Annotated in this window: 331 protein-coding genes and 6 tRNA genes (1 of these 337 only partly in view); 207 read left to right on the forward strand and 130 right to left on the reverse strand. The window is 54.4% G+C overall.

Translation table 11 applies throughout. The features are described from left to right. From IE105_RS00565 to hflX, 3 genes are all read left to right on the forward strand, one after another. A protein-coding gene (locus IE105_RS00565) for a TrkH family potassium uptake protein (protein ID WP_189494280.1) crosses the window boundary here: on the forward strand, positions 1 to 1,224 show its 3' portion. It extends 216 nt beyond the left edge of the window; only the last 1,224 of its 1,440 coding nucleotides appear in the window; the start codon falls outside the window, past its left edge; the stop codon is at positions 1,222 to 1,224. Between the two features lie 136 nt (positions 1,225 to 1,360). Further along, positions 1,361 to 1,609 (forward strand): RNA chaperone Hfq, encoded by a 249-nt coding sequence (hfq, locus tag IE105_RS00570; RefSeq protein ID WP_189494281.1) that lies wholly within the window; start codon positions 1,361 to 1,363, stop codon positions 1,607 to 1,609. 18 nt (positions 1,610 to 1,627) lie between these two features. Next, complete coding sequence (hflX, locus tag IE105_RS00575) at positions 1,628 to 2,944, forward strand: GTPase HflX (RefSeq protein WP_189494283.1); 1,317 nt, start codon at positions 1,628 to 1,630, stop codon at positions 2,942 to 2,944. On the opposite strand, the gene mazG is transcribed toward hflX, so the two are convergent. Genes mazG through ccmA form a run of 5 tightly spaced genes read right to left on the reverse strand, consistent with a single transcriptional unit; the run spans position 2,941 to position 5,816 of the window. Beyond that, a complete protein-coding gene (mazG, locus tag IE105_RS00580) occupies positions 2,941 to 3,684 on the reverse strand; it encodes a nucleoside triphosphate pyrophosphohydrolase (protein WP_267904641.1) in 744 nt (247 codons plus the stop codon). The two genes, hflX and mazG, sit on opposite strands and share 4 nt — an antisense overlap. Continuing rightward, positions 3,681 to 3,788: a heme exporter protein CcmD gene (gene ccmD, locus IE105_RS15590; RefSeq protein WP_189494285.1), complete on the reverse strand. Its 108-nt coding sequence runs from the start codon at positions 3,786 to 3,788 to the stop codon at positions 3,681 to 3,683. Before ccmD ends, mazG begins: the two co-directional genes overlap by 4 nt. Then, positions 3,788 to 4,525: a heme ABC transporter permease CcmC gene (ccmC, locus tag IE105_RS00590; RefSeq protein ID WP_233353906.1), complete on the reverse strand. Its 738-nt coding sequence runs from the start codon at positions 4,523 to 4,525 to the stop codon at positions 3,788 to 3,790. The genes ccmD and ccmC overlap by 1 nt, the downstream gene beginning before the upstream one ends. Beyond that, positions 4,522 to 5,178 (reverse strand): heme exporter protein CcmB, encoded by a 657-nt coding sequence (locus tag IE105_RS00595; RefSeq protein WP_189494287.1) that lies wholly within the window; start codon positions 5,176 to 5,178, stop codon positions 4,522 to 4,524. The genes ccmC and IE105_RS00595 overlap by 4 nt, the downstream gene beginning before the upstream one ends. Continuing rightward, positions 5,175 to 5,816, reverse strand: a complete 642-nt coding sequence (gene ccmA / locus IE105_RS00600) for a heme ABC exporter ATP-binding protein CcmA (RefSeq protein WP_189494289.1) — start codon at positions 5,814 to 5,816, stop codon at positions 5,175 to 5,177. The genes IE105_RS00595 and ccmA overlap by 4 nt, the downstream gene beginning before the upstream one ends. Positions 5,817 to 5,892: 76 nt before the next feature. Between ccmA and IE105_RS00605 the strand changes: the two genes are divergently transcribed. Continuing rightward, positions 5,893 to 6,327 (forward strand): cytochrome c maturation protein CcmE, encoded by a 435-nt coding sequence (locus IE105_RS00605; RefSeq protein WP_189494291.1) that lies wholly within the window; start codon positions 5,893 to 5,895, stop codon positions 6,325 to 6,327. Between the two features lie 171 nt (positions 6,328 to 6,498). Here IE105_RS00605 and IE105_RS00610 read toward each other — a convergent pair whose 3' ends face one another. Further along, complete coding sequence (locus IE105_RS00610; RefSeq protein WP_189494961.1) at positions 6,499 to 7,785, reverse strand: Xaa-Pro dipeptidase; 1,287 nt, start codon at positions 7,783 to 7,785, stop codon at positions 6,499 to 6,501. 49 nt (positions 7,786 to 7,834) lie between these two features. Between IE105_RS00610 and crtY the strand changes: the two genes are divergently transcribed. The 5 genes from crtY (at position 7,835) to IE105_RS00635 (ending at position 11,586) form a co-directional block, all read left to right on the forward strand. Next, positions 7,835 to 9,016, forward strand: coding sequence for a lycopene beta-cyclase CrtY (crtY, locus tag IE105_RS00615; RefSeq protein ID WP_233353936.1), 1,182 nt, complete (start codon positions 7,835 to 7,837; stop codon positions 9,014 to 9,016). Beyond that, positions 9,013 to 10,572 (forward strand): phytoene desaturase, encoded by a 1,560-nt coding sequence (locus IE105_RS00620; protein WP_189494295.1) that lies wholly within the window; start codon positions 9,013 to 9,015, stop codon positions 10,570 to 10,572. Before crtY ends, IE105_RS00620 begins: the two co-directional genes overlap by 4 nt. 69 nt (positions 10,573 to 10,641) lie before the next feature. After that, complete coding sequence (locus IE105_RS00625; protein ID WP_189494297.1) at positions 10,642 to 10,860, forward strand: hypothetical protein; 219 nt, start codon at positions 10,642 to 10,644, stop codon at positions 10,858 to 10,860. Between the two features lie 42 nt (positions 10,861 to 10,902). Beyond that, complete coding sequence (locus IE105_RS00630) at positions 10,903 to 11,082, forward strand: YbjN domain-containing protein (protein ID WP_189494299.1); 180 nt, start codon at positions 10,903 to 10,905, stop codon at positions 11,080 to 11,082. A 111-nt stretch (positions 11,083 to 11,193) separates the two neighbouring features. Further along, positions 11,194 to 11,586, forward strand: a complete 393-nt coding sequence (locus tag IE105_RS00635) for a hypothetical protein (protein WP_189494301.1) — start codon at positions 11,194 to 11,196, stop codon at positions 11,584 to 11,586. 59 nt (positions 11,587 to 11,645) lie between these two features. On the opposite strand, the gene IE105_RS00640 is transcribed toward IE105_RS00635, so the two are convergent. From IE105_RS00640 to IE105_RS00650, 3 genes are read right to left on the reverse strand one after another with little or no spacing between them, the layout of a single operon-like run. Further along, positions 11,646 to 11,840: a hypothetical protein gene (locus IE105_RS00640; protein WP_189494303.1), complete on the reverse strand. Its 195-nt coding sequence runs from the start codon at positions 11,838 to 11,840 to the stop codon at positions 11,646 to 11,648. Next, entirely contained in the window at positions 11,837 to 12,331 is a 495-nt protein-coding gene (locus tag IE105_RS00645; RefSeq protein ID WP_189494305.1) for a SixA phosphatase family protein, read from the reverse strand. Before IE105_RS00645 ends, IE105_RS00640 begins: the two co-directional genes overlap by 4 nt. Positions 12,332 to 12,389: 58 nt before the next feature. Further along, positions 12,390 to 13,133 (reverse strand): DUF481 domain-containing protein, encoded by a 744-nt coding sequence (locus IE105_RS00650; RefSeq protein WP_189494307.1) that lies wholly within the window; start codon positions 13,131 to 13,133, stop codon positions 12,390 to 12,392. A gap of 136 nt (positions 13,134 to 13,269) precedes the next feature. Between IE105_RS00650 and serS the strand changes: the two genes are divergently transcribed. Continuing rightward, positions 13,270 to 14,538 carry a serine--tRNA ligase gene (gene serS / locus IE105_RS00655; RefSeq protein WP_189494309.1) on the forward strand — a complete coding sequence of 423 codons (1,269 nt, stop codon included), beginning with the start codon at positions 13,270 to 13,272 and terminating at the stop codon, positions 14,536 to 14,538. A gap of 143 nt (positions 14,539 to 14,681) precedes the next feature. Here serS and IE105_RS00660 read toward each other — a convergent pair whose 3' ends face one another. Beyond that, on the reverse strand, positions 14,682 to 16,541 hold the full coding sequence (locus IE105_RS00660; RefSeq protein ID WP_189494311.1) for an ABC transporter transmembrane domain-containing protein: 1,860 nt from the start codon (positions 16,539 to 16,541) through the stop codon (positions 14,682 to 14,684). On the opposite strand from IE105_RS00660, the gene recQ reads away from it, so the two are divergent. After that, complete coding sequence (gene recQ, locus IE105_RS00665) at positions 16,533 to 18,440, forward strand: DNA helicase RecQ (RefSeq protein WP_233353907.1); 1,908 nt, start codon at positions 16,533 to 16,535, stop codon at positions 18,438 to 18,440. The two genes, IE105_RS00660 and recQ, sit on opposite strands and share 9 nt — an antisense overlap. An 8-nt stretch (positions 18,441 to 18,448) precedes the next feature. On the opposite strand, the gene IE105_RS00670 is transcribed toward recQ, so the two are convergent. Beyond that, on the reverse strand, positions 18,449 to 18,910 hold the full coding sequence (locus tag IE105_RS00670) for a hypothetical protein (protein ID WP_189494313.1): 462 nt from the start codon (positions 18,908 to 18,910) through the stop codon (positions 18,449 to 18,451). Between the two features lie 68 nt (positions 18,911 to 18,978). Here IE105_RS00670 and queC point away from each other — a divergent pair, with 68 nt between their 5' ends. Further along, positions 18,979 to 19,695 (forward strand): 7-cyano-7-deazaguanine synthase QueC, encoded by a 717-nt coding sequence (queC, locus tag IE105_RS00675; RefSeq protein WP_189494315.1) that lies wholly within the window; start codon positions 18,979 to 18,981, stop codon positions 19,693 to 19,695. Then, on the forward strand, positions 19,692 to 20,321 hold the full coding sequence (gene queE, locus IE105_RS00680; protein ID WP_189494317.1) for a 7-carboxy-7-deazaguanine synthase: 630 nt from the start codon (positions 19,692 to 19,694) through the stop codon (positions 20,319 to 20,321). The genes queC and queE overlap by 4 nt, the downstream gene beginning before the upstream one ends. A 16-nt stretch (positions 20,322 to 20,337) precedes the next feature. On the opposite strand, the gene IE105_RS00685 is transcribed toward queE, so the two are convergent. The 6 genes from IE105_RS00685 to IE105_RS00710 all read right to left on the reverse strand — a co-directional run bounded on the left by IE105_RS00685 (position 20,338) and on the right by IE105_RS00710 (position 28,256). After that, positions 20,338 to 20,955: a hypothetical protein gene (locus tag IE105_RS00685; RefSeq protein WP_189494319.1), complete on the reverse strand. Its 618-nt coding sequence runs from the start codon at positions 20,953 to 20,955 to the stop codon at positions 20,338 to 20,340. A 94-nt stretch (positions 20,956 to 21,049) separates the two neighbouring features. Further along, entirely contained in the window at positions 21,050 to 21,451 is a 402-nt protein-coding gene (locus IE105_RS00690) for a hypothetical protein (protein WP_189494321.1), read from the reverse strand. A 64-nt stretch (positions 21,452 to 21,515) separates the two neighbouring features. Next, the gene (locus tag IE105_RS00695; RefSeq protein WP_189494322.1) at positions 21,516 to 23,615 is read right to left on the reverse strand and encodes a hypothetical protein; all 2,100 of its coding nucleotides are present in this window, start codon (positions 23,613 to 23,615) and stop codon (positions 21,516 to 21,518) included. Beyond that, positions 23,612 to 26,368 (reverse strand): DUF4159 domain-containing protein, encoded by a 2,757-nt coding sequence (locus tag IE105_RS00700; protein WP_189494324.1) that lies wholly within the window; start codon positions 26,366 to 26,368, stop codon positions 23,612 to 23,614. The genes IE105_RS00695 and IE105_RS00700 overlap by 4 nt, the downstream gene beginning before the upstream one ends. After that, positions 26,368 to 27,246, reverse strand: coding sequence for a DUF58 domain-containing protein (locus IE105_RS00705; RefSeq protein WP_189494326.1), 879 nt, complete (start codon positions 27,244 to 27,246; stop codon positions 26,368 to 26,370). The genes IE105_RS00700 and IE105_RS00705 overlap by 1 nt, the downstream gene beginning before the upstream one ends. Positions 27,247 to 27,251: 5 nt before the next feature. Beyond that, positions 27,252 to 28,256, reverse strand: coding sequence for an AAA family ATPase (locus tag IE105_RS00710; protein ID WP_189494328.1), 1,005 nt, complete (start codon positions 28,254 to 28,256; stop codon positions 27,252 to 27,254). Positions 28,257 to 28,323: 67 nt separating this feature from the next. Here IE105_RS00710 and IE105_RS00715 point away from each other — a divergent pair, with 67 nt between their 5' ends. Genes IE105_RS00715 through IE105_RS00735 form a run of 5 tightly spaced genes read left to right on the forward strand, consistent with a single transcriptional unit; the run spans position 28,324 to position 31,966 of the window. Continuing rightward, positions 28,324 to 28,917, forward strand: a complete 594-nt coding sequence (locus tag IE105_RS00715; protein WP_189494330.1) for a DUF1285 domain-containing protein — start codon at positions 28,324 to 28,326, stop codon at positions 28,915 to 28,917. After that, positions 28,914 to 29,519, forward strand: coding sequence for an NUDIX hydrolase (locus IE105_RS00720; protein ID WP_189494332.1), 606 nt, complete (start codon positions 28,914 to 28,916; stop codon positions 29,517 to 29,519). Before IE105_RS00715 ends, IE105_RS00720 begins: the two co-directional genes overlap by 4 nt. 48 nt (positions 29,520 to 29,567) lie before the next feature. Then, on the forward strand, positions 29,568 to 30,797 hold the full coding sequence (locus IE105_RS00725; protein WP_189494334.1) for a CCA tRNA nucleotidyltransferase: 1,230 nt from the start codon (positions 29,568 to 29,570) through the stop codon (positions 30,795 to 30,797). A gap of 1 nt (position 30,798) precedes the next feature. Further along, on the forward strand, positions 30,799 to 31,443 hold the full coding sequence (locus IE105_RS00730) for a glutathione S-transferase family protein (RefSeq protein WP_189494336.1): 645 nt from the start codon (positions 30,799 to 30,801) through the stop codon (positions 31,441 to 31,443). Next, entirely contained in the window at positions 31,427 to 31,966 is a 540-nt protein-coding gene (locus IE105_RS00735; protein WP_189494338.1) for an adenine phosphoribosyltransferase, read from the forward strand. The genes IE105_RS00730 and IE105_RS00735 overlap by 17 nt, the downstream gene beginning before the upstream one ends. Positions 31,967 to 31,968: 2 nt before the next feature. Here IE105_RS00735 and ychF read toward each other — a convergent pair whose 3' ends face one another. The 7 genes from ychF to lgt all read right to left on the reverse strand — a co-directional run bounded on the left by ychF (position 31,969) and on the right by lgt (position 38,371). Next, a complete protein-coding gene (gene ychF / locus IE105_RS00740) occupies positions 31,969 to 33,066 on the reverse strand; it encodes a redox-regulated ATPase YchF (protein WP_189494340.1) in 1,098 nt (365 codons plus the stop codon). A 6-nt stretch (positions 33,067 to 33,072) separates the two neighbouring features. Then, complete coding sequence (gene pth / locus IE105_RS00745) at positions 33,073 to 33,645, reverse strand: aminoacyl-tRNA hydrolase (RefSeq protein ID WP_189494342.1); 573 nt, start codon at positions 33,643 to 33,645, stop codon at positions 33,073 to 33,075. Positions 33,646 to 33,698: 53 nt separating this feature from the next. Next, the gene (locus tag IE105_RS00750) at positions 33,699 to 34,343 is read right to left on the reverse strand and encodes a 50S ribosomal protein L25/general stress protein Ctc (RefSeq protein ID WP_189494344.1); all 645 of its coding nucleotides are present in this window, start codon (positions 34,341 to 34,343) and stop codon (positions 33,699 to 33,701) included. 141 nt (positions 34,344 to 34,484) lie between these two features. Further along, the gene (locus tag IE105_RS00755) at positions 34,485 to 35,426 is read right to left on the reverse strand and encodes a ribose-phosphate pyrophosphokinase (protein ID WP_189494346.1); all 942 of its coding nucleotides are present in this window, start codon (positions 35,424 to 35,426) and stop codon (positions 34,485 to 34,487) included. A gap of 137 nt (positions 35,427 to 35,563) precedes the next feature. After that, a complete protein-coding gene (gene pgeF / locus IE105_RS00760) occupies positions 35,564 to 36,307 on the reverse strand; it encodes a peptidoglycan editing factor PgeF (RefSeq protein WP_373299027.1) in 744 nt (247 codons plus the stop codon). A gap of 2 nt (positions 36,308 to 36,309) precedes the next feature. After that, positions 36,310 to 37,434 carry a class I SAM-dependent methyltransferase gene (locus IE105_RS00765; RefSeq protein WP_189494350.1) on the reverse strand — a complete coding sequence of 375 codons (1,125 nt, stop codon included), beginning with the start codon at positions 37,432 to 37,434 and terminating at the stop codon, positions 36,310 to 36,312. A gap of 4 nt (positions 37,435 to 37,438) precedes the next feature. After that, a complete protein-coding gene (gene lgt, locus IE105_RS00770) occupies positions 37,439 to 38,371 on the reverse strand; it encodes a prolipoprotein diacylglyceryl transferase (protein WP_189494353.1) in 933 nt (310 codons plus the stop codon). A 97-nt stretch (positions 38,372 to 38,468) separates the two neighbouring features. Between lgt and IE105_RS00775 the strand changes: the two genes are divergently transcribed. Together IE105_RS00775 and IE105_RS00780 are read left to right on the forward strand one after the other, a co-directional pair. Next, positions 38,469 to 38,699, forward strand: a complete 231-nt coding sequence (locus IE105_RS00775) for an accessory factor UbiK family protein (protein WP_189494355.1) — start codon at positions 38,469 to 38,471, stop codon at positions 38,697 to 38,699. 90 nt (positions 38,700 to 38,789) lie between these two features. Beyond that, a complete protein-coding gene (locus IE105_RS00780; RefSeq protein WP_189494357.1) occupies positions 38,790 to 39,242 on the forward strand; it encodes a DUF6491 family protein in 453 nt (150 codons plus the stop codon). 92 nt (positions 39,243 to 39,334) lie between these two features. Here IE105_RS00780 and lysM read toward each other — a convergent pair whose 3' ends face one another. After that, the gene (gene lysM, locus IE105_RS00785; protein WP_189494358.1) at positions 39,335 to 39,784 is read right to left on the reverse strand and encodes a peptidoglycan-binding protein LysM; all 450 of its coding nucleotides are present in this window, start codon (positions 39,782 to 39,784) and stop codon (positions 39,335 to 39,337) included. A 224-nt stretch (positions 39,785 to 40,008) separates the two neighbouring features. Between lysM and IE105_RS15475 the strand changes: the two genes are divergently transcribed. The 11 genes from IE105_RS15475 (at position 40,009) to IE105_RS00835 (ending at position 47,935) form a co-directional block, all read left to right on the forward strand. After that, positions 40,009 to 40,140 (forward strand): hypothetical protein, encoded by a 132-nt coding sequence (locus tag IE105_RS15475; RefSeq protein WP_267904642.1) that lies wholly within the window; start codon positions 40,009 to 40,011, stop codon positions 40,138 to 40,140. 13 nt (positions 40,141 to 40,153) lie between these two features. Continuing rightward, the gene (locus tag IE105_RS00790; protein WP_189494360.1) at positions 40,154 to 41,128 is read left to right on the forward strand and encodes a calcium/sodium antiporter; all 975 of its coding nucleotides are present in this window, start codon (positions 40,154 to 40,156) and stop codon (positions 41,126 to 41,128) included. 7 nt (positions 41,129 to 41,135) lie between these two features. Continuing rightward, positions 41,136 to 41,501, forward strand: coding sequence for a 6-pyruvoyl trahydropterin synthase family protein (locus IE105_RS00795; protein ID WP_189494362.1), 366 nt, complete (start codon positions 41,136 to 41,138; stop codon positions 41,499 to 41,501). A 13-nt stretch (positions 41,502 to 41,514) separates the two neighbouring features. Then, positions 41,515 to 42,255, forward strand: a complete 741-nt coding sequence (locus tag IE105_RS00800) for an SDR family oxidoreductase (RefSeq protein WP_189494364.1) — start codon at positions 41,515 to 41,517, stop codon at positions 42,253 to 42,255. Next, positions 42,248 to 42,649, forward strand: coding sequence for a dihydroneopterin aldolase (folB, locus tag IE105_RS00805; protein WP_189494366.1), 402 nt, complete (start codon positions 42,248 to 42,250; stop codon positions 42,647 to 42,649). The genes IE105_RS00800 and folB overlap by 8 nt, the downstream gene beginning before the upstream one ends. Beyond that, on the forward strand, positions 42,646 to 43,029 hold the full coding sequence (locus IE105_RS00810) for a DUF2237 family protein (RefSeq protein WP_189494368.1): 384 nt from the start codon (positions 42,646 to 42,648) through the stop codon (positions 43,027 to 43,029). Before folB ends, IE105_RS00810 begins: the two co-directional genes overlap by 4 nt. Before the next feature lie 9 nt (positions 43,030 to 43,038). Continuing rightward, complete coding sequence (gene uvrC, locus IE105_RS00815; RefSeq protein ID WP_189494370.1) at positions 43,039 to 44,931, forward strand: excinuclease ABC subunit UvrC; 1,893 nt, start codon at positions 43,039 to 43,041, stop codon at positions 44,929 to 44,931. After that, on the forward strand, positions 44,924 to 45,640 hold the full coding sequence (locus IE105_RS00820; RefSeq protein ID WP_189494372.1) for a CDP-alcohol phosphatidyltransferase family protein: 717 nt from the start codon (positions 44,924 to 44,926) through the stop codon (positions 45,638 to 45,640). The genes uvrC and IE105_RS00820 overlap by 8 nt, the downstream gene beginning before the upstream one ends. Then, the gene (pgsA, locus tag IE105_RS00825; protein WP_189494373.1) at positions 45,637 to 46,263 is read left to right on the forward strand and encodes a CDP-diacylglycerol--glycerol-3-phosphate 3-phosphatidyltransferase; all 627 of its coding nucleotides are present in this window, start codon (positions 45,637 to 45,639) and stop codon (positions 46,261 to 46,263) included. The genes IE105_RS00820 and pgsA overlap by 4 nt, the downstream gene beginning before the upstream one ends. Positions 46,264 to 46,556: 293 nt before the next feature. Next, complete coding sequence (gene surE, locus IE105_RS00830) at positions 46,557 to 47,312, forward strand: 5'/3'-nucleotidase SurE (RefSeq protein ID WP_189494375.1); 756 nt, start codon at positions 46,557 to 46,559, stop codon at positions 47,310 to 47,312. Then, on the forward strand, positions 47,309 to 47,935 hold the full coding sequence (locus tag IE105_RS00835) for a protein-L-isoaspartate(D-aspartate) O-methyltransferase (RefSeq protein WP_189494377.1): 627 nt from the start codon (positions 47,309 to 47,311) through the stop codon (positions 47,933 to 47,935). The genes surE and IE105_RS00835 overlap by 4 nt, the downstream gene beginning before the upstream one ends. A 15-nt stretch (positions 47,936 to 47,950) precedes the next feature. On the opposite strand, the gene IE105_RS00840 is transcribed toward IE105_RS00835, so the two are convergent. Together IE105_RS00840 and tsaD are read right to left on the reverse strand one after the other, a co-directional pair. Next, positions 47,951 to 48,949 (reverse strand): NAD(P)H-dependent glycerol-3-phosphate dehydrogenase, encoded by a 999-nt coding sequence (locus IE105_RS00840; protein ID WP_189494379.1) that lies wholly within the window; start codon positions 48,947 to 48,949, stop codon positions 47,951 to 47,953. Beyond that, positions 48,946 to 50,046, reverse strand: coding sequence for a tRNA (adenosine(37)-N6)-threonylcarbamoyltransferase complex transferase subunit TsaD (gene tsaD, locus IE105_RS00845; RefSeq protein WP_189494965.1), 1,101 nt, complete (start codon positions 50,044 to 50,046; stop codon positions 48,946 to 48,948). The genes IE105_RS00840 and tsaD overlap by 4 nt, the downstream gene beginning before the upstream one ends. Positions 50,047 to 50,108: 62 nt before the next feature. Here tsaD and hemC point away from each other — a divergent pair, with 62 nt between their 5' ends. The 4 genes from hemC to IE105_RS00865 are packed head-to-tail and all read left to right on the forward strand — an operon-like array spanning position 50,109 to position 53,993. Next, a complete protein-coding gene (hemC, locus tag IE105_RS00850) occupies positions 50,109 to 51,032 on the forward strand; it encodes a hydroxymethylbilane synthase (protein ID WP_189494381.1) in 924 nt (307 codons plus the stop codon). Beyond that, entirely contained in the window at positions 51,022 to 51,678 is a 657-nt protein-coding gene (locus IE105_RS00855) for a uroporphyrinogen-III synthase (protein ID WP_189494383.1), read from the forward strand. The genes hemC and IE105_RS00855 overlap by 11 nt, the downstream gene beginning before the upstream one ends. Before the next feature lie 9 nt (positions 51,679 to 51,687). Then, a complete protein-coding gene (locus IE105_RS00860) occupies positions 51,688 to 52,524 on the forward strand; it encodes a hypothetical protein (RefSeq protein WP_189494384.1) in 837 nt (278 codons plus the stop codon). Further along, positions 52,521 to 53,993 (forward strand): heme biosynthesis protein HemY, encoded by a 1,473-nt coding sequence (locus IE105_RS00865; RefSeq protein WP_189494386.1) that lies wholly within the window; start codon positions 52,521 to 52,523, stop codon positions 53,991 to 53,993. The genes IE105_RS00860 and IE105_RS00865 overlap by 4 nt, the downstream gene beginning before the upstream one ends. A gap of 131 nt (positions 53,994 to 54,124) precedes the next feature. Here the strand turns inward: IE105_RS00865 and IE105_RS00870 are convergent, their stop codons facing one another. Further along, on the reverse strand, positions 54,125 to 54,439 hold the full coding sequence (locus tag IE105_RS00870) for a YggT family protein (protein ID WP_189494388.1): 315 nt from the start codon (positions 54,437 to 54,439) through the stop codon (positions 54,125 to 54,127). Between the two features lie 54 nt (positions 54,440 to 54,493). Next, positions 54,494 to 55,894, reverse strand: coding sequence for a 30S ribosomal protein S6--L-glutamate ligase (gene rimK, locus IE105_RS00875; protein WP_189494390.1), 1,401 nt, complete (start codon positions 55,892 to 55,894; stop codon positions 54,494 to 54,496). Positions 55,895 to 55,999: 105 nt separating this feature from the next. Between rimK and IE105_RS00880 the strand changes: the two genes are divergently transcribed. From IE105_RS00880 to IE105_RS00895, 4 genes are all read left to right on the forward strand, one after another. Next, positions 56,000 to 57,685: an electron transfer flavoprotein-ubiquinone oxidoreductase gene (locus tag IE105_RS00880; RefSeq protein WP_189494391.1), complete on the forward strand. Its 1,686-nt coding sequence runs from the start codon at positions 56,000 to 56,002 to the stop codon at positions 57,683 to 57,685. 80 nt (positions 57,686 to 57,765) lie between these two features. Continuing rightward, entirely contained in the window at positions 57,766 to 59,472 is a 1,707-nt protein-coding gene (locus IE105_RS00885; protein ID WP_189494392.1) for a tetratricopeptide repeat protein, read from the forward strand. Between the two features lie 12 nt (positions 59,473 to 59,484). Next, entirely contained in the window at positions 59,485 to 60,294 is an 810-nt protein-coding gene (locus IE105_RS00890; RefSeq protein ID WP_189494394.1) for a 4-(cytidine 5'-diphospho)-2-C-methyl-D-erythritol kinase, read from the forward strand. Then, positions 60,291 to 61,340 carry a glycosyltransferase family 4 protein gene (locus tag IE105_RS00895; RefSeq protein WP_189494396.1) on the forward strand — a complete coding sequence of 350 codons (1,050 nt, stop codon included), beginning with the start codon at positions 60,291 to 60,293 and terminating at the stop codon, positions 61,338 to 61,340. The genes IE105_RS00890 and IE105_RS00895 overlap by 4 nt, the downstream gene beginning before the upstream one ends. 8 nt (positions 61,341 to 61,348) lie before the next feature. Here the strand turns inward: IE105_RS00895 and IE105_RS00900 are convergent, their stop codons facing one another. After that, on the reverse strand, positions 61,349 to 62,374 hold the full coding sequence (locus IE105_RS00900; RefSeq protein ID WP_233353910.1) for a polyprenyl synthetase family protein: 1,026 nt from the start codon (positions 62,372 to 62,374) through the stop codon (positions 61,349 to 61,351). A 115-nt stretch (positions 62,375 to 62,489) separates the two neighbouring features. Between IE105_RS00900 and IE105_RS00905 the strand changes: the two genes are divergently transcribed. From IE105_RS00905 to IE105_RS00940, 8 genes are all read left to right on the forward strand, one after another. After that, positions 62,490 to 62,708 (forward strand): putative signal transducing protein, encoded by a 219-nt coding sequence (locus tag IE105_RS00905; protein ID WP_189494398.1) that lies wholly within the window; start codon positions 62,490 to 62,492, stop codon positions 62,706 to 62,708. Between the two features lie 68 nt (positions 62,709 to 62,776). Next, entirely contained in the window at positions 62,777 to 63,688 is a 912-nt protein-coding gene (locus IE105_RS00910; protein WP_189494400.1) for a glycine--tRNA ligase subunit alpha, read from the forward strand. Beyond that, positions 63,685 to 64,113 carry a hypothetical protein gene (locus IE105_RS00915; RefSeq protein ID WP_189494402.1) on the forward strand — a complete coding sequence of 143 codons (429 nt, stop codon included), beginning with the start codon at positions 63,685 to 63,687 and terminating at the stop codon, positions 64,111 to 64,113. The genes IE105_RS00910 and IE105_RS00915 overlap by 4 nt, the downstream gene beginning before the upstream one ends. Next, on the forward strand, positions 64,113 to 66,299 hold the full coding sequence (gene glyS, locus IE105_RS00920) for a glycine--tRNA ligase subunit beta (protein ID WP_189494408.1): 2,187 nt from the start codon (positions 64,113 to 64,115) through the stop codon (positions 66,297 to 66,299). Before IE105_RS00915 ends, glyS begins: the two co-directional genes overlap by 1 nt. 128 nt (positions 66,300 to 66,427) lie before the next feature. Then, positions 66,428 to 69,082, forward strand: coding sequence for a pyruvate, phosphate dikinase (ppdK, locus tag IE105_RS00925; protein WP_189494409.1), 2,655 nt, complete (start codon positions 66,428 to 66,430; stop codon positions 69,080 to 69,082). Between the two features lie 278 nt (positions 69,083 to 69,360). After that, on the forward strand, positions 69,361 to 70,107 hold the full coding sequence (locus IE105_RS00930) for a cell wall hydrolase (protein WP_189494411.1): 747 nt from the start codon (positions 69,361 to 69,363) through the stop codon (positions 70,105 to 70,107). Between the two features lie 191 nt (positions 70,108 to 70,298). Then, on the forward strand, positions 70,299 to 71,747 hold the full coding sequence (locus IE105_RS00935) for a flavin-containing monooxygenase (RefSeq protein WP_189494413.1): 1,449 nt from the start codon (positions 70,299 to 70,301) through the stop codon (positions 71,745 to 71,747). Between the two features lie 7 nt (positions 71,748 to 71,754). After that, the gene (locus IE105_RS00940) at positions 71,755 to 72,627 is read left to right on the forward strand and encodes an alpha/beta hydrolase fold domain-containing protein (protein ID WP_189494415.1); all 873 of its coding nucleotides are present in this window, start codon (positions 71,755 to 71,757) and stop codon (positions 72,625 to 72,627) included. 47 nt (positions 72,628 to 72,674) lie between these two features. On the opposite strand, the gene IE105_RS00945 is transcribed toward IE105_RS00940, so the two are convergent. Next, positions 72,675 to 75,026: a 3-hydroxyacyl-CoA dehydrogenase NAD-binding domain-containing protein gene (locus IE105_RS00945; protein WP_189494417.1), complete on the reverse strand. Its 2,352-nt coding sequence runs from the start codon at positions 75,024 to 75,026 to the stop codon at positions 72,675 to 72,677. 25 nt (positions 75,027 to 75,051) lie between these two features. Beyond that, a complete protein-coding gene (locus IE105_RS00950; RefSeq protein ID WP_189494419.1) occupies positions 75,052 to 76,260 on the reverse strand; it encodes an acetyl-CoA C-acetyltransferase in 1,209 nt (402 codons plus the stop codon). A gap of 319 nt (positions 76,261 to 76,579) precedes the next feature. Between IE105_RS00950 and IE105_RS00955 the strand changes: the two genes are divergently transcribed. The 3 genes from IE105_RS00955 to IE105_RS00965 all read left to right on the forward strand — a co-directional run bounded on the left by IE105_RS00955 (position 76,580) and on the right by IE105_RS00965 (position 82,115). Then, a complete protein-coding gene (locus IE105_RS00955; RefSeq protein WP_189494421.1) occupies positions 76,580 to 79,189 on the forward strand; it encodes a TonB-dependent receptor in 2,610 nt (869 codons plus the stop codon). Between the two features lie 218 nt (positions 79,190 to 79,407). Beyond that, positions 79,408 to 80,553, forward strand: a complete 1,146-nt coding sequence (locus tag IE105_RS00960) for an acyl-CoA dehydrogenase family protein (RefSeq protein WP_189494423.1) — start codon at positions 79,408 to 79,410, stop codon at positions 80,551 to 80,553. 2 nt (positions 80,554 to 80,555) lie between these two features. Further along, positions 80,556 to 82,115 (forward strand): AMP-binding protein, encoded by a 1,560-nt coding sequence (locus IE105_RS00965; protein WP_189494426.1) that lies wholly within the window; start codon positions 80,556 to 80,558, stop codon positions 82,113 to 82,115. A 40-nt stretch (positions 82,116 to 82,155) separates the two neighbouring features. Here IE105_RS00965 and IE105_RS00970 read toward each other — a convergent pair whose 3' ends face one another. After that, the gene (locus IE105_RS00970) at positions 82,156 to 82,500 is read right to left on the reverse strand and encodes a hypothetical protein (RefSeq protein ID WP_189494428.1); all 345 of its coding nucleotides are present in this window, start codon (positions 82,498 to 82,500) and stop codon (positions 82,156 to 82,158) included. Positions 82,501 to 82,767: 267 nt separating this feature from the next. On the opposite strand from IE105_RS00970, the gene tolQ reads away from it, so the two are divergent. From tolQ to thiD, 11 genes are all read left to right on the forward strand, one after another. Continuing rightward, a complete protein-coding gene (tolQ, locus tag IE105_RS00975; protein WP_308429046.1) occupies positions 82,768 to 83,487 on the forward strand; it encodes a protein TolQ in 720 nt (239 codons plus the stop codon). 1 nt (position 83,488) lies between these two features. After that, a complete protein-coding gene (locus IE105_RS00980; RefSeq protein WP_189494431.1) occupies positions 83,489 to 83,935 on the forward strand; it encodes an ExbD/TolR family protein in 447 nt (148 codons plus the stop codon). An 11-nt stretch (positions 83,936 to 83,946) separates the two neighbouring features. Next, the gene (gene tolA, locus IE105_RS00985) at positions 83,947 to 84,768 is read left to right on the forward strand and encodes a cell envelope integrity protein TolA (RefSeq protein ID WP_189494433.1); all 822 of its coding nucleotides are present in this window, start codon (positions 83,947 to 83,949) and stop codon (positions 84,766 to 84,768) included. Positions 84,769 to 84,791: 23 nt separating this feature from the next. Then, positions 84,792 to 86,102 carry a Tol-Pal system beta propeller repeat protein TolB gene (gene tolB / locus IE105_RS00990; protein ID WP_189494434.1) on the forward strand — a complete coding sequence of 437 codons (1,311 nt, stop codon included), beginning with the start codon at positions 84,792 to 84,794 and terminating at the stop codon, positions 86,100 to 86,102. A gap of 132 nt (positions 86,103 to 86,234) precedes the next feature. Then, positions 86,235 to 86,816: a peptidoglycan-associated lipoprotein Pal gene (gene pal, locus IE105_RS00995; RefSeq protein WP_189494436.1), complete on the forward strand. Its 582-nt coding sequence runs from the start codon at positions 86,235 to 86,237 to the stop codon at positions 86,814 to 86,816. 14 nt (positions 86,817 to 86,830) lie between these two features. Further along, on the forward strand, positions 86,831 to 87,691 hold the full coding sequence (ybgF, locus tag IE105_RS01000; RefSeq protein WP_189494438.1) for a tol-pal system protein YbgF: 861 nt from the start codon (positions 86,831 to 86,833) through the stop codon (positions 87,689 to 87,691). 17 nt (positions 87,692 to 87,708) lie between these two features. Next, the gene (tilS, locus tag IE105_RS01005; protein WP_189494440.1) at positions 87,709 to 88,857 is read left to right on the forward strand and encodes a tRNA lysidine(34) synthetase TilS; all 1,149 of its coding nucleotides are present in this window, start codon (positions 87,709 to 87,711) and stop codon (positions 88,855 to 88,857) included. A gap of 113 nt (positions 88,858 to 88,970) precedes the next feature. Further along, positions 88,971 to 90,914 (forward strand): ATP-dependent zinc metalloprotease FtsH, encoded by a 1,944-nt coding sequence (ftsH, locus tag IE105_RS01010; protein ID WP_189494442.1) that lies wholly within the window; start codon positions 88,971 to 88,973, stop codon positions 90,912 to 90,914. 78 nt (positions 90,915 to 90,992) lie between these two features. Continuing rightward, positions 90,993 to 91,805 carry a dihydropteroate synthase gene (gene folP, locus IE105_RS01015; protein WP_233353911.1) on the forward strand — a complete coding sequence of 271 codons (813 nt, stop codon included), beginning with the start codon at positions 90,993 to 90,995 and terminating at the stop codon, positions 91,803 to 91,805. Further along, a complete protein-coding gene (locus IE105_RS01020; RefSeq protein ID WP_189494444.1) occupies positions 91,798 to 92,271 on the forward strand; it encodes a hypothetical protein in 474 nt (157 codons plus the stop codon). Before folP ends, IE105_RS01020 begins: the two co-directional genes overlap by 8 nt. Then, complete coding sequence (gene thiD / locus IE105_RS01025; RefSeq protein WP_189494446.1) at positions 92,268 to 93,131, forward strand: bifunctional hydroxymethylpyrimidine kinase/phosphomethylpyrimidine kinase; 864 nt, start codon at positions 92,268 to 92,270, stop codon at positions 93,129 to 93,131. Before IE105_RS01020 ends, thiD begins: the two co-directional genes overlap by 4 nt. Here the strand turns inward: thiD and IE105_RS01030 are convergent. Beyond that, positions 93,028 to 93,996, reverse strand: a complete 969-nt coding sequence (locus IE105_RS01030; protein WP_189494448.1) for a DMT family transporter — start codon at positions 93,994 to 93,996, stop codon at positions 93,028 to 93,030. The two genes, thiD and IE105_RS01030, sit on opposite strands and share 104 nt — an antisense overlap. Before the next feature lie 109 nt (positions 93,997 to 94,105). Here IE105_RS01030 and IE105_RS01035 point away from each other — a divergent pair, with 109 nt between their 5' ends. The 4 genes from IE105_RS01035 to IE105_RS01050 all read left to right on the forward strand — a co-directional run bounded on the left by IE105_RS01035 (position 94,106) and on the right by IE105_RS01050 (position 97,233). Then, on the forward strand, positions 94,106 to 95,593 hold the full coding sequence (locus IE105_RS01035) for a L,D-transpeptidase family protein (RefSeq protein ID WP_189494450.1): 1,488 nt from the start codon (positions 94,106 to 94,108) through the stop codon (positions 95,591 to 95,593). Continuing rightward, positions 95,590 to 96,321, forward strand: a complete 732-nt coding sequence (locus IE105_RS01040) for a competence/damage-inducible protein A (protein ID WP_189494452.1) — start codon at positions 95,590 to 95,592, stop codon at positions 96,319 to 96,321. The genes IE105_RS01035 and IE105_RS01040 overlap by 4 nt, the downstream gene beginning before the upstream one ends. A gap of 13 nt (positions 96,322 to 96,334) precedes the next feature. After that, positions 96,335 to 96,420, forward strand: a tRNA-Leu gene (locus tag IE105_RS01045). 18 nt (positions 96,421 to 96,438) lie between these two features. Further along, the gene (locus tag IE105_RS01050; protein WP_189494454.1) at positions 96,439 to 97,233 is read left to right on the forward strand and encodes an alpha/beta hydrolase family protein; all 795 of its coding nucleotides are present in this window, start codon (positions 96,439 to 96,441) and stop codon (positions 97,231 to 97,233) included. On the opposite strand, the gene IE105_RS01055 is transcribed toward IE105_RS01050, so the two are convergent. The 3 genes from IE105_RS01055 to IE105_RS01065 form a co-directional block, all read right to left on the reverse strand. Further along, positions 97,191 to 98,255, reverse strand: coding sequence for an RluA family pseudouridine synthase (locus tag IE105_RS01055; protein WP_189494456.1), 1,065 nt, complete (start codon positions 98,253 to 98,255; stop codon positions 97,191 to 97,193). The genes IE105_RS01050 and IE105_RS01055 overlap by 43 nt on opposite strands. A gap of 14 nt (positions 98,256 to 98,269) precedes the next feature. Next, a complete protein-coding gene (locus IE105_RS01060; protein ID WP_189494458.1) occupies positions 98,270 to 100,603 on the reverse strand; it encodes a coiled-coil domain-containing protein in 2,334 nt (777 codons plus the stop codon). A gap of 89 nt (positions 100,604 to 100,692) precedes the next feature. Then, on the reverse strand, positions 100,693 to 101,508 hold the full coding sequence (locus tag IE105_RS01065; protein WP_189494460.1) for a CPBP family intramembrane glutamic endopeptidase: 816 nt from the start codon (positions 101,506 to 101,508) through the stop codon (positions 100,693 to 100,695). 402 nt (positions 101,509 to 101,910) lie between these two features. On the opposite strand from IE105_RS01065, the gene IE105_RS01070 reads away from it, so the two are divergent. From IE105_RS01070 to pbpC, 3 genes are all read left to right on the forward strand, one after another. Further along, positions 101,911 to 102,276, forward strand: a complete 366-nt coding sequence (locus IE105_RS01070) for an Hpt domain-containing protein (protein ID WP_189494462.1) — start codon at positions 101,911 to 101,913, stop codon at positions 102,274 to 102,276. A gap of 299 nt (positions 102,277 to 102,575) precedes the next feature. Further along, the gene (locus tag IE105_RS01075; RefSeq protein WP_189494464.1) at positions 102,576 to 107,447 is read left to right on the forward strand and encodes an alpha-2-macroglobulin family protein; all 4,872 of its coding nucleotides are present in this window, start codon (positions 102,576 to 102,578) and stop codon (positions 107,445 to 107,447) included. Continuing rightward, positions 107,444 to 109,432 (forward strand): penicillin-binding protein 1C, encoded by a 1,989-nt coding sequence (gene pbpC / locus IE105_RS01080; RefSeq protein ID WP_189494466.1) that lies wholly within the window; start codon positions 107,444 to 107,446, stop codon positions 109,430 to 109,432. Before IE105_RS01075 ends, pbpC begins: the two co-directional genes overlap by 4 nt. Here the strand turns inward: pbpC and IE105_RS01085 are convergent. Then, positions 109,364 to 109,981, reverse strand: coding sequence for a uracil-DNA glycosylase family protein (locus tag IE105_RS01085; RefSeq protein ID WP_189494468.1), 618 nt, complete (start codon positions 109,979 to 109,981; stop codon positions 109,364 to 109,366). The two genes, pbpC and IE105_RS01085, sit on opposite strands and share 69 nt — an antisense overlap. An 87-nt stretch (positions 109,982 to 110,068) precedes the next feature. On the opposite strand from IE105_RS01085, the gene kbl reads away from it, so the two are divergent. Next, positions 110,069 to 111,283, forward strand: coding sequence for a glycine C-acetyltransferase (kbl, locus tag IE105_RS01090; RefSeq protein ID WP_189494471.1), 1,215 nt, complete (start codon positions 110,069 to 110,071; stop codon positions 111,281 to 111,283). On the opposite strand, the gene IE105_RS01095 is transcribed toward kbl, so the two are convergent. Next, positions 111,280 to 111,978 (reverse strand): ZIP family metal transporter, encoded by a 699-nt coding sequence (locus tag IE105_RS01095; protein ID WP_189494473.1) that lies wholly within the window; start codon positions 111,976 to 111,978, stop codon positions 111,280 to 111,282. The genes kbl and IE105_RS01095 overlap by 4 nt on opposite strands. Before the next feature lie 53 nt (positions 111,979 to 112,031). Between IE105_RS01095 and tdh the strand changes: the two genes are divergently transcribed. Further along, positions 112,032 to 113,066 (forward strand): L-threonine 3-dehydrogenase, encoded by a 1,035-nt coding sequence (gene tdh / locus IE105_RS01100; protein WP_189494973.1) that lies wholly within the window; start codon positions 112,032 to 112,034, stop codon positions 113,064 to 113,066. A gap of 50 nt (positions 113,067 to 113,116) precedes the next feature. Beyond that, a complete protein-coding gene (locus IE105_RS01105; protein ID WP_189494975.1) occupies positions 113,117 to 113,722 on the forward strand; it encodes a nitroreductase family protein in 606 nt (201 codons plus the stop codon). Here the strand turns inward: IE105_RS01105 and IE105_RS01110 are convergent. After that, positions 113,719 to 114,684, reverse strand: coding sequence for a threonine ammonia-lyase (locus tag IE105_RS01110; RefSeq protein ID WP_189494475.1), 966 nt, complete (start codon positions 114,682 to 114,684; stop codon positions 113,719 to 113,721). The two genes, IE105_RS01105 and IE105_RS01110, sit on opposite strands and share 4 nt — an antisense overlap. Before the next feature lie 81 nt (positions 114,685 to 114,765). On the opposite strand from IE105_RS01110, the gene IE105_RS01115 reads away from it, so the two are divergent. After that, complete coding sequence (locus IE105_RS01115; protein ID WP_189494477.1) at positions 114,766 to 116,394, forward strand: long-chain fatty acid--CoA ligase; 1,629 nt, start codon at positions 114,766 to 114,768, stop codon at positions 116,392 to 116,394. Here IE105_RS01115 and IE105_RS01120 read toward each other — a convergent pair. Beyond that, on the reverse strand, positions 116,391 to 117,632 hold the full coding sequence (locus tag IE105_RS01120; protein WP_189494479.1) for a multidrug effflux MFS transporter: 1,242 nt from the start codon (positions 117,630 to 117,632) through the stop codon (positions 116,391 to 116,393). The two genes, IE105_RS01115 and IE105_RS01120, sit on opposite strands and share 4 nt — an antisense overlap. 203 nt (positions 117,633 to 117,835) lie before the next feature. Here IE105_RS01120 and ftsZ point away from each other — a divergent pair, with 203 nt between their 5' ends. The 5 genes from ftsZ (at position 117,836) to ligA (ending at position 125,058) form a co-directional block, all read left to right on the forward strand. Next, on the forward strand, positions 117,836 to 119,299 hold the full coding sequence (gene ftsZ / locus IE105_RS01125) for a cell division protein FtsZ (protein ID WP_189494482.1): 1,464 nt from the start codon (positions 117,836 to 117,838) through the stop codon (positions 119,297 to 119,299). Between the two features lie 147 nt (positions 119,300 to 119,446). Beyond that, entirely contained in the window at positions 119,447 to 120,397 is a 951-nt protein-coding gene (gene lpxC, locus IE105_RS01130; protein ID WP_189494485.1) for a UDP-3-O-acyl-N-acetylglucosamine deacetylase, read from the forward strand. A gap of 73 nt (positions 120,398 to 120,470) precedes the next feature. After that, positions 120,471 to 121,319, forward strand: coding sequence for an outer membrane protein assembly factor BamD (locus IE105_RS01135; RefSeq protein ID WP_189494487.1), 849 nt, complete (start codon positions 120,471 to 120,473; stop codon positions 121,317 to 121,319). A 27-nt stretch (positions 121,320 to 121,346) separates the two neighbouring features. Beyond that, positions 121,347 to 123,023 carry a DNA repair protein RecN gene (recN, locus tag IE105_RS01140; protein ID WP_189494489.1) on the forward strand — a complete coding sequence of 559 codons (1,677 nt, stop codon included), beginning with the start codon at positions 121,347 to 121,349 and terminating at the stop codon, positions 123,021 to 123,023. A gap of 1 nt (position 123,024) precedes the next feature. Beyond that, positions 123,025 to 125,058: an NAD-dependent DNA ligase LigA gene (gene ligA / locus IE105_RS01145; protein WP_189494491.1), complete on the forward strand. Its 2,034-nt coding sequence runs from the start codon at positions 123,025 to 123,027 to the stop codon at positions 125,056 to 125,058. On the opposite strand, the gene IE105_RS01150 is transcribed toward ligA, so the two are convergent. Beyond that, positions 125,055 to 125,669, reverse strand: coding sequence for a carbonic anhydrase (locus tag IE105_RS01150; protein ID WP_189494493.1), 615 nt, complete (start codon positions 125,667 to 125,669; stop codon positions 125,055 to 125,057). The genes ligA and IE105_RS01150 overlap by 4 nt on opposite strands. A gap of 14 nt (positions 125,670 to 125,683) precedes the next feature. Between IE105_RS01150 and IE105_RS01155 the strand changes: the two genes are divergently transcribed. Beyond that, positions 125,684 to 126,667, forward strand: coding sequence for a fatty acid desaturase family protein (locus tag IE105_RS01155; protein ID WP_189494495.1), 984 nt, complete (start codon positions 125,684 to 125,686; stop codon positions 126,665 to 126,667). Between the two features lie 4 nt (positions 126,668 to 126,671). Further along, positions 126,672 to 128,027: a M28 family metallopeptidase gene (locus IE105_RS01160; RefSeq protein WP_189494498.1), complete on the forward strand. Its 1,356-nt coding sequence runs from the start codon at positions 126,672 to 126,674 to the stop codon at positions 128,025 to 128,027. Here IE105_RS01160 and IE105_RS01165 read toward each other — a convergent pair. Next, positions 128,024 to 129,328: an MFS transporter gene (locus IE105_RS01165; RefSeq protein ID WP_189494500.1), complete on the reverse strand. Its 1,305-nt coding sequence runs from the start codon at positions 129,326 to 129,328 to the stop codon at positions 128,024 to 128,026. The genes IE105_RS01160 and IE105_RS01165 overlap by 4 nt on opposite strands. A 61-nt stretch (positions 129,329 to 129,389) precedes the next feature. Beyond that, entirely contained in the window at positions 129,390 to 129,737 is a 348-nt protein-coding gene (erpA, locus tag IE105_RS01170) for an iron-sulfur cluster insertion protein ErpA (RefSeq protein WP_189494502.1), read from the reverse strand. Between the two features lie 72 nt (positions 129,738 to 129,809). Here erpA and IE105_RS01175 point away from each other — a divergent pair, with 72 nt between their 5' ends. From IE105_RS01175 to IE105_RS01240, 14 genes are all read left to right on the forward strand, one after another. Continuing rightward, positions 129,810 to 131,009: a deoxyguanosinetriphosphate triphosphohydrolase gene (locus IE105_RS01175; protein ID WP_189494504.1), complete on the forward strand. Its 1,200-nt coding sequence runs from the start codon at positions 129,810 to 129,812 to the stop codon at positions 131,007 to 131,009. Between the two features lie 132 nt (positions 131,010 to 131,141). Further along, positions 131,142 to 131,888: an SPOR domain-containing protein gene (locus IE105_RS01180; RefSeq protein ID WP_189494506.1), complete on the forward strand. Its 747-nt coding sequence runs from the start codon at positions 131,142 to 131,144 to the stop codon at positions 131,886 to 131,888. A gap of 1 nt (position 131,889) precedes the next feature. Beyond that, positions 131,890 to 132,903, forward strand: coding sequence for a beta-N-acetylhexosaminidase (gene nagZ / locus IE105_RS01185; protein ID WP_189494508.1), 1,014 nt, complete (start codon positions 131,890 to 131,892; stop codon positions 132,901 to 132,903). Further along, the gene (locus IE105_RS01190; protein WP_233353915.1) at positions 132,900 to 133,724 is read left to right on the forward strand and encodes a segregation and condensation protein A; all 825 of its coding nucleotides are present in this window, start codon (positions 132,900 to 132,902) and stop codon (positions 133,722 to 133,724) included. Before nagZ ends, IE105_RS01190 begins: the two co-directional genes overlap by 4 nt. Next, positions 133,721 to 134,473, forward strand: a complete 753-nt coding sequence (gene scpB / locus IE105_RS01195; protein ID WP_189494510.1) for an SMC-Scp complex subunit ScpB — start codon at positions 133,721 to 133,723, stop codon at positions 134,471 to 134,473. The genes IE105_RS01190 and scpB overlap by 4 nt, the downstream gene beginning before the upstream one ends. 78 nt (positions 134,474 to 134,551) lie before the next feature. Beyond that, complete coding sequence (locus tag IE105_RS01200) at positions 134,552 to 134,767, forward strand: twin-arginine translocase TatA/TatE family subunit (protein ID WP_189494512.1); 216 nt, start codon at positions 134,552 to 134,554, stop codon at positions 134,765 to 134,767. Between the two features lie 9 nt (positions 134,768 to 134,776). Continuing rightward, positions 134,777 to 135,085 carry a Sec-independent protein translocase protein TatB gene (gene tatB / locus IE105_RS01205; protein WP_189494513.1) on the forward strand — a complete coding sequence of 103 codons (309 nt, stop codon included), beginning with the start codon at positions 134,777 to 134,779 and terminating at the stop codon, positions 135,083 to 135,085. Continuing rightward, positions 135,082 to 135,918 (forward strand): twin-arginine translocase subunit TatC, encoded by an 837-nt coding sequence (gene tatC / locus IE105_RS01210; protein WP_189494515.1) that lies wholly within the window; start codon positions 135,082 to 135,084, stop codon positions 135,916 to 135,918. The genes tatB and tatC overlap by 4 nt, the downstream gene beginning before the upstream one ends. Positions 135,919 to 135,974: 56 nt before the next feature. Beyond that, a complete protein-coding gene (locus tag IE105_RS01215) occupies positions 135,975 to 136,748 on the forward strand; it encodes a lytic transglycosylase (RefSeq protein ID WP_189494517.1) in 774 nt (257 codons plus the stop codon). A 120-nt stretch (positions 136,749 to 136,868) separates the two neighbouring features. Next, positions 136,869 to 137,195, forward strand: a complete 327-nt coding sequence (gene yajC / locus IE105_RS01220; RefSeq protein ID WP_189494519.1) for a preprotein translocase subunit YajC — start codon at positions 136,869 to 136,871, stop codon at positions 137,193 to 137,195. A gap of 11 nt (positions 137,196 to 137,206) precedes the next feature. Further along, positions 137,207 to 138,844 carry a protein translocase subunit SecD gene (secD, locus tag IE105_RS01225; protein WP_189494521.1) on the forward strand — a complete coding sequence of 546 codons (1,638 nt, stop codon included), beginning with the start codon at positions 137,207 to 137,209 and terminating at the stop codon, positions 138,842 to 138,844. A 9-nt stretch (positions 138,845 to 138,853) separates the two neighbouring features. Next, the gene (gene secF, locus IE105_RS01230) at positions 138,854 to 139,873 is read left to right on the forward strand and encodes a protein translocase subunit SecF (RefSeq protein ID WP_189494523.1); all 1,020 of its coding nucleotides are present in this window, start codon (positions 138,854 to 138,856) and stop codon (positions 139,871 to 139,873) included. 200 nt (positions 139,874 to 140,073) lie between these two features. Further along, the gene (locus IE105_RS01235; RefSeq protein ID WP_189494525.1) at positions 140,074 to 141,936 is read left to right on the forward strand and encodes a DUF2157 domain-containing protein; all 1,863 of its coding nucleotides are present in this window, start codon (positions 140,074 to 140,076) and stop codon (positions 141,934 to 141,936) included. Beyond that, complete coding sequence (locus IE105_RS01240; RefSeq protein ID WP_189494527.1) at positions 141,933 to 142,487, forward strand: GDYXXLXY domain-containing protein; 555 nt, start codon at positions 141,933 to 141,935, stop codon at positions 142,485 to 142,487. Before IE105_RS01235 ends, IE105_RS01240 begins: the two co-directional genes overlap by 4 nt. 3 nt (positions 142,488 to 142,490) lie before the next feature. Here IE105_RS01240 and IE105_RS01245 read toward each other — a convergent pair whose 3' ends face one another. After that, entirely contained in the window at positions 142,491 to 143,075 is a 585-nt protein-coding gene (locus IE105_RS01245) for a superoxide dismutase (RefSeq protein WP_189494529.1), read from the reverse strand. Between the two features lie 214 nt (positions 143,076 to 143,289). Here IE105_RS01245 and IE105_RS01250 point away from each other — a divergent pair, with 214 nt between their 5' ends. Next, a complete protein-coding gene (locus IE105_RS01250; RefSeq protein ID WP_189494531.1) occupies positions 143,290 to 144,033 on the forward strand; it encodes a squalene/phytoene synthase family protein in 744 nt (247 codons plus the stop codon). Here the strand turns inward: IE105_RS01250 and trmFO are convergent. Next, the gene (gene trmFO / locus IE105_RS01255) at positions 144,030 to 145,409 is read right to left on the reverse strand and encodes a methylenetetrahydrofolate--tRNA-(uracil(54)-C(5))-methyltransferase (FADH(2)-oxidizing) TrmFO (protein WP_189494532.1); all 1,380 of its coding nucleotides are present in this window, start codon (positions 145,407 to 145,409) and stop codon (positions 144,030 to 144,032) included. The two genes, IE105_RS01250 and trmFO, sit on opposite strands and share 4 nt — an antisense overlap. A 110-nt stretch (positions 145,410 to 145,519) precedes the next feature. On the opposite strand from trmFO, the gene IE105_RS01260 reads away from it, so the two are divergent. Beyond that, complete coding sequence (locus IE105_RS01260; protein ID WP_189494534.1) at positions 145,520 to 146,509, forward strand: hypothetical protein; 990 nt, start codon at positions 145,520 to 145,522, stop codon at positions 146,507 to 146,509. A 13-nt stretch (positions 146,510 to 146,522) separates the two neighbouring features. Then, on the forward strand, positions 146,523 to 147,677 hold the full coding sequence (locus tag IE105_RS01265; protein ID WP_189494536.1) for an energy transducer TonB: 1,155 nt from the start codon (positions 146,523 to 146,525) through the stop codon (positions 147,675 to 147,677). 44 nt (positions 147,678 to 147,721) lie between these two features. On the opposite strand, the gene uvrA is transcribed toward IE105_RS01265, so the two are convergent. Then, positions 147,722 to 150,583 (reverse strand): excinuclease ABC subunit UvrA, encoded by a 2,862-nt coding sequence (gene uvrA, locus IE105_RS01270; RefSeq protein WP_189494538.1) that lies wholly within the window; start codon positions 150,581 to 150,583, stop codon positions 147,722 to 147,724. A 323-nt stretch (positions 150,584 to 150,906) separates the two neighbouring features. On the opposite strand from uvrA, the gene ssb reads away from it, so the two are divergent. Both ssb and IE105_RS01280 read left to right on the forward strand, forming a co-directional pair. Next, positions 150,907 to 151,440 (forward strand): single-stranded DNA-binding protein, encoded by a 534-nt coding sequence (ssb, locus tag IE105_RS01275; protein WP_189494540.1) that lies wholly within the window; start codon positions 150,907 to 150,909, stop codon positions 151,438 to 151,440. A gap of 89 nt (positions 151,441 to 151,529) precedes the next feature. Continuing rightward, the gene (locus IE105_RS01280) at positions 151,530 to 151,883 is read left to right on the forward strand and encodes a DUF1428 domain-containing protein (protein ID WP_189494542.1); all 354 of its coding nucleotides are present in this window, start codon (positions 151,530 to 151,532) and stop codon (positions 151,881 to 151,883) included. Between the two features lie 18 nt (positions 151,884 to 151,901). Here IE105_RS01280 and IE105_RS01285 read toward each other — a convergent pair whose 3' ends face one another. Further along, positions 151,902 to 153,275, reverse strand: coding sequence for a pyridoxal phosphate-dependent decarboxylase family protein (locus tag IE105_RS01285; RefSeq protein WP_189494552.1), 1,374 nt, complete (start codon positions 153,273 to 153,275; stop codon positions 151,902 to 151,904). Positions 153,276 to 153,371: 96 nt separating this feature from the next. Then, positions 153,372 to 155,180 (reverse strand): aminopeptidase P family protein, encoded by a 1,809-nt coding sequence (locus tag IE105_RS01290; protein ID WP_189494554.1) that lies wholly within the window; start codon positions 155,178 to 155,180, stop codon positions 153,372 to 153,374. A gap of 303 nt (positions 155,181 to 155,483) precedes the next feature. Here IE105_RS01290 and IE105_RS15480 point away from each other — a divergent pair, with 303 nt between their 5' ends. Continuing rightward, complete coding sequence (locus IE105_RS15480) at positions 155,484 to 155,615, forward strand: hypothetical protein (RefSeq protein ID WP_267904644.1); 132 nt, start codon at positions 155,484 to 155,486, stop codon at positions 155,613 to 155,615. A gap of 314 nt (positions 155,616 to 155,929) precedes the next feature. Here the strand turns inward: IE105_RS15480 and IE105_RS01295 are convergent, their stop codons facing one another. The 3 genes from IE105_RS01295 to IE105_RS01305 are packed head-to-tail and all read right to left on the reverse strand — an operon-like array spanning position 155,930 to position 160,517. Further along, a complete protein-coding gene (locus tag IE105_RS01295; protein ID WP_189494556.1) occupies positions 155,930 to 156,781 on the reverse strand; it encodes a 50S ribosomal protein L11 methyltransferase in 852 nt (283 codons plus the stop codon). Further along, entirely contained in the window at positions 156,778 to 158,145 is a 1,368-nt protein-coding gene (locus tag IE105_RS01300) for a hypothetical protein (RefSeq protein ID WP_189494558.1), read from the reverse strand. Before IE105_RS01300 ends, IE105_RS01295 begins: the two co-directional genes overlap by 4 nt. Continuing rightward, positions 158,142 to 160,517, reverse strand: coding sequence for an ATP-dependent helicase (locus tag IE105_RS01305; RefSeq protein ID WP_189494559.1), 2,376 nt, complete (start codon positions 160,515 to 160,517; stop codon positions 158,142 to 158,144). Before IE105_RS01305 ends, IE105_RS01300 begins: the two co-directional genes overlap by 4 nt. 108 nt (positions 160,518 to 160,625) lie before the next feature. Between IE105_RS01305 and IE105_RS01310 the strand changes: the two genes are divergently transcribed. The 5 genes from IE105_RS01310 (at position 160,626) to IE105_RS01330 (ending at position 164,334) form a co-directional block, all read left to right on the forward strand. Further along, positions 160,626 to 161,363 carry a hypothetical protein gene (locus IE105_RS01310; protein WP_189494562.1) on the forward strand — a complete coding sequence of 246 codons (738 nt, stop codon included), beginning with the start codon at positions 160,626 to 160,628 and terminating at the stop codon, positions 161,361 to 161,363. A gap of 36 nt (positions 161,364 to 161,399) precedes the next feature. Beyond that, positions 161,400 to 161,828, forward strand: coding sequence for an iron-sulfur cluster assembly scaffold protein (locus tag IE105_RS01315; RefSeq protein ID WP_189494565.1), 429 nt, complete (start codon positions 161,400 to 161,402; stop codon positions 161,826 to 161,828). A 182-nt stretch (positions 161,829 to 162,010) separates the two neighbouring features. Continuing rightward, entirely contained in the window at positions 162,011 to 163,495 is a 1,485-nt protein-coding gene (locus tag IE105_RS01320; protein WP_189494568.1) for a glycoside hydrolase family protein, read from the forward strand. 53 nt (positions 163,496 to 163,548) lie between these two features. After that, positions 163,549 to 163,944 (forward strand): ExbD/TolR family protein, encoded by a 396-nt coding sequence (locus IE105_RS01325; RefSeq protein ID WP_189494571.1) that lies wholly within the window; start codon positions 163,549 to 163,551, stop codon positions 163,942 to 163,944. 225 nt (positions 163,945 to 164,169) lie between these two features. After that, a complete protein-coding gene (locus IE105_RS01330; protein ID WP_189494978.1) occupies positions 164,170 to 164,334 on the forward strand; it encodes a DUF1328 domain-containing protein in 165 nt (54 codons plus the stop codon). A gap of 67 nt (positions 164,335 to 164,401) precedes the next feature. Here the strand turns inward: IE105_RS01330 and IE105_RS01335 are convergent, their stop codons facing one another. The 10 genes from IE105_RS01335 to IE105_RS01380 form a co-directional block, all read right to left on the reverse strand. Next, positions 164,402 to 165,619 carry a DUF547 domain-containing protein gene (locus IE105_RS01335; RefSeq protein WP_189494575.1) on the reverse strand — a complete coding sequence of 406 codons (1,218 nt, stop codon included), beginning with the start codon at positions 165,617 to 165,619 and terminating at the stop codon, positions 164,402 to 164,404. Between the two features lie 73 nt (positions 165,620 to 165,692). Next, positions 165,693 to 166,214: a F0F1 ATP synthase subunit B family protein gene (locus IE105_RS01340; RefSeq protein ID WP_189494577.1), complete on the reverse strand. Its 522-nt coding sequence runs from the start codon at positions 166,212 to 166,214 to the stop codon at positions 165,693 to 165,695. 4 nt (positions 166,215 to 166,218) lie between these two features. Further along, positions 166,219 to 166,755: a F0F1 ATP synthase subunit B family protein gene (locus tag IE105_RS01345; RefSeq protein WP_189494580.1), complete on the reverse strand. Its 537-nt coding sequence runs from the start codon at positions 166,753 to 166,755 to the stop codon at positions 166,219 to 166,221. A gap of 48 nt (positions 166,756 to 166,803) precedes the next feature. Further along, positions 166,804 to 167,025: a F0F1 ATP synthase subunit C gene (locus tag IE105_RS01350; RefSeq protein WP_189494582.1), complete on the reverse strand. Its 222-nt coding sequence runs from the start codon at positions 167,023 to 167,025 to the stop codon at positions 166,804 to 166,806. A gap of 41 nt (positions 167,026 to 167,066) precedes the next feature. Continuing rightward, complete coding sequence (locus IE105_RS01355; protein ID WP_189494979.1) at positions 167,067 to 167,804, reverse strand: F0F1 ATP synthase subunit A; 738 nt, start codon at positions 167,802 to 167,804, stop codon at positions 167,067 to 167,069. A 26-nt stretch (positions 167,805 to 167,830) separates the two neighbouring features. Next, positions 167,831 to 168,199: an AtpZ/AtpI family protein gene (locus IE105_RS01360; protein WP_189494585.1), complete on the reverse strand. Its 369-nt coding sequence runs from the start codon at positions 168,197 to 168,199 to the stop codon at positions 167,831 to 167,833. 278 nt (positions 168,200 to 168,477) lie between these two features. Beyond that, positions 168,478 to 171,921, reverse strand: a complete 3,444-nt coding sequence (gene smc, locus IE105_RS01365) for a chromosome segregation protein SMC (RefSeq protein ID WP_189494589.1) — start codon at positions 171,919 to 171,921, stop codon at positions 168,478 to 168,480. Between the two features lie 3 nt (positions 171,922 to 171,924). Further along, positions 171,925 to 172,644, reverse strand: a complete 720-nt coding sequence (locus IE105_RS01370) for a thioredoxin domain-containing protein (RefSeq protein ID WP_189494593.1) — start codon at positions 172,642 to 172,644, stop codon at positions 171,925 to 171,927. A 107-nt stretch (positions 172,645 to 172,751) separates the two neighbouring features. After that, positions 172,752 to 173,411, reverse strand: a complete 660-nt coding sequence (locus IE105_RS01375) for a thioredoxin domain-containing protein (protein WP_189494596.1) — start codon at positions 173,409 to 173,411, stop codon at positions 172,752 to 172,754. Beyond that, complete coding sequence (locus IE105_RS01380; protein ID WP_189494598.1) at positions 173,408 to 173,971, reverse strand: DciA family protein; 564 nt, start codon at positions 173,969 to 173,971, stop codon at positions 173,408 to 173,410. Before IE105_RS01380 ends, IE105_RS01375 begins: the two co-directional genes overlap by 4 nt. A 57-nt stretch (positions 173,972 to 174,028) precedes the next feature. Between IE105_RS01380 and mutY the strand changes: the two genes are divergently transcribed. Beyond that, positions 174,029 to 175,081 carry an A/G-specific adenine glycosylase gene (mutY, locus tag IE105_RS01385; RefSeq protein WP_189494600.1) on the forward strand — a complete coding sequence of 351 codons (1,053 nt, stop codon included), beginning with the start codon at positions 174,029 to 174,031 and terminating at the stop codon, positions 175,079 to 175,081. On the opposite strand, the gene IE105_RS01390 is transcribed toward mutY, so the two are convergent. Next, positions 175,078 to 176,238: a site-specific DNA-methyltransferase gene (locus tag IE105_RS01390; protein WP_189494601.1), complete on the reverse strand. Its 1,161-nt coding sequence runs from the start codon at positions 176,236 to 176,238 to the stop codon at positions 175,078 to 175,080. The genes mutY and IE105_RS01390 overlap by 4 nt on opposite strands. A gap of 196 nt (positions 176,239 to 176,434) precedes the next feature. Between IE105_RS01390 and IE105_RS01395 the strand changes: the two genes are divergently transcribed. Together IE105_RS01395 and IE105_RS01400 are read left to right on the forward strand one after the other, a co-directional pair. After that, a complete protein-coding gene (locus IE105_RS01395) occupies positions 176,435 to 177,742 on the forward strand; it encodes an amidohydrolase (protein ID WP_189494604.1) in 1,308 nt (435 codons plus the stop codon). A 66-nt stretch (positions 177,743 to 177,808) separates the two neighbouring features. Beyond that, complete coding sequence (locus tag IE105_RS01400) at positions 177,809 to 178,603, forward strand: thymidylate synthase (protein ID WP_189494607.1); 795 nt, start codon at positions 177,809 to 177,811, stop codon at positions 178,601 to 178,603. Positions 178,604 to 179,091: 488 nt separating this feature from the next. On the opposite strand, the gene IE105_RS01405 is transcribed toward IE105_RS01400, so the two are convergent. Genes IE105_RS01405 through IE105_RS01415 form a run of 3 tightly spaced genes read right to left on the reverse strand, consistent with a single transcriptional unit; the run spans position 179,092 to position 180,993 of the window. Further along, positions 179,092 to 179,418, reverse strand: a complete 327-nt coding sequence (locus tag IE105_RS01405; RefSeq protein ID WP_189494610.1) for a zinc ribbon domain-containing protein YjdM — start codon at positions 179,416 to 179,418, stop codon at positions 179,092 to 179,094. A 7-nt stretch (positions 179,419 to 179,425) separates the two neighbouring features. Then, positions 179,426 to 180,430: a UbiA family prenyltransferase gene (locus IE105_RS01410; protein ID WP_189494613.1), complete on the reverse strand. Its 1,005-nt coding sequence runs from the start codon at positions 180,428 to 180,430 to the stop codon at positions 179,426 to 179,428. Further along, positions 180,427 to 180,993, reverse strand: coding sequence for a hypothetical protein (locus IE105_RS01415; RefSeq protein WP_233353918.1), 567 nt, complete (start codon positions 180,991 to 180,993; stop codon positions 180,427 to 180,429). Before IE105_RS01415 ends, IE105_RS01410 begins: the two co-directional genes overlap by 4 nt. A gap of 28 nt (positions 180,994 to 181,021) precedes the next feature. On the opposite strand from IE105_RS01415, the gene IE105_RS01420 reads away from it, so the two are divergent. The 5 genes from IE105_RS01420 (at position 181,022) to IE105_RS01440 (ending at position 185,382) form a co-directional block, all read left to right on the forward strand. After that, positions 181,022 to 181,561 carry a dihydrofolate reductase gene (locus tag IE105_RS01420; RefSeq protein ID WP_189494615.1) on the forward strand — a complete coding sequence of 180 codons (540 nt, stop codon included), beginning with the start codon at positions 181,022 to 181,024 and terminating at the stop codon, positions 181,559 to 181,561. 51 nt (positions 181,562 to 181,612) lie between these two features. Then, a complete protein-coding gene (hflK, locus tag IE105_RS01425; protein WP_189494618.1) occupies positions 181,613 to 182,767 on the forward strand; it encodes an FtsH protease activity modulator HflK in 1,155 nt (384 codons plus the stop codon). Then, positions 182,767 to 183,660 carry a protease modulator HflC gene (gene hflC, locus IE105_RS01430; protein WP_233353919.1) on the forward strand — a complete coding sequence of 298 codons (894 nt, stop codon included), beginning with the start codon at positions 182,767 to 182,769 and terminating at the stop codon, positions 183,658 to 183,660. Before hflK ends, hflC begins: the two co-directional genes overlap by 1 nt. 24 nt (positions 183,661 to 183,684) lie before the next feature. Then, the gene (locus IE105_RS01435) at positions 183,685 to 183,891 is read left to right on the forward strand and encodes a DUF2065 family protein (RefSeq protein ID WP_189494621.1); all 207 of its coding nucleotides are present in this window, start codon (positions 183,685 to 183,687) and stop codon (positions 183,889 to 183,891) included. Positions 183,892 to 183,978: 87 nt separating this feature from the next. Next, entirely contained in the window at positions 183,979 to 185,382 is a 1,404-nt protein-coding gene (locus IE105_RS01440) for a Do family serine endopeptidase (RefSeq protein ID WP_189494623.1), read from the forward strand. Here IE105_RS01440 and serB read toward each other — a convergent pair. Beyond that, positions 185,379 to 186,251, reverse strand: coding sequence for a phosphoserine phosphatase SerB (gene serB / locus IE105_RS01445; protein ID WP_189494626.1), 873 nt, complete (start codon positions 186,249 to 186,251; stop codon positions 185,379 to 185,381). The two genes, IE105_RS01440 and serB, sit on opposite strands and share 4 nt — an antisense overlap. A 31-nt stretch (positions 186,252 to 186,282) precedes the next feature. Between serB and miaA the strand changes: the two genes are divergently transcribed. The 7 genes from miaA to rodA all read left to right on the forward strand — a co-directional run bounded on the left by miaA (position 186,283) and on the right by rodA (position 193,533). Then, on the forward strand, positions 186,283 to 187,194 hold the full coding sequence (gene miaA, locus IE105_RS01450) for a tRNA (adenosine(37)-N6)-dimethylallyltransferase MiaA (protein WP_189494629.1): 912 nt from the start codon (positions 186,283 to 186,285) through the stop codon (positions 187,192 to 187,194). Continuing rightward, on the forward strand, positions 187,191 to 187,850 hold the full coding sequence (locus tag IE105_RS01455; RefSeq protein ID WP_189494633.1) for a TVP38/TMEM64 family protein: 660 nt from the start codon (positions 187,191 to 187,193) through the stop codon (positions 187,848 to 187,850). Before miaA ends, IE105_RS01455 begins: the two co-directional genes overlap by 4 nt. 175 nt (positions 187,851 to 188,025) lie before the next feature. Further along, the gene (locus IE105_RS01460) at positions 188,026 to 189,075 is read left to right on the forward strand and encodes a rod shape-determining protein (RefSeq protein ID WP_189494636.1); all 1,050 of its coding nucleotides are present in this window, start codon (positions 188,026 to 188,028) and stop codon (positions 189,073 to 189,075) included. 39 nt (positions 189,076 to 189,114) lie between these two features. Further along, positions 189,115 to 190,008, forward strand: a complete 894-nt coding sequence (gene mreC / locus IE105_RS01465; RefSeq protein ID WP_189494638.1) for a rod shape-determining protein MreC — start codon at positions 189,115 to 189,117, stop codon at positions 190,006 to 190,008. Continuing rightward, positions 190,008 to 190,520: a hypothetical protein gene (locus IE105_RS01470; RefSeq protein WP_189494640.1), complete on the forward strand. Its 513-nt coding sequence runs from the start codon at positions 190,008 to 190,010 to the stop codon at positions 190,518 to 190,520. Before mreC ends, IE105_RS01470 begins: the two co-directional genes overlap by 1 nt. 2 nt (positions 190,521 to 190,522) lie before the next feature. Then, on the forward strand, positions 190,523 to 192,406 hold the full coding sequence (gene mrdA / locus IE105_RS01475) for a penicillin-binding protein 2 (protein ID WP_189494643.1): 1,884 nt from the start codon (positions 190,523 to 190,525) through the stop codon (positions 192,404 to 192,406). Further along, positions 192,403 to 193,533 carry a rod shape-determining protein RodA gene (rodA, locus tag IE105_RS01480; protein ID WP_189494647.1) on the forward strand — a complete coding sequence of 377 codons (1,131 nt, stop codon included), beginning with the start codon at positions 192,403 to 192,405 and terminating at the stop codon, positions 193,531 to 193,533. Before mrdA ends, rodA begins: the two co-directional genes overlap by 4 nt. Here rodA and IE105_RS01485 read toward each other — a convergent pair. Then, on the reverse strand, positions 193,516 to 194,328 hold the full coding sequence (locus IE105_RS01485; RefSeq protein ID WP_189494649.1) for a response regulator: 813 nt from the start codon (positions 194,326 to 194,328) through the stop codon (positions 193,516 to 193,518). The genes rodA and IE105_RS01485 overlap by 18 nt on opposite strands. A gap of 125 nt (positions 194,329 to 194,453) precedes the next feature. Here IE105_RS01485 and IE105_RS01490 point away from each other — a divergent pair, with 125 nt between their 5' ends. From IE105_RS01490 to IE105_RS01515, 6 genes are all read left to right on the forward strand, one after another. Continuing rightward, entirely contained in the window at positions 194,454 to 195,821 is a 1,368-nt protein-coding gene (locus tag IE105_RS01490; protein WP_189494651.1) for a sodium-dependent transporter, read from the forward strand. A gap of 138 nt (positions 195,822 to 195,959) precedes the next feature. After that, complete coding sequence (locus IE105_RS01495; protein WP_189494654.1) at positions 195,960 to 196,577, forward strand: hypothetical protein; 618 nt, start codon at positions 195,960 to 195,962, stop codon at positions 196,575 to 196,577. 91 nt (positions 196,578 to 196,668) lie between these two features. After that, positions 196,669 to 197,799 carry an MlaE family ABC transporter permease gene (locus tag IE105_RS01500; RefSeq protein WP_189494657.1) on the forward strand — a complete coding sequence of 377 codons (1,131 nt, stop codon included), beginning with the start codon at positions 196,669 to 196,671 and terminating at the stop codon, positions 197,797 to 197,799. A 2-nt stretch (positions 197,800 to 197,801) separates the two neighbouring features. Beyond that, positions 197,802 to 198,638 (forward strand): ABC transporter ATP-binding protein, encoded by an 837-nt coding sequence (locus tag IE105_RS01505; RefSeq protein ID WP_189494659.1) that lies wholly within the window; start codon positions 197,802 to 197,804, stop codon positions 198,636 to 198,638. A 3-nt stretch (positions 198,639 to 198,641) separates the two neighbouring features. Beyond that, positions 198,642 to 199,622, forward strand: coding sequence for an MlaD family protein (locus tag IE105_RS01510; RefSeq protein WP_189494662.1), 981 nt, complete (start codon positions 198,642 to 198,644; stop codon positions 199,620 to 199,622). Then, entirely contained in the window at positions 199,619 to 200,260 is a 642-nt protein-coding gene (locus IE105_RS01515) for an ABC-type transport auxiliary lipoprotein family protein (RefSeq protein WP_189494665.1), read from the forward strand. Before IE105_RS01510 ends, IE105_RS01515 begins: the two co-directional genes overlap by 4 nt. Here the strand turns inward: IE105_RS01515 and IE105_RS01520 are convergent. Next, positions 200,257 to 200,802: a DedA family protein gene (locus tag IE105_RS01520; protein WP_189494667.1), complete on the reverse strand. Its 546-nt coding sequence runs from the start codon at positions 200,800 to 200,802 to the stop codon at positions 200,257 to 200,259. The genes IE105_RS01515 and IE105_RS01520 overlap by 4 nt on opposite strands. A 250-nt stretch (positions 200,803 to 201,052) precedes the next feature. On the opposite strand from IE105_RS01520, the gene tig reads away from it, so the two are divergent. The 4 genes from tig (at position 201,053) to typA (ending at position 206,803) form a co-directional block, all read left to right on the forward strand. Continuing rightward, on the forward strand, positions 201,053 to 202,393 hold the full coding sequence (tig, locus tag IE105_RS01525) for a trigger factor (protein WP_189494669.1): 1,341 nt from the start codon (positions 201,053 to 201,055) through the stop codon (positions 202,391 to 202,393). 154 nt (positions 202,394 to 202,547) lie between these two features. Continuing rightward, positions 202,548 to 203,177 carry an ATP-dependent Clp protease proteolytic subunit gene (locus IE105_RS01530; protein WP_189494671.1) on the forward strand — a complete coding sequence of 210 codons (630 nt, stop codon included), beginning with the start codon at positions 202,548 to 202,550 and terminating at the stop codon, positions 203,175 to 203,177. A gap of 206 nt (positions 203,178 to 203,383) precedes the next feature. Beyond that, positions 203,384 to 204,643, forward strand: a complete 1,260-nt coding sequence (gene clpX, locus IE105_RS01535; RefSeq protein ID WP_189494674.1) for an ATP-dependent Clp protease ATP-binding subunit ClpX — start codon at positions 203,384 to 203,386, stop codon at positions 204,641 to 204,643. A gap of 318 nt (positions 204,644 to 204,961) precedes the next feature. Next, positions 204,962 to 206,803: a translational GTPase TypA gene (gene typA, locus IE105_RS01540; protein WP_189494677.1), complete on the forward strand. Its 1,842-nt coding sequence runs from the start codon at positions 204,962 to 204,964 to the stop codon at positions 206,801 to 206,803. An 8-nt stretch (positions 206,804 to 206,811) separates the two neighbouring features. Here the strand turns inward: typA and IE105_RS01545 are convergent, their stop codons facing one another. Then, a complete protein-coding gene (locus tag IE105_RS01545) occupies positions 206,812 to 207,231 on the reverse strand; it encodes a tellurite resistance TerB family protein (protein WP_189494680.1) in 420 nt (139 codons plus the stop codon). A 1-nt stretch (position 207,232) separates the two neighbouring features. After that, on the reverse strand, positions 207,233 to 207,886 hold the full coding sequence (locus tag IE105_RS01550; protein ID WP_189494683.1) for a fumarylacetoacetate hydrolase family protein: 654 nt from the start codon (positions 207,884 to 207,886) through the stop codon (positions 207,233 to 207,235). Between the two features lie 50 nt (positions 207,887 to 207,936). Here IE105_RS01550 and IE105_RS01555 point away from each other — a divergent pair, with 50 nt between their 5' ends. After that, a complete protein-coding gene (locus IE105_RS01555) occupies positions 207,937 to 208,830 on the forward strand; it encodes a haloalkane dehalogenase (protein ID WP_189494686.1) in 894 nt (297 codons plus the stop codon). On the opposite strand, the gene IE105_RS01560 is transcribed toward IE105_RS01555, so the two are convergent. Further along, the gene (locus tag IE105_RS01560) at positions 208,827 to 209,546 is read right to left on the reverse strand and encodes an SIMPL domain-containing protein (protein WP_189494689.1); all 720 of its coding nucleotides are present in this window, start codon (positions 209,544 to 209,546) and stop codon (positions 208,827 to 208,829) included. The genes IE105_RS01555 and IE105_RS01560 overlap by 4 nt on opposite strands. A 61-nt stretch (positions 209,547 to 209,607) precedes the next feature. On the opposite strand from IE105_RS01560, the gene IE105_RS01565 reads away from it, so the two are divergent. Both IE105_RS01565 and IE105_RS01570 read left to right on the forward strand, forming a co-directional pair. After that, positions 209,608 to 210,405, forward strand: coding sequence for an SDR family NAD(P)-dependent oxidoreductase (locus IE105_RS01565; protein WP_189494690.1), 798 nt, complete (start codon positions 209,608 to 209,610; stop codon positions 210,403 to 210,405). Then, positions 210,398 to 211,927 (forward strand): acyl-CoA carboxylase subunit beta, encoded by a 1,530-nt coding sequence (locus tag IE105_RS01570; RefSeq protein ID WP_189494692.1) that lies wholly within the window; start codon positions 210,398 to 210,400, stop codon positions 211,925 to 211,927. The genes IE105_RS01565 and IE105_RS01570 overlap by 8 nt, the downstream gene beginning before the upstream one ends. On the opposite strand, the gene IE105_RS01575 is transcribed toward IE105_RS01570, so the two are convergent. The 3 genes from IE105_RS01575 to IE105_RS01585 form a co-directional block, all read right to left on the reverse strand. After that, on the reverse strand, positions 211,924 to 213,015 hold the full coding sequence (locus IE105_RS01575) for an NADH:flavin oxidoreductase (protein ID WP_233353920.1): 1,092 nt from the start codon (positions 213,013 to 213,015) through the stop codon (positions 211,924 to 211,926). The two genes, IE105_RS01570 and IE105_RS01575, sit on opposite strands and share 4 nt — an antisense overlap. 72 nt (positions 213,016 to 213,087) lie before the next feature. After that, positions 213,088 to 213,393 carry a winged helix-turn-helix domain-containing protein gene (locus IE105_RS01580; protein ID WP_189494696.1) on the reverse strand — a complete coding sequence of 102 codons (306 nt, stop codon included), beginning with the start codon at positions 213,391 to 213,393 and terminating at the stop codon, positions 213,088 to 213,090. Continuing rightward, positions 213,393 to 214,001, reverse strand: a complete 609-nt coding sequence (locus IE105_RS01585; RefSeq protein ID WP_189494699.1) for a hypothetical protein — start codon at positions 213,999 to 214,001, stop codon at positions 213,393 to 213,395. The genes IE105_RS01580 and IE105_RS01585 overlap by 1 nt, the downstream gene beginning before the upstream one ends. A gap of 100 nt (positions 214,002 to 214,101) precedes the next feature. On the opposite strand from IE105_RS01585, the gene IE105_RS01590 reads away from it, so the two are divergent. Further along, entirely contained in the window at positions 214,102 to 214,569 is a 468-nt protein-coding gene (locus tag IE105_RS01590; protein WP_189494702.1) for a DUF2141 domain-containing protein, read from the forward strand. Between the two features lie 127 nt (positions 214,570 to 214,696). On the opposite strand, the gene trpA is transcribed toward IE105_RS01590, so the two are convergent. From trpA to IE105_RS01610, 4 genes are read right to left on the reverse strand one after another with little or no spacing between them, the layout of a single operon-like run. Further along, on the reverse strand, positions 214,697 to 215,479 hold the full coding sequence (trpA, locus tag IE105_RS01595) for a tryptophan synthase subunit alpha (protein WP_189494706.1): 783 nt from the start codon (positions 215,477 to 215,479) through the stop codon (positions 214,697 to 214,699). Next, complete coding sequence (gene trpB, locus IE105_RS01600; protein ID WP_189494709.1) at positions 215,476 to 216,720, reverse strand: tryptophan synthase subunit beta; 1,245 nt, start codon at positions 216,718 to 216,720, stop codon at positions 215,476 to 215,478. Before trpB ends, trpA begins: the two co-directional genes overlap by 4 nt. Next, positions 216,713 to 217,339, reverse strand: a complete 627-nt coding sequence (locus tag IE105_RS01605) for a phosphoribosylanthranilate isomerase (RefSeq protein ID WP_189494710.1) — start codon at positions 217,337 to 217,339, stop codon at positions 216,713 to 216,715. Before IE105_RS01605 ends, trpB begins: the two co-directional genes overlap by 8 nt. Before the next feature lie 33 nt (positions 217,340 to 217,372). Then, positions 217,373 to 218,446: a PLP-dependent cysteine synthase family protein gene (locus tag IE105_RS01610; protein ID WP_233353921.1), complete on the reverse strand. Its 1,074-nt coding sequence runs from the start codon at positions 218,444 to 218,446 to the stop codon at positions 217,373 to 217,375. 55 nt (positions 218,447 to 218,501) lie between these two features. On the opposite strand from IE105_RS01610, the gene IE105_RS01615 reads away from it, so the two are divergent. Then, complete coding sequence (locus IE105_RS01615; RefSeq protein ID WP_189494712.1) at positions 218,502 to 218,963, forward strand: Lrp/AsnC family transcriptional regulator; 462 nt, start codon at positions 218,502 to 218,504, stop codon at positions 218,961 to 218,963. A 523-nt stretch (positions 218,964 to 219,486) separates the two neighbouring features. On the opposite strand, the gene IE105_RS01620 is transcribed toward IE105_RS01615, so the two are convergent. The 3 genes from IE105_RS01620 to IE105_RS01630 all read right to left on the reverse strand — a co-directional run bounded on the left by IE105_RS01620 (position 219,487) and on the right by IE105_RS01630 (position 222,574). Beyond that, complete coding sequence (locus IE105_RS01620; RefSeq protein ID WP_189494714.1) at positions 219,487 to 220,353, reverse strand: hypothetical protein; 867 nt, start codon at positions 220,351 to 220,353, stop codon at positions 219,487 to 219,489. A gap of 240 nt (positions 220,354 to 220,593) precedes the next feature. After that, a complete protein-coding gene (gene groL / locus IE105_RS01625; protein WP_189494716.1) occupies positions 220,594 to 222,234 on the reverse strand; it encodes a chaperonin GroEL in 1,641 nt (546 codons plus the stop codon). Positions 222,235 to 222,286: 52 nt separating this feature from the next. Further along, the gene (locus tag IE105_RS01630) at positions 222,287 to 222,574 is read right to left on the reverse strand and encodes a co-chaperone GroES (protein ID WP_189494717.1); all 288 of its coding nucleotides are present in this window, start codon (positions 222,572 to 222,574) and stop codon (positions 222,287 to 222,289) included. 206 nt (positions 222,575 to 222,780) lie between these two features. Between IE105_RS01630 and IE105_RS01635 the strand changes: the two genes are divergently transcribed. From IE105_RS01635 to IE105_RS01665, 7 genes are all read left to right on the forward strand, one after another. After that, entirely contained in the window at positions 222,781 to 225,648 is a 2,868-nt protein-coding gene (locus tag IE105_RS01635; protein WP_189494719.1) for a M16 family metallopeptidase, read from the forward strand. Between the two features lie 695 nt (positions 225,649 to 226,343). Next, positions 226,344 to 227,786 (forward strand): cytochrome ubiquinol oxidase subunit I, encoded by a 1,443-nt coding sequence (locus IE105_RS01640; protein WP_189494720.1) that lies wholly within the window; start codon positions 226,344 to 226,346, stop codon positions 227,784 to 227,786. A 3-nt stretch (positions 227,787 to 227,789) separates the two neighbouring features. Then, positions 227,790 to 228,803 carry a cytochrome d ubiquinol oxidase subunit II gene (gene cydB, locus IE105_RS01645; protein WP_189494721.1) on the forward strand — a complete coding sequence of 338 codons (1,014 nt, stop codon included), beginning with the start codon at positions 227,790 to 227,792 and terminating at the stop codon, positions 228,801 to 228,803. Further along, positions 228,803 to 228,958 carry a DUF2474 domain-containing protein gene (locus IE105_RS01650; RefSeq protein ID WP_189494723.1) on the forward strand — a complete coding sequence of 52 codons (156 nt, stop codon included), beginning with the start codon at positions 228,803 to 228,805 and terminating at the stop codon, positions 228,956 to 228,958. Before cydB ends, IE105_RS01650 begins: the two co-directional genes overlap by 1 nt. 51 nt (positions 228,959 to 229,009) lie before the next feature. Further along, positions 229,010 to 230,359, forward strand: coding sequence for an MBOAT family O-acyltransferase (locus IE105_RS01655; RefSeq protein ID WP_189494725.1), 1,350 nt, complete (start codon positions 229,010 to 229,012; stop codon positions 230,357 to 230,359). 1 nt (position 230,360) lies between these two features. Beyond that, entirely contained in the window at positions 230,361 to 231,524 is a 1,164-nt protein-coding gene (locus IE105_RS01660; RefSeq protein WP_189494726.1) for an alginate O-acetyltransferase AlgX-related protein, read from the forward strand. A gap of 108 nt (positions 231,525 to 231,632) precedes the next feature. After that, on the forward strand, positions 231,633 to 233,015 hold the full coding sequence (locus tag IE105_RS01665) for a class II 3-deoxy-7-phosphoheptulonate synthase (protein WP_189494988.1): 1,383 nt from the start codon (positions 231,633 to 231,635) through the stop codon (positions 233,013 to 233,015). 96 nt (positions 233,016 to 233,111) lie between these two features. On the opposite strand, the gene IE105_RS01670 is transcribed toward IE105_RS01665, so the two are convergent. Beyond that, entirely contained in the window at positions 233,112 to 233,378 is a 267-nt protein-coding gene (locus tag IE105_RS01670; protein WP_189494728.1) for an HU family DNA-binding protein, read from the reverse strand. A gap of 248 nt (positions 233,379 to 233,626) precedes the next feature. Between IE105_RS01670 and IE105_RS01675 the strand changes: the two genes are divergently transcribed. After that, on the forward strand, positions 233,627 to 234,529 hold the full coding sequence (locus IE105_RS01675) for a Gfo/Idh/MocA family protein (RefSeq protein WP_189494730.1): 903 nt from the start codon (positions 233,627 to 233,629) through the stop codon (positions 234,527 to 234,529). Beyond that, the gene (locus IE105_RS01680; protein ID WP_189494732.1) at positions 234,526 to 235,725 is read left to right on the forward strand and encodes a serine hydrolase domain-containing protein; all 1,200 of its coding nucleotides are present in this window, start codon (positions 234,526 to 234,528) and stop codon (positions 235,723 to 235,725) included. Before IE105_RS01675 ends, IE105_RS01680 begins: the two co-directional genes overlap by 4 nt. A 51-nt stretch (positions 235,726 to 235,776) precedes the next feature. Here the strand turns inward: IE105_RS01680 and IE105_RS01685 are convergent, their stop codons facing one another. Further along, positions 235,777 to 237,795 carry a peroxidase family protein gene (locus IE105_RS01685; protein ID WP_189494733.1) on the reverse strand — a complete coding sequence of 673 codons (2,019 nt, stop codon included), beginning with the start codon at positions 237,793 to 237,795 and terminating at the stop codon, positions 235,777 to 235,779. A 227-nt stretch (positions 237,796 to 238,022) separates the two neighbouring features. On the opposite strand from IE105_RS01685, the gene IE105_RS01690 reads away from it, so the two are divergent. The 4 genes from IE105_RS01690 (at position 238,023) to IE105_RS01705 (ending at position 242,423) form a co-directional block, all read left to right on the forward strand. Further along, entirely contained in the window at positions 238,023 to 239,684 is a 1,662-nt protein-coding gene (locus tag IE105_RS01690) for an NAD+ synthase (protein WP_189494735.1), read from the forward strand. Beyond that, on the forward strand, positions 239,677 to 240,090 hold the full coding sequence (locus IE105_RS01695) for a VOC family protein (protein ID WP_189494737.1): 414 nt from the start codon (positions 239,677 to 239,679) through the stop codon (positions 240,088 to 240,090). The genes IE105_RS01690 and IE105_RS01695 overlap by 8 nt, the downstream gene beginning before the upstream one ends. A 68-nt stretch (positions 240,091 to 240,158) precedes the next feature. After that, a complete protein-coding gene (gene gltX, locus IE105_RS01700) occupies positions 240,159 to 241,496 on the forward strand; it encodes a glutamate--tRNA ligase (protein WP_189494739.1) in 1,338 nt (445 codons plus the stop codon). Then, positions 241,497 to 242,423 carry a phytoene/squalene synthase family protein gene (locus IE105_RS01705; protein ID WP_189494741.1) on the forward strand — a complete coding sequence of 309 codons (927 nt, stop codon included), beginning with the start codon at positions 241,497 to 241,499 and terminating at the stop codon, positions 242,421 to 242,423. It abuts the gene before it with no gap. Positions 242,424 to 242,441: 18 nt separating this feature from the next. On the opposite strand, the gene trpE is transcribed toward IE105_RS01705, so the two are convergent. Further along, positions 242,442 to 243,908 (reverse strand): anthranilate synthase component I, encoded by a 1,467-nt coding sequence (gene trpE / locus IE105_RS01710; protein ID WP_189494743.1) that lies wholly within the window; start codon positions 243,906 to 243,908, stop codon positions 242,442 to 242,444. An 18-nt stretch (positions 243,909 to 243,926) separates the two neighbouring features. Continuing rightward, positions 243,927 to 245,867: a peptidylprolyl isomerase gene (locus IE105_RS01715; RefSeq protein WP_189494746.1), complete on the reverse strand. Its 1,941-nt coding sequence runs from the start codon at positions 245,865 to 245,867 to the stop codon at positions 243,927 to 243,929. Positions 245,868 to 245,943: 76 nt separating this feature from the next. Between IE105_RS01715 and tpiA the strand changes: the two genes are divergently transcribed. Next, a complete protein-coding gene (gene tpiA / locus IE105_RS01720; protein ID WP_189494749.1) occupies positions 245,944 to 246,648 on the forward strand; it encodes a triose-phosphate isomerase in 705 nt (234 codons plus the stop codon). A gap of 97 nt (positions 246,649 to 246,745) precedes the next feature. Further along, on the forward strand, positions 246,746 to 247,762 hold the full coding sequence (locus tag IE105_RS01725; RefSeq protein ID WP_189494751.1) for a PAN domain-containing protein: 1,017 nt from the start codon (positions 246,746 to 246,748) through the stop codon (positions 247,760 to 247,762). Here the strand turns inward: IE105_RS01725 and IE105_RS01730 are convergent. Then, positions 247,759 to 248,094, reverse strand: a complete 336-nt coding sequence (locus IE105_RS01730; protein WP_189494754.1) for a hypothetical protein — start codon at positions 248,092 to 248,094, stop codon at positions 247,759 to 247,761. The genes IE105_RS01725 and IE105_RS01730 overlap by 4 nt on opposite strands. 73 nt (positions 248,095 to 248,167) lie before the next feature. Next, positions 248,168 to 249,757 carry a peptide chain release factor 3 gene (locus IE105_RS01735; RefSeq protein WP_189494756.1) on the reverse strand — a complete coding sequence of 530 codons (1,590 nt, stop codon included), beginning with the start codon at positions 249,755 to 249,757 and terminating at the stop codon, positions 248,168 to 248,170. Between the two features lie 140 nt (positions 249,758 to 249,897). On the opposite strand from IE105_RS01735, the gene IE105_RS01740 reads away from it, so the two are divergent. Further along, a complete protein-coding gene (locus tag IE105_RS01740; RefSeq protein WP_189494759.1) occupies positions 249,898 to 251,220 on the forward strand; it encodes a peptidase MATCAP family protein in 1,323 nt (440 codons plus the stop codon). Here the strand turns inward: IE105_RS01740 and IE105_RS01745 are convergent. After that, positions 251,170 to 251,697, reverse strand: a complete 528-nt coding sequence (locus IE105_RS01745; protein ID WP_189494762.1) for a helix-turn-helix domain-containing protein — start codon at positions 251,695 to 251,697, stop codon at positions 251,170 to 251,172. The two genes, IE105_RS01740 and IE105_RS01745, sit on opposite strands and share 51 nt — an antisense overlap. Before the next feature lie 271 nt (positions 251,698 to 251,968). On the opposite strand from IE105_RS01745, the gene IE105_RS01750 reads away from it, so the two are divergent. After that, a complete protein-coding gene (locus IE105_RS01750) occupies positions 251,969 to 252,169 on the forward strand; it encodes a phosphoglycolate phosphatase (protein WP_189494765.1) in 201 nt (66 codons plus the stop codon). A gap of 23 nt (positions 252,170 to 252,192) precedes the next feature. Here the strand turns inward: IE105_RS01750 and IE105_RS01755 are convergent, their stop codons facing one another. Further along, positions 252,193 to 252,918 (reverse strand): HAD-IA family hydrolase, encoded by a 726-nt coding sequence (locus tag IE105_RS01755; RefSeq protein WP_189494768.1) that lies wholly within the window; start codon positions 252,916 to 252,918, stop codon positions 252,193 to 252,195. Between the two features lie 35 nt (positions 252,919 to 252,953). On the opposite strand from IE105_RS01755, the gene glmU reads away from it, so the two are divergent. The 3 genes from glmU to gor are packed head-to-tail and all read left to right on the forward strand — an operon-like array spanning position 252,954 to position 256,407. Next, complete coding sequence (gene glmU / locus IE105_RS01760; protein ID WP_189494989.1) at positions 252,954 to 254,321, forward strand: bifunctional UDP-N-acetylglucosamine diphosphorylase/glucosamine-1-phosphate N-acetyltransferase GlmU; 1,368 nt, start codon at positions 252,954 to 252,956, stop codon at positions 254,319 to 254,321. Further along, positions 254,318 to 255,028 (forward strand): ribose-5-phosphate isomerase RpiA, encoded by a 711-nt coding sequence (gene rpiA / locus IE105_RS01765; protein WP_189494770.1) that lies wholly within the window; start codon positions 254,318 to 254,320, stop codon positions 255,026 to 255,028. Before glmU ends, rpiA begins: the two co-directional genes overlap by 4 nt. Further along, positions 255,025 to 256,407: a glutathione-disulfide reductase gene (gene gor / locus IE105_RS01770; protein ID WP_189494772.1), complete on the forward strand. Its 1,383-nt coding sequence runs from the start codon at positions 255,025 to 255,027 to the stop codon at positions 256,405 to 256,407. Before rpiA ends, gor begins: the two co-directional genes overlap by 4 nt. A gap of 58 nt (positions 256,408 to 256,465) precedes the next feature. Here gor and IE105_RS01775 read toward each other — a convergent pair whose 3' ends face one another. Both IE105_RS01775 and rpoH read right to left on the reverse strand, forming a co-directional pair. After that, positions 256,466 to 256,924, reverse strand: a complete 459-nt coding sequence (locus IE105_RS01775; RefSeq protein WP_189494775.1) for a hemerythrin domain-containing protein — start codon at positions 256,922 to 256,924, stop codon at positions 256,466 to 256,468. 70 nt (positions 256,925 to 256,994) lie between these two features. Then, positions 256,995 to 257,948, reverse strand: a complete 954-nt coding sequence (gene rpoH / locus IE105_RS01780; protein ID WP_189494777.1) for an RNA polymerase sigma factor RpoH — start codon at positions 257,946 to 257,948, stop codon at positions 256,995 to 256,997. 270 nt (positions 257,949 to 258,218) lie between these two features. On the opposite strand from rpoH, the gene queF reads away from it, so the two are divergent. The 4 genes from queF to IE105_RS01800 all read left to right on the forward strand — a co-directional run bounded on the left by queF (position 258,219) and on the right by IE105_RS01800 (position 260,341). Then, positions 258,219 to 258,674, forward strand: a complete 456-nt coding sequence (gene queF, locus IE105_RS01785) for a preQ(1) synthase (RefSeq protein ID WP_189494779.1) — start codon at positions 258,219 to 258,221, stop codon at positions 258,672 to 258,674. Between the two features lie 95 nt (positions 258,675 to 258,769). After that, positions 258,770 to 259,582: a serine O-acetyltransferase gene (cysE, locus tag IE105_RS01790; protein WP_189494782.1), complete on the forward strand. Its 813-nt coding sequence runs from the start codon at positions 258,770 to 258,772 to the stop codon at positions 259,580 to 259,582. Between the two features lie 22 nt (positions 259,583 to 259,604). After that, positions 259,605 to 259,817, forward strand: coding sequence for a DUF3126 family protein (locus IE105_RS01795; RefSeq protein ID WP_189494784.1), 213 nt, complete (start codon positions 259,605 to 259,607; stop codon positions 259,815 to 259,817). Next, complete coding sequence (locus tag IE105_RS01800) at positions 259,817 to 260,341, forward strand: gamma carbonic anhydrase family protein (RefSeq protein WP_189494787.1); 525 nt, start codon at positions 259,817 to 259,819, stop codon at positions 260,339 to 260,341. The genes IE105_RS01795 and IE105_RS01800 overlap by 1 nt, the downstream gene beginning before the upstream one ends. 1 nt (position 260,342) lies before the next feature. Here IE105_RS01800 and IE105_RS01805 read toward each other — a convergent pair whose 3' ends face one another. The 3 genes from IE105_RS01805 to IE105_RS01815 form a co-directional block, all read right to left on the reverse strand. Next, complete coding sequence (locus IE105_RS01805) at positions 260,343 to 260,891, reverse strand: hypothetical protein (protein ID WP_189494790.1); 549 nt, start codon at positions 260,889 to 260,891, stop codon at positions 260,343 to 260,345. Between the two features lie 36 nt (positions 260,892 to 260,927). Then, positions 260,928 to 262,280, reverse strand: a complete 1,353-nt coding sequence (locus IE105_RS01810; RefSeq protein ID WP_189494792.1) for a hypothetical protein — start codon at positions 262,278 to 262,280, stop codon at positions 260,928 to 260,930. Between the two features lie 102 nt (positions 262,281 to 262,382). Next, a complete protein-coding gene (locus tag IE105_RS01815; RefSeq protein WP_189494796.1) occupies positions 262,383 to 263,411 on the reverse strand; it encodes a patatin-like phospholipase family protein in 1,029 nt (342 codons plus the stop codon). A 130-nt stretch (positions 263,412 to 263,541) separates the two neighbouring features. Between IE105_RS01815 and IE105_RS01820 the strand changes: the two genes are divergently transcribed. After that, positions 263,542 to 264,129 carry a DUF2799 domain-containing protein gene (locus IE105_RS01820; RefSeq protein WP_189494799.1) on the forward strand — a complete coding sequence of 196 codons (588 nt, stop codon included), beginning with the start codon at positions 263,542 to 263,544 and terminating at the stop codon, positions 264,127 to 264,129. Positions 264,130 to 264,151: 22 nt separating this feature from the next. On the opposite strand, the gene IE105_RS01825 is transcribed toward IE105_RS01820, so the two are convergent. Together IE105_RS01825 and IE105_RS01830 are read right to left on the reverse strand one after the other, a co-directional pair. Beyond that, entirely contained in the window at positions 264,152 to 264,658 is a 507-nt protein-coding gene (locus IE105_RS01825) for a hypothetical protein (protein ID WP_189494802.1), read from the reverse strand. Then, positions 264,651 to 265,106, reverse strand: coding sequence for a hypothetical protein (locus IE105_RS01830; RefSeq protein WP_189494805.1), 456 nt, complete (start codon positions 265,104 to 265,106; stop codon positions 264,651 to 264,653). Before IE105_RS01830 ends, IE105_RS01825 begins: the two co-directional genes overlap by 8 nt. Before the next feature lie 49 nt (positions 265,107 to 265,155). Here IE105_RS01830 and IE105_RS01835 point away from each other — a divergent pair, with 49 nt between their 5' ends. Then, positions 265,156 to 265,473 (forward strand): hypothetical protein, encoded by a 318-nt coding sequence (locus tag IE105_RS01835; RefSeq protein WP_189494807.1) that lies wholly within the window; start codon positions 265,156 to 265,158, stop codon positions 265,471 to 265,473. Between the two features lie 74 nt (positions 265,474 to 265,547). Further along, a complete protein-coding gene (locus IE105_RS01840) occupies positions 265,548 to 266,573 on the forward strand; it encodes an aspartate-semialdehyde dehydrogenase (protein WP_189494808.1) in 1,026 nt (341 codons plus the stop codon). A 70-nt stretch (positions 266,574 to 266,643) separates the two neighbouring features. Here IE105_RS01840 and IE105_RS01845 read toward each other — a convergent pair whose 3' ends face one another. From IE105_RS01845 to IE105_RS01885, 9 genes are all read right to left on the reverse strand, one after another. Next, a complete protein-coding gene (locus tag IE105_RS01845; protein ID WP_189494810.1) occupies positions 266,644 to 269,541 on the reverse strand; it encodes a M16 family metallopeptidase in 2,898 nt (965 codons plus the stop codon). A gap of 170 nt (positions 269,542 to 269,711) precedes the next feature. After that, positions 269,712 to 270,776 (reverse strand): glycosyltransferase, encoded by a 1,065-nt coding sequence (locus tag IE105_RS01850; protein ID WP_308429054.1) that lies wholly within the window; start codon positions 270,774 to 270,776, stop codon positions 269,712 to 269,714. 6 nt (positions 270,777 to 270,782) lie between these two features. Then, positions 270,783 to 271,838, reverse strand: a complete 1,056-nt coding sequence (locus IE105_RS01855) for a M48 family metallopeptidase (RefSeq protein WP_189494814.1) — start codon at positions 271,836 to 271,838, stop codon at positions 270,783 to 270,785. A 33-nt stretch (positions 271,839 to 271,871) separates the two neighbouring features. Continuing rightward, entirely contained in the window at positions 271,872 to 272,438 is a 567-nt protein-coding gene (locus tag IE105_RS01860) for a LemA family protein (protein ID WP_189494816.1), read from the reverse strand. A 37-nt stretch (positions 272,439 to 272,475) separates the two neighbouring features. After that, positions 272,476 to 274,038 (reverse strand): TRAP transporter large permease, encoded by a 1,563-nt coding sequence (locus tag IE105_RS01865; RefSeq protein ID WP_233353924.1) that lies wholly within the window; start codon positions 274,036 to 274,038, stop codon positions 272,476 to 272,478. Next, positions 274,035 to 274,697 carry a TRAP transporter small permease subunit gene (locus tag IE105_RS01870; protein WP_189494818.1) on the reverse strand — a complete coding sequence of 221 codons (663 nt, stop codon included), beginning with the start codon at positions 274,695 to 274,697 and terminating at the stop codon, positions 274,035 to 274,037. The genes IE105_RS01865 and IE105_RS01870 overlap by 4 nt, the downstream gene beginning before the upstream one ends. A 6-nt stretch (positions 274,698 to 274,703) precedes the next feature. Then, entirely contained in the window at positions 274,704 to 275,846 is a 1,143-nt protein-coding gene (locus tag IE105_RS01875) for a TRAP transporter substrate-binding protein (RefSeq protein WP_189494820.1), read from the reverse strand. Next, positions 275,843 to 276,574, reverse strand: coding sequence for an arginyltransferase (locus IE105_RS01880; RefSeq protein ID WP_189494823.1), 732 nt, complete (start codon positions 276,572 to 276,574; stop codon positions 275,843 to 275,845). The genes IE105_RS01875 and IE105_RS01880 overlap by 4 nt, the downstream gene beginning before the upstream one ends. A gap of 44 nt (positions 276,575 to 276,618) precedes the next feature. After that, positions 276,619 to 278,442: an SLC13 family permease gene (locus tag IE105_RS01885; RefSeq protein ID WP_189494825.1), complete on the reverse strand. Its 1,824-nt coding sequence runs from the start codon at positions 278,440 to 278,442 to the stop codon at positions 276,619 to 276,621. Positions 278,443 to 278,538: 96 nt separating this feature from the next. Here IE105_RS01885 and IE105_RS01890 point away from each other — a divergent pair, with 96 nt between their 5' ends. Next, a complete protein-coding gene (locus tag IE105_RS01890) occupies positions 278,539 to 279,414 on the forward strand; it encodes an NAD(P)-dependent oxidoreductase (RefSeq protein WP_189494827.1) in 876 nt (291 codons plus the stop codon). 1 nt (position 279,415) lies between these two features. Here IE105_RS01890 and hemB read toward each other — a convergent pair whose 3' ends face one another. Beyond that, positions 279,416 to 280,405 carry a porphobilinogen synthase gene (hemB, locus tag IE105_RS01895; protein ID WP_189494828.1) on the reverse strand — a complete coding sequence of 330 codons (990 nt, stop codon included), beginning with the start codon at positions 280,403 to 280,405 and terminating at the stop codon, positions 279,416 to 279,418. 133 nt (positions 280,406 to 280,538) lie between these two features. Here hemB and hemA point away from each other — a divergent pair, with 133 nt between their 5' ends. From hemA to thiL, 8 genes are all read left to right on the forward strand, one after another. After that, on the forward strand, positions 280,539 to 281,771 hold the full coding sequence (hemA, locus tag IE105_RS01900) for a 5-aminolevulinate synthase (protein WP_233353925.1): 1,233 nt from the start codon (positions 280,539 to 280,541) through the stop codon (positions 281,769 to 281,771). 77 nt (positions 281,772 to 281,848) lie between these two features. Then, positions 281,849 to 283,162 (forward strand): serine hydroxymethyltransferase, encoded by a 1,314-nt coding sequence (gene glyA / locus IE105_RS01905; RefSeq protein ID WP_189494830.1) that lies wholly within the window; start codon positions 281,849 to 281,851, stop codon positions 283,160 to 283,162. Between the two features lie 250 nt (positions 283,163 to 283,412). After that, positions 283,413 to 283,874: a transcriptional regulator NrdR gene (nrdR, locus tag IE105_RS01910; RefSeq protein ID WP_189494832.1), complete on the forward strand. Its 462-nt coding sequence runs from the start codon at positions 283,413 to 283,415 to the stop codon at positions 283,872 to 283,874. A gap of 5 nt (positions 283,875 to 283,879) precedes the next feature. Then, positions 283,880 to 284,500, forward strand: coding sequence for a riboflavin synthase (locus IE105_RS01915; protein WP_189494834.1), 621 nt, complete (start codon positions 283,880 to 283,882; stop codon positions 284,498 to 284,500). Positions 284,501 to 284,519: 19 nt separating this feature from the next. Then, the gene (gene ribB, locus IE105_RS01920; protein ID WP_189494836.1) at positions 284,520 to 285,662 is read left to right on the forward strand and encodes a 3,4-dihydroxy-2-butanone-4-phosphate synthase; all 1,143 of its coding nucleotides are present in this window, start codon (positions 284,520 to 284,522) and stop codon (positions 285,660 to 285,662) included. Between the two features lie 4 nt (positions 285,663 to 285,666). After that, on the forward strand, positions 285,667 to 286,104 hold the full coding sequence (ribH, locus tag IE105_RS01925; RefSeq protein ID WP_233353926.1) for a 6,7-dimethyl-8-ribityllumazine synthase: 438 nt from the start codon (positions 285,667 to 285,669) through the stop codon (positions 286,102 to 286,104). After that, a complete protein-coding gene (gene nusB, locus IE105_RS01930) occupies positions 286,101 to 286,646 on the forward strand; it encodes a transcription antitermination factor NusB (RefSeq protein ID WP_189494838.1) in 546 nt (181 codons plus the stop codon). The genes ribH and nusB overlap by 4 nt, the downstream gene beginning before the upstream one ends. Further along, positions 286,643 to 287,539, forward strand: coding sequence for a thiamine-phosphate kinase (gene thiL / locus IE105_RS01935; RefSeq protein WP_189494840.1), 897 nt, complete (start codon positions 286,643 to 286,645; stop codon positions 287,537 to 287,539). The genes nusB and thiL overlap by 4 nt, the downstream gene beginning before the upstream one ends. Here thiL and IE105_RS01940 read toward each other — a convergent pair. Next, positions 287,536 to 288,027 (reverse strand): outer membrane protein assembly factor BamE, encoded by a 492-nt coding sequence (locus tag IE105_RS01940; protein WP_189494842.1) that lies wholly within the window; start codon positions 288,025 to 288,027, stop codon positions 287,536 to 287,538. The genes thiL and IE105_RS01940 overlap by 4 nt on opposite strands. A gap of 99 nt (positions 288,028 to 288,126) precedes the next feature. Between IE105_RS01940 and IE105_RS01945 the strand changes: the two genes are divergently transcribed. From IE105_RS01945 to IE105_RS02040, 20 genes are all read left to right on the forward strand, one after another. Next, complete coding sequence (locus IE105_RS01945; protein WP_189494844.1) at positions 288,127 to 288,663, forward strand: ubiquinol-cytochrome C chaperone family protein; 537 nt, start codon at positions 288,127 to 288,129, stop codon at positions 288,661 to 288,663. 55 nt (positions 288,664 to 288,718) lie between these two features. Then, positions 288,719 to 289,771 carry a phosphate acyltransferase PlsX gene (plsX, locus tag IE105_RS01950; RefSeq protein WP_189494846.1) on the forward strand — a complete coding sequence of 351 codons (1,053 nt, stop codon included), beginning with the start codon at positions 288,719 to 288,721 and terminating at the stop codon, positions 289,769 to 289,771. After that, positions 289,768 to 290,736, forward strand: a complete 969-nt coding sequence (locus tag IE105_RS01955) for a beta-ketoacyl-ACP synthase III (protein WP_189494848.1) — start codon at positions 289,768 to 289,770, stop codon at positions 290,734 to 290,736. Before plsX ends, IE105_RS01955 begins: the two co-directional genes overlap by 4 nt. A 74-nt stretch (positions 290,737 to 290,810) precedes the next feature. Continuing rightward, entirely contained in the window at positions 290,811 to 291,134 is a 324-nt protein-coding gene (locus IE105_RS01960) for an integration host factor subunit alpha (RefSeq protein WP_189494850.1), read from the forward strand. Positions 291,135 to 291,163: 29 nt separating this feature from the next. Next, positions 291,164 to 291,718 carry a MerR family transcriptional regulator gene (locus tag IE105_RS01965; RefSeq protein ID WP_233353927.1) on the forward strand — a complete coding sequence of 185 codons (555 nt, stop codon included), beginning with the start codon at positions 291,164 to 291,166 and terminating at the stop codon, positions 291,716 to 291,718. 61 nt (positions 291,719 to 291,779) lie between these two features. Continuing rightward, positions 291,780 to 291,856: transfer RNA gene (locus IE105_RS01970), tRNA-Pro, on the forward strand. Positions 291,857 to 291,920: 64 nt separating this feature from the next. Next, complete coding sequence (locus IE105_RS01975) at positions 291,921 to 292,961, forward strand: COX15/CtaA family protein (protein ID WP_189494852.1); 1,041 nt, start codon at positions 291,921 to 291,923, stop codon at positions 292,959 to 292,961. Positions 292,962 to 293,104: 143 nt separating this feature from the next. Continuing rightward, entirely contained in the window at positions 293,105 to 293,575 is a 471-nt protein-coding gene (rplM, locus tag IE105_RS01980) for a 50S ribosomal protein L13 (RefSeq protein WP_189494854.1), read from the forward strand. Between the two features lie 3 nt (positions 293,576 to 293,578). After that, positions 293,579 to 294,082, forward strand: coding sequence for a 30S ribosomal protein S9 (gene rpsI / locus IE105_RS01985; RefSeq protein ID WP_189494855.1), 504 nt, complete (start codon positions 293,579 to 293,581; stop codon positions 294,080 to 294,082). Between the two features lie 89 nt (positions 294,083 to 294,171). Then, complete coding sequence (gene argC / locus IE105_RS01990) at positions 294,172 to 295,206, forward strand: N-acetyl-gamma-glutamyl-phosphate reductase (RefSeq protein WP_189494857.1); 1,035 nt, start codon at positions 294,172 to 294,174, stop codon at positions 295,204 to 295,206. Between the two features lie 74 nt (positions 295,207 to 295,280). After that, a complete protein-coding gene (locus IE105_RS01995) occupies positions 295,281 to 295,622 on the forward strand; it encodes a hypothetical protein (protein ID WP_189494859.1) in 342 nt (113 codons plus the stop codon). Next, positions 295,619 to 296,845: an LL-diaminopimelate aminotransferase gene (locus IE105_RS02000; RefSeq protein ID WP_189494861.1), complete on the forward strand. Its 1,227-nt coding sequence runs from the start codon at positions 295,619 to 295,621 to the stop codon at positions 296,843 to 296,845. The genes IE105_RS01995 and IE105_RS02000 overlap by 4 nt, the downstream gene beginning before the upstream one ends. A gap of 42 nt (positions 296,846 to 296,887) precedes the next feature. Then, positions 296,888 to 297,850, forward strand: coding sequence for a class II fructose-bisphosphatase (gene glpX, locus IE105_RS02005; protein ID WP_189494863.1), 963 nt, complete (start codon positions 296,888 to 296,890; stop codon positions 297,848 to 297,850). Further along, a complete protein-coding gene (recJ, locus tag IE105_RS02010; RefSeq protein ID WP_189494865.1) occupies positions 297,847 to 299,613 on the forward strand; it encodes a single-stranded-DNA-specific exonuclease RecJ in 1,767 nt (588 codons plus the stop codon). Before glpX ends, recJ begins: the two co-directional genes overlap by 4 nt. Positions 299,614 to 299,710: 97 nt before the next feature. Further along, positions 299,711 to 299,785: transfer RNA gene (locus IE105_RS02015), tRNA-Glu, on the forward strand. Positions 299,786 to 300,567: 782 nt separating this feature from the next. After that, complete coding sequence (locus IE105_RS02020; protein WP_189494867.1) at positions 300,568 to 301,035, forward strand: DUF192 domain-containing protein; 468 nt, start codon at positions 300,568 to 300,570, stop codon at positions 301,033 to 301,035. Positions 301,036 to 301,082: 47 nt separating this feature from the next. Further along, positions 301,083 to 301,159: transfer RNA gene (locus IE105_RS02025), tRNA-Pro, on the forward strand. Between the two features lie 96 nt (positions 301,160 to 301,255). Then, entirely contained in the window at positions 301,256 to 303,184 is a 1,929-nt protein-coding gene (locus IE105_RS02030) for an ATP-binding protein (RefSeq protein ID WP_189494870.1), read from the forward strand. Positions 303,185 to 303,264: 80 nt separating this feature from the next. Beyond that, positions 303,265 to 303,570: an NADH dehydrogenase ubiquinone Fe-S protein 4 gene (locus IE105_RS02035; protein WP_189494872.1), complete on the forward strand. Its 306-nt coding sequence runs from the start codon at positions 303,265 to 303,267 to the stop codon at positions 303,568 to 303,570. A 29-nt stretch (positions 303,571 to 303,599) separates the two neighbouring features. Next, positions 303,600 to 303,676, forward strand: a tRNA-Arg gene (locus IE105_RS02040). Between the two features lie 437 nt (positions 303,677 to 304,113). On the opposite strand, the gene IE105_RS02045 is transcribed toward IE105_RS02040, so the two are convergent. The 6 genes from IE105_RS02045 to IE105_RS02070 are packed head-to-tail and all read right to left on the reverse strand — an operon-like array spanning position 304,114 to position 310,443. Continuing rightward, entirely contained in the window at positions 304,114 to 305,058 is a 945-nt protein-coding gene (locus tag IE105_RS02045) for a glutaminase (RefSeq protein WP_189494875.1), read from the reverse strand. Then, positions 305,055 to 306,257 carry a hypothetical protein gene (locus IE105_RS02050; protein ID WP_189494876.1) on the reverse strand — a complete coding sequence of 401 codons (1,203 nt, stop codon included), beginning with the start codon at positions 306,255 to 306,257 and terminating at the stop codon, positions 305,055 to 305,057. Before IE105_RS02050 ends, IE105_RS02045 begins: the two co-directional genes overlap by 4 nt. Continuing rightward, positions 306,241 to 307,386 (reverse strand): cystathionine beta-lyase, encoded by a 1,146-nt coding sequence (gene metC, locus IE105_RS02055; protein WP_189494878.1) that lies wholly within the window; start codon positions 307,384 to 307,386, stop codon positions 306,241 to 306,243. Before metC ends, IE105_RS02050 begins: the two co-directional genes overlap by 17 nt. Before the next feature lie 10 nt (positions 307,387 to 307,396). After that, complete coding sequence (locus IE105_RS02060) at positions 307,397 to 308,161, reverse strand: sulfurtransferase (protein WP_189494880.1); 765 nt, start codon at positions 308,159 to 308,161, stop codon at positions 307,397 to 307,399. After that, complete coding sequence (locus tag IE105_RS02065; protein ID WP_189494882.1) at positions 308,158 to 309,153, reverse strand: cysteine synthase A; 996 nt, start codon at positions 309,151 to 309,153, stop codon at positions 308,158 to 308,160. The genes IE105_RS02060 and IE105_RS02065 overlap by 4 nt, the downstream gene beginning before the upstream one ends. Positions 309,154 to 309,186: 33 nt before the next feature. After that, entirely contained in the window at positions 309,187 to 310,443 is a 1,257-nt protein-coding gene (locus tag IE105_RS02070; protein WP_189494884.1) for a DUF3089 domain-containing protein, read from the reverse strand. Positions 310,444 to 310,533: 90 nt separating this feature from the next. Between IE105_RS02070 and IE105_RS02075 the strand changes: the two genes are divergently transcribed. Further along, positions 310,534 to 311,265, forward strand: a complete 732-nt coding sequence (locus tag IE105_RS02075; protein ID WP_189494886.1) for a DUF502 domain-containing protein — start codon at positions 310,534 to 310,536, stop codon at positions 311,263 to 311,265. A 3-nt stretch (positions 311,266 to 311,268) separates the two neighbouring features. Here IE105_RS02075 and recG read toward each other — a convergent pair whose 3' ends face one another. Then, the gene (gene recG, locus IE105_RS02080) at positions 311,269 to 313,392 is read right to left on the reverse strand and encodes an ATP-dependent DNA helicase RecG (RefSeq protein ID WP_189494887.1); all 2,124 of its coding nucleotides are present in this window, start codon (positions 313,390 to 313,392) and stop codon (positions 311,269 to 311,271) included. A gap of 72 nt (positions 313,393 to 313,464) precedes the next feature. Here recG and IE105_RS02085 point away from each other — a divergent pair, with 72 nt between their 5' ends. Together IE105_RS02085 and mfd are read left to right on the forward strand one after the other, a co-directional pair. After that, positions 313,465 to 313,743: an FAD assembly factor SdhE gene (locus IE105_RS02085; RefSeq protein WP_189494889.1), complete on the forward strand. Its 279-nt coding sequence runs from the start codon at positions 313,465 to 313,467 to the stop codon at positions 313,741 to 313,743. A 1-nt stretch (position 313,744) separates the two neighbouring features. Further along, positions 313,745 to 317,218 carry a transcription-repair coupling factor gene (gene mfd / locus IE105_RS02090; protein WP_189494891.1) on the forward strand — a complete coding sequence of 1,158 codons (3,474 nt, stop codon included), beginning with the start codon at positions 313,745 to 313,747 and terminating at the stop codon, positions 317,216 to 317,218. A 43-nt stretch (positions 317,219 to 317,261) separates the two neighbouring features. Here mfd and IE105_RS02095 read toward each other — a convergent pair whose 3' ends face one another. After that, positions 317,262 to 318,617, reverse strand: coding sequence for a diguanylate cyclase domain-containing protein (locus tag IE105_RS02095; protein ID WP_189494893.1), 1,356 nt, complete (start codon positions 318,615 to 318,617; stop codon positions 317,262 to 317,264). A 46-nt stretch (positions 318,618 to 318,663) separates the two neighbouring features. After that, the gene (locus tag IE105_RS02100) at positions 318,664 to 320,625 is read right to left on the reverse strand and encodes a M2 family metallopeptidase (protein WP_189494895.1); all 1,962 of its coding nucleotides are present in this window, start codon (positions 320,623 to 320,625) and stop codon (positions 318,664 to 318,666) included. A 120-nt stretch (positions 320,626 to 320,745) separates the two neighbouring features. Between IE105_RS02100 and hemH the strand changes: the two genes are divergently transcribed. Further along, positions 320,746 to 321,750: a ferrochelatase gene (gene hemH / locus IE105_RS02105; RefSeq protein ID WP_189494897.1), complete on the forward strand. Its 1,005-nt coding sequence runs from the start codon at positions 320,746 to 320,748 to the stop codon at positions 321,748 to 321,750. On the opposite strand, the gene IE105_RS02110 is transcribed toward hemH, so the two are convergent. From IE105_RS02110 to IE105_RS02120, 3 genes are all read right to left on the reverse strand, one after another. Further along, positions 321,721 to 322,359, reverse strand: a complete 639-nt coding sequence (locus IE105_RS02110) for a nucleoside/nucleotide kinase family protein (protein ID WP_189494899.1) — start codon at positions 322,357 to 322,359, stop codon at positions 321,721 to 321,723. The genes hemH and IE105_RS02110 overlap by 30 nt on opposite strands. Then, positions 322,356 to 323,711, reverse strand: a complete 1,356-nt coding sequence (gene thrC, locus IE105_RS02115) for a threonine synthase (protein WP_189494901.1) — start codon at positions 323,709 to 323,711, stop codon at positions 322,356 to 322,358. Before thrC ends, IE105_RS02110 begins: the two co-directional genes overlap by 4 nt. A 63-nt stretch (positions 323,712 to 323,774) precedes the next feature. Further along, positions 323,775 to 324,395, reverse strand: a complete 621-nt coding sequence (locus IE105_RS02120) for a helix-turn-helix domain-containing protein (RefSeq protein WP_189494902.1) — start codon at positions 324,393 to 324,395, stop codon at positions 323,775 to 323,777. 99 nt (positions 324,396 to 324,494) lie between these two features. Here IE105_RS02120 and cysG point away from each other — a divergent pair, with 99 nt between their 5' ends. Genes cysG through IE105_RS02140 form a run of 4 tightly spaced genes read left to right on the forward strand, consistent with a single transcriptional unit; the run spans position 324,495 to position 328,987 of the window. Then, complete coding sequence (gene cysG, locus IE105_RS02125; RefSeq protein WP_189494904.1) at positions 324,495 to 325,865, forward strand: siroheme synthase CysG; 1,371 nt, start codon at positions 324,495 to 324,497, stop codon at positions 325,863 to 325,865. Next, a complete protein-coding gene (locus IE105_RS02130) occupies positions 325,862 to 326,173 on the forward strand; it encodes a DUF2849 domain-containing protein (RefSeq protein ID WP_189494906.1) in 312 nt (103 codons plus the stop codon). Before cysG ends, IE105_RS02130 begins: the two co-directional genes overlap by 4 nt. Beyond that, positions 326,173 to 327,816 carry a nitrite/sulfite reductase gene (locus tag IE105_RS02135; protein WP_189494908.1) on the forward strand — a complete coding sequence of 548 codons (1,644 nt, stop codon included), beginning with the start codon at positions 326,173 to 326,175 and terminating at the stop codon, positions 327,814 to 327,816. Before IE105_RS02130 ends, IE105_RS02135 begins: the two co-directional genes overlap by 1 nt. Further along, positions 327,803 to 328,987, forward strand: a complete 1,185-nt coding sequence (locus IE105_RS02140) for a phosphoadenylyl-sulfate reductase (protein ID WP_189494910.1) — start codon at positions 327,803 to 327,805, stop codon at positions 328,985 to 328,987. Before IE105_RS02135 ends, IE105_RS02140 begins: the two co-directional genes overlap by 14 nt. A gap of 25 nt (positions 328,988 to 329,012) precedes the next feature. On the opposite strand, the gene IE105_RS02145 is transcribed toward IE105_RS02140, so the two are convergent. The 9 genes from IE105_RS02145 to IE105_RS02185 all read right to left on the reverse strand — a co-directional run bounded on the left by IE105_RS02145 (position 329,013) and on the right by IE105_RS02185 (position 336,488). Further along, positions 329,013 to 329,381: a helix-turn-helix domain-containing protein gene (locus tag IE105_RS02145; protein ID WP_189494912.1), complete on the reverse strand. Its 369-nt coding sequence runs from the start codon at positions 329,379 to 329,381 to the stop codon at positions 329,013 to 329,015. Positions 329,382 to 329,681: 300 nt separating this feature from the next. Beyond that, positions 329,682 to 330,287 (reverse strand): bifunctional phosphoribosyl-AMP cyclohydrolase/phosphoribosyl-ATP diphosphatase HisIE, encoded by a 606-nt coding sequence (hisIE, locus tag IE105_RS02150; protein ID WP_189494913.1) that lies wholly within the window; start codon positions 330,285 to 330,287, stop codon positions 329,682 to 329,684. Next, a complete protein-coding gene (gene hisF, locus IE105_RS02155) occupies positions 330,284 to 331,051 on the reverse strand; it encodes an imidazole glycerol phosphate synthase subunit HisF (protein ID WP_189494915.1) in 768 nt (255 codons plus the stop codon). The genes hisIE and hisF overlap by 4 nt, the downstream gene beginning before the upstream one ends. Positions 331,052 to 331,061: 10 nt before the next feature. Further along, complete coding sequence (gene hisA / locus IE105_RS02160; RefSeq protein ID WP_189494917.1) at positions 331,062 to 331,787, reverse strand: 1-(5-phosphoribosyl)-5-[(5-phosphoribosylamino)methylideneamino]imidazole-4-carboxamide isomerase; 726 nt, start codon at positions 331,785 to 331,787, stop codon at positions 331,062 to 331,064. Then, positions 331,784 to 332,377, reverse strand: a complete 594-nt coding sequence (gene hisH, locus IE105_RS02165) for an imidazole glycerol phosphate synthase subunit HisH (RefSeq protein WP_189494919.1) — start codon at positions 332,375 to 332,377, stop codon at positions 331,784 to 331,786. Before hisH ends, hisA begins: the two co-directional genes overlap by 4 nt. A gap of 1 nt (position 332,378) precedes the next feature. Beyond that, positions 332,379 to 334,025, reverse strand: a complete 1,647-nt coding sequence (hisC, locus tag IE105_RS15310) for a histidinol-phosphate transaminase (RefSeq protein ID WP_233353931.1) — start codon at positions 334,023 to 334,025, stop codon at positions 332,379 to 332,381. Then, complete coding sequence (hisD, locus tag IE105_RS02175; RefSeq protein ID WP_189494921.1) at positions 334,022 to 335,320, reverse strand: histidinol dehydrogenase; 1,299 nt, start codon at positions 335,318 to 335,320, stop codon at positions 334,022 to 334,024. Before hisD ends, hisC begins: the two co-directional genes overlap by 4 nt. After that, the gene (gene hisG, locus IE105_RS02180; protein ID WP_189494923.1) at positions 335,320 to 336,198 is read right to left on the reverse strand and encodes an ATP phosphoribosyltransferase; all 879 of its coding nucleotides are present in this window, start codon (positions 336,196 to 336,198) and stop codon (positions 335,320 to 335,322) included. Before hisG ends, hisD begins: the two co-directional genes overlap by 1 nt. After that, positions 336,195 to 336,488 (reverse strand): YerC/YecD family TrpR-related protein, encoded by a 294-nt coding sequence (locus IE105_RS02185; protein WP_189494925.1) that lies wholly within the window; start codon positions 336,486 to 336,488, stop codon positions 336,195 to 336,197. The genes hisG and IE105_RS02185 overlap by 4 nt, the downstream gene beginning before the upstream one ends. A 330-nt stretch (positions 336,489 to 336,818) precedes the next feature. On the opposite strand from IE105_RS02185, the gene IE105_RS02190 reads away from it, so the two are divergent. From IE105_RS02190 to IE105_RS02200, 3 genes are read left to right on the forward strand one after another with little or no spacing between them, the layout of a single operon-like run. Beyond that, positions 336,819 to 337,109 (forward strand): hypothetical protein, encoded by a 291-nt coding sequence (locus IE105_RS02190; RefSeq protein ID WP_189494927.1) that lies wholly within the window; start codon positions 336,819 to 336,821, stop codon positions 337,107 to 337,109. 12 nt (positions 337,110 to 337,121) lie between these two features. Next, positions 337,122 to 337,793: a RiPP maturation radical SAM C-methyltransferase gene (locus IE105_RS02195; RefSeq protein ID WP_189494929.1), complete on the forward strand. Its 672-nt coding sequence runs from the start codon at positions 337,122 to 337,124 to the stop codon at positions 337,791 to 337,793. Next, positions 337,682 to 338,812, forward strand: a complete 1,131-nt coding sequence (locus IE105_RS02200) for a RiPP maturation radical SAM C-methyltransferase (RefSeq protein ID WP_189494930.1) — start codon at positions 337,682 to 337,684, stop codon at positions 338,810 to 338,812. The genes IE105_RS02195 and IE105_RS02200 overlap by 112 nt, the downstream gene beginning before the upstream one ends. Positions 338,813 to 339,003: 191 nt before the next feature. Here the strand turns inward: IE105_RS02200 and IE105_RS02205 are convergent. Continuing rightward, positions 339,004 to 339,093: transfer RNA gene (locus tag IE105_RS02205), tRNA-Ser, on the reverse strand. Between the two features lie 337 nt (positions 339,094 to 339,430). Here IE105_RS02205 and IE105_RS02210 point away from each other — a divergent pair. The 6 genes from IE105_RS02210 to IE105_RS02235 all read left to right on the forward strand — a co-directional run bounded on the left by IE105_RS02210 (position 339,431) and on the right by IE105_RS02235 (position 344,911). After that, positions 339,431 to 340,405, forward strand: coding sequence for a septal ring lytic transglycosylase RlpA family protein (locus IE105_RS02210; protein ID WP_233353932.1), 975 nt, complete (start codon positions 339,431 to 339,433; stop codon positions 340,403 to 340,405). Between the two features lie 89 nt (positions 340,406 to 340,494). Further along, a complete protein-coding gene (locus IE105_RS02215; RefSeq protein ID WP_189494932.1) occupies positions 340,495 to 341,622 on the forward strand; it encodes a D-alanyl-D-alanine carboxypeptidase family protein in 1,128 nt (375 codons plus the stop codon). An 11-nt stretch (positions 341,623 to 341,633) separates the two neighbouring features. After that, positions 341,634 to 342,296: a dTMP kinase gene (gene tmk, locus IE105_RS02220; protein WP_189494934.1), complete on the forward strand. Its 663-nt coding sequence runs from the start codon at positions 341,634 to 341,636 to the stop codon at positions 342,294 to 342,296. Beyond that, complete coding sequence (locus IE105_RS02225) at positions 342,286 to 343,338, forward strand: DNA polymerase III subunit delta' (protein ID WP_189494936.1); 1,053 nt, start codon at positions 342,286 to 342,288, stop codon at positions 343,336 to 343,338. The genes tmk and IE105_RS02225 overlap by 11 nt, the downstream gene beginning before the upstream one ends. Next, on the forward strand, positions 343,335 to 344,111 hold the full coding sequence (locus IE105_RS02230) for a TatD family hydrolase (RefSeq protein WP_189494938.1): 777 nt from the start codon (positions 343,335 to 343,337) through the stop codon (positions 344,109 to 344,111). Before IE105_RS02225 ends, IE105_RS02230 begins: the two co-directional genes overlap by 4 nt. Next, positions 344,108 to 344,911 carry an MBL fold metallo-hydrolase gene (locus tag IE105_RS02235; protein ID WP_189494942.1) on the forward strand — a complete coding sequence of 268 codons (804 nt, stop codon included), beginning with the start codon at positions 344,108 to 344,110 and terminating at the stop codon, positions 344,909 to 344,911. The genes IE105_RS02230 and IE105_RS02235 overlap by 4 nt, the downstream gene beginning before the upstream one ends. Positions 344,912 to 345,058: the final 147 nt, after the last annotated feature.

Raw genomic sequence — 345,058 nt, forward strand, 5'->3', positions numbered from 1 at the left:
TTTCTGATCTTATTTTGGGTCGTCGTTCCGATCATCTGTTCCTTTCCCTTTTATGTTTTAGGCGCGACTTCGAGTCCGGTTACGGCCGTGTTCGAAGGCGTCTCGGCCATGACCACAACGGGCGCAAGTTCACTTGATCCCGATGCATTGCCCCGAACGCTATTGTTTTGGCGTTCACTGTTACAGTTTTTCGGAGGCGTTAGTGCCGCTATTTTCGCCGTTGTTATTCTCGCGGCATTGAACTTGACCGGGACGGGGATCCACCGGTCTGCGTTATTCACCTTCCGAACGGGAGAATTGTTCAAGCGTATTCTCGGAGTTGGGCAGTTGGTGTCTGCGATTTATCTTTTCTTTGCTTCCATCGGTTTTGTCCTGATGGTGATGGGAGGAACGGAAACGTTTACGGCGATCTGTCTGGCTTTGTCGGGGGTCAGTACAGGCGGTTTGCAACCGTTTGGCGGGCCGCTCTCCACGGTCCTGTCGCCATTTTCAGCCGTCGTATTGGCCGTCTTATGCTTAAGCGGCGCTTTTAATGTGTCCGTCTTATGGGACGTCTTGCGATTGCGTCGATGGCAACCGTTTTTGCGGATATTTACCCATGTTGAACATCGCGGCTTGTTCACGATCGCAGGGTTGTTAACTCTTGCGACGGTCGTCTTTGCCAGTGTTTACAATCTGGGACCGGCGATATTGGATTCCTTGTATTTTGTCAGTTCGGCGGGCTATCGGTACGACGTTATCAGCCTTGATATGGTTCCGGCTCCGATCTTGATCGCCACGGCCTTAATCGGCGGATCGGCGCTCTCTACGGCAGGCGGGATTAAAGTTATCCGCCTATTACTTTTGTTCCGGCATTTGGGCACGGATGTGGCCCGTCTCTCTCATCCATCACGGGTCAAACCGATACAATTTCGGGGGCAGATGATTGAAGATAATGAGTTTCTCTCAATCTGGATGTATTTTTTCGGTTACTCGATTGGGTTTGCCGTTGGAGCTTTGACGCTTGCGGCCGCGGGGCTCGACTTACAGGATGCCTTGGCAACGTCCGCGGCGTCATTAGCCAATGTGGGGCCCTTGCTCGACATGACATTGCCGTCCTCCGGGTTACGCTATCAAGACTTCACCCCGATGCAAATGACGCTGTCGGCTTTGCTGATGTTGGCCGGGCGAGTCGAAGTTTTAGTCGTGCTTTCGCTGATAATTCCATCGACTTGGCGACAATAAAGGCAGATATGGGCTGTCACTGAAGCTTCTTTCTATACTGTTTGCGTTTGGCAAACGCGTTGCTAAGGTTAAGTTCAGACCCATGGTACGGCCGAAAATCACGGCGCTGCCCAATAAAAACAATAGGTGACCCGCTATGTCGGACCGCAAACAAAGTCTTCAAGACACGTTTCTCAATACAGTTCGTAAATCCAAAATGCCGCTGACGATTTTTCTCGTCAATGGTGTGAAATTACAGGGCGTTGTGTCCTGGTTCGATAGCTTTTGCGTGTTGTTACGCCGCGACGGTAGCTCCCAGTTGGTCTACAAGCACGCGATCAGTACCATCATGCCGTCTGGCCCCGTGTTATTGCACGATCCGTCAGACGACGAAGACTTAGACTAGTCAGAACGGCCACCATCCTTGTACGAAAATGATGTAAAAACCCAACGCGCGCTCGTTGTACACCCTCGATTTGCCGGTGTCAGAGCCGCCGATGCGGACTATGATTTGGAAGAGGCGGTCGGCCTCGCCGAAGCGCTTGGCGTAACGCCCGTGGACAATCGGATTGTTCCGATTCGTGAAGTGAAGGTCAGCAATTATTTTGGCTCTGGTCAAATCGAAGATATGGCCGCGTCGATTAAAGCGTTGTCGTTGGACATTGTCATCGTCAATGGTGAACTCACGCCGATCCAACAGCGTAATCTGGAAAAATCATTAAACGTCAAAGTGATTGACCGGACGGGTTTGATCCTCGAAATTTTTGGACTGCGCGCGGCGACCAAGGAAGGCCGATTGCAGGTCGAGTTGGCGCGGTTGAACTATGAACGGTCTCGGCTGGTACGGACCTGGACCCACTTGGAGCGGCAACGCGGCGGCTCTGGTTTCTTGTCAGGACCGGGCGAAACGCAGATCGAAAGCGATCGTCGCCAACTTCATGACAAGATCGAAAAACTCAAGTCTCAGCTTGATGATGTGTCGCGCACACGCGACCTTCAACGCTCTAATCGTAAACGCTCGCAAAACCGGATTGTTGCGCTTGTCGGCTACACGAATGCGGGGAAGTCGACCCTCTTTAATCATCTGACAACTGGCGGCGTGCTGGCCAAAGATATGTTGTTTGCGACATTGGATACGACGCATCGGGTCTTGCCCTTGCCGAGCGGACAAGAGGCTATTTTATCCGACACAGTTGGGTTTATTTCTGATTTGCCGACGCAACTTATCACCTCGTTCCGCGCCACATTGGAAGAAACACTAGAAGCCGACGTGTTGTTGCATGTGCGCGATATTTCCGACCCGTTGACCGCGCGTCGTCGCGAAGAGGTGATGGATGTCCTCAACCAAATCGGGGCAGGTCCAGATCACGGTCAGCCCCTGATTGAAGTTTGGAATAAAGCTGATTTGCTGCCGGACGATCAATATGACGAAGTCGCGCAACTAGCGGATCGCGCCCGTACTGAAGCGTTTCTCAACGATGCGTTTCTTATCTCCTGTCTGTCGGGAGACGGCATTGACGCTTTGCTGGCTGGGGTTGAGGAGGCGTTGACTCGCAGTGACGAAATCCTAGATGTCACGATTTCGCCGAAGGTCTTTTCTGCGCGCGCGTGGCTTCATGAACATGGTCATGTGATCGAAGAAACGACCGGAGAAGCCGGGTCGATCAAAATGATGGTGCGATTGACGGAAAGCGATGCAGGCAAGTTTCGGGCGAAACATGCCGCGTTAATAGACGTCTAAGTCAGACCTTTAGTTTCTGCCGTTTTAACGGCTTGCCAATGCGCTTCCATTTCGTCGAGATTTAATCCCTTGAGCGACCGGCCTGCGCGGTCCTCAACGGCATCAAATCGCCGGTTAAATTTTGCATTGGCGTCACGCAGCGCGGCTTCGGCATCCAGGCCGAGTTTCCGCACCAGATTGACGGTTGAAAAGATCAAATCGCCAGCTTCTTCGTGCCGATGCTCAGGCTGTGCATCTTTTAACTCAGCCGCTTCTTCGACAATTTTATCGAATGCGCCTTCATGATCCGGCCAGTCAAAGCCGACTTTCGCGGCGCGTTTTTGTAATTTCTGCGCGCGCATCAAAGCAGGCAGGGCAAGGGCGACACCGTCCAATGTGCGGCCAGACCGTTCTTGCGCTTTCAATTCATCCCAATCAAATTTTTCGGCCCCGTCAAAGACGTGCGGATGGCGCCGAACCATTTTATCGACGAGAGTGTCGACAACATCATCAAGGTCGAAAGCGCCGACTTCACTGGCGAGTTTGGCATGAAACAAGACTTGGAATAAAAGATCGCCAAGCTCTGATTTAAGTTCGCCCATATCGTTGCGGTCTATGGCGTCTTTGACTTCATAGGCTTCTTCTATTGTGTAAGGGGCGATGGTCTCAAACGTTTGTTCGCGGTCCCACGGGCAATCCGCACGCAGTCGGTCCATTAGGGCCTTAAGCCGCGCATAGCGCTCTACCGGTAAACCGCTCACGGTTTAGGTTGGCGCAGCGCGCGCAAGACCAAGGCGCCTAACACCAAAGCCGACGCGCCGTAGCTGCCCCAGATGAAGACGGCGAAGGGACCCATATCGAGCATCAGAGAGCCTCCACACGGGCCGTTGCGGCGGGTGCAGGCTTGCGCGCTGCTCGCGCAGAGGCGATCTCGGCCAACATGCCCCGCATCGTTAACCACCCCAACAGCAAGGTATAACCGAGCGCCATTAACGCGAGCGGCAGTAGGAGTTGCGGTGCAAGACCGGGGCTGTCGGGCATGGAAATCGTCGCCGGTTGGTGCAGCGTGTTCCACCATTCGACGGAAAATTTGATAATGGGAATATTGACCCAGCCAATCATGGCGGTGATCGCGGCGAGACGAGACGCGCGCTTCCGGTCTTCAACCACCTGCCAGATTGCCATATAGCCAATATAGATAAACAGCAGAATGAGAACGCTCGTCATCCGACCGTCCCATTGCCAATAGGTGCCCCAATCGGGTTTGCCCCACAGGCTACCCGTTATGAGGGCCAGCACGGTGAAAGCAGCCCCCGGAATGGCGAGGGAGCGCGCAGCGAGGTCTGCAATCGGGTGACGCCAGACAAAGCTAATCAAACTGGCTAACGCAATCGAACTATAAGCCGCCATCGCGCTCCATGCGGCGGGAACATGGACATACATAATGCGGACAGTTTGCCCATGTTCGGCTTCTGCGGGGGAGGCGAATAACGCTTGCCACAGGCCAAGGGCCAAGATCAGCAAAGCGCTCCAGCCAAAGATCGGCGTCAACCAGCGGGCAAGGCCGACAAAGCGTTGCGGATTGGCAAAGCGAGTAATCATGACGGTCCTCTATTCGCCGCGAGGGCGGCGACGCTGGTTGGAAGTCCTAGCGCGACAGCGATGAAGCTCAACCCCGCAAGCATACGAAATTGCACCGCACCCAAACCGTCTGTGGCGAAAGCATTAGCGGCTTCTGTGCCAAAAATAAGCACAGGAATTAACAGGGGCGCGGTGAGGATGACGGCGAGCACGCCGCCGCTTCTTTGTCCGGCGAGGAGCGCTGCCGTGACAGAGGCGTAGGCCACCATCGCAGGCGCACCGATCAACAAGGATAGAACTGTTCCGGTGATGGCTGTCCCTGTCATCTCTATCAATAGCGCGAGAAACGGCGACACAAGAATGAGCGGGAGTAAGGTTGTGAGCGCAAAGGAGATACATTTTGCAATCACGATGGAAAGGCCCGTCGTTCCGGCCAAGTGCATTTGTGCAAGCGCGCCCGTTTGCTGATCCGTTTGATAGAAGCGGTCTAGACCCAGCAGAGCGGAGAGGGTTGCGGCGAGCCAGAGCAAGCCGGGGCCAAGCGCAGGGGTGGATCCACCGAGCGCGATACCGCACAGTAAAATGAACAGCGCCATGAACGCGAGCGACAGGCCCGTGCCGGACGCGCCGCGCGCGGCGAGGCGTAATTCTCGGATGAGGATCACGCGGATCATGATGCGGCGCCTGAGATCGCGGGCTCTAGCACGAGTTTCTTCGCCGTAACGCCGATGATCGGAACGGGTTGATGCGACGCGATGATGGCTAGTCCGCCGCGGGCGAGATGCTGGCTCAAAGTTTCTGTCACAAGGGCTCTGCCGTCAACATCCAATCCTGACAACGGTTCATCCATCAACCATGCGGCCCGATTTGAGGCCATAAGCCGGGCGAGAGAAAGCCTGCGTATTTGACCCGCAGACAGGCCCGCGACAGGGGTGTCGTCGCGGTCTTGCAACCCAACCGATGTGAGCCGATCGTTGAGCGACATGTCATCATTGAGCAGGGTTTGCCAGAAACTCAATTCTTCGCCCAATCTCAACTCGCTGCGTTCCGGACCCCGGTGTGCGGCGTAAGCAAGTGCTTGATTTGCGGGGATATTTCTATCTTCTGACGTCCAACGGATGTCGCCTTCATCCGGTGAGAGAAGCGCCGCACAGGCTAGCAGGAGGGTGGTTTTCCCAATGCCATTTGGCCCTGTCAGCCAGAGCGCTTGGCCGGGTTCGACGCACAGAGAGAGACCGTGGATCAGAGTGCGGTCGCCACGCGACAAAGACAGCTGATCAATCAATAATCTTATGTTATGGCGCACGTCCATGGCGACCCTATGGCGCGGTGCGGCCACAGAGTCACGATGTTGAATCGTTGGACTGTGACCTATATCAGAAGACCCTATGAGACCGCCAAATAGAAATCGCCGCTTGGCGTTAATTGCCCTCATTGGAGGTGGCCTCGCCATCGGCATGGGGCTGATCTTAACGGCCTTGAACGAGAACACGCAGTTTTTCTATAATCCGTCAGATGTCGTGGCAGAGAATTTTGTCGCGAAGTCAGAGACGTTTCGCGTTGGCGGGTTAGTGGTCGAGGGCACAGTTGAACGCTCAGGTGTGACGACATATTTTGATATGGTCGATTTTGAACGGCCAATGCCTGCACCGATAAAAGTCACGTTTAACGGTCAATTGCCAAACCTATTCCTTGAAGGACAGGGCGTGGTTGTGTCAGGGCGGATGATTAGTGACACAGAGTTTTTAGCGAATGACGTTCTCGCCAAACATGATGAAGAATATCAACCGAAAATTGAGTATCAGGACCAACTCGAAAGCTAAGTATTGTGGCGAGCAGTTTGGCAGATGTGGGGCAGCCTCACTGCTCGCCTTTGTTTACCGAAGTAGACAATACCATTATGACAGACTGATACCTCAATAGGCAGGGCCTAGTACCGTTTCTGCTGCTTTAAGTCGTGATGTGGTTAAAAAAGTCTTTCTGATGCGACCGCCTCACTCTTGCGACGCAAGGGGATAGACTTTCCCATTTTTCATAACAAAATCAATATCTTCTAATTCTGAAATGTCCTGAAGCGGATCGCCATCGACGGCAATTATATCGGCGAAGGCGCCCGGTGCGATGACTCCGATTTTCCCGTCTAGGTCGAAAAGTTTGGCGTTGACGATGGTTGCGCTTTGAATCGCTTGCATCGGTGTTTGTCCCCACTTGACCATAAAGGCGAACTGATTGCCGTTCGTGCCATGTGGATAAACACCGGCATCCGTGCCAAAGGCGAGGGGCACGCCGGACTTTACAGCCGCTTGGAATCGCTCGCGTTGTGCGCGACCGACTTGGCGTTCTTTGGCCAGGCTTTCTTCTAAAATTCCGGCCTCGGCGCCTTCGGTGAGAATATAGTCCGAGACATAAACATCCATCGACAGGGTTGTGCCGTTTTGCAGGGCCAAGTTGATTCCGGCGTCGGAAATGAGGGAGGAATGTTCAACAGAATCGACGCCTGCTTTGATCGCCGTGTTAATCCCTTTTTCGCCATGTGCATGAACCGCGACTTTCATGCCGAGCGCGTGCGCTTCATCGACAATGGCGTTCATCTCTTCCGCGGTGAATTGCTGCGCGCCGATGCTTGTGCCTTTGGAGAGAACGCCGCCCGTTCCGCAAAATTTAATCACCTGCGCGCCGTATTTCTTATTTTCTCGCACTTTAGCGCGCACCGCCCATGGTCCGTCAGCAACACCGCCAGCGACTTGTTGATACTCAAACGGCAGAAGATTACTGTCGCAGTGCCCTCCGGTGATACCAATCGAGCGACCCGCCGGGATGATTCGAGGGCCGGGCACATCGCCGTCCTCAATGGCCTCTTTTAGTGCGACATCCGTGAATCCGGGAGCGCCGAGATTGCGAACCGTTGTAAAGCCGGCTGCAAGCGTGCGTTTGGCATTCATCACCCCTGTAATCGCGGCGCGTGACGTGGAGCGCTCTAATTGGCGGTAGCCATGAACCGCGGCATCACTGGTCAGATGCACATGAGAATCAGACAGGCCGGGGAGCACTGTCATCTCGGAGAGATCTATAAAATTGATATCGACGTCTGGTTTTGGAGTGTCCGCTGCTGCGCCCACCGCTGTTATGACGCCATTTTCAATCGTGATATATTGGTCCGACAGGGTTGTTCCCGCTTTCGTGTCGATCAGGGTCCCCGCATGTATGACGGTTGTGCCGGAGTTCGCGAGGGCTGGTCCGCAAAGTGCCGTTGCGAGTAGGAGGGAAAGGGCTGTTTTCATATCGGTCACCTGTAGTCCTACGTTGTGGAGTGAGCTAAGCGTGACATCGATGGCTCTGCAAGTGGAAAGCCCAAATATAGGCGCAAAATCGCCCGACCTGCTCATTTCTGGCGCGGGTTTATCTGGGCTTGTGGCCGCATGGCGCTGCCTGAGCGTCAATCCGGCGTTGACCATCGCGATTTACGAAACGTCTGACCGAATCGCGGGTGACCATACATGGTCCTTCAACGGATCTGACATTGCGCCGAATTTACGAGACTGGTTTTCACCCTTTGTCGCGCATCGATGGCCCCGCTATGACGTTCGGTTTCCCAAGCGGTCGCGAACCTTGGACATTGAATATTGTTCCGGTAATTCCGACACATTATTTTCTTGCGTCGAGCCGTTCATCCAATCCGGGCGTTTGCAAGTCCACTCACGGACTTGCGCGCCTGAGCGGACGGACATTCCGCATATTGATGCGACGGGATACCGTCCACGGAGCGACGAATTCCCCGGTTGGCAGAAGTTCGTCGGCCACGTTATCCGCACAGACAGGCCTCACGGTGTTGTACGCCCCGTCATCATGGACGCCACGGTCGCGCAGATTGACGGCTATCGTTTTATGTATTTGCTCCCGTATTCGGATCGCGAAATTTTGGTCGAAGATACCTATTTTGCGGACACGCCGACCCTGTCGGAAGACGAAATAGGAAACCGGATCGATGCCTATATTCATGATAAAGGCTGGGGGGGCTATACGATCGTGCGGCGTGAAAAAGGCGTCCTGCCGATGATGATGGCGACAGACCGGGATGATGATAGTACCAAAATCGGCTTGGGCGGCGGTTTCGCGGTGGCCTCAACAGGTTTCACTCTGCCGCATGCCGTTGAGCTCGCCAATGTAATCGCGCAAGCGATACAGCGCAACGGACCGCAAGCCGCCCCACAGGCCATCGTCGATTTTCGTCGCCATCATATTGCGCGCGAACGTTACGCACGGCTGCTCAACCGAATGTTTTTCTGTGCCGCTGAGCCGGCTAAACGCTATCTCGTTTTGCAACGCTTCTATGGGCTTGGAGACCGATTAATCCGTCGCTTCTACCGCAACGATTTGTCGCTGCGTGACAAGGCGAGAATTCTCATCGGAAAACCGCCCGTGCCCGTAAGCAAAGCGATTGCAAATTTTAGTGAGACCGCCTTTATCCGGCGGCAGCGCGACCAAGCCCGCGCAAAGGGACATGATACATGACTGCAACCCTCGATCCGCTCGACGTCGCTGCCGCCAAACAGGGGGCGGGCACGAAGCCAACGGCTATCGTTATCGGCGCGGGCTTTGGCGGCATCGCTTTGGCCATTCGTCTGCAAAGCATGGGGTTCGCGACCACCATTATCGACAACCGGGATAAGCCCGGTGGCCGCGCCTATGTCTATGAAGAAGCGGGTTTCAAATTCGATGGCGGGCCAACCGTTATTACGGACCCGGATTGCCTGCGCGAACTGTGGACGCTCACGGGCCGAAACATGGATGATTACGTCACTCTGCTGCCGGTTGACCCGTTTTACCGTTTGCAGTGGGAAGATGGCGACACACTCGATTATTGGGCCAGCCAAGACACGCTCGAAACCGAAATTGAAGCCCGTAATCCTGACGATGTGACAGGCTACCGCCGCTTCCTCGCCTATAGTCAGGAGCTCTACCGCGAGGGCTATGAGAAACTCGGCACCACCGCCTTTCTCAAAATGCGGCAAATGTTCCAAGCCGCGCCGCAGTTGATCCGTTTGCGCGCCGATAAGAGCGTTTATTCGATGGTCAGTAAATTCGTGAAAAACGACCGCGTGCGGCAATTGCTCAGCTTTCAGTCGCTGCTCGTCGGCGGCAATCCGTTTAAGACCAGTTCGATCTATGCGCTGATCCATGCCCTGGAACGCAAGGGCGGGGTTTGGTTTGCGAAAGGCGGCACGGGCGCACTGATCGACGGCATGATCCGTCTGTTCGAGGACATGGGCGGGACACTCCGCTTGTCGACCGAGATTACCGATATTCACACAGATGGCGACCGAGTGACGGGGGTCGAGGCGGCTGACGGCTGGTCCCTGACGGCAGATTTGGTCGCGTCCAACGCCGATGTGGTGCATACCTATAAACAGCTATTGCGGGGCCATGACCGGGGCAAATCCTATGGCAACCGTTTGGCCAAGAAGAGCCACTCAATGTCGCTTTTCGTGCTCTATTTCGGCTTGAAAACCACCCATCCGGAGATGAAGCACCACATCATTTTGCTCGGGCAGCGGTATCGTGAACTCATTGCCGAGATTTTTGGCAAGGGCCGAAAACTGCCCGATGATTTCTCTCTCTATCTTCACGCGCCTTGCGTTACGGACCCGTCTATGGCGCCAGACGGGTGCAGCTCTTATTATGTGCTTTCCCCCGTACCTCATTTGGGTCACGCCGATGTTGATTGGGACAATGTCGGGCCGCAATATGCCGATAAAATTCTCGACTATCTCGAACAACATGCGATCCCGAACCTGCGCCGCGATCTTGTTGTGCAGAAGACGCTCACGCCGTTTGGATTCCGTGATGAAATGAATACACATCACGGCAGCGCCTTTTCGATTGAGCCGATCCTGACGCAATCCGCTTGGTTTCGCCCGCATAACCGCGATGATGTGCTGGATAATATGTATATTGTCGGGGCGGGGACGCACCCGGGCGCAGGGGTTCCCGGTGTTGTCGGTGCAGCAAAAGCGACAGCGGGTGTCGTGGCGGATGATTTTCAAGAGAGCTTGAAGCAGATAGCTTAATCAAAAGCCTGTCGCTGGACACACGCGGTTTTGTGACCTAGTCAATTTAACTAAACAGGGGTCGTATTCATGAAACGCATTATTCTCGCATTCATTTTCATTTTTTTAGCCGCGCCGACGCAAGTGCATGCTGCGGACATTCTGAAAAATCTTTCGGCAAATGAGGTCGAATCACTACTTGAAAATGAGGGGTATTCGGCGGTCGAAGTTTTATCAGACTCTAGTCTTAGGGTTCGTGTCGATGGGCGCGGGTATCTGATTACGATTTTTGACGATGGGGACCTTTAGCTCTATTACGGTATCACGGGCTCGAATGCTGATACTGACGACATGAACACATGGAACAGAACGAAAAGACTGTCGCGCGCTTACATTGATCTCGAAGGCGATCCTGTTGTGGAAGCCGATCTGCTGGCAGACCGCGGCATCACGCGCGTGCAATTCGCAAACTTCATGACCGTTTTTCAAACTACAGTCTCTCAATTCAGAGATTTTGTTTCAGACTTATAGCGCCTGCTCTTTGGCGTGTTTCACGCGGACGTGACCTGTGATCACAACAGAGTGTCACATGTTGCGATGAAGCTTTGCTAAGGGGCGCCTAGTTTTCACTGGGAGGCTTTCATGCCGAAACTTCGTTTGCCGTTGCTTCTGACGCGGCTGTCTATCTTTTACTTCCTGCTGCCATGGCAGTTGATGCGCTTTATGAGCCCGGGCGCAGCAGACGGGATTGCCAAGAAATATTACCATATGCCGGGCCTCAATGAGACCGTTGGCTACGCGATTGGGGCGTTCTGGATTATTTTGCTGATCGCGTTTCTGCTCGGGTTCAAGAAACGGATCAGCTACGGTCTCGTCTTTCTGCTGCACACGGGCGCGATTTTTGTAGTCTTGCCCGCTTACATCATGGGTACGGATAACTTTAATCAGCTTTTCCTTGCCGCTATTCCGGCGGCCGCAGCGATGGGACTTCTCTATGCTCTTCGCGATCAAGACACATTGCTGTCGCTTAAATAGAGACAGAACTCTGCAAGTTATTAAGCGCCCCGGCGATCACCGCCGTGGGCGCTTTTTATTTATCGGCGCCGCGAGAACAGCTGCCGCAGTAAGAACAGCCATGTTCGGTCGACCATTAAAACGACGACCATGACCGCCACGCCCCAGACGGCAGGTTTTCCCGTCCACCAAATCCAGATCAGGGCCGCAAGGGCGAGCGGGTAGAGCAAAACCGCGACGCTGAGCCGCCAGATCGCGCGCAATTTTTCATTCACGCGTCCAACTCACGCGGTCGAATAAAGTCGATCAAGCGCCAGTTTTGCGGGGACAACCAGTCGCCATCATCAATGCGTTCCAACACGGAACAAGCCCCCGTCGGGAAATCATCATGATGTCCGCTCATCAGGCTGTGCAGTTCGGACCAACCCGGATTGTGTCCAAGCCACATCAACCGCTCAACATCGGGCTCACCGTGTTTTTTCGCTAGCGTGAATACATCGGACGGGGAGGCGTGGTAAAACTCGCTGAAATAATCGACGCGCTGCGCGCCCGGGATCGCCCGGATGAGACGCATGGCGGTTTCGCGTGTGCGTTTGGAATCACTGCTCCAGATCGTCTGCGGCGCATACCCGCGAGCCGTCAGCGCCTGACCGACAGCTGTAGCGGCCTTTTGGCCGCGTCCATTGAGCGGCCGTTCATGATCGGATTGCACGTCGCTATTCCAGCTTGATTTGGCGTGACGCATAAGCAGGAGATGGGTGAGCATGATCGCAGCTTAACGGTATGTCCGTCTGGGCTCAATGCTAGGGACACTCAATCCCACCCTAATTCATTGTATAGACAATCCCGATCCGTGAAATCGTGTCTGTCTGTTCCCGACCTGCCGGGACGTCCGTGTGGCTTTCGACGCGGAAACTGGCGCGCAGGGCAAACGCACCGAACATATCCGATGTCAGAGCAGATTCGTTTATGACATAGGTGTCGATGTCGGAGTAAAGGAGTTCTGTGTCGTTGCTGACCGAAACTTTATCGTTGAAATCATGCTCGAGTTCCGAAAACAATCGGGTCGAGGCGAAGCTTTCCTGCTGACTAATAGGGTCGGTGGGCGTGGTGACACTCAGCCGAGATTTTTGTGACCGGTAACCGGCTCCGGCTTCTAACTTCCAAAGCGTCGGTCCGTCGGCTAAAATTGTGTGACCATAGCCTCCGCCAGCAAAGTAGCCATTCTTATACGCGCCGAAATCATCGCTATAATAATCAGAGTTCAAATAGAGGTAGCTTTGCTCGCTGAGGTCACGCCCAACCTTGTAACTGACGCGAAACCGCTGCTTGTTCGTATCGCCGGACGCTTCGCCATATTCTGCGGACCCTGCGAAGTCATGCCGCCAATCATAGCCCCGCCGCTTTAACTTGACCTTCGTGCCGACATTGGTTGTTTCATTATTGCCCGTACTGGTTGCCCCGTTCAATTCGACCTCGCCCGTCCAACCGATATCCGCTTCATTTTGCGCGAAACTCGCAACCGGCAGGATGGATATGAGAGAGGCTAACAGGGCGCGGCGAAACATGCGGAGACTCCGAAAAAGATGCGATATCGCCTTTTGATAAAATTGGGTTAACGTCACCTTACGAAGCTCACGCTTTACGCCTGCTATTCCCGCCATTATGGCGGCGTCGAAACTCTCTCACTGATGAAACAAACTCATGTTCGACCTTAAAGCCATTCGCGAAAACCCCGCCGATTTCGATGCAGGGTGGGCCCGCCGCGGTCTCGATCCGCAAACGGAGAAAATCCTCGAAAAGGATATCCTGATCCGGAAGTGCAAGACGATGGTGCAAGAGGCCGAAGCGGCCCGCAACAAAGCGTCTAAGCAAATTGGCGCGGCCATGGGACAGGGCGACAAGGTTGAGGCCGAACGGTTGAAAACCGAAGTCGCAGGCGCGAAAAACGTCATTGCGGCGCTCGGCGCGCAACTCGACAGCGAAACTGCCGTTCTCAATGATCTGCTCGCGAGCCTCCCCAATATTCCGAATGAGGATGTGCCGCACGGCGAAAGCGAAGACGATAATGTTGAAATCGCTAAATGGGGTGAACCCCGCGCGTTTGATTTCACGCCAAAGGCGCATGATGATCTCGGCGAAGCGCTTGGGATGATGGATTTTGAAACGGCCGCCAAGATGAGCGGCTCACGCTTTGTCGTGCTTCGCGGCGCGCTGAGCCGGATGGATCGCGCCTTGGCCGCGATGATGCTGGATATGCAGACCGGTGAGGGGTTTGAGGAAACGAGCCCGCCCTTACTCGTTTGGGCAGACGCGCTTATGGGCACAGGCCAGCTCCCTAAATTTGAAGAAGATCTCTATAAAACGACAGGTGATCATTACCTCATCCCGACCGCTGAAGTGTCCCTGACCAACACGGTCCGTGAGAGCATTCTCGACGCCGACACACTCCCGCGCCGCTTAACCGCGCATACGCCGTGTTTCCGGAGCGAAGCCGGGTCTGCCGGACGGGATACCAAGGGGATGATCCGTCAGCATCAATTCAATAAGGTTGAGATGGTGTCGATCGCGACGCCGGAGACCAGCGATGATGAGCATAAGAATATGCTCCGTTGCGCCGAAGCGGTCTTGCAAAAGCTGGAGCTGCCTTATCGCGTCGTTGAGTTGTGCACGGGTGATCTCGGGTTTGGCGCACGCAAGAGCTACGACATTGATGTGTGGCTACCGAGCCAAGAGACCTACCGCGAGATTAGCTCGATTTCGAACTGCGGCGACTTCCAAGCGCGCCGGATGAATGCGCGTTACCGGGCGGGCGAGAAGGACAACCGCTTTGTCCACACGCTCAATGGCAGTGGATTGGCCGTGGGTCGGACACTCGTCGCAGTGCTGGAAAACTATCAGAATGAAGACGGTAGCATTACCGTGCCGACCGCGCTCGTGCCTTATATGGGCGGTGTTGAGCGGATTGGCTGAGGCACGGCCTAACCCAATACTCCGCTCTCCCGACGATTGTCGGGAGAGCGGGAGTGTAGAGGGGCCAGCTCTCTCGGTCCCTTTTCGCCGACTTGATCGGGGGTCCATGCTGCGATGTTCAATTTGGTGGCGATGGTCGCGCGTTACGACCCTGCCGTGAATTGCAACTCAGCCAATCGCGCATAGAGCCCGCCTTGGGCGCTCAATTCATCATGGGTCCCGGTTTCGACGACGCGGCCTCCATCCAAAACAATAATCCGGTCGGCTTTCAACACTGTGGCGAGCCTGTGCGCGATAACAAGCGTCGTGCGGCCTTGGCGCAGCGTCTCAAACGCCAGTTGCACAGCGCGTTCGCTTTCCGAGTCCAGCGCCGACGTGGCTTCGTCGAGCAGCAAGATCGGCGCATCACGCAAGATCGCGCGGGCGATGGCGATGCGTTGGCGCTGTCCGCCGGACAGGGTCGCGCCACGTTCGCCAATATCTGTGTCATAGCCGGATGGCAGCGCGTCGATGAATTCATGCGCGAAAGCAGCTTTGGCGGCGGCGATGACGTCGTCGCGGGACACGCCTTCGCGACCATAGGCAATATTGTCAAAAGCCGTGCCGGAGAAGAGCGGCGCGCCCTGCTGCACGACCGCGATTTGCGCGCGTAGACTTTCCGGATCAAGCGTGCGCGTATCCGCATCACCGAGCCGGATTGTCCCGCCTTGCACATCATAGAAGCGCAGCAGCAGTTGGAAAACGGTGGTTTTACCTGCACCGCTTGGCCCGACTAGAGCAATCGTTTCGCCGGCGTTCACAGTGAAACTGACATCGCTTAGCGCGGATGTATCCGGTCGGGTGGGATAGGTGAACGTGACATCATCAAACGTGATCGGATCGACGTTTTTGGGCGTGTCATTGCCCGTTATCGTCGGGTTTTCATCCAGAATATCGATTAACCGTTCGGACGCGCCCGCTGCGCGCAGCAGGTTGGTCCAAGTTTCGGTTAAGGAGGAAAGGCTCGATACGCTCATCATCGCAAAAAACGTGAAGGCAACTATGTCGCCACCGCTCATGGTGCCCGCCATGACTTGTCGCGCGCCATTCCAGAGAATCCCGGTAATTCCGACCATGCTAATGGCGAACAGGATTGCCGTCAGCCAAGATTGAACTGTGATCCGCTTGGCCTGAACATCATAAGTCCGTTCAATGGCAGCACCGAACAGTCCACGCTCTAGGGCTTCGCGCGTATAGGCCTGTACCGTTTGAATTGACCCGATGGCTTCACTCGCCCGGCCCGAAGCTTCAGCTAAGCGGTCCTGTCCATCACGAGAGAGGCGGCGGATAACTGGTGTTACGAGAACAACGATCACAAAAATGATTCCGCCGACACCGACGACCAACAGGCCGAGCTGCCAACTGACGACGAACATCATGATCAACGACCCAAGAATGATCGCAACAGACCGCAAAGCAAAAGAAATCGATCCTGTCACCACGGTTTCGACCAAAGTCGTATCCGTCGTCAGGCGCGATAAGACTTCACCGGTCCGGACGCGTTCGAAATATTGTGGGCTGAGACTTGTCAGTCGATCAAACACCGCCCGACGCAAATCCGCAACGACGCGTTGGCCAAGCGTTGTGATAAAGTAAAATCGTAATGCGCCGAATATGGAAAAAATCAGTGCGAAACCCATGACGAGAACGAAATAGCTATCCAGTGCTCCGTTCTGGGCAAAGGGTAATGCGGCGCAATAGTCTGGGGCTTTGTCACCACCAAATCCGCAATCCACAATGAGTTTAAGAATGCCGCCGAGCGATAATGTCCCGATAGACGAAAAGATCAACGTAATCAGAAAGCCGACGAGCCGTCCCGGATAGCGCAATACGAAGGGCCACAGCGCGGCGAGCGGGCGGAGCGAGCGGGATCGGTCACGGTGACCTTTGTCCTGTTCGATCTGGGCCGCGAAGGCGGCGCCTGTTGAACGGGCAAAGTCTTTGGAATCGGGAGAATGAGCCATGATCGGGTGCGGCTATGTCATAGCGAAGCACGTGTGGAAAGCTGTGCTTTGCGCGAAATCTGGGGCTTGTTGCTTTTACCGAACCACCCCAGTGAGCCTTTCATGCCGCAACGCTTTTCCAATATGCACTCCGCATTGAAAACCGTCTTTGGTCACGATGCTTTCCGACCCGGTCAGGAAGAGGTGATCGACGCGATTATGGCTGGACGGAATGTGCTCGCCGTGATGCCGACGGGCGCTGGGAAGTCGCTTTGCTACCAAGTGCCGTCGCTGATGTTGGACGGGGTTAGCATTATTATCAGCCCGCTCGTCGCCTTGATGGATAACCAAGTTGCGGCCTTACGCGCGAATGGCATTGCGGTGTCCTGCCTTCATTCGGGCCAAGATCGCGCCCGCAATGTTGAGGAATGGAAACGGGTCGCTCGCGGCGAAGTCAGCATGCTTTACATGTCGCCAGAACGGCTGATGACGCCGCGCATGCTGTTGGCGATGGAACAGATCAACCCGCCCTTATTTGTCGTCGACGAAGCGCATTGTGTTTCCAAATGGGGACCCGCGTTCCGGCCCGAATATGGCATGCTCTCTGGCTTGAAAGCCAAGTTCCCGGACGCGCGGATTGCAGCCTTCACCGCGACAGCGGATGCAGGCACCCGGACGGATATTGCGGCGCAATTATTTGGCGGCAAGGGCGACGTGATTGTGCAGGGGTTTGATCGTCCGAACCTGTCCCTGACGGTGAAGCCCAAAATCAATCGGTCGTCCCAACTGCTCGATTTTATGAAAGATCGGCAGGGAGAAAGCGGGATCGTTTATGCGCTGTCGCGCAAAAGCACTGAAGAACATACGCGCACGCTCGTCGCAGCGGGTTATACCGCGCTGGCGTATCACGCGGGGATGAGCGCGGAACAACGGTTTGAAAATCAGGAACGGTTTATCGCCGAGGACGGCATCGTCATGGTCGCGACGATCGCGTTTGGCATGGGGATCGACAAGCCGGATATCCGCTTTGTTTTTCACGTCAATCTGCCCAGTTCGCCCGAAGCTTATTATCAGGAAATCGGCCGCGCGGGCCGCGATGGTCAACCGGCCGATACGGTTCTCCTTTATGGGCTCGACGACATCCGAATGCGCCGTCAATTCATCACGCAGGAAGACTCGGACGCGGATCATCAGCTCCGCGAACATAAGCGGCTTGATGCATTGCTCGGCTATTGTGAGGCATCGACTTGTCGGCGTCAGGTGTTGATGGCGTATTTCGGTGAAGATCTACCGCCGTGTGGGCAATGTGATGTGTGCGAAAACCCGCCGGAGCGGATCGATGCGACGGACGCCGCAATTGCGTTCATGCGCGCGGCACAGGACACGGGAGAGCGTTTTGGCGCCAACCATGTCATCGCGGTCGCGCGTGGTGCCGACACGGATAAAATTCGCCAATTTGGACATGATCAACTGCCGAGTCACGGCACAGGCCAACGCTGGGGGGATCCGTTCTTCAAATCCCTCGTGCGTCAGGCCATCGCCACGGGCTACCTCAGCGTCGATATGGAACGCTACGGCCGGATTGTCGTTAATGCGCCGGGCCAAGCCTTGGTCGCGGGTCAGGGCGCGTTTTTAATGACTGAGCCCAAAGCGCCTCAGACTTCAAAAACGCGCAAGCGCAAAGTCGCGCCGGAATTAATGGGGGAGGCGGATCATGATTTGCTCGTGACTTTAAAAAGTTTGCGCCGGGATATGGCCCGCGAGATGGGGAAACCCGCCTATATTATTTTCTCTGACGCGACTTTGATTGATATGGCGCAGAAGCGGCCTAAAAATCGTGGGCAAATGTTGGGGGTCTCCGGGGTCGGCGAAACGAAATTCGAACGCTTTGGCACCGTCTTTTTAGAGGCGATTAATTAGCCTAGATTTTAGAGAGACTGGCAAGGGAGCGCGGCTGGCACAAAAGAGACTTGCTCGAAGCTGATGTCGGGCGTCTCGCCGGCGTCATAGGTCACAGTAACAAATAGCGTTGCAATCGGGGCGTCTGGATTGCCCGGCGCGTCAATCGTCTTGATGACCCTTGGATTTGCGCTGAGAAAATGCACGCAGGATGACGATATATCACGCTCAGACTTCGCGTCTTCGATGATAATGTTGACGTCATTTTTAGCTCCACTAACCAGAACGTCGAACGGTACAGAGTGGGTGACAAGATATTGCGCCAACCCCGGCTCGGTCGTCTCAACGGGTTCAGCAACCAAAGGGGCGGTTTTCCCTGTGATCGAAAACGCCACGCTGGCCGCGGCCGGTAAACTGATCAACTCAATCATGATCCATAACCCGATCAGGATTTTATATCGCGGTTTTGCATTTTTGAGGCGTTTGAGCATGTACTCTTACATGCATGTCTTGGGCCAGAGGCCTTGAGCCTGACGTATCCGGCGCTTAAGTGCGGCCTATGACGACGACCCCACCCTATAAGCCGACAAAAGCTGGAGTGCTGTTTTCAGGCGGACAAGACAGCGCGACGGTGCTCGCGTGGGCGCTCACCCGGTTCGATCATGTCGAAACGATTGGGTTTTCCTATGGCCAACGCCACAATGTTGAGATGACAGTGCGAAAAGCGCTACTGGAACAAATGCGGACGGAATTCCCGCAATGGTCTGACCGTCTCGGCGAAGACCATGTGATTGATTTGGCGGGCTTTGGCGCAATTAGCGAAACGGCGCTGACGCGAGAGCGAGAAATCGACACGCTGGAATCCGGTATGCCCAATACATTCGTTCCGGGGCGCAACCTGATCTTTCTAACCTATGCGGCGGCTCTCGGTTGGCGGCGTGGGTTTTCAGACCTCGTTGCCGGTATGTGCGAAGCCGATTTTTCTGGCTATCCGGATTGTCGTAAGGAAACATTGGACGCACAGATGCTGGCGATATCATTGGGGCTAGAGCGGACGTTCACATTGCATTCGCCGCTCATGACACGGTCCAAAGCACAAGCCTGGGAGTTGGCGGAGACGCTCGGCGGGAACCCGCTGGTCGAGATGATCCGAACGGGCACCCACACGTGCTATATGGGCGTACGCGACACGTTGCATGCCTGGGGCTATGGCTGTGGTACGTGCCCCGCTTGCGACTTACGCGCTAAAGGATGGGCGGATTACGCCGGATCATGAGCTACGCTGTCAAAGAACTTTATCTCACCGTTCAGGGGGAAGGCGGCCAAGCGGGTCGCGTCGCCGTATTCCTGCGCTTTGCGGGCTGCAACCTATGGAGCGGACGCGAACAAGACCGCGCCACGGCTGTTTGTTCGTTTTGTGACACGGATTTCATCGGTACGGATGGACCAGGCGGGGGTCGGTTTGACGCCGAGGGATTGGCCGAAGCCGTTTTGGCCGCATGGCCGGCCGGGCAGCAGGACCGATGGGTCGTCTGTACGGGCGGGGAGCCGCTCTTGCAGTTGGACGCCGCCCTCATTGCCGCGCTTAAATCAAAGGGCTTTAAAATTGCCATTGAAACGAATGGCACAATCGTCGCGCCAGACGGTATCGATTGGATATGCGTGAGCCCGAAGGCGAATGCACCCGTGGTGCAGAGGTCCGGTCAGGAACTAAAACTAGTCTATCCGCAGAAAGAAAATCAGCCCGATCAATTTGTTGATCTCGACTTTGAAAATTTCTTCTTACAGCCGCTCGATGATCCGTCGCGGCAGCTGAATACGGACGCAGCCTTCCAATATTGTTTGGCCCACCCGCAGTGGCGACTGAGCGTGCAGGCGCATAAATATATTGGCGTGGCTTAATCCCGACGCTCAACCGCTAAGAGAGGCTTTTGGCCGTTTGATTGGAGAAGCGGGAAATGGCCCGGTGCGCATCCGACCAGATACCATTGGCCTGTGGGGACCCAAATTGGTCAATGCCTGTTTCAAACCATTTGTAAGACACAGTGCCGAGGCTTTCGCCGGACAGGCGCAATAATTCGCCACTTAATTCCGCCCCGCCGGTACCAAAGCTCTGAAAGCTCAGGCTGGGTTCTCGTGAGAGCTGCTCAAAGGTCGGACGGTTGTTTTTGGCGTCTTCCAACGTCACGCGAAGGACAATGTCCGCGTCATCAGAGACGAGAATGCCTTTTTTCGCAAAGTCCCGGTTAAGCTCTTCATAGACCTCGTCGACCAATGAGTTCAGGGCTCTATCGCCATAAAATCCATTGCCAGAAAATCCGGATCGCAAGCTACGAATGCCAGACCCGCGTTCACTCATTTTCTTTGGGAGATTATTGGCCCGATAGGCCAATTGCTCGGACAGAACGACCTCGATTTTTACGGGCGCTTGCACAGGCGCGCTGATGGTGCTGTCAAATCCGCGCGATTTGGCTACGGCGCTCATCGGCGCGAGGATCAGGGCAGTGGAAGCAAGAATGAGGGCAGTGCGGCGCATGGTCAGTCTCCTTTATTATGCTACATTATAGCATTTTTAGGCGACGGAAACAAATATCGAAAGCGTGAAGAGGGCTCGCAGAACCATTAAGCCGTTATGCGAACGCGTCGATGACAACGGAGAGTACATTCGTGGCGCGCTTAAATTTCATGAGTTCGGAGTCTAACTGGCTTGCATGAAACTTGCTGGAGACCGTAAAAACCTTACCGGACAGATCGACGACTTGGGTCGTCATGACCAAGATTTTCGTTGATGTATCCATCGCCTGATCCGTAATTTTGACCGGAACGGACCCAACGTAATAGACCCCTTTGCCGGTGGCATAGGCGCCTTTGCCAACCATTTTGGTTGTGCCGACGACGCCTTTTCCAACGGTCTTGCCCGTAAAATAAGTGGCTTTGAACGGTAATGCTGCTGCTTTGCCCGTTGTCTTTGCGACGGTCATGCATCCGGACAGGCTGAAGGCCGCTAGCCCAATGATCACAAACTGACGCATCGAAATCCCCTTAAAGTCGCAGCCCCTTTATCAGCCGAGCCTGAACAGGCGCTTAATCGACAGACTATTTCGCTTCACGCCACCAGCCCCAGGCTAAGGCCGCGAAAAATGCGAGGAAAAATGCGAATGGCGGCGCCAGCGGACGACGTTTCGATCGAGTGACCGTATAGGCGTCATTATCCCGCACCCCGATCCAATTCCTGCCCGTCAATGCTCCGGTTTTAATACGACGCACGTCGGGCATATAATCCATCGACAGGCCAATCATCCGTGTCGTGCCGCCTGTGGCGTCTGACAGCGGCGCCAAGACGTCGACGGTGGGAAGAAGTTCAGCATATTCGATAGGATTGAGCATACCGACCGCGGCGATAGTGGAGAGGCTCCCGTGACTGAGCCGGTACGCACCAAGCCCGCCGAGCGGCATCGCGCCCGTATAATATCCGGCCTCGACTTCGGTCATGACGATCTCAGACGCGGTTCCGTCAGGCAAGATGATTTGCGCCGTATCAGGGGCGCTATCAAGCGTGCGCCGTTCGACAATGAGCTGTTCGTTTTCAGCGCGCGCCGACAGGGTTTCGGCATCAAGATCTGGTTCTCCCAAAAGCCAATGCGCGGTGCGGCGGAACATTTCTTGATAGGGTCCACCGCCTTCATAGCCTTTGGCCCAGAGCCACGCTTGATCGCTCATCAGCATTGCAACGCGCCCCTCACCAACCCGGTCGATGATGAATAACGGCGTCCCGTCCGGGCCTTCCATCAAAACATTGCCGGCGAGCGGATCATTTTCAATCGCGCGGAACCACGGTCCCCATGTTTGGTCATCGCGCCCCGCAAACGACCGTGTGATCGGATGCAAGCGACCTTTATCATTAAGTTCAGCCCGGAACGGCTCTGTCGTTGTTTGTCCCGTTGGCCGCGTCGGTAAAACGCTGACCAAAGGTGTCAGATAGAGGCTGTCTTCCGACGCAAACGCAGGACCCGCCGCGACGAGTAGCGCACCGCCATCTTCAACATAACGCGCAATATTAGAGAAGTAGCGCGACGGAATCGTCGGCTCTCGCATGCCATTTTGACGAGGAATATCGCGGCGCTGATATTGATCGAAAATGATGAGATCGAAGTCGTCGAGCCGCTCTTCAAATAATTGTCGCCGTGGGAATTGGATGAGGGACAGCTCAAGGTCGCCCGCATTGGTGTTCTTCACCCGGGGCTGGGTTAGGATTGTGAACTGTACCAAATCGATTGAGGGATCGGATTTCAAAAGGTTGCGCCAAGAGCGTCCGCCAATATGCGGCTCGCCCGTGATGAGCAGCACTCGCATGCGGTCACGAATACCGGAAATTTCCGCGATGAAGAGATTATTATTGAGCGTTAACTCGCCCGTCTCTGCAGGCACGACACTCATTTCGATCGTGTTGCGGCCACGCCGTTCAATCTCGAGCGGGACAGATAGGGTTTGGCCAATGGTGATCGGGAAGCGGGCTTTACGTTCACCGTTGAGGCGGACTTCGATTTGGGCGCGCTCCCCCTCATGACCGGGATCATCGACACGGAGTTCGAAACTTGCGAGTTCGCCGACCACACCAAATTTTGGGGCTGTCACAGCGGAAATTCGGCGGTCGCGCGCGTCGGGGTCACCGATGATGAGGGCATGAAACGGAACGCCCTCGGGCATGACGGTAGCGGTGGCCGCGCTGACATCATGCGCTTGACCATCGGTCAGTGCGATCACGCCGCCAAGCCGTCCAGACGGGACCGAAGCGAGCGCGTCTGTCAGCGCCAAGGCGACCCGTGTGCCATCAGCATTCGGCGGAATAGTGACGCTGACGATGTCGATCGGTCCGTCCGCGGATAGGCGCTGCCTCAAGGTAATCTCGGCCTCATTGGCGACATCGGATCGGTCGCCCAATTGCATGGAGTCAGATGCGTCCTTCAGGATCAAAACTGTGTCGGGTAAGGGGCGGCGATCTTCGCTGACGAGTTGCGGCCCTGATAAGGCCAAGCCCAAAAATAGAGCCGCGAGCAAACGTTGAAAGTCGGACCGCAGCCGCGTTGCCGTCGCGAACAACGCCGCTGCGGTTGCGAGACCGACCAATAGGATAACCCAGAGCCACGGCAGCAGCGGATCAAAAGCGATGCGGGAGAGCCAGTCGTCAAACATCACGGACGCTCCCGCGTCTGGTCGAGTAAGTCCTGAATAGACCCTATTTCTGGCTGCTCTTGGCTTCGGTTGCGTAAGTCTTGGATCGAATCGAGACCTGAGCCGTCGCCTGCATCCGGATCGCCCATGCGCCGGATCAGTTCTGCCGCGTGGACTTGGTCCGCTTTATAATTGCCGGACAGCGCATACATGGCGACATTGACGCCAAAGCGGATCGCGAATTCACGTTGGCGCGGGATTTCGTTGGCCAGATCGACCAGCGTACCCGTATCGGAGTCAATCGCCCAAGCGGCCGCCCAATCGTTAGAGCCGATAATCACCGAAGAGACACCGTCGCGGCCGCCTTTGGTCGCGCCTTCGCCTTCGACATAGACCGGACCATTGGCCCAACGACCCGGAAAGACCTGCGTAAGATAAAAAGATTTGGTGAGAACGTGATCCTCAGGAACCCGGGCTAAGCGGCCAATGTTCAATCCGCTGGTGACGCGCGATAGCCCCGGATGTGCCGCGCCCGCACGGAAAGACCGTTCCGCCTCATCGGCGGTGTCGAGCATGAGTGTCCCCCCCGCGGCGATATAAGTATTGAGTGAGACGCGCTCAGCCTCCGTCAGGGCCGCCGTATTGTTGCGGACAGGCCAATAGAGAAATGGATACATTTCGAGCCCCACGCTGTCCGGGCGGACAGCATGAACGCCAACAGGCTCAATCGTGGTTCGAAGGGTCAGTTGGCGCTTTAAACTTTCCAGCGCTGTCATGCTAAGCCCATCGATGCGCGCGTCTCCTGTTTCGATGTACGCTAAGTGCAAACCGAGGGCGGCTTCGCGCACACGTTCATTGGTTTCGCTTTGGGCGTCCGCGTGTCCGGGCAGGATCGTGAGCCCGATGAGAACGGCGCTGGTCGCCGCGGCTCCGAACCGGCGTAACCGCCCGGTCAGGCTCGCAGACATAATCATATCAAGCGCGAGCATAAACATCGCGATCCCGAGCAGGACGCCCGCCAGCGATCGGGGTTCGCGTCCATCCATACGCTCAATGGTCAAACCTTGCGTGGGAAACATTGCAATCGCTTCGGGGTTGGACACGGCTTGAACTGCGCGTTGCCGGGTTCCGGACCGATAATAGCCGGGCGGAAGCGTAGCATTATTCACGGCCCAATCTGCGTCGGGGACAGTCACGGGACGAGGGGGCGGCGGTCGCAGCTCCCCGAACGGACCGAGGACACGGTCAAGCGTCCATGCGCCGCCTTCCGCCGAAGACACGACGCGCCGTGATTTCGCGAGCGGTAGAATGCGCTTCAACATGTCGACATATAGTCCAGAGATGGCCAAATTCGACCATTCCGGTCCGGCTGTAACATGAAAGAGAACGATGCGGCCTTCACCGCGCACGGATGAGGTCACGATCGGCGAGCCGTCTTTCAAGCGCGCCCACGTCCGTGCATCTGTCTCTGCGCCGGGGCGCGCCATAACTTGACGTGAGACGGTAATGTCCGCCGGGACGGCCAATCCAACGAACGGTGATTCAGACGCAAAGGGCGCGAGGGCTTGCGGTGTTTCCCAGGCCAGCGCTCCGCCGATTGAGCGACCGCCCCGCCGCAAGGGCACAGGGACGAGCGTATCAGACGTGGCGGCCAATTGGGGACCGGCAAAGCGTATCAACACGCCACCATTTTCGACATAGTCGATAATCTCTGGGGCGTCAGATCGCATCGAATCCGGCATGACAAGCACCGTCGGATTGAGCGGTAGTACCGTCTCACTATTGCCGATGAACAGATCAGCAAACGGGCTCAGCGCTTGCTCCGTGTAGAAATTTTCGGACAAAAGCGGGCTGGAAGACCCTGACGGCGGGGCGAGGACACCGACCAGAGGGCGTCCAAAGCTATCGTCGAGCAGTTTCGTCGCCGCACCGGCCCGCATTCCGGTCACACGCAGGCGCGTGACTTTGGCGCGTAATTGCGGCGGCAGTGATATGGACACCGTTGAGAGCGACGCACCCGGCGCAAAGAGGAGCGGTTCAACTGCCAGAATGTCGCCGCTTTGTGACAGGGCCTCGACGGTCGTGCTGCGTGGGCTTAGCGCACTGAACCAATCGGCCTCGAACCCGTCCGCCGTCTCGCGGACATCGCCAGGAACGATCACCGTGTCTAAGGCTTCGGGAAGCAGCACGGTCGCGCCCACGTCGCGCAGTGATGACAGAAGGGCCGTGTCATCGCCAAAGCTAACACCAGACGAGAGGAAAACGGTATTATTGTCACGCGAAAGTGTCGGGATTTGCACGGATCGCGCTTGGAACACGGGGGTGGCAGAGCGAAGTCTCAGCAGCGCCTCGGCGGCCGGAATGGGGGTCGGGTCAGGATCATCTCCGAGAATTAAAACGACGTCTTGATTATTGCGCTGGGCGTCGCGAACCCGGCGGCGGGCATCATCTGTCAGATCATCCCAGATTGGGGCGGCGGCGGCGCTATCATCAATGATAAGGGTTAGCGGGCGCTCGGGCGGGGCATCATTGCTTTGCAACAAGGGTTGGCTCAGCGCGAAAACCGCCAGTGCGACCATCAATAGCCGATAGAGCAGCACCCAAATCGGCGTGGCGTTGGGCGTTTCTTCATCTGTTTCCACACCTTGCAGGATCGCAAGCGGAGGGAATATCCGGCGTTTGGGCGAGGGGGGGCTAATTTTGAGAATCCACCACACTAACGGCAAGGTCAGCAGGCCTAACAGGGTCAGCGGCGCGAGCAGGGACAATGATCCCATCAGAGGGAGCCTTCAAAGGCTTGATAAAGCGCTGTTAGGGCTGGGCCGGGAGGTTGGTCGGTGCGGTGACGAATGACGGTAAAGCCCAAATGGCGGGCGCTGGTCTCAATCCACTCGCAGTGAGCGGCAAAGCGCGCCTGATAGTCTTCTTTCGCTCGTTCGGCGCGGCCCATCAGATAGGGTTTGAGCCAACCGCCAGGTGTTTGAAATTCGACACGCCCTTTGAAAGGAAAGCTTTCTTCTGCGGGGTCAATAATATGCAAAATAACCCCGGATGCTGGGCGCGCCGCTAGAGCCGCGAGTTTGGTCGGCCACGCGCCAGGTTCGGTTAGAAAGTCGCTGCAGAGTAAGAGTTTTGCATAGGCCGGAATTTTGCCGGTCAAGTTCACCATGTCGCCGTCTGATCGCGCCAAGCGTTGTGCCAAACGTTCATAACCGACGCGCCCAGATCGCGGACGTTCGCTTTCCCCCAACACGGCGCAGCGTTCCCCGCCGCACATCAATAGCGAGGCTAGAGCGAGGGAAAGAACACTGGCCCGGTCCCGTTTTGTCGGGAGGGATTTATCGGATCGCCAGTCCATGCCCGGACCGCCGTCTCGCCAGAGATAGACGGAATTGGCTGCTTCCCATTCATTGTCGCGCACAAAAACCGCATCCCCACGGCCAGATCGCCGCCAGTCAATACGGTTGGCCGGATCGGACACATCATAGGGGCGGTATTGCCAGAAGCTCTCCCCCTGTCCGGCGCGGCGACGGCCATGCACACCCGCCGCGACCAATGCCGCCACACGGTCGGCCTCGGCCAGCAACGCCGGATAGCCAGATGCTAAACGATCGGCGTCTTGTCTTAATGTGTGTGCAGCCGTCTGAACTGGCATGATATCTATCTGATACGATCCACAAGGCGCGCGACAGTGTCGTCAATCGTCGCCCCCTCGGCGCGGGCCGCAAAGCTCAACGCCATCCGGTGTCGCAAAACGGGTCCGGCCAGATCAATCACGTCATCAACGGACGGCGAAACACGTCCATCAATCAAGGCCTTGGCGCGTGTGGCGAGCATCAAGGCTTGTCCTGCGCGCGGCCCCGGGCCCCAAGCGACAGTCTTGCGGATGACTTCATCTTCTGATTGATCCGGACGGGCATTGCGCACGAGCGTCAGGATTGCGTCCAGCACAGTTTCACCGACTGGCAATTGCCGAACGAGTGCCTGCATATCCATAAGGGCTTTCGCCGTCATCGCTTTCTTAGCGGCTGGCAAAGTCGATCCGGTTGTGGCGATCAAAATATCGCGCTCGGTTGCAAGTTCTGGGAAGCCGACATCAATTTGAAATAAGAAGCGGTCAAGCTGGGCTTCGGGCAGCGGGTATGTGCCTTCTTGCTCAATGGGGTTTTGTGTCGCGAGAACGTGAAAGGGTTTGGGCAGCGCGTGCGGTTTGCCTGCGATGGTTACGGAGCGTTCTTGCATCGCTTGCAGCAGCGCGGATTGGGTGCGCGGGCTGGCGCGGTTGATTTCGTCCGCCATCAGCAATTGCGTGAAGACCGGGCCTTTGATGAAACGGAAATTGCGTTTTCCATCTTCATCCTGTTCGAGCACCTCAGACCCGAGAATATCGGCGGGCATAAGGTCAGGGGTAAATTGGATGCGCGAATCTTTGAGACCCAAAACGGTGCTAAGGGTTTCGACAAGCAATGTTTTCGCCAATCCCGGAACCCCGACGAGCAGCGCATGTCCGCCTGACAGGATGGCTGCGAGGGCGAGATCAACGACTCGATCTTGACCATAAATGACCTCGCCAATATTCGTTCTCACGCTATTGAGAGTCTGCACAGCGTCTTGTGCCGCCTTTTCTGTGGCGGAATCGACTGCGGTGTCGAGGATTTGGCCCATTGTGCGTGTCCGTGCGTAACCTATCTGTTAGACCGCGTAACAATGCACTCGCCGACGGGAAAGGCCCATGACCATCGAAAACACGTTAAATGAAGGTAAGTCGCCCTTTTCTCTCCAAGATTTGATGGAGGCGCTGGCGGATACGTCGGGCGGCGAGCGTCCGGTTGAACGCTGGAACCCTGATTATTGCGGTGAAATGGACCTCATCATCAAGGCAGATGGGAGTTGGTGGCACGAAGGCTCACGGATTACCCGCCGGGGCATGGTCGATCTGTTCGCGTCTGTCCTGCGCAAGGATGAAGATGGTCGAACGTATTTGGTCACACCAGTTGAGAAGTTGGGTGTGCAGGTCGAGCGCGCGCACTTCTTAGCGATTCGGGTTGATGCAACAGGTGAGGGTGAGGCGCAGCGCTTGTTTTTCAAAACCAACCTCGGCGAAACTGTTGAAGCCGGATCGGACCACCCGATCCGTGTGGAAACCGATGAAAAGACTATGGAGCCGGATCCTTACGTTGGAGTGCGCGGGCGGCTCGAGGCCGCTATTACGCGCGCCGTGTTTTATGAGTTAGTCGATTTAGCGGTCGAGACCGACGGCACGCTCGGCGTTTGGGCGGGCGGTCAATTCTTCCCATTGGGGCCAAAAGGGGCGCATGCCGCGTGAGCGATTGGATTGAAGAGAAGCTGCGCGACGCATTTTTGCCGATCCGCATCACGGATGGCACGGACGCGATTACACGTGATACGCAACGGGTTGCCGCTGTCTTGCTCCCGTTCGTGAAACGCGAGAGCGGCTGGCATTTGATCTACACCCAACGCCCCGAAACCATGCCCAATCATGCCGGACAGATTAGTTTTCCGGGGGGGAAGGCGGAAAAAGGAGAAACTGTTCTCACCGCCGCCTTGCGCGAAACACAGGAAGAAATCGGTCTGCTGCGTGACGCGATCGAGATTATCGGCCGTCTGCCGTCATTTGATGCAACGGGACATTTTCGTATCACGCCCTTTGCCGCCATTATCGATCCGGATGCGGCGTTGATTATTGACGAACACGAAGTCGCTGAAGCGTTTGAAGTGCCGCTCGAGTTCCTTATGAATCCCGACAATCATGTTGCCAAACCCGTCACGTTCGACGGGGAAACCTTCATCGTATATTATATGCCCTATACAGGGGAGGATGATGTTGAACGGAACATTTGGGGCATGACGGCCGGGATGACGCGGCGCGTATGGCACCGCGGGTTTAATCCGTCAGGCGTCGAGTAGCCGCATTGCGATCTTGTCGCGCTCTGTCGCTGGGGTATGAACGCTGTAATGTCTGATCCGAGCCAAACCTTCCCATTTTTAACTGACGCAGGCGCGAACGCCATATTGGCGGCGCTGCCAGAGGGCTCGACCCGGTTTGTCGGCGGCTGCATTCGCAATGCGCTGTGGGGGCTGCCGGTCGCCGATATCGATATGGCCACGCAATTGTCGCCCCAAGAGGTGCAGACGGCGCTGAAAGCGGCGAAGATTAAAACGGTTCCAACCGGAGTATCTCACGGCACATTGACGGCGGTTGTGTCCAGAAAACCCTATGAAATCACAACCTTGCGCCGCGACGTTGAAACCGATGGGCGCCGCGCCGTCATCGCCTATACCCAAGATTGGGCCGAAGATGCGCAGCGCCGCGACTTCACCGTCAACGCGCTTTACGCCGATGCTGCGGGAGAGATTTACGATCCGACAGGCGAGGGGCTTAAAGATATAAAGGCGCGGCGCTTTCGTTTTGTCGGAGATGCGGATGCGCGCGTGCGTGAAGATTATTTGCGAATCTTACGGCTGTTTCGCTTTGTCGCTTGGTATGGCGATGACGCCAAGATCACTAAAGAAGCGCTGTCGGCCTGCCGCGAAAACCGACGCGGGTTGAAATCCTTGTCGGCAGAGCGCGTCTGGTCAGAGACCAAAAAACTTCTGTCGGCCCCCGACCCCGTCCGCTCAATTCGCATCATGTTGCAACAAGAGCTGCTCGACACGCTGCTGCCCGAAGCCAGCAATGTTGATGGATTGGTGGCGCTCATTGCGTTGGAAGCCCGCGAAGGGATCAAGCCTGATCCACTCTTGCGCTTAATGGCCATGATGGGGCGGGACGCGCTGTCGGCTGCCTTACTGGCGAAACGGTTGAAATTGTCGAACAAAGAAGCCGCGAGGATCAAAGACTGGGCGTCAAATGCCGAAAACTTGTCGCATGATATGCCAGAGCGCGCTCAGAGGCAGGCTATTTACCGCGCGGGCCAACAAGTGATTATAGATCGCGCGCGTTTGCGGGCCGCCGGGGCTGAAGATGCGATTAAATCTACGCAGTGGATGGGGCTGGCTGATCTCGCGATGGGCTGGACGCCGCCGACATTCCCGGTGCGCGGGGCAGACCTCCTCTCGGCAGGCGTGCCCAAAGGCCCGAAACTCGGGAAAGCCCTCACAGCGCTAGAAGCGCTCTGGGTTCGGTCAGGATTTTCAACGGCAAAGCCGCAGCTTCTCGCGGCTCTCAAACTACTAGGCTATTAATATGGCGCTGAAGCTTTTCATCGGGAACTATAATTATTCCAGCTGGTCGCTGCGGCCTTGGCTAATTCTGCGAAAAATGGAGGTTCCGTTCCAAACTGAATTGGTCGATCTCGACGTGCCGGGCTACAAAGAGCGCTTACTGGAAATCAGCCCGATGGGTACGGTCCCTGTGCTAGACGTGAATGATGAGCGCATTCCCGACAGTCTCGCAATCGCTGAGTTTTGCGCCAAAATGGTCCCGAATCTCTGGCCAAGAGACGAAGTCGATCGCGCCGAAGCGCGCCGCGTCACGCATTTAATGCATGAAGGCTTCGATGCACTACGTCGCGAAGCCCCAATGAATTTGAAACGCCGCACAGAGGGGCCAATGCCTCAGGCTTGCCTTGAGGACGCGGCGACCATCGTAGAAATGTGGGATGACCTGTTATCGAAGCATGACGGGCCTTATCTGTTCAATGAGTGGTCAATTGCGGATGCGTTTTACGCGCCTGTGGCGACGCGATTCGAAAGCTACGGCTTGCCGCGTTCGCACCGCTCAGACACATATATCTCCGAGCTGATGAGTGATGGGCATTTCCAAGACTGGGAAGCGCTCGCCTTTGCTGAAACTCACGTCTTGCCAGACACGGATGCCGTCAATGCGTGATCTAAAAGCGGCCATCCGAACGGTGCCGAACTTCCCTAAACCGGGCGTCCAGTACCGAGACATAACAACTTTGCTCGCGGATCCTGAGGCGCTTGCTGAGTCGGTCAAACGCCTCGCCGCGCCTTACCGTGATGCGGGGTTGACCGCCGTCGCGGGGATTGACGCGCGCGGCTTTATCTTTGGCACAGCTGTGGCGATAGAATTAGGCGTTGGTTTCATTCCTGTTCGTAAGGCCGGAAAATTGCCGTTTGAGACGTTAGAGCAGGATTATGCGCTCGAATATGGACGCGACACGCTACAAATTCACGCCGATGCGGCGGATGCAGGCGATAAAGTCCTGCTGGTCGATGATTTGATCGCCACAGGCGGCACGGCGGGCGCAGCTGTATCTTTGCTGCGCCGGACGGGCTGTGAGGTTGTCGGGGCTGCGTTCCTCGTGGACCTGCCGGATCTGGGCGGCGCAGATTTGATTAAGGCGATGGACGTTCCGGTGACGTCCTTAGTCGCATTCGAGGGCGACTGACTTTAGACGTTAAACTTGAACAGCATGATGTCGCCGTCTTTGACAATATAGGTCTTGCCTTCTTGGCGGACTTTGCCGGCGTCTTTTGCGCCTTGTTCGCCGCCATGAGCGATATAATCGTCATAGGCTGTCGTTTCGGCTTTGATGAAACCTTTTTCAAAATCGCCGTGAATGACGCCCGCACATTTCGGTGCGGTCCAGCCATCGATAAAGGTCCAAGCACGGGCTTCTTTCGGCCCGACGGTGAAATAGGTCTGGAGGCCGAGTAGGGCATAGCCCGCACGGATGAGGCGGTTAAGGCCGGGTTCTTCGAGACCGATCGCGTCCAAATATTCAGCCTGCTCTTCATCTTCTAGAACAGCCATTTCCGATTCGATTTGCGCCGAAATGGCGACCGCTTGCGCGCCTTCGGATTTGGCATGGGCCATGACTTTGTCACTAAACGCATTGCCCGTCGCGGCGCTGTCTTCATCGACATTGGCGACATAGAGCACGGGTTTGGATGTGAGCAGCTGGAGCATGGCCCAAGCTTTCTTGTCGTCTTCGTCAATTTCGACCGTGCGCGCGGGTTTGCCGTCTTCGAGCACCGCAATGGCCGTCTCAATGAGACGCATCGTCTGGATGGCCTCTTTGTCGTTTTGCTTGAGCTTCTTATCCAGACCGGGTTTGCGCTTCTCAAGGCTTTCCAGATCCGCCAGCATTAGCTCTGTTTCAATGGTCTCAAAATCTGACATCGGGTCGATGCGACCATCGACATGGGTGATGTCATCATCTTCGAAACAGCGCAGGACATAGACGACGGCGTCGGTTTCGCGGATGTTGGCGAGGAACTGGTTGCCCATGCCTTCACCCTTGGAGGCACCCTTTACGAGGCCCGCAATATCAACAAAGTTCATACGCGCAGGGATGATCGACGCTGATCCGCCGATTTTGGCGATAATGTCGAGGCGCGGTTCAGGCACAGCCACGTCGCCGACATTAGGCTCAATGGTGCAGAACGGGTAGTTCGCCGCCTGTGCATTGGCAGTTTTGGTCAACGCATTGAAAAGCGTTGATTTTCCGACGTTGGGCAAGCCAACAATGCCGCATTTGAAACCCATGATGAGCTACCTTGCTATATATTCTGCGACTCGGTTCTGAAACAGATCCGTCGCGCCACTCGCTAATTTATCGGCATAACGGCCAATGCCGTTGCACATATCATCGCGTAAATTGATTTCGTCTTTGGCAAATCCTGAGAGGACGTAGCCGGAGACGCGGTCCTTATGTCCCGGATGGCCGATACCGAGGCGGATACGTTGAAAGTCGGGGCCGCCGCACATTTGGTTGATCGATTTCAGGCCGTTATGGCCCGCTAACCCGCCGCCCATTTTGACGCGCACTTTTCCCGGGGCAATGTCGAGCTCGTCATGAAAGACAGTCACGTCGGATAAGGGGATTTTATAAAAGGCCATCGCCTTTTGTACCGACAAGCCAGACTTGTTCATAAATGTCGTGGGTTTGAGGATGAGGACTTTTTCGTCCCCAATCATGCCGGTTCTTGCGAGACCCGAAAACTTGGCCTGTTCAGGGCCAAATTTATGGTCGTCAGCAATCGCGTCGACGACCATGAAGCCGATATTATGACGGTCGAGCGCGTGTTTCGCGCCCGGATTGCCAAGGCCGACCCAGAGCTTCATGGTCTGGGTCTCCTTAAGCGATGGCTCCGCTTTGCGGCGTAGCCAGCCGAACATTACTCAGAGTCAGCTTCGTCAGTCTGCCCAGTTGCAGGAACGGCAGCCGCATCGACTTCGTCTTCATCAGTCGCTTCGACTTCAACACGTGACGCAATCATAGTCGCGATGGTGAAATCGCGGTCCGTGATTGTTGGTTTGACGCCTTTTGGCAACGTGATGTCTGAAATGTGGATCGCATCACCAATATCAAGTTTGGAGATGTCAGCTTCGATGCTGTCCGGAATGCTACCCGCCGGGCATTTCACTTCGATGCTGTAACGCACGACGTTCAATGTGCCGTTGGCTTTCATGCCTGGTGACTCTTCTTCGCCGATAAAGTTCACTGTGACTTCAACGTCGATCAGGGTCTTATTGGTCACGCGGTAAAAATCGACGTGAACAGGGAAGTCTGTGACAGGGTGGAATTGAACGTCTTTTGTAAAGACCTTCTGGTTTTTGCCTTCGTGGGACAATTCGATCATGGAGCCGAGGAAGTCGCCGGTGTTCAGCGCTTTCAAAACTTCATTCATTTTCACGGCTACAGAAACAGCGGCTTCATCGCCACCATAGATGACGCCGGGAACTTTACCGTCGCGGCGTGCCGCGCGGGCATTCCCGGTTCCAGTTTCTTCGCGAACGACAACGTCAAGAACAACGCTCATGGGTCTATCCTAGTAATTTAAAAAATGAACCGCCCCCAGAGATATCTGAACGGGCGGTCACGAATAGCGATTACGCTATCCAAATCCGGTTGCGCGCGGCCATACCCAACGAGTCGAGCCGACGCAAGTGTTTGCGTCAGCCTACTCAAACAGTTTTGATACGGATTCATCATTCGCAATACGGCGAATGGCTTCTCCGAGAAGTTTTGAGGAGGATAATTCGCGAATCTTGTCGCACGCCTTGACGGCATCAGGTTGTGCAATCGTGTCGAGAATGACGACTTCTTTCAATTCGCTATTGGTAATGCGCTCGACAGCCGGGCCAGACAGTACACCATGCGTAATGTAGGCTGAGACAGAACTGGCCCCATGATCCTTTAAGGCGGCGGCCGCATTGCTGATCGTGCCACCTGAGTCGATAATGTCATCATAAATGATGCAATTGCGTCCTGCGACGTCGCCGATGATGTTCATAACTTCGCTTTCGCCGGCTTTGGGACGGCGTTTGTCAACGATGGCAATGTCAGCGTTGAACATTTTCGCGATGGATCGCGTCCGCACCACGCCGCCTGTATCAGGGGAGACAAACATAATGTCTTTGCGGGTTTTGGCAGAATATTGTTCTTTAATGTCACTGATAAAGACGGGCTGGGCGAACAGGTTATCCGTTGGGATATCGAAGAAACCCTGAATTTGTCCGGCGTGAAGATCAACGGTAAGAACACGGTGAGCGCCCGCTTTGCTAATCAGGTTCGCGACTAGTTTTGCTGAAATCGGGGTGCGACCGCCTGTTTTTCTGTCCTGACGGGCATAACCAAAATAGGGGATGACCGCTGTAATCCGCTGAGCCGAGGCGCGAACAAGCGCATCAATCAAGATGAGCAGCTCCATCAAATGGTCATTTGCCGGGGCGCTCGTGGGTTGGATTAGAAAGATATCCTCGCCGCGCACATTCTCATTGATCCGTGCGAATATTTCTTGATCCCTGAACCGTTCGATATCGATATCGGTTAAGGGGACATCGAGGACGTCGGCAATATCCCGCGCGAGCGCGACATTCGCTGTTCCGCTGATGAGCTTCATGGCGGTCCCTTCCCAAGGACTGAGTGAGCGCTCCCCTAGCGCCCCACATGCGGGCTGTAAATCACGGGGGGCAAAAATTCGTGGGGTTATGTAGGGTTATCGAGTCTGTGAGGCCCCTGAGCCAATCGTATCTGACATTAGTGAGGTAAGACGATTGCGGAGATATTTCGCCCATAGCCTTCCAAACCCTGATGGGTGTTGCGGCGGTACGAAAAGAATTTCGCCTCATCGGCATATGTACACTGTCCGACCCAATTCCGGTTTTCGACACCGCAATCCGCGAGCCGTGACAGGATAAAGGCAGGTAGGTCAAAGTGGGGGATGCCCGAAGGGCCAGAGACGAAATATTTGGCATAGTCTGCGTTTACGTCGGTGAACTCCGCCATAAAGGCGTCTCCGGCTTCATAATTCGGTTGGCTAATGCAGGGGCCAAGAACCGCAGAAATGTTGTCTGGGTGTGCGCCCACCTCACACATCGCGGCAATCGTGCTCTCGACAATGCCGGACAGCGCCCCCCGCCATCCAGCGTGACAGGCCGCAATCACGCCTGCGTCTGTATCCTCTAATAGAAGAGGTCCGCAGTCAGCCGATTGCGCGGATATCGCGAGACCGGGTGTTTTTGTGACCAACCCATCAGCGCGGATCGGCTCTGTCGGTGGCGATTCGATGATTTCGACATCGTCGCTATGGATTTGACGCAGGCTTACCAAGTGACCGGCGCCTAAGGCCTCGCACACGAGGGCGCGGTTCTGGTTCACGGCCTCTGGGTCATCGCCGGAATACAAGCCTGTGTTCAAAGAGGCATAGATTCCCGTGGAGACGCCCCCTTGCCGACCCGCAAATAGGTGGCGTGATTTTAGGTTTGGGTGAGTAGTAAATATGGTCACGCGTTAAATCCAAGCGGTGTGGGAAGGCCGGGCGCTGACAGGCAAATGGCTTTGAACAACAAACCCATTTCATCCTCATCCAGCAGGCGGTGGAGCTGTCGTAGCAATTTAGGCCGGGCCTTTGGGTTGCCCCGGAGCAAGGCCATCGCACGTACTTCGACTCCAAGCCGAGATAGAAAGGTTCGCTGCGCCAAAGGGCCGACCGTGTCCAAGCCTACAGCATCGGCAAGGGCCTTCAGACCCTCGAAGTCCACTCGTGCGGTGAGGTCCGTATCCCCGGGCGCACTGAACACGCCGACCTTCTCGTGGCGTTTGAGCGCTTGCAAAGTATCGCCGAATTCGGTCGTTTCAGGTCCATAATCAATGAAGAGCGCGCGGCCGGGCGTGGCCGCGAAACGCGCGTACAAGTGATCCGCAAGCTGCGCGCTCGCGGGACATATTTCGAGCAGATCACCTTGGCGCGGATTGTCATGTGTGCCGGGGAATGTTGATGTGAGAGACGGGGCTGCGGCTTGGCCATCGGTTTCAAAGCGCAAACCATCATCCGCGACGCCGACACGCCGTTCGCTCCAGCCTTTTTCGCCCGCAAACGGATCTGTGCAAACAAATTGCCGAATCGGAAGGCAGTCGAGGAATTCATTGCCGATGATGAGGCACGGCGCGTCGTCCACAGTTTCCAAACGGTCGGCCCAACTGACCTGCGCGCCGCTTCGTCCTAATGTCTTGGCCTGAACGGCTTGTAGGGCGGACGAGGCTTCGACAAGGATGATTTGCGCGGCTTTGAGGCAATGCGGCTCAAGCGCGACCGCTTTTAGGATGTCGGCCATCATGACGCCGCGGCCGGGGCCAAGCTCAATCAGGTTAAACCGCGACGGGCGCCCCAGATCGACCCAGCTTTGCACAACCCACAGGCCCAAGCATTCGCCGAACATTTGGCTGATTTCAGGCGCGGTAATGAAGTCACCCTCTGACCCCAATGGATCGCGTGTCGGATAATACCCATCAACCGGGTCAAGCAGGCATAGCGTCATATATTCTGCGACGCTCATGGGCCCCGTATCGCGGATACGCGCTTTGAGGCGCTTGGAGAGCGCTGTTTCAGAGACCGCGTTTTCAGACATTAGATCAGGTCTTTTTTGAGACATCATCGGTGACGGACGCCCGGTCTGCGACGTCCGCAGTACCCGCATAGGCCGGATCAACCGCCGCACGTCGGGCGGCCCAGACCACAACAATCAAACCGATGATGACCATTGGCAGGCTATAGGCCATCCCGCGTGTCAGCAGTCCAAACTGCGCAATATTCGCATCGGGCGTTCTGACAAATTCGACACCAAAGCGGAACAGACCATACCCGAGAACGAATGCACCAGTGACCAGTCCCGGTTTGCTCATCGCTTTGAACCGTGTCGTGAGGATGCGTAGGATGAGCCAGAGGATAAAGCCTTCGAGAAAGGCTTCGTAGAGTTGGCTGGGGTGCCGGGGCAGGCTGTCGGGGGCTTTCTGGAAGATAACGCCCCATGCGACCTCGGTCGGACGACCATAGAGTTCTTGGTTCATGAAATTGGTGATCCGAACCAAGCCCAGACCAATCGGCGCGCCAATGGCGGCGAAATCTGCGATCCGCATGTAGGATGTCTTTTTGCGCCAAGCCGTATAACCGATTGCGGCGCAGACCCCGAGGAACCCGCCGTGAAAGCTCATGCCGCCGCCGCGAATGCCGAGCACGATGTCTTGCGGCGCGGTCCAAAGCATGTCCGTTGAATAGAGAATAACCCACCCCAACCGACCGCCAACGAAAATGCCAATGAACGCGTAGAACATCAAATCCGAGAGGTCGTCGCGGGTTGGGACAATCAGCGAGCCGCGTGTCGGGCCGGACGCCAGCCAGTATTTCTTTACCTCTGCGACCCGCGCCGCATAAAGATACGCGCCAAAAAGCCCGACAACATAGGCAATGCCGTACCATTTTACGGTAAGTGGCCCGATCGAGAAGGCGTCCTCGCTGATCCACGTCGGAAAGATGATCGCGCTAATAAGGTCGATAAAACTAATCATGTGGCCTCTCTAGCGAAGGGGGACGTATGATTAAAGCGGCAACTGGCAATCGCCCTGTCGGTTTCCTAAATAAGACAAGAACACATTGGAGACGATTATGCAGTCGCGAAACAAACCTCTTGCCGATATCTCAAACTTGATGGCCAATGCCGTGGGTGCCGCCAAAGGTGTCGGCGATGAACTCAAAGCCGTTACACGGTCACAAGCGGAGAAATTTATTGCCGATATGGATTTGGTGACGCGCGATGAATTTGACGTGCTTAAGGCCCGTCTTGATGCGGCTCTCGGTGAAATCGAAGTTCTCAAAGCCAAACACGACGAGACTTAAAGACGTTGCAGATTACGATTTTTACGCACAGCTCGCAGTCATATCTAAAGTCTGCTACATAAGGGGCTCCACTATAACGAGGAGTCCGTCATGACACGTCCCCTAACGCTGATTAGCTTGTCTGCCATTACGCTCATGGCCTTCGCGGGCTGTACGACGGACGGACAGCCGACGCGCAGTGACGCGATTGCCGAAACGCTCGCCGATGCCCGTGTGGGCGAAGAAGTCGATAAGATCTGCTTCACGCGCGGGATCGACAGTTTTTCAGAGGAAAAACGCAATTCAGTCGTCCTAAGGCGCGGTGTGAATGATGAGTATCTTGTCGTGACGCAAAGCTGCACCAATCTTGATATGGCGCAAAGTCTCCGGTTGGATAGCGCGCTCGGATGCCTGCGACGTCAGGACTATATTCGGGTCTATCAAAGTGCGTTTGGCCCGTCGGACGCAGATCGTTTTGCCTTTGACCGCTGCCAGATCGACGCGATCTACAAATGGGATGATGCGCTAGACGCTCTCGTCGATGATGAGCCTGACGCTGATTGACCCCCAAAGGGGCATTCATAAAAAAGTGACAAGCATAAAGAAACCGGCGCGAACAAGTCGCGCCGGTCAAATTTTACAAACTGTGGAACAGCTTAGGCTGTTTTGATGTCCGGGATACGCAGGACTTGACCCGGATAAATTTTGTCCGGATCGGATAACATCGGCTTGTTGGCTTCGAAAATCTCTGGATAGAGTTTCCACGTCCCGTAGTAGGTTTTTGAGATTGCTGACAATGAATCGCCGCTTGCAACCGTGTGAAAGCGTGACTCACGGCCGACCAAACGGGTTGAGGCTTCGTCCTTAACGCCGCCAATGCCTTCGACATTGCCGACTGCGAGGATGATTTTCTCTTTCATTTCTTGGCTGACGGCTTCGCCTTTGACTGTGACAACACCATCGTCATCAACCTGAATGTCGAGGCCATCTGTATCGAGATCGTAGCTCTTAATCTCTTTTTGCAGCTTTTCGTCGGCCTCCTTGCCCCCAAAGAGTTTCCCCAAGCCCCGGCCTGCGGCTTTTACAAACGGTATCATTCCAAACATAATTTTTTTCCCTTAAATGTGATGCACTGTTACGTATTGTAACGTGCTGCGCCAAGGAAAGTTTCATCGCGCGCTATATTTCATCGAAATCCGTCCTTTGGGGAGACAAGCGCATTCAGGTGTTGGCGAAGGGCAGGGGGTTCGCTATTGGCGCGCAAAGTATAGACTCTCGTTCGACGCGGAATAAGTTCCTGCGCGATATTCGATTTTTAAAGGATGTTCCTATGGCCAACCTCATTCAAGCTGGCGTTAGTGTCTTTGGCCTGTTCACCATTGATCCGGCTCTGCTCGCTTTCATCATGATTTTTGTTGCGTTTGCGACGCTGAATTACATCGACAAAAAGCGGATCGACTAGGGTTTAGACCGCCTTGGCGCTTCTCGCCCCCATTTTATTGCTGACTGTCGGTCTCGTCATCCTTGTGGTGGCGGGGGACATACTTGTGCGCGGTGCTGCGGCCTTGGCCCGTCATTGGGGTGTTCCGGCACTGATCGTCGGTCTCACGGTTGTCGCGTTTGGGACGTCGGCGCCTGAGCTTGTCGTGAGTGTCAGTGCTGTGCTCGACGGTGTTGGTAATATGGCCGCCGGTAATATCGTCGGGTCGAATATTGCCAACGTCCTGCTGGCGCTGGGTCTGCCCGCGCTTATTATGGCAATCCCCACGAATTTGAGCGGCGTCGCCCGCAATACATTCGTCTGTGTTGTCGCGACGGTTATGCTGATTGTCCTCGCCTTTCTCGGCAATCCATTGATTTGGTGGCAAGGGGGCATCCTGTTCGCGGGGATCGTTATCTACCTCATCTGGATGGCGATGTTAGCGCGTGCGGGCGTGGATGAGTCCATATTGGAAGAAATGGCGGAAATCGAAGAAGGCAAAAGTGGCCTTCCAAAATCGGTCTTTTGGGACATAGTTTATGTCGTTGCCGGATTGATCGGTTTGTTCCTGGGGGGCGAGTTGATCGTCACCAATGCGGTAAAGCTGGCATCCGGATTGGGTGTGTCGGAAACGATCATCGGCCTGACGATTGTCGCCATTGGGACATCACTACCTGAAATAACAACAGTTATTGTCGCGACATTGCGCGGTCATTCCGAAGTCGCGATTGGCAATGTGTTGGGCTCCAACGTGTTCAACATTTTTGCTGTCATGGGTGCAGCGGGACTGGCTGGACCGGTTTATTTTGAGGATAATCTCTTCCAATTCGATCTGTGGGTGATGTTAATTGCGACCATCGTGTTGATGATGTTCGTGATGACCCGAAAGCCGATTGGCCGCAAAACTGGTGCGATCTTCGTGTTGGCCTATATCCTTTACATGCTCGCCGTCGTTTTCGGATTTAAGTGACACGGCCATGCTGTTTGAAATTGAAAAAGACTTTCAGTTCGAGGCGGCGCATTATTTCGGTCATGCCGATGCGAATGATCTGTTTAAAAAAATTCACGGCCATAGTTTCTCAGGCCGGGTAACCTTACGCGGTCACGCGCAAGCGGAAAAAGGCTGGGTCCGGGATCTGTGGAAGATCGAACAGGTCATCAAGGACGTCGTTGAGCCGCTGGATCATAGTTTGCTCAATGAAGTCGAAGGGTTGGAACAGCCTTCACTTGAACAAATTGCGATGTGGATTTTTGAACGGCTTGCGCCGCGTCTTGACGGTCTGCACTGTGTCGAAGTCGGCCGCCCGTCATGTGGCGAACGGGCCAGAGTCTGGGCCGAATGAGGGTCTGGGCCGAATGAAGACGGTTCTGATTACCGGCGGTGCAGCGCGTATCGGCGCGTTTATCGCGCGCGCTTTAGCAGCAGATGGCTGGAAAGTTTGTGTGCACTACCGCACCTCGTCGGGCCCTGCGGACGCCTTGGCGGCAGAAATCGGCGGCGTGGCGATCAAAGCAAATTTAAGAGTGCCGGGGGATTTGGCTGGCCTTATCGAATCCGCGCGGCAAGCGCTCGGCAGTCCGATTCACGCGCTCATCAATAATGCCTCGACATTTGATCCCGATACGGTCGAAGATTTCACCAACGGCACTTTTGACCATCACATGGACGTCAATTTGCGCGCGCCACTCACTTTGTCACGGGATTTTGCCGCGCAAGCACCGGGACAGGGCTGTATCATAAATATCGTCGATCAGCGCGTGCTGCGTCCGGATCCCAGCTTCTTTACGTATAGTATAGCTAAAGCGGGGCTCTACTGGGCGACCCAGACGATGGCGCAGGCGTTTGCCCCGGATGTGCGCGTGAATGCCGTCGGTCCCGGCCCAACGCTTCGTAATCATACGCAATCTGTTGATGAATTTGAGCGTGAAAAACGCCTGACGCTGCTCGGCAATGGCTCGCCCCCCGATCAGATTGTCAACGCTGTCCGCTATTTCCTGGGCGCGACCTCTGTCACGGGACAGATGATCGCTGTCGATGGCGGCCAACATCTAACGTTCGACGATACGACCACCGAATGGGGACCTGACCATGAATAGCCGTCCGATCCTCCGACGCTTTGGCCGCAAGCCAAACGCCTCAACCCGCATTTTTGTGCGTGGCCTACTTATTCAAGCCAGCATCGGCGTACATCCGCATGAGCATGAACAAACCCAACCCGTTATCATCGACATAGAGCTTGATATGGGTGGCATGGTTTTGCCCAAGGATGACCGCCTACACGAAACGTTGGATTATGGTTTAGTGGCGGAAAAGGCGGAAGAGCTAGCACTCGAAGCGCATGTGCAGCTGGTCGAAACGCTGGCGGAACGGATTGCGGATTGGGCGCTCTCAGCGGACGCGCGGGTTCAACGTGTCGCTGTCTCTATCGCGAAACCTCAAGCCCTGCTGAAAGCAGAAATGGCCGGGGTGGAAGTGGTCAAGTCGCGGTGACGACGTCGCTTTCGCTCAACGTCTATGGCACGCCATTGCAGCCGTGTTCGACGGATCCGGTGACGGGATATTTTCGCGACGGCTGTTGTGAAACGGGGCCGTCTGATCGTGGACGGCATATTGTTTGCGTCGTGATGACGGACGATTTTCTTCGCTACTCTAAGGCGCAAGGAAACGATCTCTCCACGCCGCGCCCTGAGTTTCGCTTTCCCGGATTGAAGGCCGGGGATCGCTGGTGTCTCTGTCTTGAGCGGTGGCGCGAAGCCCATGCGGCGGGACACGCCCCTAAAGTCGTTCTGGAAGCCACTCACCAGATTACGCTTGAGCGTTTGCCACTTTCTACACTGAGAGCGTTTGCAGTGGATGCGCGCGACACCTAGCTAGGGTGTGTGAACCCGCACGAATCGATATCTCCCGCGAAAGATCCGACCCTCAACCGACGCGGTAAGGGTGAATACGGCCCGGACCGGATCAAACATTACGTTAAACGCTTGCCGAATAAGCCGGGCGTTTACCGCATGACGGACGAACACGGTACAGTGCTTTATGTCGGTAAAGCCAAAGATCTGAAAAAACGGGTTTCGGCCTACACGAAATATGATCGCCACCCGACGCGTTTGCGCCGGATGATCCGGGCGACGACGAATATGGAATTTGTCGTGACGGAGAGTGAAGTCGAAGCACTGTTACTCGAAGCGCAACTGATCAAAAAACTCAAGCCGCGCTACAACATCCTCCTACGCGACGACAAAAGCTTTCCTTATATCCTCGTGCGGAAAACCCATCCGGCGGCGCAGGTCGTCAAACATCGGGGCGCGCGCAAAATCAAAGGGGATTATTACGGCCCGTTCGCGAGTGCTGGCGCGGTCAACCGCACGCTCGACACGCTGCAACGGGCGTTCATGCTGCGGAATTGCTCAGACAGTTATTATGAGGGACGGTCGCGCCCCTGTTTGCAACATCAAATCAAGCGTTGCTCCGCCCCGTGCACGGGGGTGATTGGGTTGGACGATTACGGCAAACTGGTGACGGATGCCGAGGATTTCCTCAAGGGGCGTTCCGATAATCTCCGTCAACGCTTGAAAGCTGATATGGACATCGCGTCAAAAGCGATGAATTTCGAGAAGGCGGCGGAACTTCGGGATCGTCTCCGTGCGCTGGCCAAAATCAACAATAGTAATCTCGGCAAAATCAACCCGCAGACCTTTAGCGATGGCGATGTCATCGCGGTGCATACGGCAGGCGGGCAGAGCTGTGTGCAAGTATTCTTTTTCCGTGCGGGGCAGAACTGGGGCAATAGCGCCCATTTCCCGCGTCACGACAAAGACCACGGCCCGGAAGATGTGCTCGATGCGTTTCTGGCGCAATTTTATGCGGATAAGCCCATTCCGAAGGAGATTTTCATCTCACACGATCTGCCGAGCTTGGATTTGATCGAACGGGCCTTATCGGAACGGGCGGACCGCAAGATACAAATTTCAGTGCCGCAGCGGGGCGAGAAGAAGAAACTTCTCGATACAGCGCAGCGCAATGCCCAAGAAGCGCTCGGTCGGCGTTTGGCAGAGACGCAAAACCAAACCAAACTTCTGGCGGAGGTCTGTGAACTGTTCGGGATGGACGCGCCGCCGAACCGGATCGAAGTTTTCGATAATAGCCATAATCAAGGCACTAACGCGATTGGCGCGTTCGTTGTGGCTGGACCGGAAGGTTTCCGTAAACGCGACTACCGCAGTTTTAACATCCAAGACGTGACCATCACCAATGATGATTTCGGCATGATGCGCGAAGTGCTGACCCGCCGTTTCTCACGATTGGTCAAAGACGACACGCTCGAATGGCCCGACCTTGTGTTGATTGATGGCGGCAAGGGACAGCTCTCGGCGGTCACGGGTGTGTTGACAGACATGGGCATCTTGGGCCGGATTACGCTGGTCGCAATTGCCAAGGGGCCAGACCGGAATGCCGGACGCGAAACCTTTTACATGAATGGGCGAGACCCGTTCACCTTGCCGCCCCGGAACCCGGCGATGTATTATTTACAGCGTTTACGGGATGAGGCGCACCGCTTTGCAATTGGCACGCACCGGGCGCGCCGAAAGAAAGATATGAAATCTAACCCGTTGGATGGTATCCTTGGTGTAGGACCCGGCAGAAAGCGCGCGCTTCTTGCGCATTTCGGCTCGGCTAAGGCTGTGAAGAATGCGGCATTAGACGAGCTATCCGGTGTAGAGGGTGTCAGCGGGAAACTGGCGCAGCAAATACATGACTACTTCCATGAATGATAAGTCCGGTATGAATAAAAAATCTGGCATGAATGATGAGGCTAGCCCTCGCGATCAAGGGAATGCACTGCCCCCGAGTGGTTTGGGCGGGGCGTTTGCTGACGGTCTAACTCTGGTCCGCTTTGCGGCAACGCCGGTCATCATGGCGTTGATCTTATGGCAATGGCCGGACCCGCAAGTCGCGATCTTGGCCAGTGTCTTATTTATTGTCGCCGCCGTGACCGATGTTTTCGACGATTGGTTTGGCGGGGCCTCGCGCAGCGTGATGCGACGCTACGGCTATCTCGATGATATTGCTGATACGGTTTTAATCGTCGGGGCGCTGCTTGCACTTACGCTCGTACTCTATCGCAACGGCCTGATGCATTGGGCCTTTTATATCCCTGTTTTCGGGCTGATTGGACGTGAAATTCTGGTCGGTTTACTCAAAGGGTTCGAGCTGTCGCGTTATGGTTGGCCGGATAACCCTATCTCAAATGCCAAAGTCGCCTTTGCTATGCTCGGCACGACGTTGCTTGTGGGATCCCCGTGGCTGACGCAGTTATTTGATCGGGTGCGGGCAGGCGACGATCGGGCTATGGAAGTTTATAGCGCCGGATCACCGTTGATTTGGATTGCCGGACAGGCTTGCCTATGGCTCGCTGCGGTGTTTTCTCTGATCTCGGCTTATAAAATTCTGACGTTTAAACGCGATAAGGGGACGACATGACTGACCTGAGCCTTTCTTCCCGTCATCCGCTTTATTGGGTCCCCAATGCGCTGACTGTGCTGCGGATGCTTGTGATCCCAGTTTTTATAATTGGAATTCTATCGCTTGAATTTGGCTGGGGCAGTCCTTTTGGGCAAATGATGGTGCTTGGTCCGGTCTTTGCGCTGGCCGCGTTGACCGACTGGCTTGATGGGTTTTTAGCGCGACGCTGGCGTGTTGTGAGCGGATTTGGACGGATGATCGACCCGATCGCGGATAAGCTGCTCGTTGCAGGCTGTTTGATCGCCTTTATGATTGCGTCCAAAGGGCAATGGGTGTTCCTCATCCCCGGCCTCGCGATTATTTTCCGGGATATTTTAGTCAGTGGCGCGCGCGAACATGCGGCGCTGACAGGTCGGGTTATGTCCCCGACCAAACTCGCGAAATGGAAAACCGCCTTCGAAATGCTCGGCATTGCCGTACTGATCGTCTGGATGTTGGCGCGCGCCTATCTACCCATCGACTCGATTATCCCTGATATTGTCAACGTGTCACGGACTGCGGGTTTGGCCCTGATCTGGCTGGCGGCGATATTGTCAGTCTATACGGGCGCGCTCTATTTGCGCGATGCGGTCCGGGATTAGCGGCCCACCCATGAAGCTGTAAGGTGTTTAAACTGACTGTTTCCAAAACCTAATCCCATCATGGACATCAAGCCTACAGCTGTCGCGATTATTCCGTATCATGACCTAGAGGCGATACGGCACGGTGTCGTCTCGTTTCCTGCCATTCAGTTTTATCGAACCATCGAAATTGACGCCGCGCACGTGTCACTACTCACGAAACGCATGTTAGCCAGCGCCTGAATGCACGGCCGAGTATAAACGGCTGCAACAATCACATTACAAATCAACCCCAATCAGAATAGGGAAATCGCATGAGAATTCTTCTGACGAATGATGATGGTGTCCGGGCGACGGGGTTGCAAGTTCTGCGGCGAATTGCGGCTGAACTATCCGATGATGTCTGGGTCTGCGCGCCGGAAACGGAACAGTCAGCCGCGTCACGCGGGGTCAGCCTGCATAATCCCGTCCGGCTGCGTCATCTCGAAGATCGTGTTTATTCTGTCACGGGCACGCCGACGGATTCCGTCATTGTGGCGATGCGCGACCTCTTGATGGATCACCCACCGGACCTGATTTTATCGGGCGTTAATCGGGGGCAAAATTTAGCTGAAGATGTGACGTTCTCGGGGACAGTCGCGGGGGCATTGCAAGGCATGCAGATGGGCATTCCGTCGATTGCGATGAGCCTGGCGCGCGGCTTCCAAGGCGCGACCTCGCTGCCCTGGGAGACAGCCGAAGCCCATGGCGCCAAAGTGGTTCGGGATTTGTTAGACAAGGGGTGGCCGACGGATGTCGTATTGAATGTAAATTTCCCGGATACGGAACCGGGTGACGTGCGCGGGGTACAGTTCACGCGCCAAGGCAAGCGTGACTTTGCCATGAGCCATATCGACAAACGCGATCACCCTCGCGGCGGCGATTATTACTGGCTGACCTATGGCGCGAAGAAATCGAATCCCGATCAAGGCACGGACTTACGGGCGATTTATGATGGCTTTATTTCCGTGACCCCGCTGCACACGGACCTGACACATGCCGACACGCTGGCGAAGCTTAGTCAAACGTGAGCTTCGATCCGCGTCTTGTTGATATGGTGATGCGGCTGCGGTCGCGCGGTATTAGTGATGCGTCGACATTGCGGGCGATGGAGTTGGTGCCGCGTAAGCGCTTTATTGCGGCTGAATTATCAGAACGCGCCTATGAGGAAATCGCCCTGCCGATTGCCTGTGGGCAGCAGGTCAGCGCGCCAATGACGACGGCCCTGCTGGTGCAAATGCTGGCTCTAACGGATCGCTCAAAAGTGCTGGAAATCGGCAGTGGGTCCGGCTGGATGTCTGGGGTGATGGCACAGCGCGCGCGGCGTGTTTACGCGGTTGAACGCTATGTCGGGCTAGTCGAAGCGGCGGAAGACAGATTACGAGAATTCGGCATTCACAATGTTGAAATACGGCATGGGGATGGTCGCTATGGCTGGGCGGGCCAAGCGCCGTTTGACCGAATTGTGCTGGGTTGCGCGGTTCGCGCTGTGCCGCAAAAAGTGCTGGATCAACTGGGGCCAAATGGTCGCTTAGTGGCGGTTGTGGACGGGACGCTGACGTTAATAGAACGGGCGCGAAAGCACCTCACAGAGAAAGAATTTGTGCCGCTTGCCCTACCGATGATCGAAGCCGGTAAGTCCAAAACGCTCTGATTTTGAGGGCGCTACCTATTCGATTTCCAGTCGATGCTCCCGTGTCATCAAATCGACCACGGCGTCATTGACGCTAATCTGTCCGGCCAATATGTCGGCTAAAGCCATGCTGATTGGCATGTCGACATCATGTTCCAGCGCCATCATTTTAAGGGCCGGAGCAGTCGCGACGCCTTCGGTCACGGCGAGGCGGCCTTGCATGATCGTCTCAAGGCTTTCACCCCGTCCAAGAGCCAGACCGCAGCTCATATTGCGGCTCATTTCAGAGCTACACGTCAAGACTAAGTCGCCAAGACCGCACAGACCCGTCAGTGTTTCAGGGCGCGCCCCGAGCGCTTTGCCAAGGCGAGTCATTTCCGCGAAACCACGCGTCATGATGGCGGCGTGCGCGGACCGACCCAAGCCTTTGCCAAGAACAATACCGCAAACAATCGCGAGGACATTTTTGACGGCGCCGCCAATCTCCGCGCCGATTACATCGTCAGTCAGGTAAGGACGAAAAGTGGGGGCCGCGCAAGCGGTCACGAGGTCTGCGCCAATCGTCGCGTCTTTACAGGCGAGCGTGACAGCGGTCGGTAAGCCGCGCGCCACGTCGGCGGCAAAAGACGGTCCCGACAGGACGGCCGGAACTGCGTTCGGGAGAACGTCCCGCAAGACATCGGCCATGAAAGCACGGCTGCTAATTTCGATGCCTTTGGAGCACAGTAAGACGGGCGTGCCAGCGGCAATATGAGGGACGAAGGCTTGCAATGTGCCGCGCGTGTGTTGGGCCGGGGCGACGGACAAAATAGCATCCGATCCGGCGAGGTCTGCGGGATTGGACGTGGCGCGCAATGATGGGTCGAGCGGGACGCCGTCGAGATAGCGCGTGTTCATATGATGATCATTGATCGCGGCGGTGCAGTCGGGCTCAAAGCTCCAAATCGTGACATCGCGGCCAGCGCTGGACAGGCTTTGGGCGAGCGCCGTGCCCCATGCGCCAGCACCGATAACGCCGATGGTTTGATAGCTCATGATTTGGGTCCCTTTCGACCTGATCCTGACGCAGGGGCCGTGCGCGCGGCTTCGCGGTCTAGTGGCCAGCGCGGACGGGCAGGCGCGTTTAATGAATCAACGCGTCCCGCCTGTAGCCGTTCCAGTCCCGCTTGAGCAATCATAGCGGCATTGTCGCCGCAAAATTTTAAGGGTGGAAAAATCGGTGTGAAGCCGTGCGCCTTCGCGGTGTCGATTAAGTGCGCGCGTAAGGTTTGATTGGCGGCAACGCCGCCCGCAACCACGAAACGGTGAGGCCCGTCATAGTTTTCTGTGAACAGGCGCATGGCGCGAGCCGTTCGGTCTGTGAGGCAATCGGCGACGGCGGCTTGGAACGACGCGGCGAGGTCGGCTTTCGCCCTGTCGGTTTTGTCGGAGTTTTCATAGGCGCGGGCTACAGCGGTTTTTAGACCAGCAAAGGAAAAGTCGCAATTCTCGCGGTCGAGCAACGGACGCGGCAATCGCACGGCCCGATCATCGCCGTCCTTGGCCCAGCGTTCGACATTGGGACCGCCCGGAAAACCAAGGCCCATCACTTTCGCTGTCTTGTCAAAGGCTTCCCCCGCGGCATCATCAATGGTGGAGCCTAGCCGTTCATAGTCACCGAGCCCGTGAACCGCGAGCAATTGAGAGTGACCGCCGGATACGAGTAAAAGCAAGTAAGGGAAGGGGCACACGTCGGTCAGGCGCGGCGACAGGGCGTGGCCTTCTAAATGATTGACCGCGATTAACGGGATGTCGAGGCTGGCTGACAGGCCTTTAGCCGCCATTAATCCGGTAATGACTCCGCCGATGAGACCCGGGCCGGCCGTGGCCGCGATTGCGGATAGTTCCGCGTAGTCAACGCCGGCTTCGCTCACGGCTTGATCTATAATTGTATCAATCTTGCTCATGTGAGCGCGCGCCGCAATTTCCGGGACGACGCCGCCAAACGGGCGATGGGCCTCATCCTGTGAGGCAACGATGTTGGACAATAAGCCGCGCTCGGAACAGAGCACAGCCGCCGCGGTTTCATCGCAGCTGCTTTCAACGCCCAAGACGAGCCCATGCTTAATAGCTAGAGTGGGCGCATTGATCATTTGCGTCGGAGTGTCTGTAGCGGGTATGGGCACAGCGCTCACCTAGGGAAGGCCTGCATCAGTTGCAACAGACCCGACATATTGGCACGCGTGGCAGCCCTTTGGCGCTCTATCAAGCGAACTGGGCTAAAGACCTGCTCGAAGCCCGTGACCCTGAGACGGATTGGCAAATTAAAGTCCTGAAAACGACGGGCGATCAGATCAAAGGTGAGCTTAAAGATTTTGGCGGCAAAGGCTTGTTCACGCGGGAACTCGAAGATGCCTTGCTGGATGGCCGAATCGATCTTGCGGTTCATTCGATGAAAGATGTTCCAACTGTCGGGCATGAACGCCTCATCATCCCCGCTTTGTTGCCGCGCGAAGATCCGCGCGATGCCTTTATTTCGCTCAATCACGCGTCGATTGATGAGCTGCCGCAGGGGGCCCTTGTTGGATCGGCGAGTTTACGTCGGCGAGCGCAACTGGCGGCGCTCCGTCCGGATATCCGCTTTTGCCTGTTGCGCGGAAATGTCCAGACGCGACTGCGAAAGTTGGAAGAAGGCCTATGCGACGCGACATTCCTCGCGGTGGCCGGTCTTAACCGTCTGGGCCAAAGCGCGCGGATCACGCAGGCCGTGCCGACAGAGCTGATGCTGCCCGCACCGGCTCAGGGTGTGGTTGGTATCGAAACGCGGCGCGACGAAACGGACCTTCTGGAGACCCTTAAAACCCTCAATAATTCTAATTCTGAGATTGCGATAACGGCGGAACGCGCTTTTCTTCGGGCGTTGGATGGGTCTTGTAAAACACCGATTGCGGCACTCGCGGACAGAGCCGGAACAATGCTGGGCTTTCGCGGTGAAGTGCTGGCGAAGGACGGGCGCCTGCGGTTTAGTTGTGCCGAGGGGCGCGATGTGACGACTGTCGGGGAGGCCTATGATTTCGGTTATAGTTTGGGCGACGAGCTGAGGACCGAAATTGACGGACGCATTACCTTTGACGACTAAAATTTGGGTCACCCGAACCGAGCCTGCCGCGACGCTGAGCGCCGAGGCCTGGACCAAAGCGGGTTTTTATCCAATTGTCGCGCCTTTGCTTTCCGTCGAAAAACTGGATTCAAAATCGATTATTCCCGACGATGCGACGCTGATTTTTACGTCCGCCAACGGCGTTCGCCACTGCGGCTTGATAGGCGATGATCGACAAGTTTATTGTGTCGGTGATGCGACCGCTCTTATGGCCAAAGCGCTGGGGTTTACATCGGTTACATCCGCCGATGGCGATTGGAAAAAACTCACGAACATCATCGCCAAAACATCGGATCCGATCGTCCATATTTCAGGGTCGATTGTGAGAGGACAGATTGTAGACACACTCCGCGCCCAAGGTTTTGATGCCCGACGGGAAATTGTTTACCAGACGCGGGCTGTGACATCATGGCCGATGGATGTGAACCAGATTGATGCTGTTGCGTTATATTCACCAATGGCGGCAGACATATTGATGGCTTTACCGCCGCGCTATCTCGGTCATCTGACAGCCTATTGCCTTTCTGAAAATATTGCGGCGCCATTGAGTGGTATGACTATTCGGATTGCGCACGCTCCAAATGAACGGGCGTTGATCGCTTGCAGCGAGACGCCAGAGCCTTAGAATGCGCTTATGACCGACTCTGACGAAATTCTGGTTTTGCCGTCTGATGAAACTGAGGGTGATGACGACTATGTCGATGTGGCGTATGAGGATGTTGGCGATGATGGGGCCGGCGAAGACGCACCCAAACGGCGCTTACTCTGGCCGCTGTTGATTGGGGTGGGCGTGCTAATTGGATTTGCAATTGCCTTTGCTGCAAGCTGGTACACGCGCCCAGCGCCCTTTGACGCCAGCGCCTTAGAGGCCCGGATCGCAGATTTACAGACAGAGGTGACTGCGCTGCAAAATCGTCCGGAGCCAGTCATGCCAAAGGTGAATTTGGCGCCGCTGACACAGCGTATCGTGGCTTTGGAAGCGCGTCCTCGGGTTGATCCACTGAGCGAGGAAATTGTCGCGCGGATGGAAGCCTTACAAGCGGATGGGTTTCAAGTGCCAGTGATGCCGGACCTCCCGGACTTTGACGCGGTTGAAGCCCGATTAAATGGTCTAGAGGATCAAGTTCAGGCGCAAGCTTTGACGATCGCGGCCTTACCGGTTGGTGGGACTGTCGTCGTCGCGCCAGAAACAGAACCGTTCATCGACGCGGACACATTGCCGCGTTTTCCGGCGCAAATCCTCAGAGAGGGCGCGTCGGAGTTAGTCGGTAGCGGCTTTATACGGCGGACATTCTCTCGCCATGTTCGTGTGCGCGGATCAAATGCCCCGGATGTCCTTATTAGCGGCATTGAAGACGATCTCGCGAATGGTAAGCCGCGCGCGGCGTTGGCGAAGTTTGACCGTTTACCCCCCCAAATTCGCTCGCTTGCGCGGGCTTGGCGCGCCAATATGGAGGACGCCCTGCTATGACAAAATATATCATTACCTTCTTGCTGTTCGTCGCAATTTTAGCCGGCGCGCTACTGTATATCGGCGACGATGCGATGCTGACGCTCAGCAGTTCCGGCGCAAAATGGCCGATCGCTTTTCCTGATTTGGAAATGAGTTGGCAGGCAGTGATTTTCCTCGGCACGCTGCTGATGATTGGCACGATTACACTATGGTCTTTGCTGCTCTGGATTTGGCGTCTGCCGCGACGGCTGAAATCTGGCGTCGGGATGCGTAAACGCAACCGCGCGATTGATGCGATGGAAGAGGCCCTGATCGCGGGGGCTGAAGGCGATATGGACCGGGCCCGCAAAGCCTCTGCTCGCGTGCGCGATTTGGCTGGGTCAACAGACCTTGGCCATATTATCAGCGCAACCGCCGCAGAAGCTTGTGGTGATCAAGAACAAGCCATCATTCATTACTCGGCCATGCTGGACAGCCCAAAGACGCGCCCAACCGCGCAACGCGGGTTGGCTCAGGCGAAATTAGCTAAGGGTGATCTGCCGGGTGCCGTTGAAGCCGCCCGCGAAGCGTTTGATCAAAATGTGCAAGCCCGGTGGGCGTTTGATACCTTGTTTAAGGCGCTTGTGGCGGATTACCGCTGGACCGAAGCGCGCGACGTTTTGGAAAAAGGTCGCGCCGCGAAACATATTTCCGGTGTCGTGTTTAACCGTCGTCGGGCTGTCTTGCTCACGGCTGAAGCTGACTATTGGATGGATCATGGACAGCACGACAAGTCACTGGAACTGTCTCAAGCCGCGCTGAAGGATGCGTCCGATTTTGCCCCGGCGGTTGCGATCGCCGCCTATGAGTTGGCGCGAACAGGCGGGCAGAAGAAGGCGGCCAGCCTGCTTGAGAAAGCGTGGAAGACGGCGCCGCATCCCGCGATTTCGCTCGCCTATTTTGATCTCTACCCAGGGGAAAGTGACGCCACCCGCTCAAAGCGGTTAGAGCGTTTTATTGCGTCTGACCCTGAGGACCGCGAAGCCAGACTCTTGATGATTTCGCATGATTTGCGGTCCGGGCGTCCGGTTGACGCTCTGTCGCTTCTGGCTCAAATTCTAGATGAGGAAGAGCCAACGGCGCGTTTGTGTTTACTGGCGGCTGAAGCGGAACGTGCCTTGGGCAATCCAACAGACGCGGGCATGTGGACTGAACGCGCGGCGACGGCGCCGCATGAACGCGATTGGTCAGATCTTGATCCTGAAGGGCCGGGCTTTGCCTATGAGTCGCAAGATTGGCGGCGATTGGTCTTTTCTTTCGGTGACACCGGCGAGCTTGTACACCCACGGGCAGAGCGCCAAGATGCGATCCGTCGTCCGACTCCAGAGGCGAAATTAGAACCCTTGCGTCTCGCCGCGCCTGAAGATGAAGCGGCGCCAGACGGTGACTTAGCGCGTCGGTTCGATGATCTTATGGACGCTCAGCCGGGCGATAAAGACGCCGAATAATCGGGCTAGAGCGTTAGGATTGGAGCCGTAACGCGCAGGTGTTTCAAAGACCTGCATCGACTTTAAGGTGGTTTAGGCCTGCATTCGCTGACTGTTATACGGGCCTTTTCTAGCCAGTCTCTGTCAGACGTTTAGCCTAGCAAGTCCCACAAGAACGATCCGATTAACCAGCTCTGGATCCACCAAATTGCGATCAAGGCGAAGACGTAGGACAAGTCGATCTGCTGCATTTGCGGCATGATCTTGGCTTGGAGGTCACGGAATGGCCTTAGGATCGGGGCATTAAAAGCGCGAAGCGAATTATAAATCTGTGACGCCATCCCGCCTCCCGGGTTCAATATCCCGAACATAAAGAGGTAGGACATGACGATCTCAATGATCAGCAAGAAGCTGATCGCGCTGAGAACCATGGAGACGATTTGAAGGATAGATTGGGCAAAGCTCATAGGCTTGCCCTAACTATCCCGCGCATAATCGACAAGACCCTTAACGCTGTAACTTTAGCCCCGCTGACTGACGCGGTAGATCGTTGGGACATTGGCTTCGATACATTCGATGATTGCTCCGGCGATGTCTTTTTTGGTCGCCTCCTCAATCCCTTGTAGGCCGGGTGAAGAGTTCACCTCGAGGATCTTCGGGCCAGTTGCGGAGCGTAAAATATCAACGCCGGAGACATCCAGACGTAGGATTTTGGCGGCGCGAATGGCGGCGCGGCGTTCTTCTTTAGTGAGCTTCACCGTTTTGACGCTGCCGCCTTGGTGGACATTGGAACGGAAATCACCGGGCGCCGCTGTCCGCATCATGGACCCGACGACTTTGCCATTGACGACAAAAGCGCGAATGTCGCTACCGGCCGCTTCTTTGACAAACTCTTGGACCAGAAAGTGTGCGTTCAACCCGCGAAATGCGTCGATCAGGGCTGAGGCTGATTTCCGCGTTTCAGCCAAAACAACGCCGCGTCCCTGTGTGGATTCGAGTAATTTGACGACGGCAGGGCTGCCCCCGATGAGATCAAGAATATCATTCGTGTCACGTGCGCTTTTCGCGAAAGCTGTGGTCGGCATGCCGAGTCCATGTCGCGCCAAAAGCTGGTGCGCCAACAGTTTATCGCGGGACTTCCCGATACTGTCCGCCGTGTTGAGAACATAGACGCCCATGGCTTCGAATTGGCGAACCACAGACATGCCGTAAAACGTAATTGAGGCGCCAATCCGGGGAATGATCGCATCGTAACTGACGAGGGGTTTTCCCTTGTAATGCACTTCAGGCTTATGACCGTTGATCGCCATGTAGCAACGGGACGTATAGATGGTTTCAATGGTGTGGCCGCGGGCTTCAGCCGCTTCGATCATCCGCTTATTGGAATAATTGTTTGGACTTTGGGTGAGGATGCCAATTCGCAAAGGACGGTCTTGAACCGCGGATTTGCGCCGTTTTTTATAGACGGAATAAGACAGTGTCGTCTGGATGAAGCTTTCTGTTGGCCGGACGCTCATATCATCGGCAATCGCGGAGCGCCCCAATAACATGCGGTAACCCATCGTCTCACGATTGGTCAGGCTGATTTCAATGGGCATGACTTTATCGCCAACTTTCGCCGTCGATTCGATGACGTAGCGAAGTTCTTTCTGGCCATTTGAGGATGTAATCATCCGTTTGTCTTTGACCGGTGCGGAACAGACGACCTCGATAGAATGGTCATCTGGGTTTGGATGCATAATAAAGCGCACTTGCGGTTTTGCCTCAGACCCAAACGGTTCGACTCGAATAGCATGCAATGCGGAGGTTTTTGCTCCCGTATCGACCTTGGCCTTAATTGCGGGCAAGCCTAAATCAGGTAAAGCGATCCATTCTTCCCAACCGAGTGGGAATTTTGGGGCGGAAAATGTGTCGGAAGTCATGCGGGGTCTCTCTGGTGCGTCATAGCGTAGCTTGTCGAGCGGCCCTTTAGGCAGTAGTCTGGGCATCGAATAGTAAAACAATAATAATGCGGAATGGTCTTTTTCATGGATAGTAACGACTCAAGCGGCGCAAACGATCCCATCGAACGCGAAAGCATGGAATATGATGTGGTTATCGTGGGGGCAGGCCCGGCGGGCCTCGCAGCGGCGATCCGCTTAAAGCAACTTAATCCAGAGACGTCCGTCGTGCTACTCGAAAAAGGCTCAGAAGTCGGCGCGCATATCTTGTCTGGGGCTGTGCTCGACGCAGTCGGATTAGAAAAGATTTTCCCAAATTTTCGCGAGGACCCATCTTGTCCGGTAAAGCAGGAAGTGACGTCAGATCACCTGACCGTCTTGGGGAAAGCGGGTTCGATCCGCGTCCCGAATTTCGTCATGCCGCCGCTGATGAGCAATCACGGGAAATATATCGTTTCCATGGGGGCGGTGGCGCGTTGGATGGGCGATCAAGCTGAAGCGCTGGGCGTTGAGATTTTCCCCGGCATGTCATGTTCCAAGTTGATCTACCGTGAAGACGGGAGCCTCAAGGGCGTTGTCGCTGGTGAGTTTGGCTATGAAAAAGACGGCTCAAAGGGGCCGAACTATGAGCCGGGAATGGAACTGCACGGAAAATATGTATTTCTAGCCGAAGGCGCGCGCGGATCACTCTCTCAAATCGCGATGGCGACTTACAATCTGCGTGATGGCGTTGATCCCCAAAAATTTGGTCTTGGGATGAAAGAAATCTGGGACGTGAAGCCTGAAAACCATGAGCTTGGCAAAGTCTATCACTCGGCGGGTTGGCCCTTGGGCATGAAACGTGGCGGCGGGTCATTCCTCTATCACGCTGAAAACAATCAGGTTTACCTCGGCATGATTGTCGACTTGAACTATGAAAACCCGCATGTTTATCCCTATATGGAATTCCAGCGCTGGAAACATCACCCCGATATTGCGGCTGTGCTCGAAGGCGGTAAGCGCGTGTCTTATGGCGCACGCGTCGTGACGAAGGGCGGATACCAGTCTATGCCGCAAGCGGCCTTCCCCGGCGGTGCGCTGCTCGGATGTTCGGTGGGGCTTGTGAACCTTCCGCGGATCAAAGGCAATCATAACGCGATGCTATCGGGCGTCGCAGCTGCCGAGGCCGCAGACGCGGCGCTTAAATCCGGACGGTCAGGCGACACCCTGTCGGATTATGATCGCGAGATTCATGAGGGCGAGATTGGCGCAGACTTGAAACCCGTCCGCAATGTTGCGGCGCTCAATGGCCGGTTTGGCCCCTTCCTGGGCGGCATGGTTCTGGGCGGCATGGACATGTGGATGCAAACGCTGTTCAAATTCAGTCCCTTCGGCACGCTGTCACATCGCAAGAATGATGCAAAATCGACGGGGAAAGCGAAAGACCACAAACGAATTGATTATCCTAAACCTGATGGCGTTTTATCATTCGACCGTCTGACCAATGTTAGCTTCACCAACACGTATCACGGTGAAAACCAACCGAGTCACCTCAAACTGATTGATGCGAGCATCCCGATCGCCGTCAATCTACCCGAGTTTGATGAACCGGCGCAGCGGTACTGCCCCGCCGGTGTGTATGAAGTTGTGGTCGAAGAGGGGGGCGAGCCCAAATTCGTCATCAATTCGCAAAACTGCATTCACTGTAAAACGTGTGACCTCAAAGATCCGTCAGAGAATATCGTCTGGACTGTGCCCGAAGGCGGTGGCGGCCCAAATTACGCGGGCATGTAATCACTCAGTCGTTACTGTCTGACCGAAACGTAAAGTCACGCGCCCTGTTGGGCCGTGACTGATCCTGCTAGGGCCACTTTATGAATTTTCGCGCTCTTTTCCTCACTGCGGCACTCCTCATTGTTCCGTTTGGCCAATCTATGGCCGCAGACACGGCGGTTGATGATCAACGAGCGCGTATGCTGGGCGACTATTTGTCTGGCAGCTACGCGCGCTATCTCGGCGACCCAAGAGCGCAGTCAAAATTTTTCCAAGACGCGTTTACACTCGCCCCCGAAGACAAACGGCTTGGTCGTTTAGCGCTATATTCGGCCCTGTTTTCGGATGACCGAAAGCTTGCGAAGGATACGGCCGAGCGACTTTATGATCAGGATAAAACAGAAAGCATGGCCCGCGCCGTCCTCGCTGTTGATGCCTTTTCCAAGGGCCGGACGGCGCGTGTCCGCAAATATGCGACGGACCCGACGGCTGACTTCACAATGGGCCTGGTTTTGAAGATTTTGCTTGGATGGACGCGAGTTGATGAAGGAAAATATGAAGCAGCGCGAAAAACCTTCGTCTCAATGGGCGAAAGCGAATATTTCAAAGTATTAGGCGAGCTTCAAATCGCTAAATTGGAAGGCCGGCGGGGGAATGTCGAGGCGGCGAACGCAATGTTTGACCGTGTTGAGGCCAGCGGAATTCCGGCATTGGAATATAATCTTGCCCGGGTTCGGTTCGAAGCCTCGAATAAGATGACAGATGCTGCGATTGCCCGACTAGAGGCGATGATTGAAGAGAATGCCGCCGCTGAAATCGGTCCTGCGGGCGCGTATTTGGATCGCTTGAAAGCGGGAAAACGGCTGCCCAAACTCTCGGAACGCGCCGAGGCGGCTCGGGCTTTGACGGATCCGTCATTTGCGTTTTTTGTCCGCAATCAATCGGTTGATGGCGCGGAAACGTTCTTGCGTTTCGCCCGCTGGGTTGAACCGGATTTTGATCGGGCTGCGATCTGGCTCTCAGGATTGTTGGAAGAAACCCATCCAGAGATGGACCCGGTCACGCGGAGTGAAATCATCGCGCTTTATGACTCGGTGAACGACGGCAGCCCTTATTACGTCAATGCGCGCATGGGACTGGCCAATCAGTTGTTTGATGAAGAACAAGACGACACGGCGATTGCAATTCTCGAAGGACTTTCAGACACTCACCCATCTTATTTCACACGCGAAGCGCTTGGACGGGCGCGTTTTTTCCGGGAAAACTGGGACGAGGCATTGCCGTTCTATACGGAATTAGTCGAGAGCCTGTCCGAAGCTGAACTGACCGCTAACCCGGAGCCGTTGCGCCTCCGCGGTATTATTTATGAGCGGCTTGAACGCTGGGATGAAGCGGAAGCCGATTTCCTACGTGTTTTGGATTATAAACCGGATGATACCGATACGCTTAACTATCTCGGTTACACGTGGGTGGACCGGGGAGAGAACTTGACACGGGGCTTCGAAATGATCGAAAAAGCCGTTGCTTTAGAGCCAAATTCCGGGGCCATTGTCGATAGTTTGGGCTGGGCGCATTATAAATTAGGACGGTATGACGAGGCCAAAAAACATCTTGAAAATGCTGTCGTCCTGACGCCCTATTCTGCCACGATTATCGATCATCTCGGGGACGCCTATTGGCGCGTTGGTCGGAAACGCGAAGCGACCTACCAATGGAAAAGAGCACTGGAATTTGATCCGACTGAGGATGAAATCGTGGCCATTCAAGCCAAGCTTGAGGCCGGACCTGACGCTGTTCCTGCGTCTTGAAGACCGCTGAGCATGCTCTGTCGCGCCAAGGTTAATCTTACGCTGCACGTCGGAGCCCCCATCGTCTCTGGACGTTGGTCTGGTTATCATCCGGTCGAAAGCCTTGTCGTCTTCGCCAACTTTGGAGACGATATTGTTTTTGCGCCTGACAGCGAAAGTTCGCTCACGATTTGCGGACCTTTCGGGGCGGGCCTAACAGCGGGACCGGATAATTTGATCACGAAAGCGCTGAGAGCGTGTGACGCGCCACCGCAGTCTGTACGTTTGACAAAACGGCTTCCGGTGTCGTCCGGCCTAGGTGGAGGGTCGACAAATGCAGCAGCGGTTTTGCGGGTGTTTGATCCGGGGCAACGGGTCGATGATGTGTCTTTAGGCGCCGATATTCCGGTCTGTCGGCTGTCGAAAACGTCGTTGATGGAAGGCATAGGGGAGGTCGTCAGTGCGGTGCCACACTTGGGGTCAATGTCGGCGGTTTTGGTAAACCCCGGTGTTCCGGTCAACACTGGCGATATATTCAGGGCCTATGACAGCACACATCCGCCTGTGGTGCCTCATAAAACGGCACGACAGGGTAGTCTGTTAGAACGCGCCCTATCCGGGACAAATGATCTTGAAGCCCCAGCGATCGCTGCCGCCCCCGTCATTGGGGCTGTCCTGACAATTCTCCGCGCTCAGCCTGAGTGTAACTTAGCGCGAATGAGCGGGTCTGGCGGAACGTGTTTTGGCCTGTTTTCCAGTGACGATGCGGCCACACGCGCCGCCGACGTCCTGTCCCAGCGGGGATGGTGGGCCGTTGCAACACGCTTAGGCGAACCGTCATGATGGCGCTCAATAGCCTCATAGCGCTACAGATTGCAGGCGTTGCCTTTTGTGTCTCACTGGCCGTTACGGCGTTGGCCAAATTGAGCGGGTTGGGCGATATTCCCGATCACCGCTCCAGCCATGCCAGAGTCACGCCCACAGGCGGTGGGCTTGGGATTATAGCGGGGATTGGAGCCGCGATTTTGCTGGCAGGATTATTTTATCAGGACCGTTTATTGTCCCACCCAGGCAGTGCGCAGAAGCTCGCAACCTTGTTGTCGTTGAGCTTTGCGGTCGCCTTTCTGGGCTTGCTGGATGACCGATATGTCGTGTCATCAAAACTAAAATTTGGATTGATCCTTGTGATTTCGATCTTCGGCGCGCTTGCAATTGGACCAATCACCCGGCTGCCCTTTGGCGCGGATCATCTTTATCTGGTCTGGTGGATTGGACTGGGGGGCTCTGCTTTATGGCTCTTTACGGTCTCCAATGCCGTCAATTTTATGGACGGGATTAATGGCTTATTCGGGCTCTCTATGGCTATTGCCAGCGCGGCACTTTGTGCCTTGGCTTTGAAAGTCGGTGCGCCGGTGACAGCGCTCATCACCCTGTCATTAGCGGCCAGTTTACTGGGCTTTCTCCCGTATAATTTGCGGTCTAAGGCGTCCGTGTTTTCAGGCGATTGCGGCTCGCTCGGAGCGGCCTTTCTCTACGCCGGGGCTGTTTTGTTTCTCGTCAATGAACAGCCCGAATTGAAGTTGCTCTATGCCGGTCCGCTTCTGATTTTACCGATTTTGACGGATGTTCTTTTGACCCTTGTGCGCAAGCCTCTCAAAGGGATCGCCGTGCTTGCGCCACATAACACGCATATTTATCAACGCTGGGCACGTCATCGCGGCAGTCATGTCAGGATATCATTGATTTATGGAATCTTGGCCGCGCTGATGGCGACTGCGGTCCATGAAGCGTATGTCCGAGGCGGGCTCGGATCGTTGTTAGGGCTTGGCTTGATTGTTGGTGTCTTCGTCTGTCTTTATCTTGTGCGTTCGGCCAGCCTGCCGGATTAGCGAGGCGATTAGGACGCGCGTGACACAACGTAGGCGGCGAGGTTTTGCAGACAATCCCGTAGAGGTGACGCTTCAAACACATCCATCGCTTCAATTGCTTCGACGGAAAAACGTCGGGCCATTTGGATCGTTTCTTCCAGTGCTTCCGTGCGTTTTAGAATCGAAATTGCGCGTTGCAGGTCCAAATCATCTTGTTCGCGATCAACAATGACTTTGCGCCAGAAAGCGGTTTCCGCATCAGTGGCTTTCCCAAGAGCGCGAATGACGGGCAGGGTCATTTTGCCTTCACGGAAATCATCGCCGAGGGATTTTCCCAACGCGCTTTGCTGTCCGTCATAATCCAGTGCGTCATCAATTAGTTGAAAGGCGAGGCCGAGTTTCATGCCATAATCGCGGAGTGCGGCTCGTTTTTCCGCATCTTGGTCTGCGATTACGGGAGACACTTCGGTGGCTGCGGCGAACAGGGCGGCCGTTTTTGCCTCAATCACGCTCATATATTCGGCTTCGGTCATGGCGATATTGCGTAGGCTTGCGAGCTGCCTCACTTCGCCTTCCGCAATCACAGACGCCGCATTAGACAGAATGCCAAGTGCTTCCATTGATCCGGTTTCAACCATCAAATTGAACGCGCGCGCAAACAGGAAGTCACCAACCAAGATTGAGGCGCTATTGCCCCAAATCAGGTTTGCGGGTTTCTTTCCGCGCCTCAAATTCGATTCGTCGACCACATCGTCGTGGAGAAGCGTCGCGGAATGAATAAATTCCACAGCCGCGGCTAATTTATGATGAGCTGTGCCGCCGTGAGCGGTCGTGTAACCGCAAAGCTGCGCCGTCGCGACAGTCAAAAGGGGGCGGAGCCGTTTGCCACCCGCGCCAACTAAATGCTGCGCAAGATCGGGAATCATGCCGACAGGCGAATGCATCCGCTTAACGATCAGCGCGTCTACCGCCGCCATATCGTCTTCGCAGAGAGCCCAGAGATTTTGGGCTGGGGAAAGCGCGTTGTCGCGTTGAATCTGTGCCGGAGCGATCAAAACAGGGTCCTTTGTTCTTGAGCATAGTTACGAGGGGGACCGCTCTCGCACAAGTGACAATGGCGTATCGCAGGGCAGGCTTGCATTATTGTCGCGGTAAGCCGACATAATTTTCATGATCTCACTTATTATTACGACCAACCCCGCCACATTATCCTTTGCCGAGGCCGTACTTCGCGACGCACAGATCGAATGTTTCGTCATGGACCAGAATATGAGCGTATTGGAACCCGGAATTATGATCCCGAAACGGCTCATGGTGCTTGATGACGATGTCGCGGATGCCCGAGACGTGTTGACCGATGCGGGGATTGGGAATGAGTTGGAACGCTAAGCTGCAAACCGACCTCAAAACAGGGCATTCGGGTTGAACTTCGCGCGCGAACAGCTAAAGCCCCGCCCATGACGAAGACAGTCGCTAAACCAGCCTCCTTTCAGGATTTCATCCTCGCCCTGCAAATCTATTGGTCGCAGCAAGGCTGCGCGATCTTGCAGCCGTTTGATACGGAAGTCGGGGCGGGAACGCTGCACCCAGCAACGGTCCTGCGCTCGCTCGGGCCAAAGCCGTGGAATGTGGCTTATGTACAGCCGTCGCGCCGCCCAGCCGATGGGCGTTACGGCGAAAACCCAAACCGCTTGCAGCATTACTATCAGTTTCAAGTCATCATGAAGCCGAACCCGGTCAATTTGCAGGAGCTTTATCTCGGCAGTCTTGATGCGATCGGGATCGACCGCACCATGCATGACATCCGCTTTGTTGAGGATGATTGGGAAAATCCGACGGTTGGCGCATGGGGATTGGGCTGGGAAGTCTGGTGCGACGGGATGGAAGTCAGCCAATATACCTATTTCCAACAGGTCGGCGGTCTCGATGTTGACCTTGTCTCTGGCGAGCTAACCTACGGGCTAGAGCGCTTGGCCATGTATGTGTTCGGCGTTGATAATGTCTACGACCTGCCATTCAATGCGCCCGGCACGCCGCACAGCCTGACTTACGGCGATGTGTTCCACCAAAATGAAGTGGAACAAAGCACCTATAATTTCGAATATGCCAATACGGATAATGTTTTGAAGCGGTTCGAATTTGCCGAAGAAGAATGCAAAGCGCTGCTCGCGCTCGACACACCGTTGCCGTTGCCCGCCTATGAACATGCGCTCAAGGCCTCGCATAATTTCAATATTCTCGACGCGCGCGGCGTTGTGTCCCCGACTCAACGACAAGAATATATCAAGCGGGTGAGGGATTTGGCCAAAGGTTGCGCGCAAAGTTGGGTCGAGGGCGAAAAAGCCCGCGCTGAAGGAGCGTCAGCATGAGTCTGAGAGCTTTATTTCCCGTCGCGACCATGGCGGCGCTTGTCGCTCTATCCGCATGCAATCGCCCTTCGGGAGATTTGACAGGGACGTTCGAGACCTTGTTGCTCGCCACGATTGAAAACCCGGGATGCGTGTTTCGGTCCGCTGAGACGCCTGAGGATGATGAGGCCGTCATCTTTGCAACTTACGCCGGAAACCTCGATTATATTGCTGTCACCCGTTTCAAGGGCGAAACGATTAAGTTGGTCCCGAAAGAGGTGCCAGACATGTCGACCGATACGTTCGATGTGACCTATGAAGTGATTGATTATCTGCGCTGGCAAGTGCGGGCCGTGGTCGACAATGGAATTGGCGAATTGCGCCTGATCCAAAACGGGGAACCCACGGATATTGTCTCACCGATGATCGGGAGCTGCGAGACATAATGTTTGAACTTCTCTTAGAAATTTTCTCCGAAGAAATTCCGGCGCGGATGCAAGTTCGGGCAGGCCAAGACCTCGTCAAGGCGATGGACGCTGGACTCAAAGCGGCGGGCTTGTCGCCCAAGGACAGCCATGCGCTGACCGGGCCGCGGCGGTTGACTTACGTGACACAGGTTGAGCTTCGCTCGCCGGATGTGTCGGAAGAACGCAAAGGCCCGCGCGTCGGCTCACCGGAGCGCGCGCTCGAAGGCTTTATGCGCGGCGCAGGGATCACGGATATCTCCCAAGCCGAAACCCGCAGCGATAAAAAAGGCGAATACTATGTCGCCGTTCTCCAAAGCGAAGGCCGCGATACGTCGGATATACTCACGGCGTTGATTCCTGAAGTCATGACCGGATTCTCTTGGCCGAAATCAATGAAGTCCGGCGATAGTGATTTCCGTTGGGTGCGTCCCCTGCGCGGTTTGACCGTATTATTGGATGGGCAGAGCCTGGACGGCATCACCGTCGGTGGCATCACGTCTGACGCAATGGTTCATGGTCACCGCCAAATGGGGCCGGGACCGTTCCCGGTTACGACCCTCGCAGACTACCGCGCAGCATTAGAAACCGACGGTCACGTCATGATCTACCGTTCTGCGCGGCGCGCACGCGTGCTGGAACAGGCCAAAGCTGCCTGCGCCGAGGCCGGATTGGAACTGGTCGAAGATGAAGGCCTGCTCGACGAAGTTACGGGATTGGTCGAATGGCCCGTCGCGCTGCTCGGCGATATGGACCCAACGTTTTTGGAATTGCCAGATGAAGTCATTCGCCTGACGCTGAAAAGCCACCAAAAAACATTCACTGTGCGCGACGCTGACGGTAATCTTGCGCCGAATTTCGTCATCATGGCGAACTTGGAAACGCCGGATAACGGCGCGACGATCAAGGCCGGGAATGCCAAAGTCATTTCTGCGCGCCTGTCCGATGCGCGTTTTTTCCAACAGCAAGATCGTCAGAAAAACCTGATCGATTATTATGATCAGCTGGACGAGGTTGTGTTCCACAAAAAGCTTGGTTCTGTGCGGGATAAAGCGGACCGCGTCGCGGCGCTGGCCCGCGAAATCGCGCCACATGTCGGCGCTGATCCAGACTTGGCAGAACAGGCCGCGAAACTCGCGAAGTGCGATCTCGTGACCCAAACGGTGATCGAGGCGACGTCTCTCCAAGGCCAAGTCGGGCGGTGGATGTATGAGGCCGAAGGCGGCAACCCCGACATCGCCGTCGCCATTGAAGATCACTATAAACCCCAGGGACCAAGCGACGCCGTGCCGACAAACCCTGTCGCGATCGCTGTGGCGCTGGCCGACAAGATAGATACTCTAGTGGGTTTCTGGGCGATTGGTGAAAAACCGACGGGAAGCAAAGACCCATTTGCGCTGCGGCGGGCGGCGTTGGGCGTAGTGAGGCTTATTTTAAGTAGAAATTTAGCATCTAATTTGAATTTCTTCGCGATGTTATCATTTTACCATCTTAATGCTCAATTCCCTGACGATGATAGGATGGCTAGTTTTGTCCATAAACTTGGTGGGGTAGGTGACTTATGGAAAATAGTAGGTCACGCGAAAGCGGACAATTCGTTTGATGCTTTTTCGGCGCTAGGAGATGGTTTTTCAAAAACAATCGTAGATACTCTCCTGTCTTTCCTTCTCGACCGTCTCCGCGTTTACCTCCGTGACCAAGGCCAACGTCATGACGTCATTGACGCGGTGATCGCGCAGGGCGGAGACGATCTGCTCGCGATTTCTCAGCGTGTTGAAGCGCTCGGCGCCTTCTTATCCAATGCTGATGGTGAAAACCTTGTCCAAGGTTACAAACGTGCGGCGAATATTCTGCGAGCGGAGCGCAAAAAGGGTAAGCTCGACTTAGCGTCCTTTGACACGCTCTCTGGCTTCACAGCTGATCCGGCTGCGGCGCTGGCCAAAGCCCTCGCTAACACACGCCCGTCCATTGATGCGGCGCTCAATTCCGGTGATTATCCGGCGGCTTTGTCGTCGCTCGCCGATCTCCGCGAACCCATTGATGCGTTCTTCGAAGATGTTGTCGTTAATTCCGACGATCCGGATGAGCGCGCACGGCGCTTGGCGTTATTGTCGGCTGTGGTCGAGACGTTCCACCAGATCGCGGACTTCTCGCGTCTTGATGGGTAATTTACCGGGATGACAACAATGGCGGTCTGACAACGTTGTCAGACTTGAAGTAGGGTGGGTCATGCCTATTGGCAGGGTCTAATTACTCGGTGTCGAAACCGGGGGCGCAATGACGAAGGACTGAATAAATGAGCCAGTGGGTTTACAAATTTGGCGGTGGATCAGCCGAGGGCAATACCTCGATGAAAAACTTGCTGGGCGGCAAGGGGGCCAATCTGGCCGAAATGGCGAGCCTGGGTTTGCCTGTCCCACCGGGCTTCACGCTCACCACTGATGTCTGCACCTATTATTACGATCACGGCGAAAAATATCCCGATGATATGGATGCCCAGATCGAAACGGGCTTAGCCCATATCGAACAGCTGACCGGCAAAGTTTTTGGCGATGCGGTCAATCCGTTGCTCGTCTCTGTGCGCTCCGGCGCGCGCGCGTCGATGCCGGGCATGATGGATACGGTCCTGAATTTGGGCCTAAATGATGAAACCGTTGATGGCTTGGCGAAACTGTCCGGCGACCGCCGTTTCGCGCTCGATAGCTACCGCCGCTTCATCACCATGTATTCTGATGTCGTCATGGGTGTGCATCACCATACGTTTGAAGACATCCTCGAAGATGCCAAACTCGACAATGGCTATAATCTCGACACGCAAATGACTGCGTCCGATTGGGAAGCGGTCATTGTTCTCTATAAGGCCGCTGTGCGTGACGCGCTCGGTCGGGACTTTCCACAAGATGCGCGCGAACAGCTCAAAGGCGCTGTTGATGCGGTCTTTGGCAGCTGGATGAATGACCGCGCGGTCGTCTATCGTAATCTCAACGACATTCCGGCGGCTTGGGGCACAGCGGTCAATGTGCAGGCTATGGTGTTTGGCAATATGGGCGATACATCGGCAACGGGCGTTGCCTTTACCCGCGATCCCAGCACAGGCGAGAACCGTTATTACGGCGAATTCCTCATCAATGCGCAGGGCGAAGATGTCGTCGCGGGAATCCGCACGCCGCAAACACTGACCAAAGAATCCCGTCTTGAAATGGGCGATGATGCGCCATCGATGGAAGAGGCGCTGCCCGAGGTCTATGCGCAACTGGCTGAGACCTTCGTCGCGCTTGAAGGCCATTACCGCGATATGCAAGACATCGAATTTACCGTTGAACGCGGCATGCTTTGGATGTTGCAAACTCGGACAGGTAAACGCACGGCTCGTGCCGCGATTAAGATCGCCGTCGATATGGCCGAAGATGGCTCTATCACCACGGACGAGGCCTTGATGCGGATTGAACCGCTCTCGCTGGATCAACTGTTGCACCCGACACTGGACCCGAACGCGGTGCGTGATCTTGTTGCCAGCGGACTTCCGGCGTCTCCTGGCGCCGCCATTGGGCAGGTTGTGTTCTCATCAGACGAAGCCGAGACTTTGGCGAAAGCTGGTCATAAAGTGATTTTGGTGCGGATCGAAACATCGCCCGAAGACATTCACGGCATGCACGCGGCGGAAGCGATTGTGACAGCGCGGGGCGGGATGACCTCCCACGCTGCTGTGGTCGCGCGTGGCATGGGTACGCCATGCGTCTCTGGGGCGGGTACAATCCGGATTGATTATGCGGCGGGGCAGTTCACCTGCGCTGGACGCGTAGTCAAAGCGGGCGATATTATCACGGTTGACGGTGCGACAGGGCAAGTCTTTGCGGGCGAAGTTGCGATGGTCCTGCCGGAAATGTCCGGTGACTTTGCCAAGGTCATGCAATGGGCCGATGATGCCCGGACAATGGCCGTGCGTACGAATGCTGAAACGCCGCTCGATGTACAGACCGCCCGGGATTTCGGTGCCGAAGGTATTGGTCTGTGTCGGACGGAACATATGTTCTTTGAAGCCGACCGTCTGGCGCATTTCCGTGAGATGATCCTTGCGGATAATGAAGAGGCCCGGCGCGATGCGCTGGCGAAAATCCTGCCGGTTCAACGCGAAGACTTTGCGGCTATTTTCCGGGTTATGGAAGGCCGTCCGTGCACGATCCGCCTGTTGGATCCGCCGTTGCATGAATTCCTGCCCCATGCGGAAGCCGACATTGAAGCCTTAGCGGAAACATTGAAACTCCCCGCGAGTGAGTTGATGGCACGGGCCCGGGAACTGGCGGAAACTAACCCGATGCTAGGCCATCGTGGCTGTCGCTTGGGCATCTCCTATCCGGAAATCTACGAAATGCAGGCGCGCGCCATTTTAGAAGCGCAAGCCTTGGTCTCCAAAGAGAGCGGCATTAATCCGATTGCGGAAATTATGATCCCCTTGGTGAGTAGCGAAAAAGAACTCGAACTGCTCAAAGCGCATATCGACGCTGTAGCCGCCGATATTGATGTGTCTGACTATACGGTCGGCACCATGATCGAATTGCCTCGTGCCGCGCTTCGCGCTGACCGGATCGCGGAGTTTGCAGCGTTCTTTAGCTTCGGAACCAATGATTTGACGCAAACGACATACGGTCTGTCCCGCGATGATGCTGGCAAATTCCTGCCGGATTATGTTCGCGCGGGAATCATGGAAAAAGACCCGTTTGTGACGCTAGATCAAGACGGTGTCGGTGATTTGATCCGAATCGCGGTGGAGCGGGGACGGGCGACGAAGCCAGACTTAAAGCTTGGTATTTGTGGCGAACATGGCGGCGATCCGGCGTCGATCGATTTCTGTCAACGTGTCGGTCTGAACTATGTTTCTTGCTCACCTTACCGTGTCCCGATTGCGCGCTTGGCTGCGGCCCAAGCCGCAATTCGCGCTAAGGGCTTATAAACTAAGCCAAAATTTGTCGCTTTAGTCATGACTTTCTAGTGAATTAGCCGTCCCTTGTAAAAGGGGCGGCCTTGCCCTACATGGGGCTCATCGAACAGTTATCGACCGTCAGTGATAGTTTGACGGCCCCGCGGGATGCGGGCTAAACTAAAATTTAACCTTACATCGTGAAACACAGTGGCAGATCGGTCACACTCGACGTTCATCTAATTGTATGTGTCCTCATGCTTGGGCGCAGGACTTGCAGAAACGACACGATGAGATGAAGGAGCGACGGTATGAGACCGAAGCGTCAGATTTTTGCGGGATGGGCCACCGGCCTCGTGGCTGTTGCTGCGGGCGCTTTGGCGTTACCTGCGGCTGCTGAAAAAGCATCCAGCCAGCGCGTTGAGGTCGTCATGACCCAAACCGCGACAGATTTCCGAAATATGCCAGAACCTAATACGGATAGCGCGTCTATTCGTCGTCTTGTTGCCCTCTATGGCCCTGATTCATTGGGTGAAACACCGCTTCAGCGCGTCTCTTATGATCTTGGCGTGATTGATCCAGACACATCTGCTCTGCGCAAGCAGAGCCACGCGACAATGCGCGAAGCGAATTGCCTCGCCGAAGCGATCTATTACGAAGCCCGCTCTGAGAGCCGCTCCGGACAGGTCGCCGTCGCACAGGTCATCCAGAACCGGGTCTACTCAAAACATTTCCCAGATTCGATCTGTGGCGTTGTCTATCAAGGCTCAGAACGCACAACGGGTTGCCAGTTTAGCTTTACCTGCGACGGATCAATGGATCGGTCGCCTAAAGGGAAGTCTTGGGACCGGTCTGCCGATGTTGCTCGCTATGTGCTGACAGAATCGCCGCGTGGCCTTGTCGGGCGCTCGACGCATTATCACACCACACAAATTGTCCCGCATTGGTCTGGATCGCTGCAAAAGACCGCTCAGGTCGGAAGCCATGTTTTTTACCGCTTTCCGTTCCGTGAACGTCCGGTCGCCAGCGTTTCATTGCGCGTCGCGCCGCCAAGCTAAGGGCTTAGATATTTATTTTAGAAAGGCGCGCCCATGGGTGCGCCTTTTTTGTTTGGGTTAACCGCTCTTGTTGGGGCTGCTCCCGTCCCTCTTCCCCAGCGTGATGGTTGCACAGGTCAGTTTGACAGTGTGGAGGCAGCCACTTAGCGCAGTAACAAGACAGCCGCAGGCTGCAACGGGGAGACGGGCCTATGGGGCCGGAACGCTTTGAAACGATTATTATTGGGACAGGATTCGCGGGGCTCGGTCTTGGCGCGAAGCTAAAGGAAGGCGGGCAGGAGGACTTTGTCCTGCTGGAAAAGGCCGATGCCATCGGCGGAACATGGCGCGAAAACACCTACCCCGGTGCGGAATGTGACGTGCCGAGTGCGCTTTATAGCTATTCCTTTGCGCCCAATCCGACATGGGATTTCAAGTGGGCGAAGCAAAAGCAAATCCTGGATTACATCAATGGGTTTGCAGATAATCACGGATTGCGCCCCCATATTCGGCATGGCGCACATGTTGTCAGCGCGGAATTTTCCAACGGCGAATGGGTTGTGACTTTGGCTGATGGCATAAAGATGGAGTGCCGGTATTTAGTGTCCGGAATTGGTCAGCTTCACCATCCTCGCACGCCTGATTTTGACGGGTTGGAAACCTACCAGGGTCCCACTTTTCATTCTGCCAAGTGGGACCATTCGGTTGAACTGGAAGGCAAAGACATTGCGTGCGTTGGCAATGCGGCCTCTGCAATCCAGTTGATCCCTGAAGTGGCCAAAGTTGCGCGTAAGCTGACCGTTTACCACCGCAGCCCGAATTGGATCATCGACAAAGGGGATCGCCCTTATAGCCGTCTTGAAAAATGGATTGGGAAAACGTTTCCGGCCTTCTCAAAGCTCTACCGCGCGTCAATCTGGGCGCAGGGTGAATATGGGCTTTGGCCCGCCATACAAGGTAAAAAACTGCAAGGTGTGGTGTTGCGAAAACAGCATGAAAAAAAGCTCAAAACCCATTTTCCAACCGATCCGGACATGCGCGACAAATTAACGCCGGATTATCCCATTGGCGCGCGTCGCATCCTCTTGTCCGACAAGTATATCGAGGCGCTGGCCCGCGATAATGTCGAGGTTGTTTTTGACCCGATTGAGCGGTTCACCAAAACCGGAATTGTCGCGGGCGGTGTGGATCGCGGTCACGACGCCGTCGCCTTCGCCACAGGCTTCATTACGAACCCCTTCTTGATGGAAATTGATGTCAAAGGGGAGGCCGGTTTGAGCCTCAAAGAGCGTTGGGCCGATGGTGCAGAAGCTTACTTAGGCGTCATGACGGCGGGCTTCCCCAATCTGTTCATTCTCTATGGCCCGAACACGAATACGGGCCACACAAGTATCGTTTATAAGTTGGAACAACAGTTTGAGATGGTGATGAAGCTTATGACTGAGTCAGATCACGGCGTTGTCTCAATTAAGCCTGACGTTGAGGCGACTTATAATGCAGAAGTCCAAGGTCGGCTTCGCAATACGGCTTGGGATAAGGTGGATGCGTCCTGGTACAAGGACGGGGACAAAATCACGAATAATTGGCCGGGTTCCAGCAAAGAATTCAAACAGCGTTTGACGCATCCGATTTTCGAGCATTTCAATTTTTCAAAGGGGTAATCGATCGATGGGAACGTCACTCGGATATAAAGCATTGCAAGGATTCTTTCGGATCACGCGCTACCGCAATAATATGATCAAAGATGCGGCCAATGGGGAACAACGCAATGCGCTTCCTAAAGGCAAACAAGCCGCGCGCTGGGAGCGATCAGAGTTTGACGGGCGAGCCGTCTGGACCTGTCCCCCGAAGGACGGTGCGACGGACCGGGTTTATGTGCATCAACATGGCGGGGGGTATATTTATGGGATTGCGGCGATCCATTACATGTCGCTGCAAGAACTAGCCAATCACGCGGAAATGACGGTGATTATGCCGGATTATCCTCTGCCGCCGCAAGCCAGAGCGCCCGAAATTCTCGAATGGGCAGATCGCCAGTTCTCCGCCACTATCGAACAGTATGGACTAGAGAATGTGGCTCTGGGCGGCTGCAGTGCGGGCGGTAATTTGACGCTCGCCTTATTGCAGCGCAGAGCGGCACGCGGAGACGATAATCCGTCCAAAATTAGCCTCTGGTCGCCGTGGGTCGATCTGACGCCTGCGGACGCCCCTCCGACCAAAGCCGATGATACCGAAGCCCTGATTACACCCTTTGGTTTGGAACCCGCCGTTGGCGCCTATATCGGCGATAGCGGCATGGACCGCGCGGACCCGGTTATTAGTCCGCTCTTCGCCGACCTCTCCGCCTTGCCGACCCTGAATATTGTCACGGGACAACAGGATATTCTTTACCCGTCGATTTGTGACTTCGCGGATAAAGCCAAAGCGGCGGGCAAGCTCGGTGAATTTACCGCCGAACCGGATTACGGCCACTATTGGATGTTCTATCCCGCCCCGGATCGACACCGGACGTTGAAACAGATCGCCGCTTTGTTGGCATAAAAAAGGCCGCCTCGAAGGCGGCCTTTTCATTGAGATGTAAGCTATCCTTACGCGGCTTTTTTTCCGCCTTGTGCGCCAAGGATTTTTGCAATCGTGTCGGCTTTCAGGTCATCGACGCTGGCCGCAATGCCCATGCCATTTGCGATTTTGACGACGTCGGCTTCCAGCATGCGCTCTAGCGCGGATTTGCTGTAGGCTTTCTTCGTACCGCCATAAAGCGTGTCGCCTTTTTCAGCCATTTCACGGAACAGGGTCGGCACGTTGAACCGTTCGCCGTGGCGTTGGGCCAGCATGTCCGCTGTCGCGACGAACGTGTCGACGCCGATCGTGTCGATATAGCTCATCGGGCCACCCGTCCAAGCCGGGAATCCCCAGCCAAAGATCGCGCCCAAATCAGCACTTTGTGGATCCGGGACAACGCCGTCGGCGAATGTCCGCGCAGTTGGGATCAACTGCGAATACATCAGACGCTGCTGTACTTCGGCTTGTGACGGCTGCTCATCCATCAACGGGTAGTGTTCCGTCACGCCTTTCCAAAGATCGAGACGTTTGCCAGACTCATCGTAATTATAGAGGCCTTTGCCAAAGCGACGACCTGAACGACCCAGTTTTTGGACCATCAGCTCATAGAACGCTTCCGTGCCATTTGGTTTGTAAGCGTCGCCCAACTCTTCTTTGGTTGACTGCATCACGTCATAACCAAGTTTGAGCGTGGTTTCGTCTTGAACCGCGAGCGGCCCAATCGGCAGACCCATATTCAGGGCGCAGTTTTCGATCAACGCCATGGAAGTTCCTTCCATGATCATGCTGACAGCTTCGCCAATGTATGGCGGGAACACTTGGTTGGTGAAGAAACCGCGTACGTCTTTAACAACAATCGGTGTTTTACGAATTTTGCGATTATAATCGAACGCAACTGCAAGGGCGCGGTCACCTGTGCCGTCATGCGGGATGATCTCTAACAATGGCATCCGTTCAACCGGCGAGAAAAAGTGCAAGCCAATGAAGTTTTCTGGACGCACAGAGTTTTTGGCCAATCCGCCAATGGGCAGGGTCGACGTGTTGGATGCGAAAACCACATCTTTGCCGATGACGGCTTCGGTCTTCTTGATCACGTCCGCTTTGACGTCAGGACGCTCAAACACGGCCTCAATGATGAGGTCGACATCTTTGAGCATGTTATAGTCGCTGGTCGGTGTGATACGCGCGAGGAAAGCGTCGGCTTTGTCTTGCGTCATGCGGCCACGGCTCACCCGTTTGTCGAGGATTTTTTTGGTGTAAGCGACAGACTTTTGCGCTTCCTCATCCGTCCGGTCCAGCGAGATAACCTGCATCCCAGCTTTCGCTGTGACGTGGGCAATGCCTGAGCCCATCAAGCCCGCGCCAAGGACGCCAACTGTTTTGATTTCGATAGGCGCGATGTCCTTCGGACGGCCCGCGCCTTTTTCGGCCGCTTGCTTGTTCACAAACAAAGTGCGGATCATGTTTTGCGCAACTGGATCAGCGAAGAGTGAGAGGAAGTATTTTGTCTCAACTTCGATGGCCTTGCTCATGGGCAACATGGTGCCTTCATAGAGGCAGGACATGATCGCTTTGATGGCCGGATAATTATCTTTGGATTTGGCGAGCGCCATCGCGTTGGCGACGGAGAAGAATTGAACCGCTTTCGGGTTCATCGCGCCGGCACCGCCGGGAACGCGGAATCCTTTGACGTCCCATGGCTGCAATGTACCGCCGAGGTTCTCTTTGACCCAGGCTGTCGCCGCATCAATGGTTGTACCGGGCTCAACGACATCGTGGATCAGGCCTTGCGCTTTTGCTTTGCCTGCATCCATTGAGGCGCCGGATGTGATCATCTGAGCAGCATTTTGTAAGCCGATGAGGCGAGGGACACGCTGCGTGCCGCCACCGCCGGGCAGAAGGCCGACAAGGACTTCGGGCAGACCTAGTTGAACTTTCTTGCTGTCAGCCGCGACACGGTAGTGCCCAGCCAGAGCCAATTCGAGACCCCCGCCAAGCGCGAGTCCTTCGAGGGCAACCGCAACCGGTTTCGCTTTTTTGCCTTCTCGTTCGATTTGACGGTCCGTATGGCCGCCTGTTTCGAGTTTGCGGAGCGCGCCATTCAAGACCATCGCGTCATTGAATGTCTCTTTTGACAGCACGCCGGTTTGCTTTTCGAGCATCCGCAGGTCAGCGCCCGCCATAAAGCCATTGTCACGGCCAGAGGCGATAACGAGGCCTTTCATGGCGTCATCCGCGACGAAGGCGTCGACGAATTTCGGGAAGTCTGCCATCAAGGCTTCGTCCCACACATTCATGCCTTGGTTCGGCACATCAATTTTCAAAACGGCGATGCCGTCCGAGTTCACCTCAACGGAGAACGTAGTATAATCACTCATTGGTTTCGTCCTATATCCGGTGTTCTTAAACGCGCTCGATGATGGTCGCGATGCCCATGCCGCCACCAATACAGAGCGTGACAAGAGCCGTTTCTTTATTAGCGCGTTCGAGTTCATCGACCATCGTGCCGAGGATCATGGCGCCTGTTGCTCCGAGCGGGTGGCCCATCGCGATTGCGCCGCCGTTTACATTCATGATCGAGTGATCAACGTTGAGCGCTTGCATGAAGCGAAGCACAACGGCCGCGAAGGCTTCGTTCAGCTCAAAGAGATCGATGTCGCTAACATTCATGCCGGCCGTTTTCAGCGCTTTTTGCGCTGCAACTTCAGGACCTGTCAGCATGATCGTCGGCTCAGAGCCGATTGACGCCATAGAGACGATGCGTGCGCGTGGCTTAATGCCGAGGCGTTCGCCCGAAGCCTTGTTGCCGAAGAGAAGCGCGGACGCGCCATCAACAAGGCCGGAGCTATTGCCTGCGTGATGGACGTGGTTGATCTTTTCAACTTCAGGGTAACGCATAGCGGCCACATCATTGAAGCCAAAATTCTGACCCATCATAGCGAAAGACGGGTTCAGTGCGCCGAGCGCTTGCATGTCTGTTTTCGGGCGGATGGTCTCATCATGATCAAGAACGTTCACGCCCATCACGTCTTTGACGGGAATGATGGATTTCTTGAACCGTTTTTCGTCCCACGCTTTGCTCGCGCGCTTGTGGCTCTCGACCGAGTAAGCATCGACATCATCACGGGAGAAGCCGTATTTCGTTGCAATCAAATCGGCGGAAATACCTTGCGGTACAAAATAGGCTTGAAACGAGGCTTGCGGGTCTGTGACCATCGCGCCGCCGTCGCTTCCCATAGGGACACGTGACATGCTCTCGACACCGCCGCCCATTGCCATTTGGCATTCACCGGACATGACTTTCGCGGCCGCGATGTTGGAGGCTTCCAAGCCTGAGCCACAGAAGCGATTCACTTGAATGCCGGCTGTGTGGTTGGGGAAGCCGGCTTCGAGTATGGCGGTCCGTGTAATAACCGCGCCTTGTTCGCCGACCGGGGAAACGCAACCAAACGCGACGTCTTCAACTTCGCCTTTATCAATGTTCAGACGTTCTGGGATCGCCTTCATCACTTGTGCTGCGAGTTGCAACGGCGTGATTTCGTGAAGGCTGCCGTCTTTCTTACCTTTGCCACGCGGTGTGCGAACCGCATCATAGATGAATGCTTCGGCCATTGTCGAAACTCCTTGATATTGAGTTAGTCACTTAATTTGTGCTGCCTGTAATACGGGGCAGGGGCGCATGGGAAGGGCAGGTCACTGCGATTCCCATGTTCATCGGTGATATGCTGTCCGCCAGAAACGAATGGCGGGGGCGCATAAAACGCCAACAAATATTGACTCAGAGCGATGAAATTTTGGTCTGTGACAAGAAAACAACAATCCCGAACAGAATTCTGTCGCTTTTGAAAGATTGCTTGCGACTCTGCACGGCCCCGACTATTCGAATTACAAAGCCGTATGAAATGGCTCGTCACAATATACCGGGAACATCATGATCAAGACACGCTCGCTCCTCGCGACATCGACAGCTGCTTTAGCGCTGATGGCCGCCGCTCCAGCCTTCGCTCAAGATGACATCGATGATGTAATCATCGTTACAGCCACAAAACGTCAGACGACTTTGCAAGATACGCCTGTTGCTGTCACCGTGACCCGCGCCGAAACAATCGAGCGCGCGCAGATTCAAGATTTGATCGATCTACAAAGTGTTGTTCCTTCCCTTCGGGTGAGCCAGCTTCAAGCATCGACCCAGACGGACTTTGTTATTCGCGGTTTCGGTAACGGCGCGAACAACCCGGGTATCGAGCCATCCGTTGGTGTTTTCGTTGACGGTGTGTACCGCTCTCGCTCTTCAGCGGCGATTGGTGATCTTCCTAAGCTGGAGCGCGTCGAAGTGCTCGCGGGACCGCAGTCCGCACTCTTCGGTAAAAACGCGTCTGCGGGTGTGATCAGCATTGTGACCCAAGCGCCACAGTTTGAAAAGCAAGGGTATATTGAAGCCGGTATCGGTAATTTCGATATGTACCAAGCTAAGGCGTATTTTACAGCGCCGATTTCTGACACGGTCGCGTTCTCCCTCGGTGGTAATTACCAGACCCGTGACGGTTACTTCGCGCGTACAGATTCTTCGCTTCCACGTCTGAATGATCGTGAGCGTTACAGCCTTCGCGGTCAGCTCTTGTTTGAACCAAGCGATGCCATGACGATTCGCCTGATCGGTGACATGTCCAGCATTGACGAAAAATGCTGCGGCACCTCCACAGTTAGGACGTCTGTGACGTCAAATATTCTGCAAGGACTTGGCTATGCAACAAACACCGGTCAGGTCACGAATGATCCCGCAGATCCATTCGCGCGTGTGTTCTTTGGTAATAAAACACCTGCCAATACACTCGACGATTTCGGCTTTTCGGGCCAGATCGACTATGATTTCGATAATGATATGACGCTGACGTCGATCACGGCTTACCGCGAGAATGAAAGCTACTCAGATATTGATGCGGACTTTACCGCTCTTAACTTCCTTGACGGTAACATCCGAAACTCTGAGTTGGAGACATTTACTCAGGAACTGCGTCTGACGTCGAACTTTGATGGTCGCTTTAATTTCCAAGTTGGTGGTTTTTACTTCAATGAAGATGTTTCGAATGAAGAATCGATTGCTTACGGCCCTCTGACACGTCCTTACATTGATGCTTTGACGAGTGCCGTAGGTATTCCGAACGTCCTCGCAACGATTGAAGCATTCGATCCCTCCGTTGCGCCCGGTTCATTGTTTAACGACAATGTGGATATTCGTGAAAGTTTCACACAAAAAGATGAAACGTACAGCCTGTTCGGGACTGTTGATTTAGAGTTGAATGATCGGTTCAAAGTCACGGGTGGTATGAACTACACGAAAGTGGCGAAAAATGTCACGGGTAGTACTGTCAATAACGACATCTTCAGTAATCTCGATCTTGTGAACAACCCAGGTCTACGGGCCTACGCAACGGGTGCTGTCATAGCGCAGGTTCCTGGTTTTGCATCTTTCCCCGCGGCAACCCAGGCAGCCGTCCTCGCGTCATTACAACCAACAATTATCGGAACTCATAACGCAATTGCTGCGGGTTTGTTCGGCTTCCAATTCCAGCCTCAATTCTTACCGTTCCCGAATGCAGTTGAAGACGGCAAGGTTACTGACGACAAATTGACCTACTCAATCCGCGGTAACTTCGCACTATTCGATAATGTGAATGTTTACGCAGCTTACGCGACAGGCTTCAAGGCGTCGTCCTTCAACCTCTCACGTGACTCACGTCCATTCATCTCAGATGCGGCCGCGCTTCAAGCTAGCAATCTTCTTCCGAACAACTACACGCCGGCCACGTCGCGTAATTTCGGGACACGGTTCGCTGAGCCAGAAGATTCAGCCGTTTTCGAGGTTGGTGCAAAAGCTAAGTTTAGCCGCGGTACTATGAACCTCTCTTTGTTTGACCAAACGCTTGAAAACTTCCAAGCTAACTCCTTCGTTGGTACGTCGTTCGTTCTCAGCAATGCGGGTGAAACCAATGTGCAGGGTGCTGAAGTCAACGGTCGTGTTGATATCTTCGATAGTCTGAAGCTCGATTATGCGGCGACTTACTTGGACGCTGAATATATTGATTTTTCAGATGCGCCGGGTCCTGCGGGCACACCGATTGATCTGTCGGGAACAACACCGACAAATATTAGTGAACTTAGCGCGTCGTTTGGCCTAACTTACGAGCATGAATTCCAAAATGGCATGTCTGGCTTCCTGCGCGGTGATTATCAGTATGAATCCGAAGCTCGGATTTCGAATACGCTGAGCCCAGAAGGTGAAGCCATCCTGCAAGCTGGCAACGCTCTTGCGACAAGGACATTTGAATATCCAGGATACGCGGATCGTGGCCAGAACCTCGTCAACGTGTCTGCTGGACTTGAGCTTGAAAACGGTCTCGCAATTCAACTTTGGGGCCGGAACATCTTTGGTGATGAGTATTTCACCACGCTGTTCCCAGGTGTCGCGCAGTTTGGTGTTGTGAATGCTTATCCAAGCCAGCCCGCCACATACGGTCTGAACCTGCGTAAAAACTTCTAGAGAACCAACGGGGGGAGGCGGCCCTGTAATCAGCTTAAGCTGACGGGTCCGCACCGAGGGGAGAGGGCCGTCCAAAGGGGGGCGGCCCTTTTTCTTTGCGCGCATGTCTTTCGGGGGCGGAAGAAAAGTCTTTGTCATCTCTGCGCGGATATGATGGCGGAGGGTAAAACGTTGCCGTTCGTCCCCGACCTCGTTACGCCTTAGCGTTAGGAGGACTGATGCTAATCAACCCATTCGATACGGATGAACGCCGCGCGTTTCGCGACACACTTCGCAATTTTATGGACAAAGAAATTGTCCCTAATGCCTTTGAGTGGGACGAAGCCGGACATGTGCCGTGGGCCGTCCATGAAAAGTTTGGTGCACTCGGGCTTTGGGGCTTTGGCATTGACGAAAAATATGGCGGACATGGGTTTGATGATCCGTTTATGCGGCTCGATGCATCGATAGAAATTTCGCGCTGCGGTGTCGGCGGTATTGGCGCTGCGATTGGGGGGCGCGGTATTTCGCTCGATCCGATCCAACGCTTGGCGAATGAAGATATCCGAACCCAAGTCTTACCCGAAATCATTGCCGGCCGGGTTGGCTCCTCGCTCGCTATTACAGAACCAAGCGGTGGGTCTGATGTTGCCCGCATGAAAACAACCGCGAAATTAGACGGCGATCATTGGGTTCTGAACGGATCAAAGACGTACATTACCGGCGGGATGGAAAGTGACTATTTTGTCGTGGGCGCCCGAACCGGTGGCAAGGGACTCGCGGGCATTTCTCTCTTCTTTGTTGAAGCGGGTACGCCGGGGTTTTCTCGGACGCCGCTGGGCAAGAAAATGGGCTGGTGGGCGTCTAATCAAGCCACCTTATATTTCGATGATATGCGAGTCCCCGCCGCGAATTTGATGGGTCAGCAGGATTACGGATTTCTTCAAATTGTGCAGAACTTCAATTATGAACGCTTAACCCTGGCCGGCATTGCGCTGGGCATGATGGAGGCAGCGCTTGAGGATAGTATCTCTTGGGCGCAGCAACGCGAAACCTTCGGCAAACCGTTGATCAAACATCAGGTCATTCGCCATAAAATCGCGGATATGAGTTCCAAGATTGATGCGCTTCGTAGCCTGCTGTGGGTCCTGTGTGCGACAATCGAATCGGGCACGATGCCAGTTGCGGAACTGTGTAAGGCCAAGGTCTTTGCCACCAAGGCGTTAGAATTCGTGGCGTCTGAAGCCATGCAAATCCTCGGGGGGGCTGGCTATCTGCGGGGAAATCGGGTCGAGTCGATCTACCGAGATGTAAAAGTCATCGCCATTGGCGGCGGCTCGGAAGAAATAATGAGAGACCTAGCGGTCCGGCAAATGGGGTTATGAGGATGACACAGACAGCATATAGCACATCCGGTCAGGTGATTGACTGGATCGAATATCACGCCGCCACAAAGCCGGATGCCCGCGCTATGGTCGACTTGGCGAGTAACCGGATCTACTCCTATGCGGAGATGCATGAGCGCGTCGGGCGCGCGGCTGGAATGCTCAAAGCCCACGGCATAAAACCGGGCGATCGTGTTGCGTTTCTCTGCCTCAATACGACCGACATTATGGAGTTGATTTTCGGGTGCTGGCGTATCGGCGCGATTTGCCTTGCATTGAATTTCCGGCTGACCCCGCCAGAACTGGCCTATATTCTCAATGATAGCGAAGCGTCGCTTATCCTGGTCGATGATCCGTTCAAGCAAGTCGCAGAGGCGACTAAACCGCATTGTAAAACCGTAAAACATTGGCTTGGAACCACAGGAATCGGCGGTGATAGCGATTATGAGCAGGAAATGGCGAAAGCTGATCCTGTCTATGACTTCTATCCGCAGGGATATGAGGATCAATGTCTGCTGATGTATTCGTCTGGCACGACGGGCAATCCCAAGGGGGTCATCATCACTCACGGCATGGTCGAATTTACCAATGCCGGTGCGATGCGTGTTGGCGACGCGCGGCCTGATCGGGTCAGCCTGAATAATATGCCGCTCTTTCACATTGGCGGCTTAGCCGTCACAGGCCTGCCGGCGCTTTGGATTGGCGGCTGCTGTGTCATCATGCGTTTGTTCGATGTCGACACTACAATGAACGCGATTGATAATGCCGATCTAAACATCGCCGTTCTTTTCATGGTGCCCGCCGCCTATAATGCCATGCGGATGCATCCCAGAATTGACGAAATTGACTTTTCTCGCATCGAAATCGCGCTCGGCGGCGGGGAGACAGTGCCTGAACCTCTGAGCCATTTCTGGTTGGAAAAAGGGTTGGTGATTCAAGAAGGCTACGGAATGACCGAAACCTGCGCGGCGGGAACGACGCTCCGCAAAGAGGATATTCCGCATATGATCGGCAGTGCTGGTCGGCCTTTGTCTCATTCTCGCGTAAAGGTTGTCGATGAGGACGGCGCAGAAGTCGCGCGCGGCGAAGCCGGAGAAATCCTATTTAAGGGGGCGTCTGTCACGCCAGGATATTGGCGTAACCCTGAAGCTAACGCCCAGAGCTTTACCGCCGATGGATGGTTCCGCTCAGGCGATATTGGTCGGATGAATGCGGAAGGCTATATCTATATCGAAGACCGCGTGAAGGACATGTATATTTCGGGTGGGGAGAACGTCTATCCCGCTGAAATAGAAGGAATTCTCTACGAAATGCCGCACTTTGCCGAACTTTCTGTAATCGGAGTTCCTCATGAAAAATGGGGTGAAATCGGGTGCGTGGTCGCGGTCTTTAAAGACGGACATGCCTGTGAATTAGAGGCCATTCTTAGCCATCTTCAGGACCGTTTGGCGCGCTATAAAATGCCCGCACACTTGCACGTTATCAAGGAACTTCCCCGCGGCGGTTCAGGGAAAGTGTTGAAATACCAACTCCGCAAGAGTGTCCCTGCGGCGCTTGGCTAATCCTCTAACAGGCGGCGCGTTCTAGGACGCGCCGCCGAGGTTAGAACGACCCGTCGGAGGTCATCCCATTTGGGTTGATTTCCACATCGCAGACGTCCGTGACTTCTGTGCCTTCGCTATTAACGAACACCGTGCGCGCTTCTTCGATGACGCGTGTCATGGTCTGCTTGTTTTGGATCGGCTCATAAGGGGGGTTTTCGATCTCAGTGATCGCGTAATAGGTTTCAGTCTTTGCGGGGATCGTCACGCGGGTCAGCGCGTTGATCGGTGTGCATGTCCGCATGGGGGGGACGTCCACAAAGACCGGTTCCGCAACCGGATCAGGGAGCGTATTACAGGCCGCAAGGGTGAGTAGGCCGAGGGTCATGAGGGTCAAATTACGCATGGTGTCTCCAGAGGGAATTTCATAAATTGGTCGTGGCATTCCCAATAGACAAGATTATGACATAATCGCGGCGCTAAGGGGATTTGTTCAAATTTGTCTCGGGGCTCGTGAGTAGTTAACGCTTTCTTTCTTAAACCGGGGTGAATGAGGCGTTATAATTGCGTAACAGTCGCCTTACCGGGCTTTAATTTGGCGTAGCGGCTCATCCGCATCATGACGACGATGCAAACTCGGTTATTCGTAGACTAACACAGGAAGTGGACGATTGTGAGCCTGATTCAGCAAAGCATCACGCAAATCCAACCCATGGCGGTGGGGGATTATTCATTCTGGTCGCTATTTATGCTGTCAGATTGGGTGATTAAGGGAGTCATGTTGATTCTTGTTCTATCGTCGATCTGGAGTTGGGTCGTAGCCATCGATAAATTCATCATGGTTCGTATGTTGCGCCGTCGGGCGACTGATTTTGAGGATACATTTTGGTCAGGCCGGACCTTGGATGAACTTAATGCCGCCTTGGGGAATGATATGCGTGACCCGATGGCCCGCGTATTCGCGGCCGCGATGCGCGAATTTAACGAAAGCGCAAATGCCCCGCGTGTTGGCGCTCAAACATCGACCCATGACCGGATCGACTCGGTCATGAACCTTGTTATCAACCGTGAAATGGCCAAAGCAGAGAAGGGGTTGCCGGTCCTTGGGACTGTGGCTTCGATTTCTGTCTTTATTGGCCTATTTGGGACGGTCTGGGGCATTATGAATGCGTTCCGCGCGATTGCTGCGTCGGAGAACACGAACTTAGCTGTGGTTGCCCCAGGTATTGCCGAGGCCCTGTTTGCGACAGCACTGGGGCTCATCGCGGCTATTCCCGCTAAAGTATTCTACGATATGTATATCACAGATCTCGATAAATATGGTGGGCGTTTGGAAGGCTATGCGGACGAGCTCTCTGCAATCCTTGGACGCAAACTGAGTAAGGGCGGCTGAGGTGAGCCGGTCTGGACAGCGCGGTGTAGGGCGAAATGGTGGCCGCCGTCGTCATCGGCGTTCGCGCGTGAATTCTGAAATCAATGTGACTCCCCTTGTTGATGTGATGCTGGTTCTGTTGATCGTTTTCATGGTCGCAGCCCCATTATTGTCTGTGGGTGTGCCGATTGATTTGCCCAAAACAGATGCAAAAGCGCTGCCATCACAACAAGAGCCGCTCACCATTTCTGTCGACGCTGCCGGGAAGGTGTTCCTGCAAGACGAAGAAGTGCTGATGGAAAATTTAATCGCGAAACTCGTTGCTGTTTCGGATACGGGTTATGACGAACGCATCTTTCTTCGCGGAGATGAGAATTCTGATTATGGTGCTGTGATGAAAGTCATGGCGCGGATTAACGCCGCCGGATTTTCCAACCTTAATCTGGTCACGGATCCAATTAACCAATAATGCGAGCGGGCTTGCCCATATCGCTCTTTCTTCACGCGGGCGTTTTGTTCGGTGCGAGCGTCGTTTTTTCGACGGTAGAGCCTTTAGAAACAGGTCGGGTTGTTCCTGTTGAGTTGATTACAGTTGCCGAATTTACGGATATTCGTGCTTCTTTGGAGCGGCGGGAGCCTGTGGTGACGCCGGAACCTGAGCTGCCGATGCAGGTCGAAACATCCGTGGATAATGCAGCTGAGGTTGACGACGTTATCAATGTCGCCCCGGACGAGGAAGTGACCGCAGATCCGATTGCGCCGCCTGAAACCCTTCCGGAAAAAAGCGATGAGCGCGAACCCGAACCTGAGCCTGAGCCTGAGAAAATAGTCGAAGCCAAAAAAAGTTTTGATTTGGATCGGATTTCATCACTGATCGATAAATCCAAGGACACATCAACGGTCGCGGACAGCCAAATTGCTGATGAAGGGTCGGAAGAGCGAATTGTCTATGCGGATCAGGCGCGTGAGGGAATTGGCAGCGGTACGCAGATGACACTGTCAGAACTCGATGCTTTGAATAGCGCCATGTATCGCTGCTGGCGCACACCTGTTGATGTGACAGACCTTGAAAAATTGATCGTGCGTTTGCAGGTCGACATGCTGCCCGGCGGCTTCATAAAGGACGTTCAGGTGATTGACCGAGCGGCCTCAAGGCGGGCGTCACCGGGGAATCCGTTTTGGGATATTGCAGAAATGCGCGCGGTCCAAGCGGTGACGAAATGTGCGCCCTATGACTTCCTGCCGCATGAAAAGTTCGACCAATGGCAGTCGTTGATCTTGAACTTCCGCCCTAAATTGTGACTCTAGAGATTATGATGGCGACTATGATCCGATATTTTATTCTTCTTATGGCCCTGCTTGGGTTGGCTGTTCCTGCCGCAAGTCTTGCGCAGATCGAAGTCGATATTACCGAAGGGAATGTCGATCCTGTCCCGATTGCCGTGCCAAACTTTCTCGGCCAAGACCCAGAAACACGCGCGCTCGGCGAACAGATCGCGGAGGTTATCCGCGCCGATTTGGAAAGCAGCGCACTTTTCCGCGCGCTTGATCCAGCCAGCTTTCTCGAAACTCAGACTAACATTGATTATGAGCCGACGTTCGCGGATTGGCGTGTGATTAAAGCCGACGCCTTAGCGTCGGGTCGGATCGTACGGGATGCACCCGGCCGGGTTCGGGTCGAATTTCGTCTGTGGGACGTGTTCGCGGGCACACAGCTGCAAGGTATTCGGTTCTCCACGACGACGTCCAATTGGCGACGGACGGCGCACAAGGCCTCTGACGCCATCTACAAGGCGCTGACGGGCGAGGAGGGCTATTTCGACTCGCGCATTGTTTTTGTCGATCAACGCGGTCCCAAGACAAATCGTCAGAAGCGCCTCGCGATCATGGATCAAGATGGGTTTAACCCGCAATATCTCCTAGGCGGCTCTGATCTTGTGATCAGCCCGCAGTTTGATCCAAACAGCCAGACCATCACCTTTATGAGTTACGAAACACTGCCTCCGCAAGTGTATCTCCTCAATATTGAAACGGGTCGCCGGGAATTACTGGGTAGTTTTCCGGGCATGACCTTCGCTCCTCGGTTTTCTCCGGACGGAAGGAATTTAGTCTTGTCGATGGAACTGCGTGGGAACATTGATATTTACACAATGGACTTGATGACACGGTCAACGGAACGTCTGACAACGGATGCCGGGATCGACGTGTCAGCGAGCTTTGCCCCAGATGGCCGTCGGATGGTTTTCCAGAGTGATCGAGGCGGCACGCCGCAACTTTACACGATGAATGCGGATGGGTCGTCGCCAAAACGGATCAGCTTTGGTGACGGACGCTATAATCAACCTGTCTGGAGCCCGCGCGGCGACAAGATTGCATTTGTGAGACAAAACCGCGGCAAGTTTTCCATTGGCATTATGGATCCGGATGGCCGCAATGAGCGGATTCTGACCGATGATTACCTTGTCGATATGCCAAGTTGGTCTCCGAATGGTCGCGTTATTGTGTTTACCAAAGAAACGCGGGGCATTGATTCACGCGCTGAGCTTTGGTCGGTGGATATGACAGGCCGTAATTTGAAACGGGTTGAGACGCCGGGGCAAGCGACCGATCCGGCTTGGTCGCCAATTTTAGATTGATTATTAGGCTATTTAGGTAAAAATCAGGCGTCGGCCTTAATTTGGCCGTACCCTTTTCAAAGTTTCACGAGACGGGCTTTGACCTGAAGCTTAAGACGATGTTCAACGTATAAACGACTGAAGGGACGGACTATGATAAACTTACCTCGTACACTCACCCTCGTAACAATGACGGCATTGATGTTGTCGGCTTGTGCAACAAAACCAGATCCTATTCCGGAGCCTCAACCGGTTGTTGAGGAAACGCCTGCGCCAATCATGGAGCCTGAATCACGGCCTGAAGTGCTCGCACCTGTGCAATCTCCCTCAACGTCGCTCGCGCCTAATCAGCCGTTTCCAGGCTCGCTTGAAGATTTTGCCTATTCTACAGGCGGCGATGCCCGGATATATTTCTCCTACGATCAATTCACGCTGTCAGCCGATGCGCGTCAGACCCTCCGCCAGCAAGCTGAGTGGTTGAATCGTTATAATAGCTACACGGCGGTTGTCGAAGGTCATGCGGATGAGCGTGGAACGCGTCAGTACAATATCGCGCTCGGCGCCCGCCGCGCGAACAGCGTCAAAGCGTTCCTTGTTAGCCAAGGTGTTGAGCCTTCGCGTCTGACCACCGTGTCTTACGGTAAAGAACGTCCCATTGACGGGCGCAGTAACGAAGAAGGCTGGGCGCGCAATCGCAACGGCTATACCAACCTCCGTCCTGTTGGACAAAGCTAGGACCTATTCGGTTTATGCCTCTTATTTTTCGGACATTTCTCTCCCTGACAGTAATCCTGTCAGTTGCGACCCCAGTCTTCGCCCAAAGTCGGGCGGAGCTGGCGGCTCAGAATGACGCGTTGCGAGTCCGAATTGAACGGCTCGAGTCGCGCATGCTGACGGGTGACCCGGCGGCTGAGCGCCTCATGGGGCGGGTCGATACATTGGAAACAACGATCCGCACGTTGCGCGGCGAAATTGAACGTCTCTCCTATGAGCGGGAATTAGCGGACGCTGAAGTGAATGCGTTGGAATCCGACATTCGGATTTTGCAGACCTTGTCGACACGGATGCAAATCCACCTCGATGCGGTTGATCTGGTCGCGGCGCAAAATGCTCCGAAAGTGGATGACACCTATGTTGGTGGACCGGCCACGCTCAGTCAAATTCAAGGACCGCCAACGACGCGAACTGAAAATTTCGTTTTACCACCGGCGTCCGAGAATAGTTCGAATGATGCGTCATTGCTCCTGGATATGGGAAAGTCACTATTGGCTGAAGGGGATTATGCCGGCGCAGAAACAGCCCTTATCCAGTATTTGCAACTCAACACTGAAGCGAATGATCGCGGGGAAGCTAATTTTTGGCTTGGCGAAAGCCTGTTCGTGCAGGGGCAATATAATGCCGCTGCAGAGTCCTACATCGCGTCAATGCGCGCGTCCGGAGACGGACCCAAAGCCCCTGATGCGCTCGTAAAGCTTGGCGCGTCCTTGCGGGAGATGGGACAGGCGGGCGAAGCCTGCACCGCGCTCAATAGTTTTAATGATCAATTCCCGAATGCGACACAATCGGCACGGGACAAGGCTGCACGGGAAGCCTCCCGAACAGGGTGTTGAGCCCGGACAACCAAAATTTGACTGAGGTCGAGGACAGGATTACGGCCAGTCTTCCAGCTGATGGCACATCGTTCGCGCTGGCATTTTCGGGCGGCGGCGACAGTCTGGCCCTTTTACAACAGCTCCGCAATCATGCCGGCTTGAAAGCCGTACTGCACGTCGATCATGGGTTGCGCGACGGTTCTGACGCCGAAGCACAGTATGCGGCTGCGCTCGCTAAATCGCTTGGGTATGATCTTGTCGTGCTGACATGGGAGCCCAATGGGCCGACCTCGGGATTGCAGGAAAAAGCACGACAGGCACGCTACGGTCTCATGGGAGATTATTGCCGTGCCCATGACATTCCGGCGCTGTTGACGGCGCATCATGCCGATGACCAAGCGGAAACGGTGCTGATGCGGGTGAAACGCGGGTCGGGTTGGCGCGGCGCGGCCGGTATTTGGCCAACACGCTATGCGCCTGTCTGGCCGGAACTTGCTGGTGTCACGCTTTATCGTCCGGCCTTGGACCTCTCTCGCGACGACTTACGCGCTCCACTTTCCGACTTAGACCCGATCAATGATCCTTCCAATCGTGACCGAACTTTTGCCCGCGTCAGGGCGCGGCAAGAGTTGGCCGATCATCCGACCTTAGCCCAAGATATGCTTGAGCTATCAGACGCGATGCGGCGCGGGGTTCGGGAAGGTATCGCGCGCATTCAAATGGAATTAAAAGGCTATCATCTCACGCATGAAGGCCAATTCAGCGTGCCGAAATTGATTAGCGCGCCGGCCTTGGCTCTCATCGCGCCCATTATTGGAGGTCAAAGCGGTCCCACGCAGCGGTTACGGATTGCGGAGAAGTTAGAGCCGCTCGCCTCCGGTGACACAGTGCCTATTGGCGCGGGGTGCATTGGACAGTGGGACGGCGAAATCTTGACCTTGTCGCGTGACCCTGTTGCGATAAGTGGGCGTCGGGACAGACGCGTAATGCCGACAGCCGTGCCCATACAAATTACTCCGCAGCTCACCGTCTGGGACGGACGGTTCATGGTCAGCGGTTCGGCAGGACAATTGCATCCTGAACGGCGCGGGCAACATGTCGGCTTTCGGGTTCTTTACGGACGCGGTGTTCGGGTCCGGAATCTTGTTCAGGACCGATTGGACGCCGCCCTGACAGGAATGTAAGCGTATTTACCGCGCTGAAACGTAAAAACATCACGGGCGTGTCACACCGTCCGCTTTTATTGTGTGGCGGACACCCTATGTAGGGTATGACCCGTCTCTAACTTGGAAGTTTCATGGCCGAGAAGAAAACACCGACCCCGAATAATCAGCGACAATTCGCTGTTTGGGGCATCATTATTATGCTGCTTTTGATCGTATTCGCGGTCTCGCAGAGCAATACAGGCGCAACCGCCGCAGGCGAAGAATTCACCTTCTCCGATTTTCAAACACGCGTTGAAAACGGCCAAATTCGATCCGCGAAGATCGACATTCCCGGCGGGGAAGTCACGGGGGATTTGGCCAATGGTGATCCCTACACCGTGAATGTTCCGCCCGTTTCATCGGATCCCGCTGGCGATGTTCTGAAAAATTCGGGCATTCCGTATCAATATGCAGACAAGAAAGAGCAATCTCTGCTTGGCAATCTGCTGATTTCTATTCTTCCGCTGCTGATCATCATCGGTCTGTTTTTCCTTGTCTTCCGCAATATGCAGGGCGGCGGGCGTGGCGGCGCAATGAGCTTTGGTAAATCCAAAGCTAAACTGCTGACAGAAAACACCAAGCGCGTAACATTCGAAGATGTTGCGGGCGTCGAAAGCGCGAAAGAAGACCTTAAAGAAGTCGTCGAATTCTTACAGGACCCGAGCAAATTCACCCGTTTGGGTGCGAAAATTCCAACTGGCGCCTTGCTCGTCGGCCCTCCCGGAACAGGTAAAACCTTGCTGGCTCGCGCTGTTGCGGGTGAGGCAGGGGTCCCGTTCTTTACGATTTCCGGCTCTGACTTTGTTGAAATGTTCGTCGGTGTCGGTGCATCTCGGGTTCGCGAAATGTTCGCGGAAGCTCGCAAACATGCGCCGTGTATTATCTTCATCGACGAAATTGACGCTGTCGGTCGCCACCGCGGTGTCGGCACGTCCGGCGGGCATGAGGAACGCGAACAAACGCTCAACCAATTGCTGGTCGAAATGGACGGATTTGAAGGACAAGAAGGCGTGATTATCATCGCGGCGACGAACCGTCCTGATGTTCTCGATAAAGCACTGCTTCGCCCGGGTCGTTTCGACCGTCAGATCGAAGTGCCTTATCCCGATATTCAAGGTCGCGAAAAAATTCTCGAAGTCCACATGCGCGGCAAGCCGATTTCGGCTGAAGTTGACGTGAAATATGTGGCGCGTGGCACGCCGGGCTTCTCCGGTGCAGACTTGGCTAACCTTGTGAACGAAGCGGCTCTCCTCGCGGCGCGGCGCAATAAGTTGAAAATCACGATGCGCGAGTTTGAAGATGCGCGCGATAAGGTCATGATGGGCGCGGAACGCCGTAGCTTATCCATGTCTGATGAAGAACGCGAAAATACTGCCTATCACGAAGCCGGACACGCGATTGTTGGTTTGAATATGGAAGGCAGCCTGCCAATCCATAAAGCGACAATTATTCCGCGCGGTCGTGCGCTGGGTATGGTGCAATATATGCCCGAACGGGATCAAATCAGCCAATCCAGGCAAGAAATGATCGCGCGTATGGCGATGGCGATGGGCGGCCGTGCCGCCGAAGAACTCCATTTTGGCTATGATAAAGTCACGTCCGGCGCGAGTTCGGATATTGAACAAGTCACGCGGATTGCCACGGCGATGGTCACCGAATGGGGTCTTTCGGACAAGGTTGGGCCGATTGCCTATAAGGACACTGATCAGCAGAGTTTCCAGTCCGGCATTGGCCGAGGCTCATCTATCTCGCCGGAAACGGCCAAGGTAATCGAAGGCGAAATTAAGCGTTTCATTACGGAGGCGCATGAAAAAGCCCGCCAAATCTTGACGGAAAAGAAAGAGGACTGGGTCGCACTGGCCGAAGCCTTGTTGGAATATGAAACTTTGTCTGGTGATGAAATTACGGCATTGTTGAAAGACGGCACGACACCAAAACGGCCCGATGGGGATGCGAGCAAACGCCCCGCTGTCAGCGCCGTGCCGACCACTAAAAAACCGAAGCCCCGCCCGATCGGCGGCGCGACGGAAGCGTAATCAAAAGGCCGGGGAGACCCGGCCTTTTTCTTTGCGCCCAACCTTTTTCATTCAGCAAAACTGCGGTAGGCCGCCCCCATGTTTCGACGACCCAAAATTATGGGCATCTTGAATGTCACACCGGATAGCTTTTCCGATGGGGGACAGTTTAGCGATCTTGACGCAGCTGTGCGACACGCCCGTCAGCTGATCGATCAGGGCGCCGATATTATTGATATTGGCGGCGAGAGCACGCGACCCGGCGCACGTCTTGTGCCGTGGACGGAAGAACGTGACCGCGTGATTCCAGTGATCAGGGCGATCCGCACCGCCACGCAGGACGATGACCCCGGTCCTTTGATCAGTATCGACACGCGCAAACCCGAAGTGGCCGAAGCGGCGATATTGACGGGCGCAGACATCTGGAACGATGTCTCGGCCCTGACCTATTCAAACGACAGCGTCGCGCTCGCAGCGAACCTCGACTGTCCGATTATCCTGATGCACGCGCAAGGGACGCCGGACACGATGCAGGACAGGCCGAGCTATGACGATCCGGTGGACGAGGTGCTGGCTTATCTAAGTGACCGCATCGCGATCTGCGTTGCCGCAGGGATAGACCGTGACCAGATCACGATTGATCCGGGTATTGGCTTTGGAAAACGGTTGGAAGATAATCTCGCCATCCTACGTCACACCGCAAAATTCGCCGCGCTCGCGCCGACCCTGATCGGTACGTCGCGCAAAAGCTTCATTCAGAAAATAGACGGTAGCCCGGTTGAGCAACGCTTAGGCGGGTCGCTCGCGAGTATGCTCTATGCAGCGAACGAGGGCGCGGCAGTGTTGCGGGTGCATGATGTGGCGGAGACGATGCAGGCGCTAAGGGTTTGGGAGGGGATTGAGAATGAGTAAGCTCGCTGAATTTTCAGAGTATAATTTCAGAGAATCCGCATCTCGTTATGTTGAGACGTTAAGGTCTTTCGCACGATATATACTTCTTGGTGGTGGTGCTTCCTTAGCTTTTATTGCAAATCGGATTTTTCAAGAGGGTAGTAATTTAGGTAATAATTGGGCGGTCAAAGCCACTATAGTATTCTTCGCTGCAGCTATAATTACTTCTGGAATTACGTTGGTTCTACAAATTTTATTTTCTAAGTTTGAAGCCGACAATGCAGCCAATACTTACGGTTTTTTGGTTGGATATCGGTATACAGATGATCAAGAAATTGGTGCTGAAATGACCACTCAACTAAAAGCGTTTCAAGGGAAATCTGAGTTGTTCCCAAGAATATTGTTTGGATCTAGTTGCTTTTCAGGGATATTGTTTTCAGCTGGAATTATAACGAGTGTCATTTTTCTATTTGGAATTTTGCAATGAAAAGCCGCGTCCTCATCATCGCCGGTTCTGACTCCTCTGGCGGGGCGGGTATTCAGGCGGATATCAAAGCTTGCGCGGCGTTTGGCGCTTATTCGATGACCGCGATCACGGCGATCACGGCGCAGAACACGGTTGGTGTTCACCGGGTGGAATTGGTTTCGCCCGACATGGTCACCGCGCAAATTAACGCCTGCGTCGAGGATATCGGCGTCGACGTGATCAAGATCGGTATGTTGGGCTCATCCGCGATTATTCGCGCCGTCCATGCCGCGATTGAACCGCTGGACGCGCTGGTCGTCTTGGACCCTGTCATGGTGGCAACGAGCGGCGATCGCTTGCTCGACGAAGACGCGGTCGCCTTGATGAAAGAGTTAATGGTGCCAATTTCCGATCTGGTCACGCCTAATGTTCCCGAAGCCGAAATCCTGACGGGATTGAGCATCACGGATACGGACGAAATGTCGCGGGCGGGTGAAGCCCTGCTTGAAATGGGGAGCTATGCCGCGTTGATGAAGGGCGGGCATTTGGACCTGAAATCCATCGTCGATATCTTGATTTCAGATGACGGCGCGTCGGTGATGACCGGGCCGCGTCTTTACTCTCGGCACACGCATGGGACCGGATGTACTTTGGCCAGTGCCGCTGCCGCCGCACTCGCGCTCGGCGCAACCATGGAAGAGGCCGTCTCGTCTGCGCGGGATTATGTCTTTGAAGCGATCCGCACCGCGCCGAAATTAGGGCAGGGCCACGGCCCGCTTAATCACGGTCTGGCCTTACCGCCGGAATCGGAGGGCGGGGACGACCTCGATCCGGGCGTATCGAACCCATTCGCCGCTCTGAAGGGCTTGAAATCCGACTGACCATGACGCCGATAATAATCACGATGAACGCGACGATCAGCTTCCATGTGAACGGCTCAGACAGGAACCAAACGCCGATGATAACGCTGAGCACAGGCGGAAAGTAATTCAATCGCGCCATCGAGCTGGGTCCAACGCGGTCGATGAAGAAAAGATAGAGGATTGTGCCGACACTCGTTGACCCAATACCGAGTAATAAGATCATCGTCAGCGCGGGCGCATTGGGCACATGGCCTCCCGGATCTAGGATCAATGCGGCTGTTAGACCTGCGATACTGGCGGCGATCATCATGATGGCGGAGCCAACAGGTGCAGGCGTTTTGGGCGCGCGTTTGGCCGCCACAGTTGTGCCCGCATAGCAAAAGGCGCCGCACAGGATAATCAATTGCGATTTCCAATTGCCCGTGAGCCCGAGCCCAAATTGATCGGGCATAAACAAGACGGCGACGCCTAAAAATCCGATGAAGAACCCAAAAACCTTAAACAGGGTCAGCTTTTCGTCTGTAAAGAAATGCGCCAAAACGATAGTGATCAGCGGCATCGCCCCGACAATCACGGCGGTGAGACCGCTATCAACACTTAATTGTCCCTTGGCCATCAGCAAAAAAGGGATAACTGCCCCTGTCATTCCCAAGACGGAATACCAGATCCAACGGGGATCGCGAAAAGTCGGAAATCGATGCCCTGTTATAAGCGCGTAGAGCGTAAGCACCGTTGCGCCGACCAAAAGTCGCCACGCCGTCAACCAGAATGGGCTAATGTGATCGACCGCGACGCCAACAAAGTTAAACGCACTACCCCATATTAGGATCAAAGCGGCGCAGAGAGCGATCATGGCCGGACGAGATAAGGGCGATTTTTCCACGTTATGCCGTTGGCAGCGCGTCGCGACCGGGTCAACGGTTGGTCCTGTTTTACTGCTAAGCATCAGCGGAATGATTGCCCGCACTCGTTTTGAGCGGGTAAAGTGGGGTATGTTAAAAATAATTTCGTCAAGTTTCATTGTCTCTCTGGCCCTGGCGACCGCGGTCGCAGCGTCACCGCCCGGACCCATCCGCCCGCTCGCCCCAAAAGCGATGCTCTCCTATACCAATGGGTCTGATGTCGTGTCCGGACCTGCAATTGTGCAAGCCGATATGATCGCCGCTTTGAAGAGCGTTGAGGCGCATGGATTAAATCCAGCGGATTATCATCTGGATGCGCTTACCAATTATGGGACTGACGGAGACATGGCGATCTACGCCGTTGATGCGTGGATGAGCGCGGCGTCGCATATTGCCTTTGGCAAACTCTCTCCGAAATCAGTGGAGCCAGACTGGACGGCCAAAGGCCGCGAAGCGAACCTGAGCGCGCATTTGCGCGAGGCTTTGGCAAACGGCACATTGGTGAGCAGTCTTGATCGCTTGGCGCCGCAACATATGGCCTATCAATCGCTGACGACCGAATTGGCGGGGCGTTTAGCGGGCACTGTGGATGATCTCCCGGTGGTGCCGTCTGGTGTCACATTAAAGTCCGGCATGACGGGGCCGCGCGTCACGTTATTGCAGACACGATTGGACCTAGAGGCCACCGGAACATTTGATGAGGAGACTGTAGCGGCGGTGAAAACATTCCAAACCGCCAATGATTTGGATGATGATGGTGCCGTTGGCCCCGCGACTTTGCGTGTTCTCAACCGTAACCGAACGCATGAATTGGATCAGTTGCGCGTGAACTTAGAGCGCTGGCGCTGGTTGCCGGACGATCTTGGCCAAAAGCATGTGCGGGTCAATATCGCCGACTTCTCCGTGCAAGCGTGGCAGAATGGCCAAATAGACCGTGTTCATGGTGCCATCGTGGGGAAAACCTATCGCAAAACGCCGATCTTCTCTGACGTCATTGAATATGTCGTCATAAATCCGTGGTGGGAAACACCCTATAGTTTGGCGAGTAGGGATAAGTTGCCCTTATTCAAACGCGATCCGTCCGCCGTGCAGCGGCTGGGATTTCAGGTGTTGGATCAAGCCGGCACGCCTGTCGATGCAACAACGATTGACTGGACCTCTATTCCAGCTGGGACCATGCCTTATCGACTGCGGCAATCCCCGGGGCCAGTGAATGCCTTAGGGCAAGTCAAAATCATGTTTCCCAATGTCCACAATGTTTATTTACACGATACACCGGATCGCGGTTTGTTCGCACAGCGCCAGCGGGCCTTCTCGTCAGGCTGTATCCGAACTCAAAACCCTCTCGAACTGACCGCGTGGCTACTGTCTGATAAGGACGGCTGGGATCGGGCACGAATTGATCAGGCCGTCGAATCCAAGCGGGAAACCCGTGTTGATCTGGTGACGAAAACTCCCGTCCATGTCCTCTATATGACGGCGGTTAGTGATGCGGCGGGCGTCCGGTTCCTTGATGATATCTATGAGCGCGACACGGCTATACTGACGGGATTGAACCGGAAGGCTAACTCACGATGAAATTGGTCAAAGCGGGTGTGTTGCTGATTGGGGATGAATTACTCTCTGGTCGAACGCAGGACACGAATCTTGCAACCATTGCGACTTTCTTGGGGGCGCTGGGCGTCTCTGTCGGGGAAGCCCGGGTATTGCCGGATGATGCAGACACTATCACACAGACCGTTCGCGCCTTTAGCGAACAATTTGACTATGTCTTTACAACGGGCGGTATTGGCCCAACCCATGACGACATCACGGCTGATTGTATCGCGAGCGCGTTTGGGCTTGGCATTTCAGAACGCGAAGACGCGCTCGAGAGTTTGCGTCAACGCTACACCGACGATGAATTGAATGCCGCTCGCCGACGTATGGCCCGCATTCCCGACGGGGCGAGTTTGATTGCTAATCCTGTGAGCCAAGCCCCGGGGTTTCAAACGCAAAATGTGTTCACGCTGGCGGGTGTGCCACAGATCATGCGCGGCATGCTCGCTGATATTGGCCACCGGATCGAAGGCGGGGCAAAGACCTATCAGATATCAGTGACCTGTACCGGGATCGGAGAAGGCGACGCCGCCGCGCCCCTCGCGGCGCTGGAGGCGATTCATCCAAGCGTATCGATTGGCAGCTACCCATTTTTCAACGACGAATTGCGAGGCGTATCCTTTGTCGCCCGGGGTCAAGATGAAGTTCAGCTAAATCGTGTAAAAACGGCTCTGAACGCCCTTGTCGATAGCCTCACTCAGGGGTAGGGAGACCTCGTCTGCGGGCGTGGCGAAATGGTAGACGCGACAGACTTAAAATCTGTTTTCCGCAAGGAAGTGCCGGTTCGATCCCGGCCGCCCGCACCAGATTTCGGAGATATCGCCATGAAATCCGAACGGTTCAATTTTCCGGGTGCTTTGGGACATGATTTAGCCGGACGGCTTGATCTTCCTGACGATGGTCACATCATCGACTTTGTCGTTTTCGCTCACGGCTTTTCTATCGGCAAAAATTTCAAACCGTTGCATACGATTGCCAAGGCGCTCGTCGATGAGGGCTATGCCATGTTGCGATTCGACTTCACGGGTCTTGGCGGGTCGGGCGGAGATTTCTCAGACACCAATTTTTCGACCAATGTGCAGGAGATAAAATCCGCAGCCGCCTATTTGGAAAAACATTACCGCGCGCCCGGCATTCTGATCGGGCACAGTTTTGGGGGAACGGCGGCGTTACAAGCGGCGCAAGACCTTCCCTCCGTGTCGGCTGTGGCGACGATCGGAAGTCCCTGTAGCACGACTCACATTGTACATAATTTTGGCGATAAACTGGAAGAAATTATCGAAAGCGGACAAGCAGAAGTGATGTTGGGCGGACGGCCCTTTGTCATCAAGAACCAGTTTCTCGACGACATTAAAAAACATGATGTTGCGCAGGGTCTCGGAGACCTCAATCGCGCGCTCCTCATCTTTCACAGTCCGCAGGACAGCGTCGTCAACATCGATAATGCGGGCCACATTTTCCGGTTTGCCCGCCATCCAAAAAGCTTTGTGAGCCTAGACGGAGCCGACCATCTGCTCCTGAAAAATGACGATGATGCCGACTATATTGGCCGTGTTCTCACGGCGTGGGCGCATCGTTATGTGCGGGGCAATTCCGACAAAGCATCAACCAACGCCTGATAATCCGCTGGGGGCGGTGTCTCGAAGGATAAGACTTCTTTGGTGACGGGATGGGTGAAGCCCAGCATCCGCGCATGGAGCGCTTGTCGTTTGAAGTTGGCGACGGACTCCCGCACACGCAATTCAACATCAGATTTATCCGACATGAAGGCCTTCTGATTTCCGTAAAGCGGATCTCCCAGCAAGGGGGCGTTCAAATGGGCCATGTGAACCCGGATTTGGTGCGTTCGCCCGGTTTCCAAGCGACATTCGACCTCTGCGACGACGGGGGTGCCGACGCTGCTGTTCTTTTTCTGTCCGAAACCGCGTAAGGTTTTATAATGTGTCACGGCGTGACGGCCGTGCTCAGACGCGTGAATTTTATTGTTCGTCCCACGCACCACAGCCATTTTTTTGCGATCATGTGGCGCCCGTGCGAGCCGAGTTTCTACGCGTCCGTTGCGTGGATTTGGTCGTCCGCGGACGAGACAAATATAGGCCCGTTCCATTGAGTGTTCTGCGAATTGTGCGGCCAGACCGCGGTGTGCCTGATCGCATTTCGCCACGACCATGACACCTGAAGTGTCTTTGTCGAGACGATGCACGATACCGGGCCGCATCACCCCGCCAATACCAGAAAGACTATCGGCGCAATGGTAGAGCAAGGCGTTGACGAGCGTTCCAGACCGCGAGCCGGGGGCCGGATGAACCGTTAGGTTAGACTGTTTGTCCAACACGATCAGATATTCGTCTTCATAGAGGATTGAGAGCGGGATATCCTCGGGCGTTGGCGTGTCATCGATAGGCGGTGGCACATAGACCGCATATTCACTGCCCGGAACGATTTTTCCGGTCACTTTGCCGAGAATATTGCCGTCAACTCGGACTTGGCCATCCTCGATTAAAGCTTTGATCCGCGCACGAGACAATTCAGTCCAGCTCGACAGCCAGCGATCAACGCGCAATCCTGCGTCGCTCTGCTCAGCGGAGCGGGCTTCCCAGTGCCCGCTCGGTTTAGCGGTAGGGTCATCTGACTCGGACATGATGTTTGTTTCGGTTAAGACGCGGATAATGCGGCGGCGCATAACAGGTAGGCACGACCATTGGCACTGGCGAGTTCAGCCCGCAAACGTGAGGATTCAGTTATGTCGCTGAGGTAGCTATTATAGCTGCGACGAAATCCCTCAGCCCGGAGGCGGAATTCAAGATCAGCGGACAGAACGCCGCGTAAATGAATGATCGGCGAATTAAGGCGCGCGAAAACGGCCTCGGACTGCGCGGCTTCACCGCCTGACTGGCGGGCCGCTTCGGCCTCAGAAATCGTTCCGTCATCGACCATGGCGCTGGGGGCGAGCTTAACTTCGCATAAACGAGCCACAACGTCAGAGCCTTCGGGTTCCGGCGCACGCGGGGGCGGGGCGCGCAATGGAACACCTGGACCGGGTCGGTCCACGGCGGAGGCCGGCCTTGGGGGCGCTAAGCGCGAGGATTTAAAGTCTGGCTCCGTGATGGGATCGATTGACCCCAACATATCGCGCCAGCGCCAGTTCTTGTCAGTCTTTTCAGGCTTTCCGCGACTCAACCCACGGCTAGCAGAATCGACCTCTCCCGGGCGGCGGATAACATCGGGCTGCTCAGGTGCGTGCGTGACGATATCGAAAGGCTCATCGATGATTGCCTCAACAAGATCGAGCGTGTCGTCATCATCGTCTTCGGGAATCGATAAATCATCCTGATCAAGCGAAGGGAAATCAGTATCAAGGGGCGTAAAATGAACGCGTTTGGGCGTGGCCAGTGTCTTTGGTTGTGGCGGTAACGCTAAATCTGCGGATTTTGCGCCGTCCATACGCGATTGCAGGGCCCGAAGCTCGCTTTCCATAATCGAAATTTCGCGACGGGTCTGCGCGACACTATCGCTAACACGATCCGCAATATCGGCTGTAAAGGCGCGAGACCGCTTATCGGCGTCGGATAATGTGCTGTCGATGTCGGATAAGCGGGCCGTGAGTTGCGCCTGTACCTGTCCGGCGTGATCGAGCAGGTCGGTCAGGCGGGACTCGGTGATTTCAAGTTGAGCATCGACAGCTCCGAGTTTTTCAGTTTGGCTATAGAGTGCCGTTTCAGCCAACCCTTTGTCATTCGTCAATCGTTCGGATAAATCTGAAAGCTGTTGCGTCCGGCGCTCGTAAAAATCATCTAGCTCTTCGGCTTGTGCCTTGATGCGCTCAGAGAGTGAACTCAGGCGTGTCTCGGCGGCTGTGATTGAGGTATGGGCGGTTGTTGCCGCCGTTGCGATGGCGTCCCCATGCCCTTCTGTCAGTTTGGTTGCATGATCGAGCGCGTCGCTGGCTTCGCCGACACGTTTCGCAGCGGCTTCGCCCGAGGCGTCTAAGGCGTCCCGTTGCGTTTTAATATTTTGGATTAAGGCGGTCATCCGCGTGTCGAAATCTGTTGATAGGTCGGTGAAGGCGTCTCGTTGATCCGTGACCGTCTTGGCAATTGTCTCAGACCTGTCGGTAAGACGTTGCGTCATACCGTTCATTTCGATCGATTGACGCGTGATCAGGGCCACCAGTGTGTCAAGCTCGTCACGGGACTGCGCGAGACGACTATCGACTTGGGCCAGTTCGCGTTTGATCGCACTGGACATGCGCGCAACATCTGATGTGACGGATTCATCTGCACGCGTGAGGCGGTCGGCTACTTCCGCGAGCCGGAGAGTCTCTTCACGGTTCGCGCGCAAAGCCCGCAATGTCGCCCAAAGTGCAATGACAGCCATCATGGGCACAATAATCGCCATAATAAGCCCAGCGAGGCCAATTGGTGAGATAGCGCCTGATTCTGTGATGTAAGCAAAGACAAGGGCGCCAATTGCGAGACCTGTGAGACCAGTCATTATGGGCCCCACCCATCCCAAACGCGCAGTCGCGGGCGCTGCCGGGGCACTATAGGCGGGCTGAGCCGGGGCAGCGTGTGAGGTTTCTGGGGGCGAGGCCATAGGCCGTTTCAAAACAGGAGCTGAAGAGGATGCTGAGATAGGTTTAATAATGGCTGTGATAAAGTCGGGATGCTCAGACGGATGGTTTTCAATCCCAGCGTCAGGGTCCAAGACTTTGTTTTCTAACGTATTTATTTCGATTTTCGTGTCATTTAGCGCTGGACCGGTTATGCGCTCGGGCGTTTCTTCATCGTCATCATCGATGGTTTCGACAAGCTCAAAAATGGGCCGGTTTAAAGGTGCGGGGATGTCGACGATGGTGCGAAGCAGCGGAGGACTATCACTCTTCGAAACTGTCTCACCCTTAGCGTCAGGTGCTTCGGGGACGAGCGCAATCGGGTCTTCATCTGGCTCAGGTTCGATGGAGAAGATCTTCTGGCTGATATCGGACACGGTCCCCCTTTCGACCCGGATCACGGGATTCGTTCAATTTTGCTATCACAGGACGGCAAGTGACGAAAGTCGGTTCGGAAACGATCCTTTTAGATGGGGGCTGTCTGCGCGCGTGATTTCCGGGTGATGTAAAGCAGAACGAGGACAATACTGAGGATGACGATGACCGTGATCGCATCACCTGTGGGTTCTGGTTTGACCTGCCAAACGGAGGGCGTTGGGAGAACCGAGTTTTCATAATTGACGAAAATTGCGGCGAATGTGTTGTTGCCGGCGTGAACGCCAATCGCAGATTCGAGGCCATCATCAATTAAAACCATCAAGCACATCGCAAAGCCGAAGAAGAAATAGCCGCTCATAATGATCGGTAAGTTCCCGGCTTCTGCGGCGGCTTGTGCCTCTGGGTTGGCAAGGTGCAGCGCCATGAACAAGCCGCTGGTCAGGGTGAAAACCACCCATTTATTCCCGAACACATGGATCAGCCCTTTATTCATATAGCCGCGAACCACGATTTCTTCGGTCGCGCTTTGGATCGGCAGCAATAGCAGCGAGAGGATGGCATAAGGCAGGAAACGCGCCGCATCGAAAACAAATTCTGGCGGGTTGTCGCTAAAACGGCTCGCGATAAATCCATATGTTCCGAGCACGACCCACATGATGATGAAAGCCTGCAAGGCCCGCTTCCATCTGAATTTGGAGAGAGACGTATGCAGCGCTGTGAGGTGACGTTTATGTATGAGCTTCCAACCGAGATAGAGCCCGCCCAATGCGGCAGGAAAGGTCAGGAGCATCAACATATAGGCCAGAGGCGACAGGCCAATGACGGAGAGTACCAAGCTGTTCGCTTCCGCCATTGGGGACATCATCTGTGTCAGGGCGAAAACTGCAATGATTGTAAAAATCATGCTGATTGCCCATGACAATATCGATGCCCGGCTTCTTTTCCCTAGATAATGGAGGCCTAGACTGACCATGCTGACAGCCAAAAATATTAGACTCAGCAGTATTGTAATGATGAAAACTGGGTCTTCGACTATTCCCATGTGGGGCTGCGCAATTAAAGCCACTTCCATTGCCGTTGCAGGGTCTAATTCAAGAAGCATCTCACTAAATGGAGATACGAACGCAGCGCTTACGAGTTGCCACACAACGACCATGAACCAAAAAACGGCGATCCAGTCATACCAGCGAACTTCGCCATTTTGGAAGCGGTCGTAATAATTCATTGTTAGTTTCAGTCCAATCAGAGCAGCGGTTGAGGTATGCCTAACCGCATCTTCGTAATTCGCAAGAGATAGGCGTGTGCTATGAGTGAACGGCAAATCGATTTCGATCACCTGAACAAATATGTCGGTGGCGATGTTGCCCTGACCCGCGAGATTTTTGGGCTTTTTGTCCACCAGACGGAAATGTGGGGGCGTGGACTTGATCCGGCCTCTGACGATGATGTGTGGGAATCCGTTACCCATTCTTTGAAAGGGTCGGCCAAAGCTGTCGGTGCCGTCAATTTAGCAACACTATGCGAGGCGGCAGAAGCTTTGGTCGGGGACAAGCGGCGCATGGGAGCCCGCGATGTTGCTGTGCAGAATATCGAATTCGCGATTGAGCAGATACGCACTGAAATTCAACGCTGGGAACACGCGCAAAGTCTCAAAGACCTTCGCGGCGAATAAAGTCGCCGTCGCCCCGGGAAGGACGACGGCGAGACAGAGAGATTGCGTGAACTCTGTATTTTTCGACCTGGGACAAGGCCGTCCCGAAAGCCTTAGCCTTCGGTGTTATGTCTGTTGTAAATTGTAAAACTTACCAGCCAACTGACAAACAAGGTCAAGCCGGCGTTAAGATCATCTTTGATGGGTGAGTTGCCCTTGGCTGTCTGAAATCATCAATATTTCGCCGTAAATCTGTCTAACTTGCCTGCGATCACGGGAGAGCGCATAATCTCTTTGTGGATTTGGGAGGCGAGTCGAATATGAGCACACAAAAAGGCTGGATTTTGGGGCTGTCGCTGGCCTCCATATTGGCAGGATCAGGCGCATTGGGATATTTTCTCGGCTCTGATCGCTCAGGCACGACAGGTTTATCGCCGCAAACTATCACGCAATCCGGCGTTGACCGCCCCGTGTCTAATGGTCCTGATCTTGCCGCGATTGACGCAAGTCCGGCCTTTGACAGTGAGCAAGGCACCCGCACCCTCAGCTATCTGGGTCTGAATGCCACCACAGAAGAGGGAACCCCCAAAGTCTGCCTTCGGTTTTCCTCTCAGCTTAATGCTGATAGCGTAATCACTGACAAAGCCTTCGTTCGTGTTGCCCCTGAGGCCCCGTTCTCTCTACAAGTCGACGGTCGTTCGTTATGCCTATTGGGGCTGGACGAAGAGGCCGAACAAACGGTGACAGTTCTCCCCGGATTTGCGGCGGCGAACGGAGCTGAGCTCACACAACAAATAGTTGAGACCGTCACATTTGATCCGAAACCCGCGATGGTCGGTTTTGTGGGTGACGGCATCATTTTACCCCGAACAGATAATGCGGTTTTGGGCCTGAAAGCCATGAATGCCGATGCTGTCGACTTGACCCTCTATCGCGTCAACCACCGCGCCTTGTTCGACCAAACGCCAGAGATGGGCGAGACCACTGTCGAGGGCGACTGGTCTTGGAATAGTGAGGCGTGGAATACGCGCGTTGAAATTCATACGGATCAAATCGACATGTCAGGTGCGGTCAATGCCTTGGTCGAAGTCGGCTACCCGTTGGCGTCAGTCGTCTCCGAGAATGGGCCTGGCGCCTATATCGTCGAGATCAAACGCGCCACGGAAGCCAACCGCGCCGCGACGGCGTGGCGTTGGCTCTACGTCACTGACTTGGCCTTGGCCTCTTACAGGACATCTGATGCGCTTGATGTGACTGTCCGCTCGATTGCAACAGCCCGTACAGTCAGTGACGTCAAACTCACTGTCATTGCCCGTAATAATGATGTGTTGGCGGTGGCTCAGTCAGACGCGAATGGACGTGCCCGTTTTCCGGGCGCCGCACTTCGGGGCACAGGGAATATGGCCCCAAAAATGGTCTTGGCCTATGCGGGTGATGAGGATTTTGCTGCGCTTGATCTGGCGCGCAGCCCGCTTGATCTGACAGCATACGACGTGACAGGCCGCGATGCGTCTGGCCTGGTTGATGCCTTTATGTTCACCGAGCGCGGTGTCTATCGACCCGGCGAAACGGTCCATTTGACGGCCCTCATCCGTGATGCGCAGGCGAAAGCAGCTTTTGACCGTGACGGAACACTGATCATTCGTCGTCCGGACGGAACAGAATTTTCTGAGGCGCGGGTTAGTCCGCGCGATGAGGCTGGGGCGCTGATCCGGCAGATTTTATTGCCGAAAGCGGCGGCGCGCGGACGTTGGACAGCGGAACTGTCTTTGGATGGTCTTGACGTCGTTGGGAGCGTACGTTTCGCAGTGGAAGACTTTATTCCGGAACAGCTTCGTCTCGATGTGCGCGCGGATGAATCACCTGTTCAACTGGGAACGCCTCGACCGCTGACGATCGCGGCAGATTTTCTATACGGCGCAAAGGGGCGGGGGCTTGACGCCGAAGCTGAGGCCCGTGTGTCTGTGGACCCTAATCCGTTTCCGCAATGGGCTGATTATGGTTTTGATGACGCGGTCGAAACATACCGGGAACAATTTGTCTTCTTTGGCCAAGGGTCAACATCTGAGGATGGGTTGTTCCAAACATCCATTGAGTTGGCCGGAGATGAATTCCGGTCTAGCTCACCTTTGCGCCTCTTCGTGACAGCAGGGGTCGCGGAACCAAGCGGACGTTATGTCCGTGACAGCCTGTTCCTGCCGCTACGATCCGAGCCTGTCTATGTTGGCTTCGACCCTGCCTTTGATGGCGGCTACGCCAAGCGAAATATGCCCGCAAATATTGCGCTCATAGCCGTTGATGCCATGGGCGAGCAAATCGCGGCGGACGGCACGATTTCGCTAATCCGCGAGGATTATGATTATCATTGGTACCGCGAAGATGGCCGCTGGCGCTACCGTCGCGACCGTCGGGACATCATTGTTGAAGAGGCGTCTCTGTCTCTCTCAGCGAATGAGCCTTATCAGTTTTCCAAAGCGCTACCCTACGGCGAATACCGCCTACAATTTGTAACGGATGCGGGCGCTCGGTTCTCTTATCAGTTTGGTTCTGGCTGGCGCCGCGCAGGCGGGGATGCCGATACGCCGGACCGTCTTGAAATTGGGCTGAGCCAAGCCAGTGTGACGCCGGGCGACACAATCGTGCTGACCGTGAACTCACCCTTTTCGGGCGTGGGTGAACTCGTGATCGCCGACCGCGCTGTGAAGACGGTGCAAACGATCCGGATTAACGAGGGTGAATCCGAAATTCGATTGCCCATCTCTAAGGCCTGGACGACAGACTTGTATGCCATGGTGACAGTTTACACGCCGGGTGCAGAAGCTCAGCCGCGTCGCGCCGTCGGTTTGGTCCATATTCCCATGGACCGTAGTAAACAGACCCTCGCGGTTTCGCTTGATATGCCAGAGCGAGTTCTGCCTCGCACGCAACAAGAGGTCGTCGTGAAAGTGGCCGGATTGGACGGGGAGCAGGCGTTCTTGACGCTGGCCGCCGTCGATACGGGTATTCTGCAAATCACGGATTATAATCCGCCAGAGCCAGACGCATATTATTTTGGAAAACTGGCGTTTCCTATCGACGTGTTTGACGATTACGCACGGATGCTCGCGCCATTTTCCTCGCGAGACCGTGTTGGCGGTGATGCGCTCGGTGGGGCTGGATTATCCGTTGTTCCGACGACGGTGGTTAGCTTGTTCCAAGGCCCGGTAAGTATTCGCAACGGGACAGCAACCGTCACGCTTGATGTTCCAGATTTTCAAGGCGAACTCACGGTCATGGCTGTGGCTTGGTCGAAGACGAAACTCGGCAGTGATTCAGCGCGTATGATCGTTCGGGATCCTGTGACCGTGCAACTCTCACTGCCGCGTTTTCTTGCGCCGGGGGACCGCGCGATTGCGACCGTGGCGATGGACAATGTCGATGGCGCAAACGGTGACTATATCGCGCTTGTGAGCCGCGACGGTTTGGATGTTGGCGAAGCCCAGCGGACGTTGGCTCAAGGAGAGCGCAGCGAAGACGGGATCGCGCTGGTCGCTGAGGGTGCGGGTGTTTCAACCTATACACTCTCGGCGCGGGGACCCGATTTTACGGTCTCTCGCGATTATCAAATCGAAACCCGTTCTGCTAATTTACCCGAGACCCGGACGCGCTTTGTGAAGCTTGATGCTGGGGCGGACGTGACGCTCGATTTCACAGAGGATCGCAGCGGCCTGATCGCGCAATCGATGGAAACGCTTGTATCTGCGAGCTTCTCGCCGGGACTCGATCCGCGTCCGTTGATCGCGTCACTGCAACATTACCCCTATGGCTGTACGGAGCAAACTGTCAGTGTCGCGATGCCGCTCTTACTCTCTGAAAGTCTCGGAAACATTCCCGGATTTGGCGATGATCAGCGCCGTCGATCGGTGCAAGCCGCCGTCGACACGGTGTTAAGTCGACAAAGCTCAGATGGGGCGTTCGGATTGTGGAGTCGGGGAGACGGTAATGCCAGCCCCTATCTGCAACTCTATGCCAGTGACTTTATCCTACAAGCAGAGGCCGACGGTTTGACCGTCCCAGCCGGCGCAAAACGCCGGACACTGGATGCTGTCCGTTCAATCGTAAACCTTGATGAAAACACAAGTCTGTCACTCGATTACAATTTCGGTTTGGATAATGACTCGCCGGATTATGAACTCCGCTCCGCTGAGCGTGCGGCTATCGCATCGGCTTTGTTGGCGCGGCATGACCGTGTGAAGAAGTCAGATTTGCTTTATCTCGACCGCCGTTTTGGCGAGCGGATGAAGAGTTCGATTGCGCAGTCACACTTAGGGTTTGCGCTTGCCGCAATGGGTGAAACTGACCGTGCCCAAGCCGCTTTCGCGCGCGCTGCCATCCGGATCGGAGATGAAGGAATGAGCTATTATGACAGTGACGTCCGCAACGCGGCCGCACTTGTGGCTCTGTCAGACACGCTGCCAGAAGCGGCTTTGACGTCCGCCATGTTGACCTTGCAGGTTGATCAACCTGAAAACCTCAACACGCATGAAAAGTCTTGGGTTCTTCGCGCTTTGGCAGGGCGTCGCACGAGCGGCGTCCCGTTCAGCGGTAGCTCAGACTGGATTGTATCCGGTGCCGCCGCCAGTCGGACAGTTTCTGATCAAATACGGTCGCTGACCCTGTCTAATTCTGAAAGCGCGCCTGTCTGGGTTCAAGTGTCCGTAACGGGCCGTTCGTCCGGCGTAACTCCAGCTCGCTCGCAAGGCGCAACATTGGCTAAAACGCTGTTCGATATGAACGGTAATCCAATGCGCGTCGGAGCAATTTCGCGTGGGGAACGACTGGTTATTCTCATCGACGCCGACGCGGGCAGTCGCGACTCCGCGATGTGGATCATGGCCGACCTCTTGCCAGCAGGGTTTGAGATTGAAACGATCCTGACGCCAGAGGATGCGGGTGAGACGGGTCCGTTCGCATGGTTGGGTGATTTATCGTCTGTAGACATGACGGAAGCGCGGGATGATCGGTTTATTGCGTCTTGGCGCACCGCGTCGCGTTATGACGATAGCACCCGCCGGGTCGCCTATGTCGTCCGCGCCGTCACTCAAGGGGACTTCACCCTGCCGGGCGCGCATTTGGAAGATATGTATCGTCCAAGCCGCATGGCATCGACTGCAAGCGGGCGAATTTCTGTCACGCCGCAACCGACGCTTTGAGAAAAAAACCGCTCATACTCGCAGGCGTCATTGCGCTAACGGTTGGCTGGTTCTGCTTGCCAACCCTTCCGGATGACGCCGATACAGTCTCCTCTGTCTTGCGCGACAGGAGCGGTGAAATTCTCCATATTGCGAGTGTTGAAGACGGTCGTGTTCGGCTTCAAGCCGATTTAGATCGGATTGATCCCGCGTATATTGAGGCATTAATCGCGATCGAAGATCAGCGATTTTACAGCCATATGGGTGTCGATCCGCTGGCGATTGGGCGGGCGATCAAAAGCAATTTCAGCGCGGGTGAGGTTGTGTCCGGCGCGTCGACTCTGACGCAACAACTCGGGCGTCAATACGAGCCGCGACCGCGGACCTTGCCGACCAAAATGATTGAAGCGATTGAGGCGGTTCGTTTTGATCTGAGGATGAGCAAAGACGAGCAATTGGAACGCTATCTGACTCGGATTTCTTACGGATCTAACATTGAAGGGATTGAGGCCGCCTCGCGCATATGGCTCGGTAAATCGCCCCGTTATTTAAGCCCAGACGAAATCGCGCTTCTTCTCGCCCTACCGCAGTCACCAGAAGCGCGTCGTCCGGATCGTAATCCCGTAGCCGCCAAAACAGGGCGTGACCGTGTGCTCGACCGCATGGTCACGGGTGGTTTGCTCGATCGTGACACGGCGATTATGGCCAAAGCACAGCCTGTGCCGACACAGAAGCGCGCCTTACCGAACCGGGACATCCTCGCACACCAGACCTTTGGCGGCGGGATCAGTACGCTGAATGCATCAGAGCAAGCCCGCGTTGCCCGGCACTTGGCCGACTGGACCCACAAGCAGCCCGTTCCCGTGAATGCCGCCGCGATGATTATCCATGTGCCAACCCGCGAAGTCCTTGCTTTGGTCGGGACGGGCGCACGAGACCATGCGGGCGGCTGGATTGACATGACTGATCGGGTGCGGTCACCCGGATCGACTCTAAAACCGTTTATTTACGCGATGGCGCGCGATGACGGGACGCTGGATATGGACAGCGATATGCGCGACGCCCCGACCCGATTTGGCTCCTATCGCCCAGAGAATTTCACGCGCCGCTACCACGGCACTGTGACCGTGCGCGAAGCGCTGCAACATTCGCTCAATGTTCCGGCGGTCACAGCCTTGCACGCCGTTGGTGCCGAACGGTTCCGGGCGGCATTGTCGGCGGCAGGTCCAGAGGCACGCGGTCGGGTTGGCGACACAAAAGGGGAAGGCTTAGCGCTGGCCTTGGGTGGTACAGGCTTGTCAGCACGCGACCTCGCCGTACTTTACACGGCATTGGGTAATGGCGGCGAGGCGGGGCCCTTGCGATTTAAACCGGATGCGCCGGAGGGGGAAATATACCGCCTTGTGTCAGCGGAAACGGCCAAGGCGGTAACGGAGGCTTTACGCGGCGCGCCAGTACCCAAAGGCTTTGCCAATATGTCGGGTATCGGGCGTATCGCCTATAAGACCGGGACATCCTATGGTTTTCGCGATAGTTGGGCCGCCGGGCTGGCGGGTGAATATGCCGTGATCGTTTGGACCGGCCGCCCGGACGGTGCGCCGCGACCGGGCGCGACGGGTCGGGGCTCCGCGGCGCCACTTTTGTTTGATATCGCCGCACCCTTTGCGGACGTGGTCCGTGACGGGACTACGATTGACGCGCCGACGGCCTTGAAATCAGTGGCCGCGCAGACGGATGATGGTCCGATTATTCTGTTCCCATCCAGCGGGACGGAGGTGCTGCAAAGCGGACGAGGACTATCGATTTCTGTTGATAGTGAGCTGCCTGTGCAATTGTTCGTGTCGGGTGCTCCTGTGCCGCGTCAGGGTGGCTTATCTGTCTGGACACCGGACGCACCGGGCTTTTACCGTGTCAGTGCAATCGACACAAAAGGCCGATCAACGAATGCCGATATCCGTGTCGTCACGCGTGACCAATTGATCGACGCGCCGCCGCAGTTCCGCTAATTCCGCGGCGAACCAGTCATGCCGCTTGATCCACCCATTATTGCGCCAGGACGGATGTGGCAGGGGCATAATTTTGGGGCCATAAGCGCGCCAATGACGCACCGTTTCTGTTAAATTGCGTTCAGCTTTTGCGCCCAAAACATGTTTCACGGCATACATCCCGACCAGCAATGTGAGCTCAACTTGCTGCAATTGCGCGTCTAATTGGGGATGCCAAAGTGGCGCGCACTCACGGCGAGGGGGCAAGTCACCGCCTTTGGCATCCTGTCCCGGAAAACAAAACCCCATCGGCGTGACAGCAAAATTATCGACATTGTAAAACTCTGCGGGCGTGACAGCCAACCACTCGCGCAAGCGTCGACCCGACGGATCATTGAATGTCAGAGAGCTCGCGTGGGCGAGCGTGCCCGGGGCTTGTCCAATAATTCGGATTTTGGCGTGTTTCCCGACTTGTAGAACAGGATTGGGTTCAACGGGCAGAGGGGGATTGGCATGGGCGCAAACACGACATGACCGGATCTCAGTGAGGAGGCTTTCGAACTTCGGCATTCAAGACTCCTCTGAAAGGGCAAACCATTCTACAAACAGGCGAAGATAACGCGTGAAATCTGCGCGTCTTTCCGTAATGGAAGACTTATGTCTGATAGCTTTTTTTCTCATATTTCTAATGAACTCGAACAGATCGAGGCTGACGGGCTTTATAAACGCGAGCGGATCATCACGAGCGCGCAAGACGCGGAAATTCAAATTCAGGATAACGGTAGCAAAGACGTCCTGAATTTTTGCGCGAACAACTATCTCGGTCTGGCGGACGCACCGGAACTCATCGTGGCCAGTAAACAAGCCCTCGATGATCATGGGTTTGGGATGGCGAGTGTGCGGTTCATTTGCGGAACGCAGGGCCAGCACAGAGAGCTCGAACACGCGATTGCGCAGTGGCTCGGCTATGACGACACGATCCTTTATGCCGCTTGTTTTGATGCCAATGGCGGCTTGTTTGAGCCCCTACTTGGTCCCGAAGATGCGATTGTGTCGGACAGCCTTAATCATGCGTCGATCATTGATGGCATCCGCCTCTGCAAAGCCAAACGCTACCGCTACAAGAATAATGACATGGCCGACCTTGAGGTCCAATTGAAACAGGCGCGTGAAGACGGTGCGCGCCATATTTTAATTGCGACGGATGGTGTGTTCTCCATGGATGGTACGATCTGCAATCTTGCTGGCGTCGTCGCGCTCAAGAAAAAATATGATGCTTTGCTCATGGTGGATGATTGTCACTCCACCGGCTTTATGGGCGAGCAAGGTCGTGGCACAGCGAGCCAATGCGGCGTTCATGATTTTGAAGGCGGGCGCGGCGTTGATATTCTCACTGGAACGCTTGGCAAGGCGCTCGGCGGGGCGATGGGCGGCTTCACCTGCGCGCGCCAAGAAGTCATCGATATTCTGCGCCAGCGCTCGCGGCCTTATCTCTTTTCCAACAGTCTTGCGCCTAATCTCGTCGGCGCGTCGCTTAAGGCTATCGAAATGGCGAAAGAGGGCGACGATTTGCGCGTGCATTTGTTTGAGAATGCAAAACGGTTCCGCGACGGCATGACCAAGGCGGGGTTCGATCTCCTGCCCGGTGAACACCCGATTATTCCCGTCATGCTGCACGATGCGAAAGTGGCGCAAGACATGAGCACGCGGCTGCTGGATGAAGGTATCTACGTTATCGGGTTCTTCTTTCCGGTTGTCCCCAAAGGACTGGCGCGCATTCGCACGCAGATGAGCGCGGCGCATACGCCAGAGCAAATCGACCGCGCTATTGCAGCGTTTACAAAGGTCGGAAAAGACCTCGGTATTGTCTAGTTGCTAAGTTGATGCAGACATATCGCAAATATGAGGCCCACGGTCACAGCGAAACCTGCCGAATGACGGCTGTTTTTATAGGCGTTCGGGAAGACTTCGGAGGCGAGCGACACCACGACGGTCCCCGCCGCAAATCCACGAATGATGCCCAAGACGCCTTCGCTGACATAGGTCAAAGAAAAATAACCGATCAGCGCGGCCGCGGCAAGAATTACGGCTGTTCCCGACCACAGGGCAAGAATGCTGCCGACGCTACGTCCGCCGTCTCTCATTTGTTTGGCGCTCCCCGCGGCTTCGGGCAGATTCGACAAAAAGATCGACCCTGCCAGAGCGGCGACAGCTCCGGGGCCAGCGCCAATCAGAGCCACGCCCAAGGCGAGATTTTCCGGAATGCCGTCCAACGTCACTGCGACCAGCAATCCGCTTCCTTCAGAACGCTTTACCTTTTCGTCGATGATATAATTCACACAGGTGAAGAGGGTTCCGCCTGCCAAAATCGCGACCATCACAAACAAGAGTCCGGCTTGCTCAATCGCGGGCTCGATCAATTCCAAGGTTATGGAAATGATCAAGGCGCCTCCAGCCATGGCAATAAGCCATCCCATAACCCGGTTGCTCAACCATCCCGACAACCCGAGTCCTGCGCCCAAAATGAGCGCGCCCGACACGAGGGCTATCAAAATCCAAACCAGCATGGGCTGTCCTTTATGGGTTTGCCTAACAATAGAGATGTTCAATGGTCGATACGATGAAAGCGCTGGTTAAGGCAAAGTCAGAAAAGGGCCTCTGGATGCAAGATGTACCTGTGCCAGAGATCGCTCCGAACGAAGTGCTGATCCGGATAGAAAAAACCGCCATCTGCGGCACCGATATGCACATCTATAAATGGGATGAGTGGGCACAGAAGAATGTGCCCGTACCCATGGTGGTGGGTCACGAATATGGCGGTACGGTCGCGGCTATCGGCAGCACAGTCACACGGGTTAAAGTGGGGGAACGGGTTAGCGGGGAAGGCCATGTCGTTGGCACGCGGTCGCGTAATGCGCGCGCGGGCAAGTTCCACCTTGATCCCGACACCAAAGGGATTGGCGTCAATTTACCGGGCGCATTTGCGGAATATTTGGCCTTGCCAGAATTCAACGTCATCCCCCTTGGCGATAAGTTTGATTTAGAAATCGCGGCTATCCTCGATCCCCTCGGCAATGCGGTGCATACGGCGCTGGCCTATGACTTGGTCGGCGAAGATGTGCTGATTACGGGGGCTGGGCCGATTGGTATTATGGCGGCGCGTGTCTGTGAACGGGCCGGTGCACGGCGGATTGTCCTCACCGACATTAATGATTGGCGGCTTAACTTCGCTAAATCGATCACGTCTCGCACGACCATGGTCAATTCGATGAATCAGGATTTGAAAGCGGTGATGAATGATATCGGCATGACCGAAGGGTTCGATGTGGGTTTGGAAATGAGTGGGGCGAAGCCAGCCTTTGATCAAATGCTCGACACCATGTTGATGGGCGGGAACATGGCCATGCTCGGTATTCCCGCGACGCCTTACCCGGTTGACCTTGGTAAGATCGTTGGCAAAGCGCTGACGCTCAAGGGGATCTACGGACGGCAAATGTATGAAACATGGTTCAAGATGCTCGCCATGATCGACAGCGGCCTCGATATGAAAGCCATGATTACGCACCGTTTCCCGGCTCGCGATTTTCAACAGGCGTTTGACCTGATGGAAACGGGTAAAACCGGGAAGGTAATACTCGACTGGACACAAGTGTGAGCGCCGACACCGTTCCGCTGACGGGCTATGTGCGGTTCACTGAGGCCGAGATGGCGGCACGGTTAGAAGATTTTCGTATGCATATGTCCAAGCGTCGCACGATCAGAGACTTTGCCGACACGCCTGTGCCGCAGGCGCTGATCGAAACGGCCATAAATACAGCGGGCACCGCGCCGAGCGGGGCGAACTTTCAGCCTTGGCACTTTGTCGCGATTTCTGATCCTGAGACAAAAAAAGCAATCCGAGAGGCCGCTGAAGACGAAGAGCGGGCCTTTTACAACGGCCGCGCGTCGGATGAATGGCTGGACGCGCTTGCGCCGTTGGGCACGGATGATCAAAAACCGTTTCTCGAAACGGCGCCGTGGCTCATAGCTGTGTTTGCGCAGAAACGCGGCGAGCATGGGAAGAACTATTACGTCACAGAATCAGTCGGTCTGGCGACTGGCATGCTGATCACGGCGCTGCATTCGGTTGGACTTGGTACGCTGACCCATACGCCTGCACCGATGACGTTTCTGCGTAATATTTGCGAGCGCCCAGAGACAGAAAAGCCGTTCGTGCTGCTAGTCGTTGGGTATCCAGCGGACGGATGCACCGTGCCTGCCCATGCGCTAGAGAAGAAGTCGTTAGACGAGATAGCGACGTTTAAGACTTAGCTCGTCATCGCTCGGTCCAACACCGCCGGATCAACATTGCCGCCGGATAAAATTACCACCACGCGCTTATAGGAGTTCGGCAGTCGCCCCGTCACGACCGCCGCCATAGCGGCTGCGCCGCCGGGTTCCAACGTCACATTCAGATGTAATTTGGCGAGCTTCATGGCGTAGAGGCAGTCTGCGTCCGTTACATCGAAAACATCCTTGAGTGACCGTGAATTGATCGGCCAGGTAAGGGTGCCTGGCAGGGGCGTCATGATCGCGTCACAGAGTGTCTCGGGCGGATTATCATTGATACTGCGCCGTTCACCCGCGCGCAGACTAATTTGGTGATCATTATAGCCGACGGGTTCCGCGCCAAAAATATGTGTGTCGGGACTTTCTTTATTCATTGCGAGGCTAATCCCGGCACAGAGGCCGCCGCCGCCGAGACAGGTCACAAGGCCATCAAAGGCATATCCAGACCGCGCGATTTCTAAACCCATCGTGCCTTGCCCAGCAATAATGTAAGGGTCGTCATAGGATGGGACGATGGTGCGCCCATCACGCGCAGCGATACTGGCGGCAATGTTTTCGCGGCTCTCAGTCAGGCGGTCATAACTGACGACCGTTGCCCCATCACGAAGAACGCCCGAGACTTTCACGGCTGGGGCATCGGTCGGCATGACGATGATGGCATTGATGCCGAGCTCTTTGGCGGCGCGAGCGACCCCTTGCGCGTGATTGCCGGAGGAGAACGCGACGACCCCCGCGGCACGCTCAGCCTTATTCATTGCGGCCAAGCGATTGCGCGCACCGCGATATTTGAACGCGCCAACATGTTGCAAACACTCAGCCTTGAAATAAATTTCTGCGCCGGCAATCGCGTCAATGCTCGATGAATGGAGCAGTGGTGTTTTGACGGCGTGACCCTCCAAACGCTCTGCCGCCTTTATCACATCCCTGTAAGTCGGTGCGCCCATCTTGCTCTCCGTATTGACCGCCCCCCCCTTGTCTGAAAAGGACGGTCACAATCAACATAAACCGTAAACGGGGAAAAATACATGCTGGGACTTATGATGAGCCGCGAGCTCATGATTTCAGATCTGATCGAGCACGCTGCGACTGTGCATTCGAAACGCGAGATCATGTCGGTCAATGCAGACCTAACAGAACATCGTTATGGCTGGGCAGATTGCGCCGTACGGGTTCGTAGATTGGCGAATGCCTTGCTGGACGCAGGCGTCAAAACTGGTGACCGTGTCGCGACGATCGCGTGGAATAATTATCGTCACATTGAAATCTACTATGCGGTCAGTTCTATCGGAGCCGTCGTTCACACCATCAACCCGCGTTTAAAACCCAATCAGATCGCTTGGATGGTCAATCATGCGGAAGATAAATTCGTCATGTTTGACACGACGTTCGGCCCCATCATTGAAGGAATTCATGGCTCATGTCCCACTGTCGAACGTTGGGTTTGCCTGACGGACAAGGCCAGTTTGCCAGACTATAAAGCCCCGGTTGAAGACTATGAAAGCTTTATTGCGGATGCGTCAGAAACAATCGAATGGCCCCGCTTTGATGAAAACACAGCCTGTACGCTGTGTTACACGTCTGGCACAACGGGCGATCCCAAAGGTGTGCTTTATAGCCACCGTTCAACGATTTTACACGCGATGGCAGGGTGTGCCACGGACGTTATTGGCGGCGGCGGTGCGGATACAATCCTCGGTGTTGTACCGATGTTTCATGTCTCGGCTTGGGGGCTTGTCTATTCGGCCGCGATGGTTGGTGCGAAGCTGGTCATGCCTGGCCCTGCGCTCGATGGCGCCAATCTGACTAAAGTGATCCTGCAAGAAGGTGTCACCCTGATGGCGGGCGTCCCAACGGTCTGGCTGGGGATTTACAATCACTGTAAAGCCGAAGGCATCAAGCTGCCGAAGGTTAATAAGGCGCTGGTCGGTGGATCAGCCCTGCCTGAGAGCTTGTTGCGGGCTTATGAACTCGAACTCGGCATTCCGATGCAACAAGGGTGGGGAATGACGGAAACGTCGCCGCTGGGATCGACCTATGCGCCGCATCCGGACACGGATTTGTCAGATTATGAAGCGACTGTGCCGCACAAACTGCTCGCAGGTCGGCGTATCTACGGCGTTGAAATGCGTATCGTCGATGATGAGGGTAATATCCTGCCGCAAGACGGTGTCGCCACAGGCCACCTGCATGTGCGCGGACCCTGGGTTGCGTCGGGTTACTTCAAAGGGGCTGGCTCTGATGCGTTTACTGAAGATGGCTGGTTTGCCACAGGCGACGTCTCCGCCCTTCATCCCGAAGGCTATATGGAAATCACCGACCGCTCTAAAGACGTGATCAAGTCTGGCGGGGAGTGGGTATCATCCATCGAGATTGAAAACGCTGCGTCGGATCACCCTGACGTTGCGATGGCCGCTTGTATCGGTGTGCGTCACGAAAAGTGGCAAGAACGCCCGATGCTGATCGTCCAACCTGTGCCGGGTAAAACGCCCGATAAGGACGAAATCAAGGCCTGTATCGCCAAAAAATGTGCGAAATGGTGGATGCCCGATGCGATCGTCTTCCAAGACGAACTCCCAATCGGGGCTACCGGCAAGATCCTGAAACGCGAACTCAAAGTTCAGTACAAAGACTTTGATTTGGAGGGGGAAGACTAAGCTTTCCCCGCACCAATCTCGAATAATTTCCCTCGTTCGGTAATCAGTATGATGCCGAGCGAGGTAAATCCGAGACAGACATACCCGATCAAAAGCGGAATAACTGTGCCATTAAACTGCTGCGCGATGGTGAGGCCGAGCAGGCTTGCCCCGGTCGAAGTGAAGAAGCCGTAGACGGCGTTGGCGGTCCCGGCGATGTCGCCCATAGGTTCTAAAGCCAATGAGGCAAAGTTCGCGCCGATCATACCGAAACAAGCAAAGCTGACGATAAATAGACCGTAGAAAACCCAAAAGCTTTCACCGATAAAATACATGTAAGCGAGGTTTAGTGCGCTCGATGCAATGAAAAGCAAAACCATAGTATGGCTGATTCTGCGCATACCAAGCCGCTCAACGACCCGACTGTTGAGATAGTTCATTACCGCCAGACCGCCAGCAATACCCGCAAAATAGGCCCAGAACATGTCGCCTCGGTTGAACACCTCGTCGAAAACCTGCTCACTCGCCGCGATGAACGCGAATAGCGAGCCAAAAATCACGCCTGACGCGCACATGTAGCCAAAACTAATGCGGTGACTGAGGACGCGTTTGAAGCCGCCCACGATTGACGTAAGGCTAATCGGACGCGCTTCTTGCATCGTTGGCGGTAGACGAAAGCCCGTCCAGATGAAGACGAGTGTCGCAAACACGCCCAAAACGCCAAAGGTCCATGACCACCCGAGGGTCGAGATGATCAACGTCCCGAAACCGGGGGCTAAAATAGGCACGATCATAAAGACGGTGAAAACAAGGCTCATAATGCGCGCCATCGAGCGACCTGAAGAGACGTCGCGAATAATCGCGCCCGCGCTGACTCGTGTGCCGGAGCAGGCAATACCTTGGCAGAGGCGGAAGAATAAAAGGGTCTCAAAGTTGGGCGCAAACATGCAGGCCATAGCGAAGACGGCATAGCCAATCAGTGAGATTTGTAGCAGAATTTTGCGCCCAAAGCGGTCGGCGATCGGCCCCCAAATCAGCTGCGGAAACCCGAAACCTAAAACGAAACTGATGACAATCCACTGTTGGCTGTTCGGATTTGAGACTTCGTAAAATGTCCCGATTTGTTCGAGCGCAGGCAACATAATGTCGATGCCAAGCGCCTGAAGCCCGAAAATCATCGCCATCATGGCGACAAACTCACGGTGGCTAATGGAGAGCTTTAACCCGTCAGGGTTTGATTTTTGGACGGATGTAGACATTTATCGGGGTTAGGCCTGCACGGCAGCGCACGCAATCCGAAATGAGTCATATCACGAGGGTGTCAGGCTTGCAGAAATGCAGGCCCTGAATGCACTGTCAGCGATGGTTCTGAACAGAAGTTTGCAATGTCTAAACGCCCCATTAATCATTTTCCCGCACGAAGTCCCTTAACCGCTCATTGACCATATCCAGGTGCGATTCGATGCCCATAAATTTTAAAATGCCCGCTGCTACTGAACTTAAACCACGGATCGTCGTCATCGGCGTCGGCGGGGCTGGCGGAAACGCCGTCAATAATATGATCGACGCTGGATTGGACGGTGTTGAATTTGTTGTCGCAAATACAGACGCGCAAGCGCTGTCGCTGTCACGTGCTGATCGACGGGTTCAGATGGGCTCAGGAATTACCCAAGGTCTAGGCGCGGGCATGCGGCCAGAAATAGGCGAGCAATCGGCTGAAGAAAGCCTTGACGAAATTTTGCAACATATTGAGGGCGCGCATATGCTCTTTGTTGCGGCCGGTATGGGCGGCGGAACAGGGACGGGCGCGGCCCCTGTGATCGCACGGGCTGCTCGTGACCGTGGTATTCTAACGGTTGGTATTGTCACAAAGCCGTTCATGTTCGAAGGCTCACGCCGGATGAAATTGGCAGAGCAGGGGATCGAAAACCTCTACGCGTCAGTCGATACAATGATCACAATCCCGAACCAAAATCTGTTCCGGGTCGCCACAGAACGCACCACAATGGCGGATGCGTTCCAGCTGGCAGATGAAGTTCTCTATTCCGGTGTTCGCGGCGTAACAGACTTGATGGTCGTGCCGGGTCTCATCAACCTCGACTTTAATGACGTCCGCACAGTTATGGACGAAATGGGCAAAGCGATGATGGGGACAGGCGAAGCCACGGGTGAATCCCGTGCCGTAGAAGCCGCACAAAAAGCCATCAATAATCCACTGCTTGACGATGTGTCATTAGCGGGCGCCAAAGGTGTGCTAATCAATATCACGGGCGGTCATGACCTCACCCTTTTCGAAGTCCACGAAGCCGCTGAAATGATCCGCGGAGAAGTTGACGAAGATGCCAATATTATTGTTGGATCTGCCCTCGATCCCGCTCTGGACGGCGTTGTTCGCGTTTCCGTTGTCGCGACGGGCGTTGATGCTGTTTCACGGACAGAGAGACCTGGTCGATTTGCAGAGCCCGCTGAAGTTGTTCAGGCGCCCACTGCCGCGCCTGTGGTTGAACTTGGTGTTCATGAGAAGGCCGAGGCGGAAGCCCGTGCCGCCTACGCTGATTATGGTTTTCAAGACGAAGACGCTGTCCAAGCACAGCCTGTCGCTGTGAACGGACCGCCCCCCTTTGAGGCCCGTGCGGAGACGGCTTATCCGCCTCGCGTTCAAGGTGGACGGGCTCAAGCAAGCGTCGCTGAGGTCGCTGCGCCGGTCGCGCCAGTGGCCCCTGTTGCACCAATCCCCGTTCCTGAGACGCCAGCGGCCGCATCAATCCGTCGTCCTTTTGGGCTTTGGGGGCGTAAACCGCGCCGCACAATGGCAACAACTGAGCCGACTATGGCGAAACCTGTGACCGACTCGGGCGACTTATTTGGCGGCGATGTGGACGATGAGTTGGAAATTCCAAGCTTTCTGCGGCTCCAAAACCGATAAATTCTAGCAGATCGCGAGTTGCGTTTGTCGAACTCGCGCGAGACAAGAAAACCTCATAGAATCAAGGCGAACGGTCCGTAACATAGCGTCACGGACCGTTGCTTGTTGAGGCGTCCTATAGCTCCTAAAAAATGATCAAGGAGCGCAATGGCCAACGTTAGACGACAATCCACTTTAAGAGCCCCTGCCGTCTGCGCGGGGATTTCTTTGCATGGCGGTCGTCAAACGCGCCTCGTGATGAATCCTGCTGCGCCGAACACGGGGCTCGTCTTTCGTCGGTCCGATATTAAAGATCGCTATAATCTCATTCCTGTACAGCCAGAATTGGTGACGGGTGTTCAGAATTGTACGACAATTTCCAACGCGGCGAACGTCACGGTCTCAACTATCGAACATTTGCTGGCCGCTTTGTGCGCCGCTGGCGTGGACAACCTTCTCATAGATCTGGATGGGCCAGAATTGCCGGCGTTAGATGGATCGGCAGAACCCTTTTTGAAACTCATTGAACAAGTCGGTTTATATCGTCAGGCGGCGCCTCGCCGTTATATTCGGGTTCTCAAAACCGTCGAAATTTCGGCTGGGGATGCGAGCGCTAAGGTTGAGCCTTGCGAACGATTCGAGCTCGACGTCACTATTGATTTTGATGACGCGGCGATTGGCCGTCAACGGTTGCAGATCGTGCCGGATGTGCGCGCTTTCCGAGATCGTTTAGCCTCGGCACGGACTTTTGCGCGCAAACATGAAGTCGCGGCCCTGCAAGAGGCAGGTCTGTCCAAGGGTGGCTCGTTCGATAACGCCATTTTGGTTGATGGCGATGAGGTTTTGAACCCCGGCGGACTTCGCTTTGATGATGAATTTGTCCGGCACAAAGCTTTGGACTTGATGGGGGATATGTATTTAGGCGGCCCCATTCTCGGTCGTGTGACGACGAATAAGTCGGGTCACGGACTAAACCATGACCTGTTAACTAAAATCTTCGCAACAAAAGACGCTTGGGAGTTTGCTGTTTTACCCGGTGCTCGGGCCTTAATCGCAGTGGTGGGTGAGAAAAATCGACCTAATTTGATGCCGCGTCCTGCGATTGCCGTATCAGCTTAAGATATTCTCACTTTCACGCGATGGCTACGGGCGCTATGGCCCCTATAACACGCTGTGTGCTGACGGGATTCCAATGACCTCGATTTTTGCCAGAAGCGCTTTAGCGCTGTCGGCCATCTTTATTCTTACCGCCTGCTCAACCTTGGGCATTGGTGGAGACCGCAAAGAGAAGCTCGCCTATATCGAGCGTCCGGCGGAGCTTATCTACAATGGGGCGATTGAACGTCTCGAAAAAGGCCGTTGGGACGAAGCGAAACTGTTCTTCGAAGAAGTTGAACGTCAGCACCCGTTCTCGGAATGGGCGCGTCGGGCCCTCCTCATGAGTGCTTACGCCTCCTACCGCTCAGCGGACTATGAAGAAAGCGTCGTCACCGCGCAGCGTTATATCGGTTTGCACCCTGGTTCTGAATCGACGCCCTATGCGTATTATCTGATCGCGATCAATTATTACGATCAAATTTATGATGTCGGCCGGGATCAGCAAACGACTGTGAACGCTGAATCATCGTTGCAACAAGTCATCCGCCGCTATCCTGAATCTGATTACGCCCGTGATTCACGGTTGAAACTCGAACTGACAGAGGATCACCTCGCCGGGAAAGAAATGTCGATTGGGCGCTTCTACTTGAAACAGAATCAGCCTTTGGCCGCGATCATCCGGTTCAAAAACGTTGTGCGTGAGTATGATACGACGTCGCAGGTCGAAGAGGCGATGCACCGAATGGTTGAGGCCTATGTGACGCTCGGCGTTATCGGTGAGGCTAAGAAGGTCGGTTCCGTTCTTGGGTATAATTACCCCGCGAGTGCGTGGTACAAAAATTCTTATGATTTGCTCGCCGAATACGGCGTTAATCTGGATGATGAAATTGCCAAACCGGGCAAGCGAGGCTATTTCGAAAGGCTCAAAGAGCGCCTTTTCTAGGTCGCCGTCTTTGGGGGAGCCAGTTTAATGCTTAGCGGACTATCAGTCCGGAATGTCGTTTTGATCGAATCACTCGATCTCACTTTTTCGCATGGCTTAAGCGCGCTCACGGGGGAAACCGGGGCGGGGAAGTCTATTCTTCTCGACGCCCTCGGTATGGCCGCAGGGGCGCGGTCTGATCGCGGTTTAGTCCGCGCTGGAACAGACAAGGCCTCTACAACAGCAAGCTTTGTCCTCGCAGATTCGCATCCGGTTTGGGCCATACTTTCGAATCAAGATATCGACGGCGATGCGTCCGAAGATCTTCGTTTGCGACGCGTTGTGTCGGCGGATGGCCGATCACGCGCCTATGTGAATGACCAAGCGGTTGGGGTGAAAACGCTCTCTGCGATTGGATCGCTTTTGTTGGAAGTACACGGACAGCATGACGGGCGCGGATTGCTCGACCCGAATACACATCTCGACATGCTTGATAATTTTGGCGGCTATGACGCTGAGCTTGCCGCTGTTCGAGACGCCTACCGGGATCGTCGCGACACGCAGAAAGTCCTCGACGCTCTCAAGGCAAAACAAGCGAAGGCCGGAGACGATCGGGAGTTTCTGGATATAGCCATTGCCGAATTGGACCGTTTGGACCCTCGTCCCGGTGAGGACGAGGCTTTGGCTGAACAACGTCGTTTCCTCCAAGGGGCCGAAGGGGCCCTAAGTGAACTGACATCGGCGCAAGATACGTTAGGCGAGGGCGGTGAGTTTGAAGAACGCCTCACGCGCGCCTTAACAGGCATTGAACGCGTGCGATCCAAGTTCGGGGATGGCGAGAGCCGCGCCTCGAAAGCCCTGCAAATGGCCGCAGAAAGTTTAGAACGCGCCCTGTTGGAAACCAATGAAGCCCGAGAAGCCGTTGGCCACGCGGCCGAAGCGTTTGATGTTGAGCCCGGCAAATTGGAAGACGTCGAAGAGCGGCTGTTTTCCCTGCGCGCGGCCGCTCGGAAATATGGAGTCGGGATCGACGCGCTGGTCACGAAACGGGCGGCGTTTGCAGAAGAATTGAGCGCGATTGAAACGGTTGAAGCCGATATTGCGGCGTCCCTCAAACGTCGGGATGCGGCCAAAGCCCGCTACGATACGTCAGCGCAGAGGCTCACGAAAGCGCGACTTCTAGCCGCGAAGGCGTTGGACAAAGCCGTGGCGTCAGAATTACCGCCGCTTAAAATGGATCGGGCCCGGTTTGTGACGGACATTACGGACGCGGCCGAATCCTCTCTTGGAACGGATCTCGTCCGGTTCACTGTGTCGACCAATCCCGGCACGCCGTTAGGGCCGCTCGATAAAATTGCGTCCGGGGGCGAAATGGCACGATTTGCGCTGGCGATTAAGGTGGCCCTCGCGGCGAAGACACAAAGTGTGATGGTGTTCGATGAAGTTGACCAAGGTGTCGGCGGCTCTGTCGCGACCGCTGTCGGGCGTCGCTTGGCGAAACTGTCAGAGTCGGCCCAAGTGTTCGTTGTGACTCACAGCCCGCAAGTAGCCGCGTCCGCCGACCATCAATTTCGGATCGAGAAAACTTCGACTGGAACCGCGACGAACACTCATGTTCACGCGATTTCCCAGTCAGAACGAGAAGAAGAAATCGCCCGGATGTTGGCGGGTGACACTGTGACAGACGCGGCCCGCGCGGCGGCACGTCAGCTTATGGGCCGCTAATATGGCCGATAAGCAAGCGACATATGACGCACTTATCGCGCAGATAAAAGCGGCAGACCGTGCCTACTATCAAGACGACTCGCCGGAGCTGACGGACGCGCAATATGATGCGATCCGGATGGAGTTGCGGGCGATGGAGGATATTTACCCGGAGCTTGTCCGTGACGACAGCCCGAACCAAACCGTTGGCGCCAAACCATCCGGGCGTTTTGGCAAAATCCCGCACCGCGTGCCGATGCTCAGTCTCGACAATGCGTTCTCGGACGAGGACGTGCGGGAATGGACGGCGCGGGCGCGTCGGTTTCTTGGGCTGAGTGAAGCGGAGGAGATGGCCTTTACCTCAGAGCCGAAGATTGACGGTCTTTCCGCCGCGCTGCGTTATGAAAACGGCATTTTCGTCGAGGGCGCGACGCGCGGGGACGGCGCAGTGGGCGAAGACGTCACGCGGAATCTGCGGACCTTAGCAGATGTCCCGAAGACATTGTCTGGCAAAGGCTGGCCAGAGGTTTTGGAAGTCCGAGGCGAAGTCTATATTGAGCATTCGGCCTTCGACGTCATGAATGATGCGCAAGAGGCGAAGGGCGACAAGCGCTATATGAACCCGCGAAATGCCGCTGCGGGGAGCCTCCGCCAAATCGATCCGGCTATTACCGCCTCACGCCCGCTAAGATTCTTTGCCTATGCGTGGGGGGACGTCAGCGAGCCGGTTTCAGACACTCAGTTCGGTGCAATCGAAAAGCTATCCGCGTGGGGCTTTCAGACGAACACACTAACAGACCGGTTTGTAAACGCAGATGGTCTGATCGCGCATTACCGTCGGATTGAAGCTGGGCGTGCCGATCTTGGCTATGATATCGATGGCGTCGTTTACAAAGTTGACCGTCTGGATTGGCAGAGCCGCCTTGGTTTTGCGGGTCGTGCACCCCGTTGGGCGATTGCGCATAAATTTCCGGCGGAAAAAGCGATCACAAAGCTACTGAGCATTGATATTAATGTCGGCCGCACAGGCGCGCTCGCGCCGCTCTCCCACCTCAAATCGATCAATGTCGGTGGCGTGCTCGTGTCCAAGGCGACCCTACATAATGAAGATGAGATCGAGCGGCTTGGCGTCAAACCGGGCGATATGGTGCGAATTCAGCGCGCAGGCGATGTCATTCCGCAAATATTAGAGGTGACGGAGGATGGCGGCGGCGCGCCGTTTGACTTCCCGACACAATGCCCGTCCTGTGGATCTGATGCGATCCGTGCGGTGGACGAAAAAGGTAAGCGTGACGTCATCCGCCGCTGCGTCAATACTGTTGCCTGTCCGGCGCAGGCCAAGGAATATCTCATCTATTTCGCGTCACGTCCGGCGTTTGACATTGATGGGCTGGGCGAAAAACAGATTGAGCAGTTTTTTGAGCGCGGCGACGTCCGCGAGCCTGCCGATATTTTCACGCTTAAAGACCGCAATGACGCGCTGAAACTCGAAGCCCGTGACGGCTTTGGCGAGAAGAGCACACAGGCGTTATTTGACGCAATTGAAATCCGACGCAAAGTCGGCCTCGCCCGCTTTATCCGTTCGCTTGGTGTGCGTCATATCGGGCAGGGGAATGCCAATCTTCTGGCCCGCCATTACGGAAGCTGGTTGGCTCTGGATTCTAGCGTGCGCGCGGGGACGGGGGATATGCTGACGATTGACGGCATCGGCGAGGCTGCGGCCAATTCTCTACATGAGTTCCTCACAGCGGAGCCATCCCATAAAGCGCTAGTGCGTTTGCTGGGGCAAGTCACCGTCGAGGATGAAGTGGCGGTCGAGACCGACTCTCCCGTCGCCGGCAAAACCGTTGTGTTCACAGGCAAGCTGGAGCGCTTCTCGCGCGACGAAGCGAAGGTGCGAGCGCAATCTTTAGGCGCGAAAGTGGCTGGGTCTGTATCGGCCAAGACCTATTATCTTGTCGCCGGACCGGGGGCTGGAAGTAAGCTTAAAAAGGCCGAATCGCTTGGCGTGACAGTGATGACAGAAGATGAGTGGCTCGCGCTTATAACGCCTTAATCGGGGCTCACTTCGTCAAAATTGCCTGACAGATCCATCATGAGCAGTTTCGCCGAGATGATGGAAAAATGAGCCCCTTGCAATTTGAGCGTTCCAGCCTCGACTGCTTCCCGGATAAAATCATAACTCATAAGATTGCCAAGGCTCTGCCTTACGCCTTCGAGTTCAAGTTCAGTTTGAGCAACTTCGGGGGCTAATCCGCGCGCTGCAATCCGATCTCTGGCGGATGACAGATGGTTGATCCAAGCGCCGACATAGCCATCAGTAATGCCGCTGAGGCAGCCTTGAATGCCGCCGCAACTCTCATGCCCCATCACAACAATAACACTGACCTTCAGGATGTTAACCGCATATTCTAAGGCCGCGGCCGTACTGGGTGTTTGTGTTTCCATTTCCGCAGGCGGGACAATATTAGCGACGTTTCTGAGCACGAACATTTCCCCGGGGAAGGCCTGAAAAATATCAGACGGGTCAACGCGGGAATCGGCGCAGGATATCAACATGACGTGTGGGGACTGTCCGGTTGTGCCGAGCCGTTCATACAGATCTTTTTGCACCGAAAAGTCCGATGACCGGAAATTGCGGTACCCTTCGATAAGTCTGTCGTTCATGGTATTTTGCCTCAATGTCGCAACAGCGTTCATACGGACTATCGCATACGGATCAACGCGGTGGTTTCATTGACTTGAATGAGCCAGACGCGCAATCTGTCATTATGGGAGCCTCTGCGACATATCTACCCCGCGAAACCGTTCGATTGGTATCAAAGCGATCCGATCTATGGGGCGCGTGGCTAACACTTCATGTCTGGGGCGTTGTCTTTGCGGCGTGGGCGATGGCGATCTTTTGGACCAATCCGTTGACAATTCTTCTCGCCATTTTGCTCGTCGGATCACGGCAGCACGGTATGGCGATCCTGATGCATGATGCCGCACATGGGGTGTTGTTCAAGACCAAAGCGATCAATGAATTTGTTGGCAAATGGATTCTCGGCGCGCCCTATGGCGGCGATATGCTCGCCTACCGCCACTACCACTTGAAACATCACCGCTACACACAGTCAGACGACGATCCGGATTTGCCACTGTCGGCCAAGTTTCCAACGACCAAAGCCAGCCTGCGGCGCAAGTTCATCCGCGACTTGACCGGACAAACATTCTTTCGTTTGCGCATGATTAGCCGAAGCGCGCAAAAAGAGCCGGGCATGGACGCGTTCGAAAAGACATCGCCATGGCCATCGCGGATCACCAATTTGATACTGTTCGCGGTCCTCGCCGCGCTCGGACATTGGTGGGTCTATCCGGTCCTTTGGGTTTTGCCGCTGATGACATGGTTCTTGGCCGTGCTGCGCAACCGTAATATCGCCGAACATGCGCTGACGACGACGGACGGCAACGTTTTGACACAGGCACGGACTGTTCACGCCAATTGGGTCGCGCGGATTTTCCTCGCGCCTTATTGGGTTAACTATCACGTTGAACATCATGCCTATATGTTTGTGCCGTGCTGGCAGTTGCCGCGTCTGCACCGAGCGATGGTCGATCATCACGCCGACATGGAAATGCAGCCGAGCTACGCTCGCGTTCTGAAACTCGCTTCAGCAGGATAAAACTATGCGATCTCTTCTCGCTATTGGGACCACGCTCGCGCTCTGTGTTCCGGCTCTTTCTCACGCTTCTCCTCCCGCGGAAGTCGATATGCTTTATGAGGTCGCCGTGGCACCGAGCCCGGAGCGAATCCGGTCGGACATCCAAACACTGGTTGATTTTGGCACGCGACATACGCTCTCCGAGACGGAGTCCGACACGCGCGGCATTGGCGCGGCACGGCGCTGGATTTCCGCAGAGTTCGAAAAGATCAGCGCCGAGTGCGGCGGCTGTCTTGAGGTCATCTATGTCTCAGACACGATCAGCGGTGAGAGCCGTATTCCCGAACCGACAGAGGTTGTCTCCGTCCTTGCCATTCAACGCGGCACTACGGACCCCAACCGCTACGTCATGATGAGCGGCGACATTGATAGCCGCGTCACGGATCCGCTCAACGGCACCAGCGACAGTCCCGGTGCGAACGATAATGCCTCCGGCATGGCCGGCGCAATTGAGGCCGCGAGGGTATTGTCGAAGCACAAATTTGCCGGATCGATCATCTATGCGGGTCTATCAGGAGAAGAGCAGGGACTGTTTGGCGGTAAGATCGTCGCAGATTACGCTCTCGCCCAAGGGTGGGAAATCAAGGGTGTTCTGAACAATGATATGATTTCGAATATCTCCGGCATTGACGGCGTCACGGACAACACAACGGCCCGCGTCTTCTCTGAAGGCACGCGCTTTGTCGAAACGGCTGCGGAGGCGCGTAGCCGCCGTTTTACTGGCGGCGAAGTTGACAGCCCGTCGCGTAATCTGGCGCGCTACGTCAAAGCGCAAGCCGACCAATATATGACCAATTTGAACGTGATGATGGTCTACCGTCTCGACCGTTTCGGCCGCGGCGGCCACCACCGCCCGTTCAACCAAGTCGGCATTCCCGGCGTGCGGATTATGGAAACGCATGAACATTATGATCGCCAGCATCAGGATTTGCGCACGGAAGACGGCGTCATTTATGGCGACACGATGGACGGCGTCGACGCGGTTTATGCTGCCAAGCTCACGGCGCTGAATGCGATCACCCTTGCGGGCATGGCTGGCGCGCCGCCATTCCCGGCCAGTGTCGAAATTGAAGGCGCAGTGCAGCCATCGGCCAAGATGACGTGGGAGACGCCGGGCAATGCGGGGAACCTCGCAGGCTACCGCGTGCACTGGCGACTGACAACGGAACCTGAGTGGACCCGATCGCGCTTTATTGGCAAAGTCAATGAATGGAGTTTCGACAACCTCGTGATCGATAATTACTTCTTCGGTGTTAGCGCGGTGGCTAAAGACGGCAGCGAAACGCCTGTGGTGTTTCCGGGGGCGGCGGGGCGGTTTTAGTCGGCCTGAACTTCGTCTAGTTTAAGTGCAAGCCCTGCGGCGGCGGCGCTCATGGTGGCCATCGTCGCAATCGTTGTGGCGGGACCCAAAAGATGAGCGATCAAGCCAAAGCCGGAGCCTGCGAGAAGTACAATCCCAATAACGGTATTCGATAACGCCGTATATGCGGCGCGGGTGTCTGCGTCTGCCATATCCACTAAATGTGTCGAGCGACCCAGCCGGACGCCCTCATAGGCTAGCATCAGAATAAATAAACAGAACGGCAGCAAGTGAAGGTTCTCCGTCCGTCCTGAGACAATGACAAGAGCCGTGAGGCTTAAGATCCCTGCCGCGACAATTCCGGTCGCGATGAGAACCTTGCGACTCGACCGGTCTGAAAGTCGACCCCAAACAAATCCGCTCACAAGGCTCGCAGTTGCTGAGGCTAAAACGAAAAAGCCCAAGGTCTCTAGCAAGGACCCACTCGATTTCCCTGCCGAAGCGACAATGAAAGGCGGAGCAAGAGCGGTGGCCGTCAGCAAAGCGCGAACGACTATAAAGAGCCTAAGCTGAGGGTCAGTCTTCAAATAGGAGAGATTGGAAACCGCGTCTTTAATGGCTGACCCGCCGCCGGAGGTCGCACCTTTGTCTTCTGATAAGGTTGCGAAGATGGCCGCTGACAGTAACCACGCAATCCCTGCCAGTGTGATTGCGCCGATAAACTGCGTGTAGCGGTCAACCCATCCTAAAATGAGTAGGGCTGCGAAAGCCATAGTGCCGCCTCCAGCGATCGAAGATGCCAGTCCCGTCGCTGCGCCTCGGTGGGATTTGGAGACGGTTTTTCCCAAAACATCTTTGTAGCAGACCGAGCAAACGCTTCTAGCGAGGGATAAGGTCGTCAACGCAATTAGTATTAGTGCAGGGGCCATTGTTTTCGGTGCGAATAGAGCGGCTGCAACGATCGCTATGGCCATTAATCCTTGAATGATTGCACCGAGGCTCCACGCCCATTTGCGTTGCGGCAGTCGCCGGAGCCAAGCCGCCGTAAATAGCTGCGGCAGAAGTGCTCCCGCCTCTCGAATTGGGACGAGGAGCCCCACCAGCCCGCTTCCTGCGCCGAGTTGGGTCATCAACCAGCTTAGGATCAGTTTCGGATCAATCAGACCGTCAGAGATTTTGGTGAGAGACAGCGCTAAGACGTGACGCTGAAAATTACCTGGCTCTTCATTGCAGGCGGAGTCCGGGATGTCTTTACACGATCGACCGTCATCATCGATCGCGAGCCTATATATTATTGTCTCTAATGTTTCAGTGACTGCCATAGGCTGAATACGCAGCCACAGTATTTTAGATGAATCTATTTCAAAATAATTTGGGCGGGAATCAGATTGAAAAACTTGTTCCGCAGCCGCAATTGGCCGTCGCGTTCGGGTTATTGATCTTGAACGCGGCGCCGATCAGCTCGCGGGAATAGTCGATTTCTGAGCCTGTCAGGAATTCGAGGCTCATTTCATCGATCACAACGCGAGCGCCGTCGCGTTCGATGAGCAGATCATCATCATTTACGGCGTCAGCAAAGCCGAAACGGTAGGAAAAACCCGAACAGCCGCCGCCATCCACGGCCACGCGGAGCAGACGTTTGGCGCCTTGTTTGACCATAATCGCATTGATCTGCTTCGCCGCAGAGGCGCTGAGTGTGATCGGTGTGGTTTGGGTAGCCGTTTCAGTCATAGGCCCTATATAGCGTGCAAATGCACAAGTGAAAGGCCGCCGCACGTCTGGCCGCCGAATGAGAGGTAGACTGTGACAGTCTTCAAGCCGACCCGCCAAACCCGCGCGCCCTACGCATCAGACCCTTATAATGCGCGGGGTCGGGCGATCCCGCAGCCCAGCAAGTCGGAACGTAGCCCGTTTCAGCGCGATAAAGACCGAATTATCCACTCTTCTGCCTTTCGTCGCCTCAAAGGCAAAACACAGGTTTTCGTGGCGCATGAAGGCGATTATTACCGGACCCGCCTGACTCATTCGATTGAGGTCAGCCAAATTGCCCGCTCAATCTCGCGGGTTTTGGGCTTGGATGAAGATCTCGCCGAATGTTTGGCGCTGGCCCATGATTTGGGTCATACGCCGTTTGGTCACTCCGGCGAAGACGCGCTCTCCAAAGCGATGGCGCCTTACGGCGGGTTCGATCACAATGCACAGACGCTGCGGATCGTGACGCATTTAGAAAGCCGCTATGCTGAATTTGATGGGCTAAATCTGACGTGGGAGACGCTCGAAGGTATTGCCAAACATAACGGCCCCGTCGTCGTGCGCGAAGCGGACTATAAAACGCTGCCGTGGGCGTTGCGGGCGATACCGGATTATCAAGGTTTAGAGCTGCACACTTACGCGGGGCCAGAGGCGCAGGTCGCCGCTATCTCTGACGATATTGCCTATATCAACCACGATATTGATGATGGGCTTCGGGCCGGGTTGTTCTCGGTTGAAGACATTATGGACGTCCCGTTTGTTGGCGAGGCCTTTGCTGATGTGCGCTGTCGCTATCCGGACATTTCGCGTGACCGGATGATCCATGAGGCCGTGCGCGATATGATCGGTTATATGGTGGCGGATGTGCTGGCGGAAACGCGCCGTCGCCTTGATAAACATGATCCGCAAAGCCCAGACGATATTCGTCACCTTCCTGAAGCGATCTGTGAGTTCAGTGCTGAGTTCCGCGAAAAGGAACGTCCGCTGCGAAAATTTCTGATGACACGTATGTATCGTCACTATCTCGTCAACCGTATGATGGGGCAGGCGTCGCGTGTCGTGGAAGAATTGTTCGGTCTAGTCATTTCCGACCCGTCGCTCTTGCCGACGGAGGTGCAATTGAACTGTGCGGGGTCGCACACGCCTGAAACCGCGCGGGTTGTTTGCGACTATATTGCATCGATGACAGATAATTTCGCGATCACTGAACATCGCAAACTCTTCACGGCGACGGTATATCTCGGCGGGTAGGCTGCAATAAGTCTTTAACCTACACCCGAGATTCCCGTAGGTCGTCAACAAGACGCCGCATTTGGGTTGCGATATAGTTTTAGGAAGCATGAGCGATTCGCAAGACGCGAACGCTGATGAGGGGATAGATGGATGAGCGCTGATGGGCCTGAATTCAATCCGGGAATGCAACCGGACGAACCGCTGACGCCGTTTGATGTGACACGCACATCAGAGCGAGCCGGGCTGCTTAAGCTCGTCATCGGTTTCGGTATATTGCTGGTTCTCGCGTTCATCGTGTTGAAGCTTTATCAACCGGGTGTGCGTGACCGCGGTGATCCGCCATTGATCACGGCGGAGAACACGCCGTTTAAAATCGTCCCCGAAGACGCTGGTGGTATGCAAACCCCGGATCAGGACAAAGAAGTCTTCGAAGTCATGTCCGGCAATAATCCGAGCACCGATGTCATCACACTTCCGCCGCCAGAGCAGCCCGTAGAGATGCCACAGCCCTCACAAGAGCGGCCGCAGGTTCAACCTACCCCGGATCCTGTTCGCCCCGCGCCGACGCCGGCTATTCAAGAGCCCGTGACACGCCCTGTTGTCACGCCGCCCGCGCGCGAGACACCGAGCCAACCCGTCGCAGGGAACTCTGAATGGATTGTGCAAGTGGCCTCACTTCGCAGTCAGGCCGAAGCCGAAGCGACCTATGCCGCCATCCGGGCCAAGAATAGCGCGATCCTATCGTCCTATCGCTCTGATATCGTTCGAGTCGATCTGGCGGAGAAGGGGATTTATTACCGGGCGCGCGTGGCGGGCTTTGGTTCTCGGGAGGATGCTAGCGCGACGTGCGACCGTCTGAAGGCCGCCGGTCAATCCTGTTTCGTGGCGCGGCGCTAGGGTGAGCCAGCTTGCCGCTATTCTCGGCCTGTCAGGGCCGCGGCTAACCGTTAGCGAAAAAACGTTTTTCCGCGATGCCGATCCGTGGGGCTTTATCCTGTTCTCGCGAAATGTGGATAATCCGGACCAAATTTATCGGCTTTGCAGCGATCTTCGTAACGCTGTCGGGCGTGACGCGCTCGTGTTCGTTGATCAAGAAGGCGGACGGGTTCAACGGCTCAAAGCGCCGCATTGGCGCGCCTATCCAACAGGGGCGACCTATGCGTCGCTCTATAATGATGATGAAGAGACGGGGAAACGTGCCACGTTTCTGGGCCACCGCCTGATAGCCGATGACCTGCGGGCTGTCGGGATAACGGCGGATTGCGCGCCCGTTTTGGATTTGCCGCAACCCGGATCTGATCCGATCATTTCGGACCGTGCACTAGGCGACCGCACGGACCAGATTATTGATCTTGCCCATGCGGCGATGTCGGGACTGATGCAAGGCGGTGTCGCGCCTGTGGTCAAACATATTCCCGGGCATGGCCGTGCGACCGTCGATAGCCACCTGTCACTTCCCCGTATCGACACCAGCCGGGCGTTACTGGAGCGCACTGATTTTGTACCGTTTCGAAAGCTGGCTGACGCGCCGATGGCGATGACGGCGCATGCAGTTTACACAGTCGTAGATGATCAACCCGTGACAACATCGGCCAGCGCGCTCAAAGACTTAATCCGTGATTCCATTGGGTTTGATGGCCTGTTGATGTCGGATGACCTCGATATGAAGGCGCTTTCCGGACATAGTTTAGTGTCCAAGACAGAGGCCGCTTTATCGGCAGGATGCGATATTGCTCTGCAATGCTCCGGACAGATGCCCGATATGATTGACGTCGCCAAAGGCTGTAAACCCCTAGAGGGCAAAGCCTTGGAGCGAGCGAAAATCGCCGAGAATTCAACAAACTATGCGGAAAACTATGATCGGGAAGAGGCCGAAGCGGAGTTTGATAGCATACTGTCGCCCTTCGTATGATCGTCGTGACGGAAGACTTTGAAGAAGACCTTTTCTTCGACGCCTCGGATGCGGCTGAAGACAGCGAAGATGCGCTTCTGCTGGACATTGATGGGTTTGAGGGTCCGCTTCACTTGCTGCTTGAACTCGCGCGAAAACAGAAAGTCGACCTCGCACGCGTGTCGATTTTAGAGCTTGCTGAGCAATATTTGCATTTCATCAAAACGGCGCAGGACCTCCGGATTGAGCTGGCCGCTGATTATCTCGTCATGGCCGCGTGGTTGGCCTATCTTAAGTCCCGCTTGATCCTGCCGAGCGAAAAGGCTGAGAACGAAACCCCTGAAGCGCAAGAGCTCGCGGCGATGTTGGCGTTTCGCTTGGAGCGACTGGACGCCATGCGCCGCACGGTCAGCGGCTTGATGCGTTTGCCTAAAACCGGGCAGGAAATTCTTGTGCGCGGCGCGCCTGAAGGCCTTCGATCTCGCACAACGCCTTTGTTCGAAGCAGAACTATTTGATTTATTGAAAGCCTACGGCACGTCCCGAACACGCTCCGCCTTTCAACACCATACATTGCCTAAGCCGAAAGTGCTAAGCATGGAGGAGGCGAGAAATCGATTGAAACGCGCGATGGCAAATACACGCGTGGACTTGTCTCAGTGGACAGAAATGGACAGTTTGATTGATCGCCGTAATTTATCGGATGATGTGCCGCAAAGCTCGGTTAAAGCTTCCTCACTCCTCGCAGGGCTTGAGCTTGCCAAAGAAGGCGATATTGAACTCCGTCAAACCTCCGCCTTTCAACCCATATATTTGCGGACTACCAATAAGGGCGGATCATGACCCGACCGACATCAGATCGGCTCGACAAAGCCACCGCCGGGATCGAGGACGATATTATTCGACTCTCGGAGCGGTTGAAACAATCAGGTGAGGGAGACCCTCTTCCGCGTGACCTGCGCTTGCTCGAAGCCTTACTCTTTGCGGCGTCAGAACCGATTGATGTCGCGACGTTGCGGGATCGGATGCCCAAAGACACAGATGTCGGTATGCTGCTCGCACGGCTGCAACGCGATTACGCGGACCGCGGGATCAACCTCGTCTCAATAGCGGACCGGTGGCGCTTTCAAACAGCTCCGGATTTAGCGAGTAATCTCATTGATGTGCGTGAAGCACCACGGAAGCTCTCGAAGGCGGCGTTAGAAACACTCGCGATTATTGCCTATCATCAACCCGTCACCCGTGCCGAAATCGAAGATGTGCGTGGTGTGGCTGTCTCAAAAGGGACTTTGGATGTGCTGATGGAATTGGGCTGGGTTCGCTTGCGGGGCCGCCGCCGAACGCCGGGCCGTCCTGTGACTTATGGCTCAACCGAAGGGTTTTTGGCCCATTTCAACCTCGAACAGATCAGCGATCTTCCGGGACGTGATGAGTTGAAGGCGGCTGGCTTGCTTGATCCGCGCCTGCCAAAAGACTTCGAAATGCCGGAGCCATCCATGTTGGATACGTTGCAAAACGACGAAGATCCGCTGGAAATGGACACAGAAGATGCTGAGTTTTTCGCAGATTTCTTGGCGGATGATGACGATTGAGTGATATTGCGTCGACAATACCCGCCCAACTGATTGGGCGCGATTGACCCACTGCCTCCCGGCCACTAGAGATAAGCCATGTTAACAGCACATCCCATCGGCATCATTGCTATTATCGTTATTGCCTTACTGGTATTTGGCGGACGCGGCAAAATTAGCAATATTATGGGTGACTTGGGTAAGGGCATTACGTCCTTCAAAAAGGGGCTGAAAGACGAAGTCGGCGATGCAAAGACCGCAGACGTTGACCCAGCCGATGACGCGCTGGACGTTACACCCCGTAAGAAAGACTAGGCTCAGCCCATGCTCCCGTCCTTCGGTTTCGGGGAAATGGTGGTCATTGTCCTGCTCGCCATTATTGTCGTCGGTCCGAAAGACCTTCCTAAAGTCATGCGCAAACTCGGCAACTTCATGGCTCGCATTCGCGCGATGGGGCAGGAATTTAAAGATGCGTTCGATGATATGGATGCGGATGATGAGATTAAATCTCTACGCGCTGAAATCGAACAAATGAAAAGCCTCGGCTATTTAGATGATGAACTCCAAGACGATATCCTCGATTTGAATACGGAATTGCGTGACGCGACTGACCTGTCCTCAGACAAGACATGACAGACCCGGCTAAATTAGAGACGGATCAACCGGACGCAGATGAGGTCGAATCCTCCCGCGCGCCCTTGCTCGAACATCTTAACGAACTCCGCTCCCGCATGATCAAATCGGTTTTGGGCGTTGTGGGCGGGATGATCTTATGTGCGCCGTTTTTGAATTATATTGTCGATTGGCTGCTGTGGCCGTTTGAGCAAGCGATTATCCGTTACAATGTCCGTATGGTGGATTTGGGCAAGCCTATCCTGGATATGGAAATCATCGCGACGCAGCCGTTGGAAACCTTCTTTGTGAAGTTAAAGATCGCAATGTTTGGCGGAATCGTGATCGGATTTCCGATCATCGCCTATCAAATTTACCGTTTTGTCGCGCCGGGGCTGTACAAGAATGAGAAGGGCGCATTTCTCCCCTATCTGATTATGAGCCCGGTTTTGTTCGTCGCGGGGGCGTGCCTCGTTTTCTTCTTTGTCTTTCCTTTCGTCATGGAATTTGCGTTGGGGCAGCAGGCCATTGGGGGCGGGCAAGAGATCAAGCTTCTGCCGCGGATCGCAGATTATCTTAAACTGTCCACGACGCTCTTTCTCGCCTTTGGCATGTCGTTCCAACTGCCCGTCATTCTATCGCTTTTGGGGCGCGCAGGGATTGTCAGCGCGGCGCAACTACGCAGTTGGCGCAAATATGCGATTTTAGGCATTGCCGTATTCGCTGCGTTCGCGACACCGCCCGACCCGATCACGCAATTCATTCTCGGCGGTGCGATCTACCTGCTGTATGAAATATCAATTCTGGCTGTAAAAGCCGTTGAGCGCAAAGCTGAGCCAGATACGCCAGTTTAGCGGTTCCTTAACGCTGATAATCTTATCCTTAGCCGAAACATTGGATAGGATACGTCATGCGCCAGCTTCTTTTGGTTGCCCTTATTTCATCACTAGCCCCATCGGCTTTCGCACAAGCGCATGATTTATCAGCGCCAACTGGGTTGATCGTTGAGGCAAACCATCCTGCCGAAGTCACAGCCTCGGTCCAAGTCACGCCCGCAACCTCAGTTACGCCCCCAGCGGTGGCGAAAACCGAACTGCAAAAAGAGGCTGAACGCATTGCCGTTTTCCGGAACGCAATGGGCCTTGATAATCCTACGCCCAGCCCCGTTTTGACACCAACTCCGCTTCAGGCAAATTCTGTTCAGGCTCCCGCGGCGCCAAACGGGCTGCAACCGATGAAACTTTACGACACACCTGCGACAGGCGTGGTCCACACAGTCGTCAAAAAAGACACGCTTTATAATATCTCTAAACGCTACGGCGTGACGGTCGTTGAACTCAAGCAGGCGAACCAACTTAGTGGCTCCGCTATTCAACTTGGACAAAACTTGCTGATCCCCGTCCAGAAACAGGTTGTGGCGGCGAACACCCCCAACCTTCGCACGGTAACGCAGCCCATCGCCCCAGCGCTGGAGACTGAAACAGACACGAAATTAGCAGCGGACCCTGTCCATCGACGGATCATGGCCTATGCTGTTTTGTCCGGGGATACGCTGGCGGCGATTGCGCGGCGGACCTGTGTTTCGGAAGATCGGCTCATCAGTGGAAACGATTTGTCTAACCCTGACAAACTCAGTCCGGGGCATATGCTGTCACTTCCTGAGGACCATTGTCTAGCGCAATAGCGTTTAATCCCCGTCATCCTGACGCGATTGCTTGCGGATAGCGCGATCGCCCTTATATAGCCGCCAAACACTCATTGTCGGAGAGTCTCTCTCCGACACGACTTGCAGGCGGAGCCTCCTATGTTCATGACGCTGATCCAACAGGCCACTCCAGCAGGCGGGGCGGGAACAGCCGTCGGTGGCCAGTTCCTGATGCTCGCCGTCATCGGCTTGATTTTCTACTTCCTGCTCATTCGTCCGCAAAGCCAGCGGATGAAAAAGCACAAGGCGATGCTGAGTGAAATTGCGAGAGGCGATGAAATCGTCACCAATGGCGGTTTGATCGGCAAGGTCAAAAAAGTCTCTGACGATGACCTGACGATCACTGTGGCCACAAATGTTGATGTGAAGGTCGTTCGGACCATGATTGCGGATGTGCGTAATCGCAAATCCGCTGCGAACGATTAGGCCCGGCGTCGATGCTATTTTTCTCGCGCTGGAAGACGTTCTTCATCATCGGGCTGGTTGCGCTCGGCATTATATTTGCCGCGCCCAACGCGATGAAGCCTGAGACACGAGCGAACCTTCCAGGGTTCATGCAGAAAACGATCAACCTCGGCCTCGATTTGCAGGGCGGGGCGCACATGCTGCTCGAAGTCGATTTGTCGAGCGTGCTGCAACAAGCGCTGGTGAATGAACGCACAGGTATTCTCACCGAGCTCCGCGACTCAAACCTTCGTGCCGATACGATTCGAATAACGAACGGTATTGTTGTTGGTAAAATGCGCCGCGCCGAAGATCAGGCCGCAGCCTTGGATATTGTTCGCGCGTTGAGTGTCCCTGTTGACCCGTCGCAGATTGGCTCTCCGAAAACAACAATTGTCACACCTGTCGGGAATGACGGTTTTTCAGTTGAAATCACAGCCGCGCAAATTGAATTCATCCGTAAACGCACGATTGATCAGTCGATCGAAGTGCTGCGTGACCGGATTGATCCGTCGGGGACAACAGAAATGACGTTGGTTCGCGAAGGCGATGACCGCATTTTGCTACAAGTTCCCGGTGCCAAAAACATCGACGAAATCAAGGCTGCCATTAATAAGACGGCCAACCTGTCTTTCCACTTGGTCCACGGCGACAGCAACAATGAGCGGGCTTTGCGTCAAGCGATGGAAACATTCGACCCTGTTACGGGTGAAGCGCGCTTAGCCAGTATTGGGACGCGCTATTTCCCCAATGAAGATGGCGCTGGCGGTCTGATTGTTGAAGAAAGCACGCGGATCACGGGGGAGTGTCTTGAGAATAGCTCGCCGGGTGTTGATCCGGACCGGGGCAATCCGATTGTGAACTTCAAGTTTAATTTCCGTTGTTCCCGCCTATTTGGTGAGATGACAGCACGAAACATTGGTCGTCCCTTCGCCGTTGTTTTGGACGGTCAGATTATCACGGCACCGAATATCCGGTCGGCTATCACGGGTGGACGTGGTTATATTGAAGGTAGCTTCACGCCTGACTCCGCGTCTGAACTGTCCCGCCTCCTAAACGCCGGCGCGCTTCCAGCAAAGCTCTTGATCGTCGAAGAACGCACGGTCTCTGCTGAGTTGGGTGAAGCGTCGATCCGCGCCGGGCAGGTGGCATCTGTCATCGGTCTTTTGGGTGTGGCGATCTTTATGTGGCTCTCTTACGGACTCCGTTTTGGGACAATTGCTGTCTTAGCACTGGCAACGAACATTGCCTTGATTGCGGCGGCCCTTACGATTTTGGGTGCGACACTGACCTTGCCCGGGATTGCCGGGATTATCCTGACGATCGGGATGGCGGTGGATGCAAACGTGTTGATTTTCGAACGTATTCGCGAAGAAACTTACAATGGTCGTCCGCCTGTCAACGCGATTGAGACGGGCTATCGCCGCTCTCTTGCGCCGATTTTGGATGCCAACATCACAACAATGATCGCGGCGATCACTCTTTATTTTGTTGGCTCAGGCCCGGTTCGCGGCTTTGCCGTGACGCTGGCCATCGGGATTGTCACGTCGGTCTTTACCGCCGTTGTCTTTGCCCGCTTGCTGACGGCAACATGGTTGCGCGGGACGCGACCTAAAACATTGCCGATCTAGGATAAGACTATGCGTGATATTTCACTCGTCAAATTCCTGCCGGTTGAGCCGCGCGTTCCATTCGTCAAATTACGAATTGGTGCGGCTGTTTTGTCAACTATCGCAGTTGTCTTTTCGCTGTTTCTGTTTCTTACAAACGGATTGAATTACGGCATCGATTTTTCTGGGGGCGTTGTCACGACCGTAGATTTCGGACAGGCTCCGCCGTCTGACGTGCAGGGTTTGGTGCAAGAAGAGTTCACGGGATCGACGGTGCAGAATATTTCGCAACCTGCGGGTTCTGCCATCATGTACGATTATCTGCGTATTAGTCTGCCGTTGCAAGATGAAGACTTGGCAACCGAGGGTGAGACGGCTGATGCTGATGAAATCAGACAGGCTCAGACGGATGCTCAACAGATTGCTCAAAAAGAGCTGATTGATTTCCTTGAGAGCCGATATGAAACGGTCCGTATTGATGCGACGGAAACTGTGTCCGGCAAGGTTTCGGGTGAACTCCGTCGCAAAGGTCTGCTCGCGGTCATTCTCGCGCTTGGCTTTGTTCTTGCCTACATCTGGTTCCGATTCGAGTGGCAATTCGGTGCGGGCGCGGTTGTTGCGCTGTTGCACGATGTTATTTTGACGCTCGGTGTGTTCGAGCTGTTCCAGATCGAATTTAACCTCGCCATTATCGCTGCTATCCTGACCATTGTCGGGTATTCATTGAACGATACGGTGATCGTTTATGACCGTATTCGTGAAAACCTCCGCAAGTTTAAGAAAATGCCTTTGGTCGACATCATTAATGTGTCGATTAATGATACGCTGAGCCGGACTATTTTGACGTCTGTCACCACATTACTTGCTCTGACAGCTCTTTTCATTCTCGGTGGACCGGGTCTGCGCGGATTCTCATTCGCGATGATCTGGGGCGTGATTGTTGGGACTTACTCGTCAATCTTTGTCGCCAGCCCGATGTTGCTTATGCTCAACCTTAAGCGCGGGTCTCGGGTCGACGCGCCGAAAGACGCCGAATCCCAGACGGCGTAATATTGATCACGGCGACGCTGCGCTGCGTCGCCGGATTATAGGGACCCCGTTCCGCCTCAAACGTTGAGGTCGGGCTGTCTCCCGAAAAAAACCCATAGACGGGCCTATAATAAGGTGGAGCCGGAACATAGCTCACGCTAACGGCTCGCGCGGGTTTCAAAAACCTCGACAATTGTAAACGCGAGCGCCACAGTCGCGCTATGGAACTCGCTGGCTCGCACTATTTCACTGAAATAAGAGACACGCAGGCGTGGCGATCCCGCGGCCTTCTGGCTCTCTATTGTTTTGGTGTGGCAAGTTTGATTGCCGCAATCGTCACATTCATTGCGCATAATTGGACTTATCTTGGCACAGGGATGAAACTCGGCGGTTTGGGCGCGGCACTCATTATCTGCGCGGGTCTGTGGGTCATCAAAGGTTTCGACCGACCCAGCGCGCAGAGTTTTGGCATTGCTGTGCAAGTGTTGATTGGTGTCTGGCTCGCGGCAGCGGGACAACTTTATCAAGCTCCCGGTGGGTTACAGGACTTATTACTGACATGGGCCGTTCTAGGCGTGCCCTTCGTTCTGGTTTCACGCTCAGCGCCGCATTGGGCCGTCTGGTTTGGGGTCATCTGGCTTGCTGCCATTTCGCCCATGGGGTTGGAGGTGCTCGCCGCCGTTGGTCCCGATTGTCTGGATGCGATATGGCTGGCGGGCGCCGTGATCTTGGGTGCGGGCGTCATGGGATCGCTTTATAAACGCAGTCCGGTTTGGCTCTCGGCTTTGTTAGCCATTGGGCTCGGCATACTGTGCATTGGCGCAAGCTGGCTCGGCCTATTTGATGCCAAGCGGTTAGGTCAGTTTGGGCCGTCTCTCATTGCTTTAGTCCTGCTCGGGGTGACGGGATGGCGTTCTTACGCCCTGAAAGTTGCGTCCCCGACCGCCATTATCGCGAGTGCCGTCGCCATTGTCTGTGTGTCGATCTTTGGCGAGCTAATTTCGGGTGTGTTTGACGAGCCTGTCTTGTTTTTCTTCCTCATGACCGGATTGGTCTGCGCCGCGACCTTTGGGTTGGTGGTGTTCTTTAAACACCTCAGAGTGTTCATTGATGCGGATGAACCGGACACTGATGGAGCTGATACGGACCCTTGGTATATGGACGCCTTAATCGGGGCTGGTGGGGTTTTAACGGCGGGCTTTGCGTGCGGATTGATCGGGGCAGTCATAGGCCTATCGGGTCTGATGGAGAGCAATTGGGGCGTGTCCTTGTCGATTATCGGCGCAGGCGTTTACGCTCTGTCGATTGCCATTAGGCAGAGACAACCAGGCCAGTTCATCCGGTTTATGTTTGGGACGTTTATCCTTGCTTGGATGAGCTGTCTGGCCTTGGGTCTGGGTGAAGCTGCGAGTGAAACTTTCGTTGCCGGACTTGTTTTGTTGGGGCTCTCCATTGTGACGGTCTGGCTTGTCTCCGGAGACAGGATTTTGTCCGCGCTCATGGCTGTTTCGGCCTGTATCGGGATGGCTTTCATTATTACCGAATTGTTGGGTCAAAGTTGGGATGTTGCTGTCCTTATGTGTGTCTACACAGTTTTGGGACTGGTCTTCAGTACGGTCTTGTTGCGGGGCCGAGTACATATCCACCTTACGGCGGTCTTCCTCATCGCGGCAATAGCGACAGGATTGATTGCGGGGATGGATATGGGTCATTTGGCTGACTCGAGTTGGACGCTGATTGATATTGTGAATGGCCTACTCGCTGCGGCGGGAGGGGCATGGCTTTGGCTTCGCTATGTTCGGTCAACGGGACTGACTTGGCCGATCTTTGTCGTTTTGATCGTCATAGCCATCATTCTACCGACCGGCGCAGTCCCGGCCATGCTGCTGCTCATGTTGGCGTATTCAATCGGATCACGGGCTCTATTCTTGATCGGCGTGATTGCAATGGCGTGGTTCCTGTTCTCCGCTTATTTTGATCTTTCCATGACCTTGATCGCGCTCTCAGGCATCATGGCAACGGTCGGGGTCGGATTGCTCGGGATTTGGGCCTTCGCCAGCAAACGCGTGGAGATCGCGTCATGATCCGGATTGCGCTAGTTATTGTTGGCCTTCTGTTGTGTGGCTGGAAATTTACTTCGGGTTTTGTCGCGGCTGAAGCGATCCGGCAAAACGGGGAAGAGATTCTTTTCGAATTAGCGCCCGTTGATCCGCGGGACTTGTTTCTCGGCGATTATATGACGCTTAATTATGATCTAGGTTTGGATGGTCGCTGGGACGAGGAGAGCGCAGACTTTGATAGGCCTATTCCAGAAGAGCCTGACGCGGTGTCTGGCGTTGGCGTTGTCAAAATCACAGACGGGGTTGCCACATTTGTGAGGTTCGATGCGTTAAGCCCGCTGGCCGAAGATGAACGGCTGATCCGCTTCACGAAAAGACGGCGTTGGGCGCGTGTCTCTATCGGCGGCGACCGCTACTATTTCCAATCAGGCACCGGTGATCGGTTTGCGGAGGCTGAATACGGCATCTTTCGTGTCATGCCCGATGGTCGCGCGCTTTTGTCTGGACTCGCAGATGAAAAAAAACGCCCCATCCTGATTGCAGGAGAGGCGCCTTTAAAAATCTTAGAGGACTAAAGATTACTTCAGATTGCTCTCTGCGAAGTCCCAATTGACCAGTTTTTCAAGAAAACTATTCATATAGGAAGGGCGTGCATTCTGGTAATCCAGATAATAAGCGTGTTCCCACACATCCATAGTCAGCAGTGGCGTGACGCTTTCGCCTTCGACAGGTGTGTGAGCATTGGCCGTATTGGTCACATCAAGTGTGCCGTCACTTTTTTGAACGAGCCAGGCCCAACCAGAACCAAACTGGCTGCCGCCCTTATCTTTGAACGCGGTCACGAAATCCTCGTAGCTACCGAAGTCGCGGTCAATCATTTCACCAATTTTACCGCTCGGCTTGCCGCCACCATTAGGCGACATTGAGTGCCAATAAAATGTGTGGTTCCACACCTGAGCGGCATTGTTGAATAAGCCGCCTTCTGAAGCTTTGACGATCTCTTCGAGGCTCATGCTCTCATATTTTGTGCCCTCGATCGCGGCATTCAGCTTATTGACGTAAGCTTGGTGATGTTTGCCATAGTGATAGTTCAGCGTCTCTTCGCTGATCGTTGGTGCGAGCGCGTCGCGTGCATAAGGAAGGTCGGGAAGTTCGAAACTCATAATCATCTCCTGATGGGTTACTAATCTTTACGCAAAGGCCTGCGCAATGTTCCTGAATAGGCTGAAATTGGTCGCATAGACTCAAGACCCGCCAGTGATCGCAAATAATCCGAGCCCATGCTGCGAATGACTGACCTTTCCGGCGGATGGTCTTGCGTCTTATATATTCGATAGGCATTTGGCACAGGTTCCGCAAGACGCAGCAAGGACGCATGTGCCCATTGATATCAACAGCTCAGTAATTGACCGATTGGACGGGGTGGACCCGGACAGAATGCGCGCTGCGCGGCTGGCCGATCCCGACATTCGGGACCGTCTGTTTGCGCTCTATGCTTTTCATGCGGAACTCGCCAAAATTCCGGAGCTGGTGAGTGAGCCCATGATGGGACAGATTCGCTATCAATGGTGGCGGGATTGTCTGAACGAAATTTACGGAGCAGGTCCGGTACGGACCCACGAGGTCAGCACGCCGTTAGCTGCGATGGTGTCGCAAAGCGGAATTAGCCGCTTCATGCTCGACCGGATCATTGATGGCCGCGAACGCGATCTCGACCCGACACCCTTTGCGACGATTCAAGCGGCAACAGATTATGCGGACGTCACATCAGGCGCTTTGGCGCAGGCGGCCGTCATGATTTGCCGCGGTGAGGGCGGTTTGATTGCTGGACGCGCGTGGGGTTTGACGGGGTTGGCGCGCAGTTACCGATACTATGCGGAGGGAATGTTGAGCGAAGTGACGTTTGGCGATCTGCTGGCCGCGAGTTCAGAAGCTTATTCTGACGCACGGGTCGGCGCGGTAAAGACCGCGATGCCAGCGCTGGCCTATGTGTCGCTCGTTCCCGGTTTTATTAAAAGGATGCGCCGCATCGAGTATAAGGCGAAGACCGATGTGCCGGGCTACGCCCCGTTCTCAAAACAGTTCAGAATGCTCGTAAGCGTGGCGCGCGGACGGCTCTAGGCCGACCACGCCTTTAAATCGGTCAACGCCCGCTCTGCCATCACGCGACGCTTCAGACGGGTCTTTTCTTTGCCTCGAATCCGGGATCCATCCGCACGACGATAAGTCGGCGGGTCTATCGGCGGGAACAGGCCGAAATTTACGTTCATCGGCTGAAACTTGGCCTTTGGTCCGGACATAAATCCCCCGGTGACATGTTCGACGAGCGCGCCGAGGGCCGTCGTGACGGGCGGTGCGGATACAGTCTCGCCTTTCGCCTGTGCTGCCGCCATACGGCCCGCGATCAAGCCGAGGGCCGCGCTTTCGACATAGCCTTCCACGCCCATGATTTGTCCGGCGAAGCGTAAATCTGGACGCGACTTCAAACGGAGCTGACCGTCGAGCAATTTCGGGCTGTTGATGAAGGTGTTGCGGTGGATGCCGCCAAGGCGGGCGAAGACGGCTTTTTCCAAGCCGGGGATCATCCGGATCACATCGGCTTGTGAGCCATATTTCATCTTTGTCTGAAACCCGACCATATTATAAAGCGTGCCGAGCCCATTATCTTGGCGGAGCTGCGCGATCGCGTAAGCTTTGACTGTCGGATTGTGGGGGTTGGTCAGGCCAACAGGTTTCATTGGGCCATAGCGCAATGTTTCCGGTCCGCGGGACGCCATCACTTCAATCGGAAGGCAGCTCTCAAAATAAGGCGTGTCTTTTTCAAACTCTTTAAATTCGGTTTGCTCGGCTTCGATGAGTGCATCAATGAAGGCCAGATATTGATCCTTATCGAGCGGACAGTTGATATAATCCGCGCCGTCGCCGCCCGGTCCCTTTTTGTCATAGCGCGATTGAAACCACGCTTTGTCAAAATCGATACTATCCTTGTAAATGATCGGGGCAATCGCATCGAAAAAGGCGAGGGAGTCGACGTCGGTTTCGGCCAAAATAGCATTTGCAAGCGCGTCGGACGTTAGCGGCCCTGTGGCGATAATAGAATTGCCCCATTCTGCAGGCGGTAGGCCCTGTACTTCGCCATATTCGATGGTGATGTTCGGGTGCTGGCTGAGCATGGTCGTTACAGCCTCTGAGAAAGCCTCACGGTCAACTGCTAAAGCCCCGCCCGCAGGGAGGCGAAACAAATGGCCCATGCCCATAATGACTGAGCCGTTGCGCCGCATTTCTTCGTGCAAGAGCCCAACGGCATTGCCGAGATGATCATCAGAGCGGAAACTATTGGAACAAACGAGTTCAGCGCAGCCGCTGGTCTGATGTGCCGCGGTCATACGGTGCGGTCGCATTTCGTGTAGTATTACGGGCACGCCCGCTTCGGCGACTTGCCAAGCGGCTTCTGATCCAGCGAGGCCAGCACCGATAATATGGACGGGGTTTATCATAGGCCGCGACCTATGCGGACTAGATAGATTTCGCAACCAAACCCGACAGATAGGCGTGCGTGTTGTCAGCGCAGGTAGCTCGCGCTAGAGGTGTATTCAGGGAGACCAACATGTTGCCATTAGAGCCAACGCCTTATTCGAAAGATTACGAAATCACCGATGCCATGTTCGGGGCTTTTCGGTCGCCGGGGGGCATGCCGTTTTTCTGGAAATTGCTTGGTTGGGGGACGTTGCTGTTTACCGTCATGGGGTTGTTGTTGATTAAGCCGATGTTGGAGTCTTATGTCGATATAATCCGCATCGGCATTATGGTGGAAACAGATCCGGACCAAGCGGCACGAATGTTTGGCGTTATAGGCCAATTTTTCTTCCAGATAATTCTATTCTTGTTCGGTTACACGTTGGGTGTCGCGCTAATCCGAGCCGCTTTCTTCAGAGCTTACTATTACGACGATTTCGGCGGTACGATCCCATTCAAATTGGGCGCGGATGAAGTACGACAGTTCTTAGCTTACTTAGGGTTTTACGCTGTGATCATGGTGTTCATTCTCTTGCTGACACTCGCAGTCATGATCCCCAGTTCTATTATTGCGGCAGTAAGCAGCGGTGAGTCCGTGGCTGTTATGGTGCTCATAATGATAGTCCTCTACATTGCTATGATCGCGGGATATATTTGGATTGGTGTTCGTTTGTCCTGCGCCAGCGCACTGACCGCTTTTAACGGTCGCACGCATGTCCTTGCCGCGCGCTATGTATCCAAAAATCGTTTCTGGGCACTCTTTGGGTCGATACTTGTCGCGGGCATAATGGGTTATGTGGCGAGCAATATAGGGACAACATTGGGTATGCAGTTGGCCTTTCCGGACTTGAGTTTTGCTGAGTATATTAAATTATCAAGTGGGCTGGATTCCGAATCCACTCTGGAAACTTTGGAACGTCTGTCTGAATCAGCGTCGTTCAATGTCATGTCTGTTTTGGCGATTATTCTAATCAGCGTAGGTTATTCATTTTACAACCTCCTGCTCTCGGGTCCACAGGCTTATTTCACTCGGCAATGGGCGGAAAGCGGGGCGGCGGCGTATGAGGACAGCCATCCGTAACGGGAGAGGTCGCATGCTAATTTCGAAGGGCCTCCTTCTTGTCATTTTGTTGATTTTTGCGCCTCTCTTTGCGCAAGCAAAGACGCCACCGGAAGTGCTGCAACCGTATAAACAATATGTTTCTGCGCTTGAAGCGGGCGATGTTGACGAAGCCGGCGCGCGTGCAGAGCAGGCCTATAACGCGGCCTTGAGAGAGCTCGGTCGCGACGACCCCCTCATTGGCACGCTAGCGCATAATTTGGCAGACCTGCTCTATGACGACCCTGACAGACAAATAAAACTCTACCGTCAGGCAATCGCTCTGACACCGATGATGAACGCAGACGATATTATCATCGTCGCACAACGTTGGGTGGCCTTGGGGCAGGCACATGCCGTTCGTCCGGTCAGCCCCCTCGTGGACTTTAAATCGAGCGCGAAAGACATTTCAGAAGGGTGGGAGTTTATTGAAGAACAGTCGTTACAAGATACGACATTCGGGGGTGAAATGATGGTTCTAAAGGGGTGGGCTGCAGCGTCTCTGAATAAAGTGGATGAAGCGCTCAGTTGGTATGAAAAAGCCGATGTCATTTTTTCCGGCCCGAACCATGAATATTTTAGCCTGCTTGAATATATGAACAAGGTGCTCCGGGGTAAAACTCTCATCGTTTATGATCGCAACATCGAAGGCGCGATCGTTTTGCAGGACGTGATGCAAAATTTAGAAGGAAAACTTCCGGCCGACCACCCCTACGTCAAGGATGCTTTTAATACGTGGCTCTGGGCTCGCTCTAAGATTGAACAGTCTGGGGATACAGAAAATGCGGCAACAGCCGGTGTTTGCAAATGTTGGCCCTACGATGAGATATCGAAAAAAGCGCCTGTCCCGATTGTTCGTATGCCACCAATCATGCCGTCTGCCGCAAAGCGGTCAGGCCGGGTTATGATGCGGTTTTCTGTCTCGAGAGATGGGAGTCCTGAAGATATCGAAATCATCGGTTACACCGACAAAGTTTTCATACGGTCTGCGTCCAGGGCGATTAAAAAGTGGAAGTATGATGTGAACGAAGATCATTCGTATGTAGATCTTCAAAAAATCGTCACAACTATTTCGTTTCTATTGATGACGGAAAGAGGCAAACTTTTACCTGAAAATGAGATGACGATGCTCCTCAATGTGGGAGAGTAGCTGAGGCTTTAGAAACGGTCAGAAATCTTCGGACCTGCCGCTACTTACTCCGCGGAGGAACGAGCCGCCGCCTTTTCCAACATAGGCTTGAGATAGCGTCCGGTCCAACTGCCTGCAATCGCAGCAATATCCTCAGGCGTTCCAACGCCCACGACTTCGCCGCCGCCGTCACCGCCTTCGGGACCAATATCAATGACCCAGTCGGCCGTTTTCACAACGTCGAGATTATGCTCGATGATGATCATGGTGTTCCCAGTGCCGACGAGTTCTTGCAGCACCGTCAGCAGCTTGTTGACGTCTTCAAAATGGAGGCCCGTTGTGGGTTCATCCAAAATATAGAGCGTGCGGCCTGTGGCGCGTTTTGACAGTTCTTTGGCCAGTTTAACCCGCTGGGCTTCGCCGCCAGACAGCGTGGTCGCTTGCTGCCCGACTTTGATATAGCCAAGTCCGACGCGTTGCAGCGTGACCATCTTATCGCGAATGGACGGCACAGCTTTGAAGAAGCCAGCCGCCTCATCAATATCCATGTCGAGCACGTCCGCGACGGACTTACCTTTGAACTTAATCTCGAGCGTTTCGCGATTATAGCGAGCGCCCTTGCAGACATCGCAGGTGACATAGACGTCTGGCAGGAAGTGCATCTCGATCTTGATCACGCCGCCGCCTTGGCAGGCTTCGCAGCGTCCGCCTTTGACGTTGAACGAGAATCGACCCGGCTTGTAGCCCCGTGTCTTGGACTCGGGCAGGCCCGCGAACCAATCCCGAATTGGAGTAAAGGCCCCGGTATAGGTCGCCGGGTTGGAGCGCGGCGTCCGACCAATGGCCGATTGATTGATGTCGATCACCTTATCAAGCTGGTCGAGGCCGAGGATGTCGCGATGCGGCATCGGAGGCTTTGTCGCTTTGTTCAGCTTGCGCGCAGCGGATTTGTAGAGCGTTTCAATTGTGAGCGTTGACTTACCCCCGCCCGACACACCCGTGACGCAGGTCATCACGCCAAGCGGAAAATCCACATCGACATTTTTAAGGTTGTTGCCGGAGGCGCCTTCGACACGGATGACTTTTTTCGGATTGATCTTGCGCCGTTGAGTCGGAATAGCAATTTCCTTCGCGCCGGTCAGATATTGCCCCGTCAGCGATTTCTTTGACCGCATGATTTGGTTGGGCGTGCCGCTGGCGACAACTTCGCCGCCATGAATGCCGGCTTTCGGTCCCATATCGACAACATAATCCGCCATGAGAATCGCTTCTTCATCGTGTTCAACGACGAGGACCGTGTTGCCGAGATCGCGCAGCTCTTGGAGTGTTTCGAGGAGACGCGCATTGTCCCGCTGATGCAGTCCAATAGACGGCTCATCCAAGACATAGAGAACGCCCGTAAGGCCTGAGCCAATTTGTGAAGCGAGGCGGATGCGTTGACTTTCGCCGCCAGACAATGTTCCGGACCCGCGACCGAGCGTGAGATAATCCAGCCCGACAGCATTGAGAAATTTTAGACGATCCGTGATTTCCTTTAGGATCCGTTCCGCAATTTCCATGTCTTTAGCAGAAAGTTTTGTCTTCAGGTCCTCAAACGTTTCCAAGGAATGCGCGATGCTCATATCGCCCGGTTGAGCGATATCCATCATGTCGACTTTGACGGACAGCGCTTCGGGCTTGAGGCGACGGCCGGCGCAACTGTTGCAGAGCGAATCGGACATATACTTGGACAGCTCTTCTCGCCGCCATGTGCTTTCCGTCTCGCGATAGAGCCGCGACAGGTTGGGCACCACGCCTTCGAATGATTTCTTGGTTTTATAGGTTCGGCGACCGTCCTTAAATTCAAATTGTATTTTCGTGCCGCCCGTCCCGTTCAGAACAACGGATTTGGCCTTTGCTGGCAAGTCTTTGAACGGGGTCTTGGTCGAGAAATCATAGTGATCAGCGAGCGCTTGTAATGTCTGAGCGTAAAGACCGGACGGCGTTTTCGACCAGGGCAAAATCGCGCCTCCGGCAAGGCTGCGGCTCATATCCGGGATAACTAAATCAGGATCAAATTTTAGTTCTTTGCCCAGCCCGTCACAGGTCGGGCAGGCCCCTTGGGGGGAGTTGAATGAGAACAAGCGCGGTTCTATTTCTTCGAGCGTAAAGCCGGATACAGGGCAGGCGAACTTGGCGGAAAATGTCAGGCGTTTTTCGGAGTCATCGGCATTTTCAGCAATCGCCAATCCATCCGCAAGCCGGAGCGCTTGTTCCAGCGAGTCGGCCAAACGCGTCTCGACACCGGGGCGCACAACCACGCGATCGACAACGACATCGATATCTTGCTTGAATTTCTTGTCGAGCACTGGGGCCTCTTCGAGGCGAACCAACTCCCCATTGATCTTGGCGCGTTGATAACCCGTCTTCATCCACTCGGCGATTTCCTTGCGAAACTCACCTTTGCGGTTTCGGACAACGGGCGCGAGCAGATAGAGTTTTGTGCCGTCTGGCATCGCCATGATTAGGTCCACCATCTGGCTTACGGTTTGACTTTCGATGGGAAGCCCCGTTGCCGGTGAATAGGGCACGCCAACACGCGCCCACAGGAGGCGCATATAGTCGTAAATTTCCGTGACTGTTCCGACGGTCGAGCGCGGGTTCTTAGAAGTCGTTTTCTGCTCAATCGAAATGGCCGGGGAGAGACCGTCGATACTATCGACATCCGGCTTGCCCTGTAGCTCTAGGAATTGGCGCGCATAGGCAGACAGGCTCTCGACATAGCGCCTCTGTCCTTCCGCATAGATCGTATCAAACGCGAGGGAGGATTTGCCAGAGCCAGACAGCCCTGTGATGACGACTAACTTGTCGCGCGGCAGATCGATATTCACGTTTTTCAGATTATGCTCGCGCGCGCCGCGAACCTGAATATGTTTACTCATGGCCATGTGGTCATTCCCGGCGGTTGGTCTTTTACGCGATACGTGTTGTTTACGGCTGAGCGTCGAAATCGTTCAAGGAACATTTCGTGAACATACCTGATAGTCAAAACGTCGTCGTCGGACAAGCGATCTATCAGCCTCTATATATCTTCACATGAAATAGGGATTGCCCACATTGTTTTGTAGGCCTGCGACTCGACTCTTCTCAGAGTCCTTCGCAAAAGGCTGTGCCGGACGGTCTTGCAATGGGAACGAAACCGGAACATAATAATTTTTAGCGCACGCCGGGCGAAGTGATCCGGCGCATCCGAAAGGCGAAGGAATATAGTATGGCAGGATCAGTTAATAAGGTCATCTTGATCGGCAATGTCGGCACTGACCCCGAAATCAGAACATTCGGAAATGGCGGCAAGGTTGCGAACCTGTCGCTCGCCACGTCGGAAAGCTGGCGTGATAAGCAGTCCGGCGAAAAGAAAGAAAAGACGGAATGGCATCGTGTCGCTGTCTTTGGCGAAGGTCTCGTCGGTGTGATCGAGCGTTATGTCAAAAAAGGCTCCAAGCTCTATATCGAAGGCAAGTTGCAGACCCGCAAATGGCAGGACCGTGACGGCAATGATAAATATACGACCGAGATCGTCTTACAGGGTCCGGGCACAAACCTGACGATGCTCGATAGCCGTAATTCCAGTGGCGGTGGCGGTGATTATGGTGGCGGCGGTGGAAACATCGGCGGCGGAGGTGGCGGAGGCTACAACCAAGACAGTGGTCGAGGCGACTATGATCAAGGCGGCGGCTCACGCTCCGCCTCCAAAATGGACGGCCCGAAACAAGACTTTGATCTGGACGATGAAATCCCGTTTTAGAGGGTTCGACATGATCACGGATTTGGGGCGCTTCGGCGCCCTTTTTCTTTCCGGCATGATCTATGGTATAAACTCATAAGGGAGAGAGTATGACTTACGTTGATGTGTTTGTGGCCGCCGTGCCGCACAAGAATAAGGCCGAGTATATCCGCCACGCGGAGGCCTTTGCGAAAATGTTCAAACGGCAGGGGGCCATAGCCTATTCCGAAGCGTGGGGTGACGATGTGCCGGACGGGACTGTGACTTCCATGCCGATGGCGGTTCAGAAGACAGAGGATGAAGACGTTGTCGTTGGCTGGACGATTTGGCCGGATAAAACGACACGCGACGCCGGTTGGGCTGCGGCGGAGAGTGATCCGACCATGGCTGAGTTTGGATCAACGATGCCGTTTGATGGCAAGCGCATGATTTACGGCGGGTTCAATCAAATCGTGAGCGGGTAGCGCTCCGACCGACCGGCGCTATTTTTTGAAAACCACGTCGTTCTCGGCGACAAATGTCTCCAGAGTTTTGAAGAAGTTGAGAATATCATCCGTGTCATTGGTGGCATTGATCGTGACCAAGCGGATGAACGTGTCGTCTCTGAAGGACCCGTAACCGACAAGCAGCTCTGAATGTTCATAGAGCGCGGTGCAAAGTTCTGTGGCGAGGATGCCTTTGTAATTGAAACAAATGGCGACTGTGTCGTCCACACTGTAATCCGAATAGTCAGGATGGCGTCGGACATAGTCGCGGGCCGTGTCGGCGAGTTCAAACTGCTTATTGACGATAGCGGCCAAGCCGTTCGTGCCGACACTCTTCCAAAGCACCCAGAGTTTTAGCGCATCGTTTCTACGGCCGCATTGAATGGATGTTTTGCCCGGATTAAATCCGTCATGGTCTGTTTGATATAGGTAGCTTGCGTCGTTGGAAAACGAGTTGTGGAGGTTCTTCTTGTCCTTCACCACAATCAAGGAGCAGCTCAGCGGTGTGCCGAGCATTTTATGCGCGTTGATCGTGAAAGAATCGACGTTTTCAACGCCGTCAATAAGATGCCTGTATTGGTCACTGAACAGAACAGACCCGCCATAGGCCCCATCAACATGGAGCCAGATATTGAATTCTTTGGCGATGGCCGACGCTTCGACGAGATTATCAAAAGCGCCCAGTACGGTCGTGCCGGCGGTGCAATTGATCAGGATCGGATGGAATCCGTTCGCGACATCCTCTTGAATAGTTTTTCTTAAAACCTCAGGGTCCATACGGCCTTGATCATCGGTCGCGATCATCCTCACATTATCCCGGCCAATGCCTGAAAAAGCGGCATTCTTGGGCGTGCTGTAATGACTTTCTATCGACGTATAGACGGTCATTTTTTGCTGAACGCCTTCAAAGCGTATGTTTTGATTAAAGGCATCGCGGGCCATCAGCATACCCATGAAGTTGGTCATAGACCCGCCGGGCGCCAACGTGCCGTCTGCGTCCTCGCCCCAGCCAATTATATCGCACACTTGGCGTAAGAGGGTTTTCTCTACGGCAATCTGAGGGCCCGCCGCTTTGTATGTCGCCATACTGTTGTTGAGAATAACAGAGAGCAAGTCGCCGAGGATGGCTTTATCTTGACGCCCGCCAAACAGTTGATTGAAAAACCCTGTCGTCGCCGTACGAGGGGACGTGAAGATGAGGTCTTTCAGAGCGGCTTCTAACTCAGTGGTGCTTATGCCGTCTTTTTGTAATTTGAGATCAAGACGCTCATATACGGTGGCGGAAGGGATGTGCTCCGCAACCGGATTTTTGGCCTCATCCGCTAAAAGTTCACGGACCAGCCGATCAAAAACTTCTAGTGTTTGTTCCATGATCTCAAATTCCAATTTGTAAACGTCGCAATAGAATGAGGCACGCCCAGAGGCCCCTTATGGGCCTGTCCGTCCTACCAATTAATACGGGGGCTTTTAGAGAGGGCGGCAAGCCTGCTTTAGCCAAGCGGCGATTTCGCCATCCAACTCAGGACCGATCTCTTTTTGAACGCGGGCGTGATATTCATCGACATAGTCACGTTCAGCGCGGGTCAGCATGTCCGTGTCGATTAGCGCCCGGCAGAAAGGTGCCAGCGTGAGCGTATGGAAGCCGTGCATTGGACGTTCGCCACCGGAGATATCTTCGGCTTGCGTGACATATTGCAAATTTTCGATCCGGATACCGTATTCACCCGCTTTATAATAACCGGGCTCGTTTGAAACAATCATGCCCGTTTCTAGGGCGACGTTGTTGGGCGTCTTCGAAATCCGTTGTGGTCCTTCATGGACGCCAAGGAATGCACCAACACCGTGACCTGTGCCGTGATCATAGTCTAATCCGGCTTGCCAGAGGGGGTAGCGCGCGATGGCGTCGAGATTTGACCCCGTGGTGCCGGAGGGGAAACGGATCGTGGCTAGCGCGATATGGCCTTGTAGCACGAGTGTGTAACGCTCACACATTTCCTGTGTCGCTTTGCCGATCGGAACCGTGCGCGTAACATCGGTCGTGCCGTCAACATATTGGCCGCCACTATCGACCAAATAAAGCGTTCCCGGCGCAAGGGGCAGGGTGGTCGCCGTATTGACGCGGTAATGACAATGCGCGCCATTGGACCCGGCCCCGGAGATGGTCTCAAATGAGAGGTCTTTCAGCAAGCCCGTATCATGGCGGAACGTTTCCAACTTCACGGCCGCATCAATCTCGTCAAACTGTCCCGATTGAGCCTCTGTGTCGAGCCAGTGGAGGAAGCGGATTAAAGGCACAGCATCCCGGCGATGCGCCGTTTCTGAGCCGCGCAATTCAGCGCTTGATTTAATGGCTTTGGGCAGCGCGACCGGGTCCTCTTGAGCGAGGACGGTTGCGCCAGCGTCTTTAAGGGATTGGGAATGCCAAGCTGAACTTGTGGTGGGATCGACAATAAGTGTTTTACCCGACCAGTTAGATAGGTCCGCGGCTAACGCGTCTTCCGAAGTAACGCTGACTTCATTGCCAAGATGCGAGCGAACATCACCAGACAGCTTATCTGGGTCCACATAGAGCGACACGAGGCCGGCCTTGTCAATGATCGCATTGGCCAACATCAACGGTGTACAGCGCACATCAGACCCGCGCAGGTTAAGCAACCACGCAATTGATGCGGGTGCCGTCAACATGGCCGCGTCTGCGCCCGCATGGGCGATGGCTTGGCCAATTTCTGCGCGCTTTTGCGCGTGATTTTTACCGGATAACATATCGGGTTGAATAGCGACTGGGCCCTTGGGGGCCGCAGGCCGGTTTGTCCAAGCAGTATCAATTGGGTTTACCTCTAGCGCGACTAATGTTGCACCAGCGCCCTCGGCAGCGTTGCGGAGCGCAGAGACGGCTTTGGGCGGATGCAGACGCGGATCATATCCGATCGTCTCGCCTTTGCGGAGATTGGCACGAAGCCATGCGGTAATACCGTCTTCCAGTCGCGCAAACCCAAACAGATCGCCATCAACTTGCTGACGCACTTGCAACGTATAGCGGCCATCCGTGAACATTGACGCACGGTCGTTAAGAACAATGGCGGCCCCTGCGGATCCGGTGAACCCTGTGGCCCACATCAGCCGCTCATTATAGTCGGGCAAATATTCGTTATTATATTCGTCTTCATGCGGGATCAGCAGGCCGTCGAGCTTAAGGCGTTTCAGTTCGGCGCGTAAGAGCGGGACATTGTCCCGTCCCATCTTTGGCCCTCCGACAACGTCAAAATTTTGTATCATGTCTATCGTGATTTTACCCATGCCCAACATCTAGGCGCTTTGGACCGGAAGGGAAAGCGGTCCACCTGAGTTTCGCTGGCATTCGATATTTTGGGCAAAAAATGATCTATTTATTTGATGTTTTCTCTAAACGGGACAACAACATTAACGCGAGCCTAACAAGGATGTGAATTGCTACCCGTTTTTGCATAGCTAAGTTGGTGCACTGTAGGTTCAATTGGGTCAGGGGCAAACCTACATACAAGTCACTCAAAAAAGGGTGACGACAATCAGGTCGCACCGCAAAGACAGAAGAAAAATAACATGTCCTATCAATTCAATGCCAGCACCTTGCGCCCGCAAAGCAAGGTCAAAGTCGGCGGCGAAATCGCTACGGTTAGTCTCCTGACCCGTCGCACTATCCGTCAGAACCGTCGGGCTCAACGCGCGCTCTAAGGTTTATCCGTATTTCGCTTTTAATAGCTCGGACCCCGTGTCCGGGCTTTTTTTTATGTCGAAATCTCACAAGTGTTCATAAATGCATGATATATGTCATAATCATGTGAGTATGAATGAATCTATCTTTCTGACATAGAGATTTCAGTCAGACAGCGGATAATTCCGCGACTTAGAAAGAGAGATAAAATGGCTTATCAACCGGATACAAAGCGGCTCATTGAGACTGCCGTGCCGATGAAAACGGCTGAACCCCTTACGAAACTTTTGTCACGCAGGTCGCAACGGCGGTCCCGCCGCATCATTCGGGGTGTTTAGTCTCGCGATGCTAAGAGTGACGTCCAGCCATCCAGGCTGGGCTTCAGCGCCACGCTGAGGCCTTCGGCTCGAAAGGCGTCGGCAACCCATTCGGCTTGCGCATCTAAAATGCCTGATAAAATTGCAAACCCTTTTGGATTCATAGCCTGCGCAATATCACCCGCCAGCCCCCGCAAAGGGCCCGCCAAAATATTCGCGATAATGAGATCAAACGTCTTTCCCTTCAGGGCCGGCGTATCAAACCCGTCGGCTGTGACGGACCGAAACTGAACGCCGTTGATGGCGGCGTTCACGTCTGCGACTTCGGTTGCGACAGGATCAATATCGGTCGCGAGAATATCCGCGTCGGGGAACAGCATTGCCGCTGCAATCGCAAGAATGCCGGCCCCTGTGCCAAGATCCAATATTGTCGCAGGGTGTAGGCCTCGTTTTTCTTGTTCATCTAACATCAACAAGCAGCCCGTCGTTGTGCCGTGATGGCCTGTGCCAAAGGCTTGGCCAGCATCGAGCAGAACAGGAAAAACCGCGTCATCTGGCGGTGTGTCGTGGCTGCCATGAACGAAAAACCGTCCGGCCTTTATGGGGGGAAGCCCTGATTGGCTCAATCCAACCCAGTCTTCATCCGGTAATTGCGCGACTGTGCTTTCAACGTGGGTGGGCATTTCGGATTGAGCCGCTTTTGCTGTGGCTTCGGCCTCATAAAGCGCTTGAACGCTGACCGCCGTTTCGCCCTCATCAAAGATCGATATGGCGAGGGCTTCTTTCATCTCATCGAAACCGAGTTGTTCGGCGAGATCATAGCCAATGTCACGCGGAGCGCGCACAGTTAGAGCAAAGGGCTGTGTCATGGTCTTGGGCTCCGGTTCACGTCGCACGTCTTAAGTCGCGCCTTAGACCCGTCCGCACCGCAAATAATGAAATCCATAATCTCGGGTTGGCGGACATGGCCATTATGCGCGAAAGCCGGGTCGACGAAACTGTTAACAAACGGGATTATTGGTTCGGCAAATTCGACCCGCATGTCGATGACATTAAAGCCGAGCCGGTCAACGAGCTTGCGCCGGTCCAGCGTTTCGAGACCTGAATCTGCCGCTTTAAAAGCTGGATCAATTTTACTGTTCTTATAAAGCTGTTCGTAAAACGGAACGAGTTCATAGGTCAGAAAATCATTGATTTCGGAGAAGGCAATCAAGGTGGGTCTATCTTTTGGCGCATAATCTGACGGCTTGAATGCTACGCTATCTGACAAATCAGAGAGGCTAAGCAGCGGAATTTGATTGGCCAGCATGAAGACCTGCGTCTGGCGGATCATGGCATCATGCACAGTCTCGCGGCTATCCGTCATCGCGTCTCGAACCACGTCAAGCGCGATCTTGGACCCGAGCGATTCCGCGACGAAAGCAAACGGATCACCATTCATTTTCATTTGCTCGGCTGCAGCACAAATTTCTTGATAATCAACTTCGTGGCCGATGGTTTCAAATGACAGCCCATTCGCTTCGAGAGCCGCCGCACACATGGCCCCGCGAATAGCATTGCGAATTTCCAGACCCGCAGGGCCGAGATACATGATCGCATCAGAGAAACCGTAATTGACGAATTTGTCTTTAAGGTTGCGGTTTAAGGGTCGCCGTAGTCCAGAGAAATCAAGCGAGTCGCCTTGGCTATCATCTTGTCCGACATGAGCATTTTGCAGGCTCTCCCACATCGTTTCATCCCAGAATATCCGGTAAATAACATAGCTGAGGTCATCGCGAACAGGGAGGGTTTGACGGTCCATACAGACAAGGCGATCCAGTTGCAGTTGTCGGCCGGGGATCGCCGTCCGGTAGCGTTTGATCTCAGGAGATTTTATATAGACATGATTGCGAAGCGACAGATCGTTCTTTTTTCTATCCCGACCGCAGAGTGCGCTGACCACTTTTTTTTCGACATCTAAGCCGTAAGCGTCTGCGACCCCGGTGATGAACGCATTCGCGAGAGGTTTCTCATTCGGGTTTTCGACCCATCCAATACCGTGTAAAAAAATAATATTGACCCGGCGTTTATCTGTGTGGGGCGCCCTGTCAGCCATCGCCTCTAGCCCATCAAAGGCGGCGACGCCCGGGACCTCTGACGCGAGTGAATTGACCTGCAAAAGCGAAAAGTTGACGCTGGCGCAGCCGGATAACATCCATGCAAGAGCCAGAGTGAACAGCGGTTTCGTGCTCACACCTCAGACGCCCGTTGGACAAAACCGTCCAGCACCATTTTCTCGCCCGCCTTTTCGAATTCCACTGTCAATTTTGTTCCATCAGCCGCTTTCACAGCGCCGTAGCCGAATTTATTGTGAAAGACACGTTCGCCAACCGCGTAATTCGATGTCTTGCCTTTGGCCGGACGACGAACGGCATGGCCTTCAATGTCTTTTGGCGCGCGACCAAAGTTATTGTCTTTATTGTTTTTATAGCGTTGCCAACCGGGCGAGGTCCGCCCAGAATCTTGCGCAGCCGTAAAGCTCCGACCAAAACTTTCTTGCAAGCGGCTCGTAATCAAAGAGGGATTATATTGATTGGCCTCGCTCTCCACATCGACATGTTGGATCGGCAGTTCGTCAATAAAGCGCGATGGCAGGCTACTTTGCCAGCTCCCGTAGAGCTGTCGATTGGCAGCAAAGTAGATTTTTGCCATTTCGCGCGCGCGCGTAATACCGACATAGGCAAGGCGGCGTTCTTCTTCTAATCCGGCCATACCGCTTTCATCGAGTGAGCGTTGACTCGGAAATGTGCCTTCTTCCCAGCCGGGCAGGAAAACGAGCGGAAACTCCAGCCCTTTGGCGCTATGTAGCGTCATCAGGCTAATCTCGTCCTCTTGCGGCCCTGTTTCAACATCCATCACAAGGCTGACATGTTCCATGTAGGCGTCGAGCGTGTCGAACTCGCCCATGGCATTGATGAGTTCTTTTAGGTTATCCAACCGGCCTTGCGATTTGGCATCCTTATTATCGCGCCACATTTGTGTGTAGCCGGATTGATCCAGAATGCGTTCGGCCATTTCGGTGTGTTTTGCGTCTTCCGCCTCTTTACGCCAGCGATCGATATCAAGCAGGAACGCGCGCAGTGCGGAGCGCGCTTTACCGCGTACTTCATCGGTCCGGACAATGGTCCGTGTGGCGGCCTCGATCGACACATTCATCGCGCGGGCCGCCTCTTGTAATTTGCGTACGGAGGTTGCGCCGATGCCACGCTTGGGCGTGTTGACGATGCGTTCGAACGCCAGATCGTCTGTGTCTGACCGTAACACGCGCAAGTAAGCATGCGCATCGCGGATTTCCAACCGTTCAAAGAAACGGGGTCCGCCAATGACCCGGTAAGGTAGGCCGAGCTGGATGAACCGTTCTTCAAAGTTCCGCATTTGCCGCGAGGCGCGTACAAGGATTGCGACGTCATTGTAGGACCGTCCCTTGGACTTCCAATTCTCAATATCGCCGCTGATGATGCGTGCTTCCGCTGGACCGTCCCAAACCCCGGTTACAGCGACTTTGTTGCCGCCCATATCCTCGGTCCAGAGCGTCTTGCCGAGCCGATCTTTATTGGCTGCGATAAGTCCAGAAGCAGCGCCGAGAATATGTTCCGTGGAGCGGTAATTGCGTTCGAGGCGGATAACTTTTGCGCCCGGAAAATCTTGATCAAAGCGCAAGATATTATCCACTTCCGCCCCGCGCCACCCATAAATGGATTGATCATCGTCGCCGACACAACAGACATTATGGGCGCCTGTACCGCCTGTATTTTGCGCCAGCAAACGCAGCCACAAATACTGCGCGACGTTCGTATCCTGATACTCGTCGACCAGCAGATAACGGAACTTATTGTGATATTTCGCCAGCACGTCCGGATGTTTTTGGAAGATCGTAATGTTGTGCAGTAGCAGGTCGCCGAAATCAGCGGCGTTCAGAACCTTCAATCGGTTCTGATAGGTGGTGTAAATTTGCACCCCTTTGCCTTCGGCGAAAGCGAAGCCGTCATTGGCGGTGAGCTTGTCAGGGGTCAGCCCCTTATTCTTCCATCCATCAATGAGGCTGGCCATATAGCGGGCGGTCCAGCGCTTATCGTCAATGCCGGCGGCTTGGATGACTTGCTTGAGCAAACGGATTTGGTCGTCCGTATCCAAAATCGTGAAACTGCTCTTTAATCCGACCAGTTCCGCATGAATGCGAAGGATTTTCGCAGCGATGGAGTGGAATGTGCCAAGCCACGGCATCCCTTCGACCTGTTCCCCCATCAGTTTCGCAACCCGTTCGCGCATTTCTCGCGCGGCCTTATTGGTAAAGGTGACGGAGAGGATTTGGCTGGGGTAGGCGAGGCGGCTGCGGATAATATGCGCCAGCCGTGTTGTTAGAACCCGTGTCTTGCCAGTGCCTGCACCCGCTAGCACCAATAGCGGGCCTTCTGTCGTCAAGACGGCGTCCCGTTGTTCAGGGTTCAGGCCGTCGAGATAATCCGCTTCGGACACGGCGGTCCGGGTCGGCATCGCGCGCGATGAAATCGACCCGGCTGTCGATGGCGGGGGCGGGGCAGGTTGGAACGAATCGGACGAAGGCATGATAGACAGAACATAGGGACAACACCGGGTCGTGGCGAGGGGAGAGACTGCGGTGCGGCAATCCCTCGGCTGGCTTGTGTTAAACCCATCTCGCGTTAAGATCAGGCCATGAAATATATTGCTCCGCTTGCTCTTTTTATCAGCCTTGCCAGCGTCGATTGGGCTTATGCCCAAGCCCAAGACGAAATTATCGTGACAGGGTCAAGAATATCCATTCAGGATGAAATTCCAGGTCGGTTCTTGACCGTTCCGGGCGATAATCTTCTGCTCGAAGTTGAAATTGAAAGTGACGCGCGAGCCCAATCCGAGCGGTTGACCGAAATCATGGATACAATTGGGCTGTTTCAAGCAGCCGCCATGAAATCATCCGGCATTAGCCTCTCTTTCGTGGATGAGGGTAGCATCGTGCGTTCGCTATCGCCGAGTGTCTATGAAGCCGCGATTGGGAATGGCTACCGTCCCGATACGAGTGTTGCCACGATCCAAGTGAAAACAGCTATTCCGAAGAATGTCAGTGATACGTTTGCCATCTCCACGAAACTTTCGAAATTTGTCGAAACAATTCCAGAGCGGGGTCGGGTCACAATTTCCGAGAGTGGGTCAGTTGTGATCTCTGTCGTCGATCCGCAGCAATACCGCCCGGCTGTGATCCGTGAGGCGTTGGATGAAGTGAACGCTATTCAAGCGCAATTAGGCGAGGGTTACCGCGTCATTTTGAGTGATATTGACGAACCGATGGGCAGTTTTCGGGCGGGCGACCTCAGCCTCGGGTTTTTCATTCCGTATGACTATGTCATTGTTCCGGACACGCTGACGGCGCTCACGCTGGACCATTATGATGATTGAGGTTTTATCCACCGCCGACGCCCTAGGGTTCCGCCAATGTTAGGCACGCTCTACAATTCTGATATCCTCACCCTGTCATCGACGCTCAAAAATGAAGCCTTGGATGCGCCGGATGGCACGGCGCGCAAAGTCAGTAAGCTGTGTGGGTCGTGGGTGGAGATTGATGTGAAGATGGAGGGAGCGCGCGTGCAAGACGCGGCGCTTCGTGTGCAGGCCTGCGCGCTTGGCCAAGCAAGCGCCGCGATCCTCAAAGAACAGCTCATCGGAGCGAGCTTGGACGATTTAGTCGCAGCACGAGACGGATTGCGGGTGATGTTGAAAGAGAATGGCGCCCCACCGACGGGACGGTTCTCGCGCCTCGCCATTCTTGAAGGGGTCAGAGCCTATCCCGCGCGTCATCAAAGCACGATGTTGGCGTTTGTGGCGGCGGTCGAGGCGGTTGAGAGAGCGTTGGAGGCCAGTTGATGAAGTATTCAGCCGTATGTTTTGGCGGATTCTATGGGCTGTTACTTGTGGCGTGCGCAACAGAAGCTGCTCCTGACACCCGACATACCGTTCATTATGGTGAAACGTGGCATCTTCACGCTGATGCCAGCGAGCTTATTGAATCTCGTGAGGCTTTCTTGAATAACCGAATGGATATTCACGTGAAGTTTCCAGATGGATCAACCCGTGTAGTGCCCGGCTATCTATCCAAATCTGAAGATCATGACGGGTTAGCGTTTCATGCCAACCTCGTAATTGATCAATTGGGCGACTACGAAATCGAAATTGCTCGATGTTCAGGGGAGAAGATCGCGATCAGATCAACGCCATGCGAGGATGTGACTGTTGTCAATCGGGTTCGTTGGACGGCGAAAGATCGCGATCGAAGAGATTTTCCTCCAATTTCCGCCCTGACGCAGGGCGAGTTTCGCTATCTAATGCAAGATGGAACACCGTTCCTCAAAACGGGCGCAGGTTCTCCCGAAAATATCCTCGCCTATGCCGACTTCGATGGCACTTACGATTCTGGCGGCGCGACATTCCCGGCATTGGGTGAGGATCAGCTACATAAATTTGAACCTCATTTGAAAGATGCCCGCGCCGATGACCCAACGTGGGATGATGGCAAAGGCGCGGCGTTGCTTGGCCTGTTCAACTATTACGAAGAGGTCGGGGTCAATTCGCAATATCTGGTTGGGATGAATATTCATGGCGACGGGGGGGATGTCTCGCCTTGGGTAGTGCATGATGATCCCTATGTCTTCGATGTCTCGAAGCTCGCGCAGTGGCAGGCCGTGTTTGAGCACGCTAACAAGCGCGGTGTCGCGATCCACTTCTTTTTCACTGAAACAGAGAATGAAAGTTTTTTTGAAACGCATGACGGGATGACGATTGGCGAGGGTTTCGCACCGTCTCGTAAGCTCTATTACCGTGAAATGGTCGCGCGCTTTGGCCACCTTCCGATGATCATTTGGAACTTGGGCGAAGAAAATGGCGTCATCGGCAATTCTGGTGAAGATCCCTACCGCCAACCCACGTCTCCGAAGCAGCGCGGTGAATTTGCCGATTATATCGCCACGTTAGACACGCGCGGCCATCCCATTGTCGCGCATAATTGGCCGGACGCTGAGGCGGCCCTGTATAGCGAACTGCTCGGCCGCCCCAGTTTTTCGGGTATCAGCCTGCAAGCGCATGACAATTACTTCGACAAGATCGTGGAGTGGACGGAAAAATCCGCAGCGGCAGGGCGGCCTTGGATGGTCAGTGTAGACGAACCGCTCGGCTGGGAGTTTGGCGCGCGTCCCGATGCCGAGGTCGAGCGTCGTAATGAAATTCTCACCGTGCTGTGGCCGGCCTTTTTAGCGGGAGGAGCGGGCGTGGAATGGTATTTTGGCTGGCAGAATAATGCGCCGACATCCGATCTATCAAATGAGGATCAACGCAGCCGCGATGCGCTCTGGAGAGCGAGCACTCAGGTGCGTCAATTCTTCGAAACGCTTCCGCTGACTGAGATGTCTGCGCGCCGGGATGGCGACATGATGGTGTTTGAGGGCGGTGGGCATCGGTTGGAAATGGTCGGAGAGACGGTCACCTATACGGCCCCCAACGACACGCCGAGGGCACTGGACACCTTCAATCCGATATGACCTTCTCAAAATAGCTATAGTGTGTTATAATATACTATAACTTGTGGGGTGACATGAGACGATCTATTCGAAGAGCCGATGATGATGCCGGCGTCGATATGACACCGATGCTGGATCTCGTTTTTATATTGCTAATTTTCTTTATCGTTTCCGCTGTCTTTCTCGATGAGAGCGGAATCGCCTTCGCAGAAACGCCAGACACAAACGCGTCTCCCTCACCACTCCCGACGATCCTCGTGCATTTAGATACGGTGGACGCAGCCTTTATCGAGGGTGAACGGGTCAGCCTACCGTCGATCCCGGCGCGCATTCAGGCGTTGCGGGCCCATGCACCGGATGCGGTCGTGTCGGTTCAGGCACAGGCCAAGACGAGTGTCTCGGCGGTTGTGTTCGTCAAAGATAGAATGGACGCGGCCCAAATCCCGGTCACGATCAAAATTGAGCCATAGCCTGTGTGAGAGTTACGAGCCCGTGTGCGCGGTTCCTCAGCTGGGCCGCTAAAATTTGGACAGCCACTGGGCCTGATTGTGGCTCCCGATCCTCCTGATTTCGCCCTCTTCGTCAGAGCCCTCAAGCACCCCGATCAAATTTTGAATGTAGGATTGGGAACCATCTCGGATGTTTGGCCGTTTATTTTACGAGAGCAATATTGCTCACTCATCAGGGAGAAAACAATGTTACGCTGGGCCATTATATTTTTCGTTATCGCAATTGTCGCCGCCGTCCTCGGTTTCGGTGGTATCGCCGGAGCCGCGTCCGGGATCGCCACACTCTTATTCTATGTCTTTATCATCCTCTTCGTGATCGGCCTGATCATGCATTTGGTTCGTAAAGCTTAGCCAAGCGTACGTCGCGACATATAGAAAAGCCCGGACAAATGTCCGGGCTTTTTTTATGCACTAAACTCTATTTGCCAGTTTCAGGAGCCGGAATTTGATCGGCGAGAGGGCCGATCTGAATGAAGCTTGGGCCGCTTGGCTTCCCGAAATCGGCATCGTCCACCGTCTGAACATCTTCAATTGTCACAGAGCCAAAGAGGCCGCGTTTACGAATGCGACGGAACTTTTCACTCTGCTCTGAGAGCGCACGCGCCAAGACTTGTGGCGGCCCGGACGTGCCCGTTTCGCTATAATTGTTGACTTCAGAGAGCTGAATACGATCTGAATCGCCATTCGTCAGATCAGCGACAGATGTTTCATAACTGGCGATCTTAAACGGCTGCGTTGCCTTTAGGAGCTGCTCTTTTACATCTTCGTTTGACAAGCCGATCATGTGAGACCGGACGTCACGATCAAAGTTGCTAAAGAAATAGGGGGCCGCATCTTGGTAGTGACGTGAGATATGAGCTGTTTTGCCATAAACCATCACACCGCGAAGAGAGTTGGCAAACTCTTCAGCTGAAAACCGCAGAGTGTCTTGCATATTAGAGGCTGTGTAGGCTTTGCGCTGCAAAGATGGTGACCCGATATCACCGTGGAAAAATCCGTAAATGACCAGCGGATCATTCCAGTTTTTATAAACAATATCTTCTCGGATGTTACGCAGCGAAAGGGACACGCCGTCAATTGTCACTCTGCCAATGTCATGAAAGGATCGACCATCAGGGTCAGTTTCCCGTGACGGGTCTTTGATGGGGTAATGGGACGCAATGGCTTGAATCACCAAAGCATTATGCAGGTTAAGCCAATAGGCGAGCTGTTCACTTCTCGGCAGCATGGAAATGCCAACGCTGTTACCGATGCTCTCTAGATCAGTTACATAGTCATCTATGATCTGTCTGAATTCAGGGCCCATTTTTTCGAACACAACTTTATTGCCTTCAAGACGGTAAGGCGATGTGTGTCCAAACACACGGCGAGAGCCGACAATCGGCTCTGGCTTCGAGGCACGCTGTCTTAGACTTGGTCCTGTATAATAGACCATTTCCTTGAGCATCTCGTCCCAGATTGTGAAATCCAAGCGAACTGATCGTATTGGGTTGGGCGTGAAGCGATCGAATTGCGAGGCCGTGACGGCCAGACTGGAGTTAAACGCAGGAGACCGAACCGTTTGTGCTTGTGCAAAAACGGGAGCGCTTGCGCTCAGCGCAAGCAATAATGAAAGGGAAATGGTTGTGTGTCTCATAAAAACCCTAAAGCATAAAACGAGACAATAATCCAGAAATAATTATCGAAAAACGATAATTATTGAGCGGAGGCTAGTTAAGCGCGCCACCCATTTGGCTAAGACCATCTTTGAAAAGACGGGTCCGATCTGCCGCGCTCATCTCTGTGCGAATGATTTGTTCGGCTATATTTACGGCTAAGTCAGCCGCTCTGGATTTAACTTCGGCTAAAGCTTGAGACTCAGCAGATGCGATCTTAGCTTCGGCTTGGGCGGCACGGCGATGCAAACGGTCTGTAAGGTCCGTACGCGCCTTAGCGGCCATCGCCTCGGCATCGCGACGCGCGCGCTCGACGATTTCTTCTGCAAGAGTTTCTGCTTCGGCTTGCTTGCGCTGGTAAGAGGCGAGCAAAGCTTGGGCTTCTTCACGCAAGCGACGGGCTTCATCAAGTTCCCTCCGGATCGTATCGGCGCGTTTATCCAGCGCTGATCCAGCGGCTTTGAAGCCACCTTTCCAAGCGACAAGTGCAAGAAACAAAAGAACCGGGACAAGAACCCAGAATTCTGATGCGAGGTACCAGGCTTTGCCGCCCGCAAAAATGAGGTTGGCCGTCATGGGATCAAGCCTTGTTCAGAGCAGCCGTCAATGCGGCTTTGGTGACTGTCTTGCCCGTCAGTTGAGAGACAATTGTCCCGGCAACATCTGAGGCAACGGCATCAATGTTGGACAAAGCCGCCGTTTTGATTTCGCGAATACGGGCTTCCGCAATGTCGGCTTCGCGTTCAGCGTCCGCATCCGCGGCATCTAGTTCGGATTGAATTTCGGCGTCAAGAGATTGACGCGTGCTTTCAGCAACATTGGCGGCCTTAGCCCGGGCACTGCGGAGGGACTCTTCAAAGGCTTTTTCGGCTTCTTCAGCCTCAACTTTCATGCGCGTGGCGCTGTCGAGGTCATCCGCGATCCGGTCTGACCGATTAGCAAGTGTGTTGCGTAAGTTCGGCAGAATGAATCGCGACAAAGCGAAATAAAGAACGGCAAAAGTCAGGGCGAGCCAGAAGATCTGGCTCGTCCATGTGGAGAGGTCGAGTTGCGGCAAGCCCACAGCAGAAGCTTCTGCTGCGTGGTCACCACTTTGAGGGATGGTTTCAGCCGCCATCAACTTAATCTCCATTAAACTGACACGAAGGTCAGTCGATCAAAAAGCCTAGACGAACAGGATGATCATGGCGAGAACGAAGCCGAACAGGCCCGTCGCTTCGCAAAGCGCAAAACCGAGCAGCAGGTTTGTCTGCTGGCTGGCGGCTGCGGATGGGTTACGCAGAGCACCTTCGAGGTACTTTGAGAAGATCGAACCGATGCCAATGCCGGCGCCGATGAGGGCTGTACCAGCTAGGCCGGCACCGATGTAACGTGCTGCTTCTTCCATTTTATTTCTCCTTGGAAATCGCTGTGTTAAACGTGAAAAACTTAGTGATGACCGACGTGATAGACGTCGTTCAGATAAACGCAGGTCAAGATTGCGAAAACGAAGGCTTGAAGCGCTGCGACAAGAAATTCAAGCGCGACGATCCCTAATGTTCCGACAACCGGAAGGATAACGCCGACGGACGTGATACCACCCTTGGCCAGCAAGAATGCAGCAAAGATAGCGAAAAGCTTCAACAGAACGTGGCCCGCAACCATATTGGCGAACAGACGCACGGCGAGTGTGACGGGGCGCGATAGGAACGAAATAATCTCAATCGGGATAATGATCAGATACATTGGCAAAGGCAGGCCGGATGGGGCGAATATCTTAAACCACCCGAGGCCGTTTTTGAAAATACCCGCGACCATTACCATCAAGATCGTAAAAATGGCAAGCGCGGCAGTGACCGCAAGGTGCGACGTTGTTGTAAAGGCGTATGGGTTCATCCCGATCAGGTTAGAAAACAGAATGAAGAAAAATATTGCGAAGACGTAAGGCATGAAGCGCATCGCTTCCGGCCCAACTGTGTCGCGAACCATGTCGGCGATAAATTCGTAGGACAATTCGCCCATCGACTGCATCCGTCCGGGGATGAGCTTGCCGCGCATTGTCAGGATGAAAAATCCAATGATCAAAACGACAGACACGACCATCCAAAAGGACGAATTCGTCCAGGACACCGTTTGTCCGGCGATCTCAAATAGATCGGCTTCGCGCTCGATCTTAAACTGTTCCATGGGTCCGCTAGCCACGTCCCGCTCCTTCAGTCTTCATCATCCGGTTCGGGGACTTTATCACCAATTGGCAAATGAGCCGATTTCGCATTCATGGCATCCGCCGTACGAAATACACTCATAAACCCGGCGGCAATGCCGAACCCAAGCCCTAAAAAAAAGCCCCAGGGTTTCGTTCCGAGGAGTGTGTCGATCCCAAGACCGAGAAACATCCCCACAAGAACGGACACCAGAAGCTCCGTGCTTAATCGCCATGCCATTCCAAGTAAGGAGTTGTCGTCTCTCTTATCGGGACCGATTTTTGCAGCGCGTCGCGCGTGAGCGCTAGCGAGCTTACTCTCGAGCGTGTCGAGATCGGTCGGCGAGGAGGGGTCGGACTGTCCGTTCTTTTCCGGCATGAAAACCAAGTGTTACGCCTCCAAAAGAGTACTGGGACAGCACCCTTCGAAAGCGCGCTCTACCTAACCAAGCGGATAGGGGAAGTCAACAATGGTAGGCGCGTTGTTAAGTCGCTGTTATCACATGTAAATTTCGTTTTTCGTAAAGGTTTTGACAGACTTTTTTCAGAACGGTTCAAAGCCAACGCGAGTCAGCCGTCTTGAGGGCATAATTTAGGAAGAACACCTATCTCGTCATCAGTCCCGGTTAGAAATGCTTTGGCGAGTGTCCCGACAAATTATTCTGCGGCCACCAACTCTTCGGCGCGTGCGAGCTCGACGGACAGCAATTGCGACACGCCTTGCTCAGCCATTGTCACGCCGAATAGACGGTCCATGCGGCTCATGGTGACAGGGTTGTGGGTGATGGCGATGAATTTCGTGTTGGTGAGGCGTTTCATCTCGTCCAGCACATCGCAATAGCGCCCGACATTATAATCATCGAGCGGCGCATCGACTTCATCGAGAACACAGACCGGCGCTGGGTTGGACAGGAAGACGGCGAAAATCAGTGCCGTCGCGGTCAACGCTTGCTCCCCACCAGAGAGAAGGCTCATCGGTTTGAGTGTTTTACCCGGCGGACGAGCGAAAACTTCTAGGCCCGCTTCCAGAGGATCGTCGCTTTCTGTCAGGCTCAGCCACGCTTCGCCGCCCCCAAACAGGGTGACGAAGAGCTTGGCGAAATGGCCATTCACGACATCGAAGGCTTCGAGCAGGCGCTGACGCCCTTCGGTATTCAACTCATCAATACCTTCGCGTAAACGTGCGATGGCTTTGATCAAGTCTTCGCGTTCGGTGACCATGGTGTTGAGCGTTTCTTCTTGCTCAACCGCTTCTTCATCCGCACGTAGATTGACGCTGCCGAGCTTCTCGCGTTCTGACGCTAACCGTTCTAGCTTTCGCTCTATATCGTTCTCAGACAGGGCCAATTCTGGCGAGAGCTCGCCGAGGTGTTCACTCAGTTCTGACGGTTCGCATTGCAGCGTTTCGTTAATACGCGCTTTGGTCTCGCCAATCCGTTCTTTCGCCGCAATGAGTCGCGCGTCGGCACCGGCACGCGCCTCTCGGGCTTCTCCGGCCAGACGCTCCAGATCGCGCGCGTTGATTTCAGCCTCACGCAGTGCCGTTTCTGCCCCCGCGAGCGAATCGGCGGCCGTTTTACGCCGGGCTTCTGCGTCACCTAATTGGGCGAAGAGCGCTCTGCGGCGGTCTTCGAATTTATCCGGCCCTTCCGTCGCGGCCTGATAGTTCATTTCGGTGGCATCACGGCGGCCTTGCAAGGTCGCGACACGGTCGGTAGCTTGGCTTTGGCGACGGTTCCAATCCGAGCGTTCCGACTCGACCGCTTTTAACCGCGTTGTCCGGGCGTCAATGGCGTTCCGTAGTGATCGATAGGTTGTGTTTTTTTCGTCAGCATCCGCGCGTGCCGCAAAAAGCCGCTCTGAAAGAGCTTCACGTTTCGGACCCAAAGTTTCGTCGCGATCCGCGCCATCGACAGCGGACTTGGCCGCGTCGCGTTGTTGACGCAACTCTGTGATTTCGGACTGCAGGCGCTCAATGCGCTCTTCTAAGGATCGCTTTTGCGCCGTTTCGCGGGCGACATCCGTTTCATATTGCGCAAAGGCGGCTTGCGCGGCCCGTTCTTTGCGTTCCAGCTCGGGCAGGACGGCACGAGCGGTGGCCGCCCGGTCCTTGGCGGCGTTTCGACGATCACGGGCGCGCTCAAAAGCGGTTTGCGCTTGCGTTACAGCGTCTTCCGCGGCGTCGATTTCCGCGACCATATCTTGCAAGCGGCCTTGTTGCTTTAACCGAACGGAGGCGGCTGTTTCTGCGCCCGCTTCCATCACAAACCCATCCCAACGAATGACATGACCCCCGCGGGTGACAAGACGCTGACCGGGTTTGAGCTGTGATGCTAAATCAACCGCACTGTCGGTGACACCGATTTGACCCAATCGGGCGACCAGCTCCGCCGGGCCGCTGACAAGATGAGAGAGCGGTGTCGCACCAGACGGGAGAGACTGAGACGCTTCCGCCGCGCCCGTCCACCGCAAAGTCGCACTGCCGCCAACGCCGGCTTCTAAATCTTCGCCAAGCGCGGCGGCCAGCGCTTGCTCATATCCTTTTTGGACCGTGATTTGTGACAGGGCGGTGGCGTGATCGCGGGACCCGCGATTAACGATCCGGTCCAGCGCAGACCGCTCAGACGTGAGTACGCCGAGTGCAGACTTGGCATCTGACAAAGCTTCCCGCGCAACTTGATCCGCTTCCTCCGCTTCATTCCGACGCGCCGCTGCGTCACGTTCCGCCGATTTGGCGGCTTCGAGGGCCGTCAGCGCATCCTTGGCGGATGCCGTAAACAGGTTCGCCGACGCGCCGCTATCGGATGACATGGACGCCAGTTTCGACTGGGCATCTTCGAGTTCACGTAACCGACCCGATAAACGGCGTTCCGATTGGTCTAATTCCCGCGCGGCGCTTTCCGCCCGGGCCGTTTGTCCGGCGATCAATGTCGTGAGTTCGGACATATCTGCTTCGATCTGATTGCGCAGACGCAACGCCACTTCGGCCTCATCTTGCGCCGCATCGAGCGTGGCCGATTGGTCGCCAACCGCAGCGAGATTATCATATTCGATTTTCAGCCGCGCTTCGGCTGTTTGTGCGTCAACAAGAATGCCGCTTTCGCGTTCAATGTCCGCGCTGAGCTGTTCGATTTGCGCTTTAAGCTTGCGGACTTCCGATGTCGCGGCTTGCTCGTCAGCTTCCAGCGATTCTTTGGCCGCATTCAATCGGGCGAGGACCGCGGCCGCGATCAATTGTTCTTCTTGCTTGGGCTTGAGTGTGCCGGACAGATCGGCGGCGAGACGTTGGGCTTCGGTCGCTTTTAGAGCCGTGTCTTGAACATTGGCTTCACACGCTCGTAGCGCGTCGGTGGCTCCAGACAATGTGTCCAAGGCAGCAACCCAACGTTTCCGCCATAGGAGCGCTTTATATTCATGGATTTCGCCCGCGAGCCGCTTGTAGCGCGACGCTTGCCGCGATTGACGGCGTAGGCTCAACAACTGGCTTTCGATCTGCGCGACAATATCTTGCAAACGGTCGAGATTATTTTCGGCAGCCCGAAGACGTAGTTCCGCTTCGTGACGGCGGGAATGAAGCCCCGATATCCCAGCCGCCTCTTCCAACACCCGGCGGCGGTTGGCGGGTTTAGCGGAAATCAGCTCGCTGATTTGGTTTTGTCGGACGAGAGCCGGGGAGTTTGCCCCGGTGGACGCATCGGCGAAGAGAAGCTGCACATCCTTGGCGCGCACAGTCTTGCCATTGACTTTATAGGTCGACCCTTTGCCTTTGGTGATAACCCGCATAACTTCGAGTTGTTCGGAATCATTGAAGGCCGCAGGGGCCACCCGCGCGCTATTATCAATTGTTAGTGTGACATGGGCTTGGTTGCGGCCTTGTCGTTGGCGCGTTCCAGAGAAGATGACATCTTCCATCTGTGCGCCGCGCATGGCCTTGGCACTATTCGCGCCCATGACCCAGCGCAAAGCTTCGAGCAGGTTGGATTTGCCGCAACCATTGGGTCCGACGACGCCCGTCAGACCCGGTTCTATAATAAAATCAGTGGGTTCGACGAAGCTCTTAAAGCCTGTCAGATTGATCTTGTCGAAGACCAGCGAGCCCATAATTTATTCAGCAGACTCAACAGTAGGTGTCTCTTCGTCCGTCACCTCAGAAGGTGTTTCACCGAGTAGACCCATAAGGACTTCGTCCATCGCTTCGACAGATCCGATTTTAGCGGCTTTGCCATTAATGAAGAATGCCGGAGTTCCGGTGACGCCCTCATCAAAACCTTGCTCCATTTTACTATTGATATGATCGCGATGGGCCTCATTGGCCATACAGGTCGCAAACTCTTCTTCGCTCAGGCCGGACGCTTTGGCGAGATTGATATAGGCGGTCCGGGCATTCCCAGCCTGCGCCATCTGTGTGATTTGTTGCAAACGATCAAACTGGAGCTTGATGTTTTTGAAGTAGTTATCAGGATCGGCGCAGAGCGCGATTTTGAACCCGGCTTCTGCCAATTGTGGGTTACCAGTCAGGAATTCGCGAAAGACGAACCGGACTTTACCCGTATCAACATAGCGCGCCTTGAATTCAGGATAGACCGTCTGATGCCAATAGGAGCAGCCAGGGCAGGTTACAGACGCATATTCCACGATGACAAGCGGCGCATCGACGCGGCCAATGGCGTGATCGTCGGGGCGCTCATAAGATGTTCGGTCCGCAGTTGACGCTGTCGTGGGCGTGCTCGTTGCGGTTCCGTCTGTTGTCTCGGCGGCATTTCCACACGCCGTAAATAAGGCTGCAGTGCCGATGAGGAGTGTTGTGCGAATCAGTGAGGCCATGGTGGAGCATCCCGAATTGGAGGTGGAGTTCAAGCCGTGCCTAAACGAATCAGGGGCGCGGATCAGCTATAAAAGACGGTGTTTGTGGATAGCCCGTGGCGTAAACACTAAGGACGGGCAGAGGAACGACCTTCAACCCAGCCTTTGATCGCGTTTGCATCATTCGCGCCGTTCATCACAGAGCCATTGAAAATGAAGGAAGGAATGTTGGAAATTCCGGCGGCTGCAGCACGATCAGCAGAGGTTTGAAGCGTTTCCATATGAACTTCTTCGCTGAGACAGGCGGCAATACTGGCCGCGTCATCTAAGCCGGCGACTTTGGCGATGCCGTCATATTGTGACTTGATCATCATGCCGTCATTGGACCCAGCTGCCTTAAGGATCGTGTCTTGTCGGGCGAATTGATCTTCAATAACCTTCATATAATCCTCTTCAACCGCACATTCTGCCATCAAAAACCCGGTGAGGGAGAGTTGCAGAGGCTGACTTGGAAGAGGGCGAAATATAACGCGGAGTTTTCCGGTTTCAATCAGGTCGGATTTTACCACTGGCCAATCTTTGGCAAACCAGCTGCCGCAATGCGGACAAACATTCGACGCATAGACAATAAGGTTGTTTTGAGCGTCCGCGCTGCCAATTACATTATCCGTTGGCGCTTCGCTGAACACATGGGTTGGTGTGGGATGATCATGACCGTCAGTCGTGGGATCCGCAAATGCCGGTGCGGCGACGAAAAGAGATAAAGCGATAATCGACGCGCGGATCATGATTGGTTCCTAATAACTTCGCGGCCGAGCCGCCCCAAGACATCCTTTAACCGCTCATTGCGGACTTGTGTAAGGCCTTCGCGCAGTGCGTGTTCTTCTGAAGGGGTCAACCCACGTTTGGGTTTCTCGGCGGGAGATGTATTGGCGGTTGGGGCCGATTGGACAACCTGAATGCGGGACACATGGCCTTCGCCAAGGTGGGTGTTCAGGCGCTGCAAAATAGGGCCTGAGGCCGCTAAAATGAGCGCGGCAGCGGGGCCGGGCGCGCTAATCACAAGTGTCCGTTCACCGTTACTGGCCCGAAACCGGACGGGGCTGCTGATCTTTGACCACCGTGGGCCCATAATCTCCGGCCAAACATCGGCCAATGCGAGGGCGGAGCTGCCCCGTTTTTGCCCGCCTTTTTTGGCGAGTGGACGCATAACCCGGTTCACGGCCATGCCCGCGCTTGGTAACATACGGGCTTGCGGACGAGCGCGACGCGCTTCTAGGTAGCGCTCGACTTTGGCGCGCTCAGCGGGTGTGAGAGGACGGTTTGTCACGCGTGACTTATCCGTCATTACGGGCGGCAGGTAAAGCGAACAGGACTGCGCTTAGAATTAACAAATAGAAACGCCATGTGGACTGAACAGCAAATTATCGAAATTCGCGCGGCGTTGTTACGGTGGTATGACCGGCAGGGTCGGACCTTGCCGTGGCGTGTGCGGCCTGAAGACCGCGCTAATGGGGTGATCGCTGACCCTTATGCTGTGTGGTTATCCGAAATCATGTTGCAACAGACAACCATCCCGCACGGCACGCCTTATTGGTATAAATTCCTCGACCTTTATCCCTCCGTGGAGGCTTTGGCCGCCGCGCCGCTCGATGATGTCCTGACCCATTGGGCGGGGCTGGGCTATTACGCACGAGCCCGAAACCTGCATAAATGTGCGATCACCGTGGCCACTGAGCGCGGCGGGGAATTTCCGCGTACGAAAACTGAGTTACTCACGCTGCCGGGGATTGGAGATTATACAGCCTCAACAATTGCCGCGATTTGTTTCGATCAACCGACGAATATTGTCGATGGCAATGTGGAGCGTGTCATATCGCGGATGCACCGCGTTGAAGAGCCGCTGCCCAAAGCCAAGGCCTTCATAAAGTCACTGGCGGCGGTGATAGCGGATTCTGACCGTCCCGGCGACTATGGCCAAGCGGTGATGGATTTGGGGGCTACCGTTTGCACGCCACGATCTCCCTTGTGCGACAGTTGTCCTTGGTCTGACTGGTGTGAGGCGCTCGAGGCGGGCGATCAAACGGCATATCCGAAGAAGGCCCCGAAGAAGAAACAGCCCATCCGCTTCGGCGGGGCCTATGTGATGATGCGAGATGGCGCGGTATGGCTGCGGCGACGGCCCTCCGAGGGGTTGTTAGGCGGAATGATGGAGGTGCCAACGTCAGAATGGGCGGACGTGATGCCCTCCGTCGTCCCTCCAGTGGAGGCTGACTGGTCTCGGTCTCCCGCCCCCGTAAAACACGTTTTCACACATTTTGAATTGCGGCTTGATGTTTACCGCACCGAAATTGACGGCGACCCGGACGGGGAGGGCCGTTGGGTCGCTTGCGAAGCTTTGTCGACGGTGGCGCTGCCAAGCCTGTTTAAGAAGGTTTTGCGAGCCGTCGGGATTTAGGCCTCCGCCATTTCCGCTCTGATTTGTGAACGGTAGGTATCAATCGGTGTGAGGCCCTTGGCGCCCATGAAGTGCCAGAAGGTCCAGCCATTGCATGACGGAGCATCCGTCAAATGTGCGCCGACTTTGTGGATTGAGCCCTCAAAGCCGTCTTCTGTCGCGAGGCTCCCGTCGGCGCGGACGCGGGCGGAGAGTTTACCTTTGGCAGAGAACAGTTTCGTGCCGATATCAATCATGCCGCGTTCGACCAGATGCGCGAAAGGCACGCGCGGTTCTGACCGTTTCGAGCGGGTGATTTTGATGGCTTCGGTGCCCGCAGGACGCACCTTGGCGATCCGTTTGCGCGCGTGGGCAATATAATCATGTTCGCGCTCAAGCCCGATAAAGTTGCGGCCGAGTTTCTTCGCGACCGCGCCTGTTGTGCCGGTGCCAAAGAACGGGTCGAGGATCACATCGCCCGGATTAGAGGTTGAAAGAATGACGCGGTGCAGGAGGCTTTCAGGCTTTTGCGTCGGATGGGCTTTGCCGCCGCCTTCCGTCTTCAATCGCTCATGGCCCGTGCAAATCGGCAGTGTCCAGTCGGAGCGCATTTGCACGCCGTCATTCATCATCTTCATCGCATCATAGTGGAAGGTCGGCCGCGAACTCTCGGATTTGGTCGCCCAGATCAACGTTTCGTGGGCATTGGTAAAGCGCGTGCCGCGAAAGTTCGGCATCGGGTTTGTCTTGCGCCAGATAATATCGTTTTGGATCCAGAACTTCTGATCCTGTAGGACTGTGCCGACACGGAAGATATTATGATAGCTGCCCATGACCCAAATGGAGCCATCCTCTTTCAATACGCGCCGCGCGGCCTGTAACCAGTCATGGCTGAATAGGTCATAGCTATCCATCGTGTCATATTGGTCCCAAGCCTCGGTGACGCCGTTCACAGTTGAATTGTCTGGACGAGACAGATCCCCACCCAGCTGTAGATTATAAGGCGGGTCCGCGAAGACCATATCAACCGACCCGGCAGGCAGGCTGTTCATCAGATCGACGCAATCGCCTTGCAGAATTTGGTTCAACGGCAGCGTGGCCGTTCCAGTCGCATCTGACGTCTCTGTTTGACTGTGGGCGGGGGAACTATTGTCGGATACAACGCGAAGATGGCTCATGGGGGTCCTGACGAAGGTGAGTGTCTCAATTTCGGTCAAGGTGGGGCGAAGAGGGTAAATGCGGTGTTAAACCCGATATTTTTCAAAGGTTAACGGAAATTAGGGTCGGTAAATATCCACAGGTCAGAACGTTAACTTTTACCGTTGCGCTTTGGTCCATTAGAAGGCCATAAAGATCGCAATGAAGGGAAATTTTATGAAGACTACACTCCTCGCAACAGCCCTATTTATGGCGGCGACCCCGGCTTTTGCTGCAGATATGAGCACCGAGTTACGCACCCATGTGCAGGCCGATTATGACGCGAACCTGTCGAGCCTGTTTGTTCACCTTCATGAAAATCCGGAACTTTCCTTTCGTGAATTTGAGACATCAAAACGTATCGCGTCCGAACTGACCGCGCTGGGATATGACGTGACAACTGGCGTGGGCCAGACCGGAGTCGTCGCTGTGCTGAAAAATGGTGACGGTCCAACCGTTATGATTCGCGCCGATATGGACGGACTTCCGGTCAAGGAAGACACGGGGCTGTCCTACGCCTCGACGGCGACACAGATCGGAATCGACGGGATCGAAAATCCGGTCATGCATGCCTGCGGACATGATGTGCATATGACATCACTGATCGGCACGGCGCGTCAACTGATGCGGCTCAAGGACGATTGGTCGGGGACGCTCGTTCTGATTGGACAACCGGCCGAGGAAATTATCTCCGGTGCGCGCGCGATGATTAAGGACGGTCTTTATGAGCGTTTCCCAAAACCGGACTACGCCATTGGGTTCCACGTTGGGGCCGCGGGCCCGGCGGGTAAAATCATGGTGCCTAAGGGACTCGCCTACTCAAGCTCCGATAGTGTCGATATTCATGTTCACGGCGTCGGTACGCACGGGGCCTCGCCGCACCAAGGGGTTGACCCCATTTTAGTCGCTAGCGCCATTGTCGTGAATCTACAAAGCATCGTCAGTCGATCCATTAGCCCGCTCCAACCCGGTGTCATTACAGTCGGCACCTTCAACGCCGGAAGAAAGAACAATATTATTGGCGATCAAGCCGAGTTGAAACTCACCGTTCGGTCGGATGACCCTGAGGTTCGCACAACACTGCTCGACTCTATCGATCGTGTCGCAAGAGGCACGGCAATCGCTTACGGCGTCCCTGAGACCTTAATGCCCGAAGTGACACGGCTCTCGCGCAATACGCCGCCTCTGAAAAATGATGAGGAAGCAGCCATATTTGTGGAACAGGCTCTTGTCGCAGCGATGGGAGCGGACACGATCGTCGAACCGATCCGCCTTGGTATGGGCGCGGAAGATTTTGCTGAGTATATCACGCCGGAACTTGGCGTAACGGGCGTCTTTCTATCGGTTGGCGGCACACCGGTTGACGAGTTGGACACAGCCGCAGGGCATCACTCGCCATTCTTCAAAATTGCGCCGGAACCGTCGATCACAGCGGGAACCGAAGCGATGACCCTAACGGCGATGAGCCTATTTAACCGGGAATAGTGACCACCTGTGGACCAATACGCGCGCAGGTTTCGATCTGCGCGCGAAATCGGCTAAGCACGCCCCATGCGCCAATATCTCGACCTTCTCGCCCACGTTATGGAAAAAGGCACAGACCGCAGTGACCGGACGGGCACGGGCACGCGCGGCGTGTTCGGCTATCAGATGCGCTTTGATCTGGCCGACGGCTTTCCGATGGTCACGACCAAGAAACTGCACCGCAAGTCCATCATCCACGAACTCCTCTGGTTCGTCGCGGGCGATACGAACATCACTTACCTGCAAGAGAATAGCGTCAAAATTTGGGATGCGTGGGCGGACGAAGACGGTGATCTCGGCCCGGTCTACGGCAAGCAATGGCGCCGCTGGGAAGGCCCAGACGGCAAAGTCATTGATCAGCTTATACAGGTCATTGAGAGTATTAAGACCAACCCGAATTCGCGGCGTCACATTGTTAGCGCGTGGAATCCCGCCGATGTTGAGGACATGGCCCTGCCGCCGTGTCACTGCCTGTTTCAATTCTTTGTCGCGGATGGGAAATTGTCCTGTCAGCTCTATCAACGCAGCGCCGACATTTTCCTCGGTGTCCCATTCAATATCGCGAGCTACGCGCTGCTCACCCACATGGTCGCGCAAGTCTGCGGTCTAGAAGTCGGTGACTTCGTCCACACGTTCGGCGACGCGCATATCTATCACAATCATTTCGACCAAGTGCGCGAACAGCTTACGCGCGAACCGATGGGGCTGCCGACGTTAGAATTGAACCCGGATGTGACGGATATTGAGGGCTTTACGTATGCGGACGTGAAACTGGCGGGCTATAAAGCGCACCCGCATATTGCGGGGAAAGTGGCGGTGTAAGGTATGAGCGAGCCTAATGACTTACAAACCATATTAGATTCGTTAAGAACTTTTTTAGCGGCTTCTTGGTCGTCATCTATGAAATTCGAAAGATTTGACCGTTTCGAAAATTTTTGAATTGACTGGCTTCAGGCAAATTGGGAGCTGATGGTTGAAAGCAGTGTCCTCGACTTTCCAGACTTTCTTGAAATTTACGGCGACGGCGCAGACATTAACGGAGCTAGTTCGCGAATTTTATTCCCCGATAAGTTAGCAACGAAAAGAATTATCTGCTGCCCACCTTCTGGTGCTATAATGCAAGATCTTCTTACCGGAGACAAAATTGTGCATGGGAACAGCCATCTTGTCTTTGATCGTTTTGTAAGGATGACAAAGAGCGGATGGTATGAGGAGGCTCCTGACTTTGATTATATACTTTGCACACAAGGAAGTCGCGAAATTGTCATGCCCATTGAAACAACACAGTTTGAACTAATCTCTATCGGGTCTTAAGCCTTCTTCACAAACTCCGTCTTCAACTTCATCGCGCCGATCCCGTCGATCTTGCAGTCAATATCGTGATCCTCATCAACCAAACGGTTGATCCGAACTTTTGTCCCGACCTTCACGGTTTTGCTCGTGCCTTTGACTTTTAAGTCTTTGATCAGCGTGACCATGTCGCCGTCTTGTAGCTCATTGCCATTGGCGTCGCGGTAGACTTTGGCCGCGCTGTCGGCGGCAGCCCATTCGTGGGCGCATTCGGGACAGATCAGCAGCGGGCCGTCTTCATAGACATATTCGCAGGCGCATTCAGGGCAGGGTGGAAGTTCGGACATAATAGGATCAGATCAGAGCGAGAGGGATATAGGGAAGACTGGCGATGATAATTGTCAATCGGGTGAGCATGCTGCGCGCAATGCCAAAGGGCAGGGCGGTGAGTTTGGTGCCGAGCCAGAGGACGAGGGCGATAACGGGGAACATCCAGAGCGGGAGTATGGCGAGCGACAGGAACGCGGCAGCCAAGAGGAGCACGGCCAGTCCGGCGACGGCTTTGGTCACGGAGAGTTCGCCTGCTGCAATCGGTCGGTTCGGCTTTTCGTCGCGCCGATCCTGATGAATGTCGCGTAGATCATCAATCAAAGCGAGTCCGGCGACGGTTAGCATCCAAACGACGGTGGCCCAGACAGGCAGCCACAGGTTTGTAGCAACGCCTTTATAGACTGCCGCGGTAACGAGGATCAGAAGCGGTAGTGGAAACCAGAGGCGCCACGGTCGCATGGCCTTGAGTAATGTTCCCAGTTCCGATGTGCGCTCTTCCAAAATTGTGACGGTCTCGCCCGCTGCGGTCCGGGTCTTGGTCGTCCCGTGGGGTGGTCGCATGCCGTAAGCGCTGTGCGCGACTTTCCACACGGCAAAGTCCTGCCGGCTGTTGCCCGCATAATCGAACCCGTCGGGGAACCGCTCGGACAGGAACGCGGCCTTATTCTCAGACGTCATATTATAGGTCGGTGACGTGCCGAAGCTCTCGGTGATGAAATCAAGCCGCGCGCCTAAACGGTCCACCAATGATTGTTCCGAGCCAGAGCAGAGATAGACCTCGCGTCCGTCGGCCACGGCCTGCTCTGACAGGGCGACGATTTTCGGCTCCAATGGCATGACGTCTATGTCGAGTGTCTCGCTGATCCGTGCGACCATTTCTTGCTTCATCTGCGGTTTGTCGTCTTTTCCGACGCGCGCATAATGCAGCGCTTGGTCCGGATCGCGCATCACGGCGGCCAGAATCATTTCATGCGTCAGGTCGTTTTTGAGCAATGTCCCATCAACATCCAAAATAAGCGGGCGGCTCATGCCGAATCTCGTTCCATCGTGTTCCGAATAATCCACCAGATCACGAATGCGCCAAGCATTTTTCCGATGATACTCATCGCGACATTGGGGAGGGTGAACATCCCATCGCGGATCGCTTCCGCGCCGAGGAGAAAGACGGATGTGTCGATAGGCGCTGCGATGGCGGAGGAGAGCAACACGCGCGAAGAGAGTTTGAGCTTGGTAAAGGTAAAGACGAGCCAATCGATCATTTCTGATACGGCGAACGCAATGCCGGACGCCAATGCTAATTCGCCGCCTGATGTGACCCATGTGAGGCCGAGCGCAATGGCCATCGCGAGTAAAACCCAATGCCCAATTTCGCGTTGGGCGAAGTCGCGCACGACAAGGACAAGTCCGGTGACGATGGTGACGGGGTTGAACATCCATCCCAAGCCGGGAAGCTCCACCATCGGCGCCCACGTAAAGCTCCAATTGATAAACGGGATCAGCAGGACATAAACCAATGTTATGATCACGGCCCGCGTCGGGGTGGAGAACGGCTCTTTTGTGGCGTAAGTCGACATAATTGCGCCTATACGCATCACGCGCCTCCCTGTAACCCTCATCGCTATGAATCTCTCGCGCCCTCCCATTCTCGCCGCCATCGTTGCGCGCTCCACAAATCATGTCATCGGTCGCGATGGCGAATTGCCGTGGCGGCTGCGGTCTGATTTGCAACATTTCAAACGGGTGACCTTGGGCAAGCCGTGTTTGATGGGGCGTAAGACGTGGGAGAGCTTACCGTTTCCTTTGCCGGGACGCCCCAATCTGGTGCTTACGCGAGACGCAGAATACCAAGCTAAAGGCGCAGAGGTGTTTACCGACCTTCACGCCATGGTCGGACGCGGGGCAGAGCTGGCGGGATCGCTCGATGTTGACGAAGTGATGATCATTGGCGGCGCGCAGATATACAAATCGCTTATGCCGTGGATAGGCCGTATCTATGAGACCGAAGTCGACGTGGTGATTGAGGGGGATGCGTATTTCCCTGAACTGACCGCTAAAACATGGGTTTCGCATGATGAGACGCAGCATTCTGCCGGCAAAGGCGACGACCATGCGTTCAAAACCCGCAGGCTAGACCGCCGATTGTCAGAGTCATCATCTTGAAAGCCGTTCACGCCTACGCCACATAGAGCTGGATTCGATTGGAGACCATGAATGGCGGACAATAATTCACCCTGGGGGCCGAAAGGCGGCTCGGGCGACAAAGGGAACGGCAATTCGCCGTGGGGAACAGGCGGCAAAGGCAGCGGCGGGAAAAAACCGACCGGCTCCGGCGGCCCGGACCGTTCTGCTGATCTCGACAATGTTATTGAGGGTTTTAAAGCCCGCGTGAAATCTGGCGGCCCGCGCCGTCCGGGGTCTGGCGGCGGTGGCGGCGGTGACATGCCGAATTTCAAGCTTGGACCTTTTGGGCCGCTCGGGATCGTTTTGGCCATTGGTGCTGTTTTGCTGATCTCGACCTCTGTCTATACGGTTGATCAGACAGAACGCGCGCTCGTTCTTCGTTTTGGTGATTATGTTCGCACAGAAGGCCCCGGCCTTAAGTTCAAACTGCCAAGCCCGATTGAGACAACCTATAAGCAAGAAACCGAAATCATCCGTAAGGATGCGATTGGCGGCAATGATGCGTCATCGCTGATGCTGACAGGTGATGAGAATATCGTCGATATTGATTTTACGGTTCTGTGGCGGATCAGCGATCTCGCGAATTACTACTTTGAAGTCGAAAACCCGGCACAAGCGGTCGAAGCCGTCGCAGAAAGCGCGATGCGTGAAGTGATCGGTCAAAATGAGCTAGAAGGCATTATCACGACGGATCGTCTGGCGATCACGACATCCGTTCGCGATCTGATGCAGAATGTTTTGGACGAATATAAAACGGGCGTCCGGATCGTCGAAGTGCAGTTGCAAAAAGCAGATGCGCCTGACCAAGGGAACGTCGTTGATGCCTTCCGCGATGTTGTTGACGCCGCACAAGAGCGTGAAACAACAATCAACGAAGCCACATCGGTACAGAATGATGTCGTTCCCCGCGCGCGCGGTGACGCGGCTCAAATCCTGCAAGAAGCGGCGGGTTACCGCGACTCTGTGATTGCTGAAGCTAAGGGTGAAGCCGAACGCTTTAACTTGATCTATCAGGAATACCGCCTCGCGCCCGTCGTGACGCGGCAGCGTATGTATCTCGAGACAATCGAAGAAGTGTACGCGCCCGCTGAGAAAATCATCCTCGATAGTGATGCGGGGACGGGCATTGTTCCTTACCTGCCGCTTGATAAAATCGGCGCTAATCGCCCGCGTGGAGGTCAGTAATGAAAAACCCTCGTCTTATAATGCTCGCCGTTCTCGGCGGCGCAATTATCCTCGCAATCGTGGCCTCTCTCTTCACCGTTGAAGAGCATGAACAAGCCATAGTCTTCCAGTTTGGTGAAGCGAAGCGGGTCGAAAACCCGTGGGGCGGCGAAGCCAATGCCGGTCTGAAAATGAAAACGCCGTTTATTGAAAACGTCGTTTACCTGTCACGCCGGAACCTCGAAGTCGATCTTCGTCCAGTTGAACTTTTGGCCGCTGACCAAGAACGCCTGATCGTTGATGCCTTTGTGCGTTACCGCATCACCAACGCCATCCGCTTCTATGAGAAGCTGCGTGACGAACGCGGTGCGCAGGATCAACTTCAAGCGATCTTTGACTCAACGCTACGCGATGTTCTTGGTCGTGTAGATACACCGGAAATTATTTCCGGTCGTCGGAGCGAACTGATGGCTGAAATTCAGTCTGTCGCGGACGGCGTTGCCGAAGCCGAAGATTTGGGCATCGACATCATCGACGTGCGGATCAAACGGGCCGACCTTCCACGTGAAAACTATGATCGTGTGTTCAAGCGCATGGTCTCGCAGCGGAACCTCGAAGCGTCACTGCTTCGCGCTGAGGGTGAAGAGCAAGCGCAAGAAATCCGTGCGACAGCGCAAAAAGAAGCTCGGGTTATCCGCGCTGAAGCGCAACGCCAAGCGGAGGTCATTCGCGGTGAAGGCGATAAACAAAGAAACGCGATCTATGCGTCGGCCTATTCAAAAGACCCCGAATTCTTTGCCTTCTATCGCTCTATGGAGGCCTATAAAAAAGGTCTCGGCGAGAACACGACCTATATCTTGTCCCCGGACTCAGACTTCTTGGGATATCTTGATGACCAACGAGGCGGGCGTTAATCTGTCAAACAGGGGCTGCGCGCAATGAGCGCGGCCACTGTTCTGCTCCTCGTGTTCGGCGGCGCGCTCGCCGTCGAGGGCTTGGGTTGGGCTCTCGCGCCCGACGCCATGCGCCGCGCCTCTGCCGAGGCGATGGCGATGCTGGATTCTCAGCGTCTCTCCCGCCTAGGCTTGCTTTGCACGGCGTTGGGGCTCTTGATGATCTGGATCGGTGTGCGTCTCCACGGTTAGTCGGATGAGGCTAATCTGACACAATCGTCATGCAAGGTCGGCGTTCGCCGTCTTGGCAAATCACTGAAACTACCGCACAGGGATGTTATGTTTCGTACCATCTGTCTTGGCTTGACCCTCTCCCTCACTCCGTTCGTGAGCGCGCAGGCGCGACCTGTTCCGGATAATTTTGTTGATCTAACAAAGCGCCTGTCGCCCGCTGTGGTCAATATTTCGACGGCTCAAACCGTTGAGTTTGGCAACGAGAACGTTCCGACTTTCCCTGAAGGCTCTCCGCTCGAACGGTTCAACGATTTTTTCGGAAATCGACCGGGACGTGACGGACGTGTGTCCAAGTCACTTGGCTCGGGCTTTGTGATTGACGCCAGTGGCTATATCGTGACCAATAATCACGTGATTGAAGATGCTGACTTGATCGAAGTCACTTTTCCGAATGGCGATACGTTTGAAGCGGCGCTGATCGGTCGGGATCCAGCCACTGATATTGCTGTTCTCAAGATCGATAGCGGCGAAGCCTTGCCTTTTGTATCCTTCGGGGACTCGGACGCATCGGAAGTCGGGGAATGGGTCATCGCGATTGGTAATCCGCTCGGCTATTCAGGGTCCGTGACGGCCGGCATTATCTCCGCGCGCAATCGGGATATTTCGGCGGGCAATTACGACGACTTTATTCAGACTGATGTTGCGATCAATCAAGGCAATTCAGGCGGCCCTTTGTTTAATATGGACGGCCAAGTCATTGGTGTGAACACGGCGATTATTTCGCCGACAGGCTACTCCATTGGACTGAGCTTCTCCGTCCCGAGTGATTTGGCCAAGAGTGTTTCAGCGCAGTTGATCGAGTTCGGAGAAACCCGGCGCGGGTATCTTGGTGTCCGGACGCAAAAAGTGAGTGCCGATATTGCTCAATCTTACGGTCTGAAAAGTGCTAAAGGCGCGCTTATTCGCTCACTGGTTGACGACGGACCTGCGGCGAAAGCCGGGCTAGAACGCGGTGATTTGATCTTGCGTATTGGCGACCGTGATATTGACGACACGCGCATCATGTTTCGCGCGGTTGCCGAAGCGCCCATCGATACGGATGTCACAATCGAATATATCCGTAAGCGTAAGCGCCGTACGGCGACGGTGCGTATGGAGCGATTGGCTGAAAACCTTAGCACCGAAGAAAAGCTTCAATTGGAAGTTGACGCGGGGAATGCCGAACGAACAATTGGTGGGCTTTCTGTCGAAGCGCTAACGGATGATGTGCGCCGCGCCAATCGTATTAAACCGGACGTAAATGGGGTTCGAGTCGTCACGATTGCAAAGCGGTCTCGGGCCTCCGGAAAAATCCTAAAGGGCGATATTATTGAAGAAGTCGCGTTCGAATCGGTCAAGACACCGGCTGAATTTGAAGCGGCGTTGCAAATGGCCTTAGAGACGGGTGAGCCCGTCACCCTTCTGATCAATCGTGGCGGAAATTATATTTTCTTCGCCTTAAACGGCTAGTCTTCAATAAATTCAACATCAGAATACCCTTGGAAATACAGGGCTGTACGTAAGTCTGTGCACGTAATGGCGCTATGGGCGGCGGCGGCGACAGCGGGTTTCGCGTAATAGGCCAGGCCCAAGCCAGCCGCCTCGATCATCGCTAAATCATTTGCCCCGTCACCGATGGCAAGGGCGCGCGTCGGGTCGCCATCACAAATGTCGATCAACGCGTCAAACTTCGCTTCACGCCCCAAAATCGGATAACCAACAGTCCCGGTTAGGGTTCCATCCGCGTCGACTAGTTGGTTCGCTTGATGGTTGAAAAAACCGCAGGCCGCAGCGACGCGTTCGCTGAAGAATGTGAATCCGCCGGATACGATCAAAGTCTTTGCCCCGTTCGTTGCCATCGTTTGTGCCAAGGTTCGGGCTCCGGGATTAAGCCGTATACGTTCGTCAAAACAGCGTTGCAGAGTCGATACGGGCAAGCCTTTTAACAGGCTGACACGTTCTTCTAACGCGCCTTCAAATCCGATTTCGCCGCGCATGGCGCGTTCTGTGATCTCGGAAACGCGGTCTTTGACGCCTGCGAAATCAGCGAGCTCATCAATACATTCTTGCCCGATTAAGGTGCTGTCCATATCACAGATCAACACCGTTTTGCGACGTCCTGCGACGGGTTGCACGCAGACATCCCCGGTGATTTTCGCGGCGGCGAGGATGGCGCGTGCGTCCGCGCTGTCCTTGGCTGTTGAGACAGCTTCGACGGCGCGGCCGGGGGATAGGGTTTTGACATCACGAAACCCGAGGGCCTGAACGCCTGCCGCTAAAATGTCGCCGCTGTGGTCCGGGAGGACAAATGTGGTGATCTGTTCTAGGGGCGCAGTCATGACAGGGCTCGTATAAATTATGGGGCAAGCGATGGAAAAAATTCTCGGGGAAATGCCCCTAGTTGTCTGTATCGCAGGCCCGACGGCCAGCGGCAAGTCGGCCTATGCCGTTGACATCGCAAAAGCCGTGGGTGGTGAAATCATCAATGCTGACGCGTTGCAGGTCTATGTCGATTTGCATTGGCTCTCCGCGCGCCCAACCGAGGCAGACATGGCGGGCGTGCCGCATCATCTGTTTGGTTATGTGTCGGGCGACACACTTTATTCGACCGGCGATTGGGTGCGCGATGTGGTCCCAGTTATTTTGCAGGTCATGGGGCGCAACCGAATTCCGATTATTGTTGGTGGGACGGGCATGTATTTTCGCGCGCTGCTCGAAGGGCTCGCCAATGTCCCTCCAGTGCCGCGCGATATTGCGAGCGCTGTTGACCTGATCCCAATATCAGAAATGCGCCGCCAAGCCGAAGAGATTGATCCCGCGGCATCGTCGCGAGTTCTTGGCGACGACCCGCAGCGATTGGCACGAATCATTGGTGTTCACAGAGCGACGGGTCGCGCGCTCTCGAGCTGGCAAGATGACACTCGTCCGATCATCCCAGCGCAGTTTACCCGTCGGTCAGTCCTGCTGCCTGATCGTGTTTCGCTCTATGCGCGGATCAATCAACGATTTGATCAGATGTTAGAGGCCGGTGGGCTGGAAGAAGCACAAACCGTCCACGCTCTCGGGTATCCCGCACGCGCGCCCATGCTCAAAGCGATCGGCCTCTCACACCTTCTGTCATATCTCGACGGGGAGTGTGACTTGGAAAATGCGATAGAGACGGCCAAACGGGATACCCGCCGCCTCGCCAAGCGGCAAATGACATGGTTTCGGAACCGCTGCACCGATTGGACGGTGCTCAAAAATGAGGCGGAGAAGGAAATATACGCACAAAGTCTATGAAGGGACCCTTATACGATATCTCCGTGCTGATTGGCCTTAGCCTCCTCGCGGCGCTGCTCGTCTACCTCTTTCGAGAACAGGCGAATGCTGCCATCAATTTGATGGGAACCTATTCCGGTACGCCGATGGCTATCGGCGTGGCCGTCTTGATCTTCTTTATCGGATCAATTTTCTTTGTGCCACAATGGGCCTTGATCGCAGCAGCAATAGCCGCTTTTGGCTTGGTCGATGGCTCTGCGATTGCTTGGTTCGCGACGATGGTATCAGTCACCGCCCATGTATTTGCGGCCCGGGCCTTAGCTCGGCGGTTTGAAGAGCGCCTTCATATTCAGAGGCTCGATTACCTCAGGTCATTGTTTAAACGAAATAGTGTTCAATCCGGCTTTCTCGTTAGATTGATCCCAACCGGACCCGCTATTTTGGTCAATGTTGCTGCTGGGTTATTCGGAGTTAGCCGAGGCGGTTTTTTACTGGGATCGGCTCTCGGCGTTATCCCGAAAATTCTCCTCACTGGAATCGTTGCGTCCGAGCTTATTTCCTCAGCGCAAGGCAAACAGTTCAGTCTCTGGTTGGCTGTCGGGGCGGTCGGCTTGATTGCTCTGTCACTGATGACGCGCAAGGCGCGACCTCCGCGTCAGAAAATCGCCTCTAAATAGCAGTGATTTGCCAGGCTAAGGGGATAGAAGGCTTGCAATTACGTGCCTAGATTTACATTACCATAGCACTACGCGGAATTTCGGACGGATTCTCGATGGCAGCGTTCACCAGCTGTTAACATGCTTTCCCTGACGGACCGACCAACGCATCTGGAACAAACCGGACGGAGCCTTTATGTTCTCCTCACTGATGGACGCATTTTCGTCCGACATAGCAATCGACCTCGGCACGGCGAATACGCTGGTCTATGCCAAAGGCAGGGGGGTCGTGCTCAATGAGCCGTCGGTCGTCGCGTTTTCAATCAAGAACGGTCGAAAAGTCGTTCATGCTGTTGGCAATGACGCGCGCATGATGCTCGGTCGTACGCCGGGCAATATTGAAGCAATTCGCCCGATGAAAGACGGTGTGATCGCCGATTTCGACGTGGCCGAGAAAATGATCAAGCACTTCATCGAAAAAGTGAAGTCCGAAGGCGGATTTTTACGGAGCGCAAAGCCCAAGGTCGTGATTTGTGTCCCATCCGGCGCTACAGCCGTTGAAGAGCGCGCCATATATCAATCGGCGCAACAAGCGGGCGCGCGTAAAGTTTATCTCATCGAAGAACCTATGGCGGCGGCGCTCGGTGCTGGCCTTCCCATTCATGAACCTGCCGGATCGATGATTGTTGATATTGGCGGTGGGACGACCGAAGTTGCTGTTCTGTCGCTCGACGGGATTGTCTATTCTCGTTCAGTCCGTGTTGGCGGTGACAAGATGGATGACGCAATCATTCAATATGTACGTCGCACGACGAATCTTTTGATTGGTGAAATGACGGCTGAACGCGTTAAAAAGGAAGTCGGGTCAGCGACCATGCCTGCTGACAATGAAGGCATGAGCGTATTGATTAAAGGCCGCGATTTGATGAATGGCGTGCCACGCGAAATCCGGGTCTCTGAAGCGATGATTGCTGAGAGTCTGGCCGAGCCAGTCGAGCAAATCGTTGAAGCTGTGAAAACGGCGCTTGAAGCGACACCGCCGGAACTGGCAGCCGATATTGTCGATAAAGGGATAATGTTGACGGGCGGTGGCGCGCTGCTCCGCAATCTCGACATTGAACTCCGTAACCGTACTGAACTTCCGGTTTTCATCGCGGATGACCCGTTGTCCTGTGTTGTGCGAGGGTCAGGGACCGTCGTGGAGAACCTCAAAAAGTGGAAAAGTGTGCTCAAGACAGACGTCTAATCACACTCATCCGCGCGTCGCGGGAAGGGCATTGCTAGCGTGGCCCGATCGGGATCGAATAAATCGGAAGGCCGGATTGGCCTACTCTTGATGATCGTGCTGAGCGCGGTCTTGTTGTTTACCCAACGCGATGCCGCGACAGAACGCCGCTCAACGCCTTTACTCGCAAGCGATATCCAAGCCCCTGTTGCCGTGTGGCTCAGTGCGCCCTTCCGTCACTTAGAAGGGGCTGTCGCCGATGTCGAAGGAGGGCGACGCGCTTTGCAAGAAAACAAGGCCTTGCGTGACGAGCTGACAAGCCTGCGCGTGGATAATGCCCGTTTGCAAGCCCAACAGGCGCGCCTACAGCGCCTGGAAAAATTACTCGCAGTGGACCGGACGGGAGATATCCCGGATTACAGGATTTCCGCCCGTGCCGTGTCTGATCCATCCGGACCTTTTGTGCGGTCGCTTTTGATCGCTTCAGGACGAGAGAATGGTGTGGAAGAGGGTTATGCCGTGCTGTCCGATGCCGGGTTGGTAGGGCATGTTGTGAGCGCAGGGCAGCGATCCGCACGGGTTTTGCGGCTGGATGATTTGAATAGCCGCGTCGCCGTGATCAGTGAGCGATCCGGCGCGCGCGCGATCTTAGCGGGCGCCAATAATGATCGACCCATGTTGGCATTTGTCGCCGATCAGGACGACTGGCAGGTTGGAGACAGAGTGTTGACATCGGGCGATGATGGCCGCCTGCCAGAAGGTCTACCCATTGGCACGGTCCTGCCAGGGGATCGACTGGCGGTTGAACTCGACTTTCTCGCCACACCGATCGATTGGGTGTTTGTGCTGCCCTACAGTCAATTGGCCGATCCCAGTGACGTTGACATTGCGTTGGACCCTTCAGCTGACGACAATGGCGACACAGCATCAGCGACAACAGAGGAGGCAAACTAATGGCCTATCTCGGTGTCAGCCCGGTCCTGCGGAATGAACGGCTCATTCCGGCGGTGATCGCCTTACTAATAGCAGGAATTATTAGCGCACTCGATATTCGATTGTTTGGACAAAGCTGGCCGTTGATGTGGATCCCGTTTGTCACTGTCGCGCTTTGGCCGCGTCGGGTTGGGCTTTGGGCTACCGGATTATTGCTGTTTTTCGGCGGGCTTTGGGTGGATTGGACGACATGGGGCGCGCCCGGACAATGGCCGCTCGTCTTTTTGTTGACCTATGCCTTGATCCGACCAGACTTCCGCGAAGGGGCCCGCGGTCTTACGGCCGGAATGACGCGGTTCACTTTGGCCTTATGTGTCGGCGTGCCTGTTTTCATCCTGTCGGGATGGGCCGTTTATGAAAGTTGGCCTGATTGGGGCGCGCTTGGGCGCGGTGTTGTTGTGGCCGTGCTTTTCGTGCCTTTCATGATCTTTGTAAGGGATAAATTGGCCGGCCGAATGAGCGGAAATGATTAGTCATGGGCCGTAAATCGACACAAACTAAAAAAGAGGATCGGGCCAAATCAGACGCCCAAATGACGCGCCGAACGGCCGTTTTGAGTGTGGGCGGTCTCGGGATGTTCGGAGTCTTGACCGGGCGGTTTTACCAACTCCAAATCCAGCAAAGCGAAAACTATCTCGTCCTCTCAAATGATAATCGGTTTAATTTTCAAACGATCGTGCCGAGCCGTGGCATTATTCGTGATCGTTACGGGGAGCCACTCGCCACGAACACGCTCGACTATCAAGTCGAACTCATCGCGGAACAGATAGATGACCTTGATCTAACCTTATCTAAGCTGGCTGACGTGGTTCATTTGTCAGAGGGGGAAGTGAAACGCATCCGCCGTGATATCCGCCGTCGGCCAGATTTTGTCCCTATTACGGTCAAGGACCATGTTGATTGGGATGATTTTGCGGCGCTCAATATGCGTGTTCATGCGCTGCCGGGTATTATTCCAAAGGCAGGCGAGGGGCGGTCCTATCCGGATGATGGCCTGTTTTCGCATGTGATTGGCTATGTCGGAAAAGCAAATGACGCGGATGTGTCTCGCGATGATGATCCGCTTTTGTTGCAACCGGCCTTTCGGATTGGAAAGACAGGGGTTGAACAAGCCGCCGACACGCGTCTCCGGGGGAAATCAGGAAAACTGAAAGTCGAGGTCAATGCGCGCGGTCGCGTAGTCCGTGAATGGCCAAACCCGCAAGATGACGCAAAACCGGGGGATGATGTCTTCCTAACGCTAGATGCCGATCTTCAGCGCTTTGCTGCGAAACAGTTTCAGGACGATAGTGGCGGGATCGCGGTTATGGATATCATGACGGGCGAACTCCGAACCTTGCTCTCCATGCCAACGTTTGATGCCAATTTGTTCGTCTCAGGTCTGACGCAGGCAGATATGGACGGGCTCAATAATGATGAGAAGCGCCCGCAATATAATAAGGTTTTGTCAGGCGGTTACTCGCCTGCATCGACCTACAAAATGGTTGTTATGTTGGCCGCTTTGAAAAGTGGCAAAGTTGATCCGGATCAACGGGTATTCTGTGGTGGGAAAGTCCGTTTGGGTAATCGCCTCTTTCATTGTTGGCGGCGCGAAGGCCACGGTCCTGTCGATATGCGCGATGGGCTCAAGCATAGCTGCGACACATATTTCTATGAAGTCTCGCAAATCATTGGGATTGAAGCGATTGCCGATATGGCGCGACGTTTGGGTCTTGGGCAACGTTACGGAATTGGGATCGCGGGCGAAAAAGAAGGTATTGTTCCGGACGCAGCATGGAAACGTGACCGTCTCGGGGCAGGATGGCGTATGGGGGATACGCTCAATGCATCCATTGGACAGGGGTTCGTTCTCGCGACGCCAATGCAATTGGCTGTTATGTCGGCGCGGTTGGCCAACGGGACCAAGGCGGTTTTACCAAGCCTGTTTGCAGGGGAAGACCGCGACGTTTTCAATGATCTCGACATCGACCCGTCGCATATGGGTTTTGTTCAAGATGCGATGTGGAGTGTCTGCGAGGAACCGGGTGGGACAGCTTACCGTTCTAATGGTCTTGGACTAGTGGGCCTTGATATGGCGGGAAAAACGGGAACGTCGCAGGTCCGTGGGATTTCACGTTCCGAACGGGCGACGGGGGTTATTTCGAATTCGAACCTGCCTTGGAAATACCGCGATCATTCAATCTTTGTTGGGTATGCGCCCTATGCAAACCCGCGCTTTGCTGTGGGCTGTGTTGTTGAGCACGCCGGATCAGGCGCAGGTCGAGCAGCGGCGATAACACGTGCTGTGTTGGGCGAAGCGCTCCGCCGGGATGGTCTTGGACCGCAGACAAGTAACGCGCGAGATCAGCCGGGCCTATGACAGTTCGGTTTGAGGAATTTGAAGGGGTTGGGAGTAAGCTCTATCAGCTCAATTGGCTGCTGCCTGTTTTGGCAGGGCTGCTCGGGTTGGTTGGGGTCATGGCGATTCTGTCGGCCAATAATGGTGTGTGGCAGCACGGGGCTATGCAGCACAGTGTGCGGATCACATTTGCCTTTATGGTTATGATCGGTGTCGCGCTGACGAATATACGGGTTTGGTACAGCTTGGCTTATCCTGCCTATTTCGCGGCTTTGCTCCTACTCGTGGGTGTCGAGTTTTTCGGGATTAATGTGAACGGGTCGGTTCGCTGGCTGCAATTGGGTCCGATTCGTATTCAGCCCTCAGAAGTTATCAAGCCTGCGGTCGTGCTTGCACTCGCGCGTTTTTATCATGACTTACCAAGTTGGCGTGTGTCTGACCCGATTGGTTTGGCGGGAGTCTTGTTCCTGATTGGGGCACCGATGGCTCTGGTCCTGCGCCAGCCTGATTTGGGCACCTCGCTTTTGATCTGTGCGACTGGTGCGGCGATCATTTTCTTGGCGGGGGTCAGTTGGCGGGTGATTACACTTGGGTCTGTGCTTGTCGCGATCAGTGTTCCCATTGTCTGGCAGTTTGGTCTTCGGGACTATCAACGCGGTCGTATTTTGACATTTCTTGACCCGAGTCGGGATCCTGCGGGGGCCTCATACCATATCACGCAGTCCAAAATCGCGCTCGGATCGGGCGGCGTTTCTGGCAAAGGGTATATGCAAGGATCGCAGCGCCAAGGCGGGTACGTGCCGGAGAACAGCACCGATTTTATTTCGACCGTCATCGGAGAGGAATTCGGGTTTATTGGGTCACTGGCACTGATGGGTCTTTATATCGCCGTCATCGCGGCCTGCATTCGTTTGTCGATGCAATGCAAAGCCGTTTTCTCGCGCCTCCTTATTTTGGGTCTCACGACAACCTTTGCGCTCTATATTTTTATCAACCTCGGCATGGTGATGGGGTTGCTGCCTGTCGTTGGTGTTCCTCTGCCTCTGGTCTCTTACGGTGGGACCGTTATTCTCGTTGTGATGGGAAGTTTTGGTCTGATGCTATCGGCACATCTTCACACGGGGACGCCCTTACCAAGAAGTGATTGAGGGAAACTCCGTCACGGAGGGGCAAGATGAGCTGTTTGTTGCGTCCAATAAAACCGCTTCAAGCACAGGCAAACTATCCCTGACGGCATGGAGGAGGCGGGCCACCCCTTCGATAACCTGATCCTTCGGGGCCTCGCGCAATTTTTTGGCGAGATAAGGTGCGCGGTTCATGCCGACAGTTAAAGAGGCACTCCGCAGGGAATGGAGTGCGTTGAGAAATTCTTTCCGTGAGGACATATCCTGTTCCAAATAGCCGGGTAAGGCGCGTGATAGCTCCTTGAGCGCGGTCGATAAGCCAGATCGATAGCTTCGCAGAATTCGCTCTCTCGTGACATCATCGGCTTGCCCAGGGCCATCGCGTATGATGGCTTCGTCCATCAGCGGTCTCGCGGCCGCATCCTGCCCGTTGGCGGCGATGCCGATAATCGACGGTCGTCGGTGATTCTTTTTCACCAGTAAGGCGGCCGACAAATCTCCGGGGCGTAAGGGTTTTGCGATGACGCCGTCAAAGCCTGAGGCGCGGTATAGGGCAATATCCTTTTCTGTATCATAGGCAGACAGAGCAAAAATGTGCGTCGGTCTTGATGTGTGTTGTTGAAGATATTGGACGGTTTGGAACCCATCCATAACAGGCATGACAATGTCCAGGAGCAACACGTCATAGGGCATGGATTGCGTTTTTACGACGGCTTCGGCTCCATTGGTGACGAGGGTCACATCATGGCGTTCCCGCTCGAGGATCAACTGCGCAATAAGACGGTTTGTCAGGTTGTTTTCTGCTAATAAAACACGCATAGGTCGCGCTTAAATACTGCAACTTAAAATTCACTAAACAGATTATACGTTTTTGCCACCATGTTGTCTTGACGCAACCGCTCAAGCCCCTAATCAGAGCGCTGAATTCTTGGGGGAGTTTTAGTATGCCAGCAGCACCCGGGACGGCAGAATGGTCGTCACGTTACGCTTTTATCATGGCCGCCGTCGGGTCGTCGGTGGGCTTAGGGAATCTTTGGCGCTTCTCTAGCGAGGCCGGGTCCAATGGGGGCGCTGCCTTCATTCTTATTTATCTACTCGCCGTTGTGTTTGTTTGTATTCCGGTTCTGATGAGTGAATATCTCGTCGGCCGAGCCGGGAGTTCCGCTAATGCCATCGACAGTGTTGCGGAAGTCGCGATCCAATCAAAAGTGACAAAAAATTGGACTCTCCTTTCGTGGGTCGGGATGGTTGCGGGCTTTATGATTGTGACGTTTTACTGCGTCGTCGCGGCTTGGGTTGTGCGATACATCTTCAAATTTATCGGGAATGACTTTGCGGGTTTAGAAGCGGACGCCGTTGCGGGCGTGTTTGTCAACTTTATCTCCACGCCCATGCAAGTTCTGCCGTGGTTCTTACTTTTTGCGGTCCTCACCATTTGGTTGGTGTCGCGCGGGGTTAATCGCGGGATCGAAATGGCGGCCAAGATTTTGATGCCCGTCTTTTTCGTCCTCCTTGTTGGGCTCGCGATTTTTGCGGTAGTCAGCAACATTGGGAATGGGGGAACGGGGCAAGCGCTCAACTTCCTTTACACGCCGGACTTCAGCAAAATTAATGGTGGCGTCGCCAGCGCGGCCCTCGGTCAGGCGTTCTTCTCCGTTGGTATTGGCTCGGCGATTATGATCACCTATGGCTCTTATTTGCCACAGAACGTTTCAATTCCGAAAGCGTCCGTGATTGTTGGGCTGACGGATACAGCGGTTGCGTTGATTGCAGGCTTGGCGATTTTCCCGATCGTATTTGCATTTGGTTTGGCGCCGGGTTCTGGGGCAGGCTTGTTCTTCATCACTTTGCCTAACGCGTTTGCGTCAATGGGCGCGGCCGGACCTATTATCGGCGCGGCGTTCTTCTTCCTCGCCTTCTTTGCTGCGATTACGTCCTCGGTCAGTTTGCTAGAGCCGTCCGTCGCCTTTGTGTCAGAGCGCTTCAAGATGACCAAAGCCAAAGCGGCTTGGGTGGCTGGATCGGTCATGATTGCTGTCGGTTTAATCAGCGTATTCGGTGTCAATCCGGGCGGTGATACCTATGCATTGGATGCGATCGATACCTTTACAGGGCAGGTCATGTTGCCGCTCGCCGGATTGCTGATCGTGCTCTTTGTCGGCTGGCGTGTTGATAAAGCGATTATTGCGACGGAGTTTGCAGACAGCAGAGCGCTCGGGAATATTTTGCTAATCCTGACGCGCTTTGTCGCGCCGGTCTTCGTTGCCGTGGTCTTGGTATCGTCTGTCTACGGGGCCTATTTCGCCTCATAAGAGAAGCAATTTGCACTTCCGAACCTAACGAGCTTTTAACCGTCTTATTCAGACAAAGTTCAAGTCAGTCCTGTAAGGACATAGGTAACGTTAATTCAAATACTCTGCAGCCTTAACGCTGCAAGCCGGGAATGGATAATGAGAACTGGACTTATCCTTATCACGACGACCGCGCTGTTCTGTACGGGCTGCGCAACCGTTGATCTGCAAAATATGGCGGGGTCTTCTGACACGGCCTCGACGATGCAGTATGAGTCCGAGAGCAACGTCGTACAACGCGCCGTTGAAAAGCTTCGCGATGCCTTTGCATCACGCGGTTTCGGCGCCAAAACATCCCAACGTAAGATGGAAGCGGCCGCGGACATGCTTCTGAATGGCCTTTTAGCGCAGACTGTGTCCTCGGACGAAGGTGACTATGCGGCCACGCCTAAACCTGTTGCTGCGGTGATCGAAGATATCCAAATGGCCCGCGGCCACGTGGAGCAGACGACACGCGCAGCAGAGGTTTACTTAGAAGTCGCGCCTCAGAATCGCTCGCTTGATGATGAATTGAAAAGTCTTGAAGCTGCCTTGCTGGCCTCAGAACGCGCGACGCAATCTTTCCAATCCGCTTTACCCGATAGTAAATATGCCGACCTTGATGATCTTCGACGCTCAGTCGATGCGCTCCGCGATGTCACTGACGCGTTTGGTCAGCGAGTTCGCATGTCACACTCTGACAAGCTTGCGGTCGACGCGGCGTCACGCGTCGGATGACTCTCTAGTTTTGCCGTAAATTCTATTTTTGTCTAACGGCTGACGGCTTTGGCCTCTTGACCCGGTCGGGGGTCTGCCGCAATCCCGACAGATGCTGAGCACCCCGGCAATCTATGACGTTTCGCTTCAAGGTACACGCTTGATTGTAAAGGCGCATGGGCATTGGACGGTTGAAACCGCCGCCTCAGTTTTTGAACGTTTGGACGCTGATTATGACGCGCTGAATTATGAATCAGTTGAGTATCATTTGCAGGGGGTCGAAGCCCTCGATACGGCTGGCGCGTATATTTTGACAAAAGCCGTGCGTGTCGCGGATGTTTGTAAATCGTGGGAGTTGATAGGCGGTACGCCAAGCCAACAGACCCTTTTGTCCGTCGCCGCCGATTGTCAAATGGGCGATCCGCCACGGTCGAAGCATCAATGGATTGAAACGCTTGATCGACTTGGCCGCGCAACCGTGCGGTTTGCGGATGAGACGTTCGCGACCTTGTCGTTCATTGGCCAATTCTTCGTTATGTTCTTTGGCGTCTTGATACGACCAAAGCGGATGCGGTTAAAATCGATCATCGCTTTGATGGAGGAGGTCGGGCTTGATGCGGCTCCGATTGTCGCCGTGTTGGCTTTCGCCATTGGGGCCGTGATCGCCTATATGGGGGCTAACTTGCTTGGGGCGCTCGGGTTTTCTGTTTTCATGGTCGATCTAGTTGGGATTTCCATGTTGCGGGAACTCGCGGGCGTCATCACCGCCATCTTGATTGCGGGTCGATCGGCATCGGCTTTCACCGCTCAAATCGGCGCCATGAAAATGCGACAAGAAATCGATGCGATGACTGTCATGGGGCTGGATACGTTTGAGACACTCGTAATACCGCGCGCGATTGCTTGCCTGCTGACCTTACCGATCCTGACCTTCCTTGCGATGATTAGCGGTATTCTCGGCGGTCTGATTGTCGCTTGGGTCACGGAAACTCAAATCTCGCCATTTCTCTTCCTCAGTCGCTTGCAAGAGATGGTGGATATTAAACATTTTTGGGTGGGAATGGTGAAAGCGCCATTCTTTGCCATCGTTATTGCGATTATCGGGTGTCGTCAGGGACTCGCGGTCTCAGGATCTGTCGACAGCCTCGGCTCACGGGTCACGACGGCCGTGGTGCAGGCCATCTTCGCCGTCATCTTAATTGACGCGCTCTTCGCTATTCTTTTCTATCAGCTAGGTGTCTAGTCATGGATGCGCCTGATCCGAAACATACTCCGCCAATTTCTGCGACGGGAATTCTGACCCAGTTCGGTCCGAATATCATTCATGAGAATCTCGATTTCGAGATCAATCGCGGAGAGGTCGTCGGGCTTGTCGGCGGATCGGGGTCTGGCAAGACTGTGCTGATGAATACACTTCTGGGATTGAAAGAACCCGAAGCCGGAGAGCTTAGATATTTTGGCAAACGCCGAGCCGATTTGAATGCTGACGAAGAAATGAGTTTGAAAAACGACATGGGCGTTTTGTTTCAAGGCGGCGCGCTCTTCTCATCTCTCACTGTCCGCCAAAACATAATGGTGCCCTTGATCGAACATCACGACATGTCGCAGGACTTGATGCGCGAATTGGCCGATATGAAAATTCACATGGTCGGTTTGCCGCCTGAAAGTGCCATTCTTTATCCGGCTGATCTGTCCGGTGGCATGAAGAAACGGGCGGGCTTGGCGCGCTCATTGGCATTAGATCCACAAATTTTGTTTTTGGATGAACCCACGGCAGGGTTGGACCCGATTGGGGCGCATGCTTTCGACACGTTGATCCTGAAATTACGCGAAGCGATGGATTTGACTGTTCTTATGGTTACGCATGACCTCGATAGTCTTTATGCGATATGCGACCGTGTTGCGGTGCTGGTAGATAAGCACATTGCAGTCTATGATAGCCTCGACGTGGTTGCTAAATATGATCACCCGTGGGTGCAGGAATATTTCGGTGGCCCGCGCTCTCGCGCAGCCATGGCCACGCCGGGTCACAAAAAGAGTATGAAAGGGGCTGCGTCAATGCGCGCAGCCGCAGGGCTTTAGGGGATGGAAAACAAAGCTAATTACGCCCTGATCGGTGTTTTTGTCCTGGCCGCGCTCGCCGCGACGCTGGGCTTCATCCTTTGGTTGACCGGCTCGCAATTTGATCAACAGTTTGATGAGTATCAAGTGGCGTTCCAAGGCCCTGTCCGGGGTCTATCACCAGGCTCTGAAGTGCGCTTCAACGGTATCGGTGTCGGCGAAGTTACCAATATTCGATTGGATCGGGATGATCCGAACACGGTGCTGTCCACGATTCGTATTGATGCCAACACGCCTGTGGACACCAAAAGTTATGCGCAACTTGAGCCACTCGGTCTAACGGGATTGAATTACCTGCAAATCTTTGCTGGTGGCGAGAATTACACGCTGATCAAAAACTTGCCTGACAGTCCCGATGTTCCTCGCATTGAGGGCCGTAGCGATGCGCTGTCAGAGATTATCGAAGGCGGCGGGTCAGCCGTTGAACAGGCTCAACTCGCCCTGACCCAAATCAATAGACTTTTTAGTGATGAGGCTGTCTCAGATGTGCACGGTATCTTGTCTAACATTAACCGGATCACTGACGAGCTCGATGCATCTGACTTCGATATGAAGAATGTGAACCGCTTGATCAGTGATTTAGGTGTTACTGTGCGTGAAGTCGGTAATTTAGCGACAGCGGCGCAAAATACACTCTCGCTTGTTGACGGTGTGATCGAGAATGATGTGTCTGTCCTGATGGCGCGGGCGCAAACGACGATGGACGAGGTCGACAGCCTGTTAAATGCGCTCGAAGACACGGCTGGAAATGCAGATGAGTTGATTGTTGATACACGCGATGCTGTGAACCGCTTGTCCAACTCTGGTCTCACGGACCTTGAAGAAACGGTCGACGCCATTCGCCGATTGGTTTTGTCACTGGGTCGCGTGGCCGACGCGTTGGAACAAAGTCCGCTCGCGTTCATTTCTGGAACTGAAGCCGATGTCGTGGAGCTACCGCAATGATCCGTAATTTCGCGCTATCCGTCGCCGCTCTCTCAATAACGGCGTGTAGTATCATCCCCGATCCTGCTCCGGCGGAAATTATCTATCGCCTCTCTCTGTCCGGTGAAAGCGTTCCCGCGAATCCGCAAGCCACGGTTATCCGCGTTGACCGTCCAGCTGCGACCTCTGTGTTTAATTCGCGATCAATCGTTGTGTCCCCGGATGGGCGCCGCCTCTCGACTGCTGCGCAGGCGCAATGGCCGGAAGGGACGCCGACCATGTTGCAGGGCGCGCTCGTTGATGCTTTTTCTCGTGAAGCGTCAATCGTTGGCGTTTTACCAGAATCGGGCACGCGGACGGACACGCGCATACATTTCTCTATTAAGAATTTCGAAGCGCAATTTGATCGCGGCCCGGACTCAGCACCGCTCGCTGTTGTTCGCTATACTGTGACGCTGGCCAATGCGACCGACCGCCGTTTGATTGATACATTCGTCACGCGGCAGGAAATCCGGGCCCGTGCTGCGAGTGTCTCTGACATTGTTAAGGCGCTTGAAAAAGCTAATGACGCGGCGATGAGTGATATTGTGGCGTGGGTTGTTCAGGCCAATCGAAAAGGCTTGATTGCAGAAGCGATACCCGACCTCTCAGCCGGTTAAGGGGTCTTTTTAAGGCGTCGGGCTCGCCGCACGGCGAAAGATAAGATCGCGATGGCGGCGACTGTTATGCCGATTGTCGCCATGATCATTTCGATTCGACCACCGAAAATTTCACTCAACCCGTGACAGAGCGCGAAAATAACAACGCAATAGGGTAGGGCCGTGAAGAAGATAAACAGGCAGAATTTTGGGTAGCTGACCATAAAATAACCGCAGGCGACATAGACTGGCACCCGTGCAAGCGGAACAAACCGCGCCGTTAGCAAAGTCATGTACAGATTACGTTTTACCTTGTCGCGGAACTCCGTGACATGCTCACGCTCGGCATAGCGTCTGGCGCGAGACGACGTATGCGCAGCATAGCCAATCCAATATTTCCAGATATCAGAGGCGAAAAGCCCCGCTAAGATCACAAAAAAGATGATCGGGAAGTGGTTCGGATCTGCTGCGGAGAGCGTTGCTGCGGCAATAACGGCGGCATCTTCTTGCACAAAGGGGCCGAAAAAGATGCCGATATAAAGTATCCAACTCGGGTCCATCATGCGCGTTCCTATGGCGGAAGAGGGGGCGGGCTGTCTTGGAAAAAAGTGACTTTGGACTAAAAAGTGAGATAGGCGTGATGAGGCGTTATAAACTCTGAATTTTTTAGCTGAACTTTGCGCGTGCTTGATTGTTGAAACCCGACGTTTTGCATGGCATAGCGCGCCGAACCTCAATCCGAGCCCGGCAGATGACTGACCCGGTATCAACCGGGCACATCGCATTGCCCACAGACTAGTCAGAGACAAGAGCATGGACATCAAGGAACTCGAAGCCGACGGCTTGACCAAGAAATATCAGGTCACCGTCAAAAAAGAAGCGCTTCAAGACAAACTCGAAGCCAAGATAAAAGAGATGCAGCCGCAAGTTACCTTAAAGGGCTTCCGTCCGGGTAAAGTGCCAACATCACACATCCGCAAAATGTTCGGTCAGAGCATTATGAAGGATGTTGTCGAAGAGGTTCTCAACGAATCAAGCCAGAAGGCGATCAACGACAATAAGCTGCGCCCCGCGGGCCAGCCGCAAATCGATCTACGCGCCAATGGCGAAGACGTCACCCAAGGCAAAGCCGACCTCGAATATAATATGACGGTCGAAAGCATTCCTGAGTTTGAAACCGTCGATGCGACAACCCTCAAATTCACGAAACTTGTCACGGAATTGACAGACGAGTCTGTTGATGAGCGTCTGGCAGAACTCGCCAAGGGCCAGAAAACTTACAAGAAAAAAGCTAAAACAGCCAAAGCGAAAAAGGGAGACGCTGTCCTGATCGATTTTGTCGGCTCTATTGATGGTGTCGAATTTGAAGGCGGCGCAATGGAAGGCCATCAATTGGTCATCGGTTCCGGCACCTTTATCCCTGGTTTCGAAGATGAACTGATTGGCGTGAAAGCGGGCGATGAGAAGGACGTTACCGTCACATTCCCTGCTGAATACCAAGCGGCTGAGTTGGCCGGCAAAGAAGCCGTTTTCAAAACAGTTGTTCACGAAGTCCAAGGTGAAAAAGACGCCGAGATTGACGACGCATTCGCCAAAAACTTCGGCATGGATGACCTCGACGCTCTGAAAACAGCCATCAAAGAGCAAATGCAAACCGAGATTGATGAGCAGAGCCGTATGAAGCTGAAACGCGCCATTCTTGATGAGCTCGACGGCAAGCATGATTTCGAACTGCCCAAAGGCATGGTTGAGACTGAATTCACGAACATCTGGAATCAAGTCAAAGCCGAGAAAGAAGCCGGTCAGTTGGACGATGACGATGCGGCGAAATCTGATGAAGATCTCGAAGCGGATTACCGCAAGATTGCCGCGCGTCGTGTGCGTCTTGGGCTCGTTCTCGCCGAAATGGGCCAGAAAGAGACAATCGACATCAGCAATGAAGAGCTACAGAGCGCTCTAATTGCCGAAGCTCGCCGTTATCCGGGTCAAGAGCAGCAAGTCATCGAGTTCTATCAGAAGAACCCGCAAGCCCTCGCTCAGCTCCGTGCGCCTATCTATGAAGAGAAGGTCGTTGCCCTGATCACAGAGAAAGCCACGGTCAAAGAGAAAAAAGTCGATCGCGACACACTCTTTGAAGAAGATCCAATGATCTAAGCTTTAAAATTTACGTGTTTATAGCCGCCCCACGTTGGGGCGGCTTTTTTTTGAGCTGTTCACACTTACGCGTTCACACGAAGGGAACCCTTGCGTGGTAAGGCTTGCATCGCAATATAGAGATTAAGACTCACCCCATATTCGAAAGCCATCAATGTACGATCCGATTGATAAACTAAACTCCGTTACAAATTACCTGATCCCAACGGTTGTCGAGCAATCTTCGCGCGGTGAACGCGCCTTTGATATTTACTCGCGCTTGTTGCGGGATCGCATTATCTTTCTGACGGGTCCGGTCGAAGACAACATGTCTGCGTCCATCTGTGCCCAGCTTCTGTTTCTTGAATCCGAGAATCCGAAGAAAGAAATCAGTATGTATATCAATTCGCCCGGTGGCGTTGTGACGGCTGGCATGGCGATTTACGACACGATGCAATATATTCGCTGTCCCGTGAGCACCGTCTGTATTGGGCAGGCGGCGTCTATGGGCTCACTCCTGCTTTGTGCCGGCGCGCCGGACATGCGCGTGGCGTTGCCAAATGCGCGTATCATGGTGCACCAGCCATCAGGTGGTTTCCGCGGACAGGCGTCTGATATTCAGCGTCATGCGGACGATATTGTCGCGATGAAGAAGCGCTTGAACGAGATTTATGTCAAACATACGGGCAAGAAATATTCGGTAATCGAGAAAACACTCGACCGCGATCATTTCATGACAGCCGAAGAATCCAAAGACTTTGGCATTGTTGATCACGTTTACGCTGCGCGCGGTGATGACGCGTAAAGCGTTCAAACCGACTAAAATCCGTGCCGTCTGGCACGGATTGATCTACAGTCAGGCTTGCATCTGCGAGCGTATCGGCGTGGATTACAGAATTGAAAGACGGTGTTTACGAAATATCGTCATATGAGCGTTAAGCTGATTCTTATATCGGCATTGAGATTGCAGGGGGTCTCTGCGGCGCAGGCTTTGTTGGGACTGGAAAGAGTATGAGCAAGACGACTGAGAGCAAGAATACATTATATTGCTCGTTCTGCGGCAAGAGCCAGCATGAAGTGCGCAAACTTATTGCGGGACCGACCGTATTCATCTGTGATGAATGCGTCGAGCTTTGCATGGATATCATCAAGGAAGAGGGTAAATCCTCCTTGTCCAAAGGGACAGAGGGCGTGCCAACACCGCAGGATATCTGCGCCACGCTTGATGATTATGTTATCGGACAGAGTTACGCCAAGCGCGTCCTCTCCGTTGCCGTGCACAATCACTATAAACGCCTGAACCACGCCACGACCAACCCAGAAGTTGAATTGGCGAAATCCAACATCCTTCTCGTGGGTCCAACAGGGTGCGGTAAGACCTTGCTCGCCCAAACCTTGGCAAGAATTCTTGATGTGCCGTTCACAATGGCGGATGCAACGACGCTAACGGAAGCTGGCTATGTCGGTGAAGATGTCGAAAACATCATTCTGAAACTGTTGCAGTCCTCTGATTATAACGTTGAGCGAGCGCAACGCGGTATCGTCTATATTGACGAAGTCGATAAGATCAGCCGGAAATCCGACAACCCGTCCATCACACGCGATGTTTCGGGTGAGGGTGTACAGCAAGCCTTGCTGAAGATCATGGAAGGCACAGTCGCCTCTGTGCCGCCGCAAGGGGGGCGTAAACATCCGCAGCAGGAATTCTTGCAAGTCGATACGACTAATATCCTCTTTGTTGTCGGCGGCGCGTTTGCCGGTCTTCACAAAGTCATCGCCAATCGCGGCGACAAAGCCAGCATCGGTTTTGGCGGCACTGTGAAAGAAGAAGACTCACGAACTGTCGGCGATATCCTCCAAGGTGTTCAGCCTGAGGACTTGCAGAAGTTTGGCTTAATCCCTGAATTCATTGGCCGTTTGCCTGTGATTGCAACCCTGACGGATCTCGACGAATCCGCTTTGGTGACAATCTTGACGCAACCGAAAAATGCGCTCGTCAAACAGTACCAAACCTTGTTCGCCATGGAAGACGTCAAACTTAACTTCACGGATGATGCGCTCGACGCCATTGCCAAACAGGCACTCGCCCGGAAAACAGGCGCGCGGGGACTACGGTCCATCATGGAAGGCATCCTGCTCGACTCCATGTATGATTTGCCGTCCTATGAAGGCGTCAGCGAAGTCGTCATCAATGCGGAAGTTGTCGAGGGAGACGGCGAAGTCAAACCTCTCTTGATTTACGCCGAAGCGCCGGCTGAAAAAGCGGGCTAGTCTCGCCAGACATTCTAATGAAAAAGCCGCCCAATGGGCGGCTTTTTCTTTGGGTGATGCGAATTGGCCCTCAGGCTCGAGGCCGTGAGCCCGTGTATATGAACCGCGAGCCACGCGACCGTCTGTGAAACCGCCATGTTGCTAACGGCCGGGTGCGTATGCGGTGTGTCACGGATCGATATTCACGCCACTTAGACGAGGTCTGGTATGGTGCTGGAACGTGGCCGTGAGGGCTGAAATTAGAACGACATGACTAGGAACACCATTTGACTCCACACGAGGCTTGCATCCGGCCCGAACCCCGCTATGGCCCGCGCCATGTCCGATACGATCAAATACCTTCGCAACGTCGCCATTGTGGCCCACGTTGACCATGGCAAGACCACACTTGTCGATAAGCTCCTGCGCCAAAGCGGAACGCTTGATGAACGCGGCGCGCTTGATGAGCGCGTTATGGATAGCGGAGATATTGAGCGTGAGCGCGGCATCACCATTCTCGCTAAGAACACGGCTCTACGCTGGACAGCGCCTGATGGGCAGGAATGGCGCATTAATATCGTCGATACGCCCGGACACGCCGATTTCGGTGGTGAAGTGGAACGCGTCTTGTCGATGGTCGATAGTGTTGTGCTGTTGGTCGACGCCGTCGAAGGCCCGATGCCGCAAACATCCTTTGTGACTCGTAAAGCGTTGGAACATGGCCTCAAGCCCATCGTTCTCGTTAACAAGGTTGATCGCGCGGGTGCGCGTCCGGATTGGGTCGTCGATCAAACGTTTGATCTGTTTGATCGCCTCGGTGCAACTGATGAGCAGATGGATTTTCCGACCGTATTCGCGTCCGCCATTAATGGTTGGGCCACGCATAAAGCGGGAGAAGTCGGCACGGACATGGTTCCGTTGTTTGAAACAATTGTTCAAAATGTTCCTATTCCGCCAGTTGATATGAACGGTCCGTTGCAGCTCCAAGTGAGCGCGCTTGATTATGATAGCTATAAAGGCGTGATCGGCATTGGCCGAATTCAGCGCGGGACATTGCGTAAAGGCCAACAAGTCATCGTTGCGGCGGCAGACGGCCCAGATCGCAAAGCGAAAGTCGCGCAGATTTTTGGCTTCATGGGGCTGGATCGTGTCGAAACTGACGCGGCTACGGCCGGCGACATCATTACGTTCACTGGGATCGAAAAACTCGGTATTTCCGACACAATTTGCGATCCGGAACATGTGGAGCGATTGCCAGCGTTGACCGTGGATGAACCCACGATCTCCATGACTTTCCAGGTGAACGACAGCCCGTTTGCGGGTCGTGAGGGCAAATATGTCACCTCACGCAACATCAAAGATCGTCTTGACCGTGAATTGATCCACAATGTGGCGCTTCGCGTCGAGCAACTGGAAGAAGCGGATAAGTTCCGCGTGTCTGGTCGCGGTGAATTGCACTTGTCGATCCTAATCGAGAATATGCGCCGTGAAGGCTATGAAGTCGCGATTTCACGGCCACAGGTCATCAATAAAGAAATTGACGGCGTACTTTGTGAGCCGTGGGAAACGCTGATCGTTGACCTTGAAGAAGGCACGGAAGGCATGGTTATTCAACGTTTGAATGAACGTAAGGGTGACATTAAAAATATCATGCCGGACGGCAAAGGACGCGTTCGTCTGGATTATGAAATCCCGACTCGCGGCTTGATCGGGTTCCGGGGTGAATTCATGACACTGACATCCGGTAACGGACTACTTTACCACACGTTTGACCGTTACGCTCCACGCGCAGAGGCGGGGATTGGTCGTCGTCAAAAAGGCGCGCTCATCTCGAACTCAACCGGCAAAGCGCTCGCTTTTGCGCTGTGGAATTTGCAAGAACGTGGCAAGATGTTCATCGGTCATGCGACGGATGTCTATGAAGGTATGATTATTGGCGTGAATGCGCGTGAGAATGATCTAACCGTCAATCCACTTAAAGGTAAGAAGCTCACTAACGTTCGGGCGTCTGGGACCGACGATGCGGTCGTTTTGACAACCCCCGTCGATATGACACTCGAAATCGCGCTGGAATTCATCAATGATGATGAGCTTGTCGAAGTGACGCCCCTGAATGTTCGTGTGCGCAAACGCTACTTATTGGAGCATGAGCGTAAGAAGGACAATCGCCGCGCGTCTTAATCAGCGGACTAATTCCGCGTTATTTTAATCGGCGGACGTTGAAAACCATAAAGAGACGCGGCTGATTTGATCAGTCGCGACTCTTCCGGGACATATTCATTATCCGCGACACTAATCGTGACGAGGGCATCGTAGATGGCTTCGCAGTGCTTCTGCTCCCGAAAGCGCGCTAGCGCTTTGAGCACAAGCGTATTGCCGCCTTTGTCCCAAAGTTGGTCTTCTAATGCACTCTTGTTATCGTTGAACCAGGCCGTAATTTCGGCGTGTTCCAATTCATCTTTGCCAAAAAGATCGAGTAGACCGTTGGCCAATTCGATAAACACGGCTTGTTCAACGTCGCGAATTTTATGGTCAATGATGACGGCAATCGCCAAGGGCATCAAAATATCGTCGACCGTAAAGTCAGGATTGAAATCAGTGGGGGCCATATTAGATCATCCTCACGCGGATTGGGGCTAGCCCTTCGATACCGCCTTCGAGTTCGTCCCCAGCAACACAGGGACCAACACCTTCGGGTGTTCCCGTATAGATTAAATCTCCGGGTCCAAGGTCCATATCGCTTCCGATCTGACGGATTATCTCGTCCACGGACCAAATCATGTCAGACAGCTTGGCATGTTGTACGATCTCGCCGTTTTTACGCAGCACGATATGCGCTTTGTCGAGGGACACTTGATCAACCGGCGTTATGTCAGAGCAGGGGGCTGAGGCGGCAAAATCTTTTGCGCGTGACCACGGAGCCCCTTTTGATTTAGCAACGCTTTGTAGATCGCGACGGGTCAAATCGATCCCGACACCGTACCCAAACACACCGTCTGGACCGATGGCGGCGACCAACTCGATTTCGTAATGCATGTCTGTGGTATTCGGCGGATACTGAATTTCGGACCCAGTCTCTACGAGTGATTCAGCTGCTTTCGTAAAAATCACGGGTTCAGAGCGATTTGGGTCGCCGCCCATTTCTTTGACATGCGCGGCATAGTTTCGCCCGACGCAGTAAATGCGACGAACGGGAAAACGCGCGTCGCTACCGATAATTGGCAGGGAGGCGGGATCATGTGGCGGAAATGCATATTCGGTCATTGTTGGTCCCAAAGGTTACGCCTAGTCTAACAAATCAGACAGGAGGGGTCATGGAAAAACGACGTACACCCGATCAAAGATTTGACGCGCTACCCGATTATCCGTTCGCGCCACATTATACAGACCTCAGCGACGGCCTCAGATTACACTATGTCGATGAGGGGCCGCGGGAGGCAAGACCGGTTTTAATGATGCATGGAGAGCCTAGCTGGTCTTTCCTCTATCGCCATATGATCCCCCCGGTCGCGGACGCAGGTTTTCGAGCGATTGCGCCTGATCTAATTGGCTTCGGAAAATCCGATAAGCCGATGAAAACAAGTGATTATAGCTACACGGCCCATGTTGAATGGATGTTGGAATGGTTCGATAATCTGGACCTTTCGGGCGTTGTATTATTCTGTCAGGATTGGGGCGGGCTCATCGGTTTACGGCTTGTTGCCGCGAGACCGGATCGGTTTGCCGCCGTGATTGCAGGCAACACTATGTTGCCGACGGGCGAACACACGCCCCTGGACGCGTTCTTAGCATGGCAACAGTTTTCTCAAACAGTGCCAGAGTTTCCGACAGGAAAAATCCTGCAAGGCGCGACCGTTCGTAATTTATCGGATGCAGAAATCGCGGCCTATGATGCGCCCTATCCGGATGAGAGCTACAAGGCTGGCGCGCGAATTTTCCCGGCTTTAGTCCCAACTTCACCGGATCACGACGGCGCGGCGGATAATCGTGAGGCGTGGAAAGTCCTGAACGCGTGGGATAAACCCTTCGTCACAAGTTTTTCCGATCAGGATCCTGTCACCAAAGGCGGTGACGCGGTATTTCAGAAACGCGTGCCTGGAACAAAAGGGCAGCCTCACCGCACGATCGTCGGCGGTGGGCATTTCTTGCAAGAGGATAAGCCAGACGAGCTGGCCTCGATTATCCTCGACGTCGCGGGAACGCTCTAGTCAAGGATGGCGTAACTCATCGTCACTGTTGAGCCGATTTCGCGCTCACCGGGGGCGAGGGGCGGCGCGGAATCTGCGCTCATGGATCGCGCCATCATTCCTTCATTGTAACGAATTGGGCTTGGGGACGACCCTTCTTGCAATGACAGGAGGCGACCTAGGCGCACATTGGCGGATTGCGCCATCGTGCGGGCTTTAATTTTGGCTTTCTCAATCGCTGCGGCTCGGGCTTGGGCTTGTGCCGCTTCGGGCTCGCTCACGGTAAAATTGACACCGTTGATATTGTTCAATCCAGCTTGCAGCAATGAGTCGATAAGCTGACCTGTCTGGTTAAGATCGCGGGATGCAATGGTGATTTGATTGCTGGCACGATAGCCGACGAGCAGAGGTTGGCCATTGGTACGTTGTTCGTAATCGTATCGTGGGCTGAGATTCAAATTTGTGGTCGATATATCTCTTTCGGCGATGCCATTGGCCGCGAGTGTCGCAAAAACATTGCGCATCAACTCTGAATTCCGGGCCATAGCCTCTTGCGCCGTTTTCCCATCGCTCTGCACACCCGCTGAGACCGAAACGAGATCAGGAATAACATCAACGTTGGCAGACGCTGTGACATGAATAACGCCGGGCATTTCCGTTTGGGGGGAATGGGCGAGCGCTGCTGTGGGTAAAGCCATAGCCGCAGATACGAGAAGAGTGGGGAGAAGACGAGACATAATAGACCTTTCGTTACAGTTCACCTTGGCAGATCAACGCGTGGCTGCCAAAGATGGATGCGTGGAATATACAGAGAAAACAGTTTTTATAACAGGATCTGCGCGGGGGATTGGTGAGGGGCTGGCGATCGCCATGGCCAAAGCGGGATGTGACATTATTGGCTGTGACCTGCGAGCCGACACACAAGCCGAGACGAAGGCTGCGGTCGAAGCGCAAGGGCGGGCATACCACCTCATTGAAGCAGACTTATCCAATGTCGAAGCCGCAATTGCCGCAACGCAACAGGCCACCGCGATTGGATTTGATATCCTCATTAATAATGCCGGGATCGCGACATCGGGCGAGTTTGATACTGTGCCCTTTGAGCGTTGGCGTAAAACCATAGATTTGAATATTATGGGGCTCATGGCGATTACCCATACGGCCCTGCCGCACCTCAGAACCCGTGACGTCGCTCACATTGTCAATATGAGCTCCATTGCGGGCGTGGTGGGGTCGCCAGGAACAGTTGCCTATACGGCGTCCAAACATGCTGTGAACGGGTTTACGCGCTCGCTTGATTATGAACTATTAGAGACGCGAATTGGGGTGACGAGCATTCACCCCTCTATGGTGAAAACACGCATGATTGACGGCGTGTCTCGCCCGAAGGCAGCGCCGGAAATTTCTGTGGATGATGTCGTTGTCGCAATTTTGGATGCGATCCGCAAAGAAAAACCGCAAGTGTTTGTGCCGAAATCTCTTCGCTGGAGCCTCGATATCGGCTCGCGGCTCTTTCCCGCACTCACCCGTCGTATGATGAAACGTAGCGATAATCAGGGGTGGAAGACCGCTGATAAAGATATTCCTGATGCCTAAACACCCGACGGATTGGTCTCCGGAATTAGACCAAAAGACTCAGCGCGAGGCGTTTGCTGAAGACATGGGCGGGGCGGATAAAGTCGCGCGGCAAAAAGGCCGAGGCAAGCTGACAGCGCGCGACCGGATCGACGGTATTTTGGATGATAGCAGTTTTCGAGAAATCGGAAAACTCGCAGGGTCTGGGACGTATGATGAGGACGGCAAGCTCATTCACTCTGCCGCGTCAAATTTTATCTATGGCCAAGGCGCGGTCGGCGGTCGTCCTGTCGTCGCATCGGCGGATGATTTTACCGTGCGCGGCGGTGCCTCCGATGCTGCGATTTATCGCAAGTTCATTCACGCCGAAAAAATGGCGTCTGAATTCGGGATACCCCTCATTCGTATGATCGACGGAACGGGCGGTGGGGGATCCGTCAAATCGCTGGAACAAATGGGCTATACATATGTGCCGGAAGTGCCGGGCTTCGAAGTGATTGTCGAAAACTTACAAACGGTCCCCGTTGTTGCTTTGGCATTGGGGCCGTGCGCAGGTCTGGGGGCCGCCCGCGTTGTGGCATCGCATTACTCCGTCATGGTCAAAGGCCTATCGCAAGTGTTCACGGCCGGCCCAGCCATTGTCGCGCCGCTCGGGGAAAGCCACGACAAAGAAGGACTCGGCGGCTCAGAAATTCATACACGTAACGGTGTCGTCGACGATGAAGCGGTTAGCGAAACCGATGCGTTCGCCCGTGCCCGCGCGTTTCTGTCTTTCTTGCCGAGCCGGGTTGGTGATCCATTGCCCTACGTCAAATCAAGCGATGATCCGTCCCGGACCGATGACAGTCTTCTGTCCATTGTTCCGCGGGACAAATATCAAGCCTATTCGATGCGGACAATCCTACGCTCTGTGATGGATGAGGGCAGTGTTTTCGAGATTGGACGCAAGTGGGGCCGTGCCGCAATTACGGCGCTGGCACGACTAGATGGCTGGCCTGTCGCGGTTATTGCGTCCGACCCAAGCTTTCTAGGCGGGTCTTGGACGGCGGATACAGCGCAGAAGGTCAAACGCCATGTGGATTTGGCCCAACAATTCGGACTTCCCATTGTGCATTTGGTTGATAATCCGGGTTTCATGATTGGTTTGGAGGCTGAGAAAGCAGCGACCATTCGGCGCGGCGTCGAAACAATGACGGCAATTTATACGGCGTCAGTGCCGTGGGCGAGCGTGATCATTCGTAAGGCTTATGGTGTCGCGGGCGCCGCGATGAGCGATCACACGCGTTATCAATATCGGGCGGCATGGCCGAGCGGCGATTGGGGCAGCCTTCCCATCGATGGCGGTGTCGAAGTCGCGTATCAGTCCGAACTGGTCGCGAGCGATGACCCCGCCGCAGAACTGGCCGCAATCAAAGCGCGCTTGGCCGAAGTCTCATCGCCGTTCCGAACTGCGGAACGCTACGCGGTCGAAGATATCATTGATCCGCGTGAAACGCGCCCGTTTCTGACCAACTTCGTGAAGTTGGCCATGATACGACGCTAGTACAGCGTCGTTAGCGATTTGGCGTCATAGTCGCGCACTTCATCGTCGCGGCCTTCAAGCACTTTGGTCGCCCATTCGGGATCTTGCAAAATCGCACGGCCAACGGCGACAAGGTCGAACTCGTCTTTTTCCAACCGTTCCATCAAATCATCGAGGGAGCGCGCGGCGGAGTCTTCGCCTTGAAACGCCCCAATAAAGTCTGACGATAGGCCCACACTGCCGACAGTGATGGTCGGCAGACCTGTTAGCTTTTTGGCCCAACCCGCGAAATTCAAATTTGATCCATCAAATTCCGGTTCCCAGAAGCGACGTTGTGAACAGTGCAAACAGTCCACCCCAGCATCAGCAAAAACACTCAGCCAATCGTCCATTTCCTGCGGGGTTTCAGCCAGACGGGCAGAAAAATCCTGTTGTTTCCACTGCGAAATACGAATGATGATCGGCATATCGGGGCCGACGGCTTTTCGGCATTCACGAATGATGTCCGCGGCAAACGTCGAGCGTTCAGCCAAACCGCCGCCAAACCTGTCTTCGCGCTTGTTCATCACGTCCCAGAAGAACTGGTCAATGAGATAGCCGTGGGCCGCATGAATTTCGATTGCGTCAAAGCCAAGCTCTTTGGCGTAGGCGGCTGAGCGCGCATAGCTATTGACCATATCGGCGACATCTTCGTCGCTCGGCGCGGGCATAACAGCTGTTCCTGTATGGGTAACGCCGGACGGGCTATCAGACGGCGCGTCTGGGTAATGGCCAGTGCCGGGTTTCCGCATCATGCCCACGTGCCAGAGCTGCGGTGCAATGAAGCCACCTTCGGCTTTCACGCTTGCGACGACGTTTTTCCAACCTGCAAGGGCTTCGTCATAAAATTTCGGGACGTTGGAATCATTCCCGGCGGCTTGACGGTCCGTGACCGTGCCTTCGGTCACGATAAGACCGACATGATTAGCCGCGCGACGAGCATAGTAATCCGCGACGTTTTGGCCGGGAACGCCGTTGGGTGAGAAACTCCGCGTCATGGGGGCCATGACGATGCGGTTGGGAAGGTCGAGCGAGCCGAGTGAGTAGGGCTTAAAGAGGGGATTTGTCATGAGAGCCATGTGGGCAAAGCAATGCCTCCGCGCAAGTCTGCACGAAGGCTTATCCGTCCTGCGATATTGTCGCTACACGCCGATAATGTCCCGCATAGCACTTAGGTATTTGAGCCAAGCCTTCCGACCTGTAGCGGTCAGATGGACGAGGGTCTGTGGGCGTTTGCCTTTATATCCCTTTTCCAACTCAACATAATTGGCGCTTTCGAGTTTCGTGAGATGTGTCGAGAGGTTTCCATTTGTCGTCCCGGTCTTTTCCGTGAGCTCTGGGAAGCTCGCGGGACTGACTGCAGAGAGATAAGCCATCACAGCCAATCGGATGCGCCCATGAATGACCTCGTCAACTTGGCTGATGTCAAATTCCGGTTCTCTCGACATCAGCGCGCTCTACGGTTTTCGATGAAGGATGGGATCACGCCTGAGAGGATGAGGAGAGCGCCCGCGACGAAATACATTTCGGGTTGCCGGACCATCATCAATGTTACCGCTGTGGCCACGCCGCTCATGACCGCGCTAAATTTAAGGTAACCATAGCCGGTCAACTTCGCGAGCATGCCGTTAATCACGGCCGAGATGGCAAAGGCTGCGGGGGGGATAAAGTTGAAATCGACGGCCTCCGTCTGTCCCGTCGCTGCGCCAATGACCAATGAAATCGCAAAGGTCGAAATCATTATAATGCCAGCGATCCAAGCGCCTTCGGCCGCACGATTAGCAAAGCTATGACAGCCAGGCTTCGTTGATTGCCCTCGGCTCAGTATAATTGTTAAAACTGTCCCAACGATGCCCTGCGTCGCCCAAATAAGTCCTGTCATCGGGGCGGGAATACCAATCCATCCCGCGACAACCGCACCATGTATCATGAGTGCGACTGTTGTCAGGCTGGCCCACATCAAACCGACCGGACCACCCAACAGGGGAGCTTGCTCGCCCGCCTGAGCAATACGGGTCGCATTTTCTAAGTCCTGAATAAGGGTCTCATTTGTCATGTTCAGACTTTCTATTAAGTTTGTATTTCAAACTACAGTTGACATGCAAACTCAATTTTGTCAAGTTTGATTTACAAACCTAATTGTAAAGGAGACGAAAATGGTTGCGATACTACAAAAAGGACTGGCCATAGCCCTCACAACAGGACTGACCCTATTGATGGGGGTAGAGTCCGCTTTGGCAGTGGATGACACCGCGGTAGCTGTTCCGGTGACAATCACCCTAACCGATGTGATGGAGACAAATGTGCCACTCTATATCTCGGTTCAGACAGAGGCTGAATATCAGTCCATGAAAGGTCGAGGGGCGGTCCTTAAAGAAACCAGCGCCGGAACGATCACTCAAACGGTTCAGCTTCCAGAGTCGGGCGATTATGCCGTCACAATATGGCATGATCTCGATAATGATGGTCGGTTTTCGATGACTGACCGTTACGAGGTGTTGGATGGGTGGGGAACATCAGGCCAAGCGCGTCGGGATGCCGCCCCAACGTTCCAACAGTCCAAAATTAATGTTCCGACTTATGGGGCGTCTGTGACGATCGCGATGATCTATCCAAAACACTAATCCCTAAAACGCAAGCAGCGACCAGTCCGTGGAGACTGGCCGCTGCCTTTGTCTCAAGTGACTTGCGTCCCAAGAGAAAGGGCGACCTAGTGTATCGGGTCTCGCCGAACAAGCGTTGTGACCAGTCTTATTTTGCTGTGTGTGTGGCGTCGGATAGTGAGCGAACCAAAGCCAAGGCCGCGTCCTTACCGTCTTGATGCAACGCTTGAACAATCGCGGTTCCAACGACGACACCGTCTGCATCCCGGGCGATCTCTGCGGCTCGCTCAGGCGTCCTGACGCCGAACCCAACAACGACTGGAAGCTTTGAGGCGTGTTTCACCCGTGCAACTTGCTCGCGCACAGACCCGCCGCTCGCAAGGGCGCCGCCCGTGACGCCGTTCATACTGACATAATAGACAAAACCGGAACTACCGGACACGACTTTAGGGAGACGTTTTGCATCCGTTGTTGGAGTCGCCAGCCGGATCAATGACATTCCTTTGCTATCCATTGCCTCACGCAAAGGGCCATCTTCTTCGGGCGGTAAATCTACAATAATCGCGCCGTCAACGCCGGCTTTTGAGGCGAGTTCCGAAAACGCTTCGTAGCCCATATGATAGACGGGATTGGCGTAGCCCATCAGGATGATGGGTGTGGATTGATCGGTTTCGCGAAAGGTTCGCGCCATGCCGATGACAGACGCGAGCGTCGTCCCGGCTTTGCGCGCGCGAATGCCTGCATCTTCAATGACCGGGCCGTCTGCCATCGGGTCAGTGAAGGGAAAGCCGAGTTCGATGATATCGACACCGGCGCCGGGCAGGGCGTTCATCACGTCTTGCGCCGTCGCGAGGTCGGGGTCACCGCCCATGATGTAGGCAACGAAGGCGGGGCGACCTTTAGCGAAGATCTGTTCAATGCGCGTGCTCATCCGTCCGTCCCCGCCGCAATATCTTCACCGAGCGCGTCGGCGATTGTGAAGACGTCTTTATCGCCGCGTCCGCACATGTTCATGATAATGAGGCCGTCGGAGCCGAGTTCTTTAGCAATATCGAGCGTGCGCGGGATGGCATGACTGGGTTCTAGCGCCGGTAAAATGCCTTCGAGTTTCGCGCAAAGTTGGAAATGCTCTAACGCTTCATCATCGGTGGCGCTGACATACTCGGCGCGTCCCTTATCATGGAGCCAGGCATGTTCTGGGCCAATACCCGGATAGTCCAACCCTGCGCTGATTGAATGGGCGTCTGCGATTTGGCCGTTTTCATCTTGCAGCAAATAGGTGCGGTTGCCGTGCAAAATGCCCGGTGTTCCGCCCGTCAGTGACGCCGCGTGCAGGCCACTTTTGACGCCGCGTCCCGCTGCTTCGACGCCAATTAGACGCACATTCGTGTCCGGCACAAAAGCGTGGAACAGGCCCATCGCGTTTGATCCGCCGCCAATACAGGCAACCAGCGCGTCGGGCAGGCGGCCTTCGGCCTCCATAATTTGGGCTTTGGCTTCATGGCCGATAACGGCTTGGAAATCGCGCACCATGACGGGGTAGGGGTGCGGTCCCGCGACCGTGCCGATGCAGTAGAATGTTTCCGCGACATTGGTGACCCAATCGCGAAGGGCTTCGTTCATCGCGTCTTTCAGCGTTGCCGTGCCCGAATGAACGGCGCGCACTTCGGCGCCGAGCAGGCGCATACGGAAGACGTTGGGTTTCTGCCGGACAATATCCGTCGCGCCCATATAGACGATACATTCCATACCCAAACGCGCGGCAACAGTTGCCGTGGCGACGCCGTGTTGGCCTGCGCCTGTTTCGGCGATGATCCGTTTCTTTCCCATGCGCTTGGCGAGCAACAGCTGGCCCATGCAATTATTGATCTTATGCGCGCCAGTGTGGTTGAGCTCGTCGCGTTTGAAGTAAATCTTCGCCGCACTCCCGGTCTCTTTGGCCGCATGTTCGGTCAGCCGTTCGGCGAAATAGAGCGGGGATGGGCGCCCGACATAATGGGTCATGAAATAGTCGAGTTCGGCCTGAAAGGCAGGATCGACTTTCGCCTCCGCGTAGGCCGCTTCCAGCTCTAAGATTGGCGGCATCAGCGTCTCGGCCACAAACCGTCCGCCGTAGTCACCGAAGCGACCGCGTTCGTCGGGCCAAGTTTCGTTTGTGGTGGGCTTATCCACGCAGCTGCTCCATGAAAGCGTTAATCAGAGTGGCGTCCTTTATGCCGGGTGACGCCTCGACACCAGACGCCACATCCACAATTGAGGCGCGTGTTTTTAGCGCGGCCTCACGAACATTGTGAGGCGTTAGCCCCCCCGCGAGAATGAATGTCTTTGGCGTGGGCGCAAGGCCCAAAATCGACCAGTCAAATGTGAGGCCATGACCGCCGCGTTGGGTGTCGCCTTTTGGCGCTTTGGCATCGAATAAAAGCAAGTCCGCCGCGCCGCTATATTCCGTCGCCAACGTCACATCGTCGGCGCTCGCCACGGGCACCGCCTTAATCACAATGAGGCCGCGACGGGCGATCTCTGCCGTGCGGGCCAGTGTTTCGGATCCATGCAATTGGATGTGGCTAAACCCCGCCGCCTTAATTCCGTCTACAAGCGCATCGTCCGGATCGACCGTGACAGCGACCGTATGGGCTTTAACCCCGGTGATAAGCGCCGCAGCCTCAGCGAGGGTGAGCTTTCTGGAGCTGGTCGCTTCGACGATAAAGCCGAGGAAGTTCGCGCCCGCTTGTTCAGCCGCCGCGACATCGCCTGCGCGAGTCAGCCCGCAGATTTTGACCTGTGTGTCCATTGTGAGCGCGCATAGCGACGCTCACACACAAAGTCACCCGACCACGTCGAACCCGTGCAGTTCAATGTCCGGCGAGAGGTAGCCGTCGCAAACCGGTTCGACTTTGGTCAAATCCGTCGACAGGTATTTCTTTGAATCGTCGCAGAAGACCGTCACAATGTCGCCGCCCGCGTGGCCCACCTTGATCGCCCCGATCAGGTTGGCACCAGAGCTTATCCCGACGCCGAGACCGAGCTCCGCCGACAGGCGCTGCGCCATGATGATCCCGTCGCCATCATTGACTGAAATCACGCGGTCGAGGCTTTGCAAGCAGAGAATGTCCGGAATGAAATCATCCGAAACCCCCTGAATACGGTGTTTACCGACTTTATAGCCCGTTGAGAGCGTTGGGCTTTCGGCTGGTTCCAGCGGATGAACTCGGATCGACGGATCCGCGCAGCGAAGCGCTTTGCCAACACCCATGACCGTGCCGCCCGTTCCGACCCCCGCGATAAAGGCCGATATTTTTGCGCCCGCTGTGTCCATTTGCGCCAGAATTTCCGGCCCCGTTGTGCGGCAATGCGCGTTGCAATTATCCTCATTTTCAAACTGCCGCGGGAGAAACACATCATTACGCGCGCGCGCCATCTCTTGCGTCTTAGCGATACTACCCAAGAACCCGCCGTCCGCATGGCTCACCAATCGCACGTCAGCGCCGTAGCTTCGCATTAACGCGACCCGCTCGACGCTCATCCAATCCGGCATGTAGATCACGACCGGATGACCCAGTGCACGGCCTAAAGCCGCGACCGCAATCCCGGCATTGCCGCTCGTCGCTTCGACAATCGTATCGCCGGGGCGGAGTGCGCCGCTTGCATAGGCGTTGCGCAGCACTTCCAAGGCCATACGGTCTTTGATCGATCCCGACAGATTGAAATATTCCAATTTAGCAAAAACCCGCCGCCGCGCGCCCTGATAGCTCAGATCAATCGCGATCATCGGCGTGTTGCCGATGAGTTTTTGCAGACAGGCGAACGGCTTGGGTTCCACATAGGGACGCGCGACATCGCGGAGTAGGGTCATATCGGTCATGATCGCAGAATAGCGCATCACGAATGTAAAATTCATCGCAGATGATGCGCTTTCACTATCAATATTCCAAAAATTATTCTACATAGAAACGATGTTGCCGAAACTTGACCCCACAGATCGCGCGATCCTCGCAGCGCTACAATCTGACGCCTCTCAATCGCTCGACTCAATTGCCGAGCGCTTGAATGTATCGCTCAACACTGTGTGGCGACGGGTACGCCGGCTTGAAACCGAAGCCGTGATCGAAAAGCGTGTGGCGCTGATTGATAATGAGAAAATCGGCCTGCCATTGACGGCCTTTGTGCAAATCCGAACCGACAACCATTCCGAAGAGTGGGCGTCGGACCTCACGGCGGCGGTGAACGCGATTCCTGAAATCGTTGAATTCTACCGATTGGCCGGAGACGTTGATTATATCTTGAAGATGATGATCGCGTCAGTCGCCGATTATGACCGCGTCTATCAGCAGCTTATCTCCCGCGTGCAAATCTATAATGTGTCGGCCAGTTTCGCGATGGAAAAGCTAAAGTTCACGACTGAGCTGCCGCTGTAGCGCGGTCGCTGAAGCGCGGAATCAGGGACGAGGGGGCTTGCGACTCCCACGCCATGTGCGCCGGGACAAAAAGGGATGCTCCGAACGACATTTGGCCGCGCGGCTCATGGCGCACTTTCCGTCCTATTCCACCGTGTCCAAAGCGGACACCCCCGACGCACCGTCAGCTCGACAAACACATCAAATGGCAAGGAACCGCGAGTTAAAGCCCAGTGGCTGGGCACTCAAAAGAAACACCGTGCAGATCGCCCGAAGGGCGCTTGCGCCCCGTCGATACCGTAACGACGGAATATCACACCGACTGACCCCAGACGCTTCCCGCCGACTTGATCGGCCTGCCCATGGCCCGTAGGTCTCTAGCCTTGGAGTAGAGGGGGGGTGGCGAAGGTCGGATAGGCATGAAGTTGACGAAGAAAATTACTAATTGCACGACCTTAACTCAATCCCACGAAAAAACCCGCCATGCCTCTCGGCATCGCGGGTTTTTGCATCGCGTCAGCTCGAAAGCTGGGAGATTGTGTTCCTAGAAGCGGTAGCGACCGCGGAGCATGACAGGAACGGTCAGGTTTGAGCTGCCGTTATTGATACCGGACAGGATGCCAACGCCGCCACCGGGACCGAAGTCTGTTGTGTCTGTCTTGAGCGTGCCGCGATAACGCAGGCCTGTTTCTAGGGCCAAGGTGGCACGTTGGAAGACAGGAGCTTCAACACCGACAAGGCCTGAGGCTGTTGGGATCCATCCACCTTGATACATGTTGGCTGTGCCGCCGTTCACGGCGCCGCCATTGTCGCGGAGGTTCTCGATCGTGATATCATCAATTTGCGCGGCACCGAGACGACCTTCGACATAGGGACGGAGGCTGCTGACAAACGGAGCGCTACGCGGGCGGAAATATTGGCGGACACCGGCTTCAAGGCCGAAGGCTTCATAATCGCTGGCTGTGCCGCGCAGTGTATTCGCGGGTGGGCCTGTAAGTGTGCCGAGGGCGACGTCATTGCCCGATGCTTTGGAATAAGACGCCATCATCGTGTATTTCCGGTTTGGGTTCGCGGCATAAGACGCGCCCAATTCGTAACGTGTTGCGGAATTATAGGCGTCCTTCATCGACACGGCGTTGGGTGTCAGTCCGGGAACGGCGGCGACATCGCCGGGCGTTGTGAAATCTCCGTCGACCATAAATTCTTGGCCGATAGCGCCTTCAACGTTCCATGTGCTGGAATGTGAGCAACTGGCGTTGCCATTGAGTCCCGCGTAGGGATTGCAACTGCCGTGGGCCGGGGCCGTGGAGTGACCGTAAGACGGGCCGTTGGAATATCCGCCAGAGCCGAAACCGAGCATAGAACAGCCGGAAAGGGCGATGGCGGCGGTGCTTGTGAGTAGAATACGCATGATAGGGCGGCTCTTCGTTTCAAAAATTACGATTACAGCCTTGCAATGTTTGGGCCAAAACAGGGGTGAGACGCCTTAAGAGAGTAAATTTATGGTTATTAGGGGGTTAATTTTTGGAGAGGCCGCGCCTGAGGGCTGTGTGATTGTACTAAAGACATTAAAAAGGCCGCCCCCTAAGGAGCGGCCTTCTGTAATCTAGGATGGGAATGCTCCACGGCATGATGTCGCCGTGGAAGGCGACTACATCATGCCGCCCATACCGCCCATGCCACCCATATCAGGCATTCCGCCGCCGCCGTCTTTCTTCGGCGCTTCGACGATCGCGACTTCTGTTGTCAGGATGATCCCGGCGACAGAGGCTGCATCGAGAAGAGCTGTGCGAACGACTTTGACCGGATCGATGATGCCGGCTTTGACCATGTCGACATATTCGTCATTTTGCGCGTCATAGCCGTAGTTGGCTTTGTTCGCCGCAATGATGTTACCGACGACAACGGCGCCTTCGACACCGGCGTTGTCCGCAATTTGACGACAGGGGTAAGCAAGAGCCGCTTTGACGATTTCAATGCCGGACTGTTCGTCATCATTGGCACCTTTGACGTTGATGAAGCGTGACGCACGGAGCAGCGCAGTGCCGCCACCGGGGACAATGCCTTCTTCAACGGCTGCGCGCGTGGCGTTCAGCGCGTCATCGACACGGTCTTTGCGTTCTTTGACTTCAACTTCGGTCGAGCCGCCGACTTTGATCACAGCAACACCGCCTGCGAGTTTCGCGAGACGTTCTTGCAGCTTTTCGCGGTCATAATCAGAGGATGTATCCTCAGATTGCTTACGGATTTGGTCAACACGGGCTTTGATCTCAGCTTTTTTGCCAGCGCCATCAACGATGACTGTGTCATCTTTGGTGATGTGGACATGTTTGGCTGTACCAAGGTCTTTCAGCGTGACGTTTTCGAGCTTGATGCCGAGGTCTTCTGAAATAACCGTGCCGCCTGTCAGGATCGCGATGTCTTGCAACATGGCTTTACGGCGATCACCGAAGCCAGGCGCTTTGACAGCCGCGATTTTCAGGCCACCGCGAAGTTTGTTGACGACGAGAGTCGCAAGCGCTTCGCCTTCAATGTCTTCCGCAATGATGAGCAGCGGCTTACCAGTTTGCACAACGGCTTCGAGGATCGGCAACATGGCTTGCAAGGAAGACAATTTGCCTTCGTTGAGCAGGATGTACGGATCGTCGAGTTCGACGCGCATTTTTTCAGGATCGGTGATGAAGTAAGGCGACAGATAACCGCGGTCGAACTGCATGCCTTCAACGACTTCAAGTTCAGTTTCGGCAGTTTTGCCTTCTTCAACTGTGATGACGCCTTCGTTACCGACTTTGCCCATCGCGTCTGCGATCATCTGGCCGATGGACGCTTCGCCGTTGGCAGAGATTGTACCGACTTGAGCGATTTCTTCGGATTTGCTGATTTTCTTGGCTTTAGCAAGCAGATCGTCAGCGATTTCTTTCGCCGCTTTGTCGATTCCGCGTTTCAGATCCATCGGGTTCATGCCAGCAGCAACGCGCTTGAGGCCTTCACGCACGATGGCTTGGGCCAAGACGGTCGCTGTCGTTGTGCCGTCACCGGCTTTGTCATTTGTCTTAGACGCGACTTCACGGAGCATTTGTGCGCCGAGGTTTTGGTAGCGATCTTCGAGTTCGATTTCTTTGGCAACGGACACGCCGTCTTTTGTCGAACGCGGTGCGCCGAATGATTTTTCGATAACAACGTTACGACCTTTAGGTCCGAGTGTTGTTTTAACGGCATTGGCGAGGATATCGACGCCTTCGAGCATACGGTCGCGAGCGTCCGAGCCGAATTTAACTTCTTTAGCAGCCATAATGGTTACTCCAGTAGAATGATATTGTTGGGTGAGGGTGGTCGCGGCTAAGTTAGCCCACGATCCCCATGATGTCGGATTCTTTCATGATCAGCAGCTCTTTGCCGTCGATCTTGACTTCAGTGCCGCCCCATTTGCCAAACAAGACGCGGTCGCCTTTTTTGACATCAAGCTTGGCAATCGTGCCGTCTTCTTTACGGACACCGGGACCAGTCGCAATGACCGTGCCTTCGGAGGGCTTTTCAGTGGCTGAATCAGGGATAATAATGCCGCCAGCGGTCTTTGTGTCTTCGGCGACACGTTCGACCAATACGCGGTCGTGGAGGGGACGAAACTTCATGCTTTATCTCTCTCGATAGAGGTGAGTGATATGACTTGGCACTCCCAGAGCGAGAGTGCCAACAGGGCGCATGTATGCAGGGTGGGGGAGGGTCGCAAGGGGCGGAGGGTGAATTTTGCGAAAGATATTATATTTCGCGATACCCTAGATATTTGGCTGCGTCACAGACTAAGTAGGGTCCAACAGATCGCATTCAAGGATATCGCATGACCCTTCGCACACTTCTTATTAGTTCGGCTGCTGCGGCGCTTCTTTCTGCGTGTGGAAATGAGATGCCGTCATCTGGCGCATCGGTTCCGACTGCATCGGAAGCCTCTGTTTTCACACTCGATTATGAAGCTTTCACGCTCGACAATGGCTTACAGGTTATTTTGCAGCGCGATGCGTCCGATCCGATTGTCGCGGTGAGCACGGTTATTCATGCTGGATCCTCACGAGAAAAGCCGGGGCGCACGGGGTTCGCGCATTTCTTTGAACATATGGCGTTCAACGATAGCGAGAATGTGCCGCGTGGGTGGAACCGGGGGCAGATTCCGAAATGGGGCGGACAGCGTAACGGCGGGACATGGAATGACGGCACGATCTATTACGAAGTCGTGCCCAAGGACGCCTTCGATAAGATCCTTTGGATCGATAGTGACCGCCTTGGCTATATGATCAATACGGTGACGACGGACGCGCTTGAGCGCGAAAAGCAAGTTGTGAAGAATGAGAAACGTCAGCGCGTCGATAATGCGGCCTATGGTTATACCAACGAAGTTATCCGCACGGCGCTCTACCCCTCGGATCATCCGTATAATTGGACGACCATTGGCTCACTGCCAGACTTACAAGCGGCCACGCTCGGCGATGTCCGCGAGTTCTATGACGATTGGTACGGGCCGAATAATGCGACGCTCTCGATTGTCGGCGATATCAACATTGATGAGACCAAGAAGAAAGTCGAGCTTTGGTTCGGTGAAATTCCCCGCGGGCGCGATATTCCGGTGCCTGTTCCGCAAGCCGTCACGTTAGACGCGTCCAAGAATCTGTTCTTTGAGGATAATTTCGCGAAATTGCCCGAGCTCCGTCTGACTTTCCCGACTGTGGATAGCGCGGACACGGATAAGTATGCGCTCTCTGTTCTCGGCGAATTACTCGGCGGGAGCAAAACATCACCGCTCTATGTTGAGGTGGTTGAAACCGCGAAACTCGCGCCGAATGTCTCGGCTTGGAATAATGACGGGGAATTGGCCGGAACCTTCACGATCTGGGCGCGCGGAAAACCGGGCACGGATTTGGATGATGTGATGGTCGCGGTGGATGCCGCCTTTGCGCGTTTTGAAGCCAATGACATTGATGCTGACACATTGTTGCGGATCAAGGCTGAGCAGGAAACGCAGCTTTATGCTGAATTCTCAACCGCACTGGGTAAGGCCAATGCAATGGCGCAAAATAATGTTCTCCACGGTGATCCTGCCTACGCCATCCAATCGGCTGCCGGCATTAATGCCGTCACTGCGGAGGACGTCCGAGACGCGTATAATCGTTATGTCAAAGATAAGCCGAGGATCATCACCAGCTTCGTCCCAACAGGGCAAGCCGATCTCGCGGTTGACGGCGCGGAACGCGCGACGGTCTGGATTGAAGAAGTTGTCGCTGGCGTAACCAGCGAAGAGGTGAGTGCAGGCGACATCGCCGACTATGAAAAGACACAGACCGCGCATGACCGGTCGGAGCCGCCCTTTAGCGCGCTGCCGCTCTTGGAAATGCCGGATATCTGGACGCGAGACCTCGCCAATGGCGTGACCCTGCGCGGGATCGAGACGACTGAAATTCCGCTCGTTCAATTTGAAGTGGTGCTGCCCGGCGGACGCTGGATGGAAACACCGGAACAGAACGGCCGTTTGGACTTATTGTCCGATTTGATGAATCAAGGCACGGCGACCAAAACACCGGGTGAGTGGGAGCAGGCGGTCGGCCTACTCGGCTCTGGCATCTCAGTGTCAGCGGGAGCCGAGTCGCTCACCATCCGGGCCACCAGTTTAGCGCGTAATTTCGAAGCGACATTGGCCTTGATTGAAGAAGTGCTGACGTCCCCCCGCTGGCAGGATTCTGCTTTTGAGCGAGTCAAGTCGGCGCAACTGACTTCAATTAAGGGACGTGAAGGCGATGCGCGCTCTATCGCGGCGCTGGCTTATGACCGCCTCATTTATGGCGACACGCATCCGCTGGGGCGTCCGAGTGGCGGCAATGCCCAGAGCGTGGCGACACTTACTATGGATGATTTGAAGCGCGCTCATGCTGATGTGTTGAACGCTTCAGCGCGGTTTCATATCGCGGGTGATATTGATCCGGATACGGCCGAGGCCGCCGTCTCTGGTCTCGCGGCGGCGTTGAGCCCTTCGGCAAGTGATCGTCCGGATTACACGGTCCCGGCGCAGGATTATGCCGGCCGTGTCGTCTTCATTGATGTTCCGGGCGCGAAGCAGTCCGTATTACGGATAGGCGCGCTCGTGCCGGATTCAAGCCATCCTGATTTCAAGAAAATTCAATTCACGAATGAGAAACTCGGCGGCGGAATTGCGGGCGATCTGGCTCAAATCTTACGTATCGAAAAAGGCTATACCTATGGCGCTGGTTCATTTGTGCCGCGCAATTCGGTTGAGCGGCCTTTCACCATCAGCACGAGCGTTCGGTCGAATGCGACGCAAGGATCGCTGGAAACGATCCGTGAGATGGTGCGGAATTATCCAGAGACACTGGATGCTGCGGCGGTCGAGACGACTCAGCAAAAGATCATCAAAGCATCCGCGCTGTCATTTGAAAGTCTCGGCGCAAAACTGGGCACTTTATCTGAGATTAGCCGTCTGGGATTGTCAGACCGCTATGTCGAAGAGGAACAAGCGCAGCTGGTCGAGATGACGGCGGATGAATTCCAACGCATCGCGCGGGACTACTTAAACGAAGACGCGTTCGTCTATGTTGTGGTCGGCGATAAGGCGACGCAATTCGGACCGACACAGGCCTTCGCGACAGAGAGCGGCAAAGGCGACGTCATTGAGTTGGATATCTTTGGCAGTTCCGTCGAATAGTGAGGCAATACGCCCGCGAGGAGATACCCCCGAATAATCTTGTCGTGGGGGCTATCGCTAGATGACGTCGGTCTCGGAAACCTTGCTAAGTTTTGGAATGTTCAATGGCGAATGTAAGGGTGTCTGTCTTTTAAATAGGCCCGCATCAGCTTCTCTGGCCTCAAGGTATTCTGATGGTTACGAGATCAACAGGGAGAGAAAACGAGCCGCATCCTATTTGAAGGGAAGGCGTCGGAAACGGCTCGCAGTGAAACCGTGCGCTACACGGTTTCACTTTGGCATAATGTCAAAGAACCAATTAGCTTGATGACTTCTGCGCGACGCCTTTCGTGGACTTAGACGTTGTTGCCTTAGACTCATCTGGCATAGGGATGACTTTAGGGGATTTTGTCTTTTTCTTGTCTTTATCGAAATGGGACATGACGTCCTCTTTTCATTGTACGAGAAAAGTGTCTCGTAACGCACGGAAGAATGTTCCGTGAGGTCGAAGTCGGTATGAGTGAGGTTACTTACAAGTGGTTATGACGAGAGTTCGGACGAAATCTCAAATATAATTTTTCTGAGTTTGCAATCTTGTCGATAAGGCGTCGAGACGGGTCGCATTTCGATGCAAACGGGAGTCAGCTTTGCATTTTTGAGGCAAGGTTGAGCCAGAATGTCGCGACTCTCAGCCGATAATTCATGTAAACAAAAGCATGTTTGAAAACCTAGATGCGATCCTATTGGCGCGAATTCAATTCGCTTTCACCATCGCGTTTCATTTTCTATTTCCGGCGTTCACAATTGGGCTTGCGAGTTACCTTGCGGTTCTCAACGGTTTATATCTTCGAACGAACAATCAAAAATTCCTCACCCTGTTCAATTTTTGGGTCAAGATATTCGCCGTCACATTTGCCATGGGCGTCGTGTCTGGCATCACCATGAGTTACCAATTCGGGACGAATTGGTCAGTCTTCTCGGATCGGGCGGGTCCCGTGATCGGGCCACTTATGGCCTATGAAGTCCTGACAGCGTTTTTCTTAGAAGCCGGTTTCCTCGGAATTATGCTGTTTGGCCGTTCACGTGTGGGGGCTGGCCTACACATGTTCGCCTGCACGATGGTGGCCTTTGGGACGGCGCTGTCGGCGACATGGATACTGTCCGTGAATAGTTGGATGCATACGCCGCAAGGGTTTGCGATTGCGGCCAACGGACAGTTTGTGCCTGTGAATTGGCTTGAAATCATCTTTAATCCCAGCTTTCCCTACCGTCTCGCGCACACGCTGACGGCGGCTTACCTCACGACCGCCTTTATCATTGGCGGGGTGGGCGCGTGGCATTTGCTCAAATGTCACGGAACGGATCGCCAGCATGAAGGCGTGAAGACGATGTTTTCTATGGCGATGTGGATGGCCGTGATTGTTGCTCCGCTCCAGATATTCCTCGGCGATCTGCACGGTTTGAATACGCTGGAATATCAGCCGCAGAAAGTCATGGCCATGGAAGGCCATTATGAGAGCCATCCCCACGGCGCACCCCTATATTTATTCGGCATCCCGAACGAGGCGGAGCAACGGCTCGATTATGCCATTGCTATTCCCAAGGCGAGTTCGCTTATTCTCAAGCATGACCTAAACGCGCCTCTGGATGGGTTGGATACAATCCCGATGGATGAGCGTCCGCCTGTCGCGATCGTGTTTTGGTCCTTTCGGATCATGGTTGGGATCGGCTTTTTGATGTTGTTTGTCGGCCTGTGGTCACTGTGGGCGAGGTTTCGAGGGAAACTCTATTCGAGCCGTTGGCTGCACCGCGCGGCTCTCTTGATGGGTCCCAGCGGTCTTGTCGCCGTACTGGCTGGCTGGATTACAACCGAAGTTGGGCGCCAACCTTATACGATCTGGGGGCTTATGCGCACCAGTGAAAGCGCGAGCCCGCTGGCGGCTCCGGCTGTCGGTGCGTCATTGCTCGCGTTTATCATCGTCTATTTCTTCGTCTTTGGAGCCGGTGTCTTTTATCTCCTTCGCTTAATGAAAGCAGGACCGAAACTGGGCGAGGAGGGTATGGCGGACGCGGACGGCCCAATCCGGACATCCGGCACCACGCCGGCGCAACAAACAAGCGCGCAAGATGACCCCACAACGCGCAAAGTAGAGGGTTAGGTTATGGAAATCGTTCCTTGGCTCGCCTTTAGCTGGGCCTTCCTTCTGGCACTGGCCGTCTTTATTTATGTGGTCTTAGACGGGTTCGATCTCGGTCTTGGCATTCTTTATCCGTTCTATCCAATAAAACGCGACCGTGATCTTTTGATGAATACGGTCGCGCCTGTGTGGGACGGGAATGAGACGTGGCTGGTGTTGGGGGGCGGGGGGTTATTCGCCGCGTTTCCAATGGCCTATAGCATTATTATGCCCGCGCTTTACGTGCCGATCATGACCATGTTGCTGGCGCTCGTTTTTCGCGGCGTCGCCTTCGAATACCGCTGGCGGACAAAACGGTGGCTCAAATATTGGGACGCCGCCTTTATTGGGGGATCGGTGGTGGCCGCCTTTTCTCAAGGGATTGCGTTGGGCGCATTGGTACAAGGCGTAGAAGTCTCAGGCCGCGCCTATGCGGGCGGCTGGTGGGACTGGCTCACACCATTCTCACTACTTTGCGGCGCTGCTGTTGTCATTGGTTACGCGCTGCTCGGCGCGACATGGCTGATCATGAAAACTGACGGACCTGTGCAAGACCGGGCGCGGAAACTGGCGTGGGGCTTTGGCCTTGCGACGATCGCTTGTATTGCGGCAGTGAGTATTGCGACACCGTTCCTTGATAGCGTTTATTACAATCGTTGGTTTGAGATGCCGGGACTGTTGATTAGCGCGCCTGTCCCTGTAGCGGTTCTCATTATTACGGTTTTGATGTTCAGCTCCCTACGGACACACCGGCATGAATATCGCCCGTTCATACTCTCGCTGATCCTATTTGCGCTCTGCTTTGTCGGATTAGGAATTTCGATCTTCCCGGATTTGATTCCGCCGAACGTGACGATTTTAGACGCCGCGACGCCTTATAATTCACAGATATTCATGTTTGTCGGGGCCGTCATCATGCTCCCCTTGATCCTGAGCTACACGGCTTACGCCTATTATGTGTTCCGGGGGAAGACGGACCCGGATGAGGGCTACCACTAATGCCACAGCCCACAACGGCCCAGCCGACAGAGCCAAGCGATCCGACGCCAGAGCGAAATTGGGTCAAGCGCGGGGCGTGGTTTGTTGGCCTCTGGTTGGCAGGGGTCGCGGTCGTCGGCGTTGTGGCTTATGTCATTCGTAGTATGATCCTCTAAAAGCGGCTCTTGCTCCGTGCGGTGCGGCTGTTATGCGCAGTCTAGTTTGATATGAATTTCGCATCTGTCACATTTTTGTTTTTCTACCTGCCGATTGTCGTCGCGCTATATTTCATGCTGCGCGGACGCGGCGCGCGCAACGTGCTGTTGCTTGCGGCGAGTTTGTTCTTTTATGCCTGGGGAGAGGGGATGGGGCTGGCGCTCCTGTTGATCTCCATCGTGATGAACCATGAGTTCTCGCACAAGATCGCGAAGAACCGCAATCCGTGGCTCGCGATTGGGATCGTGGCCAATCTTGGCCTGCTGATCGCGTTCAAATATATGGGCCTGATTACAGAATCACTGGGACTTGCGCGTATGGAGCCGCGACTTCCCCTCGGCATTTCCTTTTTCACCTTCCAAGCGATGAGTTTGCTCGTCGATGTGGCGCGCGGGTCAAAACCGGCCCGCAATCCGCTCCGTACGGGGCTCTATATCAGCATGTTCCCACAATTGATCGCCGGGCCGATTGTTCGCTGGGATGAAATTCGTAATCAAATCGTACAGCGAAATGAAACGTGGGACCGGTTTTGTGACGGCACACGCTTGTTCATGCTGGGTTTGGCGCAGAAGGTGCTTATTGCGGACAGCGTCGCGAGAATTGCGGATGCGGCCTTTGGCGCGGATGCAGCAAATTTAGCCCCGGGGGCCGCTTGGCTCGGACTGGCCGCCTTTACGCTGCAAATCTATTATGATTTTGCCGGGTATTCGAACATGGCGATTGGGCTGGGCCGTGTCTTTGGGTTCGAACTGCCCCGTAACTTTGAACATCCGTATAGTGCCGCGTCATTCCGCGAGTTTTGGCGGCGCTGGCACATGACCCTGTCTCGCTGGTTTCGAGACTATCTCTATATCCCTCTGGGGGGATCAAAAACGGGAGAATGGAGAACCTACCGTAATCTGTTGATCGTCTTTGTCCTCTGCGGCCTTTGGCACGGCGCAGCGTGGACGTTTTTATTGTGGGGCCTGTGGCATGGCCTCTTCCTGATTGGTGAGCGTTTGGCCGAAAGGTTAAATCTGCCAAAAGTCCCGCGGATTATCGGCGTCGCCTATACGGTCTTTTTCGTCGCGCTCGGGTGGGTTTTGTTCCGGGCCGACAGTCTGTCTCATGCGGTTGCCTATTGGCGCGCGCTTCTACCCGGCGGTGATGTGATGATCGATGTCCCGTCCACCTCAGTTTACGCGATGATTATTGGCGGGCTCTTTGCCTGGGATGGCTGGAAAAAACTTGGCGCACGCCTCCCGACGCCTGCGCCGATTGGGGCCGCGGTTCAATGGGGTATGATTGGCGTGCTCACCCTATTTTGTTTTGCCGCTGTCGCCTCGACGACCCATCAACCTTTCCTCTATTTCCGGTTCTAAGATGGAACGTTGGATCAGAAATATTGCCATGACGGGCTTGTTAATCGCCTTCTTAACCCCGGCGTTGGGCTTTGCGGTCAACGCGGTGCGGGGGTATGATGGTATCAGCGCGACAGAGCAGCGCGTGCTAGCAAAAATTCCGTCCTTTCAAGGCAGTGCGCGGAGTTTCACATCTGAATTCGATGTGTTTCTTGAAGATAATTTCGGCTTTCGGATGCTCTTGATTCGGGTCGCACGCAAAATTCGCGACAATTTGGGGGAAAACCCGCCGCAAGTTGCCGTCGGACAGGACGGGTGGCTTTTCTTAGGCAGTGCGTCCTATCAAGATGAGTTTGAAGGCTATGGGCGCTGGGACGCAGATCATGTGCAAGCGTGGATCGACTCCTTATCAGAAGTCAAAACGGCACTTGCCGAAAAGGATATTCCTTTCGCAGCGTTTATTGCCGTCGATAAGGCGCGCGTTTATCCAGAGAAAACACCACAAGAGTGGCAAGAGGGCGAACGCCGTCTCAGAACCGCCCTTCATAATCATCCTGATGTCGCGCGAACTGGGTTGATTGATGTGGAGCCTCTCGTGCAATCGGCTAAGGCGCGCGGTAAACAAACTTTCTATCTTGGGGACACCCATTGGACATCAGACGGAACCTATGATGTCGCCATGGCGGTTCTGGATGTGATTGATCCGTTATTTGTTCGTCCTCGATTTTTGCCCGACGCCCCTGTGCCGCAGATTGCAAACCGTGTGCTTGATCTAGAAGCCATGTCAGGCCGGGAGACCTCGCAGGAACCCACGCACGTCATGATCAATTATCCACCGACGAAGCCGGGGTTCCGAACATCGCTCACCCTGTTGGATGACGGCACGCCTGACCCGGGACAATTTTCGACGATACGGATTTTGGGCACGGATAATGCGCCCCAAGGAACGTTGCTGATTGTTGGTGATAGTTTTGGGGATGCGATGGTGGGCCACTTTCGTCCGAGCTATTCCGAGATTATCCGTATTCACCACGGTGCGCATTTCCGGAATGTCGCGTTGGCTGAGGTGCTTAGTTATAAGCCTGATGCGGTTTTGTTTGTGACAGCGGAACGTCAGGCTGTGAGCAAAGACCGACCATTCGCCCCATTGGTCGCCCCAATCCAAACTGAGACGACAACGCCCTAAACACACCTGTAATCGACAGCCATCCATTCTTGTCGATACACGCAAAATATTGCTAGGGACGCGCTTCGGTGCGGCACAAGGATGCGCCGAGATATGACAGGACACCGCATCATGCAAAAATGGACCCCGTCCAGCTGGCGCACAAAGCCCGCTTTGCACATTCCAAATGATTATCCGGACGTTGACGCGCTCAACGCGGTGGAGAAAACATTGGGGGGATACCCGCCACTTGTTTTCGCGGGGGAGGCGCGTCGTCTAAAAGCTCGTCTCGCGGATGTGTCCATGGGCAAAGCGTTCCTACTCCAAGGCGGTGATTGCGCCGAAAGTTTCAAGGAATTTCATCCTGACAACTTGCGCGATATGTTCCGAATCATGATGCAGATGGCCGTCGTGTTGACGTATGGCGGGGGGCAGCCTGTCGTTAAAGTTGGTCGGATTGCCGGGCAATTCGGTAAACCGCGGAGTTCGCCGATTGAAGTGCGCGACGGGATCACATTGCCGAGTTATCGCGGCGATAATATTAATGGCATGGATTTCAACCCGGAGTCGCGCATTCCGGATCCAGAACGCCTGCTCAAAGCCTATGGCCAATCGGCGTCCACCCAGAATTTACTGCGCGCCTTTTCGTCAGGCGGCTATGCCAATCTTCGCAATATCCACAAATGGACTTTGGGATTCGTGTCCAACACAGCGGTCAGTCAGCGCTATGAAGAATTATGCGATACGATCAGCGACGCGCTAGATTTTATGGAAGCATGTGGCGTGACCCCACAATCGACGCCACAAATGGCGGCGACGGATTACTATACCTCTCATGAAGGGCTCCTGTTGGGCTATGAGGAGGCGATGACCCGGATCGATAGTACGACGGGCCGGTGGTATGACACGTCCGCGCATATGCTCTGGATTGGGAACCGCACGCGTCAACTTGACCATGCCCATGTCGAATTTTTCCGCGGAATCGAAAACCCCATCGCGATGAAAGTCGGCGAGGGTTTGGACCCGGATGAGCTCCTACGGCTCACGGATGTGTTGAACCCTGATAATGAACCGGGGCGCCTAACCCTGATTTGTCGCTATGGGCATGACAAAGTTGCCAAAGGTCTGCCGACTCTGGCGCGCGCCATCAAATCAGCGGGCAAACATGTCGTTTGGTCCTGCGATCCGATGCATGGCAATACGGTCAAGACAGCTTCCGGCTATAAGACGCGCCCTGTTGATCACATTATGAGCGAAGTGCGCACCTTTATGCAGGTGCTGCATAGTGAGGGCTGCTGGCCCGGTGGCGTGCATTTTGAAATGACGGGTCAGAATGTGACGGAATGTGTGGGCGGCTCTGCGCGCGTTGTACGCGAGGAAGACTTGTCATCACGCTATCACACCCATTGTGACCCCCGCCTCAACGCCGATCAAGCGCTCGAGTTGGCGTTTTTGATTGCCGAGGAATTGAACGGATACCGTAAAGCCGACGCCGCAAAATTAGCCGTTTAAAACGGCTCACGCCAATGCGTGGGTCGCGTCATAATGGCGGCATAAAAAAAGCCCCGGCGAATGGCCGAGGCTTAAATTCTAAAGTGTAGAAGAGACCTAGAGGTCTTTCAGGCCAACACTTGGCTTGAACTGAGCCGAGGTCTTCGCCTTGCTCATCATTTCAGCGCCAGTTTGCGGGTTGCGCATTTTGCGTGACGGGCGGTGCTTGGCAATGAACTTGCCGAAGCCAGGCAAGTTGACTTCGTTGCCGGCTTTGAGTTCAGCTGTGATGATTTCCAGAGTGCCGTTGAGCATATCGCCTGCAGAGGATTGGCTCGTGTCGCAATGGTCGGCTAGTTTGGCGACGAGATCTTTTTTATTCATCGGGGAGCTCCTTCGATGGATTACTCTGCGGCGACGTGCCGAGAGTGTTGTGTTGTTTCTACTCGATTCCTCGCGCGTGTCACGAAAATGCCCGCAAAAGCTGGGTTTTTCAGCTGTATAAGCTGATATTACCCTATCAAACCTACTCTCGCCCCGGATTTGGAAGCAGAATCACGTGAAATGACCCGAATCGTTCGTCTGACGAAAACTGTTCTTGTTCTGTCATCCCCCGTCCCTAAGACGGGCGCATGAGCAGTCAATTGAAGGTCGGAGTCGTCGGTGCTGGAGTCTTTGCGGGCTACCATGCGGGGAAAGTCTTCGCGCATGATCGCGCCATATTGAGCGGTATATATGATCGACATGAAGCCTCAGCCGTGGCCCTTGCAGAAAAATTTAACACGTCAGCGTTCACGGATGTCGTCGAGCTGGCTAAGATATCCGATGCCTTAATCATTGCTATTCCCGCGAGCTTTCATACGGAAGCGGCATTGATGGGCCTTGATCATGACTGTCATTTGTTAGTTGAAAAGCCGCTAGCCAGTTCGGTTGAGACGGCCACACAGATCGTGAAGGGCGCGGAAAAAGCGCACCGCGTTCTGCAAGTTGGGCATCAGGAACGGATTGTCACGCAAGTAATTGGTCTTCACGCGATCAAAGCGCGTCCAATCCAAATTGATATTATTCGACATACCCCCCGCGCGACTCGTAACCTTGATGCAAGTGTCGTGATGGACTTGATGGTCCATGATCTTGATTTGCTCAATGCGCTCTATGGTGAACCGGACTGGATCAACACGGAGATGGGCAAGCGCGTCTATTCAGATGAATTGGACGTTGTCCGTGCCGAAGCCGGATTTGGTGAAATGACGGCCTATCTGTCTGCGTCGCGTGACGCAGACCTCGACCGGCGCTGGGTTTTACGCTACGCCGAAGGCACAATCGAGATTGATTTTGGGCAGAAAACACTGCGCCACGACACGCCCTTCACGCTGGATGCAGAGTTTGGTTCGCGCCCGCATGTTCAGGACAATCTCGCCGCGGCTTTCGATTGTTTTGTTCGCGCCTGCCTTGACGGGACACGTCCATTGGCCACAGGAGGCGATGGGCTCGCCGCCGTTAAAGTCGCCGCGCAGATTGAGGGGACATTATGAACCGTTTTTTGAAACTCATCCTGATCATTGTCGGGGCTGTGCTGCTCCTCGGTGTGGGGCTGTTCGTAACAAAGGGCGACGAGATCAAACGCCTGTCGGCCGTCAACACCATGTTCGATGCTGACAAGATCGTCGATAATTTCTCCAATATGGATCGGGGATTTCTGGTCCATCCGCTCAATGTTCCTGTGTCTGACGATTGGATCGTCAATGAAGAGCCTATTCCTGACACGGTTGATATTGCGGGAACTGAACGCCCGTTAGCGGATGTGCTCGAAGAGCTGGATACAACTGCGCTCGTTATCGTGCGGGACGGCCAAATTATTCACGAACGCTACTATCTGGGTACGGGTCCGGATGATCGCCGCATTAGCTGGTCGGTTGCGAAGTCCTTTATGTCGGGTCTCTATGGCAAAGCCTTGGCCGAGGGAGATATTACGAGCCTAGACGATGAGGTTACGACCTATATTCCAGAGTTAAAAGGGACGGCCTATGAAGGGGCATCCCTCCGCAATATCCTGAATATGAGCAGCGGCATCCGCTATAATGAAGACTATTTGGACCAAAAGTCCGACATCAATAAAATGGGCCGGACGATAGCGCTCGGCGGATCCCTGGATAAATATACGGCAACCTTGATGGATCGACAGTTTGAGCCGGGATCGAATTGGCAATATGTGTCGATGGATACCCATGTTGCGGCGTGGGCCTTGCGCAATGCGACGGGCCGGACCGTGCATGATCTGTGGGAAGAAACCTACAGCCCACTCGGCTTTCGTCAAAAACCTTATTATCTGGTCGATGGTAAAGACGTCGCTTTTGCGCTCGGCGGTCTCAACCTGACGACACGGGATTACGCGAAATTCGGGCAACTCTTCTTGCAAAAGGGCGAGTGGAAGGGCGAACAGCTCATTCCGGCTGATTGGGTCGCGCAATCCACCGTTCATTCCGCACCGGCCATGTCAGACCGCGGTGTCGGTTATGGTTATCAATGGTGGGTGCCTATGCCCGCCGATCAAGACTATTTCGCCGTCGGTATTTACGGCCAATATATCTACATTGATCCGAAGACGAACATTGTGATCGCAAAGAATGCGGCGGATCGTGAGTTTATGTTCGCGGATGAAGTCGGCACCCATTCTATGAATAAGAACATCGAATTGATGCGCAGTTTAGCGGCGCAGCTGGCAAAATAAAACCGACCTCGATGAGTGGGCCGGTTCAAACGTTGATCGCGCAAATCTGACTTACGGGACGATGAATACATTGTCCTGTAGCTCATCGCCGATTGAGGTGTTGGCTCGAATAACACGGGCGAGGGTGGTGCCACGCACGCGATCAATTTCCGGCGCGGTCAGATCATTCTGATACCAAAATCGGTCTCCATCGCGGAGGTCTGTAAACTGCCGCGTGATGATCGCATGGAACAGAGGGCCTAGGTGTGATCCCGTAATGGCGTCTTCTGACAATCCGCCAATCCAAAGATCAATGTCATCGACGGATACATAACTGGCCGATAGAGCCGCAACGGTTGTTGCATCAGATGAAATCGCGTCAAAACTGACCAGACGCGGCAGCCCCATTGCCACCCGAACGGTATTATAGTCCGGTAGACCATGATCACGACCGCGTTGAATATTCAAGCTTGGCAAGTCGAGCCCGCCATCGCCCGGCGCGCCGAATAGGAAATTACGCAAGGCATTTGTAACTTTAGCATCCACGGTTTGGTGCTTCTGTGCTGCCAAGCCTCGGATAATCGGATCCAGCGAAGTTTCCGATGTTAGCAACATAGGGGCCGTGAAGAAGGCAGACGCGAGGTCGACATGCCCATCGCTAATTTCATCGCCATTGGCGTCCAAGCGGAGCAATTGGTCATTCAGCATAGAGTGACCGAGCCGAAACGCGGCAGCGCTGAATGCGTTATAGATGCTGGGATCAAGCGTCGCGTCATAACCGCTATAGGCGGGTAGGGCGTTTGGACCGAGAAAGGCAGGGAGCCATTCTTCGACCGTAATGATCTGCAGTTTTGCGATCACGAGCCGTCGGGTCAGTTCGAAAATTTCATCTGCCGTATTCTCGGGGAAATCTTGCTCTAATTGCGCCGCTAGTCGATTATGCTCTCGGACCCACAATGTGTGCATCGCGGCGAGGGCGAGTTGCTCATTGACGCGGATATCCCCGGCCAAAAACAGCTGTGTCGGATCAGAAATGAAGCCAATCGCATTGGTGAGTGAGTCCTCGTTAAAAGGCAGCAGGTTGCCGTCACTCGTTTTCATGTAAGGACTGTTCGTTCCAGCACGGAGCGCGGCATTGCGGGTGTTGTCTGACCCATAAATCATGGACCCATCAATCCAGCTCGTAATCTCATTTTCTTGCTCACGTGGCATGGCCGCGGTGATGCCCGTATCCGGATCGTAAAGAGCCCGGTTAAACCCCATCTCGACTGTGCCCGTCCCATCCGGGTCAAAGTATATGTCCCCGCTAGGAATAGCGATGTTGGCCGCTTCTTCCGCACCGTCGGTGAGGTCCATATCGTGATCGAGGAATTGTCCCCATTGCCAGATGAAATCACTGCCAGAGCGTGTATTTGGCAGGGTTTCTCCAGCATTCTGATTGACGACGGCGTTTGAGACGACGCGCGCGCTCACGCGCGCACTGCCCGCCAGAGAACTGACGCCGTCACTATAGGCACTTGGCGCGAGGCGTTGTAGATGAATGAAGGTTCCGCCCCAATCGGGGTTCGCGATATTATTGCTAGTTCCGTCATAGGTCCGAACTTCACGGCTATCGAACATGCGCCGTGCGTCCCGATCATTTCGCGCATTGCGGCGACGATCCCGCCCGTTATCTGGAATGCCCTGTGGTGACGGGCCGACAGGTCCGTTTGCTTCGTCGATGATGGTGAAGCTGACTGGCTGTGCGGCTGTCTGGCCTAAACTATCTTCGGCAAAGAATAGCAGTGTCACTTCGGCATCGTTGCGCACACTTGGCAGCATAATCTCTGTCCGAAGTGCCGCCGCATTGTCGAACCGAACCATTGGTCCGGAGAGTTGTGACCATTCTACCGTGATGCCAGACCCATTGGTCACGGTCCCGGACACAGTGAGCGTCGACCTTTCCAGTGCTGTGTGCGCCGCGTTGACGGTTAGTAAGAGCGGGAATGTGACGGCTGTTTTGGAGGTGGTGTCAGAACTATCATCCCCACCGCAACTTGCGAGAAACGCGGTGGTGGCAATAATGGCGCAATTTGAAAGGTACTGTTTCATGGATAGGTCTCTCGTGAGACGCTATCGCTAACGGTTGGGTTTTGCCCAAAACCTTACGGAATCATGACGGGGAGGCCATAATGGGGGTCCTGATACACTTTATTACAAATGGATATTTCGTCAGGTTGTGCCGTCGTTCTCGTGGTTTCCGTCAGGACTGAACGAATTTATCCTCAAGCAGGTACACCGCTCTTGGAATGGGTCAGGCACCGGACTAGAACGGACCCATGACCGCGACCCTCCGTATTGCTTCTTGCCAACTCAACCCTGTCGTCGGGGATATTTGGGGCAATGAAGCCATGATTGAGACTGGCTATGCGCGCGCGAAGTCGGATGGCGCAGACATAGCGATTTTCCCGGAATTGATGATCATTGGGTATCCGCCTGAAGACCTCGTTTTGCGTCCCACGGTGATTGAAGATTGCCGCAGAGCCTGCCAACGATTGGCGGCTAAAACAGTTGATGGCCCGACGATTTTGCTCACAACGCCGTGGCGGATGGATGACAAGCTCTATAACGCGGCGCTCTGGTTAGAAGAGGGCGAAATTAAACATGTACGGCTGAAGCATCATCTGCCGAACTATGGTGTCTTTGATGAGGCACGCGTGTTTTCGCGCGGACCCTTACCTGACCCCATCGTGTTTAAAGGCGTGACGATTGGCCTGCCGATCTGCGAAGATTTGTGGCAGCCGGGCGTGGCTGACTATTTAGGGGATCAAGGCGCAGAAATTATGCTGTCGCCCAATGGTTCGCCGTGGCGCCGAACGGCGCATGCGGAACGCACAGCGGCACTGGGCGAAAAGGTGTTCAACGAGGGTCTGCCGCTGGTTTATGTCAACCAGATCGGCGGGCAGGATGAACTTGTTTTTGATGGGTCCAGCTGGTCGATGGCGGCGGACGGCACCATCGTGCAATCGCTCAAAAGCTTCGTTGAAGACTATGATGTCGCCGATTGGAAGAAAATTGACGGCACCTGGACCTGTGTAACGGCGAAAATCGAAACGCATCTGTCAGGGCTTGAGGCCGACTGGCGCGCCTGCTGTTTAGGGCTCGGCGATTATGTGAACAAGAACGGGTTCAAGCAAATCATATTGGGACTATCCGGCGGCATCGATAGCGCCATTTGCGCGGCCATTGCGGCTGATGCGCTCGGCCCGGACCGGGTCTGGTGCGTGATGATGCCAAGTGAATATACTTCGTCCGATAGTTTGGAAGATGCGAAGCTTTGCGCGGAGGCATTGGAGGTACGCTACGATATCATTGCCATCGCGCCGGCGCGCGATGCCTTTGCTGACATGTTGGCGCCGCTCTTTGACGGGCTTCAAGCGGATACGACAGAGGAGAATATTCAGTCGCGGGTGCGCGGCCTGACCTTGATGGCGCTGTCCAATAAATTTGGACCGATGCTCGTCACGACGGGCAATAAAAGCGAAATGGCCGTGGGTTATGCGACAATTTATGGCGATATGGCCGGCGGCTTTAATCCGATCAAAGACCTTTATAAGACTGAGGTTTTCGACCTCTGTAACTGGCGTAATGACCATAGGCCGGAGGATTTGTTGGGGGGAAACTCACCGATCCCGCAACGTATCATCACCAAGCCCCCGTCGGCTGAATTGCGCGAGGATCAAAAAGATAGCGACAGCTTGCCGGACTATCCCGTGCTCGACGACATCCTGATGGGGTTGATCGAACAGGAGCTGCCTGTTGAGGCGATTGTCGCGCGAGGTCATTCTAGGGACGACGTAATGCGGATCCAACGCTTGGTTTACATCGCAGAATATAAACGCCGCCAAGCCCCGCCCGGCGTGAAAATCGGCACAAAAAACTTTGGCCGTGACCGCCGTTATCCAATCACCAACCGCTATCGAGATCGCTTTGATGACTGACCCGTCAGGCAGAAAATCCGGGCTAAAACTTCAATTTTTCAGCTTTTTAGTGCCGACATACGAGGCCGGGATCGACTTTTTCATCGATGTCCTTGGGTTTACGCTGATTGAAAATACGAAACAGAGCGAGACGAAGCGATGGGTCCGTGTGGTGGGCCCTGCGGGGGGAGGCGAAATTCTACTCGTCGTCCCGTCAACAGAGCGCCAAACGAATGCCATTGGGTCACAGACCGGTGGTAAGGTCGGGTTTTTCCTGTATGCCGAGGACTTCTCGGCGGAATATGATCGGCTCAAGGCACTCGGCCTCGACTTTCAGGAAGCCGTGCGCAACGAAGCCTATGGGCAAGTTTGTGTTTTCCGTGATCCGTTTGGCAATTTATGGGATTTGCTCGGCCCGCCGTCCTGATCCCCTGACGCGCGATTAAATGCCATCGCCCACTGTTCACGGCAAGCGGGCCGCCCTATAGCGCGGGCATGTCTACACGTGTCCGCTTCGCTCCCAGTCCAACTGGTAAACTCCATGTCGGTAATGTCCGCACAGCGCTGATGAATGTGCTGCACGCCAAAAGTACAGGTGGCGTCTTCATTCTGCGAATTGACGATACAGATGTGGCCCGCGGAACACAAGAAAACGAAGATGCTATCCGTGACGATCTGAATTGGCTTGGCCTGCATTGGCAAGAGACATTCAGTCAGTCAAAGCGCTTCAACCTTTACGAAGAAGCGGCTGAAAAGCTTAAAGAATTAGGCTTTCTCTATCCGGCTTACGATACGGCGGAAGAGCTGGATCGCCAGCGTAAATTACAAGGCGTTCAAGGCAAACCACCGATCTATGACCGTCGCGCGCTTGAACTGACAGCGGATCAAAAGGCTGCTTATGAAGCCGAAGGTCGTCAGCCGCATTGGCGGTTTAAACTGTCTGGCAATTCGGTCAGTTGGGTCGACCTCGTTCGGGGTGAGCAATCCATTGAGACGAGCAGCATTTCCGATCCGGTTCTGATCCGGGGCGACGGCACGTTTCTTTATACGCTTCCGAGCGTTGTCGATGATATTGATGCCAAGATTACCCACGTCATTCGCGGCGAGGACCATGTCACCAATTCTGGCGCGCAGATCGAAATTTTCCGTGCGCTGGGTGGAACAGAATTAATTTTCGCCCATACGCCTTTGCTGGTGGATCGCGATGGCGGGAAACTGTCCAAACGATTCGAGGACCTTTCTCTCTCCATGAAAAAACTGCGCGAAGAGGGTTATGAGCCGATGGCGATCCTCTCTCTTTTGGCCAAAATCGGAACATCCGATCCGGTCGAAGAACGGTTCGCGTTAAAAGAACTGGCAGAAGAATTTTCATTCGAAAAAATTGGCCGAGCGCCAGCGCGATTCGACGATGTTGAGTTGCGGGCCTTGAACGCCAAGATTTTGCACGAAACGCCTTATACTGTGGTCAAAGATCGGCTCGATACGCTCGGCGTTCATGGCGACGAAGCGTTCTGGCTGGCTATTCGGGACAATATTGAAGTCGTCGATGACGCGGCCGGGTGGAATGCGACGCTTTATGCGCCCATGGCGGGCGTGATTGACGCGGATGACAAAGCGTTTTGCGATACGGCTGCGGAACTCATGGACGATGAGGCCGATTGGTCCGAGCTTATTAGAAAGCTCAAAGACCATACGGACCGGAAGGGCAAAGGGCTGTTCATGCCATTGCGTAAGGCCCTCACAGGCCGCAACAATGGTCCGCAAATGGGGCCGCTATTGACCCTCATGGGCGCGGATAAAGCACGGGCGCGACTGCGTGGGCAAATCGCCTAGATGGCTGACGCTCTGGCGCAGCAAGGTCGCGCCTCAATTAAAGCCGGCAGCAAAAGCTTTGCGCTGGCGTCAAAGGTTCTCCCCCCCCGAATTCGGGATGATGCGTCCATGCTTTATGCGTGGTGTCGTTATTGCGACGATGTGATTGACGGGCAGGACATGGGGCATGGTCAGACCCTTGATTACCGCGAGGGGCAGGGCGAGCGCCTCAGAGTTTTGCACGCCCAGACGGCAGACGCGCTCGCCGGTGAGGCCACAGATCCTATTTTTCAGGGTCTGGCGAAGGTTATGGAGCGCAATGCGATCCCGCACAGCCACGCCTTTGAGCTCCTCAAAGGATTCGAAATGGATGCGGACGAACGCGTTTACCAAACCGTCGGTGATATTCTTGATTATTCCTATCATGTCGCAGGTGTCGTCGGCGTGATGATGGCGATGATTATGGGCGTGCGGGAGAAGGCCACTTTGGACCGGGCCTGTGACTTGGGCCTCGCTTTCCAACTGACCAATATCGCCCGCGACGTCATTGATGATGCCAAAGCGGACCGCGTATTTGTGCCGCAAGACCTTTTACTGGACAATGGCGCGCCAATTGAACCCGATTTATTGAGCCAACCGCAGAATTGGCCGGCGGCGCATGACGCGGCCACTGGTTTGCTGGATGTGGCGGAGGGGTATTATGCCTCAGCTCGGACGGGGATTCGCGATCTTCCGTTTCGGTGTGCGTGGGCAATCAGCGCCGCGTTGAGTGTTTATCGTGAAATCGGCGAAGTGCTTCGCCGCGAGGGCCCGGACGCGTGGCACGGGCGTGTCGGCGCGAGTAACAGGCGTAAGATGATATTGGCCTTAGCCGCCGGTGGTCCGGCCATGTTGCGTGCGCGCGTTGAAGAGACGCCAAGAGATGGATTTTACCAGCGTCCGCGCTGATACAAATGCAATTCCAGCTTAATTCCGGTCGAACCGAACGCTTTGTTCGGCGGCTTTGAACAAGGCCGCCGCCTTGTGCTTGGTCTCGGCCCATTCATATTCTGGCGTTGAATCGAGCACGATTCCCGCCCCGGCCCGGACATGTAAGGTGTCGTCTTTCACGATCCCTGTTCGCAGTGCGATGGCTGTGTCCATGTCGCCATTGGCGCTAATATAGCCAACCGCGCCCGCATAAATACCGCGCTTTTCGTCTTCCAATTCGTCGATGATTTCCATGGCCCGGACTTTGGGGGCGCCGGACACGGTCCCCGCGGGGAACCCCGCCATCAGCGCATCAATGCAGTCGAGTCCCTCTTGGATTTCCCCCTCCACATTGGAGACAATATGCATCACGTGACTATAGCGTTCAACGATCGAGCGTTCTGTGACTTTGACCGTTCCCGGTTTCACGACACGGCCAACATCATTGCGACCCAGATCAAGCAGCATCAAATGTTCCGCGCATTCTTTTGGATCAGCCAAAAGGTCTCGTTCATTTTCAATGTCTTGAAGGGATGTCTTCCCGCGCGGACGGGTTCCGGCAATGGGCCTGATGGTGACGATGCCATCGCGCAGGCGCACAAGAATTTCAGGGCTGCTGCCGACAATTTGATGATCATCAAAGTCGAGGAAATAGAGAAACGGTGAGGGGTTCATCCGCCGCAATGCGCGGTATAAAGCAAAGGGACTGGCGACCATGGGCGCGGAAAGCCGCTGCCCGATCACGACTTGAAATACGTCTCCGGCAAGGATGTAATCGCGTGCCGCTTTGACCCGCTTGGCAAAGACCGGCAACGTTGTGCCTAGTGTCGGTATGATCTCTGGGATTTTAACGGTCGAGCTGGGAGCGGCTGGGGTCGGCCCATCAAGGTCTGTAATCGTCGCGTTAATCCGCGCGACCGCATCATCATATCCGCCGCCGGGCGGGACCAATGCCGCGACGATAATCTCTTGTTTGACTTGATCGAAGATACAGACAGTTCGCGGGCGAACCATGATTGCGTCGGGTGTGCAAATCGGATCCGGATTCGGCGCACTTAAGACTTCCACATGACGGACCATGTCATAGCCTAAATAGCCAAATAGTCCGGCTGTCATCGGCGGCAAATCATCGGGTAGATCAAAGGCACATTCGGCGATCAGGGCGCGGAGTGCGTTCAGAGGCTGTCCAGGCATGGCCATGTAAGCCGCCCCATCGCGGGACAGTGACGCCTCTTCACCATTGCTGCGCCAGATCAGGTCTGGATCGAAGCCAAAAAATGAGAAGCGACCGCGTTGTTCACCGCCCTGCACGGACTCAAACAAGAACGCGTAAGGCTTGCCGAGGGCCGCTTTGATGAACGCAGACACAGGCGTGTCGATGTCATTGATGACCCGCGCGAACACGAGTTGGGGGCGTTTTGAGGCGCGAAAGGCCTCTCGGGTTGGCTCTAACGTCGGGGTCATGCTGTTGACCGGAGGAGGCTAGTTCGCGGCGTCGAGATTGAGCACGGCACGGACTTGATCGTCAAAATACATCTGTGGTTTATCGGCCAAGATTGCATCCTGATAAGCGCGGCTAATATCCAGAGCGATCTGCTCTGAGACTTGCCCCCGAATAATATCCAGCATTTGTCCGCCGAGTCGTTCACCCGCATTAGAAATCGTGTCCAAAACAGCAATTTCATAGCCGTTTGCGGTTCGGCTGACGCCGCGTGCGACATCACCGACGTCACCATCGAGTAAGCCAACGAGAACGGCCCCCGATACATTGTTAGGCGGTGCCGCGCGTTGCAGAGCGATTTGTTCGATTTGAACGTTAAGTTCCGACGCCAATGTCTCTAGGCTTTCGCCCTCGCGCACACGTTTGGCCACGGCGACACCTTTTTGTGTCATCGCGTCAGCAACCTGCTCGGCTTTCCAAAATTGTGAGGCTTGCTCACGCACATCGTCAAACGCCTTGGGCGTGCTGTCGATGACATCCGTCACGCGTAGGATGGCCAGACCGCCGTTGGACGTGGCGATAATGTCTGATTCAAACCCAATGTCGCCCGTAAAGACAGACTGTAACAGCTTATCATCTGACGCAATGCCCGGGATCAAGGTGAAGCCAGACAGGCGTATGCCGTCCTGCGTCGTGCCGTTCCGGTCAATATAAGGATAAGAGGAGAGCGGCACGCTGAGGTCTTCTGCGATCTCTTCAATCGTAGCCCCCTCTAAGAGCCGGTCATCTACAACGCGCTCATAATCATTGATTGTGCGCAAAGCTTGGCCTTCGATCACATCTTCCGTCAACTCTTCGCGCATCGATTCAAAATCAGGCACGTCTGCGGGATTTACGGTGCGCACATAGACGACTTCGTATGTGCCGAACCCGGTCGCGGCGACTTGGGCTGTGCCTTCTGCGGCTTCAAACGCAGCGGTGGAGCTGTCGGGATTGATGAGCGCATCTTCTTTGATGCCGTTGAATTGGTCAGCCGATGGCAATCCCAATTCAGCGACGAGCGTGTCGACATCTTCGCCTGTAGAGAGGCGCGCGGCAACGCTGTTGGCTTGATCTTCCGTCGCGACAGAAATGACGCTGACATCGCGGGTTTCGACGGCCCCAAGCTCGCCCGCGCCAATCAGAGTATCAAAACGCTCGCGCAATTGTTCTTCAGTAATTTCAACATCTTGACGAAAATCGAACGGCTCGATTCGGATCATCAGAAAGCGTCGATATTCTGGCGCTGTAAAGCGCGCTTGGTTGGCCGCGATATAAGATTTTAAGTCGGCGTCTGTCGGCTCAGGCTGCGTCTCCAAAACGGAGGAGTCAAAGCGGATCAAACGGGCGCGGCGGATTTCATTGACGAATGTATTATATCGCTGTGCGTAATCACTGGGCGCGACAATACCGCCCATGATCGCGGGCAGGGTCTGTTGCTGCGTCAACGCGGTGATGACGTCTTTTTCGAAATCTGCTTCCGTCATTCTATTTTGGGCAAGAATGGTTTGCAGCGTTTGGCGGTCGAATTCCTGAGTGACTTGGTTGCGGAACGCCTCAATGCTTTCTGCATAACGCATCACATCGCGACTATTCACGCCAATGCCGAGGTCAGCGGCGTCGGCTTCAATGGCGAGTTGTTGTGTGAATTGACTGACGAGCTGCTGGGGGATGCCGCGATCATAAGCTTGTTGCGGGGTTATCCCTTCGCCATTTTCTTCAGCGAATTTTTGCATTTCATTGTTGAAGCTATCCATAAACTCAGATTGGCTGACTTCGGCCTCGCCAACTTTAACAACGGCATTTGTGCTGTTGGGCGAGAAAACGTCCTCAATGCCCCAAACGGCAAAGGCAAGGACGAGTATCCCCACAAGGACCCCGACCAAGATGGTCCGGATTTTAGAGAAGGGGCCCTTAGGGCGGTCATAAATGTCGTCAGCCATAGCGGGCAGCCTGTAGCAGACACGGCCCGACCTGCAAGCAGTTGCGTTCAGTCGTGTAACTTGCCAAATTAGGCGGATGAAACAACTCATCGCGGCCAATTGGAAAATGAACGGACACCCGGATTGGGCGAGTAAGGTGCGGCAGCTCGCCAAACTCGTGCCCGCTCCCTCCGCCGAGATATTGATCTGCCCGCCGCACCTGATTCTGGATACGCTGTCGGCCGCAGCGGACGAGACCTCCATCGCGATTGGTGCGCAGGATTGCTCTGAGTTCAGCGCGGGTGCGCATACGGGCGAATCAGATGCCGCATTACTGGCGGAAATAGGCGCCAGTTACGTTATTCTTGGCCATTCTGAGCGTCGCGCAGCAGGTGAAACGGATGCGCGCGTTAAGGCCAAAGCTGGCCGCGCCATCGAACAGGGGCTCCGTCCGATCATTTGTGTCGGGGAGAGTTTGGCACAACGTGAAGCCGGTTCTGCTGTCTCCGTTGTCGGTGCCCAACTTCAGGCCAGTCTTCCGGATGGCGGCGAATTTGATATTGCCTATGAACCGATATGGGCCATCGGTACGGGCAAAACAGCGACTGTGACAGATATTGCAGAGATGCATACTGCGATTCGCGACATGGTAGGCGAGACCCCGCGCATTCTTTATGGCGGCTCGGTTAAGCCCGCGAATGCACAAGAAATCCTCGGTATTATGAATGTGGGCGGGGCTTTAGTTGGTGGTGCTAGCCTAGAGATGGAAAGTTTTGCGACAATCGTTCAAGCCGCTCATTAGAGCCTGCATTGGAAGACGGTATGGGGCTGCAAGTGAGGTTAACGGCTCGCTAACCATAATAGGCCATGTCTTGCGACAATTGACTCGCGAGATCCTCATGCGCTTAACTCTATTATCCTGTACCGTCGCCTTGATCGCCGCGCCAGCCTTTGCCGCTGACTTGGGAACTTACAGACCCGGCACGCCATATCATTCTGTGATCGTTCCGACCGCCAACGTGTGCGAAAGCCAATGTGAGGGTGATGCACAGTGTCGAGGCTGGAATTATGTCAAAGCCGCGCAAACGGCGCCCGGTGTCTGTGAATTTCAATCCACAATTAGCGCCCCAGTCTCCAGCGCGATTTCGATCAGTGGTGTTAGCGAATCGGCAATGCCGATGTCGACGCGTGTGATTGAAGGCAACACGAATACAATCCGCGTCGGCACAGCCGTTGCACCGAAACCTATAGCCACGACACAGACGAGCCAAAGCGGACGTCAAATTGTACGACACCCTGTGCCAGAACATTATTCTCAAGGGCTATATTCACAGCCCCCATCAACACCCCAGATGGGCTTTCGTCCCGCGCTTGATGGTTACACAGCGGCGCAGCCACAAATGACCCCGCCAACATTGACGCGCGGACCAGCGCGACAGTCGCCTCAAATGCGCAACGTGCGCCCGACCGCTCCGCAAAACATGTCTCAGCCTGCCTATCAACCGCCGCAATATTCTCAACCTTATCAAGGACGTCCGCCGATTGGCCAACCTATAACGCCCACTTCTGCTGCGTCGGTCCAAGGTCAATATGCGCCGACCCCACAGATAATTCCGGCGCAGACTCAAGCGCAAATCTATCGTCAGCCCCAAGGTCAAACGCAAGCTCATGGTCAGCCGCAGCCCTACATGCAGGCGCCGTCTCAGCCGATGCCGTCTCAGCCGATGCCAAGATCTTCAGTCAACAATCCGGTGAGCTGGGATTCGATCCGTCAGACACAAACGGCCCCGCAACAGCAGAGCCTCTATGGTCAATTAAATGATGATGTGCGTTCATCTGCGCCGATGCCGACTGTGCCGTCATATCCGACGCAGCCTGTATCGCAGTTGCCGCTTGCGGGGGCTCAGCCGCGCTAGCGGGCAACCATAACGACAAGACGGCGGACGCCAGCCACTAAGGCCGCGCCGCTGAGGCGGAACCAGGCAAAGACAACGAAAAAGACGAAACAGACAGACACAGATGTTTGCAATCGCAACGCCAATTCAGGTGATTCCATTCCAGCAAGCATTACGGTTTGTTCGCCCCCTGCGATGGCCGCGATCAGGCCAATGAAGAGCCACAATCCAACCCAATAAAAGTTGAGCAAAGGTGATTTTCGCTCATACGTCGCTGGCAAAAAGCATAGGCCCACGACAACAACCGTAATTGTGAACATAATGAGCGAGGGGAGGTATGGTGTAAACGACATGGGGACCCTTAATTAGCGTGCCCGCCATACCCTGCAAGACTTCTGCCAATACAGGTCGAATGCCAATTTTGTCCTAACGACGCTCTTTTGTTGTCAAGAAACGGATGTCCGGGTTTTTCTCTTGCGCATAACCAATATCCCACGCTGATTTGGCCAGAAAAACAGGGTCGCCATCAATGTCTTCCGCCATGTTGACCGTGTTTTTGTCGACGAAATATTTGAGTTTGGCAGCGTCGTCCGATGTGAGCCAGCGCGCGGTTTGATAGGGCGGCACTTCGAATTGCACACCCAGACCATATTCGGTTTTAATACGCTCGCGCATCACATCAATTTGCAGGGACCCGACAGCGCCGACGATCATATCCGCCCCAAGCGCAGGCTTAAACAATTGCGTGACGCCTTCTTCGGCAAGTGATTCCAAGGCTTTACGCAAATGCTTTGCCTTCAACGGATCTTCTAACCGCGCTCGACGCAGTATCTCTGGCGCGAAGTTCGGGATGCCTGCGAATTTAACTTTGCCACTTTCTGATAGGCTGTCTCCAACCCGTAAAACACCATGGTTCGGAATACCGATGACGTCGCCCGCATAGGCCTCTTCCGCTAATTCGCGGTCCTGTGCGAAGAACATAACCGGATTGTGTACATTCAGACTGCGGCCATCGAAGCTTTTGAGTTTCATGCCGCGTTTAAACTCACCGGATACCATCCGGTAAAACGCCACGCGGTCGCGGTGGTTCAAATCCATATTGGCTTGTACTTTAAAGACAAATCCGGTGACTTCTTTATCTGTTGGATCGATCTGAATATTCTGACCTGCTTTGATGGCTGGTTCAGGTTGTGGTGGAGGCACCAGCTCGGCCAGCGCGTCGATAAGCTCTAGCACACCGAATTTGCGCAAGGCTGAACCGAAATATACCGGCGTCATATGGCCTTCGCGGAAAGACTGTTCATTGAAATCCGGATATTCACGCGCAAGCTCCGCTTCTTCGCGAAACTCATCTAGCAACGCGTCATCGTTAAAATGTGTTGTGATGGAATCGCCGCCCACGGGCATCCAACTATGGTCTTTCCCTGATTCCGGCTTTTCAAACGCCAGAAACTTTTGGGTTCGCAGATCAACGACCCCTTTAAACCGTCGGCCGGATGCGGCGGGCCACTGCATTGGTACAACATCCAGCGCGAGTTTATCTTCAATCTCACTAATCAAATCGAACGGATCGACGCCTTCGCGGTCAAGCTTATTGATAAATGTGACAATCGGAATGTCGCGCAAGCGGCAGACTTCGAACAGTTTTAGCGTCTGCGGCTCAATACCTTTAGCAACGTCGAGCACCATAACGGCGCAATCCGCAGCCGTTAGTGTCCGATACGTATCTTCTGAAAAGTCTTCGTGGCCCGGTGTATCCAGCAGATTGAAGGTCAAGCCACGATGCTCAAACGTCATGACGGATGAGCTGACAGAGATGCCGCGTTCTTGTTCGATTTTCATCCAATCGGATTGTGTCCGGCGGGCTTCGCCGCGCGCCGCGACTTTCCCGGCCTGATGGATAGCGCCGGACGCCAGCAGCATATTTTCGGTCAGCGTCGTCTTACCCGCATCGGGGTGAGAGATGATGGCGAATACGCGCCGGGTGAGCGGCTCTGTCTGGAGGGCTTTGGACATGTGGGGCGAGGTAGCGGGGTGAGGGCGGACGGTAAAGCGCGCGATGCCGTTTAATCTTTGGGTTTTTCCGCGATAACATCGCGGAATAGCGACGCTCGCTTGTGTTTTGACAGGTCTTCTTTGGACTGCGAGGGAGCGCAATGAGCAAACTATCGAATCTAAATTACAAGAAGGCCGTTAAAGCCGGAAAACATCTGGATAAAGCGGCAGCGTCATTACCCGTCTTAACGTCGATTGCCTGGAGCCCCGGGATGAAGACGGCGTTTCTCAATAAAGGGACGATGCCAAACCCTACTTATGCGTCTGTGCCAACAGATAAAGCGCGGGAGGAAATTTTGGCCGCGAGGGCCCTGATCGATTGCGATCACGTTATTGCGGAATGGTTGAGGCGCCTCAGCGATTCTTTGATGAGCACGGTCGGGCTGATCGAAACGCGGGGAACGCCTGAGTTTTTTACGCATTCAACGGCGCTTTACGGACGGCCGACGCGGTTAATGCTTGATGGTCAAACTAAAGTTCTCGATCTTGCCAAACATATGGACCAGTCCCTCGAAGGGCTCGATTTCGAACGGTTAGTGTTGGAGGGGGCTGAAAAACACCTGACGGACGCTCAGTTTGCGCGGCAGTTACGGGCGCGCTTGTCCCGGCATTTCCAGACGGATGCCCCGTCTGTTATTATTAGCCCGAACGTCACGGCCAAAGCGGCCGCGTCCTCTACCCGTATTCGTATCCGGCAAGGCGCAACCTTCACAGAACGGGATGTGGATCAACTCCTGCATCACGAAGCGCTCATTCACACGGCAACGGCGCTCAACGGAAAAGCGCAAAAAGATTTCCCGATTCTCGGGCGGGGCCATCCCGGCACAACCGAAATCCAAGAAGGGCTCGCTGTTTTTGCAGAAATCATCACGGGCTCTATGGACCCTAGACGATTTAAACGCCTGTCAGGTCGCGTGTTAGCGATTCAGATGGCTGTCGACGGGGCAGATTTCAAAGAGGTTTATGAGTTCTTCCTCAACCGGAATGATGACCCGTCCCAATCTTATGACAATACGCGGCGGGTGTTTCGCGGGGGCGTGATCTCGGGCGGCGCGCCGTTTACCAAGGATATGGTCTATCTGAACGGGCTGTTACGGGTTCATAACTTTATGCGCACGGTTGTTCGAATGGGGCGGTCTGACCTCATTCGGGTTCTCTTCGTCGGCAAGATGGATATTGAAGATGTGCCAGCCTTGGCGCATTTGGCCGCAAACGGGCAGCTACAAACACCGCGCTTTATGCCGCCGTGGGTCAAGGATTTGCGTTTCCTCGTGAGCTACATGGCTTATTCGAGTTTTCTTAATCGCGTAAAGATGCCCGGCTTTCAAAGCTATTACGAAGAAGAACTCAAAGAAGTGCCGGATGTCTGGTCGCTAATGGGGCACGAGCGCGTAGATCAATCGGGCGGCGACATTATTGATTAGTGACGTTTCTTTTGTAAAATCAAACCCGTGTGGCGTTTCTACGAGAAATCGACCGGGTGTCGTCAGATCAGAGCGCGAGAAAATCAACGTCGTCCCGTCCGGAAACCCACTCGTAACATTGGCTTCGAGGGCAAAAACCTGGGCGTTCTCTGTGGCTAAGGTAATATAGCGCGTTGGCTGCGCCTCAGTTGGGTTTTTCCCATCAAGGGGCCAGTCATAGACGGGAATATGGCGGATCGGTTTGGCGAGATATTGATTGGCGGGGTCTTGTCGGGCCGGTAACTCGCCGGACAGGAGCCATGTCGTATCGACCTTCAACGTTTCGGCAATCCGACTCAGCGCGTCAGGGCGCGGAATGTGTCCGCCGCGTTCCCAGTTTGCTATGGTCGGTTGGGAAACATCGACAAGTTTGGCAAATTCCGACTGTGATAGACCGTGTTTTTTTCGCGTTGTTTTTAGACGAAGTGCCAACGACATAAGCTAACTTATATTTTTCTCGAATTAATCAACCACCCAAATTAACCTTTTGGAAGTAATTCGCTCGATTGTTCAAAGTCTTGGATTTATGATCTGGCGCTGAACCATAGAAATCGTGATAAGTCTTACAAATATTACATAAGAAAGTTGAACTGCGGTTGTTGTGTTTTCAACTGTGTTTCCTTAAGTGGAGGCTTGGGAAATGCTAAACAAATTGTCTTGATGTGCTCAAGCACCGAGGCAGATATTAAAAACTATAGGAAATACCACCATGAAGGGTGATTATTGCACGCGCGAAGGCGCCGAGCGTTTGAAGCAGCAAATTGAGGCCTATTGGGCCGAACGTGGCCATGACGTCAAAGTGAACCTTGTCCAAGGCGGCTTTTTGGCCTCCATGCGCTCGGCTCGCACCGATGTCCGCTCAAACCTCGTTAACGGTGTACCAGGCCGTGCCAAACAAGACTTTGGCTAAAATCTGGACCTAAAGCAATTGGCTTAGCGCGTTAGCGCTGAACCATATCGATTTATAAGGGCCGGTGTGAGGGTGCGGAATGTCCGCAACCGCGCGTCGGCCCTTAATCGTATTTGCGGACTGTGGCTGTAGCCATAGGTCATTAAGACCGCAAAAGCGCCTGCGCGCTGGGCTGCCCCCATGTCAGGCAGACTGTCCCCGACCATCACAATCCGGGCGCTGTCACGATGTCCGGCCGCCATATAGACATGCCGCGGGTCAGGTTTCGCCCGGGGCGCTTCATCCCCGCCAACAATTGCGTCGAACCAATGCGTCATAGCCAGCTCATGCAAGAGGGGCCGCGCCAACCAACCAGGCTTATTCGTACAAACGCTAAGGCTGGCCCCCATAGACTTTAGTTGATCAAGCGTTTTGATGACGCCGGCATAGGGGTTAGAATGCCGGGCAATGTCCTCGGCGTAGCGTTTCAGAAAATCCGCTTGCATTTCATCCAGCCGAGCGGTGTCGACACTGTGATTGGCCCGCGCCAGCGCATCGCTAATCAACCGCCGAGACCCAAATCCCACGACAGCGCGCGCTAGCTTATAGTTGGTTTCGGGGAGCCCTTCAGTTGCGATGACTTCATTTGTGACGCGAACCAAGTCAGGAGCCGTGTCGACGAGCGTACCGTCGAGATCAAAACAAATCGACAGGCCCGAAAGCGATGCTTTGCTAGTCGCCAACGTTTTCACTGAATCCACTCGTGTCATCCGCGTTTCTATCGTTTAAGCGCGCCTATATGACAATGACAGATCGACCCTTCTCTCATAAATCGTCGCGTCCTCGTGCGGCCATAATTCTCGCAGCGGGCAAAAGCACGCGCATGAAGTCCTCTAAATCCAAAGTTCTGCATGATTTGGCGGGTCTGAGACTCATCGAATGGGTGCGGACGTGTGCCTTAGAGGCAGGCTGCGAGCGCATCATTTGTGTTGTGGGTGACGCCAATCAGGATGTGAGAGACGCCGCCGAGGCGCTGTCTATGGAAATTGCCGTGCAAGAACCGCAGCAGGGCACAGGCCATGCCGTTGATTGTGCGAAAGATGCCGTCGGTGACTTTGAGGGGGATATCGCCGTTTTATTTGCGGATACCCCGTTGATTACGACGCAAACGCTTAATTCTGTCTTTGAGGCTTTGACCGAGGCGGATGTGGCTGTGCTGGGTTTCGAGGCCAATGTGCCGGGCGCATACGGGCGCTTGATCGAACGCGACGGTACACTGGAAAAGATTGTTGAGGCCAAAGAAGCGTCCGCCGAAGAGCTGGCGGTGACTCTCTGCAATAGCGGTGTTTTGGCTTCGCAATCGGGACGACTTTTCAAAGCCTTAGAACAGGTCACAAATGAGAATTCCAAAGGTGAATATTATCTCACCGACGTGATCGAAATTATGCGCAAGGATGGCGGTTGCGCGCGTGTTGTCCGAGGCCATGAAGACGAGATGTTAGGGGTGAATTCGCGCGCCGACCTTGCTGCGGCAAATGCCTCCTTCCAAACGAATATGCGCAATATGGCGCTCGAAGACGGTGTCACGCTACGGCATCCGGAGACGGTGTATTTCAGCTACGATACCGTGATTGAACGCGACGCGGTGATTGGCGAAAACGTTGTTTTTGGCCCCGGAGTTATCGTGAAGTCCGGCGCAACCATTCATGCGTTCTGTCACATTGAAGGCGCGACAGTCGGTGAGGGCGCGTCCGTCGGTCCGTTTGCGCGGCTCCGGCCCGGAACAGACCTCGGTCCTGATAGTTTTATCGGAAATTTCGTGGAAGTGAAAAACACGAAAGTGGGGCGCGGATCCAAAGCCTCCCATCTGACCTATCTCGGCGACGCTGTTATCGGCGCGGGCTCCAATATAGGGGCGGGCACGGTAACCTGTAACTATGACGGGTTCTTCAAACATAAAACGACGATTGGTGACGGCGTCTTTATCGGCACGCACACATCGCTTGTTGCGCCCGTGACCATTGGCGATGGCGGTTTTACCGCGACAGGGGCGGTAGTCACAAAAAATGTTCCTGCGGATGCCCTCGCCATTGCGCGTGTGGATCAAGTCAACAAGCTGGGCTGGGCGGCTCGGTTTCGCGAGGCGATGAGTAAACGGAAAGCCAAATCATGAGTGTTGCCAAAGAAAACGCCGCGCTTGCCGCGCTTGAATTTGTCAAAGATGGCATGGTGTTGGGCCTCGGATCGGGTAGCACCGCCGAAATCTTTCTCGAAAAGCTAGGCGACAAGGTTGCGGGCGGCCTCAAAGTGTCCGGTGTCCCGACGTCGCAACGCACCGCCGAGGTCGCCAGAGACGCGGGCATCCCTTTATTGAACCCGGACCGTGTTGAGCGGATCGATCTCACGATTGATGGCGCCGACGAAGTGGATCAAGCGTTTCACCTTATCAAGGGTGGTGGGGCGTGCCTCTTGCGAGAGAAGATTATCGCCAATGCTTCCAAAAAGATGCTGGTGATCGTTGATGACCGCAAGATGGTGGAAACCCTCGGCGCGTTTGAGCTTCCGGTGGAAGTTGACCCCTTCTGTCTCGGTCTGACGGCGCAACAAGTCTATGACGCGCTCTTAAAATCAGGCTGCAAGGACGGTGTGACAACGTTACGGCAAACCAAGGATGGCACCGGACCGCTCGTGACCGATGGCGGTCATTATATTCTCGACTGCCATTGCCGCGAAATTCCCGATCCGGTTGCGACTGCGCGCGCCTTGGCCGCTATTCCGGGTGTGATGGAAACGGGTCTGTTCATTGATCTCGCAGATGTCATTATCATCGGCGAAGTCGATCATGCTAAAGTGCTTGAAATTAAACGAGATACACCATGAGTGATTACGACTACGATTTATTTGTTATTGGCGCCGGGTCCGGTGGGGTTCGGTCTGGCCGTCTCGCGGCCCAGCTCGGTAAGCGCGTGGGTGTAGCGGAAGAAAGCCTTCCGGGTGGTACCTGCGTTGTGCGGGGCTGTGTGCCTAAAAAATATCTCGTCTATGGGGCTGACTTCGGTGAAGCGATCGAAAAATCGAAAGGCTTTGGTTGGTCGGTTGAGAATGTGACTTTTGATTGGGGGACACTCCGCGACAATATCCAGACCGAAGTGAATCGTCTGTCTGGGATATATTCGACCATACTTGAAAAAAACGGGGCTGATCTCTTTCGGGAACGCGCTGAACTGGTCGATGCACACACGATCCGTCTTTGTAAGAGTGGAGTGACAAAAACGGCAGAGACGATTCTCATCGCCGTGGGGGGCTCGCCGTGGTCACCCAACATAAAAGGTATCGAGCACGCCATTGTATCTGATGATATTTTTCATCTCCCTGAACAGCCGAAACGCATGTTGATTATCGGTGGCGGCTATATCGCGTGCGAATTTGCCGGCGTGTTTGCCGGCTTAGGGACAGATGTTATCCAAGCCTATCGTGGCGGTCGCTTGCTAAATGGATTTGACGCCGAAGTGCGCGATGAGGTCGGTGCTCTTCAGAAACGAAACGGCATTGATACCCGCTTTAACATAAGCCCAACAGAAATTCGTAAGACCGATGGCGGGTTCATCGTGGCATTTAGTGATGGATCAAAAATCGGCACAGATTGTGTTTTGATGGCGACGGGTCGGCGTCCAAAGACGGATACGCTGGGTGTCAAAGCGGCTGGGGTTGACGTTGATTCAAACGGGGCTGTGAAAGTCGACAAATTTTCGCGGACGACACAGCCGAATATCTATGCTGTTGGCGATGTCACCAACCGGATCAACCTGACGCCCGTGGCCATTCGCGAGGGCGCGGCGTTTATCGAAACGGTGTATAAAGACAACCCAACTGCCTTTGATCACGATAATATTGCCTCCGCCGTATTCACCCGTCCTCCGGTCGGGACATGCGGAATTTCAGAAGGTGAGGCGCGTAAGCGGTATGGCGACGACGTCACCGTTTACACGACGAGTTTCCGGCCCATGAAAAATGTTCTGTCGGGTAGCGAGCACCGTTGTTTCATGAAGGTCATTACGCAGGGCAAGAAAGAGATTGTGATCGGTGTCCATCTTGTCGGAGACGATAGTGCCGAGATGATCCAAATGGTCGGGATCGCGATTAAAGCGAAATTAACCAAAGCTGACTTTGACTCGACCTGTGCGGTTCACCCCACAATCGCCGAAGAAATTGTGACGCTTAAACCGCGTGAGCTGAATAAGACCACGGTCGTCACATAGGGTTGTGGCATAAAAAAAGCGCGGCGATCAGGCCGCGCTTTTCAAATGTTTGGGTGACTTAGTCAGCCAATTCTTCTTGTTTTTGAATTTCAGCGTCCTTGCGGTCGTTGAATTCCTTCAGAGCCTTTGTTTCTTGGGCGTCTGACAAAGTGTCCTTGGCGGCTGGGAAGAATTCGTCCTCTTCCTCATCCACATGGTGGGTGACCTTATGTGCCAATTCACCGAATAAATCGTCCCAGACGTCGGCGCTTTGATCCATCGCGTCTAGCTTTTCGATCATCTCGTGCATTTGTTGATGTTCTTCTACGGCATGACGCGTGTCATCTGTGCCGTCCGGTTTAGCCATCAATTTGGAGTAAAAGGCTTGTTCTTCAGCCGAGGCATGGGCTTCCAACTCGACTTTTATGTCTGTCCATAGGGCAGCGCGTTTTTCAGAGCCGGGCTTTGAAGCCTTAATAGATTTGATCAATTCTCGTTGTTTATCGTGATCTTTTTCGAGGCGTTTATAAATATCCATGATGTCCTTTCCGGAGGGCGTTGCATTTGAAACAACAACGACCTCCGGATCGGTTTCGTTCCCAAATGCTTTAGTCTGCCTCAATGAGGCCGACCTTGCCGGCCGCTTCAACCATCGCCTTCTGAATTTTCTCAAAAGCCCGTGCTTCAATCTGACGGATACGTTCGCGTGAGACGCCGTAAACCGTAGCCAGTTGCTCTAGCGTGAGTGGCGCTTCGGATAAGCGGCGCTTCATGAAAATATCGCGTTCGCGGTCGTTTAAGTCGCCCATAGCGTCTTGTAGCAAATCCATCCGGGCATCATGTTCTTGTGTGTCAGCCAAGGTCGACTCTTGGCTTTCCGTGTCATCTTCGAGCCAATCTTGCCATTGGGTTGATCCATCCTCAGCGCCAATTTGGACATTCAGCGATGCATCACCGCCGCCCAACATGCGCCGGTTCATGGAAATGACTTCTGTCTCTTTCACGCCCAAAGTCGTCGCGATTTTACTGAGGTGTTCTGGCTTAAGATCGCCGTCCTCAATCGCTTTCATCTCGCCTTTCATGCGGCGGAGATTGAAGAAGAGTTTCTTCTGCGCGGCGGTCGTGCCCATTTTGACGAGAGACCAAGACCGCAGCACATATTCTTGAATGGCGGCTCTGATCCACCACATGGCATAGGTCGATAGACGAAAACCGCGATCGGGATCGAATTTCTTGACGGCTTGCATGAGGCCGACATTGCCTTCGGAAATGACTTCGCCGATGGGCAAGCCATAGCCGCGATACCCCATCGCAATTTTGGCCACAAGGCGCAGGTGAGATGTTACCATCTGCTCTGCCGCGTCGGTATCGCCATGTTCGGCCCAGCGTTTCGCGAGCATAAACTCTTGCTGTTTCTCCAGCATCGGAAATTTTCGGATTTCCTGAAGGTAGCTATTGAGCCCTTGCTCAGGCGACAACGTTAAAGACAGTCCGCCTGTATTGCCGGATTTCTTCTTCGTTTCTGTGCCGCGTCTTGCGCTTAAGGTTTTACTGTCAGCCATTGGGTGGTGTCCTCCTGACGGAGTTATGTAGGAATTCTATTCGTGATTTAAAGTGCGTTTAAAGCGAAGATCGGCCGCTTGAAAGACGCGATATTGTGATCAACCTATCTTCTCCTTAACATTTGTGCGGCGTGGCGTCTTGAATATCTACAAGGTATTTTTTTCGGGTCAGGCTTGGATTGCCATCATGGAGGCCGGGCATTGGTGGTATATGTTGGTGTCGGGGTCTTGCGGTGGACGAACCGCAGCCTTCACGATAAAGCGCCGAATATGAGCCGATATAATAAACTAGATCAATTAGGGGCAGATAGCCCACTGCCATCATCTCCAGATGAAGCGGTGTTAGAACGTGTCGCGAACCCGTGCAGCGAGCCGTATATGGTTCGTTTGGTTGCGCCCGAGTTCACGTCAATTTGTCCTGTCACAGGGCAGCCTGATTTCGCCCATTTGGTCGTTGATTACTGTCCGGATGAATGGATCGTAGAAAGCAAAGCGTTCAAACTTTTCTTGGGGAGCTATCGAAACCACGGCGATTTCCACGAAGCCTGCACGACGGGAATCGCGCAACGGCTCGTGCGCGAAATTGCGCCCAAATGGCTCCGTATTGGCGGTTATTGGTATCCGCGCGGAGGTATTCCGATTGATGTGTTTTACCAATTTGGCACGCCACCCAAAGGTCTGTGGATCCCCGATCAGGGGGTTCCACCCTACCGCGGCCGCGGTTAAATCTCTGCCCAGCGGACGGCTCATCAAGAATAAGTGAACAGCCATCTATCTGAATTGTGGGTTCCAATGGCGGATTTGAACCGCTAGGCGACAGTATGGCCCACGTACACACCCCGCTTAATCTTGTATGCGACGACGCAGATGATGTCTGTGTATGGTCGGAAATGAAACGCGAAGCGACGATCTATGCGCAAAAGGAAGTGGCTCTATCGTCGCTTTTACACGCGACAGTGCTGGCGCAGGAAGATCTTGGTTCGGCGCTGGTCAATCATCTGGCGCAAAAATTATCAAGCGATGACTTCTCGGCCTTAAAATTGCGCACAGTGTTAGCTGAAGCCGTAGAGAGTGATCCGACACTGGTTCCTTGCATCGCACGTGACCTCCAAGCCGTAAAACAGCGCGACCCGGCGTGTCACTCGCATCTACAATGTTTCCTCTATTTTAAAGGCTTCCTTGCAATTCAGACGCATCGTTGCGCCCATGCGCTCTATAAATCTGGGCGCGATTTGGTTGCGTATCACTTACAATCCCGAAGCAGCGAGTTGTTTGGCGTCGACATTAACCCGGCGGCCGAAATTGGCTGTGGTATCATGCTAGATCACGCCACAGGCTTCGTCATGGGCGAGACGGCGCGGATCGGTGACGATTGCTCTATCCTGCAAGGCGTGACGCTGGGCGGGACGGGCAAAGCCGAAGAAGATCGCCATCCGAAAATTGGCGATCGGGTTCTGATCGGCGCGAATGCGTCTGTTCTGGGTAACATCATCATCGGCAATGGCGCGAAGATTGCGGCCGGGTCCGTGGTTTTGAAAGCTGTACCAGAAAATTGTACCGTGGCGGGTGTTCCCGCCAAGCCGGTCGGCGGCTCTTGCGGCGATCCCGCCGCGGCCATGGACCAATGTTTATAAAATATTTCAAGGATAATACGCCATGACTCCCGAACAAATTAAATCCGTCCGAGACTATCTGTGTAAACGCTTCAAGACTGAGGCCATTCGCATTTCGCCGCGCAAGGTGCAGGATAGTGTTGAGGTTTATCTCGACGACGAAATTCTCGGTCTTCTTTATATTGATGATGAAGACAAAGACGATATTTCCTATGATCTGAATATGTCGATCCTCCAGCAAGATCTTGACGCTTAATGGCTGTTTTTGCGCTCGATGAATTCACGCCCGCGCTCCACGAAAGTGTCTGGGTTGCGGATACGGCGTCAGTCATCGGTAATATCGTCATGGCCGAGGATAGCTCAGTTTGGTTTGGCGCGGTCATGCGCGGCGATAATGAGCCGATCAGAGTCGGCGCCCGGTCTAATGTGCAAGACAATGCAGTTCTGCATTCTGACCCGGGCCAGCCTCTGACAATTGGTGAGGATGTCATTATCGGCCATCAGGTCATGCTACATGGCTGCACGATCGGGAATGGTTGCCTGATCGGGATTGGCGCGACGGTTTTGAATGGCGCACAGATTGGCGAAGGCTGTATCATTGGCGCGCACGCGCTGGTCACTGAGAATAAGGTGATTCCGCCCAACAGTTTGGTGGTCGGTTCTCCCGGACGTGTGATGAAAACCCTAGGCGAAGCCGAAGCGAGCTTTCTCAAGCTCAATGCCCAAGTCTATGTCTCGAACGCCAAGCGTTTCCAGAACGGCCTCCGCCGCATTGACTAGGCTAGTTCTGCTGAGCGGCGAAGATTTGCTTTAACTGACCGTCCACGTCGGCGCCTAGATTATACGCTGAGAACTCGGAATGAGTCGCGTCGACAACAAAGAGACGGTCACTGACCGATAGGGTCGGGCCCAGGGCAGATTTCATCTGCTCAGGGTCGGAACTCGACTGTAATAGCCATACACTATCGCCAATCTGCTGGGGTTCCCCGAGCGATTGCAAAGTCTGTAGAAACGCCATTGAGCGTCCCGACCGAATTTCGGCCATGATTAGCATCAGAGATGTGTGTTCGGGTTGGACCGGGGGCGCAGGCGCAAGTTGCGTTGCTGACTCTACCGCAGGCGCAAGGAACCAATGCGCAATTTCAAGCCAATTTTTCGCGGGTTGATAGCCTTGGTCTGGACGCATGGAGAGGTCTGAAAGCGCCGTGACACGACCTTCCTGCACATAGGTCCAAACAGTACGGTCATCAAAGGGGCCATAGACTGTGCCCGACACGCGAATGTACCAAAGACGTCCGGCCGCGCCATCTTTTCCGCCGTTTGTTTCCATCGTATTTCTATAGTGTGGGTTCATGGGGCTGAATAGCTACGAAAGTGATCTATTGCGGATGTTGCGAGGATTTAACGCCATGACCACGGCCAGCGCCATGGCCAGCCCGGCGCAGACTAAGGCGGCTAAGGCTACATCGAAATCGCCTGTGGCCAAGCGCATTCCAAAGATGATTTGGATCATCACTGTCATGGCTGACAAGGACGTCAGAATCGGGCGATCTGCAAGCCATGATCTATAGAGCATAAGCGCGGCTAACCCGGCCACGATCAAGCCGACGATGCCTGCGAGAAGTAAGGATGGATCGCCAACGCCAATTCGGGACAGGCGCATAGGGTCTGCGATAATGGTGCAAACGAGACCAAAGATGGCTTGCGTCAGCATAACATCCGCCAAGGAGAGGCGACGAGCAAACCAACCGACAAGCGAAACAAACAGGACCATACCTTGAATGGCAATCAGGATCATGACGCCCAAATTGGGAAGGGGTGTGGCAAAGCGACCGGCTTGTCCGGCGAAATCACCCATAAGAAAGAGCTGGAAGCCAATCGCGGCCAAAGCAAACACGACGCCCGAGAGGATCATGGGTAACTCAGCCGCCACATAGCCGCGATTAAAGTAAGCGCGCAGGGCAATTGCTGAGGCAATTGCAAAGACGGAAAGGATCGCGAGCGCGCCCGGAGTGGGTATTCCAAAGGCGGCCATAAGAGTTAGTGTTGCGCCCATAACAGCCACCAGCGATACACCTGCGATGATACGGGATCCGGCCATCACACTGCCGCAGAGACCAATTGCAAATAAGCCGAGCGTTGCGACCTGCGCATCAAGCCGCATGCGGGTTAGGCCATCCGAGTCGATCATCAATCCGAACAAGGCCAAAATCGCGAGGCTTAAACACGCGCGTGAGCGGGTTAAGGTGCCGACAATGGCAAAAATCATTGAGAACAGAAGCGGCCCTGCGCCACTGGGCCAAAGGTTTAAAGCCGGTAGGAGAATGAGAAGAGCTAAACTCGCAAAGACGGCCACCGCGAGGGCCAAGACGCCACGGGCCACCGTAAGCCATAGCGGCAAGCCGTAAAGAACGGCTGAGGCGGCGAGCGCGCTCAGAGCGCATAACAGACCCGTCTCACGGGCCGGAAGACCGACACGCAAGGAAAACAGGGTCAGCACGGACGAGACAACAAAGAATACAAGAGCCGTCAGCCGGCTGGTGGTCCAGATGACACCGTGATCCGCAGGATCCTCAATCGTTATCACGCTTTCATGGGGAAAGGGGGGCGGGGATTGCGACGGTGGGTCGCCCGCAGTCGGGAGGCCCGCTGCAAGAGCGAGATTGCGCCGCGACACGATATTATCGTTCGCCAGACCTTTTCGTATAAATCCGTTCATGGGCTAGCGCATATCGGTGCGGGAGAGTGATGTCGCGGACAGACACCGTCTGGGCGAGTGGCTATCGTTAATTTTCCCTTAACGTCAAAGGGGGCTTTCTCTCTAAGTCTGAGGACCGGACCCTGCTTCAGGTCCGCCCACAGGAGAGGCGGCACTGGGCATATCACCCAGAATATCGATGACCGAACGAATGAGCGGAATTTCATGTTGCATCGCGCGATAGCCCCGCTCGATCAACTCGTCCGCGCGCGTGAACTCTAACATACCGATATGACCGATGCGGGGGGCGACGAAAACATCGGGGGGGTCGCCAGCCAGACGCGATCGGGAAATACGGTCCATGACGATATTCAACGTACCCATCATCACAGAACCAATGCGCGGGCTCTTCCCAGCCTTGGCTCCACCCAGTAACGATTTCAACAAGATACGGTCAGGTCTTAACTTATTTAAAGATTGCTGAGCCATGATAGCCATTTCTGCCATGTCAGGTTCGGCTTGATTCTCAACGTCGAAATCAACCTCGTGGCTGGTTCCGACAGGACCAAAAGCATCGCCATTGAGCGATACAGCAATCACCAAGTGCGCTCCCATCGCTCGACAGGCTGAGACCGGAACGGGATTCACAAGCGCCCCATCAATCATATAACGATTATCAATTTTTATGGGTTCGAATGCGCCGGGCAGCGCATAGGACGCCCGGATCGCAGGTATAACGGGGCCTTGCTGCAGCCAGACTTCATACCCTGTGCGAAGATCACAGGCGACAGCGGCAAACCGTCTGTCGAAATCCTCAATATTTGTGTCTTTGAGATAATGTTCGAGGACTTTAACGAGCCGCGCGCCCTTCATCAGGCCTGATCCGCCCCATGACAGATCCATATAATGTATGACCCGTTTTTTATTGAGGGACCGCGCCCACTTTTCTAACGAATCCAAACGTCCGGCAAGGTAGGCCGCGCCGACAACGGAGCCGATTGACGTGCCGGCAATAATGTCCGGTTCGATATCGGCTTCAATCAGGGCCCGTAGCGCCCCAATGTGGGCCCAGCCCCGCGCGACACCGCCGCCCAGTGCAAGCCCGATGGGCGGGCGTTTTCCGGTACCGATAGTGGATGAGTCGAGACGCATAGACCCGCTAAACCACGGACGTCGGGATGCAGCAAGGAGAACCCGTTAATATGAGCGCAGGCTGAATAACATCCTCATGGAACCGCCATAAATATTACGCTAAGTCATCTGCGAGACAAGGGAGAGCGTCATGAAAAAATCTATTGCCATCATCGCATTGGGGGTTTGCTTTGGCGCAAGCGTGACGGGCTGTCAGACAATTTCGGAAGAGGCCTGTCTGTCAGGGAGTTGGGAAGATATTGGTTTTAAGGACGGAGAGGCCGGACGGTCCCGTTCGCGATTAGCCGATATTTCTGAACGCTGCGCCAAATTTAACGTGATGCCTGATCGTATCGCTTACATTCGCGGCTTAGAGTTAGGGTTACAACGCTATTGCGGGCCTAGCACAGGCTATGATCATGGCCGGAGCGGTCAGTCCCCGAACGCTGAATGTGATGCTGGAGGGTTCGCGGACTATCTGGATGGCTATGCCGATGGGAATGAAGTCTATCAATTGGAATCAGAACGGAATGACCTCATTTCGCGGTGGTCTGATCAGCGCGAGGCCTATCTCAATGTATCGGGACGACTTGAGGCGGAGGATCTATCGGCGAAGGAACGCCGCCGTCTTGAAAAGAAAGCGGCCCGTCTCGCCAATGATATGGATGATCTCCGGATCGACATTCGGGCAATGGAACAGCTGCACGGTCTGCCGCGATGGAGCCCACCAACCGACTAAAGTCGGCAAATTGCAGCCCGCACTAAACGCTGGGAGGCTCACATTCCGGGGTTTCATCGGCGTGGACACTGCGGGCTGTAAAGGCGCCGCCAAAGCCTGAACGCAAGCCGTAGTGATAATAGCAATTGCCCTTTTGGAAAACGTTGAAGCAAGCATCATGCGTGCCGCCGTCCCAATTTGTGTAGTGAAAACAAATCACATTCGCCATGATTTTCCATGTGCCGACATCGACCTTGTCGCCGTGGGTATGGCGCGTTGTGCCGTCGGACTTTGTTGTCTCCATAAAGGCAAAGCTATCAATGTTAGGGCGTTTGAAATTATACGTGCCCCGGTGCGTCTTGTCAGAGAAAGCGGCGCGTAGCTGATCTTCGCCCAAGGGGAGTTCTTGTGAGGGGTCCGGTAAGAAATCGCCGTTGAGGTTCGGCGTCATGGGCGGATCATACAGGGGCAGGTTGGGGGGCGCATTCTGAGCGAAGGCGGAGCCAGCATAGACAGCCGTCAAAATCAGAGCGTAACGAAGTTTAAGCAATGGACGGCTCGCAGTCTGGTGTTTCGCCGTCAATCACACTGATCGCGACGAGATCGCTCGTGAAGGCTGACAGGGCGTAATAACAGTTTCCGCGTTGATAGATGGAAAAACACCCGCCGTTTAAGTCATTATAGGTGAAGCAAACGACATTATTGCGAGTGCGCCATTCCCCCGCAGAGATAATGCCGTCGCGATTATGGACGGTTGACCCGTCTGCTTTCATCTCTTCGGTAAAGGCAGGATCCAAAGTTTCCCAGTCTTCATATTCATAATAGCCGCGATGGGTTCGGTCCATGAACAGAGCCGTTAGTGCGTCGCCATCCAGGGGTAATTCTTGGGTTGGATCAGGCGGGCCGTAAGGGTCGATCGCCGTCGTTTGCGCGAGCGCAGAGTTCGCGAGCGTGCCCGCTGTGCAAAAACCAATAAAAAGAACACTCAGAAATCGCATATGCCACCCTTACCATGACGACCTTGGATCGCCATGTTAAGTCGCAGATATGAATGACCAAAACCCTAAACCCAGAAGCCGCTCAAGACAGCGGGGCACACGCTATCAGCGTGCGCAGGATCGACGTATTGCGCAAAAAAAGGCGGATCAGCGTTTTTACAACGTAATTTTTGGCCTCATTGGTGCTTGTGTCCTCGTAGTCCTTGGCCTCGCCATGATTGCCAGTTCTGGCAATGCGCCACAGGTCGGCGGCGGTGAAACCTTGTTTCAGACTGTATTTTTAGGGCTTACCGTTTTGGAAATTGGCGGACTTGTTCTTGTCGCTATTATCGCCTTTTTTATGTGGCGACGTATTACAAAGCGCTGAAGATGAATGATCCCGGTTGAATCGGGATGGCTGATCTTCTAAATGGCGCGACTTTTCAACGTTAGGGTAACATCATGGCGACCAATTTCGCGATCGTCGGCGCGACCGGCAATGTCGGGACAGAAATGCTCGAAATTCTATCCGAGTCGGATATTGAAGTCGGTGACGTTTATGCTGTCGCGTCCCGTAACTCGCTCGGGCGTGAAGTCAGCTTTGGTGACAAGACCCTCAAATGTGTGGATCTTGAGACCTTTGATTTCAACAAAGTCCATATCGCACTGATGAGCGCAGGTGGGGAGATCTCCAAAAAATGGTCGCCCAAAATCGCCGCCACAGGGGCCGTTGTTATTGATAACAGCTCCGCATGGCGCATGGACCCGGATGTGCCGCTGGTCGTGCCCGAAGTGAATGCTGATGCGGTTGAAGGATTCTACAAGAAAAACATCATCGCCAACCCGAACTGCTCCACCATTCAAATGGTTGTGGCACTAAAACCGTTGGACGATCGGGCCGGAATCAAACGTGTTGTTGTCTCGACCTATCAATCCGTCTCAGGTGCCGGGAAGAAGGCGATGGATGAACTTTGGCTGCAAACCAAAGGGATTTATACAAATAGTGAACTGCCCGCGATCAATTTTCCGAAACGGATCGCCTTTAACGTCATTCCTCAAATCGATGTCTTTATGGAAGATGGCTACACGAAAGAAGAATGGAAGATGAAGGTCGAGACGATGAAGATCCTAGGATCTCACGTCAAAGTCGCCGCGACTTGTGTGCGGGTCCCCACCTTTGTCGGTCACGCCGAAGCGATCAATGTCGAGCTCAAAAGTGAACTTTCCGCTGATGATGCGCGTGCGTTGCTGCGCGAAAGCCCCGGGTTGATGGTCATTGACCAGCCGGATGGGGAAGATGCCAACTATATCACACCGATCGAATGTGTCGGTGAATTTGCGACCTTCGTTTCACGCATTCGCGAAGACAGCACGCAAGATAATACGCTCGATATGTGGGTCGTGTCGGATAATTTACGTAAAGGCGCAGCGCTTAACACGGTGCAAATCGCTGAGCTTTTGGTTCACCGAAAGCTGTTGAAGAAATAACGGACCGACATTTTTGAATAAAAAAGGCCGCTCCTCGGAGCGGCCTTTTCTGTATCTGGGAGTCGCGCTCTTACTCGACGGGGTTTCCGTCAGCGTCGACTTCAATAATCGGCAAGCCCAGCGTCTGCAGTTTTGCCATTTGTGTTGCTTTGTCGCCAATGATCACAACGATCATTTCGTCCAAATCAAGATGTTTGGCGGCTAACGCATCGGCTTCGCCCTCGGTGAACGCTTCGAGAATCGCTTTCTGTTCCGCAATATGCTCCGTGCCCACATTGTAAGTGGCCATGCGCGCAAGGATATTGAGTTTCTGTGACGGCGTTTCGTAGCGTCGTGCTTCTGATTGGCCAATCGCCGCTTTGGTAAAGGCGATTTCGTCTGCTGTCGGTCCGCTTTCATGGAAGGTCTTAATTTCCTTGAAGAACTCTTGCACCGATTCTGTGGTGACATCAGAGCGAACGCCCGCAGACGCGCGATACTGACCGCGATCTTCTTGGCCGATAAAGCTGCCGCGCGCGCCATAGGTATAGCCCTTATCTTCACGGAGATTGAGATTGATGCGGGAGTTAAACGCACCGCCCAACGAGTAGTTCATCAATGTTGCCCGATAGAACTCGCCGGTTGGATTATAAGCAAGGGATGGTTTCCCGATCCGGATTTCGGACTGAGCGGCCCCCGGCTTATCAACGAAGTAGAGCGTTCCGGGAACGCCGGATGGGGACACGCTGATTGACGCTAGAGTCGGCTGTCCGCCATCCCATTCACGAATCGGAGACAAGGCCTTTTTAATCTTCGCTTCCGACATGTCAGAGACAACGAGAATGCTCGCAATTGACGGTGTGACATAGGTTTCGTAGAACGCTCGCACATCGTCTAGGGTGACAGATTCAACGGTCTCAGCCAAACCGGAGCTTGGATAAGCATAAGCTTTATCAGTGCCGTAAATCATTTTGTTAAACAGATCAGTCGCCGTAGAAGCAGGGTCTTTCTTACCGGCTTCGATGCCTTGGAGCTGATTGGCCTTCATCCGATCAAAATCAACTTGATCAAATTTAGGGTTTAACATCGCGTCCATTGCAATGGCGATCGTTTCATCAACATTTTCTGATAGGCTCCGGATCGTCATCGTTGCGTAAGTGTCCCCCGCGCCGCCTCGGAATGAGGAGCCGAGTTTATCCAGCGCATTAGCCCGGTCTTCGACGGACATCATCTCGGACGCTTCTGCTAACATTTGCATGGTCATCGAGGCGACTCCCAATTTGTCGAGGCTTTCGTCTTTTTGACCTGCATTGACGCGAATTTGTATGGTCGTGGTTGGAGTCTCGGAATTGACAGCCCCGTAGAGCGGGATGCCCGCGACAGAACTCGTATAGACTTTGGGCGCTTTGATTGAAGGCGCTTCGCCCGGTGCAGGGACAGCGGAGCGATCGAAATCATCAACCGGGGCAGCCCATGCCAGCGTTTCGCCAGCGACTTGTGGCGGAATAGTCCGCTCATACCGCTGCCACGTGTCGGCCCGGGCAATCATCTCTGGCTTACCTTCTGGCACGATCGACATGATCACAGCAGGTTTGTCTTTGATGTATGTATCGTAGACACGTTGCACATCTGCCGCTGTCACATTGCGGTACCGTTCAATATCGGACGAAATGCCATTCGGCGTGTCGCGATAAGTCTCATAGGCCGCCAAGCTGCTAACTTTACCCGAGACAGACTCGAGGCCGTAAATCATGCCAGAGACAATGCCCGCTTTGGTGCGAGCCAGGTCATCCTCAGTCACACCCCGTGTTTCAAACTCAGCCAGCGTTGCCCGAACGAGCGGTTCGATATCGGCAAGCGATTTTACTTTCGCGGGATTGGCCAGCACTGTCATTGAGAACGAGCAGTGTAGCTCGGCACAGCCGTGGCCCGCGTTTGCACTCGTAGCGAGACCCGGCTTTTCTAGGTTTTTATAGAGCAGTGAGGACGGTCCGCCGCCAACAATATCCATCAAAACGTCAAGCGCCGCTTCATCGGGGTGAGTGGCGTAAACAGTTGGCCACGCCATACGAAGCAAGGGCAGCTGCACATTATCTTCTAAAGAGACATAACGGTCTGCATCAAGCGTAACGGGTAATTTCTCAGGTTTTTTAACCTCAGGACCACGCGGGACGGGCCCGAAATATTTTTCAATCATGCGCAAAGTTTCGGCGCGATCAATATCGCCTCCAATCGTCAATGTCGCATTGTTTGGGCCATACCAACGCAAGAAGAACCGTTTCAGATCATCAAGGTCGGCGCGGTCCAAATCTTCAAGGTAGCCAATGGTCGACCAGCTATAGGGATGACCCTCAGGATACATAGCTTCGCCCATCCGCTCCCAGAGCAGACCATAGGGCCGATTATCGACGCGCTGTCCGCGTTCATTTTTAACCGTATCACGTTGAACTTCGAATTTTTTCTGTGTCACGGCATCGAGGAAATACCCCATCCGGTCGGCTTCCAGCCACAACATCCGCTCTAACTGATTGCTAGGAACTGTCTGGTAGTAGTTCGTACGATCAGAGTTCGTTGACCCGTTGAGCGTGCCGCCTGATTCTGTGATCAATTTGAAATGCTGTTCGTCAGCGACATTTTCAGATCCTTGAAACATCATATGTTCAAAGAAGTGCGCAAAGCCAGATTTTCCGACTTCTTCACGGCCTGATCCAACGTGATAGGTCACATCAACGTGGACGATCGGGTCGCTTTTATCTTCGTGCAGAACAACCGTTAGACCATTGTCGAGGACATATTTTTCATATGGGATTGCAACATCTTCGTTTTCACCCGTGTAGCGTTCGACCAATGTAAAACGTGCCGGAACCTTAATGTCGGCCATCATCGCCGCGGGCGAGGTGGAGTCCATAGAATCAACGGTCGTCTGACACGCAGCAACAGCAATTGCGGCTGTGCCTAGAAGTAAAAGGCGGGCGAAAGGCGTTGTCATAAAGGGTCCTGTGGCTAAGTGAATATTTATCGTTAAACAGATAATTTGCACGACACGAGTCGACTGTCCACTCATCGAGGATCAAATATTGGTGAATTCGAGGCAAATGATTGCGGTCACGGGCGTGATCGAAGCATGTCTACGCGCTATGTAAGTCGCCGAGCCAACGGTTACACGAATGCGGTGAGGCGCGTCGCAATGTCAGCGAGGGCCTCGTCGAACCGTTCCGGCGCAAAGTTCAGAAGCACACGGTCGCGCGATAGGGTGGCGAGGTGTTGCCGCAGAGCTGGGTCGTCCATAATGGCCATCATTTGAGACACGACGGCCGCAGCATCCCCAATGGGAACGACGGCGGGGCTTCCATAGAGTGTTTGCGGCATTTGCCCTGTGGCTGTCACAACACAAGGCAGGCCCGCCGTCATGGCTTCGTGCGCGGCGATACAGAGGCCTTCATTCCGGCTTGGCTGAACATAGCCGTGCGCCGTTGCCAGAAAGCGCGGAATATTTTCGAGATGGCCTTTGAGGGTGATGTGTGCAGACAGGCCAAATCGCGCAATGCTGTCTTCTAGCTGTGCGCGCTCCGCCCCATCGCCAGCAATCTCTAGAGACCAATCAGACCGCATTTTAAGGGGCGCGAGCGCTTCGATTAGGGCGGCGTGATTTTTGTTGGGATGAAGCCGGCCCACGCTGACCCATCGGAACATCCCGTCTGAGACGGACGTGGCTTGGGGGGCGCTCGGATTCGCGACATAAAGTGGTAAAATCCGAATATCGCTCGGTGACAGACCGATGTTTTCTACCGCAAAGTCGAGCACGGATTGGGAATCTGCGACCCAGAATTTCGACAGGCGACACTGTCGTCGCAAAAGCCACCGGTTAATCGGTTTTAAAAACGCATTGTGCTGCCAGCTGATGACCGGGATTTTCAAACGTTTCCCGACCCGCTGACCCAGTAAGGTTGCCTGTGTCAGGGACGTCCAGATCGCGTCCGGCGGATTGCGTTCAAGTTCCTTTTTTAGCCAGCGTGCCGCTTTAATATGAGCCGTTTTCGCATAGGGCGCGCAGACCCAATCGACCCCGGCGGCCTCAAGGCGCTTTATGGCCAAGCCGTCGCGCATAGATAGCGCATAAACCGTTGTTTCAATCCCGTGCGTGCGGAGCCCCTCTACGATACGAGGCACCGGATATTGCGCCCCGCCAGCTTCAAACGAGTTTATAACATAGGCGAGACGGATAGAAGCTTAGCCCCTGCGCCACGGGTTACGGTTCGGCTTGGATGATGGGCTCGGCACTGTATCGGGCGCGCGTCGCGCAGGGCGGCTCGTCGTGCCAACTCGGCCTCCGCCATATTGCACAAGCGCATCTATCCGTTTCTCAATCGGCGGGTGGGTTGTAAACAAGCCTGCCAATCCCGTTCGGGGATTATAGATCGCCATTTCGCGCACTTCGTCGGGCACGGAGCTCATCACTGCATTCCCGGAAATTTTTTGGAGAGCGCGTATCATCGCGTCCGGATTTTTTGTTAGCTCGACAGCGCCAGCGTCGGCCATATATTCCCGCTGTCGGCTCATCGTGAACCGGATCATGAGGGCGACAACGTAGGTTAGCGCTACAATAGCAAACGCGACTAAAATCAGAACGCCTGCGCTACCGCCGCCAGACCGATGGTTCTTACTGGTTCGGCCTAAATTGACGTGAAACATGCCGCGGAACAAGGTTTCCCCAACAAAAGCGAAGATGCCGACAAAGATGACGGCGATGATCAACATCCGGACATCTTTGTTACGGATGTGGCTGAGTTCATGCGCGATAACGGCTTCGAGTTCTTCGTCGTCTAAAGCTTCCATCAGGCCGCGTGTGAGCGTGACTTGGTAATTACTGTCGCGAATGCCAGACGCAAACGCGTTCATGGCCGTCGTGTCCATCACCATCAGGCGCGGCGTGGTCATCCCGCGTGAAATCGACAGGTTTTCAAGCATACGGTAGGCGCGCGGTTCTTGGCTTATTGTCACGGGTTTCGCCTTTGTAGCCGCATTGATCATGGCGTTATGACCAAAGAAGGCAATGCCGAACCACGCGCCCGCGCCGCCCAATGCATAGGGGGCCGCCGACGGCAACATCTCGGCCGCTTGCCTAAACCCGCTATCGAGCGTGGCATCGCTGCTCATGCCCAGAAAGCCGAGCATTATCCCGTAGAATAAGATCAAGAGCAGGACAGGAAAAAACCCCAGAAGCAAGACGCTGCGGAGGTTATTGTTCCAAATATGGGTCCGAAGCCCCGTCGCCTTCATCAACATGATCTAGTCAACATGAGCCGACGAAAGCATTCTTTAGGTACCGAAATCAACGGCAGGAGGCGTTTGCAAGGCTTCGCGACCTTCTGGGGCTTCGAAGAATTCACGCTCATTAAAGCCAAATGGACCCGCGATCAGCACAGCCGGGAATTGCTCGCGCGCTGTATTATATTCCTGTGAGGCATTGTTGTAGAAACGACGCGCTGCGGCGATTTTATTTTCAATGTCCGCCAGTTGATCCTGCAACTGCAGGAAATTCGTGTTGGCTTTTAGCTCTGGATAGGCTTCTGCGAGTGCAAAGAGCTTGCCCAGTGCGGCCGAGAGCATACCCTCAGCGGCAACTTGTCCCCCCACGGTATCTGCGCTGACAGCGCGATTACGCGCTTCGATGACTTCGCGGAACGTGTCTTTTTCGTGCGAGGCGTAGCCTTTGACCGTATTGACGAGACTTGGAACGAGGTCTTGACGCTGTTTCAGCTGGACTTCGATATCCGACCAAGCTTGGTTGGTTGTTTGTCGCAAGGCAACGAGACGATTGTATAGGCCAATGATCAGAATGGCCAGAAGGGCAACGACGCCCAAGATCACAAGAAGAGTTGTCATACAGACTAATTAAGTCGGGCGGAGGCTTGGCGCAAGTCTAATCCCAAAATCCGGTTACGAGCCCCGGGAACACAATCAGCAGGGCAATCAGCGAGAGCTGAATTCCGATAAAGGGGATAACACCCCGATAGAGGTGCGCTGTCGTGACCTCCGGCGGCGACACGCCGCGAAGGTAGAACAGCGCAAATCCGAATGGCGGTGTGAGGAAGCTGGTCTGTAGGTTCAACGCCATAACGACGCCGAGCCAAACCGGATCAATTCCGGCGGCAAGCAAAGGCGGTGCGACGAGCGGGACAACAACGAAGGTAATCTCAATAAAGTCGAGGAAAAAACCAAGCACAAACATCACGATCATGACGAGCGTGAACGCGCCCCATGTCCCGCCGGGGGCCGAAGCCATGAGGTGTGCGACCATCTCGTCCCCGCCCAGACCGCGGAAAACGAGGCTAAAGATCGTGGCGCCGATAAGGATGACAAACACCATCCCGGTAATATGCAAAGTGGAGCGAGACACATCCGCGAGCTGACCATTTCGGAGCAGTCTCCGGATGCCAATAAACGTGCCGACAACACCAATCAAAACAAGAATGGCGGCTAGTCCACCTGACAAAGCTTCCGGTCCCGTCCAATCCGACTGGGCGAGCCTGAGGTCCACGCCGGTGAGATCAAGCGCGACAATGGCAAGAAGTGACAGAGCGGCCCAGAGTGGCCATTTGCGATCATTAGGGAACAATCGTGTTGCCGCCAGCAACATCGCGCCCAATGCGCCCAGAGCCGCGCCGCGAGTTGGTGTTGCGTAGCCAGACAGGATTGAGCCGAGCACCGCGACGATCAAAAATATAGGCGGGATCATCGCTTTCGCAGACTTCCAGAGGAGCGCCTTAGCGTTTGTATCATCAGGCCACGGTTGTGCGGGCGCTTTCTCAGGCGTCAATACGGCTGTGATGAAAATATAAAGCGCATAGGCCCCAACCAAAATGAGACCGGGAATGAGCGCGCCTGCAAATAAATCCCCGACGGACACGACGGCGTCAGTCTTCAGGCCGTATGATCGCTGGGCCTCTTGGAAGGCATTGCCGATTTGATCGCCAAGAATAACAAGAACGATGGACGGCGGTATAATTTGGCCCAGCGTTCCCGACGCCGCAATCGATGCGGAGGCGAGGGGGATGTCATACCCGCGCTTGAGCATCGTCGGCAGGCTCAAAAGCCCCATTGTTACAACGGTCGCGCCAACAATCCCCGTGGAGGCGGCGAGAAGGGCTCCAACAAATATGACCGAAATGCCGAGACCGCCGCGCAACGGACCAAATAAGTCGCCCATATTTTGTAACAGCTCTTCCGCAATGCGCGACTTCTCCAGCATTACCCCCATGAAGACAAAAAGCGGCACGGCCATCAAAATTTCGCGCGTGATGAGGGGGTAAATTCGAGCCGGCAGGGAGAGAAAAAAGCTCGGATCAAACAGGCCCATCGCGCTCCCTATTCCCGCGAAAATAACGCTGACACCCGCGAGCGTAAACGCGACATTGTAGCCCGCCATCAACCCACCGCAGGCGGCGATAAACATCAATGTTGCAAGAGTTTCCGCCGGGCTCACAATGTATCCTCACGTGTGACCTGAAAGAACGGTGCGACGCCCTTAGGGCGCGGGGGGCGATCTTCTCCATTAAGCGCCATCGCGGCCCGCAATGCGATTGCGAGGCCCTGCATAATGAGCGAAATCGCGAAAATCGGGATAAGTGTTTTGAGTAGAAAAACCCCGCGAATACCGTTGCTTTCCGTCGATCCTTCAAGCGTCATCCAGGCAAAGCCGACAAAGGTTTGGCTGTTCCAAATGATGAGAAGGCAGACGGGCGCCAACAGCAGGTAAAAGCCGACCAAATCGACACGGGCGCGGGCCACTGTGCCCATTCTCTCATGGAATATATCGACCCGCACGTGTTGACCAGCCAGCAGTGTCGCGGCCGCGCCCAGCGTAATGATGACCGCCTGAAGATAGAGCGCGCTTTCCAGCCATTTGACGGTCGTCGTGCCAAAGATTGATAAAGCAAAGACAGACGCGGCGACGCTGATGACAAGTACAGGCAAAGCCCATTTTACGATCTCACCGAGCGCGAATATTGTGCTATCAATTGAGCGGATGAGGGCGCTCGTCAGATCACGCAGCCAAGGTTTTGGGGCGAGCAAATAAATAACGGGAATGATCAAAGTAGGCAGAAACACCCAACCCACGGCTTTGATGACATCGGCCCACATGAACGCTCAGCCTCGGCTCAGCGTTCGGGCGCGAATGAAAGCACCGTCACTAATTTCAGTCCAGCGCGCGCTTTGATTGCGCGAGGCGAGGTAGCTATCGAAAATTTTGGTGACGAGGGGATCGGATTGAGCAATGTCGCCGACAATCTGATCCGACACTTGACCTACCGCGCGCAAAATGTCGTCCGGCATTAGCTGGGGTTCAATCCCGTAGCGATCGCGAAGCGTTTCTAACGCGCGCGCATTCATGATGGTATATTCGCCGAGCGACTGATCATTGGCGCTTTTGCAGGCGTGACGGATGATCGCCTGTTCAGATTTGGTCAGTCTTGCCCATCTGTCCAGATTGACGCCGACGGCCAGCGAGGCTCCGGGTTCATGGAATCCGGGAACATAATAGTTCGGGGCTTCGCGGAAAAATCCAAGGGCCAAATCATTCCAAGGCCCAACCCACTCAGTCGCATCGATCGACCCGCTTTGCAGCGCTTGATAGATTTCGCCGCCGGGGAGCAGGACAGGTGTTGCCCCCAGTTCGGAAAGAACACGTCCGCCAAGACCCGGCATCCGCATTCTCAGGCCACGTAGATCTTCGAGACCTGTCAGCTTCTTTTTGAACCACCCACCCGTCTGATGACCCGTATTCCCGGCTTGAAACGCAATGATATTAGAGCGCGCGGATAGCTCATGCCACATTTCTTGGCCGCCACCCCAATCGATCCAACCCATCAATTCGACCGCCGTCATTCCCATCGGGACGGCGGTGAAAAAGTTGAATCCCGGGGACACGCCTTGCCAGTAATATTCAGCCGCGTGGTACATGTCCGCCGCGCCCGTGCTGGTCGCATTGAAACATTCGAGCGCGCCGACCAATTCGCCCGCCGCGTAAACTTTGACCTCCAACGTGCCGTCGCTCATGTCGCGCACAGCTTTGGCAAAACGTTCTGGCATAATACCAAGGCCCGGGAAGTCCTTCGGCCAGCTGGTCGCCATACGGAACTGCTTGATCCCGCGATTAATATTCGGCGATCCGATTTCGGCAGAAGGAGCTGCGGCGGTCTTCTGACCGCGCGAGCCCGTTAACGCCCCAACGACACCCGCCCCCGCAGCGAGGGCGCCGGCCCCAAGGACAATGTCTCTGCGGCGGGTCATACGGTCACAGGCGTCATTGGCGTCCAGCCTCGATGTCCAAGAATTTCAGCGGGTTGAAAGCGACTTTTATAGTGCATTTTCGGGCTGCCGGGCACCCAATATCCGAGATAGAGGTAGGGTGAACCTTCGGCGTGACTGCGCTCGATTTGATCCAAAATCATAAAGTTACCGAGTGATCGGGCTGAGGCGTCTGGATCAAAGAAGCTATAGACCAGAGAGAGCCCGTCATTCAGTCGGTCAATCAACATACAGGCGATCAACACGCCGTCCATGTCGCGATATTCGACAATTTCAGTTTCCGAGGCACATTCTTCGACCATCATTTCGTAACGCGTGAAGTCCATATCGGACATCCCGCCCCCCGGATGGCGAAAGTCGAGATAGCGCGAAAGCAAATCAAATTGTTCCTGCCGCGCAATGGCCGGAGCCAGCGTAACAGATAGATCGGCATTTCGCTTGAGCGTGCGGCGAAACGTTCGGCCTGACGAAAATTCACCGACACGGACGCGTAAAGACCGACATTCGCGACAGGTCTCACAGGCGGGACGGTAGATAACGTTTTGGCTCCGGCGAAAGCCTGCATGCGTCAGATAGTTGTTGAGATGCGGGCCATCCAAGGGATCAAGCTGTGTGAATATCTTTCGTTCCATCCGGCCCGGCAAATAGGGGCAGGGCGCAGGGATCGTTAAGAAGAACTGCAATTGATTTGGATCGAACGGGTGGCTCATGCGTGTCTCTCTCCCCATCCTGATCGACGTAAACCTAACATGCCCTAAAGACCAAACAAGTATGGTGCGAGCAAGACGTAACTGACCCATAAAAGCAGTATGAGAGGAACCCCAAAGCGCGCAAAGTCCCCGAACCGGTAATGACCCGGGCCCATAACGAGCAAATTCGTCTGGTAGGCGATGGGCGTGGCAAAGCTACAGTTCGCGGCGAATATAACCGTCAAAACCATGACGATGGGGTCAATATCGGCTTTTTCAGAGATCGAGAGGGCAATCGGAGCGAACAAGAGCGCCGCCGCCGAATTGCTGATGATATTTGTGAAGATCGCGACAATTAAGAAGACAGCCGCGATCAAGGCTTGCGTGCCAAAGGGCAGGACAGCCGACACAACACTATTGCCGATAAACTCTGCACCGCCTGTCCGCTCTAAGGCCAGCCCCATGGCGAAGGCGGCTCCGATCAGCAGGAAAATCCGCATATCTAACGCGCGAACGGCTTGGCGGATGTTTAGACAGCCTGCCGCAATCATGCCGATGGCCCCGCCGAGCGCGGCAATTTCGATGGGAACGAAAGAGAGTGCGGCCAAAGCGATCGTGGCAACAAACACTATTCTCGCTAGTTTAGCCTTGCGAATATCTTGCAGTTCAGCAGTGCTCCAATCCAAGAGGATTAGATCACGGTTTTGCCGTAAGGCGCTGATATCCTTTTCATAACCAAACAAAAGGAGGATATCTCCGGCTTCCAACCGAATGTCCAACATCCGTTTTCGGATCATACGGGACCGGCGCTGAATGCCAAGCACAAGGCAGCCTGTTTGTCGTCGAAATCCGATCTGTTCAATATTCCGCCCAATCATGCGCGAGCCGGGAGCAACGACGGCTTCAGACAGCATAATGGAGCTGTCGGGCGACGCATCACCATCTGAAAAAGCACCAATATCCAGCATCCCATGCAAGTACTGAGGGCGCGTTTTGAGGAGGGCCGAGAGTTGCGGTCGTGTGGCTGCGATAATCAGCACATCCCCGCTTTGTAAGTTCTCTTCAAACGGCGGTAAAAACGCGGTCTCGCCACGTTGAACCATGCGGACAGTGACTTCGCGAAGCTGGCGGTACAGGCCCGCGACAGGCTCAACACCATCCAGTGGGTGGTCTGCGGTGACGCGGATTTGGGCGATATATTGCTGTCCGGTCGATTGTAGAGCCGGTTCCTCGGATTCGCGGTCCGGAATCAACCAAGGTCCAGCAATGACAATAAAGGTCGCGCCAATTGCCGCCAAAGTCATTCCCGGCACAAATTGCGTAAAGAAAGACAAGGATAAATCCGTGGTTCGGACCAGTACATCATTGACGAGCAGGTTGGTCGAGCTGCCGATAAGTGTCGTCATACCCGCGAGGATGCAGAGAAACGACAAGGGCATCATATAGCGTGAGGCTGTCACGCCCATTTTCCCGCTCATCGCGGCCAAAACGGGGATGAACATGACGACGACTGGCGTGTTGTTCATGAACATAGACACGGCGAAGGCCGCGCCAAAAACAAGGGTGAGTGTGCGGCGCGGCTTATGGTCAAGCGCCTTGTTAATGGCCACCGTCATGCTTTCAAGTGCGCCCGTTTGGAAGAGGCCTTGTCCCACAACAAGTAAGGCCATGATCGTGATCAAGGCGGGAGCCGCAAATCCGGACAGCATCGACGCTGAGTCGAGTCCTTGATCAGATGGCGTAAAAAGATTGCCAAACAGCATGAGGGTGAAAATCAGACCGACACTTGTCGTCTCGATTGAAAACCGTTCACTTACATAGAGGTAGACACCTACAGCGACAATCGCGAAGACGGCCCACATTTGAAAAAATTCGGGCAAGGCCCACATATATTGATCTCAGCTTTGCTTGCGTTCGAGGTGAACTATGAGCGATACGTCTCGGTAATTTCAAGCGAAAACAAGATTAGGTTTTAAGGACGCGATATGGCGAGCTGTGCATTTCTTGGACTTGGCGTGATGGGTTTTCCCATGGCGGGACATCTCAGAGCGAACGGACATGATGTTCGCGTCTGGAACCGGACAGCCACACGATCAAAAGCATGGGCAGCGGAACATGGGGAGGGGGCGTTCGAGAGCGTGACCGATGCGGTCTCTGGGGCGGACTTTGTTATGCTCTGTGTCGGTGCAGATAAGGACGTATATGCTGTCATCGATCAAATTACACCGTCGCTCAAATCGGGCGCGATCGTCATTGATCATACGACGGCGTCGCCCGATTGCGCCCGCACTGTGGCGATCACGCTCACGGATCGAGGGTTTGAATTTTTAGACGCACCGATTTCCGGCGGGCAGTCGGGCGCAGAAGCCGGAACCTTGTCTGTAATGTGCGGCGGCGAGGCGGCGACATTTGCGGAGGCTCTCCCGGTGATGCAAAGCTATGGCCGCACGATCACCCATCTCGGTCCCTCTGGCGCCGGTCAGACGGCCAAGTGCGTCAATCAAATTTGTATTGCTGGAGCATTGCAGGGCCTGTCTGAAGGGTTGCGCTTTGCCCAAGCCGCCGGACTTGATGCCGAAACCTTACTCGCCGCTATTGGCGGGGGCGCAGCGCAAAGTTGGCAAATGGACAACCGGCTTTTGACTATGGCGAAGGACGAATTTGACTTTGGCTTTGCCATTGACTGGATGCGCAAGGATCTCGGAATTGCCATGGACGAAGCGGCCCGCATGGGCGTGGGGCTTCCGATCACAGAGCAAGTCGACGACGCCTATGAAAAAATACAAGCGCAGGGCGGAGCCCGACAAGATACGTCAGCGCTCATTCGAAGTTTGCCAAAAGTGTCGAAGTCGTCCGGTTAAATCATTCGCCAGCGAGTAATTTTGCGGCCCGGATAGCACCATAGGTGAGGATTGCGTCGCATCCCGCGCGTCGAAAGGCTGTCAGGGTTTCGATGAGAAGGCGATCACTGTCGCCCCAGCCGTTTTCGCTGGCTGACTGTATCATGGCATATTCGCCGCTGACCTGAAAAGCGAAGGTTGGAACCGCGAATTCAGATTTTATCCGGTGGCAAATATCGAGATAGGGTAGGCCGGGTTTGACCATCACCATGTCTGCGCCTTCTTGCAAGTCGAGCGCGACTTCCTGCAGCGCTTCGTCTGCGTTAGCTGGGTCCATCTGATAGGTGCGCTTGTCGCCGCGCAGTGCAGAGGCGGTCCCGATCGCATCGCGGTATGGACCGTAAAACGCTGAGGCGAACTTGGCTGCATAGGATAGGATCATCACATCGGGGTGTCCGGCGTGATCCAGTGCGTCCCGGATAAGGCCAACGCGCCCATCCATCATATCAGACGGAGCGACGATATCGGCCCCGGCATTCGCCAGAATAACAGCGCCTTTGGCCAATAGTTCCAAGGTGGAATCATTGTCGATCGTGTCACCGAGCATTAGTCCGTCATGACCGTGATCTGTGAACGGGTCGAGCGCGACATCGACGATGATGCCAATCTCTGGAACTTCCGCTTTCAAGCGGCGGATGGCGGCGGGAACAAACCCGTCCGCATTCAAGGCTTCGCTAGCAGTCGCATTTTTTCGCGTCGGGTCGATATGCGGGAACAAGGCAATCGCCGGAATCCCCAGAGAGGCCGCTTCTTTGGCCTGTTCGACGAGCGCGTCGAGGCCGAGGCGTGCTACACCGGGAAGGCTGGCGACCGGACCTTCTGCTGCTTTTGAGTCTGTGATTACCGTCGTCAAAACCAAGTCATGAACCGTCAGACGTGTTTCGCGAGTCAAGTTACGTGACCACGGTGTCAGTCTCTTGCGACGCATTCTTAACTGGGGAAATTGGCTCATTTAAATCAAGTCTTTCAGAGAGTTAGCGAATGTGCTCTGCGTCACAAAAGCGCAACTTTGTCACTGTGCTTCACTAGCCTTTAAGTTGCCTCTGGTCTATATCGTTCGGAGTACGAAGGCAAACAGGTGCGACGTGACCAACGTGACTAGATATCGGGATCAATTCCAAGCTGCCGTCGATACGGTGCGCCAAGAAGGGCGCTATCGTATCTTCCGTGACATTCGACGGAAGAAAGGCGCTTTCCCCCGCGCGACCTGGTTCAAAGATAATCTCGAAGAGAAAAATATTACGGTTTGGTGCTCAAACGATTACCTCGGCATGGGCCAAAATGACTGTGTTGTTGAAGCTGTAAAATCTGCCGTTGATGCGGCTGGCACAGGATCTGGCGGCACACGCAATATTTCTGGCACAACGCGCTACCATGTCCAGCTCGAAGAAGAGCTTGCGGACCTGCATGATAAGTCGGCGTCGTTGGTCTTTACGTCCGGCTATGTCGCGAACGAAGCCGCGCTCTCGACGATGAGCAAAATCCTTCCAGGTTTGCATATTCTGTCAGATGAAATGAACCATGCGTCGATGATTTCCGGCATCCGAAATGCCCGCACGCACAAACATATTTTCAAACATAATAATCTCGCCGACCTCGAAGCGAAGCTTAAGGCCATCCCGGCTGACGCGCCAAAATTGATCGCGTTTGAGTCTGTCTATTCCATGGACGCCGATATCGCCCCGATCGCAGAGATTTGCGATCTGGCCGATAAGTATAATGCCCTGACCTATATCGACGAAGTTCATGCGGTTGGCATGTATGGCCCACGCGGCGGTGGCGTGAGTGAGCAACGCGGCCTGATGGACCGGATCGATATTATTCAAGGCACATTAGCCAAAGCCTACGGCATGATCGGGGGCTATATCGCCGCCGATAAAGTCATTGTGGATGCCATCCGCAGTCTTGCCTCAGGCTTCATCTTTACAACATCAATCCCGCCTTCAACCGCGGCGGGTGCGCTTCGGTCGGTCCGCATCCTCAAGATCACCCCCGAAGTACGTTCGCAGCACCAAGAGCGCGCCAATTCGCTAAAAGCGCGGTTCCGCGCGGCAGGCTACCCTTTCATTGATGGCGACACGCATATTGTCCCGCTGATGATCGGTGATCCGGTCAAATGTCAGGCGATCAGCGACCGTTTAATCGAAGGTTACGGCATTTACGCCCAACCGATCAATTACCCGACGGTGCCACGGGGCACAGAACGTCTCCGGTTCACGCCCAGCCCTTTTCATTCCGACGTCATGTTAGACGAACTTATGTCTGCGCTCTCGCAGGTTTGGGCGGAGTTCGAATTACCGCGGGAAAAGGTTGCTTGATTCCGCCCCACTTGCGTTGTCGCGCGGTCAGGAAGCGGTTATAGGCGGGGCGTTCTTTCTCTGACGCAGGGTTTTCCATGTCCGCCGCCGAAAACAAATCTTCTGAGTATCTCAATAAGTTTTTCTCGCAGAGTCTCGCTGAGCGTGACCCGGCGTTGTTCTCTTGTATGCAAGATGAACTGCAGCGCCAGCAGCAAGAAATAGAGCTGATCGCGTCTGAGAACATTGTCTCTCACGCTGTTATGGAGGCCCAAGGGTCTGTTTTAACGAATAAATATGCCGAAGGTTATCCGGGGCGTCGTTACTATGGCGGCTGCCAATATGTGGACGTGGCAGAACAGTTGGCGATTGATCGGGCGACAGAATTGTTCGGCTGTGGCTTTGCCAATGTGCAGCCCAACAGCGGATCACAAGCCAATCAAGGCGTGTTTCTCGCGCTATTGCAGCCCGGCGATACGATTCTCGGGATGGATCTCGCGTCTGGAGGGCACCTCACACACGGCGCACCGCCTAATATGTCGGGCAAATGGTTCAATGCTGTCTCATATGGTGTCCGCGAAGACGACCACCTGATTGATTATGATCAGGTTGAAGCGCTCGCGCTGGAGCATCATCCAAAAATGATCATTTGCGGTGGCTCGGCCTATAGTCGCGTTATCGACTTTGCCCGATTCCGCGCGATAGCGGATAAGGTTGGCGCCTACCTCCATGTTGATATGGCGCATTTCGCCGGATTGGTTGCAGGCGGGGTTCATCCGAGCCCGTTCCCACATGCCCATGTCGCGACAACGACAACACATAAAACGCTACGCGGCCCACGCGGCGGCATGATCCTGACAAATGACGAAAAGTTGGCCAAGAAGTTCAATTCTGCGATTTTCCCCGGTTTGCAAGGCGGGCCGTTGATGCACGTTATCGCTGGCAAGGCCGTCGCGTTTGCGGATTGCCTGCAACCCGAATTCAAAGATTACGCCGCGCGCGTGATTGAAAACTGCAAAGCTATGGCCGGGGCATTGGTCGAAGGCGGTTACGCTGTCATTACAGGCGGAACGGACACGCACTTAGCGTTGATCGATTTGTCGCCAAAAGGCGTGAAGGGGAATGCTGCCGAGAAAGCCCTCGGTCGCGCTTATATCACGTGTAACAAGAACGGCATTCCATTCGACAAAGAGAAATTCACCATCACGTCCGGCATTCGCGTTGGTTCCCCGGCAGGGACGACCCGCGGCTTCGGTCCAGCAGAATTCAGGGAAGTGGGCAAGTTGATGTGCGAGGTGCTGGATGCGCTCGCAGAAAACCCAAAGGGTGATCCTGATGTGGAGGCCAGTGTTCGTGATCGTGTGAAAGCGCTGACAGCGCGGTTCCCTATTTATCAGAGCGTATCGGCTTAACAGCCGCCAAATCGTCTACTCTTAAAGCCGGCGGAGACGTCGGCTTTTTTATGTGCGATATAAATTTAACATATAAAACAATGGGTTGGTGAAGTCTCTAAAGAACCTATGCATAATTGCTATCCTCATTTGGGTCGCTTATAAGTAAAACTTATAATCATCTGTCAGCCACCTATCGCGTGTTCGGTATACAGAACGCTCGCGGCCTCAGACCTTTGCAACTCTTACAAATCTCCCCTATGAGCGGGTTATGCGCTGCCCATTTTGTTCGAGCGAAGATACGCAAGTAAAAGACTCGCGTCAGGCCGAGGATGGTAATGCCGTCCGACGTCGGCGACTCTGTTCCAAATGTGGTGGCCGATTCACAACGTTTGAACGCGTTCAGCTCCGTGACCTTCAAGTTATCAAAAATTCTGGCAAACAGGTTCCGTTTGATCGTGACAAGCTGATGCGGTCAGTTCGGATCGCGTTGCAAAAACGCCCCATTGATGAAGACCGTGTCGAACAAATGGTATCGGGCATTGTGCGCCAACTGGAATCATCCGGCCAAGCCGATGTGACCTCTGATTACATTGGTGAGTTGGTGATGGAGGGGCTCTCCGAGCTCGATAAGATCGCCTATGTTCGCTATGCTAGCGTTTACCGCGATTTCCGCGCGACAGAAGATTTCGGGCAGTTCATCGAATCCGAAAAGCTTCGCGACGAAAGTTAGGCCGCATGTTTACGGGAATCATTACCGACGTCGGTCGGCTGCGCGAGGTAACGCGTGTGACGGGCTCCGAATGGGGCGACACCCGCATGATCGTGGAAACTGCCTTTGATACGGATACAATCAACATTGGCGCGTCCATCGCACATTCGGGTGCGTGTATGACTGTCGTCGATAAAGGCCGGGACAAAGATCAAAATTGGTATGCGTTCGACGTGTCGGACGAAAGTCTTGATAAAACCACCCTTGGAGACTGGGCGGTCGGGCAAGCGATCAATTTAGAGCGCGCTTTGACAGGGACGGATGAACTGGGCGGCCATATGGTGACGGGCCATGTCGATACGACGGCGCGCTGTGTTTCGCGTGATGCTGTGGCCGGGTCTACACGCTATCGGATCAAAGTGCCTGAAGACCTTGCTTTTGCGATTGCTCCGAAGGGGTCTGTGACAGTGGACGGGGTCTCTTTAACGGTGAATGATGTGAGCGCCGGGACTTTCATGATTAACATCATCCCGCACACATTAGAGGTTACGACACTGGGTCGATTACAGCCCGGTGACGAGGTAAATCTGGAAATTGACGTGATCGCTCGCTATGTGGCGCGTTACCTGAGCCACATGAAAGCCTAATAGAGGCTAAGGAGAGGGTTTGACCCAAGTGAACGAAGCGACTTTTCAGGATGTTTATAACCTCGCAACACCCGAGGAAATCATCGAGGATGCGCGCAATGGGCGCATGTATATTCTTGTCGACGCAGAGGATCGGGAAAATGAGGGCGACCTTATTATCCCGGCGCAATTTGCGACACCTGATGCGATCAATTTCATGGCGAAGTTTGGGCGTGGCCTGATTTGTCTAGCGCTCGAAAAACAGCGTGCAGAAGAGCTCGACCTCAAAAATATGAGCACCGACAATGCGTCACGCTTCGAAACCGCCTTTACCCAATCGATTGAGGCCCGCGAAGGTGTGACAACTGGCATTTCCGCCGGTGACCGCGCGCGGACGACACAAGTGGCGATTGATCCGGACAGCCGCCCGGACGACATTGTCAGCCCCGGCCATATGTTCCCGATCATTGCCAAAGAAGGCGGCGTTTTGGTTCGGACAGGCCATACGGAAGCATCTGTCGATATTTCCCGCTTAGCGGGACTAAACCCGTCTGCTGTGATCTGCGAAATCATGAATGATGACGGCACGATGGCGCGCTTGGACGACCTCGTCATCTTCGCTCAATTCCACGGCTTAAAGATCGGGACGATTGAAAGCCTCGTCGCGCACCGACTGGAACGCGACCATTTCGTCAAACATATTGCGACCTCGGACTTCACGTCACAGCGTGGCGATGATTTCAAAATCCATGTTTATCGCAATCTGCTCGACGGTAAAGACCATGTCGCTTTGTCACGCGGTGAAGCCAAAGCTGACGCGCCGAGCCTGGTTCGCGTTCATAAAATCGACTTTGCCGGGGATATTCTCTCCGAGGATAGTCCACGCGCTGGCCTGATTTGGGACGCGATGAAAGTGTTGGCAGAACATGATGGTCACGGCGTGTTGGTGTTGATCCGGGAGGGGTCAATCGATTCGCTCTTGGAACGATTGGGCGCGCATAAATCGACTGTTGACCGCAAAGAACAAACTGTGCGTGAATATGGCGTCGGAGCACAAATTCTGACACATCTCGGCGTAACGAAAATGACGCTCCTGTCGAATTCCATGCCGAAATTGATCGGGCTTGATGCCTATGATCTCGAAATCGTCGGCCTTCATCCCCTCACACATACACGGACCTAAGCCCATGAAAGTGCTCGTCATCGAGGCGCGTTTTTACGAGCCCATCTCCGATATGCTGCTCGACGGCGCGCTTGATGCGCTCGGCGCGGCAGACGTTGACGTTTTTCAGGTGACGGTGCCGGGTGCACTCGAAATCCCGCACGTCATCAGTTTCGCGGAAGCGGCCGGCGCTGGCTACGATGCCTATGTCGCCTTGGGTTGCGTTATCCGCGGTGAAACAACTCATTATGATTATGTCTGCCAAGAAAGCGCGCGCGCGCTCATGGACTTAGCTGTGACCCAGCAACTGGCCATCGGTAACGGTATCATCACCGTCGAAAATGAAGCCCAAGCGATAGCTCGCGCGGATAAGTCTCAAAAGGACAAGGGCGGGTTTGCAGCACGCGCGGCGATAACCATGGTCGGCATTCGCGATGAACTCGCCGAAAGTGCCGAGACATGAGCGGCTCCACGCCAAAGCTGAGACGCGAAGCGCGTCTGTCTGGGGTTCAAGCTCTCTACCAAATGGACGTCGCCAACGCGAAGTCTAAGCAAGTTATCTACGAATTTCTAAACCACCGTTTTGGCTATGAAGGCGAAAACGGCATGGTGACGGCCGATGAAAAATTCTTCGAAGAACTCGTCGAAGGGGTCGTGCGTGAACAAGATCAAATCGATGCCAAGTTGGATGCACAGCTTCCGGACAAATGGCCGCTTCGTCGGCTTGATATGACGCTTCGCGCGCTCCTTCGGGCGGGTGTTTTTGAAATTACACAACGCCCCGATGTTCCTGCGCTCGTAATTATCGATGAATATGTGGCCATTGCCTCAGACTTTTTTAGCGGCAAAGAGCCCGGAATGGTCAACGCTGTGATGGATAAAATTGCCCGCGCCGTGCGGTCGGCAGAATTTGGCCTTCCATTGCCTGCGTCGATTTCTGTTGATCCCATCGAAGTGTCTGATGACGCCGATACGTCGACACTCATTGATGACGCGGACAGTTGAACGAACGCGACTTTATTGCCTTGCTGCGTCCGCTCGCCGGACCTGCGGCCCTTAACCTGGATGATGACGCCGCGATTTTAACGCCGCCTCCAGGGCAAGACCTGATCGTGTCCAAGGACACGATGGTTGAGGGTGTTCATTTTCCAAAAGGTCGGATTGGCGGGGGTTTTTCCGAACGCCTTCTGCGTACAGCGCTTTCTGATCTCGCCGCTAAAGGTGCCCGCCCGATCGGTTATATGCTCTCAGTCGCGTGGCCGATAGGGCGTGATCCCAAATGGCTGAATGGGTTTGTTCGGGGCTTGCACGACGCGCAAGAAAGCTTTGATTGCCCCCTGATTGGGGGGGATACAACATCAACTGATGGCCCGCTTGTCGCCAGTGTTACGGTGTTCGGCCTTGTTCCCAACGGCGAAATGGTCCGCAGATCAGGCGCGAAACCGGGCGATGACGTCTGGTTCACAGGCACATTAGGTTTAGCTGAAATAGGACTGGCCATTGTGTCGGGACACGCGGTTGATCTGAGTCCGTCTAAGCGACTAGTGGCGGAAGAGGCCTACTTGAGGCCAGAACCCAGATTCGCGTTTCGAAAGGTTTTGCGACGTTTCGCAACGGCGGCAGCTGATATTTCGGATGGGCTGCTTAGTGAAGCAGGGCATATCGCAACGGCGAGTGGCGTTCAGATAGATTTGATCGCCGAAACCACAAAAAATGCGGACTTTGGGGACGATTACGAACTTCTCTTTACGGCATCCGCGCGCAATCGAGAGGAAATTGTCGAGGGGGCAAAAGCAATCGGATTGCCTTTAACGCTATGCGGACATGTCTTAGAGGGTGTCGGCGTGACCGTAGAGGGGACCGTCGTTAAACCTGAGGGCTATCGCCATCGATTCTAATTGGGGCCGCCGCCCGGAACGTCCTGATTGCCGCCACCGATTCTATCCGTTGGGATACGGCCAATCGTCCCAAACACTTGCTCAAGGACGGACAATTCGCGTCCGCGCGTCGGTGTTTCACGATTCTCGTAATTGACGACGCGGCGATCTTCAATGCCGTATTCAGCCACTTTTGTGACCTGTCCATCGGCATTAAATGAGATGGCGGTGATCGTTTGTTCCTGCACTTGCGGGCGAAGATAGGCGTAACGTTCACGAACTTGATTGATATAATACCAAGTGTCTTGCTCGACATCTTCGTCAAATGTGCCTTCAACGGAGGGGCTACCCAAGGACGCAAGCACACTGGCTTTCGTGTCCGTGCTCGGATTAATCTCCTGCGGCTTGGCGTCCTGTGTCGGGACATAACCATGCGTCCGAAGGATCGGGTTGCATCCGGTCGCGACAAGTGCGCCGATGATCATGAATGCTGCAACAGAATTGCGCATGAGCCGTCTCTCAATTAGGGCGCCAGAAATCTTATGTTGCCCTAGCCAAAGCGTCAGGGCTTCGCAAGTATGGCGCACTGTATATGACGGAGGCTTAACATGGGCTTGTTTGATCGATTGATGGGGCGTGATTTGCCCGAGCGTAAAGATGCGCGTCGCATATACCGCCACCTGATGGCGCAAGCGCGCACCCCTGCGTTTTACGGGCAGGGAGGAATAGCGGATGACTTTGATGGTCGGATCGACATGATTGCGCTGCATTTAACGATTATTATGGAACGGCTTCGCTCGGAGGGGGAAGACGGGGCGTTGCTCAATCAGGCGCTGTTTGATGAGATGAAAGATGATTTCGAAGTCGCTCTGCGGGAAGAAGGTATTTCGGACACGGGTGTGAAACGCCGGATCAAACCGATGATTGGCCATTTTTACGACCGTCTGAAAACTTATACCGATGCGTTAAAGACTGAAAATCCGCAGAAGACCCTCGCCGATAGCTTTGTTATTGCGACGGAAAATGAAAATCCGTCCACTTTTGCCCTGAAACTGGCTGATTATTCGCTCGATTGGTTGAAGGATCTGCGAACTCTGTCCATGAAGCAAATAACGGACGGCCGGATCTTCTTTCCGGAGCTTTAAAGTTTCCTGAACTTTAGAACTATCACACGCGCGAACGGGGGCATATAGCATCGAAATGCTTGATGGGCTGGTTATATCGATTGATGCCATGGGCGGGGACGAAGCCCCCGATATGGTAATCAAAGGGTTGGAGTATTTCTTGACCCATGAAGGGAAGGGCCGTCGCGCCCGGTTCCTTTTGCATGGCGATCAAGCCAAGCTCACTCCGTTGCTCGCAAAAGCGCCCCGAACCCGGGAGCGGTCCGAGGTCGTCCACACAGAAAAAACGATTTCAATGGATGACAAGCCGTCCCAGGCTCTGCGTCGGGGGAAAGATAGTTCCATGTGGAACGCCGTGGCCGCTGTGAAGGCCAAACGGGCCGAAATTGCGCTCTCAGCAGGGAATACAGGCGCGCTCATGGCGATGAGCAAGTTGCAACTACGGATGAAGCAGGGGGTTCAACGCCCCGCGCTCGCCGCGCTTTGGCCCAAAGAAAACGGGGTTTCAGTCGTGCTCGACGTGGGCGCGAATATTGATGTTGATGCGGCGCAGCTCACGGAATTCGCTGTGATGGGCGAAGCCTACCATAAGGCTCTCTATAAAAGTGAATCGCCGTCAATTGGCTTGCTCAACGTCGGGACAGAGGATCAAAAAGGGAATGCTGTCATCCGCGCCGCGCACGAGCGTTTGTCAGAAAGCCAGCTGGGACTGAATTATGCGGGCTATGTCGAAGGCAATGATATTTCGACGGGGACTGTCGATGTTATCGTGACGGACGGATTTACTGGAAACATTGCGCTAAAAACCGCTGAAGGCATGGCGAAATTGATCGGCACCTTTTTCAATGAGGCGCTTCAAGGTAATTTTTGGTCCAAAATGCTGACGTTTTTGAATGCCTATGCCCTTTTCAAATTGAAACGTCGGATCGACCCGCGTCGCGTTAATGGCGCCGTTTTCTTAGGGCTGAACGGGATTGTTATCAAAAGTCACGGCGGCACCGACCGCGTGGGCTTTGCGAATGCCGTCAATATTGCGATCTTATTAGCCGAAACCGATTTCATGCATGCGATCGATGTGCGCCTTGATGCGTTACACGATGAAGACGACAATATTGGATTTATCCCGTGACCAGTAGAGCCGTTATCCGAGGTATCGGCAGTTATTTGCCAGCTTGCGTTATGGAAAACGCCGAATTTGCGTCACGACTTGGTCTCGAAACGTCCGATGAATGGATCCGCGAACGCACGGGTATTAAGCGCCGTCACATAGCGGCGGACGGTGAGACGACGTCTGATCTCGGCTTTGCTGCGGCGCAAAAAGCGCTCGCCCATGCCAATATGGATATTAGCGAGATCGACCTCATTATGGTCGCAACATCCACACCTGATCTGACATTCCCGTCGACGGCAACAATGATTCAACACCGTCTGGGTATGACTCACGGGGCTGCGTTTGATATTCAGGCCGTCTGTAGTGGCTTTCTCTACGGCATTCACACGGCTAACGCCTTAATCCGATCCGGAGCCCATCAACGGATTTTGTTGATCGGGGCTGAAACTTTCTCTCGGATTCTTGACTGGGAAGACCGCGGGACCTGTGTCTTGTTTGGTGATGGTGCGGGCGCGATCATCCTCGAAGGACAAAACGACACAGAGGATGGCATCATTCATTCCATTATCCGGTCCAATGGCGCGCATAAGGACATGCTTTATGTCGACGGCGGTCCGTCATCGACTGGAACGGTCGGTAAATTGCGAATGTTAGGCAATGCCGTTTTCAAACATGCTGTCACCGACATTGCCGGAATTATTCGAACCTGTGCCGAAGAAGCGAACTATGATGTCCCGACCATTGATTGGTTTGTCCCGCATCAGGCGAATCAACGTATTTTGACGGCTGTCGCGCGAAAATTAAAATTACAACCTGAGCAAGTTATCTCGACGGTCGATGAACATGCCAACACATCCGCCGCTAGTGTGCCGCTCGCGTGGGATGCGGCTGTGCGTGATGGGCGGATCAAACGCGGGGACACAATTATGCTTGAAGCCTTCGGTGGCGGCTTTACTTGGGGCGCATGCCTGCTTCGATACTGAATTTGCAAAGCTTTTCCAAAGAATTGCCTATTTTTGTCTTGCACTAGGCGGCATCGATTTGCTTATATGATCTTATGGTAAGCAATACCGTTAATACGGGCACAGTGACGCGCGCGGATCTCGCCGAAGCGCTATACACAGAGATTGGCCTTTCGCGGTCGGATTCTGCTGACTTGGTTGAATCCGTCATTGGCCATGTGTCCGATGCTCTCCTCAAAGGCGAAAATGTGAAGCTGGCCGGGTTTGGCACTTTTCTTTTGCGTGAGAAGAGCGAACGCATTGGACGCAACCCGAAGACGGGGGTCGAAGTCGCGATTACACCGCGCCGTGTTCTTGTTTTTAAACCGAGCCAAGTTCTTCGTGAAAGAGTCGATTCGGCACTTAGCCCAAAAAAGTGATAGTGTCTGATTCGCAACAGGGCTAATCCATGCGAATGAAGACCACACGTGCCTTCAGAACGATCAGTGAAGCCGGAGACGAACTCGGACTGCAGCCGCACGTCTTGCGTTTCTGGGAATCTAAATTCTCTGACATCAAACCGATTAAGCGTGGCGGAGGACGCCGGTTCTATCGCCCCGAAGACATTGAGTTTTTACGCGGTATCAAGACCCTCCTTCATGATGAGAAACATCCTATCAAGGATGTTCAAAAGCTGATCGCGAAAAGCGGAGCCAACCGTATCATTGAATTGGGACGATCTGTCGAAGAGGCCTCTCGCGAACGTGAGGTAAAAGACATGACGCTGGTACCGTCTAGAATAGAAAAACCAGAAGCCGAATCGCCAGCGCCGAATAAGCCTCAAACGCCTGCGGTGACACCAAAGCCAACTTTCGTGGCAAAGGTGACGCCTGCACCTATCCCCGCACCTGCGCCAGAGCCCGTTGCGCCCCCCGAACCCAAAGACATGTCGGGGTTAGAGGATGCTTTAGCGCGGCTACAGGCTCTTAAAGGGCAGTGGGATGCGTTCGATTCGTCTAAATAGACCGCGTTTCATCTCTTGCCGGAACATTCCCGTCTGCGTATAGCCGCGCCGTCAAGTGAGACGGAGTATGGCGCAGTCCGGTAGCGCACACGCCTGGGGGGCGTGGGGTCGCAGGTTCGAATCCTGCTACTCCGACCACTTGTTAAGTTTAAGCTGCCTAATGTCGCAGCCCATCTTTTGCTGAACGGCCTATAAGAGACCCATGGCTATTTCCTTCGATAAGCGAGTGCCTGGTTGGGTAACGGCTTGGCTGGGTTTCATGGTGATGCTGGTTGTCGCCATGATCGTGATTGGCGGTGCGACACGTCTGACCAATTCCGGCCTTTCCATTACCGAATGGTCGCCGATCCGCGGCGCCCTTCCGCCCTTGTCAGCCGAGGCGTGGATCGCGGAGTTCGAGAAATATAAACAAATCCCTGAATTTGAAGCCGAACATCCGGGAATGGATATCAACGGCTTTCGCTTCATCTACTTTTGGGAATGGGCTCACCGCCAACTCGGGCGAATTATCGGGCTCGCTTTTGCCGTTCCTTTTCTCATCTTGGCGGTAAGCCGGCGCTTACCCACCGAACGAGGTCTCACATTGCTTTCCGTCCTAATCCTGATTGGTCTGCAAGGTGCCATCGGGTGGTGGATGGTCCATTCGGGGCTGCAAGAGGGCATGGTCTCTGTCAGTCAATATCGTCTCGCGACACATTTGGGCATGGCAATCTTCATTCTTGGGATTTTGCTGTGGTTATTCTTGGATTCCACAAATGGGTGGCGACGCGATAAAGGGCAGGGCGCAGGGGTGTTGGCGCCGCTTTTCCTCGGTCTTGTCTACCTACAGATCATCGCGGGAGCCTTCGTGGCAGGAACCGCGAGTGGCAAAACCTATAATAGCTGGCCGCTCATGGACGGAAGTTTTGTCCCGTCCGGTTATTGGTTTCAGAATCCCGCTTGGCGAAACCTGTTTGAGAACAGCGCAGCCATTCAATTTAACCATCGAATGCTCGCTTATATTCTGTTGGTTGTGTTTGCCGTATTCGTCATAAAATATCGACGTAGTCCCAAACTCCGGATTCCCTTCATTGTCCTTGGCGGTCTGCTCACGTGGCAAGTCATGCTCGGCATTTGGACGTTATTGGCGGTCGCGCCGCTTAACCTTGCGCTATTGCATCAGTTTAGCTCGGTTCTTGTCTTCATCAGCGCAATTTGGTTGACATATCGCTGGAAAAAACACGGTAACAATATACCGTTTTAATAAGTAATTGATTTATAAAGGTAAATTCAGTCTTTATCCTGATATTGAGTCTTGACCGGTCTCTTGCCCGCCCGTAGTGGGCGCTCAACCTAATTCGTAGGTCCGCATGTATTGCGGGCCTTTCGTATTTTTCGAGGACAGACATGAAAACCACTAAGTTTCTCAAGACGGCCGAGGTCGAAAAGACCTGGATCGTCGTTGACGCAGAAGGCGCCGTTGTTGGCCGTCTTGCGTCTTTCGTAGCCATGCGCCTGCGCGGCAAACATCGCCCTGATTACACACCACACATTGATTGTGGTGACAATGTTGTCATCATCAATGCTGATAAGGTGCAGTTCACTGGCAAAAAACTGACGGACAAGAAATACTACCGTCACACGGGTCACCCCGGCGGCCTGAAAGAAACAACACCGGCGAAAATCTTGTCCGGTCGTTTCCCAGATCGTGTCATGCGTAAGGCTGTGCAGCGGATGCTGCCAAAAGAGTCTCCGCTGGCCCGTCAGCAACTCTCAAATCTCCGTGTTTATGCTGGATCAGAGCATCCGCATTCTGCACAAAACCCTGTCACGGTGGATTTCAAATCTGCCAACCGCAAAAACGTCAAGGGAGCATAGATCATGACTGACCAAGATACAGTCGTCGCGACAAGTCTCGAAGACCTTAAAGCTGCTATGGAAGACCAAGGCGCTGAAGCGGCTATGGATACACCGCTTCCCGAGCCTAAGATCGATGATCTTGGCCGTGCCTACGCGACCGGCAAACGGAAAAACTCTATCGCTCGTGTTTGGATCAAACCCGGTTCAGGCAAGATCGTCGTCAATGGCCGTGATCAAGAAGTTTACTTCGCACGTCCCGTTCTGCGCCTGATCATTGCGCAAGCTTTCCAAGTTGCGGATCGCGTTGACAGCTACGACGTCATGGCAACCGTCAAGGGCGGCGGCCTATCCGGACAAGCCGGTGCGCTCCGTCACGGTATCACTAAAGCGCTGACTTATTATGAGCCAATCTTGCGCGCTCCGTTGAAAGCCGCTGGCTTTATCACACGTGACTCACGTGTCGTGGAACGTAAGAAATACGGTAAAGCGAAAGCCCGTAAGAGCTTCCAGTTCTCGAAACGCTAAACAAATACAAACCTTTACGGTTTATTTTAGAGGCGCTTCGGGAGACCGAGGCGCCTTTTTTATTGGCCTAATGGCCTTGGGATGTCGACATGAAGAACGCGGCGATTTTTGGTGCAAGCGGATATACAGGCGCAGAAGCGGTTCGCTTGCTGCTGTCACATCCGAATATTCGTATTAAAGCCCTGTCGGCTAATCGTCATGCGGATGAGGATTATGGCGATGTTTTCGCCAACTTCGCCGGACAAGATTTGCCGCGCACGCAAGCCATCGACGACATTGATTTATTAGACATCGACGTAGTCTTTTCCTGCTTACCCCATTCAACGGGGCAGGCGGCTATAGCAAAAGCTCTGGGCCATGTAGATACCGTTATCGATGTGTCTGCTGATTTCCGTCTGTCTGACCCGGCGCTATTTGAACAAGTTTACGGCGCACCGCATAGTCAACCACAGTTTCTCAAGGATCGCGTTTACGGATTGACTGAATTTGCGCGTGACAGCTTGCTCGGCGCGCGCCTTGTCGCCTGTCCCGGTTGTTTCCCCACCTGCGCTCTGTTGGCCCTCTTGCCCGGCGTGCAAGCGGGCGCGTTTACACAAAGTACCCTTATCATTGATGCGAAAACGGGCGTGACGGGAGCGGGTCGGAAGGCCACGCTCGGCCTTCATTTCTCAGAAGTGTCTGACGGCGCGCATGCTTATGCTATTGGAAACCACCGCCATGCCCCTGAAATGGAACAAGAATTATCTCGGTATGGTTATGCGTCTCCAATCAGCTTTACGCCGCATCTTGTGCCGATGAACCGCGGCATGATCGCGACTTGCTACGTCGAATTGTCTGGAGACACGTCCGTCAATCAACTTCGGGCGCTCTATGCGGATCGCTATACGAACGATCCCTTTGTCCATGTCTTAGCTGAGGGAGACATTCCGCAAACCCGACATGTGCGGGGATCGAACCAAGCTCGAATCGCGGTGTGTGCGGATCGTGTACTAGGGCGGGCGATCATTATTTCAGTGATCGACAATCTCACCAAAGGCTCCAGCGGGCAGGCGATCCAGAACTATAATCTCACCCAAGGGTGGGACGAGACGCTCGGTCTGGAAACGACGGCGCTCTTTCCTTGATTGTCAGGCAAATTTTGCCGTTTCATCAGCAAAGTTTCATATGACGTAGCGCTCAAATGCGTTAGGCATTGACCATGTTCACACGACACACAGCCCTCGCCATTCTCGCCGCTTCTGTCCTATCGGCCTGCGCCTCTGTTGATTTGCCGGATATTGATTTCATGGGGAAGTCAGATTTCAATGAAGAAATTTCGGCGCTCAATCCGGATTATGCCAGCCCGGACGAAGTGCCAGATATTCCAAATGACGTCCGAAGCGCTTCCGAATGGGACAAATCGGCGCGCGAAATGCAGGATCTGTACGGGGAGTTTGAAGTTCCGGACCTAGAACCGGCTTTAACGCCGGAGGAGTTTGATCGGCAATTTGAGCAGGCCCAGGATGCGTCCGGAGCCTATAAACAAGATGACCCGTCATGAATTGGCCCGTTCCCGATAAAACGTTCAGAGACGAATTTTACCGCATCCAGCGATTGCCACCTTATGTGTTCGCAGAGGTCAATAAGCTAAAAGCTGAGCTCCGCGCCGACGGGCAGGATATAATCGACTTTGGTTTCGGCAACCCTGATCTTCCAACCCCAAAACACGTTATCGATAAGCTTATCGAGACCGTCCAAAAGCCGGGTGTCACAGGTTATTCTGCTTCGCGCGGGATCAAGGGTCTGCGTCAGGCCTGCGCTCGTTATTATGACCGCCGTTTTGATGTAGCGCTTGATCCAGAGACGCAAGTTATTGCCTCAATGGGATCAAAGGAAGGGTTTGCCAATCTGGCGCAAGCCATCACTGCGCCCGGTGATGTGATCTATGCCCCTGATCCTTCTTACCCGCTGCACGCCTATGGCTTCATCATTGCGGGCGCGTCGATCAAGGGCATTCCGGCGATCACGGCTGACGAATATCTCGCGGGCGTGAAAAAAGCGCTGGCCGAGGACGAAAAGCCACCCATGGCGATCGTCGTCTGTTTCCCGTCGAACCCAACCGGAATGACTTGTGAATTGTCATTCTATGAAGAGATCGTCGCGATTGCAAAAGCCAATGATATCATCATTCTATCTGACTTAGCTTACTCGGAAATTTACTTCGGTGACCCGCCGCATTCGATTTTTGAAGTCCCGGGATCTCGGGACATCTTGGCAGTCGAGACGACGTCTTTGTCTAAAACCTATTCCATGGCTGGATGGCGGATGGGGTTTGTGGTCGGGCATGAAAAACTGATTGGAGCTTTGACACGGGTCAAATCCTATTTGGATTATGGCGCGTTCACACCTGTTCAAGTGGCCGCCTGCGCCGCCTTGGACGGACCGCAGGATTGTGTTGAACATGCGCGCGCGATCTATCGCGCGCGACGTGATGTGATGATTGAGAGTTTTGCGCGTGCTGGCTGGGACAATATCCCGTCGCCTGATGCGTCAATGTTTGCGTGGGCCCCGCTGCCAGAAGCCTACCGGGACATGGGGTCACTCAAATTTTCGAAATATTTGATGAAAAACGCTTCTGTGGCCGTCTCGCCAGGTAACGGGTTTGGTGATCACGGCGAAGGTTATGTCCGCATTGCATTGGTTGAAAATGAACAACGTATCCGGCAAGCTGCCCGAAATATAAAACAGATGATGCTGCGCGACAGTGCTATCGCGACAGATTAAGACTGAGCGCGCGACCCCCAGAAAGATTTTCGAGGAATGACAATGACGAAGCTACGATTCAATGCAAGCCTAGCCGTGCAAGCGGCTCTGGTCACAGAACAAGCCGCAATTGCTGCGTCTGATATGGTCGGCCTCGGGCGCGAAAAAGCCGCGGATCAAAAAGCCGTTGATGCTATGCGCCGGGGCCTCAATGCGCTCGATATTCGCGGACGGATTGTCATTGGCGAAGGCGAGCGTGATGAAGCGCCAATGCTCTATATTGGTGAGGAAGTCGGCACGGGGCAGGGACCGGAAATCGATATTGCTCTGGACCCGCTTGAAGGCACGACATTGACCGCAAAAGCGATGGCCAATGCCTTGGCCGTCATGGCCTTTGCGCCGCGCGGTGGGCTATTGTTTGCACCGGACGTCTATATGGACAAAATTGCTATTGGACCCGGCTATGGGGCCGGCATAATCGATCTCAATGATAGCGCCTCAGATAATGTGAAACGCTTGGCCGCAGCCAAGGGCGTGAAGCCATCCGACATCACTGTTTGCGTGCTGGATCGTTCGCGTCACGCTGATATTATTACCAGCCTCCGCGACATTGATGCGCGGGTTCGCTTGATTACAGATGGCGACGTACAAGGCGTTATCGCAACAACCGACCCTGATACGCAGACTGATATGTATATTGGTCAGGGCGGCGCCCCTGAGGGCGTTCTTGCGGCTGCAGCGCTGCGCTGCATTGGTGGACAGATGCTAGGTCGCCTTCACTTCCGCAATGATGACGAAATTGGTCGTGCCCGTCGCGTGGGTATTGATGATCTGGATAAGACCTATGACTTAGAAGGTCTCGCGTCAGGTCCGACGATTTTCTCAGCGACCGGCGTGACTCAAGGTTCGTTGCTGGACGGGGTGAAGGTCAAAGAAGGCCGTGTCCACACGCACACACTTATTATGAACTCTGTCGATAATGCTGTGCAGCGCCTTCGGTCGTCACGGCCTTACAAAGCCGGATGAGTGAAACCCAAACCTTAACTCCTGCCTTATTAGGCGTTGAGCATTCACTTCTGGGACGAAAATGGATCGCCCGTGCCGCAGACGCTGACGTTACGGCGGTTCAACAAACGTCCGGTCTTGACCGCGTTCGCTCGGCCTTATTGGCGGGGCGGGGCGTACCGGGGGCGGACGCAGCGCGCTATCTTAATCCAACCCTGAAAACAGATCTGCCCGACCCCTCAATTCTTACGGATATGGATAAGGCTTCCCGACTGATTCTAGATGGGATTGAGGCAGGGCAGAAGATTACCCTGTTCTCTGATTATGATGTCGATGGCGGAACGTCTGCGGCACAAATGATCCGATGGGGCCGGGGCCTTGGTTATGACTTTGGCCTCCACGTCCCTGACAGACTACGGGATGGCTATGGCCCCTCTCGCGCCGCTTTCGAAAAGCTCAAGGGCGAGGGTGTCGATCTGGTGGTTACGCTGGATTGTGGGGCTGCCGCTCACGAGGCTTTGCAGGGGGCTGCGGCGATAAACCTGCCCGTCATCGTGATTGACCACCATTTGATGGACGGGCTTCCACCCGCCGAAGCCATCGTAAATCCCAACCGCCCCGATGATGACAGTAAGCTTGGGCACCTAGCCGCTACGGGCGTGACTTTCATGCTCGTCGTGGCACTCAACCGGGCTGCCAAACAGCGCGGGCTACGCCCCACGCTCGATATTCGCGAACTGCTGGGTCTCGCGGGACTGGGAACTGTCTGTGACGTTGTGCCGATGATCGGCCTTAATCGTACCTTGGTTCGCCAAGGGATGAAAGTCATGGACCGACAGCGTATCGCGGGCCTCAATGCGCTCGCGGCCGTGGCCAAAGCGGCCCCGCCCTTCACTACCTATCATTCCGGTTTTGTTTTGGGCCCCCGAATCAATGCCGGCGGCCGAATCGGGAGATCCGAAATGGGGGCCGAATTGCTCTCCACCGATGACCCCGCCATCGCAACGGCGCATGCGTATGAATTAGACCGCTTGAACCGTGAACGCCGCGCGATGCAGGATGACATGTTACGCGCAGCAACGGAACAGGCCGAGCGACAAGATAACCGGGCCATCATCATTGCCGCGATGGATGGATGGCATCCCGGTGTAATTGGTATTGTCGCGGGCCGCTTGAAGGATCGATTCGAACGTCCCGCCATCGTAATTGGCATTGATGAAGACGGCGTCGGCAAGGGGTCTGGACGGTCTATTTCAGGGGTCGACCTTGGGTCGGCGTTTAATAAAGCCAAGAAAGCGGGATTGCTTGTCTCCGGTGGGGGTCATGCGATGGCTGGAGGCCTGACCGTCGATGGCGCACGGGTCGGGGAATTGACAGAGTGGCTTGAAGACGAATTGTCCGCAGATGTCGCTGCATCACGAGCCGCCCCTGTCTCAAAAGTGGACCTGAGCCTCGCGCCGAGCGCCGTGGACTTAGCGCTTTTGGACATTATTGATTCGGTTGGCCCTTATGGACCGCAAAACCCGGCACCCATATTTGCGATTTCCGACGTTCGAATCGCTTTCGCGAAGGCTTTGTCCGGCGGACATGTCCGGTTTAGCGTCGAAGGGCGGGGCGGGGACCGTCTCTCAGGTATATTATTCCGAGGGGATGAGACAGATTTGGGCCAAGCCCTCTTAGATGCAGGCGAAAAAAGGGTGCATTTGCTCGGTCAGATCAAACGAAATCACTATCAGGGACGGGAAAGTGCCGATTTTCACCTGCGTGATATGGCTTGGGTTTAGGCAAAAATGTAAAAGACTGCATTTAATGATGCCATGAAGCCTCTTTTTCGCTTGAAAGCCGTGACCCGCTTTCATATATGGCGGCTCGCAACTGCGTGGTCCCTTCGTCTATCGGTTAGGACGCCAGGTTTTCAACCTGGAAAGAGGGGTTCGATTCCCCTAGGGACTGCCAGTTGCTGTTTTCCTCCCTATACTCTTCGTGATTTCAAGGTGAGCTGCCGCTCAAGGCTAGGTTCAGAATTGAATCCTGCACGCAAATCGCGTTACAATAATCGTCTCGTGTAACTTTAAGCAAACACACGCGAGATGAAGAACAGACCGAGTATAAAATACGCACCCCCGAAAATTGGTATCATAGAGGATCTTTACAAGATCGCTTTTCCGATCGACATTAGCGGCGCTGGAGCAATAATTAGAAGCGCCCCTTCAACGGCCACGACCCACCCGAGTGCAGTTATTAGTACGCGCCAATCGGCAGACCAAATATTGTGAAAAGCAATTACCGATAAGCCACCAAGGAGCGTCAAAATTCCGCTCAAGAATAGAACCGAAGTGTTACTGATGAAGTTTTCCATCAAAACCACGAACCGCTTACGGTCGAGGATCATGGGTATTGAGCAACAAGTCAGATAAGCTCCAAATAGAAGAGCGAGAAAAGATGAAACTGACATTGACGCCACCGTAACTGACTTAATCATAACGGACTCTCAAATAAGGTTTTTGACTCTCATCACTTTTAAAAGGGAAGGGGGCTTGGTTCTAACGAAACACACGCAGACCCCAACCTTACCGCCAAGGGATGCCAAGTGGATCGTTTTGTTATACCCATCCCAAGCTCTCAAAGGGACCGCGTTAAAACCGATAAGACGCGGAATGTCTTTGGCCCGTCAGTCGATTGGGCTGCAATGAAATTTCTACCTGACAGTCCTGCCCCGCAGGGTTAGAGATACCGTCATGAAACGCGCTCTTCTCACTTCCCTTTTTATCGCTCTATCGTCTCCGGCACTCGCCCAGACGGCTCAAGACGATGTCGTTGATTTCGGCGCCCCGGTTTCGCTGACGATTGTCGCGGAAAACGGCACGCACGAATTCATGGTCGATGAAGCCAAAACCCTCGCTCAACAAGCCCGCGGCATGATGTGGCGCGACTCCATGGGCGACGACGAGGGCATGATCTTCGAATTCGAAGAACCGAAGGTCGCAACGATCTGGATGAAGAACACAGCTATTCCTCTCGATATCCTGTTCGTTCGTTCGAACGGTCAAATCCTTAAAATCGAACATATGGCCCAACCTTATAAACTTCGCTCAGCCAGTTCTGAGGCTGTCATCGCCTCAGTGGTCGAATTGAAGGGCGGACGGGCGCTAGAACTGGGGATTAAACCCGGAGATGTGATTCAACATCCATTTTTCGGCAGTTAGACGGTTGCGCATAGCGTGGATTGGGCTAAGAGCCGCCTCGTCTGGAACGGGGAGTAGCGCAGCCTGGTAGCGCATCTGTTTTGGGAACAGAGGGTCGCAGGTTCGAATCCTGTCTCCCCGACCAGACCTTAAGTCTGAGAAATTAGTCTCTCAGCCCGCCCCAACCGTAAGTTCGTCTTAATCCCTCACGCTTAGCGTAGGTCCAAAGAGGACCTGCGTTATGATACCCCAACACCCCGGACTAAAGCAGGCCATGGCACCCGGTGGGTCAAACCGGCGCCCGCTCACACAGATTGAAGTTGGGCGTATTCTGAACGTTGGCTCCGCTGAAGCCATCATTTCCATCAATAAGTCGGTCATCCGCGACAATAAGCTAAGCATCGCGCAAATCGGCACAATGCTAAAAATCCTCACAAGCGATTCGATTGTTGTGGGAATGGTGTCATCGCTTAAAATTGGCTCGTCCGACACAGAGGGTATGGCCGATGGGTGTCACGCCACGTTGAATATTCTCGGCGAGATCAGCACAAACGCGACGACACGAGAAACGAAGTTTAATCGTGGTGTGCGGACGTTCCCCGTTTTGGGTGAAGCCGTTTACACAATGTCCGCCACAGACCTGCAGATCATTTTCTCAAAAGAAACATCGCCTTGTATTGAGATTGGTCGTTTGCAGCAGGACAATTCGATCATTGCCAATGTTCGCATTGACGACATGCTATCCAAACATTTCGCGATCATCGGATCGACCGGTTCAGGGAAGTCTTGCACGGTCGCACTTATCCTTCAGGCAATTCTCAGTGCAAGCCCGGCAGGCCATGTCGTCCTGTTTGACCCGCATAATGAATACTCCAAGAGTTTTGGCGACCGGGCTGAAGTCATTACCGGCGAAACGCTCGATCTTCCTCTGTGGATGTTTGATTTTGTTGAGACCGTCGAGTTGTTGACATCCGACATTGAAGATCAAGCCCGCGAGGAAGAAGAAATTCTCAATGATGTCATCCTCATGGCAAAACGGCTCTTTGATCGCTCAATGGCCCACAATGACACCAGTGCTCAAGTCAAACTTGATGATGTTGAAATGGAGCTCCAACGCGCGACGCATATTTCGCTCGATAGTCCCGTGCCGTACCGTATTCGTGATGTTGTAAAGCTCATTGATCACGAAATGGGTAAGTTGGAGAACAGCTCTAATCTTCAGCCTTACAAGCGCCTGAAGCGCCGAATTCAGTCTCTCATGGCGGATCCGCGCTATGCTTTCATCTTTCGCAATCAAGCCAAACCACGGCCCTTAGAAGAAACGATCGGCCGGATTTTCCGCTTGCCTGTGAATGGCAAACCAATTTCAATTCTCGACTTTTCATCGATCCCATCGGAGACACTCAATATCGTGGTCGCCGTTGTCAGCCGCTTGGCATTTGAATTAGCGACTTGGTCAGAACGTAAAGTCCCCATTCTGCTCGTGTGTGAAGAAGCCCACCGCTATATCCCGCGGGATGCGAGCCAAGGCTTTCATGCAACGCGCCGGATTATCTCACGAATCGCAAAAGAAGGCCGAAAATATGGGGTTTCACTGGGAATTATTTCTCAGCGTCCATCAGAACTAGAGCCCAGCACATTGTCGCAATGTTCGACCATATTTTCGATGCGATTATCCAACGAAATCGATCAGAATTTTGTGCGTGCGGCTGTGCCAGACGGGGCGGCGGAGCTCCTCACATTCTTGCCGTCTCTGGGCACCGCTGAAACGATGGTTTTTGGTGAGGCCGTGAACCTGCCGATGCGGGTCCTGCTTAATAATCTGCCAGAAGAATATAGACCGCACAGTTCCAGCGCCTCGTTCACGAAACTGTGGGCGCGCGACACATCGACACCGGAAATGATGGAAAGGGTCTATGCCAGTTGGAAAACGCGGACGCATCGTGATAAATCGGGGGGCATTGCGGAGCCTGTTTTCCACTCGGCCCCGCGCGCTGTTGCGCCTAACCCCGCCGAGTTAACATTAGCGCAGCGTGTGGCGGCTGCGCCGTCGCTACAACGGCCAAGCCATGACGCCGGGCCCAGTAAACTAAATGCCATACGCAACCAGCCGCAATCTGGACGCGAGATAAAAAATCTTCTCAACGCAGCCTTCCACCGCGAAACGTGAGTAACAAATAATGCGGGCAAAGGTGCGGCACAGCGATGCGGTGTCTTGCATCACGCGCGGAGCGGGGCTAACGCCATCTTATGTACGCGAAAATCTACAGACCCCGTCCATCGGCTATGAGTTCTGGTCGAGCCAACACTCATAAATGGCATTTTGAGTTTGAAAGTGCGGAGCCACGCTCTATCGACCCGCTAACGGGGAACGCTGTGTCAGCGGACACGCGCGAACAAATCAAAATGATGTTTGATACGTTGGAAGAGGCTGTGTCCTACGCCCAGTCAAATGGCATTCCGCACCACGTGCTCGGAACGCAAGATATGAAGCGTATTCCACGGTCTTATTCGGAAAACTTCGCGTTTGATCGCAAGTTACCTTGGACTCATTAGTCCGGCACTTGTGCCGAACGATCAACTGGGGTCCCGTAGCTCAACTGGATAGAGCACCTGATTTCTAATCAGGATGTTGGGGGTTCAAGTCCCTCCGGGATCGCCATTTTCTGTCTCATAAGTATTGTTGATCGCTGCAACAAAGAGAGAGAGAGGTAATGGAGCTTAAAACTAAAGACGGAAACTAAGGCTTAGAAGCGTTTTTAAACTTATTGTGACGGCGTGGGTTCTATCGTGGGGCGCTCTCTTCGGGTTTATAATGATCCTTTTAGTTTCAATGACGCTCATATCAGGCGAAATGACAGTTAATGATGAACTTGTTCAAGGGCGCGGAGACGCGCTTGTATCCATGTTGCCACTCATAATTTTTTTTCCAATTATTGTCGTATTCCTCGCCCTGTTTTTTTGGGCAATGCTGGTTGACGGGCTGTGGCTATATCGCCTCAAACGGCCCATTCGGGTTTCTGCTGAATAAGGCTTTTGAACGTCTGACAAAGACAGGCGGTTTATCCGGTCTGTAGTTTAAGTGCCTGAGCAGAGGCTCTACTGATCTGTCCGAAAGACGGACCACCCCGTAAGCTCAACTAAACGTTCCAATGCATTTGAACCCAGCTGTGAATTGCCTTGTGAATTGAGGCCAGGGAACCACACTGCGATCGACGCAATGCCCGGAGCGATGGCTAATATACCACCCCCCACGCCCGATTTTCCGGGCAGGCCAACGCGGTAGGCAAATTCACCTGATCCATCATAATGACCACACATCATCATCAAGGCCAAAATACGTTTAGCCCGCTGCTGTGATATAATTGTATCGGATGTTCCGGGGGCTCTACGACCGCCGCACATCAGGTAACGGCCCGCCGAGGCCAGCTGGTGACAACTCATCGATAAAGAACAGAGGTGGAAATAAACGCCCAGATTCCGCTCAACTGTATTTTCGATATTACCATACGCGCGCATATAATTCGCGAGTGCCCGATTTCGAAACCCGGTCTCGTTCTCACTTTTCGCGACGGCTTCATCAATCGTGATCGTATCGTCGCCCGTCACCGTATGCATGAAGCGAAGAAACTCACCTAAAATTTCGCGGGGCTCGTAACGACCCAGAAGGATGTCAGCGACGACAATGGCCCCAGCATTGATGAACGGGTTACGCGGAATGCCTTGTTCCCACTCTAGCTGCACAATTGAGTTAAACGCACTGCCGGAGGGTTCCCGCCCGACCCGGGACCACAGCCCGTCACCGACAAAGCCCAAGGCCATCGTGAGTGAGAAGACCTTGCTGATACTTTGAATTGAGAATGCGACGTCGGCATCGCCAGACATGTAACAATTTCCGTCATGGTCTATGATTGTCATGCCAAAATGGGATGGTGAAACAGACGCTAATGTCGGGATATAGTCAGCGACAACCCCACGCTCGCTCTGCTGCGCCATCTCATCAGCGATTTGGTCGACGACGATTTGTAGATCAGGCTGTTTCACGGGAAATGCGCGTCCAAAAAGTCCAGAAAGGCGGGCCAGTCCTCTTTAACAACACCGTGAGTTCCGGGCCGCAACCAATAGGCTTTACGATCGCCGGGACGGAAGTCGGCTGGGGTCGCAGCCCCAAACGCGACGCCCCATGCCGCCTTAGCCTCTTTGTACGCGCCCCAGGGATCACCCCATACATCTCTGCGCGCATTACCTAGCAATACGGGTTTATGGCCCGTCAGAGCCAATAGATCGGCCGGACGAACGGGCAGGGCCTTTGGACGATCTTGGTATCGGTTTAGGCCCTCTCCAGCCCAGTGGGGGTAGCCTTTCACAAGAGCGTCCAGCGGCTCGCCCTCTTTATCATCTAGCGCTGACGCGCCAAGCGTTCCGCTTTGATGGGCAATGACGGCGTCAATGTCGTCAGACCACGCTCCGGCCAGTAGGGCGGTTTTGCCAAAGCGGGAATGGCCGTAGGCGATCATAGGACGCTCGCCGAACTCTGTGTCGATGTTTCGTGCGGCGACAGTAAATAAGTCGGACCAAACCGCCAAAGCTCCCGGACGATTGGCGTGATTAGGAAATAAGGCATCCAAAGCTGCTAATCCAGCTTCGCCGCGATCCGGCACAAACTGGCTTGGATACATAGCGGCGAGCCCATAGCCGCGATCAAGAATATCTTGTAGCGGGGGTTGAACGATGTAGCGGCCAAAAATTTTGACCATTAACATCCCGAAGAAGCCGCCGCCCGAACAGGTAGAATCAACATCATCCGGTGGGCGAACGCCCGCGAGGGGGATGACACTATTGTTCGGGCAAAAGTTCTGAGACAGAATGACAGGGGCGTTCGGAACATCGGTCGGCAACACCAAAATCAAATCCATGTCCCGTGCATCCGCGCCATAGCTGACCCGCAATCGCCATTGGGCAACAGTCGCTGGCGACGTCAACGCCTCTGCGGGGCGCTGCTCAAATGAAACGATCTCAACCGTGGGGCTGAGGTCCATCTCGCCATAAATTTCTGTTTCAAGCAGTGCCCGCGCGCGGATTTCGGGTAAATCCACGCGTGCTGGCATCTGCCAGTTTTTCGGTAGATCTGTCGGCGCTTGTTTTAAGATTGTTCGCGCCGTCGTGCAGGACCCCAGCGCGATTGCGCCGGCAATCGCTGCGAGCTTTAAGAATGCCCAAATGGCCTCAAGAAACTTTCGCAAACGCCTGTTCCACATCATCTTTTAGATCGTCGACATGTTCGAGTCCGCAGGCAAAACGGATGATGGGGCCGGCAAAAGCCTCCCCAAACCGTCGCTTGAGTTGTGGGTTACAATGAATAGCGAGGCTTTCAAAGCCGCCATAGGAAAAGCCAATCCCAAACAGGTGCAACGCATCAATGAATCGGTTGATGTCCGCGGTGGGGCGCGGCGTTAGAACAATACTGAAAAGGCTGCCGCACCCTGAAAAATCACGCGCCCAGAGTTTATGATCGGGGTGGGTTTCTAAGGCCGGTTGAAGCACATCTAAGACTTGTTCGTGGGATTGCAGCCACCGGGCGAGCGTCTCCGCTGTACGTTCCTGCTGTGCAAACCGTGTCGCGACAGAGCGGAACCCGCGCAAAACCTGATAGGCATCATCCGGTGAACTGGCGACACCCATTTGCTTAGCCGTTGCGGCGAGTTTTGCGCCATGTTTCGGGTCGGCGCAAATTGCGGCGCCGAACAAAAGGTCGCCATGTCCGCCAAAATATTTAGTCGCGGAATGGGTCGAGATGTCCGCGCCCAGCTTAAGCGGATTGCACGCCAGACCCGCAGACCATGTATTATCGACGATAGAGATGACGCCGCGTTTTCTGGCTTCCGCGCAAATCGCTGGAATATCTTGAATTTCAAAGGTGAGCGATCCCGGGGACTCAAGGAGAACCACCGCCGTATTATCGCGAATAAGCGTGCTGATACCCGCGCCGATACGCGGATCGTATAATTCCGTCTCAACATCCATCTGTTTGAGGAACGTTTGACAGAAATGACGTGTCGGGCCGTAAGCGCTGTCGGTCAGGAGCACATGATCGCCAGGTTTCACAAAGGGCAGAATGGGCTGCACACACGCCATGACGCCCGACGGGTATAGCTGACAGGTCGCGCCGCTTTCCAGTTCAATAAACAGCTCGCATAAGGCGTCATGAACATTCGTGCCATGTCGGCCATAGCCGCGCACATCGGTTCGGTAGAGGTCTTCGGACTTCTCAAACAGCAGCGTGGACGCGCGTTCAATACCCGGATTAACAGGCGTACCGAGGCCGGGTGTGGGGCGCCCCATATGAGCGAATTTTGTCTGTCGGTCGGTCATGCGTCAGTCTTTATTGGCCAGTCTCTATCGGAAGGCTGTCGTCAGGCCCCCATTCCGCCCATGATCCTTGATAGACACGGACGTTCTTGGCCCCGCAACGAGTGAGGGCAAAGGCGAGTCCCGACGCAGTTACGCCAGACCCACAGGTGGTGATTATGGGACTATTGAGATCAATTTCTTGCTCATCAAAAAGGTCCCACAGGGTTTCCTGATCATGGAAGGATCGACCTGATTTAAGGGTCGGGAAGGGGATATTTACGCTGCCCGGAATATGACCTGCGCGGCAGTTAGGGCGGGGCTCTTCGGCGTCGCCTGCAAACCGTGCGGCGGGGCGCGCATCGATAATCTGCGTCTCTGTTCCTAGCGCGGCTAGTACATCTTCTTTCGTCGCATTCATCAGCGCAGGGTTGGCGCAGGAACCGAAAAAAGATGCGGTCGGTTTCGGGCTTTTAGGCACCGTGTCGCCCCAACCCTCAACCAAGACCGCCTTGCATCCATGCGACCGCAACATCCACCACACCCAAGGCGCAGAAAATAATCCGACCCGATCATAGACGGCGACGGGTTGCTCACCGCGAAGTCCACAGAGGCCGAAAACTTTTGCGGCTCCGCTCAGGCGTTGCGCAATGTTAAAGGCCTTTATGGCGTCCGTATCAACGATATGACTGGTCCCAAAAAGGTAATCATCAAGCGGGTCTGTGCGTGTTGGCATTACCCACGTTGCGTCAATCAGATCATAGCCATTCGGAATATCGGCGGCGTGTAGAGAAATCATAGCCAACACGGGACAGGCAATCCCTTTTCCCTGAGGAATTCAGGATTGTAGACTTTGGACTGATAGCGCTGTCCATAGTCACAGAGGATCGTCACGATTGTGTGGCCCGGCCCCATTTCACGCGCCATATGGATCGCACCGGCAATGTTAATGCCGGAAGAGCCGCCCAAACAAATTCCTTCTAACTGATTGAGTTCAAAGATGACCTGCAACGCTTCCGTATCGCTAATACGATAAGCCCTGTCGACAATGACGTCCTTTAGGTTTGCCGTAATCCGACCTTGTCCAATACCTTCTGTGATCGAATTGCCTTCGGTTTCCAATTCGCCGTGATCATAATAGGCGAACATTTTTGATCCATAAGGATCTGCAACGCCGATTTTGATCTCAGGGTTATGGGCTTTTAATCCCATCGACATTCCACCCAATGTTCCACCCGACCCAACGGCGCAGACGAAGCCGTCAATATTGCCCTCAGTTTGGGTCCAGATTTCCTGCGCCGTGCTATCAATATGCGATTGGCGGTTGGCGACATTATCGAATTGATTGGCCCAAATGGCGCCATTCGGTTCTGTCTTGTTCAACTCTGCGGCGAGTCGTTCAGATACATGCACATAATTGTCCGGATTGGCATAAGGCACGGCATCGACTTCAATAAGTTCAGCGCCCAGGAGTTTTACAGCGTCTTTTTTCTCTTGGCTTTGCGTGCGCGGCATAACGATTTTGCAGCGATAGCCGAGCGCGGAGCAAACCATCGCGAGACCAATGCCCGTATTGCCCGCTGTGCCTTCGACAACGACACCGCCGGGGCGAAGCGCACCACTGGCTTCCGCGTCACGGACAATCCATAAGGCAGCTCGGTCTTTAACGGATTGACCGGGGTTCAAAAATTCGGCTTTGCCGTAAATATTGCACCCCGTCATTTTTGAGGCGTCCTGCAATTTGAGCAGAGGCGTATTACCGATAAGGTCGATGACTGAATTGGCTATCATAAGAGCATCTTTGCCAGCGTTAGGGTTATATTACTACCGCTTATCCCCATCAGGAATTTGTGAAGTCGGCGGTCGGTCTGTTGCCGGAACAACCGGACTATCTTCGACCTCAATAACATCAAAACCATCAAGGACTTCCGTCCGTTTGGGTAAGGTGCCGGACGCGATCAGTGCCTTGACCCGCGTGACGGCATTCTGTTTCAAGTCTTCATAAAACAGATTGGACGGCAAAGTCCGAAACTTCGCCCCAATCTGAATCGGGCGGCGCAAGGATCGAGACCGGGGTTTATCAACCAAGAGGATGCCGCCCTGACACTGTGCGCCGACCTGATTGGGACGGGCAGCGGGCCTAATATCCGGCTCTAGCCCTTCGGCAGCCACCCCACCCAAATGTAAGCGTTCAGGGGCGTAATCCTCGGCCCGGCTCCAAATCAGTGGGTTGATGCAGAGCAGACGCCGACCATTCACGCTACGAAAATTATGTCCGTCATGAACCAGTAGCCGTTCCATAAAGCGCTCAGCGATCACGTGCTCACCCGGCATAAAAGCCCCGAAGGCGGCAATGCAGCCTGTGTCTTGTGACGTCTCACAGGGTTTCAGCATGCCAAAGGCGGTGTCAAAAAGATCCAATGGCACAGGGTAATCAATGATATAGGCGACCGCTAATCGGGCCGTGAGCTTTGGGTCATTGGCGAAATAATCCTGCAACAGGCGAATCAAATGGGCCGCCCCTTGATTATGCCCAACCAAAACAATTGGCCGTTCCGGCGGGTTTTGTTTCAGGAAGATTTCAAACGCCCGCTTTACATCTTGATAGGCGAAATCTTGCGCCAGTCGGGCATCCTCTCGGGTCGTCATGTAACTATAGAGCGAGGCTTGGCGGTAGAAGGGCGCGAACAGACGTCCAGCCTCGCCATAGGGGGCAACATAATTAGGGCGGACGATCCGTTCTAATTTTGACTTCCGGCGTAAATCATCAATCGGCAAAACATAATGTTCGCCGCCGCGATAGACGCTCGGGACAATAACGAACGCGTCGCCTTGTTCATTCAAGGTGAAGGGATCAACACTCAGATCGGGTTGGCTTAGCCAGCTTCCTGACAACGCGTAGTCCGGGGCTTCTGGTGGGTCATAGGTCTGGAACGGCTGCCGCGGGTCCTGAATAGTTTGAAAAATATCGTCGCGGTAAAACCAGGCTAAAGCCCCGGCAATAATGAGCGTAGCAGTGACAGCCCCTATCACCATTTGCCAGGCGGCAATGCGGCGTCTGCTATTATCGCGTTTTGCCATCTCCGTATACGACCTTCCCGCTATCATTTACCGTCTCTTGTCGTCATAAGCATGCAGGGGATTGGCGGCAAGCAGACAAGGTATCTAGTCATGACGGGCGCACGCATCGAAACGAAAGCTCATAAGGTTCCGCGTTTCAGTGTTGTCCGCTGGTTCCGAAACCGGTTGTTCGCAGGAATCCTTGTTGCGCTTCCAATTGTCGCTGTCGTTTGGATGGTGAGCAAACTCATTAGTGCGATTGATGCGGCGGTGTGGGGCATTCTTCCTAATGCGCTTGACCCCTCGAATTATTTCGATTTCCCATTTTTCTGGTTGCTTGCGCTGGTCTTGGCGGTTCTTGGACTGGCTCTACTGGGCGTTATTGTCTCGAATCGCGTTGGCACTAGTATTCTTAGAGCGGGCGAGGCAGTCTTGGCCCGCGTCCCTGTCATTTCGCCAATCTACAATGGTATCAAGCAAATCTTGAATACAATTGCTCAACAAAAGGACCGGGCATTTCGCGATGTCTGCCTGATTGAATACCCTCGCAAGGGCATCTGGGCGATAGGTTTTGTGACGGCTGATTTATCCGGCGCACCCGAAACAACGCTCAAAGAAACGGGCAAAGATTTCGTCTGCGTTTTCCTTCCAACCACACCGAACCCGACGTCTGGTTTTCTTCTCTTCGTCCCCACGGACGAAATAAAATTACTCGATATGACACCAGAAGAAGGCGCGAAAATGATCATCTCCGGGGGGATGGTGTCCTCTAATGAAGCCTTAGAGAAATTTGTAAAAACGGACCCGACCGTTCCGTTAAATGACAAGACGCTGGCGGAATAGACGCTATCCGGCCCGCATCATCGCGATGCCGTAATCCTGCTCAAACAGATAAAGAAGGACCCTTGCGGCCTTTCCGCGATCGCTCTTCAGTGCCGGATCTTGCTGAATCAAAAGCCGCGCGTCCTGTGTGGCTGTTTCCAACAAATCACGGTGCTTATCGAGATTAGCAAGACGGAAACGCGGTACGCCGGACTGGGCTGAGCCTAAGAGGTCGCCAGAGCCGCGTAATTCCCAGTCTTTTTCGGCGATCAAAAAGCCATCTTCGCTTTCACGCAATATGTTCAAACGTTCTTTGCCATTATGACTGAGAGGCGATTTATACAGCAGGATGCAACTACTCTTCTTATCGCCGCGACCCACCCGGCCGCGTAACTGGTGCAGTTGCGCCAGACCGAAACGCTCCGCGTGTTCAATCACCATGACGGTGGCGTTTGGCGCGTCGACGCCCACTTCGATTACGGTCGTCGCGACCAAAATATCGTAACCGCCCGCTTTGAATGTCTTGCTGATCGTTTCTTTATCGCTCGCGGACATCCGCCCGTGCAGCAGTCCAATTCGATTGCCGAAAATGGCTGTCAGTTGTCGGTGGCGGTCTTCAGCCGATGAAAGGTCGCTGACTTCGCTGTCTTCGACCAGCGGACAGACCCAATAGACCTGATCGCCTTTCTTAACCGCGCGGCCCGCTGCGTCGATGACATCATCAAGACGTTGTAAGGGCAGGGCAACGGTCTCGATCGGTTGACGTCCGGCGGGTTTTTCATCCAAAATTGAGATGTCCAAGTCACCATAGCTAGTCAGGGCAAGGGTGCGGGGGATTGGCGTCGCGGTCATCACGAGGAGGTCAGGTGCATTGCCCTTCTCCGTCAGGCGTAAACGGTCACGGACACCGAAACGGTGCTGTTCATCAATAATGACGAGCCCCAATCGATCGAATTCGACCCCATCTTGGAAAAGGGCGTGGGTGCCGACGACAACGTCAATATGGCCTTCGGACAGACCGCCATTGATCGCTTTGCGGGCTTGGCCCTTATCGCGCCCTGTGAGCGCTTCGACGACGAGCCCTGCCGGCTCCAGCATCGCGCTGAGCGTGTCGGCATGTTGCCGCGCAAGAATTTCAGTCGGTGCCATGACAGCGACCTGCGCACCCGCTTCACAGGCATAGGCACTGGCCAGCGCAGCAACGAAGGTTTTACCCGCGCCAACATCGCCTTGAAGCAGCCGCGCCATGCGGGATTCAGTGCTCATATCGGCTTTGATTTCCTCGAATGCGCGCGCTTGCGCCCCTGTCGGCGGGAAGGGTGAGGCCCGCAGGACATCCTCGACATATTCCCCCTTGGCGATCAACGCGTCACCTTTGAGCGCGCGATTATGCTCACGCACCAAGGCCATCGCGACTTGTTTTGCGAGAAGCTCGTCATAGGCGAGGCGTTTGAGCGGCGGTGCGCTAGGCGAGGCGTCAATAATATGGTTGGGCTGGTGCAATCGCAGGATGGCTTCGTTGAAGCTCGGCCAGTCATTTTGTTTAAGAAAATGACTGTCGATCCATTCAGGCAGCGCTTGACCCAAGCCAACGGTTTTTAGGGCCGACCAAACGGATTTCCGCGCCACTTTAGGCGAAAGTCCGGCCGTCAAAGGATAGACAGGTTCAAATTTGGGCAAGTCATCGGCATGTTCCGGGTCGAGCACATAGTCAGGATGGCTCATTTGTGCTTCGGCATTGTAAATTTCGACTTTGCCGGAAATTAGCTTTTGTGCGCCTTCCGGAAACTGCCGTTCCAACGTCGAGCCATAGGCCTTGAAAAAGACCAGCGTCATCTCTCCGGTCTCGTCATAGACGCGAATACGGTAGGGCTGAGACCGCGTTTTGCCTGGCGTATGCCGCCCCACCGTAATTAAGATGGTTGCGACATCGCCTTGCATGGCCCCGGCAATGCCCGGTCGATTGGACCGATCGATCAGGCTGCTTGGCGGAGTTAATAGGAGATCGCGCAGACGCGCCGGGTTACGAACGGAAAAGGCGCGTTCTAAGCCTTCGCCGACTTTGTCGCCGACGCCGGTCAAAGAGCGGACATTGGTAAACCAAGGATTGAGGATAGCAGGTCTCACAGACCTGATTTGGCGTGACATCACCGCCCATGCAAGCGTTCAAGCAGGCAATAGGTCGTGACAGAGCAAACGGGTTTGATTAGGGGCACGCCCATGCCGGACATTAACGAGACAATCGATTGGGAAACCCGCCGGAAACGGTTGATCCACCGCGCCCATTATCGGGGCTTCAAAGAAGCTGATCTGATTCTGAGCGGGTTTGCCCGTACGCATGGGCCGAATTTCACGCACGAAGACATTCTGACGTTTGAAGACCTGTTGGGCGCCAAGGATCACGATATTTATGCGTGGATTACGCAAACTCTTCCCGTGCCCGCGCAACATGACACGTCGCTGCTCGCGCGGTTACGGGCGTTCAGACCCGTTCTCTAAAATGCAAATTCAACTCTCACGATATGTCGGGCCCGACCATCGGCTAACGGCGGCTGGCTTACCAGAAGGCGCAGATGCGCTCGTCGTGACTCGCGCCGCGGTTAAAACATCGGGCCGTGTCTTATTCGTTGCCCGGGACGATGCCCGCGCCGCGTCCTTCACCTCAGCCTGTCGGTTCTTTGAGCCGGGTATTCCGGTCCTGAACCTGCCGGCGTGGGACGCCTTGCCCTATGACCGCGTCTCGCCAAGTCGCGTCCTCGCCGCCAAACGGGCGGGTGCACTTTATAGCTTGCTGGCGGTCAAAGCCTCTAAACCGCTCGTTATTGTCACAACTGTCTCTGCGATGATGCAACGCGTGCCGCCGCGCAGCGTCATAAAAGCCGCTGGATTTCGCGCCAAAGTCGGCGATGATGTTCGTCGGGAAGATCTAGAGGCTTACCTCTCGCGTAATGGCTACATTCGCGCGTCCACGGTTGTCGAACCGGGTGATTTCGCCGTTCGCGGCGGATTAATCGATATATTCCCGCCGACACGTAAACACCCCCTTCGGCTGGACTTCTTTGGTGATGAGTTGGAAAGCCTGCGTGAATTCGATGTGGATACGCAGCGCACGACCAATGCGCTTAAGAGCCTCACCCTCGCGCCTGTCAGCGAAGTCTTTATAGAAGAGGACACGATTAGCGAATTTCGCAAAGGGTATATCGCGGCTTTTGGCGGCGGTGTCAGTCGTGACCCAGTTTATTCTGCCGTAATCGACGGGATCCGTCCGCAAGGGATCGAACATTATTTGCCGCTTTTCTATTCTTACACGGAAAGCATCTTTGATTACGTCGGCACAAAAGCCATTATTGCTTTTGATGGTCTCGCCAATGAAGCGATGGGCGAGCGCGAAGCTCTGGTTGAAGACTTCTACACGTCCCGGAAAGAACATCAGGATGCCCGTGACACTGGCTCGGGCGACCCTGCCAAAACGGCGGGACTTTATCGACCCCTGCCCATTGATGCGCTCTACATTCCACCGATTGAGTTAAGTGACATTACGGCCCCCTTGCGGGTCCGTCAGCACACCGCCTTTGACGCGCCCGACGAAGGCGAAAAGGTTGATTTCGGCGCGCGTATTGGACGGAGCTTTCTGGCGGAGCGTCAGACCGAAGGCGTCAATGTGTTTGATTCCGTCGCGCGACATGTCGAAGCGCTACGGGCTACGAAAAATCGGGTCTGGCTCGCGGCTTGGTCGGAAGGATCGCGCGAACGCCTGACTAATGTGCTCGATGATCAAGGCTTGATTGTTCCCAAGGCGCGTGATGGTCGCGCGGCGTTCGATGTTGAACCCGGTGAGGTAAGAGCGGTGATCCTGCCGCTTGAGCAAGGCTTCGTCATGGGCGACCTGACGGTGATTTCTGAGCAGGACATTCTCGGCGATCGTTTGGTCAACCGCGGGCGTAAACGTCGAGCCAAGAATTTTATCGCCGAAGCGAGCGCGCTTAACCCGTCTGACCTCATTGTCCATATTGATCACGGGGTCGGGCGGTATCTGGGTCTGAAGACACTCAAAGTCGGCGGCGCGCCGCATGATTGCCTCGAACTGGAATACGCGGGTGACGCCAAGCTTTATCTGCCCGTCGAGAATATCGAGCTCCTGTCACGGTACGGTAATGCGAACGAGAACGCGGTCTTGGATCGTTTGGGAGGTGTCGCGTGGCAATCCCGCAAGGCCAAAGCCAAAGGCAAGCTGCGCGAGATGGCGGCTGAGTTGATTATTATCGCCGCAAAACGGGCGATGCGGACGATTGAGCCGATCGAGATGGATGAGGGCGCCTATAATGAATTTGCCGCGCGCTTCCCTTACGCCGAAACGGATGACCAACTGAATGCCATCAGCGATGTTTTCGCTGATCTGACATCCGGGCGGCCGATGGACCGTTTGATTTGCGGCGATGTTGGCTTCGGTAAGACCGAAGTCGCGTTGCGCGCCGCCTTTGCCGTCGCGATCACGGGACGGCAGGTCGCTATTGTCGCGCCGACGACGTTACTCTCTCGCCAGCATTTTAAAACCTTCTCAGAGCGCTTTCGCGGGATGCCGATCAAAGTACGGCAACTTTCTCGCCTTGTTCCTGCGGCCAAAGCCAAATTAACGCGTGAGGCGCTCGCTAAGGGCGAAGTCGATATCATCATTGGCACTCACGCTGTCTTGGCGAAAAGCGTGGCGTTTCAAAATCTTGGCTTGGTCGTTGTCGATGAAGAACAACGTTTCGGAGTCCGCCATAAAGAGCGCCTGAAATCACTGCGCGCCGATGTTCACATGCTGACGTTGACGGCAACACCAATCCCGCGGACCTTACAAATGGCGCTGACAGGAATTCGAGATTTGTCTCTGATTGCAACGCCGCCCGTCGACCGTCTCGCGGTTCGCACTTATGTCCTACCCTTTGACGAAGTGTCCATCCGCAAGGCACTTTTGCGCGAAAAATATCGCGGCGGGCAGAGCTATTATGTCACCCCGCGCATCGCCGATATTGGCCGCATCGAAGCGTTTTTGCGGGATCGTGTTCCCGAAGTAAAATATGTCATCGCGCATGGGCAGATGTCGCCTGGCGCTCTCGATGATATTATGAGCGCTTTTTATGATGGGCAGTATGATGTGCTGGTATCGACGTCGATCATCGAGAGCGGGATCGACATTCCGACCGCCAATACGATGATTATCAACCGGGCGGATAAGTTCGGTCTAGCACAGCTTTACCAGATGCGTGGTCGCGTCGGCCGCTCCAAAACGCGCGCCTACGCCTATCTGACGATGCCGGATGAGCATGTGGCCTCTAAAGGCGCGATTCAACGCCTCAAGGTCCTGCAGTCTCTGGATACGCTTGGCGCGGGCTTTAGCTTGGCCAGCCATGATCTCGACATGCGCGGCGGCGGCAACCCACTGGGCGAGGAACAGTCCGGTCATGTCAAAGAACTCGGTGTAGAGCTGTACCAGCATATGTTGGAAGAGGCGGTGGCGGAGTTAAAACAGGATGAGAGTGTGTCCGATCAAAATTGGACTCCGCAAGTCAATCTCGGTATCGCCGTGCTCATCCCCGAAACCTATGTCGAAGACCTGAACCTGCGCATGTCACTCTATCGCCGGATATCTGACCTTGAGAATGATGAGGACAGCGAAGCGCTAACGGCGGAAATGATCGACCGTTTTGGCCCGCTACCCGACGAAGTCGATGCATTGTTAAAAGTGATGAAAATCAAACGTCTATGTCGACGGGCTCATGTTGAAAAAGTCGATGCAGGGCCGAAGGGCGTTGTCTTGACGATGCGCCACGAGGACATCAAAAACCCGTCCGTTGTCATGAATGCGATCACGCAGAACAGCGGATGGCGTCTAAGACCGGATCAGACGATCTTGGTGCGAGGGAATTTCGACACGCCTAAAGCGCGGGTCCAGGGCGGAGAAAAAGCCGTGAAAGCTTTGATCGCCTAGAAGGCGGTTTCACCCTGTTTCTCGAAACGTCTATAGTACGCGTTTAGTGAACGAGCTCAAGATGATCGTCGGACCTTAACGCCGCGACTGTACCAAGTTCTTCGCTCTGTTCTACGATGGCCGTCTCAACCTTCATGCGCAGGACATCCGGGGTGCCGTCGCTATCCGGGAAAGTCGCGGTTTCAATCATGTCATTTATCCGCGCGGCGACGCGCGCAACATCCGTACGGTGTTCTTCGGGGAAGGCTACGACGACTTTGTCTTTATCTATGCGGGCGACTATATCCTGCATACGAACGACGCCCGCGATCATTTTGATCGATTGCGCATAAGCCAATTTGAGCGCGTCCCCCGTCAGGGCCGACGTGAATTTGGGCGTCAATTTGATGGTCAAAATACTCAACGGAACTTTGCGCGCACGGCAATCGCGCGACACGCGTTTGAGGTGCGCATGTAGGAAGCGGGCATTCAAAACACCCGTTTCAGGATCAGAACAATCCGGCCCACCTAAATTTGTGAATTCGTCTTTTAACTGCTGATGTAAGCGGCAATCATTGGCCAATTCGAGGACGCGTCCGCTCAGCTCTTCAGGCGGGGCATCGGCATCGATCAAGTCTTTGATCCCATTGGCATAGGCCGTGTCAGTTTCACGGAACGTCTTCTTATCAACCAACAGTAATGTCGGAACATGAAAGAGGCGCGGGTTACGGCGCATCGTCTCAGCGATGGTCAAGGCTGGCTCACCGCCTTGCAAAGCATTCATCACGACCGCGTCAAATGTGCTGTCATGTAAATAATCAAAGGCTGAAAATGACGTGAAAGCCGCCACGACATTGACGTTTTTATCCTGCAGTGAATTGACTACCGCCATATAAGCCGGATCAGCCTTGCCAATAAATAGAACGCGGAAGGGCTGTCGCAACGGCGCATCAGGCAAGGTAATGTCTTGTCCGAATGTGTCACGGAGCGTTTCCATCCGCCGGACAATTTCTGCTTCCATCTGACCCAGGCGGATTAGCGAGGACACTCGGTGCGCCACTTGGACCGCGTGAACAGGCTCATACAACACAGAATCGTAAGGGCTATCGCCTTCGGTTTCTCGCATCAAACGGCCCAAAATCGGAAATTCTCGCGGCGCATAGCGCTGACGCACAAGCGCAACGATCTTTGGACCTTGTTCGACGTAATCAGATAAAAAGCAAAGTACCGCCGATGGCGCCCGTTCAGGTAGCTCAATCGTGTCTGACCCATCATATCCAGTCAGGCTGACATCCAGTGATAGCGCCTTCAAATGCTCGACCAGAGCAATTGACCCATCGACATCATCGGTCACGATCAGAACCCGGCGGTTGAGCCGCGGCCTTACAGAGGTTGGCGTGTGTCTAGCGAGAATCGACATGGAGCGAGACTTAACGACTCGCTCCTTTCCGTTTCGTTAACCAAACTTATTCGGCGTCGCGATTCCAGCCACAACTCCGACCCGCATTTTGCGTTTCGAGATAGGTCATCAGCGGTGCGTAATATTCCAGAATGGCAGAGCCATCCATATCGCGTGAGCCGGTGAACGCTTCAAGCGCATCGGGCCAAGGCTTGGAGGAGCCCATTTCCATCATCGCGTTGAACTTTTTACCCACCTCTTCATTGCCATAAACGGAACAACGATGGAGCGGACCTTCAAAGCCGGCCTGATCACAAGCCGCTTTGTGGAATTGGAACTGCAGGATGTGAGCGAGGAAATAGCGCATATAGGGCGTGTTGCCGGGAATATGGTATTTCGCGCCGGGGTCGAACGCGTCCGCCGGACGATCCGCAGGGGGGCGAATGCCTTGATACTGCGTCCGTAGTGCCCACCAGCCGTCATTATAAGTCTCTGGGCTCAGCGTGCCGTCGAAGACCTGCCAGCGCCACTTATCAACCATAAGGCCGAAGGGAAGGAACGCGACTTTATCCATCGCTGTCTTCATCAATAGCGCGATGTCAGCATTCTCGCCCGGCACACCGTCTTTGTCCAACAGGCCGATTTTAACCAAATATTCTGGCGTGATCGAGAGACCAATCATGTCGCCGATGGCTTCGTGGAAACCATCATTCGCACCATCTTTGTAAAAGACGGGTTGAGCTTTGTATGCGCGTTGATAAAAATTATGACCAAGCTCGTGATGGACGGTCTGAAAATCTTCGCCCGTCACTTCAGTACACATCTTGATCCGGACGTCTTGCTGGTCATCCAAATTCCACGCTGAGGCATGACATTGAACGTCGCGATCTTCTGGCTTGGTGATCAGGGACCGTTCCCAGAACGTATCCGGTAGCTCTTGAAAGCCCATTGATGTGAAGAAGTTCTCAGCCGTTTTGACCATCTTCAACGCATCATAGCCATTTTTTTCCAATAAGGCGGTCGTATCAACGCCCGGCGCCGCGTCGGCCGGTTCTGCGAGCGGATAGACATTGCCCCATTGTTGCGCCCACATATTACCAAGAAGATCGGCGCGGATCGGCTGATCGAGCGGAACAACATCATTGCCATATGTCTCATTGAGTTCACCGCGAACATAACAGTGGAGTTGCTCATAAAGGGGATTCACTTGACCCCAGAGACGATCAACTTCGACCGCGAAGTCATCTGCATCCATATCGTAGCCAGCGCGCCACAGCGCACCCGCGTCCGGATAGCCTAATTCTTGCGCGCCTTCGTTGATCAACTCAACCATGCGCGTATAATCGTCCTTCATCGCCGGGCTTATCGTGCGCCACCCTTCCCAGACTTGCTTCATAAGTTCCGGGTCACGCAGATTCGCCATCATTTTTGTAGCTTGACCCAAATTAATAACGCCGTCTTCAGGCCCCGTGTAAAGTTTCGTTCCGTCTTCTTGTTTGACAGTGAAGAGGGCTTTCACATCTTTTCTATCAAAAACCTCTTTGGGTAATGAAAACTCGCCCTTGGCATATGTCCCATCCAAACCTGCCATGATCTTGGCCAGTTCATCAGCGGCGCCTTCGCGGTTCGGCGCAGGGAAGTTTGACCCGCGCTTCAACATGTCGATCTTGCGGCGCATATCTTCGGGTAAGTCGACGCCATTAAACCGTTTCGCGTCGTTCGAAAGCCGGGTGCTAAGCTTTGAGCCTTCCGCTGAGGCGTCGGCGACAAGGCTATTGGTATCAAAGGTCACGAAGTTAGCGTTGATCCATGCGGCGCGCGCGCCAACGCGGTAAACTTCAACAATGTCACGTTCTGCGGCTTCGAGGAATTCGCGGGCTTCTTGAACCGTTGGGCGGGTTTCGACGGGCGTCGTTGCAGCAGCCGTCAACGCATCAATTGTGCTTTCCGTGCTTTCCGTTTGGGCATCGGTGCAAGCACCGAGCGCAAGGACTGCGATACAAGACGAGGCGAGGAAGAAGCGTTTCATATGTCAGTCTCCGAAAATATTACCCGCTTGCACCCACAAGCGGCCGTCTGCATGGCTGTTTCATTCGTAACCACCAAAGTGGCGTGATTCAACGGCACTTTGTATCGCATTTACTAGAAAATGGAGAAATCTGTGCCCGTAGGTCTCCTTATGGTCAATCTTGGAAGCCCCGACGCGCCGACGCCAGAGGCGACGCGGCGATATTTAGGCCAATTCCTTCATGACTATCGTGTTGTTGATACGAGCCGGTGGATCTGGTGCCCGATTCTGCACGGCGTGATCCTGCGTATCCGTCCGACCCGCTCAGCCAAAGCTTATGCCAGTATTTGGGGGGAAGACGGTACAGAAGCCCCGCTCGTCCGGATTACGCGGTCACAAGTCGCGGGCGTTCAAGACCGGCTCGGTGATGCGGTACGGGTCGAAACGGCGATGCGTTATGGCAACCCATCTATTGACGCTGGGCTAGAGAAACTGATGGCGGCGGGCTGCACAAAAATCGCAGTTTTGCCGCTCTATCCGCAATATGCTGGCGCGACGACGGCGTCAGTCTATGATGGGGTTGCCAAGGCATTGGTAGGGAAATGGAATGTCCCGGAACTCCGTTTTCTGAGGGATTATTACCGTGAACCCGCTTTCATAGGCTCATTGGCCAACAGCCTGTCAGATCATTTCGGCACAATCGATTGGACACCCGACCGGATCCTATGTTCCTATCACGGCCTGCCTCAGACCTATGTCGATGCCGGCGATCCCTATCAGGACGAATGTTTAGAAACGACGGACCTGCTACGCGCGCACACGGGCTATAGTGAGACTGTCCTGCAATCGACATTTCAGTCCCGGTTCGGGCCAAAAGCGTGGTTGCAGCCTTATACGGACAAGACGCTGGAAGCCCTGCCGGAACAAGGGATTAAAAAAGTCGCTGTCATGATGCCGGGATTTTCCGCCGATTGTTTAGAAACACTCGAAGAGATCGCGATTGAAGCGGAAGAGACTTTCCTCGAGGCAGGAGGGACGCATTTCACCACTGTACCGTGCTTGAACGACCGTCGCGATCATATTAATATGTTAGCCGATATTGCGAGAAATCGCCTCTTAAACGGCTGGCTTGATCAGGGCGAATAGAGCGTCCGCATCATCTGTTAAAATATCGACGGAGCTAATCGTGAGGTCGGCAAGGGCCCGGTAGTCATCGGCCCGCGCGGCCAAGAGGTCAGGATAGCTCGCGAGGAGCGATTCCGTCTCACTGAGACCGTCGCGTTTTTGATAGTGCTCTTGCCATGCCAACGGCTTGGGTTGCGCAAAATATTGGCTTTTAAGGCGGTCTAAATGCTCCGGAGCGGCTTCGATATAAACGGTGAACCAGTCCTTGCGAATTTGGTCTAACACAGCGGCATCCGTATAAATGACAGAGCCGGTCGTATCGAGCAGGGGGTTGCGGGCTGTGGTCGTGAGGCTTTTTTGCGTCGCATCACTTTCCATCGCCATTGATTGGCGTTCCCGTTCTGCGTATCCGGCGCTGTAGGGCTGTCCCTGCCACGCGGCAAAAGCATCCATATCGGTTTCACCGAGCGCATCCCAAATTAAGCGATCCACTTCTATAAGGCTGAAATCAAACTGGGTCGCCAACCGCATACCGGAATAGCTTTTGCCAATGTTCGACATGCCGATCAGGGCCAGTTTCAGGTTGCCTGCTGCGTAGCGTCGGTCAAATTCAGCGCGGTCGAGCTTCACCCCAATTCGCTTGCGATATAGTCAGATAGCGCCTCGAGCGTCGGCAACAAAGTTGTCACCCGAGGCTTGCGCGTCATGGCAGCTGCCAGCGACGGCGGAAGAGGAACATCCTTGTGAATGATTCCTTCGAGGCTATCGGCAAATTTTGCCGGATGGGCCGTCCCGACGGTCAGGAAAGTCGCGTCAATGTCGTGACGCTCTCGGAAAGTGAGGATGCCCATATGGCCGACGGCCGTATGCGGGCACAGTAAATAGCCCGTGTCTTGATAGACGCGGCGGATATGGCGTGCTGTCGCGTCATCATCAAAAGACACGCCCCAGCACGCGCTACGGATCGCATCAATATCGTCACCAAAGAGACTGAGAATACGCGGGAAATTGTTCGGGCGGCCAATATCCATCGCGTTGGACAGGGTCGGAACTGAAGGTCGCGGGCGGTATTCACCGTCGACCAAATAATCTACGAATGGATCATTGGCGTTATTGGCAACAATGAAGCGGTCAATCGGCGCGCCCATCGCGCGGGCCATCAAACCACCCGTCAAATTTCCAAGGTTTCCGGACGGAATGGACATCACGAGTTTGCGTTTTGGGTAGGCCGCTTTGGCTTGGAGTGACGCCCAGACATAATAAAAACTCTGCGGCACAACCCGTCCAACATTAATGGAATTGGCGCTCATCAGATCAAATCGTTTTGTCATAGCCTGATCGGCGAAGGCCGCTTTGACTAGAGCCTGACAATCATCAAACGTCCCATCAATAGAGATCGCATGGACGTTTGAGCCTACCTTACCGATGGTGCAAAGCTGTCGCTCTTGCACCGTGGACACGCCACCCTTGGGGAAGAGAATGAAGACTTCGACGCCGTCTTGTCCCAAAAACGCATCGCCAATAGCACCGCCTGTATCGCCTGATGTGGCGACGAGAATAGTCCGGCGTTCTCCGGATTTTTTCATCAAATGCGAGGCAGCCCGGCCCATAAACCGTGCGGCAAAATCCTTGAAAGCCAGCGTCGGTCCATGAAACAGTTCCAGCACAAATTCGTCCGCTTGGACCGGCATGGCCGGGTCCAGCCGCTGTCCCACAAATGTCACCATCGGCACATCGAAATTATACGCATCCGCGCAAAGCGCTTTGAGCGTGGTTTCATCGAAACGATTGTCTGTGAAATAAGTGGCAAGTTTCGCTGCGCAATCTGCGAAATCCATCGCGCCCAAGACCGCCATCTTATCCGGCGTGAAGTGCGGAATTTTGTCTGGCATCCACAAGCCCCCATCCGGCGCAAGACTGGCCAGAAGGGCGTCGCCAAATTCGGCTGTGACTTGAGTATCGAGGTGGGAATGGTATTTCATGAGTTTTTCGCCCTAACGCGATCAACGACGAAGGCAAGTCGTGAATGTGCTTCTCGCTAACAGTCAGCCAACCCTGACGCTATGCGCGAGTATATTGACCATCGTCGCATGCGCGGGGTGGTCCGTACGGTTATGAATACTATGGGGCCGATCTGCATGATAGCGCAGGGTTTCACCTTCCTTGACAGTCCAGCGTTCGCCTTCAACCCGCACTTCAAGCTCACCGGATAGCAGGGTCAGGTTTTCGACGGAGCCAACGGGGTGAGGGGAGCTGATCAATTTTCCGCCCGACTTCGCACGAAAGTCATAGACTTGCACAAATTGAACGGTTTCGATCGCGCCGATAATGCGTAAGTCACAGAGTCCGTCGTCAGACGTGATGTGAGGGATATCCTGCACATGGGCGTGTTGGACGAGGGCGGTTTGGGTCGGAGAGGTCGCAAACATCGCCTCAACACTCGTCCCTAAAGCCTGCGACAGGCGAGACAGGGTTGCGACTGTCGGGTTTGATTCATTCTTCTCTATCTGGCTAATCATCGACTTCGCGACACCTGACATGACCGATAATTCGCCCAGTGAGAGCTGATCTGACTTTCGAAGTCGCGCAATCGTTTCACCTAACTTCTCTGATAAGGCTTCCGTTTCTGGACAGGTGGGCCGTTTTGAGCGTGTTTTTCGGGTCATGACAGCTTCGTGAGTTTTTGGGGCTAGAAGTTTTCTAACTGTTCTATATATAGAACGACTTGGACTATCAAGAGAACCGTAAACAATAAAGATGCCCTGATGCGTTACCTACCTATCCATATCGATCTTCAAAACAAGACCGTGATTATTGTCGGAGGCGGCCCCGCTGCCGAAGCGAAACTCCGTACCTTGATTAAAACAGATGCCCGGTTGGTCATCATGAGTGATACGCCGAGTGCGGAAATTCTTCGCTGGGCTGATGAAGGCCGGGTCGAAATTACGGATGAGGCCGCGTTTGAAACGGCGACATTGATCTATGCGGCAACGGAATCGCCTGCCGACAATCTTAATATTGCTGAAAAAGCCCGTGCTTTGGGGCTTCCCGTCAATGCCGCAGATCAACCCGCTGGATGTGATTTTATCACACCCGCCCTTGTCGACCGCTCTCCCGTCACTGTGTCAATCGGCACAGAAGGCACGAGTCCAGGCCTCGCGCGTGCCTTGAAAAGTGACATTGAATCCCGTCTCCCGTCTGATCTTGGACAAACCGCGCAGACGATCAAAGGGCTACGCGACACGCTCAAATTAGAGGAACCAGACATCGCGAAGCGCCAAGCTTTTTGGGCGCAGGTTCTGGGGTCTGGCCTTGGTGATTACGCCAATTTAGACTCTGAGGTCATCAACGCACGCTATAATGCCGCGCGTCATACCGCTATAACGTCGGATGATCGCGCGGGATATGTCCACATCGTCGGGGCCGGGCCGGGCGATCCGGACTTGCTGACCGTTGGCGCGTTACGTGTCATGCACAGCGCCGATGTTGTCATCTATGACCGTCTCGTCAGCGAAGAGGTTCTGTCGCTTTGCCGCCGTGAAGCCGACTATATCTATGTTGGCAAGATCCCGGGCGGTGTCTCAACGCGCCAAGAGGAGATCAATCGTATTATGGTCGAAACCGCGCAAAACGGGGCGACCGTTGTCCGCCTCAAAAGTGGAGACCCGCTTGTGTTCGGACGCGCTGAAGAAGAATTCGCAGCACTGGACGCCGCGGGCATTGATTTCACGATTCACCCCGGCATTACTGCCGCCACAGCCGCCGCCGCGTCGCTGCGCCATTCTTTGACGGTGCGCGGCGAAAACACGGCCGCTACGCTGGCGACAGGCCATGACGAAAACGGCTTTGCTGAACTTGACTGGACGGCGCTCGCGAAACCAAATGCGCGTGCGACGATTTATATGGGATTGCGCGCCGCGCGGTTCATTCAAGGCCGGTTGCTGCTGCATGGCGCCAACAGTGCGACACCTGTGTCTGTGGTCGAAAATGCCTCACGAGCGAACGAAACCATTCTTAGCACCACGATTGGGGCTTTGTCAGACGACCTTATCTCCAGCGGCATCAAGGGCCCCGCCGTTGTGATGATCGGCTATGACGTCCGATCTGTACGCGCAAAAATGAAAGCGGCGTCATGAGCACGCTCAAACATAAGGGCAAAGGGCCGCAAGCCATGACCGCCAATGAACTCGTCTCCGGGCTGAATGTCTGGATGACTACCGATTATGGCTGGTCGCGAGACTATGCGGATGCGCTTTTGACAGAAGACGATGACCAGATCTCAATCATGGATGAGACGGCGAAGGCTGAAGAATTCGCCAACACAGTCGTTGGCGCTTATTTTATCGACACAGTTGACGGCAAACCGGCGCGTTACCGCGAACGGTTTAGAACACACGGCCCGTCCTACGACACAGCCGCCCTCATCAATCAGGAACGCGTTTAATGTATCGTTATGATGAATTTGACGCGGAGTTCGTAAACTCACGCGTGGCACAATTTCGCGGGCAGGTTGAACGCCGCCTTGATGGCCGTTTGAGCGAGGCAGAATTTCGCCCCTTGCGCCTGATGAACGGGCTCTATCTGCAACTGCACGCCTACATGCTGCGTGTGGCTGTGCCTTACGGCACGTTGCGAACGGACCAACTTCGCATGCTCGCCCATCTCGCGGATAAATATGACAAAGGCTACGGCCACGTCACGACTCGCCAAAACATGCAGTTTAACTGGCCCGCACTCAGCGATGTGCCAGACATGCTGAGCGATCTGGCGACCGTCGATATGCATGCGATCCAGACGAGTGGGAATTGCATCCGCAATGTCACCTGTGACCCGTATGCAGGCGCAACAGCGGATGAAATTGAAGACCCACGGCCGTTAGCGGAACTCATCCGTCAATGGTCGATGCTGCACCCCGAATTCAGTTTTCTTCCCCGTAAGTTCAAGTTTGCGGTGACAGCCAGCCCACATGATCGGGCCATGATTAAAGGCCACGACATCGGCATTCAGATCGTGAAGAACGACGCGGGAGAGGTGGGCTACCATATTATTGTTGGGGGCGGCTTAGGGCGCACCCCGGTTTTGGGTGAAACGTTGTGTGCGTTTCTGCCCAAAGCGGATTTGTTGCCTTATCTGACAGCGACGATGCGCGTGTACAATCGTTTCGGACGACGGGATAATAAGTACAAAGCGCGCATTAAAATCCTCGTGCGCGACACCGGAATCGCGGATTTCACAAAACTTGTCGACGATGAATTCGCGACGCTTGACGTGAACGATACGGCTGTCTCTCAGGAGGAATGTGAGCGTATTGCATCCTATTTCGAACCGCCCACATTCGACACCAATATCAAAGCCATTGACCTTGACTCGCAGCCGGAAGCCTTCCGGAAATGGGTCGCCACCAATGTCGCGCCGCACATTGCGCCTGGCTATGCCATCGTCAATATTTCGCTCAAAAATCCGGAACGGGCTCCGGGCGACATCACAGCGGAACAAATGCGAGCGGTTGCCGATCTAGCAGACCGTGAGAGTTTCGGAGAAGTCAGGACGACTCATCAGCAAAACATGGTGTTGCCCCATGTCCGCCAAGACGCGCTACGCGCCGTCTGGGACGGATTGGTTGCCGCGGAACTCGAAGACGCGAATATCAACCTGATCGGAGATATCATATGCTGCCCCGGCATGGATTTCTGTGCGCTCGCCACGGCGCGCTCCATTCCTGTCGCGCAGGCCATCGCGGAACGGTTCAGCGATCACGATCGCCAGCAAGCGATTGGCGAGATGCAAATCAAGATTTCTGGCTGCATTAATGCCTGTGGTCATCATCATGTTGGCCACATCGGCATTCTCGGCCTCGAAAAATCTGGCGTCGAGTTTTACCAAGTCACCCTCGGTGGTGATGCGACACATACGGCGGCGATCGGCGACAAAATGGGCGCAGGTTTCAGTCAGGACGAATTGGTCGACGGGATCGAACGGATCGTTGATTTTTATATGGGTGAGCGATCCGGAAGCGAACGCTTCCTTGATACATACCGCCGCCTCGGAACTGCAGCCTTTAAGGAGGCTCTTTATGCCAGCACTTGATCTATCTATTGTTCGCGACACAGGTGTCCGCAGCAATGATGTGATGCCGTCCGATCTGGACGCGCTCACACAAAACACCGACATTGAAGCCTTGCGCTTAGCGCCAGACGCTGACTTATCGGAAATCGTCGATGCCTTGCCGCGTATTCAGTCTATTTTCATTGAATTCCCCGCCTTCACGGATGGGCGCGGGTTCAGTCTCGCGCGGGTCCTGCGGAAACGTCATGGGTACACGGGATTGCTTGTCGCCGATGGGGCGCTCATCCCCGATCAGTTTGCCTTTGCGCTGCAATGCGGGTTTGATGCGGTGCGGATCGCCGATGCTGAATTGAAACGCCATACGCCCGAAGCATGGGACGCGGCACTAGACGCGTTCGATCTGGCTTATCAGCGCGGCTACGCGGTTAAGGCCGGACCTGCGACCTCCATATTCGATGCTCGCCTCTCGCGCTTGGAGGATCAAAAAACGGATGACCCTTTTTTCGGGCTGGGCGCGGAAGCCGCCCTTCGTCGCGCGATAGAGCTGCATGAGGGTGATTTGTTCCTCGCCAGTTCTCTCGGCGCAGATAGTGCCGTTCTGCTCCATATGGTCAGTCGCATTCGGCCTGACCTGCCGATCTATTTCCTCGATACAGGAAAGCATTTCCGGCAAACGCTGGCTTATCGCGACACGCTGATCTCGCAGCTTGGCCTGACGAATTTCATTAACGTGCAACCTGACCCAGCGCAGCTCGCCGATGTCGATCCGACAGGAAAGCTGCACGAAACACATCCCGATGCCTGTTGCGCGGTGCGAAAAGTCGCGCCGTTGAAACATGCTGTCGGCCATTTTGGTGCGCAAGTCACAGGCCGAAAACGCTACCAGACACCGGACCGCGCGAGCATGCCGATTTATGAGCAACTGGATGGAATGGTGAAGGTGAACCCACTGGCTTACTGGTCAGCCAAAGACGTCACCGCTTACATTCGCCGTCACAACTTGCCGCCGCACCCGATGTTCGCGCTCGGCTACCTGTCTATCGGCTGCCAACCTTGCACCACCCGTGTCGCTGCCGGGGAAGACCCGCGCGCAGGCCGCTGGCGGAACCAAGGCAAGACCGAATGCGGCATTCACATGGTGGATGGAAAATGGGAACCGTTGGAGAAGAAGGAAACATTTGAGGCGTTTTAGGTCTGCGCCCCAAACGTCTTCAAACTTACTTGATAAATATGCTGAGCAGATTCTTCGCGTAGGCAATCGCATCACGCTCTATTTTGCTCAACGGTGCCGTTCGGCCAATCTTCGATTCACTCAATAATGATTGGGCGAAGTCTATTGCGTCGCGTTCAATCTGATTGATCAAAGGTTGTTTCTGAGGGGTTGCTGTGTCCTGTTGCGTCATCGTTTGCTCCTGCATTAATTCACTAATGGATGTCTCAAACACAGCCGCAAGACACTTCAGAGATTCCAAGCCCGCCTTCTGACCCCCTTTGATTCGTTGGATCGTACGAGTGCTGAGGCCAGAATGGCGCGCCAGTTCTTCCTGCGACCAAGCCTTTTCAAGGCGGCGTTGTTGAATGTTCATCGCTTTTATCTTTACTTTTGTGTTGCCTCTTCATGACACTCATAAAGTTCAGCGTGAACGACACTGTCGTGACAGTGTCGTGACTATTCCGGCAATGTCATCGATTCCGGAAAAAGACGTTAGACACACACCTCAACAGCCGACCTCTTGCCTGCCGTATAAGATGCGGAGGCGACCTAACAGGCCGTTCTGAATGCGATTTCAAACTGCGGAAGCGGCTGATTGCCAAAACGAAGAATTTTTAGGCGGCTAACCCGCTGATCAAGTCAGCAGGAGGCGTCGTGAAATATAAAATACCGCTTACTTATGACGGTCCTGAAGCACCGCAACCACGTCACTCAGAGGCACATCTTTCGCGGCCAGCAGCACCAGTAAGTGATAAATTAGATCAGCCGCTTCTCCTTTGAACTCTGCATCGGTTTCGGCGACAGCGGCGAGGGCGACTTCCACGCCTTCTTCGCCGACTTTCTGTGCGGCTTTGACAAGCGGCCCCTGCAAGAGTTTGGCTGTATAGCTGCTATCAGGATCTGCGGCTTTGCGTTCGCGGATAAGTGTGTCGAGATAGCCAAGGAAGCCAACGCCGCTCGAGCCCTCATCGCCAAAACACGACACCGTGCCCTCATGGCAGGTGGGTCCCGTGGGACGGGCTGTCACAAGAATCGCGTCCGCGTCACAATCTGCTTCGAGACTGACGAGCGCGAGTGTATTTCCGCTCGTCTCGCCTTTGGTCCAGAGCGTCTCGCGACTGCGCGAATGGAAAGTGACGAGGCCAGTGTCCATGGTTTTCGAAAGCGCGGCTTCATTCATATAGCCGAGCATCAAGACTTGCAGCGTGTCGGCATCCTGCACAATCGCGGGCAGGAGGCCGCCGCCTTTGTTCCAGTCTAGTATCGCCGAAAGTGTCATATCCGCATCTCCAATCCGGCAGCGGCGAGATCGCGCTTCAAGTCCGGAATCGCAATGACCTGTTTATGAAACACGGACGCGGCGAGCGCGCCGTCAACGTCGGCTTGTCTGAAAACCGCTTCGAAATGCGCTGTCGCGCCGGCTCCCCCTGACGCAATCAAAGGCACATCACAAACCGCGCGTACTGCTTTGAGTTGGTCAATGTCATAGCCTTTGCGGACACCGTCGCGGTTCATGCAGTTGAGCACAATTTCGCCTGCCCCGCGGCTTTGCACTTCTTGTACCCAGTCGAGCGTCATACGGCCTGTTTCGCGGGTTTTATCAGGATCACCTGTATGGCTTTTGACCCGGTAGGCGCCGTCTTGTTCGAACGTGTCGATTCCGACCACGATACATTGCCGCCCAAAGGCGTCTTGTAGTTCATTGATGAGGTCAGGCCGGAGGAGGGCGGGAGAGTTGACAGAAACCTTATCGGCCCCCGCCGCCAATCGCGCGCCCGCAACCGCGACACTGTCGATCCCGCCTGCGACGCAAAACGGAATATCGAGTTCACGGGACACTTTGGATATCCAGTCTTGGCTGACTTGGCGGTCATCCGTCGACGCGGTAATATCATAAAAAACGAGTTCGTCGGCACCCTCATCCCGGTAGCGTGCGGCCAGTTCAACAATATCGCCAACATCTTCGTGATTACGAAACTGTACGCCTTTAACGACGCGACCATCGCGAACATCAAGGCAGGGGATGATCCGCCGGGCTAACATTCAAGGTGGCCTAGCACTGGATCGCTTCGGCTAAACCGAAGTTCCCTTCATAAAGCGCGCGGCCAATGATGATGCCGTAAGGGTTTAACGCCTTAAGGTCACGGACATGATCCAACGTTCCAACGCCGCCTGACGTTATCAAATCAAGTGTCGGGTAATTCTTGAGAATTGTCTGATACAGCTTTGTGTTTCCACCCGTTTCCGCGCCATCACGCCCAATGTCCGTGACTAGAATTGTGCGGAGTCCTGTGCCGGAATATCCGTCAAGTACTTCAAAAAATGGCGTTTCCGTTTCTTCTGTCCAGCCTTTGATCGCCGGATAGGCGACACCATTGTCATCCAGATTGACATCAAACGCCAAGACAAGTTTGTCCGGGCCAAGTTCGTCCAACCAACGCCGCACCATGATGGGTTGCGTCACAGCCAGACTACCGATCACAACACGTTCGACGCCCGTGTCTAACAAGCGACGGATCGTGCCAATATCCCGCGAACCACCGCCGGTTTGAACCTTCAGTCCGCTTTGCTTTGCTATGTCGCCAATCAATGCGGCCTGAGAAGAATGTCCTGTCTTCGCACCGTCCAAATCGACGACATGCATCCACTCTGCGCCTGCATCGGCAAAGCCGTGCGCGACATCAATCGGGTTCGCGTCATATTCGGTTTTCGCGTCAAACCGGCCTTTGAGCAGGCGGACGCATTTACCGTTCATCAAATCGATGGCTGGAAAAATCATAGGACGGCAAACGCCTTCAAAATAGCGGCACCTGTTTCGGCGCTTCGTTCCGGATGGAACTGACATCCACGCACATTGCCGTGCCGTAACATAGCCGTAAAGGGGTTTTGATAGGTGGTTGTGGCTAAAGTCATGTCTGAGATGGGCGCGGCGTAGGAATGAACGAAATAAGCGTGATCACCCTCCGTCAAATCAGCCGTCAGAGGATCGTCCATAAGATTCGATAAACGGTTCCAACCCATATGCGGAGACGGCAGATGACCTGTTTCTAGAGCTGTGACCCGACCCGGCACGAGGCCGAGACCGTCAACCAGCTGTCCGCCTTCGTCTAATGTCTCAAACAAAAGTTGCATTCCCAAACAAATTCCCAAAACGGGTTGTTGCAGGGACTTTAAAGTATCCAATAAGCCAGCCTCTTTAATCTTGCTCATCGCATAAGGGGCCGAACCAACCCCGGGTATCAACACACGGTCTGCGGCCATAATTTGCGCTGGATCGTCACTGATCATCGAAGTGATCCCTAGCCGATCAAAGGCAAACCCGACTGATGCCAAATTGGCACATTTTGTATCAACGATAAGCACACTCATATCAGAGCACACCCTTGGTTGACGGCATATCCGTTCCATTGACCGCGAAAGCAGGCCTAAGCGCCCGTCCGACACCTTTGAAACACGCTTCGATCATATGGTGACTATTATCACCTTCGACCTCAATTTGAATGGCGGCGCCAAGCGTCTGGGCCAAGCTTTCAAAGAAGTGCGGGCACATTTCGACAGGAAAATCACCGACATGATCGGACGGGAATTCACCCTTGAACGTGGCCGCGGGACGACCGGATAAATCTATCGCGACTCGCGCTTGTGTTTCATCCATTGGCATCACAAAGCCATAGCGTCCGATTCCGGCCTTATCGCCGAGCGCTAGTTTCAATGCAGATCCGAGGGCGAGGGCGGTGTCTTCAACCGTATGGTGCGCATCGATTTCGAGATCGCCTTTGACGACACAGGTCAATCCAAGCCCGCCATGTTTGGCAATTTGCTCTAACATATGGTCGTAAAAGCCAAGGCCCGTGTCGATCTTGACCGCTGTGGGATCATCCAGATTGACGCGGATCGCGACATCCGTTTCTTTAGTCGTGCGGAAGGTCTCACCAATGCGCTGTGGTGCGTCGTCGGACGTGAGCACTCCGAGGGCCGTCAGCGCCAAGTCATTCTCTTGCGGCGTGCCGATAGACAGTCTGAAGTGGCCGGGGATTTTGCTGCGAAAATCACGAATACGAATGTTGGCCGATGCAAGCTTCGCGACCATCGTCGTCTCATCCGACGCTTCAAACAAGATAAAATTGGCGTCCGATGGATATGTTTTCGCAATGAACTTTGATTGTATGAGCAATGGCAACAGGCGATCCCGCTCTGTCATTAAGATCATCCGACGTGCATCGACAACAGCCATCGCGGGCGCAGAGAGCGCAGGTAAGGCGGTATCAATCACGGGCTTAGGAATCGGGTAAGGCGGGATCACTTTGAGCATCAAATTGATCACGGCCGGGTCCGCGATGGCTGCGCCCAAACGAACGCCCGCCAAACCGTACAATTTAGAGAGTGTGCGGGCCACAACCAGATTGCGCGGACGGTCGGTTGAGAGGCTCGGGTGCTCTGAGAACTCAATATAGGCCTCGTCCAGCACGACTAAGCCTTGGCTGACTTCACAGACGCGGAGTACATCTGCCGCATCAATCGACGCGCCAGTCGGGTTGTTAGGCGAGCAGAGGAAGGTGATCTTAGGCTGCGCGTCTGCCACTGTCTGGGCGATCAAATCCATATCGGGACGAAGGTCCGCATCACTGGGCACATCAATGACATCGCAGCCTTGCAACTCGGCCACTGTCTTGAAGAATGAAAAGGTCGGAGACGAATAGAGAATAGTATCTTTGCCCGGTTCACAGAAAGTCCGAACCAGCACGTCAAGCGCCTCATCCGCGCCGCGGCCCATGACGATCTCTTCCGCGCTAACCCCATAAATATCGGCGAGACGTTGTCGCAGAGTTTCAGGCTGCTGTGCTGGGTAGCGATTATAGCCAGAAACCGCTGTCGTACCGGGTGGCGGGGACCAGGGGCTTTCATTAGCGTCCAAGTGCAAGGCGTCTGTCGAGGCACCGCGCGCGGAATAAGCCTTCATCGCGACAATATTCGGTCGCGCGATGGCTTCAGCCCAGTTTCGAGTGTCAGAGCTCATTGCATTGACTCCAGCCGCAGCGTCACCGCATTGCGGTGCGCGTCCAGCCCTTCCATATCGGCCAGCCGTTGAACGACCGGGCCAAGACTTTTTAATCCGGCCTTCGTCAGTCTTTGCACCGAAACGAATTTCAAAAAGCTCTCAATTGTAATGCCACTATAGGCACGAGCCGAGCCGTTCGTGGGTAGCGTATGATTGGTACCGGACGCGTAATCGCCAACAGATTCGGGCGTCCACGGACCCAGAAAGATTGACCCTGCATTGCGAATGGCGGGCACGAGTAATTCCGGGCTGTCCATTTGCACGATCAAATGCTCTGGCGCGTAACGATTGACGATATCGACAATGTCAGCCCGGTCATCCGTGACGATCATACGTGCATGAGAGAGCGCATCCGTCGCAATGTCTTTGCGGCTCAAGCCCTGTAATTGTTTGCCGAGCTCAACTTCGACGGCGGTCGAAACATGGGGGCAGCAAGACACACAGATCACTTGCGCGACGCGATCATGTTCGGCCTGACTCAACAGGTCGGAGGCGATAAACGCCGGATCCGCCGTTTCGTCGCAAATTACCATGGCTTCTGACGGTCCAGCGGGCATGTCGATGGCAGGGCCGCCAGGTTCTTGCGCAACAAGCGATTTGGCGGCCGCGACATAGGCATTGCCGGGTCCAAAAATCTTGTCGCAACGCGGGATCGTGTCTGTGCCATAGGCGAGGGCGGCAATAGCTTGCGCGCCACCGACCGCGAACACATCCGTCACGTTACAGCGGAACGCACACGCCAAGATGACGGGGTCAATTTTTCCGTCTTTGCCCGGCGGTGTCACAACAACACGGCGGCGAACACCGGCCACTTTGGCCGGCGTGGCGAGCATGATCAGGGTCGAAACAAGCGGAGCCGTTCCACCGGGGATATAAAGCCCAGCCGTATCAATCGCGCGGGTTTCTCGGCGGCAAATCACACCCGGCTCAGTCTCGACTTCAATATCGGCAGGCATTTGCGCGGCGTGAAAAGTCTTCACATTGCGTCGGGCTCGCTCGATGACGGCTTGATCCGCGGCATCGAGCGCATTCCAGGCCGCTTCCAATGCCTCTTGCGGTACAGACAATTGCACCGGCGCGTCCGTATCAAAGCGCCGCGTATAGTCAGAGATCGCCTTGTCACCGCGTGTCTTCACGTCGGCCAGAATATCCTGCACACGGGCCATCAGGGCCGTATCCGCGATTTCCTTAGGGCGGGCGAGGGCGCGCTCGCGTTCCTCTGCGTTTAAATTTGTCCAAACGAAACGCCGCATTAGCTCATCATTTTTTCAATAGGGAGTACAAGGATAGCCCGTGCGCCGAGCGCCTTAAGGTCCTCCAAGGTCTCCCAAAACACGGTTTCAGTACACACAGCCTGTATCGCGACCAAATCCTCTGTCCCCGCCAATGGAATAACGGTTGGTGAGTCGGAGCCCGGCAGCAGTGCTGTGATCGCCACAATCTGTGATTTCGGCGCATTGAGCATAATATATTTCGAATCTGTGGATTTGATCACGCCCTCGACGCGGCGCATCAACTTATCAAACAAATCGGCTTTCTCCGGCGACATGTCGCGCGCGCTTCGGATCAAGACAGCCTCAGACTCCAAAATGGTTTCAAACGCCATCAGGCCATTGGCTTCTAAGGTCGCTCCGGTGGAAACAAGGTCGCAGATACTTTCTGCCACGCCGATAGAGGGCGCCAATTCAACCGCGCCCTTCATTTCGACGAGTTTCGCTGAAATGCCGCGCTCTTTTAAGAATCGCCCTGTGACACCGGGATAGGTTGTCGCAATTCGCGTTCCCGAAAGGTCGGCGGCGCTTTGGACTGACCCGCGTTCTGGCGAAGCCAAACACAGGCGGCAGCGCGAAAACCCGAGCTTCATCGCTATTTGCGCATCCAGCGCGCTGGTCAGTTGTTCCTCAACCAATACATTCTCACCAACAATCCCAATATCAGCCGCGTCATTGGAAACGAATGATGCGATATCGTCGTCACGCACAAGGAGCAGGTCGATCGGCATATTCTTCACCCGAACAAGCAAGCTCCCACCGCGAACGGAGAAACGAAGGCCACAGGCTTTCAGCAGGGCGAAACTATCATCCGCCAGCCGGCCTTTTTTCTGCAATGCAATTCTGAGCCTATCGCTCATATCTTCGTCTCCAAGGCACGGGCGTCTAATAGTAGACGGTATCCACCGTGTGGCTCATCTTTGAGAAAACGGGAGACACGCCCGATGGTCGTCGTGCTGACGCCCGTCTCTGCGCTGATCTCTCGATAGCTTTTCTCACCCTCCGCCAACATTTGTGCGACTCGCCACCGTTCTGACAACACCCGCAATTCAGCAGGTGTGCACAGATCAATGAGAACCGACCGCATGGCTTCAGTCTCATCAATACGCGACAGCGCGTCACAAAGTTCGTTTAGGGATATATCCGTCATAGTGTCCGTATGAATGTGTTAGCGCGCTAATACATTCATACGTTTGTCAGTCAATCTCATATTTACAGATTATTTCGTGAAATACATGATGAGGCCAAGACCAATTTTAAGATACATACGCCTTTTATTTCAACACTCATTTTAATAAAAAAAAGTAAGTTCAGTAACTTACAGACATTTACAGAAGTTTCCACCTAGTCTTTATCTCAATAGATAGATTGAAACTATAAAGTGTATTCACAAAGGTTAATACTTGTGATACAACTTAAGGGGCAAGATTGGTATATAACACGTAAATCAATCGGCTGTTAGTTTTAAGGGAGATTGATTATGGCACGCCGTCCAACTATTTCTGAGGATATGAGGGAACAACTCTCGAAACTGAATCGCAATGACATCAAAGCCATTGCAAGGCTTCCAACTTTAGAAACGGATGACCCTGAATTCGGTCAACTCTTTATGAGAAACCCCGGCGCTGCATTGGCAGCTAAAGGTCTAGAATTAGATCCAAAAGAAATTGTCAGCATCCAAGAGAAAATCGACAAGTTGTCTGACATTCGCGCAGGCGGAATAGATAAGGTCGAAACAGAAGTTGGTATCAAGGTTAAAGTCAAATTCTGATCAACGCTTCACATGTCAGTTACAAAAATCGACGAACTTGCAAAAGCTGTTGTCGACGAGGCCATCACGGCTTCTAAATCAGCTGAGGCAGATATAGTTTTAGTTTTGCCGCCTTTTGCGAGTCCGGACCGGCCGTCCTTAGGATTGCATATCTTGCAGAATATCGCGCAAGCGAAAGGCTACAAAACCACTGTTCTGTATGCCAACCTGTCCTTTGCTCGCCTGATTGGACCTCTTCTATATCGACATCTTTGTCATACACCGACCGAAGATTTGACCGGAGAAAGGCTGTTTCGGCTCGCATGGCTTTCGGTTGTTCATTTTGGAGGTGGATCAGCTCCTGAACGCTGGTCAGATTTGCATCCATCCACACCCATTTTCCAATCGCTGCAGGAACAGGCTGTCGTGTGGTCTGAAGCGATGGCGCGTGGCATTGCAGGGCTTGATGCTTCCGTGATTGGGTTTTCCTCAACTTTTGAGCAGACCCTCTCAAGTTTGTCGATTGCTTCGAGGCTTAAGAAATATGCCCCTGATAAAACAACGATTTTAGGGGCGCAAACGCAGACGATGTTATGGGAGAAGCCCTCGCTGACATCGCACCGGAGATTGATCATGTTTTCCAAGGTGAGGCGGAGTCAGCCTTTCTCGCCTTCTTGGAGGACCGAGCCGCGGATGAGCCGATAAACCGGGTGTTGCCGGGGCTCGTCAATGAGAGCCTAGACGATATCCCAGCACCAGATTATTCAGACTTTTTTCTACAATGGACCGCTCTCGTTGATGAGGCGACGACCGCCAATGGAATAAAGCGTTCGGAAATACGTCTGCCTTATGAATCAAGCCGAGGGTGCTGGTGGGGCGCTAAGCATCACTGCACATTCTGTGGCCTTAATGCCAACGGTATGAACCATCGAACGAAGTCTGCAGACAAGGTGGAGCGCGAAATTGTGGCTATGTCACAAGCCTATGATGTGAACCGTATTTTGATGGTCGATAATATAATGCCGCATAGTTACGTGTCGACATTGCTTCCGAACCTCGCCGCCGCAGAACAAAAACTTGAAATTTTCTACGAGCAGAAAGCCAATCTCGGTCGGCGGCGGATGTTACTCTTGCGGGACGCAGGCGTAACTTCGATACAGCCTGGCATCGAAGCGCTCTCAACGCCGCTGTTAAAGCGGATGAATAAAGGCACCTCCTTACGCGTTAATCTAGACTGTCTGCGCCATGCTCGCGCCTCCGGCGTTTCTCTAGCATGGAATCTTCTGAGTGATTTTCCGGGAGACGATCAACAGAATTATGAGGATATGATCGAAATAATTCCGCTTTTACATCATCTTGAGCCGCCTGGCGGATTAGGCGGGCTGAGCATTGATCGCTTTTCGCCATATCACATGACACCCGAAAAATATGGGATTTCGAGAATAAGACCTTTGCCCGCCTATGCCGAAGTATTTCCGAACAGCACAGACCCTCGATTAGCTTATCATTTTGAGGGTGACTACAACTCCGCGCTTCGTCTGAGCCTTGATCTAAAAACCCGTATGGAAACCGTTATCCAAGACTGGTTGGACGCATGGCAAGAGGGTCCACCTATTCTATTCGTTTTTGATCTCGACGATAATCGCCACCTTCTTGTCGACACCCAAAGGGATTCGCAAATGAGCCAAGCCTCATCAGCGCTGAGGACGCTCATTTATTGCTAAAAGGCGCGGCGTCAGTTTGCGAGACAACGGCAAAGATGATTGAGCAGGGATATCTCATACAAGCTGATGGACGAGTTCTGCCAGTCGCCTGTGCTGGACTTGAATCGCCAGCTTGGGATTATCAAGCAGAGCAAACGCCAGTGCTTCAGACAGCCTAATATCCGAGCGATAATGTTCAGGATACTAAAGAGTGGCGGGCGGGGCGGGATTCGAACCCGCGAAGGAGTTGCCCCCTTGCCGGTTTTCAAGACCGGTGCATTCAACCACTCTGCCACCCGCCCGTTGCGGTAAGCTGTGGTTCGCGCGCTTTAACGACGGATTTGCGCGGCTTCAACCACCAAATCCACCAATTTTTGTAACCCGCTCTTAACCAAAGGATTTGCGTCTCTGTTAGGCCTGTTTTCAAACCTAGGTTTAGGACTGATTGTCTACATCTGTTCCAACGATACGAAGCGCGAGGCGTCAGCCCCGACAGTTTCGGAATTGAAAGGTGAGGGCGCGGCAACGGGCTTCAGCTCACAACCGAATGGTGAGGATTGAATGTATAGCAGGATGTTTAAACTGGTGGCTACGGCTACTTTTACAGCAACGTTGGCAACAGGGTGCGCTTCAACAAGCGTGACCAAAACTTCATCGTCCGCACCAATCACTTACAAGGTTGGACAAGGCGATGCGCAATATGCGTCCTTGGACCGATCAAACAGGTCGTCTCGCCCGAGCGCGCCAAGGTCGTATGACCCAGCTGGCGGGCAGGGCCGTGATTTCGACCCTCAAAGGATTGATCGAACCCTCTATAGCCACCAAAAAGTTGGCAATCGCTACACAATTATGGGTCGATCCTACACGCCCAAACACGATCCGGATTATAATGAGACCGGTCAAGCGTCATGGTATGGTCCGGGGTTTCACGGAAAACCCACGGCGAATGGGGAAACGTTTGACAAGAATGCGATGACGGCCGCGCATAAAACATTGCCCCTAAATTCAATGGTGCGCGTGACCAACTTGGACAATGGTCGCACCATCATTGTGCGCCTTAATGATCGAGGCCCGTTCATTGGAGAGCGTATTATTGATATGTCAGAGGCGGCTGCTGGGGCGCTCGGTTATACGCATGATGGCGTCGCGAATGTGCGGGTGCGTTACCTCGGCCCGGCGGATCCTTCGGCTGGAACACGTGTTCTACCCCGCAATGCGCCGCGTGTTGCCTCGCTTCCACGCGAAAATATGAAGCCTGCGCCGCGCTATGTCGCGCCACAGCCTATGGCCCCGCGCTACATTGACCCTTGTGAGAATGATCGCCCCCATGAGCGATTGGCTCCGGCATCGTGTAAGGTCGCACAATCGCTTCCGAGCTTGCCGCCATATCAAGCGCCAAACCCGGCTCCAGTTGTTCCAACGCCCGCCCCCCGTTATGCGGCACCGTCTCTGCCGAACCCAATTGCACGGGGAAATCCGCGACGGGCTCCGGAAGCGGATCTACCAAGCGGTGGCGATATTACGATGACCATTAAAGGTCCGATCCATATCGCCGGCTCAAAGGACACAGATTTAGCGCCGGAATTCATCACAGGGCCTCTAAAAACGAAATAGGGCTCAGGCGTTGCCTTGCGGCGACCACATTTTTAAAGCATTCGACACGGGCACCATTTCGGTGCCCGTTTTCGATTCCGTTATAGAGCATGTTCAGACCCTTATTCTTCACAGCCCTTTTTGTCCCTGTCGCAGCCTACGGCGCTCCGATCCAAACCGATGCCAAACAGGCGGTGATTATTGATCATGCCACCGGGATCGTCTTGTTCGAGAAAGAGGCGCGCGCGCCTATGCCGCCTGCTTCCATGACCAAAATTATGACTGTACAGATGGTTTTAGAAGCCATTGAGCGCGTCGACCTGACTTATGAAACCAAACTCTTGGTCTCGGACGACGCTTGGCGACGCGGTGGCGCCGCTTCGGGCTCGTCGACGATGTTTCTCGACCCCCGCTCCGAAGTCCGTGTCGAAGATTTACTCCGCGGCCTCATTATTCAATCTGGAAATGATGCGGCGATCACCTTTGCGGAAGCTTTATCCGGCTCTGAGAGCGCTTTTGCGGATGCGATGACGCGCCGTGCGCATGAGATGGGGCTTGATTCTGCGACATTCCGCAATGCAACGGGGTGGCCCAACGATGAACATGAAATCAGCGCGCTTGATCTCGCGAAGCTGACTCGAAAGCAGATTGAGGATTTCCCAGCCGCTTATGCGATTTATTCTGAACCTGACTTTACATGGAACGGTACAAAGCAAGGCAATCGCAATCCGCTCTTAGGCGTCTTTCCAGGCGCTGATGGTGTCAAAACAGGCGCGACATCTGTTGCGGGGTATGGTCTGGTGGCCTCTGCCGTTCGCGATGACGAGCGACGCATCATCGTTTTCAACGGAACAGACGGGAAATCACAGCGTTCCCGCGTTGCCAAAGAATTGATGAGCGCGGCGTTCAATGAATTTGATGTGCTCTCGCTCTACCGCTCAGGCGATCGCCTTGAGGACATTCCCGTTTATATGGGGAAGGCCAAGACAGTTGGTCTTGTGCTGCGCGAAGACGTGAATATCGGTTATCAACGCTCAGATCGTAACGCTGTCAAAGCACGAATTGATTTCACGCCCGCCCCGGCCCCCGTTGTAGAGGGCAGCAAAATTGCCGAATTAGTTGTGGTCAAGGGTGACGTCGAAGTTGCGCGCTATCCACTCTACGCTTCGGACACCGTGGCGCGAAAAGGCTTGTTTGGCCGCGTTGGCGCTTCATTATTACAGAAGATCAGAGGATAGTCGGGACGGTCATGGCGGGACAATTCATTACATTTGAAGGTGGCGAAGGCGCGGGGAAAACAACCCAAGCCAAGATGCTCGCTGACGCACTCGAAAAAGTCGGCGTCGAAACCATCCTGACCCGGGAACCGGGCGGAACATTTGGCGCCGAATCGATCCGAAAGCTTGTCCTCGAAGGTACAGACGACCGCTGGTCGGGCATGACCGAACTCCTGCTTATGTATGCGGCGCGCCTCGATCATGTCGAAAAGCTGATCAAGCCGGCCCTGCAACGCGGGGCTTGGGTGATCAGCGATCGATTTTCGGATTCAAGCCTCGCCTATCAGGGCTATGCCCGCGATCTCGGCGCAGATCGGGTTCGCTCTGTGCATGACGTTGTCATGGAAGGGTTCAATCCAGACCTGACACTGGTGTTTGATATGGATGTTTATCTGTCTCTAAAACGGGTTGAGACCCGTGCCGCACAGGACGACGAAGTTTTGACGCGTTTCGACAAAGCCGGACAGGCGTTCCATACGACTATCCGCGAAGCCTATCTTGATATCGCGAAGAACGAGCCAGCGCGTGTCAAAGTCGTCGATGCGGATGGGTCACGGCAAGCGGTGCATTCTCGCATTCTGAATGCTTTGACAGCTAAATATCCGGAATTTGCCGGCAAACTTGGTGGCGCGTGACGTCAGCCTCATTCCGGAACCTGATCGTTCCGAGGGCTCGCCACATCCTCGCGAGGTCTATGAGTTGCTCGGCCATGCCGACTCAGAAGCCCGCTATCTCGAAGCCCTCAATTCCGGTCGCTTGCACCACGCTTGGCTGATTACGGGACCGCCGGGAATCGGCAAAGCGACGCTCGCCTACCGGATCGCGCGGCACCGCCTTGGTGGGAGTAGTTTGCTCGACCAAAGTCTCGATATTCCGCCCGCCGACCCAGTGGCGCAACGTATTGAAAGCCAAGGGCACGGCAATCTGTCGGTCCTACGACGGCCCTATGATCCAAAGTCAAAAAAGTTAAAGCGAGACATCCCAGTTGATGAAATCCGGGCGCTCTCAAAATTCTTTCAAAGCACCGCAGCCGAGAGTGGGGACTGGCGCGTCTGCATTGTCGATAAAGCCGATGATTTGAACATGAATTCGGAAAACGGCATATTAAAATTACTGGAAGAACCTCCCGCTAGAACATTGTTTTTATTACTCTCTGATCAGCCCGGACGGCTGCTGCCAACAATTCGATCACGCTGTCTGCATCTACCGCTCCGCGCTGTACCAGAGGCGCAGCTTTCGCGCTGGTTGGGATCGCGCACCGATGTTCGACCTGAATTTCAACAGGCGGCCACGGCGCTGTCGCGAGGAGCGCCCGGCAAAGCGCTGGCGCTCGTTGGCCATGTCGAAACCGTCTTGAACCCGCTGAAACGTCTCATGCAGACGCTCTCTGGCACGGGCGATGATATGAGTCTGGCCAAGTCCTTGGTGAGCGCGAAAGAAGCGACATCGCGAGAGCTGTTCTGGGATGCTTTAATCGATACGATACAAGCCCAAGCCGTGCATGCCGGAACAGGGGTTTGGACGGGTCCGTTCGAACCAATCGCCGCGAGAAAATCTCCTGCCAGCTGGATTAGTTTAGCCGAGAGAGCGCAGTCCACACGCGCCGCCGAAGCGGGCATCAACCTAGATAAAACAGCCTCTTTGTTTGATCTCCTCAGTCGGATCCGTGCCGCATGATTATTGATAGTCACGTCAATTTACATGGCGAGCGGTTTGCCGAGGACCTCGACGCTGTCATTGCCCGTGCGGCAGAGGCCGGCGTTAGCCACATGCTCAATATTTGCTGCAACATCAAAGACTTCGATGCCGTGGTGAAGGTCGCGGAAGATCATGATAACATTTGGGCCACCGTCGGAACCCACCCCCATGACGCGAAGGAGAACCCTGACATAACCGCCGCTCAACTGATTGAGTTCGCAACCCATCCGAAAGTGGTTGGTATCGGTGAAACCGGCTATGATTTTCATTATGGTTATTCGTCCCAAGACGAACAGGTCGCCAATTTCGTAGCCCATATTGACGCCGCGCGCGAAACCCAATTACCGCTCGTGATCCATACGCGCGAAGCCGATGCCCTTATGCTCACCACGCTTAAAGAAAGCGGTGCAGGACGCGACTATCCGGCTTTGCTTCACTGCTACACATCAGGCCCAGAACTCGCCGACTGGGCCGCAGACGCCGGGCTCTATTTCTCGGTCTCTGGCATTGCGAGTTTCAAGACGGCGCACGGTGTGCGTGATTGCATTAAAACGATGCCGGATGATCACATTATGTTGGAAACCGACTGTCCTTATCTGGCTCCCGTACCGTATCGGGGACGGCGCAACGAACCTGCTTACTTGCCCCATGTCGCCGAAGCACTCGCGAGCGTAAAGGGATGGACACTGGAGGAGACAGAAACGCGAACGAACGCGGCCTTCTTCCGGCTTTTTTCTAAGGTAACGCCATGACGCTACGCGCGACGATACTTGGCTGTGGCAGCTCTGGCGGTGTGCCCCGGGTGGGCGGCGATTGGGGCTATTGTGACCCGAATGAGCCGAAAAACCGTCGCTCTCGCAGCTCACTTCTTGTTGAAAAAACAGGCGAGGGCGGCATCACTTCAATTTTGATCGATACGTCGCCAGATTTGCGCGAGCAGCTGTTGCGCGCTCAAGTTAAACGATTGGACGCTGTGCTGTTCACGCATGATCATGCGGACCAAACACACGGCATCGATGATCTCCGCGCCATTGCCTACCGCATGCGCGCACAAATTCCGACCTATATGGACGCGCATACAGAGACCCATGTGGTGGACAGATTTCGATATTGTTTCGAGATGCCCGAAGGGCGTGTCCATCCGCCCATCCTTGTGTTGCAACCGCTACTTAATGATAATCAAACGATCGAAATCGATGGACCCGGTGGCGCTATTTCAGTCCATGTTATTGCGGCGTCGCATGGCCCAACCCCTGTGCTAGCGTTTATCTTCGACGAAATGCTCGCTTACAGTCCAGACGTTTGGGACTTTACCGATGAGGGTCTTGCGCGTCTCACGGGCATAGAAACATGGATATGTGACGCGCTGCGCTACAATGATCATCCCACTCATGCCCATGCTGACAAGAGCCTTGCTTGGTTTGCACGGACTAAAACGCAACACGCTGTGCTAACGAACTTACATATTGATATGGATTACAATGTTTTAGCGGATGAACTTCCTGCTGTGGCGATACCCGCTTATGATGGAATGATCATGGACCTATCTTGAAATCAGTGAGTTTTATTTCTCATAATCATCATTATGCGCTAAACTGGGTATAAGCGCAAAGTTGAAAGGCGACACTTGCGCAAAGTTCAAAGTTGACACTCCTCTAGCCAATTGGTTCCATAAACTCGCATTGCGTGAACTCATTTA

Source organism: Algimonas arctica, from assembly GCF_014652695.1.
Taxonomy (GTDB): domain Bacteria; phylum Pseudomonadota; class Alphaproteobacteria; order Caulobacterales; family Maricaulaceae; genus Litorimonas; species Litorimonas arctica.

Excerpts from the sequence above, each read along its gene's own strand:
- hfq (WP_189494281.1), top strand. The coding sequence starts at position 1,361 with ATGTCGGACCGCAAACAAAGTCTTCAAGACACGTTTCTCAATACAGTT.
- ccmD (WP_189494285.1), bottom strand. The coding sequence starts at position 3,788 with ATGCTCGATATGGGTCCCTTCGCCGTCTTCATCTGGGGCAGCTACGGC.
- ccmC (WP_233353906.1), bottom strand. The coding sequence starts at position 4,525 with ATGATTACTCGCTTTGCCAATCCGCAACGCTTTGTCGGCCTTGCCCGC.
- IE105_RS00595 (WP_189494287.1), bottom strand. The coding sequence starts at position 5,178 with ATGATCCGCGTGATCCTCATCCGAGAATTACGCCTCGCCGCGCGCGGC.
- ccmA (WP_189494289.1), bottom strand. The coding sequence starts at position 5,816 with ATGGACGTGCGCCATAACATAAGATTATTGATTGATCAGCTGTCTTTG.
- IE105_RS00605 (WP_189494291.1), top strand. The coding sequence starts at position 5,893 with ATGAGACCGCCAAATAGAAATCGCCGCTTGGCGTTAATTGCCCTCATT.
- IE105_RS00610 (WP_189494961.1), bottom strand. The coding sequence starts at position 7,785 with ATGAAAACAGCCCTTTCCCTCCTACTCGCAACGGCACTTTGCGGACCA.
- crtY (WP_233353936.1), top strand. The coding sequence starts at position 7,835 with ATGGCTCTGCAAGTGGAAAGCCCAAATATAGGCGCAAAATCGCCCGAC.
- IE105_RS00620 (WP_189494295.1), top strand. The coding sequence starts at position 9,013 with ATGACTGCAACCCTCGATCCGCTCGACGTCGCTGCCGCCAAACAGGGG.
- IE105_RS00625 (WP_189494297.1), top strand. The coding sequence starts at position 10,642 with ATGAAACGCATTATTCTCGCATTCATTTTCATTTTTTTAGCCGCGCCG.
- IE105_RS00630 (WP_189494299.1), top strand. The coding sequence starts at position 10,903 with ATGAACACATGGAACAGAACGAAAAGACTGTCGCGCGCTTACATTGAT.
- IE105_RS00635 (WP_189494301.1), top strand. The coding sequence starts at position 11,194 with ATGCCGAAACTTCGTTTGCCGTTGCTTCTGACGCGGCTGTCTATCTTT.
- IE105_RS00645 (WP_189494305.1), bottom strand. The coding sequence starts at position 12,331 with ATGCTCACCCATCTCCTGCTTATGCGTCACGCCAAATCAAGCTGGAAT.
- IE105_RS00650 (WP_189494307.1), bottom strand. The coding sequence starts at position 13,133 with ATGTTTCGCCGCGCCCTGTTAGCCTCTCTCATATCCATCCTGCCGGTT.
- serS (WP_189494309.1), top strand. The coding sequence starts at position 13,270 with ATGTTCGACCTTAAAGCCATTCGCGAAAACCCCGCCGATTTCGATGCA.
- recQ (WP_233353907.1), top strand. The coding sequence starts at position 16,533 with ATGAGCCATGATCGGGTGCGGCTATGTCATAGCGAAGCACGTGTGGAA.
- IE105_RS00660 (WP_189494311.1), bottom strand. The coding sequence starts at position 16,541 with ATGGCTCATTCTCCCGATTCCAAAGACTTTGCCCGTTCAACAGGCGCC.
- IE105_RS00670 (WP_189494313.1), bottom strand. The coding sequence starts at position 18,910 with ATGCTCAAACGCCTCAAAAATGCAAAACCGCGATATAAAATCCTGATC.
- queC (WP_189494315.1), top strand. The coding sequence starts at position 18,979 with ATGACGACGACCCCACCCTATAAGCCGACAAAAGCTGGAGTGCTGTTT.
- queE (WP_189494317.1), top strand. The coding sequence starts at position 19,692 with ATGAGCTACGCTGTCAAAGAACTTTATCTCACCGTTCAGGGGGAAGGC.
- IE105_RS00685 (WP_189494319.1), bottom strand. The coding sequence starts at position 20,955 with ATGCGCCGCACTGCCCTCATTCTTGCTTCCACTGCCCTGATCCTCGCG.
- IE105_RS00690 (WP_189494321.1), bottom strand. The coding sequence starts at position 21,451 with ATGCGTCAGTTTGTGATCATTGGGCTAGCGGCCTTCAGCCTGTCCGGA.
- IE105_RS00700 (WP_189494324.1), bottom strand. The coding sequence starts at position 26,368 with ATGGGATCATTGTCCCTGCTCGCGCCGCTGACCCTGTTAGGCCTGCTG.
- IE105_RS00705 (WP_189494326.1), bottom strand. The coding sequence starts at position 27,246 with ATGCCAGTTCAGACGGCTGCACACACATTAAGACAAGACGCCGATCGT.
- IE105_RS00710 (WP_189494328.1), bottom strand. The coding sequence starts at position 28,256 with ATGGGCCAAATCCTCGACACCGCAGTCGATTCCGCCACAGAAAAGGCG.
- IE105_RS00715 (WP_189494330.1), top strand. The coding sequence starts at position 28,324 with ATGACCATCGAAAACACGTTAAATGAAGGTAAGTCGCCCTTTTCTCTC.
- IE105_RS00725 (WP_189494334.1), top strand. The coding sequence starts at position 29,568 with ATGTCTGATCCGAGCCAAACCTTCCCATTTTTAACTGACGCAGGCGCG.
- IE105_RS00730 (WP_189494336.1), top strand. The coding sequence starts at position 30,799 with ATGGCGCTGAAGCTTTTCATCGGGAACTATAATTATTCCAGCTGGTCG.
- IE105_RS00735 (WP_189494338.1), top strand. The coding sequence starts at position 31,427 with ATGCCGTCAATGCGTGATCTAAAAGCGGCCATCCGAACGGTGCCGAAC.
- ychF (WP_189494340.1), bottom strand. The coding sequence starts at position 33,066 with ATGGGTTTCAAATGCGGCATTGTTGGCTTGCCCAACGTCGGAAAATCA.
- pth (WP_189494342.1), bottom strand. The coding sequence starts at position 33,645 with ATGAAGCTCTGGGTCGGCCTTGGCAATCCGGGCGCGAAACACGCGCTC.
- IE105_RS00750 (WP_189494344.1), bottom strand. The coding sequence starts at position 34,343 with ATGAGCGTTGTTCTTGACGTTGTCGTTCGCGAAGAAACTGGAACCGGG.
- IE105_RS00755 (WP_189494346.1), bottom strand. The coding sequence starts at position 35,426 with ATGAAGCTCATCAGCGGAACAGCGAATGTCGCGCTCGCGCGGGATATT.
- IE105_RS00765 (WP_189494350.1), bottom strand. The coding sequence starts at position 37,434 with ATGTCTGAAAACGCGGTCTCTGAAACAGCGCTCTCCAAGCGCCTCAAA.
- lgt (WP_189494353.1), bottom strand. The coding sequence starts at position 38,371 with ATGATTAGTTTTATCGACCTTATTAGCGCGATCATCTTTCCGACGTGG.
- IE105_RS00775 (WP_189494355.1), top strand. The coding sequence starts at position 38,469 with ATGCAGTCGCGAAACAAACCTCTTGCCGATATCTCAAACTTGATGGCC.
- IE105_RS00780 (WP_189494357.1), top strand. The coding sequence starts at position 38,790 with ATGACACGTCCCCTAACGCTGATTAGCTTGTCTGCCATTACGCTCATG.
- lysM (WP_189494358.1), bottom strand. The coding sequence starts at position 39,784 with ATGTTTGGAATGATACCGTTTGTAAAAGCCGCAGGCCGGGGCTTGGGG.
- IE105_RS15475 (WP_267904642.1), top strand. The coding sequence starts at position 40,009 with ATGGCCAACCTCATTCAAGCTGGCGTTAGTGTCTTTGGCCTGTTCACC.
- IE105_RS00795 (WP_189494362.1), top strand. The coding sequence starts at position 41,136 with ATGCTGTTTGAAATTGAAAAAGACTTTCAGTTCGAGGCGGCGCATTAT.
- IE105_RS00800 (WP_189494364.1), top strand. The coding sequence starts at position 41,515 with ATGAAGACGGTTCTGATTACCGGCGGTGCAGCGCGTATCGGCGCGTTT.
- folB (WP_189494366.1), top strand. The coding sequence starts at position 42,248 with ATGAATAGCCGTCCGATCCTCCGACGCTTTGGCCGCAAGCCAAACGCC.
- IE105_RS00820 (WP_189494372.1), top strand. The coding sequence starts at position 44,924 with ATGAATGATAAGTCCGGTATGAATAAAAAATCTGGCATGAATGATGAG.
- pgsA (WP_189494373.1), top strand. The coding sequence starts at position 45,637 with ATGACTGACCTGAGCCTTTCTTCCCGTCATCCGCTTTATTGGGTCCCC.
- surE (WP_189494375.1), top strand. The coding sequence starts at position 46,557 with ATGAGAATTCTTCTGACGAATGATGATGGTGTCCGGGCGACGGGGTTG.
- IE105_RS00840 (WP_189494379.1), bottom strand. The coding sequence starts at position 48,949 with ATGAGCTATCAAACCATCGGCGTTATCGGTGCTGGCGCATGGGGCACG.
- tsaD (WP_189494965.1), bottom strand. The coding sequence starts at position 50,046 with ATGATCAATGCGCCCACTCTAGCTATTAAGCATGGGCTCGTCTTGGGC.
- IE105_RS00860 (WP_189494384.1), top strand. The coding sequence starts at position 51,688 with ATGACCGACTCTGACGAAATTCTGGTTTTGCCGTCTGATGAAACTGAG.
- IE105_RS00865 (WP_189494386.1), top strand. The coding sequence starts at position 52,521 with ATGACAAAATATATCATTACCTTCTTGCTGTTCGTCGCAATTTTAGCC.
- IE105_RS00870 (WP_189494388.1), bottom strand. The coding sequence starts at position 54,439 with ATGAGCTTTGCCCAATCTATCCTTCAAATCGTCTCCATGGTTCTCAGC.
- rimK (WP_189494390.1), bottom strand. The coding sequence starts at position 55,894 with ATGACTTCCGACACATTTTCCGCCCCAAAATTCCCACTCGGTTGGGAA.
- IE105_RS00880 (WP_189494391.1), top strand. The coding sequence starts at position 56,000 with ATGGATAGTAACGACTCAAGCGGCGCAAACGATCCCATCGAACGCGAA.
- IE105_RS00885 (WP_189494392.1), top strand. The coding sequence starts at position 57,766 with ATGAATTTTCGCGCTCTTTTCCTCACTGCGGCACTCCTCATTGTTCCG.
- IE105_RS00890 (WP_189494394.1), top strand. The coding sequence starts at position 59,485 with ATGCTCTGTCGCGCCAAGGTTAATCTTACGCTGCACGTCGGAGCCCCC.
- IE105_RS00895 (WP_189494396.1), top strand. The coding sequence starts at position 60,291 with ATGATGGCGCTCAATAGCCTCATAGCGCTACAGATTGCAGGCGTTGCC.
- IE105_RS00905 (WP_189494398.1), top strand. The coding sequence starts at position 62,490 with ATGATCTCACTTATTATTACGACCAACCCCGCCACATTATCCTTTGCC.
- IE105_RS00910 (WP_189494400.1), top strand. The coding sequence starts at position 62,777 with ATGACGAAGACAGTCGCTAAACCAGCCTCCTTTCAGGATTTCATCCTC.
- IE105_RS00915 (WP_189494402.1), top strand. The coding sequence starts at position 63,685 with ATGAGTCTGAGAGCTTTATTTCCCGTCGCGACCATGGCGGCGCTTGTC.
- glyS (WP_189494408.1), top strand. The coding sequence starts at position 64,113 with ATGTTTGAACTTCTCTTAGAAATTTTCTCCGAAGAAATTCCGGCGCGG.
- ppdK (WP_189494409.1), top strand. The coding sequence starts at position 66,428 with ATGAGCCAGTGGGTTTACAAATTTGGCGGTGGATCAGCCGAGGGCAAT.
- IE105_RS00930 (WP_189494411.1), top strand. The coding sequence starts at position 69,361 with ATGAGACCGAAGCGTCAGATTTTTGCGGGATGGGCCACCGGCCTCGTG.
- IE105_RS00935 (WP_189494413.1), top strand. The coding sequence starts at position 70,299 with ATGGGGCCGGAACGCTTTGAAACGATTATTATTGGGACAGGATTCGCG.
- IE105_RS00940 (WP_189494415.1), top strand. The coding sequence starts at position 71,755 with ATGGGAACGTCACTCGGATATAAAGCATTGCAAGGATTCTTTCGGATC.
- IE105_RS00945 (WP_189494417.1), bottom strand. The coding sequence starts at position 75,026 with ATGAGTGATTATACTACGTTCTCCGTTGAGGTGAACTCGGACGGCATC.
- IE105_RS00950 (WP_189494419.1), bottom strand. The coding sequence starts at position 76,260 with ATGGCCGAAGCATTCATCTATGATGCGGTTCGCACACCGCGTGGCAAA.
- IE105_RS00955 (WP_189494421.1), top strand. The coding sequence starts at position 76,580 with ATGATCAAGACACGCTCGCTCCTCGCGACATCGACAGCTGCTTTAGCG.
- IE105_RS00960 (WP_189494423.1), top strand. The coding sequence starts at position 79,408 with ATGCTAATCAACCCATTCGATACGGATGAACGCCGCGCGTTTCGCGAC.
- IE105_RS00965 (WP_189494426.1), top strand. The coding sequence starts at position 80,556 with ATGACACAGACAGCATATAGCACATCCGGTCAGGTGATTGACTGGATC.
- IE105_RS00970 (WP_189494428.1), bottom strand. The coding sequence starts at position 82,500 with ATGCGTAATTTGACCCTCATGACCCTCGGCCTACTCACCCTTGCGGCC.
- tolB (WP_189494434.1), top strand. The coding sequence starts at position 84,792 with ATGATCCGATATTTTATTCTTCTTATGGCCCTGCTTGGGTTGGCTGTT.
- pal (WP_189494436.1), top strand. The coding sequence starts at position 86,235 with ATGATAAACTTACCTCGTACACTCACCCTCGTAACAATGACGGCATTG.
- ybgF (WP_189494438.1), top strand. The coding sequence starts at position 86,831 with ATGCCTCTTATTTTTCGGACATTTCTCTCCCTGACAGTAATCCTGTCA.
- ftsH (WP_189494442.1), top strand. The coding sequence starts at position 88,971 with ATGGCCGAGAAGAAAACACCGACCCCGAATAATCAGCGACAATTCGCT.
- folP (WP_233353911.1), top strand. The coding sequence starts at position 90,993 with ATGTTTCGACGACCCAAAATTATGGGCATCTTGAATGTCACACCGGAT.
- IE105_RS01020 (WP_189494444.1), top strand. The coding sequence starts at position 91,798 with ATGAGTAAGCTCGCTGAATTTTCAGAGTATAATTTCAGAGAATCCGCA.
- thiD (WP_189494446.1), top strand. The coding sequence starts at position 92,268 with ATGAAAAGCCGCGTCCTCATCATCGCCGGTTCTGACTCCTCTGGCGGG.
- IE105_RS01035 (WP_189494450.1), top strand. The coding sequence starts at position 94,106 with ATGTTAAAAATAATTTCGTCAAGTTTCATTGTCTCTCTGGCCCTGGCG.
- IE105_RS01040 (WP_189494452.1), top strand. The coding sequence starts at position 95,590 with ATGAAATTGGTCAAAGCGGGTGTGTTGCTGATTGGGGATGAATTACTC.
- IE105_RS01050 (WP_189494454.1), top strand. The coding sequence starts at position 96,439 with ATGAAATCCGAACGGTTCAATTTTCCGGGTGCTTTGGGACATGATTTA.
- IE105_RS01055 (WP_189494456.1), bottom strand. The coding sequence starts at position 98,255 with ATGTCCGAGTCAGATGACCCTACCGCTAAACCGAGCGGGCACTGGGAA.
- IE105_RS01065 (WP_189494460.1), bottom strand. The coding sequence starts at position 101,508 with ATGATTTTTACAATCATTGCAGTTTTCGCCCTGACACAGATGATGTCC.
- IE105_RS01070 (WP_189494462.1), top strand. The coding sequence starts at position 101,911 with ATGAGTGAACGGCAAATCGATTTCGATCACCTGAACAAATATGTCGGT.
- IE105_RS01075 (WP_189494464.1), top strand. The coding sequence starts at position 102,576 with ATGAGCACACAAAAAGGCTGGATTTTGGGGCTGTCGCTGGCCTCCATA.
- IE105_RS01085 (WP_189494468.1), bottom strand. The coding sequence starts at position 109,981 with ATGCCGAAGTTCGAAAGCCTCCTCACTGAGATCCGGTCATGTCGTGTT.
- kbl (WP_189494471.1), top strand. The coding sequence starts at position 110,069 with ATGTCTGATAGCTTTTTTTCTCATATTTCTAATGAACTCGAACAGATC.
- IE105_RS01095 (WP_189494473.1), bottom strand. The coding sequence starts at position 111,978 with ATGCTGGTTTGGATTTTGATAGCCCTCGTGTCGGGCGCGCTCATTTTG.
- tdh (WP_189494973.1), top strand. The coding sequence starts at position 112,032 with ATGAAAGCGCTGGTTAAGGCAAAGTCAGAAAAGGGCCTCTGGATGCAA.
- IE105_RS01105 (WP_189494975.1), top strand. The coding sequence starts at position 113,117 with ATGGCGGCACGGTTAGAAGATTTTCGTATGCATATGTCCAAGCGTCGC.
- IE105_RS01110 (WP_189494475.1), bottom strand. The coding sequence starts at position 114,684 with ATGGGCGCACCGACTTACAGGGATGTGATAAAGGCGGCAGAGCGTTTG.
- IE105_RS01115 (WP_189494477.1), top strand. The coding sequence starts at position 114,766 with ATGCTGGGACTTATGATGAGCCGCGAGCTCATGATTTCAGATCTGATC.
- IE105_RS01120 (WP_189494479.1), bottom strand. The coding sequence starts at position 117,632 with ATGTCTACATCCGTCCAAAAATCAAACCCTGACGGGTTAAAGCTCTCC.
- ftsZ (WP_189494482.1), top strand. The coding sequence starts at position 117,836 with ATGCCCATAAATTTTAAAATGCCCGCTGCTACTGAACTTAAACCACGG.
- lpxC (WP_189494485.1), top strand. The coding sequence starts at position 119,447 with ATGGCCAACGTTAGACGACAATCCACTTTAAGAGCCCCTGCCGTCTGC.
- IE105_RS01135 (WP_189494487.1), top strand. The coding sequence starts at position 120,471 with ATGACCTCGATTTTTGCCAGAAGCGCTTTAGCGCTGTCGGCCATCTTT.
- recN (WP_189494489.1), top strand. The coding sequence starts at position 121,347 with ATGCTTAGCGGACTATCAGTCCGGAATGTCGTTTTGATCGAATCACTC.
- ligA (WP_189494491.1), top strand. The coding sequence starts at position 123,025 with ATGGCCGATAAGCAAGCGACATATGACGCACTTATCGCGCAGATAAAA.
- IE105_RS01150 (WP_189494493.1), bottom strand. The coding sequence starts at position 125,669 with ATGAACGACAGACTTATCGAAGGGTACCGCAATTTCCGGTCATCGGAC.
- IE105_RS01155 (WP_189494495.1), top strand. The coding sequence starts at position 125,684 with ATGTCGCAACAGCGTTCATACGGACTATCGCATACGGATCAACGCGGT.
- IE105_RS01160 (WP_189494498.1), top strand. The coding sequence starts at position 126,672 with ATGCGATCTCTTCTCGCTATTGGGACCACGCTCGCGCTCTGTGTTCCG.
- IE105_RS01165 (WP_189494500.1), bottom strand. The coding sequence starts at position 129,328 with ATGGCAGTCACTGAAACATTAGAGACAATAATATATAGGCTCGCGATC.
- erpA (WP_189494502.1), bottom strand. The coding sequence starts at position 129,737 with ATGACTGAAACGGCTACCCAAACCACACCGATCACACTCAGCGCCTCT.
- IE105_RS01180 (WP_189494506.1), top strand. The coding sequence starts at position 131,142 with ATGAGCGCTGATGGGCCTGAATTCAATCCGGGAATGCAACCGGACGAA.
- IE105_RS01190 (WP_233353915.1), top strand. The coding sequence starts at position 132,900 with ATGATCGTCGTGACGGAAGACTTTGAAGAAGACCTTTTCTTCGACGCC.
- scpB (WP_189494510.1), top strand. The coding sequence starts at position 133,721 with ATGACCCGACCGACATCAGATCGGCTCGACAAAGCCACCGCCGGGATC.
- IE105_RS01200 (WP_189494512.1), top strand. The coding sequence starts at position 134,552 with ATGTTAACAGCACATCCCATCGGCATCATTGCTATTATCGTTATTGCC.
- tatB (WP_189494513.1), top strand. The coding sequence starts at position 134,777 with ATGCTCCCGTCCTTCGGTTTCGGGGAAATGGTGGTCATTGTCCTGCTC.
- tatC (WP_189494515.1), top strand. The coding sequence starts at position 135,082 with ATGACAGACCCGGCTAAATTAGAGACGGATCAACCGGACGCAGATGAG.
- IE105_RS01215 (WP_189494517.1), top strand. The coding sequence starts at position 135,975 with ATGCGCCAGCTTCTTTTGGTTGCCCTTATTTCATCACTAGCCCCATCG.
- yajC (WP_189494519.1), top strand. The coding sequence starts at position 136,869 with ATGTTCATGACGCTGATCCAACAGGCCACTCCAGCAGGCGGGGCGGGA.
- secD (WP_189494521.1), top strand. The coding sequence starts at position 137,207 with ATGCTATTTTTCTCGCGCTGGAAGACGTTCTTCATCATCGGGCTGGTT.
- secF (WP_189494523.1), top strand. The coding sequence starts at position 138,854 with ATGCGTGATATTTCACTCGTCAAATTCCTGCCGGTTGAGCCGCGCGTT.
- IE105_RS01235 (WP_189494525.1), top strand. The coding sequence starts at position 140,074 with ATGGAACTCGCTGGCTCGCACTATTTCACTGAAATAAGAGACACGCAG.
- IE105_RS01240 (WP_189494527.1), top strand. The coding sequence starts at position 141,933 with ATGATCCGGATTGCGCTAGTTATTGTTGGCCTTCTGTTGTGTGGCTGG.
- IE105_RS01245 (WP_189494529.1), bottom strand. The coding sequence starts at position 143,075 with ATGAGTTTCGAACTTCCCGACCTTCCTTATGCACGCGACGCGCTCGCA.
- trmFO (WP_189494532.1), bottom strand. The coding sequence starts at position 145,409 with ATGATAAACCCCGTCCATATTATCGGTGCTGGCCTCGCTGGATCAGAA.
- IE105_RS01260 (WP_189494534.1), top strand. The coding sequence starts at position 145,520 with ATGTTGCCATTAGAGCCAACGCCTTATTCGAAAGATTACGAAATCACC.
- IE105_RS01265 (WP_189494536.1), top strand. The coding sequence starts at position 146,523 with ATGCTAATTTCGAAGGGCCTCCTTCTTGTCATTTTGTTGATTTTTGCG.
- uvrA (WP_189494538.1), bottom strand. The coding sequence starts at position 150,583 with ATGGCCATGAGTAAACATATTCAGGTTCGCGGCGCGCGCGAGCATAAT.
- ssb (WP_189494540.1), top strand. The coding sequence starts at position 150,907 with ATGGCAGGATCAGTTAATAAGGTCATCTTGATCGGCAATGTCGGCACT.
- IE105_RS01280 (WP_189494542.1), top strand. The coding sequence starts at position 151,530 with ATGACTTACGTTGATGTGTTTGTGGCCGCCGTGCCGCACAAGAATAAG.
- IE105_RS01285 (WP_189494552.1), bottom strand. The coding sequence starts at position 153,275 with ATGGAACAAACACTAGAAGTTTTTGATCGGCTGGTCCGTGAACTTTTA.
- IE105_RS01290 (WP_189494554.1), bottom strand. The coding sequence starts at position 155,180 with ATGATACAAAATTTTGACGTTGTCGGAGGGCCAAAGATGGGACGGGAC.
- IE105_RS15480 (WP_267904644.1), top strand. The coding sequence starts at position 155,484 with ATGTCCTATCAATTCAATGCCAGCACCTTGCGCCCGCAAAGCAAGGTC.
- IE105_RS01295 (WP_189494556.1), bottom strand. The coding sequence starts at position 156,781 with ATGACACAGCCCTTTGCTCTAACTGTGCGCGCTCCGCGTGACATTGGC.
- IE105_RS01305 (WP_189494559.1), bottom strand. The coding sequence starts at position 160,517 with ATGCCTTCGTCCGATTCGTTCCAACCTGCCCCGCCCCCGCCATCGACA.
- IE105_RS01310 (WP_189494562.1), top strand. The coding sequence starts at position 160,626 with ATGAAATATATTGCTCCGCTTGCTCTTTTTATCAGCCTTGCCAGCGTC.
- IE105_RS01315 (WP_189494565.1), top strand. The coding sequence starts at position 161,400 with ATGTTAGGCACGCTCTACAATTCTGATATCCTCACCCTGTCATCGACG.
- IE105_RS01325 (WP_189494571.1), top strand. The coding sequence starts at position 163,549 with ATGAGACGATCTATTCGAAGAGCCGATGATGATGCCGGCGTCGATATG.
- IE105_RS01330 (WP_189494978.1), top strand. The coding sequence starts at position 164,170 with ATGTTACGCTGGGCCATTATATTTTTCGTTATCGCAATTGTCGCCGCC.
- IE105_RS01335 (WP_189494575.1), bottom strand. The coding sequence starts at position 165,619 with ATGAGACACACAACCATTTCCCTTTCATTATTGCTTGCGCTGAGCGCA.
- IE105_RS01340 (WP_189494577.1), bottom strand. The coding sequence starts at position 166,214 with ATGACGGCCAACCTCATTTTTGCGGGCGGCAAAGCCTGGTACCTCGCA.
- IE105_RS01345 (WP_189494580.1), bottom strand. The coding sequence starts at position 166,755 with ATGGCGGCTGAAACCATCCCTCAAAGTGGTGACCACGCAGCAGAAGCT.
- IE105_RS01350 (WP_189494582.1), bottom strand. The coding sequence starts at position 167,025 with ATGGAAGAAGCAGCACGTTACATCGGTGCCGGCCTAGCTGGTACAGCC.
- IE105_RS01355 (WP_189494979.1), bottom strand. The coding sequence starts at position 167,804 with ATGGAACAGTTTAAGATCGAGCGCGAAGCCGATCTATTTGAGATCGCC.
- IE105_RS01360 (WP_189494585.1), bottom strand. The coding sequence starts at position 168,199 with ATGCCGGAAAAGAACGGACAGTCCGACCCCTCCTCGCCGACCGATCTC.
- smc (WP_189494589.1), bottom strand. The coding sequence starts at position 171,921 with ATGGGCTCGCTGGTCTTCGACAAGATCAATCTGACAGGCTTTAAGAGC.
- IE105_RS01370 (WP_189494593.1), bottom strand. The coding sequence starts at position 172,644 with ATGGCCTCACTGATTCGCACAACACTCCTCATCGGCACTGCAGCCTTA.
- IE105_RS01375 (WP_189494596.1), bottom strand. The coding sequence starts at position 173,411 with ATGATCCGCGCGTCGATTATCGCTTTATCTCTTTTCGTCGCCGCACCG.
- IE105_RS01380 (WP_189494598.1), bottom strand. The coding sequence starts at position 173,971 with ATGACGGATAAGTCACGCGTGACAAACCGTCCTCTCACACCCGCTGAG.
- mutY (WP_189494600.1), top strand. The coding sequence starts at position 174,029 with ATGTGGACTGAACAGCAAATTATCGAAATTCGCGCGGCGTTGTTACGG.
- IE105_RS01390 (WP_189494601.1), bottom strand. The coding sequence starts at position 176,238 with ATGAGCCATCTTCGCGTTGTATCCGACAATAGTTCCCCCGCCCACAGT.
- IE105_RS01395 (WP_189494604.1), top strand. The coding sequence starts at position 176,435 with ATGAAGACTACACTCCTCGCAACAGCCCTATTTATGGCGGCGACCCCG.
- IE105_RS01400 (WP_189494607.1), top strand. The coding sequence starts at position 177,809 with ATGCGCCAATATCTCGACCTTCTCGCCCACGTTATGGAAAAAGGCACA.
- IE105_RS01405 (WP_189494610.1), bottom strand. The coding sequence starts at position 179,418 with ATGTCCGAACTTCCACCCTGCCCTGAATGCGCCTGCGAATATGTCTAT.
- IE105_RS01410 (WP_189494613.1), bottom strand. The coding sequence starts at position 180,430 with ATGAGCCGCCCGCTTATTTTGGATGTTGATGGGACATTGCTCAAAAAC.
- IE105_RS01415 (WP_233353918.1), bottom strand. The coding sequence starts at position 180,993 with ATGCGTATAGGCGCAATTATGTCGACTTACGCCACAAAAGAGCCGTTC.
- IE105_RS01420 (WP_189494615.1), top strand. The coding sequence starts at position 181,022 with ATGAATCTCTCGCGCCCTCCCATTCTCGCCGCCATCGTTGCGCGCTCC.
- hflK (WP_189494618.1), top strand. The coding sequence starts at position 181,613 with ATGGCGGACAATAATTCACCCTGGGGGCCGAAAGGCGGCTCGGGCGAC.
- hflC (WP_233353919.1), top strand. The coding sequence starts at position 182,767 with ATGAAAAACCCTCGTCTTATAATGCTCGCCGTTCTCGGCGGCGCAATT.
- IE105_RS01435 (WP_189494621.1), top strand. The coding sequence starts at position 183,685 with ATGAGCGCGGCCACTGTTCTGCTCCTCGTGTTCGGCGGCGCGCTCGCC.
- IE105_RS01440 (WP_189494623.1), top strand. The coding sequence starts at position 183,979 with ATGTTTCGTACCATCTGTCTTGGCTTGACCCTCTCCCTCACTCCGTTC.
- serB (WP_189494626.1), bottom strand. The coding sequence starts at position 186,251 with ATGACTGCGCCCCTAGAACAGATCACCACATTTGTCCTCCCGGACCAC.
- miaA (WP_189494629.1), top strand. The coding sequence starts at position 186,283 with ATGGAAAAAATTCTCGGGGAAATGCCCCTAGTTGTCTGTATCGCAGGC.
- IE105_RS01455 (WP_189494633.1), top strand. The coding sequence starts at position 187,191 with ATGAAGGGACCCTTATACGATATCTCCGTGCTGATTGGCCTTAGCCTC.
- IE105_RS01460 (WP_189494636.1), top strand. The coding sequence starts at position 188,026 with ATGTTCTCCTCACTGATGGACGCATTTTCGTCCGACATAGCAATCGAC.
- IE105_RS01470 (WP_189494640.1), top strand. The coding sequence starts at position 190,008 with ATGGCCTATCTCGGTGTCAGCCCGGTCCTGCGGAATGAACGGCTCATT.
- mrdA (WP_189494643.1), top strand. The coding sequence starts at position 190,523 with ATGGGCCGTAAATCGACACAAACTAAAAAAGAGGATCGGGCCAAATCA.
- rodA (WP_189494647.1), top strand. The coding sequence starts at position 192,403 with ATGACAGTTCGGTTTGAGGAATTTGAAGGGGTTGGGAGTAAGCTCTAT.
- IE105_RS01485 (WP_189494649.1), bottom strand. The coding sequence starts at position 194,328 with ATGCGTGTTTTATTAGCAGAAAACAACCTGACAAACCGTCTTATTGCG.
- IE105_RS01490 (WP_189494651.1), top strand. The coding sequence starts at position 194,454 with ATGCCAGCAGCACCCGGGACGGCAGAATGGTCGTCACGTTACGCTTTT.
- IE105_RS01495 (WP_189494654.1), top strand. The coding sequence starts at position 195,960 with ATGAGAACTGGACTTATCCTTATCACGACGACCGCGCTGTTCTGTACG.
- IE105_RS01500 (WP_189494657.1), top strand. The coding sequence starts at position 196,669 with ATGCTGAGCACCCCGGCAATCTATGACGTTTCGCTTCAAGGTACACGC.
- IE105_RS01505 (WP_189494659.1), top strand. The coding sequence starts at position 197,802 with ATGGATGCGCCTGATCCGAAACATACTCCGCCAATTTCTGCGACGGGA.
- IE105_RS01510 (WP_189494662.1), top strand. The coding sequence starts at position 198,642 with ATGGAAAACAAAGCTAATTACGCCCTGATCGGTGTTTTTGTCCTGGCC.
- IE105_RS01515 (WP_189494665.1), top strand. The coding sequence starts at position 199,619 with ATGATCCGTAATTTCGCGCTATCCGTCGCCGCTCTCTCAATAACGGCG.
- IE105_RS01520 (WP_189494667.1), bottom strand. The coding sequence starts at position 200,802 with ATGATGGACCCGAGTTGGATACTTTATATCGGCATCTTTTTCGGCCCC.
- tig (WP_189494669.1), top strand. The coding sequence starts at position 201,053 with ATGGACATCAAGGAACTCGAAGCCGACGGCTTGACCAAGAAATATCAG.
- IE105_RS01530 (WP_189494671.1), top strand. The coding sequence starts at position 202,548 with ATGTACGATCCGATTGATAAACTAAACTCCGTTACAAATTACCTGATC.
- clpX (WP_189494674.1), top strand. The coding sequence starts at position 203,384 with ATGAGCAAGACGACTGAGAGCAAGAATACATTATATTGCTCGTTCTGC.
- typA (WP_189494677.1), top strand. The coding sequence starts at position 204,962 with ATGTCCGATACGATCAAATACCTTCGCAACGTCGCCATTGTGGCCCAC.
- IE105_RS01545 (WP_189494680.1), bottom strand. The coding sequence starts at position 207,231 with ATGGCCCCCACTGATTTCAATCCTGACTTTACGGTCGACGATATTTTG.
- IE105_RS01550 (WP_189494683.1), bottom strand. The coding sequence starts at position 207,886 with ATGACCGAATATGCATTTCCGCCACATGATCCCGCCTCCCTGCCAATT.
- IE105_RS01555 (WP_189494686.1), top strand. The coding sequence starts at position 207,937 with ATGGAAAAACGACGTACACCCGATCAAAGATTTGACGCGCTACCCGAT.
- IE105_RS01560 (WP_189494689.1), bottom strand. The coding sequence starts at position 209,546 with ATGTCTCGTCTTCTCCCCACTCTTCTCGTATCTGCGGCTATGGCTTTA.
- IE105_RS01570 (WP_189494692.1), top strand. The coding sequence starts at position 210,398 with ATGCCTAAACACCCGACGGATTGGTCTCCGGAATTAGACCAAAAGACT.
- IE105_RS01575 (WP_233353920.1), bottom strand. The coding sequence starts at position 213,015 with ATGACAAATCCCCTCTTTAAGCCCTACTCACTCGGCTCGCTCGACCTT.
- IE105_RS01580 (WP_189494696.1), bottom strand. The coding sequence starts at position 213,393 with ATGTCGAGAGAACCGGAATTTGACATCAGCCAAGTTGACGAGGTCATT.
- IE105_RS01585 (WP_189494699.1), bottom strand. The coding sequence starts at position 214,001 with ATGACAAATGAGACCCTTATTCAGGACTTAGAAAATGCGACCCGTATT.
- IE105_RS01590 (WP_189494702.1), top strand. The coding sequence starts at position 214,102 with ATGGTTGCGATACTACAAAAAGGACTGGCCATAGCCCTCACAACAGGA.
- trpA (WP_189494706.1), bottom strand. The coding sequence starts at position 215,479 with ATGAGCACGCGCATTGAACAGATCTTCGCTAAAGGTCGCCCCGCCTTC.
- IE105_RS01605 (WP_189494710.1), bottom strand. The coding sequence starts at position 217,339 with ATGGACACACAGGTCAAAATCTGCGGGCTGACTCGCGCAGGCGATGTC.
- IE105_RS01610 (WP_233353921.1), bottom strand. The coding sequence starts at position 218,446 with ATGAATTTTACATTCGTGATGCGCTATTCTGCGATCATGACCGATATG.
- IE105_RS01615 (WP_189494712.1), top strand. The coding sequence starts at position 218,502 with ATGTTGCCGAAACTTGACCCCACAGATCGCGCGATCCTCGCAGCGCTA.
- IE105_RS01620 (WP_189494714.1), bottom strand. The coding sequence starts at position 220,353 with ATGCGTATTCTACTCACAAGCACCGCCGCCATCGCCCTTTCCGGCTGT.
- groL (WP_189494716.1), bottom strand. The coding sequence starts at position 222,234 with ATGGCTGCTAAAGAAGTTAAATTCGGCTCGGACGCTCGCGACCGTATG.
- IE105_RS01630 (WP_189494717.1), bottom strand. The coding sequence starts at position 222,574 with ATGAAGTTTCGTCCCCTCCACGACCGCGTATTGGTCGAACGTGTCGCC.
- IE105_RS01635 (WP_189494719.1), top strand. The coding sequence starts at position 222,781 with ATGACCCTTCGCACACTTCTTATTAGTTCGGCTGCTGCGGCGCTTCTT.
- IE105_RS01640 (WP_189494720.1), top strand. The coding sequence starts at position 226,344 with ATGTTTGAAAACCTAGATGCGATCCTATTGGCGCGAATTCAATTCGCT.
- cydB (WP_189494721.1), top strand. The coding sequence starts at position 227,790 with ATGGAAATCGTTCCTTGGCTCGCCTTTAGCTGGGCCTTCCTTCTGGCA.
- IE105_RS01650 (WP_189494723.1), top strand. The coding sequence starts at position 228,803 with ATGCCACAGCCCACAACGGCCCAGCCGACAGAGCCAAGCGATCCGACG.
- IE105_RS01655 (WP_189494725.1), top strand. The coding sequence starts at position 229,010 with ATGAATTTCGCATCTGTCACATTTTTGTTTTTCTACCTGCCGATTGTC.
- IE105_RS01660 (WP_189494726.1), top strand. The coding sequence starts at position 230,361 with ATGGAACGTTGGATCAGAAATATTGCCATGACGGGCTTGTTAATCGCC.
- IE105_RS01670 (WP_189494728.1), bottom strand. The coding sequence starts at position 233,378 with ATGAATAAAAAAGATCTCGTCGCCAAACTAGCCGACCATTGCGACACG.
- IE105_RS01675 (WP_189494730.1), top strand. The coding sequence starts at position 233,627 with ATGAGCAGTCAATTGAAGGTCGGAGTCGTCGGTGCTGGAGTCTTTGCG.
- IE105_RS01680 (WP_189494732.1), top strand. The coding sequence starts at position 234,526 with ATGAACCGTTTTTTGAAACTCATCCTGATCATTGTCGGGGCTGTGCTG.
- IE105_RS01685 (WP_189494733.1), bottom strand. The coding sequence starts at position 237,795 with ATGAAACAGTACCTTTCAAATTGCGCCATTATTGCCACCACCGCGTTT.
- IE105_RS01690 (WP_189494735.1), top strand. The coding sequence starts at position 238,023 with ATGACCGCGACCCTCCGTATTGCTTCTTGCCAACTCAACCCTGTCGTC.
- IE105_RS01695 (WP_189494737.1), top strand. The coding sequence starts at position 239,677 with ATGACTGACCCGTCAGGCAGAAAATCCGGGCTAAAACTTCAATTTTTC.
- gltX (WP_189494739.1), top strand. The coding sequence starts at position 240,159 with ATGTCTACACGTGTCCGCTTCGCTCCCAGTCCAACTGGTAAACTCCAT.
- IE105_RS01705 (WP_189494741.1), top strand. The coding sequence starts at position 241,497 with ATGGCTGACGCTCTGGCGCAGCAAGGTCGCGCCTCAATTAAAGCCGGC.
- trpE (WP_189494743.1), bottom strand. The coding sequence starts at position 243,908 with ATGACCCCGACGTTAGAGCCAACCCGAGAGGCCTTTCGCGCCTCAAAA.
- IE105_RS01715 (WP_189494746.1), bottom strand. The coding sequence starts at position 245,867 with ATGGCTGACGACATTTATGACCGCCCTAAGGGCCCCTTCTCTAAAATC.
- tpiA (WP_189494749.1), top strand. The coding sequence starts at position 245,944 with ATGAAACAACTCATCGCGGCCAATTGGAAAATGAACGGACACCCGGAT.
- IE105_RS01725 (WP_189494751.1), top strand. The coding sequence starts at position 246,746 with ATGCGCTTAACTCTATTATCCTGTACCGTCGCCTTGATCGCCGCGCCA.
- IE105_RS01730 (WP_189494754.1), bottom strand. The coding sequence starts at position 248,094 with ATGTCGTTTACACCATACCTCCCCTCGCTCATTATGTTCACAATTACG.
- IE105_RS01735 (WP_189494756.1), bottom strand. The coding sequence starts at position 249,757 with ATGTCCAAAGCCCTCCAGACAGAGCCGCTCACCCGGCGCGTATTCGCC.
- IE105_RS01740 (WP_189494759.1), top strand. The coding sequence starts at position 249,898 with ATGAGCAAACTATCGAATCTAAATTACAAGAAGGCCGTTAAAGCCGGA.
- IE105_RS01745 (WP_189494762.1), bottom strand. The coding sequence starts at position 251,697 with ATGTCGTTGGCACTTCGTCTAAAAACAACGCGAAAAAAACACGGTCTA.
- IE105_RS01750 (WP_189494765.1), top strand. The coding sequence starts at position 251,969 with ATGAAGGGTGATTATTGCACGCGCGAAGGCGCCGAGCGTTTGAAGCAG.
- IE105_RS01755 (WP_189494768.1), bottom strand. The coding sequence starts at position 252,918 with ATGACACGAGTGGATTCAGTGAAAACGTTGGCGACTAGCAAAGCATCG.
- glmU (WP_189494989.1), top strand. The coding sequence starts at position 252,954 with ATGACAGATCGACCCTTCTCTCATAAATCGTCGCGTCCTCGTGCGGCC.
- rpiA (WP_189494770.1), top strand. The coding sequence starts at position 254,318 with ATGAGTGTTGCCAAAGAAAACGCCGCGCTTGCCGCGCTTGAATTTGTC.
- gor (WP_189494772.1), top strand. The coding sequence starts at position 255,025 with ATGAGTGATTACGACTACGATTTATTTGTTATTGGCGCCGGGTCCGGT.
- IE105_RS01775 (WP_189494775.1), bottom strand. The coding sequence starts at position 256,924 with ATGGATATTTATAAACGCCTCGAAAAAGATCACGATAAACAACGAGAA.
- rpoH (WP_189494777.1), bottom strand. The coding sequence starts at position 257,948 with ATGGCTGACAGTAAAACCTTAAGCGCAAGACGCGGCACAGAAACGAAG.
- queF (WP_189494779.1), top strand. The coding sequence starts at position 258,219 with ATGAGCCGATATAATAAACTAGATCAATTAGGGGCAGATAGCCCACTG.
- cysE (WP_189494782.1), top strand. The coding sequence starts at position 258,770 with ATGGCCCACGTACACACCCCGCTTAATCTTGTATGCGACGACGCAGAT.
- IE105_RS01795 (WP_189494784.1), top strand. The coding sequence starts at position 259,605 with ATGACTCCCGAACAAATTAAATCCGTCCGAGACTATCTGTGTAAACGC.
- IE105_RS01800 (WP_189494787.1), top strand. The coding sequence starts at position 259,817 with ATGGCTGTTTTTGCGCTCGATGAATTCACGCCCGCGCTCCACGAAAGT.
- IE105_RS01805 (WP_189494790.1), bottom strand. The coding sequence starts at position 260,891 with ATGGAAACAAACGGCGGAAAAGATGGCGCGGCCGGACGTCTTTGGTAC.
- IE105_RS01810 (WP_189494792.1), bottom strand. The coding sequence starts at position 262,280 with ATGAACGGATTTATACGAAAAGGTCTGGCGAACGATAATATCGTGTCG.
- IE105_RS01815 (WP_189494796.1), bottom strand. The coding sequence starts at position 263,411 with ATGCGTCTCGACTCATCCACTATCGGTACCGGAAAACGCCCGCCCATC.
- IE105_RS01820 (WP_189494799.1), top strand. The coding sequence starts at position 263,542 with ATGAAAAAATCTATTGCCATCATCGCATTGGGGGTTTGCTTTGGCGCA.
- IE105_RS01830 (WP_189494805.1), bottom strand. The coding sequence starts at position 265,106 with ATGCGATTTCTGAGTGTTCTTTTTATTGGTTTTTGCACAGCGGGCACG.
- IE105_RS01835 (WP_189494807.1), top strand. The coding sequence starts at position 265,156 with ATGAATGACCAAAACCCTAAACCCAGAAGCCGCTCAAGACAGCGGGGC.
- IE105_RS01840 (WP_189494808.1), top strand. The coding sequence starts at position 265,548 with ATGGCGACCAATTTCGCGATCGTCGGCGCGACCGGCAATGTCGGGACA.
- IE105_RS01845 (WP_189494810.1), bottom strand. The coding sequence starts at position 269,541 with ATGACAACGCCTTTCGCCCGCCTTTTACTTCTAGGCACAGCCGCAATT.
- IE105_RS01855 (WP_189494814.1), bottom strand. The coding sequence starts at position 271,838 with ATGTTGATGAAGGCGACGGGGCTTCGGACCCATATTTGGAACAATAAC.
- IE105_RS01860 (WP_189494816.1), bottom strand. The coding sequence starts at position 272,438 with ATGACAACTCTTCTTGTGATCTTGGGCGTCGTTGCCCTTCTGGCCATT.
- IE105_RS01870 (WP_189494818.1), bottom strand. The coding sequence starts at position 274,697 with ATGTGGGCCGATGTCATCAAAGCCGTGGGTTGGGTGTTTCTGCCTACT.
- IE105_RS01875 (WP_189494820.1), bottom strand. The coding sequence starts at position 275,846 with ATGACCCGCCGCAGAGACATTGTCCTTGGGGCCGGCGCCCTCGCTGCG.
- IE105_RS01880 (WP_189494823.1), bottom strand. The coding sequence starts at position 276,574 with ATGAGCCACCCGTTCGATCCAAATCAATTGCAGTTCTTCTTAACGATC.
- IE105_RS01885 (WP_189494825.1), bottom strand. The coding sequence starts at position 278,442 with ATGTGGGCCTTGCCCGAATTTTTTCAAATGTGGGCCGTCTTCGCGATT.
- IE105_RS01890 (WP_189494827.1), top strand. The coding sequence starts at position 278,539 with ATGGCGAGCTGTGCATTTCTTGGACTTGGCGTGATGGGTTTTCCCATG.
- hemB (WP_189494828.1), bottom strand. The coding sequence starts at position 280,405 with ATGAGCCAATTTCCCCAGTTAAGAATGCGTCGCAAGAGACTGACACCG.
- glyA (WP_189494830.1), top strand. The coding sequence starts at position 281,849 with ATGTCCGCCGCCGAAAACAAATCTTCTGAGTATCTCAATAAGTTTTTC.
- nrdR (WP_189494832.1), top strand. The coding sequence starts at position 283,413 with ATGCGCTGCCCATTTTGTTCGAGCGAAGATACGCAAGTAAAAGACTCG.
- IE105_RS01915 (WP_189494834.1), top strand. The coding sequence starts at position 283,880 with ATGTTTACGGGAATCATTACCGACGTCGGTCGGCTGCGCGAGGTAACG.
- ribH (WP_233353926.1), top strand. The coding sequence starts at position 285,667 with ATGAAAGTGCTCGTCATCGAGGCGCGTTTTTACGAGCCCATCTCCGAT.
- nusB (WP_189494838.1), top strand. The coding sequence starts at position 286,101 with ATGAGCGGCTCCACGCCAAAGCTGAGACGCGAAGCGCGTCTGTCTGGG.
- IE105_RS01940 (WP_189494842.1), bottom strand. The coding sequence starts at position 288,027 with ATGCGCAATTCTGTTGCAGCATTCATGATCATCGGCGCACTTGTCGCG.
- IE105_RS01945 (WP_189494844.1), top strand. The coding sequence starts at position 288,127 with ATGGGCTTGTTTGATCGATTGATGGGGCGTGATTTGCCCGAGCGTAAA.
- plsX (WP_189494846.1), top strand. The coding sequence starts at position 288,719 with ATGCTTGATGGGCTGGTTATATCGATTGATGCCATGGGCGGGGACGAA.
- IE105_RS01960 (WP_189494850.1), top strand. The coding sequence starts at position 290,811 with ATGGTAAGCAATACCGTTAATACGGGCACAGTGACGCGCGCGGATCTC.
- IE105_RS01965 (WP_233353927.1), top strand. The coding sequence starts at position 291,164 with ATGCGAATGAAGACCACACGTGCCTTCAGAACGATCAGTGAAGCCGGA.
- IE105_RS01975 (WP_189494852.1), top strand. The coding sequence starts at position 291,921 with ATGGCTATTTCCTTCGATAAGCGAGTGCCTGGTTGGGTAACGGCTTGG.
- rplM (WP_189494854.1), top strand. The coding sequence starts at position 293,105 with ATGAAAACCACTAAGTTTCTCAAGACGGCCGAGGTCGAAAAGACCTGG.
- rpsI (WP_189494855.1), top strand. The coding sequence starts at position 293,579 with ATGACTGACCAAGATACAGTCGTCGCGACAAGTCTCGAAGACCTTAAA.
- argC (WP_189494857.1), top strand. The coding sequence starts at position 294,172 with ATGAAGAACGCGGCGATTTTTGGTGCAAGCGGATATACAGGCGCAGAA.
- IE105_RS01995 (WP_189494859.1), top strand. The coding sequence starts at position 295,281 with ATGTTCACACGACACACAGCCCTCGCCATTCTCGCCGCTTCTGTCCTA.
- IE105_RS02000 (WP_189494861.1), top strand. The coding sequence starts at position 295,619 with ATGAATTGGCCCGTTCCCGATAAAACGTTCAGAGACGAATTTTACCGC.
- glpX (WP_189494863.1), top strand. The coding sequence starts at position 296,888 with ATGACGAAGCTACGATTCAATGCAAGCCTAGCCGTGCAAGCGGCTCTG.
- recJ (WP_189494865.1), top strand. The coding sequence starts at position 297,847 with ATGAGTGAAACCCAAACCTTAACTCCTGCCTTATTAGGCGTTGAGCAT.
- IE105_RS02020 (WP_189494867.1), top strand. The coding sequence starts at position 300,568 with ATGAAACGCGCTCTTCTCACTTCCCTTTTTATCGCTCTATCGTCTCCG.
- IE105_RS02030 (WP_189494870.1), top strand. The coding sequence starts at position 301,256 with ATGATACCCCAACACCCCGGACTAAAGCAGGCCATGGCACCCGGTGGG.
- IE105_RS02035 (WP_189494872.1), top strand. The coding sequence starts at position 303,265 with ATGTACGCGAAAATCTACAGACCCCGTCCATCGGCTATGAGTTCTGGT.
- metC (WP_189494878.1), bottom strand. The coding sequence starts at position 307,386 with ATGACCGACCGACAGACAAAATTCGCTCATATGGGGCGCCCCACACCC.
- IE105_RS02060 (WP_189494880.1), bottom strand. The coding sequence starts at position 308,161 with ATGATTTCTCTACACGCCGCCGATATTCCGAATGGCTATGATCTGATT.
- IE105_RS02065 (WP_189494882.1), bottom strand. The coding sequence starts at position 309,153 with ATGATAGCCAATTCAGTCATCGACCTTATCGGTAATACGCCTCTGCTC.
- IE105_RS02070 (WP_189494884.1), bottom strand. The coding sequence starts at position 310,443 with ATGGCAAAACGCGATAATAGCAGACGCCGCATTGCCGCCTGGCAAATG.
- IE105_RS02075 (WP_189494886.1), top strand. The coding sequence starts at position 310,534 with ATGACGGGCGCACGCATCGAAACGAAAGCTCATAAGGTTCCGCGTTTC.
- recG (WP_189494887.1), bottom strand. The coding sequence starts at position 313,392 with ATGTCACGCCAAATCAGGTCTGTGAGACCTGCTATCCTCAATCCTTGG.
- IE105_RS02085 (WP_189494889.1), top strand. The coding sequence starts at position 313,465 with ATGCCGGACATTAACGAGACAATCGATTGGGAAACCCGCCGGAAACGG.
- mfd (WP_189494891.1), top strand. The coding sequence starts at position 313,745 with ATGCAAATTCAACTCTCACGATATGTCGGGCCCGACCATCGGCTAACG.
- IE105_RS02095 (WP_189494893.1), bottom strand. The coding sequence starts at position 318,617 with ATGTCGATTCTCGCTAGACACACGCCAACCTCTGTAAGGCCGCGGCTC.
- IE105_RS02100 (WP_189494895.1), bottom strand. The coding sequence starts at position 320,625 with ATGAAACGCTTCTTCCTCGCCTCGTCTTGTATCGCAGTCCTTGCGCTC.
- hemH (WP_189494897.1), top strand. The coding sequence starts at position 320,746 with ATGGAGAAATCTGTGCCCGTAGGTCTCCTTATGGTCAATCTTGGAAGC.
- thrC (WP_189494901.1), bottom strand. The coding sequence starts at position 323,711 with ATGAAATACCATTCCCACCTCGATACTCAAGTCACAGCCGAATTTGGC.
- IE105_RS02120 (WP_189494902.1), bottom strand. The coding sequence starts at position 324,395 with ATGACCCGAAAAACACGCTCAAAACGGCCCACCTGTCCAGAAACGGAA.
- cysG (WP_189494904.1), top strand. The coding sequence starts at position 324,495 with ATGCGTTACCTACCTATCCATATCGATCTTCAAAACAAGACCGTGATT.
- IE105_RS02130 (WP_189494906.1), top strand. The coding sequence starts at position 325,862 with ATGAGCACGCTCAAACATAAGGGCAAAGGGCCGCAAGCCATGACCGCC.
- IE105_RS02135 (WP_189494908.1), top strand. The coding sequence starts at position 326,173 with ATGTATCGTTATGATGAATTTGACGCGGAGTTCGTAAACTCACGCGTG.
- IE105_RS02140 (WP_189494910.1), top strand. The coding sequence starts at position 327,803 with ATGCCAGCACTTGATCTATCTATTGTTCGCGACACAGGTGTCCGCAGC.
- IE105_RS02145 (WP_189494912.1), bottom strand. The coding sequence starts at position 329,381 with ATGAACATTCAACAACGCCGCCTTGAAAAGGCTTGGTCGCAGGAAGAA.
- hisIE (WP_189494913.1), bottom strand. The coding sequence starts at position 330,287 with ATGACACTTTCGGCGATACTAGACTGGAACAAAGGCGGCGGCCTCCTG.
- hisF (WP_189494915.1), bottom strand. The coding sequence starts at position 331,051 with ATGTTAGCCCGGCGGATCATCCCCTGCCTTGATGTTCGCGATGGTCGC.
- hisA (WP_189494917.1), bottom strand. The coding sequence starts at position 331,787 with ATGATTTTTCCAGCCATCGATTTGATGAACGGTAAATGCGTCCGCCTG.
- hisH (WP_189494919.1), bottom strand. The coding sequence starts at position 332,377 with ATGAGTGTGCTTATCGTTGATACAAAATGTGCCAATTTGGCATCAGTC.
- hisC (WP_233353931.1), bottom strand. The coding sequence starts at position 334,025 with ATGAGCTCTGACACTCGAAACTGGGCTGAAGCCATCGCGCGACCGAAT.
- hisD (WP_189494921.1), bottom strand. The coding sequence starts at position 335,320 with ATGCGGCGTTTCGTTTGGACAAATTTAAACGCAGAGGAACGCGAGCGC.
- hisG (WP_189494923.1), bottom strand. The coding sequence starts at position 336,198 with ATGAGCGATAGGCTCAGAATTGCATTGCAGAAAAAAGGCCGGCTGGCG.
- IE105_RS02185 (WP_189494925.1), bottom strand. The coding sequence starts at position 336,488 with ATGACGGATATATCCCTAAACGAACTTTGTGACGCGCTGTCGCGTATT.
- IE105_RS02190 (WP_189494927.1), top strand. The coding sequence starts at position 336,819 with ATGGCACGCCGTCCAACTATTTCTGAGGATATGAGGGAACAACTCTCG.
- IE105_RS02195 (WP_189494929.1), top strand. The coding sequence starts at position 337,122 with ATGTCAGTTACAAAAATCGACGAACTTGCAAAAGCTGTTGTCGACGAG.
- IE105_RS02200 (WP_189494930.1), top strand. The coding sequence starts at position 337,682 with ATGGGAGAAGCCCTCGCTGACATCGCACCGGAGATTGATCATGTTTTC.
- IE105_RS02215 (WP_189494932.1), top strand. The coding sequence starts at position 340,495 with ATGTTCAGACCCTTATTCTTCACAGCCCTTTTTGTCCCTGTCGCAGCC.
- tmk (WP_189494934.1), top strand. The coding sequence starts at position 341,634 with ATGGCGGGACAATTCATTACATTTGAAGGTGGCGAAGGCGCGGGGAAA.
- IE105_RS02230 (WP_189494938.1), top strand. The coding sequence starts at position 343,335 with ATGATTATTGATAGTCACGTCAATTTACATGGCGAGCGGTTTGCCGAG.
- IE105_RS02235 (WP_189494942.1), top strand. The coding sequence starts at position 344,108 with ATGACGCTACGCGCGACGATACTTGGCTGTGGCAGCTCTGGCGGTGTG.